General features: G+C 68.7%; 486 protein-coding genes, 9 tRNA genes and 3 pseudogenes (2 of these 498 only partly in view). 169 read left to right on the top strand and 329 right to left on the bottom strand.

Annotated features, from left to right (window positions below; all coding sequences use genetic code 11):
* Positions 1-301, bottom strand: the 5' portion of a protein-coding gene (locus tag C8D87_RS14025; protein WP_109639180.1) for a response regulator transcription factor. It extends 374 nt beyond the left edge of the window; only the first 301 of its 675 coding nucleotides appear in the window; it begins with the start codon at positions 299-301; its stop codon lies beyond the left edge, outside the window.
* 32 nt (positions 302-333) lie between these two features.
* Here C8D87_RS14025 and hisN point away from each other — a divergent pair, with 32 nt between their 5' ends.
* Positions 334-1113 (top strand): histidinol-phosphatase, encoded by a 780-nt coding sequence (gene hisN / locus C8D87_RS14020; protein WP_109639179.1) that lies wholly within the window; start codon positions 334-336, stop codon positions 1111-1113.
* Here the strand turns inward: hisN and C8D87_RS14015 are convergent.
* From C8D87_RS14015 to C8D87_RS14000, 4 genes are read right to left on the bottom strand one after another with little or no spacing between them, the layout of a single operon-like run.
* Complete coding sequence (locus C8D87_RS14015) at positions 1094-1348, bottom strand: hypothetical protein (protein ID WP_112226905.1); 255 nt, start codon at positions 1346-1348, stop codon at positions 1094-1096. The two genes, hisN and C8D87_RS14015, sit on opposite strands and share 20 nt — an antisense overlap.
* On the bottom strand, positions 1345-3891 hold the full coding sequence (locus C8D87_RS14010; protein WP_112226904.1) for a TNT domain-containing protein: 2547 nt from the start codon (positions 3889-3891) through the stop codon (positions 1345-1347). Before C8D87_RS14010 ends, C8D87_RS14015 begins: the two co-directional genes overlap by 4 nt.
* A 1-nt stretch (position 3892) precedes the next feature.
* Positions 3893-4207 carry a WXG100 family type VII secretion target gene (locus C8D87_RS14005; RefSeq protein WP_112226903.1) on the bottom strand — a complete coding sequence of 105 codons (315 nt, stop codon included), beginning with the start codon at positions 4205-4207 and terminating at the stop codon, positions 3893-3895.
* Positions 4204-4689, bottom strand: coding sequence for a YbaB/EbfC family nucleoid-associated protein (locus tag C8D87_RS14000; RefSeq protein ID WP_112226902.1), 486 nt, complete (start codon positions 4687-4689; stop codon positions 4204-4206). Before C8D87_RS14000 ends, C8D87_RS14005 begins: the two co-directional genes overlap by 4 nt.
* A 99-nt stretch (positions 4690-4788) precedes the next feature.
* Between C8D87_RS14000 and C8D87_RS13995 the strand changes: the two genes are divergently transcribed.
* The gene (locus C8D87_RS13995) at positions 4789-5226 is read left to right on the top strand and encodes a MaoC family dehydratase (RefSeq protein ID WP_233442082.1); all 438 of its coding nucleotides are present in this window, start codon (positions 4789-4791) and stop codon (positions 5224-5226) included.
* On the opposite strand, the gene C8D87_RS13990 is transcribed toward C8D87_RS13995, so the two are convergent.
* The 4 genes from C8D87_RS13990 to C8D87_RS13975 are packed head-to-tail and all read right to left on the bottom strand — an operon-like array spanning position 5210 to position 8027.
* Positions 5210-5755, bottom strand: coding sequence for a GNAT family N-acetyltransferase (locus C8D87_RS13990; protein ID WP_112226901.1), 546 nt, complete (start codon positions 5753-5755; stop codon positions 5210-5212). The two genes, C8D87_RS13995 and C8D87_RS13990, sit on opposite strands and share 17 nt — an antisense overlap.
* Positions 5752-6681, bottom strand: coding sequence for a hydroxymethylglutaryl-CoA lyase (locus tag C8D87_RS13985; RefSeq protein WP_112226900.1), 930 nt, complete (start codon positions 6679-6681; stop codon positions 5752-5754). The genes C8D87_RS13990 and C8D87_RS13985 overlap by 4 nt, the downstream gene beginning before the upstream one ends.
* Complete coding sequence (locus tag C8D87_RS13980) at positions 6668-7195, bottom strand: PH domain-containing protein (RefSeq protein WP_109639172.1); 528 nt, start codon at positions 7193-7195, stop codon at positions 6668-6670. Before C8D87_RS13980 ends, C8D87_RS13985 begins: the two co-directional genes overlap by 14 nt.
* A gap of 13 nt (positions 7196-7208) precedes the next feature.
* Entirely contained in the window at positions 7209-8027 is an 819-nt protein-coding gene (locus tag C8D87_RS13975; RefSeq protein ID WP_112226899.1) for a biotin--[acetyl-CoA-carboxylase] ligase, read from the bottom strand.
* A gap of 117 nt (positions 8028-8144) precedes the next feature.
* Between C8D87_RS13975 and C8D87_RS13970 the strand changes: the two genes are divergently transcribed.
* Both C8D87_RS13970 and C8D87_RS13965 read left to right on the top strand, forming a co-directional pair.
* Complete coding sequence (locus C8D87_RS13970; RefSeq protein ID WP_109639170.1) at positions 8145-9782, top strand: acyl-CoA carboxylase subunit beta; 1638 nt, start codon at positions 8145-8147, stop codon at positions 9780-9782.
* Positions 9779-10012 carry an acyl-CoA carboxylase subunit epsilon gene (locus C8D87_RS13965; RefSeq protein ID WP_112226898.1) on the top strand — a complete coding sequence of 78 codons (234 nt, stop codon included), beginning with the start codon at positions 9779-9781 and terminating at the stop codon, positions 10010-10012. Before C8D87_RS13970 ends, C8D87_RS13965 begins: the two co-directional genes overlap by 4 nt.
* Here C8D87_RS13965 and C8D87_RS13960 read toward each other — a convergent pair.
* The gene (locus C8D87_RS13960) at positions 10009-10398 is read right to left on the bottom strand and encodes a hypothetical protein (protein ID WP_109639168.1); all 390 of its coding nucleotides are present in this window, start codon (positions 10396-10398) and stop codon (positions 10009-10011) included. The genes C8D87_RS13965 and C8D87_RS13960 overlap by 4 nt on opposite strands.
* 35 nt (positions 10399-10433) lie before the next feature.
* Here C8D87_RS13960 and C8D87_RS13955 point away from each other — a divergent pair, with 35 nt between their 5' ends.
* The 3 genes from C8D87_RS13955 to C8D87_RS13945 all read left to right on the top strand — a co-directional run bounded on the left by C8D87_RS13955 (position 10434) and on the right by C8D87_RS13945 (position 13896).
* A complete protein-coding gene (locus C8D87_RS13955) occupies positions 10434-11876 on the top strand; it encodes a DHA2 family efflux MFS transporter permease subunit (RefSeq protein WP_267899861.1) in 1443 nt (480 codons plus the stop codon).
* A complete protein-coding gene (locus C8D87_RS13950; protein WP_112226896.1) occupies positions 11836-12435 on the top strand; it encodes a Maf family protein in 600 nt (199 codons plus the stop codon). The genes C8D87_RS13955 and C8D87_RS13950 overlap by 41 nt, the downstream gene beginning before the upstream one ends.
* Before the next feature lie 180 nt (positions 12436-12615).
* Positions 12616-13896 carry a dicarboxylate/amino acid:cation symporter gene (locus tag C8D87_RS13945; RefSeq protein WP_112226895.1) on the top strand — a complete coding sequence of 427 codons (1281 nt, stop codon included), beginning with the start codon at positions 12616-12618 and terminating at the stop codon, positions 13894-13896.
* Between the two features lie 99 nt (positions 13897-13995).
* On the opposite strand, the gene C8D87_RS13940 is transcribed toward C8D87_RS13945, so the two are convergent.
* Positions 13996-14652, bottom strand: coding sequence for a hypothetical protein (locus tag C8D87_RS13940; protein WP_146231709.1), 657 nt, complete (start codon positions 14650-14652; stop codon positions 13996-13998).
* Between the two features lie 133 nt (positions 14653-14785).
* Here C8D87_RS13940 and C8D87_RS13935 point away from each other — a divergent pair, with 133 nt between their 5' ends.
* From C8D87_RS13935 to C8D87_RS13900, 8 genes are all read left to right on the top strand, one after another.
* Entirely contained in the window at positions 14786-16552 is a 1767-nt protein-coding gene (locus C8D87_RS13935; protein ID WP_112226894.1) for an acetyl/propionyl/methylcrotonyl-CoA carboxylase subunit alpha, read from the top strand.
* 30 nt (positions 16553-16582) lie between these two features.
* Positions 16583-16966, top strand: a complete 384-nt coding sequence (locus C8D87_RS13930) for a DUF1707 SHOCT-like domain-containing protein (RefSeq protein WP_112226893.1) — start codon at positions 16583-16585, stop codon at positions 16964-16966.
* Positions 16945-17721 (top strand): HAD-IA family hydrolase, encoded by a 777-nt coding sequence (locus C8D87_RS47600; RefSeq protein ID WP_146771702.1) that lies wholly within the window; start codon positions 16945-16947, stop codon positions 17719-17721. The genes C8D87_RS13930 and C8D87_RS47600 overlap by 22 nt, the downstream gene beginning before the upstream one ends.
* 10 nt (positions 17722-17731) lie before the next feature.
* The gene (locus tag C8D87_RS13920) at positions 17732-18298 is read left to right on the top strand and encodes a GNAT family N-acetyltransferase (RefSeq protein WP_170166415.1); all 567 of its coding nucleotides are present in this window, start codon (positions 17732-17734) and stop codon (positions 18296-18298) included.
* 6 nt (positions 18299-18304) lie between these two features.
* Positions 18305-18892 carry a DUF3558 domain-containing protein gene (locus C8D87_RS13915; protein WP_112226890.1) on the top strand — a complete coding sequence of 196 codons (588 nt, stop codon included), beginning with the start codon at positions 18305-18307 and terminating at the stop codon, positions 18890-18892.
* 157 nt (positions 18893-19049) lie between these two features.
* Complete coding sequence (locus C8D87_RS13910) at positions 19050-19355, top strand: transcriptional regulator (protein ID WP_233439982.1); 306 nt, start codon at positions 19050-19052, stop codon at positions 19353-19355.
* A 1-nt stretch (position 19356) separates the two neighbouring features.
* Positions 19357-20547, top strand: a complete 1191-nt coding sequence (locus C8D87_RS13905) for a PPE domain-containing protein (RefSeq protein ID WP_112226889.1) — start codon at positions 19357-19359, stop codon at positions 20545-20547.
* Positions 20547-21356 carry an ESX secretion-associated protein EspG gene (locus tag C8D87_RS13900; RefSeq protein WP_112226888.1) on the top strand — a complete coding sequence of 270 codons (810 nt, stop codon included), beginning with the start codon at positions 20547-20549 and terminating at the stop codon, positions 21354-21356. Before C8D87_RS13905 ends, C8D87_RS13900 begins: the two co-directional genes overlap by 1 nt.
* Here C8D87_RS13900 and C8D87_RS13895 read toward each other — a convergent pair whose 3' ends face one another.
* Positions 21357-21806, bottom strand: coding sequence for a gamma-glutamylcyclotransferase family protein (locus C8D87_RS13895; RefSeq protein ID WP_109639156.1), 450 nt, complete (start codon positions 21804-21806; stop codon positions 21357-21359).
* Positions 21807-21916: 110 nt separating this feature from the next.
* On the opposite strand from C8D87_RS13895, the gene C8D87_RS13890 reads away from it, so the two are divergent.
* The 5 genes from C8D87_RS13890 (at position 21917) to C8D87_RS13870 (ending at position 26023) form a co-directional block, all read left to right on the top strand.
* The gene (locus C8D87_RS13890; RefSeq protein WP_109639347.1) at positions 21917-23320 is read left to right on the top strand and encodes an NAD(P)H-quinone dehydrogenase; all 1404 of its coding nucleotides are present in this window, start codon (positions 21917-21919) and stop codon (positions 23318-23320) included.
* A gap of 52 nt (positions 23321-23372) precedes the next feature.
* On the top strand, positions 23373-23963 hold the full coding sequence (locus tag C8D87_RS13885; protein ID WP_170166414.1) for a class F sortase: 591 nt from the start codon (positions 23373-23375) through the stop codon (positions 23961-23963).
* A gap of 13 nt (positions 23964-23976) precedes the next feature.
* On the top strand, positions 23977-24687 hold the full coding sequence (locus C8D87_RS13880) for a hypothetical protein (protein ID WP_112226887.1): 711 nt from the start codon (positions 23977-23979) through the stop codon (positions 24685-24687).
* A gap of 21 nt (positions 24688-24708) precedes the next feature.
* Entirely contained in the window at positions 24709-25413 is a 705-nt protein-coding gene (locus C8D87_RS13875) for a hypothetical protein (RefSeq protein WP_146771701.1), read from the top strand.
* Between the two features lie 103 nt (positions 25414-25516).
* Positions 25517-26023, top strand: coding sequence for a sortase domain-containing protein (locus C8D87_RS13870; protein ID WP_170166413.1), 507 nt, complete (start codon positions 25517-25519; stop codon positions 26021-26023).
* 12 nt (positions 26024-26035) lie between these two features.
* Here the strand turns inward: C8D87_RS13870 and glpK are convergent, their stop codons facing one another.
* Both glpK and C8D87_RS13860 read right to left on the bottom strand, forming a co-directional pair.
* Positions 26036-27544 (bottom strand): glycerol kinase GlpK, encoded by a 1509-nt coding sequence (glpK, locus tag C8D87_RS13865; protein ID WP_112226884.1) that lies wholly within the window; start codon positions 27542-27544, stop codon positions 26036-26038.
* 13 nt (positions 27545-27557) lie between these two features.
* Positions 27558-28301 (bottom strand): MIP/aquaporin family protein, encoded by a 744-nt coding sequence (locus C8D87_RS13860; protein ID WP_109639150.1) that lies wholly within the window; start codon positions 28299-28301, stop codon positions 27558-27560.
* A gap of 284 nt (positions 28302-28585) precedes the next feature.
* On the opposite strand from C8D87_RS13860, the gene C8D87_RS13855 reads away from it, so the two are divergent.
* A complete protein-coding gene (locus C8D87_RS13855) occupies positions 28586-30295 on the top strand; it encodes a glycerol-3-phosphate dehydrogenase/oxidase (RefSeq protein ID WP_112227077.1) in 1710 nt (569 codons plus the stop codon).
* Here the strand turns inward: C8D87_RS13855 and C8D87_RS45865 are convergent, their stop codons facing one another.
* The 8 genes from C8D87_RS45865 to C8D87_RS13820 all read right to left on the bottom strand — a co-directional run bounded on the left by C8D87_RS45865 (position 30296) and on the right by C8D87_RS13820 (position 38782).
* Positions 30296-30466 carry a hypothetical protein gene (locus C8D87_RS45865; protein ID WP_170166412.1) on the bottom strand — a complete coding sequence of 57 codons (171 nt, stop codon included), beginning with the start codon at positions 30464-30466 and terminating at the stop codon, positions 30296-30298.
* Between the two features lie 27 nt (positions 30467-30493).
* Complete coding sequence (locus tag C8D87_RS13850) at positions 30494-30799, bottom strand: hypothetical protein (protein ID WP_112226883.1); 306 nt, start codon at positions 30797-30799, stop codon at positions 30494-30496.
* A gap of 31 nt (positions 30800-30830) precedes the next feature.
* A complete protein-coding gene (locus tag C8D87_RS13845) occupies positions 30831-32108 on the bottom strand; it encodes a M20 family metallopeptidase (RefSeq protein ID WP_109639148.1) in 1278 nt (425 codons plus the stop codon).
* On the bottom strand, positions 32105-33277 hold the full coding sequence (locus tag C8D87_RS13840) for a M20 family metallopeptidase (protein ID WP_112226882.1): 1173 nt from the start codon (positions 33275-33277) through the stop codon (positions 32105-32107). Before C8D87_RS13840 ends, C8D87_RS13845 begins: the two co-directional genes overlap by 4 nt.
* Before the next feature lie 216 nt (positions 33278-33493).
* Positions 33494-33787, bottom strand: coding sequence for a hypothetical protein (locus C8D87_RS13835; RefSeq protein ID WP_109639146.1), 294 nt, complete (start codon positions 33785-33787; stop codon positions 33494-33496).
* Positions 33788-33844: 57 nt separating this feature from the next.
* Positions 33845-34837 carry a methylmalonyl Co-A mutase-associated GTPase MeaB gene (gene meaB, locus C8D87_RS13830; RefSeq protein WP_112226881.1) on the bottom strand — a complete coding sequence of 331 codons (993 nt, stop codon included), beginning with the start codon at positions 34835-34837 and terminating at the stop codon, positions 33845-33847.
* Positions 34830-36965 carry a methylmalonyl-CoA mutase gene (scpA, locus tag C8D87_RS13825; protein WP_112226880.1) on the bottom strand — a complete coding sequence of 712 codons (2136 nt, stop codon included), beginning with the start codon at positions 36963-36965 and terminating at the stop codon, positions 34830-34832. Before scpA ends, meaB begins: the two co-directional genes overlap by 8 nt.
* Positions 36962-38782 (bottom strand): methylmalonyl-CoA mutase family protein, encoded by a 1821-nt coding sequence (locus C8D87_RS13820; RefSeq protein ID WP_112226879.1) that lies wholly within the window; start codon positions 38780-38782, stop codon positions 36962-36964. Before C8D87_RS13820 ends, scpA begins: the two co-directional genes overlap by 4 nt.
* Positions 38783-38872: 90 nt before the next feature.
* Between C8D87_RS13820 and C8D87_RS13815 the strand changes: the two genes are divergently transcribed.
* The 3 genes from C8D87_RS13815 (at position 38873) to C8D87_RS13805 (ending at position 43045) form a co-directional block, all read left to right on the top strand.
* Positions 38873-40510 (top strand): serine/threonine-protein kinase, encoded by a 1638-nt coding sequence (locus C8D87_RS13815; protein ID WP_215732299.1) that lies wholly within the window; start codon positions 38873-38875, stop codon positions 40508-40510.
* A gap of 145 nt (positions 40511-40655) precedes the next feature.
* Positions 40656-41447 carry a purine-nucleoside phosphorylase gene (locus tag C8D87_RS13810; protein ID WP_112226878.1) on the top strand — a complete coding sequence of 264 codons (792 nt, stop codon included), beginning with the start codon at positions 40656-40658 and terminating at the stop codon, positions 41445-41447.
* Entirely contained in the window at positions 41444-43045 is a 1602-nt protein-coding gene (locus tag C8D87_RS13805; protein WP_112226877.1) for a phospho-sugar mutase, read from the top strand. The genes C8D87_RS13810 and C8D87_RS13805 overlap by 4 nt, the downstream gene beginning before the upstream one ends.
* On the opposite strand, the gene C8D87_RS13800 is transcribed toward C8D87_RS13805, so the two are convergent.
* Positions 43038-43373, bottom strand: a complete 336-nt coding sequence (locus tag C8D87_RS13800; RefSeq protein WP_233439981.1) for a hypothetical protein — start codon at positions 43371-43373, stop codon at positions 43038-43040. The genes C8D87_RS13805 and C8D87_RS13800 overlap by 8 nt on opposite strands.
* 21 nt (positions 43374-43394) lie before the next feature.
* Entirely contained in the window at positions 43395-44021 is a 627-nt protein-coding gene (locus tag C8D87_RS13795; RefSeq protein ID WP_233442081.1) for a class I SAM-dependent methyltransferase, read from the bottom strand.
* Between the two features lie 20 nt (positions 44022-44041).
* Here C8D87_RS13795 and C8D87_RS13790 point away from each other — a divergent pair, with 20 nt between their 5' ends.
* Together C8D87_RS13790 and C8D87_RS13785 are read left to right on the top strand one after the other, a co-directional pair.
* Positions 44042-44509, top strand: coding sequence for a hypothetical protein (locus C8D87_RS13790; RefSeq protein WP_146771699.1), 468 nt, complete (start codon positions 44042-44044; stop codon positions 44507-44509).
* Positions 44509-44961, top strand: a complete 453-nt coding sequence (locus C8D87_RS13785; protein ID WP_109639138.1) for a flavodoxin family protein — start codon at positions 44509-44511, stop codon at positions 44959-44961. Before C8D87_RS13790 ends, C8D87_RS13785 begins: the two co-directional genes overlap by 1 nt.
* A 3-nt stretch (positions 44962-44964) precedes the next feature.
* On the opposite strand, the gene C8D87_RS13780 is transcribed toward C8D87_RS13785, so the two are convergent.
* From C8D87_RS13780 to C8D87_RS13760, 5 genes are all read right to left on the bottom strand, one after another.
* The gene (locus tag C8D87_RS13780) at positions 44965-45252 is read right to left on the bottom strand and encodes a hypothetical protein (protein WP_112226874.1); all 288 of its coding nucleotides are present in this window, start codon (positions 45250-45252) and stop codon (positions 44965-44967) included.
* Positions 45253-45470: 218 nt separating this feature from the next.
* Positions 45471-46388 (bottom strand): aldo/keto reductase, encoded by a 918-nt coding sequence (locus C8D87_RS13775; RefSeq protein WP_112227075.1) that lies wholly within the window; start codon positions 46386-46388, stop codon positions 45471-45473.
* Positions 46389-46435: 47 nt separating this feature from the next.
* Positions 46436-46813, bottom strand: coding sequence for a MerR family transcriptional regulator (locus C8D87_RS13770; protein WP_109639136.1), 378 nt, complete (start codon positions 46811-46813; stop codon positions 46436-46438).
* Positions 46814-46847: 34 nt separating this feature from the next.
* On the bottom strand, positions 46848-47234 hold the full coding sequence (locus tag C8D87_RS13765) for a type II toxin-antitoxin system death-on-curing family toxin (protein WP_112226873.1): 387 nt from the start codon (positions 47232-47234) through the stop codon (positions 46848-46850).
* A 32-nt stretch (positions 47235-47266) separates the two neighbouring features.
* A complete protein-coding gene (locus C8D87_RS13760; protein WP_030470728.1) occupies positions 47267-47473 on the bottom strand; it encodes a ribbon-helix-helix protein, CopG family in 207 nt (68 codons plus the stop codon).
* 56 nt (positions 47474-47529) lie between these two features.
* Between C8D87_RS13760 and C8D87_RS13755 the strand changes: the two genes are divergently transcribed.
* Positions 47530-48153, top strand: a complete 624-nt coding sequence (locus C8D87_RS13755; protein ID WP_112226872.1) for a TetR/AcrR family transcriptional regulator — start codon at positions 47530-47532, stop codon at positions 48151-48153.
* A gap of 24 nt (positions 48154-48177) precedes the next feature.
* Here C8D87_RS13755 and C8D87_RS13750 read toward each other — a convergent pair whose 3' ends face one another.
* Together C8D87_RS13750 and upp are read right to left on the bottom strand one after the other, a co-directional pair.
* Positions 48178-49470, bottom strand: a complete 1293-nt coding sequence (locus C8D87_RS13750) for a glycoside hydrolase family 18 protein (RefSeq protein ID WP_112226871.1) — start codon at positions 49468-49470, stop codon at positions 48178-48180.
* 95 nt (positions 49471-49565) lie between these two features.
* A complete protein-coding gene (upp, locus tag C8D87_RS13745) occupies positions 49566-50189 on the bottom strand; it encodes a uracil phosphoribosyltransferase (protein ID WP_109639342.1) in 624 nt (207 codons plus the stop codon).
* 33 nt (positions 50190-50222) lie between these two features.
* Between upp and C8D87_RS13740 the strand changes: the two genes are divergently transcribed.
* From C8D87_RS13740 to C8D87_RS13690, 11 genes are all read left to right on the top strand, one after another.
* The gene (locus C8D87_RS13740) at positions 50223-50825 is read left to right on the top strand and encodes a maleylpyruvate isomerase N-terminal domain-containing protein (RefSeq protein ID WP_170166411.1); all 603 of its coding nucleotides are present in this window, start codon (positions 50223-50225) and stop codon (positions 50823-50825) included.
* A gap of 32 nt (positions 50826-50857) precedes the next feature.
* Complete coding sequence (locus C8D87_RS13735) at positions 50858-51850, top strand: Gfo/Idh/MocA family protein (RefSeq protein WP_112226869.1); 993 nt, start codon at positions 50858-50860, stop codon at positions 51848-51850.
* A 73-nt stretch (positions 51851-51923) separates the two neighbouring features.
* Positions 51924-52286 carry a hypothetical protein gene (locus C8D87_RS13730; RefSeq protein WP_112226868.1) on the top strand — a complete coding sequence of 121 codons (363 nt, stop codon included), beginning with the start codon at positions 51924-51926 and terminating at the stop codon, positions 52284-52286.
* Positions 52279-52758, top strand: coding sequence for a SigE family RNA polymerase sigma factor (locus C8D87_RS13725; protein ID WP_109639129.1), 480 nt, complete (start codon positions 52279-52281; stop codon positions 52756-52758). The genes C8D87_RS13730 and C8D87_RS13725 overlap by 8 nt, the downstream gene beginning before the upstream one ends.
* Positions 52758-53519, top strand: a complete 762-nt coding sequence (locus tag C8D87_RS13720; RefSeq protein ID WP_112226867.1) for a hypothetical protein — start codon at positions 52758-52760, stop codon at positions 53517-53519. The genes C8D87_RS13725 and C8D87_RS13720 overlap by 1 nt, the downstream gene beginning before the upstream one ends.
* A 102-nt stretch (positions 53520-53621) precedes the next feature.
* Positions 53622-53819 (top strand): hypothetical protein, encoded by a 198-nt coding sequence (locus C8D87_RS13715; protein ID WP_109639127.1) that lies wholly within the window; start codon positions 53622-53624, stop codon positions 53817-53819.
* Positions 53820-53838: 19 nt separating this feature from the next.
* Positions 53839-54483 carry a DUF1707 SHOCT-like domain-containing protein gene (locus tag C8D87_RS13710; RefSeq protein WP_112226866.1) on the top strand — a complete coding sequence of 215 codons (645 nt, stop codon included), beginning with the start codon at positions 53839-53841 and terminating at the stop codon, positions 54481-54483.
* Complete coding sequence (locus tag C8D87_RS13705; RefSeq protein ID WP_112226865.1) at positions 54483-54716, top strand: hypothetical protein; 234 nt, start codon at positions 54483-54485, stop codon at positions 54714-54716. Before C8D87_RS13710 ends, C8D87_RS13705 begins: the two co-directional genes overlap by 1 nt.
* A gap of 334 nt (positions 54717-55050) precedes the next feature.
* The gene (gene deoC, locus C8D87_RS13700; protein ID WP_112226864.1) at positions 55051-56007 is read left to right on the top strand and encodes a deoxyribose-phosphate aldolase; all 957 of its coding nucleotides are present in this window, start codon (positions 55051-55053) and stop codon (positions 56005-56007) included.
* A gap of 4 nt (positions 56008-56011) precedes the next feature.
* Positions 56012-57439 carry an aldehyde dehydrogenase family protein gene (locus C8D87_RS13695; RefSeq protein ID WP_112226863.1) on the top strand — a complete coding sequence of 476 codons (1428 nt, stop codon included), beginning with the start codon at positions 56012-56014 and terminating at the stop codon, positions 57437-57439.
* Positions 57432-58295: an aldehyde dehydrogenase family protein gene (locus C8D87_RS13690; RefSeq protein ID WP_112226862.1), complete on the top strand. Its 864-nt coding sequence runs from the start codon at positions 57432-57434 to the stop codon at positions 58293-58295. The genes C8D87_RS13695 and C8D87_RS13690 overlap by 8 nt, the downstream gene beginning before the upstream one ends.
* A gap of 3 nt (positions 58296-58298) precedes the next feature.
* Here C8D87_RS13690 and C8D87_RS13685 read toward each other — a convergent pair whose 3' ends face one another.
* Genes C8D87_RS13685 through C8D87_RS13675 form a run of 3 tightly spaced genes read right to left on the bottom strand, consistent with a single transcriptional unit; the run spans position 58299 to position 60261 of the window.
* Positions 58299-58505, bottom strand: coding sequence for a helix-hairpin-helix domain-containing protein (locus C8D87_RS13685; RefSeq protein ID WP_109639122.1), 207 nt, complete (start codon positions 58503-58505; stop codon positions 58299-58301).
* A 2-nt stretch (positions 58506-58507) separates the two neighbouring features.
* The gene (locus C8D87_RS13680; protein ID WP_109639121.1) at positions 58508-59134 is read right to left on the bottom strand and encodes a response regulator; all 627 of its coding nucleotides are present in this window, start codon (positions 59132-59134) and stop codon (positions 58508-58510) included.
* On the bottom strand, positions 59131-60261 hold the full coding sequence (locus tag C8D87_RS13675; RefSeq protein WP_146771698.1) for a sensor histidine kinase: 1131 nt from the start codon (positions 60259-60261) through the stop codon (positions 59131-59133). The genes C8D87_RS13680 and C8D87_RS13675 overlap by 4 nt, the downstream gene beginning before the upstream one ends.
* Positions 60262-60372: 111 nt before the next feature.
* Between C8D87_RS13675 and C8D87_RS13670 the strand changes: the two genes are divergently transcribed.
* The 4 genes from C8D87_RS13670 to C8D87_RS13655 all read left to right on the top strand — a co-directional run bounded on the left by C8D87_RS13670 (position 60373) and on the right by C8D87_RS13655 (position 64463).
* On the top strand, positions 60373-61047 hold the full coding sequence (locus C8D87_RS13670) for an ABC transporter ATP-binding protein (protein WP_112226860.1): 675 nt from the start codon (positions 60373-60375) through the stop codon (positions 61045-61047).
* The gene (locus tag C8D87_RS13665; RefSeq protein WP_112226859.1) at positions 61044-63230 is read left to right on the top strand and encodes an FtsX-like permease family protein; all 2187 of its coding nucleotides are present in this window, start codon (positions 61044-61046) and stop codon (positions 63228-63230) included. The genes C8D87_RS13670 and C8D87_RS13665 overlap by 4 nt, the downstream gene beginning before the upstream one ends.
* 77 nt (positions 63231-63307) lie before the next feature.
* On the top strand, positions 63308-63829 hold the full coding sequence (locus C8D87_RS13660) for a VanZ family protein (protein WP_109639117.1): 522 nt from the start codon (positions 63308-63310) through the stop codon (positions 63827-63829).
* Between the two features lie 37 nt (positions 63830-63866).
* A complete protein-coding gene (locus C8D87_RS13655) occupies positions 63867-64463 on the top strand; it encodes a MarC family protein (RefSeq protein ID WP_170155126.1) in 597 nt (198 codons plus the stop codon).
* On the opposite strand, the gene C8D87_RS13650 is transcribed toward C8D87_RS13655, so the two are convergent.
* A complete protein-coding gene (locus C8D87_RS13650; RefSeq protein WP_109639115.1) occupies positions 64456-64992 on the bottom strand; it encodes an SMI1/KNR4 family protein in 537 nt (178 codons plus the stop codon). The genes C8D87_RS13655 and C8D87_RS13650 overlap by 8 nt on opposite strands.
* Before the next feature lie 91 nt (positions 64993-65083).
* On the opposite strand from C8D87_RS13650, the gene C8D87_RS13645 reads away from it, so the two are divergent.
* Positions 65084-65410 (top strand): type VII secretion target, encoded by a 327-nt coding sequence (locus C8D87_RS13645; protein WP_112226858.1) that lies wholly within the window; start codon positions 65084-65086, stop codon positions 65408-65410.
* Positions 65407-66594, top strand: coding sequence for a C40 family peptidase (locus tag C8D87_RS13640; RefSeq protein ID WP_170166410.1), 1188 nt, complete (start codon positions 65407-65409; stop codon positions 66592-66594). Before C8D87_RS13645 ends, C8D87_RS13640 begins: the two co-directional genes overlap by 4 nt.
* On the opposite strand, the gene C8D87_RS13635 is transcribed toward C8D87_RS13640, so the two are convergent.
* Together C8D87_RS13635 and C8D87_RS13630 are read right to left on the bottom strand one after the other, a co-directional pair.
* Positions 66576-67595, bottom strand: a complete 1020-nt coding sequence (locus C8D87_RS13635) for a zinc-dependent alcohol dehydrogenase (RefSeq protein WP_112226857.1) — start codon at positions 67593-67595, stop codon at positions 66576-66578. The two genes, C8D87_RS13640 and C8D87_RS13635, sit on opposite strands and share 19 nt — an antisense overlap.
* Positions 67588-68010 (bottom strand): tautomerase family protein, encoded by a 423-nt coding sequence (locus tag C8D87_RS13630; RefSeq protein ID WP_112226856.1) that lies wholly within the window; start codon positions 68008-68010, stop codon positions 67588-67590. The genes C8D87_RS13635 and C8D87_RS13630 overlap by 8 nt, the downstream gene beginning before the upstream one ends.
* A gap of 83 nt (positions 68011-68093) precedes the next feature.
* On the opposite strand from C8D87_RS13630, the gene C8D87_RS13625 reads away from it, so the two are divergent.
* Positions 68094-68657: a TetR/AcrR family transcriptional regulator gene (locus tag C8D87_RS13625; protein ID WP_233442080.1), complete on the top strand. Its 564-nt coding sequence runs from the start codon at positions 68094-68096 to the stop codon at positions 68655-68657.
* On the opposite strand, the gene C8D87_RS13620 is transcribed toward C8D87_RS13625, so the two are convergent.
* Positions 68638-68964 (bottom strand): YnfA family protein, encoded by a 327-nt coding sequence (locus tag C8D87_RS13620; protein WP_109639109.1) that lies wholly within the window; start codon positions 68962-68964, stop codon positions 68638-68640. The genes C8D87_RS13625 and C8D87_RS13620 overlap by 20 nt on opposite strands.
* Before the next feature lie 31 nt (positions 68965-68995).
* On the opposite strand from C8D87_RS13620, the gene C8D87_RS13615 reads away from it, so the two are divergent.
* Genes C8D87_RS13615 through C8D87_RS13605 form a run of 3 tightly spaced genes read left to right on the top strand, consistent with a single transcriptional unit; the run spans position 68996 to position 71064 of the window.
* On the top strand, positions 68996-69349 hold the full coding sequence (locus tag C8D87_RS13615; protein ID WP_233442079.1) for a YbaB/EbfC family nucleoid-associated protein: 354 nt from the start codon (positions 68996-68998) through the stop codon (positions 69347-69349).
* Positions 69346-69783: a YbaB/EbfC family nucleoid-associated protein gene (locus C8D87_RS13610; RefSeq protein ID WP_146771697.1), complete on the top strand. Its 438-nt coding sequence runs from the start codon at positions 69346-69348 to the stop codon at positions 69781-69783. Before C8D87_RS13615 ends, C8D87_RS13610 begins: the two co-directional genes overlap by 4 nt.
* Positions 69784-69837: 54 nt before the next feature.
* Positions 69838-71064 (top strand): primosomal protein, encoded by a 1227-nt coding sequence (locus tag C8D87_RS13605; protein WP_112226854.1) that lies wholly within the window; start codon positions 69838-69840, stop codon positions 71062-71064.
* 48 nt (positions 71065-71112) lie between these two features.
* On the opposite strand, the gene C8D87_RS13600 is transcribed toward C8D87_RS13605, so the two are convergent.
* Positions 71113-71442 carry a hypothetical protein gene (locus C8D87_RS13600; RefSeq protein ID WP_112226853.1) on the bottom strand — a complete coding sequence of 110 codons (330 nt, stop codon included), beginning with the start codon at positions 71440-71442 and terminating at the stop codon, positions 71113-71115.
* A gap of 140 nt (positions 71443-71582) precedes the next feature.
* Here C8D87_RS13600 and C8D87_RS13595 point away from each other — a divergent pair, with 140 nt between their 5' ends.
* Both C8D87_RS13595 and C8D87_RS13590 read left to right on the top strand, forming a co-directional pair.
* Complete coding sequence (locus C8D87_RS13595) at positions 71583-72326, top strand: GntR family transcriptional regulator (RefSeq protein ID WP_112226852.1); 744 nt, start codon at positions 71583-71585, stop codon at positions 72324-72326.
* Between the two features lie 2 nt (positions 72327-72328).
* Positions 72329-73336: a dTDP-glucose 4,6-dehydratase gene (locus C8D87_RS13590; protein WP_112226851.1), complete on the top strand. Its 1008-nt coding sequence runs from the start codon at positions 72329-72331 to the stop codon at positions 73334-73336.
* Here C8D87_RS13590 and C8D87_RS13585 read toward each other — a convergent pair.
* Complete coding sequence (locus C8D87_RS13585) at positions 73305-74393, bottom strand: adenosine deaminase (protein WP_112226850.1); 1089 nt, start codon at positions 74391-74393, stop codon at positions 73305-73307. The genes C8D87_RS13590 and C8D87_RS13585 overlap by 32 nt on opposite strands.
* 359 nt (positions 74394-74752) lie before the next feature.
* On the opposite strand from C8D87_RS13585, the gene C8D87_RS13580 reads away from it, so the two are divergent.
* On the top strand, positions 74753-76129 hold the full coding sequence (locus tag C8D87_RS13580; protein ID WP_109639339.1) for a coiled-coil domain-containing protein: 1377 nt from the start codon (positions 74753-74755) through the stop codon (positions 76127-76129).
* Between the two features lie 586 nt (positions 76130-76715).
* Here the strand turns inward: C8D87_RS13580 and C8D87_RS13575 are convergent.
* The 7 genes from C8D87_RS13575 to C8D87_RS45860 all read right to left on the bottom strand — a co-directional run bounded on the left by C8D87_RS13575 (position 76716) and on the right by C8D87_RS45860 (position 83816).
* Positions 76716-77990, bottom strand: coding sequence for a thymidine phosphorylase (locus C8D87_RS13575; protein ID WP_112226849.1), 1275 nt, complete (start codon positions 77988-77990; stop codon positions 76716-76718).
* A complete protein-coding gene (locus C8D87_RS13570) occupies positions 77987-78376 on the bottom strand; it encodes a cytidine deaminase (RefSeq protein ID WP_109639101.1) in 390 nt (129 codons plus the stop codon). Before C8D87_RS13570 ends, C8D87_RS13575 begins: the two co-directional genes overlap by 4 nt.
* Entirely contained in the window at positions 78369-79622 is a 1254-nt protein-coding gene (locus C8D87_RS13565) for an ABC transporter permease (RefSeq protein ID WP_233439977.1), read from the bottom strand. Before C8D87_RS13565 ends, C8D87_RS13570 begins: the two co-directional genes overlap by 8 nt.
* On the bottom strand, positions 79619-80692 hold the full coding sequence (locus C8D87_RS13560) for an ABC transporter permease (RefSeq protein ID WP_112226848.1): 1074 nt from the start codon (positions 80690-80692) through the stop codon (positions 79619-79621). Before C8D87_RS13560 ends, C8D87_RS13565 begins: the two co-directional genes overlap by 4 nt.
* Entirely contained in the window at positions 80692-82290 is a 1599-nt protein-coding gene (locus tag C8D87_RS13555) for an ABC transporter ATP-binding protein (RefSeq protein ID WP_112226847.1), read from the bottom strand. Before C8D87_RS13555 ends, C8D87_RS13560 begins: the two co-directional genes overlap by 1 nt.
* 80 nt (positions 82291-82370) lie before the next feature.
* On the bottom strand, positions 82371-83501 hold the full coding sequence (locus tag C8D87_RS13550) for a BMP family lipoprotein (protein ID WP_112226846.1): 1131 nt from the start codon (positions 83499-83501) through the stop codon (positions 82371-82373).
* Between the two features lie 162 nt (positions 83502-83663).
* A complete protein-coding gene (locus C8D87_RS45860; protein ID WP_170166409.1) occupies positions 83664-83816 on the bottom strand; it encodes a hypothetical protein in 153 nt (50 codons plus the stop codon).
* A gap of 414 nt (positions 83817-84230) precedes the next feature.
* On the opposite strand from C8D87_RS45860, the gene sdhC reads away from it, so the two are divergent.
* From sdhC to C8D87_RS13525, 5 genes are all read left to right on the top strand, one after another.
* Positions 84231-84653, top strand: coding sequence for a succinate dehydrogenase, cytochrome b556 subunit (gene sdhC / locus C8D87_RS13545; RefSeq protein WP_109639097.1), 423 nt, complete (start codon positions 84231-84233; stop codon positions 84651-84653).
* Positions 84654-84655: 2 nt separating this feature from the next.
* Positions 84656-85063 (top strand): succinate dehydrogenase hydrophobic membrane anchor subunit, encoded by a 408-nt coding sequence (locus C8D87_RS13540; protein ID WP_407656981.1) that lies wholly within the window; start codon positions 84656-84658, stop codon positions 85061-85063.
* Positions 85064-85085: 22 nt separating this feature from the next.
* Positions 85086-86840, top strand: a complete 1755-nt coding sequence (sdhA, locus tag C8D87_RS13535) for a succinate dehydrogenase flavoprotein subunit (protein WP_109639096.1) — start codon at positions 85086-85088, stop codon at positions 86838-86840.
* Entirely contained in the window at positions 86840-87622 is a 783-nt protein-coding gene (locus C8D87_RS13530) for a succinate dehydrogenase iron-sulfur subunit (RefSeq protein WP_109639095.1), read from the top strand. Before sdhA ends, C8D87_RS13530 begins: the two co-directional genes overlap by 1 nt.
* Before the next feature lie 104 nt (positions 87623-87726).
* Positions 87727-91173, top strand: coding sequence for an NB-ARC domain-containing protein (locus tag C8D87_RS13525; protein WP_170166408.1), 3447 nt, complete (start codon positions 87727-87729; stop codon positions 91171-91173).
* Here C8D87_RS13525 and C8D87_RS13520 read toward each other — a convergent pair.
* The 4 genes from C8D87_RS13520 to C8D87_RS13505 all read right to left on the bottom strand — a co-directional run bounded on the left by C8D87_RS13520 (position 91128) and on the right by C8D87_RS13505 (position 93560).
* Positions 91128-92084, bottom strand: a complete 957-nt coding sequence (locus C8D87_RS13520; protein ID WP_112226844.1) for a hypothetical protein — start codon at positions 92082-92084, stop codon at positions 91128-91130. The genes C8D87_RS13525 and C8D87_RS13520 overlap by 46 nt on opposite strands.
* Positions 92085-92123: 39 nt before the next feature.
* Positions 92124-92891 (bottom strand): hypothetical protein, encoded by a 768-nt coding sequence (locus C8D87_RS47595; RefSeq protein ID WP_233442078.1) that lies wholly within the window; start codon positions 92889-92891, stop codon positions 92124-92126.
* 81 nt (positions 92892-92972) lie between these two features.
* Positions 92973-93323 (bottom strand): hypothetical protein, encoded by a 351-nt coding sequence (locus C8D87_RS13510; RefSeq protein ID WP_112226843.1) that lies wholly within the window; start codon positions 93321-93323, stop codon positions 92973-92975.
* Positions 93324-93332: 9 nt separating this feature from the next.
* Positions 93333-93560, bottom strand: coding sequence for an SCO4848 family membrane protein (locus C8D87_RS13505; RefSeq protein WP_109639091.1), 228 nt, complete (start codon positions 93558-93560; stop codon positions 93333-93335).
* Between the two features lie 61 nt (positions 93561-93621).
* Between C8D87_RS13505 and C8D87_RS13500 the strand changes: the two genes are divergently transcribed.
* Positions 93622-94884, top strand: a complete 1263-nt coding sequence (locus C8D87_RS13500) for a D-alanyl-D-alanine carboxypeptidase family protein (protein ID WP_112226842.1) — start codon at positions 93622-93624, stop codon at positions 94882-94884.
* A 58-nt stretch (positions 94885-94942) separates the two neighbouring features.
* Here C8D87_RS13500 and yhjD read toward each other — a convergent pair whose 3' ends face one another.
* From yhjD to C8D87_RS13480, 5 genes are all read right to left on the bottom strand, one after another.
* Positions 94943-95929 (bottom strand): inner membrane protein YhjD, encoded by a 987-nt coding sequence (gene yhjD, locus C8D87_RS13495; protein WP_112226841.1) that lies wholly within the window; start codon positions 95927-95929, stop codon positions 94943-94945.
* A 24-nt stretch (positions 95930-95953) separates the two neighbouring features.
* On the bottom strand, positions 95954-96970 hold the full coding sequence (trpS, locus tag C8D87_RS13490; protein WP_112226840.1) for a tryptophan--tRNA ligase: 1017 nt from the start codon (positions 96968-96970) through the stop codon (positions 95954-95956).
* Between the two features lie 27 nt (positions 96971-96997).
* Complete coding sequence (locus C8D87_RS45085) at positions 96998-97192, bottom strand: hypothetical protein (protein WP_146771696.1); 195 nt, start codon at positions 97190-97192, stop codon at positions 96998-97000.
* 122 nt (positions 97193-97314) lie between these two features.
* A complete protein-coding gene (locus C8D87_RS13485; RefSeq protein ID WP_233442077.1) occupies positions 97315-99783 on the bottom strand; it encodes a bifunctional FO biosynthesis protein CofGH in 2469 nt (822 codons plus the stop codon).
* 116 nt (positions 99784-99899) lie between these two features.
* On the bottom strand, positions 99900-101522 hold the full coding sequence (locus tag C8D87_RS13480) for a TIGR03767 family metallophosphoesterase (protein WP_233442076.1): 1623 nt from the start codon (positions 101520-101522) through the stop codon (positions 99900-99902).
* A gap of 217 nt (positions 101523-101739) precedes the next feature.
* Here C8D87_RS13480 and C8D87_RS13475 point away from each other — a divergent pair, with 217 nt between their 5' ends.
* Entirely contained in the window at positions 101740-102216 is a 477-nt protein-coding gene (locus C8D87_RS13475) for a hypothetical protein (protein ID WP_112226837.1), read from the top strand.
* Between the two features lie 57 nt (positions 102217-102273).
* Here C8D87_RS13475 and C8D87_RS13470 read toward each other — a convergent pair whose 3' ends face one another.
* Both C8D87_RS13470 and C8D87_RS13465 read right to left on the bottom strand, forming a co-directional pair.
* Positions 102274-103068 (bottom strand): exodeoxyribonuclease III, encoded by a 795-nt coding sequence (locus tag C8D87_RS13470; RefSeq protein ID WP_112226836.1) that lies wholly within the window; start codon positions 103066-103068, stop codon positions 102274-102276.
* Between the two features lie 11 nt (positions 103069-103079).
* Entirely contained in the window at positions 103080-103298 is a 219-nt protein-coding gene (locus C8D87_RS13465) for a hypothetical protein (protein WP_146231701.1), read from the bottom strand.
* Between the two features lie 158 nt (positions 103299-103456).
* Here C8D87_RS13465 and C8D87_RS13460 point away from each other — a divergent pair, with 158 nt between their 5' ends.
* Positions 103457-103768 (top strand): hypothetical protein, encoded by a 312-nt coding sequence (locus tag C8D87_RS13460; protein WP_112226835.1) that lies wholly within the window; start codon positions 103457-103459, stop codon positions 103766-103768.
* A gap of 28 nt (positions 103769-103796) precedes the next feature.
* Here the strand turns inward: C8D87_RS13460 and C8D87_RS13455 are convergent, their stop codons facing one another.
* The 4 genes from C8D87_RS13455 to C8D87_RS13440 form a co-directional block, all read right to left on the bottom strand.
* Positions 103797-106427: an AAA family ATPase gene (locus tag C8D87_RS13455; protein ID WP_170166407.1), complete on the bottom strand. Its 2631-nt coding sequence runs from the start codon at positions 106425-106427 to the stop codon at positions 103797-103799.
* 164 nt (positions 106428-106591) lie between these two features.
* Positions 106592-106879 (bottom strand): SH3 domain-containing protein, encoded by a 288-nt coding sequence (locus C8D87_RS13450; protein WP_112226833.1) that lies wholly within the window; start codon positions 106877-106879, stop codon positions 106592-106594.
* Positions 106880-107081: 202 nt separating this feature from the next.
* Positions 107082-108305 (bottom strand): NADP-dependent isocitrate dehydrogenase, encoded by a 1224-nt coding sequence (locus tag C8D87_RS13445; RefSeq protein ID WP_109639079.1) that lies wholly within the window; start codon positions 108303-108305, stop codon positions 107082-107084.
* A gap of 79 nt (positions 108306-108384) precedes the next feature.
* On the bottom strand, positions 108385-109227 hold the full coding sequence (locus C8D87_RS13440) for an SDR family NAD(P)-dependent oxidoreductase (RefSeq protein ID WP_109639078.1): 843 nt from the start codon (positions 109225-109227) through the stop codon (positions 108385-108387).
* A gap of 113 nt (positions 109228-109340) precedes the next feature.
* Here C8D87_RS13440 and C8D87_RS13435 point away from each other — a divergent pair, with 113 nt between their 5' ends.
* From C8D87_RS13435 to C8D87_RS13420, 4 genes are all read left to right on the top strand, one after another.
* Complete coding sequence (locus tag C8D87_RS13435; RefSeq protein ID WP_112226832.1) at positions 109341-110147, top strand: metal-dependent hydrolase; 807 nt, start codon at positions 109341-109343, stop codon at positions 110145-110147.
* Between the two features lie 91 nt (positions 110148-110238).
* Positions 110239-111735, top strand: a complete 1497-nt coding sequence (locus C8D87_RS13430; RefSeq protein ID WP_112226831.1) for a PHP domain-containing protein — start codon at positions 110239-110241, stop codon at positions 111733-111735.
* Positions 111732-112214: a hypothetical protein gene (locus C8D87_RS13425; RefSeq protein WP_233442074.1), complete on the top strand. Its 483-nt coding sequence runs from the start codon at positions 111732-111734 to the stop codon at positions 112212-112214. Before C8D87_RS13430 ends, C8D87_RS13425 begins: the two co-directional genes overlap by 4 nt.
* 10 nt (positions 112215-112224) lie before the next feature.
* Positions 112225-113169 carry a ribose-phosphate diphosphokinase gene (locus C8D87_RS13420; protein ID WP_109639075.1) on the top strand — a complete coding sequence of 315 codons (945 nt, stop codon included), beginning with the start codon at positions 112225-112227 and terminating at the stop codon, positions 113167-113169.
* On the opposite strand, the gene C8D87_RS13415 is transcribed toward C8D87_RS13420, so the two are convergent.
* The gene (locus C8D87_RS13415) at positions 113146-113793 is read right to left on the bottom strand and encodes a TetR/AcrR family transcriptional regulator (protein WP_215732298.1); all 648 of its coding nucleotides are present in this window, start codon (positions 113791-113793) and stop codon (positions 113146-113148) included. The genes C8D87_RS13420 and C8D87_RS13415 overlap by 24 nt on opposite strands.
* A gap of 104 nt (positions 113794-113897) precedes the next feature.
* Between C8D87_RS13415 and C8D87_RS13410 the strand changes: the two genes are divergently transcribed.
* Both C8D87_RS13410 and C8D87_RS13405 read left to right on the top strand, forming a co-directional pair.
* Positions 113898-114929 (top strand): medium chain dehydrogenase/reductase family protein, encoded by a 1032-nt coding sequence (locus C8D87_RS13410; RefSeq protein WP_112226829.1) that lies wholly within the window; start codon positions 113898-113900, stop codon positions 114927-114929.
* A gap of 83 nt (positions 114930-115012) precedes the next feature.
* A complete protein-coding gene (locus tag C8D87_RS13405) occupies positions 115013-115594 on the top strand; it encodes an ABC transporter permease (protein WP_112227070.1) in 582 nt (193 codons plus the stop codon).
* A 5-nt stretch (positions 115595-115599) separates the two neighbouring features.
* On the opposite strand, the gene C8D87_RS13400 is transcribed toward C8D87_RS13405, so the two are convergent.
* Positions 115600-115935 (bottom strand): hypothetical protein, encoded by a 336-nt coding sequence (locus C8D87_RS13400; protein WP_112226828.1) that lies wholly within the window; start codon positions 115933-115935, stop codon positions 115600-115602.
* A gap of 60 nt (positions 115936-115995) precedes the next feature.
* On the opposite strand from C8D87_RS13400, the gene C8D87_RS13395 reads away from it, so the two are divergent.
* A complete protein-coding gene (locus tag C8D87_RS13395; RefSeq protein WP_233439971.1) occupies positions 115996-116610 on the top strand; it encodes a TetR/AcrR family transcriptional regulator in 615 nt (204 codons plus the stop codon).
* On the opposite strand, the gene C8D87_RS13390 is transcribed toward C8D87_RS13395, so the two are convergent.
* The 4 genes from C8D87_RS13390 to C8D87_RS45855 form a co-directional block, all read right to left on the bottom strand.
* The gene (locus C8D87_RS13390; protein WP_109639071.1) at positions 116607-116867 is read right to left on the bottom strand and encodes a Prokaryotic metallothionein; all 261 of its coding nucleotides are present in this window, start codon (positions 116865-116867) and stop codon (positions 116607-116609) included. The genes C8D87_RS13395 and C8D87_RS13390 overlap by 4 nt on opposite strands.
* Before the next feature lie 19 nt (positions 116868-116886).
* Positions 116887-117258 (bottom strand): MmcQ/YjbR family DNA-binding protein, encoded by a 372-nt coding sequence (locus tag C8D87_RS13385; protein WP_112226827.1) that lies wholly within the window; start codon positions 117256-117258, stop codon positions 116887-116889.
* Between the two features lie 32 nt (positions 117259-117290).
* Entirely contained in the window at positions 117291-118520 is a 1230-nt protein-coding gene (locus tag C8D87_RS13380; protein ID WP_109639069.1) for a glycoside hydrolase family 18 protein, read from the bottom strand.
* 136 nt (positions 118521-118656) lie between these two features.
* Positions 118657-118730 (bottom strand) — tRNA-Pro (locus C8D87_RS45855).
* A 106-nt stretch (positions 118731-118836) separates the two neighbouring features.
* On the opposite strand from C8D87_RS45855, the gene C8D87_RS13375 reads away from it, so the two are divergent.
* The 10 genes from C8D87_RS13375 (at position 118837) to C8D87_RS13330 (ending at position 127162) form a co-directional block, all read left to right on the top strand.
* Positions 118837-119952, top strand: a complete 1116-nt coding sequence (locus C8D87_RS13375) for a J domain-containing protein (RefSeq protein WP_109639068.1) — start codon at positions 118837-118839, stop codon at positions 119950-119952.
* Between the two features lie 162 nt (positions 119953-120114).
* A complete protein-coding gene (locus C8D87_RS13370) occupies positions 120115-120753 on the top strand; it encodes an RICIN domain-containing protein (RefSeq protein ID WP_112226826.1) in 639 nt (212 codons plus the stop codon).
* 158 nt (positions 120754-120911) lie between these two features.
* Positions 120912-121481 (top strand): HhH-GPD-type base excision DNA repair protein, encoded by a 570-nt coding sequence (locus C8D87_RS13365; RefSeq protein ID WP_112226825.1) that lies wholly within the window; start codon positions 120912-120914, stop codon positions 121479-121481.
* 88 nt (positions 121482-121569) lie between these two features.
* Positions 121570-122496, top strand: coding sequence for an esterase-like activity of phytase family protein (locus tag C8D87_RS13360; RefSeq protein WP_233442073.1), 927 nt, complete (start codon positions 121570-121572; stop codon positions 122494-122496).
* Between the two features lie 36 nt (positions 122497-122532).
* Positions 122533-123900 (top strand): serine/threonine-protein kinase, encoded by a 1368-nt coding sequence (locus tag C8D87_RS13355; protein ID WP_215732297.1) that lies wholly within the window; start codon positions 122533-122535, stop codon positions 123898-123900.
* A gap of 112 nt (positions 123901-124012) precedes the next feature.
* On the top strand, positions 124013-124723 hold the full coding sequence (locus C8D87_RS13350; protein WP_233442072.1) for an ABC transporter permease: 711 nt from the start codon (positions 124013-124015) through the stop codon (positions 124721-124723).
* Positions 124716-125513: an ABC transporter permease gene (locus C8D87_RS13345; RefSeq protein WP_112226823.1), complete on the top strand. Its 798-nt coding sequence runs from the start codon at positions 124716-124718 to the stop codon at positions 125511-125513. The genes C8D87_RS13350 and C8D87_RS13345 overlap by 8 nt, the downstream gene beginning before the upstream one ends.
* Complete coding sequence (locus C8D87_RS13340; protein ID WP_112226822.1) at positions 125510-126481, top strand: ABC transporter ATP-binding protein; 972 nt, start codon at positions 125510-125512, stop codon at positions 126479-126481. Before C8D87_RS13345 ends, C8D87_RS13340 begins: the two co-directional genes overlap by 4 nt.
* Before the next feature lie 45 nt (positions 126482-126526).
* Positions 126527-126874 (top strand): hypothetical protein, encoded by a 348-nt coding sequence (locus C8D87_RS13335; RefSeq protein WP_112226821.1) that lies wholly within the window; start codon positions 126527-126529, stop codon positions 126872-126874.
* Positions 126875-126970: 96 nt separating this feature from the next.
* The gene (locus tag C8D87_RS13330; protein ID WP_109639060.1) at positions 126971-127162 is read left to right on the top strand and encodes a DUF1918 domain-containing protein; all 192 of its coding nucleotides are present in this window, start codon (positions 126971-126973) and stop codon (positions 127160-127162) included.
* On the opposite strand, the gene C8D87_RS13325 is transcribed toward C8D87_RS13330, so the two are convergent.
* Together C8D87_RS13325 and C8D87_RS13320 are read right to left on the bottom strand one after the other, a co-directional pair.
* A complete protein-coding gene (locus C8D87_RS13325) occupies positions 127159-127971 on the bottom strand; it encodes an inositol monophosphatase family protein (RefSeq protein ID WP_233442071.1) in 813 nt (270 codons plus the stop codon). The two genes, C8D87_RS13330 and C8D87_RS13325, sit on opposite strands and share 4 nt — an antisense overlap.
* A gap of 20 nt (positions 127972-127991) precedes the next feature.
* Positions 127992-128972, bottom strand: coding sequence for a malate dehydrogenase (locus C8D87_RS13320; protein ID WP_109639058.1), 981 nt, complete (start codon positions 128970-128972; stop codon positions 127992-127994).
* Positions 128973-129064: 92 nt separating this feature from the next.
* Between C8D87_RS13320 and C8D87_RS13315 the strand changes: the two genes are divergently transcribed.
* Positions 129065-129676, top strand: coding sequence for a pentapeptide repeat-containing protein (locus tag C8D87_RS13315; protein ID WP_233442070.1), 612 nt, complete (start codon positions 129065-129067; stop codon positions 129674-129676).
* On the opposite strand, the gene C8D87_RS13310 is transcribed toward C8D87_RS13315, so the two are convergent.
* The 3 genes from C8D87_RS13310 to C8D87_RS13300 all read right to left on the bottom strand — a co-directional run bounded on the left by C8D87_RS13310 (position 129662) and on the right by C8D87_RS13300 (position 133324).
* On the bottom strand, positions 129662-129970 hold the full coding sequence (locus C8D87_RS13310) for a hypothetical protein (protein WP_109639056.1): 309 nt from the start codon (positions 129968-129970) through the stop codon (positions 129662-129664). The two genes, C8D87_RS13315 and C8D87_RS13310, sit on opposite strands and share 15 nt — an antisense overlap.
* Before the next feature lie 4 nt (positions 129971-129974).
* Complete coding sequence (locus C8D87_RS13305; RefSeq protein ID WP_170166406.1) at positions 129975-130637, bottom strand: tachylectin-related carbohydrate-binding protein; 663 nt, start codon at positions 130635-130637, stop codon at positions 129975-129977.
* An 89-nt stretch (positions 130638-130726) separates the two neighbouring features.
* Positions 130727-133324, bottom strand: a complete 2598-nt coding sequence (locus tag C8D87_RS13300; protein ID WP_112226818.1) for a TNT domain-containing protein — start codon at positions 133322-133324, stop codon at positions 130727-130729.
* A gap of 138 nt (positions 133325-133462) precedes the next feature.
* Between C8D87_RS13300 and C8D87_RS13295 the strand changes: the two genes are divergently transcribed.
* The 3 genes from C8D87_RS13295 to C8D87_RS13285 are packed head-to-tail and all read left to right on the top strand — an operon-like array spanning position 133463 to position 135532.
* Positions 133463-134380, top strand: a complete 918-nt coding sequence (locus tag C8D87_RS13295; protein ID WP_112226817.1) for a DMT family transporter — start codon at positions 133463-133465, stop codon at positions 134378-134380.
* The gene (locus C8D87_RS13290) at positions 134377-135225 is read left to right on the top strand and encodes a bifunctional methylenetetrahydrofolate dehydrogenase/methenyltetrahydrofolate cyclohydrolase (protein ID WP_112226816.1); all 849 of its coding nucleotides are present in this window, start codon (positions 134377-134379) and stop codon (positions 135223-135225) included. Before C8D87_RS13295 ends, C8D87_RS13290 begins: the two co-directional genes overlap by 4 nt.
* 13 nt (positions 135226-135238) lie before the next feature.
* A complete protein-coding gene (locus tag C8D87_RS13285) occupies positions 135239-135532 on the top strand; it encodes a DUF3017 domain-containing protein (RefSeq protein ID WP_109639332.1) in 294 nt (97 codons plus the stop codon).
* Here the strand turns inward: C8D87_RS13285 and C8D87_RS13280 are convergent.
* The gene (locus C8D87_RS13280) at positions 135529-136104 is read right to left on the bottom strand and encodes a TetR/AcrR family transcriptional regulator (protein ID WP_112226815.1); all 576 of its coding nucleotides are present in this window, start codon (positions 136102-136104) and stop codon (positions 135529-135531) included. The two genes, C8D87_RS13285 and C8D87_RS13280, sit on opposite strands and share 4 nt — an antisense overlap.
* A gap of 138 nt (positions 136105-136242) precedes the next feature.
* On the opposite strand from C8D87_RS13280, the gene C8D87_RS13275 reads away from it, so the two are divergent.
* The 5 genes from C8D87_RS13275 to C8D87_RS13255 all read left to right on the top strand — a co-directional run bounded on the left by C8D87_RS13275 (position 136243) and on the right by C8D87_RS13255 (position 137549).
* Entirely contained in the window at positions 136243-136806 is a 564-nt protein-coding gene (locus C8D87_RS13275) for a dihydrofolate reductase family protein (RefSeq protein ID WP_112226814.1), read from the top strand.
* A gap of 295 nt (positions 136807-137101) precedes the next feature.
* Positions 137102-137173 (top strand) — tRNA-Arg (locus C8D87_RS13270).
* 4 nt (positions 137174-137177) lie between these two features.
* Positions 137178-137251 (top strand) — tRNA-Asp (locus C8D87_RS13265).
* Positions 137252-137377: 126 nt separating this feature from the next.
* Positions 137378-137449: transfer RNA gene (locus tag C8D87_RS13260), tRNA-Phe, on the top strand.
* Positions 137450-137459: 10 nt separating this feature from the next.
* A tRNA-Ser gene (locus tag C8D87_RS13255) sits at positions 137460-137549 on the top strand.
* Between the two features lie 206 nt (positions 137550-137755).
* Here the strand turns inward: C8D87_RS13255 and C8D87_RS13250 are convergent.
* The 5 genes from C8D87_RS13250 to C8D87_RS13230 form a co-directional block, all read right to left on the bottom strand.
* Positions 137756-137965 carry a hypothetical protein gene (locus tag C8D87_RS13250; protein WP_233442069.1) on the bottom strand — a complete coding sequence of 70 codons (210 nt, stop codon included), beginning with the start codon at positions 137963-137965 and terminating at the stop codon, positions 137756-137758.
* A gap of 25 nt (positions 137966-137990) precedes the next feature.
* Positions 137991-138191 carry a hypothetical protein gene (locus C8D87_RS13245; protein ID WP_112226813.1) on the bottom strand — a complete coding sequence of 67 codons (201 nt, stop codon included), beginning with the start codon at positions 138189-138191 and terminating at the stop codon, positions 137991-137993.
* A gap of 11 nt (positions 138192-138202) precedes the next feature.
* Positions 138203-141490 (bottom strand): error-prone DNA polymerase, encoded by a 3288-nt coding sequence (locus C8D87_RS13240; protein WP_112226812.1) that lies wholly within the window; start codon positions 141488-141490, stop codon positions 138203-138205.
* Positions 141491-141554: 64 nt separating this feature from the next.
* Complete coding sequence (locus C8D87_RS13235) at positions 141555-143057, bottom strand: DNA polymerase Y family protein (RefSeq protein ID WP_233442068.1); 1503 nt, start codon at positions 143055-143057, stop codon at positions 141555-141557.
* Entirely contained in the window at positions 143054-143797 is a 744-nt protein-coding gene (locus C8D87_RS13230; RefSeq protein ID WP_233442060.1) for a hypothetical protein, read from the bottom strand. The genes C8D87_RS13235 and C8D87_RS13230 overlap by 4 nt, the downstream gene beginning before the upstream one ends.
* A 238-nt stretch (positions 143798-144035) precedes the next feature.
* On the opposite strand from C8D87_RS13230, the gene C8D87_RS13225 reads away from it, so the two are divergent.
* Both C8D87_RS13225 and C8D87_RS13220 read left to right on the top strand, forming a co-directional pair.
* A complete protein-coding gene (locus C8D87_RS13225) occupies positions 144036-144776 on the top strand; it encodes a hypothetical protein (RefSeq protein ID WP_112226811.1) in 741 nt (246 codons plus the stop codon).
* Entirely contained in the window at positions 144773-145471 is a 699-nt protein-coding gene (locus tag C8D87_RS13220; protein ID WP_112226810.1) for a hypothetical protein, read from the top strand. The genes C8D87_RS13225 and C8D87_RS13220 overlap by 4 nt, the downstream gene beginning before the upstream one ends.
* Before the next feature lie 39 nt (positions 145472-145510).
* Here C8D87_RS13220 and purH read toward each other — a convergent pair whose 3' ends face one another.
* The 7 genes from purH to C8D87_RS13185 all read right to left on the bottom strand — a co-directional run bounded on the left by purH (position 145511) and on the right by C8D87_RS13185 (position 154243).
* Positions 145511-147094, bottom strand: a complete 1584-nt coding sequence (gene purH, locus C8D87_RS13215) for a bifunctional phosphoribosylaminoimidazolecarboxamide formyltransferase/IMP cyclohydrolase (RefSeq protein ID WP_112226809.1) — start codon at positions 147092-147094, stop codon at positions 145511-145513.
* A complete protein-coding gene (purN, locus tag C8D87_RS13210) occupies positions 147091-147708 on the bottom strand; it encodes a phosphoribosylglycinamide formyltransferase (RefSeq protein ID WP_112226808.1) in 618 nt (205 codons plus the stop codon). The genes purH and purN overlap by 4 nt, the downstream gene beginning before the upstream one ends.
* Before the next feature lie 55 nt (positions 147709-147763).
* Positions 147764-149326, bottom strand: a complete 1563-nt coding sequence (locus tag C8D87_RS13205; RefSeq protein ID WP_215732295.1) for a cell division protein PerM — start codon at positions 149324-149326, stop codon at positions 147764-147766.
* A gap of 114 nt (positions 149327-149440) precedes the next feature.
* Complete coding sequence (locus C8D87_RS13200) at positions 149441-150139, bottom strand: DUF5336 domain-containing protein (protein ID WP_109639045.1); 699 nt, start codon at positions 150137-150139, stop codon at positions 149441-149443.
* Between the two features lie 156 nt (positions 150140-150295).
* Entirely contained in the window at positions 150296-151183 is an 888-nt protein-coding gene (gene sucD / locus C8D87_RS13195; RefSeq protein ID WP_112226807.1) for a succinate--CoA ligase subunit alpha, read from the bottom strand.
* Positions 151184-151188: 5 nt separating this feature from the next.
* On the bottom strand, positions 151189-152355 hold the full coding sequence (gene sucC, locus C8D87_RS13190; RefSeq protein WP_109639043.1) for an ADP-forming succinate--CoA ligase subunit beta: 1167 nt from the start codon (positions 152353-152355) through the stop codon (positions 151189-151191).
* Positions 152356-152563: 208 nt separating this feature from the next.
* Positions 152564-154243, bottom strand: a complete 1680-nt coding sequence (locus tag C8D87_RS13185; RefSeq protein ID WP_112226806.1) for a hypothetical protein — start codon at positions 154241-154243, stop codon at positions 152564-152566.
* Between the two features lie 135 nt (positions 154244-154378).
* Here C8D87_RS13185 and C8D87_RS13180 point away from each other — a divergent pair, with 135 nt between their 5' ends.
* The gene (locus tag C8D87_RS13180) at positions 154379-155359 is read left to right on the top strand and encodes an esterase/lipase family protein (RefSeq protein ID WP_233442059.1); all 981 of its coding nucleotides are present in this window, start codon (positions 154379-154381) and stop codon (positions 155357-155359) included.
* Positions 155360-155567: 208 nt separating this feature from the next.
* Complete coding sequence (locus C8D87_RS13175; protein ID WP_109639041.1) at positions 155568-156356, top strand: M23 family metallopeptidase; 789 nt, start codon at positions 155568-155570, stop codon at positions 156354-156356.
* Positions 156357-156564: 208 nt separating this feature from the next.
* Here C8D87_RS13175 and C8D87_RS45080 read toward each other — a convergent pair whose 3' ends face one another.
* Together C8D87_RS45080 and pcrA are read right to left on the bottom strand one after the other, a co-directional pair.
* Positions 156565-156804: a hypothetical protein gene (locus C8D87_RS45080; protein WP_146771695.1), complete on the bottom strand. Its 240-nt coding sequence runs from the start codon at positions 156802-156804 to the stop codon at positions 156565-156567.
* An 816-nt stretch (positions 156805-157620) separates the two neighbouring features.
* Positions 157621-159933, bottom strand: coding sequence for a DNA helicase PcrA (gene pcrA / locus C8D87_RS13170; protein ID WP_112226805.1), 2313 nt, complete (start codon positions 159931-159933; stop codon positions 157621-157623).
* Positions 159934-160078: 145 nt separating this feature from the next.
* Here pcrA and C8D87_RS48545 point away from each other — a divergent pair, with 145 nt between their 5' ends.
* Positions 160079-160504, top strand: coding sequence for a chorismate mutase (locus tag C8D87_RS48545; protein WP_267899860.1), 426 nt, complete (start codon positions 160079-160081; stop codon positions 160502-160504).
* Positions 160505-160522: 18 nt separating this feature from the next.
* Here C8D87_RS48545 and C8D87_RS13160 read toward each other — a convergent pair whose 3' ends face one another.
* A complete protein-coding gene (locus C8D87_RS13160) occupies positions 160523-161575 on the bottom strand; it encodes an arginase family protein (RefSeq protein ID WP_112227064.1) in 1053 nt (350 codons plus the stop codon).
* 70 nt (positions 161576-161645) lie between these two features.
* Between C8D87_RS13160 and C8D87_RS13155 the strand changes: the two genes are divergently transcribed.
* The 7 genes from C8D87_RS13155 to C8D87_RS13125 all read left to right on the top strand — a co-directional run bounded on the left by C8D87_RS13155 (position 161646) and on the right by C8D87_RS13125 (position 169192).
* A complete protein-coding gene (locus C8D87_RS13155; protein ID WP_112226804.1) occupies positions 161646-161972 on the top strand; it encodes a hypothetical protein in 327 nt (108 codons plus the stop codon).
* A 121-nt stretch (positions 161973-162093) separates the two neighbouring features.
* Positions 162094-162963, top strand: a complete 870-nt coding sequence (locus tag C8D87_RS13150; RefSeq protein WP_112226803.1) for a hypothetical protein — start codon at positions 162094-162096, stop codon at positions 162961-162963.
* A 172-nt stretch (positions 162964-163135) separates the two neighbouring features.
* On the top strand, positions 163136-163951 hold the full coding sequence (locus C8D87_RS13145; protein ID WP_112226802.1) for a superantigen-like protein SSL4: 816 nt from the start codon (positions 163136-163138) through the stop codon (positions 163949-163951).
* A gap of 166 nt (positions 163952-164117) precedes the next feature.
* Positions 164118-165005: a hypothetical protein gene (locus tag C8D87_RS13140; protein ID WP_112226801.1), complete on the top strand. Its 888-nt coding sequence runs from the start codon at positions 164118-164120 to the stop codon at positions 165003-165005.
* Positions 165006-165151: 146 nt separating this feature from the next.
* The gene (locus C8D87_RS13135; RefSeq protein WP_233442057.1) at positions 165152-166474 is read left to right on the top strand and encodes a serine/threonine-protein kinase; all 1323 of its coding nucleotides are present in this window, start codon (positions 165152-165154) and stop codon (positions 166472-166474) included.
* Positions 166475-166593: 119 nt separating this feature from the next.
* The gene (locus tag C8D87_RS13130; RefSeq protein ID WP_112226800.1) at positions 166594-168210 is read left to right on the top strand and encodes a serine/threonine-protein kinase; all 1617 of its coding nucleotides are present in this window, start codon (positions 166594-166596) and stop codon (positions 168208-168210) included.
* A gap of 91 nt (positions 168211-168301) precedes the next feature.
* Complete coding sequence (locus tag C8D87_RS13125) at positions 168302-169192, top strand: MerR family transcriptional regulator (RefSeq protein WP_112226799.1); 891 nt, start codon at positions 168302-168304, stop codon at positions 169190-169192.
* A 17-nt stretch (positions 169193-169209) separates the two neighbouring features.
* Here the strand turns inward: C8D87_RS13125 and C8D87_RS13120 are convergent, their stop codons facing one another.
* The gene (locus C8D87_RS13120; protein WP_112226798.1) at positions 169210-170112 is read right to left on the bottom strand and encodes a LysR family transcriptional regulator; all 903 of its coding nucleotides are present in this window, start codon (positions 170110-170112) and stop codon (positions 169210-169212) included.
* Between the two features lie 81 nt (positions 170113-170193).
* On the opposite strand from C8D87_RS13120, the gene C8D87_RS13115 reads away from it, so the two are divergent.
* The 3 genes from C8D87_RS13115 to C8D87_RS13105 all read left to right on the top strand — a co-directional run bounded on the left by C8D87_RS13115 (position 170194) and on the right by C8D87_RS13105 (position 173134).
* Entirely contained in the window at positions 170194-171120 is a 927-nt protein-coding gene (locus C8D87_RS13115) for a DMT family transporter (RefSeq protein WP_233442055.1), read from the top strand.
* Between the two features lie 121 nt (positions 171121-171241).
* The gene (locus C8D87_RS13110; RefSeq protein ID WP_112226796.1) at positions 171242-171661 is read left to right on the top strand and encodes an SsgA family sporulation/cell division regulator; all 420 of its coding nucleotides are present in this window, start codon (positions 171242-171244) and stop codon (positions 171659-171661) included.
* Between the two features lie 186 nt (positions 171662-171847).
* Positions 171848-173134: a serine/threonine-protein kinase gene (locus C8D87_RS13105; RefSeq protein WP_411711359.1), complete on the top strand. Its 1287-nt coding sequence runs from the start codon at positions 171848-171850 to the stop codon at positions 173132-173134.
* Here C8D87_RS13105 and C8D87_RS13100 read toward each other — a convergent pair.
* Genes C8D87_RS13100 through C8D87_RS13090 form a run of 3 tightly spaced genes read right to left on the bottom strand, consistent with a single transcriptional unit; the run spans position 173127 to position 175541 of the window.
* Entirely contained in the window at positions 173127-173708 is a 582-nt protein-coding gene (locus C8D87_RS13100; RefSeq protein ID WP_325049662.1) for a hypothetical protein, read from the bottom strand. The two genes, C8D87_RS13105 and C8D87_RS13100, sit on opposite strands and share 8 nt — an antisense overlap.
* Positions 173709-173724: 16 nt before the next feature.
* A complete protein-coding gene (locus tag C8D87_RS13095; protein ID WP_109639029.1) occupies positions 173725-174375 on the bottom strand; it encodes a response regulator in 651 nt (216 codons plus the stop codon).
* The gene (locus C8D87_RS13090; RefSeq protein ID WP_411711358.1) at positions 174372-175541 is read right to left on the bottom strand and encodes an ATP-binding protein; all 1170 of its coding nucleotides are present in this window, start codon (positions 175539-175541) and stop codon (positions 174372-174374) included. Before C8D87_RS13090 ends, C8D87_RS13095 begins: the two co-directional genes overlap by 4 nt.
* 132 nt (positions 175542-175673) lie before the next feature.
* On the opposite strand from C8D87_RS13090, the gene C8D87_RS13085 reads away from it, so the two are divergent.
* Both C8D87_RS13085 and C8D87_RS13080 read left to right on the top strand, forming a co-directional pair.
* Positions 175674-176843, top strand: a complete 1170-nt coding sequence (locus C8D87_RS13085; RefSeq protein ID WP_233442053.1) for a PspC domain-containing protein — start codon at positions 175674-175676, stop codon at positions 176841-176843.
* Positions 176836-177030: a hypothetical protein gene (locus tag C8D87_RS13080; RefSeq protein WP_109639027.1), complete on the top strand. Its 195-nt coding sequence runs from the start codon at positions 176836-176838 to the stop codon at positions 177028-177030. Before C8D87_RS13085 ends, C8D87_RS13080 begins: the two co-directional genes overlap by 8 nt.
* Positions 177031-177072: 42 nt before the next feature.
* Here C8D87_RS13080 and guaA read toward each other — a convergent pair whose 3' ends face one another.
* Positions 177073-178632 (bottom strand): glutamine-hydrolyzing GMP synthase, encoded by a 1560-nt coding sequence (guaA, locus tag C8D87_RS13075; protein ID WP_112226793.1) that lies wholly within the window; start codon positions 178630-178632, stop codon positions 177073-177075.
* 19 nt (positions 178633-178651) lie between these two features.
* Between guaA and C8D87_RS13070 the strand changes: the two genes are divergently transcribed.
* A complete protein-coding gene (locus C8D87_RS13070) occupies positions 178652-179320 on the top strand; it encodes an aminoglycoside phosphotransferase family protein (protein ID WP_109639025.1) in 669 nt (222 codons plus the stop codon).
* A gap of 10 nt (positions 179321-179330) precedes the next feature.
* The gene (locus C8D87_RS13065; RefSeq protein WP_112226791.1) at positions 179331-180776 is read left to right on the top strand and encodes an aldehyde dehydrogenase family protein; all 1446 of its coding nucleotides are present in this window, start codon (positions 179331-179333) and stop codon (positions 180774-180776) included.
* On the opposite strand, the gene C8D87_RS13060 is transcribed toward C8D87_RS13065, so the two are convergent.
* From C8D87_RS13060 to guaB, 10 genes are all read right to left on the bottom strand, one after another.
* Positions 180771-182147 (bottom strand): FAD-dependent oxidoreductase, encoded by a 1377-nt coding sequence (locus C8D87_RS13060; RefSeq protein WP_112226790.1) that lies wholly within the window; start codon positions 182145-182147, stop codon positions 180771-180773. The genes C8D87_RS13065 and C8D87_RS13060 overlap by 6 nt on opposite strands.
* Positions 182148-182191: 44 nt before the next feature.
* Positions 182192-183439: an FAD-dependent monooxygenase gene (locus tag C8D87_RS13055; RefSeq protein WP_112227060.1), complete on the bottom strand. Its 1248-nt coding sequence runs from the start codon at positions 183437-183439 to the stop codon at positions 182192-182194.
* Between the two features lie 5 nt (positions 183440-183444).
* Positions 183445-184404: an MBL fold metallo-hydrolase gene (locus C8D87_RS13050; protein WP_112226789.1), complete on the bottom strand. Its 960-nt coding sequence runs from the start codon at positions 184402-184404 to the stop codon at positions 183445-183447.
* Positions 184405-184416: 12 nt separating this feature from the next.
* The gene (locus C8D87_RS13045) at positions 184417-186093 is read right to left on the bottom strand and encodes an FAD-dependent oxidoreductase (RefSeq protein WP_112226788.1); all 1677 of its coding nucleotides are present in this window, start codon (positions 186091-186093) and stop codon (positions 184417-184419) included.
* Positions 186094-186126: 33 nt separating this feature from the next.
* A complete protein-coding gene (locus C8D87_RS13040) occupies positions 186127-186666 on the bottom strand; it encodes a type II toxin-antitoxin system RelE family toxin (RefSeq protein WP_112226787.1) in 540 nt (179 codons plus the stop codon).
* Positions 186659-186979 (bottom strand): type II toxin-antitoxin system Phd/YefM family antitoxin, encoded by a 321-nt coding sequence (locus C8D87_RS13035; RefSeq protein WP_109639019.1) that lies wholly within the window; start codon positions 186977-186979, stop codon positions 186659-186661. The genes C8D87_RS13040 and C8D87_RS13035 overlap by 8 nt, the downstream gene beginning before the upstream one ends.
* Before the next feature lie 50 nt (positions 186980-187029).
* Positions 187030-187254, bottom strand: coding sequence for a hypothetical protein (locus tag C8D87_RS13030; protein WP_109639018.1), 225 nt, complete (start codon positions 187252-187254; stop codon positions 187030-187032).
* Between the two features lie 39 nt (positions 187255-187293).
* Positions 187294-187641: a hypothetical protein gene (locus tag C8D87_RS13025; protein WP_112226786.1), complete on the bottom strand. Its 348-nt coding sequence runs from the start codon at positions 187639-187641 to the stop codon at positions 187294-187296.
* A gap of 60 nt (positions 187642-187701) precedes the next feature.
* Positions 187702-188835: a GuaB3 family IMP dehydrogenase-related protein gene (locus tag C8D87_RS13020; protein ID WP_112226785.1), complete on the bottom strand. Its 1134-nt coding sequence runs from the start codon at positions 188833-188835 to the stop codon at positions 187702-187704.
* A 114-nt stretch (positions 188836-188949) separates the two neighbouring features.
* Complete coding sequence (gene guaB, locus C8D87_RS13015) at positions 188950-190461, bottom strand: IMP dehydrogenase (protein WP_109639015.1); 1512 nt, start codon at positions 190459-190461, stop codon at positions 188950-188952.
* Positions 190462-190588: 127 nt separating this feature from the next.
* Here guaB and C8D87_RS13010 point away from each other — a divergent pair, with 127 nt between their 5' ends.
* Entirely contained in the window at positions 190589-190972 is a 384-nt protein-coding gene (locus C8D87_RS13010; protein WP_204763241.1) for a DUF5319 domain-containing protein, read from the top strand.
* A 187-nt stretch (positions 190973-191159) separates the two neighbouring features.
* On the opposite strand, the gene C8D87_RS13005 is transcribed toward C8D87_RS13010, so the two are convergent.
* From C8D87_RS13005 to C8D87_RS47585, 5 genes and pseudogenes are all read right to left on the bottom strand, one after another.
* Positions 191160-192050 carry an anti-sigma-D factor RsdA gene (locus tag C8D87_RS13005; RefSeq protein WP_112226784.1) on the bottom strand — a complete coding sequence of 297 codons (891 nt, stop codon included), beginning with the start codon at positions 192048-192050 and terminating at the stop codon, positions 191160-191162.
* On the bottom strand, positions 192051-192623 hold the full coding sequence (locus C8D87_RS13000; protein ID WP_086663889.1) for a sigma-70 family RNA polymerase sigma factor: 573 nt from the start codon (positions 192621-192623) through the stop codon (positions 192051-192053).
* Between the two features lie 306 nt (positions 192624-192929).
* The gene (locus C8D87_RS12995) at positions 192930-193526 is read right to left on the bottom strand and encodes a response regulator transcription factor (RefSeq protein WP_030471988.1); all 597 of its coding nucleotides are present in this window, start codon (positions 193524-193526) and stop codon (positions 192930-192932) included.
* A gap of 1027 nt (positions 193527-194553) precedes the next feature.
* Positions 194554-195153 carry a hypothetical protein gene (locus C8D87_RS47590; protein ID WP_233442103.1) on the bottom strand — a complete coding sequence of 200 codons (600 nt, stop codon included), beginning with the start codon at positions 195151-195153 and terminating at the stop codon, positions 194554-194556.
* A gap of 108 nt (positions 195154-195261) precedes the next feature.
* Positions 195262-195495, bottom strand: a pseudogene (locus C8D87_RS47585) (MerR family transcriptional regulator); the annotation flags it as partial.
* A 180-nt stretch (positions 195496-195675) separates the two neighbouring features.
* Between C8D87_RS47585 and C8D87_RS12980 the strand changes: the two are divergent.
* Complete coding sequence (locus C8D87_RS12980) at positions 195676-195972, top strand: WhiB family transcriptional regulator (RefSeq protein ID WP_109639009.1); 297 nt, start codon at positions 195676-195678, stop codon at positions 195970-195972.
* Positions 195973-196036: 64 nt separating this feature from the next.
* On the opposite strand, the gene groL is transcribed toward C8D87_RS12980, so the two are convergent.
* Both groL and groES read right to left on the bottom strand, forming a co-directional pair.
* Positions 196037-197659, bottom strand: coding sequence for a chaperonin GroEL (gene groL / locus C8D87_RS12975; protein WP_112226782.1), 1623 nt, complete (start codon positions 197657-197659; stop codon positions 196037-196039).
* A gap of 86 nt (positions 197660-197745) precedes the next feature.
* Entirely contained in the window at positions 197746-198039 is a 294-nt protein-coding gene (gene groES / locus C8D87_RS12970; protein WP_030478362.1) for a co-chaperone GroES, read from the bottom strand.
* Between the two features lie 173 nt (positions 198040-198212).
* On the opposite strand from groES, the gene C8D87_RS12965 reads away from it, so the two are divergent.
* Complete coding sequence (locus C8D87_RS12965) at positions 198213-199718, top strand: alkaline phosphatase D family protein (protein ID WP_112226781.1); 1506 nt, start codon at positions 198213-198215, stop codon at positions 199716-199718.
* Positions 199719-199763: 45 nt separating this feature from the next.
* On the top strand, positions 199764-201287 hold the full coding sequence (locus tag C8D87_RS12960; protein WP_112226780.1) for an alkaline phosphatase D family protein: 1524 nt from the start codon (positions 199764-199766) through the stop codon (positions 201285-201287).
* Here the strand turns inward: C8D87_RS12960 and C8D87_RS12955 are convergent, their stop codons facing one another.
* Genes C8D87_RS12955 through tsaB form a run of 6 tightly spaced genes read right to left on the bottom strand, consistent with a single transcriptional unit; the run spans position 201288 to position 206169 of the window.
* Positions 201288-202541 carry a glycosyltransferase family protein gene (locus C8D87_RS12955; RefSeq protein WP_112226779.1) on the bottom strand — a complete coding sequence of 418 codons (1254 nt, stop codon included), beginning with the start codon at positions 202539-202541 and terminating at the stop codon, positions 201288-201290.
* On the bottom strand, positions 202534-202968 hold the full coding sequence (locus C8D87_RS12950) for a GtrA family protein (protein WP_233442052.1): 435 nt from the start codon (positions 202966-202968) through the stop codon (positions 202534-202536). The genes C8D87_RS12955 and C8D87_RS12950 overlap by 8 nt, the downstream gene beginning before the upstream one ends.
* Positions 202965-203948: a glycosyltransferase family 2 protein gene (locus tag C8D87_RS12945; protein WP_112226778.1), complete on the bottom strand. Its 984-nt coding sequence runs from the start codon at positions 203946-203948 to the stop codon at positions 202965-202967. Before C8D87_RS12945 ends, C8D87_RS12950 begins: the two co-directional genes overlap by 4 nt.
* 37 nt (positions 203949-203985) lie before the next feature.
* Positions 203986-205041, bottom strand: a complete 1056-nt coding sequence (gene tsaD / locus C8D87_RS12940) for a tRNA (adenosine(37)-N6)-threonylcarbamoyltransferase complex transferase subunit TsaD (RefSeq protein ID WP_109628683.1) — start codon at positions 205039-205041, stop codon at positions 203986-203988.
* The gene (rimI, locus tag C8D87_RS12935; RefSeq protein ID WP_112226777.1) at positions 205034-205492 is read right to left on the bottom strand and encodes a ribosomal protein S18-alanine N-acetyltransferase; all 459 of its coding nucleotides are present in this window, start codon (positions 205490-205492) and stop codon (positions 205034-205036) included. Before rimI ends, tsaD begins: the two co-directional genes overlap by 8 nt.
* On the bottom strand, positions 205489-206169 hold the full coding sequence (gene tsaB / locus C8D87_RS12930; RefSeq protein WP_109628687.1) for a tRNA (adenosine(37)-N6)-threonylcarbamoyltransferase complex dimerization subunit type 1 TsaB: 681 nt from the start codon (positions 206167-206169) through the stop codon (positions 205489-205491). The genes rimI and tsaB overlap by 4 nt, the downstream gene beginning before the upstream one ends.
* A gap of 202 nt (positions 206170-206371) precedes the next feature.
* Between tsaB and C8D87_RS12925 the strand changes: the two genes are divergently transcribed.
* Positions 206372-207721: an acyl-CoA synthetase gene (locus C8D87_RS12925; protein ID WP_112226776.1), complete on the top strand. Its 1350-nt coding sequence runs from the start codon at positions 206372-206374 to the stop codon at positions 207719-207721.
* A 33-nt stretch (positions 207722-207754) separates the two neighbouring features.
* Here C8D87_RS12925 and tsaE read toward each other — a convergent pair whose 3' ends face one another.
* The 5 genes from tsaE to glmS are packed head-to-tail and all read right to left on the bottom strand — an operon-like array spanning position 207755 to position 213686.
* Complete coding sequence (gene tsaE, locus C8D87_RS12920) at positions 207755-208216, bottom strand: tRNA (adenosine(37)-N6)-threonylcarbamoyltransferase complex ATPase subunit type 1 TsaE (RefSeq protein ID WP_233439072.1); 462 nt, start codon at positions 208214-208216, stop codon at positions 207755-207757.
* Positions 208213-209310, bottom strand: a complete 1098-nt coding sequence (locus C8D87_RS12915; protein WP_170154675.1) for an alpha/beta fold hydrolase — start codon at positions 209308-209310, stop codon at positions 208213-208215. Before C8D87_RS12915 ends, tsaE begins: the two co-directional genes overlap by 4 nt.
* Complete coding sequence (gene alr / locus C8D87_RS12910) at positions 209307-210392, bottom strand: alanine racemase (RefSeq protein WP_109628695.1); 1086 nt, start codon at positions 210390-210392, stop codon at positions 209307-209309. The genes C8D87_RS12915 and alr overlap by 4 nt, the downstream gene beginning before the upstream one ends.
* A 51-nt stretch (positions 210393-210443) precedes the next feature.
* The gene (locus C8D87_RS12905; protein WP_109628697.1) at positions 210444-211826 is read right to left on the bottom strand and encodes an NAD(P)H-hydrate dehydratase; all 1383 of its coding nucleotides are present in this window, start codon (positions 211824-211826) and stop codon (positions 210444-210446) included.
* Positions 211827-213686, bottom strand: a complete 1860-nt coding sequence (gene glmS / locus C8D87_RS12900; protein WP_109628699.1) for a glutamine--fructose-6-phosphate transaminase (isomerizing) — start codon at positions 213684-213686, stop codon at positions 211827-211829.
* Positions 213687-213820: 134 nt separating this feature from the next.
* Here glmS and C8D87_RS12895 point away from each other — a divergent pair, with 134 nt between their 5' ends.
* Positions 213821-214648, top strand: coding sequence for a dienelactone hydrolase family protein (locus C8D87_RS12895; RefSeq protein WP_112226775.1), 828 nt, complete (start codon positions 213821-213823; stop codon positions 214646-214648).
* Positions 214649-214940: 292 nt separating this feature from the next.
* Positions 214941-215603, top strand: coding sequence for a hypothetical protein (locus C8D87_RS12890; protein ID WP_146771694.1), 663 nt, complete (start codon positions 214941-214943; stop codon positions 215601-215603).
* Between the two features lie 41 nt (positions 215604-215644).
* On the opposite strand, the gene C8D87_RS12885 is transcribed toward C8D87_RS12890, so the two are convergent.
* The 18 genes from C8D87_RS12885 to eccCa all read right to left on the bottom strand — a co-directional run bounded on the left by C8D87_RS12885 (position 215645) and on the right by eccCa (position 235563).
* Positions 215645-216151, bottom strand: a complete 507-nt coding sequence (locus tag C8D87_RS12885) for a hypothetical protein (RefSeq protein WP_146231332.1) — start codon at positions 216149-216151, stop codon at positions 215645-215647.
* Positions 216148-218892: a WXG100 family type VII secretion target gene (locus C8D87_RS48540; protein WP_112226773.1), complete on the bottom strand. Its 2745-nt coding sequence runs from the start codon at positions 218890-218892 to the stop codon at positions 216148-216150. Before C8D87_RS48540 ends, C8D87_RS12885 begins: the two co-directional genes overlap by 4 nt.
* 6 nt (positions 218893-218898) lie before the next feature.
* Positions 218899-219204: a type VII secretion target gene (locus C8D87_RS12875; protein ID WP_109628709.1), complete on the bottom strand. Its 306-nt coding sequence runs from the start codon at positions 219202-219204 to the stop codon at positions 218899-218901.
* Positions 219205-219352: 148 nt separating this feature from the next.
* Entirely contained in the window at positions 219353-219703 is a 351-nt protein-coding gene (locus C8D87_RS46860; protein WP_215732294.1) for a hypothetical protein, read from the bottom strand.
* Positions 219704-219709: 6 nt separating this feature from the next.
* A complete protein-coding gene (locus C8D87_RS12865) occupies positions 219710-219955 on the bottom strand; it encodes a hypothetical protein (protein WP_233442051.1) in 246 nt (81 codons plus the stop codon).
* A gap of 16 nt (positions 219956-219971) precedes the next feature.
* Positions 219972-221306: a phosphoglucosamine mutase gene (gene glmM / locus C8D87_RS12860; protein ID WP_109628711.1), complete on the bottom strand. Its 1335-nt coding sequence runs from the start codon at positions 221304-221306 to the stop codon at positions 219972-219974.
* Positions 221307-221416: 110 nt separating this feature from the next.
* Entirely contained in the window at positions 221417-221950 is a 534-nt protein-coding gene (rpsI, locus tag C8D87_RS12855; RefSeq protein WP_109632781.1) for a 30S ribosomal protein S9, read from the bottom strand.
* Positions 221951-221976: 26 nt separating this feature from the next.
* Entirely contained in the window at positions 221977-222420 is a 444-nt protein-coding gene (gene rplM / locus C8D87_RS12850) for a 50S ribosomal protein L13 (RefSeq protein ID WP_030472013.1), read from the bottom strand.
* Positions 222421-222676: 256 nt separating this feature from the next.
* Positions 222677-222955, bottom strand: coding sequence for a WXG100 family type VII secretion target (locus tag C8D87_RS12845; protein ID WP_112226772.1), 279 nt, complete (start codon positions 222953-222955; stop codon positions 222677-222679).
* A 59-nt stretch (positions 222956-223014) separates the two neighbouring features.
* Positions 223015-223326, bottom strand: coding sequence for a WXG100 family type VII secretion target (locus C8D87_RS12840; RefSeq protein ID WP_112226771.1), 312 nt, complete (start codon positions 223324-223326; stop codon positions 223015-223017).
* Between the two features lie 147 nt (positions 223327-223473).
* Positions 223474-223872, bottom strand: a complete 399-nt coding sequence (locus C8D87_RS12835) for a hypothetical protein (protein ID WP_112226770.1) — start codon at positions 223870-223872, stop codon at positions 223474-223476.
* Positions 223873-223889: 17 nt separating this feature from the next.
* Positions 223890-225707 (bottom strand): type VII secretion-associated protein, encoded by a 1818-nt coding sequence (locus C8D87_RS12830; RefSeq protein WP_112226769.1) that lies wholly within the window; start codon positions 225705-225707, stop codon positions 223890-223892.
* A gap of 72 nt (positions 225708-225779) precedes the next feature.
* Positions 225780-225920, bottom strand: coding sequence for a tetratricopeptide repeat protein (locus C8D87_RS45850; protein ID WP_170166405.1), 141 nt, complete (start codon positions 225918-225920; stop codon positions 225780-225782).
* Between the two features lie 376 nt (positions 225921-226296).
* Positions 226297-226938, bottom strand: a complete 642-nt coding sequence (locus C8D87_RS12825) for a hypothetical protein (protein ID WP_112226768.1) — start codon at positions 226936-226938, stop codon at positions 226297-226299.
* 263 nt (positions 226939-227201) lie between these two features.
* Positions 227202-229883 carry an AfsR/SARP family transcriptional regulator gene (locus tag C8D87_RS12820; protein ID WP_112226767.1) on the bottom strand — a complete coding sequence of 894 codons (2682 nt, stop codon included), beginning with the start codon at positions 229881-229883 and terminating at the stop codon, positions 227202-227204.
* Between the two features lie 385 nt (positions 229884-230268).
* On the bottom strand, positions 230269-230718 hold the full coding sequence (locus C8D87_RS12815) for a hypothetical protein (protein WP_146771693.1): 450 nt from the start codon (positions 230716-230718) through the stop codon (positions 230269-230271).
* 52 nt (positions 230719-230770) lie between these two features.
* On the bottom strand, positions 230771-231001 hold the full coding sequence (locus C8D87_RS12810) for a helix-turn-helix domain-containing protein (RefSeq protein ID WP_112226765.1): 231 nt from the start codon (positions 230999-231001) through the stop codon (positions 230771-230773).
* Positions 231002-231549: 548 nt separating this feature from the next.
* A complete protein-coding gene (eccCa, locus tag C8D87_RS12805; RefSeq protein ID WP_112226764.1) occupies positions 231550-235563 on the bottom strand; it encodes a type VII secretion protein EccCa in 4014 nt (1337 codons plus the stop codon).
* A gap of 232 nt (positions 235564-235795) precedes the next feature.
* Here eccCa and eccD point away from each other — a divergent pair, with 232 nt between their 5' ends.
* Together eccD and mycP are read left to right on the top strand one after the other, a co-directional pair.
* On the top strand, positions 235796-237202 hold the full coding sequence (gene eccD / locus C8D87_RS12800) for a type VII secretion integral membrane protein EccD (RefSeq protein ID WP_112226763.1): 1407 nt from the start codon (positions 235796-235798) through the stop codon (positions 237200-237202).
* 8 nt (positions 237203-237210) lie between these two features.
* Positions 237211-238617, top strand: coding sequence for a type VII secretion-associated serine protease mycosin (gene mycP / locus C8D87_RS12795; RefSeq protein ID WP_233442050.1), 1407 nt, complete (start codon positions 237211-237213; stop codon positions 238615-238617).
* Between the two features lie 72 nt (positions 238618-238689).
* Here mycP and C8D87_RS12790 read toward each other — a convergent pair whose 3' ends face one another.
* From C8D87_RS12790 to eccB, 3 genes are all read right to left on the bottom strand, one after another.
* Positions 238690-239760, bottom strand: coding sequence for a WXG100 family type VII secretion target (locus C8D87_RS12790; RefSeq protein ID WP_233442049.1), 1071 nt, complete (start codon positions 239758-239760; stop codon positions 238690-238692).
* An 11-nt stretch (positions 239761-239771) separates the two neighbouring features.
* The gene (locus C8D87_RS12785; protein ID WP_112226760.1) at positions 239772-240089 is read right to left on the bottom strand and encodes a hypothetical protein; all 318 of its coding nucleotides are present in this window, start codon (positions 240087-240089) and stop codon (positions 239772-239774) included.
* Positions 240090-240159: 70 nt separating this feature from the next.
* Positions 240160-241770 (bottom strand): type VII secretion protein EccB, encoded by a 1611-nt coding sequence (eccB, locus tag C8D87_RS12780; RefSeq protein ID WP_112227057.1) that lies wholly within the window; start codon positions 241768-241770, stop codon positions 240160-240162.
* A gap of 330 nt (positions 241771-242100) precedes the next feature.
* On the opposite strand from eccB, the gene eccE reads away from it, so the two are divergent.
* The 3 genes from eccE to C8D87_RS12765 all read left to right on the top strand — a co-directional run bounded on the left by eccE (position 242101) and on the right by C8D87_RS12765 (position 245885).
* On the top strand, positions 242101-243249 hold the full coding sequence (gene eccE / locus C8D87_RS12775) for a type VII secretion protein EccE (RefSeq protein WP_428834201.1): 1149 nt from the start codon (positions 242101-242103) through the stop codon (positions 243247-243249).
* A complete protein-coding gene (locus tag C8D87_RS12770; protein ID WP_109628738.1) occupies positions 243246-243971 on the top strand; it encodes a hypothetical protein in 726 nt (241 codons plus the stop codon). The genes eccE and C8D87_RS12770 overlap by 4 nt, the downstream gene beginning before the upstream one ends.
* Before the next feature lie 351 nt (positions 243972-244322).
* The gene (locus C8D87_RS12765; RefSeq protein ID WP_112226759.1) at positions 244323-245885 is read left to right on the top strand and encodes a S8 family peptidase; all 1563 of its coding nucleotides are present in this window, start codon (positions 244323-244325) and stop codon (positions 245883-245885) included.
* A gap of 70 nt (positions 245886-245955) precedes the next feature.
* Here the strand turns inward: C8D87_RS12765 and truA are convergent, their stop codons facing one another.
* The 37 genes from truA to rpsL form a co-directional block, all read right to left on the bottom strand.
* Entirely contained in the window at positions 245956-246747 is a 792-nt protein-coding gene (truA, locus tag C8D87_RS12760) for a tRNA pseudouridine(38-40) synthase TruA (protein WP_215732293.1), read from the bottom strand.
* 59 nt (positions 246748-246806) lie between these two features.
* Positions 246807-247388 carry a 50S ribosomal protein L17 gene (gene rplQ / locus C8D87_RS12755; RefSeq protein ID WP_109628744.1) on the bottom strand — a complete coding sequence of 194 codons (582 nt, stop codon included), beginning with the start codon at positions 247386-247388 and terminating at the stop codon, positions 246807-246809.
* 48 nt (positions 247389-247436) lie between these two features.
* Positions 247437-248495, bottom strand: a complete 1059-nt coding sequence (locus C8D87_RS12750) for a DNA-directed RNA polymerase subunit alpha (RefSeq protein ID WP_109628746.1) — start codon at positions 248493-248495, stop codon at positions 247437-247439.
* Between the two features lie 145 nt (positions 248496-248640).
* The gene (gene rpsD / locus C8D87_RS12745) at positions 248641-249246 is read right to left on the bottom strand and encodes a 30S ribosomal protein S4 (RefSeq protein ID WP_030472035.1); all 606 of its coding nucleotides are present in this window, start codon (positions 249244-249246) and stop codon (positions 248641-248643) included.
* Between the two features lie 23 nt (positions 249247-249269).
* A complete protein-coding gene (gene rpsK / locus C8D87_RS12740; protein ID WP_086669042.1) occupies positions 249270-249677 on the bottom strand; it encodes a 30S ribosomal protein S11 in 408 nt (135 codons plus the stop codon).
* A gap of 37 nt (positions 249678-249714) precedes the next feature.
* The gene (gene rpsM / locus C8D87_RS12735) at positions 249715-250095 is read right to left on the bottom strand and encodes a 30S ribosomal protein S13 (RefSeq protein ID WP_086669041.1); all 381 of its coding nucleotides are present in this window, start codon (positions 250093-250095) and stop codon (positions 249715-249717) included.
* 219 nt (positions 250096-250314) lie between these two features.
* On the bottom strand, positions 250315-250428 hold the full coding sequence (gene rpmJ, locus C8D87_RS12730) for a 50S ribosomal protein L36 (protein WP_010148647.1): 114 nt from the start codon (positions 250426-250428) through the stop codon (positions 250315-250317).
* Positions 250429-250453: 25 nt separating this feature from the next.
* Positions 250454-250675 carry a translation initiation factor IF-1 gene (infA, locus tag C8D87_RS12725; protein WP_005166804.1) on the bottom strand — a complete coding sequence of 74 codons (222 nt, stop codon included), beginning with the start codon at positions 250673-250675 and terminating at the stop codon, positions 250454-250456.
* A gap of 122 nt (positions 250676-250797) precedes the next feature.
* Positions 250798-251472, bottom strand: coding sequence for a hypothetical protein (locus C8D87_RS12720; RefSeq protein WP_112226757.1), 675 nt, complete (start codon positions 251470-251472; stop codon positions 250798-250800).
* Positions 251473-251579: 107 nt separating this feature from the next.
* Positions 251580-252356: a type I methionyl aminopeptidase gene (gene map, locus C8D87_RS12715; protein ID WP_112226756.1), complete on the bottom strand. Its 777-nt coding sequence runs from the start codon at positions 252354-252356 to the stop codon at positions 251580-251582.
* A gap of 59 nt (positions 252357-252415) precedes the next feature.
* The gene (locus C8D87_RS12710) at positions 252416-252976 is read right to left on the bottom strand and encodes an adenylate kinase (protein ID WP_112226755.1); all 561 of its coding nucleotides are present in this window, start codon (positions 252974-252976) and stop codon (positions 252416-252418) included.
* Positions 252977-254287, bottom strand: a complete 1311-nt coding sequence (gene secY / locus C8D87_RS12705) for a preprotein translocase subunit SecY (protein ID WP_109628755.1) — start codon at positions 254285-254287, stop codon at positions 252977-252979.
* Positions 254288-254991: 704 nt separating this feature from the next.
* Positions 254992-255432, bottom strand: a complete 441-nt coding sequence (gene rplO, locus C8D87_RS12700) for a 50S ribosomal protein L15 (RefSeq protein ID WP_109628757.1) — start codon at positions 255430-255432, stop codon at positions 254992-254994.
* Positions 255429-255611 carry a 50S ribosomal protein L30 gene (rpmD, locus tag C8D87_RS12695; protein WP_109628759.1) on the bottom strand — a complete coding sequence of 61 codons (183 nt, stop codon included), beginning with the start codon at positions 255609-255611 and terminating at the stop codon, positions 255429-255431. Before rpmD ends, rplO begins: the two co-directional genes overlap by 4 nt.
* A 2-nt stretch (positions 255612-255613) precedes the next feature.
* A complete protein-coding gene (gene rpsE, locus C8D87_RS12690) occupies positions 255614-256222 on the bottom strand; it encodes a 30S ribosomal protein S5 (RefSeq protein WP_053733140.1) in 609 nt (202 codons plus the stop codon).
* A 34-nt stretch (positions 256223-256256) separates the two neighbouring features.
* Positions 256257-256658, bottom strand: a complete 402-nt coding sequence (rplR, locus tag C8D87_RS12685) for a 50S ribosomal protein L18 (RefSeq protein WP_109628761.1) — start codon at positions 256656-256658, stop codon at positions 256257-256259.
* A 1-nt stretch (position 256659) separates the two neighbouring features.
* On the bottom strand, positions 256660-257199 hold the full coding sequence (gene rplF / locus C8D87_RS12680) for a 50S ribosomal protein L6 (protein WP_030473453.1): 540 nt from the start codon (positions 257197-257199) through the stop codon (positions 256660-256662).
* Positions 257200-257211: 12 nt separating this feature from the next.
* Positions 257212-257610: a 30S ribosomal protein S8 gene (rpsH, locus tag C8D87_RS12675; RefSeq protein WP_030473454.1), complete on the bottom strand. Its 399-nt coding sequence runs from the start codon at positions 257608-257610 to the stop codon at positions 257212-257214.
* 119 nt (positions 257611-257729) lie between these two features.
* The gene (locus C8D87_RS12670; protein WP_109628763.1) at positions 257730-257915 is read right to left on the bottom strand and encodes a type Z 30S ribosomal protein S14; all 186 of its coding nucleotides are present in this window, start codon (positions 257913-257915) and stop codon (positions 257730-257732) included.
* A gap of 4 nt (positions 257916-257919) precedes the next feature.
* Complete coding sequence (gene rplE / locus C8D87_RS12665) at positions 257920-258483, bottom strand: 50S ribosomal protein L5 (protein WP_109628765.1); 564 nt, start codon at positions 258481-258483, stop codon at positions 257920-257922.
* 2 nt (positions 258484-258485) lie between these two features.
* A complete protein-coding gene (gene rplX, locus C8D87_RS12660; protein ID WP_045309812.1) occupies positions 258486-258800 on the bottom strand; it encodes a 50S ribosomal protein L24 in 315 nt (104 codons plus the stop codon).
* Positions 258801-258802: 2 nt separating this feature from the next.
* Positions 258803-259171 (bottom strand): 50S ribosomal protein L14, encoded by a 369-nt coding sequence (rplN, locus tag C8D87_RS12655; RefSeq protein WP_089949053.1) that lies wholly within the window; start codon positions 259169-259171, stop codon positions 258803-258805.
* Positions 259172-259241: 70 nt separating this feature from the next.
* The gene (gene rpsQ, locus C8D87_RS12650; RefSeq protein ID WP_109628768.1) at positions 259242-259523 is read right to left on the bottom strand and encodes a 30S ribosomal protein S17; all 282 of its coding nucleotides are present in this window, start codon (positions 259521-259523) and stop codon (positions 259242-259244) included.
* The gene (gene rpmC / locus C8D87_RS12645; RefSeq protein WP_086669033.1) at positions 259520-259762 is read right to left on the bottom strand and encodes a 50S ribosomal protein L29; all 243 of its coding nucleotides are present in this window, start codon (positions 259760-259762) and stop codon (positions 259520-259522) included. Before rpmC ends, rpsQ begins: the two co-directional genes overlap by 4 nt.
* Positions 259762-260181, bottom strand: a complete 420-nt coding sequence (gene rplP, locus C8D87_RS12640; protein ID WP_030473461.1) for a 50S ribosomal protein L16 — start codon at positions 260179-260181, stop codon at positions 259762-259764. Before rplP ends, rpmC begins: the two co-directional genes overlap by 1 nt.
* 3 nt (positions 260182-260184) lie before the next feature.
* The gene (gene rpsC, locus C8D87_RS12635; protein WP_109628770.1) at positions 260185-261015 is read right to left on the bottom strand and encodes a 30S ribosomal protein S3; all 831 of its coding nucleotides are present in this window, start codon (positions 261013-261015) and stop codon (positions 260185-260187) included.
* Positions 261015-261413, bottom strand: a complete 399-nt coding sequence (rplV, locus tag C8D87_RS12630) for a 50S ribosomal protein L22 (protein ID WP_030473463.1) — start codon at positions 261411-261413, stop codon at positions 261015-261017. The genes rpsC and rplV overlap by 1 nt, the downstream gene beginning before the upstream one ends.
* Positions 261414-261447: 34 nt before the next feature.
* A complete protein-coding gene (gene rpsS / locus C8D87_RS12625) occupies positions 261448-261729 on the bottom strand; it encodes a 30S ribosomal protein S19 (protein WP_015105260.1) in 282 nt (93 codons plus the stop codon).
* An 18-nt stretch (positions 261730-261747) separates the two neighbouring features.
* Entirely contained in the window at positions 261748-262581 is an 834-nt protein-coding gene (gene rplB / locus C8D87_RS12620; RefSeq protein WP_109628772.1) for a 50S ribosomal protein L2, read from the bottom strand.
* Between the two features lie 19 nt (positions 262582-262600).
* Entirely contained in the window at positions 262601-262900 is a 300-nt protein-coding gene (gene rplW / locus C8D87_RS12615) for a 50S ribosomal protein L23 (protein ID WP_109628774.1), read from the bottom strand.
* Positions 262897-263583: a 50S ribosomal protein L4 gene (rplD, locus tag C8D87_RS12610; protein WP_109628777.1), complete on the bottom strand. Its 687-nt coding sequence runs from the start codon at positions 263581-263583 to the stop codon at positions 262897-262899. Before rplD ends, rplW begins: the two co-directional genes overlap by 4 nt.
* Positions 263583-264233 (bottom strand): 50S ribosomal protein L3, encoded by a 651-nt coding sequence (rplC, locus tag C8D87_RS12605; protein WP_109628779.1) that lies wholly within the window; start codon positions 264231-264233, stop codon positions 263583-263585. The genes rplD and rplC overlap by 1 nt, the downstream gene beginning before the upstream one ends.
* A 27-nt stretch (positions 264234-264260) precedes the next feature.
* The gene (gene rpsJ, locus C8D87_RS12600) at positions 264261-264566 is read right to left on the bottom strand and encodes a 30S ribosomal protein S10 (RefSeq protein ID WP_003938093.1); all 306 of its coding nucleotides are present in this window, start codon (positions 264564-264566) and stop codon (positions 264261-264263) included.
* 586 nt (positions 264567-265152) lie between these two features.
* A complete protein-coding gene (gene tuf / locus C8D87_RS12595; RefSeq protein ID WP_109628781.1) occupies positions 265153-266346 on the bottom strand; it encodes an elongation factor Tu in 1194 nt (397 codons plus the stop codon).
* A gap of 149 nt (positions 266347-266495) precedes the next feature.
* On the bottom strand, positions 266496-268598 hold the full coding sequence (gene fusA, locus C8D87_RS12590; RefSeq protein ID WP_112226754.1) for an elongation factor G: 2103 nt from the start codon (positions 268596-268598) through the stop codon (positions 266496-266498).
* 77 nt (positions 268599-268675) lie between these two features.
* The gene (gene rpsG, locus C8D87_RS12585; RefSeq protein WP_109628785.1) at positions 268676-269146 is read right to left on the bottom strand and encodes a 30S ribosomal protein S7; all 471 of its coding nucleotides are present in this window, start codon (positions 269144-269146) and stop codon (positions 268676-268678) included.
* A 1-nt stretch (position 269147) separates the two neighbouring features.
* Positions 269148-269522: a 30S ribosomal protein S12 gene (gene rpsL / locus C8D87_RS12580; RefSeq protein WP_030473471.1), complete on the bottom strand. Its 375-nt coding sequence runs from the start codon at positions 269520-269522 to the stop codon at positions 269148-269150.
* A 1018-nt stretch (positions 269523-270540) separates the two neighbouring features.
* Between rpsL and C8D87_RS12575 the strand changes: the two genes are divergently transcribed.
* From C8D87_RS12575 to C8D87_RS12545, 7 genes are all read left to right on the top strand, one after another.
* Positions 270541-270780 carry a hypothetical protein gene (locus tag C8D87_RS12575; protein WP_112226753.1) on the top strand — a complete coding sequence of 80 codons (240 nt, stop codon included), beginning with the start codon at positions 270541-270543 and terminating at the stop codon, positions 270778-270780.
* Positions 270781-270792: 12 nt separating this feature from the next.
* A complete protein-coding gene (locus C8D87_RS12570; protein WP_112226752.1) occupies positions 270793-271002 on the top strand; it encodes a hypothetical protein in 210 nt (69 codons plus the stop codon).
* Positions 270999-271340, top strand: coding sequence for a hypothetical protein (locus C8D87_RS12565; protein ID WP_112226751.1), 342 nt, complete (start codon positions 270999-271001; stop codon positions 271338-271340). The genes C8D87_RS12570 and C8D87_RS12565 overlap by 4 nt, the downstream gene beginning before the upstream one ends.
* Before the next feature lie 26 nt (positions 271341-271366).
* Positions 271367-272191 carry a phosphotransferase family protein gene (locus C8D87_RS12560; RefSeq protein ID WP_215732292.1) on the top strand — a complete coding sequence of 275 codons (825 nt, stop codon included), beginning with the start codon at positions 271367-271369 and terminating at the stop codon, positions 272189-272191.
* 39 nt (positions 272192-272230) lie between these two features.
* Positions 272231-272539: a TFIIB-type zinc ribbon-containing protein gene (locus tag C8D87_RS12555; protein WP_109628794.1), complete on the top strand. Its 309-nt coding sequence runs from the start codon at positions 272231-272233 to the stop codon at positions 272537-272539.
* Between the two features lie 88 nt (positions 272540-272627).
* Positions 272628-273074 carry a hypothetical protein gene (locus C8D87_RS12550; RefSeq protein ID WP_109628796.1) on the top strand — a complete coding sequence of 149 codons (447 nt, stop codon included), beginning with the start codon at positions 272628-272630 and terminating at the stop codon, positions 273072-273074.
* Positions 273071-273508: a hypothetical protein gene (locus C8D87_RS12545; protein WP_109628798.1), complete on the top strand. Its 438-nt coding sequence runs from the start codon at positions 273071-273073 to the stop codon at positions 273506-273508. Before C8D87_RS12550 ends, C8D87_RS12545 begins: the two co-directional genes overlap by 4 nt.
* Here C8D87_RS12545 and C8D87_RS12540 read toward each other — a convergent pair.
* Positions 273505-273870 (bottom strand): hypothetical protein, encoded by a 366-nt coding sequence (locus tag C8D87_RS12540; protein WP_112226750.1) that lies wholly within the window; start codon positions 273868-273870, stop codon positions 273505-273507. The genes C8D87_RS12545 and C8D87_RS12540 overlap by 4 nt on opposite strands.
* A gap of 155 nt (positions 273871-274025) precedes the next feature.
* Between C8D87_RS12540 and C8D87_RS12535 the strand changes: the two genes are divergently transcribed.
* On the top strand, positions 274026-274292 hold the full coding sequence (locus tag C8D87_RS12535; protein WP_112226749.1) for a DUF4287 domain-containing protein: 267 nt from the start codon (positions 274026-274028) through the stop codon (positions 274290-274292).
* On the opposite strand, the gene C8D87_RS12530 is transcribed toward C8D87_RS12535, so the two are convergent.
* Complete coding sequence (locus C8D87_RS12530; RefSeq protein WP_215732291.1) at positions 274289-274867, bottom strand: TetR/AcrR family transcriptional regulator; 579 nt, start codon at positions 274865-274867, stop codon at positions 274289-274291. The genes C8D87_RS12535 and C8D87_RS12530 overlap by 4 nt on opposite strands.
* A gap of 81 nt (positions 274868-274948) precedes the next feature.
* Between C8D87_RS12530 and C8D87_RS12525 the strand changes: the two genes are divergently transcribed.
* The gene (locus tag C8D87_RS12525) at positions 274949-276067 is read left to right on the top strand and encodes a DUF418 domain-containing protein (protein WP_233442048.1); all 1119 of its coding nucleotides are present in this window, start codon (positions 274949-274951) and stop codon (positions 276065-276067) included.
* 362 nt (positions 276068-276429) lie between these two features.
* Here the strand turns inward: C8D87_RS12525 and C8D87_RS12520 are convergent, their stop codons facing one another.
* The 15 genes from C8D87_RS12520 to rplJ form a co-directional block, all read right to left on the bottom strand.
* Positions 276430-280326 carry a DNA-directed RNA polymerase subunit beta' gene (locus C8D87_RS12520; protein WP_109628806.1) on the bottom strand — a complete coding sequence of 1299 codons (3897 nt, stop codon included), beginning with the start codon at positions 280324-280326 and terminating at the stop codon, positions 276430-276432.
* 104 nt (positions 280327-280430) lie between these two features.
* Positions 280431-283916 (bottom strand): DNA-directed RNA polymerase subunit beta, encoded by a 3486-nt coding sequence (rpoB, locus tag C8D87_RS12515; protein WP_109628808.1) that lies wholly within the window; start codon positions 283914-283916, stop codon positions 280431-280433.
* Between the two features lie 507 nt (positions 283917-284423).
* On the bottom strand, positions 284424-285224 hold the full coding sequence (locus C8D87_RS12510) for a hypothetical protein (protein ID WP_146771692.1): 801 nt from the start codon (positions 285222-285224) through the stop codon (positions 284424-284426).
* Between the two features lie 13 nt (positions 285225-285237).
* Positions 285238-285738, bottom strand: coding sequence for a hypothetical protein (locus C8D87_RS12505; protein WP_112226746.1), 501 nt, complete (start codon positions 285736-285738; stop codon positions 285238-285240).
* Positions 285738-286967 carry an MCE family protein gene (locus C8D87_RS12500; RefSeq protein WP_112226745.1) on the bottom strand — a complete coding sequence of 410 codons (1230 nt, stop codon included), beginning with the start codon at positions 286965-286967 and terminating at the stop codon, positions 285738-285740. The genes C8D87_RS12505 and C8D87_RS12500 overlap by 1 nt, the downstream gene beginning before the upstream one ends.
* Positions 286964-288100 (bottom strand): MCE family protein, encoded by a 1137-nt coding sequence (locus tag C8D87_RS12495; RefSeq protein WP_112226744.1) that lies wholly within the window; start codon positions 288098-288100, stop codon positions 286964-286966. Before C8D87_RS12495 ends, C8D87_RS12500 begins: the two co-directional genes overlap by 4 nt.
* Positions 288097-289263: an MCE family protein gene (locus C8D87_RS12490; protein ID WP_211337093.1), complete on the bottom strand. Its 1167-nt coding sequence runs from the start codon at positions 289261-289263 to the stop codon at positions 288097-288099. Before C8D87_RS12490 ends, C8D87_RS12495 begins: the two co-directional genes overlap by 4 nt.
* Positions 289260-290261, bottom strand: a complete 1002-nt coding sequence (locus tag C8D87_RS12485; protein ID WP_109632792.1) for an MCE family protein — start codon at positions 290259-290261, stop codon at positions 289260-289262. The genes C8D87_RS12490 and C8D87_RS12485 overlap by 4 nt, the downstream gene beginning before the upstream one ends.
* Entirely contained in the window at positions 290258-291289 is a 1032-nt protein-coding gene (locus C8D87_RS12480) for an MCE family protein (protein ID WP_112226743.1), read from the bottom strand. The genes C8D87_RS12485 and C8D87_RS12480 overlap by 4 nt, the downstream gene beginning before the upstream one ends.
* Positions 291286-292602, bottom strand: coding sequence for an MCE family protein (locus C8D87_RS12475; protein ID WP_112226742.1), 1317 nt, complete (start codon positions 292600-292602; stop codon positions 291286-291288). The genes C8D87_RS12480 and C8D87_RS12475 overlap by 4 nt, the downstream gene beginning before the upstream one ends.
* The gene (locus C8D87_RS12470) at positions 292599-293408 is read right to left on the bottom strand and encodes an MlaE family ABC transporter permease (RefSeq protein WP_086666435.1); all 810 of its coding nucleotides are present in this window, start codon (positions 293406-293408) and stop codon (positions 292599-292601) included. Before C8D87_RS12470 ends, C8D87_RS12475 begins: the two co-directional genes overlap by 4 nt.
* A complete protein-coding gene (locus C8D87_RS12465; protein WP_109628826.1) occupies positions 293408-294193 on the bottom strand; it encodes an MlaE family ABC transporter permease in 786 nt (261 codons plus the stop codon). Before C8D87_RS12465 ends, C8D87_RS12470 begins: the two co-directional genes overlap by 1 nt.
* Entirely contained in the window at positions 294190-295245 is a 1056-nt protein-coding gene (locus C8D87_RS12460) for an ABC transporter ATP-binding protein (RefSeq protein ID WP_109632794.1), read from the bottom strand. Before C8D87_RS12460 ends, C8D87_RS12465 begins: the two co-directional genes overlap by 4 nt.
* Positions 295246-295705: 460 nt before the next feature.
* Complete coding sequence (rplL, locus tag C8D87_RS12455) at positions 295706-296092, bottom strand: 50S ribosomal protein L7/L12 (RefSeq protein WP_109628828.1); 387 nt, start codon at positions 296090-296092, stop codon at positions 295706-295708.
* Positions 296093-296148: 56 nt separating this feature from the next.
* Positions 296149-296703, bottom strand: coding sequence for a 50S ribosomal protein L10 (rplJ, locus tag C8D87_RS12450; RefSeq protein WP_089949007.1), 555 nt, complete (start codon positions 296701-296703; stop codon positions 296149-296151).
* A 242-nt stretch (positions 296704-296945) separates the two neighbouring features.
* On the opposite strand from rplJ, the gene C8D87_RS12445 reads away from it, so the two are divergent.
* Positions 296946-297668, top strand: coding sequence for a hypothetical protein (locus C8D87_RS12445; protein ID WP_112226741.1), 723 nt, complete (start codon positions 296946-296948; stop codon positions 297666-297668).
* Between the two features lie 9 nt (positions 297669-297677).
* Positions 297678-298448 carry a methyltransferase domain-containing protein gene (locus C8D87_RS12440; protein WP_112226740.1) on the top strand — a complete coding sequence of 257 codons (771 nt, stop codon included), beginning with the start codon at positions 297678-297680 and terminating at the stop codon, positions 298446-298448.
* On the opposite strand, the gene C8D87_RS12435 is transcribed toward C8D87_RS12440, so the two are convergent.
* Positions 298428-299300: an NAD(P)-dependent oxidoreductase gene (locus C8D87_RS12435; RefSeq protein ID WP_112226739.1), complete on the bottom strand. Its 873-nt coding sequence runs from the start codon at positions 299298-299300 to the stop codon at positions 298428-298430. The genes C8D87_RS12440 and C8D87_RS12435 overlap by 21 nt on opposite strands.
* Before the next feature lie 84 nt (positions 299301-299384).
* Here C8D87_RS12435 and C8D87_RS12430 point away from each other — a divergent pair, with 84 nt between their 5' ends.
* A complete protein-coding gene (locus C8D87_RS12430) occupies positions 299385-300359 on the top strand; it encodes a helix-turn-helix domain-containing protein (protein ID WP_112226738.1) in 975 nt (324 codons plus the stop codon).
* Positions 300360-300417: 58 nt separating this feature from the next.
* On the opposite strand, the gene rplA is transcribed toward C8D87_RS12430, so the two are convergent.
* The 12 genes from rplA to C8D87_RS12370 form a co-directional block, all read right to left on the bottom strand.
* Positions 300418-301128, bottom strand: a complete 711-nt coding sequence (gene rplA, locus C8D87_RS12425; protein WP_109628839.1) for a 50S ribosomal protein L1 — start codon at positions 301126-301128, stop codon at positions 300418-300420.
* 79 nt (positions 301129-301207) lie between these two features.
* Positions 301208-301642, bottom strand: coding sequence for a 50S ribosomal protein L11 (gene rplK, locus C8D87_RS12420; protein ID WP_109628841.1), 435 nt, complete (start codon positions 301640-301642; stop codon positions 301208-301210).
* Between the two features lie 88 nt (positions 301643-301730).
* Positions 301731-302507 carry a transcription termination/antitermination protein NusG gene (gene nusG / locus C8D87_RS12415; protein WP_109628844.1) on the bottom strand — a complete coding sequence of 259 codons (777 nt, stop codon included), beginning with the start codon at positions 302505-302507 and terminating at the stop codon, positions 301731-301733.
* Between the two features lie 40 nt (positions 302508-302547).
* Complete coding sequence (gene secE / locus C8D87_RS12410; protein WP_170154677.1) at positions 302548-302961, bottom strand: preprotein translocase subunit SecE; 414 nt, start codon at positions 302959-302961, stop codon at positions 302548-302550.
* A 34-nt stretch (positions 302962-302995) separates the two neighbouring features.
* Positions 302996-303068, bottom strand: a tRNA-Trp gene (locus C8D87_RS12405).
* A 239-nt stretch (positions 303069-303307) separates the two neighbouring features.
* Positions 303308-303727: a MaoC family dehydratase gene (locus tag C8D87_RS12400; RefSeq protein WP_112226737.1), complete on the bottom strand. Its 420-nt coding sequence runs from the start codon at positions 303725-303727 to the stop codon at positions 303308-303310.
* Positions 303724-304173 carry a MaoC family dehydratase N-terminal domain-containing protein gene (locus C8D87_RS12395; protein ID WP_109628850.1) on the bottom strand — a complete coding sequence of 150 codons (450 nt, stop codon included), beginning with the start codon at positions 304171-304173 and terminating at the stop codon, positions 303724-303726. The genes C8D87_RS12400 and C8D87_RS12395 overlap by 4 nt, the downstream gene beginning before the upstream one ends.
* Positions 304174-304244: 71 nt before the next feature.
* Complete coding sequence (rpmG, locus tag C8D87_RS12390; RefSeq protein WP_015105301.1) at positions 304245-304409, bottom strand: 50S ribosomal protein L33; 165 nt, start codon at positions 304407-304409, stop codon at positions 304245-304247.
* Between the two features lie 219 nt (positions 304410-304628).
* Positions 304629-304701: transfer RNA gene (locus C8D87_RS12385), tRNA-Met, on the bottom strand.
* Positions 304702-304743: 42 nt separating this feature from the next.
* Positions 304744-304819 (bottom strand) — tRNA-Thr (locus C8D87_RS12380).
* Between the two features lie 74 nt (positions 304820-304893).
* Positions 304894-307500: a putative bifunctional diguanylate cyclase/phosphodiesterase gene (locus tag C8D87_RS12375; protein WP_112226736.1), complete on the bottom strand. Its 2607-nt coding sequence runs from the start codon at positions 307498-307500 to the stop codon at positions 304894-304896.
* Between the two features lie 159 nt (positions 307501-307659).
* Positions 307660-308412, bottom strand: coding sequence for a PhzF family phenazine biosynthesis protein (locus tag C8D87_RS12370; RefSeq protein ID WP_112226735.1), 753 nt, complete (start codon positions 308410-308412; stop codon positions 307660-307662).
* Between the two features lie 31 nt (positions 308413-308443).
* Here C8D87_RS12370 and C8D87_RS12365 point away from each other — a divergent pair, with 31 nt between their 5' ends.
* Complete coding sequence (locus tag C8D87_RS12365; RefSeq protein WP_112226734.1) at positions 308444-309238, top strand: GNAT family N-acetyltransferase; 795 nt, start codon at positions 308444-308446, stop codon at positions 309236-309238.
* Between the two features lie 165 nt (positions 309239-309403).
* On the top strand, positions 309404-309613 hold the full coding sequence (locus tag C8D87_RS12360) for a hypothetical protein (RefSeq protein WP_233442047.1): 210 nt from the start codon (positions 309404-309406) through the stop codon (positions 309611-309613).
* Positions 309614-309730: 117 nt separating this feature from the next.
* Here the strand turns inward: C8D87_RS12360 and C8D87_RS12355 are convergent, their stop codons facing one another.
* The 6 genes from C8D87_RS12355 to C8D87_RS12330 all read right to left on the bottom strand — a co-directional run bounded on the left by C8D87_RS12355 (position 309731) and on the right by C8D87_RS12330 (position 313143).
* Positions 309731-310156, bottom strand: a complete 426-nt coding sequence (locus C8D87_RS12355; protein ID WP_109628861.1) for a carboxymuconolactone decarboxylase family protein — start codon at positions 310154-310156, stop codon at positions 309731-309733.
* 84 nt (positions 310157-310240) lie between these two features.
* Positions 310241-310975: an SDR family NAD(P)-dependent oxidoreductase gene (locus C8D87_RS12350; protein ID WP_112226732.1), complete on the bottom strand. Its 735-nt coding sequence runs from the start codon at positions 310973-310975 to the stop codon at positions 310241-310243.
* Positions 310972-311826 (bottom strand): NAD(P)-dependent oxidoreductase, encoded by an 855-nt coding sequence (locus C8D87_RS12345; protein ID WP_267899852.1) that lies wholly within the window; start codon positions 311824-311826, stop codon positions 310972-310974. Before C8D87_RS12345 ends, C8D87_RS12350 begins: the two co-directional genes overlap by 4 nt.
* 15 nt (positions 311827-311841) lie before the next feature.
* Positions 311842-312297, bottom strand: a complete 456-nt coding sequence (locus C8D87_RS12340; protein WP_112226730.1) for a hypothetical protein — start codon at positions 312295-312297, stop codon at positions 311842-311844.
* A 10-nt stretch (positions 312298-312307) separates the two neighbouring features.
* Positions 312308-312985, bottom strand: a complete 678-nt coding sequence (locus C8D87_RS12335; protein WP_112226729.1) for a protein phosphatase 2C domain-containing protein — start codon at positions 312983-312985, stop codon at positions 312308-312310.
* 77 nt (positions 312986-313062) lie between these two features.
* Positions 313063-313143 (bottom strand) — tRNA-Tyr (locus C8D87_RS12330).
* Between the two features lie 119 nt (positions 313144-313262).
* Between C8D87_RS12330 and C8D87_RS12325 the strand changes: the two genes are divergently transcribed.
* Together C8D87_RS12325 and rfbA are read left to right on the top strand one after the other, a co-directional pair.
* Complete coding sequence (locus tag C8D87_RS12325; RefSeq protein ID WP_109628869.1) at positions 313263-313754, top strand: YajQ family cyclic di-GMP-binding protein; 492 nt, start codon at positions 313263-313265, stop codon at positions 313752-313754.
* Positions 313751-314623, top strand: coding sequence for a glucose-1-phosphate thymidylyltransferase RfbA (gene rfbA / locus C8D87_RS12320; protein WP_109628871.1), 873 nt, complete (start codon positions 313751-313753; stop codon positions 314621-314623). Before C8D87_RS12325 ends, rfbA begins: the two co-directional genes overlap by 4 nt.
* Here the strand turns inward: rfbA and htpX are convergent.
* From htpX to C8D87_RS12300, 4 genes are read right to left on the bottom strand one after another with little or no spacing between them, the layout of a single operon-like run.
* The gene (gene htpX / locus C8D87_RS12315) at positions 314620-315480 is read right to left on the bottom strand and encodes a zinc metalloprotease HtpX (RefSeq protein ID WP_112226728.1); all 861 of its coding nucleotides are present in this window, start codon (positions 315478-315480) and stop codon (positions 314620-314622) included. The genes rfbA and htpX overlap by 4 nt on opposite strands.
* Before the next feature lie 19 nt (positions 315481-315499).
* Positions 315500-315952 (bottom strand): 4Fe-4S binding protein, encoded by a 453-nt coding sequence (locus C8D87_RS12310; protein WP_112226727.1) that lies wholly within the window; start codon positions 315950-315952, stop codon positions 315500-315502.
* Entirely contained in the window at positions 315949-316476 is a 528-nt protein-coding gene (locus C8D87_RS12305) for an NADH-quinone oxidoreductase subunit C (protein WP_112226726.1), read from the bottom strand. Before C8D87_RS12305 ends, C8D87_RS12310 begins: the two co-directional genes overlap by 4 nt.
* Positions 316473-316883 carry an NADH-quinone oxidoreductase subunit B gene (locus C8D87_RS12300; protein WP_211337094.1) on the bottom strand — a complete coding sequence of 137 codons (411 nt, stop codon included), beginning with the start codon at positions 316881-316883 and terminating at the stop codon, positions 316473-316475. The genes C8D87_RS12305 and C8D87_RS12300 overlap by 4 nt, the downstream gene beginning before the upstream one ends.
* A 225-nt stretch (positions 316884-317108) precedes the next feature.
* Between C8D87_RS12300 and C8D87_RS12295 the strand changes: the two genes are divergently transcribed.
* Complete coding sequence (locus tag C8D87_RS12295; RefSeq protein WP_112226725.1) at positions 317109-318140, top strand: LysR family transcriptional regulator; 1032 nt, start codon at positions 317109-317111, stop codon at positions 318138-318140.
* 29 nt (positions 318141-318169) lie between these two features.
* Here C8D87_RS12295 and C8D87_RS45845 read toward each other — a convergent pair whose 3' ends face one another.
* A complete protein-coding gene (locus tag C8D87_RS45845) occupies positions 318170-318319 on the bottom strand; it encodes a hypothetical protein (protein WP_156094437.1) in 150 nt (49 codons plus the stop codon).
* A gap of 147 nt (positions 318320-318466) precedes the next feature.
* Positions 318467-318817 (bottom strand): annotated as a pseudogene (locus C8D87_RS49130) (transglycosylase SLT domain-containing protein); the annotation flags it as partial.
* 815 nt (positions 318818-319632) lie between these two features.
* On the opposite strand from C8D87_RS49130, the gene C8D87_RS12285 reads away from it, so the two are divergent.
* Together C8D87_RS12285 and C8D87_RS12280 are read left to right on the top strand one after the other, a co-directional pair.
* Entirely contained in the window at positions 319633-320292 is a 660-nt protein-coding gene (locus C8D87_RS12285) for an AAC(3) family N-acetyltransferase (protein WP_325049659.1), read from the top strand.
* 8 nt (positions 320293-320300) lie between these two features.
* On the top strand, positions 320301-320546 hold the full coding sequence (locus tag C8D87_RS12280) for a hypothetical protein (protein WP_146771691.1): 246 nt from the start codon (positions 320301-320303) through the stop codon (positions 320544-320546).
* Positions 320547-320570: 24 nt separating this feature from the next.
* On the opposite strand, the gene C8D87_RS12275 is transcribed toward C8D87_RS12280, so the two are convergent.
* Positions 320571-320945, bottom strand: a complete 375-nt coding sequence (locus C8D87_RS12275) for a hypothetical protein (protein ID WP_112226722.1) — start codon at positions 320943-320945, stop codon at positions 320571-320573.
* A gap of 142 nt (positions 320946-321087) precedes the next feature.
* On the opposite strand from C8D87_RS12275, the gene C8D87_RS12270 reads away from it, so the two are divergent.
* A complete protein-coding gene (locus C8D87_RS12270) occupies positions 321088-321585 on the top strand; it encodes a SigE family RNA polymerase sigma factor (protein ID WP_112226721.1) in 498 nt (165 codons plus the stop codon).
* Complete coding sequence (locus C8D87_RS12265; RefSeq protein ID WP_112226720.1) at positions 321582-322373, top strand: hypothetical protein; 792 nt, start codon at positions 321582-321584, stop codon at positions 322371-322373. Before C8D87_RS12270 ends, C8D87_RS12265 begins: the two co-directional genes overlap by 4 nt.
* A gap of 531 nt (positions 322374-322904) precedes the next feature.
* Here the strand turns inward: C8D87_RS12265 and C8D87_RS12260 are convergent.
* Together C8D87_RS12260 and ddaH are read right to left on the bottom strand one after the other, a co-directional pair.
* Entirely contained in the window at positions 322905-323267 is a 363-nt protein-coding gene (locus tag C8D87_RS12260; RefSeq protein WP_170166404.1) for a DUF4279 domain-containing protein, read from the bottom strand.
* 386 nt (positions 323268-323653) lie between these two features.
* Positions 323654-324466: a dimethylargininase gene (ddaH, locus tag C8D87_RS12255; protein ID WP_233442100.1), complete on the bottom strand. Its 813-nt coding sequence runs from the start codon at positions 324464-324466 to the stop codon at positions 323654-323656.
* Between the two features lie 147 nt (positions 324467-324613).
* Between ddaH and C8D87_RS12250 the strand changes: the two genes are divergently transcribed.
* The 4 genes from C8D87_RS12250 to C8D87_RS12235 all read left to right on the top strand — a co-directional run bounded on the left by C8D87_RS12250 (position 324614) and on the right by C8D87_RS12235 (position 328963).
* The gene (locus tag C8D87_RS12250; RefSeq protein ID WP_109628898.1) at positions 324614-325054 is read left to right on the top strand and encodes an Lrp/AsnC family transcriptional regulator; all 441 of its coding nucleotides are present in this window, start codon (positions 324614-324616) and stop codon (positions 325052-325054) included.
* A 72-nt stretch (positions 325055-325126) separates the two neighbouring features.
* Entirely contained in the window at positions 325127-325867 is a 741-nt protein-coding gene (locus tag C8D87_RS12245; RefSeq protein WP_112226718.1) for an enoyl-CoA hydratase, read from the top strand.
* 211 nt (positions 325868-326078) lie between these two features.
* On the top strand, positions 326079-327917 hold the full coding sequence (locus tag C8D87_RS12240) for a 2-oxoacid:acceptor oxidoreductase subunit alpha (RefSeq protein WP_112226717.1): 1839 nt from the start codon (positions 326079-326081) through the stop codon (positions 327915-327917).
* Complete coding sequence (locus C8D87_RS12235; protein ID WP_109628904.1) at positions 327914-328963, top strand: 2-oxoacid:ferredoxin oxidoreductase subunit beta; 1050 nt, start codon at positions 327914-327916, stop codon at positions 328961-328963. Before C8D87_RS12240 ends, C8D87_RS12235 begins: the two co-directional genes overlap by 4 nt.
* A gap of 60 nt (positions 328964-329023) precedes the next feature.
* Here C8D87_RS12235 and C8D87_RS12230 read toward each other — a convergent pair whose 3' ends face one another.
* On the bottom strand, positions 329024-331204 hold the full coding sequence (locus tag C8D87_RS12230) for a sunset domain-containing protein (RefSeq protein WP_112226716.1): 2181 nt from the start codon (positions 331202-331204) through the stop codon (positions 329024-329026).
* A 145-nt stretch (positions 331205-331349) separates the two neighbouring features.
* Between C8D87_RS12230 and rarD the strand changes: the two genes are divergently transcribed.
* Entirely contained in the window at positions 331350-332273 is a 924-nt protein-coding gene (gene rarD, locus C8D87_RS12225; RefSeq protein ID WP_112226715.1) for an EamA family transporter RarD, read from the top strand.
* A gap of 3 nt (positions 332274-332276) precedes the next feature.
* On the opposite strand, the gene C8D87_RS12220 is transcribed toward rarD, so the two are convergent.
* From C8D87_RS12220 to C8D87_RS12130, 19 genes are all read right to left on the bottom strand, one after another.
* Complete coding sequence (locus tag C8D87_RS12220) at positions 332277-333242, bottom strand: polyprenyl synthetase family protein (protein ID WP_233439230.1); 966 nt, start codon at positions 333240-333242, stop codon at positions 332277-332279.
* Between the two features lie 55 nt (positions 333243-333297).
* Positions 333298-334869 carry an NADH-quinone oxidoreductase subunit NuoN gene (nuoN, locus tag C8D87_RS12215; RefSeq protein WP_109628911.1) on the bottom strand — a complete coding sequence of 524 codons (1572 nt, stop codon included), beginning with the start codon at positions 334867-334869 and terminating at the stop codon, positions 333298-333300.
* A 1-nt stretch (position 334870) separates the two neighbouring features.
* Positions 334871-336439: an NADH-quinone oxidoreductase subunit M gene (locus C8D87_RS12210; RefSeq protein WP_112226714.1), complete on the bottom strand. Its 1569-nt coding sequence runs from the start codon at positions 336437-336439 to the stop codon at positions 334871-334873.
* Positions 336436-338370: an NADH-quinone oxidoreductase subunit L gene (nuoL, locus tag C8D87_RS12205; RefSeq protein ID WP_233439082.1), complete on the bottom strand. Its 1935-nt coding sequence runs from the start codon at positions 338368-338370 to the stop codon at positions 336436-336438. The genes C8D87_RS12210 and nuoL overlap by 4 nt, the downstream gene beginning before the upstream one ends.
* A 10-nt stretch (positions 338371-338380) precedes the next feature.
* Complete coding sequence (nuoK, locus tag C8D87_RS12200; RefSeq protein ID WP_112226713.1) at positions 338381-338680, bottom strand: NADH-quinone oxidoreductase subunit NuoK; 300 nt, start codon at positions 338678-338680, stop codon at positions 338381-338383.
* Complete coding sequence (locus C8D87_RS12195; protein WP_407656801.1) at positions 338677-339540, bottom strand: NADH-quinone oxidoreductase subunit J; 864 nt, start codon at positions 339538-339540, stop codon at positions 338677-338679. Before C8D87_RS12195 ends, nuoK begins: the two co-directional genes overlap by 4 nt.
* Positions 339537-340052, bottom strand: a complete 516-nt coding sequence (gene nuoI, locus C8D87_RS12190) for an NADH-quinone oxidoreductase subunit NuoI (protein WP_109628917.1) — start codon at positions 340050-340052, stop codon at positions 339537-339539. The genes C8D87_RS12195 and nuoI overlap by 4 nt, the downstream gene beginning before the upstream one ends.
* A 2-nt stretch (positions 340053-340054) precedes the next feature.
* On the bottom strand, positions 340055-341374 hold the full coding sequence (gene nuoH, locus C8D87_RS12185; protein WP_407656802.1) for an NADH-quinone oxidoreductase subunit NuoH: 1320 nt from the start codon (positions 341372-341374) through the stop codon (positions 340055-340057).
* Positions 341371-343818, bottom strand: a complete 2448-nt coding sequence (locus C8D87_RS12180) for an NADH-quinone oxidoreductase subunit G (protein ID WP_112226712.1) — start codon at positions 343816-343818, stop codon at positions 341371-341373. The genes nuoH and C8D87_RS12180 overlap by 4 nt, the downstream gene beginning before the upstream one ends.
* Complete coding sequence (gene nuoF, locus C8D87_RS12175) at positions 343815-345095, bottom strand: NADH-quinone oxidoreductase subunit NuoF (protein WP_109628921.1); 1281 nt, start codon at positions 345093-345095, stop codon at positions 343815-343817. The genes C8D87_RS12180 and nuoF overlap by 4 nt, the downstream gene beginning before the upstream one ends.
* A 7-nt stretch (positions 345096-345102) precedes the next feature.
* Positions 345103-345822, bottom strand: a complete 720-nt coding sequence (nuoE, locus tag C8D87_RS12170; RefSeq protein WP_109628923.1) for an NADH-quinone oxidoreductase subunit NuoE — start codon at positions 345820-345822, stop codon at positions 345103-345105.
* Positions 345819-347192 (bottom strand): NADH-quinone oxidoreductase subunit D, encoded by a 1374-nt coding sequence (locus C8D87_RS12165; protein WP_112226711.1) that lies wholly within the window; start codon positions 347190-347192, stop codon positions 345819-345821. The genes nuoE and C8D87_RS12165 overlap by 4 nt, the downstream gene beginning before the upstream one ends.
* Positions 347189-347932: an NADH-quinone oxidoreductase subunit C gene (locus C8D87_RS12160; protein ID WP_112226710.1), complete on the bottom strand. Its 744-nt coding sequence runs from the start codon at positions 347930-347932 to the stop codon at positions 347189-347191. The genes C8D87_RS12165 and C8D87_RS12160 overlap by 4 nt, the downstream gene beginning before the upstream one ends.
* Entirely contained in the window at positions 347929-348480 is a 552-nt protein-coding gene (locus C8D87_RS12155) for a NuoB/complex I 20 kDa subunit family protein (protein WP_065915907.1), read from the bottom strand. The genes C8D87_RS12160 and C8D87_RS12155 overlap by 4 nt, the downstream gene beginning before the upstream one ends.
* A gap of 7 nt (positions 348481-348487) precedes the next feature.
* Positions 348488-348853: an NADH-quinone oxidoreductase subunit A gene (locus C8D87_RS12150; RefSeq protein ID WP_109628929.1), complete on the bottom strand. Its 366-nt coding sequence runs from the start codon at positions 348851-348853 to the stop codon at positions 348488-348490.
* Between the two features lie 265 nt (positions 348854-349118).
* The gene (locus C8D87_RS12145) at positions 349119-350384 is read right to left on the bottom strand and encodes a geranylgeranyl reductase family protein (RefSeq protein ID WP_112226709.1); all 1266 of its coding nucleotides are present in this window, start codon (positions 350382-350384) and stop codon (positions 349119-349121) included.
* A 106-nt stretch (positions 350385-350490) separates the two neighbouring features.
* Positions 350491-351201, bottom strand: coding sequence for a demethylmenaquinone methyltransferase (locus C8D87_RS12140; RefSeq protein WP_112226708.1), 711 nt, complete (start codon positions 351199-351201; stop codon positions 350491-350493).
* Positions 351202-351237: 36 nt separating this feature from the next.
* A complete protein-coding gene (locus C8D87_RS12135) occupies positions 351238-352335 on the bottom strand; it encodes a glycosyltransferase (RefSeq protein ID WP_112226707.1) in 1098 nt (365 codons plus the stop codon).
* Entirely contained in the window at positions 352332-353405 is a 1074-nt protein-coding gene (locus C8D87_RS12130) for a glycosyltransferase family 4 protein (RefSeq protein ID WP_211337096.1), read from the bottom strand. The genes C8D87_RS12135 and C8D87_RS12130 overlap by 4 nt, the downstream gene beginning before the upstream one ends.
* A gap of 145 nt (positions 353406-353550) precedes the next feature.
* Here C8D87_RS12130 and C8D87_RS12125 point away from each other — a divergent pair, with 145 nt between their 5' ends.
* Complete coding sequence (locus C8D87_RS12125) at positions 353551-354384, top strand: inositol monophosphatase family protein (protein ID WP_112226705.1); 834 nt, start codon at positions 353551-353553, stop codon at positions 354382-354384.
* On the opposite strand, the gene C8D87_RS12120 is transcribed toward C8D87_RS12125, so the two are convergent.
* Genes C8D87_RS12120 through C8D87_RS12090 form a run of 7 tightly spaced genes read right to left on the bottom strand, consistent with a single transcriptional unit; the run spans position 354369 to position 359115 of the window.
* Positions 354369-354989 carry a hypothetical protein gene (locus tag C8D87_RS12120; RefSeq protein ID WP_146771690.1) on the bottom strand — a complete coding sequence of 207 codons (621 nt, stop codon included), beginning with the start codon at positions 354987-354989 and terminating at the stop codon, positions 354369-354371. The genes C8D87_RS12125 and C8D87_RS12120 overlap by 16 nt on opposite strands.
* A gap of 43 nt (positions 354990-355032) precedes the next feature.
* Positions 355033-356073, bottom strand: coding sequence for a 1,2-phenylacetyl-CoA epoxidase subunit PaaE (paaE, locus tag C8D87_RS12115; RefSeq protein WP_112226703.1), 1041 nt, complete (start codon positions 356071-356073; stop codon positions 355033-355035).
* Entirely contained in the window at positions 356074-356565 is a 492-nt protein-coding gene (gene paaD, locus C8D87_RS12110) for a 1,2-phenylacetyl-CoA epoxidase subunit PaaD (RefSeq protein WP_109628943.1), read from the bottom strand.
* On the bottom strand, positions 356562-357446 hold the full coding sequence (gene paaC, locus C8D87_RS12105) for a 1,2-phenylacetyl-CoA epoxidase subunit PaaC (protein ID WP_112226702.1): 885 nt from the start codon (positions 357444-357446) through the stop codon (positions 356562-356564). Before paaC ends, paaD begins: the two co-directional genes overlap by 4 nt.
* Positions 357443-357727 (bottom strand): 1,2-phenylacetyl-CoA epoxidase subunit PaaB, encoded by a 285-nt coding sequence (paaB, locus tag C8D87_RS12100; protein WP_045309706.1) that lies wholly within the window; start codon positions 357725-357727, stop codon positions 357443-357445. Before paaB ends, paaC begins: the two co-directional genes overlap by 4 nt.
* Positions 357724-358674, bottom strand: coding sequence for a 1,2-phenylacetyl-CoA epoxidase subunit PaaA (paaA, locus tag C8D87_RS12095; RefSeq protein ID WP_109628949.1), 951 nt, complete (start codon positions 358672-358674; stop codon positions 357724-357726). Before paaA ends, paaB begins: the two co-directional genes overlap by 4 nt.
* Before the next feature lie 9 nt (positions 358675-358683).
* Positions 358684-359115 carry a DUF3592 domain-containing protein gene (locus C8D87_RS12090; protein WP_233439084.1) on the bottom strand — a complete coding sequence of 144 codons (432 nt, stop codon included), beginning with the start codon at positions 359113-359115 and terminating at the stop codon, positions 358684-358686.
* Between the two features lie 78 nt (positions 359116-359193).
* Here C8D87_RS12090 and C8D87_RS12085 point away from each other — a divergent pair, with 78 nt between their 5' ends.
* A complete protein-coding gene (locus C8D87_RS12085) occupies positions 359194-360426 on the top strand; it encodes an isochorismate synthase (protein WP_109628954.1) in 1233 nt (410 codons plus the stop codon).
* On the opposite strand, the gene C8D87_RS48535 is transcribed toward C8D87_RS12085, so the two are convergent.
* The 5 genes and pseudogenes from C8D87_RS48535 to menD all read right to left on the bottom strand — a co-directional run bounded on the left by C8D87_RS48535 (position 360423) and on the right by menD (position 364882).
* Positions 360423-360554 (bottom strand): hypothetical protein, encoded by a 132-nt coding sequence (locus C8D87_RS48535; RefSeq protein ID WP_267899851.1) that lies wholly within the window; start codon positions 360552-360554, stop codon positions 360423-360425. The genes C8D87_RS12085 and C8D87_RS48535 overlap by 4 nt on opposite strands.
* A 46-nt stretch (positions 360555-360600) precedes the next feature.
* Positions 360601-360747: pseudogene (locus C8D87_RS49125) on the bottom strand (SDR family NAD(P)-dependent oxidoreductase); the annotation flags it as partial.
* A gap of 99 nt (positions 360748-360846) precedes the next feature.
* Complete coding sequence (locus C8D87_RS12075; protein WP_112226701.1) at positions 360847-361671, bottom strand: YwqG family protein; 825 nt, start codon at positions 361669-361671, stop codon at positions 360847-360849.
* 81 nt (positions 361672-361752) lie between these two features.
* Entirely contained in the window at positions 361753-363255 is a 1503-nt protein-coding gene (locus C8D87_RS12070; protein ID WP_109628960.1) for a M1 family metallopeptidase, read from the bottom strand.
* A gap of 55 nt (positions 363256-363310) precedes the next feature.
* Complete coding sequence (gene menD, locus C8D87_RS12065; RefSeq protein WP_112226700.1) at positions 363311-364882, bottom strand: 2-succinyl-5-enolpyruvyl-6-hydroxy-3-cyclohexene-1-carboxylic-acid synthase; 1572 nt, start codon at positions 364880-364882, stop codon at positions 363311-363313.
* Positions 364883-364901: 19 nt separating this feature from the next.
* Between menD and C8D87_RS12060 the strand changes: the two genes are divergently transcribed.
* From C8D87_RS12060 to C8D87_RS12045, 4 genes are all read left to right on the top strand, one after another.
* Positions 364902-365804, top strand: coding sequence for a 1,4-dihydroxy-2-naphthoyl-CoA synthase (locus C8D87_RS12060; protein WP_411711357.1), 903 nt, complete (start codon positions 364902-364904; stop codon positions 365802-365804).
* Positions 365804-366835 (top strand): o-succinylbenzoate--CoA ligase, encoded by a 1032-nt coding sequence (gene menE, locus C8D87_RS12055; protein ID WP_112226698.1) that lies wholly within the window; start codon positions 365804-365806, stop codon positions 366833-366835. The genes C8D87_RS12060 and menE overlap by 1 nt, the downstream gene beginning before the upstream one ends.
* Before the next feature lie 77 nt (positions 366836-366912).
* On the top strand, positions 366913-367998 hold the full coding sequence (locus tag C8D87_RS12050) for a hypothetical protein (protein ID WP_112226697.1): 1086 nt from the start codon (positions 366913-366915) through the stop codon (positions 367996-367998).
* Positions 367999-368044: 46 nt separating this feature from the next.
* The gene (locus C8D87_RS12045) at positions 368045-368917 is read left to right on the top strand and encodes a 1,4-dihydroxy-2-naphthoate polyprenyltransferase (protein WP_112226696.1); all 873 of its coding nucleotides are present in this window, start codon (positions 368045-368047) and stop codon (positions 368915-368917) included.
* A 3-nt stretch (positions 368918-368920) separates the two neighbouring features.
* Here the strand turns inward: C8D87_RS12045 and C8D87_RS12040 are convergent, their stop codons facing one another.
* Genes C8D87_RS12040 through C8D87_RS12000 form a run of 9 tightly spaced genes read right to left on the bottom strand, consistent with a single transcriptional unit; the run spans position 368921 to position 376395 of the window.
* On the bottom strand, positions 368921-369325 hold the full coding sequence (locus tag C8D87_RS12040) for a hypothetical protein (protein WP_112227053.1): 405 nt from the start codon (positions 369323-369325) through the stop codon (positions 368921-368923).
* Positions 369325-369774 carry a hypothetical protein gene (locus C8D87_RS12035; protein ID WP_112226695.1) on the bottom strand — a complete coding sequence of 150 codons (450 nt, stop codon included), beginning with the start codon at positions 369772-369774 and terminating at the stop codon, positions 369325-369327. The genes C8D87_RS12040 and C8D87_RS12035 overlap by 1 nt, the downstream gene beginning before the upstream one ends.
* Positions 369771-370745, bottom strand: a complete 975-nt coding sequence (locus C8D87_RS12030) for a hypothetical protein (RefSeq protein WP_109628974.1) — start codon at positions 370743-370745, stop codon at positions 369771-369773. Before C8D87_RS12030 ends, C8D87_RS12035 begins: the two co-directional genes overlap by 4 nt.
* Positions 370742-371161, bottom strand: a complete 420-nt coding sequence (locus tag C8D87_RS12025) for a hypothetical protein (RefSeq protein WP_109628977.1) — start codon at positions 371159-371161, stop codon at positions 370742-370744. Before C8D87_RS12025 ends, C8D87_RS12030 begins: the two co-directional genes overlap by 4 nt.
* Positions 371161-374184 carry a methyl-accepting chemotaxis protein gene (locus C8D87_RS12020; RefSeq protein WP_112226693.1) on the bottom strand — a complete coding sequence of 1008 codons (3024 nt, stop codon included), beginning with the start codon at positions 374182-374184 and terminating at the stop codon, positions 371161-371163. The genes C8D87_RS12025 and C8D87_RS12020 overlap by 1 nt, the downstream gene beginning before the upstream one ends.
* Complete coding sequence (locus C8D87_RS12015; protein ID WP_112226692.1) at positions 374181-374486, bottom strand: hypothetical protein; 306 nt, start codon at positions 374484-374486, stop codon at positions 374181-374183. Before C8D87_RS12015 ends, C8D87_RS12020 begins: the two co-directional genes overlap by 4 nt.
* Positions 374487-374541: 55 nt before the next feature.
* Positions 374542-375630 (bottom strand): L-cysteine desulfhydrase Cds1, encoded by a 1089-nt coding sequence (gene cds1, locus C8D87_RS12010; RefSeq protein WP_112226691.1) that lies wholly within the window; start codon positions 375628-375630, stop codon positions 374542-374544.
* Between the two features lie 26 nt (positions 375631-375656).
* Complete coding sequence (locus tag C8D87_RS12005; protein ID WP_233439085.1) at positions 375657-375926, bottom strand: DUF4229 domain-containing protein; 270 nt, start codon at positions 375924-375926, stop codon at positions 375657-375659.
* 4 nt (positions 375927-375930) lie between these two features.
* Positions 375931-376395 carry an Lrp/AsnC family transcriptional regulator gene (locus C8D87_RS12000; RefSeq protein ID WP_109628987.1) on the bottom strand — a complete coding sequence of 155 codons (465 nt, stop codon included), beginning with the start codon at positions 376393-376395 and terminating at the stop codon, positions 375931-375933.
* A gap of 302 nt (positions 376396-376697) precedes the next feature.
* On the opposite strand from C8D87_RS12000, the gene C8D87_RS11995 reads away from it, so the two are divergent.
* Positions 376698-376904 (top strand): BldC family transcriptional regulator, encoded by a 207-nt coding sequence (locus C8D87_RS11995; protein WP_030473853.1) that lies wholly within the window; start codon positions 376698-376700, stop codon positions 376902-376904.
* A 57-nt stretch (positions 376905-376961) separates the two neighbouring features.
* Entirely contained in the window at positions 376962-377129 is a 168-nt protein-coding gene (locus C8D87_RS45840; protein ID WP_086667950.1) for a hypothetical protein, read from the top strand.
* Positions 377130-377185: 56 nt separating this feature from the next.
* Here C8D87_RS45840 and C8D87_RS11985 read toward each other — a convergent pair whose 3' ends face one another.
* From C8D87_RS11985 to C8D87_RS11970, 4 genes are all read right to left on the bottom strand, one after another.
* Positions 377186-378508 (bottom strand): MinD/ParA family ATP-binding protein, encoded by a 1323-nt coding sequence (locus C8D87_RS11985; protein WP_112226690.1) that lies wholly within the window; start codon positions 378506-378508, stop codon positions 377186-377188.
* Between the two features lie 103 nt (positions 378509-378611).
* On the bottom strand, positions 378612-379535 hold the full coding sequence (gene ccsB, locus C8D87_RS11980) for a c-type cytochrome biogenesis protein CcsB (RefSeq protein WP_112226689.1): 924 nt from the start codon (positions 379533-379535) through the stop codon (positions 378612-378614).
* Entirely contained in the window at positions 379535-381010 is a 1476-nt protein-coding gene (gene resB, locus C8D87_RS11975; RefSeq protein ID WP_112227052.1) for a cytochrome c biogenesis protein ResB, read from the bottom strand. Before resB ends, ccsB begins: the two co-directional genes overlap by 1 nt.
* A 41-nt stretch (positions 381011-381051) precedes the next feature.
* Positions 381052-381828, bottom strand: a complete 777-nt coding sequence (locus C8D87_RS11970) for a cytochrome c biogenesis CcdA family protein (protein ID WP_112226688.1) — start codon at positions 381826-381828, stop codon at positions 381052-381054.
* Between the two features lie 140 nt (positions 381829-381968).
* Between C8D87_RS11970 and C8D87_RS11965 the strand changes: the two genes are divergently transcribed.
* Positions 381969-382958, top strand: a complete 990-nt coding sequence (locus C8D87_RS11965) for a M64 family metallopeptidase (RefSeq protein ID WP_112226687.1) — start codon at positions 381969-381971, stop codon at positions 382956-382958.
* Between the two features lie 131 nt (positions 382959-383089).
* Here the strand turns inward: C8D87_RS11965 and C8D87_RS11960 are convergent, their stop codons facing one another.
* From C8D87_RS11960 to C8D87_RS11885, 16 genes are all read right to left on the bottom strand, one after another.
* Positions 383090-383647 carry a TlpA family protein disulfide reductase gene (locus C8D87_RS11960; RefSeq protein WP_112226686.1) on the bottom strand — a complete coding sequence of 186 codons (558 nt, stop codon included), beginning with the start codon at positions 383645-383647 and terminating at the stop codon, positions 383090-383092.
* Positions 383644-384273 carry a histidine phosphatase family protein gene (locus tag C8D87_RS11955; protein ID WP_109629000.1) on the bottom strand — a complete coding sequence of 210 codons (630 nt, stop codon included), beginning with the start codon at positions 384271-384273 and terminating at the stop codon, positions 383644-383646. The genes C8D87_RS11960 and C8D87_RS11955 overlap by 4 nt, the downstream gene beginning before the upstream one ends.
* Positions 384270-385565, bottom strand: coding sequence for a glutamate-1-semialdehyde 2,1-aminomutase (gene hemL / locus C8D87_RS11950; protein WP_112227051.1), 1296 nt, complete (start codon positions 385563-385565; stop codon positions 384270-384272). Before hemL ends, C8D87_RS11955 begins: the two co-directional genes overlap by 4 nt.
* A gap of 11 nt (positions 385566-385576) precedes the next feature.
* Entirely contained in the window at positions 385577-385933 is a 357-nt protein-coding gene (locus C8D87_RS11945; RefSeq protein WP_146231337.1) for a hypothetical protein, read from the bottom strand.
* Between the two features lie 5 nt (positions 385934-385938).
* Positions 385939-386358, bottom strand: coding sequence for a DUF3093 family protein (locus tag C8D87_RS11940; protein ID WP_109629006.1), 420 nt, complete (start codon positions 386356-386358; stop codon positions 385939-385941).
* Positions 386358-387104, bottom strand: a complete 747-nt coding sequence (locus C8D87_RS11935) for a hypothetical protein (protein ID WP_112226685.1) — start codon at positions 387102-387104, stop codon at positions 386358-386360. The genes C8D87_RS11940 and C8D87_RS11935 overlap by 1 nt, the downstream gene beginning before the upstream one ends.
* Positions 387101-387499 carry a hypothetical protein gene (locus C8D87_RS11930; protein ID WP_112226684.1) on the bottom strand — a complete coding sequence of 133 codons (399 nt, stop codon included), beginning with the start codon at positions 387497-387499 and terminating at the stop codon, positions 387101-387103. The genes C8D87_RS11935 and C8D87_RS11930 overlap by 4 nt, the downstream gene beginning before the upstream one ends.
* Complete coding sequence (locus tag C8D87_RS11925) at positions 387496-387939, bottom strand: hypothetical protein (RefSeq protein ID WP_109629012.1); 444 nt, start codon at positions 387937-387939, stop codon at positions 387496-387498. The genes C8D87_RS11930 and C8D87_RS11925 overlap by 4 nt, the downstream gene beginning before the upstream one ends.
* A 9-nt stretch (positions 387940-387948) precedes the next feature.
* Positions 387949-388461 (bottom strand): hypothetical protein, encoded by a 513-nt coding sequence (locus C8D87_RS11920; RefSeq protein ID WP_112226683.1) that lies wholly within the window; start codon positions 388459-388461, stop codon positions 387949-387951.
* The gene (gene hemB / locus C8D87_RS11915) at positions 388446-389420 is read right to left on the bottom strand and encodes a porphobilinogen synthase (protein WP_109629016.1); all 975 of its coding nucleotides are present in this window, start codon (positions 389418-389420) and stop codon (positions 388446-388448) included. The genes C8D87_RS11920 and hemB overlap by 16 nt, the downstream gene beginning before the upstream one ends.
* Positions 389421-389491: 71 nt before the next feature.
* Positions 389492-391024 carry a bifunctional uroporphyrinogen-III C-methyltransferase/uroporphyrinogen-III synthase gene (locus C8D87_RS11910; protein ID WP_109629018.1) on the bottom strand — a complete coding sequence of 511 codons (1533 nt, stop codon included), beginning with the start codon at positions 391022-391024 and terminating at the stop codon, positions 389492-389494.
* 18 nt (positions 391025-391042) lie between these two features.
* Positions 391043-391978 (bottom strand): hydroxymethylbilane synthase, encoded by a 936-nt coding sequence (gene hemC, locus C8D87_RS11905; protein WP_109629020.1) that lies wholly within the window; start codon positions 391976-391978, stop codon positions 391043-391045.
* Positions 391975-393291 (bottom strand): glutamyl-tRNA reductase, encoded by a 1317-nt coding sequence (locus C8D87_RS11900; RefSeq protein ID WP_112226682.1) that lies wholly within the window; start codon positions 393289-393291, stop codon positions 391975-391977. Before C8D87_RS11900 ends, hemC begins: the two co-directional genes overlap by 4 nt.
* A 37-nt stretch (positions 393292-393328) precedes the next feature.
* Positions 393329-394081, bottom strand: coding sequence for a redox-sensing transcriptional repressor Rex (locus C8D87_RS11895; protein ID WP_233439086.1), 753 nt, complete (start codon positions 394079-394081; stop codon positions 393329-393331).
* Positions 394082-394246: 165 nt separating this feature from the next.
* Complete coding sequence (locus C8D87_RS11890; RefSeq protein WP_112226681.1) at positions 394247-394789, bottom strand: fasciclin domain-containing protein; 543 nt, start codon at positions 394787-394789, stop codon at positions 394247-394249.
* Between the two features lie 129 nt (positions 394790-394918).
* Positions 394919-396388, bottom strand: coding sequence for a molybdopterin-dependent oxidoreductase (locus C8D87_RS11885; RefSeq protein ID WP_112226680.1), 1470 nt, complete (start codon positions 396386-396388; stop codon positions 394919-394921).
* A 66-nt stretch (positions 396389-396454) separates the two neighbouring features.
* On the opposite strand from C8D87_RS11885, the gene C8D87_RS11880 reads away from it, so the two are divergent.
* Entirely contained in the window at positions 396455-396817 is a 363-nt protein-coding gene (locus C8D87_RS11880; protein ID WP_112226679.1) for a hypothetical protein, read from the top strand.
* 4 nt (positions 396818-396821) lie between these two features.
* Here the strand turns inward: C8D87_RS11880 and C8D87_RS11875 are convergent, their stop codons facing one another.
* Genes C8D87_RS11875 through C8D87_RS11865 form a run of 3 tightly spaced genes read right to left on the bottom strand, consistent with a single transcriptional unit; the run spans position 396822 to position 399460 of the window.
* Complete coding sequence (locus C8D87_RS11875; protein ID WP_109629031.1) at positions 396822-397718, bottom strand: HAD family hydrolase; 897 nt, start codon at positions 397716-397718, stop codon at positions 396822-396824.
* Between the two features lie 41 nt (positions 397719-397759).
* Positions 397760-398833 (bottom strand): DUF5667 domain-containing protein, encoded by a 1074-nt coding sequence (locus tag C8D87_RS11870; protein WP_146771689.1) that lies wholly within the window; start codon positions 398831-398833, stop codon positions 397760-397762.
* A gap of 54 nt (positions 398834-398887) precedes the next feature.
* Positions 398888-399460: a sigma-70 family RNA polymerase sigma factor gene (locus tag C8D87_RS11865; RefSeq protein WP_233439087.1), complete on the bottom strand. Its 573-nt coding sequence runs from the start codon at positions 399458-399460 to the stop codon at positions 398888-398890.
* 210 nt (positions 399461-399670) lie between these two features.
* Between C8D87_RS11865 and C8D87_RS11860 the strand changes: the two genes are divergently transcribed.
* Both C8D87_RS11860 and C8D87_RS46855 read left to right on the top strand, forming a co-directional pair.
* Positions 399671-401146, top strand: a complete 1476-nt coding sequence (locus C8D87_RS11860) for an AMP-binding protein (RefSeq protein WP_215732290.1) — start codon at positions 399671-399673, stop codon at positions 401144-401146.
* Positions 401147-401149: 3 nt separating this feature from the next.
* Entirely contained in the window at positions 401150-401386 is a 237-nt protein-coding gene (locus tag C8D87_RS46855; RefSeq protein ID WP_109629040.1) for a glutaredoxin family protein, read from the top strand.
* A gap of 1 nt (position 401387) precedes the next feature.
* Here C8D87_RS46855 and C8D87_RS11855 read toward each other — a convergent pair whose 3' ends face one another.
* On the bottom strand, positions 401388-402038 hold the full coding sequence (locus C8D87_RS11855) for an ArsR/SmtB family transcription factor (protein WP_325049657.1): 651 nt from the start codon (positions 402036-402038) through the stop codon (positions 401388-401390).
* A 66-nt stretch (positions 402039-402104) separates the two neighbouring features.
* On the opposite strand from C8D87_RS11855, the gene C8D87_RS11850 reads away from it, so the two are divergent.
* The gene (locus C8D87_RS11850; protein ID WP_112226676.1) at positions 402105-403379 is read left to right on the top strand and encodes an isocitrate lyase/PEP mutase family protein; all 1275 of its coding nucleotides are present in this window, start codon (positions 402105-402107) and stop codon (positions 403377-403379) included.
* Here the strand turns inward: C8D87_RS11850 and C8D87_RS11845 are convergent.
* The 14 genes from C8D87_RS11845 to C8D87_RS11780 form a co-directional block, all read right to left on the bottom strand.
* Positions 403348-404307 carry a lysophospholipid acyltransferase family protein gene (locus C8D87_RS11845; RefSeq protein ID WP_112226675.1) on the bottom strand — a complete coding sequence of 320 codons (960 nt, stop codon included), beginning with the start codon at positions 404305-404307 and terminating at the stop codon, positions 403348-403350. The two genes, C8D87_RS11850 and C8D87_RS11845, sit on opposite strands and share 32 nt — an antisense overlap.
* Positions 404308-404322: 15 nt before the next feature.
* Positions 404323-405360 (bottom strand): NAD-dependent epimerase/dehydratase family protein, encoded by a 1038-nt coding sequence (locus C8D87_RS11840; protein ID WP_112226674.1) that lies wholly within the window; start codon positions 405358-405360, stop codon positions 404323-404325.
* 268 nt (positions 405361-405628) lie between these two features.
* Positions 405629-405730 carry a 30S ribosomal protein bS22 gene (locus C8D87_RS11835; protein WP_015105422.1) on the bottom strand — a complete coding sequence of 34 codons (102 nt, stop codon included), beginning with the start codon at positions 405728-405730 and terminating at the stop codon, positions 405629-405631.
* 120 nt (positions 405731-405850) lie between these two features.
* Positions 405851-406063 carry a helix-turn-helix domain-containing protein gene (locus C8D87_RS11830; RefSeq protein ID WP_030477960.1) on the bottom strand — a complete coding sequence of 71 codons (213 nt, stop codon included), beginning with the start codon at positions 406061-406063 and terminating at the stop codon, positions 405851-405853.
* A gap of 117 nt (positions 406064-406180) precedes the next feature.
* Positions 406181-406990 (bottom strand): pyrroline-5-carboxylate reductase, encoded by an 810-nt coding sequence (proC, locus tag C8D87_RS11825; protein ID WP_112226673.1) that lies wholly within the window; start codon positions 406988-406990, stop codon positions 406181-406183.
* 23 nt (positions 406991-407013) lie between these two features.
* Entirely contained in the window at positions 407014-407796 is a 783-nt protein-coding gene (locus C8D87_RS11820; RefSeq protein ID WP_109629052.1) for a thioesterase family protein, read from the bottom strand.
* Entirely contained in the window at positions 407793-408689 is an 897-nt protein-coding gene (locus tag C8D87_RS11815; protein ID WP_109629054.1) for a proline dehydrogenase family protein, read from the bottom strand. Before C8D87_RS11815 ends, C8D87_RS11820 begins: the two co-directional genes overlap by 4 nt.
* 33 nt (positions 408690-408722) lie before the next feature.
* On the bottom strand, positions 408723-409565 hold the full coding sequence (locus C8D87_RS11810) for a sugar phosphate isomerase/epimerase family protein (protein ID WP_112226672.1): 843 nt from the start codon (positions 409563-409565) through the stop codon (positions 408723-408725).
* A complete protein-coding gene (locus C8D87_RS47570) occupies positions 409562-410872 on the bottom strand; it encodes a hypothetical protein (RefSeq protein ID WP_233442045.1) in 1311 nt (436 codons plus the stop codon). Before C8D87_RS47570 ends, C8D87_RS11810 begins: the two co-directional genes overlap by 4 nt.
* Positions 410872-411852, bottom strand: a complete 981-nt coding sequence (locus C8D87_RS11800; protein WP_109629059.1) for a Ppx/GppA family phosphatase — start codon at positions 411850-411852, stop codon at positions 410872-410874. The genes C8D87_RS47570 and C8D87_RS11800 overlap by 1 nt, the downstream gene beginning before the upstream one ends.
* A 27-nt stretch (positions 411853-411879) precedes the next feature.
* Positions 411880-412560, bottom strand: a complete 681-nt coding sequence (locus tag C8D87_RS11795) for a response regulator transcription factor (protein ID WP_109629061.1) — start codon at positions 412558-412560, stop codon at positions 411880-411882.
* A complete protein-coding gene (locus C8D87_RS11790) occupies positions 412557-413729 on the bottom strand; it encodes a sensor histidine kinase (RefSeq protein ID WP_109629063.1) in 1173 nt (390 codons plus the stop codon). Before C8D87_RS11790 ends, C8D87_RS11795 begins: the two co-directional genes overlap by 4 nt.
* Positions 413730-413906: 177 nt before the next feature.
* Complete coding sequence (locus C8D87_RS11785; protein WP_112226671.1) at positions 413907-414653, bottom strand: phosphoglyceromutase; 747 nt, start codon at positions 414651-414653, stop codon at positions 413907-413909.
* A gap of 5 nt (positions 414654-414658) precedes the next feature.
* On the bottom strand, positions 414659-415102 hold the full coding sequence (locus tag C8D87_RS11780) for a VOC family protein (protein ID WP_112226670.1): 444 nt from the start codon (positions 415100-415102) through the stop codon (positions 414659-414661).
* 61 nt (positions 415103-415163) lie between these two features.
* Between C8D87_RS11780 and C8D87_RS11775 the strand changes: the two genes are divergently transcribed.
* Both C8D87_RS11775 and C8D87_RS11770 read left to right on the top strand, forming a co-directional pair.
* Complete coding sequence (locus C8D87_RS11775) at positions 415164-415796, top strand: TetR/AcrR family transcriptional regulator (RefSeq protein WP_170166403.1); 633 nt, start codon at positions 415164-415166, stop codon at positions 415794-415796.
* Positions 415797-415852: 56 nt separating this feature from the next.
* Positions 415853-416638 (top strand): Calx-beta domain-containing protein, encoded by a 786-nt coding sequence (locus C8D87_RS11770; RefSeq protein WP_170166402.1) that lies wholly within the window; start codon positions 415853-415855, stop codon positions 416636-416638.
* Here the strand turns inward: C8D87_RS11770 and C8D87_RS11765 are convergent.
* Positions 416622-419633, bottom strand: coding sequence for an AfsR/SARP family transcriptional regulator (locus C8D87_RS11765; RefSeq protein ID WP_233442044.1), 3012 nt, complete (start codon positions 419631-419633; stop codon positions 416622-416624). The genes C8D87_RS11770 and C8D87_RS11765 overlap by 17 nt on opposite strands.
* An 18-nt stretch (positions 419634-419651) precedes the next feature.
* On the opposite strand from C8D87_RS11765, the gene C8D87_RS11760 reads away from it, so the two are divergent.
* The gene (locus tag C8D87_RS11760) at positions 419652-420971 is read left to right on the top strand and encodes a hypothetical protein (RefSeq protein ID WP_146771688.1); all 1320 of its coding nucleotides are present in this window, start codon (positions 419652-419654) and stop codon (positions 420969-420971) included.
* Here the strand turns inward: C8D87_RS11760 and C8D87_RS11755 are convergent.
* The 6 genes from C8D87_RS11755 to C8D87_RS11730 all read right to left on the bottom strand — a co-directional run bounded on the left by C8D87_RS11755 (position 420949) and on the right by C8D87_RS11730 (position 427479).
* Entirely contained in the window at positions 420949-422514 is a 1566-nt protein-coding gene (locus C8D87_RS11755) for a 4-coumarate--CoA ligase family protein (RefSeq protein WP_112226666.1), read from the bottom strand. The two genes, C8D87_RS11760 and C8D87_RS11755, sit on opposite strands and share 23 nt — an antisense overlap.
* Before the next feature lie 398 nt (positions 422515-422912).
* A complete protein-coding gene (locus C8D87_RS11750) occupies positions 422913-423773 on the bottom strand; it encodes a DUF4349 domain-containing protein (RefSeq protein ID WP_109629078.1) in 861 nt (286 codons plus the stop codon).
* Between the two features lie 38 nt (positions 423774-423811).
* The gene (locus C8D87_RS11745; protein ID WP_112226665.1) at positions 423812-424291 is read right to left on the bottom strand and encodes a type III secretion system chaperone family protein; all 480 of its coding nucleotides are present in this window, start codon (positions 424289-424291) and stop codon (positions 423812-423814) included.
* Positions 424288-425535 carry a D-inositol-3-phosphate glycosyltransferase gene (gene mshA / locus C8D87_RS11740; RefSeq protein WP_112226664.1) on the bottom strand — a complete coding sequence of 416 codons (1248 nt, stop codon included), beginning with the start codon at positions 425533-425535 and terminating at the stop codon, positions 424288-424290. The genes C8D87_RS11745 and mshA overlap by 4 nt, the downstream gene beginning before the upstream one ends.
* Positions 425532-426296 (bottom strand): alpha/beta fold hydrolase, encoded by a 765-nt coding sequence (locus C8D87_RS11735; protein WP_170166401.1) that lies wholly within the window; start codon positions 426294-426296, stop codon positions 425532-425534. Before C8D87_RS11735 ends, mshA begins: the two co-directional genes overlap by 4 nt.
* Positions 426297-426339: 43 nt before the next feature.
* Positions 426340-427479 carry a L,D-transpeptidase gene (locus C8D87_RS11730; protein ID WP_112226663.1) on the bottom strand — a complete coding sequence of 380 codons (1140 nt, stop codon included), beginning with the start codon at positions 427477-427479 and terminating at the stop codon, positions 426340-426342.
* 93 nt (positions 427480-427572) lie between these two features.
* Between C8D87_RS11730 and C8D87_RS11725 the strand changes: the two genes are divergently transcribed.
* A complete protein-coding gene (locus C8D87_RS11725) occupies positions 427573-428304 on the top strand; it encodes an SDR family NAD(P)-dependent oxidoreductase (protein ID WP_112227047.1) in 732 nt (243 codons plus the stop codon).
* On the opposite strand, the gene C8D87_RS11720 is transcribed toward C8D87_RS11725, so the two are convergent.
* Positions 428258-429271: a chymotrypsin family serine protease gene (locus C8D87_RS11720; RefSeq protein ID WP_112227048.1), complete on the bottom strand. Its 1014-nt coding sequence runs from the start codon at positions 429269-429271 to the stop codon at positions 428258-428260. The two genes, C8D87_RS11725 and C8D87_RS11720, sit on opposite strands and share 47 nt — an antisense overlap.
* A gap of 76 nt (positions 429272-429347) precedes the next feature.
* Positions 429348-430448, bottom strand: coding sequence for a UDP-N-acetylmuramate dehydrogenase (locus tag C8D87_RS11715; RefSeq protein WP_233442043.1), 1101 nt, complete (start codon positions 430446-430448; stop codon positions 429348-429350).
* On the opposite strand from C8D87_RS11715, the gene C8D87_RS11710 reads away from it, so the two are divergent.
* Genes C8D87_RS11710 through purU form a run of 4 tightly spaced genes read left to right on the top strand, consistent with a single transcriptional unit; the run spans position 430447 to position 433344 of the window.
* Positions 430447-430935 carry a DUF2505 domain-containing protein gene (locus C8D87_RS11710; RefSeq protein ID WP_211337100.1) on the top strand — a complete coding sequence of 163 codons (489 nt, stop codon included), beginning with the start codon at positions 430447-430449 and terminating at the stop codon, positions 430933-430935. The two genes, C8D87_RS11715 and C8D87_RS11710, sit on opposite strands and share 2 nt — an antisense overlap.
* Positions 430914-431720, top strand: a complete 807-nt coding sequence (locus C8D87_RS11705) for an SAM-dependent methyltransferase (RefSeq protein ID WP_109629091.1) — start codon at positions 430914-430916, stop codon at positions 431718-431720. The genes C8D87_RS11710 and C8D87_RS11705 overlap by 22 nt, the downstream gene beginning before the upstream one ends.
* Positions 431721-431729: 9 nt before the next feature.
* Positions 431730-432455, top strand: coding sequence for a maleylpyruvate isomerase family mycothiol-dependent enzyme (locus C8D87_RS11700; RefSeq protein WP_233439092.1), 726 nt, complete (start codon positions 431730-431732; stop codon positions 432453-432455).
* 37 nt (positions 432456-432492) lie between these two features.
* Positions 432493-433344: a formyltetrahydrofolate deformylase gene (purU, locus tag C8D87_RS11695; RefSeq protein ID WP_325049656.1), complete on the top strand. Its 852-nt coding sequence runs from the start codon at positions 432493-432495 to the stop codon at positions 433342-433344.
* A 4-nt stretch (positions 433345-433348) separates the two neighbouring features.
* Here purU and C8D87_RS11690 read toward each other — a convergent pair whose 3' ends face one another.
* The 6 genes from C8D87_RS11690 to C8D87_RS11665 form a co-directional block, all read right to left on the bottom strand.
* A complete protein-coding gene (locus tag C8D87_RS11690; protein WP_146771687.1) occupies positions 433349-433747 on the bottom strand; it encodes a YbaB/EbfC family nucleoid-associated protein in 399 nt (132 codons plus the stop codon).
* 8 nt (positions 433748-433755) lie between these two features.
* Positions 433756-434178, bottom strand: coding sequence for a hypothetical protein (locus C8D87_RS11685; protein WP_146771686.1), 423 nt, complete (start codon positions 434176-434178; stop codon positions 433756-433758).
* On the bottom strand, positions 434175-435572 hold the full coding sequence (locus tag C8D87_RS11680; RefSeq protein WP_112226659.1) for a PGAP1-like alpha/beta domain-containing protein: 1398 nt from the start codon (positions 435570-435572) through the stop codon (positions 434175-434177). The genes C8D87_RS11685 and C8D87_RS11680 overlap by 4 nt, the downstream gene beginning before the upstream one ends.
* Positions 435569-436369 carry an ESX secretion-associated protein EspG gene (locus C8D87_RS11675; RefSeq protein ID WP_146771685.1) on the bottom strand — a complete coding sequence of 267 codons (801 nt, stop codon included), beginning with the start codon at positions 436367-436369 and terminating at the stop codon, positions 435569-435571. Before C8D87_RS11675 ends, C8D87_RS11680 begins: the two co-directional genes overlap by 4 nt.
* Complete coding sequence (locus C8D87_RS11670) at positions 436366-436902, bottom strand: putative T7SS-secreted protein (RefSeq protein WP_146771684.1); 537 nt, start codon at positions 436900-436902, stop codon at positions 436366-436368. Before C8D87_RS11670 ends, C8D87_RS11675 begins: the two co-directional genes overlap by 4 nt.
* A 155-nt stretch (positions 436903-437057) precedes the next feature.
* Positions 437058-438032 carry an aminotransferase class III-fold pyridoxal phosphate-dependent enzyme gene (locus C8D87_RS11665; RefSeq protein WP_170166399.1) on the bottom strand — a complete coding sequence of 325 codons (975 nt, stop codon included), beginning with the start codon at positions 438030-438032 and terminating at the stop codon, positions 437058-437060.
* Positions 438033-438157: 125 nt separating this feature from the next.
* On the opposite strand from C8D87_RS11665, the gene C8D87_RS11660 reads away from it, so the two are divergent.
* Positions 438158-439225 (top strand): LOG family protein, encoded by a 1068-nt coding sequence (locus C8D87_RS11660; RefSeq protein ID WP_112226655.1) that lies wholly within the window; start codon positions 438158-438160, stop codon positions 439223-439225.
* On the opposite strand, the gene C8D87_RS11655 is transcribed toward C8D87_RS11660, so the two are convergent.
* On the bottom strand, positions 439222-439644 hold the full coding sequence (locus C8D87_RS11655; RefSeq protein ID WP_215732288.1) for a hypothetical protein: 423 nt from the start codon (positions 439642-439644) through the stop codon (positions 439222-439224). The genes C8D87_RS11660 and C8D87_RS11655 overlap by 4 nt on opposite strands.
* A 26-nt stretch (positions 439645-439670) precedes the next feature.
* On the opposite strand from C8D87_RS11655, the gene C8D87_RS11650 reads away from it, so the two are divergent.
* Positions 439671-440129, top strand: a complete 459-nt coding sequence (locus tag C8D87_RS11650) for a WD40 repeat domain-containing protein (protein WP_170166398.1) — start codon at positions 439671-439673, stop codon at positions 440127-440129.
* Here the strand turns inward: C8D87_RS11650 and C8D87_RS11645 are convergent.
* Positions 440107-440655 (bottom strand): YbaK/EbsC family protein, encoded by a 549-nt coding sequence (locus C8D87_RS11645; protein ID WP_112226653.1) that lies wholly within the window; start codon positions 440653-440655, stop codon positions 440107-440109. The genes C8D87_RS11650 and C8D87_RS11645 overlap by 23 nt on opposite strands.
* A 75-nt stretch (positions 440656-440730) precedes the next feature.
* On the opposite strand from C8D87_RS11645, the gene C8D87_RS11640 reads away from it, so the two are divergent.
* On the top strand, positions 440731-441489 hold the full coding sequence (locus C8D87_RS11640) for a MerR family transcriptional regulator (protein WP_112226652.1): 759 nt from the start codon (positions 440731-440733) through the stop codon (positions 441487-441489).
* Between the two features lie 27 nt (positions 441490-441516).
* Here the strand turns inward: C8D87_RS11640 and C8D87_RS11635 are convergent, their stop codons facing one another.
* The 5 genes from C8D87_RS11635 to C8D87_RS11615 form a co-directional block, all read right to left on the bottom strand.
* A complete protein-coding gene (locus C8D87_RS11635) occupies positions 441517-442065 on the bottom strand; it encodes a type 1 glutamine amidotransferase domain-containing protein (protein ID WP_112226651.1) in 549 nt (182 codons plus the stop codon).
* A gap of 9 nt (positions 442066-442074) precedes the next feature.
* Entirely contained in the window at positions 442075-442731 is a 657-nt protein-coding gene (locus C8D87_RS11630) for an alpha/beta fold hydrolase (protein WP_233442042.1), read from the bottom strand.
* Positions 442728-443003 carry a DUF2516 family protein gene (locus tag C8D87_RS11625; protein ID WP_109632833.1) on the bottom strand — a complete coding sequence of 92 codons (276 nt, stop codon included), beginning with the start codon at positions 443001-443003 and terminating at the stop codon, positions 442728-442730. The genes C8D87_RS11630 and C8D87_RS11625 overlap by 4 nt, the downstream gene beginning before the upstream one ends.
* 120 nt (positions 443004-443123) lie before the next feature.
* Positions 443124-443783 (bottom strand): hypothetical protein, encoded by a 660-nt coding sequence (locus C8D87_RS11620; RefSeq protein ID WP_233442041.1) that lies wholly within the window; start codon positions 443781-443783, stop codon positions 443124-443126.
* A gap of 5 nt (positions 443784-443788) precedes the next feature.
* Positions 443789-444166, bottom strand: coding sequence for a helix-turn-helix domain-containing protein (locus C8D87_RS11615; protein ID WP_109629119.1), 378 nt, complete (start codon positions 444164-444166; stop codon positions 443789-443791).
* A 118-nt stretch (positions 444167-444284) separates the two neighbouring features.
* Between C8D87_RS11615 and C8D87_RS11610 the strand changes: the two genes are divergently transcribed.
* Both C8D87_RS11610 and C8D87_RS11605 read left to right on the top strand, forming a co-directional pair.
* The gene (locus tag C8D87_RS11610) at positions 444285-445352 is read left to right on the top strand and encodes a methyltransferase domain-containing protein (RefSeq protein ID WP_112227045.1); all 1068 of its coding nucleotides are present in this window, start codon (positions 444285-444287) and stop codon (positions 445350-445352) included.
* Between the two features lie 71 nt (positions 445353-445423).
* Positions 445424-447442 carry an NACHT domain-containing protein gene (locus tag C8D87_RS11605; RefSeq protein WP_233442040.1) on the top strand — a complete coding sequence of 673 codons (2019 nt, stop codon included), beginning with the start codon at positions 445424-445426 and terminating at the stop codon, positions 447440-447442.
* Here C8D87_RS11605 and C8D87_RS11600 read toward each other — a convergent pair.
* The 3 genes from C8D87_RS11600 to C8D87_RS11590 are packed head-to-tail and all read right to left on the bottom strand — an operon-like array spanning position 447378 to position 450819.
* Positions 447378-449627 carry an ABC transporter permease gene (locus C8D87_RS11600; protein WP_233442039.1) on the bottom strand — a complete coding sequence of 750 codons (2250 nt, stop codon included), beginning with the start codon at positions 449625-449627 and terminating at the stop codon, positions 447378-447380. The two genes, C8D87_RS11605 and C8D87_RS11600, sit on opposite strands and share 65 nt — an antisense overlap.
* Positions 449624-450298: an ABC transporter ATP-binding protein gene (locus tag C8D87_RS11595; RefSeq protein WP_112226648.1), complete on the bottom strand. Its 675-nt coding sequence runs from the start codon at positions 450296-450298 to the stop codon at positions 449624-449626. Before C8D87_RS11595 ends, C8D87_RS11600 begins: the two co-directional genes overlap by 4 nt.
* Positions 450295-450819, bottom strand: coding sequence for a PadR family transcriptional regulator (locus C8D87_RS11590; RefSeq protein WP_109632842.1), 525 nt, complete (start codon positions 450817-450819; stop codon positions 450295-450297). The genes C8D87_RS11595 and C8D87_RS11590 overlap by 4 nt, the downstream gene beginning before the upstream one ends.
* An 86-nt stretch (positions 450820-450905) precedes the next feature.
* Between C8D87_RS11590 and C8D87_RS11585 the strand changes: the two genes are divergently transcribed.
* Positions 450906-451368, top strand: the 5' portion of a protein-coding gene (locus C8D87_RS11585; RefSeq protein WP_233439096.1) for a CGNR zinc finger domain-containing protein. 35 nt of this gene lie beyond the right edge of the window; the window shows 463 of its 498 coding nt (coding positions 1-463); it begins with the start codon at positions 450906-450908; its stop codon lies off the right edge, out of view.

Raw genomic sequence — 451368 nt, 5'->3', positions numbered from 1 at the left:
CGACGTAGTCGTCGGCACCCGCGTCGAGCCCGACCACGAAGTCGACCTCGTCGGCGCGTGCCGTGAGCATCAGCACGGGGATGCCTCTGCCGTTCTGCCTGAGTCTGCGGCACACCTCCAGGCCGTCCATGCCCGGCAGGCCGAGATCGAGCACCAGGAGGTCGATGCCCCCGGCGATCGCCGCTTCGAAAGCACTCGGTCCGTCACTCACGACCTGCACCGAATAGCCCTCCCGCGTCAACGCGCGGGAGAGCGGTTCCGCGATGGCCGGATCGTCCTCGGCCAGCAACACCACGCTCACGGTGCCCAGCGTATTCGTGGAACGATCGCCGCGTGTCACGCCACGATGCTGATCTCGAACTCGCCCTCCGGCTCGCCGACGCCGCCGACGCGATCACCTCTGACCGGTTCCGCGCCCACGACCTCGCGGTGGAGCGCAAGCCGGACCGCACCCCCGTCACGGACGCCGACGTCGCGGTCGAGGACACCGTGCGCGCCGTGCTGGCCGAGGAGCGCCCCGACGACGTCGTGATGGGCGAGGAGCGCGGCGGCACGCTCGACGCCTCGCGCGTCTGGGTGCTCGACCCGATCGACGGCACCAAGAACTTCCTGCGCGGCGTGCCGATCTGGGCATCGCTGATCGCCCTGGTCGTCGAGGGCGTGCCGGTCGTGGGTGTCGTGTCGGCACCCGCGCTCGGCCGCCGCTGGTGGGCGGCTGCCGGTGGTGGCGCGTTCGCCTCGGACGCGTCCGGTTCGCGCCAGATCTCCGTGTCCGGGGTGCGTTCTCTCGAGGACGCGTACGTGTCGACCACGGACATCAAGTCGTGGGTCGAGTACCACTCCCGCGAGGCGTACCTGCGGCTCGTCGACGCGACCTGGGAGAGCCGCGCGTTCGGCGACTTCTACCAGCACTGCCTGGTCGCCGAGGGTGCCATCGACCTCGCACCCGAGGCCGTGGCGAACCCGTGGGACATCGCGCCGTTCCAGGTGCTGGTGACCGAGGCGGGTGGCCGTTTCACCTCACTTGAGGGCGAGGAGCGTTACGACGGCGGCAACGTGCTGACGTCGAACGGCCACCTGCACGAGGCAGCGCTCAAGCTGTTGGCACGCTGAGCGTTCCGCGCGCGACCTGGGCCCAGGCCAGCCGGCCGAAGAGGTAGTGGCACGCCACGCTCTCGTCGTCGAACCGGGCCCAGTCGTAGCGGTTGCCCTGCTCCTGCCAGAACACCTCGTGCCCGCTCTCGTCGGTGAGGAGGCACCAGCGCTGGTCCGCCTCCTCACCGAGGCTGACGACGTCGCCGGGCACGCCGATCTTCGTCAGCCACTCGGGCAGCGTCTCGACGTTCATGCGGTGATCTCCGTGAGGTAGCCGAGCGCGACGAGGTCAGCGACCGGGTAGGTGGTGCGGTAACGACTTCCGCCGCCGGGCTGGCCGAACCACGGCGCGCTGATCGTGCGGTGGACGGGCAGGTCCCGCTCGACGCGGTACCTGCGGTAGCCGGCCTCCGCCGCCTGCGGGGGCAGCGAACGTTCCTTGAAGGGCGTGCCCGCGGTGGACAGGACGCGGCCCTCCGGCGTGCCGAACCGGTCGAGCTCCGCGCCCGCCTCGAGGATCTCCGGCCGGCTGTCCTCGTAACCGCCTTCACGTTCGACCGGCCAGCGCGGGGTGCCGTCCTCGTGCTGGAAGAGGCTCTCCCAGTCACGTTCGTGCATGCCCGCGAGCGGGTCGTGGTCCTTCAAAAGCTCCTGCACGACCGGGTGGTCCTTGCCGAGGCCCTCGGACTGGTTCGCCGGCTGCGCGGAGGAGGCGTCGACCAGGTCCGCCTGCGGGTGATCCTGCGGGGTGAACCTCGGGATCACCTGCTCGTCCTGCTGGGCTGGTGCGGGGAGCTGCCTGGCCGGCTTCGGGGCGAGGCGCGGCGCTTGGCCGGCGCTGAGGAACACGGCCATGAACCAGCTGCCCGCGGCGGCCGCGGTGTAGCCGTAGCGGGCGATGTCGTGGGCGATGCCGGGAACGCCGGACAGAGCCTGGTTCTGCTCGCGGTTGTCCAGGCGGTCGAGGCGGTCGGTGAGGGCTCCGCTCTGGTGGGCGCCGAGGTCGACGCCGGCCAGCGGGGCCGACGGCGCGGTGATCGTCTCGCCGACCTTCTGGGTGCCAGGGGTCGAGGCCTCGCCGGCATCGCCGAAGGCGGGATCCTTGAGCAGCGCGTCCTTCAGAGCGTCCTTGGCCGGGTCCTTGGCGAGAGCGTCCTTGCCGCCTGCCTGCCCCTGCCCACCCTGCTGACCTTGACCGGGCACCTGGTTGCCGCCCTGGGGCTGCCCCGGCTGGTTGCCGAACTGGCTCTGGCCGGAGGGCTGGTTGCCGAGCGCTTGACCGGCCTGACCGACGAGTGCCTGGGCCGCACCCGGCACGCCCGTCTTGGGCGCCACCGCCTGCGGGCCCGCCTTGGCGTCGCCGGGCTTGGCCTCGGCCGCCTTCGCGTCCGCTGCCTTGGCGCCCTGCTGAGCCTGCTGCGCCTGGCCCTGCTGGCCGGACGCCTGCGCGCCACCCTGCTGGCCGGCGACCGCACCGACCTGGGCACCCGCCGCGGGAGCCGCCGACGGGACACCGCCGACAGCACCACCCACGGCACCGGCAGCGGCACCGATCGGGCCGCCGACCGGTCCACCGCCGGGCGCGCCGCCGAGCGTCGGCCCGGTGGGAGCGGCCGGGGCAGCGGGTGCGGCCTGCGGTGCGGGGCCTGCCTGGCCCGGCATTTCGCCGCCGCGGATCAGCGGCTGGTCGAGGACCGCGGCCGAGGCCTGGGTCGTGCCCTCGGCGATCGGGCCGAGGGTGCCCTGGACGCTCGGGATCACCTCTGCCACCGCGGCCACGGGCGGCACCACGTGAGCGGCCGCCTGGCCCGTCTCGGCCACGAGGCCCGGAAGCACCTGGGGCTTGCCCTCGCCACGGCCGGGTCCCTCGCCGTTGCCGGGGCCTTCGCCGTGGGGACCCTCGCCCCTGCCGTCGAACACCTGGCCGACGGTGTCGCGGGCGCCGGGCACCGCGTCGAGGCCCGGCTGCACCACGGCAGCGGCAGGAGCGGTCACGGGAGCGGCGGCGTTCAGGACCGGGGCTGCGGCCTCCGTCGCGGCACCGACGACGGGCGCGACCGGAGCGGTCACGGCACCGACCACGGGAGCCACCGGAGCGGTGACCGCGCCGACGACAGGAGCGACCGCTTCGGTGACCGGGGCGACCACGGCGGCGACCGGCTCGACGACCGGGGCGACGGCTCCGGCGACCGGGGCCACCACGCCACCGACGATGTCCGTGACCGGGGACAGCAGGCCGCCGGGGCCGTGGGCGCCGGGCGCGGTGTTCACCGGCGGGGAGGCGTGGCTCATGTCCACGCCGCTGTCCAGGCGGACGGCGGAGGACAGGGTGTTGTGGAGGTTCGCGACGTTGGCCGCGGTGCCTCGGGTCAGCGTGTCGAGGCCCAGCAACGCGGTGGGATTGCCGGCGGTGGCGGAAGCCTTGGCGGCGTCGTTGTTCTTGGCCAGCGTCACGAGCTCGCGGACGATCTCGACCTTCGCGGCACCCACCTGCTTGGCGGCGTGGTCGAGGCGGTCGGCGGCGGCGTGGCAACCACGCGCGGCGCGCTGCAGCTCACCGTCCGGGGCCACGACCTTCGCCCAGCGGCCGCGCGCGGCGTCGCCGGTCGCACCGGTCAGGCCGTCCAGAGCACGCGTCGCGGCGCCGTCGGAGGAGGTGCCCAGACCCTTGATCTTGTCGCCCGCCTCGCGCCACGCGGCGGCGCTGGAACGCATGGCGTCCTCGTCGGCCTTGGGCCACGAGACACCTGCCTTCGCGGCGACCTCGGTGAGTTCGGCGGGAAGCTCGATTCCCATGTCAGCCGTCCAACCTTCTCATCGCGGTCGTGTTGCTGGCCTCGACGTGCCGGTAGGCCTCGGCCGTCGCGGCGAGCTTGTCGCCCACGTCCCCCAGCGTCGTCGCGAGTCCCGACAACGCTCCTGCCGTGTCACCGGAAGGCTTCTCGTGCGAGTTGGCGAAGCTGCGGCCCACCGCGTCGTCGCCCCAGCAGGCCCCGAACGCCGCCAGCGCCCTGTCCAGGCTCCCCGCGATCTCCTTGGCCTGACCGGCGAACCCGCGCAGCTCCCGCGCACCGGCGTCCAGCCGTTCGAGGTCGGCCTTGTACCCGGTCATCGGACCCTCCTGTCGATGAGCTCGGAGTCGAGCCAGCTCTCCCGTTGCTCGTTGTCCTCGTCGTCGTCGACGCGACGGCGTGCGGGCTGCCGCCCCAGATCCACGGTCTCGGTGTCGTCCGGCGCGTACTCGGCGGGCCGCAGGTCGGCGGTGCCGGCGACCAGCGCGGCGGGGTCCGTCGAGGCCGGCAGCACCGTGCTCAGCGTCTTGCAGGTGTCCTCGGCAGCGGAAGCAGCGGCCGCGGCGACCGTCCGCACGATCAGCTCGGCCAGCTGCTCCGGGCGGTGCCGCCGGTACGCCAGCTCGGACAGCTCCAGCGCTTTGAGCTGTCCCCCGGCGCCCACGAGCGCGGTGACGGTCCCATCCGGACTGGACGCCTGACCGGAGACGGCAGCGAGCTCCCGCTGGACCGACGCCAGCTGCTCGCGGCTGCGCCGGTAGTCGGCGAGCAGCTCCTCGACCTGCGCACGGTGGTCGTCCACCGAGTCCCCCTCACACACGCATAGCCCTGGGCTCGGGCTCTTGGACGCCGTCGCCCTTAGATCGGTTCCCAGCGAATTCAGTTACGTACGATCAACGACGTGATCGCGTTCGAGGATCTGCCCGCAGGCCGAATCATCCCGCTCGGCGAGGTAATCGTCGACCGGGACGACATGGTGGACTTCGCGAGGAAGTTCGACCCGCAGCCGTTCCACCTCGACGAGGAAGCGGGACGGAACTCGATTTTCGGCGGTTTGTCCGCATCCGGCTGGTACACGGCGTCGCTGTGGATGCGCCGCTGGGTCGACGTGGTCCTGTCCGACTCCACGTCGCAGGGCTCGCCCGGCGGTCGCGAACTGTCCTGGCTCGCCCCGGTCCACGCGGGCGACAAGCTGACGTTCGCCGCCGAGGTGCTGAGTGCCAGGCTGTCGAAGAGCAGGCCGAACCTCGGACTGGTGGAGTTCGCGGGCACGGCTCACCGCGGGGACGAGCTGGTCTACCGGTTCGTCGCCACGGGGATGTTCACAGCGCGCGGCTGACCAGCGCCCGCCGCGTTCCCCGGCGTTCGACCAGCTGGAAGCCCGCGTCGAGGAACATCGCCAACCGGCCGTGGTACAGCTCGCCCGCCTGCAGCGACCGTCCCTCGGTGTCGATCGGATAGCCCTCGACGGACTTGGCACCGGCGTCGGCGGCGTGCTGAACGGCCGAGTCCAGCAGCAACGAGGTCACGCCCTTGCCGCGCGCCGACCGGCGCACGTAGAAGCACGTCACCGACCACACTCCGGAGATGTCGTCGGAGATCGGCGCGGTGATCTTCGACCGCGCCAGCCGCGAGTACGACGCCCGCGGCGCGACGGCGACCCAGCCGACGGCCTCCGCACCGTCCACCGCCAGCAACCCGATCGGCGAACCGAGCCGCGCCCGCAACACCTCGCGGTTGTCGTTCGCCTTCATCTCGGCGTTGGTCTGCATGAACCACGTGCAGAAGCACCACTCGACCGTCTTGCTCGTGCTGAACAAGGCCTCGGCGAGCGGCCAGGTCTCCTGCGTCAGCTCGACGACCTTCACTTCGCCAGCGCCCTCACGACGCGCGACGGGCTCGGCCGGCCGAGCTGTGCGGCCATCCACACCGAGCACTCGACCAGCTTGTCCAGGTCGACGCCGGTTTCGATGCCCAGACCGTCGAGCATCCACACCAGGTCCTCGGTCGCGAGGTTGCCCGTCGCCGACTCCGCGTACGGGCAACCGCCGAGACCGCCCGCCGAGGAGTCCACCGTCGTCACGCCACAACGCAGAGCGGCCAGCGTGTTCGACAGCGCCTGCCCGTAGGTGTCGTGGAAGTGGACGGCCAGCCGGGTCACGTCGCGGAAGCCCTCCAGCAGCGACTCGACCTGGCCCGGCGTCGCCACGCCGATGGTGTCGCCCAGCGACAGCTGTGAGCAGCCCATCTCCAGCAACCGCTCGCCGACGGCCACGACCTGGGACCGCGCGACAGGGCCTTCCCACGGGTCGCCGAAGCACATCGAGACGTAGCCCCGCACGTCCATGCCGGCCGACAGCGCCCGCTCGACCGTCGGCTCGAACATCTCGAACTGGGAGTCCAGCGTGCGGTTGAGGTTGCGGGAGGCGAACGTCTCGGTCGCCGAGGCGAAGATCGCGATGTGCTTGACCCCGGCCTCCAGCGCACGGTCGAGGCCGCGCTCGTTCGGCACCAGCACCGGGTAGCTCACGCCGGGGCGCGCGTCCAAACCGGACAGCAGCTCGGCGGCGTCGGCCAGCTGCGGCACCCACTTGGGGTGCACGAAGGACGTCGCCTCCAAAACGGACAGACCCGCGTCGGCCAGGCGGGACAGGAACTCCAGCTTCACCGACACCGGCACGACGGTGGACTCGTTCTGCAACCCGTCCCGTGCGCCGACCTCCCAGATCGTCACCCGCGAGGGGAGCGAACCGGACGGGACCACGTCGGGCAGGCCGGCCTCACGCGCGCCCATCGGACGTCCTCGGGTGGAAGTCGTCGCCGGGGTTGTCGTTGATCTCGCGGTACAGCAACGAATGCACCTTTTCCACGGACGGGATGTCGTCGAACGGAGGAATCGGCTCGTCCGAGGCCGAGTCGATGATCAGGGTGCCGCAGCCGAGCACGCGGTCCATCAGACTGCGCTCGAAGCGGACGGTGTTCACGCGGGACAGCGGGATGTCGAGGCCGGTGCGCTTGAACACGCCCTCGCGGTACATCACGCGGTCCGAGGTGATGGCGAAGTGGGTCGTGCGCCAACGGGCCAGCGGCACGAGCGTGAGCCAGATGATCAGCACCGAACCCACGACGGCCAGCACGATCCACGCCGCGGTGGCCCACGACTGGTCCCCGACGAGCCCGGCGAGATAGGTGCCGAGCGCGACCACCACCAGCAGCCAGAACACCGGGAAGATCAGCATCTTCCAGTGGGGGTGCTTGTGGATCACGACGTGCTCGCCTGAGCTGAGCAGGTCGTCGGGATAGGCCATGGGCCAACCCTAACTACGCAGGACGCAAATGCACCACGTCACCAGCGGACACGCCGTGATCGACGCCGTCGCTGCCGCGCACGACCAGGGTGCCGTCCGGCTCGATGCGTTGCGCCGTGCCGAGCACCTGCACGCCACCGGACAACTCCACGCGCACGCGCTCGCCGACGGTCGCCGAGTGCTCCTGGTACTCCTCCAGCAGACCCGACTCCACCGCGTCGCCGCCGTTCTTGCGCCACACGCCTTCCAGCACAGCGAGCTCGGTCAGCAGCCGGAACGCCAGCTCGCCTCGATCCAGCTCCGCGGCACCCACGTCCTCCAGCGACGTCGGCGCCAGACCGCCCGGCGCGGGCTGCACGCCGTCCGGCAGCTTGGCGACGTTCAGGCCGATGCCGACGACCACGGCCTGCGCGACGCCGGCGGTGATCTCGGACAGGATTCCGGCGCCCTTCTCCGCCTTCGGACCGAGCAGCAGGTCGTTCGGCCACTTCAGGGACGCTTCAACACCAACCGATCGGGCGACCCGGACGAGCGCCAGACCGGCGATCAGGTTGAGCCACGGCAACTGCTTCGGCGGCACGCCGCTCGGGCGGAACAGCACGCTGACGTAGAGCCCGCCGGGCGGCGACGACCAGGTGCGGCCACGGCGGCCCTGCCCGGCGCTCTGCTCCAGAGCGATCAGGACGGTGCGGTCGGCGGCGCCTTCGGTGGCGGCCTTGGCCAGGTCGGCGTTGGTGGACGCCGTGGACGCCACGACGTCGAGCGCGGCGTACGGACCATTGGGTGCGACCAGCCGTGCGCGGAGCGCCTCGGCGTCGAGTGCGGTGTCCATCAGGCCAGGCTATTGGAACGGGAGAGGGTACGTGCGATCAGTGATGACCAACAGGTTGCCGTGACCTGGACAACTGCACGGGGCAGTTCAGCAATGCTCTCGTTAGGCTGCGAGCCCATGAGCAGTGCGACCGAGCCGATCGGGACCGTCCCCGCGGACGCCCCGGACGTCCACACCACCGCGGGCAAGCTCGTTGACCTCTACCGGCGCAACGACGAGGCGGTTCACGCCGGGTCGGCACGCGCTGTCGAAAAGCAGCACGCGAAGGGCAAGAAGACAGCGCGCGAGCGCATCGACCTCCTGCTCGACCCCGGCTCGTTCGTCGAGCTGGACGAGCTGGCGCGGCACCGCTCCACCAACTTCGGCCAGGAGAAGAACCGCCCGTACGGCGACGGCGTGGTGACCGGCTACGGCACCGTCGACGGCCGTCCGGTGTGCGTGTTCTCCCAGGACGTCACGGTCTTCGGCGGCTCGCTCGGCGAGGTGTACGGCGAGAAGATCGTCAAGATCATGGACCTGGCGATCAAGACCGGCCGCCCGATCATCGGCATCAACGAGGGCGGCGGCGCGCGCATCCAGGAGGGCGTCGTCTCGCTCGGCCTCTACGGCGAGATCTTCACCCGCAACGTCCGCGCGTCCGGCGTGATCCCCCAGATCTCGCTGATCATGGGCTCCAACGCGGGCGGGCACGTCTACTCCCCCGCGCTGACCGACTTCGTGGTGATGGTCGACCAGACCTCGCACATGTTCATCACCGGCCCCGACGTCATCAAGACGGTCACCGGCGAGGACGTGACCTTCGAGGAGCTCGGCGGCGGTCGCACGCACAACACCAAGTCCGGCAACGCGCACTACCTCGGCAGCGACGAGGAAGACGCGATCGCGTACGTCAAGGAACTGCTGTCGTACCTGCCGTCCAACAACCTGAGTGACGCGCCGGCGTTCGACGGCACGCTGACCGAGGGCTCCATCACCGACGCCATCACGGACACGGACCGCGAGCTCGACACGCTCATCCCGGACTCGGCGAACCAGCCGTACGACATGCACGAGGTCATCAGCCGGGTTCTGGACGACGGCGACTTCCTCGAGGTCCAGCCGCTGTTCGCGCCGAACATCCTCGTCGGCTTCGGCCGCGTCGACGGCCACTCCGTCGGTGTCGTCGCGAACCAGCCCACGCAGTTCGCCGGCTGCCTCGACATCGACGCCTCGGAGAAGGCCGCGCGGTTCGTGCGCACCTGCGACGCGTTCAACATCCCGGTGCTGACGTTCGTCGACGTGCCCGGCTTCCTGCCCGGCACCGACCAGGAGTGGAACGGCATCATCCGGCGCGGCGCCAAGCTGATCTACGCCTACGCCGAGGCCACCGTTCCGCTCGTCACCGTCATCACGCGCAAGGCGTACGGCGGCGCGTACGACGTCATGGGCTCCAAGCACCTCGGCGCGGACATCAACCTCGCGTGGCCGACCGCGCAGATCGCCGTCATGGGCGCTTCGGGCGCGGCGAACATCGTGCACCGCAAGACGCTCGCGGCCGCCGCCCAGAACGGCGAGGACGTCGACGCCCTGCGCGCGCAGCTCCAGCAGGAGTACGAGGACACGCTGTGCAACCCGTACGTCGCCGCTGAGCGCGGGTACGTGGACTCCGTGATCCCGCCGTCGTACACCCGCGGTTACGTGGCGCGGGCGCTGTCGATGCTGAGGGACAAGCGGGAGACGCTGCCGCCCAAGAAGCACGGGAACATCCCGCTGTGACCGCGCCGGACGAGAAGGCCCAGGAAAGGCCACTGCTCAGGGTCGTCAAGGGCGAACCGGACGACTGCCAGCTGGCGGCACTGACCGCTGTCATCGCCGGGCTGGCAGCGGCCTCCCCCGCCGAGGACAAGCCGAAGCGACGCTCGGAGTGGGCCAACCCGGCCCGCCGGGTGCGCAGGCCGCTGCAGCACGGGCCGGGCGCCTGGCGGGCGTCCGGTTTCCCGGGCTAGAAGCAGTCGACCCGGCGGCTCGTGACGTTCAGGCCGACGGCGACCTCGCGACAGCGGGTCTCGCCGTCGACCTTGAGCTTCAACGTCCAGAACTCGCTGCCGTACGCGTCGGTCTTGCGCAGCACCTGCACGTTGGCGTCGTTCAGCGGCGTGTTGGCGCGGACGGCGGTGACGACCCTGCCGAGCAGCGCGTTCTCCGCGCGGTCGACGGTGTCGGCGAACGGCCAGATCGGCACGCCGTAGCCGATGGGGTCGCTCGCGAGCACGCTTCCCACGGCCCACGACCCGACGAGCCCGCCGAGCACGGCGAGGACTGCGGCGATCCGTCTGCGCTTGCCTTCGCGATCGGAACCGCGTTCGGTGAGGACAAGCACCCAGCGCTTCACTCGGTCGAGGGTGCCTACGGACGGGGTGATCGCGCATCAGTAGTACTACTCGATCCGACCGCACGGCGTGGCGGGCGATCGCAGCCCTCTGCGTCGGTTTCTTCATGATCCTGCTGGACACGACCATCGTGAACGTGGCGATGCCGGCGATGATCGAAGGCCTGCGGGCGTCGCTCAACGACATCATCTGGGTCAACAGCGCGTACCTGCTGACGTTCGCCGTGCCGTTGCTGCTGACCGGAAGGCTCGGCGACCGGTTCGGGCCGAAGCGCGTCTACCTCACCGGCCTCACGATCTTCGTGCTGGCCTCGCTGGCCTGCGGACTCGCCGGCAGCGCCGAGGTGCTCATCGCCGCGCGCGCCGTGCAGGGCCTGGGTGCCGCGGCCATGACACCGCAGACGATGGCGTTCATCACCCACCTGTTCCCGCCGCACCGGCGTGGGGCGGCGCTGGGCGTGTGGGGATCGGTCGCGGGCTTCGCGACCGTGTCAGGGCCCCTGCTCGGTGGTGTGCTCGTCACCCAGCTCGGCTGGGAGTGGATCTTCTTCGTCAACATCCCGATCGGCGTGCTCGCGCTGGCGCTGGTGGTGCGCCGGGTGCCGGACTGGCGGCCTGGCCGGTCGCACCGGTTCGACGTGCTCGGCGTCGTGCTGTGCTGCCTCGGGCTCGGCCTGGTCGTGTTCGGCGTGCAGAACGGCGAGCACTACGGGTGGGGCAGGGTCGCGGGACCGATCACGATCGCCGAGATCATCGTCGCGGGAGTGGTGCTGCTGGTCGTGTTCGTGCTGTGGCAGGCGGCGCGGCGCAACCCCGAGCCGTTGCTGCCGTTGCGCATCTTCGGCAACCGGAACTTCTCGCTGGGCAACATCGCCAACGTGATCATCGGCTTCTCGGTCACCGGGCTGTTCGTGCCGCTCGTGCTGTTCGTGCAGACGGTGCCGAAGCTGACGGCGTTCGAGGCGGGCATGCTCACCGCGCCGACCTCGCTGATGTCCGGCGTCGTGGCGTTCTTCGCGGGCCGGTGGTCCAACGGGCCGCGCGCGAAGTTCCTGCCGATCACCGGCTTCGCGCTGCTCGGGCTGGGCATCGGCGTGATGACGCTGCAGCTCGGCGGGTCGCCGTGGGTGCTGCTGCCCGCTCTCGTGGTGGTCGGCGGCGGCATGGGCATGGTCTATTCGCCGCTCACCAACATCGCCACGAAGACGCTCGACCCGCAGCTGATGGGTGCGGGCGCAGGCATCTACAACACCTCGCGGCAGTTCGGCGGCGTGCTCGGCAGCGCGGGCACCGGTGCCGTCCTGCAGATCGTGCTGGCGGCGACGGGCGACTTCACCACGGCGACGCGGGCCGCGTTGCTGATGCTGGTCGTGTCCACGGTCGTCGGGGTGACCGCGGCGGTGCTGATGCGGCGCGAAACGGGCATGCGAGACTCCGGGCGTGCGTCTGATCCTGGCCTCCCAGTCACCCGCCCGTCTTAGCGTCCTGCGGTCCGCGGGCGTCGAGCCCGTCGTCCGCGTGTCCGGTGTCGACGAGGACGCGCTGGTCGCGTCGCTCACCAACCCCACGCCGGAGGAGACCGTCGTCGCCCTGTCTGCGGCGAAGGCGGAGGCGATCGAGCACGACGACGAGTGCGTCGTGATCGGCTGCGACTCGATGCTGCTGTTCGAGGGCGAGCTCGTGGGCAAGCCCGGCACGGCGGAGGTCGCGCGGGAGCGGTGGCGGCGGGTCGCGGGCAAGAGCGGCGTGCTGATCACCGGGCACACCGTGCTGAGGGTCTCCCGGGGCGAGATCGTCGGCCGCGCGTCGGCCGCCGAGTCGACGACCGTGCGGTTCGGCACGCCGTCGGACGAGGAGCTGGAGGCGTACCTCGCGACGGGTGAGCCACTTCACGTCGCGGGCGGCTTCACGATCGACGGGCTCGGCGGCTGGTTCATCGACGGCATCGACGGCGACCACACGTCCGTCATCGGCATCAGCCTGCCGCTGACCCGCCGGCTGCTCGGCGAGGTGGGCGTCTCGGTGTCCACGCTCTGGTAGCCCTGGTCACACTTGGCTTGATCAGGGAAGACTGTCCCCAACGGCCGCGTTGGGGGTAGCGGTGAACGAGTACTTGACGCGTCGCAGGCACATCGACCTGGCACGCAGGACGAGCACGGGCTGTCGGAGCTGACCGCTCCCAGTCCTGTTCCGCTCATCCCTGCAAACGGAGATGTTCCAGTGTCGTTCGTCCAGACCTACCGCAAGCCCAAGGTCTTCGGCCTGACCGTGCTCGGCGGGCTCGTCCTCGGCGCGCTCGCCGGCTGGCTCGGCAAGGGCACGTGGCTCGCGCCCGTGCTCGCCAAGATCGGTTCCACCTTCACGGCGCTGCTGCAGCTGACCGTGATCCCGCTCGTGTTCACCGCGATCGTCGTCGGCATCGCGTCGCTTCGGAACCTCGGCGGCGGTCGCACCGCCGCCCGCCTCGGCGGCAAGACGTTCCTGTGGTTCGCCATCACGTCGTTCATCGCCGTGCTGATCGGCCTCGCCGTCGCCGCGATCATCAAGCCCGGCCAGGGCGTGCGGATCGAACCCGCCGCCGGTGCCGTCGACAAGCTGGCCAAGCGCGCGTCCGGCTCGTGGAACGCGCTGCTCGACAACCTGGTACCCACCAACATCTTCAGCGCCTTCACCGAGGGCGAGGTGCTGCAGGTCGTCTTCATCGCGGTGCTCGTCGGTTTCGCCGCCTACGCGCTCGGTGAGAAGGCCGCGCCGTTCACGAACCTGGTCCGCTCGTTCTTCGACATCGTGCAGAAGGTCGTCGGCTGGATCATCCTGCTGGCGCCGATCGGCATCTTCGGCCTGATCGGCAACGCCGTCGCGTCGTACGGCAACTCGTTCGTGCGACCGCTGTTCTCGCTGATCGTGGCCGTGTACCTGGGTACGGCGATCGTGCTGTTCGCGGTCTACCCGATCCTGCTGAAGGTCGTCGGCAAGACCTCGCCGGCCGAGTTCTTCCGCAAGTCGTGGACGGCGATCCAGTTCGCGTTCGTCTCGCGCTCGTCCGGTGCCACGCTTCCGTTGTCCCGCAAGGCCGCCACGGATCTCGGCGTCTCGCCGGAGTACGCGAACTTCGCCGTGCCGCTGGGCACCACGACCAAGATGGACGGTTGCGCCGCGGTCTACCCGGCCGTCGCGACGATCTTCATCGCGAACCTGTTCGGCATCCAGCTCTCGGTGTGGCAGTACGTCGGCATCGTGCTGGTCGCCGTGTTCGGCGCGCTCGCCACGGCGGGCACGACCGGCTGGTACACGATGCTGACGCTGACGCTGAGCGTCGTCGGCCTGCCGCCGCAGGTCATCGCGACCGGTGTGGCCGTGGTCTACGCGATCGACCCGATCCTCGACATGATGCGCACCGCGACCAACGTGGCGGGCCAGATCACCGTGCCGGTGCTGGTGGCGCGCAGTGAGGGTCTGATCGAGGAGCCCGCTGAGGAGCAGGAGCTCGTCAACGCCTAGTGCCGTGGTAGTCAGCTTTTGCCCCGTGTTCGGCGGTCAGACGGCCGCGTCGTTGTGCGCTGAGCTGTGAAGACGCGGCGAAGGCCGGCTGTTGCGGCACTAGGAGTCAGCGCACGGGCGAAGCTGCGACATCTTCGGCACCGGTGTGGGCCAGCCGGGGAGCTGATCTCGCGCCGGTGCCGCTGTCGTACAGCCGATGTTCGGCCCCAGCGCGGAGAACACCTGCACGAACGCACTGCTGCACTGCCCGTCGCATGCGAGCTGGGCGGCGACGATGTCCGCGGTGCCGTCCTCGTTGACGTCGTGCAGGCCGAGGTACCCGGCGTTGGCGAGGTAGGCCGCCTGCGCGCGCGACCAAGTGCCGTCCTTGCGGATCAGCACCTCGCCGAGCCAGTTGCCGCCGTGCGACCCGCGCACCAGGCAGACGCTGACCGTCGCCTCCGCGCACTGCAGTGACTTGTCGTTGACGGTCGCGCCGGACTCGGCGATGGTCATCTCGAAGATGAACGGGCCCGACTCGCCGGTCACCCTGATCCGCCCGCCGCCGGTGCCGCCGAGCAGTTCGACCAGGTCCTTGCCGACCGATTTGCCCACGATGGATTGGCAGACGGTGGTGCCGCAGCGCATTCCGGGGTCGGTGCCGGACTGACCTGAATCGGTGTTGTCCGGCCGCCGGAGGAAGGCGAACGTCAGCCCTGCGACCACCACGACGGCGGCCGCGGCCGCGGTCACCAGCACAGACCTGGATCCACCCACATCGCAGATTGTGGCCGATGGCCTCACGATGGATGTGAAGTGAGCCGTCTCTCCCTCTCCGAGTTCACCGATTTCCGTAGACTGCGGCACCAGCCAGAGCCGTAATTGCCGGTCCAGCAGGAGGTACGACGCCGTGTCGCTGCGCAAGGTCCTCATCGCCAACCGCGGTGAGATCGCCGTCCGGGTCATCCGCGCCTGCCGAGACGCCGGCCTGGCCAGTGTCGCCATCTACGCGGACCCCGACCGCGACGCGCCGTTCGTCCGGCTCGCCGACGAGGCGTTCGCGCTCGGCGGCAACACGCCCGGCGAGAGCTACCTGTCGTTCGAGAAGGTGCTGGCGGCCGCAGCGCAGTCCGGTGCCGACTCGGTGCACCCCGGTTACGGCTTCCTGTCCGAGAACGCGGACTTCGCGCAGGCCGTGATCGACGCTGGCCTGACATGGATCGGCCCGACCCCGCAGGCGATCCGCGACCTCGGCGACAAGGTGACCGCGCGGCACATCGCGATGCGCGCCGGCGCGCCGCTGGTGCCCGGCACCAAGGACCCGGTCGGCGGTCCGGACGAGATCGTGGCGTTCGCGCAGGAGCACGGCCTGCCGGTCGCGATCAAGGCCGCGTTCGGTGGTGGCGGCCGCGGCCTGAAGGTCGCCCGCACGATCGAGGAGATCCCCGAGCTCTTCGACTCCGCCGTCCGCGAGGCCGTCACGGCGTTCGGCCGCGGCGAGTGCTTCGTCGAGCGGTACCTGGACAAGCCGCGCCACGTCGAGGCGCAGGTTCTCGCCGACCAGCACGGCAACGTGATCGTCGTCGGCACCCGCGACTGCTCGCTGCAGCGCCGCCACCAGAAGCTGGTCGAGGAGGCGCCCGCGCCGTTCCTGACCGACGAGCAGCGCGCCACGATCCACAGCTCCGCCAAGGCCATCTGCCTCGAAGCCGGCTACCACGGTGCCGGCACCGTCGAGTACCTCGTCGGCCTGGACGGGTCGATCTCGTTCCTGGAGGTCAACACCCGCCTGCAGGTCGAACACCCGGTGTCGGAGGAGACGACCGGCATCGACCTCGTGCGCGAGCAGTTCCGCATCGCCGCCGGGGAGAAGCTCAAGCACCTCGAAGACCCGACGCCGCGCGCGCACTCCATCGAGTTCCGGATCAACGGCGAGGATGCCGGTCGTGGCTTCCTGCCCGCGCCGGGCACCGTGACGTCCTTCGTGGCGCCTTCCGGTCCGGGTGTGCGCGTGGACGCCGGTGTCGAGAGCGGCTCGGTGATCGGCGGCCAGTTCGACTCGTTGCTGGCCAAGCTGATCGTGACCGGTGAGAACCGCGAGGAGGCGCTCGCGCGTGCCCGCCGGGCGCTGGACGAGATGGTCGTCGACGGCATGGCGACCGTGCTGCCGTTCCACCGCGCGATCGTGCGGGACGCGGCGTTCACCGCCGAGAAGCCTGAGGGCTTCACCGTCCACACGCGCTGGATCGAGACCGAGTTCGACAACCAGATCGCGCCGTTCACGGGTGGCGCCGAGGTTTCCGACGAGGAGACGCCGCGCCAGACCGTCGTCGTCGAGGTCGGTGGCCGCCGCCTCGAGGTGTCGCTGCCGGGTGATCTCGCGGTGGGTTCGGCCCGCCCGGCCGCCGCGGCCAAGAAGCCGAAGGCGAAGCGCGCCGGTGGCGGGTCCGCCGCGGTGTCAGGTGACGCGGTGGCCGCGCCGATGCAGGGCACGATCGTGAAGGTGGCCGTCGAGGACGGGCAGACCGTCGAGGCGGGCGACCTGATCGTGGTCCTCGAGGCGATGAAGATGGAGAACCCGGTGACGGCGCACAAGGCCGGCACCGTGACGGGTCTCGCGGCCGCGCCCGGTGACCCGATCACCCAGGGCACCGTGATCTGCGAGCTGAAGGACTGACCGGTCGGGTCGCTCGCCTACGATTGCGTTGTGAGCGACCCGTCGAGGGACATCCGCATCGGTGACACCGAGCGCCAGCAGGCGTTGCAGGTGCTCGGTGAGCACATGAGCGCGGGCCGCATCGACGTCCACGAGTACGGCGAGCGGTCCGCGAAGATCACCATCGCGAAGACCCGCGGCGAGCTCATGGCGTTGTTCTACGACCTGCCGGACCCGCGTCCGCAGTTCGCCACGCCGATGCCGATGTTCCCGGAGCCGACCAAGGCACCCGCGCGCTGGGAGGGCGCGGTCGTGCCGGCGGTCGGCGTGGCCGTGGTGATCGCGTTCTTCGTGCTCGTGCGGAACCCGCTGATCTTCCTGCTCATCCCCGCGGTCGCGATCCTGTGGGCACAGTGGAACGGACGCCGGCGCTGAAACCGTTGTTGCTGCTCGATCTCGACGGCGTGCTGCGCCGGTTTCCTCCCCTGCCAGCGGAGATCGCCGAGATCGCTTTCGAACCGTCGCTGCTGCGCCGCGCCGTCACCGGTGAGATCACCGACGAGCAGTGGCGGCACGAGGTCGGGCAGGACTGGGCCGCCTCGACCGGTGAGGTGATCACCGAGGCGCTGGCGTTGGTGCGGACCGCGCGCAAGCAGTGCTTCGTGGCGTTGCTGTCCAACGCGACCACCCGGCTGGAGGCGGACCTCGCCCAGCTCGGCCTGGACGCGGAGTTCGACGCGATCTTCAACTCCGCGCGGCTCGGGGTCGCGAAACCGGATCCGGAGATCTTCCGGCGGGTGCTGGCCGAGCTCGGCCACTCGACCGCGGTGTTCTGCGACGACACCGAGGAGAACGTGGCCGCCGCCCGCGCGGTGGGGCTCGACGGCGTGCACGTGCCGGACACGGCGGCGTTGCGGACGGCGCTGGCGGTGCGCGGGCTGATCCCGCCGACGGTGCTGCTGATCCTCCCGGACCGCGACGAGGCCGAGGAGCTGGCGGCGGAGCTGCTGGAGGACGGCTGGGGTCCGTGCGCGGTGCACCGGGACATGCTGGCGGGCGAGGACGACGCCGAGGACGTGGACTGGGTGATCGAGCTCACCACCGCCCCGGACGGCACGCCCGCGTCCGCGCATCGTGACGAGCTCGACGAACTGGCGGAACGTCACGACGGGTTCACCGGCGAGCACTAGCCTCTGGCGCGTGGAGCCAGTCGAGATCAACGCGGGTGAGTACTACCTGCGCGCCTTCCGCAACGACGACCGCGTCAACGACGTGCCGGCGCTCGTCGAGATCTACGCGGACGAGGAAACCAAGCGGTACATGAACAACCTGAACGTCTCGGACGTTCCGACCGCCGAGTTGTTCATCATGCTGATGACCAACGGCTGGGCGAAGAACTACCGCTGGTCGTGGGCGGTGTGCGACGCGGTCACCGCGGAGATGGTGGCCGGAGTGGTGCTCCACAACATCGACCTCAAGGTCGGCTCGGCGGAGGTGACCTGCTGGACCCACCCGGCGCACCGCGGCAAGGGCGTGGTGCCGACCGCGCTCAACGCCGTGCTGGGCTGGGCGTTCGGCGCGGCGGACATGCACCGCATCGTCTACAAGCACTCGGTGTTCAACCCTGCGTCGCGGCGGGTCGCGGAGAAGTGCGGGTTCACCCTGGAGGGCCGGCTTCGCCACGAGTCGATCGTCGACGACCAGCGCGTCGACGAGCTGCTGTGGTCGAGGCTCGCGACAGACCCCTACCCGGAACAGCTACGGTGAGCGCCCATGCGGATCACGGCGCTCCTCATCGTTGCGGTGGCGCTGGCCGGATGCACGGCCGGGCCTGCCCCCAGCGCACTCGACAGTCAGGCCCCACCCCCTCCCGCGACGCCGACGACGTCGGCGTCGCAGATGGACTTCCCGCCGCGGCCGCGTGAGGTACCGCTCGACAACGTCGACCCGTGTGCGGTGCTGACCCCCGAGCAGCGCGTTCAGCTGAGCCTCGACAACCCGCCCAGCGCCTACGTCGAGACGAGCTTCGGCGGTGCGAAGGCGTGCACGATCCGCAGCACGACCAGCGGCAACGTCGCCAGGCTCGCGCTGGTGCTGGTCTCCGGTGCCGACGTGTGGCTCTCCGAGAACGCTCAGGTGGATTACACGGTCAGCTCGATCGAGGGGTTCGCGGCGATTACCGTCCGCACACCCGACCTGAACGACGTCTGTCACGTGGAGATCGACATCGCAGAGGGTCAGTTCCTCGACGTCATGTTCCGCGACGGTGGGAATTCCCGTGCGGTACAACAAGATCATCTTTGCCTGGGAGCACAGCGCGTGGCCGAGGCGGCGGTGGCCAGTTTGCTCCAGAAGCGCTGACCCACACGGGCGGATGTCACTGATCCCACTCCCCAGCGTTACTTTCGGTGGTTAGAGTGTCGACGCGCTTGTACGCACAACCGCCGGAGGTCTCACCATGCCGCCAGGGGGACGCAGCGGGGCTGACTCCTCGCCACCCGTCAGCCACGAGCTGAGTGTGGAACCAGGGGCGATCCCGGCGTTGCGGAACACGTTCTCCGCCGCTCTGACCAAGCTCGACAAGCAGATCGAGATGGCGATCACCGAGTTCCGCGTCCGGCCGTGGGCGGGCGATCCGGTGAGCAAGGAGGCCGCGGAGAAGTTCAACGACCGGTCGATCTCCGACGGCGACTCTGCGCTGCAGGCGCTGCTGAACTACCAGAAGCAGCTCAAGACGGCGATGGACAACCTGAACCAGATCGAGCGCCAGTACCAGGTGGTCGAGGGCGACAACACCGGCATGATGAACAAGAGCGGGTGCTGACATGGCAGAACACCGCTGGCAGGGCTACAGCCACAAGGAGCTGTACGAGCGCATCCACGCAGGTCCCGGCCCCTCCGCGTCGTTCGCGTCGATGGAGCGCTGGGCAGGCGTGTCGGCCGCGTTGAGCGAGATCAACGACGACCTGCACAACGGCATCACGCTGTCGGGCGCGAAGTGGAAGGGCAAGGCCTCCGAGATCGCGCAGGCCGGCCTCAACCCGATCGCCACCTGGGCGGACGGCGCGCGCACCGGCGCGGACGTGATGCGTTACTCGGCGGAACTGCAGGCCGGCCACATCTCGAAGGCCCGCGCGGACATGCCGAAACCGGTCCAGGTGACCGCGGAGCAGCCGGGCGCGCTGATCACCGGTCTCACCCACCTCTTCGGCGGCCAGACCGACCACGAGAAGCAGGAGGCGGCCCAGGACGCCGCCGAGCGCCGCGCCCGTGAGGTCATGTCCACCTACGCGTCGTCCACGGTCTCGAACACCTCGACCCTGGGCCAGTTCAGCCAGCCACCGCAGCTGCAGATCAGCGGCACCGGCCTCGTGCACGGTGGTGGTGCCCAGATCGGCACGGCGGGAGCCTGGGTCGTCGGCCCGCAGGGCGCGACCGGTGGCGTCACGCGAGGTCGCACGGGTTCCGGCTCACGTGTCTCCGCTGCTCCGCCTCCTCGTGGCGCCACTCCTCCCCCCAGTTCGCCGACGCGCACCTCTGGGGTGTCGGCGCCTGCCGCAGCTACCTCGAAGGGCTCCACGACCTCGCTGTCGTCGGCCGGCACGTCCGGTCCCTCCGGTACGGGTGTCGCGGGTGTCGGTGTGCCCGGCCAGCGCTCGGGCCGTTCGTCGTCGTCGACGGAGCCCAAGGAGATGGAAGAGGGCGCGACCGCGGCTTCCTCGGCCGCCGTGGGCCCGCTGATGGGTCACGGTGGTGCCGCCGGTGTGGCCGCGGCTTCCGGTTCCGCCATGGGTCCGATGGGCACGGTGGGCGCGTCGTCGAACAACGACCAGCTCCACCGCAGGGCCGTGCCGATGCCCCAGTCGTTCGACCCGTTCGGCGGCATGGGCCCGCGCAAGGGCGACGAAGAGGAGGACATGGAGCACAAGGCTGCCGACTACCTCCGTGAACGCGACGACATCTACGGCGTCGGCAGCTACTCGCTGCCGGTGATCGGGGAGAGCACGACCGACTGATGACTCTGTTCGGCTTGGACATGGGGACGAGCGACACGCGCGACCCGGTGATCATCTCCACGCTGGAGTTCGACGTCCTCTGGGAACACCTGGGCCTGGAGACGATGCCGCTCGTCCTGAAGGTGCCCTCACCGGGCAAGACCCGTGAGGAACGCAGGGGCATCGAGGACCAGGTGTGGCGTCAGCTGGGCGCGCGCGGCCTGGGCGGCCCGCGTTCCCTGGACCCGACCCTGGAAGACCTCCTGCACGTCCTGAACCGCCCGCAGCAGGAGATCGACGCCCGGATGTGGCTGCAGGAACGCAGCGTCCGCGTCCTGGCCGCCGGCAAGGGCCAGGCGGGAGTCCTGGCCGTCCTGGACGGCGGGCAGCTGATCCTGCGCCCCGCCGAGGCCGACGGGCTGCCGCGCGAGGCCCTGACCGCCCTTCCCCCGGCTCCGGCGGGCGAGGGTCACTCGATCACCCTGCCGTCTGGGGACCTGGACGCAGCGGCCGCCTCAGCGGCTTCGCCGGAGGACCTGGAGGAGGCGCTGCGCTCGCGCGGGTTGCGGAGTGACGACGCCCACACCCTGGCGGAGATGGTCCGGGACGCCTCGAACCGCGGGCAGTTCGGTGCTGCCGCGCGGGACAAGTGGGGCAAGCGGGTGCGGCCGGACCGGGTGGTGGCGTTCTACGACACGCCGAAGGGGCGCTACCTGCAGATGCGCCGGGCCTCGGAGGGCCAGGCGCCCTGGTCGACCATCACGCCGATCGACTACCGCCGCATGCACCACCACCTGGTGGAGCTGCTGGCGGAGGCCGCCGGCTCCTGATCAGGGCCCGATGCCCTGGCAGGGCCGCGTCCGCAGGTCGTTCACGTAGTCGTCCGGTGCCCCGGCAGCCTCCGCCGCGTCCGCCACCACGCCGATGTACCGGGCGGACGGCAGCCCGCCCTCGTAGGCGTCCAGCACGTACAGCCAGGCCACCACAGATCCCTCCAGGGTCTGCACCCGCAGACGGATCTTCTTGTAGAGCCCGAGCGCGCCCTCCCACCTGTCCAGCCGCGACTCGTCGCGCGGTGAGACGTCGTAGAGCACGCAGAACGTCTGGGAGTCGGGGTCCTCGACGATGGTCGCGAGAGCGCCCTCCCAGCCGAGGTCCTCGCCACCGAACGTCAGACGCCAACCGACGAGCCAGCCGGTCCCCGCGAGCGGGGAGTACGGGGCTCGCTCCATCATCTGGTTCGGATCCATGTTCGACCCGTACGCGGCATAGAGCGGCACGTCCGACAGCGTAGCGACCCAACGATCAGCTTTCGGTACTGACGACACGGGCGATTCGGCCAACGCGTACGGTTGTGCCCGGCCAGCAAGCGCGCAGAAGGGGAATGATCGTGACCCGCATCGTCATCATGGGCGGCGGACCCGCAGGTTACGAGGCAGCCCTGGTCGCGGCGCAGCACGGCGCCGACGTGACCGTGGTGGAGAACGACGGGGCCGGTGGCGCGTGCGTGTTGTACGACTGCGTGCCGTCCAAGACGTTCATCGCCTCGGCGGGGGCCCGCAGCGCCTTCCGCAACGCCGGTGAGCTGGGGATTCAGACCAACAACGACCAGGCGGCCGTCGACCTGCCGGTGGTGCACGGACGGGTGAAGGGCCTCGCGCTCGCGCAGTCCGCGGACGTCAGGGCACGGCTGCAGCGCGAGGGCGTGCGACTGATCAACGGGCGCGCGAAGTTCGCGGACGACTCGCGCGGGCTGGCCCAGCACCAGGTCATCGCCACCAAGGCGGACGGCGAGGACGAGCTCCTCAACGCCGATGTGGTGCTCATCGCAACGGGCGCCACGCCGCGGGTGCTGCAGGGCGCCGAGCCGGACGGCAAGCGCGTCCTCACCTGGCGCCAGATCTACGACCTGCCCGAACTGCCGGAGCACCTCGCCGTCATCGGCTCCGGTGTGACCGGTGTCGAGTTCGCCTCCGCCTACACCGAGATGGGTGTCAAGGTGACGATGGTCTCGAGCCGGGACCGGGTGCTCCCCCACGAGGACGCCGACGCGGCCGCGGTGCTGGAGGACGTGTTCGCCGAGCGCGGCACGGCCGTCGTCAAGCACGCCCGCGCCGACCGGGTCGAGAACGTCGGCGACGGCGTGATGATCCACTTGGAAGACGGTCGCACGATCGAGGCGTCGCACGCCCTGATGACCGTCGGTTCGGTGCCCAACACCAACGACATCGGCCTGGAGAAGATCGGCATCGAGCTCGGCCGCGGCGGGTACATCCCCGTCGACCGGGTCAGCCGCACCAACGTCAGCGGCGTCTACGCGGCCGGCGACTGCACCGGTGTGCTGCTGCTCGCGTCCGTGGCCGCCATGCAGGGCCGCATCGCGATGTGGCACGCGCTGGGAGAGGGCGTCAGCCCGATCAAGCTCAAGACCGTCGCCGCGAACGTCTTCACCAACCCCGAGATCGCGAGCGTCGGCATCAGCCAGCAGGCTATCGACTCGGGCGAGGTGCCCGCGCGCACGATCATGCTGCCGCTCGCCACGAACCCCCGCGCCAAGATGGAGGGCCTGCGCCGCGGTTTCGTGAAGCTCTTCTGCCGCCCGGCGACCGGTGTGGTCATCGGCGGTGTGGTCGTCGCTCCGAACGCGAGCGAGCTGATCCTCCCGATCGCGCTGGCCGTGCAGAACCAGCTGACCGTCGAGCACCTCGCCACGACCTTCTCGGTCTACCCGTCGCTCTCCGGTTCGATCACGGAGTCCGGCCGCCAGCTCATGCGGCACGACGATCTCGATTAGGTAACGCCCCACCCCAAGGCAACCGTGCCCCGGACACCCGCGTGTTCGGGGCATGCGTGTGTTCTGGGGGATGTTCGCGGCGCTGGCGTTGCTCACCGGCTGCGCCTCGGCGCCTGACGTCACGCTGCCCACCGCTCCGACGCAACAGCAGACCACCACTACCACCCCGACCGCCGAGGTGGCCAGGGGCCTGCCGCCGTCGGAGCCGACCGAGGTGCGCATCCCGAAGATCGGCGCGAAGTCCTCGCTCGTCCCGCTCGGGCTCAACCCGGACGAGACGATCGAGGTGCCGCCGGTCGAGCAGCCGATGCAGGCGGGCTGGTACAAGCTCGCGCGCACGCCCGGCGAGCCAGGACCCGCCGTGCTGCTGGGCCACGTCGACGGCAACAAGCAGCCGGGAATCTTCTTCCGGCTCAAGGAACTCGCCGAGGGCGACGAGGTCGAAGTGTCCAGAAAGGACGGCACTACGGCGAAGTTCCGCGTGCGCAGAACCGAGCAGATCGCCAAGACCAGCTTCCCCACCGAGGCCGTCTACGGCGAGACCGACGAACCCGAGCTGCGGCTGATCACCTGCGGGGGCAGCTACGACCAGTCCGCCCGCAGCTACCGGGACAACATCATCGTCTACGCAACGCTGATCTGAGGGGGACGGCCAGGTGAGAAGCAGAGGGGCTCCGGCCATCGCGGTCGCGCTGTCGGCCGCGGTGGTGTTCGCGCCGCTCGCGGTGGCGCAACAGCAGGAACCGACCTTGCAGGTGACCGCCACCGTGAAGAACCGCGGCCTCGTCCGCGCGGAGACCGGTCCGTGCGCGACGTACTCCACGGTCACGTCACCGGGCTTCAAAGAGCCGATCACGCTCAGCGGCGACGCGAACCGCCTGTCCGGCAACGGATGGGCCACCATCGAAGCGGGCAGCTACACCGCGACCGTCCAGTGCGACGGCAAGACGCTGACGGCACAGTTCACCGTGCTCCCGCTGGAGATCCACTGGCAGCTGCACCCGGCCGAGGTCGAGCCGGGCGGCACGATCACCGCGGAACAGAACATGAGCACCGGCTGCTACGCGACTGGGCCGCTCACGTCGCCCGGTTTCGCCGCGCCGCTGAAGTTCACGCGCGGCGGGAACTTCGGCCGCTTGAGCGGTGACACGACGGTGATCACCACGCCGGGCACGTACGAGGTGGTCTTCCAGTGCGCGGAACGCCCGGAGCGCAGCGTGAAGACGTTCCGGATCCTCGGCACACCGCCGACCAGCGCGCCGACGACCCCGCCACCGGCGGGCAACCCGGCTCCGAAGCCCAAGCCCAAGCCGATCGTCAAGCCCAAGGGCGCGCCGGAAACCGGCGGCGGCACGGCGAGGGGCTGACCACTACAAGGGGGTAGAAAGATGAAGAGATCAATTGCTCTGCTGAGCGCGCTGAGCGTGCTCACGCTCCTGCCGGCCACCGCGCTGGCACAGGACGGGCTCACCGTCTCACCGTCCACCGTGCGCGCGGCTGGAGTGGTCGGCGTGGAACTGCTCGGCTGCGCCGCGGCGGACGCCGTCGCCACGTCCCCCGGCTTCCCCGCACCGCTGAAGCTGGAGCCGAACGGCCCGGCCAGGGTCACGGGAAGCACCCACGTGGTCGCGGTCGCCGGCACCTATCCGGTGACGGCGACGTGCGGGGGCCGCACCTACACGGCCTCGTTCACCGTGGAGGAGCCGAGGCCGCTCCAGTGGTACCTCCACCCGGCCGAGGTCGAGCCGGGCGGGATGGTGACCGGCGGCGGAGACATGAACACCGGCTGCAACGGCGCCGAGATCACCTCGCCGGGATTCGCCGCGCCGCTCAGGTTCACGAGGGGCGGCAACTTCGGCCGGTTCTCCGGTGACACCACGGTGATCACGACGCCGGGCACCTACACCGCCACCTTCCACTGTCAGGGCGGCACGCGCACCGACACCAGGACGTTCACGATCAAGGGCACTCCGCCGACGACGCCACCGACGACCACGCCGCCGGCGGCCGGTCCGGCTCCGAAGCCCAAGCCGAAGCCGGTCGTCAAGCCCAAGGGCGCGCCGGAGACGGGCGGTGGTGGCACCGCGCGCTAAAAATGATCACGGTTCGGCTCCGTCCCGATCGGACGAGCAACTAACCCACCAGATGTGCGTCAATGGGTTCGTGGGGACTCGTGTCTTAATCGCGGTGCTGTGTGTGGCGCTGGCCACGGCCTGCTCATCGGGGCCGGCACCGAAGCCGACGGCGGCGACGAGCGACAGCGCGGCGCCGCCGGTGGTGGTGTCGCCGCTCGGCAAATCCGATCCCATGGAGCTGCGGATCGAGCGGATCGGCGTGCGGTCGTCGCTGGTCGAGCTCGGCCTCGACCCGCAGGGCATCGTCGAGATGCCGCCCGCCAACGAGGGCATGCAGGCCGGTTGGCGCCAAACGCATCCCCAGCAGTGGATCATCGTCGGGCGCATCGAGAGCAACAAGGCCAGGGGCGTCTTCTACCGCCTGAACGACCTGCAGCAGGGCGACACCGTCGAAGTGTCCAAGAAGGACGGTTCGGTGGCCAGGTTCACGGTGACGCGCTCGGAGCGGATCATCCGTGACGACTTCTTCGCGGAGGCCGTCGCCAGGGACGCGGACGAGCAGGGGCTGCGGCTGATCACGTGCGGCACCCGCGACAACGTGATCGTGCACGCAGCCCCAGCTCAGTAGCGCCAATCAAACTCAGTCCTGCACCCAGTCGAAGGTCTTGGTGACGGCCTTCTTCCAGTTGGCGTACTCGGAGTCGCGGCGGGCGTCGTCCATCTGCGGCTCCCACCTCTTGTCCTCGGCCCAGTTGTCGCGGATGTCGTCCTCCGACTTCCAGAACCCGACCGCGAGACCGGCGGCGTAGGCGGCACCCAGCGCGGTGGTCTCGGCCACCACCGGCCGGATCACCGGCACGCCGAGGATGTCCGCCTGGAACTGCATCAGCAGCTCGTTCACGACCATGCCGCCGTCGACCTTCAACGCCGTCAGGTCCACGCCGGAGTCGGCGTTCATCGCGTCGAGCACCTCGCGGGTCTGGAAGGCGGTCGCCTCCAGCACGGCTCGCGCGAGGTGGCCCTTGTTGACGAACCGGGTCAGGCCGACGATCGCCCCACGGGCGTCGGAACGCCAGTACGGCGCGAAAAGGCCGGAGAACGCGGGCACGAAGTACGCGCCACCGTTGTCCTCCACCGAACGGGCGTGCTCCTCGATCTCGGCCGCGCTGGAGATCATGCCGAGGTTGTCGCGCAGCCACTGCACCAGTGAACCGGTGACCGCGATCGAACCCTCCAGCGCGTAGACCGGAGCCGCGTCACCGATCTTGTAGCAGATGGTGGTGAGCAACCCGTTCTCGCTCATCACCTTCTCGGTGCCGGTGTTGAGCAGCATGAAGTTGCCGGTGCCGTAGGTGTTCTTGGCTTCACCGGGCGACAGGCAGGCCTGGCCGAACGTCGCGGCCTGCTGGTCGCCGAGGATGCCGGCGATCGGCACACCGGCCAGCGCTCCCCGTTCGCGCACCTGACCGTAGACCTCCGACGAGGACCGGATCTCCGGCAGCATCGACATCGGGATGCCCATGTCGGCGGCGATGGTCTCGTCCCACTGCAACGTGTCGAGGTCCATCAGCATGGTGCGCGACGCGTTCGTCGGGTCGGTGACGTGCACGCCGCCGTCGGTGCCGCCCGTCATGTTCCACAGCACCCACGTGTCCATGTTGCCGAACAGCAGGTCGCCGGCCTCAGCGCGGTCCCGTGCGCCCTCGACGTTGTCGAGGATCCAGCGGACCTTGGGGCCGGAGAAGTAGGTCGCCAGCGGCAGGCCGACCTTGGCACGGTACCGCTCCTGCCCGCCACCGAGCGCACCCAGCTCGTTGACGATCCTGTCGGTGCGGGTGTCCTGCCAGACGATGGCGTTGTAGACGGGCTCGCCGGTGTTCTTGTCCCACACCACCGCGGTCTCGCGCTGGTTGGTGATGCCGACCGCTGCGATGTCCGAAGTGGACAGATCGGCCTTCGCGAGCGCGCCCGCGGCGACCTGGCGGGTGTTCTGCCAGACCTCCATCGGGTCGTGCTCGACCCAGCCCGCCTTCGGGAAGATCTGCTCGTGCTCCTTCTGGTCGACCGACACCACCCGACCCGAGTGGTCGAAGATCATGCAACGGGTCGACGTGGTGCCCTGGTCGATCGCGGCCACGTACTGCGTCATGCGAGAAGTCCTTTCAGACCGGGAGAACCAGGTAGAGCAGCGCGGCGAGCGCGCCACCCACGAGCGGTCCTGCGACGGGGATCCACGAGTAGCCCCAGTTGGCGTTGCCCTTGTTCCGAATCGGCATGAGGAACGCGTAGGCGATGCGCGGACCGAGGTCACGCGCCGGGTTGATGGCGTAGCCCGTCGGGCCACCGAGCGACGTACCGATCACCAGCACGACGAACGCGACACCCGCGTACCCGAGCGCCGAGTTGCCGAACTGAGGCAACCCTCCCTCCGCGACCTTCGCGGGCGGGGACAGCAGGATCCACGCCACCAGGACGAACGTGCCGATGATCTCGGACACGAGGTTCCACGGCGCGTTGGGCACGGTCGGGCCGGTGGAGAAGATGCCCAGGGTGTTCTGCGGCTCGTCGTGCGTGTCGAACTGAAGCTTGTACGTCGCCCAGCACAACATCGCACCGATGATCGCGCCGACCATCTGCCCGAGGATGTAGACCGGGACGTCTCCCCACGGCGTCTTGTCCGCGATCGCGAGCCCGAGCGTCACGGCCGGGTTCAGGTGAGCCCCGCTCGGGTTGGCGATGCTGGCGCCGGTGAAGACGGCGAACGCCCAGCCGACGTTGACGAACAGGAACCCCGTGCTGTTGCCGAGCGTGTTCTTGAGCACCTGGTTCGCGACGACACCGGTACCCAGGAGGATGAGGACCGCGGTCCCCAGCAACTCCCAAACGAAGATCGAGCCTGCGCTCATCGTCGACCTCCCTCGTTTGCGGCAAGGAGGGAGCGCCACCCCAGGAGGTCAGGCCGCGCCGCCCGCCCACAACGTGCTGGGACGCTATTACCGCGCTGATCAGTTGTCTACGCCAACTACCTGTGGTCAGGCCATTTTCAGGCCATAGGGTTCTGGGCCTCGCGCCCATGGGCGAACCGCGGTACCTGCAGGTAACGTGATCCGCGAGTCGTCACAGGGAGGCGTCCGTCGTGGCCACGCGCAAGAACGCAGCTGCAGCACCGCAAACCCATGCCGCCCCTCCGATCACCGGCAGGCTCGGGCCCGCCGAACGCGAGGAGTCGTGGCACCGGCTGGGGGCGGAGACGTTCGACGTCGTCGTGATCGGCGGTGGTGTGGTCGGTGTCGGCGCCGCACTGGACGCGGCCACCAGAGGGCTGCGGGTGGCGCTCGTCGAGGCCCGTGACCTGGCGTCCGGCACGTCGAGCCGGTCCTCCAAGCTCTTCCACGGCGGCCTGCGGTACCTGGAGCAGCTGGAGTTCGGCCTGGTCCGGGAGGCACTGCGCGAGCGCGAGCTGATGCTGACGCGCATCGCACCCCACCTGGTGAAGCCGGTGAGCTTCCTCTACCCGCTGACCAACAGGGTCTGGGAGCGCCCGTACACGGCGGCCGGCCTGTTCATGTACGACACGATGGGCGGCGCCCGGTCCGTGCCGGGCCAGAAGCACCTGACCCGAGCCGGTGCGCTCAGGCTGGTCCCCGCGTTGAAGCGCGACGCGTTGATCGGCGGCATCCGCTACTACGACGCCCAGGCCGACGACGCACGGCACACGATGATGGTGGGCCGCACCGCCGCGCACTACGGCGCCGTCGTGCGCACGTCGACGCAGGTGGTCGGCTTCCTGCGCGAGGCGGACCGCGTGTCCGGCGTGCGCGTCCGTGACGTCGAGGACGGCCGCGAGGTCGACGTGCGGGCACACGCGGTGATCAACGCGACGGGCGTGTGGACGGACGAGCTGCAGCGGCTTTCGGGTTCGCGCGGCCGGTTCCGGGTGCGGGCGTCGAAGGGCGTGCACATCGTCGTTCCGCGCGACCGCATCGTCGCCGAGTCCGGCATGATCCTGCGCACCGAGAAGTCCGTGCTGTTCGTGATCCCGTGGCGCAACCACTGGATCGTCGGCACCACCGACACCGACTGGAACCTCGACCTGGCGCACCCGGCCGCGACCAAACACGACATCGACTACATCCTCGAACACGTCAACTCCGTGCTCGCGACCCCGTTGACGCACGACGACATCGAGGGCGTCTACGCCGGTCTTCGTCCACTGCTGGCGGGCGAGTCCGATTCGACCTCAAAGCTTTCCCGTGAACACGCCGTGGCTCGCGTCGCACCAGGACTGGTCGCGATCGCGGGCGGGAAGTACACGACGTACCGCGTGATGGGCGCGGACGCCGTGGACGCGGCCCACGTGGACCTGCCCGGCCGGATCCAGCCGTCCATCACGGACAAGGTGCCGCTGGTCGGCGCCGACGGCTACCACGCGCTGGTCAACCAGGCCGACCAGCTGGCGGCCAAGCACGGCCTGCACCCGTACCGCGTGCGGCACCTGCTGGACCGCTACGGCTCGCTCGTGCACGAGGTCCTGCTGCTGGCCGCGGACAACCCGGAACTGCTGAAGCCGATCCCGGCTTCCCCCGACTACCTGCAGGTCGAGGCCGTCTACGCGGCGTCGCACGAGGGCGCGATGCACCTCGAGGACGTCCTGACGCGGCGCACCCGCATCTCCATCGAGTACGCCCACCGCGGCGTCGAGTCGGCGGAGGCGGTGGCGCGGCTGATCGCGCCGGTGCTCGGGTGGGACGAGGACGCCATCAAGCGCGAGATCGAGATCTACAACGCGCGGGTGGAGGCTGAGCGGGCTTCCCAGACCAAACCGGACGACCAGGCGGCGGACGCGGTTCGTGCCGCGGCGCCGGAAGCGCGTCCGCAGCTGGAAGAGCCGGTGAGCTGATCAGGTGTCCTCAGGCTCCTCGAACACGACCACGTGGTCGTCATCGCGATAGGGCCTGAAGAACCGCCACTCCTCGTGGCGCACCGAACCTGTCCGCAACACATCGATCCGGAAGTCACCCGAGAGCGAAATGGTCAGGTCACCCCACGCGGTGACCTCGGCCGACGTCACGACGACGGGTTCGGCGCCAGATACGCGTCAGCTTCCCGGCTCGCGCGTCGGACCTGTTGGCGCCCTGCACGTCCCAGTCGAACTCACCGTCGCCGGTCCAGCCCGGTCCCGGTTGGTGGACGTCGTACGACCCGGTGACGAGCTGATCCCGTCGAGCACCCGCCACGGGCGCTGGACGTGCAGCGCGTACTCGGCGACCTCACGGGTCTTGCCGTTGTGGTCTGCCACGACGCGGGACGGGCCGAACCCTGCCCAGACGAGGCCGGCGGCACGACCGATGTACTGCCACCGCTCACCGATCAGGTGCGCGAGAGAGCGGCGCGCTGCCTCCATCTCGGCAGCGCGCCTCCGGCCGAATCGCTGCTCAGGCCAAGGCTGCCAGCGCCGTGTGGACCATGACGCGGACACCCACGAGCAGGGCGCGCTCGTCCAGGTCGAACGTCGGCTGGTGCAGGTCGCGCTGCTTCTCGTGGCCGTTCCACACGCCGAGGCGCGCGAACGAGCCGGGCACGTGCTCCAGGTACCAGCCGAAGTCCTCGCCGCCGGACGACTGCTCGGTACCGGCCAGGGCGTCGTCGCCCAGGGCGGCCTCGATGCCGGCGCGCAGGATCTGGGTGGACTCGCGCTCGTTCACCACCGGGGGCACGCCGCGGCGGTGGTGCAGGTCGAAGCCGACGCCGGTCGGCAGCAGCAGGCCGGTGACCAGGTCCTTGACCAGCGGTTCGAGCTCGGCCCAGATGTCGCGGTCGCCGGTGCGCAGCGTGCCGCGCAGCAGGCCGTCCTGCGGGACGGCGTTGGGCGCCTCACCCGCGTGGACGGCGCCCCACACCAGGACGGTGCCGGAACGCGGGTCGACGCGGCGGGACAGCATCGTCGGCAGGCCGGTGATGACCGTGCCGAGGGCGTGCACCAGGTCCGCGGTGAGGTGCGGGCGCGAGGTGTGGCCGCCCGGCGAGTTCAGCCGCAGCTCCAGCAGGTCCGACGCCGACGTGATGGCGCCGATCCGCGTGCCGATGCGGCCGACCTGCAGACGCGGGTCGCAGTGCAGGCCGAAGATCCGCTCCACACCGTCGAGGCCACCGGCGGCCAGCACGTCCAGCGCACCGCCCGGCATGACCTCCTCGGCCGGCTGGAACACCATGCGGACGCGGCCGGGCAGCTCCGTCGCCGACGCGAGCGCCAGTGCCGTGCCGAGCAGGACCGTCGTGTGGGCGTCGTGGCCACACGCGTGCGACACACCGTCCACAGTGGACGCGAACGGCAGGCCCGTGTTCTCGGGCAGCGGCAGCGCGTCCATGTCGGCGCGCAGGGCCACACAGCGAGGGCCGTTGCCGACGTCGCAGATCAGGCCGGTGCCGCCGGGGAGGATGCGGGGCTTGAGGCCGACCTCGCGGAGCAGCTTCGCCACCAGCTCGGTGGTGTTGTACTCGCGGCGGGACAGCTCGGGGTTGGCGTGGATGTGGCGGCGCCAGGCGACGACGTCGGCGGCGTGCGCCTTCAGCCAGTCGTCCAGCCACGCGGGGCCGCGGCCCTCTCCCAGATCATCCACAGGAGACATGCTCACCCCGGTGGGGTCGACGAGCATCTCGGTGGACGTCTTCACGGAGGAAGAGCCGGAGGGGCGTGAGTCCAGAACCGTCATGCCGCACCTCCGCGGGCCAGCAGCCGTGCGCGCTGCTGGGAATCGGTGGCTGTCGCGATCGTCGTCCAGGCCATGGCAAGTGCTCCATCGAGCAATGCACGGTCCGCCGACGCCGAGGCACAGGCGGTCGCGAACTCTTGTTGGTGGTTCACCGCGTCTCCGCAGTCAATGGCAATGGTCGGGTGGATAGCGGGCAACACTCTTGTGACGTTGCCCATGTCGGTGCTCCCGATCTTCTCTCGCCGTTCCTGCTCGGGCGAGAGCGGACGTCGTCCCAGGTCAGTGGCAGCACGCCGGTAGGCGTCCGCGAGCCACGGGTCGGGAGTCAGCTCGGCGTAGATCGGTGAGACCTGCACGACCTCATGGGTGCAGCCGGTCGCGAGCGCGCCGGCTTGGAAACAGTCCCGGATCCGGTTCTCCAGGCGCTGCAACGATTCCAAGTTCTCCGCCCTCACATCGAACATCGCGGAGGCGCGGGCGGGTATTACGTTCGGCACGGTGCCGCCGTTGGTGACGATGCCCGTGACCATCTGACCGGGTTCGAGGTGCTGACGCAGCAGGCTGATCGAGATCTGCGCGACGGTCACCGCGTCCGCGGCGTTGATCCCCAGGTGAGGGGCGGCGGCCGCGTGTGACGGCTTGCCCTTGTAGTGCACCTCGAGGTCGGTGATGGCGAGCGATCGGGCGGCACACGACTCGTACGGCGCCGGATGCACCATCATCGAGAACGAGACGTCGTCGAACACGCCTCGTTCCAGCATGAGCACCTTGCCGCCGCCGACCTCCTCCGCCGGCGTCCCGATCACCTTCACGGTGATACCCAGACGGTCGGCGATGTCACGCAGGGCGAGTGCCGTGCCGACCGAAGCTGCGGCGATGACGTTGTGCCCGCACGCGTGCCCGACCTCGGGCAACGCGTCGTACTCAGCGCAAAGTCCCAGCACCAGCTCGCCGTCGCCGTAGGTCGCGACGAACGCGGTGTCGAGGTCTGCCACACCGCGGTCGATCTTGAAACCCTCGCGGGCCAGCAGGGAGGTGATCTTCTCGACGCTGCGGTGCTCGGCGAACGCGAGCTCGGGCTCGACGTGCAGAGAGTGCGAGAGGTCCAGCAGCGCGTCGGAGTACCGCTCGACGGTCGAGCGTGTGCTGATCTTCAAGTCGGTACCCATTTGCCACCATCCTGCATCACCACCTCTGGGACGCGGCGCGCTGATGATGATCAACCGGCTGGCCGGTCGCAGCGCTGCGCCAAGCGGCGAGCGAGTTTCGGTCTGACCGATCAACGATGACGCAAGTGGTCGAGAAGCACGCTTAATTTTGACTATTACGTCCCACTATGTGGGACGAGTCGCCACAGCTCGAACGACCGCTCGGCGGCCGCCGGGTCAGCCCTTCTTGGCCGCCCGCTCCTTGCGCCACTTCACCCACCGCTTCTTGTTGCGGTAGTAGACCAGCGCGAACAGGCCCAGCGCGATCGCGCCGATCCACAGCTTGCGCTTGGTCTCCTGCCGTACCTCTGGCGACGGCTCCTGCGGCGCGTTCACGTCGGGAGCCGGGTTCACGGCCGTCGTCTGCTGCGCTGCCACGACAACGTTCGCGCCCTCCTCAGCAATGGATGTCCCGGCGATCCCGAAGACGCCCATCAGCGCGAACACGCAGGCCAGCAGCAACCTCGACATGGCCTGAACTCTACCTCGAATACCACGGTCGAAGGTCACCCAAACTAGTTACAACGCCTACCGAGAGTCCGATTGGAACGCCTTCAAAATCTGCTCCGCGGCCAGCGTCGCGGTCAGCTCGCCCGACCTGACCTTCTCCTCCAGAGAGGGGGCCAACGCGCGCACGGCGGTGCTCTCCCGCACCTGCCGCCACAGTTCGTCGTGAACCATCATCCAGGTCCATTCGACCTGTTGGCGCCGACGACGCTCGTCCAGTTCGCCCGCGTCCCTCAAGGTGGCCCGGTGTTCCAGCACGCGGGACCACAGCTCTTCGAGCCCGTTCCCGGTGAGGCCCGAACACGTCAGCACCGGCGGGTGCCACAACGCGTCCGGTGCGCGCAGCAACTTCAACGCCCCGGCCAGCTCCCGCGCGGCCTTGCGGGCGTCCAGTTCGTGCTCGCCGTCGGCCTTGTTGACCGCGATGACGTCCGCGAGCTCCAGGATGCCCTTCTTGATGCCCTGCAGCTGGTCACCGGTGCGCGCGAGGGTCAGGAACAGCGAGCAGTCCGTCATGTTCGCGACGGCCACCTCCGACTGCCCGACGCCGACGGTCTCGACCAGCACGACGTCGTAGCCGGCGGCCTCGACCAGCACGATCGTCTCGCGGGTGGCCTGTGCCACACCGCCGAGCGTGCCGGACGTCGGCGAGGGCCTGATGAACGCCTCCCGGTTCACCGACAGCCGCTGCATGCGCGTCTTGTCACCAAGAATGCTGCCGCCGGTGCGAGTGGACGACGGGTCGACGGCGAGCACCGCGACCCGGTGCCCCTTCTCGGTCAGCATCGTGCCGAGCGCGTCGATGAACGTCGACTTGCCCACGCCGGGCACGCCGGTGATGCCGACGCGGATCGCGTTGCCCGACTTGGGCAACAGCTCGATCAGCAGCTCCTGCGCCTTCGCGCGGTGGTCCGCCCGCTTCGACTCGACGAGCGTGATCGCTCTCGCGAGCACCCCGCGCTGACCATCGAGGACACCTCTGGTCAGCTCGGCGACGTCGATCACCCTAGCCATGATGGCCGAGCTGATCTGCGAGCTTCACCAGTAGATCCTTCGCCGCGTCCGCGATGACCGTGCCGGGCGGGAAGATCGCCGCCGCACCTGCCGCGTACAGCTCGTCGAAGTCCTGCGGCGGGATCACGCCACCGACGACGATCATGATGTCCTCGCGGCCGAGCTTGGCGAGTTCCTCCCGCAGCGCCGGAACCAGCGTGAGGTGACCGGCCGCCAGCGAGGACACGCCGACGATGTGCACGTCGGCCTCGACGGCCTGCCGCGCGACCTCCTCCGGCGTCTGGAACAGCGGACCGACGTCGACGTCGAAGCCGAGGTCCGCGAACGCCGTCGCGATCACCTTCTGGCCGCGGTCGTGGCCGTCCTGCCCCATCTTGGCGACCAGGATGCGCGGACGGCGGCCTTCTTCCTCCGCGAACGCCTCGACGACCTCGCGGCAGGCGTCCACGTTGGACACTTGGCCGACCTCCTGGCGGTAGACACCGGTGATGGTGCGGATCTGCGCAGAGTGCCGGCCCCACACCTTGCCGAGCGACTCGGAGATCTCGCCGACCGTGGCCTTGGCACGGGCCGCGTTGATGGCGAGCTCGAGCAGGTTGCCGTGGCCGCCCGCCGCGTTCGTGAGCGCGTCGAGCGCACTGTCCACAGCGGACTGGTCGCGTTCTTCCCTGAGCCTGCGCAGCTTCTCGAGCTGCTGCGCGCGCACGCCGGCGTTGTCGACCTTGAGGACCTCGATCTGCTCGTCGTTGGTCACCAGGTACTTGTTGACGCCGATGACGGGCTGACGACCGGAGTCGATGCGCGCCTGGGTGCGGGCGGCCGCCTCTTCGATGCGCAGCTTGGGGATGCCCTCGTCGATCGCGCGGGCCATGCCACCGGCCTTCTCGACCTCGGTGATGTGCTCCCAGGCCTTCGCGGCGAGCTCGTTGGTCAGACGTTCCACGTACGCGCTGCCGCCCCACGGGTCGATCACACGCGTCGTGCCGGACTCCTGCTGGAGCAACAGCTGTGTGTTGCGAGCGATGCGCGCGGAGAAGTCGGTGGGGAGGGCGAGCGCCTCGTCGAGTGCGTTGGTGTGCAACGACTGCGTGTGCCCCTGCGTCGCCGCCATGGCCTCGATGCACGTGCGCGCGACGTTGTTGAACACGTCCTGCGCGGTGAGCGACCACCCGGACGTCTGGCAGTGGGTGCGCAGGCTCAGCGACTTGGGCGACTTCGGGTCGAAGCCCTTGACCAGCTTCGCCCAGAGCAGGCGTGCGGCCCGCATCTTGGCGATCTCCATGAAGAAGTTCATGCCGATCGCCCAGAAGAAGCTGAGTCGCGGCGCGAACGCGTCGACGTCCAGCCCGGCTTCCCGGCCGGCGCGGAGGTACTCGACGCCGTCCGCGAGCGTGTAGGCGAGCTCCAGGTCGGCGGTCGCCCCCGCCTCCTGCATGTGGTAGCCGGAGATCGAGATGGAGTTGAACTTCGGCATGTGCTGGGACGTGAAGCTGAAGATGTCGGAGATGATCCGCATCGACGGCTGCGGCGGGTAGATGTAGGTGTTGCGGACCATGAACTCCTTGAGGATGTCGTTCTGGATCGTCCCCATGAGCTGCTCCGGCTTCACCCCCTGCTCCTCGGCCGCGACCACGAACAGGGCCAGTACCGGCAGCACTGCGCCGTTCATCGTCATCGACACGGACATCTTGTCCAGCGGGATGCCGTCGAACAGCGTGCGCATGTCGTAGATCGAGTCGATCGCCACGCCCGCCATGCCGACGTCACCCGCGACGCGCGGGTGGTCCGAGTCGTAGCCGCGGTGGGTGGCGAGGTCGAAGGCGACGCTCAGGCCCTTCTGCCCGGCCGCGAGATTGCGGCGGTAGAAGGCGTTCGACTCCTCGGCCGTCGAGAAGCCCGCGTACTGCCTGATGGTCCACGGCTGGTTGACGTACATCGTCGGGTACGGGCCGCGCAGGAACGGCGCGATGCCGGGGTACGTCTCCAGGAAGTCCAGTCCGTCCACATCGGACGGGCCGTAGACCGGCTTGACCGCGATGCCCTCCGGCGTCTCCCACACGGGCAGGTCGGTCTCGTACTTCGCCGACGGGAGCGGGCCGAGGTCGATGTCCGCGAAGTTGGGGATCATCGCCTGACTCCAAGGAACTCGAAGGTGTCGTTGAGGATTTGCAGTGCCGGGCAACCCATGTAGACGTGGCCGTCGACATCCGCGTCGCTCTTGCGTCCTGCCAGGAGTACCCGTTCCGCACCCGCCGCACGCAACGCCTCGACGGTCGGGACGGCGAGGTCGGCGTAGCTGCTGTCGCTGCCGCACACGACCGCGATGCGCGCGCCGGACGCCTTGAACTTCTCCACGACGTCCTCGGCGGTCCTGGTCGGACCCGCGTTCGGGGTGGCGAAACCGCCGGCGTTGAACAGGTTCGCGGCGAACGTGGCACGGGCCGTGTGCGCGGCGACCGGGCCGAGGGTGGCCAGGAAGACCTGCGGGCGTTCCGGCTGGGCGTCGGCGAGGTCGCGCAGCTCCTCGAAGGCCTGGGCGTACCGGACTCGCGGCAGCCCGAAACTGTCAGACCCGCCTGAGAAACTTGGGATGGGGGGTGCATCCCCCCTGGGGGCCTGCGAATCGGGATCGATTCCGACCGCGTGATCCCGGGCGGGGCCCTGCTCGACAGCGGGTTCGTGAGCGGAGCCCTGCTCGACAGCGGGTTCGCGGACGACCGGCTTCTCGGTCAGGTTCGGGAACTCGCTGACCCCGGTGATCGGGTCGCTCCGATCAGCGAGCCGCGCCGACCGCTTCTCCCAGGTGGAGGCGATCCGCGAGGCCACCAGAGACCCCGCCGCAGGCAGCCCGCCCGCCCGTTCGATCTCCTGGAACCACGCCCAGGCCTTGCCGGCCAGCTCGTCGGTGAGCTTCTCCACGTACCAGGACCCGGCCGCGGGGTCGATCACCTCACCGAGGTGCGACTCCTCCAGCAGCAGGTTCTGCGTGTTGCGCGCGATCCGGCGGGCGAACTCGTCCGGCAGCCCGATGGCCGCGTCGAACGGCTGCACCGTCACCGAGTCGGCGCCACCGAGGCCGGCGGCCAGGGTGGCCACCGTGGTGCGCAGCATGTTCACCCACGGGTCGCGGCGGGTCATCATCGCCGACGACGTCACCGCGTGTTGCACCTGCGGCGCATCGGCACCGGACACCTCCGCCACGCGCGCCCACAGGCGGCGGGCGGCGCGCAGCTTCGCGATGGTCATGAACTGGTCGGCGGTCGCGGCGTAACGGAACTCCAGCTGCGCGAACGCTTGCGCGACGTCCAGGCCCGCGTCGGTCAGCGCGCGCAGGTACGAGACGGCCAGCGCGATCGACGCGCCCAGCTCCTCGGAGTCCGAGCCGCCCGCGTCGTGGAACGGCAACGCGTCCACCACCACGGTCCGCAACGACGGGAACTGCCGGCAAGCCTGCTTGATGACGTCGAGCGAGGGGCCGTGGGGCCTCAGCGCCAGGTTGCCCCGCACCTGCTCGGCCAGCAGCGGGGCCTGGTCGTAGATCCGCAGCATCGTGCGCGCGGCCTCGACGTCGCCGTCCAGCACGATCGGCGCGAGGTCGAGGTACACGCCGTCCAGCACACGCTCGAGGGAGGACGCCGGGAGCGCGAGCCACAAGGAGGTGACGCCACCCTCCAGATCGTTCATCACAGCGACCGGATCGGGCACGGTGTGGCGCTGGCGGACGTCCCAGCCCTGCTTGGCGGGCACCAGCGCATAGGGAGGCAGCGCGTCGTCGAGCGTGTAGAGCGGCTGCAGCTCGATGCCGTCATAAGTCCTGGTGACCAGCGATTCGAAGCTCGCCCCGGTCTTCGCGAGGACGGCGTCGACCAGCTCACGCCACTGTTCCCTCGACGCTGAGGGGAACTCGTTCGGGCGGAATCCGGCGGGCAAGGCCAACTCCATCATGCGTTGCAGTGTTACCGACCAGTACCGACACGGCTATGTGAGGTTCACCGCCGTTAACGATGCAGTCAGTGTCTCAGGAACAATGGTCCAGTGGAGAACCTTGAGCAGGAGCGCTTGATCGCGGCTCGGTACCGGCTGCTGCACCTGCTCGGACGGGGCTCGATGGGCACCGTCTGGGCCGCCCACGACGAGGTGCTGCGCAGGCAGGTCGCGCTGAAGGAGATCCTGCGACCGCCGGGCATGACGGACGTGGCCGCCGATGAGCTGCGCGAACGGACGATGCGCGAGGCACGGGCCGTCGCCGCCCTCTCCCACCCGAACCTCGTGACGCTCTACGACGTCGTTCAGCACGACGGCGACCCGTACGTGGTCATGGAACTGGTGCCGTCCCGCAGTCTCGGCGAGGTGCTGCAGGAGCAAGGCTGCCTCACCGAGAAGCAGGGCGCCGCGGTGATGGACGCCGTCGCGGCCGCCCTGGCGGCGGCGCACCGGGCCGGCATCACGCACCGCGACGTCAAACCCGGCAACGTGCTGATCGCCGACGACGGCAGAGTGAAGCTCACGGACTTCGGCATCGCACGCAACGTCGCCGAGGCCACCATGACGGCACGCGGCATCACGCTGGGCACGCCCGCCTACATCGCGCCGGAGGTCGCCCAGGGCGGTGACGTCTCGGAGGCCGCCGACCGGTGGTCGCTGGGCGCGACGATGTGGGCGGCGATGGCCGGCGAGCCGCCGTACGTCGGCAAGAACGTCATGCTGACGATCAACGCGGTGATCAACGGCGACGTGCCGGTGCCGGCGGGTGCCGGGCGGCTCGCGCCGGTGATCAGCGGGTTGATGCAGAAGGATCCGGCCGAGCGGCTCTCGCTGGTCGACGTGCGCAAGCAGGTCTACCCGCTGCTGCCGGAGCCGGGCACCGACGCGTTCGAGGTCCGCGAGTCCGTGCCGCTGCCGGTGGTCGTGCGGCCGAAGCCGAAGATCGAACCGGACGCGCCGCTGGCCGACGATCCGGGCCCGCTGCCGTTCATGGTCACCAAGCCGCTCGCGCCGCAGCGGCCGCGCGGACGGGTCGCCACCACGTTCCTGCTGGTCGCGGCCATCCTGCTGTTCGTGGTGGGCTCCGGTGGCGGGTTCGCGCTGACGCGGCTGGCCGCGGGTGCGCCGTTGCTGCCGCCGACCCAGCAGACGTTGCAGACCCTGCCGACACTCCCCGTGGCGCCGAGACTGGAGCCGAGGACGGCGTCGGCGGTGACTGCGATCGGCGACCAGGGCGGCAAGTTCACGCTGAACGTCGAGGCGAGCTGGACGATGTACGCCGAGCAGCGCGCGGCCGACAAGCTGATGCCCGCCTCCGCGGTGGTGCACTTCGTGTCGCCGAGCGGCGCGTACGAGGTCGCGGTGCAGCGCTACCCCGACTACTACCCGAGGCGCGACATCAGCGCGTACACGGCGAGCGTGCAGGCACGGTGGCCGGGCAGGTTCTTCGGCGGCGAGAAGGTGCTCACGCCGAACCTCGCGGGGCCGCACAGCGAGGACGGCATCCAGTTCATCTACCGGACCGTCGAGGGTGACGAACCCAACGCGTTGCGGAGGTCGCACTTCTCCCGCGTGCTGCCGTACGGCAACGATCTGTGGGTGGTCGAAGTGGTGGTGCCCACAGAGCAGGAGGACGAGGCGCGCGTCAGGCTCTTCGACGCGATCGCCTCCACCTTCGCCCCGGTGTAAGCCGTGTCCTGCGGGTGACGTCCGCGATAGCCGCGCCCGAGAGGGTCCCTCGCGGCGGCACCACCATGAACTCCGCCCAGAGCCCGATCTGCACAGTCACGACTCTCATCGGACAGACCCACAGGACACGGCTTACGCTCTCGCGGTGACTCCAGAAGAGCTGGCCGGCAAGGCCGCGGAAGAGATCCAGAGCCGCACCGGCGTGGCGAAGCACGACATCGCGATCGTGCTCGGCTCCGGCTGGCGGCCCGCCGCCGACGTGATCGGCGAGCCGGCCACCGAGATCGGTGTCGGCGAGCTGACGGGCTTCGAGGCGCCGACTGCGCTCGGCCACGGCGGCACCATCCGTTCCGTCGAGGTGGGTGGCAAGAAGGTCCTCGTCGTCCTCGGCCGCACCCACGGCTACGAGGGCAAGGGCGTGCAGAAGGTCGTCCACGGCGTGCGCACCGCCGCTGCCGCGGGCGTGTCGACGATCGTGCTGACCAACGCGGCCGGTGGCCTGCGGCAGGGCATGACCGTCGGGCAGCCGGTGCTGATCTCCGACCACCTCAACCTGACCTCGCTGTCGCCGCTGGTCGGCGCGCGGTTCGTGGACCTCACGGACCTGTACTCGCCGCGGCTGCGCAAGCTGGCGCAGGAGATCGACCCGTCGCTCGAGGAGGGCGTGTACGCCGGTCTGCCCGGCCCGCACTTCGAGACGCCCGCCGAGATCCGGATGCTGCGCACGCTGGGCGCGGACCTGGTCGGCATGTCGACCGTGCACGAGGCCATCGCCGCGCGCGCCGAAGGCGTCGAGGTGTTCGGTCTGTCGCTGGTCACGAACCTCGCGGCGGGCATCACCGGTGAGCCGCTGAACCACCAGGAGGTGCTGGACGCCGGTGCTGCCGCCGCTCAGCGCATGGGCACGCTGCTGCGTGAGCTGGTGGACCGGGCATGAGTTTGACGCCGGCACTGCGTGACGCGACGTTCCGGTGGATCGCTGACGACCCGTCGGACGCGACTCGAACTGAGCTGCAGGGCGTGTTGGCACGGGCGATGGGTGGCGACTCCGCCGCCCTGGCCGACCTGCAGGACCGGATGGCCGGGCCGCTGACGTTCGGCACCGCCGGTCTGCGCGGTCCGGTGCGAGCAGGGACCAACGGCATGAACGTCGCCACGGTCGTGCGCACCACCGCTGGTCTGGCGTCGTGGCTGGGCACTTCCGGCCTGGTGTTCGTGGGCCGCGATGCCCGGCACGGGTCGGAGGAGTTCGCCACCGCGGCCGCCGAGGTGATGGCGGCCGCGGGCTTCGACGTCCGGGTGCTGCCGGGTCCGCTGCCCACGCCGGTGCTGGCGTTCCTGGTGCGCAAGCACGGTGCGGTGGCGGGCATCCAGATCACCGCGTCGCACAACCCGCCAGCGGACAACGGCTACAAGCTCTACCTGGCCGGTGGCTCGCAGATCGTGCCGCCGTCGGACGGCGAGATCGAGAAGGCGATCGAGGCCGTGCCGGCCGCGGTGTCGGTGCCCCGGTCCCCCTCGTACTCAACGGTTTCCGAGGCGGAGATCGACGCCTACCTGGAGCGGGTGGCGTCGTTGCCGCGCGGTCAGTCGCGTTCGTTGAAGATCGCACTGACGCCGATGCACGGCGTTGGCGGCGCGTTTGCCGTGGAAGCGCTGCGGCGCGCGGGCTTCACCGACGTGCACGTGGTGCGGTCGCAGGCGGTGCCGGACCCGGACTTCCCGACGGTGGTGTTCCCGAACCCCGAGGAGCCCGGCGCGTCCGACGAGCTGCTTTCCCTTGCGGCGTCGGTGGAGGCGGACCTGGCGATCGCGCTGGACCCGGATGCCGACCGGTGCGCACTGGGCGTGCGCGACGGTGACACGTGGCGGATGTTGCGCGGCGACGAGACGGGCGTGCTGCTCGGGTCGCTCGTGCTGTCCACCACCGAGTCCGCGGATCCGCTGGTGGCGACGACGATCGTGTCGTCCTCGCTGCTGAAGTCGATCGCCGCCGCGCACGGTGCTCGTTACGCGGAGACCCTGACCGGCTTCAAGTGGCTGGCGCGGGCGGGCGAGGGCCTGGTGTTCGCCTACGAGGAAGCGCTCGGCAACTGCGTCGACCCCGAGCACGTGGCCGACAAGGACGGCATCTCGGCCGCGGTCGTCGCCGCCGACCTGGCCGCCGGGCTGAAGGCCTCCGGTCGCACGCTGCTGGACGCACTGGACCAGCTGGCGCTCGACCACGGCCTGCACCTGACCGACCAGGTTTCCTTGCGCTACACCGACTTGTCGCTGATCGGCGCGACGATGGCACGGCTGCGCGCCGAGCCTCCCGCCGGCTTCGAGTCGGAGGACCTGCTGCCCGGCGCGGACGTGCTGCGCTGGACGGCGGACGGCGTGCGCGTGATCGTGCGGCCGTCGGGCACCGAGCCGAAGCTCAAGGCGTACCTGGAGGTCGTCGAGCCCGTCACGGACGGACTGGAGTCCGCCCGTGCCGCTGGTAGGGCTCGTCTGGCCGAGTTGCGCGAACGGGTTACCGCACTGGTCAGCTAGACAGCGCGATCATCAGGCAGATCGCGGCGAGAGCGAAGCCCCCGCCGGCCACCAGGTAGGCCCTTCTGGTCGGCGGGGTCACCGCGTTGCGGCGCCCCTCGGTGACCGCCGCGACGGCGATCCGCCCGAAGATGTACGCGATCGTGCAGAGCCCCACGCCGAGTCCGAGCAACATCGTGTTGACGTCCCACGGGCTGTGGTCGAACCCCGGCCACAGCGACGCGAAGAGGGGCCCGATCCCGATCATCCCGATGCCGATCGCAAGGCCGAAACCCCAGGTGATGCGACGCTGACGAGGACTGGTGGTCATAAGGGCGGTGGTCTTCATGGTCCCTCCTGTGTACACCCACTAGGACGTCTGACCGGCCGCGGGGTTCCGTTTGCAGAACAACAAGAACGCCTGCGGTCCGGCTTCGCCCTCGCCCTTCTGACGTTGCAGGCGTGCCACCTCGTTGAAGCCGGCTTCGGTCGCGTTGCGCACGGTCTCGTCGATGTCGTGCCAGTACACCTCCAGATCGACGTCGTGGCCGTACGCGTGGGTCAGGTGCCGCTTCTGGTCACCCAGCTTGAAGGCGTGCAACAGGTAGCCGCCAGGCTCGACGACGCGGTGGAACTCCTGCCAGGGCACGGACTCCGCCGGCATGTGCACCGTGGAGTACCAGACGACCGCGCCGCCGAGGCTGTCGTCCTCCAGGTCCAGCTTCGTGATGTCGCCCTGCGTGAAGGCCAGGTGCGGGTACAGCTCGCGCGCCTGCGTGAGCATGCCTTCGGACAGGTCGACGCCGAACGCCTCCTTGCCGAGCTCGTGCAGGTGCTGCGTGATGCGTCCGGTGCCGCAGCCGAGGTCGCCGATCGGGTCGCCGGCCAGCTCGGCGAACGCGCGCATGATCGCGGCGTCGAGCGGTCGGCCGTCGTGCGCGTCCGGAATCAGGCGGGCATAGTCGGCGGCAACAACGTCGTAGGAGGCGCTGGTCATGGTCATCTATGTTGCCGCCCATGGAGTACACGCGGCGTGACCTCGCACAGGCCGTGCTCGACGCACATCCCGACAGCAGTCGCGGCCTCAACATGTTCTACGGCGCGTTCAACGACGACATGAAGGCGTTCCAGATCCGCCTGCGTGACGGCCTGCTGGGGGCGTTCGGCGTCGACCTCAACGCGCACATGCCGCTGAAGATGTTGCTGAAGAGCACCGTCGACTCAAACGCCGCGATCACCTCACCGGGCAGCGGCTTCGGCGAGTTCAGCGCCATCGCCCGCAAACTGGAGGGCAGTGGCGTCATCGACCGGATGATGGAGATCGCCAGGCTGAACGACGAGTCGCAGAAGATCCACCTCGACATCGTCGAGGAGCTGCTGGGCCTCATGCAGCCGACGGCCGAGGTGGTCACCTCCGAGGACCTGAAGGCGCTCGGTGTGGACGACGATCCGCCGGACGTCAACGACTACGAGATGGACTACTGATGGCGCGGTTGCTGATCGTCCACCACACGCCGTCGCCCGCGCTGCAGGCGATGTTCGAGGCAGTCGTCGCCGGCGCCACCACGCCGGAGATCGAGGGCGTCGAGGTCGTGCGCCGGGCCGCGTTGTCCACAACTGCTGTGGATGTCCTGGAGGCCGACGGCTACCTGCTGGGCACGCCCGCCAACCTCGGCTACATGAGTGGTGCGTTGAAGCACTTCTTCGACACCATCTACTACCCGTGCCTCGATTCCACGCGCGGCAGGCCGTTCGGGCTCTACGTGCACGGCAACAACGACACGACGGGTGCGGTGCGGAGCGTCGAGACGGCCACGAACGGGTTGGGCTGGGAGAAGGCGGCGCAGCACGTGCTCGTCACGGGCGAGCCGGCGAAGGCCGACGTGGAGGCGTGCTGGGAGCTCGGCGCCACGGTTGCGGCGACCCTCGCGGGCTAGCCGCTACTGCCGGCGGGGCGTCAACTGCCCCGTCATGACGGCGTAGTTGGTGGGCAGGTAGGTGCCGTCCTCGCAGGCGACCAGCAGGCTGTCCCTCACGAGCAAGTCGACGTACTCCTCCAGGGTGTACCCGGGAAACCACGCGGCATCGGCGATCGAGCAGTTCTCGTCGTCGGCGACGCCTGGGGCGTGGTACCAGCAGATCTCGGCCTCACCGAACATCATGTTCGGGTCCTGCCGCGTCTGCCGGTGGACCAGCCGGGCATCCGGTGCGGCCACGGCGGCCTGCACCGTCAGGTACTACTCATCGGTCTCCCGCACGAGCGATGACCGGTAGACGAACACCTTCCCGCCAGCGCGTCGTGCCCACAGAGACGTCGGTCGGTCGACGATGGTCTCGCGAACCACGGCGGCCCCCTCAGGCGAGTTGTCCACATCAACCCAGGGTTGTCCACAGCTTCTTGTCCCCAATCTGTGGACAACCCTGGGGATTATCTCGAACAGATGTTCTAGCGACCCACAGCGCTCATGTCCGGGTACCGCTCCCCGGCGACAGCCGAAGCAGGCACAGCAGCTTCGATCGCGGCGAGATCGTCGGCCGACAGCTCCAAAGCGGCCGCCGCCACGTTCTCCTCCAGGTACTTGATCCGCTTCGTCCCCGGAATCGGCACGACGTCGGCCCCGCGGTGCTGCACCCAGGCCAGCGCCAGCTGACCGGCCGTCACCCCGCGGTCCGCGGCCAGCGCCCGCAGCTCGGAGACCATCTTCAGGTTCGTGTCGAGGTTGGCACCGGAGAAGCGGGGCTGCGCGACGGCGCGGTAGTCGTCGGAAGAGAAGTCGGCGGAGGAGGTGAAGCGCCCGGTCAGCACGCCGCGGCCCAGCGGCGAGTAGGGCACCAGGCCGATGCCCAGCTCACGTGCGGTGGGCACGATCTCCGCCTCGATGTCGCGCGACCACAGCGACCACTCGCTCTGCAGCGCCGTGATCGGGTGGACGGCGTGGGCGCGGCGCAGCGTCGAGGCGCCCGCCTCGGACAGGCCCAGGAACCGCACCTTGCCCTCGGTCACCAGCTCGGCCATCGCCCCGACGGTTTCCTCGATGGGCGTGTCCTCCGGGACGCGGTGCAGGTAGTAGAGGTCGATCACGTCGGTGCCGAGGCGCTTCAGCGAACCCTCCACCGACGACCGCACGTAGTCGCGGTCGCCGCGGATGCTGCGACTGTCGCCGTCGCGGACGATGCCGAACTTGGTGGCCAGGACGACCGAGGAACGGTGATCCGCGATCGCGCGGCCCACCAGCTCCTCGTTGACGTACGGGCCGTACATGTCGGCGGTGTCGAGCAGGGTGACACCGAGTTCCAGGGCCCGGTGGATCACCGCGATCGACTCCGACTCGTCGCCGGCGCCGTAGAACTCCGACATTCCCATGCAGCCGAGACCCTGCGGCCCGACCTCCAGCTCTCCCAAGAAACGGCTCACGCCGTGGCCTCCAAGTCCCGCTCGACCACCGCGTAGTGGTCGATCTTGTAGTCGAGCACCTCCAGGCAGGTCTGCAGCTCCGCGATGCGGGCGCGGACGTCTGCGCGGTGGTCGACGAGGATTTGCTTGCGGCGGCCTGCTGTCAGGTCGCCCTTGTGCCTGAGCTGCGCGAACTCGCGCATCATGCGGATCGGCATGCCGGTCGTGCGCAGGCGCGTCACGAAGGCCAGCCAGCCGAGGTCCTCCTCCGAGTAGCTGCGGCGACCACCCGAGTCACGCGCGGGCGGGTCGACGAGCCCGATTCGTTCGTAGTAGCGCAGGGTGTCGATGGACAACCCGCTGCGCTGCGCGGCTTGGGCTATCGAGTAACTCACGAACTCGACGCTATGACCTAGAGCGCGCTCTAGGTCAAGCGAAATCCTTGGGAAGTCCCCACGCTTCGAGATGGCCCGCCATCTCCGGGACGTCGATCTTGTCGCGGCCCAGCGAGCGGACGAGGTCGAGTGCGTCGTCCTCGTCCGCGTCGATCCAGTAGCCGTTGATGTCACACATCGTGACGGCGGCTACCCAGCCGAGGCGCCAGTTGCCCTCGACGAGAGGGCGGGTTCGCACGATGGAGTCGAGTAAGGCGGAGGACTTCAACCACAGCGTGTCGTAAGCCTCCACGCCGAGAACGGTGGCGCGGGGACGGTACGCCGCCGTGTCCAGCAGACCGATGTCCCGGACGACGAGGTCGCCACCGGTCACGGCCGTGGCCAGCACTAAGAGGTCCCCGGCGTCGAGGTAGGAGATCACGGCACCCAGTTGATCACAGAGGTCTGACAGTTTCAGGAAGATCCGAGCCTATCCAAAAGACCTCGGTACTTGGGCAGGACTCGCCCGAGGACCTCCCCGAGCTTCTCCTCCTGCTGCATGCGCTGGTAGCGGTCCGCGATCGCGAGACGCACGACCTCCTGCTTGGAGCGACCCTCGGCCTGCGCCAGCTCAGCGAGCCGCAGGTTCTCCTCTTCGGTCAACCGCAAGGTCATCGCCATTCCACGGACGGTACCAATCTGATACCACGCAGACCAGCGGCCGTTAGGATTGCGTGATGCCCAGGCCCAAGATCCACGACGACGCTCTGCGACGGCGTCTGCTCGAGCGGGCGGGCGAGCTGCTCAGCACCGAGGGCCCAGCCGCCGTGAGCCTGCGCAAGATCGCCACCGACGTCAACACCTCGACGACGGCGGTCTATTCCCTCTTCGGCGGGAAGCCGGCGTTGCTCGAAGCGCTCTACGACGAGGCGTTCAGCCGGTTCGGCGCGCACCTGGCGGCCGTGCCCGTCACCGACGACCCCGTGGAGGACCTGCTCCAGATCGGACTCGCGTACCGGCGCAGCGCGCTGGAGGACCCGCGGTTCTACTCGGTGCTCTACTCGAAGGTCGTCGAACCTACGAAGGAGATGAGCCGCGCGGCCGGCCGGACGTTCGCGCCGGTGATCAAGGCTGTGCGCCGCGCGGTGGAGCAGGGCCTCTACCGGGCGGAGGACCCGGAGCAGATCGCCATGTCGATGTGGGGCATCGCGCACGGCCTGGTGAGCCTGGAGCTCAACGGCAACCTGCCGCCTGGCATCGATCCCGCCGCCACCTACGAGGTGGCGTTGCGCGCGCACAGCAGGGGCTGGCTGGCGGAATCCGGGGAGGCGGCCGCCGCGAAACCTCCCCGGACCCGCTGAACTGTCCGATCCGGACAGCCCGTCCTACTTCAAGGCGCCGTCCAGGGCCTTGATCAACTCAGCGTCCGCGGTGTCACCGTCGAGCGACCAGATCATCGCGCCGCCGAGGCGGTGGGCGTTGATGAAGCGAGCCTTGCGCTTCATCTCGGTCGCGTCGTCGAAGGTCCACCACGTCGTGCCGTCGTAGATCCACGCGAAGCCGGCGCGCTCGTCGCGGTAGATCTTGTACTTGGGGTCGGCGAGCTTGGGCTTGATGGTGTGGAAGTCCTCGTAGCCCGCCTCGTACGTGGCCGGCGCGGGCGTGCCCGTGCCGAACAGGCCGTTGCGGTCACCGGGTGCGACACCGGTCCAGCCGCGTCCGTAGAACGGCACACCGAGCACGGTCTTGGAGCGCGGCGCACCCCGCGAGAGCCACGCCTTGACCGTCACCTCGGAGCTGAACTCGAACTCCGACGGGTCGCCCTTGGGCACGCGCAGCGCGGACTGCTGGTTCGCCACCGGGTCCCAGGCACCGTGGTAGTCGTAGCCCTGCAACGTGCCGAACGTCAGGTAGCAGAACACCTTCCTGACCTCGAAGCCCCTGTCCACCTGCACCGGGTCGGCCGGGAGGAACGCCGTCAGGTCGCGGTTCCAGCCCATCTGCTTGCGGTACTCGGCGAGCAGCAGCGTGAAGTTCTGCTTGTCCTCGGGACGCACGACGTTGGGCGGGTCCATGTTGCCGTTGCTGGCAGGCCACTCCCAGTCGAGGTCGACGCCGTCGAAGACGCCCTTCGCGGCACCCTCCGGCAGACCCGGCAGGTTGCCCTTGATCCACATGTCGGTGCACGACTTGACGTGCGCGGCGCGAGACTCGGGGGTCAGCGCGGCGTTGGAGAAGTAGCGCGAGCCCGTCCAGCCACCCAGCGAGATGTTGACCTTCAGCTTGGGGAACTTGGCCTTGAGCTGCTTGAGCTGGTTGAGGTTGCCCATGAGGGCCTGACCCGGCTCGTCGGCCTTGCCGCTGACGGACTGCTCCGCCGTGTACGGCATCTGCCAGTCGGCCCACGGGTCGGAGCTGATGCACCTGCCCGACTCGTCGAGGAACCCGAAGGCGTAGTTCAGGTGCGTGAGCCGCGCGGCGGCCCCGCTGTCGACGAGGTTCTTGACCCGGAAGTTCCGGCCGTACACGCCCCACTGGATGAAGTACCCGACCGTGCGGGTCTTCGAATAACCGTGGTGCCCATTGGTCTCGACATCGGCGTTCGCCGGCGCATAAGCCAGCGACGCGGACAGGGCGCCGACCACGAGGGTGGCGACACCCCATCTCCGTCTGGACATGGTTCTCCTCTTGCGGATCGCGGCAGCGGCGATGTGGTCCAGAGCACCATAGGACTGAGGTCTAGACCACTGCTACGTCCGATCGGAGGTATGTCCTAAACCGCTCCGTACAGACGGTCACCGGCATCGCCCAGGCCAGGGACGATGAAGCCGGAGTCGTTCAACCGCTCGTCGACGGACGCCGTGACGAGACGCACCGGCAGCTTCGAGTCCTCCAGGTGGTTGATGCCCTCGGGCGCCGCGAGCACGCACACCGCCGTCACGTCGGTCGCACCGCGCTGGGTCAGCAGCCGGATCGTGTACGCCATCGAGCCGCCGGTCGCGAGCATCGGGTCGAGCACGAGCACCGGACGTCCGGCGAGGTCCTCCGGCAGCGACTCCATGTACGGCGTCGGCTGCAGCGTCTCCTCGTCGCGGGCGAGCCCGACGAACCCCATCTGGGCGTCCGGGATCAGCTTGTGCGCCTGGTCGGCCATGCCCAGTCCGGCCCGCAGCACCGGCACGAGCAACGGCGGGTTCGCGAGCTTGTAGCCGGTGGTGCGCGCGACCGGCGTGTGCGTGCGCTCTTCGGTCACCGGGGCCTCACGCATGGCTTCGTAGACCAGCATGACGGTGAGCTCCTGCAGCGCCGCACGGAAAGCTGCGTTGTCCGTGCGCGCATCGCGCATGGTTGTGAGTCTCGCCTTGGCGAGTGGATGATCGACGACGAGGACGTCCATGCCGGACACCGTAACCGCTGTGAGGAGCCACGGGTGTTCGAAGAGATCTACCGCGAGTCCCGCCACCGCACCGTCGGCATCACCATGGGCCTGAGCACCGAGGAGCTCGCGCGACCGGTGCCCGCGTGTCCTGAGTGGACCGTGCACCAGCTGATCGCGCACCTCGCCGGTGTCGCCGCGGACTTCGCCTCGGGCAGGGTGGAGGGCTCACCCGGCGAGGAGTGGACCGCACGGCACGTCGCCGAGCGCGAGGGCGTGCCGGTGCTCGACCTCCTGGAGCAGTGGAACGCCAGCACCGAGCGCCTGGACAAGATCCCCGGCCAGATCGCGATGGACGCGATCACGCACGAGGCGGATCTGCGCGCCGCCGTCGGCCGCGAGCGTCTCCCCGATCACCCGTGGCGGACGACGCTCACCGGCATCGTCACCCGCTACCTCCCCGACCTGACCGTCACGACCGAATTCGGCGTCATCGGCACCGGTCACGTCGCGCTGGAGGTCGACGGGTACGAGCTGTGGCGGGCGTTCTTCGGGAGGCGCTCCCGCAAGCAGATGGAGGCGTGGCACTGGTCGGAGCCGTATCCGGTCGAGAAGGTGACGTTCTTCCCGCCGCGGGACACCGATCTGACGGAGTGAACGCCGTTAACCAAAGGTGTAGGGTCGGCCGGGTGACAGACCACGTGCGCATCGGGGTGCTCGGTGCGGCCATGATCACGCCGGCCGCCGTCCTCCGCCCCGCCCGCTCCTCGACGGTCGCCGAAGTGGTGGCGGTCGCGGCGAGGTCCACCGGCCGCGCCCAGGCCTTTGCCGACAAGCACGGCATTCCGCGCGTGCACGGCTCCTACGAGGAGCTGCTGGCAGATCCGGCCGTGGACGCCGTGTACAACCCGCTGCCGAACGGTCTGCACGGCAAGTGGACGCTCGCCACGCTGGAAGCCGGCAAACACGTGCTGTGCGAGAAGCCGTTCACCGCCAACGCGGCCGAGGCTGCGGAGGTCGCCGCCGCGGCCGGCGCTTCCGGGCTGGTGGTGATGGAGGCGTTCCACTACCGCTACCACCCGCTGGCCGTCCGGATCGACGAGATCATGCGGTCCGGCGTGCTGGGCCCGCTGCGGCACGTGGAGGCTTCGGTCTGCTTCCCGTTGCCGGTGTTCTCCAACATCCGCTACGACTACTCGCTCGCGGGCGGCGCGATGATGGACGCCGGTTGCTACGCCGTGCACATGGCGCGTCTGCTCGGCGGTGAGGAGCCCGAAGTTCGTTCCGCACGGGCGTTGCTGCGCGACCCCTCGATCGACCGCGCGATGCGCGCGTCGTTGCGTTTTCCCTCTGGTCACACGGGTTCGGTGCACGCGTCGATGTGGTCGTCGACGGTGCTCAAGCTCTCGCTGAAGGCCATCGGGGAGAACGGCACGCTGAGCGTGTTCAACCCGCTCGGTCCGCACACGTTCCACCGGTTGTCGTTGCGGCTCAGGAACAGGAGCTCCGCGGAGACGTTCGGGCGGCGGGCGACCTACGCCTACCAGCTCGACGCGTTCACCGACGCCGTGCTGCACGGCAAGCCGTTCCCGACGACCGCGGACGACGCGGTGAAGAACATGACGGTGATCGACTCGATCTACCGGGCGGCCGGCCTGCCGTTGCGCCAGCCCACCGCGTGACCGGAGTGACCTGAGTCACCCAACCCGCCCTCCCCCGCGCCGTGTCTTGAGTGCGGACAGAAGGGGGAGGGCCATGAACCGGGCAGTACTCGTCGCGGTCGTCGGTATCGGCGTGCACGCGTTCAACCACTTCACGATCGGGCTGCAGGACGTGCTGGGCGGGCAGCTGTCGCCGGGCGCGATCTACCACCCGGTCAGCTTCGTGCTCTACACCTGGCTCGCACTCGCCGTGCTGGACGGGAAGAACTGGGCCAGGATCACGATCAGCGTGTTGCTGCTCGGCCAGTTCGCGGGCAGGTTCTTCGTGCTCTTCGCCTATCCGGAGGCGTGGCCGGAACTGGTCGGCGGCTGGGCGGTGTCGCTCGTGGTGGGGTGGCTGCTCTGGGTGCCGCAGGGGGCGCGCGCCTACTTCCGGAAGCGGGAAGTCGTTGGCTGACAACGAGTACACCGAGTACGTCACGGCGGCGCTGCCGTGGTTGCGGCGCACCGCCTACCTGCTCTGCGGTGACGTGCACCGCGCCGACGACGTCGTGCAGGTGGCGATCACCCGGCTGTACACGAACTGGCGCAGGGCCAGAGCCGCCGACAACCTCGACGCGTACGTGCGGGCGATCCTGGTCCGCACGTTCCTCAACGAACGCAGGCGGCCGTGGAGCCGAGTTCGTCTCTTCGAGCGTGTGGACGAGCTGCGGTCGGTCGCGAACCCGGACTTCGAGACCCGCGAGGAGATCCGCGTCGCGCTGATGCGGGTGCCGCCCGGCCAGCGCGCGGTGCTCGTCCTGCGATTCCTGTTCGACCTGCCGGTGGCCGAGGCCGCGAAGGCCCTGCGGTGCTCGGAAGGCACGGTGAAGAGCCAGACCGCGGCCGGGCTCGCGGCCCTGCGCACACAGTTGGGAGTGACCCAGTGATGTCCGAAGACGACGGTGCACGGCTGCTCGGGCCGTTGCGGTCGGTGGACGTGCCCGCTTCCGGCGGTGTAAGCGTGTCGCGGGCGATCAGGTCCGGCAAGCGCACCAAGGCGTTGCGGGTGGCGGCGGCCGGCGTGTTCGTGCTGATCGCGGCGGGTGTGCTGCCGGTGCTGATCCGGCCTGACCCCGATCCCGTGGCGATGGGCGGGTTCGACCCGTTGGTGCGCACGATCAGCGCCGGTTCGGCGGGCGGGTTCACGCCGGAGGTCTACGTCACCGGGCGGGAGAAGCAGATGATCGTGCTGCGGCCCGAGCGGGGCGGCGACCAGTCCGCCGGCGTCGTGGTGAACGCGGCGCGAACAGTGGGCGTGCCGCAGGGCGAGGCGATGCCGGACGTCGACGGCAAGCGCGCGTTGTGGACGGGCACCTACCTGGCGGTCGAGTGGGCGCGCGATGCGTGGGCGTTCGTGACGGTGGAGGGTTTTCCGGACGATCGCGAGCGGGCACACCGGGTGGCGCAGAGCCTGCGGTTCGACGAGCACGTCCAGATCAAGGTCCCGTACACCGTGGAGACCTCGTGGACGCTGGACGGCGTGCGCGACACCGGCGGTGACATCGAGCTGGTGTTCACCAACGGAGTCCGCCTCGCGCTGCGGTCCGGCGTGGGCCTGGCACAGGGCGAGGCACCTCAGGCGGAACTGGAGGCGCTGGAGAAGTCGGTGCGGCCGGCCGATCCCCCGGTCACCAACCCGTTCCGATGACGCCACCCGATTCGGTGGCCACACAACCCGATCCGGCAATCAAGAATCGACAAAGCGACTCCGAAGTGTCTCGTAACCAGTTGAGACGCGGAGGTACGTGCGGTGACCATCGAGCAGAAGCCCGCCCAGCAGTTGTGTGAATCCCCGCTGGTCATCCTGGGGGTGTCGGCGTCACTGGCGGTGCTGATCGGTGTCCTGCCGATGACGTGGGGCTACAGCCCGGCCCTCGCTTCCGGCCTCGGGGCCCTGCTCGTCGTGGCCTTCGCGATCACCGTCAAGTACGCACCGAACCGCAAGTAGGAGTTCTAGACTCGATCGGGTGAGCGACGAGCTGGTACCAGCCGACCAGAGCCACCTGAGGGCGTCCGACGCGGACCGGGAACGGATCGCGCAGGTCCTGCACAAGGCGACCGCCGAGGGCCGCCTCGACATCCACGAGCTGGACGAGCGGCTCGCGGCCGTCTACGCCGCGAAGACCTACGGCGAACTCGCTCCCATCACCGCCGACCTGGTGCTGAGCGGCCTGCCGCAGCCCTCGGCCGTCCCGCAGTACCAGCCGGTCATGAGCGACCGCATCGGCGGCGAGCCGGGCAGCGCGGTGTCCGTCGCGTTCTGGTCGGGCGTCAACCGCAAGGGCCACTGGGTCGTCCCGCGGATGCACAACGCCGTCGCGGTCATGGGCGGCATCGAGATCGACCTGACCCACGCGAGCTTCGCCGAGGCCGAGGTGACCATCAGCGCGTTCGCGTTCTGGGGCGGGGTCGAGATCCGCGTGCCGGACGACATCAACGTGAAGGTCGACGGGTTCGGGTTCATGGGCGCGTTCGAGGACAGGGCGCCGGGGCGGCGGCACATTCCCGGTGCGCCGACCGTGCGGGTCACCGGGCTCGCGATCATGGGTGGCGTGGAGGTCAAGGGGCCGAAGCGCAAGAAGTCCAGCATCCTGCGCGAGCTCCTTGACTGATGCTCTTCGCCGAACTCGTCGAGGGCACGGTTCGGGAAGGCGTCGGGGTCTGGCTCAAGATGGACGACGAGCGGTACGCGGACGAACGGGGTCCGTGGACCGTGCTCGTCCGCACGGGCCTGTTGGTGTCCCTCACCTACGACGGGAGCTGGCGCCTCGCGGTCAACGGGCCGGACGTGGGCAGTTTTCCCACCCTCGATGATTGTCTGATCTCCGCGGACGCCCTCGCCTGAACAACGACTTCCGCCGGGCGCGGCGGGCGGTCATCCCCCGGCAGCACCTCACCCCACAACGCGTCCACGAGCCGGTCCACCGGCACCGCGTTCCCCGCCTCCAGCGCGAGCATCGCGAGGAGCGTTCGCTGCAAGGACGAGCCGAGCGGAAGCAGCTCATTCCCGGCCCACGCGTCGACCGCCCCAGCAGCGTGACTCTGAGCACGCCGACCACCCCTGTGATCCAGGAGAACGGCTACCGCGCAACGAGGTTGCGTTCGCCCCTCAGATGCACCTGAACAGCGCAAACGGCTTCACTTAGGACGGGCGTCCCATTCCGCTTAGACTCCGAGTCATGGCTGCTCCAACGACACTGCCGTCGGCCCTGGCTGACGCCGTGCGCGACGAATCGTCGCTGCGGCGTTTCCTGCACGGGCTCCCCGGCGTCGACCAGGTCGGCGTCGAGCAACGAGCCGCGGGCCTCGGCACGCGGAGCATCAAGAAGGCCTCCAAGCTGCACGCCATCGACCTGGCGATCAGCATGGTCGACCTGACCACGCTGGAAGGCGCCGACACCCACGGCAAGGTGCGCAGCCTCGCCGCCAAGGCGAAGCGGCCCGACCCCGAGCGGCCGGACGTGCCGCGGGTCGCCGCGGTGTGCGTCTACCCGGACATGGTCAAGACCGCGGCCGACGAGCTCAAGGGCACCGGGATCAACGTCGCCAGCGTCGCGACGGCGTTCCCCAGCGGGCGCAGCACGATGGACATCAAGCTTGCCGACACCCGGTTCGCCGTCGAGCAGGGCGCGAGCGAGGTCGACATGGTGATCGACCGCGGCGCGTTCCTCTCCGGCCGGTACGGGCAGGTGTTCGAGGAGATCGTCAAGATCAAGGAAGCCTGCGGGGACGCGCACCTCAAGGTCATCCTGGAGACCGGCGAGCTCGTGACGTACGACAACGTCCGCCGCGCGTCGTGGCTCGCGCTGCTCGCGGGTGGTGACTTCATCAAGACGTCGACCGGCAAGGTGCAGCCCGCCGCGACGTTGCCGGTGACGCACGTGATGCTGCAGGCGGTCAGGGACTGGAAGAACCAGACGGGTGAGCTGCGCGGGGTGAAGCCCGCGGGTGGCATCCGCAGCACCAAGGACGCGATCAAGTACCTGGTGGCCGTGCACGAGGTGGCCGGGCCGGAGTGGCTCGACCCGCACCTCTTCCGGTTCGGCGCGTCGACGTTGCTGAACGACCTGCTCATGCAGCGGCGGACCCAGTTGGACGGCCACTACAGCGGCCCGGACTACGTGACGGTGGACTGAAGACATGTGGGAATACGCCCCCGCGCCCGAGTCGCGGGACATCGCGAACCTCAAGCCGAACTACCGGATGTTCGTCGACGGCAAGTTCGTCGAGGGCACCGGCGAACCGCTCAAGACCATCAACCCGGCCACCGAAGAGGTGCTCGCCGAGGTGTCGACGGCGTCCGCGTCCGATGTGGACAATGCCGTCAAGGCGGCACGTCGCGCGTACGACCGCGTGTGGTCGAAGATGCCCGGTTCCGAGCGGGCCAAGTACATCTACCGGATCGCGCGGCAGATCCAGGAACGCGCGCGTGAGCTCGCGGTGCTGGAGTCGCTCGACAACGGCAAGCCGATCAAGGAGTCGCGCGACGTCGACGTGCCGACGGCCGCTGCGCACTTCTTCTACCACGCGGGCTGGGCGGACAAGCTCTCCTACGCGGGCTACGGGCCGGACCCGAAGCCGCTGGGTGTCGCCGGCCAGGTGATCCCGTGGAACTTCCCGCTGCTGATGGCCGCGTGGAAGATCGCTCCGGCGCTCGCGTGCGGCAACACGGTCGTGCTGAAGCCGGCCGAGACGACGCCGCTGACCGCGCTGGTGCTGGCCGACATCATCCAGCAGTGCGACCTGCCGCCGGGTGTCGTCAACATCATCCCCGGCGCCGGTGACGTCGGCGCGACGCTCGTCGAGCACCCGGACGTCAACAAGGTGGCGTTCACCGGCTCGACCGACGTCGGCAAGATCATTCAGCGGCAGCTGGCCGGTACGAACAAGAAGCTGACTCTCGAACTGGGCGGCAAGGCGGCGAACATCGTGTTCGACGACGCGCCGCTCGACCAGGCCGTCGAGGGCATCGTCAACGGCATCTTCTTCAACCAGGGCCACGTCTGCTGCGCCGGATCCCGTTTGCTGGTGCAGGAATCCGTCGCTGACGAGCTGCTGGAGAAGCTGCAGACCCGCATCCAGACGTTGCGCGTCGGCGACCCGTTGGACAAGAACACCGACGTCGGCGCGATCAACTCGGGCGAGCAGCTCGCCAAGATCAAGGAGCTGACCGAGTCGGGCGAGGCCGAGGGCGCCCAGCGGTGGACGTCGTCGTGCCCGTTGCCGGACAAGGGTTTCTTCTTCGCCCCGACGGTGTTCTCCAACGTGTCGCAGGCGATGCGGATCGCCCGCGAGGAGATCTTCGGCCCGGTGCTGTCGGTGCTGACGTTCCGCACGCCGGACGAGGCCGTGGCCAAGGCGAACAACACGCCGTACGGCCTGTCCGCCGGTGTCTGGACGGAGAAGGGCTCGCGGATTCTCTGGATGGCGCAACGGATGCGCGCCGGCGTGGTGTGGTCCAACACGTTCAACCGCTTCGACCCGGCCGCGCCGTTCGGCGGGTACCAGGAGTCGGGCTTCGGCCGTGAGGGCGGCCGCACCGGTCTGGAGGCCTACCTCGATGTCTGATCGCGTCTCGGTCGCGAAGACCTACAAGCTCTACATCGGCGGCGCGTTCCCGCGTTCCGAGTCGGGTCGCAGCTACCCGGTGACCGACTCGAAGGGCGGCTTCCTCGCCAACGCCGCGCAGGGCTCCCGCAAGGACGCCCGTGACGCGGTCGCCGCTGCCCGCAAGGCCTTCCCGGGCTGGTCGGGTGCCACGGCCTACAACCGCGGCCAGGTGCTGTACCGCGTGGCCGAGGTGCTGGAGGGCCGCCGCGAGCAGTTCATCACCGAGGTCGCGGCCTCCGAGGGCGTTCCGGTGAAGAAGGCGCAGTCCCTGGTGGACGCGGCGATCGACCGCTGGGTCTGGTACGCGGGCTGGACGGACAAGATCGCGGCGGTGCTGGGTTCCTCGAACCCGGTCGCCGGCCCGTACTTCTCGTTCTCCACGCCGGAACCGACCGGTGTCGTCGCGGTGCTCGCGCCGCAGCAGTCGTCGTTGCTGGGTTTGGTGTCCGTGATCGCGCCGGTGATCGCGTCCGGCAACACCTGCGTGGTCATCACCTCGCAGGACCGCCCGCTGCCCGCGATCACGCTGTCCGAGGTGCTCGCCACGTCGGACGTGCCGGGTGGCGTCGTCAACATCATCACCGGCCGCACCGCGGAAATCGCGCCGTGGCTCGCCTCGCACGGCGACGTGAACGCGCTCGACCTCACCGGCGCGCCCGAGTCGTTGCGCGCCGACCTGGAGCGCTCGGCGGCCGGCACGGTGAAGCGCGTGCTGCGCGACAAGGCCGGCGAGGACTTCACGGTCACGCCGGACATGTCGCGGCTGCGCGCCTACCTGGAGACGAAGACGGTCTGGCACCCGATGGGTGTCTGATGCTCAGCCGGCGGCGTAGGCCTTGCCCTGCGCCGCCAGCTCCTCTCCGAGGATCCTGATCGACTTCGGGCCTACGCCGTGGATCTTCAGCAGTTCCTTCGCGGACACCTTCGTGAGCGAGTCGAACGTCGTGTAGCCGTTCAGCGCCAGCTCACGGTTCGCGACCTTGCCGATGCTGCGCGGGAACTCGGTTTCCGGGTGCTCGGACATGCTCAGGAGTTCACCAGACCGGCGCGCCACGCCCAAGAGGCGATCCCCACCCGGTTGCGCACGTTCAGCTTCGTCTGCACGGACGCGAGGTGCGTCTTCACCGTCGACAGCGACAGGTAGAGCGTCGACGCGATCTCCTGGTTGCTGAGCCCGCGCGCCACCTCCCGCACGACGTCCTGCTCGCGCGCGGTCAGCAGGCTGAGGTCTGGCTTGTCCGCGGGGCGGGAGAAGTGCTCCAGCATCCGGACGGTGACCTGGGGCGAGATCAGCGCGTTGCCCTGAGCCGCCGCCCGCACCGCCTCGACCAGCAACGCCGGTCCCGCGTCCTTGGTCAGGAAACCCGAGGCGCCGTTCTCCAGCGCCGTGTGCACGTACTCGTCCAGGTCGAAGGTGGTCACCACGACCACCTTGGTCGAGCCGGAGATCTTCTTGGTGACCTCCAGGCCGTCCAGGCCGGGCATGCGGATGTCGAGCAACGCCACGTCCGGGTTGTGCTCGCGGACCGCGGTCACGGCGCTGATGCCGTCCGCGACGTCGGCGACCACCGTGATGTCCGGTTGCTTCTCGAGGATCATCCTGAAACCGACGCGGACCATCTCCTGGTCGTCGGCGATGAGAACCGAGATCACTTCTTCCCTTCCAGGGGTAGCTCGGCGAGCACCTGCCAGCCGTTCTCACGCGGGCCCGCCGAGAACAGGCCGCCGAGCAGGTCGACCCGCTCACGCATGCCTACGAGACCGTATCCACCCTGGTTCAGCTCGTGCGGCTGACCGTCGTCGGCAACGACCACCCGCAGCGCGCCGCCCGGGGTCCTGGAGATCTCCACGTCGATCATCGTCGGGGAGTGCGCGTGTTTGTGCACGTTGGTCAGCGACTCCTGGACCAGGCGCAACACCGAGCGGCCTAGCTCCGGCGGCACCTCGTCGGGCAGGTCGATGCGCAGCCGGGTCTCGAAGCCCAGCTCGCGGGTGCGCTCGACGGTCGAGATGACGTCGGCGGCCAGGTCGGTCGTGGCGAAGTCGTCCTCGCCCTGGCGCAGCGTGCCGACCAGGCGCCGCATCGCGCCGAGGGCTTCGGTGCCCGATCGGACGATGCCGGGCAGCAGGCGGTGGGCGGCGTGCGGGTCGTCGTCGGAGACCTCCAGCGCGGCCTGGGCCTGCACGAGCATGCCCGTCACGTGGTGGGCGACCACGTCGTGCAGCTCGCGGGCCAGCGCGATCCGCTCTTCCTTCTGCGCGTCGGTGACGGCGGCGGCGATCAGCCGGCCGCTCTCGGTGTCGCGGGCGCGGAAGTACAGGCCGGTGCCGACGGCCGCGAAGCCCAGGACCAGCGAGCCGAGCATCTCGTTGTAGTTGGAGGAGGAGAGCCAGTTGTCGCGGACGATGGCGGCGAAGAAGCTCACGGCCATCAGTGCGCCCACCGACCACGTGGCGGGGCGCCGCGGCTCCTCACGCACGATGACGGCGGTGAGCACCAGGCACGCGGCGGTCTCGGCCACGGTCAGCGGGCTCAGCAGCGTGGGCAGGTCGACGTTGAACATCCGGAAGACGAACGACGACACGAAGATCGACGCCACGGTCACCGGGATCGTGAAGGCGCGTGACTTGAACGAGGCGACGGCCGCGATGCACGGTGGCACGCTGAGCAGCCACACCAGTGCCTCCGCGCTGCCCGGCCCGTTCATCAGAATCAGCTCGCCGAGCATGAGCAGCGCGAGCAAGGCTGCGATCGGCCATTGGCCCCGATGACTCTCCACGGCAGACAACGGTAGGACACCACCACACCTTTCCGGCCTCGGTCATCCGGCTGATCCGGTGTGTCGTTAAGGCCGAGGTTTTACCGGCCCTCACCCGGCACCTTGAGATGCATGAATTCGGTTCTGGCCGCTCGTGGCCTGGTCAAGACCTACGGCGACGTGTACGCGCTCGCCGGGGTGGACATCGACATCAAGGCCGGGGACGTGCTGGCGGTCGTCGGTCCGTCCGGCTCCGGCAAGACGACGCTGCTGCACGTGCTGTCCGGCATCCTGCGCGCGGACGGCGGCGAGGTGTTCCTCGACGGGTGCGCGATCGGCGAGCTGAACGAGACCGGCCGCAGCGAGCTCCGCCGCACGGCGTTCGGGTTCGTGTTCCAGTCGGGCATGCTCGTCGCCGAGCTCACCGCCGAGGAGAACGCCGCGCTGCCGATGCTGCTCGCCGGTCGTGCGCGTGAGGAGTCGCTCGGCGCGGCCAGGCTGTGGCTGGGACGGCTCGGGCTGCAGGGCATGGAGAAGCGGCGGCCGGGTGAGCTGTCCGGCGGGCAGGCGCAACGGGTGGCGATCGCGCGCGCCCTCGCGCACCGGCCGCGGGTGATCTTCGCGGACGAGCCGACGGGTGCCCTCGACACCCGCACCGGCCAGGAGATGATGACCGCCCTGCTGGCCGCGGCGGAGGAGACCAACGCGGCCGTTGTGATCGTCACGCACGACAAGGCGATCGCGGACAGGGCGCTCCGGGTCGTGGAGATCCAGGACGGCCGCATCGCCGCGGGGGTGTCCGCGTGAGGATCGCGCTCGCGGTGCTGCGCAGGGACCGGCGCAGCCAGGTGGCCACGGTGCTGGTCGCGCTCGGCGTGATGATCGCGGTGTCGCTGGTGCTGTGGCTCGTCGCCGCACCGAACGGGCTGCAGGCACGGGCGGACCGCACGGCGTGGCGCGAGGTCTTCACGCAGAACGAGGACCGCACGATTTCCGTTGCGGTGAACAAGGATTCGTTCGACGGCAAGCTCATCGAACGGTTCGACGTCGCACGGCTCAAGACCGGCAACGTGCCGGTGGCAGCGGGAATCGCGAAGTTCCCGGAAGCGGGCGAGGTGCTGCTGTCGCCCGCACTGGCCGACCTCGTGCGCGACACACCGGCGGAGAAGCTCGGGAATCGCTTTCCCGGCAAGCAGATCGGCGTGCTCGGACCGGAAGCGTTGAAGTTCCCGGGTGAGCTCGTCGCGATCGTCGGTCACGACAAGATCGAGAACGGTTATCCGGCGCCAGGGCTGGCCGGTGGCAGCGGCTCGTACCGCGACGACTACCACGGCATGCTCTACCTGCTCACCCGTGTCGGGCTAGTGGTGCTCGTCGTGCCGTGTCTGGTGCTCGTCGCCTCGGCCGCGCGGCTGACCGCGGCGAAACGGGAACGGCGCCTGGCCGCGCTCCGGCTCGCCGGTGCCAGTCCGCGGCAAGTCGTGATCATGACCGCCGTGGAGACCGCGGTCGGCGGGGTCGTCGGCAGCGTGCTCGGCGTGCTGCTGGCACAGCCGTTCAGCCACATCACGGCAAAGATCCCGTGGGAGGGCGGCACCTGGTATCCGGGTGACTTCGTGCCCTCGCCCGCGGTGGTGGCGACGGTGGCCGTGCTGGCTCCGGTGCTGGTCATCGCGGCGGCGATCATGGGGCTGCGCCGCGTGGTGAACCGGCCGCTGGCGGCGGAGGAACAGCGCAAGGTCCGGTCCTGGCGGCTGATGACGATCGCCGGCGCGCTGGGAGTGTTCTTCCTGGGCATCCTCTACGCCCAGGAGGCAGGCGGCGACAACCAGTTCACCGTGGTTCTCCTCGGTCTCGGCGCGGTGGCGGTCGCGCTGGTGCTGGCCGGACCGGTGGTCACGGCGTGGGTCGGCAGGTTCTTCGTCGGGCGGTGGCGCAAGCCGTCGACGCTGCTGGCGGGGCGGCGGCTGGCGGGTGACCCGGTGGCGGCGTTCCGCGGTTCCGCCGGTGTGGTGATCGCCGTCTTCACCGGCTCGATGGCGCTGACCATGCTGCCCGGCCTGGAAAGTCAGGTGCCGTTCCGCGACGACACGTGGAAGACGGACGCGATCGTCGCGGAGCAGGTGACGCACGACCTCACGCCGTTGCGCCTGCAGACCTCGGCGCCGATCGTCACGATGCTGGACGGCACCGTGAGCGCGGGCGCGGACGGCAGCTACGGGTCGTACGTGATCGTCGGCAAGTGCGCTGACGTCGCGAAGGTCCTGAACGGTCTGTCGTGTCAGCCAGGACCTGCTGTGTACGCGTACTCGCGGCTCAACGGTGATCACTTCAAGTCGAGCGGCACGAAGGACGACGTGACCGCGAAACTGCCCGCGCAGTACGAGACCCGGCCGTTCAACGGTTCCGGCCGGATCAGCGGGGTGATCGATCCCGAACTGCTGCCGGGCGTCGAGGGCAAGGTGTCGATGGTCGGCGTGCCGACCACGCGGGAGAACCGCGACGCCGTGCACACCGCGCTGGTCGGCACGCTGCCGGGCGTGCAGCTGGTGGACGGCGAGCAGCGGGGCCTGTACGGCGACACGTTGATGGCGGACCTGCAGCGGGCCACGGTCATCGGGCTGTCGATCGCGGCGGTGCTCGGCGGCATCGGCGCGGCGGTGGCAGCGGCCGGGTCGGTGATCGACCGGAGGCGCACTTTCGGTGCGTTGATCGCGGCCGGAACTCCGATTCGTGTGCTGGCTCACGCATTGCGCCGCGAAGTGATGCTGCCGGTGTTCGCAGTCACAATCGGGGCGTGCGGTGCGGGCATTGTCGTGGGAATCGGACTGCTCACTCTCGCACGCGGACTGGTGGGCCGCGGAGAAATGCCGATCACGCCGTGGGTGCTCGCCCCTGTGGCGGTCGGCATGGTGGTCGCGCTGGTAGCAGCCCTGTCGTGCGGTCCGGTACTACGCGGCATCAGCCCGCGGGATTACGCGGCCGAGTAACACTCGACCGGAAGTACGAGGTCGGAACTGGCCCTCAGCGCGATGTGCGCCGAGGGCCATTTTCCTAGCTTTGAACCATGACGAATGCAATGCTCGCGAGCATCCAGTGGGGATTTTTCCTGTCGGTCGTCTTCCTGCTGCCGCAGCTGTTCTTCCGTCAGCTGACCTTCCGCGGCGCGACCGTCACCGTCTACGCGAGCATGCTGTTCGCGGCGACGTTCCTGCCGATGCAGACGGTGCCGCCGCGTCAGTCGGTGCAGCTGGTGCCGTTCCAGTGGATCGCCGACACGTTCCGGGACGGGCAGATCGCGTTCGACCAGATGACGTTGAACGTGCTGCTGTTCGTGCCGCTGGGCGCGATGCTGATGTTCTGGGGCCGTCGCACGGCCGGGCAGGCCGCGCTCATCGGGTACGGCGTCTCGCTGCTGATCGAGGGCTCGCAGCTGCTGTGGGCCAACCGGATCTTCGACGTCGACGACCTGATCACGAACACGACCGGCACCGCGCTCGGCTGGCTCGGCGCGCTGGCAGCGGTGAAGGTGTACGCCCGCGTGAAGACCACCGCCGTGCCGCAGCGTTCACTCGCCCGCGTGAGGTAACGCGCGCGGCCGGCGTCCCGGCTCGACGATGGCCGCCATGAAGTTCGTGGAGGCGTTCAGCATCCTCGTCGCCGTGGTCGGCCCGCCGAAGATCATCCTGGCGTTCCTGATGGACACCGAGGGCGCCGACTCCCGGACCCGGTGGCGGGTGGCGCTCACCTCCACCGCGATCGCGCTGGGCGTGGGGTTCTTCGTGGTGGTGGCCGGGCGCACGCTGCTCTCGATCTTCCACATCAGCGAGGGCGGGCTGTACCTGGCCAGCGGCGTGATCCTCTTCGTGCACGCACTGGACCTCGTCCTCGGGCGCAAGCAGGAACCGACGCACGACGAGACGCGCGGCACCCACGAGCTGGCCACCGCCTACTACGCGAACCCGGTGGCGCTCGCCTACCTGTTCCTGCTCTCGGACACGAAGTCGATCGAGACGACGTTCGTGCTGGCCGGAGGGTTCGCCGCGGTGATCGCACTCGATCTGGCCGCGATCGCGCTTCTCGGCATCGTGATGCGCTGGGTGAAGATGACCTACGCCTGGGTGCTCGTGCGGGTCCTCGGCGTCCTGCTCGCGGCGCTGGGCGTCGACCAGATCATCGAGGGCCTGATCTCGCTGGGCATCCTGGAACGCGCCGTCAGCTAGTGCGCCAGCCGAGCTCGCCGGCCGAGTTGACCATCGGGTAGCAGTGCCCGACCGCGCTGCGCGTCTCGAGAGACGTCGCGACCTGGTCGAACATCTCCACGATCGACGTCCACTCCGGTTTGATCATCTCGTTGCGCTCCTGGTCCCACTCGACCACGCAACCGCGCAGCACACCGGGCCGCAGGTCCACCGCGAGCACGTCACCCGTGCCGTCGAAGGCGATCGGCAGCCACTCGGGGTGGAATCCGGCCGTGGCCGAACCGGCCTCCGACGCGTCCACCGGCTTGCTCGTGTGCGTCTCCCTGAGCACGAACGCGCGATCGGCGCCCAGCGGCGTGTAGAAGGGCGGCAGAATCTCGGCGTAGAGGCCTTCCTCGGTACCGCCGTAGACGCTCCACCACATCTGGAGCTCGATCGGAACCCGAAGCTCCGGCAGCGCGTCGTACCTCGGCCGCAGCACGGCACGGGTGGCAGGAGCGTGCTCCGCCAGCCATGCCAGGATCCGGTCCCAGTGCTCGATGACGCCCACAGTTCCATGATCTTGGCGGAACGACGGGCGAGGTACCGCTCATCGGGGCAGGATCAACGCGAACAGGTCACGACTGGGGGAAGAGCTTCACATGGCGGAACAGGGTCTCAAGGTCGACCTCGACGCCTTGACCGGATACGCGTCGGCGGTGAGCGGTCTGGCGAGCGAGGTGGGCGCGGTCGGCACCGGCACGCTGAACGGCACCACGTCCCTGCCGGGCGACTGCTTCGGCAAGATCGGCAACGAGGTTGGTCTCAACGCCGCCTTCCAGACCGCGGCGCAGGCGCAGGTGGACGCGCTGAAAGCCGCGTCGACCGGTCTCTCCGGCCTCGGCACGGCCGTCGCGAAGGCCCGTGACGCGTACATCGCCCGGGAAGAGGCGCACAAGGCTTCGCTGAACAAGGCGGCGCGCGCATGAGCGTCGAGGGACTCCTCAGCACGTTCATCGCGCCGATGAAGGAAGACCTGGCGAAGCTCGACGGCGACACCGGCGGCGCCACGCGTGCCGGCGACGCCTTCGGCCGCGCGCAGACCGCTTTGACGAACCTGGGTTCGCGGCACTCGTCGGCTTCCACCGCGGTGCTGAACACGTGGTCCGGTGAGAAGGCCAACGCCTTCACCAGCCGCGTGGCCACGTTCACCGCGGCCGCGAACACGTTGTCCTCCAACGCTTCGGTGGTCAAGACCGTGGCTTCGTCCGGAGTTTCCGCGGTGACCGGCGGGCGGACGGCGATCCAGGGCCTGATCGACGAGTTCACCTCGAAGGCGACGCCGAAGCTCGCCGCCGCCGTCGCCGCGTCGATGGTGGCCGGTCCCGGTGTGGTGCTGGCCGCTCTGGCCGACCTCGCCGGGCTGGCTTCCGGTTACCAGGGCAAGACTTCCGCCGAGCTGCAAAAGGTGCGCGACCAGCTCACGCAGCTGGTCGGGCAGCTGAACGGGTTGCAGCAGCCCGACGTCGGCGCGCTCGGGAAGCTGGGCGAGCCGCTCGGCGGTGACGAGGGCACGACCGCTGCCGCCGGTGCTTCCGACTCGCCGAAGCAGGACTCCAGCTCCAGTTCCAGTGCCAGTTCCAGCTCCAGTTCCAGTGCCAGTTCCGGGTCTGGTTCCGGCTCCGGTGGAGGCGGTGGGGGCGGCGGCGGTGGCGGAGGCGGCGGCGGCGGGGGTTCCGGCCCCCGGCTGCCGGTCGCGATTCCACCGCAGCCCGGCACCGGCGTCGGCGTGAACCTGCCCGACGGCAGCAGTGCCGAGGCACCGAACGAGACCGCGGCCAAGGCCGTCCGGAACGCGTTGTCGGCCCTGGGCACGCCGTACGTGTGGGGTGGCGCGAACCCGCCCCAGGGCACGGACTGCTCAGGCCTGACGCAGTGGGCGTACAAGAACGCGGGCTTCGACATCCCGCGCCCGGCCTCGTCGCAGGCCATGGGCGCGTCCGTGCCACCGGACCAGCTGCTGCCAGGCGATCTGGTCGTGTGGGACGGGCACGTCGCGATGGTGATCGGCAACGGGCAGATGGTCGAGGCCGGTGACCCCGTGCAGGTCGGCAAGATCCGCACGACGAACAGCGGGATGTCGTTCTACGGCTTCTACCGGCCGACGGGCTGATCCGCGCGGACGAACACCGGCTTGAGATGCCGCTCCGGCAACACCTCCGGCAGCTGCTCCCAGTCGAACACGCCGGACACCACCCGTCCCGGATCGACCTGCCCCGACGCCGCGAGCTCCAGCGCCTGCGGCAGGTGCGCCCGCACGTTGTCCCTGGCGACCCGCAGGGTGACACCCGTCAGGTACATCTCCAGCAACGGCAGCTCCCCCGGCCGGAAGTGGTTGCCCGCGCTCTCGCAGAAGCCTTCCGGCGCCAGGGAGCGCAGGGCCGTGACCAGTTCGGGGACCCGTCCGGTGGACTCCACGGCGAGGTCGAACCCGTGGTGCACCGGCTCGATCTCCGCCGCGGTCCGCGCGCCGTATCCCTCCGCGATGGCGCGATGGGCCGGGTCCGGGTCGACGTACAGCACGTCGGACGCGCCCAGAGCGCGGGCGATGTCGCAGACGTAGAGGCCGATGCTGCCGCGCGCGATCACCAGCACCCGTGCACCTGGACGGGCGCGGAGGTGCGGTGCGACGAGCCGCCACGCGAGCGGCCAGTTGTCGCTCGCCGAGGCCATCGCCATCGGGTCCAGCCCGCCGGGGAGCGGCACGAGCATCGCGTCCGCCCACGGGATCCGCACCAGGTCGGAGAACAGGCCGCCCCACGAACCACCGATGGGTGCGCCGAACATCGCCATGTGCGGCACCGACGTGCAGTGGGTGGTGAGGCCGCCGGCGCAGCGGTCGCAGGTTCCGCACGAGATCGCCCACGGCACGACGACGAGGTTTCCCGGCGAGAACCGGCTCGATTCCCCGGCGTCGACAACTCGCGCGACGCATTCGTGCCCGATGGCGAACGGCGGCGGGATGGGGCCGTGGCCCGCCAGGATCGCCGAGTCCACATCGCACGGGGCTGCCGCGACAGGCGCCACGATCGCGTCGGAATCGGATTGCAGAACCGGGTCGGGGGCTTCCCGCCATTCGGCGGTCCGGCGCGCGACGTAGGTCAGCTCACGCATTCTTCTTGGCCATCTCGACGAGGTCCGCGAACCGCACGATCTTCCCGCCCGAGCCCCAGGTTCCCTCCGCCTGCTCGTGGATGAGCACCCACACCCGCATGACGTCCGCCTCCCCCAGCCCGGCGGCTTCGAGCACCAGCGCCGTCGCCTCCTGCACCAGCCCGGCCTTGCACCGCTCGGACAGCGCACCCGCCGGAACGCGCACGTCCACCCGGAACCGCGGTGCGTCGTCCTCAGCGGTCGTCTGCGCCCCTGCCGGCAGTTCGTGCAGGTAGGCCCACGCCACCGAGCGGAAGAACGCGTTGTCCGGGGCGCCCTCCCACTTCAGCAGCAGATTGGCCAGATCCCGCTGCACGCTCTTGCGGCCCGCGTCGGTCAGCGATCCGGCAGGGACGGTCAGTTCGATCATCGGCATGACGAGCTCCGATCTATGACGACTGTTATAACCAGAGCCGGACGCTATCCTATGACGGTCGTCATAGCCAGAGAGGCGGGGAAGTGTCCCGACAGCAGATCGTCGCCGGAGCCGCCGACATGATCCGGCGCCGCGGCCTCAACGCGACGAGCATCCGCGAGGTCGCCAAGCACGCGGGCACGCCGCTCGGGTCGACGTACCACTACTTCCCCGGCGGCAAGAGCCAGCTCGCGACCGAGGCGGTTCAGTGGGCGTCGGACACGGTGCAGAAGGTGCTCGCGGCGAAGCTCCGAAAGGGACCGATCGCGGGGCTGCAGGCGTTTTTCGCGCTGTGGCGGCAGATCGTCACCGACACCGATTTCCAGGCCGGCTGTCCCGTGCTCGCGGTCGCCATCGAGGAAACCGCGGACCCACAGGCGGTCGCCGCCGCGGCCGAGGCGTTCCGGGCCTGGTCGGAACTGCTCGAGAACGCGCTGAAGGACCACGGCGTCCAGGCACCCCGTGCGAAGAGCCTCGCGCAGCTCGTCGTCGCCGCCGCCGAAGGTGCCGTCGCGATGTGCCGGGCCCAGCGCGGCATCCAGCCGCTCGACGACGTCGCGAAGGAGCTGACCGCGCTCCTCGAATCCGTCATCGGGGCGCGTACATGATCACGGCCACGCCGGCCAGGCAGATCAGCGCGCCGACCACGTCGTAGCGGTCGGGCCGGAAGCCGTCCACGACCATCCCCCAGGCGAGCGAGCCCGCCACGAACACACCGCCGTAGGCAGCGAGGATCCGGCCGAAGTGCGCGTCGGGCTGCAGGGTCGCGACAAAGCCGTAGAGGCCCAGGGCGATCACGCCGCCACCGATCCACAGCCAGCCCCGGTGCTCCCGCACGCCCTGCCAGACGAGCCAGGCGCCGCCGATCTCCATGAGGGCGGCGAGGGCGAACAGCACGACCGAACGCAGGATCATGCGGCACACTGTCGCAGTAGGGGGTGATCAGGTGGACGACGACGTCGAGCGCGCCGCGAGGAAGGTGCGCGATGTCGAGCAGGCCGTGTCGCAGCACGTCGCGCGCAGCGGTCCCGTCACGGGGCGGGCGTCCTCACCGGACGGCGCGGTGACGGTGGTCGCCACGCCCGGTGGTCCGCCGCGGCAGATCGAGGTCAGCGCGTCGGCGCTGCGGATGGGGCCGCACGGGCTGGCCGCCGAGATCATGCGGGTCGCGGAGAAGGCGCAGCGCAACGCCGCGTCCCGGCTGCACCAGACGCTGGAGCGGGTCGTGGACCCGCGGGAGCTGACGGAGCTGGGGTTCGTGCGCGAGCGGGACGAGGACGAGTTCGGGTGGCGGCGGTGAACGAGGACCGGATGCAGGCCGTCGAGCAGCTCCAGCGCGACCTGGCCGTCACCACCGAGACCGTCGAGCACCCCAACGGGCTGTGCATGGTCACGGCGTCCGCGAAGGGCGAGATCAGGGCGCTGCACCTGCACCCGGCCCTGCTGCAGCAGGGCCCGCGGGCGGTCGGCGAGATCGTCACCGAGACCGTGCGCCTCGCGACCAACGCGGCCGTGCAGACGAGCTTCAACAAGATGGCACTGGCCTTGGGTGACGGGATGGCGATCGACGTCGAGTCGATCGCGGGCGATTCACCCTTCCGGTCGACGTGGAACCCCGTCGCACCGCCGAAATCCGCAGCTGAAGCGGCACCGGCGGAGCGGCGGCCCAGGGCGCCGATCGTCGAGGACCCCGACGAGGACGCGTTCTTCGAGAACCCCTTTGGGCGCCGGTGATCAGCACCGTTAGGCTCGCCCACGGCATCAGGCAGGCGTGACCGGGAGGTCAGGATGGCGCAGGACATCGTCCCCATCGAGCTGGGGCTGACGCAGGGTGACGTGGTCACGCTGTGGGCACCCCGCTGGCGCGAGAAGGGCGAGGAGTGGGAGGCGTTCCTCGGCGACGAGGAGGACTTGTTCGTCTTCCCCGACGCCGCGCATCTCGCCGCCTTCGTGCGCACCGCGGAAGAGCACGACCTCACCGACCACCCCGCGTGGCCGGTCGTGCCGTCGCTGGGCGTCGCGGACCTCTCGCCGGACGACAACCACCAGTTCGACCTCGTCGGCGTGCCAGAGCTGATCGCGGAAGACCCGGACACCTGGACCATCGGTGAGCTCGCCGACGTCATCGCGATCGTGCGCGCGCTCGCGGACGTCTGCGACCTGGAGAAGGTCCACGAGGTGCTCGACTCGGCGGAGGGCTTCTCGCTGCTGCCGCAGGGCACGCTGCCGTTCAGCGGCCGTGACGGCGCGAAGCTGTGGGACGAGCTGTCCGAGGTCGTCTCCGAGAAGTGGGACGAGGTCCTCGACGCGATCGACAGCGTCGTCAGCACGCCGGACGTCCCGGAGAAGGAGCTCGCCGTCGCACAGGAGGAGCTCGCCGCGCTCGAGGCCGAGACCGCGGCTGCCGCGGACGCCGCAGACGCCGCGGACACCGACGAGGACTCCGACGAGGAGAAGGCCGAGCCCACCGGCTTCTGGGCCGAGGTCGGCATCGACCCCATCAAGATCATCACCTCCGCCGGCGAGTTCTACACGCTGCGCTGCTACCTCGGCGACGACCCGGTGTTCCTGGGCCGCCGCGGCAAGATCGAGGCCTTCACCTCGCAGCGCGGCCTGAGCCGGTTCGTGGCCGAGCACGACGACCACGACCTCGCCGAGGTCGAGACGTGGAACGACGTCAAGGTCAAGGCCACCGCGGGCGAGCTCGACGTCGACGTGGACGAAGAGAACGTCTACGTGCTGACCGGCATCGCCGAGGACATGGAGGAGGGCCCCGACGCCCTCGACCCGCAGCAGCTCGACCTCGCCGTCGAACTGTTCGAGGACGCTGGCGAGTGGGCGGAGGACGAGTCCGTCAAGGAGGCGCTGGCGTCGTCCGAGTCGCTGGGCTGGCTGGTGTCCTTCGTGGTATCGCCGGACCCGACGCGTCTCGCGCCGTCCGCCCCGTACGACGCCGAGGTGGCCGCGTTCCGCGAGCTGCAGGCGAAGTTCGAGGACCGGCTGAACATCAACTGAGTCTCCGGATGAAAAGGGCCACCCGTGCGGGTGGCCCTTTTCGCGTTTCTAGCGCACGCGGTAGCTGACGGCCGCGAACGGGAAGTTGCCCTGGTGCAAGCTTCCCAGCACGTAGTAGCTGTCGCCGGAACCGCCGGGCAGGCCGGTCCTGCAGTCCGCGTTGTAGAAGACCTCGATGTCGGCGAACGAGACGTTGATCCCGGAACGCACCGGCGCGACGTTCACGCACTCACCGCCGGCGAGGTCGACCGGTGACTTGGTGCCGGACAGGTTGGTGCCGCTGTAGAACGCGGCGTTCTCACCGGAGGCGCTCGCGGGCATTGCGAGCGCCGTCGAGGTCAGAACCGCGAGTCCACCGGCGATGAGTGCAGTGCGCATTCGACCACTCTTTCTGGGAGGAAAACCGTTGGGGCGACGGCAACCCCAGCCTGCCAGCGGTACCTGTCGGCGAGCTGTCGTTGACCGGTCAACGACAACCGGAACCAGAACCGGTCGCAACACCTGTATGATACAGGTTTATGACAGGTTCTCGGTCGCAGCGCCTAGCCGCTGAGCTGAGGGAACGCATCACGCTCGGCGACTACGGCCCGGCCGGAGCCATCGAGAGCGAGGCGGAACTCGGCCGGCGTTACGAGGTCAGCCGAGTGACCGTGCGCCGCGCACTGGAGCAACTCCGCGACGAAGGCCTGCTGGCGTCGCGAAAAGGCGCCGGCTGGTACGTGGTGTCGTTCGCACAGCCGCTTGCTCTCGGCACGTTCCAGCACGCGCGGTCCGCCGTCGCGGAGGCCGGTGTCCCGCTGGTGCGAGCCGTTCTCGAGTACGGCTACCGCGAAGCGCCGCCGAGCGTCGCCCTGACGCTCGGCGCGGGCGAGATGCTGCGCGTGCGGTCGTTGCGCCGCACCGGTGACGCGCCGCTGGACGTCGTGACCGAGTGGGTGCCGCTGGAGTTGGCGGCGCCGGTCAGCCGTGCCGACGCCGAGTCTCCGGGCACCTGGGAGACGTTGCGCCGCAACGGAAACCAGATCGCCGTGGTGCGGCAGAGCATCGCAGCCGTGGCTGCGGGCGAGGTCGGCCCGTTGCTCGGCGTCACCGAGGGCACGCCCGTGTTGTTGGTGCGGCGCATCGCATTGGACGTTTCCGAGCGGCCGATCGCGCTGTCCGAGCACCACTACCTGGGCCACCGGTTCCAGCTGGAGGTCGAGTTCCGCGGCTGGCCCGGCGCGGAACCACCCGGGGTAGCACCAATTCGTTCGGAGGACTGAGAATGCGTGTGCTCATCACCGGTGCGGCCGGGTTCATCGGCTCGCACTTCACCCGCTACTGGCTGCGGGAACACCCGTCGGACGAGGTCATCGCGCTCGACGCGCTGACGTATCGCGGCACGCGCACGAACCTGCCAGCGGACGTGCCGTTCGTGCACGCGGACATCGCCGAGGCCGACGTCGAAGGTGTCGACGTCGTCGTGAACTTCGCGGCCGAGTCGCACAACAGCCTCGCGGTGCTGGATCCTGGCCGGTTCTTCCGCACCAATGTCCTTGGCACGCAGGCGTTGCTGGAGTCGTGCCGTCGCGCGGGCGTGCGGCGGTTCCACCACGTGTCGACGTGCGAGGTGTACGGAGATCTCGCACTCGATGCCGTTGACGCGTTCCACGAAGAGTCGCCGTATCGCCCGCGCACGCCCTACAACGCGTCGAAGGCGGGCGCCGATCACGCGGTGCGCTCGTACTTCGAGACGTTCGGCCTGCCGACGACGATCACCAACTGCGCCAACAACTACGGGCCGAACCAGTTCCCGGAGAACGTCCTCCCGCTGTTCACGACCCGCGCGCTGGACGGCGAACAGCTGCCGATCTACGCGGCGCGCGACAACCGGCGCGAGTGGATCCACGTGCTGGACCACTGCCGGGCGATCGACGCGGTGCTGCAGGAGGGCGAGGTCGGCCGGACCTACCACGTCGGCACGGGGGTCGAGGCGAGCGTCGACCAGATCGCCGACCTCGTGCTGGACGAGCTGGGGCTGCCGCAGTCGCGGAAGTCGATCGTGGCGGACCGGCCCGGCCACGACCGGCGTTACCTCCTGGACTCGACGCGGATCGGCCGTGAGCTCGGATGGCGTCCCGAAATCGGCTTCGAGGCCGGTGTCCGGGACACCATCCGCTGGTACGCGGCCAATCGCGCGTGGTGGGAGCCGTTGCGCGCGCTCAGCCCCGTCGACGAGAGCGGCTGGGCCCAGCGATCGACTACGCCGTCAATGCCGCGTACCCGGGCTTGACCAGCTCGTTGATGATCGCGAGCCGCTCGTCGAACCCGATGAACGCCGACTTCATGGCGTTGATCGTGAACCACTGCAGGTCCGCCCAGCCGTAGCCGAAGGTGTCGACCAGGGCGGCGAACTCGCTGGAGAGCGTGCAGTCGCTCATCAGGCGGTTGTCGGTGTTGACGGTGACGCGGAACCGCAGCTTGGCGAGCAGGCCGATCGGGTGGTCGGCGATGGTGGCGGCGGCACCGGTCTGCAGGTTCGACGTCGGGCACATCTCCAGCGGGATGCGGCAGTCGCGGACGTACGCGGCCAGGCGTCCCAGCTGGGCGGTGCCATCGCCGGAGACCTTGATGTCGTCGACGATCCGCACGCCGTGGCCGAGCCGTTCGGCGCCGCAGTGCTGGATCGCCTCCCAGATGGAGGGCAGGCCGAACGCCTCACCGGCGTGGATGGTGAAGTGCGCGTTCTGCTGGCGCAGGTACTCGAAGGTGTCGAGGCCCCTGGTGGGAGGGAAGCCGGCCTCGGGGCCCGCGATGTCGAACCCGACGACGCCGAGGTCGCGGTAGCGGACGGCCAGCTCGGCGATGCGCAGCCAGCCCTCGTTCTGGCGCATGGCGCAGAGCAGCGTGCCGATGCGGATCTTGCGGCCGGTCGCGGCGACGCGCTGCTCTCCGAGGCGGAAGCCCTCCTGAACGGCCTCGACGATCTGCTCCAGCGAGAGGCCCTTCTCGACGAAGAGCTCGGGGGCGTAGCGGACCTCGGCGTAGACGACGCCGTCGGCCGCGAGGTCCTCGACGGCCTCCGCCGCGACGCGGACCAGCGCGGGCTCGTCCTGCATGACACCGCACGTATGGGCAAAACCTTCCAGGTATCGCACGAGCGACCCGGAGTTGGCGTTGTCGCGGAACCAGCCGCCGAGCACGCCCGCGTCCGTGGTGGGCAGGCCCTGGTAGCCGGAGGCATCGGCGAGTTCGATCACCGTCTGCGGGCGGAGGCCACCGTCGAGGTGGTCGTGCAGCAGCACCTTCGGCGCGCTGCGGATGGTCTCCAAGGTAAGCGGCGTGGACATTGCTACACGTTACTTCAGCCGACACGCCGCTTCAGCGCTGGCCAAAATGATCTTGCTCCCGCTATGATCATTAGCCGGTTCACGGATGTTGCCGATCCGTGATCAGCAACTTTCTGCAACCGGATGGCGGCTTGAGTCACCCCAAGGTAGGAACATCACCAGTCGCTGTCGTCTGATTCCGGCCAGTAACTTGGCATTCAGAGCAACCGGGTAACCTGATCAGGTCAGTCGCCCGTCCACACCCGGCCGTTTTCTGCCGGGGGTGGTACAGACGCGTCCCGTGACGCGGATAGGCTCCCGTGGTCTCCCCCTCCCCTGGACGAAGGCACTCAGCCGTGACAGAGAACAACAACTCCACGATGTCCTTCGATCGGATGCGCAACATGCTCACGCGCGCCGCGGAGATCCGTGAGAGCGAGCAGCAGCAGATCTTCGACGCGCTGGACGAGATCCACGCACGAATGTCGCCTCTGGAGTCGCTGGGTTCGGTCCGCAAGCGCCTGTCGGAGCTGCCGGACCGCACCGAGGTCAGCGTGCTCGCGGAGCGGCTGGACGAGGCCCTCGCCAAGCTGGAGGCCCAGGACAACGCGGTCGCCGACATCGGCCGTGCCGTCGACGCCCTGGTCGACAAGCTCGCCAAGCCCTTCGCCCAGCTGGACGGCCGCCTCGACGGCGTCGCGGGCCGCTTCGAGGGCGTCGCCGGCCGCATGGACGGCCTGGAGGACAAGCTCGCGAGCATCCACAAGCGCATCGACGACCTCGACGGCCACCTGGACAAGCAGGACGGCAAGGTGGACGCGATCCCGGGCGCGGTCACCAACCCGCTCCGCGAGCGCATCGAGGCCCTCGAAGCCGCCCTGCGCGGCCGCCTCGACGAGGTCGACGAGGGCGTGCACGAGCACCTCGACGGCACCCGCGAGGCCCTGCAGAAGATCCTCGCCGACTCCTTCTCGGGCATCCACGGCCGCGCCGACGAACAGCGCGACGCCCTGGCCGCCGCCCGCGCCGAACTGGCCGCCGCGGTCACCGAAAGCCGCGAGAAGCTCGTCTCCGCGGTGAACGACCGCCACAACCAGCTGGCGGCCTCCCTGGTCGAGACCCGCGACACGCTGGCAGGAGCCGTGGCGGAGACCCGCGGCGAACTGGCCGGCACCGTGGCCGAGACCCGCGACACCCTGGCCGGCGCCCTGGCCGAAACCCGCACCGAACTGGCCTCGGCCGTCACCGACACCCGCGAAGCCGTCAACGGCAAGCTGGACGAGGCCCGCACGGCCCTGTACGCGGCGATCGAGCAGTCCCGCGACCAGGTGGACGCCGCCGACCGCCTCGAGGCCCTGGCCGGCCGCCTGGAGCAGGTTACCTCGAAGCTCGACACGATGACCGACCGCCTGGACAAGGTCGAGGACGGCTTCGCCACCCGAATCGCCGAACTCGGCGGCTCTGTCGACGCCGGCCTCACCAAGGTCGCCGAAACCGTGGGCGCCCGCCCGGACACCGACGCCCTGCAGTCCCTGGTCCGCAAGTCGAACCAGGAATCCGAACTGCGCATCGGCGGCCAGCTGGACGAGGCCATGGCCACCTTCGCCGAACTCATCCTCGGCGGCGGCTCGCCCACGCCTCCCCCGCCGCCCACCGCCCTGCCGCGCCCGCAGCGCCGCACCCGCAAGAACGGCCCGAAGCCGGCCAACGGCGGCAAGGACATGGACGACGACGACCTGGCGGCCGAGGGCGCCTGACCGCCCCGCCAGACCAAGCAAACCGGCCCCGGAGCTGCTGCTCCGGGGCCGTTTCACGTCCAAAGCGCGCAAGGGGGGTGCGCCAAGGTACAGCAGGGGCACCGGCTGCGCGCCAGCGGAGTCGCAGCCCACGAACGGCCCAAAGACCAAGCCGAGCCCCCGCGCGGCACCTCTGGCGAAGCCGCAAGCGAGCGGGCCCCAGGCGAGCGGCGAAGCCGACGCCGAGTGGTGAGGCCGAAGCCGAGTGGGGAGGCCGAAGCCGAAGCGAAGCCGCAGGCGAGCCCAAGCGACGGCGAAGCCGAGCAAAGGCGACGACGAAGCCGAGCTGCTTTTCACAACGCGGGCTGGCGGGGTGGGTCCCGTCACGAGTCGTGCCCGAGCGTGGCTCGCTCCGGTGCGGCTCGTGACGGGACCCACCCCACACCGCAACCAACAAAGCAACCGCAAGCCGCCCAACGCAACAGGCGTGCCATCAACCTGCGCGTGGCGCCGGCCGGGTCTTTGATCAGATTGGCGGGGTCTGGGGCGTAGCCCCGGGAAAACTCTCGCAACCGGGGGACGACCTACGAAACCGACGCGCCCAAAATCAGCCGCGAATGGTGTCGATCACCAACGGCGACCGCTCAACCTCGTCGTCCGAGACCGAGTAAGCCCCCTCCAACGCCTGCAACGCCCCCTCGACCGCATCCGGCGTATCGGTGAACAGCTCCAGCAACGGCTGCCCAGCCTCCACCACATCCCCAGGCTTGGCCAAGCACATCACCCCAGCCCCAGCCTGCACCGGATCCTCCTTACGAGCCCGCCCAGCCCCAAGCCTCCAAGCCGCCACCCCAACGCCATAAGCATCCAAAGTGGACAGAATCCCGGAAGCAGGCGCCTCGACGACGTGGCGATGTGCGGCAACCGGCAACGGGGCATCCGGATCGCCGCCCTGAGCCCGGATCATCCGAGCCCACACCTCATAAGCCTCACCAGAAGCCAAAACAGCACCCGGATCAGCCAAAATCCCCGCCAGCGAAAGCATCTCCGCAGCCAAAGCCACAGTCAGCTCAACAACATCGGAGGGCCCACCACCACGCAACACGTCAACAGACTCGGCAACCTCAACCGCATTACCAACCGCACGACCAAGCGGCACAGACATGTCGGTCAACAAAGCCGAAACCCGAACCCCGTGCTCAACCCCGATCGCGACCAACGCCTCAGCCAAAGCACGAGCAGAAGCAAGATCCTTCATGAAGGCCCCAGACCCGACCTTCACATCGAGCACCAGCGACTCGGCCCCCTCAGCAATCTTCTTCGACATGATCGAAGAAGCGATCAGCGGAATCGCCTCGACAGTCCCAGTGACATCCCGCAACGCGTAGAGCTTCCGATCAGCCGGAGCCAACCCTTCGGTAGCAGCACAAACCACCGCACCAACCGAAGAAAGCTGCGACAGAATCTCCGAAGTGGACAGTGCAGCGCGCCACCCCGGAATGGACTCCAGCTTGTCCAGCGTCCCACCGGTGTGGCCCAGGCCGCGCCCGGACAACTGCGGCACAGCAGCCCCACAAGCAGCCACCAACGGCGCCAACGGCAGCGTGATCTTGTCGCCCACCCCACCGGTCGAGTGCTTGTCCACAGTCGGCCGGGAGACCTGCAACGACAACCGCTCCCCGGACGAGATCATCGCCTGCGTCCACCGCGCGGTCTCCGCAGGAGTCATCCCGTTGAAGAAGATCGCCATCGCCAGGGCCGACATCTGCTCATCCGCCACGACACCACGCGTGTAAGCGTCGATGACCCAGTCGATCTGCGCGTCGGACAGGGTCAGCCCATCACGCTTGGCACGAATGACGTCCACAGCAGAGAAACTCATGGCAGATCCTCCGGTCCGAACGCGTCGAGCAGCACCTCGGTCATCGGCAACGGCCCGCGCGCGGTGTCGACCAGGCAGTCACGTCCGCCGAACTCGTAGATCACCTGACGGCACCGGCCGCACGGCATCAGCAGCTCGCCGGTACCGGAACGACAGGCCACCGCGACCAACCGGCCGCCACCTGTGAGCCGCAGCTGGCCGACCAGGGTGCATTCGGCGCAGAGTCCGAGGCCGTAAGAGGCGTTCTCCACGTTGCACCCGACGACAACACGGCCGTCGTCGCACAGCGCTGCCGCCCCGACCTGAAGCCCGGAGTACGGGCAGTGGGCGAACGCCGCCGCTTCCACTGCCCGTGCCCTGAGCAGATCCCAGTCGATCTCAGTCACGGCGGTAGACCACACCGTCCGCGGCCGGCATCCGCAGCCGCTGCGACGCCACGGCCAGCACGGCCAGCGTCACCATGTGCGGGGCGTACGAGACGAACTCGCCGGGGATCTCGTCGAGGCTGATGTACAGCAGGTACAGCAGCACGGCCACGACGATCGCCGCCGCCGCCGAGAACCACCTGCGGCGGATCAGCTGCCAGACGACGATCACGCCGAGCAGCAGCACGACGCCGTAGACCAGCGCCAGCACCGTTTCGCCGCCCGAACGCAGCTGCAGGCCGTCGGCGTAGCCGAACAGCGCCGCGCCGCCCAGCAGGCCGCCGGGGCGCCAGTTGCCGAAGATCATCGCGGCGAGGCCGATGAAGCCGCGGCCGCCGGTCTGACCCTCCAGATAGGACAGCTGGCCCGGGTTCAGGACCAGAGCCGCGCCACCGAGGCCGGCGAGGCCACCGGAGACGATCACCGCGACGTACTTGTGGAAGTACACCTTGACGCCCAGCGAGTCCGCGGCGTGCGGGTTCTCGCCGACCGAGCGCAGGCGCAGGCCGAAACGGGTGCGCCAGAGCAGGTAGTACGACAGCGGCACGAGCAGGATCGTCAGCATCATCAACGGCGAGACGCCGGTGACCAGGCCGCGCAGGATGCCCGCGACGTCGGAGATGAACAGGCGCTGGCCCTGCTCCAGCTCACCGAGCCAGTCCGCGAAGCCCGCCGCCGAGTACGTGTCGAACGGCTGGACCGGCGGGGACTGGCGGGGGTTGTTCGACAGCGGCAGGAACAGCAGCGTCGACAGGTACTTGGTGACACCGGCGCCGAGCAGGTTGATCGCCACACCGGAGACGATGTGGTTCACGCCGAACGTCACGGTGGCGATCGCGTGCAGCAGACCGCCCAGCGAACCGAACACGACGGCGGCGACCAGAGCCGCCCACGGGCCCCACTGGTAGCCGGCCCACGCCGCGCCCCAGGTGCCCATGATCATCATGCCTTCGAGGCCGATGTTGACCACGCCCGCGCGTTCCGCCCACAGACCGCCGAGGCCGGCGAGCAGGATCGGCAGCGCCAGGCGGACCGCGGTCTGGGTCGTGCCGGACGAGGTGAGCTGCGGGAACCCGGTCTGCATCGAGGTGATCGACAGCAGCGCGACGGCACCGGCGACACCGAGCATCGCGACGGCCCAGCCGGGCACCTTGCGCTTGCGAGGGGCCGCGGGGATGTGGGGCTTCTCCTCCAGCGTCGTGATCACGCGGCACCTCCAACAGTTCCGAGCTCACGGCCGACGCGACGCTGTTCCGCAGCGAGCTCGACGCGGCGCACCACCTCGTACGCGACGACGACCGACAGGACGATCGAGCCCTGCATGATGGTGACGATCTCCCTTGGCACACCGACGTTGTCGAGCGCGAGACCCGACTTGTCGAGGAACGCCCACAGCAGCGCGCCGAACGCGATGCCGCCGGGGTGGTTGCGGCCGAGCAGCGCGATCGCGATGCCGGAGAAGCCGATGCCCGCGGTGAAGTTCAGGCTGAACGTGTGGTCGCGGCCGAGCAGTTCCGGCAGCGAGATCAGGCCCGCGATGGCGCCCGAGAGCAGCATCGACACCAGCACCATCTTCTTGGCGTTGACGCCACCGGCCGACGCGGCGGTCGAGGACTCGCCGGACGCCCGCAGCTCGAAGCCGAACCTGGTGCGGTTCATCATGATCCAGTAGCCGATGCCCAGAGCGACGGCCACGAAGATGAAGCCGAACATCGTGCCGGAGCCGCCGAACGAGATGCCGGGCATCCAGCCGCTCTCCGGGATCTCGGCCGTGCGGATGTTGTTGCCCCGCAGCTCACCGAAGACGTCCCGGCGGATCAGGTACGCCGACAAGCCGATCGCGAGGCCGTTCATCATGATCGTCGAGATGACCTCGTTGACGCCCCTGGTCACCTTGAGGATCGCGGGGATCGCGGCCCAGGCGGCACCGGCGAGGGCGGCCACGATGATGATCACCAGCGTGTGGATGCCGGGCGGCAGCACGATGGAGCCGCCGACGACCGCGGCGATGACGGCCGCGACGCGGTACTGGCCCTCGACACCGATGTTGAACAGGTTCATCTGGAACCCGATCGCCACCGCGAGCGCCGCGATGTAGTAGATGCCCGTCGAGTTGATGATGTCGACGAGCGTCGTGCCCTTCCCGACCTGGCTCATCATCGCGCCGAACGCGCTGAGCGGGTTGGCGCCCGAGATCACGAGCGCCACGCCGCACAGCAGCATCGAGAAGACGATCGCCAACGCGGGCGGCAGGAGTTTGCCGCGCAGGTTCCCCATCAGTTCTCGCCTTCCTCAACCACCGCGGTCTCGTGCGCAGCGCCGGTCTCCTGTACGGAGCTACTCGTGCTACCAGCACCCGTCATCGCGCTGCCGAGGTCCTCGGGCGTGACGGTGTTCGGGTCGGCGTCGGCCACCAGCCGGCCGCGCAGCATGACCTTGATCGTGTCCGAGAGGCCGATCAGCTCGTCCAGGTCGGCGGAGATCAGCAGCACGGCGAGACCAGCGGCACGGGCGCGCTTGATCTCGTCCCAGATCAACGCCTGCGCGCCGACGTCGACACCGCGGGTCGGGTGCGAGGCGATGAGCAGCACCGGGTTGCCGGACAGTTCCCTGCCGACGACGAGCTTCTGCTGGTTGCCACCGGAAAGCGCGGCGGCGGGCACGTCGATGCCCGGCGTGCGGACGTCGAAGTCGGCGACGATCCGCTCGGTGTCCTTCTTGGCGCCGTCGGTGTCGAGCCAGACGCCCTTGGCGGTCGGCCTGCGCGTCTGGTAGCCGAGAATCCGGTTGTACCACAGGGGCTGCGTGAGCAGCAGGCCGTGGCGGTGGCGGTCCTCCGGGATGTAACCGATGCCCGCCTCGCGCCGCGCGAGCGTGCCGAGCTTCGTGAGGTCCTTGTTCAGCAACGTGATCGTGCCGCCGCCGGCCTTGCGCATGCCCATGATCGTCTCGACCAGCTCGGTCTGGCCGTTGCCCTCGACACCGGCGACGCCGACGACCTCACCGGAACGGACCACCAGGTCGACGTCGTCGAGGATCGGGCGCGAGCCGTCGGGGGTCATCAGCCTGAGGCCCTTGACGTCCAGCACGACCTTGTCGGTGACGGTGGACTCGCGGGTCTCCGGGCTGGGGAGCTCGCTGCCGACCATCATCTCGGCGAGCTGGCGCGACGAGACGGTCTTCGGGTCCGCGCTGCCCACGGTCGTGCCGCGGCGGATCACCGTGACCGAGTCCGCGATCGCGCGGACCTCGTCGAGCTTGTGCGAGATGAACAGAAACGTGTAGCCCTGCTCCTGCATGCCGCGGACGGTGTCGAACAGCTCGTTGACCTCCTGTGGCACGAGCACGGCGGTCGGCTCGTCCAGGATGATCACCTTGGCGCCGCGGTAGAGCACCTTGAGGATCTCGACGCGCTGCCGGTCGGCGACGCCGAGCTGCTCGACGAGCACGCCGGGGTCGACGTTGAGCCCGGTCTTGCCCGAAAGCTCGATGATGCGCCTGCGGGCCTTCTGACCGATGCCGTGCAGCGCCTCCGCGCCCAGGACCACGTTCTCCTGGACGGTGAGGTTGTCGGCGAGCATGAAGTGCTGGTGCACCATGCCGATACCGGCCTTGATGGCGTCCGAAGGCGTGCGGAACCGCACCTGCTCGCCGTTCACCTCGATGGTGCCCTCGTCCGGCGACTGCATGCCGTAGAGGATCTTCATCAGGGTCGACTTGCCCGCGCCGTTCTCACCGCAGAGCGCGTGCACCTCGCCACGGCGGACGGTCAGGTGAACGTCGCTGTTGGCGACCACACCGGGGAATCGCTTGGTGATGCCGGTGAGCACCACCGCGGGGGGATCGTCCGTCCGTACGGACGTGGAACTGCTCATCGTCGAGTGCTCCTCCTACCACGAACCGGGCCCTGTGAGGGGCAGTCCTCACAGGGCCCGGCAGTTGTGGCTTTCTCGGACTACGGCTTGTCCGCGACCTTGATCTTGCCCTCGATGATCTGGGCCTTGTAGCCCTCGAGGATGCCCTGCAGCTTCGCGTCGATCTTGCCACCCGAGGTGGAGTAACCGACACCGTTGACCTTCAGGTCGAAGACCTTCGGCAGCGACGACAGGTCGTTCTTGGCGGCGGCCTTGATGTAGTCGTACACCGCGACGTCGACGCGCTTGAGCATCGAGGAGACGATGACGTCCTTGGTGTCCGCGACGGTCGCCTGGTTGTACTGGTCGGAGTCGACACCGATCGCCAGCACGCCGGCCTGCTTGGCAGCCGAGAAGACGCCCTTACCGGACGCACCCGCGGCCTGGTAGATCACGTCGGCGCCCTTGTCGATCTGACCCTTGGCGGCCTCCTGGCCCTTCGGGGCGTCCTGGAAGCCCGTGAAGTCACCGGCCGGGGTGATGTACTTCTTCTCGACCTGGATCTTCGGCGCGGCGGCCTTGGCACCCTGGACGTAGCCGGCCTCGAACTTCTGGATCAGCGGGATCTCGACGCCGCCGACGAAGCCCACGTGGCACTTCTTGCTCTGGTACGCGGCGATGACGCCGGCGAGGAAGGAGCCCTCCTGCTCGGCGAACAGCAGCGGGGTGACGTTGGTCGCGCCCTCGACGGCAGAGTCGACCAGGCCGAACTTGACGTTCGGGAACTCCGCGGCGACGAGCTTCATCGACTCGGCGTAGGCGAAGCCGACACCGATGATCGGGCTGAAGCCCTCGCTCGCGAGCTGGCGCAGACGGGTCTGCTTGGCCGACTCGTCCTCGTTAGGGGCGGCGGAGAGCTCGCGCGTGTTCTCCTTCTTGATGCCCATGTCCGCGATGGCCTTGTCGAGACCGGCGGCGGCGGAGTCGTTGAACGACGCGTCGCCACGGCCACCGATGTCGTAGGCCAAACCGATCTTCAGCGCGCTCGCGTCCACCTTGTCACCGTTGGCTGCACTGGTGTTCGAGGTGGCTGGCGCGGTGGGAGGCGTGGCGAACTCGCAAGCGGCACCACTGCCGGTGTTCGAGTTGTTCCCGCCACCCGAATCCTTCGCGCAGGCGGCCATAGTCATCACGCTGGTCAGCGCGATCGCGGCGACCGCGACGCCACGCATACGACGACGCACGGCTCGTCTCCTCCCTGAGGTTCCTCCCCAACGACGTTGTTGGGTTCTAGACGGCGCACCGTACCTCTTAGTAACCAACCCCGTTGCGGCCAGCACCTACAAAGACCCCTATCGGTTACGCATTCGACGCATTGGCCGCACCTGTGGTGATCATTCGTGTTCGGCGCGTGGCGAAACGTCGCCCTCGAGCGCTTCGCCGCTCTGATCGTCGCCCAAACGGCGCAGTTCCGCGCGCCAGGCCCGGCGTTCGAGCACTGCCGACATCCCCGCGACCGGTCCACCCGGCGGCAGTTCCCTCCCCACGCGCCCAGGATGAGTCGCGGCCCCGTCGCGACACTGACTCGCGAATGCCTGCCGGTTGACCGCCGCTGACCTGCGGTTCGACGTTCGACGAAACTTCCTGCGCCGAACGTTGAACCGGTCGCGGGTCCCCGATCGTGTAGAGGGTGGCAAGTGCCCTTGCCGACGACGGCGGCCCGGACCAAGGCGGAGGTCCGGGCCGCCGTCCTCCGTTTTCCCGGTACGCGCGCGCCATTTGTGGCGTGAACCGCATTTCGGGATCGATAAAGACCGCTTGGCCGATCGACAGCGTGTCTCGTCGATCACAGAGCGGGTGCGCCTGCTGGGTCGGGTCCGACGTGCGGGACTAGGATTTTCCGGTCATGGTCGGCGGAACTGTTCACCGACCACCACCACTGACGTTGGAGGCCGCGGCGCATGACCAGCGCAGGCGCACCCGAGCGGTCGGGCACCACCCGAGGGGGTGGGACGCTCTACCGCGGTGATCTGGGCATGTGGTCCTGGGTCGCCCACCGGATCACCGGTGTCCTCACGTTCTTCTTCCTCTTCACCCACGTGCTCGACACCGCACTGGTGCGGGTGTCACCGAACGCGTACGACGCGGTGATCGAGACCTACAAGAACCCGGTCGTGAACCTCTTCGAGGTCGGCCTCGTCGGCGCGGTGCTCTACCACGCGCTGAACGGCATCCGGGTCATGCTGGTCGACTTCTGGGAGAAGGGCGCCAAGTACCAGCGGGTCATGCTCTGGACCGTGCTGGCCGTCTGGGTCGTCGTGATGATCCCCGGCTTCTACTTCATGATGCAGCGCACGATCTCCGAGCTGGTTGGGGGTCACTGACCATGTCTCTCGCACTCGACAAGCCCCGCCAGCCGCGCCGCCCCGCGGCCCGTCGCAGCAACGGCGAGCTCTACAGCTGGCTGTTCATGCGCCTCTCCGGCCTGCTGCTCGTGGTCCTGGTCCTCGGCCACCTGTTCATCATGAACATCCTCGACGGCGGCATCCACAGGATCAACTTCGGATTCGTGGCAGGCCGCTGGGCGTCCCCGTTCTGGCAGTTCTGGGACCTCGCGATGCTCTGGCTCGCGCAGATCCACGGCGGCAACGGCGTGCGGACGATCATCAACGACTACGCCCGCAAGGACGCCACCCGGTTCTGGTTGAAGATGCTGCTCTACGTCTCGATGGTGCTGATCGTCTCGCTCGGCACGTTCGTGATCTTCACCTTCGACCCGAACATCTCGAACTGACCCGCGCGGGGAGCCCACCACAATGCAGTTCCACAAGTACGACGTAGTCATCATCGGCGCTGGTGGTGCCGGAATGCGCGCGGCGATCGAGTCCGGCCAGCGCGCCCGCACCGCGGTGCTCACGAAGCTCTACCCCACGCGTTCGCACACCGGCGCGGCCCAGGGCGGCATGTGCGCCGCCCTCGCCAACGTCGAGGAGGACAACTGGGAGTGGCACACCTTCGACACGATCAAGGGCGGCGACTACCTGGTCGACCAGGACGCCGCCGAGATCATGGCGAAGGAGGCCATCGACGCCGTTCTCGACCTCGAGAAGATGGGCCTGCCGTTCAACCGCACGCCCGAGGGCAAGATCGACCAGCGCCGGTTCGGCGGCCACACGCGCAACCACGGTGAAGCCGCCGTGCGCCGCGCCTGCTACGCCGCGGACCGCACCGGTCACATGATCCTGCAGACGCTGTACCAGAACTGCGTCAAGCACGGCATCGAGTTCTTCAACGAGTTCTACGTCCTCGACATCTGTCTCACCGAGACGGAGAACGGCCCGGTCTGCACCGGTGCCGTCGCGTACGAGCTCGCGACCGGCGAGATCCACGTCTTCCAGGCCAAGTCCGTCGTGTTCGCGACCGGTGGTTTCGGCAAGGTCTTCAAGACCACGTCGAACGCCCACACGCTGACCGGTGACGGCATGGGCATCGTCTTCCGCAAGGGCCTGCCCCTGGAGGACATGGAGTTCTACCAGTTCCACCCGACGGGCCTCGCGGGTCTCGGCATCCTGCTGACCGAGGGCGCTCGTGGTGAGGGCGCGATCCTGCGCAACGCCTCGGGTGAGCGGTTCATGGAGCGCTACGCCCCGACCATCAAGGACCTGGCGCCGCGCGACATCGTCGCCCGCTCGATGGCGCTCGAGGTGCTGGAGGGCCGCGGTGCCGGCCCGAACAAGGACTACGTGCTGCTCGACTGCACGCACCTCGGCGCCGAGGTGCTGGAGACGAAGCTGCCGGACATCACCGAGTTCGCCCGCACGTACCTCGCGGTCGACCCGGTAGTCGAGCCCGTCCCGGTGTACCCGACCGCGCACTACGCGATGGGTGGCATCCCGACGAACGTCCACGGCGAAGTGCTGCGGGACAACGACAACGTCGTGCCCGGCCTGTACGCCGCCGGTGAGTGCGCGTGCGTCTCGGTGCACGGTGCGAACCGCCTCGGCACGAACTCGCTGCTGGACATCAACGTCTTCGGCCGCCGCGCCGGCATCGCCGCCGCGGAGTACGCGCTGTCGCGTGACGAGCACGTCGAACTGCCGGAGAACCCGGCCGCCGCCGTCGAGGCCCAGGTCGCGCTGGCGCTGTCGGAGCACGGCCAGGAGCGCGTGGCGGACATCCGCACCGAGCTGCAGGCCACGATGGACGCGAACGCTTCGGTGTACCGCACCGAGGACACGCTGAAGCAGGCGCTGCACGACGTGCAGGCGTTGAAGGAGCGGTACGCCCACATCTCCGTGCAGGACAAGGGCAAGCGCTTCAACACGGACCTGCTGGAGGCCGTCGAGCTCGGCTTCCTGCTGGAGCTGGCCGAGGTGCTGGTCGTCGGCGCGCTGGCGCGCAAGGAGTCCCGCGGCGGACACGCCCGCGAGGACTACCCGAACCGCGACGACACGAACTTCATGCGCCACAGCATGTTCTACAAGCAGGGCGAGGGTCTGGCGGCGGACATCCGCCTCGACTACAAGCCCGTGACCTTTACCCGGTACAAGCCGATGGAGCGCAAGTACTGATGACCGCCACCGCTGAAACCACTGCTGGCTCGCGCGGCTCCCAGCCGCCGGTTCCGGACGGCGCTGTCACGGTCACCGTCAAGATCCGCCGGTTCAACCCGGAGTTCGACGACGAGCCGCGCTGGGACTCGTTCGACATCCCCGCGCTCCCGTCGGACCGCGTGCTGAACCTCCTCCACTACATCAAGTGGTACGTGGACGGCACGCTGACCTTCCGTCGTTCCTGCGCCCACGGCATCTGCGGTTCCGACGCCATGCGCATCAACGGCGTCAACCGCCTGGCGTGCAAGGTCCTGCTGAAGGACCTGCTGGAAAAGGGCGGCAAGCAGACCACGATCACCATCGAGCCCATCAAGGGCCTGCCGGTGAACAAGGACCTGCTCGTCGACATGGAGCCGTTCTTCGAGGCGTTCCGCGCCGTCAAGCCGTACCTCGTGACCTACGGCAACGAGCCGACGCGCGAGCGCATCCAGTCGGTCGCCGACCGCGAGCGCTTCGACGACACCACGAAGTGCATCCTGTGCGCCTGCTGCACCACGTCGTGCCCGGTGTACTGGACCGAGGGCTCGTACTTCGGCCCCGCGGCGATCGTGAACGCGCACCGGTTCATCTTCGACTCGCGTGACGAGGGCGCTGAGGAGCGGCTCGACATCCTCAACGACATCGACGGCGTGTGGCGGTGCCGGACCACGTTCAACTGCACCGACGCCTGCCCGCGCGGAATCCAGGTCACCAAGGCGATCCAGGAAGTGAAGCGCGCGCTGCTGTTCAAGCGCATCTGAGTTCTCGTTTTCGAAGCGCCGCGTTCCCGTTGGGGGCGCGGCGCTTCGCTTTGCGCGTGGTAAGTCTTTCCGGACGCACACGACCGGACCACCGTGAGGCCACGTTGAAGAAGCAGACAACCGCTGCGGCGGCGGTCACCGTGGTGAGCATCGCCGTCGCCATCGTCGTGAATCTGCTGACGTCGGGCTGGAGCTGGACGTTCTTCGTGCTGCTCGCCGTGCTGGCCGTCATCTGGGTGGCATTGGCGGTGTGGCAGGTCTCGGCCGGCCGGACCAAGCCTCTCGGAGCACCGCCGGTGGCTTCCGCCAGCGGCATCGTTGCCAGGCCGGAGCTCTCGGGGAAGATCGTGCGCCTGCTGCTGGGCACGGGGACGCGCAAGGTCGCCATCACGACCGGGCTCTGGGGTGCCGGCGGGTTCGGCAAGACGACGCTCGCCGCGGAGGTGTGCGAGAACAAGGAGATCAAGGCGGCGTTCGGCACCAACATCTGGTGGGTCACCGTGGGCCAGGAGGTCCGCGGCGCGGCACTTGCGGACACGATCAACGACGTCATCAAGCGCATCGACGGCCAGAGCCCCGGCCTCACCCGGCCGGAACAGGCAGGTATGCACCTGGGCGCGCTGCTGAAGGAGCGCGGCCGCTCCCTGCTCGTCGTCGACGACGTCTGGTCCGCCGAGCAGCTGCGCCCGTTCCTGGACGCGGGCCGCGGCTGCACGCTGCTGGTGACCACCAGGTTCTCCGACGTCCTGCCCAGCGACGCGGACCCCGTCGAGGTCAACCAGATGCGGCAGGAACAGGCGAGCGCCCTGGTGAACAGCGGCATCGCCGGACTGCCCGACTCCGTCAGGGACGGTCTGCTCGACATCACCGGCCGCTGGCCGCTCGCCCTGAGCCTGGCCAACGCCGCTCTGCGACGAGCGGATCGCACCGGCGCCGACGTCACCGAGACCGCGCAGAAGCTGTTGCAACGCCTGCAGAACCTCGGCCCCGCCGCGCTCGACGTCACCGACGCGGATCGCCGTGACCGCACGGTCGCCGCCACCCTGGAATCCTCGCTGAGCCTGCTCGGCGAACGCCGGGACCGAGTCGTCGAGCTGGCGATCTTCCCCGAGGACACCGACATCCCGCGGGACCTGATCGCGCTGCTCTGGCACCGCACCGCGAGGCTGTCGCCCGACGAGACCGACCTGCTGTGTCAGGAGGTCGTCGACCTCTCCCTGGCCACCGGGCTGCACCGCGTACGCCTGCACGACGTCATTCGCACCTACCTGCGGCACGAGTGCGGGCTCGATCGGCTGACCGCGCTGCACAACACCTTTCTCGACGGTGTCGCCGCAACGCTCCCGCCAGGCGCGGCGGGATGGTGGCAGATTCCCGGCGAGCAGGAACACCTGTGGCGCACCCTCGCCTACCACCTCACGGGTGCTCAGCGGACCGGGGAACTGGCCGCGCTCGTGGAGGCGCCGGCCTGGATCATCGGCAAACTGCGCAGGTTCGGTCCTGTCGCCGTGGCCGAGGACGTCGCACTCGTCGACAACGAGCACAGCCGTGAGCTCACCCGGTTCCTCGACCAGTTGGGCCACACGCTGACGCCGACCATCCCCGAGCACGCGGTGGTGAACGCACTCGCTCATCGGCTCGCCCACTATCCGGCGCTGAGCAAGCTGCACGAGGCTGCGATCGCGGAAACGCGGAGCGTGCCACGGCTGGTGCCGAGCGCTCCGATGCCGGACCTGCCCGACCCCGCGTTGAAGCGGGTGCTCACCGGTCACGACCACGCCGTGAAAGCATGCGACTTCTCGCCCACCGGGGCGTGGCTGGCCACAGTCGGCGCGGACGACACGATCCGGGTGTGGGAGCCGCAAAGCGGTCGTGTGTTGCAGGTCATCACCACGAACACCTGGCTGTTCAGCGAAAGCGCACTCTCGCCTGACGGCAGGTGGCTGGCAGTCGAAGGTTTTCGTTCGGTGGTGAACGTGTTCGACACCGAAACGTGGACTGTGCAGGCTGCTCTCGAAGGCCGTGGCACGGTCAGGTGCTTCACCTTCACGGCCGACAGCCGCACGCTTGTCCTGGCCGACTCGCGGGACCAGCTGATCGTGTGGGACGTGGTCACGGGAAAGAAGCTGCGGCAGTTCAAGATCGAGCAGAATCTCGATCACTGTGTCGCGCTGACCGGCACCACGGTGCTGGGCGTCGACGACGGCCTGGTCAGGCTGTGGGACACCGACACCGGTAAGCACGCGACGTTCACCGAGCTGCAGACGACCTACGGGGTCACCGACGTCGCGCTGGACCCCGATCACCGCTGGGCAGCGCTCGCCGGTGACTTCGGTATCGCCGTGCACGACCTGGCCCGCCCCGGCCGGCCCGCGCGCATGTTGAGGCACCACACCGACCTGACCGCGGTCGCCTCGTCTCCGAGCGGAGACCTGCTCGCCACCGGCGACGCCAAAGGCATGATCACCATCTGGACCGTCGCGGAGTGGCGTCCGGTCGGGCAGATCGCCGCCCACGGCTCGGCGATCAACGCGCTGGCCTTCTCCCCCGACGGCTCCACGCTCGCCTCGACGAGCGCCGACGGCACCGCCCGGCTCTGGAATCCCGCGCTGGCATCAGAACGGGCTCAGCACACCGCAGCGTCCACCTGTGCCGCGGCACCTGACGGCACCTGGCTGGCAATCGGGACGCCGACGAACACGATCATCCAGCGGCTCGCACCTCCCCAGCCCGCTCTGGAGCTCGAGTTCGCGACCCGCGCCTACAGCCTCGTAGCGCTGCACGGCGGCAGGCAACTGCTGGTGGAACTGGTCAGCGAGGTCCTCCTCTGCGACGCGGGTGACTGGCGCGCCGGCCGCGTGCTGGCGCATCCCGAAGGCAACACGCTCAGCTCCGCCACCGGCGGTGGTTCATACGTCTGCGCCCAATCCGGAGGGCAGGGTCTGTTGTGGGACGTCGACAACTGGGGCCCGCCCAGGTTCGTCGTGGCCGACGGCGACTCGGTGCGGCTGGCCGACCGGCCGATGCCGGAAAGCCCGCGCCGAGCCGTACCACTCCTGCGGAGGTCGGCACCGCCGGAGATCGTCGAAGCAGCGGTCGCCCCGTCCGGCAGCTCGGTGGTGGTGACCACCGATACCGCGGTCTTCGTCCTCGGACCTGCCACGGGCGAGGTGATCAAGACTGTCAACGTCGGAACGCAGCCCTATGGAGCACGCGTCACACCAGGCGACCGCTGGCTGCTCGTCGGAGTTCAGGACGGCCTGCAGGTGTGGAGCACCAACACGTGGACACGCCACACCGTCCTGACGGAGATCAGCTCCGACCTCGAGGGCGCCGCTTGGACACCGGACAACTCGGTGGTCGCCATGGTCACGAAGGACCAGACCGTCCGGATCTACGACAACACCGACTGGCGGTGCCTCACCTCCATTCGGCTCGACGGCACGGTGACCGGATGTACCTGGGCCGGGAACACCGACCTGGTGGTGGTCGGTGGGCACGGCGTCTACCGGTTCGACTTCCGCGGCGGATCTCCCGAAGCCGAAGGGTGATCGAGGCGCACGATGCACACCGGCGGCCTTGGCCGCGCTGCCGCTGCCCGGTGTGCCTTCTTCAGCTCGCGTGCCACCGCGTCCGGGTTGTCGCGCAACCGACTGGGCAGTGTTTGGAGGACCAGGATTCCGGCTGCCGCGTACCGGCTGTTGCGCGCGAGGGTGCGCTCGTAGTCGCGCGGGCCGTAGTGGAACGCCTTCGAGTCGATCTCCCAGGCCAGGCCCACGTCGTCGAACCAGGCGTCCGGCCTGCCGATGACCAGGCCGTCGGCGTCGGCGATCGGGACGTTCCAGTGCGGGGTGGTCAGGCGGATTCGGCGGGAGAGGCGGCGCGCGTCGCGTTCGGCGACCGATTCCGCGCGGCCCAGTTCCTTCAGGACGGCGCGGACCAGCTTGGTGCCGTAGCGGTTGGTGCGGGCCTCCCCGGCGAGGCTCTCTGGCGTGCACCGGCCTCTTTGGACGGCGGCGGCCACCAGGGCCGTGGCGGCGTCGATGGAGCGCAGCTGGCGGCAGGCGTCCACCACGGCTCTTTCCGCGGACACCACCGGGAAGCCGGTCACGTCGGTGGACGCGGGCATCGTGGAGGCGCGTTCGAGGATCAACGCACCGCTGCCGCGGGCGAAACCCGGCACCAGCACGTGGATCTCGGTGCCGGAGGCGGGCAGGCCGTGGCGGCGGCAGGCTTCCGCGCCGGTCAGAACGGCGCCAGGGCCTGCTCGCAGCAGGGCGGCGGTGACCTGTTGGTCTCGCGTGGGCGGGCCGTTGTGCAGCAGCACCACGCCAGGGTGCATGCGCTGCCACGGCCCGCCGGGTTCACAACGGCGCCAGGGGTTCGAGACTCCCAGCGACTTCAGGGTGGTGGCGGTGATGACTCCGAGATCGCTGTGTTCGCGCAGGTGTTCGATGAGCATGGAGTCAGTGTGACAAGCGCCACCGACAGTTTTTGACGGTCAGCGGCGGGAGGCGCGCCTGTTGCGGTCGATCAGCAGCATGAGCGCTCCGGCGACGATGAGCAGCACTCCCAGCGGCAGCAGCCAGCCGACCGAAGCACCCGTGCTGGCCAGGCGGTCGTCCTGATGGCGTGGGGCTTTCGTGACGGGCGTGGACGACGTGGTCGGTGGCTTGGTCGTTGTCGTTGGAGTGGTGGTCGTCGACGTTGGAGTGGTCGGCGTGGTCGTTGAAACCGGCGTGGTCGTTGAAACCGGCGTGGTCGTTGAAACCGGCGTGGTCGTTGAAACCGGCGTGGTCGTTGAAACCGGCGTCGTCGTCGAAACCGACGTCGTCGTCGAAACCGACGTCGTCGTCGAAACCGGCGGCGTCGTCGTGGTCGTTGACGACGTGGTGGTGGTCGTGGTCGAAACCGGCGTCGTCGTCGAAACCGGCGGCGTCGTCGTGGTCGTTGACGACGTGGTGGTGGTCGTGGTCGAAACCGGCGTCGTGGTCGAAACCGGCGTCGTCGTCGAAACCGGCGTCGTCGTCGAAACCGGCGTCGTCGTCGTGGTCGTTGACGACGTGGTGGTGGACGGGGACGTCGAGGTGGAAGATTCGTCACCTCTCGGCTCGGGCGTGCGCCACCCTGGCCGTTCTTTCGGGCACCACGCGGCGGCGCACGCCCGGCCGTCCCCGGAGGCCGTGGCCTCCGAGGCGCCGCCGTGCAGCGCGACGATCGTCAACACCGCGCCGGCGGTGAGCACACCGATGAAGGCGATACGTGACATGCCGCGATGGTTCGCCCAGGTGCGGCACGTCGCACGCCGTACAGGCGGACGTCACCCACGAGTGCGTCCGAGATCGCTCGATCAGGTCCAGAAAACCGCGATGCCCACGTTCAGCACGACGAGGGACGCGGCGGTCGGCATCAGCCAGGACGGGGCCTTGGGCTTGTTGACGTTGATCGCCACGACGGCGGCGATGGCCACGACGACCAGCAGCTTGACGCCGATCTTGATGTGGTCGTACTTCACCGAGTCGACCAGCGGGTCGATGCCGACCAGCGCGACCCCGGTGAGCAGCTGCAGGGCGGCACCGTGCAGCCAGCCCTTGTTGACCGGCGCGTCCTTGCCGGCCTTGGCCTGCAACATGATCATCGCGACGAGCATGCCCATGCCCAGCAGGTGCAGGAACACCAGCAGCAGGCGTACGAACTCCACAGCGTTTTCCTATCGACGTCGAGTGGCCAGGAAGCCCCGCACGCCCAGCACCCCGATGATGCTGCCGAGCACGAGCGAGACGATCACGAGCACCAGGTGCACCGTGAAGAAAGCAGTAGGTCCGTCGCTGAACGAACGCGGGTCTTTCCAGATGTTTTTCAGGAACGTGGGCCAGATCACCCACGACCACACACCAAAAGCCACCAGGAAGAGTGACATCGGGCGCGAGAGCTTCACGGCGACCAGTATCAGACGTGGTGCGTGCAAGACGCTAAACGGGGGTGGATAGCCTGGAGGCGTGCCCTTCACCAAACGGCTCATCGTCGCCCTGGTCCTAGCAACGGCCACAGCCGCGTTCGCCGCACCGACCGGCACCGCGCAGCAGGCCGTTTCGGCGCAGTGCGCGAACCGCGAGACCCCGCCGCCCCCGGTGGACACGTCAGAGCAGCCGGCGCCCGGCCAGAAGGCGCCGACGCCGCTCGAAGTGCCGGAGAAACCGATCGGTGGCGACCGGCTGGGCGAGTGCGGCCTGATCCTGCCGCCGAACTCCGCGCAGCCCCCCAGCGGCATCACCGCCGCCTCGTGGCTGCTCGCGGACATGGACAGCGGCGCGGTCATCGCCGCATACGACCCGCACGGCCGCCAGCGCCCGGCGAGCATCATCAAGGTGCTGCTCGCGATGGTCGTCGCCAAGGAGCTGCGCGGCGACCTCGTCGTCACCGCCAGCGCCGAGGACACCCAGCAGGAGTGCACCTGCGTCGGCCTCAAGGACGGCGGCCAGTACACCGTCCGCCAGCTGCTGCACGGCCTGCTGCTCACCTCGGGCAACGACGTGGCGCACACCCTGGCCCGCCAGCTCGGCGGCGTGCCGAACGCCCTGCGCAAGATGAACGCCATGGCCAAGGAGCTCGGCGCCCTCGACACGCGCGCCGTGACCCCGTCGGGCCTCGACGCCCCCGGCACCAGCACCTCGGCCTACGACGTCGCCCTGATCTTCCGCGGCGCGATGAAGTACGACGAGTTCGCCCAGGCCATCAAGCTCCAGCAGGCGCAGTTCCCCGGCCGCAACGGCGGCACGATCATGCTGACGAACGACAACCGCCTGCTCGCGAACTACCAGGGCGCCCTCGGTGGCAAGACGGGCTTCACCGACGACTCGCAGCACACCTACGTGGGTGCCGCCGAACGCAACGGCCGCCGCCTGGTGGTCGCCATGCTGCGCGGCCAGCAACAGCCCACGCACATCACCAACCAGGCCGCGAAGCTCCTCGACTACGGCTTCAACATGGGCCCCGGCGGCGTGGGCAAGCTCGTCGACGGCGCCCCGCAGCCCAAGCCGAAGGTCGTCCCCACCCAGGACAGCAACGCCCCTGACGACGCTGCAGCGACCGACCCCGGCACGGGCCGCCCGACGCCCACCGCGTTCGGCACCGTGGGCCTCCCGATCACGGCAGCGGCGGGCATCGGCCTCCTGGCCGCCGTGTTCCTCTACATCCGCAACAAGCGGGCCAAGGCGGCAAGGGCACGCCGCCAGGCCGCTCAGGCGGCACAGGGCGTCTGAGCCCGCAACGACGACGGCCCCAGCGCAACCGCGCTGGGGCCGTTTCGCGTCAGCAGGGCTACCGCTTGCGCCACCGAAGGCCGAGCAACGCCCCCACCAGAGCCCCGGCCCCGAGCATCAACGACGGCGAGGGCCCGGACCGCACCGACACCACCGGCTGGATCACCGCGGGAGGCGGCGCGGGAACCACCTCGGGCTCCCGGTTCTCCCGAGCGGTAGCCGTCCAAGCGGTGATGAACAACAGGAACTGCGCGACCAGGTTCGCGAACACCAGCACACCGATCACCGACCCGAACGCGGCCGAGGTGGGCGAGCGGGTCACGAACGACAGGAAGATCGTCGCCGCCTGCTTCAACACCTCGAACCCGATCGCAGCCGCGAAAGCCCCGCGCAACGCACTGCGCCACCCGACGGGTTTGCGCGGCAACCGGGCCAGCACCCAGATGAACACCATCCAGTTGGCGAGCAGCGACAGGACGATCGAGGCGATCCGCACCAGCGCGTGCGCCCAGCCCGCGTTCTCGAAGCCCAGCCAGTCCAGCAGGTTCTCGGCGAACCCCGACCCGGCGGCCGTGATGGCGAACGACAGCACGATCGCGAGGCCCAGGCTGACCAGCGACAGCAGGTCCCGCCACAACGTGCCGAAGAACGGCAGGTTCGCCTTGGCGTGGCCCCATTGCGCGGTCAGGGCGTCGCGGAGGTTGCTCATCCAGCCGAGGCCGGAGTAGGCGGCACCGAGCAGACCGATGATGCCCACCGTGCCCTTGGAGTCCAGGGCGGTGTTCACGGCCTCGTTGATCTGGTCGCGCAGCTGCTGGTCCGGCACGGCCTCGGCGATGCTCGCGCGGAGGTCGGCCAGCAGGTCCGGCTGGGACTGCAGCACGAAACCGGCGATGGCGAAGCCGATCATCAGGATCGGGACGAGGGACAGCACGCTGAAGTACGTGACCGCGGCCGCGTAGTGGGTGCCGTAGCTCTCGGTGAAGCGCTCGTACGCCAGCAGGATGTGGTTGAGCCACGCGTACTTCCGCCGCCACTTGTCCACGGTCGAGACGCTAGTGCAAGCGCACTACTCAGGCAGGACGAACCCGATCTTCTCGTACGAGCGGCGCAACGTGACCGACGCGACCTCGCGGGCGCGTTCGGCTCCGCGGGCGAGGATCTTGTCCAGCGACGCCACGTCGTCGAGGTACATGCGGACGCGCTCCTGGACCGGCGTGACCCACTCGGTGAAGACCTCGCCGAGGTCCTTCTTCAGGTCGCCGTAGCCCTTGCCGTCGTAGTCGAGAACCAGCGACTCCACGGAGCGGCCCGTCAGGGCCGAGTAGATCGTCAGCAGATTCGAGACGCCCGGCTTGTTCTCGACGTCGAAGATGATCTCGCGGCCCGTGTCGGTGACCGCCGAGCGGATCTTCTTGGCCGAACGCTTCGGGTCTTCCAGGAGCTCCACCACGCCGCCGGGCACCGACTTGCTCATCTTCGCCGTCGGGTCCTGCAGGTCGAAGATCTTGGCGGTGTCCTTGACGATGTACGCCTCCGGCAGGCGGAACGTCTTGCCGTAGCGCGAGTTGAAGCGCGTCGCGAGGTCGCGGGTCAGCTCCAGGTGCTGGCGCTGGTCCTCACCGACCGGGACGTAGTGCGCCTGGTACAGCAGGATGTCTGCGGCCTGCAGGATCGGGTAGGTGAACAGGCCCACGCCGACGGACTGCTCCTGACGTGCGGACTTGTCCTTGAACTGCGTCATGCGCGCTGCCTCGCCGAAGCCGGTCATGCACTGCATGACCCAGCCGAGCTGGGCGTGCTCCGGGACGTGCGACTGCACGAACAGCGTCGCGCGGTCCGGGTCGATGCCCAGCGCGAGGAGCTGGGCCGCCGAAACGCGCGTGTTCTGGCGCAGTTCCTTCGGGTTCTGCTCCACGGTGATCGCGTGCAGGTCGACGACGCAGTAGAACGCGTCGTGCTCCTCCTGCAGCGCGACCCACTGCCGCACCGCACCCAGGTAGTTGCCGAGGTGGAACGAGCCTGCGGTCGGCTGGATGCCGGACAGCACTCGGGGACGACTGGTGGGTGCGTTCTCCGTGGACACGAACGAAATCTTCTCAGACCAGGCGAATCAGTTCTGCGCGGTGTCCTGCGGAACCAGGTCGATGCGCTGGTTCGCCGCCGTGACCGGGGCCGGCCTGCGACGCTTCACCAGGCCGTACACCAGACCACCCACGCCGGCCGTGACCGCGACCAGACCCACGGGACCTGCAGCAGCGGTACCGGTCATGCTGCTCTCGACCGCAGCGCTCAGTACCAGACTCATGCCGTGCACTTGCCGAGCCTCCCCAAGGCACAGATCCACCCCGGAAGGGTGAACCTTGCTGACTGATTGGCCGCCAAGCTACCGATGACCGGTAGCGTCGATGCGCCAAATCAGACTATCGGTCACAGTTGATCGGTTCGCACTCGCCCATATGTCGTAGTCCGCTGACGGGCGTTACGCCCTGCGAGCGAAGCCAGGGTCTCAAGCTCACGCACAGTACGCGCCGACCCGTGTTCGGACCCGGCCATGCGGCTGATCGTCTCCTCCATGAGCGTGCCGCCGATGTCGTTCGCACCGCCGTTGAGGATCTCCGCGGTGCCCTCGTCGCCGAGCTTGACCCACGAGCACTGGATGTTGTCGATGCGCCCGTGCAACGCCAGCCGCGCGAACGCGTGCACGGCGCGGTTGTCGCGGCGGGTGGGGCCGGGACGGGCGACTCCCGCGAGGTAGATCGGGGCGTTGCGGTGCACGAACGGCAGCGCGACGAACTCGGTGAGCCCGCCGGTGCGGTCCTGGAGCTGCGCCAGCACGCGGAGGTGGGTGAGCCAGTGACCGGGGTGGTCCACGTGGCCGTACATCATCGTCGACGACGAGCGAATGCCCAGCTCGTGGGCCGTGCTGACGACTTCGAGCCAGGTCGCGGTCGGCAGCTTGCCCTTGGTCAGCACCCACCGGACGTCGTCGTCGAGGATCTCGGCCGCCGTGCCCGGAATCGTGTCGAGGCCGGCCTCGCGGAGCTCCGTCAGCCACTCGCGCACGCTCACACCCGCCTTCGCCGCGGCGGAGACGATCTCCATCGGGCTGAACGCGTGCACGTGCATTTCGGGCAGACGCTTCTTGATCGCGCGCACGACGTCCGCGTAGTAGGTGACCGGCAGCTTGGGGTCGATGCCGCCCTGCATGCAGACCTCGGTGGCACCGGAGTCCCACGCCTCCTGCGCGCGGTCGGCGACCTCCTCGGTGCTCAACCTGAAGGCATCCGCATCGCGCTCGCGTTGAGCGAAGGCGCAGAAGCGGCAGCCGACGTAGCAGACGTTCGAGAAGTTGATGTTCCGGTTGACCACGTACGTGACGTCGTCGCCGACCACCTCGCGCCGCAGGTCGTCGGCGAGGCGCGTCATCTCCTCCAGGGCGGAGCCATCCGCCGTCAGCAGCGCCATCGCGGCATCGGTGTCGTCGAGCAACGCGGCCGGGTCGTTCGCCGCGATCTTCAGTCCACGTTGGACGTCTTCGGAAAGCCGTTGCGGTGCAACAGGAATCTTCAGCTCGGTCCAGTCGCCGTAGACTTCGTCGAAGTCACCGCGGCGATCGCTCGTGCGGCCCTCGGTGTCGATCGCGGTGTTCAGGTCGGCACGGCCGAACGTGTCGAGCCCGCCGTCCGGCTCCTGCCACTCGCGGCCGACGACGGGAGCGTCCGGGTTCGCGAGGCCGTTTTCCAGCGCCAGCGCGGAAACGTGCGCGGTGAGCCGGGTGTCGATCCACTGCCCCGCCGCCGCGCGGACGTAGCGCGGGTAGACGTTGAGCCGCTCCTGCAAGGAGAAACCGGCCTCGCGCGTGATGTCGACGAGCCTGTCGACCTGCGGCCACGGCTTCTCGGGGTTCACGTGGTCGGGCGTGATCGGCGAGACGCCGCCCCAGTCGTCGACGCCCGCGCGCAGCATCAGGCCGAACTCCTCGCCGACCAGGTTCGGCGGCGCCTGCACACTCACGGTCGACGGCATCACCAGGCGCGCCACGGCGATCGTGGCCGCGAGCTCGGTCAGGTCGGCGTCGGGCATGCCGCGCATCGCCGTGTCCGGCTTGGCGCGGAAGTTCTGGATGATGACTTCCTGGATGTGCCCGTACTGCTTGGCGATCTGGCGCATCGCGAGCAACGACTCGGCGCGCTCGGTGAGGTTCTCGCCGATCCCGATCAGGATTCCGGTCGTGAACGGCACGTTCACGCGTCCGGCATCGGTGAGGACCCGAAGGCGGACAGCGGGATCCTTGTCCGGGCTGCCGTAGTGCGGCCCGCCCTTCTCGCTCCACAGCCGCTCGGCCGTGGTCTCCAGCATCATGCCCATGCTGGACGCGACGGGACGCAGCCGCTGCAGCTCCTCCCAGCTCAGCACGCCGGGGTTGAGGTGTGGCAGCAGACCCGTTTCCTCGAGCACGGCGATGGCACTGGCGCGCACGTAGTCCAAAGTGGACTCGTAGCCGCGCGCCTCCAGCCACTCCTTGGCGGCGGGCCACCGGTCCTCGGGCCTGTCACCGAGCGTGAACAGCGCTTCCTTGCAGCCCTGCGCCGCCCCGGCCCGCGCGATCTCCAGCACCTCGTCGCGTTCGAGGAACGCGGCGGGCAGCTTGTGCGGCACGGTCGCGAACGTGCAGTAGTGACACCGGTCGCGGCACAGTCTGGTCAGCGGGATGAACACCGACCGGCTGTACGTGACGATCCCGGGACGCCCTTCGGCGAGCAGGTGCGCGTCACGCACTTTGCCCGCCGCGGTCAACAGCGCGTCGAGATCCTCCCCGCGCGCATGCAGCAGCACGGCGGCCTCGGTCGCATCGAGAACGGCACCGTCAGCGGCCCGGCGCAGCGCACGCCTCATGGCCGCCGCGCTCGGACGGGGCTGCGATGGGGTTAGCGAGATGTCCACTGCCACGTCAACGACCTTAAGCCGCCGAAATTCCTGATCACGGTGATCGGGGTGTGGCAAGGATTACGTCACCGCACGCTGACCAGCAGTTCCGTGTTCCGGTCGAGCGGCGTTCCCAGCGGGTTCGTCCGCGAGTGGATGTCGTTGTAGGTGATTTCCCGGCACAGGCTCGCCAGCCCCGTGTCCGACCTGTCGTCGTAGTCGACCTGGTACGGCGCGTCGGCTTCGAGGAGGGTCGTGAACAGCGACAACGTGCCGTCCCCGTTGTCCGCGACCTCGATCACGCGGGCGTGCTGCGGGTAGTCGACGTGGGCGGCGGTGTTGATCTCCCAGAAGCTCCTGCTGGGCGTGTCGTGCCGGTGCGGCGTGATCACGTTGCGGTGCGTGTGCCCGTTGACCCACGCCAGCACGTTGGGGAACCGGTGCAGGAGGTTCACGAGCGCGTCGCCGTTCATGCGCGGGTCCAGCGGCCGGCGCCGATCCGGCAGGACGTTGCTCATCGACTTGGACGTGTGGTGACTGAACAGGACGAACAGCTCGTCGGTGACGTTCTGCCGGGTCGGCCTGCCGAGCCAGTCGTAGTAGAGCGAGCTGTTGCGCCTGAGGGTCTTCTCGATCCAGTTGAGCTGGTGCAGCCCGATCGAGCCCTCGGCGAAGCCGGCGAGGTTCGTGGTGTCCATGCTGATGCCGGTCACGCCCGGCGCCATCCGGAACGTGTAGAAGACATCGACACCGTCCGCGTTGGCCTCCGTGTAGCCGTGGCCGCCCGTCGGCAGATGCTTGCGCACGAACTCACCGGTGTCGAACAACCTGCGGCGCTCGTCCGGCGTGACGGTGCGGACGACACCGCCGCTCGCGAGGATGGCGAGCGCCTCGGGAAGCGCCGCGGGATCGCTGAACGCCCGCGCGACCTTCGCGTTCTGCACGGGGTCGCCGAACCCGACGATCTTCTTGCGCCCGGTGTACCAGCTGTCGAGGAGCCCGTCCGGCAGCGAGCCGACCACGCTGTCGTCGTGGTTGCCGATCGTGCAGTACCAGGGGATGTCCAGGCCGGGGCTGGTGAACTCGCGGACCGCCGCGTCGAGCAGCCCGTCGAGCTGCGGGAAACCTTTTGCCTTGTAGTCGTCCGTGCTGCTGAGGTCCGGCTGCCAGAACGTGCTGATGCCCGCGTTCTGCACGCCTTCGTACCTGGAGTCGCCGGTGTTCGGGACGATCCGGCCGCCGTTCAGGACCGTCAGGAACCAGTCGAGCTCGATGTGCTCGTGGTTGTCGGTGTTGTCGCCGGTCGTCATGACGAAGTCGAACGGCCTGCCGGTCAGCGGGCCGCGCTTGACCGCGTTGACGCGCCTGACGAGCGATGTCGACCCCTGCGCGGTGAGCGTCTCCTGCGGCCGGTGCGCGCCCGATCCGATGATCGGGTGGAGGTACTCGAACCGCAGCGGGCTCTGCGCGTCGCAGATGTGCATGTCGCTGAACTGAACGAAGCTGGCGAGTGCCTGGCGCCGTGCTTCCCTGCCCGCCTTGGCCGCGATCAGGTCGTTGCGCACGACGGTCGGCCAGCCCGGTCCGGCCGCGAGCCTGCGGTAGCCGCTGGCGCCGATCGGCGCGGCCGTGACGTCGAGCGTGGTGCCCGCGGTGAACGCAAACGCTTGGCGGTCGAGGAGTGGCACACCTGCCGCGCTTACACCCATCGCCAGAAGGAATGAACGCCGGCTGAAACCCGTCATGAGCGCGCCCCCGATTCATTGATGGTGAATCGTGTTCATGTTCGGGGAGCTAGCTGGTGAAATCGAGCCGTCAGGTGGGCGACAAGAGCGATAAAGGCTGGTCGGGCTGGATCAGTCGGAGTACTGCAACAGAGACTCGCCGGACGACGTTGAAGCATGGTTGCCGACAACTGGGGGTGTCATGGCGAAGGACGGACTGCTGCCCGACCCGGACGACGAGACCTACGATCCCGAACCTGACCGCGAAAACACGATCGCCGTCATCGCGATCATGGGCGGCATCCTGCTGCTGGCCTTGTGCATCCCGACGTTCCCGAAGGCGGTCAAGATCGCTTTCGGCCTCGGGACGCCGGGCGTCTACGCGGTCGGCGACGTGCCCGAGTGCTCGTTCCGCTGCTACACCCGCACCGGAACGTTCACGAGCGACGACGGCAAAGTCACGCGCACGGGCGTACACGTGCGCAATGGTCTGCCGCGCGGGCTGAAGCAGGGCGACAGCGTGCGTGCGTTCGACATCGGCACTCCGGGCGAGGTCTTCACGAACGAGGGGCAGGGCGGTTATCCGTACGCGCTGCCGATCATGTTCGGCCCGCTGGGACTGATCGGGCTCGGGCTCGGGCTGCAGCACGTCCGGGCATCCTCGATGCGGCGCGGGTAGCCGGAGCAGAGGCCGGCACGTCCACTTCACCGAGGACGGCGCGCCCCTGGTCCAGCATCAGTCGGCGTAGACGACGGTGACCGGGGCGTGGTCCGACCAGCGCTCGGCGTACGTCGCCGCCCGCTCGACCACCGCCGAAGCAGCCCGAGCCGCGAGCCCGTCCGTCGCGACGTGGTAGTCGATGCGCCAGCCCGAGTCGTTGTCGAAGGCCTTGCCGCGGTACGACCACCACGAGTACGGCCCGGCCACGTCGGGGTGCAGCGCGCGCACCACGTCGTTGTAACCGGACGCGAACACCGAGGACATCCACTCCCGCTCGTACGGCAGGAAGCCGGACTCCTTCTGGTTCGTCTTCCAGTTCTTCAGGTCGGCCTGCTGGTGCGCGATGTTCCAGTCGCCGCAGACGAGCACCTCACGACCCGAGACGGCCGCCTTCTCCCGCAGCGACACCAGGTACGGCAGGAAAGCCGCCATGAAGCGGTCCTTCTCGTCCTGCTTCTCGGTGCCGACGTCGCCGGAGGGCAGGTACAGCGAGGCGACCACGACGCCCGGCAGCTCGATCTCCACGTACCGGCCGCTCGACTCGAACTCCGCGGTGCCGAAGCCGACGCGGATCGAGGAGGGCTCCACGCGCGACATGATGCCGACGCCCGCGCGGCCCTTCAGCGACGACGGGGCGTAGACGCCGAACCAGCCGGACGGTGAGTGGACCTCCGACGCGAGCTCGGCCGGTTCCGCGCGGACTTCCTGCAGGCACACCACATCGGCGGAAGTGGTGGCCAGCCACTCGAGGTAGCCCTTCTTGGCGGCAGCGCGCAGACCGTTGACGTTGACCGTGGAGACCGTGAGCACGAGCGCGCAGCCTACTTGGACGCCAGTCCCCAGGGCTTCGGGTACTCGGCGCCGCAGCCCGCGCAGTGCGCGGTGAGGTCGAGGTAGCCGACGATGGTCGCCATCTCGTCGCGGGGCAGCGCCAGCTGGCGCTGACCGTCCATCTCGGTGTAGAGGCCCTGCCACTCGGGGGTGCAGGAGCACTGCGTGACGGCCTTGGCCCGGCCCCACCGAAACATGTTCCGCAGCATGCCCCAAGTTTGCCACACGCCACCGAAGCCGTTGACCAAAGCAAACCGCCACTTCGGCGAACACGAAACGTTGAAAGCGGGCCCTTGAGCGTGCGGATCGGCATGGGTCAAATTCGAAACGGGCCCAGGAAATCTCCCCGAAGCACCAAGGAGAACAAATGAACGCGATCAAGGGTGTCCTCGCCGGTCTCGCCGCCACCGCCGTCCTCTTCGGCGGTGCCGCCCAGGCCGTCGCCGCCCCGGCCACGTCGCAGTCGGCGGCGGCGGCGAACGTGACCGGCGAGGTCGTCGCGGTCGTGAAGGGCAAGTCCATCAAGGTGCGCGTCGACGCCTCCACGACGGTGGACGTGGACTACGACCTCAAGAAGACCGTCATCTCCGGCGAGCTGAAGGTCGGCGCGTCGGTCGACGTCAACGGCAAGAAGGTCGACGGCAAGATCGTCGCGTCGGGCATCATCGTCATCAAGTAACTCGCGCAGGAAAAGGCCGGCGCCGCCCTCACGCGCCGGCCTTTTCCAATGCCGCCGCCAAATCACGCCGGCCGGAAATTCCCAGTTTTCGATACGCACGCGTCAGGTGCAGTTCAACGGCCCGTGGCGTCACGAACAGCTCAGCCGCGATTTGCCGGTTGGTCAGCCCGTGGACAGCACGCCGCACGATGTGCTCCTCCTGCGCGGTCAGGACCGAACCCGACGGTGTGCGGGCCGGGCGGCCTCCCGCCGCACGCAGCTCACGCGCGGCCAGGCCCATCAACGGGATGGCGCCGCACCGCTTCGCCGCGTCGTGGCCCTGCCGCAACGCCGCGAGCGCTTCCGGACCGCGGCCCGATGCCCGCAGTGCGACACCCCAGTCGACCAACGCCCGCGCCAGTTCCAGCCGTGCCGGAGTGGACCGCAACGTCAGCACCGCCTCCTCCAGCAAAGCGGCGTCTCCAGCCACCACACCGGAAACCCGCAGAGCCACGCCGAGTGGCACGGCAAGTCCCCAGTCTCGCGCCAGTTCCAGCTCCTGCGCGGCCAGCCGCACAGCGTGATCCCGCTCCCCCAACGCCAAGTGCGCCAACGCCGCGTGCGAACGCCACGGCTGTAACGACGGGTTGCGCGCGCCACGGCGTTCCATTCGCCGACCGCAGTCGAGGTGGTCGCGCAACGCCGAAGCGGGGTCGCCGAGAGCGAGGTGCAGACGACCACGCTGGTGCAGAAGTGCTTGGTAGTGCGTGTATTCGGGCAGATCGCCGTCCAGCTCGCGCTCACGCACGAGCCGCAGGGCCGACGTCATGTCACCGGTGTCCACCCACGCGCCGACCAGCCCGGAGACAGCGATCACGAGATTGCCGTCCTGGTTGGCGCCCAACGCATCGAGCCGCGCCAACGAAGCGAGGCCGAGCTGTTCCGCGGCAGGCAACGTCCCCAGCCGCCGCGCCACGTGACACCGCAGCCCCTGCACCAGAGCCGCGCACACGGCCAGATCGCGCTCGGCCGTCACCCGCAGCGCCTCCTCGCACTGCCGGTCCGCCTGCTCGTACTCGTCGATGCCGATCAACGCCACGATCAGGTGCGCGAACGAGAACTGGTCGATCAGGTCGCGCCCGACCTGCAGCGGCAACGACGACTGCACGCGCCGCCGCGTCTCCCCGAGGTTCACGCCGACGGAAGCACCGCGGTACGCCAGCAACGCGTTCAGGAACCGCTCGTTGCGCGCCGAGGTCATCCGCGCACCGCACAACCGCGCGATCCGCGTCTCCACCTCGCCGGAGAAGAACGACTCCTCCAGACCGAGCGACAACGCGTACAGGTCCAGCCGCTGAGCCAGATCGGCGTCCACCCCGGAAACCCGCGCGACCACCGACTCGACCTTCGCGACCGCGTCCCGGTACATCAGCCTGCCCGCGAGGTCGCAGGCCAGCAGCAACGCCATCCGCCCCTCCGCCAGCGCGTCCATCGACGCGCTGGCGGCCTTGTTCAGCGACGCGATCGCCGCGCCCGGATCGACCAGGGACTGCGCCTCGCTCAGCTCGACCAGCACGTCGCCACGCAGGTCGTCCGGCAGCGGTTCGCGCAAAAGCCTGCGCAGACAGGCGATCGCTCTGTCCGGAGTGGACCGGCGAGCCGCGATGCGCAGCACGTCCCGCACCCAGTCCTCACCGATCGGCGCGGCCTGGAGCAGATGCGCCGCGACCTCCTCGACGGGCGCCTGGTCGTCGTGCCGGAACCGTGCCGCACGAGCATGCACCGCCGCGCGGTCCAACGCGGTCGTGCTCTGCGCCAACGTCGTCAGCACCATCGGTACACCCGCGAAACCCAGGCCGCTCAACGCCCGTGACGCGTCCACGGCCTCCTGCGGCCCCAATCCCGCTGCCGCGCCGGCCAGCGCCAGGTCCACCTCCCCGAGCACCGCGAACGCCCGAGCCAGTGCCACCACCTGCGGCCCGGCCTGCGCGAGCCGGGCGACCAGCTCGCCGGACCGTTCCCCGAGGTCGCGAGGACGCAGCCCCAGGAGGTACGGGTTGCCGCGGGTCGCCACCCGCCAGTCGGCGACCACCTCGTCGGTGACACCGCTCGAGAAGATCGTCCGCAGGAACCGGCCACACGCCTGCTGGTCAAGCCCTGCGAGCCGGATCCGTCGCGCGTCACCGACCACCTCGCGCAGCAACGGCGTCGCGTCCACGGCCAGACCGCGCGTCACGACCACGGCCACGGGCAGCTCGCCCAGTCGTCTTCGCAGGTAGGACAGGAAGTTCAACGACGGCGCGTCGGCCTGCTCCACGTCGTCCACGGCGAGCAGCACCGGAGCGCCCAGCGAGATCTCGCGGACCAGGCGGTGCATCCGGTGCATCGCGGCCTGGTCCGCGGCGCCGTCGAGGATCTCGTCGGCCTCGCTCTCGAAGAGCTGCGCGACCACACCGAACCGGAACCCTGACTCCGACGGCGAGCACTGCGCCCGGAAGACCGCGAACCCGAGCTCACGTGCCATCCGCACGGTCTCGGTCAGCACCGACGTCTTGCCCATGCCCGCGCGGCCTGCGACGCAGACCACGCAGGGCGTGCCCTCGGCGGCCTCCTCCAGCGCACGCCGCAGAGCCGTCAGCTCGCGCTTGCGGTCGGACACCACGGAACTCGTGACCGCCACCCGGGTACGCCCCTTCGCCACACGCAGTTGGAACACGTGGCGGCGCGTTCAGGGCCGTCCTGACTAGTCCAGCCGGGTCAATCCTATGGAGGGTCCCCGGACCTGGAAAGGCCTGACCCAACTGGGAAACACCTGGTATCTCAGCCGGAAATTCGGAGCATCCCTCACTTGCAGGTCGAGTCGCTGGTCAGCGCGACGAACCGCGTGCTGACCCAGCGCCGGTCGCTCAGCATCCGGTAGCCGTTCTCGACGCGCGGCTGGGCGTCGGCAACGGCGTCGCGCGGCATCGTCGAGACGATCGGCTGCATGTCGCCGGGGCCCGACCGGACGTTGAGGACGTCCGCGGTCACCGTGATCTTGCAGATCTGGGCGCCCTGCTCACTGGTCATCTGCTTGCCGCCGTTCGCCACGTACATGACGCCGGCGATGCCCAGCACGCCAATCACGATCATGCCCCTGACCGGAACACCCAACATCGCCAGCCTCCGAATACCGCACTGCCCTGGAGCTGCAGATATAGCGGCTGACTGACCCCTGTGGAGGGCTCGGCGCGGCAACCACCCGCAAGAGGAACCGACCGGGTGACGGGGGGACGGAAAAGGCCACCCCGGCGTGACCGGGGTGGCCTTCTCGACTGCGTGAATCAGGCGAACGTCAGAACGACGCCATCTTCTTCTTGAGGTTCTCGTCCAGCGCGGCGAGGAAGTCCTCGGTGGTCAGCCACGCCTGGTCCTTGCCGACCAGCAGGGCCAGGTCCTTGGTCATCTGACCGGCCTCGACAGTCTCGATCACGACCTCCTCGAGCGCCTCGGCGAAGCGGATCACCTCGGGGGTGTTGTCCAGCTTGCCGCGGTGCATGAGGCCGCGGGTCCACGCGAAGATCGACGCGATCGGGTTCGTCGACGTGGGCTTGCCTGCCTGGTGCTGGCGGAAGTGACGCGTCACGGTGCCGTGCGCGGCCTCGGCCTCGACGGTCTTGCCGTCCGGCGTCATCAGGACCGACGTCATCAGGCCGAGCGAGCCGAAGCCCTGCGCGACCGTGTCGGACTGGACGTCACCGTCGTAGTTCTTGCACGCCCAGACGTAGCCGCCCTCCCACTTCATGGCCGCGGCGACCATGTCGTCGATGAGGCGGTGCTCGTAGGTGAGGCCCTTGGCGTCGAACTCCGCCTTGAACTCCTCGTCGAACACGCGCTGGAAGATGTCCTTGAAGGCGCCGTCGTAGGCCTTCAGGATCGTGTTCTTCGTGGACATGTAGACGGGGTAGCCCCGCTGCAGGCCGTAGGAGAACGAGGCGCGGGCGAAGTCCTCGATGGACTTGTTGTAGTTGTACATGCCCATCGCCACACCGCCCTCCGCCGGGAACTCGGTGACGACGTGCTCGATCGGCTCCGAGCCGTCCTCCGGCTGGAAGGTGATCGTCAGCTTGCCGGCGCCGGGCACCTTGAAGTTGGTGGCCTTGTACTGGTCACCGTGCGCGTGACGGCCGATGATGATCGGCTTCGTCCAGCCGGGGACCAGGCGCGGGACGTTCGAGATGATGATCGGCTCGCGGAAGACGACACCGCCGAGGATGTTGCGGATCGTGCCGTTCGGCGAGACCCACATCTTCTTCAGGCCGAACTCCTCGACGCGCGCCTCATCGGGGGTGATGGTGGCGCACTTGACGCCGACGCCGTGCTTCTTGATGGCGTTGGCGGCGTCGATGGTGACCTGGTCGTCAGTGGCGTCCCGGTGCTCGATGCCCAGGTCGTAGTACTCAAGGGTGACGTCCAGGTACGGGTGGATCAGCTTGTCCTTGATGAACTGCCAGATGATCCGGGTCATCTCGTCGCCGTCGAGCTCGACGACGGTGCCCTGAACCTTGATCTTGCCCATAACTCCGGGCGCTCCTCTCGCGACGATGCAAGCAAGACAAGCGTACTGGTAAACCGCCGAGGTGTGCCTGCGACCCTGGTTACACCGATTCAGGGTCGAAGTCCGTCGAACGGCTCACGTGCTCCCACTTGTCGATTTCAGCGTTCCGTGCCTGGTCTGCCATGCGGACCATGTCCACCGCGTCGCTGCCGAGCAGCAGACTCAGCGGAGGCTCGTCCATGGCTACCACGTCGAGCATGACCCGCGCGGCCTTGGCCGGATCACCAGGCATGTTGCCGTGCGCGCCACGCATCATGTCGAGCATTGCCCCGACAGAGGGAACGTAGTCCTCTCCCGGCTCGGTCACCACCAGAGAGGGGCCGGTCCAGTCCGTCTGGAAGCCTCCCAGTTCGACGATCGTGGCCTTGACCCCGAACGGCGCGCACTCCGCGGCCAGCGACTCGGTGAAGCCGCGCAGCGCGAACTTGGCCATCACGTACGGGGCGAGCCCGCCGCCGAACGCCATGTGGCCGGCGGTCGACCCGACCTGCAGGAAGTGGCCCGACCGCTGCTCGTGCAGGACGGGCAGCGCGGCCTTGGTGACGTTGACGACGCCCATGAGGTTGATCTCCAGCTGGTCGCGGAAGTCGGCCTCCGAGCACTCCTCGATCGACGTGACGCGACCGGCGCCCGCGTTGTTCATCACGACGTCGAGCCGGCCGAACTCGCGGACCGCCGTCGCCACGGCCGCCCTGGCTTGCCCGGCGTCGCGGACATCGAGTGCAACAGATCTGACCCGGTCGCCGTGTTGAGAGACGAGGTCGTCGAGATCACGCGGGTTGCGCGCGGTCGCGACGAGCCGGTGTCCGGCGGCGAGCACCGCTTCTGCGGTCTTGCGGCCGATGCCGCGGGAACTGCCGGTGATGAGCCAAACCTGCGCCATGTCCGTGCTCCTTGCAGAGGAGTTGGTTGTCCGGAGATATGGAGATTCGGCTCGGGCACCTGATACCTGCGGCTACTGTTTTCACCATCGGGTGATCATCAGAAGGGACGTAAGTGTCAACTGGGCCAACACATGCGATGAGCGGGCTGCTCGCCTGGAGCGCCGTCACCGCACTCGCATCGAGTCACCCGATCGGCCAGCTCTCGCCGCAGAGCTGGGCCGTTGGCGCGGTTCTCGCCACCGGAGCGGCACTCCTGCCGGATCTCGACCACCCCGGTTCGACCATCTCGCGCACGTTCGGAGCACTGAGCAGCGGGCTGTCCGCCGGCATCAACGCGTTGAGCGGCTTCGTGTACCGGACAACGAGAACGAAGAAGGATTCCAAGCGAGACGGCGGACATCGCGGTCTCACGCACACGCTCGTCTTCGCGTTGTTCGCCGCGGTCTTCACCACCGCGGTCGTGCAGAACAGCCAGAAGTGGGCGCTGCCGGTGCTGATGTTCGTGTTCGCCGGTCTCGCGGTGCGCGGCATCATGAACGACTGGTGCCCCAAGCAGGACGCGTTGCTGATCACCGTCGTGTCCGCGGGGATCACGTGGGCGATGATCGCGTGGACCTCCCAGTCGAACGCGTCCGCCGCGGCGTGCGGAATCGCGGTCGGCGTCGGCTGTTTCGCGCACTACATCGGCGATGCGATCACCGAGCAGGGCTGTCCGATCCTCTGGCCGGTTCCGATCATGGGCAAGACGTGGTTCCCCGTGGCGCCGCCGAAGATCATGCGGATGAAGACCGGTGGCGTCGTCGAGATGGCCATCGTCGGTCCCGTCGTGACGATCCTGTCGGTGTGGCTCGGACTCGCGGCCCTGCAGGCCACTGGCGCGCTGCCGTTCCTCGACTGGGTGGACCTGTTGCCGATCTAGTGTTCTTGCTCCATCCATTCAGCGGCTACCTGCGCCTCACCCGATCGGTCTAGCCTCCACGAACCCCGACCAGTCGTGTGGAGGATCAGCCGTGTCCGACGTAGCCCGCAGACGCTTCCTGCAGGGAGCGGGTGCACTGGGTGCAGCGGGTGTGCTCGGCGCTGGACGTGCCTCCGCATCGTCGCGCTACCACTGGCTTTCCGGCGACCACCACACGCACACGCAGTACTCGTACGACGGCATGTACACCATCGAGCAGCAGATCCGCGGTGCGTTGCGGCACGGCACGGACTGGCTGGTGATCACCGACCACGGACACGCGTCGCACGAGGCGCATTCCGTTGAGGCAACGGCCGCCGACATCCGCAGGGCACAGCGGAAGTTCCCGCAACTGCTGCTGTGGCAAGGGATGGAGTGGAACGGCCCCGGCGCCGAGCACGCGACCCTCTTCTTCGAGGACTGCCACGACGAGGCCGGTGTGCTGCGCGACTTCGAGCGGCAGTTCGACTGGCGGCTGAACGGGCAGGAAGCTTCCAGTCCCGCCAACGAGAAGAAGGCTCTGGACGCGATCCGCTGGCTGCAGACCAAGATCCGCAACGGCACCATGAAGTCCGCTCTGGTGTTCGTCAACCACCCGATGCGCAACGGCCGCGTGGCGCCCCATGAACTGCGGAACATGCGCGACCTGGCGCCCGACACCGTTGTCGGCATGGAGAGTGCGCCCGGCGCGCAGGGTGACGGCGATCCGTTGCGCGGCCCCGGCGGGTACGCGAACAGTCCCGGCTCGAACTCCTACGCGGCCTACCCGCAGGAGGCCTACAAGACCTACGGCGGCTTCGACTGGATGACGGCGAAGCTCGGTGGCGTGTGGGACTCGCTGCTCGCCGAGGGCCTCGGCTGGTGGATCACGTCGAACTCCGACTCGCACTTCAACTCGCGCGACACGATCGTCCGCGTGCCGGAGCCGGGAAACCAGTTCGATCTCCACGGCAAGCACCTCGACCCGGTGGACTCCGGCCCGCCGCAGGTCCAGCCGCCCTATGTCGACTTCTTCCCCTGTGAATCTTCACGGACCGCCGTCGGTGCGACCCGGCGGACGCGGGGCGCCGTGATGGAGGGTCTGCGGGCCGGACGGGCATGGGTTTCGCACGGCGGGCTGGTCGACGACCTGTGGTTCAGCGTCCACGGTTCCAGCGGTTCCGCCGGCCTCGGTGAGCGGCTGTGCGTGCGGCGTGGATCCACCGTGACGGTGCAGGTCAAGGCCCGTTTGGCGACACGCCCGAACAGCGCGGGATTCGTGCCGCGCCTGTGCCGTTTGGACCTCGTCAAAGGCCTGGTAACCGGTCCGGCGTCGCCCGAAACGTTGTCGACGCCACATGTGAACGTCGAGCAATCCTACGAGCCGCGCTGGCACTATGCGGTCTTCACGCACACGTTCCGCAATGTCCGAGAGCCTTTTTACCTCCGATTGCGCGGAACCGACGGCAACCGCGGCGCGTTCGAACCGCAGGCGGACACTCCGGGAGCCGCGAACCCGTGGGAGGACCTGTGGTGCTACACCAACCCGATCTTCGTGGAGGTCAGGTGACCAGCACCTTCGTCGGCATCGACGCCGGCTACGAGAACCGCTGGGAAGCGGAGAAGATCGCGCTGGAGCTGCACGACACCGTGCTGACCACGGCCAGGACGGTCGTGGTGCACGAGGTCGAGTCGCACTACGCGATGTCCTTCCTGCTGCCGGTGCCCCCGTCCGACGCGGTGGTGAACTCACTGGTCGAGCAGGGCTTCGGGGTAGCGGTGCGCAGTGCCTCGTCGGGGCGTCTCGCGGGACCGGACGCGCTGCGAGCAGGCGCCTCCACCGCCGCCGAGGCCCACCAGTACCGCCGCGAAGGGCGTGCTCTGCGGTTCCAGGGCCAACGCTCGTTGCGCGGCCGTCACGGTGTTTCGGACATCCTCGCGTTCACCGCGATCGAGGCCGTCTTACCGCGTGGCACGCACACGGTCGACACACGCGGGAACCTGACACCGTTCTTCCAGGACGGCAAGTTGGTGCTGGTCATCGACTAAGTTCGTCGATGTGCGTGACATCGCTGTCTTCAGTGGTTCTGCCCATCCCGCTCTCGCCGAGGAGATCTGCCGTCATCTCGGCGTCGACCTGTCACCCAGCCGCCTGACCCGGTTCGCCAACGACTGTCTCGAGGTGCAGCTGCAGGCGAACTGCCGGGAGCGGGACGTGTTCCTGATCCAGCCACTGGTGCCGCCGGTGCAGGAACATCTCGTCGAACTGCTGCTGATGCTGGACGCTGCCCGTGGCGCTTCGGCGGCGCGCACGACCGTTGTGCTGCCGCACTATGCCTATGCACGCTCGGACAAGAAGGACGCACCGCGAATCTCCATCGGCGGACGGCTGGTCGCCGACCTGATGGTGGCCGCCGGCGCATCACGCGTCCTGGCGATGACGTTGCACTCTCCGCAGGTGCACGGATTCTTCTCGGTGCCTGTTGATCACCTGCACGCGTTGCGGGAGCTGGCCGCACACTTCTCCCAGTACGACCTGACGAACACCGTCGTGGTGTCGCCGGACCTCGGGAACGCCAAGGAGGCGGCGCACTTCGCGCGGATCCTCGGCCTGCCGGTCGCGGCCGGCGCCAAGCAGCGGTTCGCCGACGACAACGTGCAGATCTCGACCGTGATCGGTGACGTCACCGGGCGCGATGTGATCGTCCTGGACGACGAGATCGCCAAGGGATCGACTGTCATCGAGTTGCTGGACAAGCTGCGGGAGCGTGGAGCCGGGTCGATCCGGGTCGCCTGCACGCACGGGCTGTTCTCGTCCGGTGCGCTGGACCGGTTGCAGGCGTTCGACGACGTGCTCGAGATCGTCGCGACGAACACCGTTCCGATCCCTTCGGACAAGATCGTGCCGAAGCTGAAGGTGCTGTCGATCGCGCCGGCGATGGCGGAGGCCATGCGCCGGATCAACGTCGGTGAGTCGGTCTCAACCCTGTTCGAGGCTCCCTGACTTCAGGTGGGCCAGCGCGGTGATCAGCCGTTCCGCGACGTCGGCCGGTCCTGGCATCTTGCGCACCACGGCACGTTGGTGCGCAAGGCCGTGCAGCCCCAGCCACAACGCCACCGCGTCGCCGTAGAGGTCGTCGCTGTCGTGCGCGATCCCTGCCCCGACGCACGCGCCGAGCACGTCGGCGAGCAGGGTGAGCGCCTCGGCGCCCAGTGACTCGAGCTCGTCGTCGGTGATCGAGGTGTCCTCCACCGATGGCGTCCACAAGCCGCCGAACATGATCCGGTAGCGCTGCGGGTGCTGCCGAGCGACGTCCAGATAGGCGTTGCACACCGCGAAGAGCCGCTGCCGCGGGTCCTGGCCGGCCTTCTCGTCCGCCTCGCGCAGAGCCGCCGCGAGCCGGTCCATCTCCTGCTGGACGACCGCCAGCATGATCGACGGCTGGTCCGCGAAGTGCGCGTAGATCGACGGCGCCGCGATGCCCGCCTTGCGTGCGACTGAGCGCAGCGTGACCGCGCGTTCGTCGCCGCCCTCGTCCAGCAGGGCAATCGCCGCGGCGATGATCTCCTCGCGCAGCTTGCCGCCCTCGCCCCGGCGGTTGCGCCTGCGTGGCTCCGTGTTCGTCACAGCCGTAACCATACACCTGAAAGTTTATGAGTGTTAGTCTTGCGGTCGTAGACTTACAGTCGTTAGTTTACTTCCGTCAGCACAGCGAGCCGAGGAGCCGCCGGATGAACACCACCACCGAGGTCGTCCTGCCGGGCATCGTCGCGCCCAGCGGCCTGAAGGTGCAGGTCCGCGACCTTCCCGCGCCGGGTGAGGGCCAGGTCGTCCTGCGCATGGACGCGGCCGGGGTCTCGTTCGCCGAGCAGCAGATGCGCCTCGGCAAGTACTTCGACCAGCCGCCGTTCCCGTTCGTGCCCGGCTACGACGTCGTCGGCACGGTCGTCGCCGTGGGCCCCGGCGTGGATCCCGCGCTGAAGCTCCACCGGTTCGCCGCGGTCACCAAGGTCGGCGGGTGGGCCAGCCACCTGATCGTCGAGGCCGCCGACCTGGTGCCGGTACCGGATGGCGTCGCGCCGGCCGCGGCGGCGACGGTCGTGGTCAACGGCGTCACGGCGTGGCAGATGCTGCACCGCACCGCGAAGGTCAGGACCGGCGGCACGATCGTGGTGCTGGGCGCCAACGGCGGCGTGGGCTCGACGCTCGTGCAGCTCGCCCGGCACGCCGGCATCAAGGTGATCGGCACGGCCTCGGCCCGCCACCACGACGCGGTGCGGGAGCTGGGTGCGGCCCCCGTCGACTACCGGGATCCGCACATGTACGACCGGATCCGCGAGCTCGCGCCCGACGGTGTAGACGCGGTGTTCGACCACGTCGGTGGCGAGGGGCTGCACAAGTCGTGGCGGCTGCTGCGCCGTGGCGGTGCGCTGGTGAACTACGGCACCGCGGCGACGAAGGACGAGCCCGGCAACGCGATGCTGCCGGTGCTGAAGCTGTTCGGGCGCCTGTTCTTGTGGAACGTGCTGCCCAACGGCAAGCGCGCGGGCTTCTACAACTTCTGGGCCGGCAAGCGTTTCCGTCCCGCCGCGTTCCGCGCACGGCTTCGGGACGACCTCACGGAGGTGCTCCGTCTCGTCGGCGCCGGTGTGCTCACTCCGCAGATCGCCGCGCGCATTCCGTTGTCCGAAGCCGCTTCCGCGCTGGCGCTGGCCGAGTCCCGCACCGTGCTGGGCAAGGTCGTGATCGTCCCGGAGCCGTGACCGACCGCCAGACCATCGTGGCCGCTGCCTCTCCGCTCCCGCACCCGCTTGATCACGTCACTCACTTCCCGGAGGTCCCCATCATGAACGCGACCGCTGTCCGCACCACCGTTCTCGCCGGTGAGATCGACAACCGCGCCGCCTACCTGGGTTTCGCGTTCGCCTACGTCTTCGGCCACGGCGCCGCCGTGCTCTCCGAGACCGGCCTGGTCGTCATGCCGTCCTGGCTGCCGATCGGCTTCCTCGGTGCAGGGCTCCTCGCCGGCACGGTCCTGGCCATGACGGCCTCACTGCGGGCTCAGCGCGCTGTTTCTCCGGAACGCCGCCGTGCCGAGAAGCTCGTCGGCACGGCCTGGGTCACCGGATTCGCCGCGCTGGCTCTCATGATCACCACGCTGAGCACCGTGTTCGAGAAACCAGAGCTGCAAACCGTGCTCTGGCCCGCTGGCGCGACCATCGTCGTAGGACTGATCTACATCGCAGAGGGAGCCGTGCGCCGCAACGCGTTGCACCACAACCTGGGCACCTGGCTCGCGTTGGTGGCGGCAGCGACGTTGTTCGTGCCCGCGCCCGGCTTCTTCGGTGTGCTCGCCGTGCTGGGCGGCGGTGCCTACGCGGTCGCGGCGGTGCTGGAAGGTCGTCGCCTGGATTCCCTTGCCGCGTAAGGGTTCTAGAGCTGCACTCGCACCGTGACACGGCCTCGGTCGTCACGGTGCGATGTCGCGTGTCCGGTCCGTTGCACGCCATCGAGTTCGAGAGTGAGCGGCCCGCCCTCGCCGTTGAAGTTGCGCCACCACGTCTTGGCGTCCGGCATCATCACCTGGATGGCCACGACGTCACCGTTGCGTTGGTAGCTGACAGGAGTGGAGAACGTACGGCCGGAGCGCCGTCCGGTGTAGGACACGACGGTGATCCCCTTGCGCACGAGCTTCCCCACGAGCGGTGCGTCACGCAGACCCACCATCAACTTGTTGAGGTGACGTACGACCGGTCCCTTGAAGTTCATGTCCGCCAACGTAGCCTCGTAAGTGGATAACCCCCTCCACTTGACGCGAAGTGAGAAGAAGTGACCGCCGAACCGTCTCAGATGCGTGCCGACGCGCGGGAGAACCGCGCGCGGGTGCTGGCCGTCGCGCGCGAACTGTTCGCCGAGCGCGGGCTGGAAGTGCCGATGGCCGCGATCGCCCGCCACGCCGGAGTCGGGGTCGCCACGCTGTACCGGCGCTTCCCCACGAAGGAAGCGCTGGTGATGGAGGCGTTCACCGAGCAGTTCGCCCTCTGCCAGGCCACCATCGAGGAGGCGCTGGCGGATCCGGACCCGTGGCGCGGGCTCCGCACGGTGATCGAGAAGGTGTGCTTGCTGCAGGCCACGGATCGCGGGTTCACCGCTGCGTTCGTCGCGTCGTTCCCCGACATGCACTCCGAGGTGCGGGACCGGACGTGGCTGGGCTTCAGCGCGTTGGTGCAGCGGGCGAAGGACAGCGGACAGTTGCGCGCCGACTTCTCGCCGCACGACCTGACCCTGGTGCTCCTGGCCAACGGCGGCCTCGCCGGCGTGCCCGTCGACGTGGCAGTGGCCGCTTCACAGCGGCTCGTCGCCTATCTGCTGGAGGCGTTCCGAACCGGCACGAACGAGTTGCCGCCGCCCGTGCCGCTCAGCTTGGACCTCGTCCTGCGTTAGCCCGGATGGGCGCCGACGGTGTCGCGGATCTGCGCCCCGAGGTCGGCGGACGCCGAACGCGCGCAGTGGGCGCAACAGAAGAAGCGGCCCTCCACCTCCACACCGTGCCCGATCACGCGGCAGTCGCAGTGCTCGCAGCGCGGCGCGAGGCGTTGGATCGCGCACTCGAAGCTGTCGAACGTGTGCACGCCGCCGCCGACGGTGCGCACCTCGAAGGCCATCCAGTACTCGTTGCCACAGACGTCACAGGTCGCCATGCGCGAAGACTGCGACAGGTCAGTCAGGCCGGCAACTTGAGGCGTCGAGTTGCGCGACCAGCGTCTTCGGGGCAATCACCCGATAGGCGTCCTCGACCACGTCCGCGACGACGTCCCAGTCGACCTCGACGTCGAGGTACACGCCGAGCCAGCCGCGGTGGCCCACGTAGGGCGGGCGGAAGTAGCGGTCCGGTGCCTGGGCGACGAGGGTCTCCTGGACGTCCGGACCCGCCGCGCACCAGAACGCCACGCGGTCGTCGTGGTGCTGGTTCGCGAACATCACGAAGGTCTTCCTGCCGCGGACGAACCAGGTCGGCTCGCCGTGACTCAGGCGTTCGGTCACCTCTGGCAGCGCCAGGCAGAGGCGGCGCAGGTGTTCGAGTGCGTCCACCCGAACATCCTGCGCCTTCGGTGGCGGTTCTATCAGCCGATACCGGAACGGATCGCGCTGATCAGCTCGCCGTTGGACGTGTCACCGGAGAGCTCCCAGAAGAAGACGCCACCCATGTTCTGGCCGCTGGCCCACGAGATCTTGCTGCGGACCGTGGCCGGGGTGTCGTAGCTCCACCACTGGCTGCCGCACTTGGCGTACGCGGTGCCCGCGACGGTTCCGTTGGCCGGACAACGAGTCTTGAGCACCTTGTAGTCCTCGATGCCGGCCTCGTAGGTGCCGGGTGCGGCGCCGGTCGCCGTGCCGCCGGGTGCGGACTGGGTGACGCCGGTCCAGCCGCGGCCGTAGAAACCGAGGCCCAGCAACATCTTGCTGGCGGGAATGCCCTTGCTCTTGAGCTTCTGGATCGCGGCGTCGGTGTTGAAGCCCTGCTGCGGGATGCCGGGGTAGCTGGTCAGCGGGGAGTGCGGCGCGGTCGGGCCCTGGGCGGCCCAGGCGCCGAAGAAGTCGTAAGTCATCGGGTTGTACCAGTTCACGTACTGCGCGGCACCCGCGTAGTCCGCCTTGTCGATCTTGCCGCCGGTCGAGGCGTCGGCGGTGATCGCGGCGGTCACGAGGTTGCCGGAGCCGAAGCGGGCCCGCACGGCCTGCATCAGCGTCTTGAACGAGCTGAAACCGCTGGTGTCACAGGTGAGTCCGCACGCGTTGGGGTACTCCCAGTCGATGTCGATGCCGTCGAACACGTCGGCCCAGCGTGGGTCCTCGACGAGCTTGTAGCAGGAGTCCGCGAACGCCGCCGCCGCGCTCGGGCTACTAGCCGCCGCCGGGAAGCCGCCGGACCAGGTCCAGCCGCCGAACGAGAACAGGACCTTGAGGTTCGGGTGCAGCTTCTTCAGCTTCCGCAGCTGGTTGAAGTTGCCGCGCAACGCACCCGCGTCCCAGGTGTCCGACGTACCGTCCACAGAGGACGCCGCGTCGTAGAACTTGTCGTAGTCGGCATAGGCGTCGCCGAGGACGCAGCGGCCGCCGGAGACGTTGCCGAACGCGTAGTTGATGTGCGTCAGCTTGCTGGACGAGCCGGACGTGCGGATGTTCTTGACGTGGTAGTTGCGCTGGTAGACACCCCACTGCACGAAGTAGCCGACGACGCGGTTGGCGATCGCCTGCGCGCCGGCCTCCTCCCGCGCCTGCGATGCCGGTGCGGCCAGCGTTGCCGCGATCAGAAGTGCCGATGCCGCCGCGATGATTCTGCGCCTGAACATAGCGGTCTCCTCGATGGGTGACGGCGCGGCGGCGCTCACCTCAAGCTAAGTGGACTAGACCACTGCCGTCAATGGTGAACCGGGAACACGACCGAGACGTACGAGGAGGAGGGAAGGAGGCAACCCGTCGGCTGAGCGGGACCGGCCGGATTCGAACCGGCGTTCTCCCTCCGTCCCGGAGGGCGCGTCGACCACTGCGCTACAGGCCCCATCGCCACCGCTGCACCCACACTAGTCGGCGAATGCCGGGCCGTATGCCCTGCGAAAGTGTTGGACCCAATAAGGTTCATGCACCAACCTCGGACTGGACGGTGTCGTGCCAGGGATCGACTACTACGAGTTGCTCGGTGTGAGCCGGGGAGCCAGCGCCGCGGAGATCAAGTCCGCGTACCGCTCCCTCGCCAAGGTCATGCACCCCGACGCGGGTGGGACGTCTGGCGGCTTCCGCATGCTCCAGGAGGCCTACGAGACGCTGAAGGACCCGGTCAGGCGCGCCGACTACGACCGCCCGGCCGCACCGCCGCCACCCGTGGTGCGCCCGCAGGCACGCCCGCGACCTCGCCGAACCGGCCGTACTGGCAGGTTGCGCGACTTCGGCGACGACCCGAACTACATGGCACCACGCCCCCGCGTCGACCTCGGCTCGATGGACTGGTGGAACCGCATCGACCTGGGTCAGCGCGTCCGCTACGTGCCCGCCACGCGCGTCGGACACGCCCCCGCGGCGGCCGCGATCGGCGGGTGGTTCGTTCTGCTGATCCCGCTGGCGCTGCCGTTGTCCCCGCTGCTGCTGGCCGTCTGGCTCCCCCTCGTGGCGGGCGCCGGTTACGCGGCGTTCCGACTGGTGCGCCGCTACATCGCCACCACGAGGGCCGAACGGGCGTTCGCCGGTGAGTACGACGGGAACACCATCTTCGGCCGTCCGGGTGAAAACAGACGCGAACGGCTGACCGCCGGACTGCTGACCGAGTACATGACGCAGCTACCGGGCGTGCGCATCTTCCACGGCCTCGCCTGGCCCGGCTCGGTCTTCACCGACATCGACCACGCGCTGCTGTGCGGGCGCCGCCTCGTCCTCATCGAGTCGAAGTCGTGGCTGCCCGGCCACTACTACTGCGACGAGGACGGCGAGCTCTGGCGCAACGGCCACCCGTTCCGCGGCGGCGGCTCGCAGCTGATCGAGGGCGTGGAGCGCTTCGCCGAAATCCTGCCGTGGCTGGAGATCCGCGGGGCGATGATCGTCTACCCGAGCCGGGCCGGCGAGATCACGTGCGACGACGACCTCGACTTCGAGGTCCCGCCGATGACCCCGGACCAGTTCGTGCGCGAGATCGGCGACTGGCTGGCCGACGACCCGGCCACGGTCGACCGCGAGGCGCTGCGCCTTCTGGTGCGGCAGGTGGTCTCCGAAGTCCGAGTCGCCGGCGCGTGACTTGTTTCGCCTCCGTACGAATGCATCTCCGAGTTGAGACGAATTACCTCTTGACGGGCGACTGACGGCCTGAAAGATTGGGTTCGCCAACTGGGGGGAGCAGTTTGAAGTCGAGGGCGCTCTCCCATGCTGTCTTCATCAGATTAATCATGGGGGATTGAAGTGAAGAACGTCATTCGCAGAGTTTCCATTGCCATTGCGGCCGGCGCCGCTCTCATGTCGCTCGCGATCTCGCCGTCCTCGGCCGCGCCGAAGCTCGAGCCGTACGAGATCCCCAAGACGGGCGCGCAGATGCAGGCCGCAGCGGCCGGCGAGGCCGAGTGGACCTACATCGTCCCGAGGACGACCGACCCCAGCTACGTCGGCGGCGACCCGCGCTGCGCCGACGTGGCGTGGAACTCCGTCGACAACGGCGCCCGCGTCATCCTGTTCGACTGCTACGGCACGAACAACCAGAAGTGGGCCCCGATCTGGGTCGCGGGCACCGGCACCCCGTACGGCGCCGCGATGTTCGTGAACGCCAACTCCGGCAAGTGCCTCGACCTGGCCAACGGCTCCACCGCCAACGGCGCCCACGTGATCCAGTGGAACTGCCACAACGGTTCGAACCAGCAGTGGGAGGTCGTGCTGCCCGCAGGCGCCGACCCGGCGACCCACGACTGGCCCGTCATGTTCAAGAACCGCGCCACGGGCAAGTGCCTCGACCTCGACAACCGCAACACCGTCAATGGCACCGGATTCCTGCAGTGGGACTGCGCGGACCTGAACAACCAGCTGTTCACGCTCTACCAGGCCAACTAATAATCTGAGGTGCACGTGAAGTGGCCGCCCGCACATTTTCCGCGGGCGGCCACTTCACGTGTGAATGCGTAACCCGTTGCCTTTCCGCTCCAGCATCCGCCCTGGAACACGTGGCCCGTGGCGCGCCCCCATCCGGCGCACGTGTCAGGATTGCCGCCATGACCCGCACGGTGTGCCTCGCGCAGAACCCCGAAGCCGACGCCCTCCTGGCAGAAGACCGGTTCGCGTTGTTGCTCGGCATGCTGCTCGACCAGCAGATCTCGATGGAGAAGGCCTTCTCCGGCCCCAAGGTCCTCGCCGACCGCATGGACGGCCTGGACGTGCACCGCATCGCCGAGGCCGACCCGGAGGCCTTCGCCACGATCATGGCCACCCCGCCCGCCGTGCACCGGTTCCCCGGTTCGATGGCCAAGCGGGTGCAGGCGCTGTCGCAGTACGTCGTCGAGCACTACGACGGGGACGTCACGCGGATCTGGGCCGACGGGGACGGGGCCGCGGTGTTCAAGCGGCTCAAGGCGTTGCCGGGGTTCGGGGACCAGAAGGCGAAGATCTTCCTGGCCCTTTTGGGCAAGCAGTTCGGCGTCACGCCGGACGGGTGGCGTGAGGCCGCCGGGCACTACGGCGAGGACGGAAGCCGACGTAGCGTCGCTGACGTGACGGACCAGAAGTCGTTGCTCGAGGTGCGGGACTTCAAGAAGGCAGCCAAGGCCGCGGCCAAGGGCAAGTAGCGCCTTCGGAACCCTTCTGGTCCACTGGACGAACGCCGCCAGCTCGACGAGGTGCGGTCGCGCGCCTCGGGGGAGAAAGGGCGTTTCGTTGCGCATCAAGGCAATTGGCGTGTTCGCGATCATCGCGTTCGGCCTGTCGGGCGCTTCCGCCGGGGCTGCCACCACGTGGCCGGGAGACTCCGCGACGAGGACCGCCGACGGCACGAACGTGTTCGGGACCAACCTCAGCGGGCTGTCCTTCGAGAACCCGAACGTGGTGTGGGCGGTGAAGAACGGGCCCTCCACGCTCTACCGGCTCGTGCCCAGCGGTACGGGCTGGAAGGTCGACCAGAAGCGGTCGCTCAACTTCGCGGACGGGCAGGGCGACCCGGACGCCGAGGCCGTGGTCTCCACGCCGGACGGGCTCTTCGTCGCGATCGAGCGCGACAACGACAACGGTGACGTCAGCAGGCCGATGATTCTCAAGTACGGCACCGGCGGCAACGCGATCGCCGAGTGGGAGCTCGGCGGCATGCCCGAGGTCGACCCCAACGACGGGCCAGAAGCCATCTCCTGGGTGCCGGACTCGTTCCTCACGCAGAACGGTTTCAAGGACGACAGCGGCAAGACCTACAACCCCGCGGACTACCCCGGCCACGGTGGCGGGTTGTTCTTCGTCGGGCTCGAGGCCACCGGCGAGGTGTACGTGTACGCGTTGCAGGGCACGGACGCCAAGCTGCTGAGCAGGTTCGCGAGCGGGCACAGCCAGGTGATGGACCTGGAGTTCAACGGAGGCAAGCTGTGGGCGGCCTGTGACAACAACTGCAGCGGGCGCACGACGACGCTGGCCATCAGCAGCGGGAAGTTCCGTGTCACGGCCACGTACGACCGGCCGGCCAGGCTGCCGAACGTGAACCTGGAGGGGTTCGCGATCTCGCCCAGCTGTGTCAGCGGCAAGAAGGTCGTGCTGTGGGCGGATGACAACAACACGAACGGCCACGCGTTGCGCAGCGGTTTGCTGAACTGCGCTGCCTGAGCGGGATTGTCGGGGTGCGTCACTAGGCTGCTGCGAGTGACCGCACCCCACATCCCCGGCCTGACCGACCTGAGACCCCTGGGCGCCGGCGGGTTCGCGACCGTCTACCGCGCCCATCAGGCCCAGCTCGGCCGCGACGTCGCGGTCAAGATCGACAACCGGGTGCTCGCGGATGAGCGGGATCGGCGGCGGTTCATCCGGGAGGCGCACGCCGCGGCGAAGCTGTCGGGGCATCCGCACGTCGTCGGGGTGCACGACGCGAACATCACCGCCCACGGCACGCCGTACATGGTCATGGAGCTGTGCACGGGTGGTTCGCTCGCCGACCAGCTCGACCAGCGCGGGCCGTTGCCGCACGAGCAGGTGCGCGATCTCGGCATCAAGCTCGCCGACGCACTGAGCGCCGCGCACGCGGAAGGCGTGCTGCACCGGGACATCAAGCCCGGCAACATCCTCGTCGACCGCTACGGCACGCCGAAGCTCGCCGACTTCGGGCTCGCGGCGCTGCTGGACGCGCAGGGCGGCAGCACGGTCACGCGTGACGCCCTGAGCCCCAGCTACGCGCCGCCGGAAGCGTTCGCCATGGCCGAACCCACGCCGCAGGCCGACGTCTACTCGCTCGCCGCCACGCTCTACACGCTGCTCGCGGGCAAGCCGCCGCGACCGGTGCCGTGGCCCGTCACGTCGTTCGACCAGCTCGGTGAGGTGCTGCGCAGGCCGGTGACCGCCGTCAACGGTGTGCCGCCGGCACTGCACGAGGCCATCGCGCGGGCGCTGCACCCCGACGCCAACCTGCGCACGCCGAGCGCGGCGCAGTTCCGCGACGAGCTGCGCGGTCTCACCCAGCTGCCCGTCTCGCCGTCAGCCGGGAAGAAGCGCAAGGCCTGGCCGGCCCTCGCGGCCGCCGCACTCGTCGTGGTGGTGGGCGCGGGTGCGCTGATGTGGAGTCTCTTCGGCAACGAGAAGGCCGGTGCGCAGGGGCCTGGCCCCGCGACCACGCAGCCGGGTGGGGCGGAGGACATCCCGCCGTTCCTCAAGAAGTGCGAGGGAGGGTTCTGCGTCGACAAGTCGACCTGCTTCCGCGGTGTCACCAGCATCGGCGGCATGCCCGCCACGGCGCGGAAGGTCGGCAGCTGCGCGGACCTGCACTACTGGGAGTCGTTCGCGGGCGGCTGGCTCTCCGGCGAGATCCCCGCGGTCGACTCCGACGAGCTGCTGGCTTCCTCCGAGGTGAGGAACGTCTGCACGCCCGCGATGATGAAGGCCAACACGCGGCCGACCGTCGACACCACCGGCTGGGAGATCACCGCCGTCGGGTTCAAGGACGGCACGCGCAACTACTTCCTCTGCCTCGGCTCCGAACCCGAGGTCGGCGAGGTCGTGACCAGTGCGTTCGGCAGTTGAACAAATCCACTTGCGACGGTCACTAACGTAGAACGACGTGCGTGTCCACGCCGATTTGATCATTGCTGGATTCCGAAGGTACTCGACCTACCGACAAGCGATGCTGGCCGGAATGACCACGAACGTGGTGTTCGGCCTGCTGCGGGTCGCCATCCTCGTCGCCGCTCTCAAGGCGGCGAACGGCGAGATCGCGGACTACGACGTCGCTGCCACCAACACGTACGTCTGGATCGGGCAGGGGCTGCTCGGGTTCGTCCTGCTGTGGGGGAACAACGAGCTCGCCGAGCGCGTGCGATCCGGTGACGTGGTAGTAGACCTCTATCGGCCATGGCACCTCCAGGGCGCTCTCCTCGCCGAGGACATCGGCCGCGGCGGATACGCGTTCCTGACGAGGCTCGCGCCGCCGGCGGTGTTCGGCATGCTGCTGTTCCCGTTCCAGTTCCCCGCGCACGCCCACCAATGGCCGCTGTTCGGGGTCAGCGCGGTCATCGCGCTCGTCACCAGCTTCGGGGTGCGGTTCCTGGTGGAGCTCAGCGCGTTCTGGCTGATCGACAACCGCGGCCTGTACGGGTTCTGGAACGTCACGTCCGGTCTGCTCTGCGGGCTGACCGTGCCGATCGCGTTCTTCCCCGAGTGGGCGCGGGAGGTGCTGTGGATGACGCCGTTCCCCGCGTTGCTGCAGGCGCCGATCGACGTGTTCCTCGGGCACGGGAACGTGGTGAAACTCCTGCTGTACCAACTGTTCTGGGCCGCGGCCGTGCTCGCCATCGGCCACTTCGCGCTGCAGCGAGCGGTGCGCAAGGTGGTGGTGCAGGGTGGCTGACACCATCTACCCGAAGCTCATCGGCGCCCGGCTGCGGAGCCAGATGTCCTACCGCGCGTCGTTCGCGATGGACTTCCTCACGCAGGTGATCGCGCAGTGCTACGAGCTGCTCGTCATCCTGATCCTCTTCACCCAGATCCACGCGCTCGGCGGGTTCACCAAGAACGAAGTGCTGCTGATGTACGCGTTCGCCGGCGCGGCGTTCGGGGTCGCGGACCTCTTCGCCGGTCAGCTCGACAACCTGCCGACGTACATCCGCACCGGCAGCTTCGACGTGTTGCTGATGCGGCCGCTCGGCACGTTGCCGCAGATCATGTGCTCCGACATCCGGCTGCGCAGGATCGGGCGCATCACCGGCGGGCTCGCGGTGATGGGCTACGCGCTGGCGAACGTCCCCATCGACTGGTCTCCGGCGAAGGTCGTGCTGACCATCGCGACACCGGTGGCGGGCGCGGTCATCTACAGCTCGGTCTGGGTGGTCGCGTGTTCGACCTGCTTCTGGATCGTCGACGGACGCGAGTTCGCCAACGCGGTCACCTACGGCAGCAACGCTTTCACGTCGTACCCGACCAACGTCTACTCGCGGCCGCTGCGCTGGGTGATGGCGTACATCGTGCCGGGTGCGTTCGTCGCGTACTACCCGAGCCTCGCGCTGCTCGGGAAACAGGATCCGCTCGGCCTGCCGGGCTGGGTCGGCTGGACATCACCGCTCGTCGCGGCACTCGCTGCGGCGGCAGCCGGGCTCGTGTGGCGGTTCGCGGTCAGGCACTACCGGGGAACGGGATCATGATCGAGGTCAGGGAGCTCCGCAGGGAGTTCAAGGTCGCCACGTCCAAAGGCTTGCGGCGCAACTACAAGACGGTCACCGCGGTCGACGGGGTCACGTTCGGGGTCGAGGCGGGGGAAGCCGTCGGGTACGTCGGGCCGAACGGTGCCGGCAAGTCCACGACGATCAAGATGCTGACCGGGATCCTGGTGCCGACCAGCGGCCACATCCAGGTCAGCGGTGTGGATCCGGCGAAGGAGCGACGCGATCTCGCCAAACGCATCGGCGTCGTGTTCGGCCAGCGCAGCCAGCTCTGGTGGGACCTGCCGCTCAAGGACAGCTTCGACCTGCTGAAGTCCATCTACCGCGTGTCCGCGCGGGACTACGGGGTGAGGCTCGAGGAGTGCGTCGAGCTCCTCGGCCTGCAGGAGCTTCTGATGACCCCGGTTCGGCAGCTGTCGCTCGGGCAACGGATGCGCGGCGAGATCACGGCGGCACTGCTGCACGCCCCGGAACTGCTCGTCCTCGACGAACCGACCATCGGCCTGGACCTGGAGTCGAAGGAACGCCTGCGGGAGTTCCTGAAGGACATCAACACCCGCCGCGGCACGACGCTTCTGCTCACCACGCACGACCTGGACGACATCGAGCGGCTCTGCCCTCGGCTGATGGTGATCGACCACGGCCGGGTGCTCGCCGACGGGCCGCTCGACGAGCTGCGGGCCGAAGTCACCCCGGAGCGTGAGCTCGTCATCGACCTCAGGGAACCCGGACCAGCGCCGGACGTCCCCGGAGTGACAGCGGTGCGCAGCGAGGCCAACGGAATGCGACACCACCTCACGTTCAGACGAGCGGAGACGACGGCGGCTCAGTTGATCACTCAGGTGGTGCGCCAGGTCGAGGTGCACGATCTCGCCGTGGTCGAACCGCAGATCGACGACGTTGTTCGGAAGCTCTACCAACGCGAGGTCGCGCAGGATGTACATCGGTAGAGTCGTAAGCAACACAAACGGACACATCGGGCAGAAGGAGAGCGAATGCGCCTAGTCGGACCGCTGGCGGCAGCCGTCATCGCGTTGGGTGGCCTGACGGCCTGCGACACGATCCAGGGCGTCAGTGACACCGCGGACAAGGTGAAGCTGTGCGCTGACGCGATCCAGCTGGTGGGTTTCTCGCCGGACATGAGCGACCCGCAGAAGGCGCTGGAGGACACCAAGGCCAAGGCCGCCGAGCTGGAGAAGCTCGCGACCTCCTCGCCCGACGAGCAGGTGAGGAAGGCGCTCGAGGAAGCCGCGAACGGGATGCAGAACGTCAACTCCGCAGCCGATTGGGTGACGCAGAAGGCCGCGCTCGTCGAGAAGGTTTCCACGGCCTGCGGCGGATGAGCACTTGAGCCCTGTTGCGCGCCTCCGGTGTCGGCCTAGGCTTTAACGCGTTCAACGCGCCATGCCTCACGCCGCACACCGGAGGTGTCGCAGCACATGCACGCAACAGTTGGTGACAGGCTCCACGTCCACAGCCGCTCAGTGGGGCTCGAGGAGCGTCTGGGCGAGATCCTCGAAGTGCGCGGGACCGACGGCCAGCCGCCGTATCTGGTCCGCTTCAACGACGGCCACGAGGGCCTGGTCTTCCCCGGTCCCGACTGCATCGTCGAGCCGCGCGGAGAGATCTAACCCAGGACCGTGCTGATCAACTCCTCGGCGAGCTGAGGAGTCGCTGCCGCCACGCCTGACCACCGGTGGGTCAGGTCGGGTTCGAACGTGAACGGCCGCCCGCGCAGGTCGACCAGCACCCCGCCCGCCGCGGGCACGGTGACCAGTGCCGTCGCGAGGTCCATGATCCGGTGCGTGTCGGTGCCGGGGTCGATGAAGGCGTCGACGGTGCCCTCTGCGACGAGCATCGTCTCCAGGCAGGTCGTGCACAGCACCCGGATGCGGTCGGCGCGGTTCGCGATGCGCAGCCACGCGTCCTGCGTGCCGGTCTTGGGACGCATCAGGCAGACGGACGCGCCATCCAGAGTTGTACGTCCGGTCGTGCGGAACGACGTCGGAACTCCTGTGCGCGCATGCCACGCACGGCCTGTGTCGAACCACGTCGTCAACGCTTCTTTGGCCGTGCCGTCCTCGACGAGCGCACCGGCGAAGCAGGAGAGAGGAACGCCGAACGCGGCGTTCGCCGACCCGTCGACCGGGTCGATGACCAGGGTGATCGAGGAACCGTTGTCGACGAACCCGGCTTCCTCGGAGAGCAGGTTCACGCGGTTGCGGTGGATGGACTCCAGCACCGCGTCCTCGACGATGCGATCGACGCGCATCGTCGGTGTTCCGTCGGCGCCGTCCGCCACTTCTTCGCGGAGTTCGAGGCGCGTGTGCAACGAGCGGGCGCGCCCGTACGCCGCCGACGCCGCGCGGGCGGCATCGGCGAGCGCAGGGTGCACGTCATCGGAGATCTGTGGCTGGGGCACGTCCCATGGAATCCGCACGTGCCCCACATTGCCACGGATCAGATCAGGCCGAGGCCCTTCACCGCGTCGCGCTCCTCGACCAGCTCGGCCACGGAAGCGTCGATGCGGGCGCGGGAGAACTCGTCGATCTCGAGGCCCTGGATGATCTCGTAGCTGCCGCCGGAGCACTTGACCGGGAACGACGAGATGATGCCCTCGGGCACGCCGTACGAGCCGTCCGACGGGATGGCCATCGAGGTCCACTCGGTGCCGTTGACCCAGTCGTAGATGTGGTCGATGGCGGCGTTCGCGGCCGAAGCGGCCGAGGAGGCGCCACGGGCCTCGATGATCGCCGCACCGCGCTTGGCGACGGTCGGGATGAAGTCGTTCTCGAGCCACGCCTGGTCGTTCACGGCCTCGGCGGCGGTCTTGTCGCCGACCTTGGCGTGGAACAGGTCCGGGTACTGGGTGGCCGAGTGGTTGCCCCAGATCGTCATGTTCTTGATGTCCGTGACCGCGACGCCCAGCTTCTTGGCGAGCTGCGACAGGGCGCGGTTGTGGTCCAGGCGGGTCATCGCGGTGAAGCGCTCGCGCGGGACGTCCGGCGCGTGCTGCTGGGCGATGAGGGCGTTGGTGTTGGCCGGGTTGCCGACCACGAGCACCTTCACGTCGTCCGCGGCGCCGGCGTTGATCGCCTCGCCCTGAGGCTTGAAGATGCCGCCGTTGGCCTCCAGCAGGTCGCCGCGCTCCATGCCCTTCGTGCGGGGGCGGGCGCCGACGAGCAGGGCCACGTTCACGCCGTCGAACGCGGTCTTCGCGTCGTCGGTGATCGTGATGCCCTTGAGCAGCGGGAAGGCGCAGTCGTCGAGCTCCATCGCGGTGCCCTCTGCGGCCTTCAGCGCCGGGGTGATCTCCAGCAGGCGCAGGTTGACCGGGGTGTCCGGGCCCAGCAGGTGGCCGGAAGCGATGCGGAAGAGCAGTGCGTAGCCGATCTGGCCGGCTGCACCGGTGACAGTGACGTTCACGGGCGTGCGGGTCATGAGCCTTCCCGAATGACGGTCCTCGTTGACGTCGGGCAGGTCGCCCGGCGTCCCGCACGTTACCAACACGTGGACAGTGGCAGAGTGTGAGAGTGGACAACCCTTCGGAAGAGATCGCGCCGGAATTCGATGCCGACTACGCCGACGCCAACCTGCCGGGCCAGCACTGGGAGAAGCGGTCTTTCACCGACTGCGACTTCACCGAAGCCGATCTCCGCGAGCTCGTGACCTCTGGCTGCACGTTCACCCGCTGCGACTTCACCCGGACGGACCTCGGTGAGTCGAAGCACCAGGCGACCGCTTTCCGGCAGTGCACCTTCGACCGCACGGTGCTGACGAGGTCGACCTTCACCTCGTGCAGCCTCATGGGTTCGAACTTCGTCGACTGCGTGCTGCGGCCGATCACCTTCACCGAGGTGGACTTCACGCTGGCGTCGTTCGTGAAGGCGCCGCTGTACGACCTGAAGCTGAACGGGCAGCGGTTCCGCGAGACGAACCTCAGCGAGGCCGACCTGCGCAACACCGACCTCGCCGAGGCGGACCTGATGGGCGCGCGGCTGCTCGACGCCAAGCTGGAGGGCGCGGACCTGCGCGGGGCGAAGGTGGACGCGAACGGGCTCCGGCAGGCCAAGCTCGCCGGAGCACTCATCGACGTCGATCAGGCGATCGCTTTCGCGGCCGCCCACGGACTAGTTGTGTCGTGACGTGATGCGCACGGACGGGTGGATGCGCACGCGCATCTCCCCGTCCCCGAAGTCCACGGCGACGTGCGACTCGCCGTCACCGGACCACACGCGCAGCCGGTTCGCGTCCTCGCGGTAGAGATCGACCACCGGCTCGTCACCCTGGAACCACCGCACCCGCACGGAAGCGGCGTGCTCGTCGAACGAGACAAGCACGTCCTCGATCCGGACGACCTTGATCCACGGCTCGTCCTCGGCCTCGGGGGCGACGCCGAACGCGTCGACGAACTCGTCGTCGGACGGCACCTGCATCATCGCGCTACCCCTTCGGGATGATCGTGGTGAGCCGCAGACCGTCCGGCGTGACCTGCCAGGCCGACTCGAAGTGCAGGAAGCCACCTGGCCCCGCGAACAGCGAGTCGCGGATCTGGAACGTACCGTACTCGTCGGTGTAGCGGTCCCAGCCCTTGGCGAGCTCCTGGCCGTCGACCGTCCACTTGGCACCGTCGTGCGCGAACCGGCGCAGCGTGCCGTCGGCGTCCACGCGGTAGATGTCACCGACGGCGTCGACGGTGACGAGGTCACGCGCGGTGGTGGCGAACCGTTCCCAGCCCTGCGCGAGCAGGGAACCGGTGCCGTTGTCCCAGCCGGTGCCGTTCCAGGCGAACCGCTTCAGCGCTCCGCCGGTCTCAACGCTGTAGACCTGCCCGCTCGGCCCGGCCATGGTGCGGCCGTTCCACCCGGAGCCGACCTGCCGCGCCTGACCCCAGGTCGGTTTCCCGGACCTGGTCCCCTGGTGCGGATAGAGCCACAGCTCGCCGTTGTCCCGTGCGGCGAACACCGGTACGTCCGTGACGCACGTGGCAAACGCCGCTGCCGGGATCCAGTTGACAGCCTGCGCGGGTTGCGCGGGCACGATGATTCCTGCGCCGACGGCGGCCGTGAGCACGGCGGCACGCCGGCGTCCCCCAGATCTGAACACGGCGAGGAACATAGAACCGCGCCGTCTCGAAATAAAACCGCTGCTCGCGTGTGGCCAGGATCGCAGGCCTGGCCACACGCGGACGGGCGTCAGTTGTCGGCCGAGCCCGTGATCTCCACGAGGACGCCGTCCGCGACCATCTCCTCGATCGCCTTCGGCAGCAGGTAGGCGGTACCGCCACCGGGCTGCTCGAACCACGGCACCGCGACGCCGGTCAGCACCTCGAGCGGGCGGCGCAACCGGTACACGCGGTACGGGCGGTTGATCCACGCCGGCACGAGGCTGCGTTCCGGGAACGGCGTGCCCGCCACGTAGACGAGGTTGCCGCTCTGGTCGCCGTAGCGGTCGACCTCGGTGCCCGCCGGCAGCTCGAACATCTGCTTGTGACGGAACAGCGTCAGCGGCGGTTCGCCGGCGAGCGGGGTGATCGGGAACTTCCGCTTCGACGGCTCCTCCTGCGCGACCGCGGCAGCCACCGGTGCCGGTGCGGGCACCGGTGCGGGTGCCGGGGCCTGCGGTGGTGGCGGAAGCGGCGGAGCCTGCTGTGCCTGCGGCTGAGGCATCGGCGGGCGCTGCGGCGGGACGGGGCGGCGCGGCTCCTCGCGGAAACCGTTGGCCATCGGGCGCTGCGGCGGCGGAGGCGGGGGCGGCGTCCGCACGATCGTGCGGAAGTTGCCCAGCACCAGCTTGCCGACCAGGTACGCCGAGGCGTCCTCGACCTTGTCGAAGCGCACGGGGCTCTTCGGGCCGTGGTCGAACCAGCACACCTCCCAGCTGTCGCCGTCGAGGCGCAGCGTCCAGGTGCGGTCGGCCGGCTCGCCGATCCGGTACACGCCGTGCGGCACGTTGAGGTCGTCGAGCGCGCGGCGGGTGCCAGCCAGCTCGCGGTCCTCCTCCGGCGTGACGGTGCGCGGCGGTTTCACCGGTTCCGGCTCGGGTTCGGGTTCCGGCTCCGGTTCGTTGAACAGCGCCGCGTCGAACTCGGTCGTCTCCTCGACGTGGGCAGGCGCGGGCACCGGCACCGGCACCACGGGAGGCGCCACCGGCGAGGGCTCGGGGACGGGCTCCGGTTCGAACGACTGGGGCTCGAAGGGCTGTTGTTCGAACGCCTGCTGCTCGAACTTCTGCTGTTCGAACGGCTGCTGGTCGAAGGCCTGGGGCTCGAACGCGGCGGTGGACTCGATCTCGTCCTCCGCCAGGTCCGGCTCGTCCTCGGCGACCGCGACGACCGGGTGCTCCTCGGTGACCTCGGCCGCGGTCTCCAGCGGCTCGTCGAGGACCGGGCTCCACGCCATCGTGTCCTGCATGACGTCGCGCGGGCGTTCCTCGGTCTCGGCGACGAGGCTGTCCGTGCGCTCCTCCTCGCGGTGGTGCGTGAGGAGCTCCGGCTCGTCCGGGCCCGCGGTCGGGATCTCGGGTTCGTCGCCAACGTCCACGGCGTCGTCTTCGTGGCCGAGGTCCGTTTCGTTCGGTTCGTCGGCGACGATCTCCGCGACGGGCTCGGGTTCCTCGGTCTCGCTCGCGTGCGGGGCGAAGAGGTCCATGCCGGCGCCGTAGGTGTCGCGCAGGCGCCGCTCGTCGACGTGGTCGGGCACACCGTCGGAGTCGAAGACCACCCGATAGGGCGGACCGTCTCCGGGCTGCACCGGCACCGCGACCGTGGGGCCGACGCCGCCGGACTCCTGCTCGTCCTCGACCTGCGGCTGCTCGGTGGTGACCTCGGCGGCCTGCGGTTCGGGCACCAGCGGCTCGAAGTCGTACTCCTCCGGCCCCTCCTCGTCCTCGAACTTCGGCTGCGCCACGTACATCGTCGCGTCGGACTGAGGCTGGGGTTCCGGCTCCGGCACTGGCTCCGGCTCGAGCAGCTGGGTGCCGGGAGGCGCGGCCGGCGCGCCGAGGTTCGCGGCGGCGGCGAGCCTCGACTCCTCGGAGACCTCCGGCAGGCTGAAACCGGCGGCCCTGGCGCGTTCAACCAGCTCGGGCTCCGGCGGCACGCCGTACTTGCGCAGGTAGTACGAGACTCCCGCAGGCCAGATCCACGCGCCGTCGGTCTGGAATCCGGACGGCACGACCTGCGGCGAGTCGGGGTGCAGGACGTCGGCGTCGAAGCCGCGCCCGGCGACCGCGACCGGCGCGTTCGACAGGTACGCGAGCAGCGGCGCGACCTCGGGCTCCGGCACCGGTGGCCGGTTGACCGAGGGACGGCCGCCGGGACCGGCGCCGTCGAACACGCGGACGGTGCGGAACACCGGCGTCGGCGGGTTCAACCTGCGGCGCAGCCAGTCGGGGACGTTCTCGTCCACGCGCGGGAAGAACCGCATCTCGTCGAAGTACGCCTGCTGCGGAGGAGGCGTCTGCCAGCTCGGCTCGGCGCGGTCGAAGTCGAGGTTGTAGCTCGACGGGTGATCGAGCTGGTAGCGGGCGTTCGTCCAGCTGCCCCGCCCCTCGCGATGCATGCCCGCCCGCAGCCGGGCGAACAGCGAGGCCACGTCCTGCGGCGGCGCCCAGGAGTGCGAAGTGCCGTCCTGCAGCCGCAGCTCGGCCTCCAGCTCGAAGTACCGGCCCGTGGCTCGGTACTGCGCGATCACGCTGCGCCAGTCCTCCGGCGCGGCCCGCATGAGAGTCAGGCCGATCTGCTTAACCAGAGCGTCCTGCTCGGTAGGGTTCAACGGCTTCGGCTCGGACACGCCAACATCTTCCCCTGCAAGTCGCCGGATCGCACACGTCCCCCGCCGCTGCGCCGAACGGTGGAGGCCCGACCATAACGCGGTGGACCTCCCCGGTTAAAGCTGATCAAGAACACCCCCGTCTCGGCTGGAGGAGCTTTGTCGCGGTCCGCGCAGTTGACCGGAGGCCTGCTGGCGGCGGTCGGCGGAGTGGCCATCGCGGTCCAGGGGCGGGTCAACGGAACCCTGGCGCAGTCGTTGCAGAACGGGTTCCTGGCGGCGTTGATCTCCTTCGGCGGCGGGTGGCTCGTGCTGGTCGTGGTGGTCCTGTCGCGACAGTCCGGGAGGGACGGGCTGGCGCGGTTGCGGGAGTCGCTGGTCAGCCGCCGGATTCGCTGGTGGGAGTGCGTCGGCGGGCTCTCGGGCGCGTTCCTGGTGGCCTCGCAGGGCATCGCGATCGCGACCATCGGTGTGGCGGTGTTCACGGTCGCGGTGGTCGTCGGCCAGGTGGTGAGCAGCCTGGTCGTGGACCGGAGCGGGATGGGACCCGGTGAGCCGAAGCCGTTCACGGTGACCAGAGGGCTCGGGGCGGCGGTCGGCGTGGTCGCGGTGGTGGTCGCCGTGTCGCACCGGTTCACGTCACCCGGTTCGTTGTGGCTCGCCGTGCTGCCGCTGGTCGCCGGGCTGCTGATGGGCTGGCAGCAGGCGGTGAACGGGCTGGTCCGCGAGGCCGCCGGACACTCGGTGACCACCATTCTGGTGAACTTCACCACTGGCACCGCGGCGCTGCTGCTCGTGAACCTCGTGGCCGCCCGCCGGGTGGCCGAGTTCCCCGCGCAGTGGTGGCTCTACCTCGGCGGGCTGCTCGGCATCGTCGGCGTGGGTGGCGCGATCGTGTCCGTGCGGTTCATCGGCGTGCTGATGGTCGGGTTGTGCGCGGTGTGCGGGCAGCTCGTCGGGGCCGTGCTGCTGGACGCGTTCAGCGGGCACCTGGCGTTGCCGACGGTGATCGGCGTGGTGCTGACGCTGGTGTCGGTGGGCGTGGCCGCGCTGCCCAGTGGGAAGATGAGACCGTGACTGCGACGCTGCTCAACGGCAACGAAACCCGGAACGCGCTGTTCGAGGACCTCAAGGCGCGGGTCGCCGCGCTGCCGGTGCCGGTGGGTCTGGCCACCGTGCTGGTGGGGGACGACCCCGGTTCGCACTCGTACGTGAAGGGCAAGCACAGGGCGTGCGAGAAGGTCGGCATCAAGTCGATCCGCCGCGACCTGCCGGAGGCGACCACGCAGGAGGAGCTGGAGGCCGTCATCGACGAGCTGAACGCCAACCCCGAGGTCACCGCCTACATCGTGCAGCTGCCGCTGCCCAAGCACCTCGACGCCGGCCCGATCCTGGAGCGCATCGACCCGGCCAAGGACGGCGACGGCCTGCACCCGGTCAACCTGGGCAAGCTGGTGCTCGGCATCGAGGCCCCGCTGCCCGCGACGCCGCGCGGCATCGTGGAGCTGCTGCGCCGCTACGACGTGCCGCTCGCGGGCGCGAACGTCACCGTGGTCGGCCGCGGTGTCACCGTGGGCCGCCCGATCGGCCTGCTGCTCACCCGCCGCAGCGAGAACGCCACCGTCACGCTGTGCCACACCGGCACCAAGGACCTCGCCGCCGAGGTGCGCCGCGCGGACATCGTGATCGCGGGCGCCGGCAGCGCGGGCCTGATCACCAAGGACATGGTCAAGCCGGGCGCGGCGGTGATCGACGTCGGCATCACCCGCACCGAGGCCGGTCTGGTCGGCGACGTGGCTCCCGACGTCCGCGAGGTCGCCGGCTGGCTGGCCCCGATCCCCGGCGGCGCCGGCCCGATGACCGTGGCGATGCTGCTGACCAACACCGTCGAAGCCGCCGAGCGCGCCCATGCAGCGGTCTGACGCAGAGGCGCTCATGCCGGAACAGCGCTGGCGCTCGGGTCCCGCGAAGCACCTGCCGTTCGCGCTGGTGCTCGGGATCAGCGTGCTCGGGCTGGTGCGGATCTTCCAGTACCACTGGCGGCAGGGCGCCGTGCTGCTCGGCGTGTCGCTGCTGGTGGCGGCCGTCCTGCGGATCCTCGTGACCGACGAGCAGGCCGGGCTGATCAAGATCCGCGGCCGTGGCATGGACGCATTCCTGTACTCGACGCTGGGCATCGTGGTGATCGCCGTGGCTCTGACGATCACCGGCGGCCCGCTGAGTCGCTAGCTCGGGCCGATGGCGCGGTCGACGAGGACCTCGACGACTTCGTCGAGGTCCATCGGCTCCACGATGCCCGGCAGCGTCAGCCGCTCGTAGATCAGCCCCGTCATCGCGAAGTACATGAGGATGACAGTCATCCGGTCGCCCGGCAGCTTCGAGTCCTCGTTGAACGCGATGTTGAACTCGAGGTTGTCTGCCATCGTCCTGGTGAGCGCGGTGCGGAGGTCCGGCCTGCGCGTGGCCTCCAGCCTCAGCTCCATCAACGCCAGGTAGCTGGTCTTGTCGGCGTCCGCCCGCTTGATGATGTCGTGCATGAACTTGACGCTCAGCGACTTGTCGCGGGGCAGCGCGAGCGACTCCGCGATCGACTCGTCGGACGGCATGAGCCGCTCGGTCACCCTGATCGCCACCTCCGACATCAGGTCGTCGCGGCTCGCGAAGTAGTTCGAGGCCGTGCCCGCCGGCACCCCGGCCTTCGCGTCGATCGCGCGGTAGGTCAGCCCCCGCGCACCCTCTTCCGCCAGGACGTCGATCGCCGCGTCCAACAGGGCGGTTCGCCGTGCTTCGTTCCGGACCACGATTCCTCCTTGACAACCACTACAGGCATAGTACTACAGTTGTCGTGGTTGAAGCGAGTTCATGGCGGCCGACTTCCAGACGAACTCGCCGCCGTCTGCGGAGCAGCGGCAATCGAACACTGAGGGGATTTGATCTGTATGCGAAAGCTCGTCTACTACGTGGCAGTGACGCTGGACGGGTTCATCGCGGCCGAGGACGGGACCTTCGACGGGTTCATCTTCGAAGGCGACCACATGGCCGGCATCAACGCCGAGTACCCGGACACGCTGCCCACCCAGTTCCGGGAGGCACTGGGCCTGCTGGACGCACCGAACCCGAACTTCGACACGGTGCTCATGGGGCGCAACACCTACCAGGTGCCGGGCGGACTCGCCTCGCCCTACGCCCACCTGCGGCAGTTCGTGGTGACGTCGCAGGAGCTCGACACACCGGACGACGTCGAGCTCATCCGCGAGAACGTCGCCGGCCGCGTGCGGGAGCTGAAGGAAGAGGACGGCCTCGACATCTGGCTGTGCGGCGGAGGCAAGCTGGCCGCCGAACTGCTGCCGTTGATCGACAAGTTGCTCCTCAAGATCCACCCGGTCGTGTTCGGCCGCGGGATCCAGCTGTTCGACGGGAAGGCCGACATCACGCGGTTCAAGCGCACCGACGCGCGCCTGTTCGAGAGCGGCGTTTCGTTCATGACTTACGAACGCCCTTAAAAATGATTGACGCACGCCGTGTGCGCCCGTAATACTTGGCCCATCATCAAGCCGAAGGGGAACGTCATGACGAGCCAGCAGATGCGAGTGGAGCGCTTTGACAGTGCTGCTTTCGCTGACGCGCGACCGTCTGACGATCGCGGCTCACGACGCCCGTTCGCGTCGTTCACCTGCGAAAATGGCTCCCTGCCGTGACTTGAGATCCAGGTCGTGACCAAGGGAGCCGCCCCATCGGGAAACCGATCGGGGCGGCTTTCTTAATTCCGCGCACACATTTCTTTTTCCGCTTCACCGCACCCTTGTAGCTCAATGGAAAGAGCGCGGCGCTACGAACGCCGAAGTCCAGGTTCGACTCCTGGCAGGGGTACGAAGCTCACGTGGCCCAGCGGCTAGGGCACCGCATTGTCGATGCGGCGATTCGCGGGTTCGAGTCCCGTCGTGAGCGCAGTCGCCCAGGCCGGCCTGGGCGCACCAACGGATGCGAGGGAGACGGCAACCCGCCTCATTTGGGATGAGGACACACCGCGTTCGACTCGCGGGCATCCGACTGGCGCTCCATCGGGGCGCACCAGGCTCTTCAGCTCAACTGGCAGAGCACCGGGGTGAAGATCCGGAGGACGGGGTTCGACTCCCCGGGGAGCCACGCAGCACTTGGAGGATTGACCGAGCCCGGTAAGGCATCCGTCTCGAAAACGGTGGTCGGCGCGGGCGCCGCGCAGGTTCGAATCCTGCATCCTCGGCCATGCCCTCGTGGCGTCACCCGCCGGCGGAACTTCCGTCCGGGTTGGTCATGGTGATGGCGCCGTCCTGCGCTCGCAGGACCACGTCCGCGCGGTACTTACCGTCACCGAGCGCGGCGACTGACCGAGGCCCGCCATCCGCACGATCTCGCTGGACAGGATGCGTCTGAGCACCGGGTTCAGCTCGGTGTCGATAGCGGCCGCACGGATCAGTCGATGACCTTCACCGCTGCTGACAGCCGCGCGGCGAGCTCCTCGAGCTCCTGACTACGGAGGCGGAGGTCCTTGGCCGCCACTTCCGCCGCGTTGCCGGTCCAGCCGACGGGCGATGCTGCGTCGAGCTCGTCCTGGAGACCGACCACCTGCCTGTTCTGCGCGGCCAGGTGATCACCGACCTGCCCGATACATCCGGCTGCCACTGCCGGACGTCAGCCCAGGTGACCATCAGCAGCCCCGCATCCTGCCGAGCCCGTGTTCAGCGGTTTCGTCCTGTGCCTCGTAGGTGGTGGCCGACGCGATCAGTGCGGCAGCGTAGGAATCCATGCCCTTGGCCCACCGGTCGGAGGTGCTCTCCCAGTGCGGACCGAGTTCGTCCGCGGTGCCGGCGGACTCCGTGCCGGTCAGCGCCTCGGCGAGCCCGGCCACCCGCTTCAGGATCAGCGGAAGTCGCGTGACTTCGACGGGATGCGCAGGTCGAGGTGCTGCAACCGGTCCGCCATCAGGCTGACCACACCCTCGGCCGACTCGACCACACCCCGCACGAGCATCGCCCCGCTGCTGCGCGCCACTCGTCGATACCGCGCCCAAAGCCCAGGCGAGCACACGACGTTCACCATCCCCGTCTCGTCCTCGAGGTTGAGGAACGTGACCCCGCCCGCCGTCGCCGGCCGTTGCCGATGGGTCACCGCGCCACCGACGAGGACCCGAGTCCCCGGCTCGACCGAGGACAGCGCGGCGGTGGGCAACGCACCCATGGAGTCCAACGTGGACCGCACGAACTGGGTCGGGAAGCTGTCCGGCGACAGGCCCGTGGCCCACACGTCCGCCACCGCCAGCTCGACGTCGTCCATGCCCGGCAACGAGGGCGCGTCCACCCCGACCGTGGTGCCCGGCAAGCGATCCGGCCGGATCGCGGCCACCGCGCCCGCCGCCCACAACGCCTCACGGCGTTCGAGGCCGAAGCAGGAGAAGGCACCGGCGGTGGCCAGTGCCTCCACCTGGGCGGTGGTGAGCTGCACCCGCGAGCCGAAGTCCTCCATGTCGCGGAACGGTTGTGCCGCAACGATCCGCTCAGCGTCCGCGGTGCCGATCCCGCGCACCGCCTCCAGTCCGATGCGGACGGCGTTGGCACCCTCGAAGGGTTCCAGGCCCGCGTACGGCAGTGACGAGTTCACGCACGGACCGTGCACGGTGACGCCGTGGCGGCGGGCGTCGGCCACCAGGGACTGCGGCGAGTAGAAGCCCATCGGCTGGGCGCGGAGCAGGGCCGCGCAGAACGCCGCCGGGTAGTGGAGCTTGAACCACGCGCTCACGAACACCAGATGCGCGAACGACAGCGCGTGCGACTCCGGGAAGCCGAAGTTCGCGAACGCCAGCAGCTTGGCGTAGATGCGGCCGGCCAGTTCCTCGCCGATGCCGTTCGCCGTGCAGCCCTCGTAGAAGCGGTCACGCAGGCGTTCCATGCGGGCGGTCGAACGCTTGGCGCCCATGGCCCTGCGCAGTTCGTCGGCCTCGGCGGCGGTGAAGCCGGCCACGTCGACCGCGATCTGCATGAGCTGTTCCTGGAACAGCGGCACCCCGTAGGTCTTCCTGAGCGCGTTCTCCAGCAGCGGGTGGTCGTAGTCCCACTTCTCGGTCTCGTTGCGGCGCCTGATGTACGGGTGCACCGAGCCGCCCTGGATCGGGCCGGGCCTGATCAGGGCCACCTCGACGACGAGGTCGTAGAACGTGCGCGGCTTCAGACGCGGCAACGTCGCCATCTGCGCGCGGCTCTCCACCTGGAAGACGCCCACGGAGTCGGCTTTCTGCAGCATCTCGTAGACACGTTGGTCGGTGAGGTCGATGCGGCCCATGTCCACGTCGACGCCCTCGTGGTCGCGCACGAGGTCGATGGCGTAGTGCAGGGCCGAGAGCATGCCGAGGCCCAGCAGGTCGAACTTCACCAGGCCGATGGACGCGCAGTCGTCCTTGTCCCACTGCAGCACCGTGCGGTTGGGCATGCGCGCCTTCTCCACCGGGCACACCTCGCTGACCGCGCGGTGGCAGATCACCATGCCGCCGGAGTGGATGCCGAGGTGGCGCGGGAAGTTCTCCAGCTGCGCGGACAGTTCCAGCACCGGACGCGGGATGTCGCAGTCGTCGGTGGTGGTGCTGAGCGGTCCCCACCTGTCTATCTGCTTGCTCCACGCGTCCTGCTGGCCCGGCGAGTGGCCGAGGGCGCGGGCCATGTCGCGCACGGCGGAACGGGCGCGGTAGGTGATGACGTTCGCGACCTGCGCGGCGTGGCGGCGGCCGTACTTCTCGTAGACGTACTGGATCACCTCCTCGCGGCGGTCGGACTCGATGTCGACGTCGATGTCGGGAGGGCCGTCGCGGGCGGGGGCGAGGAAGCGTTCGAAGAGCAGGTCGAAGCGGACCGCGTCGACGTTGGTGATGCCGAGCGCGAAGCACACCGCGGAGTTGGCGGCGGAACCCCTGCCCTGGCAGAGGATGTCGTTGCGCTTGCAGAAGTTCACGATGTCCTGCACGACCAGGAAGTAGCCGGGGAAACCGAGCTCTTCGATGATCTTCAGCTCGTGCTCGATCTGCCGGAACGCCTTCTCGTTGTCGTCGTCGTACCTGCTTCGCGCGCCCTCGTAGGTGAGCTTGCGCAGCCAGGTGCTCTCGGTGTGGCCTGGCGGCACGTCGAACGGCGGCAGCTTCGGCGCGACCAGCCTCAGGTCGAACGCCAGCTGCATGCCGAGCAACGCGGCGTTGTGCACGGCGCCGGGGAAACGCCGGAACCGATGCCACATCTCCTCTCCGCTGCGCAGGAACGCGGCGGGCGACGGCGGCAACCAGCCCGCCATGTCGTCGAGGCTGCTCCTGGCGCGCACGGCGGCCATGGCGGCGGCGAGCCTGCCGCGGTTCGCGGTGGCGTAGTGCACGGCATTCGTCGCCACCACGGGGAGTTTGAGCTGCTGCGCCATCGCGAAGAGCAGGTCGTTGCGCCTGCTGTCCTCCGGCAGTCCGTGGTCGGTCAGCTCGACGTAGACGCGCCCAGAGCCGAACAGGTCGGTGAGCCGCACGATCTCCCGGTACGCCGCCTCCGGTCCCTCTCTGGTCAGTGCTCTGCGGACGGTTCCCTTGCGGCAGCCCGTCAGCACCACGACCTCGCCCTTGGTGTCCTCGACGATCTGGTCGAGGTCGTAGACGGGTTTGCCCTTCTCCGCGTCGTCGTGGAGGTGGCCGGTGGTGAGCGTGCGGCACAGCCGGTGGTACCCCTCCTGCTGGCGCGCGAGGAGGAGCAGGTGGTCGCCCTCGGGATCCGGTTCGCCGTTGGCGGGCTTGCGGAGCCCGATGCTGAGCTCGGCACCGAACACCGTGTGCATCCCGAGCTCCTTCGCGGCCTCGGCGAAGCGGACCACGCCGTACATGCCGTCGTGGTCGGTGATCGCGATGGCGTCGAGCTTGAGCCGCTGTGCCTCCTCGACGAGCTCCTCGGGGTGGCTCGCGCCGTCGAGCCAGCTGAAGTTGGAGTGGCAGTGCAGCTCCGCGTACGGCACGCGCTTGCGGGTGACCGCGAGCTCGTCCACGCGCAGCTCGAAACCCGGCGGCGCGGTGTACCGGTCGCGGTGGCGTGACCACCCCGGGCCGTCGCCGCCGTCGGGTTTCTGCTCGACGGGTTTGCCGGAAAGAGCGCGTTCCAGCTCCTTCCATCGAACCGGCGGGTTGTTCCAGCCCATCAGGAACCCTTGCGCGGCAACGGGATCAGGAGCTCCAGCAGATCCCAGTACTGCTCGTCGTGCATCAGTCGTACACCCCTTCCAGAAACCACCTCTGGTCCCTGCGGATCAGCAGGAACGCCTGGTCCGGCGTCTGCACCTGGATGCGCGCGGCCCGGTGCGGGTCCGGCGCCCACCACCGCTCGTCGACCGGCCACGGTCCGGCCCACGCGGTCACCTCCTGCGTTTTTCCTTTGACCACAAGGCTTTTCGGCCGTGCGGTGAGTTCGAGACGGCCGGTCACGCCGACCTCGTCACCGGCCGCGTCCCTCAGCTCGGCGGGGTCGTCGGCGAGCGTCGCGGGTGCCCTGGTCAGCCGGCCAGGCCACGGGTGGTCCGGGTTCCGCAGCGGCACCCGTTCATCACCCCACGGCGCGAGCCTGACCTGTTCCCTCGGTCCCCTGCCGCCGTCGAGCACCGGCGTGAGCACGCCGTCCGGGCCGAGCAGGCCCTGGACGTGCAGGAGTGCCCGCACCGCGCGTTCGTCGTCGTGGCCCCACAACCCGAGCTGGAGCGCGGTGCCGTTGACGACCTCGACCGGTTCGAGGGTGAGCGTCCTGATGCCGGAGGTGAGGCGTTCGCGGGTGAGCCAGCCGTCGAGCTGCCAGCGCACGCGGTCCGCGATTCCCCGCGGTGTCAACGGTTCCGCGGCCCGCCACACCCGGTGCAGCTCCTCGTCGTTCTCGGTGCGGGCGTGGATGCCGAGCCTGGTGCACGCGAGACCGCGGTTCGCGAGGTTCTCGTGCAGCCGTTCCGAGAGGATCTTCGCGGCGAACGCGGCCGAGTCGATCCGGTCGACCGGATCGTCGAAGGTCTCCGCGACGGCCAGCTCCGGTGCGGGCCTGCGCTTGTCGAGCGGGCGTTCCGGCAGGCCGCGCGCGAGACGGTGCTGTCTCGTGGCCGGTCCGCCGAACCTCGACGCCACCGCGTTCTCCGGCACGTCCGCGAACGCGCCGAGGGTTTTCAGGCCGAGCCTTCTGAGCAGGTCGACCAGTTCCGGGGCGTCGAGCTCGTGCACGCCCAGTGGCCGGAGGAACTCCGCGGTCCGGTTCGGCGGCACGATCACGTTGCGGTGCGCGGCTTTCGTGGCCGCGAAGAGGCTGTCGGCCACACCCACCTGAGCTTCGACGTTCGTCTGCGCGGCGATGTGGTCGACGATGCGTTCGGCTGCCTGCTCGGCGGACTTGAAGTAGCCGACCGGACCTCGCGCCGGCACCGCGACCAGACCTGGTTGCACGACCTCGATGCCGGGGGCGAGCTCCTCGACCGCCGCGGCGACCGGCTCGAAGAACCTGGCGTCGCGCTGCGGATCGTGCTCGAAGGTCACGAGCTCCGGGCACATCGACTCGGCCATGCGTTTGCGCATGGCCCTGCGGATGCCCTCGGCGCGCGCCACGGCGGAGGTGGACACGATCTCGTTGCCGTCGAGGACCGCCACCGGCACGTGCTGACTGGTGCCGGTGGCGGTGCAGGCGGCGACCACGGGCCAGTCCGGGCACCAGACCGCGAGCAGACGGGCGTCCCTCACGCAGGACGGTCCCAGGTTGTAGCCCGCCTGGCGGCCAGCTCGTCGACCCGGTCCGGACCGGCATCAGCCGGCTCGTCGGACCCGGTCGGTTCGCCGGCCACCAGCGGGAGCTCGATCTCTTCTTCACCGAACGTCAGCACCATCTGCCGCGGCTTGCCCGCGGAGCCGCGGCCACCGCTGCGCACGCTGATCTGCTGGCGCCGCAACGTTTCCGCGCCGTCGTCGAGCGGGTTCCAGCGCACGGACTCCGCGGTCAGCTCCACGTCGGCCGAAGGCCAGGAACCGAACGCGATCAGCACGGCACGACGTTGACGCGCGCGGGCCGTGAGCCGGCGCGCGAGTGCAGGAGGTAGTGGGCACGCGACGGCCACCAGGTCGATGCCGTCGAGCAGTGCCGCGATGACAGGGCCCGGATCGGCTCCGGGACGTGGGACGAGTGCCAGCCGCTGCACCGAGACCCCGAGCTCGGCCGCAGCCAGCACGCCCACCTGCGGCAGACCGACCACGGCGGCCCAGCAGCCGTCCGCGGTCGCACCCGCGAGCAGGGCGAGCAGCAACGATGTCGATCCGCCCACCGACACCGTGCTGCCCCGCCGCAAGCCGCCCCACGGCAGCAGGCCCGCCAGTTCCCCGCGAACCGGCAACACCCGCCCCGTGGCGTGGTCGGTGGTGGTGCTGGTCAGCTCGCTGGCCGGGTTCACCCCGAGCCCGGCCAACGACGCCGTTGCCGACCTGGACACTCCACCCACCTCCCATGCAGACCGTGCGCACCCCTGTGCACGATCGCCGTGGGAAGTTCGGCGACTTGCTATTCGAACGCTTGTTCGAACGAACGGGATGATCGTAGCGCGCCACAGCACCCCTGTGTCAATGCCAGAAGCCACCCGATCGGGCGAACCGCATTCACCGAGACGCACCACGCGAACACACGAGGTCAACTACCTTGACCCGGACCGTTCTTTCTGACGAGGAACCTCCGTGAACTCACCTCAGGGCTGGCCGCAGCAACCTCCGCAGCAGGGCTGGCAGCAACAACCGCCGCCTCCCCCGCAGGGCGGCTACCCGCCCCAAGGCCACCACCCGCAGCAGCCGGGCTACCCGCCGCCGCAGCAGCAGAAGGGCAAGGGTCCGGTCATCGCGGTGGCGATCGTCGCCGTGGTCCTGCTCCTCGGTGGGCTCGGCACCGGTGGTTTCTTCTTCTTCAACATCCGCAGGGACCAGGGCGAGCCGCTCCGCACCACTTCCCTTCCCGAGGCGTGCAAGAACGTGTCCGCCGAGACGCTGGGCAAGGTGCGCACCACGAACCCCAGGGCGACCGGCAGCTTCGAGCAGAAGAACAGCGACTCGACGCTCACGGCGTGCTCCTGGGACCAGACCGAGGGTCGCGACGGCTCCGGGATGCGGACGCTGACGGTCAAGATCCAGCAGACCCAGGACTACGGCGAGAAGAGCTTCGAACTGGGTCTGCAGGCAGTCCAGTCCAACACCGCGGCCTCGACCAAGAACGTCGACGGCGTGGGAGACCAGGCAGCTGTCGTCGTCATTCCCCGCAGCGGCGGTTACCAGGATCTCCACTGGGTCGTCCGCAAGGGCGACGACGTCATCGGCGTCGAGTACCGGGGCTGGGACCCCGGCCTGTTCTCCCGCGGCTACCCGGACGTCGCCGAGCAGGAGGCGGCCGCGAAGACAGTGGTCGACGACGTGCTGGGGAAGCTGTGAACCAGCCACCACCACACGGCTGGCAGCAGCAGATGCCGCCGCAGCAGGGCTGGCAGCAGCCACCGCCCGGCTGGGGTCCTCCGCAGCCGCCCGGCAAGGGCAAGGCGCCGCTGATCGTCGGGATCATCGCCGGCGTCGTGCTGCTCGCCGTCGCGGGCACCTTCGGGTTCCTCCACCTCGGCGCGAACGCGGACGGTGGCAGTCCCAAGCGCGGTGGCACGATGCCGGGCGTCTGCGCGGACGTCCCGCAGGCAGCGCTGGCCGAGGCCCGCACCACGAACGGCAACCCCGCGATGTCGAAGGAGCGCAAGGTCGCGGACGGCACGCAGACGTCGTGCGCGTGGGACCAGACCAAGGGTGTGGACGGGTCCGGGCTGCGCAACACCGACGCGTACGTCGTCGTGGGTGACGCCGCCGGGGAGTACGAGCGGCGCGTGTCGCAGTCGAAGCAGAACAACCAGGGCACGATCAACGAACGGCCGCTCGACGGGCTCGGCGACGAGGCCACGGCCGTGCTGGTGGACGGCAAGTCCGCGTTCCTGCAGCTCGACATCATCGTGCGCAAGGGCGACACCGTCGTCGAGGTCGAATACACCGGCTGGGACTCGGGGATGTTCGGCAACAAGCGGCCGGACGTCGCGGAGTTCGAGGCCGCCGCGCGGGGTGTTGCGGAGGCGTTGCTCGCCGAGGTGTGACGACGGGCCGCCCGGCGAACCAGGCGGCCCATCGAAACATCAGTGAGCGAAGTGGCGCGTGCCCGTCAGGTACAGCGTGATGCCGGCTTCCTCTGCCTTCGCGATCACCTCGGGGTCGCGCACCGAGCCGCCGGGCTGCACGACCGCGCGCACGCCGGCCTCCAGCAGCACCTCGAGGCCGTCCGGGAACGGGAAGAACGCGTCCGAGGCCGCGACGGCGCCCTTCGCCCGCTCACCCGCGCGCTTCACCGCGAGGTGCGACGAGTCGACCCGGTTGACCTGGCCCATGCCGACGCCGACGGTGGCGCCGTTGTCCGCCAGCAGGATCGCGTTCGACTTCACGGCGCGGATGGCACGCCACGCGAACTCCAGGTCCGCCAGCGTCTTCTCGTCCGCGGGCTTGCCGCACGCGAGCGTCCAGTTCGCTGGCGAGTCACCGGTGGCGTCGATGGCGTCGCGCTGCTGCAGGAGCAGGCCGCCGGACACCGGACGCATCTCGGCACCACCGCGCTGGGGTGCCTCGGCGACGAGGATGCGCACGTTCTTCTTGCGCTGCAACACCTCCACCGCACCGTCCGCATAGGACGGAGCGATGATCACCTCGGTGAAGATCTCCGAGACGAACTCGGCCATCTCCACGGTGACCTCGCGGTTGGCCGCGATGATGCCGCCGAACGCGCTGACCGGGTCGCACTCGTGCGCCTTGCGGTGCGCGTCCGCGATGCTCACGTCGGACACCGCGATGCCGCACGGGTTGGCGTGCTTGATGATCGCGACGCACGGACGCTCGTGGTCCCACGCGGCACGCCACGCGGCGTCGCCGTCGAGGTAGTTGTTGTACGACATCTCCTTGCCGTGCAACTGCTTCGCCGACGCCAGGCCCATGCGGCCGTCGCCCTGCGTGTAGATCGCGGCGTGCTGGTGCGGGTTCTCGCCGTAGCGCAGCACGTTCGAGCGGTTCCAGGTCGCGCCGACCCAGCCGGGGAAGCCCGAGCCCTCGTCGTCCGGCGCCAGCACGTTGCCGATCCAGGAAGCCACGGCGACGTCGTAGGTCGCGGTGTGCCGGAACGCGTCGGCGGCCAGGCGCTGACGGTCGGCCATCGTGAAGCCGCCCTCGCGGACGTTCTCCAGCACCCAGTCGTAGCGCGCCGGGTCGACGACGACCGCGACGTTCGCGTGGTTCTTCGCCGACGCACGCACCATCGCGGGGCCGCCGATGTCGATCTGCTCGACGCACTCGTCGGGGCTCGCGCCGGACGCGACGGTCTGCGTGAACGGGTACAGGTTCACGACCAGCAGGTCGAACGGCGCGATGTCCATCTCACGCAGCTGCTCGACGTGCGAGTCCTTGCGCAGGTCCGCGAGCAGACCGGCGTGCACGCGCGGGTGCAGCGTCTTGACGCGGCCGTCGAGGCACTCGGGGAACCCGGTCACCTGCTCGACCGGCGTCACCGGGACGCCCGCGTCGGCGAGCACCTTCGCGGTGCCGCCGGTGGACACGATCTCGACCCCGGCCGCGTGCAGGCCGGTGGCCAGTTCCAGCAGGCCGGCCTTGTCGGAGACCCCGATCAGGGCCCGGCGGACCGGTCGCCTCTCGGCCTGAGTGGTCCCAGGAGTCGTCACGGAATGCTCACCTTTCGTCCGTTCACGGTGCAGCCCTCGCGGGCCAGCCTGCCGACCGTCTCGACGAGCAGCCGGCGTTCGACGACCTTGATGCGTTCGTGCAGGGTCTCCTCGGTGTCGCCGGGTTCGACGACAACGGCCTCCTGCGCGAGGATCGGCCCGGTGTCCACGCCCGCTTCGACAAGGTGCACGGTCGATCCGGTGACGCGCACGCCGTAGTCCAGGGCGTCCCGCACGCCGTGGGCGCCGGGGAACGCGGGCAGCAGCGCGGGGTGTGTGTTGATCATTCGGCCGCCGAAGCGCGCGAGGAACTCCGGGCCGATGATCTTCATGAAGCCGGCGGACACCACCAGGTCGGGCTCGTACGACGCGACCGCCTCGGTCAGCGCGACGTCCCACCCGGCACGGTCGGCGTGGTCGCGCAGCTTCACGGCGAAGTGCGGCACCCCGGCGCGTTCGGCGCGCTTGAGACCTTCGATGTTCTCGCGGTCGGCGCCGACCGCGACCACCTCGATCGGGAGGTCGGCGTCCAGCAACGCCTGCATGAGGGTTCCGGAACCGGAGACGAGTACGACGACGCGCGCCGGTGTGGGAAGCCGAAGTTCGGTGCTCAGCGTCTACTCCTGGTCGTGCGGCGGTGTTGCAGCAGCTCAGGGGCAGCCTATGACGTCACCGTTCCGGCTTGCCGTCCAGGTCCTCCTCGGGCTCCATGCCGAGCATCTCGTCGAACTCCGCGTCGAAGTCGTCGTCCTCTGCGGCGTCCTCTTCAGCGGGTGGTTCGGCGTCGTCTTCCTCTTCGGGCTGAAGGTCTTCCTCGTCGGCGTCCTCTTCGTCGTCGACGACGTCCTCGGGCTCTTCTTCCTCGTAGTACTCGTCTTCGTCGTAGTAGTCGTCGTCCTCGAGGTCGTCGTCGACCGCGAACTCGTCCTCGTCGACGACTTCGAGCTGCTCGAACTGGTCCGTGAGCTCGTCGTCCTCGAACACGACGTCGGAGTCGGCAGCCGCGTCGTCGTCGAAGCCCGCCTCGGCGAACTCGGCGTCACCGGCCTCGGCGACGGCCTTGTCGCGCGATCCGGCGAGCCAGGCCACCAGCGCGCCCGGCACCAGCACCCACAACGCGACCAGCAACGCGAGCAGACCCGCCGGCACCGTCACCGGATCGAACGCACCGGAGGCCAGCCGCCCACCGGCCGTCGCGGCGAGGACGAGGCTGCCCACGGCCGCGGTGATCGCGGCGACCAGCACCGCCCGGAACCGCGAGCTCGGCCGGTCGGAGACCTTGCGGCAGGTCCAGCCGACCAGCACGCCGATCAGCGCGGCTCCCACCAGCACGACCGGGCTCCACACGAACTGGTTCTCCGGCATCGCCGCCAGCAGCGGCACCGGAGGCACCGGACCGCCGACGAACCGCATCGGCGTGACCTCGACCCCGCCCAGCGAGAACCCGGCACCCGCGACGTACGAGAAACCGGCGATGATCGCGTTCGGGAGGTACCCGACGCACAGCAGGAACACGCCGAGCCCGACGCCGAGCGACGGACCGGCTCCCGCGAAGAGTTCGCTGGTCCGCGGCCACGAGGCCGCGAGCCCTGCCGCCACCGCGAGCGAGCCAACGCTGACCAGCGCGAACAACGCCATGAACCCGGCTCGGATGCCGTGCAGCGCCACCGGATCGAGCTTGTCGAACACCATCTCGACCAGGCCGCAGCGGCGGGCGACACCGATAGTGGCGGCGAGACCGGACACGGCGGCACAGCCGAAGAACGCGACAGCGGGGGTGGCGCGCACGACGCCCTCGCCCATGAGCAACGCGATCGTGCCGCCCACGACGGCGTGCGCGCCGGAGATGCTCAGCACGACACCGCGCGCCTGAAGTGGTTCGTAGAGGCCGAGCCGGTCGGCCGTGCCGGCGGCGGTGCGGCCGATGAGCAGCATCAGCAACGCGGTGGGCAGCAGCGGCAGCACCCCGAGCTGTCCCGCGTCGAAGCGCAACGGCACGTGATGCGCGGCCAGCCACGCGGGTGCGGCGGCGCTCAGCACCCCCGCGGTGGAGAACTCTGCGTACGTGGCCGTCGCGGAGATCAGTGCGAGCAGCGCGGCGACGGCGGCGTACCCGACGACCACCGATCCGACCGCGGCCGCGACGAGCACGCGCATGCGTTCGGAGCGCGAGAACTCCGGTGGGCGCACGGTGGCGACCTCACGGGTCACATCGCGTTGCAGCACGGGCACTTCTCCACTGTGTCAGGCCGGCTGGGCCGTTCGAGTGAGGCACGCCGGGGCATACGACAGGGGTGGTGCCGGAAGCACCGGCACCACCCCTGAAGTCGAACGGTGTTGCGGACCTTACTGTTGCGGTCCGCCGAAGCCACCGGGCGGCGTGCCCGGCGAGCCGAACTGGCCGGGCTGCGGCATGAAGCTGGTCTGCTGCGGCGGCTGCCCCGGCTGGGCGGGCTGCTGCGGCTGCTGACCGAACTGCTGCTGACCGAACTGCTGCGGCGCCTGCTGCTGGGGAGCGTGCTGCTGCGGGTGCTGCCCCTGCTGCGGGAAGGCACCCGACTGCGGGTTCCAGCCACCGGGCTGGCCCGGCTGGCCGCCGTACGGGTTCGCGGGCTTCGGCTCGAACTTGACGATGCCCTCCGCGAGCAGGAAGGCCAGCACGATCGCCGCGGTCTCGAGCAGCGCGACGATGAGCAGGACGATGTCGAGTCCCTGCACCGACGGCGACTTGATGATGCCCTGCAGCTGCAGCAGCGTCTGCACAGCGGCCAGTACCGCACCGACCGGGACGAAGCCCTTCGGAACGCTCGGCAGCACCGAGAGACCGGCGAGCATGCCCGCGGCGAGCAGGTACGTGACGTTGCCGCTCACGTCGTCGGCGAACGCGACGAGGTACGCGACGAGGCCGAGACCCGCCGCGACCAGCGGGAGGATCAAGCCCAGGTTGATGTTGTTGGCGCCGGGGGCGCCAGGGGCCTGATGCGGTGCCTGGTGCTGTGCCGGACCCGGCGGCTGCTGTTGGGGTGCGCCGTAAGGCACGGACATGTCGAGGTCTCCTCCTCCAACCAGGGTTGCGTCGGACGACGCTAGCCGATGCTTTGCTCAGACGATGACCGGATCATGCCGGTTCCGCCAGACGAGCGAGGGCCGGACTCCGAAAGTACTCCGGAATCCGGCCCTGGGGTTGCTCAAACCACGTGATCAGAGGTTCTGCATGATCTCGCGCATCAGCGCGGCGGTCTCGGACGGCGTCTTGCCGACCTTGACGCCGGCGGCCTCGAGGGCCTCCTTCTTCGCCTGCGCGGTGCCCGCCGAGCCGGAGACGATGGCGCCGGCGTGGCCCATGGTCTTGCCCTCGGGGGCGGTGAAGCCCGCGACGTAGCCGACGACCGGCTTGGTCACGTTCTCCTTGATGTACGCCGCGGCGCGCTCCTCGGCGTCGCCGCCGATCTCACCGATCATCACGATCGCGATGGTCTCGTCGTCGGCCTGGAAGGCCTCGAGGGCGTCGATGTGCGTGGTGCCGATGATCGGGTCGCCACCGATGCCGATCGCGGTGGAGAAGCCGAAGTCCCGCAGCTCGTACATCATCTGGTAGGTCAGCGTGCCGGACTTCGACACCAGACCGATCTTGCCGCTGCCCGCGATGTTCGCGGGGATGATGCCGGCGTTCGACTTGCCGGGGCTGATGATGCCGGGGCAGTTCGGGCCGATGATGCGGGTCTTGTTGCCGGTCGCGACGGCGTGCGCCCAGAAGTAGGCGGTGTCGTGCACCGGGATGCCCTCGGTGATGACGACGGCCAGCTCGATCTCGGCGTCGATCGCCTCGACCACGGCGGCCTTCGAGAAGGCCGGCGGGACGAAGATCACGGTCACGTTCGCGCCGGTGGCCTCCATGGCCTCCTTGACGGTGCCGAAGACCGGGAGGACGGTGCCGTCGAAGTCGACCTTCTCGCCCGCCTTGCGCGGGTTCACGCCACCGACGATGTTCGTGCCGGACGCGAGCATGCGCTTGGTGTGCTTGGTGCCCTCGGCACCGGTCATGCCCTGGACGATGACCTTGCTGTTCTCGTTGAGGAAGATAGCCATCGTTCTCAGACCCCCGCAGCCGCGAGCTCGGCGGCCTTCGCGGCCGCGTTGTCCATCGTGTCGACAACGGTCACCAGCGGGTGGTTGGCCTCGGCGAGAATGCGGCGGCCCTCCTCCACGTTGTTGCCGTCGAGGCGGACGACGAGCGGCTTGGTGGCCTCGTCGCCGAGGATTTCCAGCGCCTTCACGATGCCGTTGGCGACGGCGTCGCACGCGGTGATGCCACCGAAGACGTTGACGAACACCGAGCGGACGGCCTCGTCGTGGAGGATGACGTCCAGGCCGTTCGCCATGACCTCGGCGGACGCGCCGCCGCCGATGTCGAGGAAGTTCGCGGGCTTCACGCCGTACTGCTCACCGGCGTACGCCACGACGTCCAAAGTGGACATCACGAGACCGGCGCCGTTGCCGATGATGCCGACCTCGCCGTCGAGCTTGACGTAGTTGAGGCCCTTCTCCTTGGCCTTCGCCTCGAGCGGGTTCTCAGCCTGCTTGTCGACCAGCTCGGCGTGGGCCGGGTGGCGGAAGTCGGCGTTCTCGTCGAGCGTGACCTTGCCGTCGAGCGCGACGATCTTGTCCTGCGGGTCGCGGACCAGCGGGTTGACCTCGACGAGCGTGGCGTCCTCCGCGACGAAGGTCTCCCACAGCTTGACGATCACGTCGATGACCTGGTCCTTGACCTCGGCCGGGAAGTTCGCCGCGTCGGCGATCTCCTTGGCCTTGGCCGCGTCGACACCCTTGATGGCGTCGATGTGGATCTTCGCGAGGGCCTCGGGCTTGGTGGCCGCGACCTCCTCGATGTCCATGCCGCCCTCAACGCTCGCCATGGCGAGGAAGGTGCGGTTGGCACGGTCGAGCAGGAAGGAGAAGTAGTACTCCTCGGCGATGTCGGAGGCGGGCGTCACCAGCACGCGGTGAACGATGTGCCCCTTGATGTCCAGGCCGAGGATGGCGGTCGCCTTCTCCTCGGTCTCCTCGGGGGTGGAAGCGAGCTTCACACCACCGGCCTTGCCGCGGCCGCCGGTCTTGACCTGGGCCTTGACGACAACGGCCTGGCCGAACTTCGCGGCGATGGCCTTGGCGTCAGCGGGGTTGGTGGCCACATCGCCCGGCAGTACCGGGACGCCGTGGGCGGCGAAGAGGTCCTTCGCCTGGTACTCGTACAGGTCCACTCGGGTCTCCTGCGACGTCGGTGTCGGAACACCGCGCCTGGGTGGTCCTCAAGGGGCCAAGCGAACCCACTTGACGCGGCTGGGCCCAGACACTATCGAGCTGCGGCTACCGCTCGCACGCCACCACCGGTGAGGTCGGTCTCAACGGCGGTGAGGTCGATCACGCGTGCGCGCGCGTATAGAGGAGAAAGCGTGCGCGGCGCCACGTTTAGCGCGTCGCGCGAGCACCCATCAAGCCCGCCGCGACGACCAATGCGGTCACGGACGCCAGCGCCAGCCACGTGCCGGGCCCGGCCACGGCACCCTCGACGCGGTCGCCGGTCAGCGGCAGCTCCAGCGCGCGCACGCCGACCAACAGCACCGCGCCCGCGAGCACCGCGGCTCCACGAGCGGGCCTCGACCGCAGTGCCACCACGAGCCCGATGCCCAAGAAGACGAGAGAAATGAGCAGCGCCCACGACACCGCGGGATCGGCGTCCGGCACCAGCGTCGGAGCCGTGTAGCCGGCGGAGCGCACGGTCGGCAGCGCGAAGGCACCCGCCGCGAAAAGCCCTGCCAGCAGAACCGCGCCGAGCTCGGTCATCGGCAGCTCCTGCCGCCTTCCCGGTTCGGTGTTCTCCCGTTCGACGGCGCCGGCGAGGCCCGCGCAGATCAACGCGAGCAGGCCGAGCGGGAACTCGGCGACCATCAACCAGAAGCCTGCACCTGGCTGCGCGATGCCCGCCTGGCTGGCGGCCACCACGGGCTGGGTCGCACCCGCGGCGGCAAGCTGCATCGCGAAATAGCCGAGGAACAGAGCCGGGCGCACCGCGGCGGCGATGGACGGCACGAGCAGCGCCAGACCGAGCACGCCGAACGCGAGACCGGCAGGCCAGAGCAACTTCGCGGACGCCAGCTCCGGAGCCTCGCCACCCGCCGTGAGCTCGAGCTGCGGCACGACCGCGCCGATGAGCATGAAGACGGCGGCGATCATGCTGAGCAGACCTGCCGCCGTGTGCATGCGGCGGATCGACGGCAGTGCGACGTCGCGCGTGTCGTCGCGCTTGCCGCGCAGCAGCCGCACCAGCCTGGCGAGCAGCGGCAGGGCCGGCAGTGCCAGCGCGGCCAGCAACGCGAGCACCGGTCCCGCCGAGATGCCCAGACCGGAGACGACCGTTCCCGCCACCAGCCACGGCAGCACGACGCCGAGCAGGGCGAGCGACACACCGAGCACCCCGCCCTGACGGGTGTCCGGATCGGGCGAACTGGACGCGAGCGCTGTGGCGAGCGGCGCGGCGAGCGCCACCAGCAGCCCGCCGGTCAGCCCGAGCACCGGCAGGTCCCACGGCCCGCGGTCGAGCTGGAAGGGGTCCGACGAGGTGAACGGCTTGCCCAGCAGGCCGACGGTCGCCCAGGCGGCGGTGATCACGTGCAGCGCCACGAGGCCGGCGGGCTCGGACTCGTCCGCGGGCATGCCGGCGCGACCGGCTGCCAGCAGGCCACCCGCGATCACCAGCACGTGCCCGGCCAGCAGCACCCACAACCCGGCCGACGGGGTGACCGCGATGAGGGTCGTCGGCCGGAACAGCTCCGGCCGCGCCACGGACATCGGGGCGAACACCAGCTGGAGGTCGCTCAGCAGCCGGCCGAAGGCGAACACGCCCACCGCGGCGATCAGCCCCGCCGCCACGAACGGCCTGCCGCGCATCAGGAGCACGCCCGCGACGACCGGCGGCAACAGCGCCAGCAGAGCGAGCGGCGGCCACGACGTGTAGGCGGGCTCCGCACCGTCGACCACGCCGAGCAGCGGGCCGATGGCGAGGAGGAGACCACCCGCCGCGGCGAGCGCCCACGAGGTGCGCAGCCGAGCGGCGGCCGGGGTCTGGTTCTCGAGCTGGGTTCGAGTCATCGCGGGCGAACCTAGCAAGACCCGTGGTGGGTTCCGTGTCACCGCTCTACACCAGTTGAGACGAAATTCGTTCGCATGTGGAAAAGATGCGCCGGGTACTCCTTGCCGGTGAGTTCATCACTTACCGTCGCTCACATGAGCGACACCGGCCGGTCGTGGATGACGCGTCTGACTGACGCCGTTCTCGATCGGGCCGTCTGGGGTGCGCACACCGCGCGGGACGTCGCCGAAGAGGTCAAGGTCGCGTTGCGCGCCATGGCCACCCCCGGCGGAATGCGCGGCGTCGCGATGGAAACGGCCTGGTTGACGGCCCACGCCGTGCTCTACCCGTGGGGCGCGATCACCGAACAGCTGCGCACGGACGGCCAGTTCCGGCACTACCGCACCGACGGCCTGCCACCCCGCCAGCGCGGGCTGATGGTTTCGGCGATGGACGCGGCGGGCACCCCGATCGTGTTGGTGCACGGCATCGGGGACAACCGCTCCGCCTTCGCGGTGCTGTCGGGGGCGCTGCGAAGGCGGGGCTTCGGGGTGGTGCACGCCGTCAACTACAGCGTGCTGACGGCGTTGACGGGGGATGTCCGCCGGTCGGCCGCCCTGCTCGGAGCGCACATCGAGCGGATCTGCGAACAGACCGGCGCGGATCAGGTGCATGTCGTCGGCCATTCGCTCGGCGGTCTCATCGCCAGGTACTACGTACAACGGCTGCACGGCGACTCACGCGTTCGCACTCTCGTAACACTCGGAACGCCGCACAGCGGCACGCTCGCCGCCTATCTGCTGCCGACGCCGCTGACCAAGCAGCTGCGCCCCGGTTCCGAGCTCCTCTCCGAACTCGCCGAGCCGTGCCGGCCGTGCCGCACGCGCTTCGTCGTCGTGTGGTCGGAGATGGATCAGATCATCATCCCTCAGCGCAACGCCCGGCTGGAGCACTCCTCATTACTCGTCGAGGAGCACCAGATACGTGATTCAGGTCACCTTTCTTTGCCGGTTGACACGAGGACTCTTCACGTAGTTGCGACGGCCATCACCCGATCGGATGACTCTGTGGGTCACCCCATCGCCGCTGGCGGCGAGGCGTGTCGGCCGCCCGAAGTGACCGACGGTCACAGTTGACAGCTGAAACCTCCTGGTTGCCGCCTGTTCGGACGACATAACGAACTGGGGTTTGCCCTCCGAGCCTCCCCGCCGTTACTGTCCCCCGGTCCGTTGTCACGGTCTGATCACAGAAGGACACCGAGTCAGAACCCCGAAATCTGGCTCCCCGGGAATCCCCCGCCCGGCAGTCCACAGATCAGGCTCCCCGAAGGCGGAAGGGCAAGCTTTGAGTCACCACCGCTCCCCCGGCGGCCATGAACGCAGTGCTGCGCTTGACGAGGCGGTCGACCGCGCCTCCACGCGCACGGTCAGCTCCCACCGGCTCCCCCCGCCACCGTCGGCGCTTCGCGGACGAATCGTCGTCGCCGCCGTCGCAGTAGGTGCTTTCGCCGCAGCAGGCGCAGGTCAGACCCTGCAGGCCGCCGCGGACGACAGCAAGGACGTCCAGCTCACGAACCACGCGGACGGCGCAGCCACGTTCGACGGCATGGGCGGCGACACCGCCTCCGCCCCGCAGATCCTCGCGGTCTCCAAGACCACCTCCGAAGGCTCCGCCGAAGCTGCGAAGATGCTGCGCAGCCAGCAGATGACCGCGCAGCGCGAGGCCGCGGAGGCCGAGAAGAAGCGCCCGAAGTTCTTCCGCCCCGCCGCCGGTGACTTCACCTCCGGCTACGGCGGCCGCTGGGGCACCATGCACCTCGGCATCGACATCGCCGGCCCCATCGGCACCCCGATCCTCTCCGTCGCCGACGGCGTCGTGATCGAGTCCGGCCCCGCTTCCGGCTTCGGCCTCTGGGTCCGCGTCCAGCACGCCGACGGCACCATCACCGTCTACGGCCACATCGACTCGTCCAACGTTCGCGAAGGACAGCAGGTCAAGGCCGGTCAGCAGATCGCCCGGATGGGTAACCGCGGGTTCTCCACCGGACCTCACCTGCACTTCGAGGTGTGGAACCCCGGTGGGCAGAAGGTCAACCCTCTTACCTGGTTGAACGCTCGCGGCGTCACCGTCTGATTCGGAATCTGCTGAACTACGGCTCAGTAGCTTTCTCGCGGGTTGGCGTGTTGTGTCCGCCGGTCCCGGACGACTGGGGGCTGTTCGGCGCCTCAGGAGGCTCAGGAGCCTCACCAGTCGCTGTCGACGACGGTGTCGGGTGGCTGTAGCGGGATTCGAGAGGCGCTGTAGCGGACTCGGGTCCTAGGTGCCGCTGTGGCGAGCTGGTTCAGGCGTCGCCGTGGCGGATCTCGTGGCTGATGAAGTAGGCCGTTGCCACTCGCCAGACTGAGCACATGTGTTTCCGCCATCGGGGGCCGCAGGCCTTGCAGGCGCCGGTGTCGGTTGGTTCGTGGAGAGACAGCAGGGTGCGCCAGGCTGCGATCAGCCTTGCTGTCGTTGGGGATTCCAGCTGGTTGAGACTTGCGAACACGCGTTCGTGCAGCAGGCTTGCCAGTACGTGATCCATTTGGAGCGCTCCCGCGGGGTTTGGTCCTCACGCGGTTGATGATGCTCCGGGGGTCTGACAATTTTTGGCGGCTGAGCCGGTGCGGTGGCCTGCGATGGGCCTTGCAGTGGCTTGAGCTGGGTGTTCACCCGATGCGGTTGGGCTGGTTTTGCAGTGCGGCCGGACCGCTCTCCCGTTCGGTCCGGCCGCACCTCGCTGCGAAGTTAGGCCCCCGCCGTCACTTCGCTCCCCTTGTCAGCAGGCTGCTCCCCTTGCCCTGGACCGCCCCGAACGTTCCTTGGCTGTGCTGCTTGCGACACCCACATAGACGTACGAGATGGCTCGTCGTTGCGCTGGTTTTCAGAGTTTCTGTGAGATTTCTGTGCGGTTGGGGTTGGTGCAGGTCAGGTGGGGTTGTTGGGGGCGCGTGGGGTGCGTAGGTCGTTCCCAGGTTGGGTTGGCGTGTCCCTGTTTGGTGTCCGTAGGTGGGCGCGTTGGGTGCGCATGTGGCGGTTGCGTGGGTTTCCTGGGCCCCGCCGATTGATCAAAGACCCACCATCGCCACGCGCAGGTGGGTGGCACGCCTGTTGCGTTGGGCGGCTTGCGGTTGCGTAGGTGGGTTGCGTTTGCGTGGGGCGTGTCCCGTCACGAGCCGTACCGGACCGAGCCACACCAGAAGGGTCAACGATCGGGCACGACTCGTGACGGGACCCACCCCACGGCAGCCCGCGTTGCGAAAAGCAGCTCGGCTTCGCCGTCGCCATTGCTCGGCTTCGCCATCGGCCTCGCCGCTCGCCTCCGGCTTCGCGAGAGGGAAGGAGGGAGGGAGGACTGGGGTTAGAGCTTGGTCATCGGGACGCTGCCGATCAGCATCAGGCGGACTGTTCCTGAGCCGCCGAAGTCGATCGTTGCGGTTGCTCGCAGGCCCGCGCCGTCCACTGCCACCACTCGGCCCAGGCCGTACTTGTCGTGGGTTACGCGGTCGCCCACCTCCAGCTTGAGGGCCGGGGCGTCCTTCCAGCCCGCCTTGCCGGGGGCTGGGCGGGTCAGGCCTCGGGAGGCTATGCCGCCTGAGGCTGAGCGGCCCCAGGTTGTGGCTGCGGCTGGGGCTGAGCGGGACGGCTCCACGCGGCGCCAGTCGATCAGGTCTTGGGGGATTTCGCCCAGGAAGCGGGAGGCCGGGTTGGCTGAGGGCTGACCCCAGGCTGAGCGGACCAGGGCCCTGGAGAGGTAGAGGCGGCGCTGGGCTCGGGTGATGCCCACGTAGGCGAGGCGGCGTTCTTCCGCCAGTTCGGCTGGGTCGCCCAGGGCTCGCATGTGGGGGAAGACGCCGTCTTCCCAGCCCGTGGAAAAGACGACCGGGTATTCGAGGCCCTTGGCCGTGTGGATGGTCATCAGGGTGACCACGCCGTCGGATTCGGCGTCTGGGATCGAGTCGGCGTCGGCCACCAGGGAGACTCGTTCCAGGAAGGCCGGGAGGGACGGGACCGGCTCGGCGCCTTCTGGGAGCTCCAGTTCGGTGAACTCCCGGGCCACGGTGACCAGCTCGTTGAGGTTTTCGATCCTCGTGTGGTCCTGGGGGTCCTCGCTGGCCTCCAGTTCGGCTCGGTAGCCGGTCCTTTCCAGGACGGCTTCGAGGATGTCGGCCACGTCGTCCTCGCGCTCGACCATCTCGCCCAGCTGGTCCATCAGTTCCACGAAGCCAGCGATTGCGTTGCGGGAGCGCGGGTTCAGCATGGGGACTCGGTCGTGCACGGCCTCGCGGAGGGCGGCGGCGAAGCTGATGCGCTCGCGTTCTGCGTAGGCGGCGACGCAGGCTTCTGCTCGGTCGCCGATGCCGCGTTTGGGGACGTTGAGGATGCGGCGGAGGGAGACCGTGTCCTCCGGGTTGGCGAGGGTTCGGAGGTAGGCGAGGGCGTCTCGGACCTCGCGGCGCTCGTAGAAGCGGACGCCGCCCACCACTCGGTAGGGGAGGCCCAGGCGGATGAAGATTTCCTCGAAGACTCGCGACTGGTTGTTGGTGCGGTAGAAGACGGCGATCTCAGAGTTGTTGACCTCTCCGCCGTCGACCAGGCGGTCGATCTCGTTGGCGACGAAGGCTGCTTCGTCGTGTTCGTTGTCGGCCACGTAGCCGACGATCTTCTCGCCCTCGCCGAGGTCGCTCCAGAGGGTTTTGTCCCGGCGGTTCGGGTTGCGGGAGATGACCGCGTTGGCGGCGGTCAGGATGTTCTGGGTGGAGCGGTAGTTCTGCTCCAGCAGGATCGTGGTGGCGTCCGGGTAGTCGCGCTCGAACTCCACGATGTTGCGGATCGTGGCGCCGCGGAAGGCGTAGATCGACTGGTCGGCGTCGCCCACCACGCACAGTTCGGCCGGGGGGATCTCGCCGCCCGCCTTGCCGACCAGCTCGCGCACCAGGGTGTACTGGGCGTGGTTGGTGTCCTGGTACTCGTCCACCAGGACGTGGCGGAAACGGCGGCGGTAGTGCTCGGCCACGTCCGGGAAGGTCTGGAGGAGTTCGACGGTGCGCATGATGAGGTCGTCGAAGTCGAGCGAGTTCGACTCGCGCAGGCGGCGCTGGTAGACCGTGTAGACCTCGGCCACCCGGCGTTCCAGGTCGTTGGTGGCCTGGGCGGTGGCGGTCTCCGGGTCGACGAGCTCGTTCTTGAGGTTCGAGATGTGCACGGCGAGGGTGCGGGCCGCGTACTTCTTCGGGTCGAGGTCGAGGTCCCTCGCGACGAGCGTGATGAGGCGACGCGTGTCGTCGCTGTCGTAGATCGAGAAGTTCGACGACATGCCCAGGGTCTTCGCCTCGCGGCGCATGACGCGGACGCACATCGAGTGGAACGTCGACACCCACATCGAGCGGGCGCGGGCGCCCACCATGTCGGCGACGCGCTCCTTCATCTCCGCGGCGGCCTTGTTCGTGAACGTGATGGCCATGATCTGGCCGGGATGCACGTCGCGTTCCGCCAGCAGGTAGGCGATCCGCCTGGTGAGGACGCGCGTCTTGCCGGAGCCGGCGCCCGCCACCACGAGCAGGGGTGAGCCGGCGTGCTCGACGGCACGGCGCTGCGCGGGGTTCAGGTCGTCGAGCAGGTGGCCCGCGCGGGAAACGGGGGGACTTGAGGGCAAGTCGAACAAGGCGCTCATCGTCCATCCACGGTACCGGGCGGCACCGACAAAACAGGTACCACCCGACCATGTGTTCGATGAGGTGTGCGCTGAGGTGCCGATTCCCACCTGGTGAGCCCGTTCACCGCGCGGACTTGGCTACGGGTGCCGGTTCTGTGCAACACTGAATCCGTGCGCGCGACGTTCTTCGAGTTTTTCTACGGGATCCGGACTCCGGCTCCCGTGGTCGTCCAGCGCTGAAAAAGCCACCACGAAGCCCCGGAGTCCTCGGACCCCGGGGCTTCGTTGCTTCCGGGGCCAGGACTCGAAGAGTCGAGAGGTCACAAAGATGGACACCACCACTACCGCACCCGACATCGACGAGCTGCGCCAGGAGATCGACCACCTGGACGCCGAGATACTGCGGCTCATCCAGCGCCGCGTCGAGGTTTCCAAGATCATCGGTGCGGCGCGGATGGCGGCCGGCGGGACGAAGATCGTGCACAACCGCGAGATCGACGTCCTCAACCGCTACAAGTCGCTCGGTCCTGAGGGCAAGGACCTCGCGCTGATCCTGCTCAAGATGGGCCGCGGCCCGCTCGGCAGGTAGGGAGCTTCCGGCCCGGCGTCACAGGACGCCGGGCCAAAAAGGCCTCAGGGCCGCGCGAACGCGTTCGAAGTCCGCGTCCACGAGCTGGGAGTCGTCCGGCACGTAGGCCAGCGGGTCCTCCAGCAACGGCTCCGGCAGCCGCAGCAGGCCCTCCACCAGCGAGTGCAGGCACAGCGCGGAGTAGCCGCGCAGGTAGCCGCCCTCCTGGGTGAGCACGACGCGTGGCCCGAACGACGCCACCCGGCGCCCGATCTCGCGGTAGCCGGCGGCCGTCAGGTTGTGCCGGCCGTTGGGGTCGAACGCCGACCCGTCGAACCCGGACGCGCACACCAGCAGGTCCGGCGCGAACTCGTGCAGCAGCGGGAGAGCGATCTCGTCGAGCGCGCGCAGGTACGCCGTGTCGCCCGCGCCCAGAGACAGCTCGATGTTCACGTTCCGGCCGTCGGCACCCACCTCCGACGGCGCGCCCGTCTGCGGGTGGTTGGTGCCCCACGAGCCGTGGCGCATGTGCACCGAGATGGTCAGCACGTCCGGACGGTCGTAGAAGACCTCCTGCGTGCCGTTGCCGTGGTGCACGTCCCAGTCCAGCACGGCGACCCGCATTCCTTGGCGCCGCGCGGTTTCCGCCACCAGTGCCGCGTTGTTCACGAAGCAGTAGCCGTCCGCCATACCTGGCTGCGCGTGGTGTCCCGGCGGTCGTACGAGCGCGTAGGCCAGCGGTGCGCCGGACTCCAGTGCCGCCAGCGACGTTCCCGCCGCCGCGCACGCCGCACCCCACGTCTCGGGTCCTACGACCGTGTTCACTTCCAGCGCCACACGCGTGGACACGCGCAACGAGTCCAAGTACGAGGCGGAGTGCACGCACAGAAGCTCGTCAACGGACGCATGGCGTCCCTCGTGCCACTTCAGGTGCGGAGCCACCGGACCGTGCGTCAACGCGTGCCGGAACGTGCGCAGCCGCGCCGCGTTCTCCGGGTGCGGTTCGGCGACGTCCAGCCACGGCCAGGAGCCCGGCAGCTCCCACAGGCCCTCACCGGCGTCGTGCTCGAGACAGTCGTCGTGCCAGAACATGTCCACCCGAACCGGATATCAGGGCGATCACGGATGGTCCACCGGAAAAATCTGGAGGCACACTGGAGACATGGGCATCATCGCCGTACTGATCGCCATCGCAGGCCTGCTCGCCGCCTTGGCGCATGACGCATACCTGGCCATGCTCGGTTCGGCCGCCAACAAGAAGGGGCTCGCGGGCGCGCCCGTCGCGCAGTTCGTCCGCACGCGCTGGAAGACCGCGATCCTGGCGACCGCGGGCGCGGCGATCGGCCTGCTCATCACCGGCGGTGAGTCGTTCGGTGCCGACCTGGTCGGCGCGCTTGTCGCGGGCGGCAGCGGTCTGGTCGCCATCAACGGCGTGCAGAAGACGCACAAGCAGCTGAACAGCGGTCAGGCCCAACTGCCACCCCGGTGAGTGCAAGACCCCGGCGCTCGGTTCACACAATCGAGTGTCACTCGTCCTGAAACCCCCCTTTTGGTTGGTCCGGTACCTCCGGACGGCCCTACGCTGATTGCGTCGCAGAGGGGTGTCGGGGATGGACGTACAGCCGGGCAAACATCGTCTCGACGACGGTGTCGCGCCACCACGGCGCCCCGTCGTCGGTGGCGACCGCATCCCGCTGCCCCGCGGCCGCCAGATCGACCCGCTGCAGGACACCGACGGGCTGCGCAAGTTCAACATCGGCCTGGTGCCCGCCTCGGTCACGCCGCCGCGCACCTGGAAGCGCGCGGCCTGGTTCGCCGTCGTCTCGTCGGTGCTCGTGCTGGTCGGCCTGAGCGTCGCCGCCGCCAAGCTGGTCGGCGGTGGCGGTGAGGTCGAGACGATCGGCCTGCCCGGCTATCCGTCGGACGTGCCACTGATCTCCACGCTGCCCACCGACGGCACGAGCCCGTCGGCCACCAGCGGCACCAAGCCGTCCGCCGCGAACACCGGCAGGGGTGCTCCAGTGCCGGGCACCGGTGTCAGCGGCGAGCCGGGCACCGGTGTCAGCGGCGAGCCGGGCACAGGAGGCCGGGGATCGGCCACCAACGCCAAGCCGTCCGGGCCGGTGCCGCCCGTGATCACGACGGTGCCGGTCTCGAACGCGCCGGTCGTCGACGGCTCCACGATCGCCCAGCAGACCGAGCACTTCTACCGGGAGATGACGACGAACGCGGACACCGCGCTCGCCATCACCACGGACACGATGCGCTCGAACGCCGGCGCGTTGCTGGAGGGCCGGCTCGCCGACATCTCGCTGATCGAGGTGAAGGAGATCGTCGTCGACCCGAGCAAGGGCCTCACCGTCAGCCTGCTGCAGGTGACGAAGAAGGACGGCTCGGTCAGCACCGAGAAGCGCGAGCTGAGCTTCACGCTGGGCGACCTGCCGCTGATCAACGGTGAACGGTTGAAGCTCGGCGGCTGAACCGGCTAAAGGTCACGGCCCGAGTTACCGACCGTAGTAAGTAGCACCATCGAGCGAATCCCCGGCACCGCTGAACGCCACGGACGGATGAAGTCCACCAAGATGCTGGCGTCGTCACGCGTAGCCACGGTACGTCTTCTGGTGACCACGGAAAGTACGGAGGACCAGGCCAGTGCAGCGTCCCGCGACGACCGGGCGGAGGCACACCCGCGCCGGCTCGATCAGCGTGGCAGAGCTGATCAAGCAGCAGCCGAGCCCGATGCGCATCCCGTCGAACGAGGAAGCCGCCACCGACGCTCTCGTCACATCACTGCTCGGTCCGACCGAGAACATGACCGCGACCACGGTCACGATCCCCGTCGTCTCCGGCCGTCGCCGGCGCATCAGGCGGAGCCGTGCTGCCAAGGCCGCCGGCCTGCTGACCGGCGCGATCGTGCTCGTCTCCTCCGTCGCGGGCGCGGCGATCCTCGCGAGCAAGCGGCCGGCGAACTACGGCATCCCGGTCTCCGAACGACCCGTCGCGCTGTCCGGCGCTAGCGCGTTGCGTCCCGACATCCTCTCGGCCCAGCTTCCGAACGAGCACACGCCGCTGCAGACCGCCGCCGACACCCCGATGCCGCAGCCGTCCGCTCTTCTGCTGAACATGCCGGAACCGACCACTCCCGAGGTCTCGACCGGCCCTCAGCCGCAGGTGGACGTGGTGAAGCGGTTCTACGAGCTGCTCACGACCAAGCCCAGCTCCGCGGCCAAGCTGCTGTCGCCCGACCTGGTCGGCGCCAACCCCAAGGAGTTCGTCGAGTCCTGGGGGATGATCAAGACCGTCAACGTCGACCAGACGTCGCTCCGGCCGGACGGATCGGTGCTCGCGGTCGTCTCCATGCAGGAGCTCGACGGCAGCTGGCTGCGCATCGAACAGCTCTTCTGGCTGACCGACACGACCCAGCCGCGGATCATCGGCACCGAGGTCCTTTCGGCGCAACGGAGCTAGGCCGCACCCGATTGATATCGCCGTTCGCAGTCGAACGGTGACCGCTCGTCGCGAAAACCTAGTTCAGATCGTGAAAATTCCCCCGAAGGGGTTACATCTCGGGTCACGATTCGGTATCCATGTTCCCGCCAGTGCGCAGACGCGAACTTGGAAGGGTGAACGAGCGGTGTCGATTGAGGACCATCGTCGGCGGCTGAACGGTTCGGCTGAGTCGACCGGCCAGCTGTCCGTCGCCGAGCTGATCGCCCGCCGCGAGGCGGAGACCGTGGAGTTCCCGGTGATCACCGACGACATCACCCCCGAAGCGTTCGAGCCGACGATCAAGTTCAAGGCGGTCAAGGCACCGGGCAGCAAGCCCAAGAAGCAGCCCATGAAGGAGCTGCACATCACGGAGCTGCTGCGCCGCGAGGGGCGCACCGACGACACGCAGCGCGGCGGGTTCACCGTCGGCAAGCTGGCCGCCGCGGCCAGCGGTGGCGTGGTCCTCTGCGGTTCGGTCGCCTTCGCCGCCTCGTCGTGGCTGTCCCCGACGGACGAGCGCCCGCTCGCCGAGGTGCGGTTCGACGAGCGCGCCCAGGCCCGCGGCGCGAGCGCCGGCACCGAGGGTGTCGTGAAGCTGCCGTCGAACAAGACGCCGCAGGAAGACGCCGCCCAGCCCGAGCAGGCCGACCCGACGACGAACCCGACCACCCGCGTCGCCCCGTACGTCCAGCAGCAACCACAGCGCCCGAAGCAGCAGACCCCGCAGACCCAGCAGCCGACGCAGCAGCCCACCCCCGAGGCGCCGCCGGCCAGCACGCCCCCCTCGTCCACGCCGCAGACCACGCCGGGCCTGAGCACGCCGCCGTCGAGCGAATCGCCCGCTCCGCCGCCGAGCTCCTCCGCGAACCCGCCCAGCAGCACGCCGAGCAGCACGCCGCCCAGCTCGTCGAACCCGCTGCCCACGCCGTCCAACCCGGTCGACGTCAGCGTGGACCTCGGGCTGCTGGACCCCGTCCTGAACACCGTTGGCGACACCGTGGGCGGCTTCGACTTCTTCGCCCCGGCGAACTGAGGCACAACCGGTAGCTCAGCGACCGCCCACGGCAGGGGTACCCTGTGCGGGCAAATCCGGACGACCGCTGACTACCGCACGAGGAGCACGAGCGTGGGACCTGCTGCCACCGCAGTCTCCCCATCGCCGCGCGGCCAGGTGATCGCGTGACGACGTCCGACGCCACCGACGGCCGGCTGGTCGCCGACCGCTACCGCTTCCTCGACCGCATCGGCTCCGGCGCGATGGGCATCGTCTGGCGCGCCCACGACGAACGCCTCGGCCGTGAGGTCGCGATCAAGCAGCTGCTCCTCGCGCCCGGCCTGGACGAGGCCGAGCAGGACGAGGCCATCCAGCGCGCCATGCGCGAGGGCCGGATCGCCGCCAAGCTGCACCACCCGAACGCCATCGCCGTGTACGACGTCGTCGAGGAAGACGGCGTCCCGTGCCTGGTCATGGAGTACCTGCCGTCCTACAGCCTCGCCGACGCGCTGGCCGAGGGCGGGCCGATGGACCCGATCGAGGTCGCCCACATCGGCGCCCAGTGCGCGGCGGCACTCGCCGCGGCGCACGCGGCGGGCATCGTGCACCGCGACATCAAGCCGGGCAACGTCCTGATCGCCGAGAACGGCGTCGTCAAGATCACCGACTTCGGCATCTCGCGCGCCTCGGACGACATCACGGTCACCAAGACCGGCCTGATCGCCGGCACGCCCGCGTACCTCGCGCCGGAGATCGCGCGGGGCCAGGACCCGACGCCGGCCTCCGACGTCTACTCGCTCGGTTCGACGCTGTTCGCCGCGATGGAGGGCGAGCCGCCCTATGGAGTGAGCGAGAACACTCTCGGTGTTCTGCACGCCGTCGCGGCCGGGCGGATCAACCCGCCGACCGTCGACCACCCGCTCGCCGACACGCTGCTGTACCTGCTGAACTACGAGCCGGACGACCGGCCGACGATGCCCCAGGCGCGCGAGCTGCTCAACGCGGTAGCGCACGGGCGTTCGCCGTCGTTCAGCGGCCTGCCTGTGCCCATCGGTCCTGATCCGACTACGGTCGTGGAGCCCGACCGCACCAGGGTCGTGCCGGTGGCCCGCACCGCACCTGCTCGCACCGCACCGCCGACGGTTCCTGCGGCAGGCAAGCAGCAGGACAACCGGCCGCTGGTGATCGCGGCGATCGTTCTGGCGTTGTTGCTGGTCATCGGTGGCCTGATGGTCGCGCTGGGCGTGTTCAACAAAGAAGAGAAGACGCCGTCCGCGCCGCCGGTCTCGTCGTCTCAGGTGACACCGACGACAACGTCTGTCGCAGAGGTGACGACCACCACGCCCGAGGCAACGACAACGCGCGAAACGACGTCTAGCACTACGACGACTACAACTACGACCACCACGACGACTACAACGACGACGACTACAACGCCGCCGCCGCCGTCAAGCACGACGACTACGACAACCACCACGACGCCGCCTGTGGTCAAGCCGACCACCTGAGCGCGTCGTGTCGTAGATATCTCGTAAGGTGGGTACCCGCACCGTTGGGGTGATCTGAACCCGATGGTGTGACGAGCCGTTGAACAGAGAGCTAAGTGACCGCACAGCGGGGAGCAACTGTGACCGACGATGGCCGATTGGTCGCTGGTCGCTACCGATTGAGCCAGCGGATCGGTAGCGGCGCCATGGGCGTCGTCTGGACGGCACACGACGAACGTCTGCACCGCACCGTCGCGGTCAAGCAACTGCTCTTGCAGCCCGGACTCGCCGAAGCCGACACGGACGAGGCGAAGAGACGGGCCATGCGCGAGGGCCGCATCGCGGCACGCCTGCAGCACCCGCACGCGGTCGCTGTCTACGACGTGGCCGAGGACGACGGCCAGCCGTGGCTCGTGATGGAGTACCTGCCGTCCAAGAGCCTCTCCGCAGTGCTCTCGGAGCGTGGCACGCTCCCGCCGCGTGACGTGGCCTCGATCGGCATGCAGGTCGCCTCCGCCCTGGCCGCCGCGCACAACGCGGGCATCGTGCACCGCGACATCAAGCCCGGCAACGTGCTGCTCGGCGACGACGGCACGGTCAAGATCACCGACTTCGGCATCTCCCGCGCGACCGGTGACGTCACCGTCACCGCGACAGGCATGCTCGCCGGCACCCCTGCCTACCTCGCTCCTGAGGTCGCCAAGGGCTACGACCCCGGCTCGCCGTCGGACGTCTTCTCGCTCGGCTCGACGCTGTACGCCGCGATCGAGGGCGAGCCGCCGTTCGGCCTGAGCGAGAACACCATCGCGCTGCTGCACAAGGTCGCCTCCGGCAAGGTCAACCCGCCGCGCAACGCCGGCCCGCTGACCGCGCTGCTGATGCGCCTGCTGCGCGCGGAGCCGGAAGACCGCCCGACCATGGCCGAGGCCCGCGACGCGCTCGCCGCCGTCGCGAACGGCCAGGCCGCCCCCGCCTTCACCCCGGCCGTGGTCGCCCCGACGCACCCGCCGTCGTGGCGTGGTGCCCCGGTGCAGCAGCAGCCGCAGCAACAGGCTGCCACGCGCGCACTCACGCCCCAGCAGCCGCCTCACCCCGCCGCGACCCGTGTGGACCTGCACACGCCTCCGCGCGCCATGCCCTCGCAGCAGCCGCCGTCGAACCACCGCCCGGCAGCCGCGCCCCAGTACTCGCAGCGCCCGAAGCAGACGCCGCTGTCGTCGGCGAAGAGCAAGAAGTCGACCGTCTACACGGCGCTCGCCATCGTGGCGGCGGCGGTGATCGGCATCATGTTCGCGAGCATTATCTCGAACAACGACAACAAGACCCCCGGCTCCGACCAGGCCGGCGGCAACACGAAGGTCCAGCAGACGCAGGACACCTCGAAGCCGTCGACGCCGCCCAAGTCATCGGGCAAGGCCGGTCAGTGGACGACCCAGCCGGGCCCCGAGGACATGCGCGGCTTCCTGAACGACTACTTCAACACCGCCCCGAGCTCGCCGGAAGAAGCCTGGAAGTTCGGCAACGCCAACTTCCAGGGCAGCTACCCCGGTGGTTACAGCGGATTCCAGACCTTCTGGTCGGGGATCAAAGAAGCCAAGGTCCTCAACGCGACCGAAAAAGAAGGCTTCTACTGGGAAGTCGAGATCGAGTACACCAAGAAGAGCGGTGGCACGACCACGGAACGGCGCGGTATCTCGTTCCAGTGGGCCAGCCCGAACTTCCTGCTGCACAGCGACAAGTCGCTCGGCGGGGTCTAGGCCGGGGCGGTGTCTACGGGGTTGCACCTTCCGTAGCGGCATGTGGTCCAGTGGACTCACGTCCCGATGCCTTTAGGGAAGGTCCCTGCTCGTGCATTCGTCCTTCATGCCACCCCGCCAGGTCAAGATCGGTGACGCGGCCGCCTTCGCCGGCACCACGCCGCGGGCGATTCGCCATTACCACGAGATCGGCCTGCTCCCCGAGCCCGAGCGGGGCGGTGATGACCGCCGCCGCTACGGGTACGAGGACATGATCCGCCTGCTGTGGATTCGCAAGATGGCCGACGCCGGGATCGCCCTGGACGACATCCGTGACGCCTTCACCACCGCCGGTGCGGACAGCGGAGACGGTGTCGCGGGCATCCTGGAGCGGTTGGAGGACACCCTCGCCGAGCAGGAAGCGGAACTGCGGCGGCAACGGACCGCCGTGCAGCGGATGCGCACCGAAGGCAGCCGGATGGGCCTGCTCTCCGACTTCGTCACCGAACGCCTCAAGAGCCTGCCGGAAGGCTCCCTGCGTCAGGCGGACCTGGACACTCTGCTGGTCACCGAGCGGATCTTCGGTCCGCTCGGCGCGGCCGTCCAGGCCACCCGCTTCGTCGTCCTGGCCACGCATCCCGCTCTGCGGGAGGAATCCGACCGCATCGATGCCGCCGAGGAGGCACTCGACGACAGCGTCGCCGTCGATGATCCACGGGTAGCTCAAGTGGCCGTCGAGCGGCACGCCTTCGAAAACGCCCTGCACGCCGTCATCGAGGAGTCCGGCGCGGATGAGGCCGACGATGCACTCTTCGACGCCTGGGACGCTTTGCACCCTGCTACCGCCGATGACGGTTCTGGCAGACGGGAGGCCGGCTCCATGAGCGCGTTCGAAGCCATCGGCAAGATGCCCTACGACTTTTCCCCGGCCCGCCTGCGCTGCATGGAACTGGCTGCAGAGCTGTCCGCCCAGGACTCACTCGCTGCCCAGAACACGCCCTAGGGGTGTTCTGAGCCTGGTCAGGAGGCCCGCGCGGCCTTCTCCAGGGCTTCGGCCAGCGCCACCACGGCGGGGTTCGACGCTGCTTCCTCGCGGTACACGACGTGGATGTGCCGCACCGGCTCTGGATTGCGCACCTTGCGCAGCACGACGCCCGGATGCGCATACCCCAGGCCCAGCCGGGGAATGATCGTGACACCGAGCCCGGCAGCCACGAATCCCTGTGCGGTCGCGTAGTCGTCGCTTTCCACGACGACCTTCGGTGCGAATCCCGCGCCGGCGCACGCGTTCACCACCAGGTCCTTGCACGGCCCCGTGGCGCCGAAGTCAGCGAAGATCCACGGCTCCTCCGCGAGCTCGCCCAGGTCGATCACGCGCTTGCGGGACAGCGCGTGGCCGCGGGGCAGCACGGCGAAGAACGGGTCGGCGAGCAGGTGCCGGGCGACCACGCCCTCGGGAGCGGGCTCGTCGGGTTCCAGCACGGTGATCGCGACGTCGGCACGGCCGGCGGCGAGCTCCTCGAACGGGTCGGTCGGCTCGGTGAGCTTCAGGTCCAGCTCGACGCCGGAGCGTTCGGCGCGGAACTGGGCCACCGCGGGTGGCACGAGCGCCGCTCCCGCCGTGGCGAAGTAGCGGACGCGCAGGATCCCGGCACAGCCCTGGCGCAACGCCGTCAGCGCGCTCTCGGCCTCGGCGAGCTGCTCGGCCACGCGCGCGGCGTGCTCGGTCAGCAGCCGGCCGGCGGCGGTCGGGCGGACCCCGCGGCCCACCCGCTCCAGCAGCGGCAGGCCCGCCTGCTTCTCGAGGCCCGCGACCTGCTGCGAGATGGCGGACGGGGTGTAGCCGAGGTTCGTCGCCGCCGCGGTGATGGAACCCGAGGTCACGACCGCCCTGAGCACCTGCATGCGTCGCACGTCCAGCATCCCTCAACCTTACAGCTCTGCTTAAAGGTTATGCACAACAATTAAATTGTATTTACGGGTTGGAGCACGCATCGTTGACATGTGAACCAACGCGGAACGTTGATCAGGATGGGCGTGCTCGCCCTGCTGTGGGGATCCAGCTTCCTGTGGATGAAGCTTGCACTGGGGAGCCTCGCTCCCCTGCAGATCTCGCTCGTGCGGACGTTCTTCGGCGCGGCCGTGCTGTTCGTCGTGCTCGTCACGGCGAGGATGACGCTGCCGCGCGACCGGCGGATCTGGGGACACATGCTGGTCGTCGCGCTGTTCGGCAGCGCGATCCCGTTCACCCTGTTCGCGATCGGCGGCCAGACCGTCGACTCCGGCGTGTCCGGCGTTCTCAACTCGACGACGCCGCTGTTCGCGCTGGCCATCGGACTGGTGCTGGGCACGGAGAAGTTCAGCAACCTCGTCCGGATGCTCGGCCTCGGCACGGGTTTCGCCGGCGTGCTGCTGATCTTCGCGCCGTGGCAGGCGGCCAACTCCATCGCGAGCTGGGGTGCGGTGCTGTGCCTCATCGGGGCCGCGAGCTACGCCGTCGGCTACTCCTACGCCGGCCGCAAGCTGGTCAACACGGGTGCGACCTCGACGCAGCTCGCCGCGATGCAGCTGACCACCGCGATGGGCCTGCTGATCCTCGCGGTGCCGTTCGGCGGGCTCGAGCCGGTGCACCTGCACTGGATCGGCATCGTCGCCGTGGCGATCCTGGGCATCTTCGGCACCGGCGTGGCTTTCATCCTCAACTACCGCGTCATCGCGGACGAGGGCGCCACCACGGCAACTACCGTCGGTTACCTTCTGCCCGTGGTCTCGGTACTCCTTGGAGCGATCTTCCTCGGGGAGCAGCTCAACACGAGGGTCGTCGCGGGCATGATCGTGGTGCTCCTGGGCGTTGCACTGACCAGGAGGCAGCCCGTCTCGGCTGGTCAGAAAGTCTCACCAAACGAGACGCGCGACCTGGTCAAACGCTGAGGGATGAGACGCCCGTCTCCCCCAGAAGGATGGTTCCGAGACGAATCGCGTCCTTATCCGGCTGCTTGGCCGTCTCCTGTTTGTGAGCGGACATGGAGACCAGCCTGGGAAGGACATCGACATGAACAACGAAAACCTGAAGGTCACCACCCGGACGACTTTTCAGCTGCTGGCCCCTGGCGCGGCTCCAGCGCCGGTGGTGGCCGAACTGGTCTACGACCCGGAGGACCCGTACGCGGTCGCCATCGTGTTCCACACGGGCACGGGCCGCGTCGAGTGGATGTTCGCCCGCGACCTGCTGGCCGACGGTCTGCTGACCCCGTCCGGTGAGGGCGACATCCTCGTCCGCCCCGCGTCCGACGACCCGGAGCGCGTCCTGGTCGAGCTGAACGCGCCGACCGGGTTCGCCATCCTCAGCGCGATCGCCGAGGACGTGGCGGCGTTCCTGGACAGCTCGTACGACGTCGTCCAGCCGGGCGAGGAGGACCTGTGGATCGACTTCGACCGGGAGCTGCAGAAGCTGGTCTCGACGATCGACTAGTTCTGCGGCGGGTGGTCTGACGGGCGCGGGAGACCACCTGAGGGTTCGTCGTCGTGGGCAGCGACGGCGAAGAGCCTGGACGAGTCCCCACCGGTGACGGGGATCCGCAGGGTTCGGCGGTGGTCTGCACCACCTGTTGAGCGTGAACCCCGGATGTCGGTCTCCGTGATTGATTACTCTCGTGGTGTGACAACCACCATCGGCGGCCGCTACACGCTCCTCGAGCGCGTCGGCAGCGGCGCGATGGGGGTTGTCTGGCGGGCGCGCGACGAACTGCTGGCGCGCGAGGTCGCGGTCAAGCAGCTCATCACCGGAGACCACCAGCGGGCGATGCGCGAGGCGCGCAACGCGGCCCGGCTGCACCACGCGCACGCGATCGCGGTGTTCGACGTCGTGGGAGACGAGCACGAAGAGCCGTGGATCGTCATGGAGTACCTGCCGTCCCGCAGCCTGTCGGCGCTCATCGCCGAGCAGGGGCCGCTCAAGCCGGCCCAGGCCGCGAGCATCGGCGCCAAGGTCGCGTCGGCACTGGCCGCGGCGCACGCGGCGGGCATCGTGCACCGCGACATCAAGCCAGGCAACGTCCTGATCGGCGACGACGGCACGGTCAAGATCACCGACTTCGGCATCTCCAAGGCCAGCGGTGACGGCACGCTGACCGAGACCGGCATGATCTCGGGCACCCCCGCCTACCTCGCGCCGGAGGTAGCGCGCGGCGAGCAGCCCGACGAGGCGTCCGACGTGTTCTCCCTGGGCGCCACGATCTACGCGGCCGTCGAGGGCGAGTCGGTCTTCGGGCCCAGCGACAACAGCTTCGGCCTCATCTACCGTGCCGCCAGCGGGCAGCTGCGGGATCCCAAGAACGCGGGCGAGCTCACCCCGTTGCTCATGCGCCTGCTCTCCCAGGACCCGAAGGACCGGCCGAGCGCGCAGGAGGCCGCGGACCTGCTGGCCGCCGAGCCGCAGCCGTCCCAGCCGCTTCCCATCCCCGAGCCGCGCAGGCTCAAGCCGCCGAACCGGCGGATCCTGGTGATCCTCTCGATCATCGGGCTGCTCGGGATCGGGGGCGGCGCGGCCGCCGCGTACTGGTCGGGCACCGGCGACCTGACCCCGATCAACGAGGCGGGCTTTCCCGACCAGCGGGAGGTCCGGTACTTCACGGCCCCCGAGGCGCGCACGTTCGTCTCCGAGCACTACGCCCAGCTGCCCGGCAACCCCGACGGGGCGTGGGCGAACCTCTGGGAACGCGCGAGCGAGCCGCGGGAGAAGTACGTTGCCCGGTGGAAGGGCTACACCGAGCTCCAGTGTCGCGACACCAGCGTGCCGGTGCGGTCGGCAGGCGCGAACTGGGTCGTCACCGTCGAGCTCGTCATGAACACGATCAAGGGCGAGCAGCAGCGCGGTGTCTACGAGGTCGAGGTCGGCAACGTGAACAGCCAGATGAAGATCGTCAGCTCCAAGCAGATCAGCTGAGCAGCCAGAAGCTGCCGCCGCCCACGATCACGCCCATCGCCGTCCCCGCCAGCACCTGCGCCGTCGTGTGGTCACCGAGCTCGACGCGCGACCACGCCACCAGCGCCGCCGGCAGCGCGATCAGCAGCAACCACGGGCCGTAGACGATCGCCAGTGTCACGACGGCCGCCCACGCCACCGCGGCATGCAGCGAGATCTTCCACCTCATCCCGAACGTGATCGCCATGCTGACGATCAACGACGCGAACATGCTGCCCGCCAGAGCGAGCATGCTCGACGGCGCGCTGCCCAGCACCATGATCACCGTGCCGGCGGCCAGCGACGCACCGGCCGTGACCAGCGGAACGAGCCGCCCCTCGCGGTTCGTGACGTGGTGGCCGTCCCACTTGCCCTTGCGCGCGCCTCTGACGATGACGGCCATCGGAATGACGGACGCCGTCACGGCGACCACGAACCCCCACAGCAACGTCTTCCAGAAGCTCTCCGTCGCCGCGGCCACGGCGAACGGCAGCAGTATCACCCAGACCCACGGTGCCAGCACCTCGGTGGCACCGCGGGCGACCTTTTTGATCAAGTCCCCCGGAAACCCTTCAGACCAGTCTGCGATCAGTGGCCCAGCGGGAGAGCTCGTACCGGTTGGAGAGCTGCGTCTTCCGCAGGACGCTCGACACGTGCGTCTCCACCGTCTTCACGCTGATGAACAGCTCGGACGCGATCTCCTTGTAAGCGTAGCCGCGCGCGAGCAGCCGCAGGACGTCCCGCTCCCGCGGCGTCAGCAGGTCGAGCTCGGGGTCGCTGATCGGCGCGGCACCCGGCCGGTCGGCGAACGCGTCCAGCACGAACCCGGCCAGTCGCGGGGAGAACACCGCGTCGCCCTCGCTGACCCGCACGACCGCCTTGACCAGCTCCTGGCTGGAGATCGTCTTGGTGACGTAGCCGCGGGCACCGGCGCGGATGACGTTGATGACGTCCTCCGCCGCGTCCGACACCGACAACGCGAGGAACGTGACCTCGGGAATCTTGGTCCGGATCTGCCGCAGCACCTCGGCGCCACCGCCGTCCGGCATGTGCACGTCGAGCAGCACCACGTCCGGTTTGTGGTGCGCGATGCCCGCCACCGCCTCGCCGACGCTGCCCGCCTCGCCGACCACTTCCACCTCGTCGGTGATGGTGTCGAGCTCGGCCCGCACCCCCGCGCGGAACAACGCGTGGTCGTCCACCAGGAACACCCTCACGGTCACGTCCTGGCCTCCGTCTTCCTCGGCATCTCCAGCTGCACCTCGGTCCCCTCACCGGGCGCGGTGCGCAGCCGCACCTGTCCGCCGTGCCGGTCCATCCTCCCCCGGATGCTGCCCGCGAGGCCATGCCGGTCCTCCGGCACGGCGTCCGGGTCGAAACCCTTGCCGCGGTCGCGCACGAACACGGTCACCTTGTCCGGTTCGATCTCGGCGTACAGGCTGACCTCGGCGACGCCTGCGTGCTTGGCGGCGTTCACCATGGCCTCCTTGGAGGCCTGGATCAACGCGAACATCCCGTCTTCCAGGTCGCAGTCGCCGACCACGACCTGCGACACGGCGATCGCGAAGTCGTCCTCCACCTCCGCGCACGTCTGGGCGATGGCGATGCTCATGGTCGTCGGCTGCTCGCCCACCTCACGGCCGTAGAGCCAGCTGCGCAGCTCGCGTTCCTGGCTGCGGGCCAGGCGCTTCACCTCTCGCGGCGACTCGGACTGCTTCTGGATGAGCGCAAGCGTTTGCAGCACGGAGTCGTGCAGGTGGGCGGCGATCTCGGCGCGTTCCTCGGTCCGGATGCGTGCCCGGCGTTCGGCGTCCAGATCGCGCACCAGCCGCATCCACAGCGGCACGGTCAGGACCGCGACACCGATCAACGTGGCGAGCACGGAGAGCACGACGGTCGAGAGGTTCTGGACCGAGTCGTTCGCGACGAGGAAGGCGGCCACGCCCGCCAGAACCAGCGCACCTCCCGCCACCGTCCGCACGATCCCCGTCTTCCCCTGCGCCAGCGCCCCGTCTTTCCAGCGACGCCGCTGTGCCTCGTCCGCCTCACGCCACACGACCGCGGCGCCCACGAGTGCCACGGCGATCGGGCCGGTGATCCAGCCGCTCGCCGCGCTGCCGATCAACCCGGTGAAGACCGCGACGCCGATGCCGACGGCGGCGAGACCGACGGCCTGCTGCCACTCCTTGCGGTCCTTCTCGGTCTCCGGTTCCGTCACCGTCGACTGCGGGACGAACATCCAGAGCAGGGCGTAGGCGATGATTCCGACACCGCTCAGCGCGGCGAACACGGCGAAGATCGCGCGCACCCAGAAGACCGGTGCGCCGAGGTGTTCCGCCAGCCCGCTCGCGACGCCCGCGACGACCCGGCCGGTGCGTCGGCGGCGCATCGGCTCAATCCGTGCACTCACCATCCGATCGTCACACGTCCCGGCGAGTTGTTCATCAGGGATGACCCCGGTTCCGCGAATCAGGGCTGGTCCCTGATGTGGTTCCAGGCGTGGAAGCGCAACCTTGTCACCGTGAGCGGGACTGAGAAGGCAATGCAGGGCGTGGCGGACACGCTCAGAGAGTTCTGGGCCCACCGGCCGGTGCGGCCCCGCGCGGGGCGCAAGATCGGCGGCGTCGCCACCGGTATCGCCATGCGCTACCAGATCGACCCGGTGATCGTGCGGATCGCGTTCGTCGCGCTCGCGTTGTCGGGCGGCGTCGGACTGCCGATGTACCTGGCGGGCTGGCTGCTGCTGCCCGAGGAGGGCGACGAGGTCTCCCCGCTCGAAGCCCTGATCAACAAGGGCACCAGCTCCATGTCGCAGGCGCAGACGGTGCTGCTGAGCTTCCTGATGTTCCCCGCGCTCGCGTTCACGTTCGGCAGCGGAGGGTTCCAGGTCATCGTGACGCTGGCCGCGACGGTCGCGTGCATCTACCTGCTGCAGAAGAACCGCGGGCACCTCGCGCCGGCGGCCGTCGCCGAGCCCGCACCCGTGCCACCGGTGGCGGGGGCGCCGGCCTGGGACCCGCTCGGTGCCGCCCCGTTCGCGTGGGACCTGCCGGAACCGGCGGCCGCGCCGCAGCCACCGGCCCCCAGGCCGCGCAAGCCGCGTGTCGCGCTGGCGACGGCAGGCGCGGCGGCGCTCGTGATCGCGGGATCCGCGATCGCCTGGACCTGGGCGCCGTGGTTCACGGTCCCGCACGTCATCGGCCTGCTGATCGCGGTGCTGGCGGCCGGTCTGCTGATCGGGTCGTTCACCGGCGGTGCCCGCGGCCTGATCTGGCTGCTGGTTCCGCTGTCCGTGGCGGGCTTCGGCATGACGGCGGTCGGGTTCGAGGGACCCCACAACCTGGGCAGCCTCTCGGACACGCCCAAGTCCGTCGCCGACGTGAAGGACCGCTACCGGATCGGTGTGGGCAGCGTGATGCTCGACCTCCGGCAGCTGCCGGACTCCGGTTCGGTGAAGACCGCGGTCGAAGCGGACCTCGGTGAGCTGATCGTGCACGTGCCGAAGAACGCGGACGTGACGTTCAACTGCGAGGCCACGTCCATCGGCGAGCTCAACTGCTTCGGGAAGACGGCCGAGGGCAGCGTCGAGCAGGTCAGCGGCACCGACTTCGGCGACAACGGCGAGGGCGGCTTGAAGATCGATCTGGACGTTCGGACGAACGTCGGAGAGGTGAAGGTGCTCCGTGACTGAGCCGGTGACGCGCAGGCGGATCGACCTGCTCAGCCTGATCTTCGGGATCGGTGGCGGTCTGATGGCGGCCTACGTGCTGAGCAACGGGACGTTCTGGTTCGACTTCCGGTGGGCGCTGGGAGGAACGGCCATCGTGGTCGGAGTGGTCCTGCTGACCAACTCCTTGAGGCGGAAGTCCCCGAAATGAGAAACGGCCCCCGGTCAGCTGACCGGGGGCCGTTTCTTCAGGTCACTCCCACTCGATGGTGCCCGGCGGCTTGGACGTCACGTCCAGCACCACGCGGTTGACCTCTGCCACCTCGTTGGTGATCCGGGTCGAGATCCGCTCCAGCACCTCGTACGGCAGCCGCGTCCAGTCCGCCGTCATCGCGTCCTCGGACGACACCGGGCGCAGCACGATCGGGTGGCCGTACGTGCGGCCGTCACCCTGCACACCGACGCTGCGGACGTCCGCGAGCAGCACGACCGGGCACTGCCAGATCTGGCGGTCGAGACCGGCGGCGGTGAGCTCCTCGCGCGCGATGGCGTCGGCCTGGCGCAGCGTGTCCAGGCGGTCCTGGGTGACCTCGCCGATGATCCGGATGCCGAGGCCGGGGCCGGGGAACGGCTGGCGCTGGACGATCGTCTCCGGCAGGCCCAGCTCGGTGCCGACGCGGCGGACCTCGTCCTTGAACAGCGCGCGCAGCGGCTCGACCAGCTCGAACTGCAGGTCGTCCGGCAGGCCGCCGACGTTGTGGTGCGACTTGATGTTCGCGGTGCCGGTGCCGCCGCCGGACTCGACCACGTCCGGGTAGAGCGTGCCCTGCACCAGGAAGCGGTAGTCGCCCTCGGCCTTGAGGTCGCGCTCCGCCTGCTCGAACACGCGGATGAACTCGCGGCCGATGATCTTGCGCTTCTCCTCCGGGTCGGTGACGCCGGCGAGTGCGTTGAGGAACCGCTCGCGCGCGTCGACCGTGATCAGGTTGACGCCCGTGGCGGCCACGTAGTCGCGCTCGACCTGGGCGCGCTCACCGGCGCGCAGCAGGCCGTGGTCGACGAAGACGCAGGTGAGCCGGTCACCGATGGCGCGCTGGACGAGAGCGGCGGCCACGGCGGAGTCGACACCGCCGGACAGGGCGCAGATCGCCTTGCCCTCACCGATCTGCTCGCGGATCCGCGTGACCTGCTCGTCCACGATGGACGACGTGGTCCACTGCGGACGGATGCCCGCGATGTCGTGCAGGAACCGGCGCAGCACCTCCTGGCCGTGCGGCGAGTGGTGCACCTCCGGGTGGTACTGCACACCGGCGAAGCGGCGTTCGGTGTCCTCGAACGCGGCGACCGGGGCACCCTCGCTGGTCGCGGTGACGGTGAAGCCCTCCGGCGCCTTGGTGACGGCGTCGCCGTGGCTCATCCACACCGGGTGGTGGCCGGGCAGCTCCTCGTGCAGCGAGCCGCCCGCGCCGGTGACGCCGAGCTCGGTGCGGCCGTACTCGCGGGTGCCGGTCTGTTCAACTGCGCCGCCGAGTGCGCGCGCCATGGCCTGGAAGCCGTAACAGATGCCGAAGACGGGGACGCCGGTCTCGAACAGCTTCGGGTCGACCTGCGGCGCGCCCTCCTCGTAGACGCTCGACGGGCCACCGGACAGCACGATGGCCAGCGGGTTCTTGTCGAGGATCTCGCTCACCGTCGCGGTGTGCGGGACCACCTCGGAGTAGACCTGGGCCTCACGCACGCGTCGGGCGATCAGCTGCGCGTACTGGGCGCCGAAGTCGACGACGAGAACAGGGCGGTTGCTGGTGTCGGACACACCGCCAAGGATGTCATGCGTGGACGGAGAGCTGCTGACCGGAGGCGGGCTGAACCAGGTGTTCAGGGTGGGTGACGCGGTGCGCAGACCGGCCGGTCCGTGGGCCCCTCGGGTGCACGAGTTGTTGCGGCACTTGGCACCTCTGGGGATCGCGCCGGTTCCGCTCGGACTGGACGGCGAGCACGAGCTGCTCAGCTACCTGCCCGGTGACGTTGGCCACGTGTTCCCGTCCGACGACGCCTCGTTGATCGAATCGGCGTTGATGCTGCGCAGGCTCCACGACGCGACACTCCCCCTCGTCGATCGGCTCGACGGGTGGCAGCACCCCGCCAGAGAGCCGGTCGAGGTGGTGCTCCACGGCGACTTCGCGCCGTACAACACCACCTATCGAGACGGTCTGCCCGTCGGCATCTTCGACTTCGACTCGGCGCATCCGGGACCGCGCTGGTGGGACGTCAGCTGGGCGATCATCCAGTTCGTGCTGGGGCTCCCCCACGAGCGCAAACGCCGTGCTCAGCTGTTCTGCGAGGCCTACGGATGCGTCTACAACGACGAGCACGTGCTGCAGCGACTGGACGACGCGATTCGCACCATTCGCGAGCATCCGGCGTTCGTGCAGCAACGCGCGGAACGTCACGACGACTACTACAAGGGACTCATCGAGTACGTGCAGGCCAATAGGGCTTAACGTGAGTCACATGGACGCGTTCACGCCGCAACCCAGGCCGTGCTGGATCGCCGGCCGCCCCGAGCAGGGCGAGCAGGCGTTACAGGTCTTCCACCCGTTCGACGGCACCGAGGTCGCCTCGGTCGCGGTACCAAGCAGAGACCAGGTGGAACGTGCGGTGGCGGCGGCCGCGGCGGTGGCCAGGGAGTTCCGCCGAACACCGGCGCACGTGCGGGCCGAGGCACTGCTGCAGGTGTCGCGGACGCTGGCCGAGCGCGCGGAGGAGATCGCCGAGACGATCACCGCGGAGAACGGCAAGCCGCTCAAGTGGGCGGAGATCGAGGTCTCGCGCGCGGTCAACACGTTCCGGTTCGCCGCGGAGGAGGCCCGGCGGTTCACCGGTGGGCTGCAGCGGCTCGACACCGACGCGAACGGCGTGGGCAGGATGGCGATCGTGCGCCACGTGCCGCGCGGGCCGGTGCTGGCGGTGGCGCCGTTCAACTTCCCGCTGAACCTGGTGGCGCACAAGGTCGCGCCGGCGCTCGCGGTGGGTGCACCGGTGATCGTGAAGCCCGCGTCCGCCACGCCGTTGAGTGCCCTGCTGCTGGGCGAGATCCTGGCCGAGACCGATCTGCCGGAGGGCGCGTTCTCGATCCTTCCCGTGCGCGGCAAGGACATGGACGCGTTGGTCAGTGACGAGCGGCTGCCGGTGATCTCGTTCACCGGGTCCACGAAGGTCGGCTGGTCGCTGATGGAAGCCGCACCGCGCAAGCACGTCGTGATGGAACTGGGCTCCAACGCGGCCGCGATCATCTGTCCCGACTGGACGGACCTGGACCACGCGGCGCAGCGCATCGCGACGTTCGGCAACTACCAGGCCGGGCAGTCGTGCATCGCGGTGCAGCGGGTGATCGTGGACCGCTCGGTCGCCGACGAGTTCGTGCCGAAGCTCGTGGAGGCGGTGGGAGCGCTGAAGACCGGTGACCCGCACGACCCCGAGGTCGAGGTCGGCCCGTTGATCGACGAGGACAACGCCCGCCGCGTCGAGGAGTGGGTCCACATGGCCGCCGACGCGGGCGCGCGCGTGCTGCTCGGCGGCAAGCGGACCGGGACGACCGTCGAGCCGACCGTGCTGGCGGACGTGCCCTTCAACACCAAGCTGTGGACCGAGGAGATCTTCGGGCCGGTGCTCGTCGTCTCGGTCGCCGACGGCGTCGAGGACGCGTTCGCGCAGGCCAACGACACCAAGTACGGGCTGCAGGCCGGCGTGTTCACCCGCGACGTGCAGGTGGCGTTCGAGGCCGCGGCCGAGCTCGAGGTCGGTGGCGTGATCATCGGTGACGTGCCGTCCTACCGCGCCGACCAGATGCCCTACGGCGGTGTGAAGGGCTCGGGCACCGGGCGTGAGGGCGTCCGGTCGGCGATGGAGGACTTCACCGAGGAGCGCGTGACCGTCCTGACGGGGATCCCGCTATAGCCCCTGCGGGAACGCCAGCACGCGGTCCGGGTCGTACCGTCGCGCGACTCGCCTGAGTCGCGCGAGGTTGCGGCCGTAGTAGGCGGTCGGCCAGTCCGGCATCTCCGGGTCGATGTAGTTCACGTACCCGGTGGTGCCCGCGCCGAGCCCGTCCCGCACTGCCGCGACCACCCGGCGAGTCTCCGCCTCTGTCCTGTCGCCGGCACCGAAGAAGATCTGCGCGCTGGTCCTGGCGTCGCGGTGCGGGAACGCGGTGGCGTCCGGCGCGACCCGGTTGAGCGCACCGCCGAACGAGTCGAACAGGATCGCGCCGTCGCGCTGCCCGTCCATCAGGGCCGCGACCCGCGAGCCGGGCACGTGGTGGCGGAGCATGCGCGACGACGCCACGAACGGGAAGCCAGAACTCGGGTTTCCCGCGTAGTAGCGCATCGTCTCCAGGTAACCCATCTCCTGGAAGGTCCGCTCCGCGGGCGGCATCCGGTCCAGCAGCGGCACCAGGTTCTTCGCCGTGCCCACGTAGGCGCCGCCGACTCTGGCGGACGACACGGGGCCGGCCTCGACGGTGCAGCTGGACCACAGCTCGTCCGGTGCCTGAGCCATCCACTCCTGCCAGGCGTCGAACACGTCCGCCGACGCAGCCCGCGGGTAGCCGAGCGCGAACACGGTCAGGCCGGGCGCCGGGTCGGTGCGGAACGTGAACTGCGTGACGATGCCGAAGTTGCCGCCACCGCCGCCGCGCAAAGCCCAGTACAGATCGGGTTCCTCGTGCGCGGACGCGGTGCGCAGGCAGCCGTCCGGCGTGACGATCCTGGCGCTCACCAGGCGGTCGCAGGTGAGTCCGTACTTGCGGCCGATCACGCTGATGCCGCCGCCGAGCGTGAGCCCGCCGATGCCGACCGAACGGCACGTGCCGGCGGGCAGAGCCTGTCCGGCGGCACCGATGGCCTCGTAGACCGGCAGGAGCTGGGCACCCGCGCCGACCTGTGCTCGACGGCCGGCGACGTTCACCGCGGCAATCCCGGCGAGGTCGACGACCAGGCCGTTCTCCGGCAGCGAGTAGGCCGCGTAGCTGTGCTTGCCGCTGCGTGCGGCGACCGGGATGCGTTCGTGCGACGCGAAGTCCAGGCAGGCCTGGACGTCTTCAGGCCTGACGCACCTCGCGATCGCGGCCGGCCTGCGATGTGCGTAAACGTGGTTCCACGGCATCCGCAGCTGGTCGTAGCCGGGGTCCTGCGGCAGCACGAGCCGGTTGCCGAGCCGTTTGCGCAGCTTCGCCCAGTTGGTGTCGGCCACGGCCGTCCCGGTGCCCATCCCCAAGCCCGCGACGGCGAGTGCGCTCGTTTGCAAGAAAGTTCGTCTGTTGATCTCCATGACTTGAACACCCCCGAGACCGATGGTGGTGCCTGGGTCACTCCTCACCAGCCGAGTGCGCGGAGCTTCACCTGATCGTCGCAACGGTGTGCGGCAACATGCCCATCCGGCCTGATCAGCCAGCCGTCCCTCGTCGTGAAGCCGGGTCCCGCGGTGCGGGAGCCCGGGATCAGGTCGCCACCGTCGGTCGTGAGAGGGGAGTTCTCGTAGGAGAACGGCGTGAAGAGCTTGCCGGAGTCGATGCCTTCGCCTGTCTCGAGTGCCTTCTGCCGGTGTGCGCGCTCTTCTTCGTTCCCCGGCACCAGGAATCGCATCGTGTCGCCGGTGATCCTCAGGTTCTCGTCGGCGGCCTGCCCGCGTTCGATCTCGTAGGAGTCGAGGAGGTGCGGGCCCGCGTCGCCGGTGCGGTCGGCCGCGATCTTCCACGCCGCGTTGTCGGCGTCGCAGATGCCGGAGTTCAGGCCGCGGGCGCCGAACGGGCTCATCACGTGCGCGGCGTCGCCGGCGAGCAGGATCCTGCCCTTTCTGAAGGCTTTCGCGCGGCGCTGGTGGAAGCGGTAGGTGGACTGCCAGACCACCTCGTACGGCTTGTCCCCGACGATCGCGCGGATGTGGTCGTCGGTGAGCTGGACGTCCTCGGCCACCTGCCAGTCGATCCGCCAGACGCCCTCCGGTTGCGGGTGCAGAAGCACCTGGCGGCCGGGATTCCACGGCGGGTCGAAGTAGAAACGGCGTTCTGGTGTCTCGAAGTCCAGGTCGACGCGGACGTCGGCGATGATGAACCGGTCGTCGAACGAGAAGCCCTCGAACGGGATGTCCAGGAGCTGTCTCACCGTCGAGTGCACGCCGTCCGCGGCGATGCAGTGGGTCGCCGCTATTCCGTCCTTTGTGGACACTCCCTCGTCGTCCTGGATCAAAGTCGTGAGGGCGTGGCCGTAGCGGAGCTCGACGAGCGGCTCGGTGCGGACGCGTTCTTCCAGCAGCTGCTCGACGACGGTCTGCGGGGTGTTCACGAACGGCGGGAAACCCTTGACCTCCGGGAAGGTCAGGGTCAGCACCTCGCGGTCGCGGTGGTAGGTGCGGCCGGTGTACCAGGTGACACCCGCGTCGGCGACCGCCTGGCCGACGCCGATCCGTTCGAGGATCTCCAGGACGTCGCGCTGGACGCAGATCGAGCGGCTGCCCTGCCGGCTGCGCCGCTCGACCTTCTCCAGGATCACGCTCGGCACGCCGGCGCGGGCCAGGAAGAGCGCGGCGGTGAGGCCGACCGGCCCGGCACCGACGATGAGCACCGGTTTCACTGGAGGGCGTCCCACACGGCGCGGTCGCGTTCGGCGGTCCAGATCTCCGGCCAGTCCCTGCCGTCGCACTCGTCCCAGTAGCGCTTCACGTTGAACGGCAGGCAGTGCTCGAAGATCGGCCAGCGCCCGTAGCGGGGTTCGAGCGTCCTGTGCGCCAGCTCGAAGGCCTGCTTGAGCGTGCCGCCGTCGGCGTGCACCCCGCCGACCGTGCGGCGCAGCTCGTTGAGGAAGTGCCTGCTCTGGTTGATCGCGGCGCCGACCTCGATGCGGTCGCGGGCGACCCTGCCCCGCCCGCCGACGAGAACCTCCGCGCCCAGATCCTCGACCTCGTCCAAAGTGGACGTCGCCCACTCGTCGTGGAAGGCGTCACCGGTGTAGAGCGCGGCCTGCGACTCGACGAGGTCACCGGCGAAGAGGATGCGCTGCTGCGGCAGCCACGCCACGATGTCGCCCGCCGTGTGCCCGCGGCCGAGGTGCTGCAGCACGAGGTCGCCGCGCTCGTCGCCCAGCGGGATCGTCATGCGGTCGGAGAACGTGAGCGTCGGCCAGGTCAGGCCGGGAATCTCCTCCGGCTTCTCGAAGAGCCGAGGCATGCGGCCGTACTCGCTCGCCCAGTCCTGCTGCCCGCGTTCGGCGATCAGCACCCGCGTCATCTCGTGCGCGACGATCTCCTGGGCGTCGAACGCGCTGGCGCCGAGCGTGCGGACGGCGTGGTAGTGGCTGAGCACCAGGTACCGGACCGGCTTCTTCGTGTGTTTGCGCAGCGTGGTGAGCCACCGGCGCGCGGCCGCGGGTGTGGCGCGCGCTTCGAAGCAGATCAGGAAGTCCTCGGCCTCGATCGCCCCGACGTTGGGGTCGCCTTCGGCGGTCAGGGCGTAGACACCCTCGGCGAGCTCGACGAACACCTCGTCCTTCGGGGCGAGGTCGGCGCTGGAGGCAAAAGGCTTTTTGGCCATGACTCCACCGTGTCAGGACGCCTTCACGATCGGCAACCGCAATGCGGCTGGAGCTTGATCGGGCACCGCCGGGTTCCTCGGCCTCGTCGGGCTGATCCTCCGGTACGGCTGGTGCTGGTCCGGCCGCTGGTCCTGCTCACCCTTGTTCGGCCACAGCGAGAACGCCCGCTCTGCCTGCGCGGTGATCGTGAGACTCGGGTTCACGCCGAGGTTCGCACTGATTGCCGCACCGTCCACAACGGACAGTCCTGGGTAGTTGAAGACGCGGTGGTACGGATCGATCACGCCGTCGTCCTCGGTGGCGCCGATCGCGCAGCCGCCGATGAAGTGCGCGGTCAGCGGGATGTTGAACAGCTCACCCCACGTACCGCCGGCCATGCCGTCGATGTGCTTGGCTGCCAACAGGTTCGCCTCGTGACCGGCGGGGATGAACGCCGGGTTGGGCTCGCCGTGCCCCTGCTTGCTGCTGAGTTTGCCGCGCTTGAGGAACGTGGTGATGGAGTTGTCGAGGCTCTGCATCACCAGCAGGATCACGGTTCGCTCGCTCCACCGGTGCACGCTCAGCAGCCTGAGGACCTTCAACGGGTGCTTCACCGCTTCTTTGAGGAACTGCAGCCACCTCGGCGTGCTCGCCGCACCGTCCGTGGCGAGGGTCTGCAGCAGTCCCATGGCGTTGCTGCCCTTGCCGTAACGGACGGGCTCGATGTGCGTGATCTCGTCGGGGTGGATGGAGCTCGTGATCGCGACACCCTTGGTGAAGTCGTTGTCCGGGTCGACCGAGTACCTCGCGGCCCCGATGATCGACTCGGAGTTGGTGCGGGTGAGCTCACCGAGCTTCTTCGAGATCTTGGGCAGGGTGCTCGCCCTGGCCCGGTGCAGGAGCTGCTGCGTGCCCCACGTGCCGGCGGCGAGCACGACCTGGTCGGCGGTGAAGGTCTTCTTCGCCCTGCCGCCGGTCGTCTTGGTCTCGATGGTCCACCGGCCGTCGTTCTCGTCGAGCCTGGTGACCGTGGTCAGCGGGTAGACCTGCGCGCCGAGCTTCTCCGCGAGGTAGAGGTAGTTCTTGACCAGCGTGTTCTTGGCGCCCACCCGGCAACCGGACATGCAGCTGCCGCACTCGGTGCACCCGGTGCGCTCCGGCCCGGCACCCCCGAAGTACGGGTCCTCGGCCTTCTTGCCCGGCTCGCCGAAGTACACGCCGACGGGCGTCGGGTGGTAGCTGTCCTCGACGCCCATGTCCTTCGCGACCTTCTGCATGACGACGTCGCTCGGGGTCGTCGTGGGGTTCGTCACCACACCCAGCATCCGGCTCGCCTGGTCGTAGAACGGCTCCAGCTCGTCCTGCCAGTCGGTGATGTGCGCCCACTGCCGGTCCTCGTAGAACGGCTTGAGCGGCCGGTAGAGCGTGTTGGCGTAGACGAGGCTGCCGCCGCCGACGCCCGCCCCTGCCAGCACCATGACGTTGCGGAGGAGGTGGATGCGCTGGATGCCGAAGCACCTGAGCTGCGGCGCCCACAGGTACTTGCGGAGGTTCCAGCTGGTCGTGGCGAACTCGTCGTCGGCGAACCTGCGTCCCGCCTCCAGCACGGCGACGCGGTAGCCCTTCTCGGTCAGGCGGAGCGCGGCAACGCTGCCACCGAACCCGGAGCCGACGATGACGACATCGAAGTTACCGGCGAGTTCACCCATGGACCGGAGAGTAGGCGTTACTTCCGGTAACGCCTAGTCCCCGATCGGTTCAGACGCGGAGGGAGAACTGATGAAGGCGGTCCAGAGGTCGACCGCCTGTTCAAGACTCAGGGCGGCCACCTTCTCCACCGGCACGCCCGCAGTGTGCACGAGTCTTTGCGCCAGCCAGTCCGGGACCGGCTCCCGCACCACGGGCTGCTCGACGATCACGTCTCCCGCGAGCCGGCCGAGCCTGCCGATCACGCCAGCCAGCCTGGCCAGCGTCGAGTCCCGGTCCGCCACCTCGGCGACCCTCGCCGACGCCTCGGCGTAGACCTCGGCGTCCGAACGGGCACCCACGCACCAGACTTCGCACACCTCGACCGCGCCGTCGGCGGCGATCCGATAGACGATCCGCCAGTGGTTGCGCCCGACCACCAACTTCCGAAAGCCGGTGAGCTCACCACCGAGCGGATGCCCCGCCTGCGGATCGTCGAGCAGAATCTGGATCTTCTTGAGCACCTTGGGCACGACATCCGGCCCGAGGCGACGCAGGTCGTCGATCGCCGCGTCGGTGAACAGAACCTCAGTCATCGAGCGCGTCGTCGTCCTTCATCGCCGCCAGCGACTCACGGGTGTGCCCGAAGGCCGCCAGCACATCGTCGAAGGAGGTACGGCGGCCGGAATCAGCGGCCGAACGCGCCAGCACGAGCGCCAGATCCCTCAGGTCAGCGGCCGCTTCGTCGATCTCGGACAGGCGGCTCATGGGGACGACTGCGGCGACCGGACGACTGTGCCGGGTGACAACCACCGGACCGCTTTGCTCGGCGTCGGCGACCAGACCGGCGACACCACGTTTTGTGGCCTCGGTGACGGTCAGCTCACGAGCCTCGTGAAGAGCGGCCATGCAGAAAACTATACAGAAAAAGTGCACAGATGACAGGGCGCCCGCCGGACCTACAGGACCAGGCCCTCGATGACCCACACCATGAAGGCGACGGCCAGCGCGGTGATCACCAGGCCGCCGCAGATGAACAGGGCCAGGACCTTCCAGCCGATGCCGTTCTCCTCGGGTGCGTCCTCGGCTGCTTCCTCGACGTCCTGGACCTCGGCGTCCGTGTCGATCGTGTCCAGATCCGTGCTGTTGTCGCTGTTGCCGCCGAACAGGATGTCCAAGTCCATGCCTTTCAGGACGCGTGAGTGGCGGGGCCGGTTGCAAGATCAGCTTTGGACCCAGGCCGCCACCGGGAGGCTCAGGTAGATGCCGATGTCGTTCAGCCCTGTCGCTTCCGCGACCGCCCTGCACAGTCCGTCGACGCGGTCCTGACGGTTGGCGGCGCGGCTCTCGAACCACTTGGAGCGGATCTCGATCACCACGTCCACGCCGTCCGAGTCGAACGGGCCGCGGACGCGGAAGCGCAGTTCCACGTCACCGGGTTGGAGGTTGCCGTCGTAGGGCTCCTCTGGGCACTCCACGGCCACCGACACCGCGTGCGGGAGCATCGCGGCGAGTTCCTTCAGCGCTTTGTGGGGAACGTGAGGTGCGTAGGTGATCTCGACGAGCGGCACGGTTCCAGCAAAGCAGAAGGGTGCGCCCCGGCTGGAGCGCACCCTTCTGGATGATCGAGTTCAGCCGCGGATCGTAAGGCCGACCTTCTGGAACTCCTTGAGGTCGGAGTAGCCGGTCTTGGCCATGGCCCGCTTGAGCGCGCCGAACAGGTTCGTCACGCCGCGCGGGTCGGAGGACGGGCCGAACAGCAGCTTGCGCAGGTCGAGCTCCTGGTCCACGGCCTCCGCGACCAGGCTGCGCGGCACCGACGGGTGCGCGGACGAGGCGGTCCAGTACAGGCCCTGGCCGGGCGCCTCGGTCGCGGCGGCGAGGGGCTCGCCCAGCATCACGGCGTCGGCACCGCAGGCGATGGACTTCGCCACGTCGCCAGAGGTCGTGATCCCGCCGTCCGCGATGACGTGCACGTAGCGGCCGCCGGTCTCGTCGAGGTAGTCGCGGCGGGCGGCCGCGGCGTCGGCGATCGCGGTGGCCATCGGCACGCCGATGCCCAGCACGGAGTCGGTGGTGGTGACGCCCGGCGTGTAGCCGTAGCCGACGATCACGCCCGCCGCGCCGGTGCGCATCAGGTGCATGGCCGTGCGGTAGTCGCCGACACCACCGGCGATCACCGGGATGTCGAGGTCCGCGATGAACGACTTCAGGTTCAGCGGCTCACCGCCGCGCGACACGTGCTCGGCCGAGATGATCGTGCCCTGCACGACCAGGATCTCGACGCCGGCGGCCAGCAGGTCCGGGGTCAGCTCCGCGGCGCGCTGCGGGCTGACGCGGACCGCGACGGTGACGCCCGACTCGCGGACCTGCTTGATCGCCTCGGCGACCAGGTCCATCCGCAGCGGGGCGGCGTGCAGCTCCTGCAGCACCTTCACGGCCGCGGCCGGGTCGTCGCTGTCCTCCGTGGCCTGCACCAGGCGGAACAACGCCTCGTCGACGTCGCCGTGCCGCGCCCAGAGGCCCTCGGCGTTGAGCACTCCGAGACCGCCCAGCTCGCCGACCGCGACCGCGACGCCCGGCGACACGATCGCGTCGGTCGGGTGGGTGATCAGCGGGATGTCGAAGCGGTAGGCATCGATCTGCCACGTCGTCGAGACGTCCTTCGACGACCTCGTGCGACGGGACGGGATGATCTCGATGTCGTCCAGCTCGTAGGCCCGCCTCGCGGTCCGGCCCATGCCGATCTCGACCAGATCGCGCACCTGTGGTTCCTCTCCTTCGTCCGGGGGTCTGGGGGCCGCCCCCAGCAAAGACACTGCGAGCGACGCGGTCCGCGCTTTCCGCGGACACACTTCCCCCGAGCGAGCCCGAACACCCTAACGGGTGGTGTAGTTCGGGGCTTCGACGGTCATCGTGATGTCGTGCGGGTGGCTTTCCTTCAGGCCCGCCGCGGTGATGCGCACGAGCTGCTGGTTCTGCAGCTCGGCGATCGTGCGGGAACCCGTGTAGCCCATCGCCGCGCGCAGGCCGCCGTTGAGCTGGTGCACGACCTGGGACAGCGGGCCGCGGAACGGCGTGCGGCCCTCGATGCCCTCGGGGACGAGCTTGTCCTCGTTGAGGACGTCGTCCTGGAAGTAGCGGTCCTTCGAGAACGACTTGTTCTCGCCGCGGGACTGCATCGCCGCCAGCGAGCCCATGCCGCGGTAGGTCTTGAACTGCTTGCCGTTGACCAGGATCAGGTCGCCGGGCGCCTCGGTCGTGCCCGCGAGCAGCGAGCCGAGCATCACGGCGGACGCGCCGGCCGCGATGGCCTTGGCGATGTCGCCGGAGTACTGGATGCCACCGTCACCGATCACCGGCACACCGGCGGGGCGGCAGGCGAGCGAGGCCTCGTAGATCGCGGAGATCTGCGGCACACCGACACCCGCGACGACACGCGTGGTGCAGATCGAGCCGGGCCCGACACCGACCTTGACGCCGTCCGCGCCCGCGTCGACCAGCGCCTGGGCACCGGACCGCGTCGCGATGTTGCCGCCAACGACGTCGACGGAGTCGCCGAGCTCCTTCTTGATGCGGGCGACCATCTCCAGCACGCCACGCGAGTGGCCGTGCGCCGTGTCGACCATCAGTACGTCCACACCGGCGTCGGCGAGCGTCATGGCGCGCACGAACGAGTCCTCGCCCACACCGACGGCGGCGGCGCACAGCAGGCGGCCGTCCGGGTCCTTGGTGGCGTTCGGGTACTGCTCGGTCTTGACGAAGTCCTTGACCGTGATCAGGCCCTGCAGCTTGCCGTCACCGTCGACGATCGGCAGCTTCTCGACCTTGTGACGGCGCAGCAGCCCCAGCGCGGCGTCGGCCGACACGCCGACCTGCGCGGTGACCAGCGGTCCGTTGGTCATGACCTCGCTGACGCGCTTGGTGTGGTCGAGCTCGAACCGCATGTCGCGGTTCGTGATGATGCCCACCAGCTTGTTGTTCGCGTCGGTGACCGGCACACCGGAGATGCGGTAGCGGGCGCACAGCGCGTCGACCTGAGCCAGCGTGTCGTCCGGCGAGCACGTGACCGGGTCGGTGACCATGCCGGCCTCGGACCGCTTGACGGTCTCCGCCTGCCGGGCCTGGTCCTCGACGCTCAGGTTGCGGTGCAGCACGCCGATGCCGCCCTGACGCGCCATCGAGATCGCCATCCGGCCCTCGGTGACCGTGTCCATCGCGGCGCTGGCCAGCGGAATCTTGAGGGTGATGTTGCGCGAGATCCTGGTGCTCGTGTCGACGCCGCTGGGAACGACGTCGGACTCGGCCGGCAGCAGGAGCACGTCGTCGAAGGTCAGTCCCAGCATGGCGAACTTGCTCGGGACTCCGTCAGCGTTGAGCTCGCTGGTCATAGCGGGTGACATGCCTTCCGTCGTGCGGTCTGCCCCTCTGCCCGCGGGTCAGGTTTCCGCAGGCGGAGGCGGTGCTGCCCATGGTATCTGGACGCCCGTGGGGGTACGGCGGGTACCGTGCGGGGTCGTGCCGCACGACGCGTTGCCACCAGACCCCTTCGAGGGCGACCCCGAGGACCCCGCGCTCACTCTCGGGGAGCCGGACCACGACCATCCCCCGATGGACGAAGACGAACGAGCGGAGCTGGTCAGCGACCTGAGCGACCTCGCCGTCTACCAAGCCCTGCTGGAACACCGCGGGGTGCGCGGCATCGTCGTCGACTGCGGCGAGTGCCAGGAACCCCACTACCACGACTGGGCGCTGTTACGAGCCTCACTCGAACAGCTGCTCGCCGACGGCCGCATGCGGCCGCACGAACCCGCCTTCGACCCTGACCCCGGTGCTTACGTGAGCTGGGAATACTGCCGCGGCTACGCGGACGGCGTGACGGCCACGGAGTCGGCGCGCTGACGCCCCTGGCCTTCGAGTGATGCTGCGCACCCGCCGGGAAAGCCGCCCGGCGGGTGTGAACGCCAGGCGCGAACCCCGAGCGAGCAGCCCGATCACATTCCACCTGACGTGTGACCACCAAATGCGTGTGAACGGCCCCTGACCTCGAAAGATCAGGGGCCGTTCACACTGCGTCTCAGTTGGGGTCTCAGTTGGACCCGGTCTGCCCGGCACTCTCTCCGGTAGCTCCGGCGGAACCAGGCGTCTCCCCGGTGCCAGTGGCGGGCGGAGGCGGCGGCGGCGGAGGCGGCTCGCCGTTCGACGTCGGTGGCGGCGGGGTCGCCGACGAGGTCGACGGGGTCGGCTGCGTCGTGACCGGCGGCTCGCTCGACGGCGGCGCGGACGAGGTTGAGGGCTGCGTCGGCTGCGTCGGCTGGGTGACCGGAGGCGTCGTCACGGGCGGCGCGGTGGTCGAGGTGTTGGTGTCGAGCTCCTTTTCGAGCTCCTTGTGCTTTTCCTCGAGCTGGGCCTTGCCGTCGTCGGTCGAGACCGACTCCAGGCTGGCCTCCACCTTGTCGAGCTTCTCGCGGGCCTCGTTGACCTTGCCTTCGCGCAGCGCGAGGCGGGCCGAGTCGAGGTCGCTGCGCACGATGGCCGCGGCTTCGATCGACTTCGCGTGCTCGGAGTAGAGCACTCGGGTGAGGCCCCAGAGGGCGTCGCCGGGCTGGGCGTCGCGGGCCACCAGGCTCACGCCGGTGAAGGCGATGGCCAGTACCGCGGCGGCGCTTGCCAGGGGGATCAGGTAGCGGTGCCTGCTCACCGGCTGCGGGCGGGCAGCCTGGATCGTGGCGATGGCGGTCTCGGTGTCGACCAGCTCGCCGAAGGGCGCGGTCTCCACCTCGTTGCGCCATGCGAGCAGCAACGCGTTCAGCTCGTCGTCGACCAGGGAGCCGGCCGCACCCGGCGTTGCCGACCCCAGTGCGTCGAGCAGCCTGTCATCGGCCTGTACAGCCGAAAGATCGTCTGCGACGGGTTCGTGCGGGGTTCTATCGTCCTGTCCGCGCACTTGCTCGTCGTCCTTTCCATGCTCGTCGGCCACTCAGACCACCTCCTCCGCTGCCAGCGACTTGCGGAGCCGAGCCAGCGCACGGTGTTGCGCCACCCGGACCGCACCCGGCGTCGAACCGACCGCCTCGGCAGTTTCCTCGGCGGATAGTCCGACCACCACCCTCAACAGCAGGATCTCCCGCTGCTTCTCCGGCAGGACGCGCAGTAGTACAGCCATCCGATCGGAGAGCTCGCCCTGCATCGCCCGCTGTTCCGGACCAGCTTCGGTCTCCGGCGCGTCGGGAACTTCGGGAACGGGCTCTGAGCGGTTCCTGGCGGCAGACCGATGTGAATCGGCGACCTTGTGTGCCGCGATCCCGTATACGAACGCGAGGAAGGGCCGACCCTGATCGCGGTAGCTGGGCAATGCCGTGAGCACCGCGAGACACACCTCCTGGGCCACATCGTCCGCCGAAGCGAAGCTTCGTTCCTGCCTGCCAACTCTGGCGCGGCAGTACCGCACCACAAGAGGACGAATGGAGGCCAGCAGGCGTTCGATCGCCTGGCGGTCGCCGTCGACGGCCGCGCCCACTTCGGCGTCCAGTCCGTCCCCCAAGTTGGTCATCGCAGACAACAGCCCTGGTGTTACTTGTTGGCGTACCGACATGAAACAGCACGAGTCACTCACGGCGACTCGTTGCAGCAGCACTCACCGTACCGGTCTTAGCGCCTTCTGTTCATCAGTGGGGTATGGACACCCCGCGTGACCAGCAGACACGCCGAACGACTCCAGCCCGGCGACATTGTCACCGGGCTGGGCTAAGTGCGCGACCCGAAAGCTCAGCCAATACCGCTGGTGAGCCGTCTCACGCCACCGGCCCCGCGTCCCCACATGCGGCATATGAGGACGCGGGGCCGGTGCGGCGAAGAGCTACTGGACGAGGCCTCGCCGGAAGCCGTGCGCGACCGCCTGAGCGCGGTCACGAACACCGAGCTTGCGGAAGAGACGACGGGCGTGCGTCTTGACCGTGTCCTCCGACAGGTAGAGCTCGCGGCCGATCTGGCCGTTGCTCTTGCCCTGGCTCATGCCTCGCAGCACCTGGAGCTCGCGCTCCGTGAGCTGCACGCCAGGGTCGGAGGGCTGGCGCGGCGCCGGCACCGAGGTGCTGGCGAGCGTGTGCGCGAGGGCTGCCACAAGCTCGGGACGCGACGCGTCCCACCTCAGGTAGCCGCGGGCGCCACCGGCGATCGCGGCGGCGATGCTGCCGGCGTCGTCAGGTGCTCCGAACACGATGACGTTTGCCTGCGGATTGGCGGAGACGAGTCGCCTTGTTGCTTCCACCCCGGTTGGGACGGCGCGCTGGGTTCCCACCAGAACGACGTCAACCGGCTGCCTGGAAAAGCGAGCCAACAACTCGTCACCGTGCGCTACGCAGTCGATGCGGCTAACCCCGGGGACAGCCGACATCACGCGGGTGAGACCCTCCCGCACACTGCGCCGGTCGTCGCAAATAAGGACCGTGGTCACGGGGACTCCTTCCTGCAGCCGAGTGACGTTCCATCTCCCCTATCGGACGCTCGCGGCCCAACCTTGACACGATCCGGTGCTTAATCCGTCAAGAAGTTCATCTGAGGGTCTGCGTTCGGGGGTTCCCCGGAACGGAGCAGCCCACTCGGCACCCACGGGGAATCAAGGGCGACCTGACGGCTGACGGGATCAGCTCTGCGTAACACGCAGCTCAGAGCCTCCGTCGCCCGGTCGATGGCGACTGCGCCCACCGTGGGGGCATGACCCACCAGGACAAGAGCGCTCGGCCAGATCAACGGATGAAGCCCTCTCGTGACACTGTGATTTAGCTCACACTCGACTAGTTCAACCCCTCTTGTCGACCCGTCGGGTGTCCCCCACACGACCAACGCGGTGCCGAGAACCAGTGCCGACTTGAGCTCGTGCCGGAGGGCGTTTCTGCTCGTCGCTACGCCGTACGCCTCCTCGGCGGGCGCCACCGCGGCGTGCGCCTGACCGGACGCGAGCTCGATCTCGGCGGCCACCCAGCCCCGCCGGACCCGGCTCCTCCACGAACCCGTCCGGACCAGAGCGAGCAACCGGCGGGCTTCAGCGAGCCGGCCTGCCCCGAGCGAGTCGGCCGCGAGACCGAGCAGAGCGTCCGTTCGGGCACCGTCCGCGTCGACACCGTCCGGATCGCCCCCACCGGTCGACCGAACGCGCGCGAGAGCGGCCCCATCGAGTGGGCGAGCGAGGTGATGCGCCCCGAGCTGACGGTGGTGCGACGCGCGCGTCGAGAGAGAAAGGGACGCGATCACCGGGTCGGGGTCGTGACGGAGCGCATCCAGCACGGTGGCCGCCGCCGCGTAGTGCCCCTGGCCACCGAGCACCACGGCAGCGAGCCATCGAACGCGGGAGTTGGCGGACGAGAGGGCGGACCAGACGTCGCGATCGGGTGAGTCACCGAAGGCGGCTCGGCGCAGCTCCTCTTCCACACCGCAGAGTGTGCCGTCAGGTGACGGCCACCTCGACGGCAGGCACGCTGCCGTCAGGTCACCGCGCCCTCGACGGCGGCCACGGCGTCCGCGAGATCGTCCACGCGTTCGGCGGGTGTGGTGACCACACCGCGCCGCCATCCGGGCCCGCCCACGAACAGCCGCACCTGCTGCCGGGTCCGCGGCAGCGCGGTCAGCACTCCGGGATCGGCGTACCGGGGCAGCTGCGCCCACAACACCACGGCCGACGGCGCGGTCCGGCGCACAGCGGCTGCCAACGCGACCACGGGCAGCGCGGCCCCGAGCTGCCGCACGACCACACCGCGCTGCGCCAGCTCAGCAGCCAACGGATAGAGAGGAAGGTTGTGCCTCTCCTCTGGCATGCACGCCAGCAGCACGGGCCGATGGTTGCGCCCAAGAGTGACGAGCGGCGTCGCGCGCACGAACGCAGCGAGCACGCACTCGTTCAACAGATGCTCCACCTCGACCCCTGCCCCGGACAGCTGCCACCGCGCGGCAACGGCCGTCAGCACCGGGCGCACGACCTCGTTCCACGTCGCGATCACGCCGTCGGACGCGAGCGAGTCGGCGAGCATCTCCTGCACCGCGATGGAGTCCATCGCGAGCGCCGCCCTGCCGAGCCCGCGCGCCAATCGAGACGCACCGGCCAATTTCAGGCCACGCCCGCCACCCGTTCGTGCGGCAGGAACCTCGCCGTGCGTCATCGAAGATTTCGAGTCGAGCGCGAAACGGGCCGCCTCGGCTGATGAGGCACCACGAAGAAGAGCGCGCTGCATCAATTCCAGGCGAGCAACATCCCGTGGCCCGTATTTGCGGTGCCGCCCGGTCGTGTGATCGCTCGGCCCGAGCCCGTAGCGGCGGTCCCAGGTGCGAAGGGTGGCGGGAGCCACGCCGAGTCGCCTGGCCACCGCGGCCACTGAGAGAAGGGGCTCACTCGTGTGACCACCGGCAGATCTGTGCTCCGGCTGTGTCATCACGAGAGCCATGTTCCGTTCACCTCATCCGGGCGGCAACTCCGGGCGGTGAGTGATCGAACACGCGTGCCGTCACCCATCAGTTGATTTGGGTCTTCAGCCTCTTGAACAAGTTTTGACGCGGTTCTACGGTGGATCATCGTTAAGCCGAATGGAGCAGTCGTCACGGAGGCGGTCTCGATGGCGGACACCCGAAGGCTTCCTGGTCCCAACGCAGATCTGTGGGATTGGCAGATGCGCGGTTCGTGCCGGGGTATGGACAGCGCGTTCTTCTTCCACCCCGACGGTGAACGGGGCCCGGCGAGAGCGCGGCGGGAAGCTCGCGCCAAGGCCGTCTGCCTCGACTGCCCGGTGCTGGAGATGTGTCGCAGACACGCGCTGGCGGTGCAGGAACCGTACGGAATTTGGGGCGGGCTCTCGGAATCGGAGCGCGACCACATCATCAAGGCCCGCAAGCGCCAATTGGCGATCGTCTAGACGAAAACCGGGTCGGCACCAAACGAAGGTGCCGACCCGGTTTCTCTTTTGAGTTCGAAAAAACTCAGTGGCCGTGCCCGTGGCCGTGGCCGTGGCCCGCGGCGGGAGCCTCGTCCGCCTTCTTCTCGACGATGGCGCTCTCGGTCGTGAGCACCATGCGCGCGATGGAGGCGGCGTTCGCGACAGCCGAGCGGGTGACCTTGACCGGGTCGATGATGCCCTGCTCCAGCAGGTCGCCGAACTCGAGCTTGGCGGCGTTGATGCCGAAGCCCCACTCGCCCTCGCGGACCTTGTTCACCACGACGGCGCCCTCGAGGCCGGCGTTCGCGGCGATCCAGAACAGCGGCGCGGACAGGGCCTTCGCGACCAGCGCGACACCCGTGGCCTCGTCACCGGTCAGGCCCAGACCGCCGTCCAGCACCTTGGCGGCGTGGACCAGCGCGGAACCACCGCCGGGGACGATGCCCTCCTCGACCGCGGCCTTCGTAGCGGCGACCGCGTCCTCGATGCGGTGCTTGCGCTCCTTGAGCTCGGTCTCGGTGGCGGCGCCGACCTTGATCACGGCGATGCCGCCGGAGAGCTTCGCGAGGCGCTCCTGCAGCTTCTCGCGGTCCCAGTCGGAGTCCGTGGCCTCGATCTCGCGGCGCAGCTGCTCCGCGCGGCCGGCGATGTCGGCCTTGGTGCCGCCGCCGTCCACGATCGTGGTGTCGTCCTTGGTCACGACGACGCGGCGGGCGGAGCCCAGCTGGTCGAGCGTGGTCTCGGACAGCTTCAGGCCGATCTCCGCGGAGATCACCTCGCCGCCGGTGACGACCGCGAGGTCGTCCAGGAACGCCTTGCGGCGGTCACCGAAGAACGGCGCCTTCACGGCGACGACCTTCAGCGTCTTGCGGACGGCGTTGACCACCAGCGTGGACAGGGCCTCGCCCTCGACGTCCTCGGCGATGATCAGCAGCGGCTTGCCGGACTCCGCGACCTTCTCGAGGATCGGGAGGACGTCGGCGAGCGCCGAGATCTTCTCGCGGTGCAGCAGGATGCGGACGTCTTCGTAGACGGCCTCCTGCGCCTCGAGGTCGGTCGAGAAGTGCGTCGACACGTAGCCCTTGTCGAACTGCACACCCTCGGTGATCACGAGCTCGGTCGCGAGCGTGGACGACTCCTCGACGGTGATGACACCGTCCTCGCCAACGCGCTCGATGGCCTCGCCGAGCAGGGCGCCGATCGACTCGTCACGCGAGGAGACGGTGCCGACCTGGGCGATGTTGTCACGGCCCTTGACCGGGGTGGCCTTGCCCTTGAGCGCGTCCACGACGGCGTCGGCGGCGGCCTGGATGCCACGGCCGAGCGCGGTCGGGTTCGCACCCGCGGCGATGTTGCGCAGGCCTTCCTTAACGAGGGCCTGCGCCAGCACGGTGGCGGTGGTGGTGCCGTCACCCGCGACGTCGTTGGTCTTGGTGGCGACCGACTTGGCGAGCTGCGCGCCGAGGTTCTCGAACGGGTCGTCCAGCTCGATCTCGCGAGCGATGGTCACACCGTCGTTGGTGACGGTCGGACCGCCGAACTTCTTGTCGAGGACGACGTGGCGCCCGCGCGGCCCAAGGGTGACCTTGACCGTGTCCGCGAGCTTGTTCACGCCGCGCTCGAGCGCCCGACGAGCGTCCTCGTCAAAGCTGATCTGCTTGGGCATTTACCTCAAAGCCTCTCTGGGTAGCGAAACGCCCCGGTAGCCCCGGGATGGGGCGCCGGGGCGTCAGGCATGTCAGCCGCAGCGTCTTAGTTGACGACGGCCAGCACGTCGCGGGCGGAGAGGATCAAGTACTCCTCGCCGTTGTACTTGACCTCGGTGCCGCCGTACTTCGAGTAGATGACGACGTCGCCGACAGCCACGTCCAGCGGGACGCGGTTGCCCTTGTCGTCGATGCGGCCGGGGCCGACCGCGAGGACCTTGCCCTCCTGGGGCTTCTCCTTCGCGGTGTCCGGGATCACGAGGCCGGAGGCAGTGGTCGTCTCGGCCTCGGAGGCCTGAACGACGATCTTGTCCTCGAGCGGCTTGATGTTCACGCTCACCGGGATGACCTCCACGGGTCGTTGGCAGGTTTCGTTGTTACGGCTCCTGCCACCCCGCCGTCGCGGGGGTCGGGGCGGTGCTGGTGCCGTGCAGTTGGCACTCTACCCATGAGAGTGCCAACGCTTCAACGAGGGCCCCGAACCACTCACCCATCGGGAGCCGTATTCAGGGCATGCCCACCTTTTCGCGCCGAACGCTGCTGCTCGCGGGCGTGGCGGGAGTCACAGCGTTCACCGCCACCGCGGCCGCCAGACCGAGCGACCCTTTCACACTGGGTGTGGCCTCTGGTGACCCGACACCCGACGGGGTGGTCCTGTGGACCCGGCTGGCCCTCGAACCGCTGGCGGAGGACGGCAGGGGCGGCATGCCGGGACGTCCGATCGAGGTGCGGTGGCAGGTCGCCGACGACGAACGGTTCACCCGGATCGTGCAGCAGGGCTCCACCCTCGCTCGACCGGAGGACGGCCACAGCGTCCACCTCGAGCTCACCGGGCTGGAACCGGGTCGCGAGTACTTCTACCGCTTCAGGGCGCTCAACCACCTCTCCAGGACGGGCCGCACACGCACCGCTCCTCCTCCGGAGGCTTTGCAGGTACCGCTGACGATGGCCTTCGCGTCGTGCGCGCAGTACGAGCACGGCTACTTCACGGCGTATCGCAGGCTGGCGGAGGACGAACCCGACCTGGTGCTGCACCTCGGCGACTACACGTACGAGTACGAGGCCGGCATCCACGTCGCACCGACCGGCAACGTCCGCCACATCGAGGGCCCGACCACCACGACGCTCGCGGACTACCGCCGGCGGCAGGCGCAGTACAAGAGCGATCCCGACCTGCAGGCCGCGCACGCCGCCGCGCCGTGGGCGGTGATCTGGGACGACCACGAGATCGCCAACAACTGGGCCGGACTGCAGCCGGACACACCCCAGGCGGACTTCGCCAAACGCCGCGCGGCGGCGTTCCAGGCCTACTACGAGAACATGCCCGTTCGCAGGTCACCAAGGCTGTACCGGCGGATCCGGTGGGGTTCGCTCGCCACGTTCCACATGCTCGACACCCGCCAGTACCGCACCGACCAGGCCTGCGGGGACGGGTTGCAGCTGTGTCTGGAACGACTCGCCCCCGAGCGGACGATGCTCGGCGCTGACCAGGAAAAGTGGCTGTTCAACGGGTTCCGCGAGTCGACGGCCCGGTGGGACGTCCTCGGGCAGCAGGTCTTCTTCTCGCAGTACGACTACATCCCCGGCGACGTCGACAAGTTCCTGCTGGACGCGTGGGACGGCTACGTCGCGGACCGGGACCGGGTGGTGGCGGGGCTCGCCGGCGTGCGGAACCCGATCGTGCTCACCGGTGACGTGCACGCGGCGTGGGGCGCGGAGGTCAAGCAGCGATGGGACGACCCGTCGTCGAAGACGCTCGCGACCGAGCTGGTGACCACGTCGATCACGGCCGGCGGCGACGGTTCCGAGGAGTACGAGGAGACGCCGCTGTGGCTCAAGGAGAACCCGCACGTGAAGTACTTCAACAACCGGCGCGGGTACACGCTGACCAGGTTCACGCCCGATGAGCTGCGCACGGACTTCCGCGGGCTGGACCACGTGACGCGGCCGGGCTCGCCCGTCCACACCAAGGCGTCGTTCGCGGTGGAGGACCGAGTCCCGGGGCTCCACAGGCTTTAGGGAGGCGTTCACCTGACAGCCACCCTGGTGGGTGAAGGTCTCACCATGACTCGAGTGACGCGACGCGCACTCCTCATCGGGGGACTTGCGCTCACCACCGTCGGCGCCGGGTCGGGCAGGCTCGCCGACCCGTTCACCTTGGGGGTCGCTTCCGGCGACCCGACCTTCGACAGCGTGGTCCTGTGGACCCGCCTCGCACCCACCCCGCTCGCGGAGGACGGCCTGGGCGGCATGCCGTCCCGCGTCGTCGAGGTGAAGTGGGAGATCGCACTGGACGAGCGGTTCCGGCACGTCGTCCGGCGCGGCACGGCCCACGCGCGGCCGGAGGAGGGCCACAGCGTCCACGTGGACGTGCGCGGGCTGCTGCCCGGCCGCGAGTACCTCTACCGCTTCTCCGCCGAAGGCCACCTGTCACGGGTGGGCCGGACCAGGACGGCGTTGGCACCGTGGGCGCTGGGCAGCGGGCTCACGATGGCGTTCGCCTCCTGCTCGCAGTTCGAGCACGGCTACTTCACCGCGTACCGCAGGATGGCCGAGGACCAGCCGGACCTGGTGCTGCACCTCGGCGACTACCAGTACGAGTACGCCAAGGGCACGTACGTGGCACCGGGCGGCAACCCGCGCGACCACGAGGGCCCGGAGACCGAGACGCTCGCGAACTACCGGCAGCGGCACGCGCAGTACAAGACCGACCTCGACCTGCAGGAGGCGCACGCCGTGGCGCCGTGGGCCGTGGTGTGGGACGACCACGAGATCGACAACAACTGGGCGGACGAGGTCTACGAGAAGCCGCAGATCCCGCAGCCGAACTTCCTGGCGCGGCGGGCGGCGGCGTTCCAGGCCTACTACGAGAACATGCCGATCAGGAACAAGCCCAACGGCATCGACCTGCAGCTCTACCGGCGCATCCAGTGGGGCGGGCTCGCGAACTTCCACATGCTCGACACCCGGCAGTACCGCGACGACCAGCTCTGCGGTGACGGCTTGAAGGCGTGCCCCGAGCGGCTCAACCCGGCGCGCACGATCACCGGTGCCGAGCAGGAGAAGTGGCTGCTCGACGGTCTCAGGCGCTCGCGAGCGCGTTGGGATGTGCTGGGACAGCAGGTGTTCTTCTCGCAGCTCGACTTCACGCCCGGTGCCGGCGAGACCAACAACATGGACGCGTGGGACGGCTATGCCGCGAACCGCGACCGCGTCGCCGCAGGCTTCGCCCACACGCGCAACACCGTCGTGCTCACGGGTGACGTGCATGCGGCGTGGGCGGCCGAGGTGAAGGAGAGGTGGAACGACCCGACGTCGAGGACCGTTGCCACCGAGCTGGTGTCGACGTCGATCACGTCCGGTGGCGACGGGTCGGAGGAGCGCCCCGAGACACCGGCGATCCTGGCCGAGAACCCGCACGTGAAGTACTTCAACAACCGGCGCGGGTACGTTCGGACCAGGTTCACCGCACGTGAGGTGCGAGCGGACTTCCGTGCGCTCGGCTACGTGCAGAGGCCCGGCGCTCCGGTGACCACGAAGGCGTCGTTCGTGGTGGAGGACCGCAGGCCGGGCCTCAACAGGGTCTGATCAGCCCGACCAGTTGCCCGACACGAACATCAGGTAGAACAGGGTCTGTGTGGTCAGACCCAGGTACATCACCGCGTAGACCACGGACTTCAACGCGGGGACGCGCTGGCCGAGCAGCACGAGCGCCAGGTAGATGCCGAAGCACGGCAGCAGGTAGCGGTGCACCGAGACCAGGTTGCCGTTCAGCGTGAGCATGATCAGCGACGCGACGCCGTAGAGGCCCACGGGCACCAGGTCGCCCCTGCGCTGCGCCAGCAGGTAGATCGAGCCGGCGATCAGCAGGACGATGCCGGCCAGCGGTACCACGTGGTTGGTGAGGTTCCACGTGTTCAGGTCGGCCGGCTTCGTCAGGGTGTTGACGCTCATCAGCAGCTCGTTCCAGAGCGTGCCGAAGATGTTCGGCGTGAACTGGTGGTACGACCAGGCCGGGGCCTTCTCGTACGCCGACGTCATGCCGAGCGGATCGCCGACCAGAATTTTCAGGTACAGCGCGAAGCCGAGAAAGCCCACGGCGCTCGCGGGGAACCACAGCAGGTGCCACGACAGCAGGCCGCGGAACTTCCAGTCCTTGCTGCGCCAGAACTCCAGGAAGCACAGACCCACGAACAGGACGGCGGTGATCCGCACACCGGTCAGCGGCATCAGGCACAGGCCCATGAAGACCCACTGGCGGCGCAGCGCGAAGAGGTACGCCCAGAAGCCGAGCGCGATGAACACGGCCTCGCTGTAGAACGCGTGCAGGAAGTACGCCGACGGCCACGTCAACATCGCCATCACGACGAGCCACGGCGCGCGCTCGCCGGTCAGGAGGGTCCTGGCGATCTTGAGCAGCGCCACCGCGCCGAGCCACGTGGCGACAGTGTTGACGATGATGCCCGCGGCCAGCGTGCCGATCTTGCCGAGGAACACCATCTTCACGAGCCACACGACGGCCGGGAAGACGGGGTAGAACGCCTGTGAGGTCGGGACGTTCTGGTACGCCGTGCCCTCGGCGATGCCGGTGAAGTTCTCGGCGTCCCAGCGATGCGTGTGCGAGAGCAGCGTGTCGACCGTGCGTGACGAGACCGGCGTGCCCTCGAAGATCGGCAGCAGCGGCTCGAGCACCCGCCCGAGCACGGTCATGAAGACCTGCCAGGCGAACACCAGCAGGAAGACCTTCGCGAAGTCACCCGTCAGCGCGGTCTTCCACCGGGGAACTGGTCTGTGCGCCTCCTCGGCGACGACCTCCGGCTCGCGGATCGCGGTGTCAGTCATGAACGGGTTCCTTTGCAAGCTCTTCGGCAGGGCGGAACACGAGCTTGCTGTAGAGCACGTAGTTCCAGATGAGGGCGACGCAGATGCCCGCGAACTTGGGCGCCGCGATGGCGAGCGTCTCCGGCAGACCGGCGAACGCGTCGCGCGTGAGCAGGATGACCAGCGGTTGGATGACCCACAGGCCGATGCCCGTGACCAGCACGAACAGCACGACCTGGCGGGCCACGCCGCCACCCGCCGCTCGGAACGTGAAGCTGCGGTTGAGGGTGAAGCTGAGCGCCATGCCCATCGTGGTCGAGATCAGGTTCGCGATCACGAGAGGCGTGCCGAGCGCGAACAGCACCGTGTAACCGACCAGGTCGACGAGGGTGTTGCCCACACCGACCAGGCCGAAGCGCAGCTGCTGGGCACTCAGCAGCTTCTTCACGACGCGAGGACCCTGGCGTCGTTCGGCACGTTCGTCCCGGTGCGCACCGACGCCACGCTGTAGAGCGGGCGACCCTGCACCTCGGTGTAGATGCGGCCGACGTAGCTGCCGAGCACGCCGAGCATGATCAGCTGGATGCCGCCGAGGAAGAACACCGCGCTGGTGATGAACGCCCAACCGGGAACGGCGGTGTCCGGCAGGAACAGCTTCACGCCGACGACGTAGCAGATGCCGACGAACGCGAGGAACGAGATGAAGTAGCCGACCTTCGAGATCAGCTTCAGCGGGGCGGCGGAGAAGCCGACGATACCGTCCGCCGCGAACCGCAGCATCTTGCGCAGCGGGTAGCCGGTGACGCCCGCGTGGCGCTTGTCGCGGTCGAACTGGACGGCGGTCTGACGGAACCCGATGAAGCTCACCAGGCCGCGCAGGAACCTGTTGTGCTCGCGGAACTTGCGCAGCTCCTCGACGACTTTGCGGTCGATCAGGCGGAAGTCGCCGGTGTTCTCCGGGATGTCGATCTCGGCGACCTTGCGCAGGAACCAGTAGAACGCCCGCGCGGTGGCCTTCTTGAACGCCGTGTCCTGGCGCGAGCGGCGCTGGGCGTAGACGACGTCGTAGCCCTGCTCCCACTTCTCGACGAGCTCGAGGCTCACCGAGGGCGGGTCCTGCATGTCGCTGTCCATGATGATCACGGCGTCGGCGTCCGCGAGGTCGAGCCCCGCGGTCACGGCGAGCTGGTGACCGAAGTTGCGCGACAGGTCGATGACGGTGACCCGGTCGTCGGCGTCCGCGACGGCGTTGAGCAGCGCGAGCGAGTCGTCGCGGCTGCCGTCGTTGACGTAGATGAAGTTGACCCGGCACCGGTCTTCCAGCGGCTTCACGACCTCGGAAACCGTCTTGTGCAGCAGATCGATGTTCCCGGCCTCGTTGTAGATCGGGAACAGGTACGTGATCGTGCGCATGGGTTCAGCGCTCACCGCTTACTCCAGTGTCAGGTCCGCCCCAGGAATGGGATCAGAGTATCTGCACGGTCCCAACAGGCAGACCCGGCGTCGTCGACAGGTCCATCGGCGACGGCTTGGCACCGGCGGCGACCAGGTGAGCGCCGAGTGCGGCGATCATCGCGCCGTTGTCGGTGCACAGCCTGGGCCTCGGCACGCGCAGTTCGATGCCGGCCTCGGCGCAACGCTCGGCGGCCAGGCCGCTCAGGCGCGAGTTCGCCGCGACACCGCCGGAGATGACCAGCGTGTCGACCTTGAGATCCTTCGCCGCGCGGATCGCCTTGGCGGTCAGCACGTCCGCGACCGCCTCCTGGAACGACGCGGCGACGTCGGCCAGCGGGATCTCCTCACCGGCACGTTCCGCGCGCTCGACCCAGCGGGCGACCGAGGTCTTCAAGCCGGAGAACGAGAAGTCGTACTTCGCGTCGCGCGGGCCGGTGAGGCCGCGCGGGAACGCGATCGCGCACCCGTTGCCCTGCTTGGCGAGCTTGTCGATGGGCGGGCCACCGGGGTAGGGCAGGTCGAGCAGCCTCGCGACCTTGTCGTACGCCTCACCTGCGGCGTCGTCCACCGTGGACCCGATCTCGGTGATCGAGTTCGCCAGGCCACCCTCGACGAGCAGCAGCTGGGAGTGGCCACCGGAGACGAGCAGCGCGAGGCAGCGGTTCGGCAGCGCGCCGTGCTGCAGCGTGTCCGCGGCGACGTGGCCGGCGAGGTGGTTCACGCCGTAGAGCGGCTTGCCGAGCGCGGCGGCGTAGGCCTTCGCGGCGGACACGCCGACCAGCAGCGCGCCGGCAAGGCCAGGACCGGCGGTGACGGCGATGGAGTGGATCTGGGAGAGCTCGGCACCGGACGCGTCCAGCGCGCGGCGCATGGTCGGCACCATGGCTTCGAGGTGGGCGCGGGAAGCGACCTCCGGCACGACGCCGCCGAAGCGTGCGTGCTCCTCGACGCTGGAGGCGACCTCGTCGGCGAGCAGTTCGAGCGAGCCGTCCTCGCCGAGGCGGACGATGCCGACGCCCGTCTCGTCGCACGAGCTCTCGATGCCCAGAATCAAGCGATCAGACACTGTGAGCAGGCCTTCCCATCGTGTACGCGTCGGCACCCGACGGCTGGTAGTAGCGGCGGCGCACGCCGAGGTGCTCGAAGCCGTGCGCCAGGTACATGGCGATCGCGGGCTCGTTGTCCGTGCGGACCTCGAGGTAGACCGGGACGCCGATCTCGTCCACGCGGGCGAGGAGGTCGTTCAGGAGCTTCTTGCCGACCCCCCTGCCCTGCCAGTGCTTGATCACCGCGATCGTGTGCACGCTGGCCTCGTGCTCCGAGGCGGCGAGCCCCGCGTAGCCGATGAGCTCGTCGTCCGCGTACGCGCCGATGTAGTAGTTGCCGTTGTCGAGCTCGCTGTGGAACGCGTTCTCGCTCCACGGGTCCTCGCCGGGGAACAACTGCAGCTCGATCTCGTGGCACCTGGGCACGTCGGCGTGCCGCAGCGGCGCGAGCGTGACGGTGCCGGTGGTCATGCCCTGGTCACCCGCTTGCGCCCGGTGGGCTCGACCGCGTCCGGGCGGCGCAGGTAGAGCGGGGTGAGCGCGGCAGGACGGGCCTTCGCGAGCACCTCGGCGGCCGCGGCGGCGACCAGGCCCTCCGGCGTGGGGTGCTTGGCCCCGAGCAGCTCCAGGCCGAGGATCTCCTGGTAGATCTCCGCACCCTCACCGGTGGCGTGGTGCACGCCCAGCGCCGGCAGCTTTTCCGCCAGGTCCTGCGGGCGCTCGACGTGCGGGCCGTCGGTGCGGCGGCCGGCGGCGTCGTAGGCGGCCCAGTAGACCTCCTTGCGCCGGGCGTCGGTCGCGACGAGCAGCGGGTGGCCGCTGGCGGCGTCCCTGGCGATGGCGTCCGTGGTGGCGACCGGGTAGACCGGGCGGTTGAGCGCCTGGCCGAGCGCGGCGGCGGTGGCGAGGCCGACCCGCAGGCCGGTGAAGGGGCCGGGACCTGCGCCGACGACGATGGCGTCGAGGTCGGCGAACGTGTGGCCGGCCTCTTCGAGCGAGTCGCTGATGTGCGGGGTGAGCAGCTCACCGTGCGCCTTGGCGTTGAGCGTCACCCGCTTCGCGAGCAGGCGCGGCGGGGAATCAGGTGCGAGTTCGACCACACCGGCGGTGACTGCGGGGGTGGCCGTGTCGACGGCGAGCACTAGCACGATTGTCCAGAGTAGTACGAGGTCGTGTCGGCCATCCGGTCGCCTCTTGCTGTCAACCGCGAAGGCGATTCGGCGGCAAGCGGCGGCCGGATGGCCGACTTCCCGACGACCTCGTCGCCATCTGCGCAGCAGGGGCATCGAACACCGTGGTCGAAGCCACACTTCCGATGCGTCCTCGAGGCACGGGCACCACCCTGGATTCATGTTCGCTGAACCGAGTGACCGCGAAGCTCTCCGCTTCGGTGAGAAGTCCCTGACCCACGCCGAGCTGCACCGGGCCGCGGGCACTCTGGCGGAGCGGCTGAAGGGCAACAGCCGCGTCGCCGTGTGGGCGACTTCGACGCTCGAAACCTGCGTCTCGGTGGTCGCAGGGCTGCTCGCGGGCGTCGCGATCGTGCCGCTCAACCCCAAGATCGGCGAACGCGAGCTCGAGCACATCCTCGGTGACAGCTTGCCCGACCTGGTTCTTCGCGACGAACCGATCGTGTTCGGCACGCCCGGCGAGTTCCAGGAGCCCGATCAGGAGACCCCGGCGCTGATCATCTACACCTCGGGCACGACCGGTCCGCCCAAGGGCGTGGTGCTGCCCCGCAGGGCGCTGACCTCGAACATCGACGCGCTCGCCGAGGCGTGGCAGTGGACCGGCGACGACGTGCTGGTGCACGGGCTGCCGCTGTTCCACGTGCACGGCCTGGGCATCGGCATCCTCGGCGCGCTCCGGCTGGGCGGCTCGGTGCGGCACGTGAGGTTCTCTCCCGCCGCCATCGGCCACGAGCTCGCGACCGGCGCCACGATGATGTTCGGCGTCCCGACGATGTACCACCGGATCGCCGAGGCGGTGGAGCAGGACACCGCGCTGGCGGACCAGTTCCGGCGAGCACGGCTGCTCGTCTCGGGTTCGGCGGCGCTGCCGGCCAGCGACCACGAGCGGATCGCCAAGGCCACCGGGCAGGGCATCGTCGAGCGGTACGGGATGAGCGAGACGCTGATGAACGTCAGCGTGCGGTTCGACGGCGATCGCCGTCCGGGCGCGGTCGGCCTGCCCGTGGACGGCGTCGAGGTGCGGGTCGTCGACGAGCAGGGGGACGACGTCGGCATCGGCGCAATCGGCGAGATCGAGGTGCGCGGGCCGAACCTGTTCCTGGAGTACCTCAACCGGCCGGACGCGACCGAGGCGGCGTTCCGCGACGGGTGGTTCAAGACCGGCGACATGGCGGTCCGCGACCCCGACGGTTACCTCAGGATCGTCGGGCGGCGGGCCACCGACCTGATCAAGAGCGGCGGCTACAGGATCGGCGCAGGGGAGATCGAGAACGCCCTGCTGGAGCACCCGGCGGTGGCCGAGGTGGCGGTGACCGGCGAGCCGGACGACGACCTCGGCGAGCGGATCGTGGCCTGGGTGGTGCCGTCTGGCGAGGCGCCGGAACCGTCGGTGCTGAGCGATCACGTGGCGAGGCTGCTGTCGCCGCACAAGAGGCCGCGGGTCGTGCGTTACCTCGATGCCCTGCCGCGCAACGAGATGGGCAAGGTGCTCAAGCGCGAGCTGTCCTGACTGGACAGCCAGGCGTTGTCGGCGATGCCGACCTCACACAGGCAGGGTGCGAGCCGTCCAGTCGCCGTGCGGAATCAGCTGGGCCGTGCGAACGTCGTCGGCTCCGCGCTCGAGGCGGATGAGCAGGTGATCTTCACTCAGGCGTTCCGCGACGCCCTCGCCCCACTCGACCGCCACCACGGCGTCGACCAGGTCCGTGTCCAGATCAAGATCGTCCAGCTCGTCCAGGTGACCCCCGAGCCGGTAGGCGTCGACGTGCACCAGCGGCACACCCCTGCCACCCTCGGCCGGCTCGTGGACGCGGGCGATGACGAACGTCGGCGACGACACGCGGCCCTGCACACCGAGGCCCCGCGCGAGCCCGCGCACCAGTGCCGTCTTGCCTGCACCCAACGGCCCGGCGAGCAGCAGCAGGTCGCCCGCCCGCACGACTTCACCCAGCTTGCGGCCGAACTCCTCGGTGTCCTCCACCAGGGGCAGTTCGACGGTCTTCACGCTCGGCGCCACCACTTCTTCCGACTCTCTCCGCGATCGGCCGCGCAGCGTTCGAGGAGCGCGACCAGGTGGTCGTTGACGAGATCAGCCTGCTCCATCATCACCATGTGCCCGGCACCGGGGGCCCTTACGAGCGTGGCGTGCGGCATCTCCTCCGCCATCCGCTCGGCGTGCGAGAAGGGCGTGAGCTTGTCCGCGTCACCGCTCACGATCAGCACCTCGCAGTGCCGCAGCCCGGCGAGCGCCCGGTAGCGGTCGTGCGTGCCGAGGGTCTCCAGGAACTCGGTGAGCACCTTCACCGTCGTCCCGTTGATCATCTGCTCCATCAGGTCCACAAGGGACGGTGCCACCTTGCGGTCACCGAACGCCAACGCCCGGATGCCGCTCCACGTGAGGGTTTTCGCGCCACGGCGCACCCACTCGACGAGGGCGGGTTGCACACCGGCGAGCCGTCCGATGCCGAGCGTCACCGGGTTGTACCGCGACAGCACGGACTTCGGCAGTCCCGCGCCACCGACCGCGCCCGCGGCCGTGCCGATCAACGCGACACCGCGCACCCGTTCGGCGAAGAGGTCCGGCTGCTTCTCGGCCAGCGCCATGATCGTCATGCCGCCCATGGAGTGGCCCACGAGCACGAGCGGTCCCTCCGGCACGACCGAGCGGATCACCGCGTCGAGGTCGTGCGCGAGCTGCTCGATGGTGCTGGCCTCGGCGGCAGAACGGCCGGACCGGCCGTGGCTGCGCTGGTCGTAGATCACCTGGTGCACCCGCGGATCGATCAGTTCCGCGAGGTCACGGCGCTGGAAGTGCCAGCAGCGGCGGTCCAGCGCGAAGCCGTGCACGAGCACGACGGTGATGTCGGCCTCGCCACCGTCGGCGGGGTCGACCTCCTCGACGGAGATCGGCACGCCGTCGTCCGCGGCCACGGTCGACTCGCGATCGGGCCGCAGCTGTCCTAACGGCTCGTCGGCGAGGCTGTCGGTGGCGGTCTTGCGCTGGTGCGACACCTTCGCGGTCTGCGCGACGGCAGCACCCGCGACGGCGGCGCCGAGCGCACCACCGACCCATCCGACGACCTTCCACACCGGCTTCACGTGTAGATCCTCCGCACCCGCGGCCGGTACATCCCGCAGACGATCTCGTAGTCGATCGTCCCGGTCAGCTCCGCCCACTCCGTCGCCGTCGGCTCCCCCCGGCGCCCGTCGCCGAACAGGACAACTTCCGCACCCTCGCGGACCTCGTCGTTCCCGCAGTCCACGACGATCTGGTCCATGCAGACACGCCCGGCCACCGGGCGGCGCTTCCCGTCCAGAAGCACCTCCATCCGGCCGGAGAGCGCCCGCGGGACACCGTCCGCATACCCGGCCGGCACCAGTGCCAGCGTCGTGTCCTCCTGCGCGGTCCATGTCATCCCGTAGGAGACCGACTCGCCGGCGGGGATACGTTTCGTGAGGGCGACGTACGACCGGTAGCTCATGACCGGACGCAGGTCGTGGTCGGTCGGTACCGGGTTCAGCCCGTAGATCGCGATGCCGGGCCGCACCATGTCGAAGTGCAGATCGGGCCTGGTCAACAGGGCCGCGGAGTTGGCGATGTGCCGCTTCGGATCGAGACCGTGGGCCTTCGCCACCTCGTAGGCGTCGTCGAACCGCTTGGCCTGCAGGTCGACCGACGGATGACCGATTTCGTCAGCGCACGCGAGGTGCGACCAGATGGCGACGACCTCGTGCTTCCTGGCCTGTTCCACCAGCTCCGGCCAGTCGTGCGGCTGGCAGCCGTTGCGGCTCAGACCCGTGTCGATCTTGAGGTGGATCCGGGGCCGGGCGTCGGCTTCCTCCGCGGCCTGTTCGACGCGGCGCAGGTCGGTCAGGGACGCGACGGACAGGTCGACGTCGGCCGCGATGCCGGCGGCCAGGTCCTCGTCCGGTGCGTCGAGCCAGGCCAGGATCGGTGCCCGGATGCCGGCGGCTCTGAGCGCGAGAGCTTCCTGCGTGGAACAGGAACCCAGCCAGGTGGCGCCGGACTCGAGTGCGGCCCGTGCGATTTCCACCGCGCCGTGGCCGTAGCCGTCCGCCTTGACGACAGCCATCGTCTCCGAGGCAGGTGCAAGGGCGGCGAGCAGCGAGACGTTGTGCCGCAGCGCACCTAGGTCGACGACAACTTCTGAGCGGGCCATAACCTTTTCATCGTGCCATGACTCCGCAGCTCATCGGGTGTGAGCGAGCGCTCAGGACCGTCGAAGTGCCCGGACGGCTGCTGGGATCGCCTCCATCAGCCCGGAAGCCGGCACCGGCGCCCCGTCCGCCGCCAACTCCGCCGCCAGGACGTGCGCGTACGCCGCGTATCCAGCTGCCAGGAACGGTTCCACGCCACCGGCCAGCAGCGCGCCGATGATCCCGGACAACACGTCCCCGGATCCGGCCGTCGCAGGCCACGACGACGTCGCCGAGTTGACCAGCGCCCGTCCGTCCGGCGCCGCCACCACGGTCCGGTGGCCCTTCAGCAGGACCACGGCGTTGAACCGCTGAGCCGCCTTCCGCGCCGCCGCGACCCGATCCACGCCGACCGGACCGGCCAGCCGTTCGAACTCCCTGTCGTGCGGCGTCAGCACGAGCGGGGTGTCCGGGTCGCGCGCGTCCCACAGCGTGGGGTGCTGCGCGAGCAGGGTGATGGCGTCCGCGTCCGCGATCACCGGCACACCGGCCTCCAGCACGGACCTCAGCACGCCGTCCGACGACGAGCCGGTACCCATGCCCGGTCCCACGACCCAGGCCTGCACGCGGCCGGCGTCCGTGATCGAGCCGGTGCAGATGGTCTCCGGCCAGCGCGCTCGAATCGCGTCGGCAGCCGGACCCGCGTAGCGGACCATGCCGGACGTGGCGAGAACGGCGGCACCGGTCGAAAGCACCGCGGCACCCGGATAGGTCGCGCTGCCGGCCGCCACGCCCGTGACGCCCTGCGTGTACTTGTCGTCGGACGGGCCCGGCACCGGCCAGGCGATGTCCGAGCGGTCCAGCAGCACGAAGTCCGGGTCCGTCGGCCGCAGACCGATGTCGACGAGGTGCACGTCGCCGCAGTCGGCCAGCGCGTGCACGGGCTTGAGGCAGCCGAACGTCACGGTGGTGTGCGCACGTACGAAGGGCCCGGAGATTTCGCCGGTGTCCGGGTCGATGCCGGAGGGCAGGTCCACAGCGAGGATCGGCGCGCGCACGCTCTCGACGAGCGCGGCCGCGTCCGGGCGGAGCGGGCCTCGTGCGGACAGGCCGACGATGCCGTCGATCACCAGGTCCGGGGTGCCGACCTCGTCGACGATCCGGCCGCCGGCGCGCCGGAAGGCGGAGAGTCCCTCGGCATGCGCTTTGGCCGGGTTGAGCAGGATCGCGGACACCCCGACACCGCGGCGGCGCAGGAAGTAGCCGGCCCACAGGGCGTCGCCGCCGTTGTTGCCGGCGCCGACCAGCAACGTGACGCGGCGACGTCCGGAAAGAAGCCTGAGGGCGTGGGTGGCCACACCGAACGCGGCCTTGCGCATCAACGAGCCCGGCGGAACAACCGCCATGAGCTCCTCTTCAGCGGACTTGACGCGTTCGGTGTGCCAGACGCCTCTCACTCACTCGACCGTAACGGACTTCGCGAGGTTGCGGGGCTTGTCCACGTCGTAGCCGCGGCTGCGGGCGATCTCGGCGGCCAGCACCTGCAGCGGCACCGTCGAGATGAGCGGCTGCAGCAGGGTCGGGACGGCCGGGATCTCGATCAGGTGGTCGGCGAACGGGCGCACGGTCTCGTCGCCCTCCTCGGCGATCACGATCGTGCGGGCGCCGCGGGCCTGGATCTCGCTGATGTTCGACACCAGCTTCGAGTGCAGGACGGCGCGGCCCTTCGGCGACGGCATGACCACGACGACCGGGAGGTCCTTCTCGATCAGCGCGATCGGGCCGTGCTTGAGCTCGCCGGCCGCGAAGCCCTCGGCGTGCATGTAGGCGAGCTCCTTGAGCTTGAGCGCGCCCTCCAGTGCTACCGGGTAGCCGACGTGGCGGCCGAGGAACAGCACGGCCTTCGAGTCGGCCAGCTCACGACCGAGCTTGCGGACCTGCTCGACGGTGCCGAGCACCCGCTGCACGGCCTCGGGCATGGCCTCCAGCTCGTGGAACTCGCGGGCGACCTCGTCCGGGTACTTGGTTCCGCGGGCCTGCGCCAGGGCCAGACCGACGAGGTAGTTCGCCGCGATCTGGGCGAGGAACGCCTTCGTCGACGCGACACCGATCTCCGGACCGGCGTGCGTGTAGAGGACGGCGTCGGACTCGCGCGGGATCTGCGCGCCGTTCGTGTTGCAGACGGCCAGAACGCGGGCCTTCTGCGCACGCGCGTGACGCACGGCCTCCAGCGTGTCCGCGGTCTCACCGGACTGCGACACGGCGACGACGAGCGTGTCGCGGTCGAGCACCGGGTCGCGGTAGCGGAACTCGGAGGCGAGCTCGACCTCGACGGGCAGGCGGGTCCAGTGCTCGATCGCGTACTTCGCGACGAGGCCGGAGTGGTAGGCCGAACCACAGGCGATGACGAAGACCTTGTCGACGTCACGCAGGTCCTGGTCGGAGAGCCGCTGCTCGTCGAGGACGATGCGGCCGTTCGAGAAGTGGCCGCGCAGCGTGTTCGCCAGCGCCTCCGGCTGCTCCTCGATCTCCTTGAGCATGAAGTACTCGTGGCCGCCCTTCTCGGCGGCGCTGAGGTCCCAGTTGACCGTGAACGGCTTGGCCTCGGCCGGCTCGCCGTCGAAGTCGGTGACCTCGTAGCCCTCGCGGGTGATCACGACCATCTGGTCCTGACCCAGCTCGACGGCCTCGCGGGTGTGCGCGATGAACGCCGAGACGTCGCTCGCCACGAAGTGCTCGCCCTCGCCGACACCCACGACCAGCGGGGAGTTGCGGCGGGCCGCGACGACCTGGTCCGGCTCGTCGGCGTGCGTGAACACGAGCGTGAACGCGCCCTCCAGGCGGCGCACGATCTTGCGCACGCTGGCGGGCAGGTCGCCCTTCGTCTCGCCGTCGCCGTAGGCGAACGCCACGAGGTGCGCGACCGTCTCGGTGTCGGTGTCGGACGCCATCTCGACGCCGAGACCCTCGAGCTCGGCGCGCAACGCGGCGAAGTTCTCGATGATGCCGTTGTGCACCACGGCGACGCGGTTCGTCGCGTCGCGGTGCGGGTGGCTGTTGCGGTCGATCGGCGCACCGTGTGTCGCCCACCGCGTGTGTCCCATGCCGACGGTGCCCGCGAAGTTGTCGCGGCCCACCTCGTCGAGCCTCGTCTCCAGGTTCTGCAGCCGGCCCGCCTTGCGTTCGACGGCGAGTTCGCCCTCGCCGATGACCGCCACGCCTGCCGAGTCGTAACCCCGGTACTCGAGCCGCCTCAGCCCGTCCAGTACGACGTCGAGCGCCGCCCGGTGACCCACGTATCCCACGATTCCGCACACGCGAAACAGACTAGCTAGACCACGCCGCTAACCCTAATGAGTGGGGACGACCCATCATCGCTGGTCAGAGACACGTTTGGTGTAGACCAATCTCGAATGTGGTGCGCACGACAGGATCGGCTACGGTTCACCCCATGGCTCGCCGCGTGATCACGCTGACCGCGAAACAGGCCCTCGAGCAGCTCAGCAGGCCCGGTCCGCACCCGGTGCTGCGCGGCGATCTCGCACTCGTCGGCCTGCCGGGCGTCGTCTTCACGCCGGAGTCGGGTCTGGGCCTGCCGGCCGTCGCGTTCGGACACGGCTGGATGCAGCCCGTTCGCCGCTACCACGGGCTTTTGCGGCACCTGGCGTCGTGGGGAATCGTCGCCGCCGCCCCGGCGGTGGAACGCGGGCCGCTGCTGTCGGCACGCGTGCTGGCCGCGAACCTGTTGACCACTTTGGACATCTGCACCGGCGTGCGGCTGGGATCCGGGAAGATCAGCGTGGACCCGGCCAAGGTCGCGCTGGCCGGGCACTCGATGGGCGGCGGCGCGGCGGTGCTGGCGGCGTCCGAAGGCGAGCGTGTCCGCGCCGTTGTGACTTTGGCCGCAACGGAGACGAGGCCGTCCGCACTGGACGCCGCGCGCGAGGTCCGCGTGCCCGGCCTGCACCTCGCGGCCGGTGAGGACCGGATCGCGCCGCCCGTCGGGCACTCCGAGGCGATCGCCCAGGCTTGGGGCGGCCCGGTCCAGCTGCGGCTGCTCCCCAAGGCCTCGCACCTCGGGTTCACCGAGGGCAGGCACTGGAGCGAGCTCCTGCTCGACGGCCACGCCGAGCGGGGATCGCACAAGCTCGGCCGCGCGCTGGCGACGGCGTTCCTGCTGCGGGTGCTGACCGGTGAGCGCCTGTACGACGAGCTGCTCGACAGCGACCTGAAGAACGCGAACGTCGTCTTCCAGCGGGAAGCACTGCGCCGGCGCTGACGTGCTCCCCGTGATGCCCGGAACTCAGAACCGGGGCTGCACCAGGCCCCAGCCGGAGCAGTTCCGGGGACCGTCACCGGGGCAACGGCTTGCGCATCGGCCTGGCCGCGCTGGTCGGCGTGCTGATCGCCGTCGCGATCCCCCGGTCGCCTCCGCTGGCCGCGCACTTCCAGGCCAGGACTGCCTGGTGGGCACGGCCGGGTGGGGAACGCCGCCGCGACAGACCTCAGCAGTCCGCAGGGGCATCCTCAGCAGGGTTACGGCCCGCACCGCACCCGCTAGATTGCTCAGCGTGATGCCGAATCAGGGTTGGCAGCAGAACCAGCCCCAACAGCAGTGGGGTCCGCCGCCACCACAACCGAGGGGCGGCAGCTTCGCGATGGCTGTGGTCGTCGCGGTGGGTGCGCTCGGAGTCGCCATCTACTGGGCGATCCTCGGGGTCATGAGGCTCATCATCAAACGGCCTCACCAGTCGGAACCCGAAGTCGTCGCGCTCCTGCTGCAGGAGACCGGCGGCAACGGCGACCTGCTGGCGCCGCTGAGCATCGCTGACACAGTGCTCAAGCTGCTCGCAGCGGTGGTGCTCGTGTTCGGCGCGTTGCTGGTCGTCCTGCGCAAGATGCCCGGTGCGTTCCTCATCGCGGGCGCCGTCCTGGTGGGACTGCTCGCCGCCGGGTGCCACTTCTTCTACTACCAGCAGATCGGCTGGAGCGGCACCAGCGACACCTACATCGCGGCCGTGCTCACACTGATCGTCGGGGTCGTGGCGATCCTGCCACCGGTGACGAACGCGTTGAAGCCCGCCGCAGGGCCGCAGGGCGGTCAGCCCCAGTTCCCGCACCAGCCGCCACCACCCGGTTATGGGCCTCCCCAGGGTCCGCCGCAGGGCCCGCCACCACCTGGCTACGGCCCGCCGCAGGGCCCGCCTCCCCCCGGCTACGGCCCGCCGCGCTGAACCAACGCGAACGCCCCAGATGATCTGGGGGCGTTCGTCGGTCAGGACAACCAGCTCTGGTTGCTCAGGTCGTCGTCATCGTCGACGACGGGACGCTGCGGCCGCCTGGGCGGCGCCTGGCGCACCGGCGGCGGAGGTGCCACCGGTTGCTGGACGACCGGCGGCTGCTGCACCGGCCGCTGCGGCTCCGGCCTCGCCCCCGTCATGAAGCCCTCGGACTGGGCACGCAGGTCCTGCGCCCGCCACTCCTTCGCGATCCGCTCGACCTCCTCGTCGAGGTCGTCCTTCGCGATGGCGGTTTCGTCGTCGAGGCCGAAGGAGAGCTCCTTGTTGCGCTCCTTCGGCTGGCCACCGCCGTGCTGGGTCCTGGCCATCTCGCGCAGGCGCTCGGCGAGCCGCTGCTTGCGGTCGGCGAACTTGTCGTGGTTCTCCTGAGTCTGCTTGGTCGACTCGGCGAACTTCTCCTTGGCGTCCGCCATGCGCGAGGAGTGCTCCGACTCGATGCCCGCGAGCTTCGCCTTGAACGCGGCGAGATCGAGATCACTCACCACTGACCACCCCGGTTGCCGTCGTCACCGCTGAGCACGCCCTGGGCGCTGCTCAGCGGATTGCTGTTGTCCTCGTCGAACAGCGAACCCGTGGTGCGCCACTGGCTCGCGCCGCGCTCTGTGTCGCCGCCCTGCTGACCGCCGGCGCCGGCACCCGCACCACCCATCATGCCGCCGCCCATCATCCCGCCGCCCATCATGCCGCCGGACGCGGGCCCTGACGTGGGCTGACCGTGAGCGTCCTGCATGGACGGCAGGTTCGCCGAACCCGCCTGGCCCGCCTCGGAGGCGTTCGTGTTGAACGCACCACCGTTGTCGCCCTGCGACGGCGTGCTCCAGGCGCTGTCGGCCGGCGACGAACCACCGAGCACCGACTCGCCGCCGGAGGACCCACCGCCGGTGAAGGAGACACCGGACGCCACCGTGCCGTCCGAGGCCGCGACGATCCTGGGCTCGCCGACGTTCGGCATGATGCCGTTGTCCTGGATGTAGTTGGGGCCCAGGGGCGGACCCGCCGAGCCCGGCGGGCTCCAGACCTGCTCGCCCTGGGCGGGCATGGTGTGGAACTCACCCTGCGCCGGCGCGGGCATCGGCTGGAACTCGCTCTGGGCCGGCACGGTGTGGAACTCACCCTGCGCGGGCGCCGGCATCGGCTGGAACTCACCCGGAGCAGGCGCCGGCATCGTCTGGTACGCGCCGTCGGCAGGCTGCGGGAAGGGCTGGTCCGGGATGTTCAACGGCTGGTCGAGCCGCAGATCCCCGGTCATGCCACCGGAACCGCCGCCACCGACGCCCGCGGGATCGGTGCCCGCGGCCGGGTTCTCGTCCTCGCCGAAGCTCACGCCGATCTGGTCGGGCGTGCCGTCGCCGTTGTCCGCGGTCAGGTTGATCTCGCCGGTCTGCGTGTCGACCTCGGCGGTGAAGTTGACGCCGTCCTGCTCGATGTGGATCTTGCCGTCGGCGCCGACCTCGACCGGGATCGGGTTCGACTCCGAGCCGGGCGCTCCCATGCCCGTGCCACCGGGAGCACCGCCGCCGGGCGTCGGCGTGCCGCCTGTCGGAGCGGGAGCGCCGGGCGCCTGCGAGCCCTGGGTGGGCGTACCGGTGAGCTGATTGGCCATGGCCGTGATGGCCTGCGCGCCGTTCTGACCCATCAGCGCCTTGGCGGCCTCGGGGTTCTTGCTGAAGTCGAGGTCGTAGGTCTTCGGCTCGCCCTTGGGCGTGTCGATCGTCATCTTCACGTGCCCGTTCGAGTCGGGCTCCGTGACCTTGATCGTGTTGTCGCCCGCCTTGACCGTGACGGTCTCGAGGTTCTCCTCGGGCTTGGGCAACTGCTGCTGGTTGTCGGGCTTGCCGTCGCCGTCGAGGTCGTCGATCTTGCCGTCCCCGTCGGTGTCGCCGGGCAGGTCCGGCTTGCCGTCGCCGTTCTTGTCGAGCGGGTTCTCCGGCTTCGGGATCTCCGGCATGCCGCCACCGCCACCACCGCCACCGGTCGGGCCACCACCGCCACCGCCGCCGCCACCGCCGCCGCCGGGGTTCTGGTTCTTGCCGCCACCGCCGGGCGTCTCACCGGGCTTCTCGGCGGGCTTCTCCTCCTTGGCGGGCTCGAACGGCTTGGTGTTGATCTTGTCGATCTCGGCACCGAGCGCGTTCCAGGCGTCGTCGACCGCCTTCTTCGTGTCCTTGCAGAGCTTCTCGAAGTTCGTCCACTTCTGGCTGACATCGTTGTGGAAGGTGCCCTGCAGCCAGTCACGGGCGCCGATGCGGACCTGTTCCTTCCACCTGTCCTCGTCGCAGGCCTCATCGTTGATCTGGATGCCCACGTGACCGGCGGCCCGCCTCAGCACACCCTCGTCGTCGCTGGTCGCGGCCTGCACGATCTCGCGGATCTGCGGCGGCGTCTTGCCCGCGATGTCGAACGGGCTGCCCACACCGTTCAGCACCGCGTTCGCCTTGTCGTTCACCAGCTGCGAGACCGTGTGGCACGCCGCGCGCGTCGCGTCGGCGATGTGGTTGATGCCGTCCGCGACGGCCGCGGCCTTCTTCGAGAAGTCGGCGACGAAGGCGCGCGAGTTGTCCGCGGCCTTGCCGTCCCAGGTCGACCAGAGCTTCGACATCGACTTCTCGGAGTCGGCCTGCTGAGTGCGCAGATCCGTGGAGACCTGCCGCATCTCCTTGATGTCTTCGTCGATCTTGTGGAAGTCGATGTCGCGCTGCTCTTCGTAGAGCGTCTTGACGGCGTTGAAGTCCGTGGGGACGTTCGAGGCGCCGACACCGATGACCTTCTTCGCCTCCACGTAGACGGGAAGGAAGTTCTCGAAGTACTTGAGGCCGGGTGCGCCGGCGTCCAGCAGGAAGTTCGAGTTGCCGACACCCGCGCCACCGTCCGCGGCGCGCTGCTCGGACTGGTCCAGCGTGTTCTGACCGGACTTCTTGGCGTTGTTGTGATCGTCGATCTTCTTCTGACCGGCGTCACCTGACTTCTTCGCGATGTCGTAGGCGTTGTTCAGCCGGTCTTCCGAGCTGTCCGACCACGGCATCGCGTTCGACAGCGACTGGCCGAAGCCGTCGCCGTAAGAAACGTCGTAGTCGTCGAGGTACTTCTCGAGCTCGTCGTTGTGCGTGCCCGTGAAGTCCTTGTCCATCTCGGTCGTGTAGTACGCCTCGAGAAGGGCCTTTTTCTGGTCTGGCGGGACCTCGGGGTTGTCGCAGAGCTTCTTGACTTCTTCCCAGGTGGGCATCTGCGACTACCCCTTCTGCTTGTTGATGTTGGCGGCGTTGGCCTCTTCCGTCCACGCGTAGCCGTTCGCGGACTCGCGGAGCTTGTCGGAAAGGCCCTTCATCGCCGCGGAGTAGGCACCGATCGCCTCGGCTAGTTTCGGCAGGCCGGCCTTGTACTTGGCGCCACCGGCGGTGTGCGCGCGACCGAAGTCCTTCTCGCTCACAGCGCTCGCGGTGATCTTGGCCTTGTAGTTCTCGATCTCGGTCGCGATCCCCTGGATGGTCGTCGCGGACGACATCATTTCGCCGGCGTTCGCCTGATAGCCAGACATGTGGTCCCTGCCTCCCCTAGTCCCCGATCTGACGCAGTTCGGCTCAGCGGGGTTCCGCCATACAGTGCCAGCTCAGATCACACGACCACCTGAGCTCCGTGATGTCGGTTGCCTTAGTAAACAGCCATTCGGCGGCATTCGCCGACGATCACCACTGATTGGGCGGCGGCTGCTGCTGACCAGGCGGTTGCTGGGGCCACTGCTGGCCGGAAGGCGGGCCCTGCTGACCGGGAGGAGGGCCTTGTTGCGGCCATTGCTGCCCTGGAGGGAAGGGCTGCTGAGGTGGATGCCCCTGGCCGGAAGGCGGACCCTGCTGCGGATGCTGGTGCCCTGGCGGGAAGGGCTGCTGGGGCGGGTAGCCGTGGCCGGGAGGGAACTGCTGCGGGTGCTGAGCCCGCTGCTTCTTCTGGTTCTTCACGACGATCACGACCACCAGCACGACCGCGACGAGAGCGAGGACGAACAGGGTGATCAGCAGCTGGGCCGGTCCGAACTTCACGACTGATCACCAACCGTTCTGCGCGGGCGGCTGCTGGCCGGGCGCGGGTTGCTGTGGATGTCCCTGTGACGCGTAGTGCTGCTGCGGGTACGCCTGCTGGCCTGGCGGGAACTGTTGCTGCTGGTACGGGTATCCCTGCTGCGGCGGACACGGCGGCCGGGCGGGCTTGCGCCTGGTGGTCAGCACGACCACCAGGACCACCCCGAGCACCACCAGCACGAGCAGGACGAACAGCGCCAACCAGATAGCCACGGGCCCTCCGAAATCCTCAGTGGACCGAGGAAACCACACCCGCCAGGCGTTGCGCTGCCGACTCCGCCTGTTCGTGGCTCGTCGCCTCGACCATCACACGCACGAGCTGCTCGGTGCCGGACGGGCGCAGCAGCACGCGGCCGGTGTCGCCCAGTTCGGCCTCGACCTCGGCGACGGCCTCGCTGACGGAGGTGGCCTTGGCCACGGCGGCCTTGTCGGTGACCTTCACGTTGATCAGGACCTGGGGCAGGCGCCGCATCACCGAGGCGAGGTCGGCGAGGGACTTGCCGGTCTCGGCCATGCGGGCCATCAGGCGCAGCGCGGTGAGCAGGCCGTCGCCGGTGGTGGCGTGGGCGGGCAGCACCACGTGGCCGGACTGTTCGCCGCCGAGCGAGTAGCCGCCGGCCTTGAGGTCCTGCAGCACGTACCGGTCGCCGACGGCGGTGGTGCGCAGCCGGATGCCCGCCTCCCTCATGGCGAGGTGCAGACCGAGGTTGCTCATCACCGTGGCGACGAGGGTGTCCTCGTACAGCTCGCCCGCGTCACGCATGGCGAGCGCGAGGATCGCGAGGATCTGGTCGCCGTCGACGATGGCGCCCTCGGCGTCCACGGCCAGGCAACGGTCGGCGTCGCCGTCGTGCGCGATGCCGAGGTCGGCGCCGTGCTCGCGGACCGCGGCGGCGACGACGTCGATGTGGGTTGAGCCACAGCCGGCGTTGATGTTGAGGCCGTCCGGGGTCGCGTTGATCGCGATGACCTCGGCGCCCGCGCGGCGGTACGCGTCCGGTGCGGCCACCGACGCGGCACCGTTCGCGCAGTCCACCACGACCTTGAGGCCGTCGAGGCGGTGCGGCGTGACCTTGAGCAGGTGCTCGACGTACTGGGTCTCGGCGTCGGGGACGTCGCGCACCCGGCCGATCGCGGCACCGGTGGGACGCTCGAAGCCGGTGCCCATGAGCTGCTCGATCTCGTCCTCGACCTCGTCCGGCAGCTTGTGGCCGCCCGCGGCGAAGAGCTTGATCCCGTTGTCCGGCATCGCGTTGTGCGACGCGGAGATCATCACGCCGATGTCGGCGCCGAGTGCGGCGACGAGGTGCGCGACGGCCGGGGTGGGCAGGGCGCCGACGCGCAGCACGTCCGCACCGGCCGAGGTGAGGCCCGCGGTGACGGCGGCGTCGAGCATCTCGCTGCTCGCCCTGGGGTCGCGGCCGACGACAGCGACCGGGCGATGGGAACGGTCGTGCTCGGCGAGCACACGTGCCGCTGCGGCGGCGACGGACATCGCGAGCTCTGGGGTGAGATCGGCGTTGGCGAGACCACGAACTCCGTCGGTGCCGAACAGGCGGGCCATGAATCCTCCGAATTGGACACTGCGAGGCGACGGGAAAAGACCCGGAAAACACTGCGGGAGCAGCAGTTCGAGATGAACTGCTGCTCCCGCAGGTACAGCTGAGGTGATGCTCAGCGCTTGGAGTACTGAGGCGCCTTGCGGGCCTTCTTCAGACCGTACTTCTTGCGCTCCTTGACCCTCGGGTCACGGGTGAGGAAGCCGGCCTTCTTGAGCGCCGGGCGGTCCTCGGAGTCGACGGCGATCAGCGCACGCGCGATGGCGAGACGCAGCGCACCGGCCTGGCCGGTGATGCCGCCGCCACGCAGGTTGGCGATCACGTCGAAGGTCTCGGGCTTCTCGGTGGTGACGAGCGGCTCCTTGATGAGCTGCTGGTGCACCTTGTTCGGGAAGTAGTCCTCGAGGGCCTTGCCGTTCAGGGTGAACTTGCCGGTGCCGGGCACGAGGCGGACGCGGACGACGGCCTCCTTGCGGCGGCCGACGGTCTGCGCGAGGTGCGCGGCGCCGTTCAGCGAGGGCGCGACCACCGGCGCGGAGGTCTCGACGACCTCAGCCTCGGCGGCCTCGGCCTCGGGAGCCTCGACGACCTCGGCCTCGACCTCGACGGCCTCGACGGCCTCGGGGGTCTCGTTCTCAGGGGTGGTCACAGGAACTTCCTCGGTGTACTCGTCGCTCACTGGGCGATCTTCTTGATCTCGAAGGCCTGCGGCTGCTGCGCCGCGTGCGGGTGGTTCGGTCCGCTGTAGACCTTCAGCTTGTTCGCGATCTGACGGCCCAGGCGGTTCTTGGGCAGCATGCCCTTGATCGCCTTCTCCACCAGGCGGTCCGGACGGGTGTCCAGGACCTCGCCGAAGGACTGCTTGCGCAGACCGCCGGGGAAGCCGGAGTGGCGGTACTGGAACTCCTGGTCCCGCTTCGAGCCGGTCAGGGCGACCTTGTCAGCGTTGATGATGACCACGAAGTCACCGGTGTCAACGTGAGGGGCGTAGGTCGGCTTGTGCTTGCCGCGCAGCAGCGTCGCGGCCTGGGTGGCGAGCCGGCCGAGCACCACGTCCTGGGCGTCGATCACGTGCCAGGTGCGGGTCACCTCACCGGGCTTCGGGCTGTACGTGCGCACGGGTCTACCTCGTCGTCACTTGCGTCTGGGGTCACTGCGGCGGTTGCCCCAGACCGATCTTGGACAGGCCAAGCGGTGGTTCCGAGACAGGCGCGGCGCACACGGGCGCCAGCTACCGCACAACAACGTAAGAAGATACCGGATGGGTGGTGCGGGGACCAAAACGGCCCCCTCCGAGCCCCTGTCTCCGGACGTACGCGAGCCCCGGACCACGTGGTTCCGGGGCTCGCGAGGGGTCTTGCTGACCGCTGCGGTCTTACCAGCGGGCGGCGTTCGACTGCTCGGCCTGGGCGTACGCCTCGGAGGCCTGCTGCACGGCGGTACCGATGGCGGCGAGGACGGCGTTCAGGTCGGCGGCCGAGTCGGCCCACTTCTTCTGCGCGGCCTGGTAGCCCTCACCCGAGGCGCCCATCCAGCCCGCGAGGGTCTTGTCGACCTGCGCCTTGAGCTGGTCGTTCAGGTCGTCGATCGACTTGGACGAGCTCGTGATCGTGGCGGCAGCGGCCGCAACCTCTGCGAAAGTAACCTTGATCATTGCTTATCTCCCCTTGAGAAAGTCTGAAAGCTGGAATCGGTTATGGCTGCTGGTCGAGATCAGAGACGGCCGGCGATGCCCTGGACCGCCTGCTTCTGCTCTTCCTCGTTCCTCTGGTAGACGTCAGCGGTGCTGGCGATCGCCGCCTGGATCTCCCGCAGAGCCTCGTTGAGCTTCCTCACGTCCTCGTCCATGCGGTTCATCAGGTTCTGGAACGCTGCGGCAGCGTCACCGGCCCAGGTGCTCTGGACCTGCTCGGCCGCACCGCGAACCGTCCGCGCCTCGCCCTGGATCTGGTCGCTGATGTCGCCGATGTGCTTCGCCAGGGCGTCGAGGTCAGCAGTAGTAACTTCAAATGCGTTGCCAGACATGGGAGATTCCCCCTGCTCTAGAGCTTCAGGTCGTACTTCTTGGTTCGTACGCCTCTTCCGACGAGGACCCTGCCACGTCGGTTCCACCCTGTCGCGAGTTCTTTCGAAGTAGTTGCGCTAGTAAACGGCTCCGAGTGAAACCAGGTGTCAGTAGAGGATTCGCGACTGCGAAAAGTCCTCGTCATCGTCACTCACATGGGGAAGCTGACCACTCGGACCGGCGACAGCGGCAGAACCGAGAGTGGCCACCGGTGGCGTCTCAACTGGCACAGGAGCCTGCGGAGCGGTCAGTTCAGCAGCGTCCGGCAACTGCTCGACGGGCAATCCGCGGTCGCTGCGGAACCCGTTGGCTGCCTCACGCACCTCGGCCGAGGTCGCCTGCGCACCGGGCTCGACCCTGCGCTCACGCGCCTGCCGGGCCAGGTCATGCGTGCGTTCTCGCAGCTTGGCGTTGCGTGCACCGACCTCACCGGCGGCGCGACGGGCACGGGTGACGGCGGCTCCCACCTCTGCGCGGAACCGGCCGAGGGCTTCGGTGGCGGACATCGGCAACTCTCCTGTCACTACTGCGGCGGCTTGATGACCAGCGAACGGACGATCTGCTCGCAGGCGCTGCGGACAACCGCCTTGCCTGCGTCGGTGGCCTGGCAGCCCACGCTCACCTGGGCCTTGCCGACGAACTGGATGTACCAGTCGACCGCAGCTCCGCTCACTTCTTCGCGATAGTGAACAACAGACTTGCCCGCAAATGTGGTCGCATCAGCAAATCCGGAGACCTTGTCGCCGTCGCCGACGCGCTTGTTGTATTGGTCCTGCAGTTCTTTGAGCGCGCGAGGACGATCCACGTCACTGTCGTATTCGAGGGTTTGCTCCTGCACGGCAATGCGGTCGCCAGGCGATTCCCCGGCGGTCGTTTTGCGGTCGATCGGTTGCAAAAGCACCTGCCGGTCCTTCGGCGCGCCACCCGTCTGCTCCCACCCGTCCGGCCGGTCGAAACGGTAGTCGTACACGGCGATCTGGTTGGCCGGCGGGTTCGACTGCTGCTGCGCGGCCTTCCGGTTCAGCCACCAGTAACCGCCGGCACCGGCCGCAGCGAGCACCAGCACGACACCGATCGCGATGAAGAGCGGCGCTTTGCTCTTCTTCTGCCGAGGCGGCGACGCCGCGGGGAACGCGGACGGGAACTGTGTGACGGGCGGCGGCGCGATCCGGCGGGTGATCTTGCGGGTGGTGTCGTCGGTAACCCGGAGGTTGTGCGTGACCTCACCCGGACCTCCCTGTGGGGCCTTCTGCTGAGCGACCCCACCAGTCCGTTCCGGATCGAGGCTGACGGCCCGCAGTGCACCTCGGGCGACCACGGTCTCCGGTTGGTCGATGCTCGTCGGCACCACACGGGTGTGCTCGTGCACGAGCCTCGCCACGAGCGGGATCCGGCTCGACCCACCGACCAGGAACACCCCGGCCAGCTGCTGGGGCGCGAGCCCCGCGTCACGCACGGCGGCCCCCACGAGAGCCGCCGCCCGGTTCAACGGCGCGGTGATCAGCTGCTCCAGATCCGACCGGGTGACGTGCGCGTCGGGAAACGGCGGCGGCATCGGCACATCGGTGTAGGCGTGCCGGGACAGCGTCTCCTTGGCACCCCGCACGTCCTGCCGCAGCACCCGCCGCTTGCGCCGCTCGGCCATCTCGCGGCCCTCGACGAGCTGCCGCCACGCCTCCGGATCCTTTGCGCCCACGAGCCCGCCGACGTGCTCCAGCAACACCTGGTCCACGTCCGCACCACCGAAGCTCGGATCGCCCTTGGCGGACAGCACCCGGAAGCTCTTGCCCGTGCGCATCACCACACTCGCGTCGACCGTTCCGCCGCCGAGGTCGAGAACGGCCAGCGCGGCACCGTCCGGAATCGAGTGGCTCGCGGAGTGGAAGACAGCGGCCGCGACGGGCTCAGGCACGAGCACCAGCTCGCGGCCGAGTCCCCGTGCCGCCTGCAGCAGCACTCGGGTGCGGACCGTGCCCCAGTCTGCGGGATGGGTGAGCACGAGCAGATCGACCGGCGCCCCGCCACCGACCCGGCGCGCTTCTCCGACCGCACGGGTAAGCACCGCGCGCACGACATCCACAACGGGCAACACAGTGCTGCCCAGCAGAAGCTCACCCTCGTCGACGCGGCGTTTCGGGTGCGGCTCGTACCGTGCAGGGTCGACCGCGGCCTGGCGCTCCGCCTCGTGACCAACGAACAAAGTTCCGTCGGCGGCAGCGAACACGGCGGACGGCACCAGCGGCTGGCCGTCGAACACGACGACCTGCGGCTCCCGGCCGTGGGCCGAGACGGCGACGCAGGTGCTCGACGTGCCGAAGTCGACCGCGACGTGCAGGCTCATGCACCTTCCCCTCTTCCGGGCACATGCTTACCCGATGCGGCAGGCCTGGACGACACGGATGGCAAAGGTCGCTCACTCAGATCCGGGTCCGCGCACCAGCGCCAGCTTCGTCTCCAGTCCAGCGGCCCGGTTGTCGCCCACGGCGCGAGCCAGCTCCAGCGCCTGTTCCCAGGCCTGCACCGCGTCGTCGTGCCGTCCCAGCCGGAACAGCACGGGGCCAGGTCCTCTTCCAGAACCTCGAGTTGCGTGCCCCTGTCGTTGAACCTCCGCAACTCCTCGAGGGAGTGCTCCAAGAGGGCACGTGCCTCGTCGAGCCGGCCGAGCGCGGCCAGGACAGTGGCGGTGAGACCGTCCACCCGTGCGGCCAAGTACTGGTCACCCGGCCTGCGAGCAGCCGCCCGCGCCCGTTCGCCTGCCTCCGGCGCCCCGGGATAGCGGCGAAGCTCGGTCAGCGTTCCGATGATGTTGCCGCTGCAGATGCACTCCAGGTTGACGTCACCGATCTCGACCGCCAACGCGAGACCGCGGCGATTGCATTCGAGCGGCTCCTCCCGACGGCCGCTGTACAGGTAGGCGACGCTCATGTTGTTCAGACCGGATGCTTCGGCAACCCGCTCGCCAGCTTCCCGTACGAGCGGCAGCGCCACCTCAAAGCCACGCAACGCGTCCTCAAGCCGCTTGAGGTCGACATACATCGCGGTGAGCTCGCGACACGGGTTCTCTGGATGATGGTCTGCGTGCGGAGGTGAGCAGGGATCGCTTGGACGAGCCTGCCCCAGCCTCTGGCCACAGCCGCGTACATCACCGCGCCGAGGTTGTCCCACTCGTTGCGGCACCAGGCGAGCGCGTCAAACCGGTTGGAGAACCCCTGCGGGACGACGCTGGTCGAGATCTCCACCGCTCGCAGCGGCTGCGTGACCGGATGCGTGTCGGCTGCGTTCTCCAGCGTGTGGACGTACCACTCGGTCAGCCTCAGCGCGGCCGTCTCGTCGTCTCCGCACAGCTCAGCGGAGTAGGCGCGCACCAGGTCGTGCATGCCGTACCGACCTGGTGAACGGGTCTGCACGAGGTGGTCCGCGACGAGCCGTTCCAGCCGGCGTGCCTGTGCGACGGTCACCCCGGCCTGTGCGGCCGCCGCGCCGACGTCGAGATCGGCTCCCGGGTGGACGGACAGCAGGCGGAACATCCTGGCGGACTCGGGATCCAGCGCCCGGTACGACCACGAGAACACCGGTGCAGAGCGTCCGACTTGATGTTGCCGAGCACTGGTCCGCGCCACAACGCAGCGGCCGCGGCGAAGTCACCGGAACCCGCCAGCGCTCGAAACCTCAGCAGATCCAGCTCGTCCTGGCCGATCTCCGCCCGCGCTGCTCGCGACCTCAGCTCTCGGGCCGAACCAGTTCGTGTCCGGCGACAGGGCCAGGAAGACGCCGCACCGCTGAGCACCCGCTGCGCGAACCGTTCTGGGCGCAGCTGATGGTCGCGCTGCACCGGCTACTTCCGCACCGCGGCCAGCCGGGTTCCGATCCGCTTGGCCACGGGCTCTTCGAGCTCGGGCAGGATGGCCGCCGCCCGACCCCACGCGGCATCGGCCTCCGCCTGCCGCGCCAGGCCGCGCAGGGCGGCGCCGAGCTGGACGTAGGCCCACGCCTCCGAGACGAGGTCGCCGTACTTCCGCGCGCCGTCGAGTGCGATCTCCAGCTCGGGTTCCGCCTCCGCGAACCGGCCCAGTCCCACCAGAGCGTTGGCTCTCGAATAGTGGTCCACCATCTGTTGGTGCCCGTCACCGCGTTCGGTGCTGACAGCTAGTGCTTGCTCGCTGAAGACCAGCGACTCCTCCCATCGTCCGAGTTTGGCCAGGTCGACCGCGACGTTGCTGAGCGCGCCGTTCTCCCGATAACGGTCTCCCAGTTCGCGCGCCAGCTCGACCCCGCGGCGGGAGAACTCCAACGCCTCCTCGAGGTGGCCCAGGTTGCCGTGCAGGGCCGACATGTTGATCACGGCGGTGACCTCCACAGTCTTCTCACCCCGAGCGCGCGCGACGCGAATCGCTTCTTCGAGGTAGCGCTGGGCGTCCTCCAGCCGGCCGACGTCGTCGTAGACGAAGGCCAGCTTGACCTGCAGGACTCCCCGTTGTTCGAGGGTCGTGCCCGCGCCGACGAGCACCTCGATGATCTCGATGAACTCCCTGCTGCGAGTTCGCTGCACGATCAGGTAGGTGCAGAGGTGCGCCGGGATGTACTGAGCGAGGTCGCTCCACCCTCGCGAGAGAGCCGCGTGCATCACCGCGACGAGGTTGTCCCATTCCTCGCGACACCAGGCCAGGGCGTCGAACCTGGACGCGAACGTCTGCGGAGTCACCCCGGAGGTGATCTCGCCGGCCACCACGAGTTCCTGCACGTCCTTGCGCAGCACTGCCTGCTGAAGGGTGTGGACGTACCACTCGGTCATCCGCAGCGCGGCCGCCTCGTCGTCACCGCACAGCTCCGCCGCGTACGCGCGAAGCAGGTCGTGCAGGTAATACCGGCCGAGCGAACGAGACTGCACCAGGGCATCGGCGACCAGCCGCTCCAGCAACCGCCTAGCCTGCGCCACCGAGACCCCGGCCAGTGCCGCGACGGCGGTCACGTCGAAGTCCGGTCCGGGGTGGAGGGACAGCAACCGGAACATTCGCGCCGACTCGTCGTCCAGCGCCCGGTACGACCACGAGAAGACCGCGCGGACGTCCACGTCGTAGAAGTCGCTGAACGCGTCGAGCCGCTCGTTGCGCAGCTCGTCCACGAACTCCCGCAGCGGCACGTCGGGGAAGCGCGCCACCCGTTCGGCGAAGACCCGCAGTGCCAGCGGCAGTCCGGCGCAGCGCTCCACGATCTCGCGTGCGGCCTCCGGTTCGGCGTCGAGCCGCGGTTCGCCGAGCACCTCCGCGAGCAACGACCGGGCCGCCTCGAACTCCAGCTGCCGCAGGCTGATCGCCGTCGCGTCGTGCTGCGAGACGAGCGCACGCAGCTGGTTTCGGCTGGTGATCAGCACCCGCACCCCGGCCGCACCGGGCAGCAGCGGCAGGACCTGCCGCGCCGACGCGGCGTTGTCGAGCACCAGCAGCAGCCGCCGATCGACCAACTTGGTGCGCAGCAACGCGAACCGGGTGTCCGCACCGGACGGGACGTCCTCCACGCCCAACCCGACGAGCAACATCTCGGCGGCGGCAGCGGGATCGACCGGTTGCACCTCGGGGTCGAACCCGCGCAGGTTCACGTAGAGGTCGCCGTCCGGGTAGTCGTCCCGCTGATCGTGAGCCCAGTGCAACACCAGCGCGGTCTTGCCGACACCTCCTACCCCGTGCACGACCGTGACACCGGCCGCCTTGTCGAGGACCACGAGCTCTTCCTCGCGCCCCACGAAGTTCCGCACCCCTGGCGGGAGCTGACGCGGCACCTGCGGACGCGCACCGGCAGCCACGTCGGCCCGCAGGATCTGCTGGTGCAGCTCCTGCAACGCCGGCCCAGGATCGACACCGAGCTCGTCCGCGAGCTGCGTCCGAATCTCCTGATAGACCTTGAGCGCCTCGGCCTGATGCCCGGACCGGTACAGCGCGAGCGTCAGGTGCCGCCAGAACGGCTCACGCAACGGGTGCTCGGCCACCAGCGACCGCAGTTCCGGCACCAGCTCACCGGACAGCCCGCGGCCCAGCTCGGCGTCGATCCGCCGCTCCAGCGCCACGAGCCGCTCGTCGACCAGGTGCGCCACCTCCTGGTGGTGCAGCCGCTCGGACGCCACGTTGCCGAGGACCGGCCCGCGCCACAACGCCGACGCGGCACCGAAGTCACCGGACTCGGCCAGCGCGCGGAACCGCAGCAGGTCGAGCTGGTCGGGTTCCACGACGGCCAGGTAACCGCCGGTCCGAGTCTGCACGCAGTCGGCCTCGCCCAGCGCCACCCGCAACCGGCGAACGACCATCTGCAGAGTTGCCTTGGCGCGGTCGAACCTCGGCGGGCTACCGTCCCAGACGAGGTCCACCAACTCGTCGACCGGCACGAACCGGTTGGCCCGCAACAGCAACGCCGCGAGCAGCACCTGCGACCGTCCGGACGGGACCGGCACGGGCTCGCCGTCGAGAAACACCTCCAACGGCCCCAGCACGCGGTACTCGGCTCGCACAACGTCCCCCCAGGTCACGAGCAGTGTAGACGCGTTGTGACGGCAGTGTGAGCGAAGTGTGAGCGGCCTCGGGCAGAGTTCTCCTCAGCGGTGCTGGTGGCGACAGACCTGGGGGGCCACCAGCACCGCTCACCAGTTTTGGGGGAGTGCGGCGAGCTTGGCCCGCACGTTGTCGGCCCCCGGATGCCGGGCGTGCTCGTAGGACATCAACGCCTCCATCCACCAGCGACGAGCTTCTTCGAGGTCACCGGGGCCGTGGTGAGCGTCACCAGCACGCTCCGCACGACTGCACGGTCCTCCCAGCTACCCGACTGCTCGAAGAATTCGAGCGCGCGCCGCGATTCGCCAACCGCTTGCGCGTACCGGCCGAGGCCGATGCAGGCCTTGGACTTCTCAATCGCGATCAGACCGTGCGACGCCGGGATGAACCTGCCTCCCTGAATCGCTTCCCACTCCTCGCAGCACCGCAACACTTCCTCGTACTCGCCGACCTGTTCCAGTGCCGCTGCGAGCTGAGCTCTTCGGACAAGCGGCCGCAGGCTTGGAACTGCGCCAAGCTCTCCTCGTACTGAGCGAGCCGTCCACGGCCGGCCGCCCTCAAGAACAACGATCTCGCCGCGCGGTGCTGGTCACCGGTTCGGCGAGCGGCCTGCGCCGCGCACATGATCATCTCGCCCCAGGCCTCGCGCAACACCACATGTTCCGCGTTGAACCACGCCAACGCCTCGGATCGCCCGGCGAAGGTCTCCACGACCACGAGCGCTACCGGCACCGGATACTGGTCCAGGTCCCGGTAGCTCAGGAAGTGGAGGTTGTCGATCGAGGCCACCGTGTGCAGGTAGTGGTCGAACATGCGCTCCATCGCGGCGGCGCGAGATTCGGCAGTCTCTTCGGCCGCAGACCGATCAGCGGTATAGACGCGCAACAGGTCGTGACAGGTGAACCGACCGGAACACCATCTGCACCGTCTTGCCCGCGCGGTCCAGACTGAGCGGCGTACCGTCCCACAACCGCTCGACGATCTCGTCGGTCGACACCAACTCGTTGGCCCGCAACAGGAGTGTGGCGAGCAGCACGCGACGCAGACCGGCCGGTACCGCGACCGGGGCACCGGTGAAGCCGAGCGTCGAGTCCATGGGCGTGGAGCCGGTGTGACCGAAGTGTGAGCGCGACAGTGCACAGTGGTGTTCAGCCGGACGACGAGAGTGACAACGAGGATTTGGGGGGTGTCACGATCGTCGGCCTCCGACCGGGTCGGCCCTCCCCAGTGGGCTCTCCCGAAGAGGAGATCCGGTCATGGGGGAACCGGACAGTCCCCTGCTGTTCGGTGGGCCCGCGGCTTCAGCTGCGGGCCCTTTTGTTTTGTCCGGAAGATGCCCTCACGTCCGACGACAGAAGATGTCATCGAAGCGTGAGCGGCGCGAGAGAGGCGTCCGGCAAAGTCTTCCTCAACCGGTTCAACGGGGGCAGGCAAGACCTGGGGGGCCTCCGAAGAATCCCGGCCGGTGCGGTCTTCTCCCTCTTGACCGCATCGATCCGGGACCGGCAATGGGGGAAGCAGGTAGAACCCCTGCTACCTGAGTGGGCCCGCGGCTTCGGCCGCGGGCCCTTTCACGTTGCGCGCAAACGAACGCGGGGCCCTTCCGAGTGAACGAAAGGACCCCCGTGCGGTGTTCGTGCGCCCTTAGTCGGGTGCGATCCAGGCGAACTGGATGCGCTGCTGACCGTGCTTGCGGGTCACCATCGTCCCCCGGCCGGGAGGCTGCGGCGACGGCTTGAGGTTGCCGACGATGTTGCCCTCCTCCTTCGAACCGGAACCCACGAAGATCGGCGCCGAGATCTCCTTCAGCTTGCCCATCACCGGGTCGTACATCGCGCGGGACGCACCACCCATGCGCCGGACCAGGATGATGTGCAGACCGACGTCCTTCGCCTGCGGGATGAACTCGGCGAGCGGCTGCAGCGGGTTCGCACCACCCTGCGGCGCGACCAGGTCGTAGTCGTCGACGACGATGAACACCTCGGGACCCGTCCACCAGGACCGGTTCTTGAGCTGTTCCTGCGTGACGTCCGGACCGGGCATGCGCTTGGTGAGCGAACCCTTGATCTCCTGGACGTTCTGCGTGAGCTGGGTGCCCGACACCGCGTAGCTGAGCAGGTGGTCGGTGTCGATGAACCCGAGCATCGTGCGGCGGAAGTCCGCGAGCAGGATCAACGCCTCGGTCGAGGTGTAGCTCGTCATGATGCCGCGGACGATCGTGCGCAGGATGTTCGTCTTGCCCGCCTCGCCGTCGGCCAGCGCGAAGAAGTGCGGGTCCGCGTCGAAGTCCATGTAGACCGGCGCGAGCTCGTCCTCGTTGACGCCGACCGGGACCAGGTGGCCGCGGTTCGGGTTGACCTGCTGGACCTGAGCCATGAACTGGCCGTAGTCGAGCAGGTCGGGCAGCATCCGGACCTGCGGCGCGCGCGGGCCCTGCCACGCCTGGTTGAGCTTGTGGCTGAGGTCCTGCACACCCGCCGAGATCGTGGCCGGGTCCTGCGAGGTGTCGATGCGCGGCAGACCGGTGAGGAAGTGCAGCTTGTCCGCGGTCAGACCGCGGCCGGGACGGCCGGGCGGCACGTTGACCGCGACCTTGCGGTCGATCTCGGACTCGCTCGGGTCACCGAGGCGCAGCTCGAACCGCGTGCCGAGGAGGTCCTTCATGGCCGGCCGGATCTCCGCCCACCGGTTGGCGGCGATGATCACGTGCACGCCGTACGACAGACCCTGTGCGGCCAGCGCCTGGACCTGCGGCTCGACCATCTCGAACTCCTGGCGGAAGTTCATCCAGCCGTCCACGATCAGGAACGCGTCACCGAAGTTGTCGTCCTTGATCTCACCGCGGCGCTTGCGGTTGCGGAACTCGACCATCGAGTCGATGCGCTGGTCGCGCCAGCGGAGCTCGCGCTCGGTGATCAGGGTCTGCAGCTCGGCCACCATGCGGCGGACCTTGTCGACGTCGAGACGACCGGCGAACCCACCGACGTGCGGCATGTCCTCCATCGACGCGAGCGTTCCACCACCGAGGTCGATGCAGTAGAACTGCGCCTCTTCCGGCGTGTGCGTGAGCGACATCGACGCGATGATCGTCCTGAGCAGCGTCGACTTGCCCGACTGCGGACCACCGACGACCGCACCGTGACCGGCGGCACCGGAGAAGTCCGCCCACAGCAGGTCGCGGCGCTGCTCGAACGGCTTGTCGACGACGCCGACCGGAATCTGCAGCACGCCGTTCGCCGGGAAGCCGGGTGACGAGAGACCGCGGTCGGGCGTCACGTCGAGCGGCGGCAGCATCGTGTCCATCGTCGGCGGCTCGTTGAGCGGCGGCAGCCACACCTCGTGCGCGGGCGGGCCCTGGCCGACGAGGCGGTCGACGATGAGCTCGAGCTGGGTCGGCTCGTTCGCGTCCTCCTTGACCGGCGCCTCGGCCTTGACCGGCTCGAGCGGCCGCTCCGGCTCCTTCGGGATCTCGATGAAGTCCGGCACGAAGAACCGCGGGCGCTTGTCGCTGCGGACCGCCACCGACTCGCCGGCGGACTGCATGCCCGACGGCCGGTAGGTGCCGGAGACGTAGAGCGCCTTGAACCTGGTCAGCGGCATGCCCTGCACGCTCAGGTAACCCGAGCCCGGGATCGGCGGCAGCTCGTAGGCGTCCGGCACACCGATCGCCGCACGCGACTCGGCCGCGTTGAACGTCTTCAGACCGATCCGGTACGAGAGGAACGTGTCCAGACCGCGCAGCTTGCCCTCCTCCAGTCGCTGCGACGCGAGGAGCATGTGCATCTGCAGCGACCGGCCGACACGACCGATCTGGAGGAAGATGTCGATGAAGTCCGGCTTCGCCGTCAGCATCTCGGAGAACTCGTCGATGCAGATGAAGAGCGCAGGCAGCGGGTCGAGCTGGGCACCGTTCTCGCGGGCCTTCTCGTAGTCCCAGACGTTCTTGTAGTTGCCCTTCGCCAGGACTTCCTGACGACGCGACACCTCACCGGCGATGGCGTCCTTCATGCGGTCGACCAGGGTGAGGTCGCCGGCCAGGTTGGTGATCGTCGCGGCGACGTGCGGTGCCTTGTCCAGACCGAGGAACGTCGCACCACCCTTGAAGTCGACGAGGATCATGTTGAGCGCCGTCGACGAGTGCGAGGCCAGCAGACCGAGCACCAGGGTGCGGAGGAACTCCGACTTGCCGGAACCGGTCGCGCCGATGCACAGGCCGTGCGGGCCCATGCCGTCCTCGGCGGCCTCCTTGATGTCGAGCTCGACCGGCTGGCCGTGCTCGCCGATGCCGAACGGGATGCGGTAGCGGTCGCGCTTGGGCCGCGGCCGCCAGGCCTGCTGCACGTCGAACGTGATCGGGTCGCCGGGGATGCCCATGAACTCGAGCAGCGGCGGGTTGTTGCTCATCGCCAACGGGTCTTCGCCGCTGTCGCCACCGGCCTCACCGGCGGCGCCCATGCGGTACGGCGAGAGCCTGCGGGCGAGCGCCTCCGCCTCCACGATCGACAGCCGGTCCGGCGTTCCGAACCACTCGACACCGCTCGCGGAGCGGGCACCGAGCTGGTTGTTCTCGACGACCAGGCGCAGACCGCGGCGGGCCGTGAGGTTGCCGAGGCACTCGGACAGGTCCAGCAGCGTGACGCCGACCAGACCCTCCTCCAGGATGATCATCTCTTCGCGGCTGATGTCGCCGTCGTCGATGACGATCACGATGTGCGGCTGGTCGGGCGGCGGCGGGGCGTTGCGGGTGAACCGCTGCCGGTCGCGCAGGTTCTCGTCCAGCATCGCCTCGATCTCGGCGAGCGAGTTCGCCATCATGCGGCGCTGGCCGATGCCGTCGATGTCGGTGGGGTGCTGCACGTGCGGCAGCCACTTCGCCCACTCCCACAGCTGCTTGGTGCGGCCCGCGCTGACGACCGCGATCAGCAGGTCGTCCGGGGCGTGGAAGGTGACGAGCTGGGCGATGAGGGCACGCGCGAGGTCGCGGCGGTCCTCGATCTCGCCGAGCAGGCCGACCGCGGCGAAACCGCGCAGTGCGATGGAGATCGGCAGGTCGGGCACGAGCGAGTGGGCGCGCACGAACCGGCGCAGCGCCAGCGTCGCGATCGGCTCCAGCTCCTCGACGGGACCGGTCTGCGGCGGCACCAGGCGGGTGGCGAGGCGCTGCGAGCCCCGTCCCGCGCGCAGGTGGCAGAAGTCGGGGTCGTTCTGGCGGCGTTCCCACATGCGCCGGGTGGTGGCGAGCGACCACAGCATCTGCGGGTCGGGGTGCACCCACTCGCGTTCGGCGCGCTGTTCGTCGGCGGCCTCGCGGGCACGGTCGCGCATCTGGCCGAGGTACCGCAGGTAGTCCTTGCGGTCCTCGTTCATCTCGGCTTTCTTCTGGCCCTTGCCGGAGCCCATGCCGCTCGCCATCATGCCGATGGTCGAGATCATCATCATGCCGGGCATGATCATCGCCGCCGGCTGCCGCGGGGCGAAGTAGAACATCATGCCCATCATGCCCACGGACGCGACGATCATCACGACGGGCATCGCCTTCATCATGATGTTGCCGGGGATGATCCGGGGAACCTCGGGTGGCGGCTCGAGGTGGACCTCACCGCCAGGAGGCCGGGGAGCAGCAAGGCGTGCCGTTCGCTTGAACTGCAGCGTGCTCAACTGACAGGCACCTCTTCGACTCTCGTTACGCCACCAGTAGCAACCGACACTATTGCGCATCTGCGCGCGTCACGAAGGTGGGTCGGGAAAAAACCCAGTCGAACGTGTTCCGCGAACACCACGTGCGAAGGGCGCCGGTGCGGCCATACTAGGGCCGCCCGGCGCACGTCCGAGTGGACCAATAGGGTCGGGCACATTGTTTGCAAGCGCTGATCTGACTTAGGGGGCCCTGGTGGCGACCGGTACGACGGTGTTCAGCCGTGTCACGGTGGTGGCACCTCGAACGCGTATCGACGTCGCGCTGCCTGCCGACGTGGCGGTGGCCGATCTCCTGCCGATGCTGTTGGACATGGCGAGAGAAGCCACTCCGGACGGTGGTGTCCGGCACGGCGGCTGGTGCCTCGCGAAGCTCGGCGACAGCCCGCTCGACCCGGCGCGCACGCTGGCGTCGCTCGGTGTCGTCGACGGCGAGCTGCTGCAGTTGCGCCGCCGCAACGAGAACCCGCCGCCGCCGTTGTACGACGACGTCGTCGACGCGATCGCGGAGTCCGACCCGGACTCGTTCCGGCCCTGGACCAAGGAGACCGCGCAGAAGTTCGGTCACATCGCCGGCGCGCTCGCGTTGATCGCCGCCGCGGTGGCGCTGTTCCTGTCCGCCCCTGTCGCGCCCGGTGACCAGGGTGGCAGCGCCCTGGCCGCCGCGATCGCCGCGGGTGTCGCCGCCATCGCCGCGCTGGCGACGGGCGCGACCATCGCGCGGGCGTACCGGGCGGCGTCGACGGGCGTGCTGATCGCCGCGTGCGGTTCGCTGCCGATGGCGTTCGTGGCGGGCTTCCACGCCGTGCCCGGTGTCGGGTTCAACCCGAAGATGCTGCTCGCTTCCGCACTGCTGATGATCTTCGCGTGGGGCGGCATCCTGCTGATCGGCCAGGGCATCACGGTGTTCATCGCCGCGGCGACGGGCGGCACCCTGGTGGCGCTCGCGTTCCTGGTCGCGACGTTCGTCGACCACCCGCTCACCGGTGTGGCCGCAGCGACCGGTGCCGTGGCACTCGCCGCGCTGTCGATGCTGCCCCGGCTTACGCTGCAGCTGGCCAAGATCCCGCCGCCCGTCGTGCCGACGAACGCGGAGGACCTCAAGGAGGACACCGGCTTCCCGGAGTTCGCCGTCATCGAGCGCCGCACCGCCGTCGCGCACGAGTACCTCACCGGCATGATCATCGGTACGGGTGTCGTGGCCGCGCTGGCCGCCATCGTCGCCGCGTCCGCCGACACGGTCTGGGGCCCGATCTACGGCGTCGTCGTCGCGATCGTGCTGATGATGCGCGGCCGGGCGTACGCGAACGGCGCGCAGGCCGTGGCACTGCTGTCCACCGGCCTGTTCGCCAGCGCCGGCATCCTGCTCGGCTGGCTGATCTCGTCGAGCGAGTTCAACCGCATCGTCTTCGTGTTCGGCACGCTGCTGATCCTCGGCGCGGCCGCGCTGGTGCTCGGCGTCGTGTTCCCCGGCCAGAAGTTCTCGCCGCCACTGCGCCGCACCGTCGACATCATCGAGGCGGTCCTCATCGCCGCGGTGGTGCCGGTGGCGCTCGCCGTGATGGACATGTACTCGGTCTTCAGGGGCCTGATCAACGTATGAGGACCGGCATGAGGCGCACCACGGCGGCTGCGACCGCCGGACTGCTGCTGCTGACGGGGGCGGTGCCGCACGCCTCCGCGCAGCCGTCCTCCACCCCGGCCGCGGCCCGACCGAACTCGGTTCCGCCGGCCCTGCCGCCGAACACCCCTCCGCCGGAGGACAAGGGCATACCGGACGTGAAGTACGAGCGCACCACCAAGGGGTGCGTCGAGTCCGACACCAAGAGCGAGCTGATCAAGTACATGCCGTGGGGGCAGGTCCACCTGAACCTGCAGCAGGCGCACACCTTCGCGACGGGCAAGGGCGTCCGGATCGCGATCATCGACACGGGCGTCGACCCGCGGAACCCGCGCTTCGGCAACCGCGTCATCCCCGGTGGCGAGTACGTCGACAACTCGAACGGCAAGAACGGCACCGACGACTGCGACGGCCACGGCACCGAGGTGGCCGGCGTCGCCGCGGCGGCCAAGACCGAGGGCGACTTCGTCGGCGCCGCACCGGGAGCGGAGATCCTGGCGATCCGCCAGACCAGCGACCGGTACGAGTACAAGGGCGACGCGAACAACGAGAAGCGCGCCTCCGCCGGCAAGGTGAGCACGCTGGCCCAGGCCATCGTGCGCGCGGCGAAGCAGAACGCCAAGGTCATCAACATCTCGCTGACCAACTGCGGCGCGCCCAAGGGCTTCAGCCCGGACGACAAGCAGCTGCAGGCCGCGATCAGGTGGGCCGTCGACGTCCAGGACGCCGTGATCGTCACGGCGGCCGGCAACCTGAGCGACCAGGGCACCGGGTGTCCCAAGCAGAACGACAACCTGGACCCGACCAACGTGAACTCGATCTCGTCGCCGGCGTGGTTCGCCAACGACGTGCTGTCGGTGGGGTCGATCTCGCGCTCGGGCGCGGTGTCCTCGTTCAGCGTCTGGGGTCCGTGGGTCAGCATCGCCGCGCCGGGTGAGGAGATCATCTCCGTCGACCCCAAGGGCACCGGCCTGACGAACGCGAACGTCACCGCGCAGGGCACGACCGACATCAAGGGCACCAGCTTCGCCTCGCCGTACGTCGCCGGCATCACCGCGCTGGTGCGCGAGCGGTTCCCGAACCTCAAGGCGCGCCAGGTGATGGACCGGCTCAAGGCCACGGCCCTGCACCCCGGCAACGTGTCCGGAAAGGACAACAAGATCGGCTACGGCATGATCAACCCGGTGGCCGCGCTGACCGCGGTGCTGCCCTCGGAGGCGCCGGGGTTCCAGAAGCCGCAGCCGAAGGAGCTGAACACCACCGTCACGCCGCCCGCCGGCCTGGACTGGCCGCCGATCATCGTGGCGCTGTCCGGCATCGGTCTCGGCGGCGCGCTGCTGATGCTGACGTTGTTCGTGCGCAACTCGCTCAACCGCAAGCGCGGCAAACAGGCCTAGCCCGCGCAGCGCGATGAGAACGGCCCCACCGGAATTCACCGGTGGGGCCGTTCTCGTTGTGCTGGACGACTTTCAGTCGTCGTCGCCGATCACCTTCGGCGCCGCCTTCTTCGGTTTGCCGAGCAGGTCGTCGATCGAGCCGGTGAGCCGCTGGCGCGGCTTGTGCTCCTTGTCGCCGCCCTGCTGACCGCCACCGCCCATCATGCCGCCCATCATCGGCATGCCGCCCATCATCCCGGCACCGCCCGGCGCGCCCCCCGGACGTCCACCAGCGGCCGCGGCGGCCGGGGCGGCGGCACCGCCCTTCTCCGCGGGCGGCGGTTGCTCAGAGACGCCTGTGGCGCCTCCGAACTGCATCTGCGGCGGCGGTGTGGCGGACGCGGCGGGAGCACCGACCGAACCGACCCCGCCCGCACCGCCGCCACCGCCGCCGGTCGACGGGGTACCGCCACCGCCCTTGCCCGCGGCAACCGTGTCGGAAGCCTTGGGCTGTTCGGGAGTCTTGGCCTCCGGCTTGGCCGGAGCGGTGTACGTCCAGTCCTTCTCGGGGTACTTGTGCTCCATGCGCACGGCGTCGAACTTGCCGGCCTCACCGGAAACTCCGTCGCACAGCTTGAGAAACGCTTCGAGCACCTGCCGCGCGGCCTCGTGCAGCTCGCGGACAGGGTCCTTGAGCTCCTCGATGTGCTTGATCGCGCGCTGGTCGCCCTCCAGGGGCAGCGCCGCCGTGCCGGACACCGAGTCTGCGGCGTCGGCGAGCACGTGCGCCATGTCCTGGACGATGTCGCGGACGCCGTCCGCGGTCTCCTCCAGCGCTTCCGCCATCGCGTTCATCGCGTCGGACATGTCGCCGCCCGCGAGCCCCACCTTGCGCATGTGGTCGAGGAACGCGTCGGCGTCCTTGCCCTCCCACCGCGCGTCGACCCCTCCGAGCGGTGCCGCAACGTGATTGTTGACCGCCTCGGTCACCTTCGCCGCCTTGCGCCAGCGTTCGGCTTCCTCGCGCAGGTCGTTCCAGTCGCCCACGAGCGGGTCGAAGAAGTCGTGCACGAGGTCCACGACACCGAGCTTGCGGCTCACCCGCGAGAGGTAGTCGAGCTCGGGACCGACCTCGGCCGCGATCTGCCTGCCGTCCTTGGCCACCACAGCTCCCCCTACCGCCGATCGGCCTTCTTGATCTGGTGCAGGGCCTCCTGCTCGTGATGGCCGTGCTGCCTGGCCACCTCGTGCAGGCCCTTCGCGGCCGCGTCGAGCGTGTCGCAGGCGCGGGCGAGCTGCGAGTTCAACAGCTCGGCCGCACGCGCGTAGCCCTGGGAGCTGCCCAGCGTTCTGCCGATCTCACCGAACGACTCGGGGCGCAGCGGGGACACCTTCATGGCGTCCCGCACCCGCCTCAGATCGTCCGTCGTGCCGTCGATCCGGTCGGCGTAGGACTCCAACCACTCCGAATCGACGGTGATGCGACCGGCCACGACTGTCCCCTTACGACACTTCCGGGTGCATTTGCGTGCATTCGACGGTGATGCACCCGGAACGGTTCCGCTACTTCTGGGTGGACTGCGGATCCTTGATCGTGCCCTTGGGCGTGGGAATCGCGTCGTAGCTGCGGTTCGCCTCGTTCTTGTTGAGCTGCGGTCCCATCGGCAACAGGCTCAGGATCTGGTTCGGCGCCGGCGGGAAGTTCCCCTCGAGGCCCAGCGCCGCCGCGGTCCCGGCGTCCGGGATGCCGTAGCGGACACCGCGACCGGTGACGATCTGCACCGGGCCGGTCCCGAAGCCGCCCTTGCCCTGGCTCGCCCGCACCACCGCCTGCTTGCCCGGCAGCATCAGGAACTGGTCGATGATCTCGCCACCGGCACCCGCCGCGTTCAGCTCGACCGGGGTCATCTCCTGCGGGCCGGGCAGCTTGGAGCCGATCGTCACCGAGGTGTGCTCGGCCTTGGTCGACTCCGTGTAGTTCTCGGCCTTCCAGCCGAGGCAGACAACGGTGTTGCCGGCGTTCGCCTCCAGCGTGGTCGGGATCTTGTCCGGGTACGACTCGAGCTTGAGCGGGTTCTTCGGGTCCTTGTGGTTCGCGACGGCGCTCGGCGAGAGCTTGATCGCCTGCTTGTTGTTCGAGTACGCCCAGCGCAGCAGGTCGCCGACGGTCTCGTCGACGGTCTGGAAACCGTCCTCCAGCGCCACCAGGTACTCGGGCGCGCCGGTCCGCTCGATCTCGACGACCTCACCGATGTTGACGTTCGTCTCGGTGACGTAGGTCGCCCGCTTGCCCTGGTTCGGGACGGCGGGGGCGGTCATCGGAGCGACCTCGGGAATCGCGTTCAGCAGCGCCGTGCTGATCGCCCGCGGCTGCTTGCCCTTCAGGTTGAGCGCGTTCAGCACCTTGTCGTTCTTGAGGTCCACCTCGGCGCGAACCGTCGACGACGAGATGTCGTCCAGCTCGTTGGGCTTCTTGTAGATCAGGTAGGCCTTCTTGGCGCCGGTGCGCTGCTGCACCAGCACCGCCTCCTCGCCCAGGTCCGTGTTGCCGCGGCTCACGCCGGCGATGACCGAGGTCTTGATCTGGTTCTCCGCCGCCTGGTTCTCGCGGAACTCGTCCAGGTCGAGCGTGTCACAGACCGACCACTGCGCGTCGATGCGGAGGTTCGGCTTCGGCAGCACGTCCGGCGCGTCCGGCAGACCGGTGAGACGGCCGCGCGGCAGCCCGGCCAGTGTCGCCTCGCTCACCAGCTTCGGCTCGCCGCCCGCGACCTGGGCCTGCCCGCCACCCGCGGTGCCGCCCGGCGCGTCACCGCCACCGGCCTGCTGGTCGGGGTTGTTGCGCGAGTACCAGAGCAGCCGGGCCGAGGCCAGGTTCGTCATCGGGATCAGGCGCTTCGGCGCGGCATCGACCACGTAGACCTGGCCGGTCTCCTTGCTGATGGCGATCTGCGTCTGGTCGTCGAGGCGCGGTGCCGGCTTGAAAAGCCCGTACACGAGGAAGCCGAGCAGACCGACGATGCCCAGGACCACGCCGACCGCTGTCGCGCGCGAGTGATTGCGCATGGGGTCATGCAGCATCACTGCGTCTCTGCGAACCAGAGCGGACTGCATCCGCCGCAGGACGAATTGGTAGGCCTGGACCTGTGACTTGGTGGTGGGTGTTGATGCCATTCTCGGCTCGCTGCTCTCCCAGTCGCGGTACGGTTCGGCAGGATAGCCGGACGCAGGTTGCTCCGTGGGCCGGTTCGCCAAGCCCACCGACCATCGAGGGGAAAGAGACCACAACGGATGTCCGTGACCACTCCACATCCGCCCCGGCCGAACCCAGGGATGGCGCGGCCGCAGGGACCTGCGGGTCCTGGCCAGCAGGCACCCGTGCCTCCGCGTCCTGTCGGGCGTGTCCGGCGCAGAGGTGCCGGAGTCAGCCTCGGCTCTTTGCCCGTCTCGAACGTGGTCACGATCGAGATCGGTCTCGCGATCGCACTCCTCGTGCTCTCACTCATGGGCGTGAAGGACTCGGCCGGCGCGCTGAACGTCGTCTCCGTCTCGATCGCCGGCGGTGTGCTCCTCATCGCACTGATCCTGGCTTTCACCCGATCGCGTGGTCGTTGGCTCACTCAGTGGATCGGTGTCCGGCTCCGCTACAACTTCCGGTCGCACAGCCGCACCGCGAACCGGGTCGCACCGCAGGAGTCCAAGCCCGGTGACGACGAGATGCAGGTGCTCGGCCCGGAGGACCCCCGCGTCGCGCTGCTGCGCCTCGCGATCCCGGACCTGGTGATCGCGAAGGGCGTCGACCACGAACGCCGCCCGCTCGCGCTGTCGTGGCACGACGGCGTGTGGACGGCGGTGCTGCTGGTCGACCCGACCCCGCCGCTGATCTCCCCGGTCGGTTCCGCGCCGTCGCTCCCGCTCGGCGCGCTGGCGCCCTGTCTGGAGGACCGCGGTGTCGTCCTGGACGCGATCACCGTGATCTGGCACTGCTATCCCGGCAGCGCGGCACTCCCGCCGAACGCGCCGGCGGTCAGCTCGTACATGGAGGTGCTCGGCCCGCTGCCCGCGGCTGCCAGGCGCACCACGTGGATCACGGTGCGGCTCGACCCGCGCCGCTGTGGCGAGGCGATCAGGGAGCGTGGCGGCGGCGTCGTCGGCGCGCACCGCGCGTTGATCGGCGCGCTTTCCCGTGTCCGCAACGCTCTCGAGTCCGCCGGCGTGACGATCCGCCCGCTCGACTCGGACGAGCTGCTGCGCGCGGCGATCTCGTCGGCGGAGCTGACCGCCGCCGTCGGCAACACGAACCCCGTGTCGCTGCGGGAGAAGTGGTCGGGCGTCACCGCGGGTGGCGTCGGTCACGCGAGCTACGCGATCACCGGCTGGCCGTCGAAGGGCCTGAAGGGCAACCTGAACTCGCTCACGGGCGTGCGCGCGCTGTCCTCGACGCTGGCGATGTCGATCTCACCGTCCCGTGAGGACGGTCAGGTCTCGCTGCGCGGCCTGGTACGGGTGAGCGCCCGCACGCCGAGCGAACTGGACCGCGCGGAGGACCAGTTGGCGAAGCTGAGCAACAACCTCGACATCACGCTGACCCCGTTGCGTGGCATGCAGCTCGCCGGCCTGGCCGCGACGCTGCCGCTGGGAGGTGCGGCATGAGCTCGTCCCGTCTGCTCGACACGCGTGGCGGCGGCGCGGTGGCACCGGAGTTCCTGGTGTCGCCGAACATGCTCGACGTGGTCAGCCCGAGCGGCGACCGCGGCGGCATGATGCTCGGCCAGGGCACCAAGGGCGAACCGCTGACGGTGTCCGTGCTGCGCCCCACCCCGACCCGCATGGTGGTCGTCGGCGGCCTCTACCTGGCCCGCCAGATCGCGTTGCGGGCCATGGCGACCGGCGCGTGGATCATCATCGCGACGGGCCGCCCGCAGGCCTGGCAGCCGGTCGTGCGCGCAGCGGGCCAGGGCCCGGACGGCCGCCCGTCCCAGCTCGTCCAGCTCCGTCGCCTGTCGCCCGCCGACCTGCCGCGACCGACCGAGGACATGCCGCTGCTCGTCATCCACGACGGCGGCCACGTTCCGCAGGAGCTGTTCCCGCCCCGTGCGCCGTGGCAGACCACTATGTACGTGCTGCCGTACCTGCACCCGCAGGCCGCGTCGACGGCGAACAACGCGGACCTCGTGCTGCTGCAGCGCCTCCCGATGGGCCAGGCGCAGCTCGCCGGCCAGATGTGGCGCCTGCGGCCGCAGATGTTCCAGCAGCTGACCCAGCTGAAGGACGACCAGGTGATCGCGATGGGCCAGGACATGTGGGCACACCTGCGCCTGTACACGACACCTGCCGAGCAGCAGATCCTCGGAGCGGTACGCCGAGGCGATTGAGACGGTGTTCGTCTGCCGCTGCTCCGCAGTCGGCGGCGAGTTCGTCTGGAAGTCGGCCATCCGGCCCCCGCTTCGGTCCGAATCGCCTGCGGCGGTTGACCCGAAGGGGCGCCCGGACGACCGACACGAACTCGCTCGACGAAATAGGCGAAACTTGCGCCCCGAACGGTTCATCGTTCGGGGCGCAATTGTTCTGTCCATAGATCAGCGGAACCAATTAATTAACAAAGCACAGCAAATCTGTTGATTCGCCATTCGAAGGTAGTTTCGTGGACCTTCTTGTGCGAAATCCGTCTGCGCCACTAAGAAAACTCTCACCTGCACGACCCTGCGACGAGGGAGCACGCTGCTATGGGTGAATCGTGGCTCAGACGAGCGGCTGGAATCGGACTGGTGGCGGGCACAGCGCTCGCACTGACGTCCGTCTCCGCCACCGCTGCGCCCGAGGGGGAGATTCGGAACCTCGGTGCGTCCAACGCGGTCAAGGACAACTACATCGTCGTGCTGAAGGACATGAGCACGACCAGTGTGGAGAACATCAGCGCTAAGTACAGCGCGAAGGTGAAACACACCTACAAGTCCGCTTTGCGCGGTTTCTCCGCGCAGATGTCCGAAGCCCAGGCCAAGCGCCTGGCAGCGGACCCGGCCGTCGCCCACGTCGAGCAGGACGGCGAGGTCCACCTCTCGGAGACGCAGACCCCGACCCCGTCGTGGGGCCTCGACCGCATCGACCAGCGCGCCCTCCCGCTGGACAACAGCTACACCTACCCGAACCGCGGCGCGGGCGTCACCGCCTACATCATCGACACGGGCATCCGCGTCTCCCACAGCGACTTCGGTGGCCGAGCGGTCCACGGCCGCGACACCGTCGACAACGACAACGATGCCACCGACTGCAACGGCCACGGAACTCACGTCGCGGGCACCGTGGGCGGCACGAAGTACGGCGTCGCCAAGGACGTGAAGCTGGTCGCCGTCCGAGTCCTGAACTGCGCGGGCTCCGGCACCTTCGCGGGCGTGATCGCGGGCATCGACTGGGTCACCGAGCAGGTCAACAGCAACCCGGCCAACAAGCCCGCGGTGGCCAACATGTCACTGGGCGGCGGCGCCAACCAAACCGTCGACGACGCCGTGAAGCGCTCCATCGACGCAGGCGTCACCTACGGCCTGGCCGCCGGCAACGACAACGGTGGCAACGCCTGCAACACCTCCCCGGCCCGCACGCCGGAGGCGATCACCGTCGGCTCCACCGACCGCACCGACGCGCGCTCGTCGTTCTCGAACCTGGGCAGCTGCCTCGACATCTTCGCCCCCGGCCGTGACATCACCTCGGCCTGGCTGACCAACGACGACGCCACCAACACCATCAGCGGTACCTCGATGGCCACCCCGCACGTGGTGGGCGCAGCAGCGGTGTTCCTCGGCTCGTCCCCGACGGCAACCCCGCAGCAGGTCCGCGACGCCCTGGTGGAGAACGCCACCTCCGACGCCGTCTCCAGCCCTGGCACCGGCTCCCCGAACAAGCTCCTGCACATCACCGGCACGGCCCCCGGCAACCCGCCCGGCCAGTGCCCGGCCGCCACCAACGACGCCGACACGGCCATCCCCGACGCCTCCTCGGTGACCTCGTCCATCACCATCGCGGACTGCAACGGCAAGGCCAGCACCACCGGCACGGTGAAGGTGGCCATCAAGCACACCTACCGCGGCGACCTGGAACTGGCCCTGATCACCCCGTCCGGCGCCGTGAAGACCCTGAAGGTCTCGAACGGCAGCGACAGCGCCGACGACCTCAACGCCACCTACAGCATCAACGTGTCCGCTGAGGACGCCAACGGCACCTGGCAGCTGCGGGTCCGCGACCTCTACCGCCAGGACACCGGCTACATCGACTCCTGGACGCTCGACATCTAGAACTCTCGTCTCACCCCTCGGAACCCCCGGTCCCCCCGCCGGGGGCTCCTCCCTCTTCGAGGAGTCGTCCTCAGCTCGACAGCGTCCGGACCTTCCGCGTGGCCTCGGCCCTGGCCGCCAGCTCAGAGTCCTCGGGGAAGTCGACGCGCACCAGGCACAGGCCGTGCGCCGGAGCCACGGTAACGCCGCTGGAACGCGCGTGGAGCGACAAAAGGGACCCGGGCCACTCCACCGGCTTGCGCCCCTCCCCGACGGCCAGCAGCGCCCCGATGAGCGACCGGACCATCGAGTGGCAGAAGGCGTCGGCGGACACGAACGCCGTGATCACGTCGTCGTTGCCGCGCGCCAGTTCGAGGCGCTGCAGCTCACGGATCGTCGTCGCACCCTCGCGCCGTTTGCAGAACGCGCAGAAGTCGTGTTCGCCCAGCAGGAGCAGAGCCGCCGCGTTCATCGCGGAAACGTCGAGCGGGCGTGGCCAGGCCAGCGTGTCCAACCGTCGCAACGGCTGGGCGCCGAACGCGGCATCCGAGACCCGGTACTCGTAGTGCCGCCGCAACGCCGAGAACCGCGCGTCGAAGGCAGTCGGCACTACCCGAGCGGAAAACACCCGCACATCCGTGGGCAACGCACGGGCCAACCGCTTGGGCAGCCCCGCGACATCCACAGTGGACGGCAGGTCGGCGTGAGCGACCTGGCCGGAGGCGTGGACCCCGGCATCGGTCCGGCCGGCCACGGTCAAGGTCACGTCCTCGCGCAACACCATCGACATGGTGTCCTCGAGGACTCCGCACACGGTTCGCCGTGAGGGCTGGCGAGCCCATCCGGAGAACTCGGTCCCGTCGTAGGCGAGGTCGAAGCGCACACGAACGAGCCCGCCGTCCCCGGAAGCGGGAACGACGGGCTCGTCAGCAGACGTACTGCTCAGGACTTGTCCTTGTCAGCGGACTCGTCCTTGGCCTCCTCGGCCTCGACAGCCTCAGCGGTCGGCTCGCCGTCAACCTCGACAACGCCCTCGGCGGGCTCGTCGGAGGCGTCCTTGGTCGCGGACTCGGGCGCCTCGGCGTCCTGGTCGACGACCGCGGCGGCCGGCTTCTCGTCCTTGGCGAACTTCGTCTTGCGCGCGGCCTCGGCCTCGGTCGAGACGAGCTTCTGCTGCACCAGCTCGATGACGGCCATGGGGGCGTTGTCGCCCTTGCGCGCCAGCGTCTTCGTGATGCGGGTGTAGCCGCCGGAACGGTCGCTGAAGAACGGACCGATCTCCGCGATCAGCTTGTGCACGACGTCCTTGTCGCGGATCAGCTTCATGATCTCGCGACGGTTGTGCAGGTCACCGACCTTGGCCTTGCTGATCAGCTTCTCGGCGTACGGACGCAGCCGCTTCGCCTTCGCCTCAGTGGTCTTGATCCGGCCGTGCTGGAACAGCGCCGTCGCCAGGTTGGCGAGCAGCAGCCGCTCGTGCGCCGGAGACCCACCGAGCCGTGGGCCCTTGGTAGGGGTGGGCATCGCTTGCTCCTGTAGTAACTAAAGAGATCCTCTGCTCTGAAACGAGCGTCAGAGCTGCTCGGTCTCCGCGTAGTCCTGACCGTCGTCGTGGGGGTCCAGACCGGCACCGGCACCCCAGCCGCCATCGGCGGGGTGGTAGTCCGACGCGGCGGCGGACGGGTCGAACCCAGGAGGCGAGTCCTTCAGGGCGAGGCCGAGGCCGACGAGCTTCATCTTGACCTCGTCGATCGACTTCGCACCGAAGTTGCGGATGTCCAGCAGGTCCGCCTCGCTGCGCGAAACCAGCTCGCCGACGGTGTGGATGCCTTCCCGCTTCAAGCAGTTGTAGGAACGGACCGTGAGGTCCAGATCCTCAATAGGCATCGCGAACGCGGCGATGGTGTCGGCCTCGGCCGGCGACGGGCCGATCTCGATGCCCTCGGCGTCGATGTTCAGCTCGCGAGCGAGGCCGAACAGCTCAACCAGGGTCTTACCCGCGGAGGCAACCGCGTCCCTCGGGGTGATCGAGGGCTTGGTCTCCACGTCGAGGATCAGCTTGTCGAAGTCCGTCCGCTGCTCAACACGCGTGGCCTCGACCTTGTACGTCACCTTGAGAACCGGCGAGTAGATCGAGTCAACGGGGATGCGGCCGATCTCGGCACCCGCCTGCTTGTTCTGCACCGCAGGGACGTAGCCGCGACCGCGCTCGACGACGAGCTCGATCTCCAGCTTGCCCTTGCCGTTCAGGGTCGCGATGTGCAGGTCGGGGTTGTGCACGGTGACACCGGCCGGAGGCACGATGTCGCCCGCGGTCACCACACCGGGGCCCTGCTTGCGCAGGTACATGGTCACCGGCTCGTCCTCTTCGGACGAGACGACGAGCTCCTTGAGGTTCAGGATGACGTCGGTGACGTCCTCCTTCACCCCGGGAACCGTGGTGAACTCGTGCAGCACGCCGTCGATGCGGATGCTCGTGACAGCAGCACCGGGGATCGACGAGAGCAGCGTGCGGCGGATCGAGTTGCCGAGCGTGTAACCGAAGCCCGGCTCCAGCGGTTCGATGACGAACCGGGAACGGGTCTCGGAGACCGCTTCCTCGCCGAGCGAGGGGCGCTGGGAAATCAGCACTGGGTTCTTCCTTCCTACGACGACGACCGCTATTTGACGCCGTCAAAGACGCCGGTCGCGGAGACCGGCAAACGCACTCGGCACACCCTTCGCGCCGATGCGGGACCCGACCGCCGGCGACGGCGAACCGCCGCCGACGAGAGGATCACTTCGAGTAGAGCTCGACGATGAGCTGCTCGGTGACAGGCGTGTCGATCTGCGCGCGCTCGGGCAGCTGGTGCACGAGGATGCGCAGGTTCGACGGAACGACCTGCAGCCAAGCGGGAATCGGGCGGTCACCGAAGGACGCGCGAGCAGCCTCGAAGGGCAGCGTCGGCATGGACTTCGGCTTCACGTCGATGATGTCGAACTTCGACACCTGGTAGCTCGGGATGTTCACCTTGTGGCCGTTGACCAGAAAGTGCCCGTGGCTGACCAGCTGGCGAGCCTGGCGACGCGTGCGGGCGAGGCCCGCGCGGTACACCACGTTGTCGAGGCGGGCCTCGAGGATCTGGAGCAGGTTCTCACCGGTCTTGCCCGGACGACGAACCGCTTCCTTGTAGTAGCGGACGAACTGCTTCTCGAGGACGCCGTAGGTGTAGCGAGCCTTCTGCTTCTCCTGGAGCTGCAGCAGGTACTCGGACTCCTTGACCCGACCGCGGCCGTGCTGGCCGGGCGGGTACGGACGGCGCTCGAACGCCTGGTCCCCACCAACGAGGTCAACCTTCAGGCGGCGCGAGATACGCGTCGCAGGTCCCGTGTAACGAGCCATTAGTTCTTACTCCTCCCCGTGCCTCAGACCCGGCGCCGCTTGGGCGGGCGGCAGCCGTTGTGGGGCTGCGGGGTCACGTCCTGAATGGTGCCGACCTCGAGACCGGCGGCCTGCAGCGAACGGATCGCGGTTTCACGGCCGGAGCCGGGACCCTTCACGAACACGTCCACCTTGCGCATGCCGTGCTCGGCGGCCTTGCGGGCGGCGTTCTCGGCAGCCATCTGCGCCGCGAACGGCGTGGACTTGCGCGAGCCCTTGAAGCCCACGTGGCCGGCGGACGCCCAGCTGATCACGTTGCCCATCGGGTCCGTGATGGACACGATGGTGTTGTTGAACGTGCTCTTGATGTGCGCCTGGCCGTGCGAGACGTTCTTCTTTTCCTTGCGCCGGATCTTCTTGACCCCGGCTCCCGTGCGGGACTTGGGTGGCAAAACGAACTCCTAAGTTGAGGGCAGTAGACCCGAGGTCTTACTTCTTGCCGGCCTTCTTCTTGCCGGCCACGGTCTTCTTCGGACCCTTGCGGGTACGGGCGTTCGTCTTCGTGCGCTGACCGCGAACGGGCAGGCCGCGACGGTGCCGAAGACCCTCGTAGCAACCGATCTCCATCTTGCGACGGATGTCGGCCGCGACCTCACGGCGAAGGTCACCCTCGACCTTGTAGTTCGTCTCGATGTGGTCCCGCAGCTTGGCGAGGTCGTCGTCCGTCAGATCCTTGACCCGGAGGTCGGGAGAGATCTGGGTGGCGGCGAGCAGCTCCTTGGAGCGCGTACGACCGATGCCGAAGATGTAGGTGAGCGCGATCTCCATCCGCTTTTCGCGGGGGAGGTCTACGCCAGCGAGTCGTGCCATGTGGCGGTTAACTCCTGTCGATTACTTCCAGGTCTGCTCCTCGCCCGATTCCGGTGACTGACTCGCTGTGTGTCGTTCCGGCTGCTCTCACAGCCGGTGTCCCGGCCCCGGCCTGGAATCCGGGGGTGTCCGCACGCTTGAAGCCCTGCGTGCGGCAGGTGCGAGGAGTGTCTCGTTACTGCGTCATCGATGATCTCGACGAGCGCGTGGTGGAACTGCTCAGCCCTGGCGCTGCTTGTGGCGCAGGTTCTCGCAGATCACCATGACCCGGCCGTGACGGCGGATCACCTTGCACTTGTCGCAGATCTTCTTGACGCTCGGCTGGACCTTCACGCCTGAGATCTCCTGCTACTGGAGGTCACTTGTAGCGGTAGACGATGCGCCCGCGGGACAGGTCGTAGGGCGAGAGCTCCACGACAACCCGGTCCTCAGGGAGGATGCGGATGTAGTGCTGTCGCATCTTGCCGCTGATGTGCGCGAGTACCTTGTGACCGTTCTCCAACTCGACCCTGAACATCGCGTTGGGGAGCGGCTCGACTACGCGGCCCTCGACCTCAATGGCCCCGTCCTTCTTGCCCATGTCCTCCGCGTTTCGTGACGGTGGTAATAACCTTTGGACGCGCGCCAATCCGGTTCGATCTCACCTCGGAGGGCATGACTGAACCGGCGCGACGGATGCGCCACCTGACCAGTGTACGCAGTTCACTCCGGCAACCCAAATCGGCCCCGCTCGGAGCTCTCCGCCGGCCGTGCACAGCTCACCAGCAGGGCCCGGAGCCGCGTGATCTCGTTGATCTCCGCCTCGTGCAGACCGAGCACGGACTTGAGCGTCCGGACGCGCTGAGCGGCGATCGCGCTACCGTAGCCGGTGTCGTCAGAACACCGCTGAGCTGCGTTGTTGAGCGCAACGTCGCCGGATCCGATGCCGTAGCTCTCGAGACTCGGGTCGCCGGGCCCCCGCTGGGTGAACCCGGCCCGGTCGAGGCAGTGCAGCAGCATCACGCTGAGCGCCCGCGTCTGCGCGGCCTCCGGCCCGGAGTTCAGCCGCGCGTTCCACTCGCGGACGACGGTGTCGTGCAGCGCCGTGATACGAGTCACGGCGTCGACGTACTCGGGCCCGGCGTCGGCCCGCGCCTTGCCTCCACACCCGCCGTCGACCGGGCGCGGTGCGCTGACGAAGTTCGGCCGGACGATCTGCACGTCCGAGAACGGCGGCTCGCACCGCTCGACCTCGGCGATGGCGTCGGCCAGGAAGATCCGGTCGGCGATCTGCTCCGCCGGAACGTCCTGGTAGGTGAAGTCGGTGGCCGGCTTGGTGGCAGCGCAGCCTGAAACTGAAATCAGTAGGGCGGACAGGACGAAACGGGTGACCCCCACAATGCCCCCAAGCATTGGACTCGTTCGTCACCTCGACCATATCGGGGTTGACAAACGAAATAACCCCGCTCACCTCACGGCGAACGGGGTTGTTCCAGGTACTCGGGTTAGTCCTCTTCAGGTGCGGTGAGCACCCAGGGACCGTCCTCCGTGATCGCGACGCTGTGCTCCCAGTGCGCGGCCCGCGTCCCGTCGAGCGTGATGACGGTCCAGCCGTCCTCCAGCTCCTGGGAGTCGTCCGTGCCGAGCGTCAGCATCGGTTCGATCGCGATGGCCATGCCGACCTTGAGCTTCGGCCCCTTGCCGGGCTTGCCGAAGTTCGGCAGGAACGGGTCCATGTGCATCTTGGTGCCGATGCCGTGGCCACCGTAGTCCGCGACGATGCCGTACTCGATGCCGTCGCGCTCACCCGACTCGATGGCCGAGGACTCGATGGCGAACGAGATGTCCGTGAGCCGCCCGCCGGGCACCGCGGCCTCGATGCCCGCGAGCATCGACAGCCTGGTCGCCTCGGACAGCTTGTGGTCGGCCGGCGAGAGCTCACCGCAGCCGACGGTGACGGCGGAGTCGCCGTGCCAGCCGTCGAGGATCGCACCGCAGTCGATCGAGATCAGGTCACCCTCGGCGAGCACCTGCTTCTTGCTCGGGATGCCGTGGACGATCTGCTCGTTCACCGACGCGCAGATGCTCGCCGGGAAGCCGTGGTAGCCCTTGAACGACGGGACGGCGCCGGCGTCGCGAATGGTCTGCTCGGCGATCTCGTCGAGCTCCCACGTGGACACACCGGGCTTGACCGCGTCGACGACGTTGCGCAGCGCACGCGCCACGACCAGGCCGGAGGCGCGCATCGCCTCCAGCTGGCCACGGGTCTTGATCTCGATCATGCGCTCACTGCCTGAAACACCTGTGACGACAGAGCGGAGCCGGTCAAGCAGTCCACCTGTCACTTCTCGCCGCGCAGCGAGTGCAGCGCCGCGAGGGCACGCTCACTGATCTCGTCGATCTCACCGACGGCGTCGATGGAGATGACCTTCTTCGCGTAGTAGTCGAGCAGCGGCGCGGTCTCGTTGCGGTACACCTGCTGCCGGTGCCGGATGACGTCTTCCTTGTCGTCCGTGCGCCCACGCGCCAGCAACCGCTCCACCACGACGTCCTCGTCGACCCGGAACTCCAGCACGGCGTCGAGCTCGTGGCCACCGACGGCCAGGAACTCACCCAGCTTGTCGGCCTGCGCCACGTTGCGCGGGAACCCGTCGAGCAGGAACCCGTGCTCCGCGTCAGCCTCGGCCAGACGCTTGCGCACCATCTCGTTCGTGATGGAGTCCGGCACCAGCGCGCCCTCGTCGAGGATGCTCTGCACCTCGAGCCCGAGCTCGGTCTGGTTGCTGATGTGTGACCGGAAGAGGTCGCCCGTCGAGATGTGCGGCACGCCGAGCTTGCGGCTCAACACTTCAGCCTGGGTGCCCTTGCCCGCACCGGGCGGGCCAACGAGAACGAGTCGCATCTAGCGGAGGAACCCTTCGTAATTGCGCTGCATGAGCTGGCTCTCGATCTGCTTCACGGTGTCGAGACCGACACCGACCATGATCAGAACCGCGGTGCCGCCGAACGGGAAGTTCTGGTTCTGGTTGTCACCAGTGAGGTCCAGGAACAGGTTCGGCAGGATCGCCACGATGCCGAGGTAGAGCGAGCCGGGAAGCGTGATGCGACCCAGCACGAACTTGAGGTACTCGGCGGTCGGGCGACCGGGACGGATGCCGGGGATGAACCCACCGAACTTCTTCATCTCGTCAGCACGCTCGTCCGGGTTGAACGTGATGCCGACGTAGAAGTACGTGAAGAAGACGATCAGCAGGAAGTACGTCGCGATGTGCACCCAGCTCGACTGCTTGACCAGGTGGGTCTGCACGAAGGTCGAGAACCAGTTGGACTCCGTCGAGGAACCCTGGGTGAGGCGGACGATCAGGTCCGGCAGGTAGAGCAGCGACGAGGCGAAGATGACCGGGATGACGCCGGCCTGGTTCACCTTGAGGGGAAGGTACGTCGACGTACCGCCGTACATGCGGCGGCCGATCATGCGCTTGGCGTACTGCACCGGGATGCGGCGCTGGGCCTGCTCGACGTAGATGACGCTCGCGATGATGACGAGAGCGGCGACACAAACGAGCACGAAGGTGACGGCGCTCTTGTCGAGGATGTTCTTGCCCTCGGCCGGGATGCGGGCGGCGATACCGGTGAAGATCAGCAACGACATGCCGTTGCCGATGCCCTTCTCGGTGATCAGCTCACCCAGCCACATGATGACCGAGGTACCGGCGGTCATGGTGATGACCAGCACGATGAGGGTGAAGATGCTGTCCTTGTTCGGGATGACGTCCTGGTCGCACTCACCGAACAGCTGCCCGCGCACCGCCAGGGCCACCAGACCGGTGGACTGCAGGATCGCCAGCCCGATGGTCAGGTACCGCGTGTACTGCGTCAGCTTGCCCTGACCAGCCTGTCCTTCCTTCTTCAACTGCTCGAACCGCGGGATGACCACGGTCAGCAGCTGAATGATGATGCTCGCGGTGATGTAGGGCATGATGCCCAGCGCGAACACGGACAGGTTCAGCAGCGCGCCACCGCTGAACAGGTTGATCAGCGAGTAGATGTTCTGGCCTTCAAGCTGCTCAGCACACGCCCGCACGTTCTTGAAGGACACGCCCGGCGCGGGCATGGTCGCACCAAGCCGGTACACAATGATGATCCCGAGCGTAAACAGGATCTTCTTGCGTAGATCCGGCGTCGCGAGAGCCGAGCGGAATGCGCCGAGCACGCGAACCTCCTGAGCGTTGCCGACCCCCAGGGACCGGCACATGCGGTAGTTGGCAGGCCGTAGTAGGTAGCCACGACCAAGCAACCCGGAGGACATCCGGGTTCAGCCCGCGACTCTAACAGCCCCCCGCGACCTGCCCGTACCCAGTGGCCAATCACAGGTTCCAACCGGTTGATCTCTCACCGCACAGCTAGGCCATCCGGGGTAGCCCGCCAGCAGATTCCGTGCTACGAGCTGTGATTTCGCCAAGCGCGAACGTTTGCACCCAACTCCCAGTTCCCCACCAAAGCAGCAAAAGTTCAGCTACCCGCAGAACCCACTTGCACACTCACTCCACCCGCGAAGCCGAAGGCGAGCTGCTTTTCGCAACGCGAGCGGCCTGGGGTGGGTCCCGCCCCATGCATCGCAACCACCTACGCAACCGCAAGCCGCCCAACGCAACAGGCATCTACCTGCGCATGGCGCCGGCGGGTCTTTGATCAGATTGGCGGGGTCTGGGGCGGAGCCCCAGGAACCCACGCAACCGCCACACACGCACGCACAGCCACCACCTACGAACGACAAACCGGAACCCGCCAACGCAACCGGGAACGGCCTACGCACCCCACGCGCCCCCCAAACCGGCGACACACGGCAACCACCCCGTACAAACGCCAAAGGGCCCCGAGGCAAAGCCTCAGGGCCCTTCAGACAGCTAAAACCCGTCACGCCACAGTGGTAGACCCACCAGCAGCAGCGATCTTCTCCACAGCACTCTTGGAGAACTTGTTGGCAGTGACGTCCAGCTTGACGCTGACCTCACCGTCGCCCAGCACCTTGACGAGCGAGCCCTTGCGGACCAGCCCAGCCAGCACCAGCGCGGGAACGTCGACCGAACCACCCTCGGGGAACGAGGCAGCGATGTCGGAGACGTTCACGACCTGGTACTCGGTGCGGAACGGGTTCTTGAAGCCCTTGAGCTTCGGCAGCCGCATGTGCAGCGGCATCTGGCCACCTTCGAAGCGCGGCGAGACGTTCTTGCGAGCGCCCGTGCCCTTCGTACCGCGGCCGGCGGTCTTGCCCTTGGAGCCCTCACCACGACCGACGCGGGTCTTGGCGGTCTTGGCTCCGGGGGCAGGACGCAGGTCGTGAATCTTGATGGTCACGACTGGACCTCCTCAACAACCACCAGGTGGCGCACGGCGTGGATCAAGCCGCGGACCTGGGGGGTGTCCTCGCGCACGACCGACTGACGGATCTTGCGCAGCCCGAGGGTGCGCATCGACTCGCGGTGGTTGTGCTTCGTGCCGATGGTGCTCTTCACCTGGGTGATCTTGAGAGCCATGGTCAGACCCCCTGGCCCGCGCGAGCGCGGATCATGCCGGCGGGGGCGACGTCCTCGAGGGGCAGGCCACGACGGGCCGCGACCTCTTCCGGACGCTGCAGACCCTTGAGGGCCGCCACGGTCGCGTGCACGATGTTGATCGCGTTGTCGGAGCCGAGCGACTTCGACAGCACGTCGTGCACGCCGGCGCACTCGAGGACGGCGCGGACAGCGCCACCCGCGATGACACCGGTACCGGCCGAGGCCGGACGCAGCAGGACCACACCAGCGGCCTTCTCACCCTGGATCGGGTGGGGGATGGTGCCGGCGATGCGAGGCACGCGGAAGAAGTTCTTCTTCGCTTCCTCGACACCCTTGGCGATGGCCGCGGGAACTTCCTTGGCCTTGCCGTAGCCGACGCCGACCATGCCGTCGCCGTCACCCACGACCACGAGCGCGGTGAAGCTGAAGCGACGACCACCCTTGACCACCTTGGAGACGCGGTTGATCGCAACCACGCGCTCGAGGTGGGGGGTCTTCTCCTGGGCCGCGCCGCCGCGGCCGCCGTCACGACGGTCGCGGCGCTCTCCGCGCTCGCCCCCGCCGCCTTCGCGACGCGTACGTCCTGGCATCAGGCGTCCCTCTCAATTCCAGTCATCATCATTGTCAGAACTCCAGCCCCGCCTCGCGAGCGGCATCCGCCAGAGCAGCGATCCGGCCGTGGTACGCGTTGCCACCGCGGTCGAACACGACCGTCGTGATACCGGCGTCCTTGGCACGGGCCGCGGCCAGCTGGCCGACCTTGGCCGCGCGGGCCTTCTTGTCGCCTTCCAGCGCACGGACGTCGGCCTCCATGGAGGAAGCGGACGCGACCGTGTGGCCCTTCAGGTCGTCGATGATCTGCACGGTGATGTGCTTCGACGACCGGTGCACGACCAGGCGCGGACGCTCGGCGGTGCCGCTGACCTTCTTGCGGAGGCGGAAGTGGCGACGGGCCTTGGCAACACGACGCCTGGTGGAGATGTCCTTGCCCACCGGCTTGCGCTTCGTAACAGTCGACTCGCTCATGTCACTTACCCGTCTTTCCGACCTTGCGGCGGATCTTCTCGCCCGAGTACCGCACGCCCTTGCCCTTGTACGGGTCGGGCTTGCGCAGCTTGCGGATGTTGGCGGCGACCTCACCGACCAGCTGCTTGTCGATACCGGAGACGGAGAAGCGGGTCGGGGTCTCCACCGCGAAGGTGATGCCCTCAGGGGCTTCGACCTTGACGGGGTGGGAGTAACCGAGCGCGAACTCGAGCTCAGAGCCCTTGAGCGCGACGCGGTAACCGACGCCGTGGATCTCCATCTTCTTTTCGTAACCCTGGGTCACGCCGACGACCATGTTGTGCACCAGCGTGCGCGACAAGCCGTGGAGCGCGCGGTTGCGACGCTCGTCGTTCGGGCGCTTGACCTCGAGAGTGCCGTCCTCAGCCTTCTCCAGGCTGATCGGCTCAGCGATCGTCAGCGTCAGGGTGCCCTTGGGGCCCTTGACGCTCACGTCCTGGCCGGCGATGTTCACGTCGACCCCGGAGGGGACAATGATCGGCTGCTTACCGATGCGCGACATGTCTACTCCCCCTTACCAAACGTAGGCGAGGACTTCTCCGCCCACGCCTGCCTTGTTGGCCTGGCGGTCGGTCATGAGACCGCCAGAGGTCGAAATGATCGCCACGCCCAGGCCGCCGAGAACTCGGGGCAGGCCGGTGGACTTCGCGTACACACGCAGGCCGGGCTTCGACACGCGGCGGAGGCCGGCGATGCTGCGCTCGCGGTTCGGGCCGTACTTCAGCTCGACGACGAGGTTCTTGGCGACCTCGCCCTCCTCGTCGCGGTACGAGGCGATGTAGCCCTCGCGCTTGAGGATCTCGGCGATGTTGGCCTTCAACTTCGAGTGCGGCATCACGACCTTGTCGTGGTAAGCCGAGTTCGCGTTGCGCAGACGAGTGAGCATGTCTGCGATCGGGTCGGTCATCGTCATGGTGACCTGGTCAACCTTTCTCGCTGCGGTTCCCCAGCTCAGGGTCCAGACCCGCCCTCCCCGAAGGGAGGGCCAGGTCGGTCGTGTGCGGGCCTACAGCGAAGTAAATGAAGCTTGCTTTACCAGCTGGACTTGCTCACGCCAGGCAGCTCACCGCGGTGAGCCATCTCGCGCAGGCAGATCCGGCAGAGGCCGAACTTGCGGAACACCGCGTGGGGGCGGCCGCAACGCTGGCACCGGGTGTACGCCCGGACCTTGAACTTCGGCTTCTTCGCGGCCTTGTTGATCAACGCCTTCTTGGCCATCGACTCAGTTCTCCTTGAACGGGAAGCCCAGGAGCTTCAGCAGCGCCCGGCCCTCCTCGTCGTTCGTGGCGGTGGTGACGACGGTGATGTCCATGCCGCGGGGACGGTCGATCGAGTCGGGGTCGATCTCGTGGAACATCGACTGCTCGTTCAGACCGAACGTGTAGTTGCCGTTGCCGTCGAACTGCTTGCCCGAGAGACCGCGGAAGTCGCGGATACGGGGCAGCGCGATCGTCAGCAGTCGGTCCAGGAACTCCCACATGCGGTCGCCGCGCAGCGTGACGCGCGCGCCGATCGGCATGCCCTCACGCAGCTTGAACTGCGCGATGGACTTGCGGGCCCGACGGACCTCGGGACGCTGGCCGGTGATGATCGAGAGGTCCTTGACGGCACCCTCGATCAGCTTGCCGTCACGGGCGGCGTCGCCGACGCCCATGTTGACGACAACCTTCACGACGCCCGGGATCTGCATCACGTTGGCGTAGTTGAACTGCTTCTGCAGCTCGCCGGTGATCTCAGCGCGGTAGCGCGTCTTGAGCCGCGGGATGATCTTCTCTGCGGTAGTCATGCTCAGATGTCCTTCCCGTTACGACGGGAAATGCGGACCCGCTTGCCCTCGTCGTTCGTACGGTAACCAACACGGGTCGGCTTGCCGTCCGAGTCGACCACCATCACGTTGGAGACGTTGATCGGGGCTTCCTGGGTCACGATGCCACCAGACTGCGCACCCCGCTGGGTCTGCGTGATCTTGGTGTGCTTCTTGATCCGGTTGACACCCTCGACCAGGACCTTGCCGGTCTCCGGGTAGGCCTGGATGACCTTGCCCTTCGCGCCCTTGTCCTTGCCGGCGATGACGACGACCGTGTCGCCCTTCTTCACCTTCATGGTCAGAGCACCTCCGGAGCCAGCGAGATGATCTTCATGAACTTCTTGTCGCGCAGCTCGCGGCCGACCGGGCCGAAGATGCGGGTACCGCGGGGCTCGTTGTCGTTCTTGATGAGCACGGCGGCGTTCTCGTCGAAGCGGATGTACGAGCCATCCGGACGACGGCGCTCCTTGACGGTGCGGACGACGACCGCCTTGACGACGTCACCCTTCTTCACGCCGGCACCGGGGATCGCGTCCTTGACGGTCGCGACGATGATGTCGCCGATGCCCGCGTAGCGGCGACCCGAACCGCCGAGAACACGGATGCAAAGGATTTCCTTCGCACCAGTGTTGTCGGCGACACGAAGCCGCGACTCCTGCTGAATCACTTACTTGCTCCTGACCATTCCTGGCCCGCCGGATTTCCGACCCGACGGGCTCGGTCTGTCTAGAAAGGACTTACTTGGCCTTCTCGAGGACCTCGACGAGCCGCCAGCGCTTGGTGGCCGACAGCGGTCGGGTCTCCATCAGCAGGACGCGGTCGCCCACGCCCGCCGTGTTCTCCTCGTCGTGCGCCTTCACCTTGGTGGTGGAGCGCATGACCTTGGAGTAACGCGGGTGCTTCTTGCGGTCCTCGAGCGCCACGACGATCGTCTTGTCCATCTTGTCGGACACGACGAGGCCCTCGCGGACCTTGCGGTCGTTGCGCTTCTCGGTCTGAACTTCGTTGCTTTCGGTCATGCCGCACCCTCACCAGTGGATTCCGGCGAAGCGGAGAGCCCGAGCTCCCGCTCCCGCATCACGGTGTAGATCCGGGCGATCTCGTGCCGGACCGTGCGCAAACGCCGGTTGTTGTCGAGCTGGCCCGTGGCCATCTGGAAGCGAAGGTTGAAGAGCTCTTCCTTCGACTCCTTCAGACGCAGCACGAGCTCTTCCTCGGTGAGCTCACGCAGCTCGGAAGCGGTGGTACCCGCTGCCATCAGAACTCACCACCCTCACGCGTAACGATGCGGCACTTCATCGGGAGCTTGTGGATCGCGCGGCGGAGCGCCTCGCGAGCAACCTGCTCGTTCGGGAAGGCCATCTCGAAGAGGACGCGACCCGGCTTGACGTTGGCCACCCACCACTCCGGCGAACCCTTACCGGAACCCATGCGGGTCTCGGCCGGCTTCTTCGTGAGCGGACGGTCCGGGAAGATGTTGATCCAGACCTTGCCGCCACGGCGGATGTGGCGAGTGATGGCGATACGAGCGGACTCGATCTGCCGGTTCGTCACGTAGGCCGGCTCCAGAGCCTGGATGCCGTACTCACCGAAGGTGACCTTCGTGCCGCCCTTGGCAGCACCCGACCGCTTGGGGTGGTGCTGCTTGCGGTGCTTGACCCTGCGCGGGATGAGCATGACTCAGCTCTCCGTCTTCTCTGCAGCAGCCGGGGCCTCGGCGGACGCGTTGGCGTCAGCTGCGGCACGACCGGCCTCGGTGCTCGTCGCGGTGGTGCCGCTGGCACCCGAACGACGGGCCCGGTTCGGACGCTCGCCACGGTCGCGGCGCGGGGCGCGGTCGGCCTGAGAGGGGGCCGCGTCACGCTCACGCTTGGCGGAGATGCCACCGACGATGTCACCCTTGTAGATCCACACCTTCACGCCGATACGGCCGAACGTGGTGCGGGCCTCGAAGAAGCCATAGTCGATGTCGGCACGGAGCGTGTGCAGCGGCACGCGGCCGTCGCGGTAGTGCTCCGAGCGGGACATCTCGGCGCCGCCAAGGCGACCGCCGCACTGCACGCGGATGCCCTTGACCTGCGGCGAACGCATGGCCGACTGAATGGCCTTGCGCATCGCGCGGCGGAAGGCAACGCGGTTGGACAGCTGCTCGGCGACACCCTGTGCCACGAGCTGCGCGTCCGACTCGGGGCTCTTCACCTCGAGGATGTTCAGCTGGACCTGCTTCTTGGTGAGCTTCTCGAGCTCACCGCGGATGCGGTCCGCTTCGGCACCGCGACGGCCGATGACGATGCCCGGCCGGGCGGTGTGGATGTCGACGCGAACCCGGTCACGGGTGCGCTCGATCTCCACCTTGGAGATACCGGCACGCTCCATGCCGCGCGAGAGCAGCCGGCGGATCTTGACGTCCTCGGCCACGTACTCGGCGTACTGCTTGTCGGCGTACCAGCGGGACTTCCAGTCGGTGGTGATCCCCAGCCGGAAGCCGTGCGGGTTGATCTTCTGGCCCACTACCGGGTTCCCTTCGCGCTGGTCTTCTTCGGACGCGACTCCACCTCAATGGTGATGTGCGACGTCCGCTTGCGGATCCGGTACGCGCGGCCCTGGGCACGCGGGCGGAAACGCTTGAGGGTCGGACCCTCGTCCACAAAGGCCGCCGAAACCCAGAGGGTGTCGGGGTCCAGGGACAGGTTGTTCTCGGCGTTGGCCATGGCGCTGGCGAGCACCTTCGCGACCGGCTCAGAGGCTGCCTGGGGCGCGAACTGGAGCACGGCCAGGGCCTCGCTGGCGTTACGACCCTTGATGAGCTCGACGACGCGACGGACCTTCATGGGGGTGTCGCGGACGTAGCGAGCCCGAGCCACGGCGCGCGGAAACTCCTGCGCCTCAGCGTCCTTACGGGCGTTCATCGCTGCTTTTCCCTTGCTCTTCTCAGTTCGACGCCTAGCGGCGACGAGACTTCCGGTCGTCCTTGATGTGGCCCTTGAAGGTGCGGGTCGGGGCGAACTCGCCCAGCTTGTGCCCGACCATGGCTTCGGTCACGAACACCGGGACGTGCTTACGGCCGTCGTGCACCGCGATGGTGTGGCCAAGCATGTCCGGAATGATCGTGGACCGGCGGGACCACGTCTTGATGACGGTCTTCTTGCCCGACTCGTTGAGAACGTCCACCTTCTTGAGCAGGTGGTCGTCCACGAAGGGGCCCTTCTTAAGGCTGCGAGGCATCCTTCACTCCCTCCCTGCTCAGCGCTTCTTACCGGTGCGACGACGCCGGACGATGAGCTTGTCGCTTGGCTTGCGGCGGCGGGTACGACCCTCGGGCTTACCAGCCGGGTTGACCGGGTGGCGACCACCGGAGGTCTTGCCCTCACCACCACCATGCGGGTGGTCAACGGGGTTCATGGCGACACCACGCACGGTGGGCTTCTTGCCCTTCCACCGCATGCGGCCGGCCTTGCCCCAGTTGATGTTCTGGTGCTCGGAGTTGCCGACCTCGCCGATCGTGGCGCGGCAGCGGACGTCCACGTTGCGGATTTCGCCCGAAGGCATCCGCAGCTGGGCGTACGGGCCGTCCTTCGCCACGAGCTGCACCGAGGCGCCAGCCGAGCGGGCGATCTTCGCGCCACCGCCGGGGCGGAGCTCGATCGCGTGGATCACGGTGCCGACCGGGATGTTGCGCAGCGGCAGGTTGTTACCCGGCTTGATGTCGGCCTTGGGGCCGTTCTCAACCGTGTCGCCCTGCTTCAGCTTCTCCGGTGCGACGATGTAGCGCTTCTCGCCATCTGCGTAGTGCAGAAGTGCGATGCGCGCGGTGCGGTTGGGGTCGTACTCGATGTGAGCGACCTTGGCCGGCACGCCGTCCTTGTCGTTGCGACGGAAGTCGATCAAGCGGTAAGCCCGCTTGTGACCGCCACCCTTGTGCCGCGTGGTGATCTTGCCCGACGCGTTGCGGCCACCACGGCCGTGCAGCGGGCGGATCAGCGACTTCTCCGGCGTCGACCGAGTGATCTCGGCGAAGTCGGAGACGCTCGCACCGCGACGACCGGGGGTCGTCGGCTTGTACTTGCGAATGCCCATCTCTACGCAGTCCTCGTCATCAGGCGGCAGGGCCGCCGAAGATCTCGATCGGCTTGCTGTCGGCAGACAGCGTGACGATCGCGCGCTTCGTGTCCTTGCGCTTGCCGAACCCGGTGCGGGTGCGCTTGCGCTTGCCCTGCCGGTTGATGGTGTTGACGCTGACGACCTTCACGCCGAAGACCTTCTCCACGGCGATCTTGATCTGGGTCTTGTTCGAACCCGGCGCCACCAAGAAGGTGTACTTGTTCTCCTCGAGCAGTCCGTAGGACTTCTCGGAGATCACGGGGGCGAGCAAGATGTCCCTGTGGTCGGGGATCACTTCGAGGCCTCCTCGTCCACCACGGTCGCCGTGGCCTCAGCCGAGCCAGAACCCTGCTGGGCCTTGCTGGCGAGGAACACGTCGAGCGAGTCCTTGGTGAACACCACGTCGTCGTTGACGAGCACGTCGTAGGTGTTGAGCTGGTCGGGCGCGATCACGTGCACGTGCGGCAGGTTGCGCACGCTGACCCACGCGACCTCGTCGGTGCGGTTGAGCACCACGAGAACGCGACGGGCCTGGGTGACCGACTCCAGAACCTTGCGCGCGGTCTTGGTCGACGGGGTGTCCCCGTCCACCAGGCCGGACACGACGTGCACCTGGTTGGCGCGGGCCCGGTCGGAGAGGGCGCCACGCAGAGCGGCGGCCTTCATCTTCTTGGGGGTCCGCTGGGTGTAGTCACGCGGCTGCGGGCCGTGGACGACGCCACCGCCGGCGAACTGCGGCGCACGCGTCGAACCCTGGCGGGCGCGACCGGTGCCCTTCTGGCGGTACGGCTTCTTGCCACCACCGGACACCTCGCCGCGGGTCTTCGTGGCGTGCGTACCCTGGCGCGCGGCGGCCTGCTGGGCCACAACGACCTGGTGCAGCAGCGCGACGTTCGCCTGCGCGTCGAAAACAGCCGAGGGAAGCTCGACCGTGCCGGCGGACTTGCCGTCCGGCGTACGGATCTCAACCGTCGACATCAGGCACCACCCTTCGCGGCCGTCTTGACGAACACCAGACCGCCCTTGGGACCGGGAACGGCGCCCTTGATGAGCAGCAGGCCGTTCTCCACGTCGATCTTGTGCACCTTCAGGTTCTGGGTCGTGACGCGCACGTGGCCCATGCGGCCGGCCATGCGCAGACCCTTGAAGACGCGACCCGGGGTGGCGCAGCCACCGATGGAACCCGGCGAGCGGTGCTTGCGCTGGGTGCCGTGGCTGGAGCCGAGGCCCCGGAAGTTGTGGCGCTTCATGACACCCGCGGTGCCCTTGCCCTTGCTGGTGCCGGTGATGTCGACAACAGCGCCGGCCTCGAACACCTCAGCGGTGATCTCCTGGCCGACCTCGTACTCGCTGGCGTCGACCGTGCGCAGCTCCACCAGGTGGCGACGGGGCGTGACCCCGGCCTTGGCGAAGTGGCCCGCGACGGGCTTGTTGACCTTGCGCGGGTCAATCGCGCCGGTCGCCAGCTGGATGGCCGTGTAGCCGTCCTTCTCTTCGGTGCGAACCTGGGTGACGACATTCGGCTCAGCCTTCACGACGGTCACCGGGACGACCCGGTTGTTCTCGTCGAAGACCTGAGTCATGCCGAGCTTGGTGCCCAGGATGCCCTTGATCTGCCTGTCAGACATTGGTCCGTTACTCTCCGCGCCCAACGCTTACTGGATGTTGACGTCGACGCTGGCCGGCAGGTCGATGCGCATGAGCGCGTCCACCGTCTTCGGCGTCGGGTCGAGGATGTCGATCAGTCGCTTGTGCGTGCGCATCTCGAAGTGCTCGCGCGAGTCCTTGTACTTGTGCGGCGAGCGGATGACGCAGTACACGTTCTTCTCGGTGGGCAGCGGCACCGGCCCGACGACCCGAGCGCCGGTGCGCGTCACGGTCTCCACGATCTTGCGCGCTGACGCGTCGATCGCTTCGTGGTCGTAGGCCTTGAGCCGGATGCGGATCTTTTGTCCCGCCATGATGGCTTGCCGTTCCTCTGCTTCTCGTACCGCTGCGGTGCGGTGCCTCGGATGAGGCCTGTTACAGCCTCTTGGCGCGCTCCGCCCCTGTTGAAGTGTCATGGTGCCCGGTCCACGCGGTCGGGCGTGTCGCGCCCGGTGCGCATACCGGTCCCACTCAAGGTCTCCCCGGTGGGATTGGGCCTACCACAGCCCATGCACCCTGATGCCCATCTCCGCAAGGAGGCGTTCACTAACAGGGCGCGGACGCTCGGTGAAGGACCAAGGCACACACGAAGTGGGCCCAGCCTTCGTCGAGCAACCCGTAAAGGATGCCACACGGGTGTGAGGCGATCCAAATCGGGGTGGGCGACTTAGAGGCAGATCACGTGCGGACCTTGGCCGGCGAACCGCCGTGTCCGTCGCATGTGGAGCAACGACGGCAACGGTTCCTTTGCCCGGCAACGGAATCCCCGCGAGCGATCTACCACTGAGCACCCTGCGCGTAGTGCACGTGAGCTGTCACACACAACTCACGCCTGAAACGACGAAGGCCGGGCCAACGGAGTCGTTGACCCGGCCTGTCGCCGAACTGGGTCGAGCTAGATCACTTGATGATCTTGGTGACCGAGCCGGCGCCGACGGTGCGGCCACCCTCGCGGATCGCGAAGCGGAGGCCCTCGTCCATGGCGATCGGCTGGATCAGCTTGACCGTCATACCGGTGGTGTCACCCGGCATGACCATCTCGGTGCCCTCGGGCAGCGTCACAACGCCGGTCACGTCCGTGGTGCGGAAGTAGAACTGCGGACGGTAGTTGTTGAAGAACGGCGTGTGGCGGCCACCCTCGTCCTTGGACAGGATGTAGACCTGAGCCTCGAACTCGGTGTGCGGGGTCGTGGTGCCCGGCTTGACGATGACCATGCCGCGCTCCACCTCCTCGCGCTTGATGCCGCGGAGCAGCAGCGCGGCGTTGTCACCGGCGCGACCCTCGTCGAGGAACTTCTTGAACATCTCGATCGAGGTGACAGTCGTCTTCTTCGACTGCTCCTTGATACCGACGATCTCGATCTCGGAGTTCACGTTGATGATGCCGCGCTCGATACGACCGGTCACGACGGTGCCGCGGCCGGTGATCGTGAAGACGTCCTCAACGGGCATGAGGAACGGCTTGTCGGTCTCGCGCTCCGGCTCCGGGATCGCCGAGTCGACGGCGGCCATCAGGTCGAGGACCGACTGGCCCCACGTGGCGTCGCCCTCGAGCGCCTTCAGCGCCGAGACGCGCACGACCGGCAGGTCGTCGCCCGGGAACTCGTACTCGGAGAGCAGCTCGCGGACCTCGAGCTCGACGAGCTCCAGGATCTCCTCGTCGTCGACCATGTCGGCCTTGTTGAGCGCAACGACGATGTAGGGGACGCCGACCTGGCGGGCCAGGAGGACGTGCTCCTTCGTCTGCGGCATCGGACCGTCGGTCGCCGCGACCACCAGGATGGCGCCGTCCATCTGCGCCGCACCGGTGATCATGTTCTTGATGTAGTCGGCGTGCCCGGGGCAGTCGACGTGCGCGTAGTGACGGTTCTCCGTCTGGTACTCGATGTGCGCGATCGAGATCGTGATGCCGCGCTGCTTCTCTTCCGGCGCCTTGTCGATCTGGTCGAACGCGAACGAAGCGTTCACATCGGGGTACGCGTCGTGCAGAACCTTGGAGATCGCCGCGGTCAGCGTGGTCTTGCCATGGTCGATGTGACCGATGGTACCGATGTTGACGTGCGGCTTCGTCCGCTCGAACTTCGCCTTGGCCACTGGATTGTCCTCCTGGACTTCTTCTTCTTTGCTGGTCCGGCGGGCATCTGTGGCCACCCGCCGGACTACACGTCAGGGTCGGAAAGTGCGGACCCCAGGGATTCACCCCCGGAGAGCCCGCGGTGGAACTGCGGTGCTCCGGTGTGGGGTTACTCCCCAGTCGCCTTCGCGATGATCTCCTTCGAGACGTTCGCGGGAACCTCTGCGTAGGAGTCGAACACCATCGAGTAGTTGGCACGACCCTGGGTCTTGGACCGCAGGTCACCCACGTACCCGAACATTTCCGACAGCGGAACCAGTGCCTTGACGACACGGGTACCACTGCGCTCCTCCATGGCCTGGATCTGGCCACGGCGGGAGTTCAGGTCGCCGATCACTTCACCCATGTAGTCCTCGGGCGTCGTGACCTCGACGGCCATGATCGGTTCGAGGATCGCGGGAGACGCCTGACGGGCGGCTTCCTTGAGAGCCATCGAACCGGCGATCTTGAACGCCATTTCCGAGGAGTCGACCTCGTGGTAGGCGCCGTCGAGCAGCGTCACCTTCACGCCGACCAGCGGGTAGCCCGCCAGCACGCCGTACTGCATCGCGTCCTGAGCACCCGCGTCGACCGACGGGATGTACTCACGCGGGATGCGACCACCGGTGACCGCGTTGACGAACTCGTAGAGAGCGCCGTCGTCGGACTTCGGCAGCGGCTCGACGGTGACGAGCACCTTCGCGAACTGGCCGGAACCACCGGTCTGCTTCTTGTGGGTGTAGGAGTACTTCTCCACCGCCTTGCGGATGGTCTCCCGGTACGCCACCTGAGGCTTGCCGATGTTGGCCTCGACCTTGAACTCGCGGCGCATGCGGTCCACCAGGATGTCCAGGTGGAGCTCGCCCATGCCGGCGATGATGGTCTGGCCGGTCTCCTCGTCCAGGTTGACCCGGAAGGTCGGGTCCTCCTCGGCGAGCTTCTGGATCGCCGTGCCCAGCTTTTCCTGGTCGGCCTTCGTCTTGGGCTCGATCGCCACCTGGATGACCGGCTCCGGGAACGTCATCGACTCGAGCACGATGGGGTGCTGCGGGTCGGCGAGCGTCTCACCGGTGGTCGTGTCCTTCAGGCCGATCACGGCGTAGATGTGGCCCGCGATCGCCTCGGTGACCGGGTTCTCCTTGTTGGCGTGCATCTGGAAGATCTTCCCGATGCGCTCCTTGCGGTCCTTGGTCGCGTTGACGACCTGGGTGCCGGAGGCGACCTTGCCCGAGTAGACCCGGATGTAGGTCAGCTTGCCGAAGAACGGGTGCACCGCGATCTTGAACGCCAGCGCCGAGAACGGCTCGTCGCTCGAGGGCTTGCGCGACACGACGGTCTCGCCGTCCTGCAGCGTGCCCTCGACCGGCGGGAGGTCCAGCGGCGACGGCAGGAAGTCGATCACCGCGTCGAGCATGGGCTGGACGCCCTTGTTCTTGAACGCGGAACCGCACAGCACCGGGTACGCCGTACCCTCGGCGACGATCTTGCGGAGGCCCGCCTTGATCTCGTCGACGGTGAGGTCGCCCTCTTCGAGGAACTTCTCCATCAGCGTGTCGTCGGTCTCGGCGACAGCCTCGAGCAGTGCCTCGCGGAACTCCTGCGCCTTGTCGACGAGGTCCGCCGGGATCTCCTCGATCGCGTAGTCCTCGCCCTTCTGGACCTCGCCACGCCACGTCAGGGCGCGCATCTCGACCAGGTCGACGACGCCGATGAAGTCGCTCTCGGCGCCGATCGGGATCTGGATCGGGAGGGGCTTCGCGCCGAGACGCTCGGAGATGGTGCGGATGGTGAAGTAGAAGTCCGCGCCCAGCTTGTCCATCTTGTTGACGAAGCAGATGCGCGGGACGTCGTACTTGGTCGCCTGCCGCCAGACCTGCTCGGACTGCGGCTCGACGCCCTCCTTGCCGTCGAAGACGGCAACGGCGCCGTCGAGGACGCGCAGGTTGCGCTCGACCTCGACGGTGAAGTCGACGTGGCCGGGCGTGTCGATCAGGTTGATCTGGTGGTTCTTCCAGTAGCAAGTCGTCGCGGCGGACGTGATGGTGATGCCGCGCTCCTGCTCCTGCTCCATCCAGTCCATCACGGCAGCGCCGTCGTGGACCTCGCCGATCTTGTAGCTGATCCCCGTGTAGAAGAGGATCCGCTCAGTCGTCGTGGTCTTGCCCGCGTCGATGTGGGCCATGATCCCGATGTTGCGGACCTTGGCAAGATCAGTGAGCACGTCCTGTGCCACGGGTCTTTCCCCTGTCTTGAGCTTGTCAGCTCACTAGGGCTGGGAGCGCCCGGCTCCTCGCGGGGCCGGGCGTCACATCACCAGCGGTAGTGGGCGAAGGCCTTGTTGGACTCGGCCATCTTGTGCGTGTCCTCACGGCGCTTGACGCTCGCACCGAGACCGTTGCTCGCATCGAGCAGCTCGTTCATCAGACGCTCGACCATGGTCTTCTCACGGCGCTGCCGGGAGAAGGTGATCAGCCAGCGCAGCGCCAGCGTGGTCGCGCGGCCGGGCTTGACCTCGACCGGGACCTGGTAGGTCGCGCCACCGACGCGGCGGCTCTTGACCTCCAGGGCGGGCTTCACGTTGTCGAGCGCGCGCTTCAGCGTGACGACCGGGTCGGTGCCGGTCTTCTCGCGAGCACCTTCGAGCGCTTCGTAGACGATCTTCTCGGCCACCGAGCGCTTGCCGTCGACCAGCACCTTGTTGATGAGCTGGGTCACCAGCGGCGAGCTGTAGACCGGGTCGGAGATCAGCGGCCGCTTAGGGGCCGGTCCCTTGCGGGGCATCTCAGCTCTTCTCCTTCTTCGCGCCGTAACGGCTGCGAGCCTGCTTGCGGTTCTTCACACCCTGGGTGTCGAGAGAGCCACGGATGATCTTGTAACGAACACCCGGCAGGTCCTTCACACGACCGCCACGCACGAGCACCATCGAGTGCTCCTGGAGGTTGTGACCCTCACCGGGGATGTACGCCGTGACCTCGATACCGCTGGTCAGCTTCACGCGAGCGACCTTGCGCAGTGCGGAGTTCGGCTTCTTGGGGGTGGTGGTGTAAACGCGGGTGCACACACCGCGCCGCTGCGGCGAGCCCTTGAGGGCCGCCGTCTTCTGCTTCGCCACCTTGTCCTGGCGGCCCTTGCGGACCAGCTGCTGGATCGTTGGCATTCGCCGGCTGCTTCTTCCGTCTTTGCGGGTTCGCCTTGCGGTTCACCCTCGTGTTTCTTGATCCCTCTCTGCACCCGAGGTCGGGCGTGTCGCCCGCTCCCAAGGTCCGCAAGCAACAGTTCACGCCGACTACGGCTTCAACTGTCCCTGCGAGTGGAGGACACCACGGCCTCACGGGCACGCGGAGCGGCCCGACATGGGTCGGGCACGAGTAGCAAAGATACCCGCCCACGTCTACCTGGGTCAAAACGGGGGTACCGCACCAGCGCGTTCAGGGGCACCCGCGCCTCGCGATCCACGCTACCCGCGTGACGGAGAACGCACCCGATCCACCTTCGCCGCTCGCGCCCGGTGTTCGATGTGGACGGAGCCGCCGAAACGGGAGTACCGCGTCCGCTCATGCAGTGGACAACCAGAACGTGAAAGAGGATGTCGACGCTGCGCGCGGCGGCGACGTCACCCGATCGGACGGTCACCGTCGTGGCCGGACACGGCGGGTCGATCCTGAGCGTCGAGTTCAGACCAGAGGCACTGCGACTTTCGCCACAGGCGCTGTCCCGCGCGGTCACGACGGCGCAGTCCACCCGCGCGTCCGCGGAGCTCGTGCAGCGGTGCCCCGGCGACCAGGTCGACATCGCCGCGCGGGTGAACAAGGTGCAGGAGGACGTCTTCGGGCCGGCGCCAGCTGCCGCAGCCTCCGCCGATGCCGCCGGCTCCTCAGCAGCACCGGATGCCGCCGCCTTCTCCCGCCAGACCACAGCGGCAGGGACCGTCGCCGCGAGTGGAAGACGACGACGAGGGCTTCGGCTCGATCCTGCGCTGATCTTGCTGGAAGGCAGCGCGGCGTTGATGAAGACCGTGTACGACGTGGTGATGGACCTGATCGCGTCCCTGATCGAGTGGCCGATCATCACCTGGCTGGCCGCGCAGGCGGCCGCGGTGCCGCCCCTCGGCGCGTCGGAGGTGGCCGCCGAGGTCGCGGTGGCGACCACCAGGGTCGGCCGGATCGTGCAGCGGGGTGACCGCGGTGCTGCAGAAGATCGGCAAGGTCCTCAAGGTGCTGTCCGGCCGGCTCGCCGGTCCGAAGTGGTGGCGCAACACGGCCGAGAAGTTCGCCTGCAAGGACGCCATGGAGACGTTCCGCGGCGTCGACAAGGCCTGCATCGTCATCGGGACGGGCGGGTGGAAGGGCTCCGCGCAGCAGTTCGGCGAGGACGCGCTGACCAACGCCGGCATCAACCGCGAGCTCTCGATCTGACGGAAAGCGGTCATGACCTCTCCCGCCCAGCAGTGGCACCAGGAACACACGCAGCGGCACGCCGTCGGCAAGAGGCCGAAGATCACCAAGCTCGGGATCGTCGTGACGACGGTCTTCCTGGTCCGTCTCGGAGTGGTCGAGTACTTCTCGTTCCGCAACGACCCGCCATCGGTGACTGCGCGGAGGCGAGGAGCCAGTCGCGCGAACGGCTCGACTTCGTGAAGGCCGACTGCTCTGCCCCGCAGGCGATGCACCGGCTCGCGGCCTCGCCGCGGTCGTCTAGCCCGTCCAGCGACTACCTCGCCGACACGGGCAACCGGTCTCGCAAGAGCAAGAAGCAGTCGAAGGACTGCTACACGGGCAACGTGCGTGAGGGCGACTGCCTGACGCTGGCCGAGGTCGGTGAGTTCACGCTGTACCAACGAGTCGCGTGTGGACTGTCACCCAACAAGGTGACGAAGGTCGTGGCGGGCAAGGCGGACGAGAAGCTGTGCACCACCGGCGACGACTCGTACGTCTACTTGCAGCCCGCCTCGACCGTCTGCATCTCGAAGGTGTGAACCGAGGGACCTGATTCACTGTGGGTGTGGACGATCTGATCGCGGCGATGGCCTCGCTGACCGGCTCCTCCGCCGATCCCGAGGTGCTCGGCGGCGACCGCGGTGACGTCGTGGTGGTGCGCGTCGGCGACGTGGTGGCCAAGGCGCATCCCGCGGACACCGACGCGGAGGCGTTGCGGCAGCGGCTGGAGATCGCGGCGACACACCCCGAGCTGATGCTGCCGCCGCTGAAGCCGCTGCAGTTCGTGGACGACCGGCCGGTGACGGTGTGGCCGTACGGGACGCCGGTGAGCCAGGCGGATCCCGACGCGGCGCCGTGGGAGGAGAGCGCGGCGCTGCTCGCCAAGCTGCACGCGTTGCCCGTGCAGGGACCGGTGGCCGGCGCTCCGGAGCGGATCGTGCGCGCCATCCGGGCGTTGCCGCCGGGCCTGCCGCACGCGGACGTGGTGCTGCGCGCGTTCGAGGTGCTGCCGCCGCTGGACATGGCAGGGCAGGCGTTGATCCACGGGGACTGGCACCTCGGGCAGCTGGTGCACCGGGGTGCGTGGCGGCTCATCGACGTGGACGACCTGGGGGTGGGCGATCCGGTGTGGGACCTCGCGCGACCTGCGGCGTTGTTCGCGGCGGGCATCCTTCCGGGTGATCTGTGGGCGCGGTTCCTCAACACCTACCGTGAAACGGGGGGTGTGGCTCTGCCGACATCGGAGTGGGATGCCCTCAACATTCCGGCTCAGGCGTACGTTGTTCAGATGGCAGCGCGGGCACTAGTGACCGGTCTGCAAGCAGTGGAACCGCTGGTCGAAGCGTGTCATCGGATCATCGCGACGCACGACAACGGCGACCGCGGCTAATATCGTTTTTGTCCGGTCCCACCCAGGAGGCTCACCACGATGCAGTGTCCCAAGTGTCATGCGAACATGCGCACGTTCGACCGCATGGGCGTTCACATCGAGCAGTGCGACGGCTGCCGCGGGGTCTTCCTCGACTACGGCGAGCTCGAGTCGATCACTCGCCTCGAGGCCCAGATGCACACGCCGCCGCCCGCCGCGCCGGCCCCTCCGCCCGTCGCCTACCCGCAGCCGGTTCAGCCCGCCTGGGGCGCCGCGCCGCAGCAGGTCCACCACCACCACGGTGGTCACGGTTACGGCTACGGCCACCGCAAGCACAAGGGCCTCTCCGGCCTCTTCTTCTCCTCGTGACCGGTGACGGCCCCGGATCCCTGCTCCGGGGCCGTTGACGACTACCGAAAAACAGGGCGATAATCGGTAGTCAACGGGAGGAGTAGCCATGTCTGTCGCGACCGAGGCCGCCCTGATCCGGGATCTCTTCGAAACGATCGAGGAGATCGAGTCCGTGGCGTCATCCCTGGCAGAAGACGACGAACGCCGCCACAAGCTGGACGGCGTAGTGGCCCGCACCCTCCGCCAGGCCCCGCCCGTCCGCCCGGTGGTGGCCGGCGAACTGCTGGACCTCACCGAGAAGACCGTGAAGGCCTGGGCCCGCGAGGGCGTACTGGCCATCCACAGCCAAGAACCGCGCATGCTCCTCGACACCGTGCGCCTCCATGAGGTCCTTCACCTCGTGTCCGACCTCCGCCGCGCCGGCAAGACCCGCGGCCTCATCGACGAAGTCCACCGCCGCCTCAGCGACCAGTCCCTGCTCGACCGCAGCGACCTGGCCGCCTCCCTGGACGAGATGCGCAGCGGCAGGGGACGCGTGGTCCGCCAAGCTTGATCGAAGTCGTAGAAACCCACACCGCCCACGCCCAGGCCAACGGCCTCCGCGGCCGCGCCCGCGTGGCCTACGAACGCTTCCTGGACGAACTGGCCCACTCGGGCTGCGCCTCCCTGGGCTACCGCGTGACGGGCCCAGAACCACTCCCCCGCCTGTGCGTGAAGCACCTCCGCGGCGCCGACCGCGTGGTGGTCGCCTTCCCGTCCCCCGAAGTCGTGTGGGTCCTCCTGGTAGGTCCACACGACGACGACCCCGGACTGGACCTCTACGAGGCCCTCTACGAGATGGCCGGCGTACGCCCCCGCCTCTCCGAGAAGCGCACCAAGCCCCGCTGCTGCACCGACGAGTCCGGCGTCCCACCCCTGGTGGACGAGCACCTGGTGGACGACCTCGTGATCCGCGCCCGGGCCCTGGCCAGAGCCCGCCGCCGCTAGGGCTCCCGATCCAGCACGAACCCGTCAGCCACCGGGTCGTAGTGCAGGTACGGCATCTCGCTCGGGTCGAACCCCTCAAAGGTCAGCGCAACCGGCCGCCCGAACGCCTGCCCCAGCTCCCGCAGGAACGCACCGAGCAGGTCCAACCGCTCCTGTCCCTGAAGCTCCCGCACGTCGATGTCGAAGAGCACGTCATCGTCATCGGCCTCGAAGAAGTTGACCAGAAACCCCTCAGCAGGCCACACGGAGAACCTGACTTCGTCCTCCTCGCGCCGCCAGCCCTTCTCCCGCACGAATGCCACTACGGCCGCCCACGCCTCAGCTCCAGCACCGGCAACGTACCCGTCGTGCAACGGCGTCATCGGGGTCGAACCACTCGCGGACGTCACTCCACCTCAACTGCCGCATGCCCCCCATGGAAGCAGCCACCCACAACCGGATTCCACCGACAAAAAAAGTTGTCAAGACAGCCGAACTTGTCCTACGCTCGTCCCAGACACGAAGAACGGAGACCACGATGTCGTTCCAGGCCTACCTAGACGGAGCCGAGAAGAAGACCGGCAAGACCCCGGCCGACCTGCTGGCGGCAGCCACAGCGCACGGCTTCGACGTCACCACCAAGGCGACCGAGTTCCTCGACTGGCTCAAGAACGACTACGACCTGGGCCGGGGCCACGGCATGCCGCTCTACCAGATCTTCAAGCACGGCCCCGAAATCGCCGCCAAGTACGACAAGTCCCCCACCCCGGCACCGGTACGCCTGGACGGCCTGGCCAACCGCTAACCAACCCCCAGCGCAGGCAACAACGCCTCGTCCACGATCGCCGCAAGCTCCTCCGCAGTAGGCCTGCGATCCAGGTCGATCGCCAACTTGAAGACGAGCGCCTCACCGATCTGGGTGGTGATCGGCGTAAGCCGCTTCGGATCCACCTGCCCATTGGCCACGTAGTGCTGCAGCACCGTGGTGGTGAACGTCCCGCCCCGCGGGTCGAAAACCTTGCGGTACAAGGCCTCCGCCAGCTCCGGATAGCGGTGCCGCTCAGACGTGATCGCCAGCACCGCCCCCGCAGAGGCGGTCTGCATCCAGTCCGTCAGCAACGTCAGCGCCGCAATGAGATCCCCACGCAGGTCATTCGCTCCCGGCGAAGGCACCTCAACGGGACAGGTCTGCGCCAAGGCGTCGATCAACAGCTCATGGGTGGTGGCCCACCGCCGATACAGCACGGTCTTAGCAGTGCCCGCCCGGCGCGCGATGCCCTCCATCGTCAACTGCCCAAGCCCAGCCTCGCTCACCTCGGCAAGCACGGCCTCATGGATCGCACGAACAAGCGCCTCACCCCGCCGTCGTTCCGGCGTCACAGCCCACCTTCCCAAGCAAGAAACGGTGCCGTATCTTATCACCCCAATAAGCTACGTAACCGTATCTAACTGGGAGTCCAGGTGCTCACCCGAACCCGGCGCGCCCTAGCGCCTGACCTGGCACGCGGCGCGATGCTGCTGCTGATAGCGCTAGCCCACGCCCACATGTACCTCTCAGGCCACCCAACCGGCTTCCGCTCGTACGCAACCAACGGCAGCCCGCTAGACCTGCTGGTCACCGCCATACAGGTGACCCTCGTGGACGGCCGCGCCATGCCGATGTTCGCCGCGCTCTTCGGCTACGGCTTCGTACAGATCGCGAACAAGCAAACCGGCGAGTGGCCAACCATCCGCAAGCTGCTACGCAGGCGCAGCCTCTGGCTGCTGGCGTTCGGCGCCGCCCACGCCCTGCTGCTCTTCTTCGGCGACATCCTCGCGGCCTACGGCCTAGCCGGCCTCCTACTGGTGAACGTGCTCCGCTGGCGCGACCGCGCTCTGCTGACCTTCGCCGCCGCAGCCCTCATCCCCCTAGCCACCGTGATGACGTTCAACGCCATGCGCATCGCCGAGTTCGGCGGAGCATCGAACATGGCGGCCGCCGAAGACCCGCTCACCGCACTAGCCGAACGCCTGGCGATGTGGGGCGTGCTCACACCGTTGCTGTTGATCGACGTGGTCGTCCCGTTCGTGCTCGGCGTGTGGGCAGCACGACGAAAGCTGCTCACCGAACCCGATCGCCACCTCAACACCTTGCGCACCACCTCAGTCACCGGCATCGCAGTCGCCATCGCAGGTGGTCTCCCACTGGCCCTGATCGACGCCCAGGTGTGGCACAACGCCCTCGAAGTACCCGCCTACGTGGTGCACGGCCTAACCGGACTAGCGGGCGGACTCGGCTACGCGGCCCTGATGGGCCTGATCGCAGCCCACACCACAACGCCCGGCCCAGTGCTGACGGCACTGGCCGCCTGCGGCCAACGGTCAATGACCTGCTACCTGCTGCAATCCGTGGTCTTCGTGGCCGTGTTCGTGCCATACGCCGGAGGCCTGGGCACAAAACTGGGCACGGCAGAAGCCTCCGCCATAGCCATCTGCACCTGGCTGGCCACCGTGGTGTTCGCCGAAGCCCTACGCCGCCAAGGCAAACAAGGCCCAGCAGAAACCCTCCTGCGGCAACTCACGTACAAACCAAGGCCCTAAGCCCAAGCGAAGGCGAAGCCGAGCCCGCTTTTAGCAACGCTGGCCGCCGTGGGGTGGGTCCCGTCACGAGTCGTACCTGATCGTTGGCCGCGCCTGGCTCGCTCCGGTGCGGCTCGTGATGGGATCCGCCCCACGCAAACGCAACCCGCCTACGCAACCGCAAGCCGCCCAAGCCAACAGGCGTGCCATCAACCCACGCGCTGCGCTGGCCGGGTCCTTGATCAGATTGGCGGGGTCCGGGGCGGAGCCCCGGGAAAACCCACCCAACCGCAGCGTCCGGTGCCAACCCGCCCATCTGCGGACAAACAGAAACGGCCCCCAGAAGCCAAAGCTCCCAGGGGCCGTTCCCTCAGACCGAACGACTAGCGGTAGTCCCGCCCAAAGTCGTAGTCGTCCAACGGCACCGCAGCACCAGTCCCAGTCCCGAAGACGTCAGGCGTGTAGTACCCGTCGTCGTAAGAAGGAATCGCGTAGGCCGCAGCCCGCGCCTCCTCAGTCGGCTGAACCTGGATGTTCCGGTACCTGTTGATACCCGTACCAGCCGGGATCAACTTACCGATGATCACGTTCTCCTTCAGACCGATGAGCTTGTCCGAACGCCCGTTGATGGCAGCGTCGGTCAGCACACGAGTGGTCTCCTGGAACGACGCCGCGGACAGCCACGAGTCGGTCGCCAGCGAGGCCTTCGTGATACCCATCAGCACCGGACGACCGGCAGCCGGCTCGCCACCCTCGGCGACGACAGCGCGGTTGCCCGACTCGAAGTCGGCACGCTCGACCAGCGAACCCGGCAGGAACTCGGTCGCGCCGGAGTCGATGATCGTGACCCGGCGGAGCATCTGCCGGACGATGACCTCGATGTGCTTGTCGTGGATGGCCACACCCTGGGCGCGGTACACCTTCTGCACTTCCTGCACCAGGTGCAGCTGGGCCTCGCGCGGGCCCATGACGCGCAGGACCTCGTGCGGGTCCGGAGTACCTTCCAGCAGCTGCTGACCGACGTGCACGTGGTCGCCGTCCTGCAGCGGGCCGGTCGCCGTGTTGGCGAGACGCTGACGCTTGGACAGCTTCTCGAACACGATCTCCTCGGAGCCGTCGTCCGGGATCAGCGTGATCTTCCAGAAGCGGTCGCCGTCCTCGATGCGGACGCGGCCGTCGACGTCGGCGATCGGCGCCTTGCCCTTCGGGACGCGGGCCTCGAAGAGCTCCTGGACACGGGGCAGACCGGTCGTGATGTCGTCACCGGCCACACCACCCTGGTGGAACGTACGCATCGTCAGCTGCGTACCGGGCTCACCGATCGACTGGGCGGCGACGATGCCGACGGCCTCGCCGACGTCGACCAGCTTGCCGGTCGCCATCGAACGGCCGTAGCAGGACGCACACACACCGACGGCCGACTCACAGGTCAGCACCGAGCGGACCTTCACGCGGACGATGCCCGCCTCGACCAGCGACTGCAACGCCGGGTCGCCGAGGTCGTCGCCGCGGTTCAGGATCAGGTTGCCCTGCGCGTCGTGGATGTCCTCCGCGACCGTGCGGGCGTAGACCGACGTCTGCGCGAACTCGTGCAGGCCGACCTTGTCGCCCAGCTGCTCGCCGACGGTCATCTGCACACCACGGGTGGTGCCGCAGTCGACCTCGCGGATGATGACGTCCTGCGAGACGTCCACCAGACGACGGGTCAGGTAACCCGAGTCGGCGGTACGAAGCGCGGTGTCGGCCAGACCCTTGCGGGCACCGTGCGTCGCGATGAAGTACTCCAGCACCGACAAGCCCTCGCGGAACGAGTTCTTGATCGGGCGCGGGATGTACTCACCCTTCGGGTTGGTGACGAGACCACGCATACCCGCGAGCGAACGGACCTGCGTCATGTTGCCGGCGGCGCCGGACTGCACGATGACGCGGATCGAGTTGTCCTCGGGGAAGTTGTCTTCCATGATCTCGTGGACCTGCTCGGTGGCCTTGGTCCACACCTTGACCAGCTCGGAGTTGCGCTCCTCGTGGGAGAGCTGACCGCGCTGGTAGCGCTTCTCCACCGCGTCCGCGAGGCGCTCGTGCTCCTCGAGGATGTCCTGCTTCGCGGCGGGGACGAGGACGTCCGAGATCGCGACGGTCACGCCGGAACGGGTGGCCCAGTAGAAACCGGCGTCCTTCAGCTTGTCCAGCGTCCGGGCGACGGTGACCATCGGGTACCGCTCGGCGAGGTCGTTGATGATCACGGCCTGCCGCTTCTTGGGCATGACCTCGTTGATGAAGGCGTAGTCCTGCGGCAGGATCTCGTTGAACAGCACGCGACCCAGCGTGGTCTCCGCGAGCCACGGCTGACCGGGCTCCCAGCCCTCCGGCTCCTGACCCTTCGGCGGGTTCTTGTCGGAGACGCGGATCTTGACCATCGCCTGCAGGCCCAGGACCTTGCGGTCGAACGCCATCAGGGCTTCGGCCGGGGACGAGAAGAAGTGGCCCTCGCCGATGTCGCCGGCCTTGTGCCGGGTCAGGTGGTACAGACCCGTCACCATGTCCAGACGCGGCATGGCCAGCGGCTTGCCGGACGCCGGGGACAGGATGTTGTTCGACGACAGCATCAGGACGCGGGCCTCGGCCTGCGCCTCAGCCGACAGCGGCAGGTGAACAGCCATCTGGTCACCGTCGAAGTCGGCGTTGAACGCCTCACAGACCAGCGGGTGCAGCTGGATGGCCTTGCCCTCGACCAGCTGCGGCTCGAAGGCCTGGATGCCGAGGCGGTGCAGCGTAGGAGCACGGTTGAGCAGCACCGGGTGCTCGGTGATGACCTCTTCCAGCACGTCCCACACGGCCGGGCGCGCACGCTCGACCATCCGCTTGGCGGACTTGATGTTCTGCGCGTGGTTGAGGTCCACGAGCCGCTTCATCACGAACGGCTTGAAGAGCTCCAGCGCCATCTGCTTGGGCAGACCGCACTGGTGCAGCTTGAGCTGCGGGCCGACCACGATGACCGAACGGCCGGAGTAGTCGACGCGTTTGCCGAGCAGGTTCTGGCGGAACCGGCCCTGCTTGCCCTTCAGCAGGTCGGACAGCGACTTCAGCGGGCGGTTACCGGGACCGGTGACCGGGCGGCCGCGGCGGCCGTTGTCGAACAGCGCGTCGACGGCCTCCTGCAGCATCCGCTTCTCGTTGTTGACGATGATCTCGGGCGCGCCGAGGTCGATCAGTCGCTTCAACCGGTTGTTGCGGTTGATGACGCGGCGGTACAGGTCGTTCAGGTCGGAGGTCGCGAAGCGGCCACCGTCGAGCTGCACCATCGGGCGCAGGTCCGGCGGGATGACCGGAACGCAGTCCAGCACCATGCCCTGCGGGTTGTTGCGGGTCGCCTGGAAGGCGGCAACGACCTTGAGGCGCTTGAGCGCACGCAGCTTCTTCTGGCCCTTACCGCTGCGGATCGTCTCGCGCAGGATGTCGGCCTCGGCGTCGACGTCGTAGTCACCCAGCAGCTTCTGGATGGCCTCGGCGCCCATGGCACCGGTGAAGTAGTCGCCGTAGCGGTCGTACAGCTCGCGGTAGAGCAGCTCGTCCGCGATCAGCTGACCGCGGTCGAGCTTGGTGAAGGTGCTCCAGATCTCGTCGAGCCGGTCCAGCTCGCGCTGGGCACGGTCGCGGAGCTGGCGCATCTCGCGCTCGCCGCCCTCCTTGACCTTGCGGCGGACGTCGGACTTGGCGCCCTCCGCCTCCAGCTCGGCCAGGTCGGCTTCCAGCTTCTGGGCACGCGCCTCGACGTCCGCGTCACGGCGGTTCTCGACGCGCTTGCGCTCGACCTGCATCTCGCTCTCGAGCGTGGGCAGGTCGTTGTGGCGCAGCTCGCCGTTCACGCCGACGATGACGTAGGCGGCGAAGTAGATGATCTTCTCGAGGTCCTTGGGGGCCAGGTCGAGCAGGTAGCCCAACCGGCTGGGAACGCCCTTGAAGTACCAGATGTGCGTGACCGGAGCGGCGAGCTCGATGTGGCCCATGCGCTCACGACGCACCTTCGCACGGGTCACCTCGACGCCGCAGCGCTCACAGATGATGCCCTTGAAGCGCACGCGCTTGTACTTGCCGCAGTAGCACTCCCAGTCCCTGGTGGGACCGAAGATCTTTTCGCAGAACAAGCCGTCCTTCTCAGGCTTGAGCGTGCGGTAGTTGATGGTCTCGGGCTTCTTGACCTCGCCGTAGGACCACTGGCGGATGTCGTCCGCGGTCGCGAGACCGATGCGGAGCTCATCGAAGAAGTTGACGTCGAGCACGTCTACTCTCTTCCCCTTTTTAGATCGGTGGCAGCAGGAGCTGGTCGGATAGGTCAGGGAGCGCTACGCGGGAGGCATTGCGCTCCCTGACCCGAGCGAGGTGACTAGTTGACGACGTCGTCCACGGAGGGCGACTCGGACCGCGACAGGTTGATGCCGAGGTTCGCGGCCGCGCGCTCCAGGTCTTCGTCGTCGCCGTCGCGCATCTCGATCGCGGCACCGTCCGAAGACAGGACCTCGACGTTGAGGCACAGCGACTGCAGCTCCTTGAGCAGCACCTTGAAGGACTCCGGGATACCGGGTTCCGGGATGTTCTCGCCCTTGACGATGGCCTCGTAGACCTTCACGCGGCCGAGCACGTCGTCGGACTTGATCGTGAGCAGCTCCTGCAGGGTGTATGCGGCGCCGTACGCCTGCATCGCCCAGCACTCCATCTCACCGAAACGCTGACCACCGAACTGCGCCTTACCACCCAGCGGCTGCTGCGTGATCATCGAGTACGGGCCGGTCGAACGCGCGTGGATCTTGTCGTCGACCAGGTGCAGCAGCTTGAGGATGTACATGTAGCCGACCGACACCGGGAACGGGTACGGCTCGCCGGAGCGACCGTCGAAGAGCTGAGCCTTGCCGTTCTCCTTGACCATCCGCTCACCGTCGCGGTTCGGGATGGTCGAGCCCAGCAGACCCGTGATCTCCTCTTCCTTCGCGCCGTCGAACACCGGCGTCGCCGTCCGGGTGTTCGGCTCGACGTCGTACAGCTCCTCGGGCAGGTTCTTCGCCCAGTCCGGGTCGCCGTTGATGCTCCAGCCCTGCTTGGCGATCCACCCGAGGTGGGTCTCCAGCACCTGGCCGATGTTCATACGACGCGGCACACCGTGCGTGTTCAGGATGATGTCGACCGGCGTGCCGTCCTCGAGGAACGGCATGTCCTCGACGGGGAGGATCTTGCCGATGACGCCCTTGTTGCCGTGGCGGCCGGCGAGCTTGTCACCGTCCTGGATCTTGCGCTTCTGGGCCACGTAGACGCGGACGAGCTCGTTCACGCCCGGAGGCAGCTCGTCGTCGTCCTCACGCGAGAAGACGCGGATGCCGATGACCTTGCCGTACTCACCGTGCGGCACCTTGAGCGAGGTGTCGCGGACCTCGCGCGCCTTCTCACCGAAGATCGCGCGGAGCAGGCGCTCCTCGGGGGTCAGCTCGGTCTCACCCTTGGGCGTGACCTTGCCGACGAGGATGTCGCCGGGCTGCACCTCGGCACCGATGCGGATGATGCCGCGCTCGTCGAGGTCGGCGAGGACCTCCTCGGAGACGTTCGGGATGTCCCGCGTGATCTCCTCGGCACCGAGCTTCGTGTCGCGGGCGTCGATCTCGTGCTCCTCGATGTGGATCGAGGTCAGGACGTCGTCCTGGACGAGACGCTGCGACAGGATGATCGCGTCCTCGTAGTTGTGGCCTTCCCACGGCATGATCGCCACGAGCAGGTTCTTGCCGAGCGCCATCTCACCGTTCTCGGTGCACGGCCCGTCGGCCAGGACCTGGCCCTCCTGCACCCGGTCGCCCTCGTTGACGATGGGCTTCTGGTTGATGCAGGTGCCCTGGTTCGAGCGACGGAACTTGTGCAGCGCGTAGGTGTTGCGCGCACCGTCGTCGGCCATGACGGTGATGTAGTCGGCGGAGACCTCCTCGACCACACCGGTCTTCTTCGCGACGACGACGTCACCGGCGTCGACCGCGGCACGCAGCTCCATGCCGGTGCCGACCAGCGGCGACTCGGAACGCAGCAGCGGCACGGCCTGACGCTGCATGTTCGCACCCATCAGGGCGCGGTTCGCGTCGTCGTGCTCGAGGAACGGGATCATGGCGGTCGCGGCCGACACCATCTGGCGCGGCGAGACGTCCATGTAGTCGACGTCCATCGGGTCGATGAACTCGACCTCGCCGCCCTTCTTGCGGACCAGGACGCGGTCGTCGGTGAAGTTGCCCTCGTCGTCGGTCGGCGAGTTCGCCTGCGCCTTGACGAAGCGGTCTTCCTCGTCCGCGGTCAGGTAGTCGATCTGGTCGGTGACCCGGCCGTCGGTGACCTTGCGGTACGGCGTCTCGATGAAGCCGAACGGGTTGACCCGCGCGTACGACGAGAGCGAACCGATCAGACCGATGTTCGGGCCTTCCGGCGTCTCGATCGGGCACATGCGGCCGTAGTGCGACGGGTGGACGTCGCGGACCTCCATGCCGGCCCGCTCACGGGACAGACCACCGGGACCCAGCGCCGACAGGCGGCGCTTGTGGGTCAGACCCGCGAGCGGGTTGGTCTGGTCCATGAACTGCGACAGCTGCGAGGTGCCGAAGAACTCCTTGATCGCCGCCACGACGGGACGGATGTTGATCAGGGTCTGCGGCGTGATGGCCTCGACGTCCTGCGTGGTCATGCGCTCGCGGACGACGCGCTCCATGCGGGACAGACCGACGCGGATCTGGTTCTGGATCAGCTCGCCGACGGTGCGCAGACGACGGTTGCCGAAGTGGTCGATGTCGTCGACCTCGACGGGAACCTCGGTGCCGTTGGCGCCGTCCATCATCGTCTCGCCCGCGTGCAGGCGGACCAGGTACTCGATCGTCGTGACGATGTCGTCCTCGGTCAGCACACCGGTGTTGATCTCGGTGTCCAGGCCCAGCTTCTTGTTGACCTTGTAACGGCCAACCTTCGCCAGGTCGTAGCGCTTGTCCTTGAAGAACAGGTTCTCCAGCAGGGCCTGCGCGGACTCCTTCGTCGGCGGCTCGCCAGGACGCAGCTTGCGGTAGATGTCGAGCAACGCCTCGTCGGTACCCGCGGTGTGGTCCTTCTCGAGCGTGGTCAGCAACGTCTCGCTGAACGCGAACCGCTCGCGGATCTGCTCGGTGCTCCAGCCCAGAGCCTTCAGCAGCACCGTCACCGGCTGGCGACGCTTGCGGTCGATGCGGACACCCACGGTGTCGCGCTTGTCGACGTCGAACTCCAGCCAGGCACCCCGGGACGGGATGATCTTGACGCTGAAGACGTCCTTGTCCGTCGTCTTGTCGACCGCGGTGTCGTAGTAGACACCAGGCGAACGCACGAGCTGCGAGACAACCACGCGCTCGGTGCCGTTGATGATGAACGTGCCCTTGTCCGTCATCATCGGGAAGTCACCCATGAACACCGTCTGGCTCTTGATCTCGCCAGTGGTGTGGTTGGTGAACTCCGCCGTGACGAACAGCGGTGCCGCGTACGTCATGTCCTTGTCCTTGCACTCTTCGGTCGAGGCCTTGACCTCGTCGAAGCGCGGGTCGGAGAAGGACAGTGACATGGAGCCGGAGAAGTCCTCGATCGGCGAGATCTCGTTGAGAACCTCTTCGAGACCACTCGTCGGGGTCTCGTCGCCGGCGTCGACGCGGCGCTGGAACCACGCCTCGTTACCGGTGAGCCATTCGAAGGACTGGATCTGCAGGTCGAGCAGGTTGGGCGTCGAGAGCGGCTCGTGAATCTTTGCGAACGAGACGCGCTTCGGCGCTCCAGGGATCCCCGACGTGGAGTTGGTCGCAGCAGTGGCCTTGGTCGCGCGAGAGATCGCCAAGATGCGTCCTTCCAGGGACAGGTAGCTGGCTAGAGCGAACTAGCACGGCTGTCAAGGGTGCGGCGATGCCCGACTAATCCACGCTCTCGGCGAAGGGCAAGCGGAAAATGGGCAGCGCAAAGGGGCAGTCTAGCCACGCGCACGGCGACTGTCGAGAGGCACCTGGAAGGACCCTCCTCTTGCTCACCGACAGAGTGACCCCGCATGAGCGCGCAGTCAAGATGTGGACGGCCGATCCACTCTCTGGATGGAGCGCCTATCACCGTCTGTCACCCAATTGACCTGCATAAACACGCGTGCGGCCGATTTGGTGGGAAGTTGGCGGCGTTCAAGCGGTCTTACAGAGCGCCACGGGAATTGTGTGACTGAGATCACGCGTGTCGGGGCTGGCGGAGGGGGTATTTCGAGTGCTTCCAGGGTTCCCTGAGAGTTGTTGATCTTAGTCCACCGCGATCGGCGGGCCGACACCGGCCCGGGCCAAACGACCGAGCGCGCGGCCGGTGTCCGTCAGCAGTTCTGGAGCTGCTGGTTCTGCTCGGCGGTCGCGCCGAACATCTCCATGTTGTCGATCTTCCACCGGCCACCGGAGTCCACGGCGCTGACGCGGAGCATGGCGGTGCCGCCGCCCGACTGGTTGTCGGTGGTGCGGGTGGTGACCTGGTCGGCGAAGACCAGGACGGTGGCGTGGCCGTCCTTGAGCGACGACACGGCGGAGGAGACGACGCGGACGGTCACGACCAGCTTCTGCTCGGGCGCGACCTTCTTCACCGGGCCGAACACGGCGTTGTACTGGCAGAGGGCCTTGCCGGTCAGCAGTTCGCGGGCGGCCTTCTCGGTGGACTCGACGTCGGCGAAGTTGTAGGAGAAGGACTTCTCCACGGCCTCGCGGACCTGGCCGTTCACCGCCGAGGTGGTCGCTGAGTCGACCAGGGCGGCGTCGTAGGACACCGAGCGGGACTTGAGCAAAAAGAACGTGCCGAGGCCGCCGAGCAGCACCGCGACCGCGAGCAGGGCGACCGGCAGCACCCAGCCGGTCCTGGCGGCAGCGGCGTAGTGCGCCGGGTCGAACTTCACGGCCTCCGGCTGCTTCGGCTCCTTCGAGGGCTTCGGCTGCTTCGCGGCCGGGGGCGTCCACTCGACCGCCGTCGGCGCCTTCAACTCCTCCGGCTCCTCCACGGCCTCCGGAACCACGGCCTCGGCAGCCTCGACGGGCTCGTCGGGAGCCGTGGTGCGGCGGTGCAGGCCGGCCACCTTGGGGCGGCCGCCGGCGGGCGGCGTGGGGATGGGGCGGCGGCGGGATGGGGGCACGAGCTCAGTCCAATCAGACGCCCGCCCGCAGCGGGCCCAGCTGGCTCAGCTTCCAGCCGTCCTCGGTGCGGGTGAGCTTGGTCAGGTACCGGTTGATCTTGGTGACCTTCTGGCCGTTGTCCGGGGTCACGGTGCTCTCGACCACGGCGATCATCGACGCGGTGCCCGCGCGGTCGTCGAGTTCGGTGATGGCGGAGTCGAGGACCTTCGACGACGTCACGGACTTGGCGTCGACCAGCTGCTTCTTGCGCGAGTCCTTGTCCTTGTCGATCTCGGCGCGCAGCTCGCCGGTCGACGAGTTGAGCCAGCGCTGCAGGTCCTCGTCGACCTTCTTGTAGTCGAGGGTCAGGAAGTTCGTGATGCCCACCTGGCCGGAGCGCAGGGCCTCGTCGCGCGTCGCGGCGAACTCCGACTCCGACGAGTGCGACGCCGAGTACCAGGCCACGCCGAAGTACGCGGCGTACCCGAACGTCAGCACCGCCAGGACCACGGCCACCACCGTGAAGATCCGCACTACTTCTTCTCCTCTGGCAAACCCAGCAGCTGGCCCAGCGACGTCAGCAGCGGCAGCTCCGGGGCCGTCTGCTGGCCGGCCGGCTCCTGCCCCGGCTGCGTCGTCGCGTTGCCCACCGGTGTCGTCGGCGTTCCACCGTACGGAGCATTCTGCGAGCCTCGCACCGATGTCGCCGAACCGCGCGCGAGAGCGCAGTACGCCTGAGTGTTCAGCGGCGCGGCGGAGGTGTCACTACCAGGGCGGATGGTCGTGCCCTCGTAACCGACGGTGCAGGGCATGGGATCGAACACGTTCAGCGCGAGGCCGAAGTGCGCGGTGCCGTCACCCGGCGCCACGGTGAAGCCACCACCGACGGCGAGGGGGTACGTCACCGCGATCTGCTCCAAACCATCACGCCTGGTCACGAGGATGTTCGCCGTGGTCAGCAGGTTCGCGAACACCACGCCGAGGTTCGGCCCGCTCTCCTTCAGCAGCGCCGACACCTGCTCCGACGCCGGCGGCACCGCGACGATCAACCGGCGCAGGTCGCCGTCGGACGCCTTCAGCTGCTCCGCGATCAACCTCAGGTCACCGCTGAACGAGCGGATCGCACCGCCCTGCGCGGCCTGCGTGGCCAGCACGATCTTGCCGTCCTTGAGCAGCTGCGTCGTCTGCGGCAGGTGCTCGGAGGCAGCCGCCGTGAACGCCGCGGTGTTGTCGATCAGCACCTGCAGGTCGCCACCGGTACCGCTGAACGCGGTGTGCAGTTCGTCGACGACGGTCTTCAGCGAATCAGTCGGCACCGACGACGCGAACGCGTCCAGGTTCGACAGCAGGCCGTCGACCGGCGGCGGCGTCTTGGTGGCCGAACGCGGGATGACCGACCCGGCCTCCAGGTACGGCCCGTTGTCGTTCTTCGGCCGCAGGTCCACGAACTGCTCACCGACGGCCGACCGGTTCGCGACCACGGCCTCGGTCGACGCCGGCACGCGCGGCGCGTCCGCGTCCAGCTCCAGGTCGACCTCGATGCCGTCGGCGGTCAGCCGCAGCTGCCCGACCCGGCCGATCGTCACACCGCGGTACGTGACCTCGGCGTTGGTGAAGATGCCGCCGGAGTCGGCGAGCTGCATCGTCACGACCTTCGACGACGACCGGAACAGCCCGACGTAGTTGGCGCTCACGTACGAGATGCCCAGCAACGCGACGAGCACGAACGCCACGATCTTGAACTTGGTGCCCCGCGTGATCACTTGCGACCACCTCCCAGGAGGCCGCCGAGGACGTCGCCCAGCGCGGACCCGGTTCCCTGTCCCAGGTTCGGCAGCGGGATGTTCGGCATCGGCAACGGCGTGCCCTGGCTCGGGACGTGGCCGTCCAGCGGGGACTGCCGCGACCGGCCCAGGTTGTCCAGGATCGTGCCGAGGTTGAGGTCGAGGTCGGCGTAGAGGTTCGTGTAGTCGCCCTTGATGCCGTCGACCGCCGCGTCCGGGAACGGGTAGGTCAGCAGCAGCTCGAGCGCCTTCGGCAGGTTCTGCCCCGACTCCGCGAGCTTCTGCAACGTCGGCTGCAGTGCCTTCAGGTCCGCCACGATGTCGTCCCTGCTCTTGTTCACCGTGTCCGTCGCGACGTCGGAGAGCTTGTCCAGCGACTTCAGCAGCGTCACGAGCTGCGTGCGCTGCTCGGCGATCACCCGCAGGCCGGGTTCCAGGTCCGTCAGCGCCACCGCGATCTTCTCCCGCTGCTGGGCCAGGGTCCCGGCCAGCCGGTTGATCGAGTCGAGCGCGCGGACGATCTCCGCCTTGTGCTTGTCGAGCTCTCCGACGAACGTGTTCAGGTTGCCCAGCAACGAACGGATCTCCTGCTCGTTGCCCTCCAGCGCGGCGTTGAGCTCCTTGGTGATGTTCTGCAGCTGCGCCACACCACCACCGTTGAGCAGCATCGACAACGCGCCGAAGACCTCTTCGACCTCGGGGTTGCGGTTCGTCTTCTCCAACGGGATCACGGCGTTGTCCGCGAGCTTTCCGCTGGCGTCCTTGGGCTTGCCGAGCTCGACGAACTTCTCGCCCAGCAGCGCCGACTGCCTCAGCTTCGCGAACGCGTTGGCCGGCAGCTGCACGTCACCGTTGACCAGCATGGTGACCTCGGCCGTCCAGCCGTCACCGGCCAGGTCGATCCTCTCGACCCGCCCGACCGGCACGTCGTTGACCTTCACGCCGGCCTGCGGCACGAGGTCCAGGACGTCCTTGAACTGCGCCTTGACCCGGTACGGGTGGTCACCGACGTCGGCGCCGCCGGGCAGCGGCAGGTTGTAGACGCCGTCGAACCCACCGGAGCCACAGCCGGCGAGAACGAGAGCTGAGAGCACGATCGCGAGCTTCTTCACCGCGGCACCCCCGCGACCGGCAGGGGCAGCGGCAGCTTGCCCGCGTTGAGATCGCTGATCACCTGAGCGGGCGAGCTCAGCGGAACCGCACCGGACAGGATCGGCTCCAGCTGCTTGCACGTCTGCGCGAGCACCGGCGGCACGTTGTTCGGCGTGGCCTGCTGCACCAGCTTGCAGATCAGCACGATCGGCGGCTGGTTCAGCTCGTTGATGTTCGCGCGGGTGTCGAGCGTGCCGGACGCCGCGTTGTAGGAGTTCTGCAGGTTGCCCAGCGCCAGCGGAGCCACGTCGAGCGTCTCTGCCAGCGCGGCCCGCTGGTTCACCAGCACCTGCGTGATCGACGCGAGCTTGTCCACATTGGACTTCAGCACCTCGCGGTTGTCCTTGATGAAGCCCTGCACCTGCTGCAGCGCGGTCGCCAGCTCGTTCAGCGCGGCACCGAGGTCACCGCGCTCGTCGGCGAGCAGCTTGCTCACGTCCGCGAGCTGCCGGTTGAAGTCCCGGACCTGGCTGTCGTTCGCGGCCAGCATCGCGGTGAACTTCTGCAGGTTGTCGACGGTCGCGAACAGATCCTCCTTGGACCCCGACAGCGTCCGCGTGGCCTGGCCGAGGTTCTTCAACATGTCGTTGAGCGCCTGGCCGTTGCCCTCGAGGTTCTTCGCCGCCGAGTTCAGCAGGTCCGCCAGGGCCCCGTCGGCGTTCGCGCCGTTCGGTCCCAACGCGGTCGTGAGCTTGTCCAGCGACTGGTAGAGCTCGTCCAGCTCGACCGGCGTCGCAGTGCGCTCGCGCGGGATCACTGCGTTGTCGCCCATCGTCGGCCCACCGGTGTAGGCGGGCGCGAGCTGCACGTACCGGTCGCTGACCACGCTCGGGGCGACCACGACGGCCTGCGCGTTCTCAGGGATCCGCACCGAGCGGTCGACGGTGAACACGACCCGCACGGTCTTGCCCTCCGGCACGACCTCGTCGATCGTGCCGACCTTCACGCCGAGCACGCGCACGTCACCGCCGGGGTAGACGCCGACGGCCGCGGCGAAGTGCGCGGTCACCTTGCGCTCGTTCATGCCGGAGAAGATCCACCACAGCGCCGCCGTCACGACCAGCGCGAGCACGCAGCCCATCGCGATCAGGCGGCCGACCTTGGTGTTCGCTGCCGTTGTCATCGCTGCACCCCCGGAGGCAGGCAGCCTTCCTCGTTGAACCCGACGACGCCGAGGTTCACCGAGGGCGGCAGCAGACCGCAGATGTAGGTGTCGAACCAGCGCCCGTTGCCCAGGGTGTTCGCGAACACCCGGTAGAACGGCGCCATCAGCGCGAGGCTGCGGTCGAGGTTGTCCTGGTTGCGCTGCAGGATCGTGGTGACCCTGCCGAGCTGCTCCAGCGCAGGCTTGAGCTGGTTCTGGTTGTCCTGCACCAGACCGCTCAGCTCCCGCGCCAGGTCCCGCGTCCCGGTCAGCAACGCGCTGATCGCCTCCCGCCGCTTGCGCAGCTCGCCGAGCAGCAGGTTGCCGTCGGAGAGGAGCTTCTCGAACTCGGAGTTGCGGTCGGCCAGCGTCTTGCTCAGCTGCCTGGTGTTCTCCAGCAGCTTGGCCAGCTGCTGGTCACGCGAGGAGATCGTCTTCGAGAGCGCGGACAGACCGTCCAGCGCGCCCCGGACGTGCTCCGGCGAGTTCTTGAAGGTGTCCGACAGCACGGTGAAGCTGTCCGCCAGCTGCTTGGTGTCGATCTGGCCGACGGTCGTCGCGAGCCCGTTGAACGCCTCGTTCACGTCGTACGGCGCGAGAGTGCGCTCCTTGGGGATCGGGTCGCCCGGCGACAGCGGCTGGGAGCCCTGCGGGTCGAGCGACAGGAACTTCTGCCCCAGCAACGTCTTGATGCGGATCATCGCGGTCGTCCGGTCGCCCACCCAGGCGTCCTTGACCTTGAACGTGACCCGCACGCGGTCGCCGTTCAGCCTCACCTTGGTGACCTTGCCGACCTTCACGCCGGCGACGCGGACCTCGTTGCCGGGCACGAGTCCCGCGGCCTCGCTGAAGTCCGCGGCGTAGCTCGTGCCACCGCCGACGATCGGCAGGTCGTCCGAGTAGAACGCGGCCAGCAAGAGCAGGGCGATCAGTGTCAGGCTGATCGCGCCGGTCCTGATCGGGTTGCGCTGTTTCATCGGCGGCACCTCTGCTGTGTCACCGGCAACGCCGTGATCGGAATCGGGTCCTTGATGACCGGCGGAACCGCGATCTGACCGGTTCCCTCGCACAGGAAGAAGTTGAACCACGAGCCGTAGGTCGCGGTCCTCGTGATCGTCTCCAGCTTGTTCGGCAGCCGCTGCAGCATGCCGTCGACGAGCTGTTCGTTGTCCGCCAGCGTCTGCGAGACCAGGCCGAGCTGCGCGATGTCGTTCTTCAGCGGCTCGCGGCCCTGCTCCAGCAGGCCTGCCGTGGCGTTGGTCAGGTCGCCGAGCGCGGTGATCGCGTCACCGATCGGCTGGCGGTCCTGGGCGAGCCCGGACACCAGCTGCTGCAGCGTGATCACGAGGTTGTTGAAGTCCTCGTCACGCGAGTTCACGGTGTCCAGCGCGGTGTTGAGGTTGTCGACGACCTCGCCGATCACCTTGTCCTTGCTCGCCAGCGTGCTGGTCAGTGACGCCGTGTGCTTGAGCAGGCTGTCGATCGTGCTGCCTTCTCCCTGCAGCACCTGGATGATCTCGAACGACAGCTTGTTCACGTCCTCCGGCGACAGCGCCTGGAAGAGCGGCTTGAAGCCGTTGAACAGCACGGTGAGATCCAGCGCGGGCTTGGTGCGCTCCAACGGGATCGTGCCACCTTCCGGCAGCACCGCCTTGGTGTCGCCGGTGCCGGCTTCGAGCGCGATGTACCGCTGTCCCACCAGGTTGCGGTACTTGATCGTCGCGATGACCGACGCGGGCAGCTTGCGGTCGCCGTCGATGGAGAAGTCGACCTCGGCGGTCTTGCGGTCGACAACCTTGATCTCGTCGACCTGCCCGACGCGCACACCGGCGATGCGGATGTCGTCACCCTCGTTCAACGCGGTGACGTCGGTGAACCTCGCCTTGTAGTCCGTGGCACCGGCCAGGTTCACGTTGGCGATGGTCACCGCGAGCAGCGTCGTGGCGAGGATCGTGACCACCGCGAAGGTGATCAGCTTGACCAGCGGGGCGAGCACTCCCCTCACTTGACCGTCACCTCCGTTCCGCGGACGAGCGGCCCGAGCAGCAGGCTCGACCAGCTGGGCATGTCACGCGGGTCCATGCCGAGCTGCGGCCCGTAGAGCGCCGCGATCAACCTGGCTTCCTCCGGCGAGTTGGCGAGCCTGAGCACGTCCTGCGCCGACGACGTGGAGGTGTTGCCGGCGTTGGCGGGCGGCAGGATCCCGTCGTTCGCGACGCGGGCGGGCGGCGGCGAGCTGGAGCCGTCCTGCACCGGTCCCTCCGGCGGGTACTGCGGGAACGGGTTCGGCCGCGGCACGATGTCGTAGCAGCGGGGACCGCGCTTGTCCCTGTACTCGGGCTCGTCGAGGTTCGGCTTGTACTTGCCGCGGTTCTGCGTGATCTCCAGCGTGATGTGCAGGCCGGGCTCGTTCGTGCCCTCGCCGAACGCCTTGCTGATGATCGGTTCGAACTCAGCGAGTCCCTTGAGCAGACAGGGGTACTCGGGCGCGTACTTGGCCAGCAACTCCAGCGTCGGGCGGCTGGTGTCGGCCAGCGAGATGATGTTGTTCTTGTTGACCGTGACGAAGCTGGTGAGGTCCTGCGACGTCGTGGTCAGCGACCCGTACAGCGCCAGCAGGTTGTCGCGCTGCTCGACGACGGTCTTGGTCGTCGTGGTCATGTCGTTGAGGGCCTGCAACAGATCCGGCGCGGCGTCGGCGTAGACGTTCGAGACGTCCGCGAGCTTGGAGATGTTCTCCTTCAAGGCGGGCAGGTGCGGGTTGAGCTCACCGAGGTAGGCGTCCAGCGACACGAGCGTCTGGCCGAGCGGCTTGCCGCGCCCGTCCAGCGCCTGCGACAACGCGGTCAGCGTGGTGGCGAGCTTCTCCGGCTGGATCGCCTGCAGCACCGGCATCAGGTTGTCGAGCACGCGTTCCAGCTCGATCGCGCTGCTGGAGCGGTCCTGCTCGATGACCGCGCCCTCCTGGATCGCGCCGCTCTTCTGCTGCGGCAGCACCAGGTTCACGTACCGCTCGCCGAACAACGTCTTGGGCAGCAACCGCGCGCTGACGTTGGAGGGAATCTGGTTCACCTTGTCCGGCAGCAGCGCGAGCTCGAGCTCGGCACCGTTCCCGCTGGTGCGAACAGCCTTCACCGAGCCGACGATGAGCCCGCGCACCTTGACGTCGCTGGCCGTCTGCAGCTGGTTGCCGATGTGGTCGGTCTTGAGCGTGACCTTCACGTAGTCGCCGAAGACGTCCTTGTACAACGCCACCGTGAGCGACAGGAACATGGCGATCGCGAGAATGAAGGCGATGCCCAGCACGCGTTTCCTCATCCCGCGATCCTCACCGTCGTCGTGGCACCCCAGATCGCGAGGCTCAGGAAGAAGTCGAGCAGCGCCGTCGTGACGATCGCGGTCCGCACCGCCCGCCCGACAGCCACACCGACACCCGCCGGCCCGCCGCTCGCGCGGTAGCCGTAGTAGCAGTGGGTCATGATGATCACGACCGCGAAGACCAGCACCTTGCCGAACGACCAGAGCACGTCGATCGGAGGTAGGAACAGGTTGAAGTAGTGGTCGTACGTGCCCGCCGACTGCCCGTAGAACTCGACAGTGATCGTCCGCGCCGCGAGATAACTGGTCAGCAGCCCGATCACGTACAGCGGGATGATCGCGACGAACCCGGCGATGATCCGCGTGGTGACGAGGAAGGGCAGGCTGGGAATACCCATGACCTCGAGCGCATCGATCTCCTCGGAGATCCGCATGGCACCGAGCTGCGCCGTGAAGCCCGACCCCACCGTCGCCGACAACGCGAGCCCGGCCACGAGCGGCGCGATCTCACGCGTGTTGAAGTACGCGGACACGAACCCGGCGAACGCCGACGTGCCGATCTGGTTCAGAGCCGTGAAGCCCTGCAGACCCACCACCGTGCCGGTGAAGACACTCAGCCCGACCATCACACCGATCGTGCCACCGATGACCGCGAGCGCCCCCGACCCGAAGCTGACCTCGGCCAGCAGCCGCATCGTCTCCTTCGAGTACCGCTTGAGCGCACGAGGCGTCCAAGCCAGCGCCTTGATGTAGAACGCCAGCTGGTCGCCGAACCCGTCCAGAGTGGACAACGCCTTGTTCGCCATCAGCTCCCCTTCGCGGGCACGACCTGCAGGTAGATCGTGGTGAGGACGAAGTTGACGAAGAACAACAGCAGGAACGTGATGACCACGGCCTGGTTCACCGCGTCGCCCACGCCCTTCGGCCCACCGGCGGGGTTGAGCCCCCGGTACGCCGCGACGATGCCGGCGATGAACCCGAAGATCAGCGCCTTGATCTCACTGATCCACAGGTCCGGCAGCTGCGCCAACGCGCTGAAGCTCGCCAGGTAAGCACCGGGCGTGCCGTCCTGCATGATCACGTTGAAGAAGTAGCCGCCCAGCACACCGACGACGCTCACCATGCCGTTGAGCAGCACGGACACCAGCATCGCCGCCAGCACCCGCGGCACGACCAGCCGCTGGATCGGGCTGACGCCGAGCACTTCCATGGCGTCGATCTCTTCGCGAATCTTCCGCGACCCGAGATCCGCACAGATGGCCGAACCACCGGCACCCGCGATCAACAGCGCCGTCACGATCGGACTGGCCTGCTGAATGATCGCCAGCACGCTGGCCGCGCCCGTGAAGCTCTGCGCACCGATCTGCCGGGTCAAGCTCCCGAGCTGCAACGCGATGACCGCGCCGAACGGAATCGACACCAGCGCCGTCGGCAACACCGTCACGCTGACGATGAACCAGCTCTGCTGGATGAACTCACGCAGCTGGAACGGCCGCTTGAACGACGTCCGCACGACGTCGATCCCTAGCTGGCACAGCTTCCCCGTCTCCCGCAGCGCCCCAGCGCCGGGGAAAGTCGTCTGCGTGCTCACAGCACACCACCACGACGCGGCCAGGGGCTGGGCGTAGGAGCCGCAGCGTGCACGTTGTACCGCACCAAATCGTCCGGCGTCAGGCTGGCGATGATCCCCTGCTGCGCCTCGTGGGGCAGCTGGTGAATGATCGACATGACCCGGTCCTTGCGCCGCCGCACAGCGTCGCGGAACGGCAACCCGGGCGTCGGCTCCAACTGCGGCACAACCCCGCGCATGTCCTCGTCCGGCGACCCGTCCGAATGCCCGGCATCCGCATGCGCCTGCTCGGCGGCCATGGTGGCCTGGTCCTTCTCCTCGGACATGCCGATGGGCCCGAGCCGCCGCCCGTTCAAGAACTGCTCGACAACAGGCTCATCGCTGGTCAACAACACCTCACGAGGCCCGAACATGACCAACTCGCGCCGGAACAACATCCCGAGGTTGTCCGGCACGGTCCGAGCAATGTTGATGTTGTGCGTGACGATCAGAATCGTCGCGTCGATCTGCGCGTTGAGGTCGATCAACAACTGACTCAGGTACGCCGTGCGCACCGGATCAAGCCCGGAGTCCGGCTCGTCGCACAAAATGATCTCGGGGTCGAGCACCAGCGCCCGCGCCAGCCCAGCACGCTTGCGCATACCGCCGGAGATCTCACCGGGGAGCTTCTTCTCCGCACCGACGAGACCGACCATCTCCATCTTCTCGAGCACAATCCGCCGGACCTCAGCCTCGGTCTTGCGGGTGTGCTCCCTCAACGGAAACGCGATGTTGTCGTACAGGTTCATCGACCCGAACAACGCACCGTCCTGAAACAGCACGCCGAACATCTTCCGAATCTCGTAAAGCCGGTGCTCAGAACACCGCACAAGATCCGTCCCGTTGATGACGATCTTGCCCTTCTCCGGCTTGAGCAGCCCCACCAGCGACTTCAGGAACACGCTCTTGCCGGTACCGGACGGCCCGAGCATCACGCTGACCTCACCCGGAGGCAGCGTGAGCGTGACGTCCTGCCAGATGGTCTGCTTGCCGAAGGACTTGGTCAGACCCTCGACGACCACCTCGACGCCCATCCGCACCTCCGCACACGCCCAAGACGCCGTGGCGATCGGCGTCACACTGGGGCAACGAGTTCGTTCGCGGCAGGTTACTCACCAGTTGGCCTAACGGCGGTTGCGTTCCGATAACGGCACGCAGGGTGACCTCGCAAAACGGTCAGCCACACCTGAACCACTCCCCGACAACCGGGAAATTCCAGCTCAGTGTGACAACCAGCACACCAGCACAAACGCCAAAACACCACCCAGCGCAACCACAGGCAAAAGCGATGGCGAAGCCGAGCTGCTTTGAACGACGCGGGCCGCCGTGGGGTGGGTCCCGTCACCGCAACCACCTACGCAACCGGGAGACGACCCACGAAACCGACGCGGACCCCCAAAAAACACAAAAACGGGCGTGCACCCCCGTTGAAAGGTGCACGCCCGTTTCAGGAACTACAAGGCACTAAAGCGCCAGCCCCCAAAGGGGCCCAGATCACTTGAGGGTGATCTTGGCGCCAGCAGCCTCGAGCTTCTCCTTGGCGGCGTCGGCAACGTCCTTCGCCACGTTCTCGAGGAGCGGCTTCGGAGCGGCCTCGACCAGCTCCTTGGCCTCCTTCAGGCCCAGACCCGAGACGACCTCACGGACGACCTTGATGACCTGGATCTTCTTGTCGCCAGCGGACTCGAGGACGACGGTGAACTCGTCCTTCTCCTCCTCGGCGGGGGCAGCCGGGCCGGCCGGGCCGGCGGCGGCAACGGCGACCGGAGCCGCGGCGGTGACCTCGAAGGTCTCCTCGAACTGCTTCACGAAAGCCGACAGCTCGAGGAGGGTCATCTCCTTGAACGCGTCGAGCAGCTCTTCGGTGCTGAGCTTCGCCATGATCGGCGGTCCTTTCTAATCTCCCGCGCGAAAGCGTCGGGCGTGTCTTCGGGTGATCAGCTTTCGGCGGGAGCGTCGGCCTCGGCGGCGGGAGCCGCGGCGGCCTTCTTCTCCTGCAGGGCAGCAGCCAGGCGAGCGACCTGGGAAGCCGGGGCGTTGAACAGACCCGCGGCCTTGGCCAGGTTGCCCTTCATCGCGCCCGCGAGCTTCGCGAGCAGCACCTCACGGCTTTCGAGGTCCGCGATAGCGGTGACCTCGTCGACCGAGAGCGGACGGCCATCCATGTAGCCGCCCTTGATGACCAGGGCCTTGTTGTCCTTCGCGAAGTCGCGGATCGCCTTGGCGGCGTCGACGGGCTCGCCCTCGACGAACGCGATGGCGGTCGGACCGGCCAGAAGGGCCTCGAGGCCCTCGATGCCGGCGTCCGCAGCGGCCAGCTTGACCAGCGTGTTCTTCGCGACGGTGTACTTGGTGCCCGCGCCGAGAGCGCGACGCAGCGTGGTGAGCTGCGCCATGGAGAGGCCACGGTACTCGGTGACAACCGCTGCCGAGCTGCTGCGGAACTGGTCCGCGAGCTCAGCGACCGCCGTAACCTTGCTGGGCTTCGCCATGATCGCCTCCTCTCTGGGCTGGGTTAGACCGCCAGCCGAGAAGGCTCCGAAACAACAAAAACGCCCTCGCGCACAGCAGCACGGGGCGTAACAAGAAGCTAGCCTCGTCCTCCCTGCGCGGGCCGCCCGTGTTGCAACGGGGCCTTCGTTCTCCTCGCGGAGAAAACCAGCGGTCTTCGGTAGAACCGCAGTAGAGACTACGCGAGTCGTGTCCGCCGGTCCAAATCGGCATGATGTGACCTGTGACCGACGAGCCCGGCAAGGACCTCGCGCCCCGCCAGCCGCAGCCTCCCGCTCCCCAGATCCCGCAGCCTCCAGCGCCGCCGATCGACCCGGAGCAGCTGCGGCAGTTCCAGGAGTTCCAGCGCTTCCAGGAGTACCAGCGCTACCAGGAGGCCACGGGCCAGGCGCCCCAGCCGCCGAAGCCGCAGGGCAAGCGCTGGTGGCTCGTCGTGCTCGGCAGCCGGATCTTCTGGCGCGCGCTGACGTTCCTGTTCATCGTCATCGCCGCCCTCTGGGCCTACAACCACTACTTCGGCACGGACGACCCCGGCGACATCGCCCAGGACAGCGGCGGCGTCACCGGCCCGGCCCAGGGCCTCTCCGCGCCCGCCGGGCTCCAGGGCACGGTCGGCATGTTCTACAAGCACGTCTCGTTCGCCGACACGACCCGCGCCTGCACGCTCTTCCTGCGTGACGACGTCCGCCAGAAGTTCGCCAGCGCCTACGGCGCAAGCGATTGCGCGGCAGCCGTCAAAACCCTCAAGGCCCAGGTCACCAGCGTGGACAAGTACCAGCAGGTCATGTTCCCGCCGGACATGCTCAAGACCCCGGCCACCACCAAGGTCACCATCGACTCCTGCGCCCTGACCGTCGAGGGCGGCCCTCGCCTGGGCACCTTCGTCGTGGAGAAGGTCAACGCCGGCTGGGTCATCACCGACTGGTCCCCCAGCGCCTGTGGTTGATTGGGGTGCATGGCAAATGCGCTGGGGGTGCCGAGTCCCGACAAGGTCGCGTACATGGCGGACGTCGCCGCGGCGGCCGGTGACTACAAGCGGCAACTGCTGGATCTGCTCGAACTGGAACCCGGCCTGACCGTCCTCGACCTGGGCTGCGGCCCCGGCGAGGACGTCCCGGCCATGGCGGACGCGGTGACGACGTCCGGCCGCGTCGTCGGTGTCGACATCGACCCGAAGATGGTGGAGGCCGCGACCAGCCGGTTCCACGACCATCCGCACGTCGAGATACGCCTCGGCGACGGCCTCGCGCTCTCGTTCGAGGACGCCACCTTCGACCGGGCGCGGATGGATCGGGCGCTGCAGCACGTCGCGGACCCCGCCACCGTGCTCACGGAACTGCGCCGCGTCCTCAAGCCGGGCGGCTTGCTGCGCATCGGCGAACCGGACTGGGACTCGCTGGTCCTCGACGGCGACCTGGAGATGAACCGCGCCTTCAACCGCTTCGTCTGCTCGACGATGGTCCGCAACGCCACCATCGGCCGGCAGCTCGCACGCCTGGCCCACAGCGCGGGCTTCGAGGTCCAGGCCGTGCACACCGTGTCGCCCGTGTTCCACGACTTCGCCTTGGCGGACAACATCTTCGCTCTCACCCGCAACACGGAACGAGCGATCAGGGCGGGTGCGATCGAACGCGCGGACGGAGAACGGTGGCTCGCCGAGCTCCAGCAGGGCGACTTCCTGGCCGCACCGCTGATGTTCCTGCTGTCAGCCCGCAAGCCGTTGTGACGCAACACCCCTGAACGACTCGACGGCGCGGGCGAGGCTCTCCTCGCCGTGCCCGTCGGCGACCTGCCGGTCAACCAGCGCCTTGAGCTCGTCGAGCGCGGCGAAGGGCACGCCCTGAGTCTCTACGGCCCGGATGAGCATGGCCAACCCGGACTGGTTCATGGCCAGGCTCGACTCACCGCCGGCGTAGTTCCCGTTGTCGATCTCCTCGGCGAACGTGACCAGCGCCGGGTGCATGTCCGTCAGCCAGGACAACATCATCGGGGTGAGCTCGGCAGCCTTGATGCCACCTGCCCGCGCCAGCGCCGCCGCGTGCAGGAAGCCGCCGATCAGCCCGTACATCCCGGAGAGGATCGCCACGTCGTACCCGGAGGCGCGGCCGGCGTCCTCACCCAGGAACGTGACCTTCCCGAGCAGCGCCAACTGCTTCTGCCAGCGTTCGTGCACCGCCGGGGAACCGCTGTAGTTGATGGAGGACTCGGCGGTGCCGATCGTCTGGGGCACCGCGTACACCGCGCCGTGCAGGTACTTCGCACCGTTGTCCTCCGCCCAGCGGGCCAGTTCGCGCGCCTCGTCGGGAGTGCCTGAGGTGAGGTTCACCAGCGCTCGTCCACGCATGTCCACACCGCGCAGAACCTGTTGTGCCACTTGGTTGTCGAGCACAGCGACGACCACGAGGTCGCCGTCGGCCACCGCTTCGGCCGGTGTGGCCGCGACGGTCGCGGCGAGGCCAGAAGCCTTTGCGGCAGAACGGTTCCAGACCGTGGTGGAATGCCCGTGGCGCAGGAAGGTCTCCGCCAGCGCGCGTCCGAGGTTGCCGAGGCCGAGGACGGTGATCGCTTCAGATGTCATGCCTCCAGCTTCGCCACGAGTGATCAACTCAACCAGTGACCGGAATGACCACCTTCACCAAATTCCTGCCATAGGCTGGATCTCATGAGCGCCGGATCTGTCGCCCTGATCGTTCCCACCGACTTCGGCGTGGCCGACCTCTACGAACTGGGCATCGCCGCCGCGGTGTTCGGCACGCCGCAACCGGACCTCGCCGACCCCTGGTACGAGCTGTGGCTGTGCGGAACCGGGAGCGACACACGAGGTACGGGCCCAGGGTTCACCCTGCACACCACACATGGCCTGGATGACGTCGTGAACGCGGACACCGTCTTCGTGTCATGGGTGCCGGAGGAGGTCATCGAGGACAACGCGCCAGTTCCACCCGAACTGGTCGCAGCCCTGCGCAAGGCCCACGACAACGGCGCGCGCATCGTCTCGCAGTGCGTCGGCGCCTACGCTCTGGCCGAAGCCGGCCTCCTGGACGGACGCAGGGCGACCGCGCACTGGATGCACACCGCCCTGCTGGCAGAGCGTTACCCGAAGATCCAGGTCGACGACGCGGTCCTCTACGTCGACGAGGGTGACGTGCTGACCAGCGCGGGCATGACGGCGGGACTCGACCTCTGCCTGCACCTGGTGCGCCGCGACCTCGGCGCTCACGTCGCCAACCAGCTGGCGCGCCGGATGATCGTGCCGGGACACCGTCCCGGCGGCCGCAGCCAGGTCATCGACCTCTCGGTCCCGCCGAACGACCACCAGAGCCTGGAATCGGTGCTCGACTGGGCCCGCGCCCGCCTGGACGAGCCGCTGACGATCGAGGACCTCGCCCGCAGAGCCGCCATGAGTCCGCGAACCTTCTACCGCCGGCTGCACGCCACCACCGGCACGACGCCGTTGCAGTGGCTGCTCAACGAACGCATCGCGCGAGCGCAGGCGCTGCTGGAGTCCACCGGTCTGTCCGTTGAGAAGATCGCGGGACTGAGCGGCATCGGCACGGCGAACAACCTCCGTCACCACTTCCTCAAGCACGTCGGGGTCTCGCCCAGCGACTACCGGCAGGCGTTCTCCCTGCGCTGAACAGCAGAAGGGCCCCCGGCGAACCGGGGGCCCTTCTCAGCTAGCCAGAACCGGAGGCTCAGGCCTCGTCCACCAGCATGTTGCGGGTGCGGTTCGGGTCGACCGGGATGCCGGGGCCCATCGTCGTGGAGACGGTGACCTTCTTGACGTACCGGCCCTTGGCCGCGGACGGCTTGGCGCGGAGCACCTCGTCCAGCGCGGCCGCGTAGTTCTCGACCAGCTTCTCGGGGTCGAACGACACCTTGCCGATGACGAAGTGCAGGTTGGCCTGCTTGTCAACGCGGAAGTTGATCTTACCGCCCTTGATGTCGTTCACCGCCTTCGCAACCTCGGGGGTCACGGTGCCGGTCTTGGGGTTCGGCATCAGGCCACGCGGGCCCAGGATGCGGGCGATGCGGCCGACCTTCGCCATCTGGTCGGGGGTCGCGATCGCGGCGTCGAAGTCGAGCCAGCCACCCTGGATGCGCTCGATCAGGTCCTCGGAGCCAACGGCGTCCGCACCGGCGGCCTCGGCCTCAGCGGCCTTGTCACCGGTTGCGAAGACGATCACGCGGGCGGTCTTGCCCGTACCGTGCGGCAGGTTCACGGTGCCGCGGACCATCTGGTCGGCCTTGCGAGGGTCGACGCCGAGGCGGATTGCAACCTCGACGGTGGCGTCCAGCTTCACCTTGGACGTTTCCTTGGCGAGCTTGGCGGCCTCCAGCGGCGAGTACAGCCGCTCCCGGTCCACCAGCTCGGCGGCGGCCTTGTAGGCCTTGCTGCGCTTCATAACTTCTGTCCTAACCGTGGATCAGTTCGTGGTGAATGAGCCGCGCTCGGCTCTCCCACGCTTGCTAAAGAGGGTGTGATCAGCCTTCGACCGTGATGCCCATGGAGCGGGCGGTGCCGGCGATGATCTTCGCGGCCTGGTCGACGTCGTTCGCGTTCAGGTCGACCATCTTGGTCTGGGCGATCTGGCGCACCTGCTCCATGGTCACCTTGGCGACCTTGACGCGGTGCGGCTCGCCCGAGCCCTTGTCGACACCAGCGGCGGCGAGCAGAAGGCGCGCGGCCGGCGGGGTCTTGAGCTTGAAGTCGAACGAACGGTCCTCGTACACGGAGATCTCAACCGGCACGACCTGACCGCGCTGCGACTCGGTCGCGGCGTTGTAGGCCTTGCAGAACTCCATGATGTTGACGCCGTGCTGACCCAGCGCGGGACCAACGGGCGGCGCCGGGTTGGCGGCACCAGCCTTGATCTGCAGCTTGATGATCGCTGACAGCTTCTTCTTCTTGGGTGGCATTGTCCGTACTTCCTGTTATTGCGGTGTCCGCGCGCGGCCCTGCCAGCCGCAGCGTGGCCGATCGACCCCCTCCCGAGGAGGGGATCGCTCAGATCTTGGAGACCTGGCTGAACGACAGCTCGACCGGCGTCTCCCGGCCGAAGATCGACACCAGGACCTTCAGCTTCTGGCCGTCCGCGTTGACCTCGCTGATCGTCGCGGGCAGCGTGGCGAACGGGCCATCCATGACGGTGACCGACTCGCCGACCTCGAAGTCGACCTCGATGGTCGGCTTCGGCGCGGCCGTGGAAGCGGCCTTCTTGCCCTCGGCCGGCTTCTGCTCCTGCTGCGGGAGCAGGAACTTCAGCACCTCGTCGATCGTGAGGGGCGAGGGCTTCGAGGTGGCTCCGACGAACCCGGTCACGCCCGGCGTGTTGCGGACGGCGCTCCAGGACGCGTCGGTGAGCTCCATGCGGACCAGGATGTAGCCGGGCAGCACCTTGCGCTGCACCAGCTTGCGCTGGCCGTTCTTGATCTCGGTGACCTCTTCGGTCGGCACCTCGACCTGGAAGATGTAGTCCTCCATGTCGAGCGTGTGGATACGAGTCTCGAGGTTCGCCTTGACCTTGTTCTCGTAGCCGGCGTACGAGTGCACGACGTACCAGTCGCCGGGCGCGTGGCGCAGGGCCTGACGCAGCTCTTCGGCGGGGTCGGCGATCTCTTCGTCGATCGGCGTCTCGTCGATCGCGAGAACGTCGACGTCCTCGGACTCGGCGGCCTCGGTGTCCTCCGACTCGACCGTCTCGTCGACCGCGGTGTCCTCGGACACCTCGTCGTCGGTGAGGTCGGTCAGCTCCTGGGCGTCGACGCCGTTATCGGAGGTCACTGTGGATCTCGCTTCCTGATTGCAGCGGCAGCTGTCCGGCTCAGCCGAACAGCTCGAAAACAGCCGCGCCGAAGCCGAGGTCGAGAGCCCACACCATCGCGGTCATCAAGATCACGAAGACCAGCACGACACCGGTGTACGTGACGAGCTGCTTGCGCGTCGGCCAGATCACCTTGCGGAGTTCGCCGATGACCTCGCGGATGTAGCGGAAGCCCCGCCCGATCAGCGAGGGACGCTTCTCCTGTCCGTCACGGGCCTTCGTCGGGCGACCCTTCTTCGCGTCCTCGTCCGACTCGTCGGACTTGACGACGCTCTTCTTCGACTCAGCGCTGCTGCCGTCCTTGCGGGCGGCCGGGCGAGAGGAGGCACGACGTTCACGCCGCGCCGCAGCAGTGGACGGCCGGACAGCGCCTTCGCGCTCCTCCGGCTGGTCCTGCTCGCGGCCCTCGCTCATGCCGTCCTCCACTCCACCCATGACGCTTCGACAGCAGGGGCGACAGGACTTGAACCTGCAACCTGCGGTTTTGGAGACCGCTGCTCTGCCAGTTGAGCTACGCCCCTTCGGGATCCCGAGAGAGATCCCCTGGCCACAACATTGGAAGTGTACGGGAGCCTGCCCGGACCACTCCAACCAGACCGCCCAAGCATCTGTCGAGCGGCCTGTCGCACAGCCTACCCACACGAGTGCCGAGAACACGAATCAGGGTCGTGCAACTGCACAACGACCCGGCCCCGAATCCGGCGTGAGCACCGCAAACACCACCGGACCCCGACACCCGGCGGTGTGCTTGATCACATGATCAACCGACGCGCACGCGGGCGAAGGCGCCCGTCAACACCGACTTGCCGTCAAAACTCGCGTTGATGTTGACCTTCACAGTTCCGTCTTCGAGGTCCTTGGTGACCTTCGCGGTCACCTCGACCAGCGCACCCTCGTCGTCGTTGGGCACCACGACCGGCCGGCCGAACCGGCAGCCGTACTCGACGATCGCGCCGGGGTCGCCGATCCACTCGGCGACGATCCGCGACGCCACGGCCATGGTGAGCATGCCGTGCGCGATGACGTCCGGGAGGCCGACGTCCTTCGCGGTCTTCTCGTTCCAGTGGATCGGGTTGAAGTCCAGCGAGGCGCCCGCGTAGCGCACCAGATCGGCGCGCGTGAGACGCACGGACAGCGGCGGCAGCTCGGTACCGACTTCGGTGACGATCGTCGGGCTCACGCGTCTTCTCCCCTCACGACGAGCATCGACTTGGCGGTCGTGACGGGCTCGCCCTCGACGGTGCTGATCTCGGTCCGCACGGTGATCATGTCGTTGCCCATGCGGGAGGTGATGGCGTCGATGTGCGCCACGCTCACGAGCTGGTCGCCCGCGGTGATGGGGCGGTGGTGGGTGAAGTTCTGGTCGCCGTGCACGACGCGGCTGTAGTCGAGCTTCAGCTCGGGGTCGAACATGACCGTCTCGTTCGTCTTCATCGCCACCACGATCGCGAACGTCGGCGGCGCGATGACGTCCCCGTGCCCCAGCGCCTTCGCGGCTTCGGCGTCGCGGTAGGCCGGGCTGGTGGCGCCGATGGCGTCGGCGAACTCGCGGATCTTCTCGCGGCTCACGTCGTAGGGCTGCGACGGCGGATAGCTGCGTCCGATGAAGGAGGGGTCAAGAGGCACCCGAAGAGCCTATATGCGACGAGGCCCGCCCCAGGTGTGGGACGGGCCTCGTGCGAAAGCTCGCTACGCGCTCAGCGGGTTTCCTTGTGCGCGCGGTGCGTCTTGCAGTTCGGGCAGAACTTCTTGATCTCCAGGCGGTCCGGGTCGTTGCGCCGGTTCTTCCTGGTGATGTAGTTCCGGTGCTTGCACTCCTCGCACGCGAGGGTGATCTTCGGGCGTACGTCGGTTGCAGCCACGGTCCTTGCCTTCCTGAGAGCACATGGACCCCGAGAACCCAGTACGGGCTTACCGCCTGGCGGGGGTGGGCAACGAACTTGCTGCCCGATTCCTGATCCCCCGGGTCAACCTGCTCACCGAGCGCGAGGCCGGGGGTCTGGGGGGCGAAGCCCCCAGGGAATGTTACTGCGGAGTGAGGAAGGTCCGCGCTCTTCGCGGACAGACCCCACCCACTCACGTAGCGGTGGCCGGACTTGAACCGGCGACACAGCGATTATGAGCCGCTTGCTCTACCAACTGAGCTACACCGCTTTAACACACCACAGCCGCGATGCTCAGCACCGCGGCCAGTAGTGGAGCCCCTTTACGGAATCGAACCGTAGACCTTCTCCTTACCATGGAGACGCTCTGCCGACTGAGCTAAAGGGGCTTGCTCTTTCGTTCTTGCCGAGCGAGGAGAACTCTACAACATCCCTTGGCGAAGAACGAAATCAGGGGGTGCCTCTAGTGCACCAGCGTGAGCACCGTCTCATCGCGGGCACCCCTGACCTGCACCGTTCGTGCGCGCAGCCACGCCTCGAAGCGGTCCTCGGACAGGGGACGCGAGATCAGGTAGCCCTGAGCCACGTCGCAGCCCATCCCGACCAACTGGTCGCGAGCCGCGTCGTCCTCAACACCCTCTGCCACAACGACGAGACCGAGCGAGTGCCCGAGCTCCACGATCGACCGGACCACGGCCATGTCGCCCAGATCCGTGCCCATCCCGAGCACGAACGACTTGTCGATCTTCACCTCGTCCACCGGCAGCTGCCGCAGGTACGCCAGTGACGAGTAGCCGGTGCCGAAGTCGTCGACCGCCAGCACGACACCGATCGCGTGCAGGCGCCGCAGCACCGGCAGAGCACGCTCGGGATCGGCCATGACGCCCGACTCGGTGAGCTCGAAGGTCAGCAGGCCCGAGGGCACGTCGTGGCGCGCGAGGGCGTCCGCCACGCGGTTCGGGAAGTCCTCGTCGGCGAGCGTCCGCACGGACAGGTTCACCGCGATGGACATCCGCAGCCCGCGGTCGAGCCAGCGCCGCACCCGTTCGAGCGCGCGGTCCATCACGAAGTCCGTGAGCACGTCCACGAGACCGGTGGCCTCGACGGCCGGCACGAACTCGTCCGGGTCGACGCGGCCGAACTCCGGATGCGTCCAGCGCACCAGGGCTTCCGCGCCCACGACCTGACGCGACGGCAGGGCGACCTTCGGCTGGTAGTGCACCGAGATCTGGCCGGTCTCGACGGCCTGGCGGAACTGCGTCACGAGCTGGAAGCGGCGCAGGAAGATCTGGCCCATGCTCGGCGCGTAGGCCTTGACCGGCGTGCCTTCCGACGTCGCGCGCACGGCGACGTCCGCCCGCTGCAGCAACGCGTCCGGGTCCGGGTCCTCGGTCTCGGAGTCCGCCTTGGACGCGTAACCGACGACCGCGGAAGCCTCGACCGTGAGCCGATCGACGGGGTAGGGCACGGAAAGGCCAGCCCGCAGCTTCTCCGCCGTCTCGTGCGCGGTGGCGGCACGCGCGTCGTCGAGGTACGCCGCGAAAGCGCCACCCTCCAACCGCGCCAGCGGCACGTCCGCGCCGAGAGCGTCACGCAGCCGGCGTCCGGCGGCGACGACCATCCGATTGCCCCAGGCCTGGCCCAGCGCATCGGACACGGTCGACAAGATGTCGAGGTCGATCCGCAGCACCACTCCGCTCTGGGAGTCGCGCAACGGCTCCGCGCACGCCTCGCGGAAGCCCGGCCGGTTCAGCAGGCCGGTCAGCGGGTCGTGGTAGGCGTCGTGCCGCAACCGGGCCAGCAGGCGCCGGTTGTCGACGGCCGTCGCGAGGTGCGAGGCCAGCGTCCGCAACAGCTGGATGTCCGCCTTGCCGAAGCCGCGCCAGCGGGACAGCCGGTCGTGCGCCTCGACGGCGCCGAGCAGTTGAGTGGCGCCGCGCAAGGGGACGACGAGCGCCTCCTGCACATCGCGGCGCAGCAGGGCCTCGGTGACGTCCTCGGTCGCGTCGGCCACGCGGTAGTAGCGGACGTGCGTGCCGGGAAGCTGCAGGATCGGGTCCTCGCGCACGGCCCGCGGGTCGGTCGCCGTCATCTCGTCCGGCAGCGGTTCGCCGGCGACGAGGGTGATCATGGCTTCCTGCGGGTCGGTGCGCAGGCGCAGCACGACGCGGTTGGCGTTGAGCTGCTCGCGGATGCGTTCCGCGATCTGCTGCCACTCGTCCTCTTCGACGCCCGTCGTCAGGTCGTCGTCCGGCTGGCGCGGGCCGGTGCCGTGCTGTCCCGACCTCGCGACACGGAGGCTGACCTCGCTCAACGCTTCGAGGTCGCGCTGCTCGCGCAACAGTCCGGAGTAGGCGAGGTAGGTGGCCACGATGCCCGCGAGCACCAGGATGATCAGGACGCCGCCCCACGCGGTGGTGGCGACGATCTGGTAGCCGACGAGACCGGCCGAGGTGTTCAGCAGCGCCACGACCAGCGTCTGCAGCACGAGACGGACGCTGTTGCCGACGCGCATCGACTTGCCCATGAGCCGCAACGCGCAGAGGCCCAGCACGCTCGCGAGCAGCGGCACGGTGATCGTGCCGACGAACGCGCCCGCCCAGAACGGCCCGCCCGCGCCGATCATCCGTTTCACGGCTTCCGCGGCGGCGAACGCGACGGAGATCTCCATGAACATGAGGCCCGCGTTGTAGACGGCGCGGTCCAGGATCCGCCTGCCGAGCAACGTGCCCACACCGGCGACCACGTGCGCGGCGAGCACGACCTCGAACGGGGCCACCAAAAGCCCCAGCACCAGCGGAATCTCGGTGAAGGAGATCGTCCACGCGACGCCGCTGCGGACGTCGACGTTGATCGCGAGCTGCTCGGCCAGCAGGAAGCCGACGACGAGCAGCGGGCCGATCCAGAAGAGAGATGTGGTCTCTTTGTCCGGAAGCCAGGCCGCGACCATGCCCGCGCAGACGACGCCGGCCACCAGGAGGGTGACGGCGAACGCGCTGAACGCGCGGTTGGTCGACTTGGCCGACCAGGCGGCCGAGTCCGACACGGGGGCCGACGCTCGGTCGGACATCCAGCCTCCTCGTCGGCCTGGGGTGGGGGGACCTCTAGGCGTGACTGAGGGGTCCCGCACTTGGCGATCAGGACCCCTCCAGGGGCACCAATGTACCCCGCTCGGGGGACGAAATGGCAGGTCGAGCACCCCTAGTGACGTCGATTCACCCAGTCGTGGTTACACACTCAGGTGCCCCCGAAGCACCGTCACGGCTTGCCCCGAGAGCAATACGCGATCTTGGGCGAGGGTCGCCCTGACGAACCCTCCTCGCGGCGACGCCTGCTCCGCCAGCAGGTCAGCGCGCTGAAGCCGAGGCACCCAATAGGACGCCAGCGTGCAGTGGGCTGAACCGGTGACGGGGTCCTCCGGGATGCCGACGGCCGGATAAAAGCATCGGCTCACGACGTCCACATCGCCGTCTCCGATGGCGGTCACGATCACACCGCGTGACGAAATCTGTGTCAGTCCTTGGACATCAGGTCGCAAGGAACGGACCTCGGCCGCGCTTTCCAACTCGATCAGGTAGTCGAAGCGCCCACGCGCCACGGACTTGATCGTCGCATGTGGCAGCGCTTCCGCTAGTCCGATTGGCGGGTCAATCAACTCTGGCGGGTCCGCCGGGAAGTCCATCCGGATCCACCCATCGTCATTCACGCATGTGAGGACGCCGCTACGCGTGGTGAACTTCTGCTCCCCGCCCAGCACGTGGGCGGTGGCGAGAGTGGCGTGCCCGCAGAGGTCCACCTCGACCTCCGGCGTGAACCAGCGGAGGTGGTTGTCGGGGGTGACGAACGCCGTTTCGGCGTGCTTCATCTCGGCTGCGACGTTCTGCATCCAGGCGTCGTCCCTGGGTTCCGTCAGGAGCACAACACCGGCCGGGTTGCCCGCGAAGGGCCGGTCGGTGAACGAATCCACTACGAAGATCTCCACCTGCCCGACCCTGCCATGTTCAGATGAGGCAGTGACCGAGATTTTCTCGTACCGCGAGGTGGCTGAGGACTCGCTGCTGCCGACCTGGTCAGCCCTGCGGGTGCACGGCCTGGACTGGCGGCCGGGCTGGGACCTGCCGGCGCTGCTCGACGAGTGGGAGACCCGGCTCACCGGCGTGGACGACCCGGACACCGCGGCGATCGTGACGCTGCCGAGCCACGAGACCGCCGACGCGCTTCCTCTGATCCGGCACGGTTTCGCGCCGTTGGTCGTGATCGCCGAACGACGCGCCGGTCATCCCGTTCCGCCACGGCTGTCGGACGTGCGAGTCCGTCCGGCGACGCACGCCGACCTGGACGTCGCGGTCGAGCTCAACCTCGAGACCATCAGGTACGACTCCGCGTTCGGCATGGTCTCCGAACGCCCGAACAGCGCTCAGCACCTGCGCACCGCACTGGCCACCGTGCTGGACCGCCCCACCGAGTCGATGTGGCTGGCGGTTCGCGGCGACACGCCCGTCGGCATGGTCTACGTCGACATGCCGGAGGACGCGCTCTGGATCGAGCGGTACGCGACCGGCCGCCCGTTCGCGTATCTCGGGCATCTCGGCGTACGACCCGACGCCCGGCGCAGTGGAGCGGGCAGCGCGCTCGTGGCGCACGTGCACGCCGTTCTGGACCGCTCCGGGGTGGCATCGACGCTGCTCCACCACGCTTTGCCGAACCCGCGCTCTACGCCGTTCTGGTACTCGCACGGGTACCGGCCGGCCTGGACGCTGTGGGTTCGCCGCCCTGCTTTGCGCTCTTTCCCCGGCGTGTCTAAGTGACCCGAACGGCCTAATGAGACATGCTTGCCTCGTTCGCACAAGTGAAGAACCCAAACGACGCCGTACTTGTGGAACGAATCCGGCCTCTATTACGACAAAGGGGTTAGCGATTCGGACACCACAGCCTGGGGGGTCGAGATGGAACTGAGCGGAAGAGCAAGGGCGATGCTGAGGGCTGTCGCCGCAGGGCGTGCCGAGGTCACAGGCGGGGTGGAACCCGAGCTGTACGTCGACGGACTGCCCTGCTGCGACCAGATGGCGACGCACGATCTCGTGCACGCCGGACTGCTGCGCCCGACGCGGCCCACCTCGTTCGGCCGGCGCGTCTGCGCGGAACTGACCGACGACGGCCGGGCGGCACTCGCTGCCAGTTGATCGGCGTGTTGATCGCCCAAAGATCGAACATTTGTTCGAGATGGGGTATGCTGCGCGCTGAGGCCGGCACGCAAGAGAGAGGAAGCTCTTGCGCGCCGGCTTCAACCTTCTTCGGACTCAGGCCACCTTCTGCTGCGTGGCCACGTTGATCCGGTTCCACAGGTTGATCGCGCCGATGGCGATCGTGAGTCCCGCGAGCTGGTCCTCGCTGTAGTGCTTCGCCGCCTCGTTCCACACGGCGTCGCTGACGTGCACACGCGTCATCTCCTCGGCGAGTGCGAACGCCGCCTTCTCCGCGTCGGTGTAGTACGGCACCTCACGCCAGCCGGCGACGGCGTAGATCCGCTCGTCCGTCACGTTCGCCTTGCGCAGCAACTTGCTGTGGTAGTCGATGCAGGCCCCGCAGCCGTTCATGATGCTGACCCGCAGGCAGATCAACTCCACGAGATCAGCGTCCAGCCCGGTGTTGGCGGCGGACGCCGAGAGGTCCAGCAGGGCCTTCATCGCGCCGGGCAAGGACATGATCGGGTTGGCGATCCTCATCTTCGTTCTCCCTGTCTTCGTCGTCTTCTGCCCTGTTGACCCGAGGCGCGACGGAGGTGTGACAGGTTCGTCGAAGATTTTTTCTCAGGCGCTGATCCCCTGGCCGAGACCGCCGTCGACCGGCAGGTCGGCACCCGTGGTGAAGGTGGCCTCGAACGCCAGGAAGAGCACGGCGTCGGCCACTTCGTCCGCCTTGCCGTGGCGCTTGAGCGGCGTGATCTCGTCGCCCTCCCGCTTGAAGGCTTCGAGAACGTCCTGCGGCACACCGGTCACGCCCATGGAGGGCGTGTCGATGAAGCCGGGACTGACGACGTTGACCCGGACGTTCCTGGGCGCCAGCTCAGCCGCGAACGACCTCCCGAACGACCGGACCGCCGCCTTGGCACCGGAGTAGACACTCATCCCCTTGGTGCCGCCGGTCTGCGCGATCGACGTGGTGAAGACGATCGAGCCACCTTCCTTGATGAGCGGCGCCAGCTGTTGAGCGGTGAAGAACGCACCTCTGGTGTTCACGTCGAACGTGCGGTCGTAGTCGTCGGGCGTGACCTCGTGGAACTCGTGCAGCGTCGCGTGGCCGACGTTGATGAAGAGCAGGTCGATCTCCTGGAACCGTTGTGCGACTTCGTCTTTGAGTTTGGTGATGTCGTCGAGGTTCGCCGCGTCGGACCGGATGGCGTGGGCCTTGATCCCCTCCGCCAGCTCGATCTTGCGGCCGGTCAGCACGACCTCTGCGCCACCCTCGACCAGCTTGTCCACCACCGCGCGGCCCATGCCGTGCGTGCCGCCGGTGACGACGGCCTTCTTCCCCAGGTACTTCATCGGATCACCTCGATGACGCTCGCGATGCTGTGCGCGCCGTGGCCCTTCTGCTGGGCGCGCCGGAACAGGTCGTGCAGTGCCTCCGGCAGGGCGGCGTCGACACCTTGCTGCGCGGCGGTGTCGGCGAGCATGCGCAGGCCGGAGACGTTGATGTCCACCGCGGACACGTCGGTCTCGTAGACGCGGTGCCGGGTTTCCTCGCCCATCTCGGGCAGCAGGACGCCCATCTCGTTCAGGAACTCCACGGCCATCGGCGTGAACTGCTGCGGCGTGACGCCCTCCGTGCCCAGCAACGCGACGGCCTGGAGGTAGCCGGCGAACGCCGACCACATGACGCCGAGCAGGGCCAGGTCGTGGAGCGCGGCCATCCCGGCGTCCTCGCCCAGGTGGACCGGCTCACCGAACGCGTGCAGGACGTGGTGCTCCCGCTGACCGCTGTACAGGATCTTCGCTCCCGGCGTGCCGATCTGTTGCGGCACAGCCATGATCACGCCGTCGACGTACTCGACGCCGTTGTCCTGCGCCCACCGCGCGGTGGCGCGGGCCTGCTCCGGTGTGCCGGAGGTCAGGTTGACCAACGTCTTGATGTTCTTGCTCAGCAACGGCTGCTGAACGTCGTGAGTGGACAGACAGGTGACGACGACATCCGCCGCCTCGAACGCTTCTCCCGGCGTGGCAGCGCTTTTCGTGCCGGGCAGCGTCTTCGGCGTCCTGTTCCACACCGTCACGTCGTGGCCCTCTCCGACGAGGGCCGCGGCGAGCGCACCGCCCATCCGGCCGAGGCCGAGCACGCTCACTTTCTTGATCTCCGCCATGCGGCAATACTCGGTTCGCCACTGTTGACGCGACAAGTACCTACTATTTTGTCAGGTACGCACTTTTTGGTAAGGATCCAGCACAGCGGCGCGGCCCGGCTCTTGAGCATTGAGCAAGCGGTATGCGACCTCGTCCCAGCTGGGAGCTTCGGCTTTCCCGATTTGCCGCTTCGTCAAGCCGTGCTCGTGCAGCCAGCGCAGCAACACCCTGCCGTCCGCGAGGACCCCGTGACCGTCCCAGTCACTCCAGGCCAGCGTGATCCCGTGGTGGAGGAGCACCACGGCAAGGCGCTCGCGTCGCGCGTCGAGGACCTCGAACCGCACGTCACCCATGCACGCGCACACCATGCCGGAAAACGACCTCACCGCCATCGCCTTGCGCAGGCGATCGCGCTCGGGCTCCGCCAGGTCCACGACGATCGCACGCCTGGACGCGCGGACCTCCACGAGCCGGACGTGGCACGCGTTTCGCAGGACCACGTCCAGCGCGGAAAGCTCAGCCGCCATCGAGCCAGGGCTAGCGGTCCAGATAGACGATCGTCGCGTCGTCAGAAACCTTCTTGCGCGGCCAATCGACAGCCTTGACGTCTTCCTTTTCAACCTGACGCATTTTGCGAATGAGATCGTCCGGGCCGTTCTCCGCCATCAGTTCGAGCGCCTTGGGCCAATCGAAGAGATTGAACAGCTCGACCGCCCGCGCGGCACCGTCGGAGAGGATCGCGACCCGCCGGACGTCCGGCAGCGGGATTGCACCCGTCCGCGCGTGCGAGACGGCGCCGGGGTCCGCGCCAGCCGTGCGGTTGGTGCTGGTGTCGCTCACGACGTGCAACTCGCGCTTGGTGCCGACCACGACGGTGGCGTCACCCAGCACCAGGTACCGCAGCACGTCGTCCTTGATCTGGACGAGACCCACGGCCGCGCTGGGGCTGTCCGGATGATCGAGATCGCAGCCGTCCGAGTGCAGCTCGCCGGTCTGCCTGATGGCCTCTGCCAGCGACGCAGCCGGGTCGAGGTGCGCGAACCGCAGCAGTTCCGCGGCGAGCTGGTCGGCGAACCAGCCGACGCTGTGCACGCAGCCGGTCTCCGGTTTCGCCGTCACGCCGTCCAGCACGGCGAGGAGGTTCGGGCCCACGATCGCGCGGTCCTCGCTGGGCGCCGTCGATCTTCCCGCTTCGGTTGCCATCTGCGTGCGCACAGCGTCCCCCTCTGCAACAACAGCCGATGTACGACGATGGGCCCCTGACCAGCTTGGTCAGAGGCCCATCGTTGCTGTGGCGGGTAGAGGATTCGAACCTCTGTAGCTTTCGCGACGGATTTACAGTCCGCTCCCATTGGCCGCTCGGGCAACCCGCCCCACACCGCCGTAACGGTGCGGGCAGAACAATACATAACCCCTTCGGGAGGCCCCAAATCGGGGTACCCCAGTAGCATCGACGCTGGCTGTGACCCCGAGATCGTTGAGGAGTGAAGTCGTGGCGGACCCGTCGTTCGACGTGGTGAGCAAGGTGGACCGGCAGGAGGTCGACAACGCGCTCAACCAGGCGGCCAAGGAGCTGAGCACGCGCTTCGACTTCCGCGGGACCAACACCACAGTGGCCTGGGCCGGCGAGGAGGCGATCACCTTCACCTCCGAGACCGAGGAGCGCTGCAAGGCGGCGATCGACGTCTTCCAGGAGAAGCTGGTCAAGCGCAACATCTCGATGAAGGCGTTCGAGGTGGGCGAGCCCGCGGTGTCCGGGAAGGTGTTCAAGGTCACGGGAAACCTCGTGCAGGGCATCTCGTCGGAGAAGGCCAAGGAGATCGCCAAGAAGATTCGCGACGAGGGTCCCAAGGGCGTTCAGGCGCAGATCCAGGGTGACCAGCTGCGGGTGTCCGGCAAGAAGAAGGACCACCTGCAGGACGTCATCGCCCTGCTCAAGGGCAACGACTTCGGCATCGCCCTCCAGTTCACCAACTACCGGTGAAGGGCATCGTCCTCGCCGGTGGCAGCGGGACCCGCCTGCACCCCATCACGCAGGCGGTCTCCAAGCAGCTGCTGCCGGTGTACGACAAGCCGATGATCTACTACCCGCTGTCGGTGCTCATGCTGGCCGGCATCCGGGAAGTGCTGATCATCTCCACGCCGACGGACTTACCGCTGTTCCGGCGGCTGCTGGACGACGGGTCCCAGTGGGGCATGAGCTTCGCCTACGCCGAGCAGGCCGCGCCGAACGGGCTCGCGGAGGCGTTCATCATCGGCGCGGACTTCGTCGGTGACGACGACGTCGCGCTGGTGCTGGGCGACAACATCTTCTACGGCCAGGGTTTCTCCAGCACGCTGCAGCACCACGCGTCCACTTTGGATGGCTGCGTGCTGTTCGGGTACCAGGTGAAGGATCCCGAGCGGTACGGCGTGGGCGAGGTCGACGCGAACGGCAAGCTCCTCTCCATCGAGGAGAAACCCGCGCAGCCGAAGTCGAACCGGGCGATCACCGGGCTCTACTTCTACGACAACGGTGTGGTCGACATCTCCCGCAGCCTCAAGCCGTCGCCGCGCGGCGAGCTGGAGATCACCGACGTCAACCTCGCGTACCTGCGCGAGGGCCGGGCGCACCTCGTGGACCTGAGCCGCGGGTTCGCGTGGCTCGACACCGGCACGCACGACTCGATGCTCGAGGCCGGGCAGTTCGTGCAGGTGCTGGAGCACCGGACCGGTGTGCGGATCGCGTGTCCCGAGGAGATCGCGCTGCGCATGGGCTTCATCTCCGCGCAGGAGTGCTACGCGCTCGGTGAGAAGCTCGGCAAGTCCGGGTACGGCGAGTACCTCATGGCCGTGGCGAAGGGCACCCGTTAACGACGGGCCATCTCCTCGAGCCTGCGGATGCGGTCGGCGATCGGCGGGTGGGTCGAGAACCACTTCGCGAACTGCTCCCCCTGGCGGAACGGGTTCGCGATCATCAGGTGGCTCTGCGACACCACCTCCGGCTCCGGTGCGAGCGGCGCCGCCCGCGTCCCCAGCTCGATCTTGCGCAACGCACTCGCCAGTGCCAGCGGGTCGCCGGTGAGCTCGGAGCCGGACTGGTCGGCCTGGAACTCGCGCGACCGGCTCACGGCCAGGCGCACCACGGTGGCCGCGATCGGGCCGAGCAGCGCGATCAGCAGCAGGCCGAACGGGCCGGGGCCGTCGTCGTCATCGCCGCCGCCGAAGATGCCGGCGAACATCGCGAGGTTCGCGAGCATCGTGATCACGCCCGCGAGCGCGCCGGCGACGCAGCTGATCAGGATGTCGCGGTTGTAGACGTGCGCGAGCTCGTGGCCCAGCACGGCGCGCAGCTCACGTTCGTCGAGCAGGTCCAGAATGCCAGTGGTGCAGCACACGGCCGCGTTGCGCGGGTTGCGGCCGGTCGCGAACGCGTTCGGTGCGATGGTCGGGCTCAGGTACAGCCTCGGCATCGGCTGGCGCGCCTTCTGCGACAGCTCACGCACGATCGCGTAGAGCACGGGCTGCTCCACCTGCGACACGGGTATCGCCCGCATCGCCCGCAGCGCGAGCTTGTCCGAGTTGAAGTACGCGTAGGCGTTCACGCCCAAGGCCAACACCAGGCCGATGACCAGTGCCGTCCGGCCGAACAGCCCGCTGATCACGATGATCAGCGCGCTCATCCCGCCGAGCAGCAAGGCCGTCTTCAACCCGTTGAAGTGCTTGTGCACGGTTACGCCTCCGGGTCTGTTACGTCCTACCTCTCAACGAACCAGGCCTCCTGCCGGTTCCTGTCGCCGTTTCCGGCGCAGCCTCCGCGGCCGGGTCGAGCGGTGGTGGCGGCGGCACCTTCTCGACCCACGTGGCGAGCACGTCCCGTTCGTGGACCAGCTCCGCGACGGCACCCTCGCCGTCGATCGAGCCCGTGCCCGGATAGCCGAACTCCGGCGCCCAGTGCAGGGCGTCGAACGGGCAGACCTCGACGCAGATGCCGCAGTAGAGACACTGGCCGTAGTCGATCGCGAACCGGTCGAGCACGTTGCGGCTGCGCGGGCGGGCACTCCCCGGCTGCTGCTCCACCTCGGTGTGACTCGTGATGTGGATGCACCAGTCAGGACACTCGCGCGCGCAGATCATGCAGACCGTGCAGTTGGCCTCCAACAGCGCGATGACGCCCCTGGTACGCGGCGGAAGGTTCGTCACGACTGCTCCTCTTCACGGCGTGGGCCCCAGGACGGGTCGGGCACGCCTGGTGGTGCGGTGCGGCGGCGGCTCGGGGCACTCGTGTTGTCCTCGCCCGGTTCGAGGCGGCCCGGCCACGGGCGCACGACACGGGAGGCCAGCACGAAGTCCTTGCGCAGCGGGTGGCCCTGGAAGGTGTCGGGCAGCAGCAGGTGCTCGGGCTCGCCGTCGACGGTGATGCCGAACATCTCGGCGGCCTCGCGCTCGTGCCAGTGCGCGCCCTTCCAGAGGTGGGCGACGCCCGGCAGCGAGTCGCTCTCGCCGATCTCGGTCCGCAGCATCACGCCCTCACGCGTCTGCGGGTCGATGACGTGCAGGAACACCGCGTGGCGCTGTCCGGCGGCGCCCGGCCGGCCCGCGTCCTCGACACCGAGCCAGTCGAACATCACGCAGCCGTTCCGGTGGTGTTCGGCCGCCGTGGTGAGCCAGTCGGCGAGCTCGACGTGGTGGACGGTCTGTCCGAAGGCGGTCTTCGCGGTGCTCACGAGTTCACCAGTCCGTGCAGCGCCTTGAGGCCTTCGAGCAGCGCTTCGGGGCGAGGCGGGCAGCCGGGCACGGCGACGTGGACCGGCAGAGCCTGGTCGATGCCCTTGGTGACGCTGTAGGAATCCCAGTACGGGCCGCCGGTGTTGCTGCAGGCGCCCACGGAGATCACGTAGCGAGGTTCGGGCATGGCCTCGTAACTGCGGATCACAGCGGGCAACATGGCGTCCGTGACGGTGCCGGAGACAACGAGAACGTGCGCCTCGCCCGCGTCGCCGACCGGCGTGACGCCGAGGTCGGGAAGGCGGTCGAGAGCTGCCATCACTTCGACTCCGCAGCAGGCGAGCCCGAGTTCGAGGACGGTGACCTGGTAGGTGGTGCCCCAGTCCAGGCGAGCGGAAACGGTCACAACCAGCGAGGGTAATACTTGGGGGTCCACCAGCTTGCGCCTGGCGGACCCCCACCCCCCAATGATTCCCCCCGGAATCGGCTCCCACGCGTGGTCGCCGGAGATAGTTTTGTACACCCCGCGATAAGTGTCCAGAGATTTACGGACAGGATCTGCAGATAATTTCCCTGCGAAATGCGGTCAAGTTCAGTTCAACTGATCGGTAGAACACCAGAGAGGGTTCCGATGTCCGGCTCGTCCCAGTTGGTGCTTCCCACGAGCACCTCCCTGCACCGTCTGCTGAACATGCCCGGCGCTCTCCTGGATACCACGATGGACCAGCTCAGGACGCTCTTGACCGTTCACGAGACCCGATCGGCACTGCGGGCGGCGCGGGCACTGGGGCGCGAGCAGTCGAGTGTGCAGAAGCAGCTGGACACGTTGAACAGGAACTTCCAGCAACTGTGCGGTGAACCGCTCGTGGTGAAGCAGGGACGCGGAAAAGACGTGCTGTTCACGCCGACCGGTGAGTCGCTCGTCGAATTGGCGCGCGACACGCTCGCGGAGTGGCTCGACGGAATTCACGAGTGCCGCCGCAAGCTCGGCACGACCGTCACCGTCGGCACCACGCGATACATGCTCGACACCCTCGCGAAGGCGTGGCACCACGTGGCCGACGAGTTCCGCGAGCGCGACGTGGACCTCAAGGTCGTGCACATCCGCACGAAGGACATCTGGACGAAGCTGGAGACGCAGGAGGTCGACCTCGTGTGCGGCAGCGTCGTGACGCGGGCCGGCGCGGGCTGGGAGCGCCCCGAGTTCGACGTGATCGAGTGGCGGCGCGGCGGCCTGGCGTTGCTGACGAACCTGCCGGAGGCGGTTGTCGGCACCCGCGTGCGGGTACCTCAGCTCCGGTCGATCCCCTTGGTGGTGCCGGGGGCGGGGTTGATCGCGGAGTTCCTGCGCGGCTGGTTCGGGCCCGACTACCGGCAGGGGCTCGACATCGCGGCCGAGATCGATGAGATCCAGTACGGCATCTCGCTGCTGCGCTCGAACCTCGTCCAGGGAGCCATGATCGTGACGTCTGGTTTGGGCGTGGTGGCGTCGAACAACGAGCTGAGGGAGGGAGGCGGGCTCCGCGTCGTCGAGCTCTCAGATGACTCGCTGGAGCGGCTTGTGGGCGTTTTCGCCCGAACGGACGAGCTGTCGAAGCATCCGGCGGATCACCCGTTGAACCTGCTGTGGTCGGCCTTCAGAGCAGAAGCGCCCCGGCCGTAGCCGAGGCGCTCCCCTGTTCTTGCCGTCCTTTACTTCTTCGCGGGTGTCATGGCGTCGTGCTCAGGCCGCCGCTGTTCGACTTTCGGGCGTTGCTGGGCTTTGGCCATCTTGGCCAGCCAGTTCGTCGCCTCCGAGCGGATCTTCGCCAGCTCGTCGTCGCGTGCCTGTTGCTCGTTCATCGGCCACTCCCTGCGTTCGGGGATCGCTTCGATGGGAGCACTACCGGGCGTGCGCCCGCTAGGGCCGCCATGCTTGTGGGTGAACCTGATTGACAGCATCGCCCGCCGATGGGTTTCACGCACCCCGAGACGGCGAAACTGACACCTTTAGTACCCCCGGTACCCGCCGCCGAGGTTCATGCTGACCAACCCTGGGTGGTTGTGGAAGCCGCCGTAGCGCGCGTACGTGTACCGGACGCCCGCGATGATGTTGTCGACCGGCGCGAGGATGTTGTCGTAACCGGGCAGCTTGTACGCGCGGAACGTCGGGTCGATGCACTGCATCAGACCCTTGGACGGCGTACCGCGCAGCGCGTTGGAGTCCCAGTTGTTGACGGCGTTGGGGTTGCCGTTCGACTCCTTGATGATGATCGTGTAGATCTCATCGATGCTGTTGTTGTCGATGTTCGTGCCGTTGGCCTGCAGGACCCTGATGGCTTCCTTGATCCAGCCCTCGATCTCGCGCTGCTTGGCCGGCTTGCGCATCTCCGCCTGACGCTCGGCCTCGGCCTTGGCGGCGGCCTCACGCTGGGCGTGGGTGTCCGCGGCGAGCTTGGTCGCCTGCTCGAAGGCCTGCTGGGCGTACATCTGCTGGAACTGCAGCAGGCGGCCGACCTCTCCACCGGGGTTCACGTCGTGGATGGTCTGGACCGTCTTCGGCTGCTGGTCCGGAACCGCGCCGAACTCGGCACCCGCAGCGAGCTCGCTGGAGGAACCGCTGGTGGCGGCGTTGGCGATGGCTGCGGTGCCGGCGGCGACACCTGCTGCGACGACGATGGCGCTCACACGGTGAGCAAGCGGGACCTTGTCGTCCTCGGCGCGATGCGCGCCGGCCTTCACTTCTGCTTTGGGCACGACCGTGTACACGGTTCGGCCGGCAGCCTTGCTGTGCCGGGCCAAGGGGGAGCCTCCTGCGTCGGGGAGCTTGGTCTCCGGCAAACCCGGGCGGGGGACCCCTGGGGACTTTGGACCCTGCGTACTGCGGTTCCTGTGTCCTGCCGGTGACCAAACCGTTATCGGCGGGCGAGAACGTAACCTCGCGTCACGAGCGCAGGCAAGCCTGAGCGCCCGTTGGGTGACTCTCGTCACGTTTCCGATGAGTTGGGCTATCCGCTGCTGACAGACAGTCAGCGAGCCGCTTGCTCCATGCGTAAGTTCATCGTTGCCTCCTGACGAACTGGCGAAGCTGTCTGTTAGTTCGGCGTAAGCCCGGCGGTTGTTATGGGTTAGCTGGACGACCACGCGATCGAGTGACGTGGTCACGTTCTGTAGTTATGGATGGGGACATGGCGCCGACCTGCGAGAACTTGATCGCTGGATGGCGTGCTTGTGGAGCGGTCGGCGACGTTCCCCTGATCGTGCATTCGTCGCTTTCCCGTCTCGGAGAGGTGTACGGAGGCGCGGCCACCGTGGTTCAGAGCTTGTTGGCCGTAACCCCGACGCTCGTCGTTCCGGCGTTCCGCAACGCCCCGATGGGCGCTGTTTCGGCGTACGTCGAAGCGGTGCCTTCCGCGCTGCTGTCCTCGCACCCGGTCGTGCCGGTGGCGGCGGTCGGTCCCGATGCCGCGGCGATCGTCCGGGCGCAGCCGTTGGCGTTCGCGTTGGGGGCGGGGTCGCCGTTCGACGTCCTGCACTCGCTGGGCGGGCAGATCCTGCTGATCGGCGTTGATCACACGCGGAACAGCTTCCTGCACCACTGCGAGGCGCTCACGCCGTCGCCGCGGCTGCAGAAGCGGGTGATGGGGCCGGAGCTCGTGGTGGACGACGTGGCTGGGGACTACGGGCGGTTCTTTCCCGTCGTGGGGCGGGAGTTCGAGGAGGCGTTCGGGGTTGAGTCGCGGATGGCGGGTGGGGCGGAGTGCCGACTTCTGCCCGTGCGGCCGTTCCGGGAGTTCGCCGTTCGCCGGTTGACCGAGCTCCTCGCCTCGGCATGATGCCGCTCGTGGGAGATCGTGAGGAGCGGCGCCGGGCTGCTCGGGAAGCCGTGGTGCAGGCACGTCTGGAGGCTCAGCGCCCGTGGTGGCAGAAGCGCTTCCTCGCGTGGCTGACCGCAGCGCCGCGGCGGCTGTGGCGGGGCCTCAAATGGTGGGGCGTCGAGCTGGCCGAGGTGCTGCTGTGGTGGGCGGCCCTCGCACTGGTGCTCGCCGTCGGGCTGCTCATCTGGTGGGCCTGGCAGACCCTGTTCTAGCGCTGCTGCTCATGTATCTCGAAGCTAGCGGTTGCGCCGCTGCTCCAGTGCCTTGAGCACCCAGTCCGGGCTGTCGCCTGCGTTGTCGTTGAACGCGATCGCGGCCTCCGGCTGGTGCCAATGCACGAGGTTGACGACCAACTGGAAGAGCTCGAGCAGGCCCGGCCCCTTACGAATGCCGCCGCCAACGACCACCGCGTCGTACTGCCGTTGCTGGAGCCGCTCGACGAGTTTGGCTTCGGCGCCGCCCAGTTCGGCGAAGTCGATCAGGAAGAGGTCCTCGGCGAGGCCCAGCTCGGCGAAGGCCTTGCTGCCCTGCTCGATGGCCGCGGCGACGGGCTGCGGGTCGAAGCCGGGGATGGTGTGCGGGTCGAAGCCGATCACGAGGATGTTGGGCACCCCTTCGACGCTACGCCGTAGATCATTCGGCCAGGCCGGTGCGGAGTGAGGGCTCTCGGCAGTCGTTGAGAGACCGGATGCAACGTTGGGGGTCACTTCTCCATTAGGGGTGCGAAATCGAGGTCGAGTCGATGATCGGGAGTTGCCGGTGGAGTTCGCTGAGTACGTGGCAAGGCAGCGTCCCGCGCTGATGCGGTTCGCCACGGTCCTGACCTGCCGGACGTGGCTGGCCGAGGAGCTGGTGAGCGATGTGCTGGGCCGGGCGTTCGAGCGCTGGGAACGGATCTCGGGAATGGACGAGCCGCACGCCTACGTGCGGCGGATGGTCGTCAACGAGTACCTGTCCTGGCGCAGAAGGCTGACCCGCATGTCCCCGCGGGCCGAGGTCGAGCCGAGGGTGATCTCCGACGGCGCGGACGAGCGGGCCGAGCGGGACGCGATGATCCGCCGTCTCGCCGGCCTGCCCAGGAAACAGCGCGCGGCCGTGGTGCTGCGCTACTACGCGGGCCTGTCCGACAGGGAGATCGCCACACAGCTGGGGTGCCGGGAACCGACCGTACGCAGCCAGATCCACCGGGCGCTCAACGCTCTGCGTATCGACCTCACCGCCACCGCCCCCACCTTTCAGGAGACCTCATGAGTGACCTGCGCACCCTCCACGACGCCTTCGCCGAACTGGATCGGCGTGCCGACGCCGCGGCCGCGGGCACGGCCCCGATCGTGCGGCCGCGGCGGGCCGTGCGGCTGGTACCCGTCGCGGCCACCGTCGTCGCGGTGGCGTGCCTGGTCGCGGGTGCGGTGTGGCTGGTGCCGGGCGACTCGGGCACGCACACCGCCAGCCCGCCGGCCACCTCGTCGATCGGACCGTCCACGACAACGGCCCGCGACCCGATCCCCACCTCGCCGGATGACCTGGTCGCCCGGTTCAAGGTGGTGCTCGGCGACACCGCTACGTTCGAGGCGGAGCAGAAGATGGGTATACCGGCGCCTCGCCCGTCCAAGCAGCCGGGGACAGCGCAGCCGGGGACAGGAGTGACTGCGACACCCCTGGAGGGCCCGAGCATCGGCTCGTTCATCGCCGGCACCCTGACCTCCGCAAGGGGCGCCGGGCGCTTCGGCCTGATGATGCAGCCCAGCGAATCCGAGCCCAGCGACTGGTGCAAGCTTTCCCGCAAGAAGGATTGTGTTGTCAGCACGCTGCCCGACGGTTCCCGGCTGGCGACCGGGACCGCGCGGCCGGCTCCCGGCGCGGAGTCGTACTTTGCCGGCCTCAAGCGGCCTGACGGGACGATGATCGTCATGGACGTCAGCAACCAGGAGGACCCCGCGGGCGCTGTGCCCGAATCGCCGGGCGGTCGGATCTACTCGCCGCAGCCGCCGCTGACGTTCGAGCAGCTGAAGGCGATCGTCACCTCCGACAAGTGGTGACGAGGTTCGTGATGGCCGGCCACCTCGGTGGCCGGCCATCAGTCACTTCTCGGCCAGAAGGCGATCCAGCTACGGGAGGTCCAACGACAAGATCGCGTGACAACGCCCGTCGTTCACTGCCGGACAGTGACGGAGCCACACCAGGCCAGAACAGGCGCTAGGAGGCAGGGCGCCTCCACAGGAACCGCTCCACCCGGCGGCCGGACTGCAACAGCTCGTCGCGGCTCCTCACCAGAGTTCGTCGTGGTGGAGTCGGGTTGATGGGGTTCAGGGTCGGACTGCGGATCCGGGCCTGGGCCAGAGTCGAGGTTGGAATCCACGCCCTGGTCGGCGTCCGCACAGGAATCCGAGTCGGCGTCAGACCTGACGTCCGGGATCGGGTCTCCGGTGGCACCTCGGTCCTGATCCGGCGCCGACTTCGGCTCTGGATCTGCCTCCGGTTCCGACGGTCTCGCCACACGCAGTTCCTCGCGCGACGCCGGTTCCCGGGCCAGGAGAACAACGGCGACGCCGGGTGAGCACTCGGAGGAGTCAGTACAGGTCAAAACCGATGTCGAGGTTGAGAGCGCTCAGCCTGCGGATCAGGTCGGACCCGAGAGTGAAGCCACCCTGCGAGTCGTCAGCTGTGAACACGCCGCAGAAGACATCGATCTGGACCTTGTCCCCGAGTGCGTCGAACTCACGACTGTGCGCCTCGACGAACGTGACGAGTTCCGCAACGTGTTCGTCGAGTGGTTGCGTGCGCAGCGCAGCGCTCCCGAGAGACCAGTGAGCGTTTGTCCGGCGAGGACCGTCAGGGCGGCGTGGACTCACCAAGTCGCCGATGTCATAGCCCCTGGTGGGTTCGCCAAGTACCGCAACGAGTTCCGTCAACGTCAGCGACTCGCTGAACACCCTCAGCGACGCCGTGTACTCGTGTTGCTCTTGCCCAGTCATCAGACGTCCCCCTCACGTCGTCCGATTTTCGCGTCAGCGCCGAGAGCACGGGACTGCGCGCGAAGATGCTGGCCAAGTCGACACGGGCGGCACCTCCCAGGAGGACTACGGCGACGCCGAGTGAGGGCCGTTTTGGCAGGTAGGCTCATATGAGAACGCCCCGAGCAATGATCTTGCTCGGGGCGTTTCTTGTTCCGTGCATGTTCCGTGAGCCGTGGCAGGCCGCCGCAGAGAGCGGCAGACGGTGACCTGCCGACGCCGACGACATTGGCAGCATCAGAGCAGGTCAACCGGTGTTTAGGCCTTCACGCAGGAACAGCGGAACGGCACTGCGTGGGCGAGGTCTAGCCGCGCAGTTCCATCGTGCAGCACTTCGGGCCGCCGCCCGACTTGCGCAGTTCCGAGATGTCCACGAGCACGGGCTCGAACCCGCGGCGTGCCACCTGCTCGGCCAGGTGAGTGGCCTCGACCGGCATGACGACGTGCTTGCCGTCGGACACGGCGTTCAGACCCAGGCAGACCGCGTCGTCGTCGTTGGCGATCACGGCGTCCGGGAAGAGGCGGCGCAGCACCTGCTGGGAGCCCGGTGAGAAGGCTTCCGGGTAGTAGGCGACCAACGGAGAAGGAGACTGGTCGTCGAGCATGAACAGGGCCACGTCGAGGTGGTAGAAGCGCGGGTCCACCAGCTGCAGGGAGACGACCGGGACGCCCAGGACCTCTTGGGCCTCTGAGTGCGCGCCGGGGTCCGTGCGGAAGCCCGTGCCGGCCAGGAGGAGCTGCCCGGTCCAGGTGAAGTCGCCTTCGGCCTCGTTCACGGCGGTGGGCATCACGACGGACTTGTAGCCCGACGCGAGGAACCAGCGGCGGAAGTGGTCGGCCTCGGCGGCTCGCTGGGCGGCTCGGAAGCGGGAGCCCAGGACTCGGCCGTCGATGACGGTTCCGCTGTTGGCGGAGAAGACCATGTCCGGGAGGCCGGGGATCGGGTCGATGACGTTGACCTCGTGGCCGAGGCGCTCGTAGGTCTCCTTCAGGGCGGTCCACTGCTCGACGGCCAGGGTCGTGCTGGTGGGCTGGGTGGGATCCATCCACGGGTTGATGGCGTACTCCACCGTGAAGTACGTCGGCGGGCACATGAGGTACCGACGGGTCGTCGGCATGCGCGTCGGCGCGAGGGGCTGCGCGATGTCGAGCGTGATCGGCTCGCCGGGCCCGGAGATGGATACGGTCATGGATCGAAATGTAAAGGTGAGCTGGACCCTCGAACAACGCCGCGATATTGCGTGAACTAGGGCAGAATGTTGCGTGTGGACAGCATCGACCAGCGAATCATTTCGTGCCTCATGGCCAACGCTCGATCCAGCTACGCGGAGATCGGCAAGGAGGTGGGGCTGAGTGCGCCCGCGGTGAAGCGGCGGGTGGACAAACTGCTGGACAACGGGGTTCTGCGGGGGTTCACGGCCGTTGTGGACCCCGAGGCGCTCGGGTGGGGTACCGAGGCGTTCGTCGAGGTGCACTGCAAGGGAAACGTCGCGCCGCACGACATCCAGCACCGGCTGGAGCCGATGGCCGAGGTGAGCGCTGCTTACACGGTGTCCGGAGCGGCGGACGCGATCGTGCACCTCCGGGCCGCTGACATCCATCACCTGGAGACCGCGCTGGAACGGCTCAGGGCCGTGGAGATCATCGACCGGACCGTGTCGACGGTGGTGCTGTCCCGGCTCCTGGACCGGCCGCTGGCACCGTAGTGCCGTGGCCGTCAGCCTTGCCCCGTATTTCGCCGGTCAGACGGGTGCATCGCGGCACTACAGTTCGGGGCCATGGCTGAGGTTCTGCTCGAGCACAACGATTCCGTCGCCGTGATCACGATCAACGATCCGGACCGGCGCAACGCACTGACCGTCGACCTGTCGCAGGAGCTCGCGGACAAGGTCGCGGAGGCGGAGCGCGAGGCCAACGCGCTGATCATCACGGGAGCGCCGCCCGCGTTCTGCGCCGGCGCGGACCTCACGCAGCTCGGCAACTCCAAGGACGAAGGCCTCCGCCTGATCTACAAGGGATTCCTGGCAGTGGCCAACGCCACGATCCCCACCATCGCGGCGGTCAACGGGGCCGCGGTCGGGGCCGGCTTGAACCTCGCGCTCGCGGCCGATCTGAGGGTCGCGGGGCCGAAAGCGCGGTTCGACGCGCGGTTCCTCCAGCTCGGCATTCACCCCGGCGGCGGGATGACGTGGATGTTGCAGAAGATCACCAGCCGGCAGACCGCGACCGCCATGACGCTCTTCGGGCAGATCCTCGACGCCGACGAGGCGGTCGCGAAAGGGCTCGCGTACGCGAAGGCCGAAGACCCACTCGCAGTAGCAAAAGAGCTGGCCAAGGCGGCTGCTGAGGCTCCGGCAGCACTCGTGCGGACCATCAAGGCGACCATGCGGACGACCGATGCAATGCACGACCACGCGGAAGCGGTTGAGACCGAGCTGCTGCCACAGGTCGCTTCGATCGACACTCCAGAGTTCGCTGCGAGGCTTGCCGCGATGAAGGCTCGGATCAGCGGACGTTAGGTGTTACCTTGGGTAACAGGTATCGAGGGTGACGTCTGCCGCATTCGGGTATCCGCTGGTAGTGCTGTGCTTACCGTTCAGTTAAGAACCCGGTGCGGCAGATGAGACCGTTTGTCTCGCCTGGTGGTACACGGCCGGTCTGGCGGGCGGTCCTGGCGACTACCCTCGATGTGGGGCACAGCCACCCTTGGAGAGAGGTATCGGCGTAGGAATGAGCACTGAGACCCGCAAGCTGGATCGCGTCGTGATCCGCTTCGCCGGCGACTCCGGTGACGGCATGCAGCTCACCGGAGACCGGTTCACGTCGGAAGCGGCGGCGTTCGGCAACGACCTCGCCACGCAGCCCAACTTCCCCGCCGAGATCCGCGCGCCCCAGGGCACCCTCCCCGGCGTTTCGTCGTTCCAGCTCCACTTCGCCGACTACGACATCCTGACGCCGGGCGACCGGCCGGACGTGCTCGTGGCGATGAACCCGGCTGCCCTCAAGGCGAACGTCGTCGACCTGCCGGACGGCGGCATCCTCATCGTCAACACCGACGAGTTCACGAAGCGGAACCTGACGAAGGTCGGTTACGACTCGAACCCGCTCGAGGACGACTCGCTCGACAAGTTCCAGGTGCACAAGGTCGCCATGGCGACGCTGACCATCGGCGCGCTGGAGGAGACCGGGCTCGGCAAGAAGGACGCCGAGCGCGCGAAGAACATGTTCGCGCTCGGTCTGCTCTCGTGGATGTACCACCGGCCCACGGAGGGCACGGAACGGTTCCTGCGCGAGAAGTTCGCGAAGAAGCCCGACATCGCCGAGGCCAACGTCCTGGCGTTCCGCGCCGGCTGGAACTACGGCGAGACCACGGAAGCCTTCGCCGTCACCTACGAGGTGGCGCCAGCGAAGCTGAACGTCGGCACCTACCGCCAGATCACCGGCAACACGGCGACGGCGTACGGCATCGTCGCGGCGGCGCAGCGCTCGAAGCTGCCCGTCGTGCTCGGCACGTACCCGATCACGCCGGCGTCGGACATCCTGCACGAGCTGAGCAAGCACAAGAACTTCGACATCACCACGGTGCAGGCCGAGGACGAGATCGCGGGCATCGGCATCGCCCTCGGCGCGTCCTACGGCGGTGCGCTCGGCGTGACGTCGACGTCGGGGCCCGGCATCGCGCTGAAGTCCGAGACCATCGGCCTCGCGGTGATGACAGAGCTGCCCCTGCTGGTGATCGACGTGCAGCGCGGTGGCCCGTCCACCGGTCTGCCGACCAAGACCGAGCAGGCCGACCTGCTGCAGGCGATGTTCGGCCGCAACGGCGAGTCGCCGGTGCCGATCGTCGCGCCGCAGTCCCCGTCCGACTGCTTCGACGCCGTGGTCGACGCCGCACGGATCGCGCTCAAGTACCGCACGCCGGTGCTGTTCCTCTCCGACGGCGCGGTCGCGAACGGTTCCGAGCCGTGGCTGATCCCGGACGTCGACTCGCTGCCGGACCTGTCGGTCGAGTTCGCGACGGACCCGGAGACGTTCCAGCCGTACGCGCGCGACCCCGAGACGCTGGCCCGGCCGTGGGCGGTGCCCGGTACTCCTGGTCTGCAGCACCGCATCGGCGGTCTGGAGAAGCAGGACATCACCGGCAACATCTCCTACGACCCGGAGAACCACGACCGGATGGTCCGCCTGCGCCAGGCGAAGATCGACGGCATCGAGGTTCCCGACGTCGTGGTCGACGAACCGGACGGCAACGCCCGAGTGCTCGTCGTCGGCTGGGGTTCGACCTACGGCCCGATCGGCGCCGCGGCACGCCGGGTCCGCAAGCTGGGCCTGCCGGTCGCGCACGCGCACCTCCGGCACCTCAACCCGTTCCCGAAGAACCTGGGTGAGGTGCTCCGGAAGTACGACAAGGTGATCGTGCCGGAAATGAACCTGGGCCAGCTGGCGTTGCTGTTGAGGGCGAAGTATCTGGTGGACGCCGTGTCGTACACCAAGGTGCAGGGCCTGCCCTTCAAGGCGGAGGAGCTGCAGGACGTGCTCGCTGACGTGATCAAGGGGGTGTCGGCGTGACTGCGATCGACCTCGGGATCCCCGGTTTGACCGGAGTTCCCACCACCGACGAGAAGCAGACGGCCAAGGACTACAAGTCGGACCAGGAAGTCCGCTGGTGCCCCGGCTGCGGTGACTACGTGGTGCTCAACGCCGTGCAGTCGTTCCTGCCGTCGCTGGGTCTCAAGCGCGAGAACATCGTGTTCGTCTCGGGCATCGGGTGCTCGTCCCGCTTCCCGTACTACATGAACACCTACGGCATGCACTCCATCCACGGCCGTGCGCCTGCCATCGCCACGGGTCTCGCCGTGGCGCGGCCGGACCTGAGCGTGTGGGTGGTGACCGGTGACGGCGACGCGCTGTCCATCGGCGGCAACCACCTGATCCACACGTTGCGGCGCAACGTGAACCTCAAGATCCTGCTGTTCAACAACCGGATCTACGGCCTCACCAAGGGCCAGTACTCACCGACCTCCGAGGAAGGCAAGGTCACCAAGTCGACCCCGCTCGGGTCGCTCGACCACCCGTTCAACCCGGTGTCGCTGGCGCTGGGCGCGGAGGCCTCGTTCGTCGGTCGCGCGATCGACTCGGACAAGGCCGGTCTGACCTCGGTGCTGCGCCAGGCGGCAGAGCACCGCGGTTCGGCGCTCGTCGAGATCTACCAGAACTGCCCGATCTTCAACGACGGCGCGTTCGACGTGCTGAAGGACGCGGACGAGGCACAGCGGCGGATCATCAACGTCGTCGACGGCGAGCCGATCCGCTTCGGCCGTGAGGGCGAGTACTGCGTGATCCGCGAGGGCTTCGGGCTCGCGGTCGCCAAGTCCGCGGACGTCGACGCCTCGGACATCGTCATCCACGACGCGTCGGACCTGAACCTGTCGTTCGCGCTCTCGCGGCTGTCGACGCAGGACCTCACGCACACCGTCACCGGTGTGTTCCGGCGGGCGGACCGGCCCACGTACGACGACAGCGCGCGGGCACAGGTCAACGAGGCCAAGGCCACGAAGGCGGCGGACCTGAGCAAGCTGTTGCACGGCAAGGACACCTGGACCGTGGTCGGCTGACCCGGACTACGCGAAAAGGCCCGCCAGCGCGCTGCTGGCGGGCCCTTTTCGCGTCAAGGGTCAGGGCGCCGGGCGGAAACCCGCCTTCTCGGCGTCGGCCTCGGTGCGGAACCACACGTCGGCGCGGGTCTCCACGAAGTTCGCGGAGCCCTCGGTGTAGTACCGGCGACCGGTCAGCGTCGCCTTCACCGCGAAGTCCGCCGCGGGCGCCAGGCCGTCCGACTTCGGCAGCACCGAGCCGGGACCGAACGGCGAGCGCGGGTTGAAGCCCTCCGGCTGCTGGAACCGCGACGAGCCGGGAGCGCCGTTGGGACGTCCGCCCGTGGACGGCGAGTAGCCGACGGGGCGCGGGCGGGACGGCAGGGCTGCTGCGGGTGCGGGCGGAGCCTCCTGCTTCGGCGACTCGAAGGCCGCGAACGCCGCGAAGCTCTGCTGCCGCTGCTGGGTCGTGCGGCGAGCCTCGCGGATCGGCAGGCCGGCCTCGGTGACGCGCTGCGGCAGGTCGGTCGGCTCCGGTTCGGGTTCCGGCTCCGGCGGCGCGGCGAGCAGGGGCTCGTCGCTCGGGACGAACTTCGGCACGAACGGCTGGTCGTCGCTGGGTGCTTCCGGGAGCTGGCGGGTCTGGCCCAGCGGGGGCAGCGGCTCGTCGGCGTCGAGCAGCGGCTCGAACAGCGAGCGCGGGCGGTCGGCGACGGGTTCTGGCTTGGCCGGGGCCTTCGGCGCATCCACGGCGTGGTCGAAGGCGGCGGCGACGGCACGGGGCTGGCGCCCGGTGGTCTCCATCTCCGTCTCCGCCGGTGCGCCGAACGCCGAGAACGGCGCGGGGGCGGGGGCACCGGGGGCGCTGAAGGGCTGGGCGTAGGCGGCCGGCTCGGCGACGGGCTCCGGGTGACGCGAAGGCAGCGGCTCGGCCTGGTACGACGGCTGCGGCTCGGCCTGGTACGCCGGCTGGGGGTCGGCGTCGAACGTCGGCTGCGGCTCCTGGCTGCGCGACGGCAGCGGCTCAGCTTGGTACGACGGCTGCGGCTCGGCCTCGTACGACGGCTGGGGCTCGGCCTCGAACGACTGCTGAGTCTCACCGCTGAACTGCGGCTCGTCGCGGAATCCGGGGCCCGCGTGCGACGAGGGCTGCGGCTCCTCGTGGAAGGACTCGGGCTCCGGCTCGAACTCCTCGCGCTCCTCCGGCTCACGCCGGGCGTGCGCGGGCGCCGTCTCGGGCTCCGGCTCCGTGAAGCCGGGCTCCTCGGCCAGCGTCGACTCGAAGACGCCGTTGCGGGCGTGCGGCGCGTCCAGGTCGAGCGGCTCGACCATGGTCTGCTCGGCCGGGGTTTCCGGCTCGGCGAAGCCGTCCAGCTGGCCGGAGATCTCGTCGCGCAGGCCGGGGTACTCGCCGGTGAGGTCGTTGGCGGGCCAGGAGCTCTCCTCGACGGCGATGTACGTCGTCTGCTCGGAGCGCGTACCCGTGGGCTCGTCGTCCTCCTGCTCGGCGGCCTCGTCGAGGAACGCCTCCTGCTCCTGCTCCGCCCAGACCTCGCGCGGCTGGTAGATGAAGTCGTCGACGTGCTCGTCGACCTCCGGCGGCGCGGTCGGCTCGTGCGCGGGCGGCGCGACCTCGGCGGTCGGCGCCACGGTGGGCACGAACGACGTCTGCTCGGCGGGGAGCTCCGGCTCGTCGTCGAAGTCGGCGGCTTCGAGGCCGGAGCGCGGGAAGACCGTGGTCATCTCGGCCGGCGTCTCCTCCGGAGCGGGCTCCGGGGAGAGGCGCTCGAACAGCGAGCGCGGGCGGTCGTCCTCGTCGGTGTCGGCCAGTGCCTGCTGCTCGGCCAGCTGCTCCTCGAACCGGCGCTGCGCCTCGTCCGCCTCCATGTACTGGCGGACCGGGGTGACCGGCTCCTGCTCGACCGGCTCTTCCTCGGCCGGAGCAGGCGGCTCCTCGGCAACGGGAGCCTGCACGGGCTCACCGAAGTAGGCAGGCGGCTCCACGTAAGGAGCGGGCGCGGGCGGCGTGAGCACCTCGTCGCTCAGCGAACGCGGCGGAGTGTCGTGCCACTCGTCCACTTCGAAGTCGTCGACGGGGACGGGCGCCGGGATCGGGGCCGCCGACCGGCGCGCGTCCAGAAGTTGATCTTCGAGGTCAGCGACCTGCTTGCGCGCGGGCCGGACCATCACCAGCCAGGTGAGCAGCGCTCCCGCGACGAACGCGAGCAAGCTCCACAGCCAGACCTGCCCGAAGACATTCACGGGTAAGCCCCTTCTACGACCACGCTCCGACCCCACTCACTCGGAAGGGTGAGCATGGCCAAACTACAGTGCCTTTGATGATGCTCCGTCACTACGCCGTTCAGCGCAAACAAGCGGAGGAAACGCCAGCGTAGAGTGGCATTTTGTGCCCCCTCTGACGACTTCTTCCATCAGTTCGCCAGAAGTTCACACCCAGGGGCGAGGCGTCACGTACGGCGCACTGGCCTACGTCCTTTGGGGCCTGTTCCCGGCCTATTGGCCACTCCTCGTGCCCGCACAGCCGGTCGAGGTGCTCGCACACCGGATCGTCTGGTCGTTCACAACACTCGCCATCGCCGTCGCGATCCTCCGGCGGTGGCGTCCTTTCCTTGACTTATCAGGAAAAGGCTGGCTCATCGTTACCGCCGCCGCCGTGTTGATCACGGTGAACTGGGGAACGTACATCTACGCCGTCAACAGCCAGCACGTGGTCGAGTCGGCGCTCGGCTACTTCATCACGCCGTTGGTCACCGTGGCCCTCGGCATGATCTTCCTGAAGGAACGGCTGCGGCTGCCGCAGATCGTCGCGATCGGCGTGGTCGTCGTCGCTGTGATCGTGCTCACCGTCGACTACGGCAGGCTGCCGGTGATCTCGCTCGTCCTGGCCGGCTCGTTCGGCATCTACGGGCTGCTCAAGAAGAAGGTGCCGCTGGACGCCATCTCCAGCCTCACCGCGGAGAGCGCGGTGATCGCCCCGATCGCGGTGGTCTACCTGCTCGTGCTCGGCAGCGCCAACACCTTCACGACCGAAGGCACCGGCCACACGCTGTTGATCCTCAGCACCGGCATCGTCACGGCGGTCCCGCTGGTGCTGTTCGGAGCCGGCGCGCAACGGGTTCCGCTGATCACCATGGGCATGCTGCAGTACCTCGCACCGGTCCTGCAGTTCGCCTGGGGCGTGTTCGTCGTGAAGGAACCCATGCCGCCCAGCCGGTGGATCGGGTTCGCCCTCGTGTGGCTCGCCCTCGCGATCTTCACGGTCGACGCGGTGCGGAACCGGCGCAAGCAGCTGCTCGCGCCGGTCGAGTAACCCCTAGCGGGAACGGGCCACCACGTAGGTGGCGAGCTCCTCCAGCGCGTCCCTCGCGGCGCACGGCGGCAGCTTGCCCAGCTCCGTGCGGGCCCGGTCCGCGTACTCGTCCAGGGTCTCCCGCGCGCGGTCCATGCCCGACGACGCACGCAGCAACGACAGCGCCTCGTCCACCAGCGCGTCGTCGGTGATCGGCCCCGCCAGCAGCTCGGCGAGCCGCTTCTCGGACGGGTCCGCGAGCGCGTAGAGCATCGGCAGCGTCTTCACGCCCTCGCGCAGGTCGGTGCCGGGCGTCTTGCCGGACTCGACCGACGGCGAGGCGATGTCGATGACGTCGTCGGAGATCTGGAACGCCGCCCCGATCACCTCGGCGTACGCGCGCAGCGCGTCGATCTGCTCGTCGGTGGCGTCGGAGAACATGCCGCCGAACCGTGCCGCGGTGGCGATCAGCACACCGGTCTTCTCCTCGATCACCTTCAGGTAGTGGGAGATCGGGTCCTCGCCCGGCTGGGGGCCGACGGTCTCCCGCATCTGGCCGGTCACCAGGACCGAGAAGGTCTCCGCGATGATCCGCGCCGCCACCGTCCCCAGATCAGCGGTGAGCCGTGACGCGTGGGCGAAGAGAAAGTCGCCCGTCAGAATCGCGATGCTGTTGTCCCACTTGGCGTTCGCGGACACCGCGCCGCGCCGCATGGTCGCCTCGTCCATGACGTCGTCGTGGTAGAGCGTGGCGAGGTGCGTGAGCTCGACCACAGTGGCCGCCTTGATGACCTTCTCGCGGTCCCACTCGGCGCCGAACTGGGAGGCCAGCAGTGTGAAGAGCGGGCGGATCCGCTTTCCGCCCGCCTCCACAAGGTGAAGCGAGGTTTCCGTCACCGGGTGGAACTCGCTCTGCACGACGTCGTGCAGGATGCGCTCCACCTCGGCCAGACCGTCCTGGACTACCTCGGTGAGCACGGGGTCCACCAACGCGAACCCCGGTCCCTCATGCTCGCTACTGGTCACACCAGCAGACTACGTACACCTAGCTGAGGAAGGTGCCGGTACCCGCCCAATCGAGCACGAACGTGGGCCACAAACCCAGCACCAGGGTCACGACGGCGCCCAGCGTGATCGCGATCGTGGTGAACGCACCGGGCACGCTGACGGTCGGACCATCCGGCGCCGGGTCGCTGAAGTACATCAGCACGATCACCCGCAGGTAGAAGAACGCCGCGACGGCCGAGGCCACCAGGGCGATCACGACGAGCGGGGTCAGGCCGGCCTCGATCGCCGCGCTGAACACGACGAACTTGCCGATGAAGCCGGACGTCAGCGGAATGCCGGCCAGCGCCAGCAGCAGGAACGTGAAGACGCCAGCCACGATCGGCGACCGCTTCGCGAGACCCGCCCACTGCGACAGGTGCGTCGCCTCGCCGTCCGAGTTGCGGACCAGCGACACGATGCCGAACGCGGCGATCGTGGTGAAGCCGTACGCCAGCAGGTAGAACATGGTCGCGCTCACGCCCTCGCCGTCCGGCACCAGCGCGATCGAACCGATCAGCAGGAAGCCCGCGTGCGCCACCGACGAGTACGCGATCATGCGCTTCACGTCGGTCTGCGTGAGGCCCAGCACCGCGCCGATCACCATCGACACGACGGCGACGCCGTAGAGCACGCCGCGCCACTCCCACTGCGTGTTCTCGAACGCCACCGTGATCACGCGCAGGATGCCGCCGAACGCGGCGACCTTGGTGCACGCGGCCATGAACGCCGTCACCGGCGTCGGCGCGCCCTGGTACACGTCCGGGGTCCAGGCGTGGAACGGGCCGACCGCCGCCTTGAACAGCAGGCCCACCACCAGCAGGCCGAAGCCCGCGAACAGCAGCGTGTCGGAACGGTCCGTACCGGCCGCCGCCGCGGCGATGGACGAGAGCTTCACCGAGCCGGCGTAGCCGTACAGCAGAGCCACGCCGTACAGGAAGAACGCGGAGGCGAACGCACCGAGCAGGAAGTACTTCACGGCCGCTTCCTGCGAGAGCAGGCGGCGGCGGCGAGCCAGGCCGCACAACAGGTACAGCGGCAGCGACATGACTTCCAGCGCGATGAACATGGTCAGCAGGTCGTTCGACGCAACGAACGTCATCATGCCGCCGAGCGCGAACAGCGTGAGCGGGAAGACCTCGGTCTGCATGCCGGTCTTCGTCGCCTGAGCGCGGTCCTGGATGGTGCCGGGACGGATCGCGGCCTGGGCCACGAACGCGCCGCCGGGCTCCACCGAGCGGTCGGCGATCAGCAACACCGAGCCGAACGCCAGCACCAGCAACGTGGCCCACAGGAAGAGCGACGGCGAGTCGACCGCGACCGTGCCCGCCAGCGTCGCCACGCCCTGCTCAGGACGCTCCGAGACCGCGTAGAGGATCAACGCGCCGGTGGCCCCGACCAGCGTCAGGAGCGACAGCACGAGCTGCACCGCCCACCGCTGGTGCTTGGGGAGCAACGCTTCCAGCAGCACGCTGATGCACGCCGCGCCGAGCACGATGAGCACCGGCGCGATGGCACCGTAATGGATCTCCGGCGCCTCGATCTGCTGCGCCTGAGCGACGAGAAGGTTCACGTCACTTGCCTTCCTGCACGGAGACCGGGTCGGTCACGCCGACCTCGGTCAGCGTCGCCCCGACAGTCGGGGTGATGACGTCGAGCACCGGCTGCGGGTAGAAGCCGAGTGCCAGCACGATGACGACGAGCGGGGCCAGAACAGCGATCTCGCGCTTGGTCAGGTCGCCGATGGCCGTCTTCTTCTCCGGGTCGCCGACGGCGCCCGGACCAGCGGCAGCAGCCACGAGGGCGTCGCCGCGCAGCGGGCCGGTCATCATCCGCTGGTAGAGCCACAGCACGTAGAGCGCCGCGAGCACCATGCCGACCGTCGCGAGGATCGTCGCGACCGGCTGCGTCGGGAACGAGCCGATCAGCACGAGGAACTCGGAGACGAACGAGTTCGTGCCCGGAAGCGACAGCGTGGTCAGACCGGAGATCAGCAGCATGCCGGCGAGCAGCGGCGCCACCTTCGACATGCCGCCGTAGTCGGAGATCTGCGACGAACCACCGCGGGCGATCACCATGCCGATGACCAGGATCAGCATGCCGGTCGAGATCGAGTGGTTGAGCATGTACGACACCGAGCCCACGCCGGCCTGCGACGTGAACGCGAAGATGCCGAGCGCGATGAAGCCGAAGTGCGCGATCGAGACGTACGCGAGGAACCGCTTCATGTCCCGCTGGCCCGTGGCGAGCAGCGATCCATAAAGGACACCGGCCACCGCGAGCACCAGGATGTACGGCGCCAGGTTCTTCGACGCCTCCGGGAACATCGGCAGCAGGTAACGCAGCATGCCGAACGTGCCGACCTTGTCCAGGATGCCGACGACGATCACCGTGACGCCGATCGGCGCCTCTGCGGCCGCGTCCGGCAGCCAGGTGTGGAACGGCACCAGCGGCGCCTTGATCGCGAACGCCAGGAAGAAGCCGAGGAACAGCCAGGTCTGCGTCGTCGGGTCGGCGTCGCGGACCACGGTCACCAGGGTCGCCCAGTCGAACGTGCCCTTGCCCAGCTCGTCCGACGCCATCGCGTAGGCGCCGATCGCGGAGGCCAGCATGATCAGGCCGCCGAGGAACGAGTACAGGAAGAACTTGACCGCCGCGTACTGCCTGCGCGCGCCGCCGTAGCCGCCGATCAGGAAGTACATCGGGATCAGCATGACCTCGAACAGCACGTAGAACAGGAAGACGTCGGTGGCGGCGAACACCGCGACCGTCACGGACTCCTGCACCAGGATCAGTGCGAGGTACCCGCCCTGGGAGCGGCCGGCGGGCAGCTTCTCCGTCCAGCCGGCACCGATCACCAGCGGGATCAGCAGTGCGATCACCGCGATCATCACCAGCGCGATGCCGTCGATGCCGAACGCCAGCTGCACACCGAACGCGGGGATCCAGTCGACCTTGGTCTCGAGCTGCAACCTCGAGCCGCCTGGGTCGTAGGCGGTCCACAGCAGAACAGCGAGTACCAGCTCGACGAGCGAGAACGCCAGTGCGACGAGCTTGGCCTTCTTGTCGTCCTTCCGCAGGAACGCCACCACCAGCGCGCCGACCAGCGGCACCACCAGCAGTGCGATCAGAACCCAGCTCACGAGAACCTCACCACCAGGAGCGCCCCGAGCACGAAGATCGAGCCCAGCAGCATGGACAGTGCGTAGGAGCGGACGAACCCGGTCTGCAGCCTGCGCAACCGGCCGGAGCTACCTCCGAGCAGCGCCGCGGTGCCGTTGACCAGACCGTCGACGCCCTTCAGGTCGAGGAACACCAGCGCGCGGGTGAGCCAGGTGCCCGGCCGCGCGAAGAGGGCCTCGTTCAGTGCGTTGCCGTAGAGGTCCGCACGAGCCGCGCGCACCGGGAACGACACCCGTGCCGGCCGCTCGACCGGCTGCGTGCCGCGGCCGAAGAGCAGGAACGCGAGACCGGCACCGACGAGCGAGAGCGCGACGGTGAGGATCCCGACCATGCCGTGCGAGAGAACGCCGTGCGACTCCTCGAGCTTGCCCAGCGAGGGCTCCAGCCATCCCGCCAGACGCCCGCCGGAGGAGAGGAACCAGCCGCCCGCCACCGAACCGACCGCCAGGATGATCATCGGAACGGTCATCGACAGCGGCGACTCGTGCGGGTGGTAGTCCCGGCCGTCCTCGGACTTCAGTTCCTTCCAGCGGGGCTTGCCCAGGAAGACGAGGATCAGCAGGCGCGTCATGTAGAACGCGGTCAGCGCGGCACCGAGCAGTGCGACGCCGCCGAAGACGTACCCGCGCCAGCCCTCCGCGCCGAACGCCGCCGCGATGATGGCGTCCTTCGAGAAGTAGCCGGCGAACGGCGGGATGCCGATCAGCGCGAGGTAGCCGAGCGTCCAGGTGACGAAGGTGATCGGCAGGAACTTGGCCAGACCGCCCATCCTGCGGATGTTGCCCTCGTCGTTCATGCCGTGCATGACCGAGCCGGCACCGAGGAAGAGTCCCGCCTTGAAGAAACCGTGCGTCAGCAGGTGCATGATGCCGAGCGCGTAACCGATCGGGCCGAGGCCCACCGCGAGGATCATGTAACCGATCTGCGAAACGGTCGAGTACGCCAGGACTTTCTTGAAGTCGTCGTAGGCGCAACCGATGATGCAACCGATCAGCAGCGTGACACCACCGATGATCATCACGACCAGGCGGCCGTCCGCGCTGAGGTTGTACAGCGGGTTGGCGCGGGCGATCAGGTACACACCCGCGGTGACCATCGTTGCCGCGTGGATCAGGGCGGACACCGGGGTCGGACCGGCCATGGCGTCCGGCAACCAGGCCTGCAGCGGGAACTGGCCGGACTTGCCGCAGGCACCCAGGAGCAGCAGCAGCGTGATCGCGAGAACCTCGGCGGACGAGAACTCGCTCACCCGGCTGAAGACCTCGGTGTACTGCGTGGTCCCGAGGCGGTTGAACATCATGAAGATCGCGATGGCCAGACCGAGGTCACCGACGCGGTTCATCAGGAAGGCCTTCTTGGCCGCCGACGCCGCATCCGGCTTGTACTGGTACCAGCCGATCAGCAGGTACGAGGCGAGACCGACGCCCTCCCAGCCGAAGTACAGGGTCACGAAACCGTTGCCCAGCACCAGCAGGAGCATCGCCGACACGAAGAGGTTCAGGTAGGCGAAGAACTTCCGCCTGCCTTCCTCGTGCGCCATGTAGCCGATCGAGTAGATGTGGATCAGCGAGCCGACACCGGTGATCAGCAGCACGAACGTGAGCGACAGCGGGTCGAGCCGCAGTCCGAACTCGACGGTCAGCGCGTTGACGTCGAGCCAGTTGAACAGGTGCACGTTCTGCACCCGCTCTTCCGGCGACAGGCCGAGCGTCGAGAAGAACAGCGCGAGTCCGTAGCCGAACGCGCCGAGGACGGTGGCGCAGCCGAGCAGGTGACCCCACTTGTCGGTGCGCTTGCCACCGACCAGCAGCACCGCCGCGCCGAACGCGGGCAGCGCCAACAAAAGCCAGGCGAGAGAAGCGATCCCGCTGGCGGCAACTGGTTCCGTCACCGGTGACCCCTCAGTACTTCAGCAGGCTCGAGTCGTCGACCGAGGCCGAGCGACGCGTCCGGAAGATGGACATGATGATCGCGAGGCCGACGACGACCTCCGCCGCGGCGACGACCATCACGAAGAACGCCATCACCTGACCGTCGAGCGAGCCGTTGATCCGCGCGAACGTCACGAGGGTCAGGTTGACCGCGTTGAGCATGAGCTCCACGCACATGAACACCACGATGGCGTTGCGGCGCACCAGGACGCCGACGGCGCCGATGCTGAACAGCAGTGCCGACAGCAGCAGGTAGTACGTGGGAGTCACGACTCACTTCCCTTGAGCGCGTGCGGATCCGGCTGGTGCCCGGTGCCCGCGACCTCGGCGACGTCGTCCGAGAGCGTGTCCTTGTCGGTCGCCTCGATGACCTCGAACAGCGACTCCTCCGAGACGCTGCCGTCGGGCAGCAGTGCGGGGGTGGCCACCGAGTTCGCGGTGGCGAAGACGCCGGGACCGGGGATGGACCCGACCCGCTTGCCGGACTGGAAGCGCTCCTCGACGAGTTCCTTCTGCGTCTTCTTGGCCGGCTTCCCGTCCCTGCCCACGAAGGCCAGGATCATCGCGCCGAGGGCGGCGACGATCAGCAGCGCCGAGGTGAGCTCGAACGGGAACAGGTAGTCCGTGAAGAGCTTCGTGCCGATGTTGCCGACGTTGCCACCGTTGGTGGTGTTCGCCTCCGCCAGGCCCTTCGAGTCCACCGAGGTGAGCGCGCGGGCGACGGAACCGACCATCAGGACGGCGAAGCCGATGCCGAGCAACGCGGCCGCGAGCCGCTGGCCGCGGATGACCTCGACCACGGAGTCCGAACTGTCGCGGCCGACCATCATGAGCACGAACAGGAACAGCATCATGATCGCGCCGGTGTAAACGATGATCTGCACGAAGCCGAGGAACGGCGCCTGCTGGATCATGTACAGCACACCGAGGCTGAGCATCGTCACCACGAGCCACAGCGCGGAGTGCACCGCGTTGCGCGCGAAGAGCATGCCGAGCGCACCGGCCAGCGCGAGCGGGCCGAGCACCCAGAACGCGATGGCCTCGCCGGTGGTCACGGTGTCGACCACGCGCTGCACCGGTTCCGGCTGCTGGGCCAGGAACTGTGCCCAACCAACTGCAAGTTGGCTCACTGCCCGGCCTCCTTCGCGAGCTGCGGGCCGTTCACGTAGTAGTCCTGCTCGTTGTTGCCGAGCCGCATCGGGTGCGGCGGCTGCTCCATGCCGGGCAGCAGCGGGGCGAGCAGGTCCTCCTTCGTGAAGATCAGGTCCTGCCGGTTGTCGTCGGCGAGCTCGTACTCGTTCGTCATCGTGAGCGAACGGGTCGGGCACGCCTCGATGCACAGGCCGCAGCCGATGCACCGCAGGTAGTTGATCTGGTAGTCCATGCCGTAGCGCTCACCGGGCGAGTAACGCGCCTCTTCGGTGTTGTCGCCACCCTCGACGAAGATCGCGTCCGCCGGGCAGGCCCACGCGCACAGCTCGCAGCCGACGCACTTCTCCAGCCCGTCCGGGTGCCTGTTCAGCTGGTGACGGCCGTGGAACCGCGGCGCGGTCACCTTCTTGACCTCGGGGTACTCCTCCGTCACCACCTTCTTGAACATGGTGCCGAAGGTGACGCCGAAGCCTTTCAGGGACTCGAACATCCCTACTCAGCCTCCTTACCGGTGGTGACGGCTGCCGTCTCCTTGGGGAGGTTGGCGACCTTGACCTTGCGCTTGGGCGCTGACTTGGGGACGGCGAGGTCGAGCGGCGGCACGGGGAAGCCGGAACCCGCGAGCGGCACGCCCTTGGTGTCCTGGACCTTCTTGTCCGGCAGCAGGAACGAGACCAGCAGCACGAGGCCGACGACCACGCCGAGCGCGATGAGCCGCTGTGCCGTGGAGAGCTGCTGGATGGCGCCGGTGCGGATGACCGCGACGGCCATGATCCAGACGAGGCTGGTCGGGACCAGCACCTTCCAGCCCAGCTTCATGAACTGGTCGTAGCGCAGGCGGGGCAGCGTGCCGCGCAGCCAGATGAAGAGGAACAGGAACGCCAGCGTCTTGATGATGAACCAGAGCAGGCCCCACCAGCCGGTGTTCATGAACTCACCGCTCCACGGGGCGTGGTAGCCGCCGAGGAACAGCGTGGTCGCGAGCGCCGAGACGGTGACCATGTTGACGTACTCGGCGAGGAAGAACAGCGCGAACTTCAGCGAGCTGTACTCGGTGTGGAAGCCACCGACCAGCTCCGACTCGGCCTCGGGGAGGTCGAACGGCGCGCGGTTGGTCTCGCCGACCATGGACACCACGTAGATCGCGAAGCTCGGGAACAGCAGGAGGCCGAACCAGGCGGGGGCGAACCCGAGCACGGTGTGCGCCTGGGCTCCCACGATGTCACCGGTCGACATCGAGCCGGTGAACATGATCACCGCGACGATCGACAGGCCCATCGCGATCTCGTAGGAGATCACCTGCGCCGCTGAGCGCAGCGCGCCGAGCAGCGGGTACGGCGAGCCGGAGGCCCAGCCGGACAGCACGATGCCGTAGACGCCGAGCGAGGAGCAGGCCAGCACCACCAGCACGCCGACCGGGAGGTCGACGAGCTGCAGCGCGGTCTGCTCGCCGAACATGTTGACCTCGCCCGCGAGCGGGATCACCGAGAACGCGAGGAACGCGGGGATGCAGGAGATCACCGGCGCGAGGAAGAACACCCACTTGTCCGCGAGGACCGGGCGGATGTCCTCCTTGAACGCGAGCTTCAGACCGTCCGCGAGCGACTGCAGCCAGCCGTTCGGGCCGACCCGGTTGGGGCCGGGCCGGTGCTGCATGCGCGCGACGACCTTGCGCTCCCAGTTGATCATGAACAGGGTCATGACCACGAGGAAGGCGAAGATGCCGACGACCTTGATCAGGACCAGCCAGATCGGGTCGTCCGCGAGGACCTTGGCGGTGTCGCCGATCTCCGCCGCGAAGTACTTCGTCATGACTTCCCTCCGCTGACGGAGACGATCGAGCCGTGGCCCGCGCCGAGCGTGGCACGGACGGTCACGTCACCCGAGTTGGTGGGCAGCCAGATGACGCCCTCGGGCAGGTCGTCGGTCTCGACCGGGAGCGTGATCGCGCCGCGGTCGGTGGAGACCGTCACGTAGCCGCCGGAGGTCAGGCCGAACTGCTGCGCGGTGGCCTCGGCGACCTTCGCGACGACCGGGCGGGCGGTGCCTGCCAGGTGCGGCTCGTCCACCTGCAGCGAGCCGTTGCCGAGCAGCCGGTGCCACGTGGCGAGCACGGCCTTGCCGGCGCCGGCGGGACCGGTGAGCGGCGGGGCGACGTTGAGCGAGGAACCGCTCGGAGTGCCCTCGCCCAGGCGGGCCAGGTCGGCGGCCGCGGCGGCGGGCGTCTGCGTGAACAGATCCGCGTCCATCTCCACCGCGAGCGTGTCGAGCACGCGGCAGTCCGGCAGCGCGCCGGTGCCCTCGAGGGTCGTGCCGAACTCGCGGCGACGGCCCTCCCAGTTGAGGTAGCTGCCGGACTTCTCGACCGCCGGGGCGATCGGGAGCACGACGTTCGCCTTCGCGGTCACGGCGCTCGGCCGCAGTTCGAGGCTGACGATGAACCCGGCCTCGGCCAACGCCTTCTCGGCCAGCGCGGGGTCGGGCAGGTCGAACGGGTCGACACCGCCGACCACCAGGCCGGACAGCTCGCCGTTCGCGACCGCCTCGAGAATCCCGTTGGTGTCACGTCCCGGCGTCGCGGGGAGCGTTCCCTCCTCGACACCCCAGGTCCGCTCGACCTCGGTGCGCGCCGCCGTGTTCGTGACGTGGCGGCCACCGGGCAGCAGGTTCGGCACCGCGCCGACCGCGAGCGCGCCGCGCTCACCGGCCCTGCGGGGAATCCACGCGACCTGGGCGCCGGTGCGCTCCGCCAGCCGCGCGACCGCGGTGAACGCGCCGGGGATCTCGGCGGCTCGCTCGCCGACGAGGATCACCGCGCCGGGCTTGGACAGCAGCTCGACGACGTCGGAAGCGTGCTCCGGCAACGCGTTCAGCGCGCCGGCCTCGGCACCGGGCACGCAGGCGAGCAGCGTGCCGAACGTCTTCTCCACGGCCGGGGTCGTGAACTGGCCGAGGTGGAAGACCTTCGTGGTGCCCTTGCGAGCGGCCTTGCGCAGGCGCAGGAAGACGATCGGCGCCTCTTCCTCGGGCTCGAACGCGACCAGCAGCGCGGCCGGTGCGGACTCGATGCCCTGGAAGGTGACGCCGTTGTCCGGGTTGGTGAAGACCGTGGTGCCGGACAGGAACTCCAGCTCCTCGGCACTGTGCGGCCGGGCGCGGAAGTCGATGTCGTTGGTGCGCAACGCGATCCGGGCGAACTTCGAGTACGCGTAGGCGTCCTCGACGGTCAGCCGGCCACCGGTCAGCACGCCGACGCCGTTCGCGTCCCGTGCCGCCGCCAGACCCGCCGCCGCGACCTGCAGCGCCTCGGTCCAGGAGGACTCTCGCAGCTCACCGGTCTCCTCGTCACGCACGAGCGGCCGCGTGATGCGGTCGTCGGCCGTGGCGTAGCGGAACGCGAACCGGCCCTTGTCGCAGATCCACTCCTCGTTGACCTGCGGGTCGTCGCCGGCGAGCTTGCGCTGCACCTTGCCGCGCCGCCAGTCGGTGCGCTCGGCGCAACCGGAGGAGCAGTGCTCGCAGACGCTCGGCGTCGACACGAGGTCGAACGGCCGGGCGCGGAACCGGTACGCGGCCGACGTCAGCGCGCCGACCGGGCAGATCTGGATGGTGTTGCCGGAGAAGTACGACTGGAACGGCTTCTCCGCCGCCACACCGATCTGCTGCTGCGCACCGCGCTCCAGCAGCTCGATGAACGGGTCGCCGGCGATCTGCGCGGAGAACCGGGTGCAGCGCTGGCACAGGACGCAGCGCTCGCGGTCGAGCAACACCTGGGTGGAGATGTTGATCGGCTTCGGGAACGTCCGCTTGTGCTCGTGGAACCGGGAGTCCGCGCGGCCGTGCGCGATCGCCTGGTTCTGCAGCGGGCACTCACCGCCCTTGTCGCAGATCGGGCAGTCCAGCGGGTGGTTGATGAGCAGCAGCTCCATCACACCCTGCTGGGCCTTGTCCGCGACCGGCGAGGTCAGCTGGGTCTTCACGACCATGCCGTCCGCGACCGTCATCGTGCAGGAGGCCTGCGGCTTCGGCATCGGCCGGCCGCCCATCTCGACCTCGACGAGGCACTGGCGGCAGGCGCCGGCGGGCTCCAGCAGCGGGTGGTCGCAGAAGCGCGGGATGACCGTGCCGAGGCGCTCGGCCGTGCGGATCAGCAGCTCACCCTTGGGCGCGATGACCTCGACGCCGTCGATGATCAGCTTGACGTGACCCTCGGGGACCGCAACCTCTGCGGTGGACTTGTCAGGGGCGATGGTCATGCGTTCGCTCCAGCCAGCACCTTGGAGTTCTGGTCGCACAGAGCCAGGAACTCGTCCTTGAAGTACTTGATGCCACTGGTGATCGGGCTGACGGCACCGTCACCGAGTGCGCAGAACGAGCGGCCGAGGATGTTGTCGCAGACGTCGAGCAACGTGTCGATGTCGCTCGCCGTGCCCTCGCCCCGCACCATCCGCTGCAGGATCTGCACGAGCCAGTACGTGCCCTCGCGGCACGGCGTGCACTTGCCGCACGACTCGTGCTTGTAGAACTCCGTCCACTTCATGACGGCCCACGGCACGGACACGGTCTCGTTGAAGATCTGCAGCGCCGTGGTGCCCAGCATCGAGCCGGCCTCGGCGCAGCCCTCGAAGTCCAGCGGCACGTCGAGGTGCTCCGCCGTGAACAGCGGGGTGGACGAGCCACCCGGCGTCCAGAACTTCAGCGGGATGCCGTCCTTCATGCCACCGGCCAGGTCCAGCAGCTCGCGCAGCGTGGTGCCCATCGGCGCCTCGTACTGGCCGGGGTTCGTGACGTGGCCGGACAACGAGAAGATCTTCGGACCGGGTGAGCGGTCGCGGCCCATCTCGCGGAACCAGTCCGCGCCACCGTTGACGATGAAGGGAACCGACGCGATCGTCTCGACGTTGTTCACGACGGTGGGCGACGCGTAGAGGCCCGAGGTCGCGGGGAACGGAGGCTTGAGCCGCGGCTGGCCGCGACGGCCCTCCAGCGAGTCGAGCAACGCGGTCTCCTCGCCGCAGATGTACGCGCCGGCGCCGGCGTGGATCACCACGTCGAGGTCGAACCCGCTGCCGAGGATGTCCTTGCCCAGGTAGCCCTTGGCGTACGCCTCGCGCACCGCCGCGTTGAGGCGGCGGATGCAGTGCAGGACCTCGCCGCGGACGTAGATCGCCGCGAAGTTCGCGCGGATCGCGTACGACGTGATGATCACGCCCTCGATCAGCGAGTGCGGGTCCGCCATCATCAGCGGGATGTCCTTGCAGGTGCCCGGCTCGCCCTCGTCGGCGTTGATGACGAGGTAGTGCGGCTTGCCGTCGCCCTGCGGGATGAAGCCCCACTTCATGCCGGTGGGGAAGCCCGCGCCGCCGCGGCCGCGCAGCCCGGAGTCCTTGCACTGCTGGATGAGCTGGTCCGGGTGGGCCTTCAGCGCCTTGGGCAGGGCGGTGTAGCCACCGGTCCGCTCGTAGGTCTCGATGGTCCAGGACCTGGGCTCGGTCCAGCGCTTGGTGAGTACGGGAGTCAGCGGGTTTGCCATTGGTTCCCTACTTCTTTTCCGGGATCGGCGGGAACTCGGCGTTGGACGGCATCTTCGGTGCGTCCCAGCCGCGGTCCTCGGCGATCTGCGCGCCGCGCAACGTCTCCGGCGCCGCCGACGGGCCGTCGAGGTCGGCGTCGCGCCCCTCGAAGAACCCGGCGAGCTGGAGCTCGGCCTGCTTGAAGTCGGTGAGCGGGGCACCGCGGGTCGGGGCCGGGCGCTCCCCGTTCTGCAGTGCCTTCACGAGCTGCAGCGCCTTGTCCGGCGTCTGGTTGTCGTAGAACTCGTAGTTCACCTGGAGAACCGGGCCGAGGTCGCACGCGGCGAGGCACTCGGCGTGCTCCAGGGTGATCGAGCCCGGCGTGCCCGGCTCGCCCGCGGTCTCCTCGTGGCCGACACCGAGGTGGCTCTTGAGGGCCGAGTAGATGTCGTCGCCGCCGAGCGCCGCGCACAGCGTGTTCGTGCACACGCTGACCAGGTGCTCACCGCACGGGCGGCGCTTGTACATCGTGTAGAACGTCGCGACCGCGCTGACCTCGGCCTCGGACAGGTCGAGCTGCCCGGCGCAGAACCGGATGCCCTCCTGCGAGACGTAGCCCTCGACCGACTGCACCAGGTGCAGCATCGGCAGCAGCGCACTGCGGGCCTGCGGGTAGCGGGCGATGATCGCCTGCGCGCGGTCCACGGTGGACTGGTCGAACACGGTCTCTTCCTTGGCATGCGTCATCGGTCGCAACCACCCATCACCGGGTCGATCGAGGCGACGGCGGCGATCACGTCGGCGACCATGCCGCCCTCGCACATCGCGGGCATCGACTGGAGGTTCACGAAACTGGGTTCGCGCAGGTGCACGCGCATCGGGCGGGTGCCACCGTCGGAGACGACGTGGTAGCCCAGCTCGCCGCGCGGTGACTCGACCGGCACGTACACCTGGCCGGACGGCACCTTGAAGCCCTCGGTCACCAGCTTGAAGTGGTGGATCAGGGACTCCATGGACTGGCCCATGATCTTGCGGACGTGCTCGAGCGAGTTGCCCATGCCGTCGCTGCCGATCGTGAGCTGCGCGGGCCACGCGATCTTGGCGTCCTCGACCATCACCGGACCCGTCGGCAGGCTCTTCACGACCTGCTTGATGATCTTCAGCGACTGGTGCATCTCCTCGAGGCGCAGCAGGTACCGCGCGAAGCAGTCCGCCGCGTTCGAGGTCGGCACGTCGAAGTTGTAGTTCTCGTAGCCGCAGTACGGCTCGATCTTGCGCAGGTCCCAGGCGAGACCCGCGGAGCGCAGGATCGGGCCGGTGATGCCGAGGGCGAGGCACGCGTCGACGGGCAGGTAGCCCACGCCCGCGAGGCGGTTGCGCCAGATCGGCTGACCGGTGAGCAGCTTGTCGTAGTCCGGCAGCCGCTTTTCCATGATCTTGACGAACGCGTTGATCTTCTCGATCGAGTCGTCCGGCAGGTCCTGCGCGAGACCACCGGGCCGGATGAACGCGTGGTTCATGCGCAGACCGGTGAGGTGCTCCAGCAGGTGCAGCACTTCCTCGCGCTCCCGGAAGCCGGAGGTCATGCCGGTGAGGGCACCGAGCTCCATGCCGCCGGTGGCGAGTGCGACGAGGTGCGAGCTGATCCGGTTGAGCTCCATCAGCAGTACGCGGATCGCCTGCGCCTTGTCCGGAACCGTGATGCCGAGCAGCTTCTCGACGGCCATGCAGTACGCGGCCTCGTGGTGCAGCGGCGCCAGGTAGTCCGTGCGCGTGATGAACGTGACGCCCTGGACCCAGTTCCGGTACTCGAGGTTCTTCTCGATGCCCGTGTGCAGGTAGCCGATGACGCTGCGGGCGTGCGTGACGGTCTCGCCCTCGAGCTCCAGGACCAGGCGGAGCACACCGTGCGTCGACGGGTGCTGCGGGCCGAGGTTCATGACGATGCGCTCGTCGTGCACCGCGTCCGCGAGCACCTCGTCCCAGTCGCCGCCGGTCACCGTGTAGACGGTGCCCTCGGTGGTCCTGCGGGACTCCGCGACCTCCTCGGGAGCGCTGTCCCGGCCGGCCGAACTGGTGTCGGTTCCGGTGGTCACGTCGGAAAGTCGCTCGGTCATGAGTACGACCGCCTCTGGTCCGGCGGAGGAATCTCCGCGCCCTTGTACTCGACGGGGATGCCGCCCAGCGGGTAGTCCTTGCGCTGCGGGTGACCGTCCCAGTCGTCCGGCATGAGGATGCGGGTCAGTCCGGGGTGACCGTCGTAGATGATCCCGAACATGTCCCAGGTCTCGCGCTCCTGCCAGTCCGCCGTCGGGTAGACCTCGACGAGGCTCGGCACGTGCGGGTTCTCGACGTCGACCGCGACCTCGAGCCGGATGCGGCGGCGGTAGGTCATCGACGTCAGGTGCGTGACCGAGTGCAGGCGCTGCGGCACCTCGGCGCCGTAGTCGACACCGGACACCGAGCTGCAGAGCTCGAAGCGCAGCGACGGGGTGTCGCGGCAGATGCGCGCGACCTCCAGCAACGTCTCCGTCTTGAGGTAGAAGGTGATCTCACCGCGGTCGACCGTCACCTGCTGCATCGTGTCGGCGGGCAGGCCCTTGTCGCTGATCGCGGCGAACAGCTCGTCGGCGACCTCGTCGAACCAGCCGCCGAACGGGCGCTCGGCGGGCGCGGCCACGTGGGCCGGCAGGCGCAGGCCACCGAAGCCCGACGTGTCACCGGAGCCGGAGACGCCGAAGAGGCCCTTGCGCTCCTTGCCCGCGAAGATCGGCGCCTTCTCGGCTGCTCCGTTGGTGGCTTCGAGGCCCTCGACAGCGCGGTCGGCGCTGGAGTGCTCTCCCCCTGGCTCGGTCACTTCTTCCTCGCAAAACGCTCGGAGGACGGGATGAGATCGGTGCGGTAGCCCGAGTCGGCGAGTGCCTTGGCGCGCACGGCGTTCAGCGGCTCGTCCATGATCTTGGCGTGGATCTTGAGGATCGCGTCCATCAGCATCTCCGGCCGCGGCGGGCAGCCCGGCAGGTACATGTCGACGGGCACGACGTGGTCGACGCCCTGCACCACCGCGTAGTTGTTGAACATGCCGCCACTGCTGGCGCACACGCCCATCGCCAGCACCCAGCGCGGTTCGGGCATCTGGTCGTAGATCTGCCGCAGCACCGGCGCCATCTTGTTGGTGACACGACCCGCGACGATCATCAGGTCCGCCTGGCGCGGTGACGCGCGGAAGACCTCCATGCCGAAGCGGGCGAGGTCGTAACGCGGACCACCCGTCGTCATCATCTCGATGGCGCAGCAGGCCAGGCCGAAGGTGGCAGGCCACAGCGAGGACTTGCGGGTCCAGTTGACCAGCTTCTCGACGCTGACCAGCAGGATGCCGTTCGGGAGCTTCTCCTCGAGACCCATGACTTCCTCAGTTCCAGTCGAGGCCGCCGCGGCGCCACACGTAGATGTACGCGAAGCCGACCGTTGCGACGAACAGGACGATCTCCACCAGCCCGAACAGGCCGAGCTTGTCGGCAGCGACGGCGAACGGGTAGAGGAACACCATTTCGATGTCGAACAAGATGAAGAGCATCGCCGTCAGGTAGTAGGCGACCGGCATGCGCCCGCCACCGACGACCGGCTGCGGGCTCGGCTCGATGCCGCACTCGTACGCGTCGAGCTTCGCCTTGTTGTAGCGGCGGGGTCCGATGTAGGGCGCTGCGGTCACCGAGAACAGCGCGAACGCCCCGGCTAGCGCGAACATCAATACGAGGGGGAGGTAAGGGTCAAGCACGCTCCGTCGTCCTTTCCTCGCGGTCGACCGCACCCTAAGGGTGATGTTCTGCGACCCGTTTGTTAGGCGAACCTAACAAACGCTTGTGAAACAGTTCACAAGCTTGTGCACACTGTTGTGAAGTGATTCACAAGGTCGATCGCCAGTGTAGAACGCCTGTAAATGACCTAGGTCACAGGGTCTGACCAGGCCGTTTAACCTGGTGTTGACATGCGAAACGGCACCGGCTCGTATTGAGCCGGTGCCGTCACCTATTCGGAGTAATTCACGCCGTTGGCGCGAGCTTCGTGGCGGCCACGATCAGGCGGTCCATTGCGTCGCCGTCCTTGGGGTCGTAGAGGCCCGCAAGTAGCTTGAGCACGAGTTTCATCAGGCGCTTTCGCGGCATTCCGTACTTCGTTGCGGTCCGCATGACCGCCGGGTTCCCGATGAGCTTCGAGAAGACGTTCCCGAGCCGGTAGTAACTGCCGAGCGCCTGTTCGATGCGAACCGGGTAGCCGTGCAGCGCGCGTTCACGGTTGACGCCCGTCCGCGCGAGGGCCTGGACGACACTTTCGGACGCGATCCTGGCGGACTCCATGGCGTAGCCGATGCCCTCGCCGTTGAACGGGTTGACCATGCCGCCGGCGTCGCCGACGAGCACGAGGCCCGCCCGGTAGTGCGGCTTGCGGTTGAGGCCCATGGGCAGCGCGGCGCCACCGATGCGGCTCGTCGCGTTCTCCTCGCGGAAGCCCCACTCCTCCGGCGTGCCGTCGAGCCAGCTGCGCAGCAGGGTCCGGTAGTCCGTGGTGCCGTAGGCCTTCGACGTGCTGAGGATGCCGAGGCCGACGTTCACGCTGCCGTCGCCCATGCCGAAGATCCAGCCGTAACCGGGCAGAAGCTGACCGTCGGGCGCCCACAGCTCGAGGTGCGACTCGAGGTAGTCGTCCTTGGTGCGCGGGCTCGCGTAGTAACGGCGGACCGCGACACCCATCGGCTTGTCGTCGTCCTTCTGCAGGCCGACGGACAGTGCGAGCCTCGCTGAGACGCCGTCGCAGGCGACCGTGATCGGAGCGCGGTAGGTGACCGGGTTCTTCTCCGGTCCCTGCTTGGCTTCGACGCCGACGACCCGGCCGTTCTCGATGATGGCCTTGGTGACCGTGGTGTTCTCGTGCATGCGCGCGCCGGCTTGCTTGGCCGCGTTCGCGAGCATCTCGTCGAAGTCCATGCGCGGGCGGACGACGCCGTAGTTGGGGAACGTGGCCAGCTCGGGCCAGTCGAGCTCCAGCGTGACGCCACCGCCGACGACCCGCAGCCCCTTGTTGTGGAGCCAGCCGTTCTCCTCGCGGGTGTCGATGCCCAGGTCGATCAGCTGCTTGACGCCGCGCGGGGTCAGACCGTCGCCGCAGACCTTCTCCCTGGGGAAGGAGCTCTTCTCGAGGAGGAGGACGTCGAGGCCGGCCCTGGCCAGGTAGGTCGCCGCGGTCGAGCCCGCCGGTCCCGCCCCCACCACGATGACGTCGGCGTCCTCGTTGATCCCACGCCTGCTCATCCAGACTCCCTACGTGTACCGGTCACAGCTCACTCGCGACTCTAACCGGCGGTCGCTGAGACCAGAGCTGCCAGGCGCTTCCTCAGATCGGGGCCCGGTGGGCTGATCAGGCCTCTTCCGCGGCCTTCGGCTTCGGCTTGGTCGCGCGGTGCAGAGCCACCATGCCGCCCGTCAGGTTGAACCAGGCGACGTCCTCCCAGCCGGCCTTGGCGATGAGCTCGCCGAGCGCGCGCTGGTCGGGCCAGGTGGCCATGGACTCGGCCAGGTAGGAGTAGGCGACCGGGTTGCTCGAGACGAACTTCGCGATGAACGGCAGGAGCTTGAGCAGGTAGCGCATGTAAACGAAGCGGAACGGCTTCCACACCGGGGTGGAGACCTCGCAGATCACCATGCGGCCGCCCGGCTTCGTGACGCGGGCCATCTCCTTCAGGGCGAGGACCGTGTCGTTGAAGTTGCGGATGCCGAAGGACACCGTGACGGCGTCGAAGGAGTTGTCCCTGAACGGCAGGCGCAGGGCGTCGGCGGCCACCTTCGGCACGCGGCGGTGGGCACCGGAGGCGAGCATGCCCACGGAGAAGTCGGCGGCGACGCACCAGGCGCCGGACTCGGCGTACGCGACGGTGGACACCGCGGTGCCGGCGGCGAGGTCGAGGACCTTCTCGCCGGGGCGGGCGTCGAGCACGCGCCTGCTCCACTCCCTCCAGCGGCGGTCGAAGCCCAGCGTCATGACCGAGTTCGTGCGGTCGTAGCCCTTGGCCACGCCGTCGAACATCTCGGCGACCTCGCGGGGGTTCTTGTCCAAGCCGGCTCGCGACATGTTCTTCAGACTAGGTCAGACCCGCTGAGATCATCTTCAGGGCACCTTCAGAGCTGTCAGCATGCCGTCCACGGCGGCGTGCCACGGGTATTCCTCCGCACGTGCCCGCGCGGCCTCCCGTGAGCCGCTTTCCAGTAGGCGTTGAGCGGCGCTCGCGAAGGCCTTGGCGTGGTCGTCGACGGCGGCGCCGCAGGACGGCTGGACGATTTCTTTCAGCGCGCTGCTCTGGCTGACGACGACCGGGGTGCCGCTGGCGAGGGCCTCGAGGGCGGCCAGTCCGAAGGTCTCGTGCGGACCGGGAGCGAGGGAGAGGTCGGCCGACGCCAGCAGCGCGGCGACGTCCAAACGGGACTTCACGAAGCCCAAAAACGTCACCGGCAGGCCGTTCGCGCGCTTCTCCAGGAAGGCGCGGCGCGGGCCGTCACCGGCGATCACCAGGCGTGCCGAGTGGCCCTGCTCGTGAAGTTCGGCCAGGGTGTCGACGGAGCGTTCCACGTGCTTCTCCGGCGACAACCGTCCACAGTGGATGAGCAGGTTCTCCTTGCCCTGCAGGAGATCCCGCCGCAGGTCGGCAGAGTGGCGGTGCGGGGTGAACGTGGCGAGGTCGACACCGAGCGGCACCTGGGTGACGTTGAGGGCACCGATGCGGTCGAACTCCTCGCGTGCGAAAGCCGTCGTGCACACCACCGTGTCGTAGGAGGCGGCCATGCGGCGGTTGGCCCAGTCGGCGGCGGTGACGGCGGGAGGCTCCGGCAGCACGAACCGCAGCAGCCGGTCGAGGCGTTCGTGGGAGATCACCACGTTCGGGATGCCGCGCTCGCCCGCCCAGCTGCCCATGCCGCGCAACGTCAGCCGGTCCGAGACCTCCAGCCGGTCCGGCTTCAGGTGTGCCAGGAGTGACTTGACGCGCCACGGGTCCACGACGCGGTAACCACCGGTGTACGGGATCTTCACCGCGGGCAGCGTGATGCGCCGGACCCCGCCGGGCAGCACCTCGTCCGCGCGGTGGTCGCCCGGCACGACGAGCACCACCTCGTGGCCCGCCTGCACGTAGCCGGTGCCGAGGTGGTGCAGCGCCGTGCGAAGCCCGCCGGACTTCGGTCCGTAGAAGTTGGCCAGCTGGATGATCCTCAAGCCGCCGCCTGGTGAGTCAGTCCGATCACCGCGGCGTAATGACCCATCAGCTCGTCGCAGATCGCCGGCCAGGTGCGGGTGAGCACCGACTTGCGAGCGGCGAGCCCGAACCGCTTGCGCCGCAGCGGGTCGCGCAGCAGGTCCACGTACTGCGCGATGTCGTCGTCGAAGAGGTACCCGGTCCGGCCGTGTGCGACGAGGTCGCGCGGGCCACCGGCGTTCGGCGCGAGCACCGGCAGCCCTGTCGCGAGGGCCTCCTGGACGGCCTGGCAGAACGTCTCGTGCGGTCCGGTGTGGATGAAGACGTCGAGCGAGGCGTAGGCCTCGGCGAGCGCCTGGCCGGTCCGGAAGCCGAGGAACTCGGCGTCCGGCAGGTCGTGTTCGAGCTGCTCGCGGTCGGGCCCGTCGCCGACGATCCGCAGCTTCACGCCGGGCAGGTCGTGGATCTCCTTGAGCCGGTGCACCTGCTTCTCGGGCGCCAGGCGTCCGACGTAGCCCACGGTGAGCTCGTCGTTGTGCTTCGTTCGCGGGTGGAAGAGGTCGACGTCGACGCCGCGGCCCCACCGGTGCACGCGCGGCACCCCGTGCCGTTCCAGCGCCTCGACCGCCGAGCTGGACGGCGCCAGCGTGCGGTCGGCCAGCGTGTGCAGGCGCTTCGTCCACCGCCACGCCGCCCGCTTGGTGAGCCCGAGTCCGTAGTTGCCCGCGAACCCGGCCACGTCGGTCTGGTAGACGGCGACGGTCGGGACGTCGATCTTGCGCGCGGCTCTGAGGCCGTACGCGCCCAGCACGAACGGCGACGCGAGGTGCACGACGTCCGGCTGGAAGTCCGCCAGCTCGTGCAGCACTCTCGGGCTCGGGACACCGATGGGCAGGCTGGTCACCATGGGCACGTCGACCGCGGAAACTCTGACGACGGGCGTGCCGTGGTGGTCCTCCGCGCCGGCACCGGGGGCGACGACCATCGCCTGGTGTCCGTTGCGGCGCAGGTGCTCCAGAACGCGAAGCACGGAGTTGGTGACCCCGTTCACCTGGGGCAGGAAGCTCTCGGTCACGATCGCTACGCGCACGAAGGACACACTGGAGTGCCAGTGTGAAGTCCGCGTGACACGTGATTTGACGCGGTCAGAACACCTCACGTCGTGGCCAGGTGATCGTCGATTAGTCATCTTCGCGTCGGTTCCCGGTCACCCGACGCGGTGAAACTAGGCCAGCATGACCGTCTTGTCGTCCCGTCCCGCGCACCCGGCCGACCCCGGACTGGTGTCCATCGCGCTGGAAGTGGCCGGTCGCCTCGCGAACGACGCCTCGGACGTCATCATGGCCACCGCCGGTCGCGGCGTGCGTCCCGACACCGACGAGTCGCCGTTCGACTGGGTGACCGACACCGACCGCACCCTCGAACGCCACACCCGCCGCGTCCTGACCGCGGAGTTCCCGTCGATCCCCGTCTTCTGCGAGAACTCCGACGTGGACGTGCCGGACGACTCCGAGTTCCGCTGGGTGGTGGACCCGGTCGACGGCACCGCGAACTACACCGCGGGCATGCCCTGGTGCGCCTACAGCCTCGCGCTGGTGGACCGCTGGGGCCCGGTGGTCGGCGTGGTGGCGGACCCGTACCGCTCCCAGATCTACGCCGCCGCCCGCGGCCGGGGCATGCGCGCGAACGGCACACCGGTCCGCCTGACCGAACGCCAGGGCGACTCGCTGGTGGTGTGCACGGAGATGACCCGCACCGGACCGTGGCAGGGAATGGGTGAGTTCATCTCGACGGCTGCGATCGCCGGCACCGGCGTGCGTGTGCTCGGCTCGAAGTGCCTGGCCGTGGCGCAGGTGGCTTTGGGACACGTCGCCGCCGCGGTCCTGCACGGCTACCACGAGTGGGACGTCGCTGGAGCCGTGTCACTGGCCGTGGAGTCCGGCGCGGTCGTGCTGGACAGACGTGGTGAGGATGCCCGGCTGCCGCTCGACGGACTGCTGGTGGCCGCGCCAGAGGCCGCGGACGAGGTGCTGGGCTGGTGGCAGTCGGCGCTTCAGGTCGACAGCTGAGGCAGCTGCTTCTCGAGCACCTCGAGGTGGGTGCGCGCCTCGTCCAGCTCGGGGTGGTCGAACATCTGCAGCGCGACCCTGCCGACCTCGTTCTCGAACTGCCGGAAGTCGTGCGCGGCCTTGAGGAGCCGCTGGTAGACAGGGTGCTGCTGGTCGACCGCACCCAGCGCCCTGCCGAGCTGCGCGATTCCCCGCACGTCGTCGAGCTCCTCGGTGAGCTGCTCGCTGATCCTCTGCAGCCAGTCCTTGGCGGCCGACCTGGGCACGGTCTGGACGGCCGCCGCGACTCGCCTCGTCGACTCGGCGCAGCGCTCCACCAGCTCGGACCACATGTCGTAAGGCTGCTGCGGGAGGGGCGGGTGCATCGGCCTGGGGTGAAGCCTCGGGCGCTGGATCGAACGGCGGATGAAGCCGACGCCGGTGCCGATCACGACACCGGGGATGCCGCCGAAGGTCACCGCGAAGATGAGGATCGCGAGGACGGTGATCACGCCGGAGGACGGGGAGTCGCTCTTGCTCGTGAGCTCGATGAGGGTCACGAGGGCGCCCATGAGCAGTGAGCCGGTACCTAGGCCCCAGAGCGCTGAGCGGACGACTACCCCCATGGGCAGTGATCGTGCCACGTTCGCCGTGGGTTCGTCGGGAAACTCAGGCGTCGAAGTCGACCGTCACGCACTCACTCGTCGGCAACGCCTGGCAGGTCAGCACGAACCCGGCCGCCACCTCGGACTCGTCGAGCGCGTAGTTGCGGCGCATCTCGACGCTGCCGTCGGTGACCATCGCCCGGCACGTGCCGCACACCCCGCCCTTGCACGCGAACGGCAGGTCGGCGCGGACGCGTTGGGCGGCGTCCAGGATCGGTTCGTCGGCGGGCAGCGGCAGGGTGGTCGACTTGCCGTCCAGGATCACCGTCACGGTGGCGGCGGACTCCACCACCGCCTCGGTCCGGCGCGGCGGGGGCGGGGGCTCGTCGACGTAGAAGAGTTCGTGGTGGACGCGCTCGGCAGGAACGCCGCGGTCGCGCAGCACGGCGGTGGCGTCCTGGACCATCTCGTAGGGACCGCAGAGCCACCACTCATCGATGCCGTCGAACGGGACGACGGTGTCGAACAGCGCCGTCAGCTTCGAGGCGTTCAGGCGGCCGGAGAAGAGCTCCACGTCGCGCGGTTCGCGGGACAGGACGTGGATCAGCTGGAACGTGGCCGGGTAGCGGTCCTTCAGGTCGGCCAGTTCGTCGGCGAACATCACCGTGTCGGTTCGGCGGTTGCCGTAGAGCAGCGTCACGCGGGCGCCGGTTGCGAGGACTGTCGCGGCGATCGACAGGGCCGGGGTGATGCCGGAGCCCGCCACCACGAAGCCGTGGTGGGTGCCGGCGCCGGTCGGGCTGAACTTGCCCAGAGGTGGCAGGACCTCGATCACGTCACCGGGAGACACGCGGTCTGCGAGCCACGTCGAGAACTGGCCGCCGTCCACGCGGCGCACGCCGATTCGCGGTGCGGCGCCGGCGGGTGCGCAGATCGAGTACGAGCGGCGTTCGTCGCCCTGGCGCAGGGTCAGGTACTGGCCGGCGGCGAAGGCGAAGTCCTCCGCGAGGTCGGCCGGCACGTCGAAGGTGACGGCCACGGCGTCGTCGCAGAGGCGGTCGACGCGGGCGACCGTCAGCTTGTGGAAGGCAGCGCGGCGAGCCACTCAGATCTCCTTGACGTGCTCGAACGGTTCGGCGCAGGCGTTGCAGCGGCGCAGGGCCTTGCACGCGGTCGAGCCGAACCGAGAAATCTCCGAGGTGTTGGGCGAACCGCACTGCGGGCAGGCGACCTGACGCGACGGCGGCACCAGGTTCAGCGGGACCGGGCCGGCGACCGAAGGGCCGATCCGCGCGGGAGGCGCGATGCCGGCGGCAGCCAGTTTCGAACGGCCCTCGGCGCTGATCCAGTCCGTCGTCCAGGCCGGCGAGAGCGACAGGCGCACCTCGACCTCCGAGTACCCGGCGGACTTCAACGAACGGCGCAGGTCGGCGCCCATCTCGTCGATCGCGGGGCAGCCCGAGTAGGTCGGGGTGATGGTCACGACGACGCGACCGTCCTCTTCGGACACGTCACGGAGCACGCCGAGGTCCGCCAGCGTGAGGACCGGAAGCTCCGGGTCCCGCACGGCCGACGCGACCTCCAGTGCCGTCGTCACCAGACCGCCCCCGGCAGCGAACGGTGCAGGTGCTGCATCTCGGCGAGCAGGAAGCCCATGGCCTCGGTGTGAACGCCGTCGCGGCCCGCCATGCCCGCGACGCGCGCGGCACGGGTGTCGGCAGGACGCGAAAGACCGCCGGCCGCGAGCACGGCCTCGAGCACACCGTCCACTTCGGACTTCAGCGAGGCGGGATCGACCGCCACGCCGGTCAGGCGCGCTTCGACGGCGTGGGTGGCGAAGAGCTCGTCCACGAACGGCCACACGCGCTCCAGGCCGGCCTGCATGCGGCGGTGCGACTCGTCGGTGCCGTCGCCGAGCCGGACCGTCCACTGGGCGGCGTGGTCGCGGTGGTACGCCAACTCCTTCAGGCCCTTCTCGGCCACGGCGGCCAGCACGGGGTCCGCCGAGCCGCGCAGCCGTGAGAACAGGGCCAGCCGCCACGACGAGAACACCAGCAGGCGCGCGATGGTCGTGCCGAAGTCGCCGCCGGGGCCGGGACCGCAGTCGATCTCGGCCAGGTGCACGTTGCGGAAGTCGCGTTCGTCGCGCAGGTAGGCCAGGTCGTCTTCCGACTTCCCGAGCACCTCGCCGGCGCGGGTCAGCAGCATGCGGGCCTGGCCCAGCAGGTCGAGGGCGATGTTGGCGAGCGCGATGTCCTCTTCGAGCTCCGGGGCGCGCGAGCACCACTCGGAAAGCCGCTGCGAGAAGATCAACGCGTCGTCGCCGAGCATCAGGCAGTACGCGACGATGTCCTCGCGATCGACGCCCACCGGGAACTCGCGGTTCACGCCGGAGAGAGCCTCCGAGAAGCCCGTCCCGAAAGCCCAGTGCGAGTCCTCGTGGCCCAGCAGCGACTCGTAGGCGTTGTCGAAGCTCATAGGTGCGGCACGTCCTCGGGAATCGAGTAGAACGTCGGGTGCCGGTAGACCTTGTCGCCCGCCGGCGCGAAGAACGGGTCCTTCTCGTCCGGCGACGACGCCGTGATCGCGGCCGCGGGCACGACCCAGATCGACACGCCCTCGTTGCGGCGCGTGTAGACGTCACGGGCGTTGCGCAGCGCCATCTCCGCGTCCGGCGCGTGCAGCGAACCGACGTGCACGTGGTTCAGGCCGCGCTTGCCCCGCACGAACACTTCCCACAGCGGCCAAGACGTGCTCACGCGGCACCTTCCTTCACAGCCTGCTTCTGTGCCTGTTTCTGGGCGTGTGCGGCAGCGGCCTCACGGACCCACGCGCCGTCCTCGTGGGCCTTGCGACGGTGGGCGATGCGCTGCGCGTTGCAGACACCGCCGCCCTTGACGACCTGCCAGAACTCGTCCCAGTCCGGCTGGCCGAAGTCGTACTGCCCGCGCTCCTCGTTCCACCTGAGCTCCGGGTCGGGGAACGTCACGCCGAGCGCCTCGGCCTGCGGCACGCTCATGTTCACGAACTTCTGCCGCAACTCGTCGTTGGTGTCGCGCTTGATCCGCCACGCCATCGACTGCTCGGTGTTCGTGGACTCCGAGTCCGGCGGGCCGAACATCATCAGCGCGGGCCACCACCACCGGTTCACCGAGTCCTGCACCATGTCGCGCTGCTGCTGGGTGCCGCGCATCATCGTCATGAGCAGTTCGTAGCCCTGACGCTGGTGGAACGACTCTTCCTTGCAGATGCGGATCATGGCGCGCGCGTACGGCCCGTAGGAGGTGCGGCAGAGCGGCACCTGGTTGCAGATCGCGGCGCCGTCGACGAGCCAGCCGATCACGCCGACGTCGGCGAACGTCAGCGTCGGGTAGTTGAAGATCGAGGAGTACTTCTGGCGCCCCTCGATGAGCTTGAGCGTCAGGTCCTCGCGGTCGGCGCCGAGCGTCTCGGTCGCCGAGTACAGGTACAGGCCGTGCCCGGCCTCGTCCTGCACCTTCGCCAGCAGGATCGCCTTGCGCCGCAGCGAGGGCGCGCGCGAGATCCAGTTGCCCTCCGGCTGCATCCCGATGATCTCGGAGTGGGCGTGCTGGGCGATCTGCCTGATCAGGGTCTTGCGGTAGCCGTCGGGCATCCAGTCGCGCGGCTCGATGCGCGCGTCGGCCTGCACGGTGCGCTCGAAGCGCAGCTCCAGGTCATCCGCCATGCACCGATGTTACACCTGCGTGCCGAATCTGCGCAGAACTGTCACAACCGCCGCGATGGCGATCCAGACGGCCACGAGGAACGTGCCGACGGGCAACAGGCTGAGAACCGCGCTCCGCCCCGCCACCCGCGTCAGCTCCGGGTTCGTCTGGTCGTACTCGACCCGCACGTTGTCCCCGACGTTCAGCCCGGACGGGTACAGCACTCCCTGCGACGGGATCATCACGCGACCGTCCGGTGTGGCGTACCGCACAACCGTCCTGTTGAAGGCGACGGAGTCGACCTGCGCGACCGCCTGCCCCATGTTCCGCTCGATGGCCACGTCATCCCGCCAGCAGGCGATCGGCAGCAGCACGCAGACGAGCGTGACCACCCCGCCGACCACGAGCAAAGCGCGGCTCACCGCACGGCGGACGCGTACGCCGAGCGGCGGCTTGGTCACTGCGTCCTCCACCACAACTGAGAAGTCTAGAGCCGGGCGGGTGCCGCGCTTTCAGGTTGAGGTCCATACAGTCGGAGAGTGACCTCAGCACCCACATCGCGAGCACGGCAGCGGATCCGCGTCCGGTCGAGGCAGGACGCCGCCGGCGACCTGCTCGGACTGCTGCCAGACCCGGAGCACGCGCTGGCCTGGGTGCGCGACGGTTCCGGCCTGGTCGGCTGGGGTGAGGCCGCACGGCTCGAGGTCAGCGGCCCGGACAGGTTCGCACAGGCCGACAAGTGGTGGCGCGAGTTCTGCGCCCACCTCGACGTCGACGACGAGCTGGGCGTGCCGGGCAGCGGCCCGGTGGCGTTCATCTCGATGGCCTTCGCCGACTCGCCCGGCGACTCGGTGCTGATCGTCCCCGAGGTCGTGGTCGGCCGCCGCAACGGTCAGCAGTGGATCACCACGATCGGCGCCGGTGACACCGATCCCGAGGTCGCGCCGCTTTCCCGCCCCTCGACCGTCCGGTACGCGAACGGCCAGCTGCCGGTCACGCAGTACCGCGAGGCCGTCCGCAAGGCCGTGGCACGCATGCGGGGCGGCGAGCTGGACAAGGTCGTGCTCGCCCACGACCTGGTCGCGGTGACGGACCGGCGGCTCGACCAGCGGTTCGTGCTGCAAGGCCTGGCCCGTCGTTACCCGGAGTGCTGGGCGTACGCGGTGGACGGTCTGGTGGGTGCCACACCCGAGCTGCTGCTGCGCCGCACCGGCGCGGTCGTGGACTCGCGGGTGCTGGCCGGCACGACGTGGCCGCACGACGGGGTTTCGGACGAGGAGCTCGCCGCGGCGTTGATGTCGTCGGAGAAGAACCTGGAAGAACACGACTACGCGATCACTTCTCTCGCGGAGACGTTGCGTCCCTTTTGCACGACGATGTCGGTCGAGGGCCCTTCGGTTTTGCGGCTGCCCAACGTGTCGCACCTGTCCAGCGACGTCATCGGCACGTTGAGCTCTTCCGTGTCGTTGCTCCACCTCGGCGAGGCGGTGCACCCGACGGCGGCGGTGGGTGGGACGCCCCGGCTCGACGCCACGACGTTGATCGGCCAGCTCGAGGGCATGGATCGCGGGCGGTACGCCGGGCCGGTCGGATGGATCGACGGGAACGGCGACGGCGAGCTCGGGATCGCGCTGCGGTGCGCGCAGATCACCGGGTCGACCGCGCGGTTGTTCGCGGGGTGTGGGCTCGTTGCGGATTCGGATCCGGACATCGAGGTGCAGGAGGCGCACGCCAAGATGCGGCCGATGCGAGAGGCGTTGGAAGGCCTCTAGCCGTGCGGGCCGCCGCTGACGTAGAGGACCTGGCCCGTCACGAAGTCGGCGTCGTCGGCCGTGAAGAACAGGACGGCGCTCACGTCGGTCATCCCCGTCCACACCACGCCCGGCCCGACCGCGTTCACGGTGAAGCCGTGCGGCGCGAGGTCGAGGGCTGCGGGCTCTGGTCAACCCTTCCAGACCGGCCTTGGCGGCGACGTAGTCGGCCCGGTCGTCGTCGACCAGCGCGGAGATGCTGGAGATGTTGACGATGCGGCCCCAGCCGGCTTCGCGCATCGCCGGGGCGGTGGCCTTGAGCATGAGGAAGCTGCCGCGCAGTCGCTGACGTCGGCCTGGACCGCGATGGCTCGGCCGCCGGTTGCGCGGATCTGGTTCGCGGTCTGCTCGGCGAATTCGGTCCGGTCCAGGACGGCTTCGCTACTCGATTTGCAGCTTCATGGTGTGGCGGACGTCCTTCGGGCACACCAAGACGTTCAACGCACCGCTGCCCCCGATGAACTCCCAGCCCACGTGTTCGCCTGTCGGCTGGTCACACTCGGCGCACTCGTCCTCATGTGCCGCCAGCGCGAGCAGCTGCACGCGGGTGGCGCCGCAGTCGGGACAGTCCATGTCGTACGGATCGCTGGCGAACCACCGGGTCCAGCCGCCGATCTTGGTGGCGTCGCCGAGGCACGGCCAGGTCTCGTGGTTGGCGTGGTCGAAGCCGTCGGCCTTGGCGAACTCCAGCTCGTACAACAGCTCGCGCGGGACGTCGCACATCATCGGGTACTCGTTGGCACGACACGGGTTGAACACACACGGCCGGAACGCGTACATCGGGTCCACCAGGACCGGGACGGGCTGGTCCGCGAGCGGATCGGTGACCTGGCCGGCCGCGCGCCACACGAGGCGGACGTCCGGGCCCCAGTGGCCGTCGTGCACGAGCGGGCACAAGAACACCTGGAGCACGTCGGTGCCGTCGGGGAACGGCAACTCCGGGAAGTCGTGCCGGTACAGCTGCACACCGGCGGCGAAGGGCGTGGGCAGGCCGCGGACCTGTTCGTCGGTCAGGTCGAGGCTGCCCCGGTGCCCGGCGCCGTCGCACTGCGGCCAGGGTTCGTGCCGCGGCCACAGCATCGGGCCGCCGAGGTGGCTGTCGGTCGGCCCGGCCGGGCCTGGTGCGGGGTGGAGGCGGACGACAGGGCGAACCATGTTGTCGAGCCACGGGATCTCGCGGCCGTTGTCGGTCGGTTTGGTGCCCATTCTCCCGCTCCCCCGAGCTGACGCAGGGGTCCCCCTGAGCTGGGAACCCCTGCGTCACAACGTACTCAGCCGGTCTGACACTCAGTGCTTGTGCGCGCCCAGCAGCTCGTGCGTCAGCTGGATCTTGGCGCGCGACTTCGGCTCCGCCTTCACGGACAGCGACTTGGCCGCGTCCGCAGGACGGCCAGGCGCCTCCGCCGGCTTGCCCTTGGTGAAGAGCCACGTCTGGAACAGCTGGTCGAGCTGCTGCCCCGACACCCGCTCGGCGAGCGCGATGAACTCCTCGATCGTGGCGTCGCCGTAGCGCTTCTCGGCCAGCCACGTCTTCAGGATCTCGAAGAACTTCTCGTCGCCGACGGCCACGCGCAGGGCGTGCACGGCGAGCGCGCCGCGGTCGTAGACGGCGCCGTGGAAGACGTTCGAGGGGCCGGGGTCGCCGGGCAGGACCTGCCAGAACTCGTCGTCGGCCGGGTACGAGTCGTAGATGAAGTCGGCGTTCTCCTGAGCCGTGCCCTCACCGACGTGCTCGGACCACAGGAACTCGGCGTAGGAGGCGAAGCCCTCGTTCAGCCAGATGTCGCGCCAGTGGTGCACGGACACCGAGTCGCCGAACCACTGGTGCGCGACCTCGTGCGCCACGACGTAGGTGTTGGCGCCGCGACGGAAGAACGCGTCGTCGTAGGTCGAGCGGGTCTGGTTCTCGAGTGCGTAGCCGAGGTCCGGCGTGACGACGCCGCCCTGCGCCTCGAACGGGTACGGGCCGAAGTTCTCCACCAGGAACTCGGTGACCTCGGGCGTGCGCTCGATGCTCGACTTGGCGGCGTCGGTGTGCTCGCCGAGGCGCTCGGAGTAGGCGTTCACGACCGGCTGGCCGTTGGGCGCCGCGTACTGACGGATCTCGAACTGGCCGATCGCCAGGAACGTCAGGTAGGTCGCCTGCGGCTTGGTGCTGCGCCAGTTCCAGCGGGTCCAGCCGTTGATCTGGCGGGTCTGGCCGACGAACGTCCCGTTCGAGATCGCCTCGACGCCGTTCGGGACGGCGACGTTCACGTCGAAGGTGGCCTTGTCGGTGGGGTGGTCGTTGGACGGGTACCACCAGGAGGAGATCTCCGGCTCACCGATGGCGAGGGCGCCGTCGGGAGTCTTCGTCCACGGCGTGATGCCGTTGCGGTCCTTCACGGCGGACGGCGTGTCGGCGTACGTGACGACGATGGTCAGGTCCTGGCCCTTGCGCACGCCTCCGCGCGGGGTGAGGGTCAGCTCGCCGTCGTCGGACACGAAGGAGGCCGGCGCGTTGTTCACCCGGACCGACTTCACCTTGAGCAGGAAGTCCAGGTTGAACTGCGTCAGGTCCTGGGTGGCCCTGGCGAGGATCGTCGTGGTGCCGGACAGCTGGTCGCCGTTCGGGTTGTAGTTGAGCCTGATGTCGTAGTGGGAGACGTCGTATCCGCCGTTGCCGTACTCCGGGAAGTACGGGTCACCGGCGCCGGGTGCACCGGGGGACGCGGCTAGCGCCGTCCCCGCGAAGAGCGTCATCGCAGCCGCGGACGCGACCGCGGTCGTCGCCTTGGATCTGATCGACATGCGCGGGACGCTATCCACACATTTGACGTTCGAGCCACCGACTTACGTATGTTTCCTACCTGGCGAAAATGGTTGACACAGTCGACTTGAGACTCTGGTGCAACGTCCTCAGCCCGTGTCGTTTTGCCTGCACTTCCACCACTCGGAGGCCCTCCGGGCGCGCAAGTGCGCTACGGAACTCCTCCTGGCCGTCCATTGTGGAGTGAGGAATTCGGTAGCCCGCGCACAAAGCGGCCAGATCCGTGCCGTGCGGAGTGCCGAAGATTCTTTCAAAACTACCGCCGTACTCGGGCGCACCTTGTTCCAGCAACGAAAAGATCCCGCCACCGTCGTCGTTGAGCACGACGATCGTGAGATCCGGCCGGTGGTCGGCGAGCAGGCCGTTGATGTCGTGCAGGAAAGTCAGGTCTCCCATCAGCGCGTATGAAGGACCCTGATGGGTCACGGCGAGACCGACGGCCGTGGACACGCTGCCGTCGATGCCCGCGGCGCCGCGGTTGGCGTGCACGGTGATGTCCGGACGGCGCTCGCCCACGTGGTCGACGTCGCGGATCGGGTTGGACGAGCCGACGAACAGCAGCGAGCCCGATGGCATCGCCTGCGTGAGGTCGCGAGCGACGTGCAGGCCGGTCGGCCACGGCTCGGCGTCCAGCAGCTCGTCGACGGCGACGCTGACGTTCTTCACCGTGCTCTGCCACGCCTGCGCCCACTCGCCGTCGAGCTCGGCCGGTTCGGGCAGCCAGGTCGACGCCCGGCTGGCGGTGAACTGCACGTCCGGCCACTTCGCCTGGTCGCCGACGGCGTGCACGATCTTCGTCTGCCGCAGCAGTGCCTGCTGGCCCCGCGACAGGGTGACCCGGCCGACGACGAGCACCGCGTCCGGCTGGAGGTGCGCGGGCAGACCGGCGTTGAGCAGCAGCGATCCGTGGCGCAGGCCGCCGGGCGCGGTCGGCTCGGCGATCACCGGCCAGCCGAGCTCTGACGCTCCGCGCAGCCGGTCCGGGTGGTCGTCGCCGAGCAGCACGAGCGTGCGGGGCGGGAGGTCCGACGGCCTGGTCTCGACGGTGAACGTGCGGTCCGTCGCGGTCCACGGAGTGCGGTCGGACGAGGGCCAGGAGGAGTCGTCCGGGGTGAGCGGCGGCCGGAACGGCACGTTCACGTGCGTCGGGCCGGGAGTCGCGATCGCGCGGCAGATCAACGAGCGCGTGGTCGGCTCGTCGGCGGCCTCCGGCAGGTGCAGGGTGGGGAGGCCGAGGACGTCGTACTGGTTGATCGTCTGGCTCGCGCCGGTGCGGTACAGGTCGACCGGGCGGTCCGCGGTCAGTGCGATCAACGGCACGCCGGTCAGCTGCGCCTCGATCACGGCGGGGTGCAGGTTCGCCACGGCCGTGCCACTCGTACAGGTGACGACGGCGGGCGTGCCCGTCTTGGCCAGGCCGAGCGCGAGGAAGCCCGCGCTGCGCTCGTCGATCCGCACGTGCAGCGTGAGCAGGCCTTTCTGCTCGGCCTGATGCAGTGCGAACGACAGCGGGGCGTTGCGCGAACCGGGACACAGCACGGCGTGGCGCACGCCGTTGCCGACCAGTTCGTCGACGATCACCCTCGCCTGCGCCGTGGACGAATTCATGCGCCTAGAGTCTCAGACCGTGGCAGATCAGGAGCTCTTCGACCCGTCGCTGTGGAAGTCCGTCGAGGGCTTCGACTTCACCGACATCACGTACCACCGCGCCATCGACCAGGGCACGGTCCGCATCGCGTTCAACCGCCCCGAGGTGCGCAACGCGTTCCGGCCGCACACCGTGGACGAGCTGTACCAGGCGCTCGACCACGCGCGGATGTCGTCCGACGTCGGCTGCGTGCTGCTGACCGGCAACGGACCGTCCCCGCGCGACGGCGGCTGGGCGTTCTGCAGTGGCGGTGACCAGCGGATTCGCGGGCGCAGCGGTTACCAGTACGCCTCCGGTGAGACGGCCGACACGGTGGACCCGGCGCGGGCGGGGCGGCTGCACATCCTGGAGTGCCAGCGACTGATCAGGTTCATGCCGAAGGTCGTCATCGCGGTCGTGCCCGGCTGGGCCGCGGGTGGTGGCCACAGCCTGCACGTGGTGTGCGATCTCACGCTCGCGAGCGAGGAGCACGCGAAGTTCAAGCAGACCGACGCGGACGTCGGCTCGTTCGACGGCGGCTACGGCTCGGCGTACCTGGCGCGGCAGGTCGGCCAGAAGTTCGCCCGCGAGATCTTCTTCCTCGGCCGCACGTACTCCGCCGAGGAGATGCACAGGATGGGCGCGGTCAACGCCGTCGTGCCGCACGCGGAGCTGGAGACCACGGCGCTGCAGTGGGCCCGCGAGATCAACGGGAAGTCGCCCACCGCCCAGCGGATGCTCAAGTACGCGTTCAACCTGATCGATGACGGACTGGTGGGACAGCAGCTGTTCGCCGGTGAGACGACCCGGCTCGCGTACATGACCGACGAGGCCGTCGAGGGCCGGGACGCGTTCCTGGAGAAGCGCGACCCCGACTGGTCGAACTACCCGTACTACTTCTGATGATCGACGAGCTGCGCGCGGCGCTCGCCGGCGGAGAGCCACTGGTCGACGGCCCGCTCGACGGCTGGGAGAAGCGGGCCGTGCTCGGCGTGCCCACCTCCGGGTCGACGGGCGAGCCGAAGACAGTGCTGCTCGACGCCGACGCGCTGACCACGTCGGCGCAGGCCACCCACGAGCGGCTCGGCGGGCCCGGCACGTGGCTGCTGGCGTTGCCCACCAGCCACATCGCCGGGATCCAGGTGCTGGTGCGGTCGATCGTCGCCGGCACCACACCCGGCGTGCTCGACATGTCGAAGGGCTTCCGCGCGATGGGGTTCGCGCAGGCCGCCCAGCCGGTGCTCGCCCAGCCGGGACGTCACTACACCGCACTGGTGCCGACGCAGCTCTCCCGGCTCGTCGTGGGCGAGGGACCGGGGCTCTGGGCGCTGCGGCAGTTCGACGGCGTGCTGATCGGCGGGGCCGCCACCCCGCCGAAGCTCCTGCAGCAAGCGCGCGCGCTCGGCGTGCAGGTCGTCACCACGTACGGCATGAGCGAGACGGCCGGTGGATGTGTGTACGACGGTGAGCCGTTGCGGGACGTCCGGCTGCGCACCGACGATGTGATCGAGATCAGCGGGCCCGTGCTGGCGCTGGGCTACCGCGGCAGCGCGGAACCGTTCGGCGAGTGGTTCCGCACCGGCGATCTCGGGCGGCTGCGCGACGGGCGGCTGGAGGTGCTGGGCCGCGCTGACGACGTGATCGTCACGGGTGGCGAGAAGGTGCCGCCGGTGCTGGTGGAACGGGCTCTGGCGACCGTTGAGGGCGTGCTGGAGGCGTGTGTCGTCGGCGTGCCGGACGACGAGTGGGGCCAGGTCGTGGCAGCGGCAGTCGTCGTGCGCGGCGACGAGCCTTCTCTCGAAGACCTGAAGGCTGCGGTTCTGGACGCCGCGGGCCGGGCAGCAGTGCCGAAGCTCGTGCGGTTCGTGTCCGAGCTGCCGTTGCGCGGACCGGGCAAGGTCGACCGAACGGCAGTCGCCGACTCTTTTAGGTGAACCTTTACCGCTGAGGACAACTCTCCCCGCGAAGCGTGCGGACCCAAGCCGCGCGCGTTAGCGATGGGGGTTTCTTCATGCGCTACCTGTTACCGCTGGTCGCCGGAGCCGCGTTGACGGTCGGACTGGCGTCCCCTGCCCAGGCAGCCTCCAACGAGTGGACCGCCGACGTGAGCGGCCACGCCGTCACGTGGGGCGGCTCCCCGCGCACGGGTCTGATCGAGCTCGGCTCGCACAGACTCGCTCAGCCCGCGAACGCGGTCACGGCGGCGGTGACCGGCGATGGTGTCGTGGACGTGCGTGGTCTGCGCCCGGACGGTCAGTGGACCGAGTGGCTGGAGGCGCCGGCCACGTTGCCGGTGACCACGTCCACCATCCAGACGCGCGTTGTTCTCAGCAGTGGCAAGGCATCGCGAGTCAAGCTGACGGCTTCACGGGTGGCCGCTTCGGAAGATGTTTCCGTTGCTGCCGCTGGACGTTCGTACCGCGTGTACGCGACGCGCGAGGGCCTCGTCGGCGGCACCACGGCGAACGGCCACACGATCCGTTCGCGCGACCACTTCGTCGCGCTGCCGTCACGACGTGGCTTGGCGCCCAACAACTCCGGCAGCTACAGCGTGCAGGTGTGCGCGTCGAACGGCCGTTGCGAGTGGGCACCGGTGTGGGACGTCGGCCCGTGGAACACCAAGGACGACTACTGGAACCCGTCCAGCACGCGGGAGATGTGGAAGGACCTGCCGCAGGGCAAGCCCGAGGCGCAGGCCGCGTACCAGGACAACTACAACGGCGGTAAGGACCAGTTCGGGCGTGAGGTCGCCAACCCCGCTGGCATCGACCTCGCCGACGGGACGTTCTGGGACGGACTGAAGCTGACCACGAACTCGTGGGTGACCGTGACGTACCTGTGGACCGGCTCCGGTCCTGTCGGGACGGTCCGCACGTCGGCGGCGAACGGCACGGTGAACGTACGCAGTGGCGCGAACTCCTCCACCTCGCAGGTCGGTCTGGCCGCGAACTACGCCCAGGTCAGGGTCACCTGCCAGCTGACGGGCGAGTCGGTGACGGGTACGCAGGGCACCTCGAACATCTGGTACCGCATCGCGTCCGGCAAGCACATCGCCAAGGCGTACGTGGCGGGCGTGTCCGGCGCGACTAGCTGCTGATACACCCGTTTGCTGGTCCTCAGTAGCCATGGCGGAGGATGGAGGCATGGCCTCAGTCGTCCAGTGGATCCAGGGGACCCGCCCGCGCACCCTGCCGAACTCGATCGCTCCGGTGATCGTGGGCGCGGCTGCGGCGCACCACATCGACGAGTTCAAACCGCTCCACACGGTGCTGGCGCTCGTGGTGTCGGTCGCGCTGCAGATCGGCGTGAACTACGCCAACGACTACTCCGACGGCATCCGCGGCACCGACGACAACCGGGTGGGACCGTTCCGGCTCACCGGTTCCGGTGCCGCGGAGCCCGCGAAGGTCCGGCTGGCGGCGTTCATCTCGCTCGGCGTCGGCGCGCTGGCAGGAATCGCGCTGGTGGTGCTGTCCGGGTACTGGTGGATGCTCGGGCTCGGCGCCGTGTGCATCGCCGGGGCGTGGTTCTACACCGGCGGCAAGCGTCCGTACGGTTACGCGGGGCTCGGCGAGATCGCGGTGTTCCTGTTCTTCGGGCCGGCCGCGGTGCTGGGCACGCTGTACGTGCAGACCGGGGAGATCACCGGGATCGGCATCGGCGCGTCCATCGCGATGGGGTCGATCTCGGCCGCCGTGCTGGTGGCGAACAACCTGCGGGACATCCCGACGGATGCGGTGTCCGGCAAGCGAACCCTGGCCGTCGTGCTGGGCGACAAGGACACCCGCAGGCTGTACCTCGCGCTGGTGGCGGTGCCGTTCCTGATCGCGCTCGGGATGACCGTGCGGGTGCCTTACGCGTTGCTCGGGTTCCTCGCGGCGCCGGTGCTGCTGCCCGCCGTGCGCCGAGTGGCGTCCGGGCGCGGTGGCCGTGACCTGATCCCGGTGCTGCAGTTCACCGGGTTCGCGATGCTGGCCTGGGCGGTGCTGATCAGCGCGGCGTTGTTCCTCGACTGACGTTCACCAGGCGTCCTCGGTGAACTGGGTCGGCTCGTCGTCGTCGTCGGTGCGTGCGGGCCTGCGCGGAGGCGGAGGAGGTGCCGCCTCTCCCTTGATCAACTCGTTGAGCGTCGCGCGGTCGGCTTCGAGTGCCTGGCGCACAAGGGGATCGTACGACGCCTCGCCGGTGAGGACCTGACGCCAGCTGAGTCCCGCACCGCGGGCGATGCGGTCGGCCAGCTGGCGCATCGCCGGTGACGCGTCGCTCGACTTGGCGAACTGCATCACCCTGCGAACGTCCTCAGTGGACGGTTCCCTGCCCTTGAGGTTCTGCTGGGCGGACCGCATGGCACGGTCCGCCTCGGCGACGGCGCTCGTCAGGAAGTCCTCCGCCGCGTGGATGTCCGGTGTCCGCCAAGCCGTCATCACCACTTGTCCTCCGCGAAGATGTCGGGGTCGTTCTCGTCGCCGTCGTCACCCCGGCCTCTGCGCGGACCCTGCGCGTTCATGATCTCGTCGGCGGTCATGCCCTCCTGCAGCATCTGGAACGCCTGCTTCATCTTCTTGACGTTCTCCTGCTGCATGGCCTGCACGTCGGGGTCCTGCGCCGCCTTGCCGGAGACGACGTCCTCCCACGTGAACTCGCCCGCGTCCACCTTGCGCTTCAAGGCCTTCAGCTGCTCGGGCGCGTCCTTCTCCTGCGCGGCCCGCTCGACCTGCTGCGCGATCGCCTTGAAGTCGACCGGCGGAATCGGCGGCAGCGGCGTGTCCCTGAGCCGGTTGGCGAGGTCCTGCGCCTCCTTGAAGCGCGCGTCGACCTGGGCCTCCGCCGCGCGCAGCTCCGGCGTCTTCCAGCTGTCGTTCGGCGTGGTCATCCGTTCTCCCTCGCGAAAAGCCCCCGCTGGATCGGCCTGATCTCGTCACGGACGTCGGTCAGCTCGCCGCGCGCCGCGAGGGTGCGCCACTGCCGGAAGTCTACTTCGGACAGACCAAGCTCCTGTGCCGTTTGGTAGTTCTCGCCGAGGAAGTGCAGTACGGCGTTGTCACCCATGATGCCGAGGATCTCGAACTCGGCACCGCGGAACGTGCAGAGCTTGCGCAGCAGGCCGAGATCCTCGACCACCGCGTCCGGAACCTCCAGGACCCCGTTGGTGAAGTCCGGCGGCGCCGGCTGGCCGGCCAGCGGGTGCAGCAGCACGGAGCCGGGCGCGGGACCGAAGTCGACGTCGAAGTCCTGGCCGCGATACCGGCCGCAGAGTCCACGCCGGACGGTCGGCCGCAGCGGAACAGGTGCCTGCCAGTACCTCCCCGGCCCGAAGCCGACGTCACCCGTGGGGATCCAGCCGGTCTGCCGGTTGAGGTACTTGCCGACGCTGCGCGCCTCGCCGTCCGGCTCGAACCGCCACAGCTCGGTGCCCGCCGGGAGCTCGGTGAGCTCCATGACGTACTCGGGGATCGGCTGCGCGCTCGGCGTGTAGCCGGTGCCGGTGAAGGGCAGCGGGTAGACGCGGGTCGTGCCCATCTTCTGCGCGCCTTCGAGCGTCGGGCCGCCGAAGCTCGTGTCGAAGATCTCCGTGGTGTGGGCCAGGAACCGCAGCAGGTACTGCGTGCCCTTCGGCCAGTCCGCCACCTTGTCGACGCCGAACGCCTCCGCGAACTGGTCGGAGGTGCCCTGCGGGAAGTCCTGCCCGCGCGTCACGAACCCGGCGGCGCGGTGCGGCTCGAACTTGCCCGGCACGACGACGTTGCCCAGGTAGAGCTGCGCGATCGCGGGGTGCACGATCTTCTGCAGGATGGTCTCCGGCCCGATGCCGGCGGCCTTGCGCACGGCCTGTGGGGTGCTCATCCCGGGTTCTTCTCCTTCCACCGCGCGAGGTAGTCGGTGCGGTCGACCTGCACGTCCGCCAGCTCGCCGACGTCGAGCGTGGCCCGGTAGCCGTTGTACTGGTCGCCTTCCAGACCGTTCTGCGCGGCCCAGACGTACTCGCCGCCCGCGTACCCGGCCTCGGCCTTGCCGTTCTCCACCGAGATGACGTTGAACGGCTGCCCGCGCCAGGTCGCCGTCATCTTCTCGACGTACCAGGCGTCGAGGTCTTCGACGGCGACCGTCTTGAGCTCACGGCCGTTGTAGTTCTGGAAGCCCTCGTCGTTGACGTAGGCCACCCCGGGCAGCTTGCGGATCCAGACGTGCCGGTCCCCTTCACCGCCCGCGTAGAACACCTCGCCGCGGTACTCGGCCATCTCCTGCGAGTACTTGGTCATCAGAGCTTCGTCCAGCCGAACTTGCGGTCGTACACGGCGTGCAGTCTCTCAGTGCCGTCCTCGTTCACCTGCCAGATCTCGGCACGATCCGGCAACGGCGTGCCGCCGTCGACCCGCCACTCCGGCACACCACCCATCGTGGAGCCGGTGCCGGTGAACGGGTCGTAGCCGTCGTACACCTTGGTCGAGCCGCCCGCTGCCGCCATCTGCTTCTGGCTCGCCTCGTAGTGGGCCTGCTCCTGCGGCGACTGGTACTCGCTCTCCTGCCGCGGCCCGAACGTGTTGAAGTCGGGCACGTCCTTCTTCGGCCCGCCGAACGGGATGTTGTGGTTGCCGACGTTCTGGTCGGTGATCTGGTACCGCAACTGCATCGCGGACTGGGCGTTCTCGGGGATCGGCGTCCAGCCCTTGCCCTTGTCGTCCAGCGCCAGCCCGTCGCGCAGCCCCGCGGGGGTGTTGATGGGGGCGACGTCCTGCCCCCTGGCGATCGAACCGCCCATCTGGTTCTGCCAGTCGGCCTGCCTGGAGCCCGGCGCGTGCGGCTGGTCGGGCAGGTAGGTGCTGAGCGCACCCTGGTTGAGCGCCTTGGTGACGATGTCGCCGGTGTCGACCTTGATCTGGTTGCGGACGTCGGCCACGTGCTGGGCCTCGTCCGCGCTGAGCTCGGTGGAGAGCTTCCGGCTCAGCTCGACGTACCGGTCGCGGTCGGCCTGGTTGGGCAGGATCTGCTCCAGCTGGTGCTGGTAGCCCTGACCTTGCGCGGTCATCGCGGCGGCGTCGAAGTGGCCCTTGAGGTCGGGGCCGGTGGGAGCGGGGGCGGTGCCGTTGTCCTGCTGGGTGTCGTGGCCGGTGGACGCGTTGTCGGTGTGCTTGGGGTCGGGGTCCTGGCCGGCCGGGGTGTTGTCGTGGTCGGGCTGGGGGTCGTGCGGCCTGACGTCCTCGGCACCGCTCGCGTCGGTGTCGTTCGGCTTGGCGTCGTCGGGCTTGGCGTCGGTGTCGTGCGGCTTGGCGTCGGTGTCGGGTCGGCTGTCCGCGTCGTCTGGCTTGGTGCCGGAGTCCTGTGGAGTCGTGTCGTGCGGCTTGGTGCCGGCCGGCGCGTCGTGCGGCTTGGTGTCCGTCGAGCCGTTGGGCGTCGTGTCGTGCGGACGAGCGCCGCCGTCATGAGGCGTCGTGCCGGACGGGGTCGAGGGCGTGCCGCTGGGCGACGAGTGGTCCGTGCTGGGGCTCGGGTGTCCGGGAGGCGAGGGCAGGCCACCGCCAGAACTCGGGGACGGGTGCCCCGGAGGCGACGGCAGGCCACCGCCAGAACTCGGGGACGGGTGCCCCGGAGGCGACGGCAAGCCGCCACCACTGGGAGTCGAGTGTCCGGGCGGGGACGGAAGGCCGCCGCCCGTACCTGCGGGAGCCGGGGCCGTCGCCGTGCCAGAGGCGGCGCTGGGAGGCGTGGGCAGGCTACCGCCGGAACCCGGAGTCGGGCCCGAGCCGGGAGTCGGGTGCGATCCCGACGTGCCCGGAGTCGAGTGCGTGGGAGAGCCCGGAGTGGCGTGCGTGGGAGAGCCCGTGCCCGACGGCGGCGTGGGCAGGCCCGCACCACCTGGCCGGGAGCCGCCCGCGCCGGGTCCACCTGCGCCGGAACCGGTGTTCGAGTGGCCGGGCGGGGTGGGCAGACCCGAGCCGGGGCTTGCGTGGCCAGGAGGCGACGGGAGGCCGCCGGCCGGAGGCTTTGCCTGGCCTGGCGAGCCCGCGGGAGTGGTGGGCCAGGCCGAGCCCGCGGACGAGCCCGGCCGTGAGCCGGAGCTGCGCGTGGAATCGCCGCCGCCCGCCATCGGAGCTGCGCCCATGGGCATCGCGCCGCCCATCGGGGTCTGGTGGTGCGACGGCGGTGCGGCTGCCGGGGCCGCGCCGGCCGTGTGCGTGGTGTCGGGGCGCGGGACGGGAGCCCCTGGGCCACCGGGACCTCCGCTCGGTACGCCGCTGTGACCACCTACGGGCGCACCGCCGGGACCGCCGCCGGAACCCGAGCCCAGCGTCGGCGGGGCGGACACCGTGGGGCCCGCGGCCGTCGCGGCGTGCGTGACGGGTGTGTCCGGGCCGCCCTGCAACGTGGGGGGAGCGGAGACCGGGGCGCCGCCGGGAGCGACGGAGGTGACGGCAGCCGGTTTGGTGCCGTCGGCGGCACCGGGCGGGGTGTAGACCTCGCGGACTTTGGAGCCGATGTCCTGGCCGCGGTCGGCGATCTCGGTGGCGGATTCCTTGATGGACGTCATGTCGTCGCGGATGTCGTTGACCGCGTTGCGGACGTCTCGGCCCGCCTCGGCCACCTCCTGGGTGGCGTTCATGGCCTCGGCGAGGGAGTCGGCGTCCTTCAGCTTGCCGATGGCCGAGAAGACGCGGCCCACGGCGTCGAACAGGGCCTTCACGTCCGTGATGAGCTTCTTGACCGTGTCGATGATGTCCATCACGCGCCGGTAGATCTGGTACGCGTTCCAGACCATCTCGGCGGCCTTGACCCAGCCCGCCACCGGGAGCCAGACGGTGGCGGCGGCCTCGAGCAGCTTGTTGACGAGGTAGTCGAGCAGGCGCGCGGCCTGCTTGCCCAGGGCCTCGGCGCCGGAAGCGACGGTGTCGAAGCCCTTCGCGATGAGCTGGGTGACACCCATCTCGGCGAACAGGGCGGCCTTCCAGCCCAGGGCGATGTACCGCTCGTGGGCACGGGCGGCGTCGCCGTCCCAGTTCTCGCGCACCTTGCCCACCGCGTCGGTGAGGTTGTACGAGACGTCGTTCATCGCGTTGCCGACCATGCGCCACGCGTCGCCGTCGGCACGGATCTTCGACCAGTCACCGGTGATCGGCGTGATGATCGTGGCGACCAGGCTTTCGCCGGTCACCGCCTCGAACACCCAGTTGACCGCCTGCACGCCCCAGCCCTGGTCGGCCAGGACGTCGTTCAGGGAGGCCGTGTCGACCTCCGGCTGCTTCAGGGACGCGGAGACCGGGCGCGGATCCCGGTACGCGGTCGTCACTTCAGGATCCCGTTGAAGATCGCCAGCTGGGCGCGCTCGACGGCCTCGTAGACCTGAGCGGTCGAGTCCATCGCGGACGCCGTCCCCTCAAGCTTCGACTTGCCGAAGTCGAGCGTCTCGTCGAACAGCGCGCGCACGATGTCCACGCCCGGCTGCAGCAACGTCAGCAGGCCGGTGAAGCCCGCCTTGTCGCACGCCGTGGTGTGGACGTACTTGCGGATCGTCTCGAACTCCCGCGCCTCGGTGCGCAGATACTCGGCGTACGCGCGCAGCTCGGCGGCGTCGGTGAACAGCGACGACACAGGTCCCCCCTGCAGGACTCAAGTGCTCAGGTCACGCTGTGACGCACGACTCTCGTCACCAGTTCCCCGTGCGGTGGAAGTTGTTCAGCCGTTCCAGGCACGGGTCGAGATCCATGCCTTGTGCGGCTACCCATGAGTCGTCGTAGTAGGTGTTCGCGTAACGCTCGCCGCCGTCGCACAGCAAGGTCACCACGCTCCCGCGCGTGCGCGACTGCCTCATCTCGGCGACGATCTGGAACGCTCCCCAGAGATTCGTCCCGGTCGAACCGCCGACCCGCCGTCCGAGCAGGTTCTCCACGTACCGGATGGTCGCCACGGACGCCGCGTCCGGCACCTTGATCATGCGGTCGATCACCTGACCGACGAACGACGGCTCCACCCGCGGCCGCCCGATGCCCTCGATCCGCGAGCCGCGCGTGCCCACCAGCTCCGGCGTGCTGTCCCGCCACGCGTCGAAGAACACCGAGAACTCGGGATCCACCACGGCCAGACGCGTGGTCAGCTTCTGGTAGTGGATGTACCGGCCGATCGTCGCCGACGTGCCGCCCGTGCCGGCGCCCACGACCACCCAGTCGGGTTCCGGCGAGGGCTCCAGCTTCATCTGGTCGAAGATCGACTCGGCGATGTTGTTGTTGCCGCGCCAGTCCGTCGCGCGCTCGGCGTGCGTGAACTGGTCCATGAAGTGGCCGCCGAGCTCACTCGCCAGCCGCCGCGACTCGTCGTAGATCGCCGACGGCTCGTCGACGAAATGGCACCTGCCGCCCTGCCGCTCGATCAACGCGACCTTCTCGGCCGAGGTCGAGCGGGGCATCACCGCGATGAACGGCAGTCCCAGCAGCCGCGCGAAGTACGCCTCGGAGACCGCCGTGGACCCCGACGACGCCTCGATCACGGGCGTGCCACCGGTGATCCAGCCGTTGCAGATCGCGTAGAGGAACAAAGACCGCGCCAGCCGGTGCTTCAACGAGCCCGTGGGGTGCGTCGACTCGTCCTTCAGGTAGAGGTCGATGCCCCAGTCGAGCGGCAAGGGGTAGCGCAGCAGGTGCGTGTCCGCACTGCGGTTCGCGTCCGCCTCGATGATCCCGACGGCCTCGCACACCCAGTGCCTGGTCCTGCTGCAACAACGGTCAACGGAGGTACTCACAGCGGCACGATAACCGCGCAGAGGTCCTATGCCTGGGTGAGAGGACCTTCGTCACCACGCAGCTCGGCGCGCAGCTTGTCCCGCTCCGCCTGACGTACCGCCTGGCGCTCGTTCAGACCGACCGCCACGCGCTGCCGCAGGCCCTTGAAGATGAACAACGAGGCAGGCAGCGCCACCACCACGCCGACGGCCAGCGCGGGAAGCAGTGGAACGTTGAACAGCATGAGCGCGCCCGTCACCACCGCGACGAGACCGAGCCGGGCGAGGACGTAGAGCGTCACATCTCGAGCGAGCACCCGTTCAGGTTACGTCGCTCTCCTCGTCACCGGTGTTCGGCCGCCCCTCGAAGCGCGTGGACAGCACCACGGTCGTGCGCGTACGGGCAACGCCGGGGATGCGCCGCAGCCGCCCGAGAGAGCGCTCCAGGTCGTCCACCGTGGCCACGCGGACCTTCACGATGAACGACTCGTCGCCCGCCACCCGGTAGCAGGACTCGACCTCGACGAGCTCGCTCAGCGCGTCCGCGACCTCGTTGTCGTCCGCGATGTCGGTGGGGTGGATGCCGATCAACGCGGTCACGCCCAGGCCGACCGCGCTGGGGTCGACGACCGCGTGATACCCGACGATCACGCCGCTGGACTCGAGCTTGCCGACCCGTTCGTGCACGGCGGAGGCGGACAGGCCGACCTGCCTGCCGAGATCGGCGTACGTGGCCCGGCCGTTGGCACGCAGTGCGGCGATGATCTGGCGATCAAGAGCATCCACCCGCGACACCCTATGCCCTGCCCGCACGCGGGGACCTTCTGTGCCGTTCGCGAGTTCGCGCCGGTCGTCCGGTCGCCCCTTCGTCGCGGATTCGGCGAAGCTCAATCTGCGGCGAAGCGGTGGCCGGACGACCGACTTCCTGGCGAACCCGCCGTCGTCTGCGGAGCAGCGGCCACGGGCACAGCACATGTCCGGTTCGCCCCGGTCGTCCCTTACTACCTCTTTACCAAAAAACAAGCGTTCGAGTACCCGAAGGGTGAGATGCCACGATCAGACCTGAACGTCTGATCTGAGGAGGACGCGTGACTGCAGCCACTGAGCGCCTGTTGACGCCCGGGGAAGTCGCCAATCTGTTCCGGGTCGACCCGAAGACCGTGACCCGATGGGCCACCGCAGGTCGCATCGGCTCGATTCGCACGCCTGGAGGACACCGCAGGTTCCGTGAGACCGAGGTGAAGGCTCTGCTGTCGGAGCTCACGACCGAGGCGACTGAACCCGTTCGGCACTGAAACCGTAGTAATCCCTGTGCCGCGGGTAATCTCGTGGCAAAGGGAGGTGGCGACCAGATGATCTACCTGCTGGCGGTGATCGGTGCGCTCACCGTGGCTGTGCTCGTGTGGCGAGCGTTCGCCCCACAGCATTCGGAGTACACCCCGGGCCGCAAGGTGATCGCGCCTGACGACGACCCGGAGTTCCTGCGCAAGCTCGACGAGCAGCGCAAACGCGACGAGTGAACGGAAAAGGGGCCCCAACCCGCGGGGCCCCTTTCGCCGAGTGAGAACTTGCCCGGTCAGGTGTTGGGGAAGTCGTCGGCCACCACGGCCCCGAGTTCCAGCAACGCGAGCCGGGTCTCCGGCGCGAGCCGGTCCAGCGCGATCTCCGCGCCCTCTTCGAGGTGCTCGTCGAACGGCAGGCGGACCACGGCGCGGCACCGCTGCTGGAAGTGCGCGGCGAGCTTGTCGAGGTCGACCTTGCCCGACTTCGGGCGCACCGAATTGATCACGCACACGGACTTCGCGACCAGGTCGCGGTAGCCGTGCGCCTCCAGCCAGTCGAGCGTCGCCGCCGACGTCTGCGCGCCGTCGACCGAGCCGGACGACACCAGCACCAGCTGGTCGGCCTCGTCCAGCACGCCCTTCATCGCGGAGTGCATCAGGCCGGTGCCGCAGTCGGTGAGCACGATGTTGTAGAAGTGCTCGAGCAACGCCACCGTGCGCCGGTAGTCGTCCTCGCTGAACGCCTCCGACACCGCGGGGTCCTGCTCGGACGCCAGCACCTCGAGGCGCGCGGGCGACTGCGAGGTGTAGGCGCGGACGTCGCTGTACCGAGTGATCCGCGACGCGTCGCGCAGCAGGTGCCGCACGGTCGCCGTGGTCTCCCGCGGGATCTTCAACGCCAGCGTGCCGCGGTCGGGGTTCGCGTCGACCGCGATCACGCGGTCACCGCGCAGCGACGAGAACGTCGAGCCCAGCGTGGTCGTCGTGGTGGTCTTGCCGACGCCGCCCTTGAGCGACAGCATCGCGATCTTGTAGCACCCGCGCAGCGGCTGGTTGATCCGCGCGATCAGCTCACGGCGCCGGATGTCGGCAGGGCTCTCCCCGAGGTTGAGCACGCCACCGGTCACCGCGTGCAGCGACTTGCGCCAGCCGGACGCCGGCGGGCGCTTCTCCTTCTTGATCAGCTGCTGCGACGAGACTTCCTGCGCCTGCGAGCGATAAGGCTGCTGCGGGAAGTTGTTCGGGTACTGCGCCCCGGCGAACTGGCCGTACTGGGCTGTGTTGTGGGGTCCGGACTGCCCGGGACCGATCTGATGAGCACCCGATTGGCCGCCGCCCACCTGGTACGGACCAGAGCCGTCCACGGCGTACGCGCCGGACTGCGAACCGGGCACCTGGTAGGGACCAGAGGCGTTGCCGGGCACCTGATAGGGGCCGGACGCGTTGCCGGGGACCTGGTACGGGTCCACCGCTTGGGGGCCGCCGAGGTTGTACGGACCCGATTGACCGCCGCTGACGTGCTGCGGACCGGACTGCTGCGGGTCGAGGTAGGCCGTCTGCGAGTCGACGTGCTGCGGGCTTGTGCCCTGTTCCTCACCCGGTGGTTGCCAGTTCACCGCTGTGGCCCTCCCTGAGCAAGGAGGATCGAGACCTCCCCGACCCCCAGGTTGCGACGGTACGCAACCGACGCCGGTTCCATCGACCTGGGGGCTTAACTCGTTAGAGACCCGCGTACGAATGCAACCCGCTGGTGACCAAGTTGATGAAGAACAGGTTGAACACGTTCAGCGCGAAGCCCACGACGTTGATCCAAGCGGCCCCACGGCCACGCCAACCGGCCGTCGCCCGTGCGTGCAGATACGCCGCGTAGACGACCCACGAGACGAACGCCACGGTCTCCTTGGGGTCCCAGCCCCAGAACCGGCCCCACGCGGCTTCCGCCCAGATCGCGCCGCAGATGATGCCCGCGGTGAACAGCGGGAACGCGAGCACGGTGGTGCGGTAGGACATCCGGTCGAGCACGTCGGCGGACGGCAGCTTCGGGAAGCGGTCGGGCCTGCTCGCCTTGAGCAGGTAGAGGATCGACGTCACACCGGGGATCAGCAGCACGCCGGACGAGATCGAGATCACCGAGACGTGAATCACCAGCCAGTACGACCGCAGCGCCGGCTGGACGGGCGCGGACTCGGCGTAGAGGACGGTGCCGCCGAGGAACAGCAGGACCAGGATCGGCGTCAGCACGAACGCGCCGAGGCGGCGGATCGGGAACTTCACCATCAGCACGAGCCACGTCACGACCGCGGCGAGGCACAGCAGCGACATGTACTCGTACATGTTGCCCCAGGGCGCACGCCCGGCGGAGAGACCGCGCATCACCAGCGAGCCCAGGTGCAGCAGCGCGCCGAGGACGGTCAGCGCGGCACCCATGCGGCCGATGCGCTCCGGCTTGCTCAGCTCGGTCCTGACCTGCGGTTCGACCAGCCCTGGCACCGGCGCACCCGCGCCCACCAGCGCTTCGGCCTTGCGCGGGGCACGCGCGAACGCCTGCTCGACCGCGTACAGCAGAACCGCGAAGAGGTAGACGCCCAGCGCGCTGCGGTACAGCCAGTCGCTGTAGGTCGCGAGGGTCTCGTTGACCGGCATCAGGACTTCTCCTCGTTCAAGACCGCGCGGGCGAGCCGCGTGAACTCCTCGCCGTATCCTGCCTGGTCAGTGCGGGCAAGCCCACCGACCTCGACCAACGTACGCCCGTCGTCCTGAGGGGTCGCACGCACCCACACCCGCCGGCGCTTGACGGTCAGCGAGACCCCGAGGCCGAGGATGATCAGGATGGCGAACACCAGCACGTACCCCTGGGTCGGGTCGTGCGAGACCTGCAACGACACCCAGTCGTTCACAGAGTCGAACCGCACCTTGGTGCCGTCGTCGAGCGCGATTTCCTCACCCAGCGCGAGGTTCTTGCGCGCGACCTTGTGCAACCGGCCCTGCTCGACCATCTTCATGTCGATCGAGAAGATCGACTGGCCGCGGCCGTCGTCCACGCCGAGGTCACCGCGGTACACGTCGACCGCGACCATCGGGTTGTTCAGCGCGGGGAACTTCGAGTTCAGGATGCTGCCGTGCAGCAACGGCGTCGGCGCGAGCAGCCCCGTGACCGCGATCTGGTTCTTGCGCCGCTGCTCGGAGTCCGTCACGCCGGGCGGGTCGAACTTCGTCGCACCCTCGGAGGCCAGCGTGAGCTGGTCCGACGGCAGCCACTGGATGCCCTGCGTGCGCTTCTCGCCGTTGGGGAACGTCACCGTGAACGTCGGCGTGTACCCGTGGCCGAGCAGGTAGAGCCGGTCGCCGCTGGTGCGCAGCGGATGGTTGACCTGCAGGGTGTAGGGCCGCCACGTGTTCGTGGTGAGGTCCTCGCCCGACTGGTAGCGGATGTCCGCCTGGTAGTCGACGGGCTGGCCGTTCTCGAGGTACTCGGCGGAGAACTTGCCGATCTCGACGCAGAACGGCGTGAGGTCGGTGCCGTCGACCCGCAGGCCGGGCCGGAACTGGTCGTAGTTGAAGATGCCGCCGTTGCAGAACTGGCCGCCGTTGGCCTGGACGATGACCTGGCCCTCGTAGTTGTACATCTTGCCCAGCGCGAACGAGACCAGCAGCCCGAGCAGCGCGAAGTGGAAGACCAGGTTGCCGGTCTCCCGCAGGAACCCGCGCTCGGCGCTGACCGTGTCCTCACCGGCGTCCATCCGCCAGCCGCGCATGGCCCTCTTGGCGCGCCCCACAGCCTCTTCCGGCGTCACGTCGAGCACGGCCTGCGCGTGGTGCGGCATTCGCGAGAGGTTGCGCGGCGTCAGCACCGGCTTCGCGCGCATCTGCTTGAAGTACTCCCACGTGCGCGGCAGCAGGCACCCGACGAGGGACGTGAACAGCAGCAGGTAGATCGCCGCGAACCACGGCGTGGCGTAGACCTCGAAGAACCCGAGCTTGAGCAGGAACTGCCCCCACCAGCCGTGCTGCGCGACGTACTCGTCGACCTTCTGCGCGTTCAACGACAGCTGGGGCAGCAACGCACCGGGCATGGCCGCGAGCGCGAGCAGGAACAGCAGGGTCAGCGCGGTCCTCATCGAGGTGAGCCCGCGCCACGTGTTGCGGAGGAAGGCGATCACTAGAGCGGCAGCCTCACGACGTCGACGAACGAGTAGCGCAGCCACCCGACGAACTCACCCCAGAGCCCGGTGACCAGCGCGATCCCGACCAGGATCAGCAGCACGCCACCGAAGATCTGCACCTGCCGAGCGTGCGAGCGCAGCCACTTGGTCACCCCCAGCGCCCACCGCGCGCCGAGCGCGAGCACCACGAACGGCAACCCGAGCCCCAGGCAGTAGGCCAGCACCAGCACAGCCCCGCGCACCGTGGACGACCCGACCTCGGTGCTGCGCGCGACCGCGAGCACCCCGGCCAGCGTCGGCCCGAGACACGGCGTCCACCCGAGCGCGAACACCGCCCCGAGCAACGGCGCCCCGAACAACCCGGCCCTGGGCTTGGCGTGGAACCGCAGGTCCTTCTGCAGCGCCGGCACGAGCCCGATGAACACCAGCCCCATCAGGATCGTCACGACACCACCGATCCGCTGGAACAGATCGGCGTTGAGGAACAACGCGTCCGACGCCCCGAGAATCGCCATCGAGGCCAACGCGAAGACCACCGTGAACCCGAGCACGAACAGCAGCGAGGCCCCAGCCACCCGCCACCGCCCCTGCGCGGCCGGTTCGTTCGCCTCGACCCGAGGCGCCTCAGCCCCGACCAGCCCCGCGAGGTACGCCAGATAACCGGGTACGAGCGGCACCACACACGGCGAAGCGAACGAGATGAAACCAGCGAGCAAAGCAACCCCGGTGGCCAGCAGCAACGGCCCGGAGATCGCCAGATCGGTGGGGTTCACACACCTCAGACTAGGTAGTTGCCCAGATCACGCGACCACCGGCATGGCCTTTCCGTGTCCAACTGCCCCCGCTCAACTGCGACAGAAGTACCGACGATTGCCGCCTTGTGGGTGACATCACAGTTGCTTAGCGTCAGCGCATGCATCGTTCCCGGCTGATCCTCCCGGCGCTCACAGTCACCGCGCTGGCTCTGTTCGCCCAGGTGCCGGCCGGTGGCGCTGCCCCGGCGATGGAGTGGCGAGAGGTCTTCAACGAAGACGGCTCCATCACCCAGACCCTCACGCCAAGGGCCCCAGCCGAGCAAAGAACGGGCCTCCGCCTCCTCGCCGCCGCCGAAGTGACGAAAATCCACGGCGACCGAGACGCGTCCGATGCCTTCGACCTGGTCTTCGTGGGCGACGGCTACACCTCGGACGACATGGCGACCTACACCGCCAACGTCCAGAGCAAGTGGGCCGAACTCTCCGCCGTAGAGCCGTTCGCCTCCTACAAGCCGTACTTCAACGTCTGGCAGGTCAACGTCATCTCCATCGAGTCCGGCGTGGACCACGACCCGACCAAGGGCCTGCTCAAGGACACCGCCCTGGACATGGGCTTCTGGTGCCAGGGCCGAGACGCCAACACCGAACGCCTCCTCTGCGTGAACGAAACCAAGGCGAAGGAATACGCCGCCCTGGCCCCCCAGGCAGACCAGGTGATCGCCCTGGGCAACACCACCAAGTACGGCGGCGCCGGCGGCTCGGTGGCCACCGCCTCGGGCGCCAACGCCCAAGCGGGCCAAATCGCGATCCACGAACTGGGCCACTCGATCGGCGGCCTGGCCGACGAGTACGACTACCCGTACGCCAACTACACAGGCGCCGAACCCAAGGAATTCAACGTAACCACGGACCCCGCCGGCACAAAGTGGGGCGAATACCTGGGCCAGCCGTCCCCGGACGGCGGCGTGATCGCCCCGGTGGAAGGCGCGCGCTACTACAAAACGGGCTTGTACCGCCCCACCGCCAACTCGATCATGCGAACCCTGGGCAAGGAGTTCAACTCGATCGGCCGCGACGCCATGATCAAGGCCTTCAAGGCCAAAATCCCGTCGCTGAACCAACCGCCCACGCCGCCAGCAGGCAACTAGCCGTCACGAAAAGGGCCCCGGCGCACTCCAGCCGGGGCCCTTTGACATGTTGGCGATCGTCAGCGGCGTTTCGATCATGTGTTGGTAGTACTTGCATACGCCACAACAGCCCTCTCGCGAAGGAGAAGCCCTCACTCCTTGGCAAGCTCATCCAAAACCGGCTGAACATCGGAAGCAAGCACAGCCACCAAAAACACAGCCGCAACCCGATGCTGCTTATCCACCACAAAGGTGGAAGGAACAGTATTGGCCGGCACACCCTTAAAAACATTGATAAAACTACGAGAAGACCCGTCATAGATGGACGGGTAAGTCAACGACCGATCCCGCATGAAATCCTGCGGATGACTCTTGTCAGTCTCCTTGACATCAACACCAACAACCTGCGTGCCAGCATCAAACAGCTTCTGCATCTCGGGAGCCTCAGTCCGGCAAGGCCCGCACCAGGCCCCCCAAACGTTGATCACCACAGGCTTGCCCGCATAGTCAGACAGCCGAATGATCTTCCCGTCCTCCATCAGGGACTCCCCCTCAAGCCCGGTAAGCGGCTTCCGCTCAGAAGGCGCATACCGAATCTTGACCTGCCCTCCAGGAGCAACGAGGTAAAAGTCCCCACCCCCGACCTGAGCAGCATCCTTCCCAACGGTGCACCCGGAAAGAAGGAGCAACAGCACAAGCAGCCGCTTCATGCCCCGGTCACCCGAGGATTGGTGGCGCCGACCGGCTCGGAGTAAGCAATCCGCACCAGCTGCTCCCCCTCAAAGATCAACGAGGTCAACGAGGCGAGCGAGCACTCCCGACGACGGGGGTCGTGCCACATCCGCTTCCCCTCCAAGAACCGCCGCACGGTCCAAATGGGCAACTGATGCGAAACACAAACCGCTTCGTGCCCCTCAGCAGCAGCCCGAGCCTTCTGCACCGCCCCGAGCATCCGGTGGGCGATCTCGATGTACGGCTCCCCCCAGGACGGTCTGAAGGGGTTCACCAGCTTCGGCCAGTGCTGAGGCGACCGCAACGCCCCGTCGCCAACGGCAACCTTCAGCCCCTCGAACTGGTTGTCGGCCTCGATCAACCGCTCGTCCGTGGCCAGCTCCAGCCGATGCGAGTCGGCGATCGGAGCCGCAGTCTGCTGTGCCCGATCCAACGGCGAGGCCACGACGTGCGCGATGTCGTGGTCGGCGAGGTGCTCGGCCACGGTCAAGGCCTGCTTCTGCCCGCGTTCGGACAACCGGAACCCCGGGATCCGGCCGTAGAGAATCCCCGTGGGGTTGTGCACCTCACCGTGGCGGAGCAGATGGACGACGGTGCGGGTCACTGGCGAGCCTCCTTGGCAGCGCGAGCCGCGGCAGGCAGCGCGTCGGCGATCACGGCGAACTCCTCTTCACCCATGGCGGCGTTGACGAACCACGCCTCGTACGCCGACGGCGGGGCGTAGACGCCTCGTTCCAGCAGGGCGTGGAAGAACGGCGGGAAGCGCCAGGTCTCGCACGCCTGGGCGCCCGCGTAGTCCTTCACGTCGGAAGAACCGAAGAAGACGCTCACGAGGTTCCCGGCGAACTGCACGCGGTGCTCGACGCCCGCCTCGGTCAGGGCCGCGGTGAACAGCGAGCCCAGGCGCGTGGCGTTGCGGTTGAGGGCCTGGTAGACCTCCTCGTCCGCGGCACGGAGAGTCGCGAGGCCGGCCGCGACCGCGACTGGGTTACCGGACAGCGTGCCCGCCTGGTAGACGGGGCCGGAGGGCGCGAGGCGAGCCATCACGTCCGCGCGGCCGCCGAACGCCGCCGCGGGCAGGCCGCCGGACATGACCTTGCCGAACGTGTAGAGGTCGCCGCGCACGCGCTCGAGGCCGAACCAGCCGGCGCGGGAGACGCGGAAGCCGGTCATGACCTCGTCCATGATCAGCAGCGCACCGGAGGCGTCGCAGATCTCGCGCAGCTCGGCGTTGAAGGTGGGCAGCGGTGCGACCGCGCCCATGTTGCCCGCCGCGGCCTCGGTGATGACGCAGGCGATCTCGCCGGGGTTCTCCGCGAACGCCGCCTTCACGGCCTCGATGTCGTTGTAGGGCAGGACCAGGGTGTCCGCGGCCTGCGCGCCCGTGACGCCGGGCGAGGTGGGCAGGCCCAGCGTCGCGACGCCAGAGCCCGCCTGGGCCAGCAGCGCGTCCACGTGGCCGTGGTAGCAGCCGGCGAACTTGATGATCTTGCGTCGCTCGGTGAAGCCGCGCGCGAGGCGGATCGCGCTCATCGTGGCCTCGGTGCCCGAGTTGACCAGGCGGACCTGGCGCACCGGCTCGACGCGGTCGACGATCTCGGCCGCGAGCTCGATCTCACCCTCGGTCGGCGTGCCGAACGAGAGCCCGGACGCCGCCGCCTTCTGCACCGCCTCGACGACGGACGGGTGGGCGTGCCCGAGGATCATCGGGCCCCACGAGGCCACCAGGTCGACGTACCGGTTGCCGTCCGCGTCCCACAGGTGCGGTCCCTCGCCACGAACCATGAAGCGCGGGGTGCCGCCGACTGAGTGGAACGCCCGCACCGGAGAGTTGACCCCGCCGGGGGTCAGCGTGGAGGCGCGCTCGAACAGGGCCTGGGATCGACTCGCAGTCACGTACCCCAGTCTCACACGTCGGCTTCGGCGGCTTTCTGCGGCCGGGTGCGCAGGGCCAGCACGACCTGGCGCACGGCGTCGAGTGCGAGGATCACGGCCAGTGTGGCGGCGCCGGCCGCGGTGCCGAGCCAGTTGCCGTGGTAGCGCGTGGAGATCAGCGGCTCGCGGCCGTCGACCGGGTACGCGAGCTTCACGATGCCGCGGTTCCAGCACCACACGGCGGCCCACGTCAGCAGGACGATCGCGACGACCTCGCCCGCGGCGATGAGCCACCGCTTGGGCTGGTGCAGGCTCGGGCCGGCGGGCGGGGCGGGCTCCGGCTCCTCCACCACGGTCTCCGACTCCGGCTCAGTCACGGCCTCTGTCACGTTGCTCACCCTCTCACGACCCGGCGCAGGGCTGCGAGCAAGGCTTCCGGATCACGCGCCCACCCCAGCACCACCGTGCCGTCGAGCAGGCGCAGCGGCACCGCCGTCGTCCCCTTCGGCACCGACCAGCCGCCGCCGAGCACCCGCGCACCGGTCGGCGCACCGACGTCCTGACAGGCCTCGATCATCGCGACCGGCAGCTTCTCCCGCCCGAACTGGGCTTCCTCGGCCGTGAGCGCGACGCTGCCGGTCTTGACCCTGCCGTACACCCACAGGACAGCGCCGAGGGTCAGCCCGAGCCCCACGATCGTCCACAGCGCGACGGACGCGGGCCCGGTGATGAGCTCGACCAGGTAGCCGGCGACCGCGAACGCTGGTCCCCACAGGAGCGGCCACCAGCTGCTGCCGGATTCGCGGTACAGCACTACCGCACGAACTTGTTCGACGGCGGGAGGAACTGCAGCACCACGGCCGCGACGATCAGCCCCATCACGACGATGCTGATCGCCACGCCCGGCTGCCACACGTCCGCCGCCAGCGCGAAGAACATGATCGCGACCATCGACAGGAAGCCGAGCGCACCGAGGATCGTGAGCAGGATTCGCGCCCAGTTCTGACCGTTGCGCAGCACGACCGCGAACGCGACGTACGGCGCCGCGGCCACGAGCATCGCGAAGCCGAACATCAACGCCATGGCCCGCACGCCGAACTCGCCGGCCATGCGGTCCTCGGCGGTGACGAGCGACTCGTCCTGGCTGAGGAGGAACTCGGCGTTGGTGAGCAACAGCACCGGGAACACGGCGACGGAGAGCACCGCACCCGCGATCCAGATCCACATCGCGGCGGTGATCGTGGCGGGTCGCGGTGCCGACATCTCCTGCGGCAGCGCGGGCGCGAGCGGCGGCATGGGAAAGCCCATGTTGTTGACCGCCTGCACCTCGTAGGTGCCGTGCGACGCGCCCACGTTCTGGTAGGAGCCCGTCTGCGGGTTCTGCCATTGCGCGTGGTCGAGTGGTGGCGCCGGCTCGGGTGCGGGCGGCATCGGCAGACCCATCTGGTTCATCGCCTGCACCTCGTAGGTGCCGGCCGACGCGCCGTCGTAGGCCGGCCGGATTTGCGACTGCGGGTTGTCCGGGTTCTGCCACGGGCTGGGGTTCTGCGGATCGGTCACTGCTCACGCACCTCCGCCAGCCACTGTGCCGTACGCGCCTGCCACGTGAAGACGATCGCGACACAGATGAGCAGCAGAACGACCAGATTCGCCGTGGAGACCCCCACGAGCAGCAGCCAGATCATGTGCACGATCGAAACGACCGACAACGCGACGCGCGCCCAGTTCTTCCGCTTGACCAACAGCCGCGTCAGCAGGCCGTACAGCGCCGCGAAGATCACCGCCACGACGGTCAGCGCCACCAGGAAGTTCGTCACGTCGGCGGGCGGCCTGCCGCTCAGCCGCTCGATCTCACCGCGCTGGAACCACAGACCGGCAGTGGTGAACAGCACGAACACGGCGATCGCGAGCCACAGGCCGACCGCGATCCGCACGGACCGGGGAGCGTCGTTCACGTCAGCTGCTCGCGCTCGGTCAGGTAGTCGGTCGACTGCCGGAAGTAGAGCAGCACCAGACCCGCCATCGCGACCAGCGCCGCGACGACGGCGTACCCGTTCGCGATGAGCTGGAAGAACAGGTTGAGCAGCACCACGATCATCAGCCCGGTGCGGCTCTTCTTCGTCCCCGCCTTCACCTTGCCCGCGAACCACACGGCGAGCGCGGCCAGCAGCACGCTGATGGCCAGCGCGACGACGAGCGTCACCGTCGCCGACGTCTCGATCATCTCCCCGGTCAGCTTCGGGTCGGTGTTCCTGCTCTTGACGGCGTCGACCACGTCCTGCTTGTTGGCGAGCAGGAAGATCGACGCGAGCACGCTGAGCGCCACGCCGGCAACGACGAGCCAGTAGCCCGCGACGATCGTGCCGGGAGTGCCCGATTCCTTCGGAGACGTCACGGTCGGAACTTAGGACCGCTGGGAAGCGCTGTCCACCGTGACGCGCGTCCTGAAGTGCGCCGACACGCGGTACATCAGCACGATCGCGGTCGCGTCCAGCGCCGTCGTGACGACCGTGACGGCCAGGTCGACCGGCTGCATCGCGACCCCGAGATCAGCGGCGATCCCGCTGCCGGACGCCACCAGCCGGAACAGTCCGAACGCGACGGACGCGGCACCGAGGACCGTCAGCACGATCCTCGCCCAGTTGCGCCCGCGCGCCATCGTGTTCGCCAGCCGCGTGTACGCGAGAACGATCGCGGTCGCGATGAGCAGGCCGAACAGGATCCCGCCGTTGACGCCCGCGTCGATCTGGTCCTGGCCGAGCGCCGGGTTCTGCCTGCGCGCCTCGGCGATGAGCGTCTCGCGGTCGAAGAGCTGCGCGACGAACCGCACCACGCCGATGCCCGCGCTGGCGATCCACAGCCAGCGCGCGACATCGATCAGCTTCGGTACGCGTGCGGGTGTCAGCGGTCCAGCCACCGGGCGGCTTCCACTGCCCAGTAGGTCAGCACGATGTCCGCACCGGCACGCCGGATGGACGTGAGCGACTCGAGGATCGAGCGCTCGCGGTCGATCCAGCCGTTCGCGGCAGCGGCCTCGATCATCGCGTACTCACCCGAGATCTGGTACGCCGCAACGGGAACGTCCGAGATCTCGGCCACCGAACGCAGCACGTCCAGGTACAGCAGCGCCGGCTTGACCATGACCATGTCCGCGCCCTCGGCGAGGTCCAGCTGCACCTCGCGGATCGCCTCACGGCCGTTCGCGGGGTCCTGCTGGTAGGTCTTGCGGTCGCCGGCGAGCTGCGACTCCACGGCGTCGCGGAACGGGCCGTAGAACGCCGAGGCGTACTTGGCCGAGTAGGCGAGGACGCCGGTGTCGTGCAGGCCCGCCTGGTCCAAAGCGTTGCGGATGAAGGCGATCTGGCCGTCCATCATGCCGCTGGGACCGACGACGTGAGCACCGGCGCGCGCCTGGGCCACGGCCATCTCGCCGTAGACCTCGAGCGTGGCGTCGTTGTCGACCGTGCCATCGGCGGCGAGCACGCCGCAGTGGCCGTGGTCGGTGAACTCGTCGAGGCAGCAGTCCGACATCAGCACGGTGCTGTCGCCGAGCTCCGAACGGAGGTCGGCCAGCGCGGCGTTGAGGATGCCGTCCGGGTCGGTCGCTCCGGAACCGACGGCGTCGCGCTCGGCGGGCACGCCGAACAGCATGATGCCGCCGACACCGGCCTGCACGGCCTCGACCGCGGCTTTGCGAAGCGAGTCACGGGTGTGCTGCAGAACGCCGGGCATGCTGCCGATCTCGGCGGGCTGTGCCAGGCCTTCCTTGACGAACATGGGCAGCACGAGCTGCCTCGGGCGCACCTCGGTCTCGGAGACCAGGCGGCGCATGGCGGGCGTCGTACGCAGACGCCTCGGCCGGTGAAGTGGAAACACTGCGGGACTCCCTGTGGAGAGAGTCGAAGGGGCCATCCCAGGATCTCGGATGGCCCCGACGGCTTCATGAACTAGCTGCGGCGCAGACGCTTGGTCTTGCGCGGAGGAGGCAGCGCTCCCTCGGCGCGCAACCGGGCGGCGTGGGCGGCCAGCGCGTCGACCAGCGCGGGCACGTTCGCCTCCTCGGGCTGCACGTCGACCCGGAGGCCGAACTCCCGCGCCGTCTCGGCGGTCTGCGGGCCGATGCACGCGACGAGCGTGCGGGCGTGCGGCTTGCCCGCGATGCCGACCAGGTTCCGCACGGTCGACGACGAGGTGAAGCACACCGCGTCGAAGCCACCGGACTTGATCATCTCGCGGGTCTCGGCGGGCGGCGGGGCCGCACGCACGGTGCGGTACGCCGTCACGTCGTCGATCTCCCAGCCACGCTCGCGCAGGCCCGCGGCCAGCGTCTCGGTGGCGATGTCTGCCCGCGGCAGCAGCACGCGGTCGACCGGGTCGAGGATGTCGTCGTAGGGCGGGAAGTCGTTGAGGAGACCCTCGCTCGACTGCTCACCGGACGGCACGAGCTCGGGGATGATGCCGAACGAGCGCACCTTCGCGGCCGTGGCCTCGCCGACGCAGGCGATCTTCACGCCGGAGAACGCACGGGCGTCCAGACCGAACTCGCGGAACTTCTCCCACACCGCGCGGACGGCGTTGGTCGAGGTGAAGACGACCCACTGGTAGCGGCCGTCGACCAGGCCCTTGACCGAGCGCTCCATCTGCGCGGGGCTGCGCGGCGGCTCGACCGAGATCGTCGGCACCTCGACGGCGATCGCGCCGTGCGAGTGCAGACGCTCGCTCATCGCGCCGGCCTGCTCCTTGGTCCGCGGGACCAGCACGCGCCAGCCGTACAGCGCCCGCGACTCCCACCAGGAGAGCTTCGAGCGAGCGGCAGCGGCGGCACCGACCGTGACGACCAGCGGGCCGTTCAGCTCACCGGCGTCGGCGGCGACGGAGGCCAGCGTGGTGTCGATGGTGCGCTGCTGGAAACCGGTGCCCTCGGCGGTCACGGCGACCGGCGTCTGCGGCGCCAGACCGTTCTCGACGAGGTTCGACGCGGCCTCCGCGAGGTGCGAGCCGGTCGCGTGCAGCACGAGCGTGCCCGGCGAGGCCGCGAGGCCTGCCCAGTCGCTCACCGCGCGGACGTCGACCTCGGTGTGCACACCACCGAGCGCCACACCGGCGTAGGCGGGGACAGCGGTGCCGGAGGGCACGCCGGGAACGACGTCGAACGGGATAGTCGACTTCGCGACGGCCTGCGCTTCCTTCACGACCGAGTCGAGAGTGAGCGGGTCACCCGCGACGAGGCGGACGACGACCGCCCCGTTCTTCGCCTCCGTCACCAGGTCCTTGGCCACGTCGGCGGACTCCCCGACGGCGGGGCGGACCTCGACTCCCTCGGCCACGGTCGCGAGGACGTCCGCAGGGACGTCCGGGTCGGTGACCACGAGCTCCGCACGGGTGAGCAAGTCGTGGGCCCGGACCGTGAGCAGCCCGGTGTCGCCTGGGCCGGAGCCCACGAAGGCGATGCGTCCGGGGGTCTTGCGTGCGCGGGTCATCAGGGCACTCCCCATCGATTACGCCTCTGGGCCGCTGAGCACTGCGGCCCCGAGGTCGAGCAACTCGGCGGCCAGCGCCCGGCCGAGTCCCTCAGCTTCGGTCAAGTCACCGGTGGCGGACGCACGGAGGAGATCGTTCTCCGGCGTCGCGGCGACCCCGCGCAGAGAAAGCCGGTACACGACCTTCCCATCATCATCGAGGTCTTCCACCACATCGGCCAGCGCGCCGACCGGCGCGCTGCAGCCCGCCTCGAGCGCCGCCAGCATGGCGCGCTCAGCGGTCACAGCGGCCCGGCTGGCCGAATCGTCCAAAGTGGACTGGATCAGGTGCTCGGCGTCGACGTCGTCGACCCGGCACTCGACTGCCAACGCGCCCTGTGCGGGCGCGGGAAGCATCTGGATGGGCTCCAGCGTCTCGGTGATCTCGTCAGCGCGACCGAGGCGCGCGATGCCGGCACGGGCCAGCACCACGGCGTCGAGCTCTCCACTGCGGACCTTGCCGATGCGGGTGTCCACGTTGCCGCGCAACGGAACGACGTTCAGCCCGAGGCCGAGCGCCTCCAGCTGGGCGGCGCGGCGCGGGGACCCGGTGCCCACAGTGGACCCCGGCAGCAGCTCGCCGAGCGTGAGGCCGTCGCGCGCCACGAGGGCGTCGCGCGGGTCCTCGCGCTGGGGCACCGCCGCGAGCACCAGACGGGGGTCCGGCGCCGTCGGGAGGTCCTTGTAGGAGTGGACGGCGACGTCGATCTCACCGTTCGCCAGCGCGTCGCGCAGGGCGGACGTGAAAACGCCGATGCCGATCTGGGCGATGGGCGCGTCGGAGAGGTCACCCGGCGTCTTGATGACGACGATCTCGACCTGTGCTCCGGCAGCCTTCAACGCCTCGGCGACGGTCCCCGTCTGCGCGAGCGCCAGTGCGCTGCCACGGGTACCGATCCGTAGGGTGCGGGTCACCGCGTTTCACCATCCACTGAAGACTTCTTGGTCTGGCTGACGACCCCAGGCGTCTGGGGGTCGAGCCCGAACAGTTCGCGGAGAGCCTCCGCGTAGCCGGTACCACCGGGCGAGGACGCGAGCTCCTTCACCCTGACGGTCGGCGTGTGCAGGAGCTTGTCTACAACGCGGCGCACCGTCTTGGCCAATTCACCGCGTGTCGCGGCGTCCAGTTCGGGGAGTCGCGAATCAAGGCGGAGCAGCTCGGCGTCGACCACCTCGGCCGCCCGCTTGCGCAGCGCCGTGACGGTCGGGGTGACCTCGGCGGAGCGCTGGCTCGCGAGGTAGGCCTTGACCTCGTCGGCGACCAGCTGGGCCGCCAGCCGCGCGTCGTGGCCCGCCGGGGCGTCCGAGAGGCGCCGCTGGAGCGTTTCCAGGTCCACCACACGAACGTTCGGCAGCTCGGCCGCGGCCGGGTCGACGTCCTTGGGCAGGCCGAGGTCGCACATGACGAGCGGACGCGACCGCGTGCTGATCATGTCCGCGCGGACGACGGTGTCGACCGACCCGGTGCACGCGAAGACGATGTCCGCGAGATCGATTTCGCCGGCCAGGCGACCGAGGTCGACGGCCGTCGCGGGGACACCGTCGGCCTGCAGGGACGTGGCCAACCGCACACCGTTCGCCTGCGTCCGGTTGGCGATGACGACCTCGCCGATGCCCGCCCTGCGCAGGTGCGCGGCGGCCAGGCCACCCATGGCACCGGCGCCGACGAGCAGCGCGCGCTTGCCCACGAGGGTGCCCAGCGCGGCCTCGGCGTCGCCGAGCGCCTCGGACACGACCGACGCGCCCGCATGGTCGATGCCCGTCTCGGTGTGCACGCGCTTGCCGACGCGCAGCGCGTTCTGAGTGAGCTCGTGGACGGTCCTGCCGACGGTGCCCGCCTCGTCCGCCGCCGCGTACGCACCGCGCAGCTGGCCGAGGATCTGGGACTCGCCGACGACCATCGAGTCGAGGCCCGCCGCGACGGAGAACAGGTGCTCCACGGCCGCGGCGGCGTAATGCACGTAAAAGTGCTCGTAGAGCGACTGCGGGTCGACCTGGGCGTGCTGCGCGAGCACGTCGACGACCTCGGACATACCGCCGTGGAACGACTCGACGACGGCGTAGACCTCGACCCGGTTGCAGGTCGACAGGACCATCGCCTCGGAGACGCTGGGGGCGGCGAGGAGCTGACCGAGAACCTTGGGCAGGTTCGGCTCGGCCACGGTGACGCGTTCGAGGACCGGGACCGGGGCGGTGCGGTGCGACAGACCGACTACGAGCACACTCATGCACTCACCACGTCTGCCGGAGCCGTCTGGCTCACGCTCACGGGCGAATCACCATCCCGTCCACACCGAGTCCGTTGCCGACCGAGACGCTGGCAGCCTCGTCCGCACGTCGAGCGACGTGGAACGACAGGATCTGCATCTCAACCGCCAAGTCAACCTTGCGCACCTCGACGTTGTCTGGAACCTGAAGGACAACTGGTGCAAAGTTCAGAATGCACTGGACGCCCGCAGATACCAAACGGTCGCAAACCGACTGAGCGGCGGGCGGCGGCGTCGCGATCACGCCGATCGAGACCTCGCGCTCCAGGCAAACGGCGGTGATGTCGTCGATGTGACTGACCGGAATGCCCCCAACAGGCACTCCGATGAGATCGGCGTCGACGTCGAAGAGGGCGGTGACCGGAAAGCCGCGGCCGGGGAACCCTCCGTAGTTGGCCAGAGCGTGACCAAGGTTACCGATGCCGACGACCGCGACGGAGTGGTTGCGGGTGAGCCCGAGGATGCGCTCGATGTGGCTGACGAGGACCTCGACGTCGTACCCGACACCCCTCGTGCCGTACGACCCGATGTAGCTCAGGTCCTTGCGGAGTTTCGCAGCGTTGACGCCGGCGGCCTGGCTCAGCTCCTCGCTGGAGACGGCCGTCACGCCCTGGTCGGCCATGCCGGACAACACGCGGAGGTACACGGCGAGCCTGGCCACGGCCGCCTCGGGGATCGCGCGGGCGCGCTCCCTGTCGGCAGGCTCCAGAGGGGTGGCGGTCGTCTCACCTTCGCCCCGCTGTGATGCCACGCTCTCCGACCTCCGGGTGTGCTTCACCGCAGGGACCCCGCGGCGTTGGTGATACCCACACCGTACCGCTTGTGAACGCATGCACAAAGTCGGCGCTTTCGACCCCCGAGACCAGTGACAGCGCTGGTCACAGGGCGTGACCAGCGCTGTCACGGCTCTTGATCACTACGGAGTGAGCACCTTGCCGATCACGAACACGGTGGCGTTCTTGGTCGGGATGTTGCCGCACAGCACCGGCGCGCCGTTCACCGTGAGGTTGTCACCGGATCCCGCGATGGTGACGTCCTGACCTGCGAGCGTCTTGACGGTCTTCGCGGCCTCCAGGCCCTTCGCGTCGTAGCGCATGGGCACGACGTGGTACTGCAGGATCGGCGTGAGAGCCGCCGGGTTGCCCGCAATCTCCTGGAACTTGGCGTCGCCCAGCTCGGCGAAGGCGGGGTCGGCCGGCGCGAACACGGTGATCGCCCGCTGCGAGTTCAGCGTGTCGGCCAGGTTGGCCGCCTTGACCGCCGCGACCAGCTTGGTGAGCAGCGGGTTGTTGCTCGCGGCCGTGGCCACCGGGTCCTCTGCCATGCCGTTGAGCGAGCCCTTGCCGCCCTGCGGAACACCGGCACATCCGGGACCGAAGACGTCGCTCGTCCTGGTCATGCCCATGGCGGCTTCGCTCGTGGTGGTCGGGGTGTTCGTCGTCGTGCCGGGCTGGTCCATGCCGCTGCAGGCCGCCAGACCCGCGATTGCTATCGCAAATACACCTGCGAGGGTCTTTCGCACTTTCGATCACTCCCTGAATGTCCTGGACCTGTCTGCCCAACATTCGGAGTGAGTCCGGATTTGGTTCTAGCCGACGGTGAAAGAAATCGAATGCCACCCGGTGGCGCCATCCGGAATGGGGTCCAGCCGCGCCTGATCCTGGGTATAACCGCTTTTGTCGGTGGCCCTGCACTCGACCGTGTGACTACCGGGCTTCAAGTCCAGCTCGATCCGCCACATCCGCCACGTGCTGTCGCTGACGTCCGCGCCCAGCTCGGCTTCCTGCCACGGCCCGCCGTCCGCCCGGACCTCCACCTTGGCCACGCCCTTCGGCTGCGCCCACGCCGTGCCCGCGACGACAGTCCTGCCCTGGACCTTGCTCAGCCCCTTGGGCCGGTCGATTCGCGACATCGTTTTGATCGGCGCCCTGGTTGCCCACCCGCGCGGAATCCAGTAACCCTGCTCTTTCGCGAACGTGGTGACGTTGAGGTCGGTCACCCATTTGGTCGCCGAAACGTAGCCGTACAGCCCCGGCACCACGAGCCGCGCGGGGAATCCGTGTTCCGCCGGGAGCGGTTCGCCGTTCATGCCGATCGCGATGAGGCCGCGCTCGAGGACGTGATCGAGCGGACTGCCTGCCGTGAAGCCCTCGTCGCTGGTGCTGAACAGCTGGTCCGCGCCGGCTTTCACCCCGGCTTCCCGCAGCACGTCACCGATCTTGATGCCGATGAACTTCGCGGTGGAGATGTACGGCCCGCCCACCTCGTTGGAGACGCAGGTCAGCGTGACGGTCTCCTCGACGAGGTCGCGCCGGCGGATCTCGTCGAACGTGAGGACCGTCGGCCGCTCGACCATGCCGTGGACCCTCAGGGCCCACTCCTCCGCACGGATGCGCGGGACGCTGAGCGCGGTGTCGATGCGGTAGAAGTCCTTGTTGCTCGTGATGAAGCTCGGGGTGCCGTCCCCGACGAAGTCGGCGTTGATCGGCACCTCGGGTGCCGGAGTCGCCGGCTTCAGCTCGCCGATGGCCTGGCGCGACCCTTCGACGTCGGTGCGGCTCCCCAAGACCTGGCCCGCGATGCCCGCCACGGCCGCGAGTCCGGCGGTGACGAGGAAGTCGCGCCGGGTCTCGCTCTCCTCGGTCTCCTTGTGCAGGTGGCGGAACACGAAGACGCCCGCGGCGAGGCTCGCCAGCGGTGCGAGAACGCTGAGCTGTCCGGCGTCCGGCCTGTTCAGCACGGCCACGACGCCCACCAGGCCGAGCACGATCGCGACCACGGTGCCGGGGGTGGGCGTCGTGCGGCTGACCAGGCCGGCCGCGACGCCGACGCCCGCGAGGACGACCGCCATGCCGATGAGCAGGACGAGCTTGTCGTGGGTGCCGAACGTGCTGACCGCGAAGTCCTTCAGCCAGGACGGGGTGAGGTCGATCGCGGCGTTGCCCACAGCCAGGTAGGGGGAGGCGGACAGGCCCACGAAGGCCGCCACCAGGTGCCCGGCCGCCAGCGCGGCGATGATCGCGAGCAGACCGGTGAGTGCTGCCTTGGCGGGCTTCATGCCTCTAATTCGACACCGATGAGCCCTTGGTTCGCCTGAGCTGTAAGGCCCTGGTAATCAGTTCACGTGACCGACTGGCCCGCCTGGGACGAGGGCGAGTACCTGGAGTACCTGGAGACCGAGCGGGCGCACTTCGCGTGGGCGATGCGGCACTACGGCGGCCTGCCCGCGGACGAGGCTCGGCAGGCGGCGGCCGAGTTCTACGAGTACGAGGCGCCGGACGCGCCGTTTCGCGGGCTCGTGTTCCACGATCTCGCCTGGAAGTGGGCGATGGAACGGATCATGGCCGACTGCGACCACCCGTGCTGGCGCACGCACCCGGTGCCGGAACCGCCGCCGGACTACCCCGGGTACATCGCGCGGGAGAGCGTGCCGCAGCCGACAGCGACCGAGCTGGACGCGCTGCGGCGCAAGCTGCGCGGCACCTGACCTGCTACTTCACCCGGCGGCGGTACGCCAGCGTCGCCGCCACCGCCCCCGCCAGCGCACCCGCGCCCAGCACCGACGGCACGCCGATCTTGGCCGCCTTCCGCCCCGTTCTGAAGTCGCGGATCTCCCAGCCCTTGCGGCGCGAGATCTCCCGCAGCTGCGAGTCCGGGTTCACCGCCACGGCCGTGCCCACGACCGAGAGCATCGGGACGTCGTTCGACGAGTCCGAGTAGGCCGTGCACCGGCGCAGGTCGAGACCTTCCTTGGCGGCCAGCGAGCGGACCGCCTGCGCCTTGGCCTTGCCGTGCAGCAGGTCGCCCACGAGACGGCCGGTGTAGACGCCGTTCTCCGACTCGGAGACCGTGCCCAGCGCACCCGTGAGGCCCAGGCGGCGGGCGATGATCTGAGCCAGCTCGACGGGCGTGGCGGTGACGAGCCACACGCGCTGACCTGCGTCGAGGTGCATCTGGGCCAGGGCCTGGGTGCCCTTCCAGATGCGGTCGGCCATCAGCTCGTCGTAGATCTCCTCGCCGAGCGAGACCAGCTCGGCGACGCTGCGGCCCGCCACGAAGGACAGGGCCTGCTCCCGGGAGGCCTTGACCGACTCCGGGTCCTCGCGGCCGCCCACGCGGAACTTCAGCTGCTGCCAGACGAAGCCCGCCAGGTCGGACGACGAGAAGTACTTGCGCGCGGCGAGGCCGCGGGCGAAGTGGAAGATCGACGCGCCCATCATCATCGTGTTGTCGACGTCGAAGAACGCGGCCGCGGTCAGGTCTGTGGGCACCGCGAGTGAGGCTTCGAGCTCTGGCGCCGCGGCGGCAGCCTGCACCGCCGCCTCAGCCGATGCCTCGCCGGCCAGCACGGCCAGCCGGTCGGTCTCCACCTCACGCTTACTTGCCATGTCACAAGCCTAGCGATCAGGCCGGATCGGAAACCCTCGACTCAGCCGAATCTGATGCCGGGCAGCAACGGCAGCGAGATGGTGGGCAGCGGCAGAGGCAGCGGGATCGTGATCTCCGGCTTGCCGGAGGTCGGCGGCGTGGACGTGCCCGGCTGCGACGACGGCGGCACCGGGGTGCCCGGCTGCACAGGCTGGGTGGGCTGGCCGGACGGCACGGTCGACGGAGCGGGCTGGCCGGAGGGCGTCGGCGCGACCGAGGACGGGTCGCGGCGGGACGACGAGTTCGGGTCCGTCGCCGCCGAGGCGCACTCGTCCTTGGACGGCAGCGGGCCCAGCGTGTCGGAGGAACCGCTGACCACGGAGGCGCAGCCGGAGCGCGCGGCCAGGTCGTGGGCGCGCTGGGCGATGCTCGCGAGCAGCCACATCGTGGTGTCGGCGTGCGGTCCGGCCTCTCCTGGCAGGCGGGGGCGCAGCGTGCCGAGCTTCACGTACTGGGCCAGCGCCCAGTCGCGCAGCGCCGGCAGCGCCTTCTCGTCGGACGAGGTCGCGTACGTCGTGAACTGACGGGCGCCCTCCACCGCGTCGGTGTTCAGGTCGGCCAGGGCCGTGAGCTGGGCGGACTCGCCGGACGCGCGGTCGGCCAGCGTCTCCATGTCGGTGACCCGGGACGCCGCGAACTCCAGGTGCTTCAAAGCGCGCGACTCGTCGTCGAAGGTCAGGCCGAGCGATGCGCTTTCGGTGGTGCGTTTGACGCCGTAGAGCGGGTCTCCCGGGAGCGCGTCACGGCTGAGCAGCACACTCATGCCTCCGAGCGACATCAGCAGGCAGAGCACGGCGGCCGCTGCGACTGCTAATCGTGCGCGCGCTCCCACGCGTCTTACCGACGAGAGGACCAGCGGCTTCTCGGGCGGGGGCGCGGTCAGGATGCGCTGTTTCATGCGCGCACGGGTCTCGGCGTCGGGGCCGACGTCCATGCCCCTGAGCAGTTCGACGATCGCCAGGTCGTCGGCGAGGTCGGAGTCCCTGCCGACCGGCTGCGGACCGCCTTCCACCGCACGAGCGAACCGCTCGTGCTCTGTGTGCCGCCACCGCGGTGTGCTTCCCTTACCGTCCATCTCAGCCCGAGTAACGAAGTTGATCTGCCTTGGGTTACGCCTCTGCGATCACGATCACCGCAACCACGACGGAAGAATCTGCGCGAGCCGCCGGACGGCCCGGTGTTGCAACGCCTTCACGGCGCCCTCGTTGCGGTCCATGAGCTGGGCCACCTCGGACACCGACTTGCCTTCGATGAACCTCAGCACGATGCACTCCCGCTGGTCGTCCCCCAACTGGGAGACGCAGCGGAGCAGCTCCGCGTTGGTCGCCTCGGTCATCACTTCCTGCTCGGGACCGCTCGTCTCCTCGCGGTTGTCCTGCAGCTCCGCCGTGGTGACCTCGAGCCGGTAGCGGCTCGACTTCACGTGGTCGAACACGATGTTGCGGGCGATCGTGACGAACCACGCGCCCACGTCGCGGCCCTGGTAGCTGACCGATCCGATGCTGCGCAGCGCGCGCAGGAACGTCTCGCTGGTCACGTCCTCCGCGAACGCGCGATCGCCGCCCACCCGGAAGAGGACATAGCGAAACACCATGTCGACGTACTTGTCGTAGAGCACGCCGAACGCATCGGTGTCACCCTCTTGGGCGGCCTTGACGAGCTGCCACGGCTCGTCGGCGTCGTCGTGCTGACCTCCCGTCATGGTCCGGGTGGTCCTCATCGTGTTCGGTCGTGCCCGTGCAGTCATCGGCTGGCGGCACCTCCACAGAGTCGCCGTGGCGGCAGCATACGTGTTGTTACTCCGTAGTAGGTAGTTGACGGGTTGCGATGTGGAGACGTGCGAACCACGGCTTCGTGACGCGCGCCACGCGTGGAAGACTGCTCGAAGCGTTCAGTTGTTCATGAGGAGGCCATGTTGACTTCCGCTCGCAATGTCGCAGATCTGGTCCGTGCTTCGGCACAGCGGGGGCCCAGCCACGTCGCTCTGGTCGACGTCGCGAGCGGTTCGAGCCTCACCTGGGAAACCATCGACGGTGCGATCGACGCTTTCGCCCGCCGTTTGGCCGATTCCGGACTCGAACCGGGCGACCGAGTGGCGGTACGGCTGCCCACGAGCCCCGAGTTCGTGGTCGCCGTCTTCGGAATCCTGCGCGCCGGTGGCGTCGTGGTGCCCACCGGCCCCGGCAACCCGCCGCGTGAGCTTCAGCGCATCCTGGCCGACTCCGGCGCCACGCTCCTGGTCGGCGACGGCGAGGGGTCCGACGCCACGGTGCTCGAGCTTCCGGACGTGCGGGCCACCGCCGAGCCCTTCGAGGCCGTGCGCGGCGGCGAGGACCTCGCCGTGCTGGGCTACACCTCCGGCACGTCCGGTGTGCCGCGCGGCGCGATGCTGTCCCACCGGGCGCTGCTCGCGAACGTCTCGCAGTGCGCCTCGCTGCGCCCCGCACCCGTGACCGCGGGCGACCGGGTGCTGCTCGCGCTGCCGTTGTTCCACGTCTACGGCCTCGGCCCCGGCCTGCTGCAGGTGGCGGGCGCCGGCGCGACCGCGATCCTGCTGGAGCGCTTCGACGCCGACACGGTGCTGGACGTCATCGAGCAGCACCGCGTCACGACGATGGTCGGCGTGCCGCCCATGTACCGGGCACTGCTGGCGCACCCGATCGAGGTGCTGCGCGAGAAGCTCGCCACGGTCCGGCTCTTCACGTCCGGTGCCGCCCCGCTCCCGGCGGAGGTCATCAACGAGATGCGCACCGCCATCGGCATCCCCGTCTTCGAGGGCTACGGCCTGACCGAGACCGGCCCGGTGCTGACGTCCACGCTGGTCGGGGGCGTGCCGAAGCCCGGCTCGGTGGGTCAGGCACTGCCGGGCGTCGAGATCCGCCTGGTCGACACCGACGGCTCGGTGCTCGACCTCGACGAGGACGAGCCCGGCACCGGCCTGGTGTCCGCGAAGGGCGACAACCTCTTCAGCGGCTACTGGCCCGACGGCGCCCACGGCCCGGACGCGTCCGGCTGGTTCCGCACCGGTGACGTCGGCTACATCGACGAAGACGGCGACCTGCACCTGGTGGACCGCGCGGGCGACCTGATCATCGTGAACGGCTTCAACGTCTACCCGCACGAGGTCGAGCAGGTCATCGGTGAGATGCCGGACGTCGTGGAGGCCGCGGCGGTCGGCGTGCCGGACGAGAAGACCGGCGAGTCGGTGAAGGTCGTCGTGGTCCTGCGCGACGGCGCCTCGGTGTCGCCGGAGGACGTCGTCTCGCACTGCGCGACCCGGCTGGCGAAGTTCAAGGTGCCGACGTCGGTGGAGTTCGCCCCGGCGCTGCCGCACTCGCCGACCGGCAAGCTGGCTCGCCGCGTCCTGCGCAAGCCGTTGGGAGCCTGAGCGATGCACCACGTGACCGTCATGAGCCGCGAGACGTGCCACTCGTGCCACGTCGCCGAGGCCGAGATCGAGCGGATCTGCGGCGAGATGGGCGCGACCTGGTCCGTCGAGGACGTGGACGCCGACCCGGAGCTGCGCGCCGAGTACGGCGACCGGGTGCCGGTGTTCCTGGTCGACGGCGTCGAGCACGGCTACTGGCAGGTGGAGGAAGACCGCCTGCGGGCGGCCCTGAGCAAGTAGCTCAGGTCAGGCCGAGCTCACGCCAGCCCTGTTCGCCGGCAGGCGTGAGCACCACGGCGCGGATGGTGCCGATGCGTTTGATCCAGCCGCGCTCGAAGAACACCTGGCACAGGTGCGCTCCGGCGGCCCCAGCGAGGTGCGGGACGCGTTCGGTCCAGTCCACGCAGGCCCTGACGACCTGGCGTTTCGAGGGTTCGAAGCCCAGTTCCTTCAGCCACACCAAGCCGGGCTCGGTGATCGCCAGATCACCGTTCACCACGCCCAGCTCCAGCAGTCCGGACTTCAGCGCGACGCCCAGCTTCCCCGCCAGGTGGTCGTAGCAGGTGCGGCCGCGGGCCATCGCTTCCGATGCCGACGCCGCCCGCAGGCCACGCGGCTGTGGACCCGGTCCCGCGAATGACGTCATGGCCTCCAGCAGCTCGGCGACATGCGGGCCGGCCAGAGACACGTAGCGGTGGCGGCCCTGGCGGTACTCCACGAGGAGGCCGGCCTCGATCAACCGGGTGAGATGCTCGCTGGCAGTCGACGGGGCCACGCGGGCGTGCGCGGCCAGTTCGTTGGCGGTCCAGGCCCTGCCGTCCAGCAGGGCTCCGCAGAACGCCGCTCGCGTCCTGTCCGCCAGCAGTGCGGCGACCCGAGTCAGTGCCTCCATGCCCGCCATTCTCCGGCCGGGACACTTCGGCCGGCACCGAAACGTCCGGGCCCCAGCGTCGAAGCCATGACCGAAGAGCTGCTGAGCCTTCCCGTCCCGCACGTCCCCGCCGACGACCACGGCGTGGCCTGGCTGCGAGCCAGCGTCGTCCGTTTCAGCAACGGTGCCGAGCACGCCCGCAGGCGCGCACTCACGACCAAACTCATCGAGAACGTCAACGCCACCACGCTCGACGAGCTGGCGACGGCACTGGACCTCCCGGGCTCACTCGGCGACATCGCGCTGATCGCGCCCAGCTACCAGCCGCACGAGCCGATCACGGCCGAAGCCGACGCGGCCGTCGAACGCCTCGCCCACCGCCACGACGAGGAGACCGCGGCCAGGATCGGGCTGCTCGTGCAGGCCTGGTCGGCCACTCACGCGCTCGCCGAGCACCTCCGCACCGGGAACCCGGCCCCACCCGTCCCGATCACGCGCAGGGCCACTGAGGACGGCGTGATCGAGGTCAGCCTGGCCGCCCACCCGTTCGGACACGGCCCGCACGTCTGCCCAGGCAGGAAACTGGCCACTCGGATCGCCAAGAACATGGCGTTCCGCGCGATGCACCACCAGGACGAACCGCTGATCCTCCCCAACGCCTGGGACTACGCCTCCGCGGTCGCCCTGCACGCCGCGGGCTTCCGCGCGATCGGCACGACCAGTCTCGGGGTCTGCGCAGCCAACGGGATCGTGGACGGCACGGGGCTGGCCGGCCGGGAGACGGTGGCACTGGCGAGGAAGCTGTCCGGCCTGCCCTGCCCGGTGACCGTCGACCTGGAGTCCGGTTTCGGCGCCGCACCGGACGAGGTGGCCGAGCTGGTGGCAGGACTCGGCATCGCCGGGGTGAACCTGGAGGACGGCCGACCGCACGGCCTGGTGACGCCGGAAGAGCAGGCGCCGCTCATCAGCGCGGTGAAGGAACGCGCCCCCGGCGTGTTCCTCAACGTCCGGATCGACACCCACTGGCGCGGCATCGCGCTCGCCGAGACCGAGGAACGCGCGAAGAGGTACGTGGCAGCGGGCGCGGACGGGATCTTCGTGCCCGGCCTGACCGAGCCGCGCGACATCGAGGCGCTGGCGAGCCTGGCACCGTTGAACGTCCTCGCCGGACAACGCACACCGGCCGAGCTGCGAGACCTCGGCGTCAAGCGGATCAGCACCGGCTCGCTGCTGTTCCGTGCCGCGCTCCAGCACACCGTCGCGACCGCGAAAGCGGTGCGCGACGGTGGAGTCCCACAAGCGTTCAGCTACGCCGAGGTGCAGGAGCTGATCAGCCCAGGAACACGTTCCGACGCTGGGTGAGCAGCCGGTACAGCGTCTGCTGGATCGTCTCGCGGACCTGGTCGGTGAGGTTGAAGACCAGCATCGGGTCGTCGGCCGCGTTCTCGCCGAACACGTCGGTGCGGATCGGCTCGCCGAACTCGATGTACCACTTGGACGGCAACGGGATCGCGCCCAGCGGCCCGAACAGCGGGAAGAACGGCGTCACCGGGAAGTACGGGAAGCCGAACAGCCGTGCGAGCGCCTTGATGTCGCCGATCATGGGGTAGATCTCCTCCGCCCCGACGATCGAGCACGGGATGATCGGCATGCCCGTCTTCAGCGCCGCCGAGACGAAGCCGCCGCGGCCGAAGCGCTGCAGCTTGTAGCGGTCCTTGAACGGCTTGCCGATGCCCTTGAAGCCCTCCGGCCACACGCCGACGAGCTCACCGGACGACAGCAGCCGCTCGGCGTCCGGGTTGCACGCGAGCGTCTGGCCGGACTTGCGGGCCAGCGCGCCCAGCAGCGGCGTGCGGAAGACCAGATCGGCACCGAGCATGCGCATGTGCCGCTGCGCCGGGTGCTCGGCCGCGATGCCGTAGGACGTCATCAGCGCGTCCAGCGGCAACGTGCCGGAGTGGTTCGCCACGATCAGCGCGCCACCGGCCATCGGGATGTTCGACAGCCCGATCGTCTCGACCCGGAACCACTTCTCGTACAACGGCTTCAGCGGCGGCATCAGCACGTTCTCGGTGAGGTCGCGGTCGAAACCGAACTCGTCGATCTGGTAGTCGCCGACGATCCGCCTGCGCGCGAACGACAGCAGGTCGGCCAGCCTGCGTTCCCAGTCCGGTGTCTCGGACTGCTGCTGCGCGGGCTCGGGAACCACCTCGACGTGGCGCGATCTGCGCGCTGCGTCACGCTCCGGATCGTGCAGCGGGATAACGCGTGCTCCTGCCACTGCGTTCATCTCCTCAGACAAAGATCAGCGGAAACGAGCGGCTGCGTCGAGGATTCCCCGTTCCGCCGCCTCAATCGTCTCCGGGTCGATGAGCGGCTTCAGGCCTCGTCCGCTCACGTAGTCGTCGAACGCCTGCTGGGTGGTCCACCGCGGCGTGAACCCGAAGTCCTTCTTCAGCAGGGTGGTGTCGATCACGCGCCCCCAGTTGAGGAACCTCATCTGGTCTGGCGAGAAGTCGACGAGCCGGGCGCTCCGGAAGAAGCCGCCGACCGTGGGCACGGCCATGCTGGGCACCGGCAGGTTCAGCCTGCCCGCCCGCCGAATGGCCTGTGACAGCAGCAGCACGCCGTCACCACCCACGTTGAACACACCGGGCAGGTCGTGCAGCGTCGCGCGTTCGAGGACAGCGAGGGCGTCCTCGGAGTGCAACAGCTGCACACGAGCGTCGTAGCCCAGGACGGTGGGCACGACCGGGAGGGCGAAGTAGCGCGTCAGCACCGTGTCGATGCGCGGGCCGATGAAGTTCGTGAAGCGCAGCGTGGTGACGTTCACGTCCGGCCTGCGGCGGCCGAACCCGCGCACGTACCCCTCGACCTCGACCGCGTCCTTGGCGTAGCCGGACGACGGCAGGTCCTTCGGGCCCATGTCCTCGGTGAACACCGCAGGGTCGCGCGAGCTGGACCCGTACACGGCGCTGGTGGACTTCACGACGAGCTTGCGCACCTTCGGCGACTTCTGGCACGCGGCCAGCAGCTGCATGGTGCCGATGACGTTCATCTCCTTCATCACCGTGCGGCCGGTGGGCCCGGCCGGGTTGGCGGTGACGGAGGCGTGGACGACCGTGTCCACGTTCGCGGTGGAGATGACCTTGGCGATCAGCGGGTTGCGGATGTCGGCCCGGACGAACTCCGCCCTGCCCATCCGGCGCAGGAGGTCGCGTGGCGGCGGCTCGGTGTCCACGCCGAGCACGCGCTCGATGTCCGGGTTCGCGGCGAAGCGCGCGGCGAGGTGGCCGCCGAGGAAGCGGCTGGCTCCGGTGACGAGGACGACCTTGGGCGTCATGCGACTCCAAGCAGGAGGGGTGTTGCGATTGGTCGATGCTACAAGGCAGATGTGAAACCGGAGAGGGCCGGAACGTCGTCTTGACGCAGGTCACGAACGCTTTACCGGCTAATCACCCGATCGGCGGCGACCGTTCCCGTGTTTCCCGGCCGCCCGTCCCACAGGGTGATATCCGTGCTGCCACAAGCACCTCGTGACGGCCCCGGGAAACGCAACCGCCGCCGGCCCCTGCGAGAGGAGACCGGCGGCGGTGAGAGCGCACACGGGCTTACTTGCCGCGCTTCCTGCGCTGGACACGGGTCTTGCGCAGCAGCTTGCGGTGCTTCTTCTTCGACATGCGCTTGCGGCGCTTCTTGATGACCGAGCCCATGCGGGTTCCTTAGCTCTAGACGTTGCTTTGACTGGCGCGCCCCAGCCTTGGCCGTGTCAAGCACGGCGCGCCGGTAAGCACGATCGGCCTACCAGTCTACCCGGCGGGGTTCGTCAGTCTTCAGCCAGCGTCGAAGTACGCGTTCTCGAGGTAGGCGTGCACCGCCTTCTCGGGCACCCGGAACGACTTGCCGACCCGCACAGCGGGCAGCTCACCGGAGTGCACCAAGCGGTACACGGTCATCTTCGAGACCCGCATCATCGAGGCCACTTCGGCCACGGTCAGGAACTGGACCTGAGCGAGACCTGTTCGTTCGTTCTCCTTCGCAGGCATGTATCACCGCATCCTTCGACACGTGTCGTGCCGTCGGTCTTCCCCACCGACGGTTCGACACGCACGTGCTCTCCTGAGAGTAGCGGGACTGGTGTGACTCCTGCGACGTCCGACTGGTCAGTCCTCGTGTTGCTTACCCAGTTCGATGGAACGATCACGCGCCGATTCGATGGCAGCCAGCAGCGCCGCACGGACGCCGTGCTTCTCCAGCTCCCGGATCGCCATGATCGTCGTTCCCGCGGGTGAGGTGACGGCTTCACGCAGGATGACCGGGTGCGACGAGCCCTCTGCGAGCATCGTCGCGGCACCCACCGCCGACTGGATGATCAACGTCGACGCCAGGTCGCGCGGGATGCCGAGCAGGATGCCCGCGTCGATCATCGCCTCGACCAGGAAGAAGAAGTAGGCGGGACCGGAGCCGGACAGCGCCGTCACCGCGTCCTGCTGCGACTCCGGCACGACCGCGACCTTGCCCACGGTCGAGAGGAGCTCCTCGACGACCTTGAGGTGCTCGGGCGTGGCGTTGGAGCCGCCGGAGACCGCGCTCATGGCCTCACCGACGACCATCGGCGTGTTCGGCATGACCCGCACGACCGGCGTGCCCTCCGGCAGCCTGCGCTCGTAGAGGGCGGTCGGCAGACCTGCGCACAGCGACACGATCAGCGTCCCGGGCCTCAGCACCGGCCTGAGCTCGGCCAGCAACGGCTCGATGTCCTGCGGCTTGACCGCCACGACCAGCACGTCGGCCTTCGCGGCCGCCCCGGCGACCGTGACGGCCTCGAACCCGTACTGCTCGGTGAGTGAGCGCGCACGTGCCTCGTGCTTCTCGGTGAACATCAGATCGGCGGCCGCGCGGCCGCCCTGCAGAAGCCCGGACAGCAGCGCCTCACCGATCTTGCCCGCGCCGAGCACCGCGATCTTCGTCATCGGTCAAGTCTCACACAGTGCTCTCAGACAGCTGGTGTCAACGCCAGCTGCCTCGCCTGGCACACCAACCGGCCGGCCGCGTCGATCACCGTCGCGTCCTCGTCGAACCACTGTCCGTGCACCGCCTGGCAGGTGACGTGGATGCGCAGCCACCCCGGCGCCGGCCGGGCCCGCAGCAACGCGGTCAGCTGCACCGTCGGCGACCAGCCGAAACGCCCGAGGTTGAACGTCACCGGCATCGACAGGTCGCCGGCCAGCAACGCGAAGTACGGGTCCGGCTGCTCGTCGATCGGCCGCGCCCACAGCTTGAACGTGAGCGGTCCGTCCGTGCGCCGGTCGAGGAACGCCGCGCTCTCCCGGTCCACCCGCAGGTCGCACAGGCCCCCGACCTTGTAGGCACCACCGGTCGGGAACGTCGCCAGCTCCACCGAACCGGGCGGCGGCGCGGCGGGGATCGCCGGCAGGTTCACGTAGTCGGCGCGGTGCTCGGGGATCCGCCCCGTGGTCACGCTCGCCTCGACGCACACCTGACCGCGCTGTTCCAGCGACACCGCGACGACCGTGGCCGTGCGCCCGCTCTTGCGGACGTCGGTCCTGATCAGCACCGGCCCGATCTCCGGTGTCCTGAGGAACTGCGCGGAGACCGCGAGCGGATCACCGTCCGCGGTCTGAGCTGCCGCACGCGTCATCACGGCGAGCAGGAACCCGCCGTGGGGCTTGGGCCCGACGGTCCACTCGGCCGGCAGGGACGCGGTGAAGGTTCCGTCACCGAGCGAACGCACCGCGCTGGACTTGGTGAAGGTCATGAGCTGCTGGCCAGCGACCGCAGGAAGAAAGTCACGTTGGCAGGCCGTTCTGCAAGTCGCCGCATGAGATATCCGTACCACTGCTCGCCATAAGGAACATAAACGCGAGCTCCGAGGCGCCGCTGCTCCTCCGTCCGGACGCCGTACAGCATCTGGTACTCGAACTCGGTTTTGTCATACCAGCGAGCCCGCTCGCCGATGATCTCGATCAGCCTCGGGTCGTGCGTGGCGAACATGGGGTACCCCTCTCCAGCGAGGAGAACGTTGAGGCACCGCACGTAGTTCAGATCCACCTCGTGAGGGTCCTGGATCGCCACCTCCGGCGGCTCCGCGTAGGCCCCCTTGACCAGCCGGACCCTGCTGCCCGGCCCCGCGAGCTGCTTGCAGTCGTCCAGCGTCCGGTGCAGGTACGACTGCAGCACCGCGCCCACCCACGGCCACGTGCGCCGCAGCTCGTGCAGGATCCGCAGCGTCGAATCCGTCGTGGTGTGGTCCTCCATGTCGAGCGTCACGGTCGTCCCGCACTGCTCCGCCGCTGCACAGATCCGGCTGGCATTCGTCAGGGCGAGCGACTCGTCGAGCGCCTGCCCGACCGCGGACAGCTTGACGCTGACTTCTGCGTCTTGGGCCAGCCCGGCGGCGTGCAGGGCGTCGAGCAGCTCGAGGTAGGCCTGCACCGTCTTCTCGGCCTGGGCCTTGTCCGTGGTGTCTTCGCCCAGGTAGTCGAGGGTCACCGGCAGGCCGAGGTTCCGCACGACCTCGACGGCGTCGGCCGTCGACTCGCCCGCGACGAACCTTTTGACCACATCTCGGCTGATGGGCGCGTTGGCGACGAGGTGGCGGACAGTCTCGTTGCGAGACGCGGCCATGATCAACGCTCGCAGCGGGTTCACACCACGAACCCTAACTCGCCGGTCGGCTCACCGTCAGGACAAGGCCGAACGTCCCCTGCCGACGCCGCCCTCGGTCGGCCAGTCCAGGTGCAGCCGCGCGAACAGCAACGCCTCGGCCAGCATCTCCCGCCGAGCCGTCGGCGATCCCGCGCGACGGGTGTTGACCTCCAGCACGACCTGTCCGTCGAACCCGCCCTGAGCGAGCATCTCGCACAGCTCCGCGCACGGCTGCGACCCGCGCCCCGGCACCATGTGCTCGTCCTTCGGCGCTCCGGATCCGTCGGCCAGGTGGATGTGCCGCAGCCCGTCGCCCATGCGCTTGGCCAGTTCCAGCGCGTCCATGTGCGCGGCGGCCGAGTGCGACAGGTCCAGCGTGTAGTTGCGGTGCCCCACGTCGGTCGGATCGATGGACGGCTTGAACGCCGTCATCTGCACCGAACGCCCACGGCCCAACGGCCGGCGCACGGGGAACATGTTCTCGACCGCGATCGCGATGCCGCTCTCGTCCTCCAGCGACGAGACGAGCTCGGCGAACCCGTCCGCGTACTTGCGCTGCCAGCGGAACGGCGGGTGCAGCACCACCGTCGGCGCGCCGAGGTCGGCGGCGGCCTGCACGGACTTGCGCAGGCGCTCTGCCGGGTCCGGCGACCAGACCCGCTGCGAGATCAGCAGGCAGGGCGCGTGCACGGCCAGGATCGGCATGCCCGATCGGGACGACAGGCGGTCGACGGCCCGGATGTCCTGCGACACCGGGTCGGCCCACACCATCAGCTCGACGCCGTCGTAGCCCAGTTCGGAGGCGATCTCGAACGCCGCTCCGGCGGGCTGCGGGTAGACCGACGCCGTGGAAAGCCCGACCGGGATGCGGCCCGTCAACTCTTCACCAGCAGCATCGCCGCTGGTGAGACGGTGACGATGAGGCCTACGAGGATGGCGAGCAGGGTGGTTTGGAGGTCGTCCGCCCGGCGGATCTTTCGAACCAGCAACACCAGGCCCACGGTAACGGCCAGCGCCACGACGAGTGCGGCCACCGCCTGTGTGCGCCACAGGAAGTTGAAGGCGAGCCACAATGCCGCGCCGCCGAGCACACCGACGGCGAGCTGGCCGATCATGATCAGCCATTCCTTGCCCGGCGAGCGCTGGGCTGCGTCCTCCGGCTCCTCCGTGACCTCGTCGGCGTCGTCGAGGCCGGCCGGACCCTCGTCCTCCGCGGCCTCTTCGTCCGCGAGGTAGTCGTCCTCGGGCCGGTAGACGGCGTACTCCTGCGAGTCGTCGTCGTCCACGTACGGGCCGGGGTGGGCCGCGGTCGACTCCATGGGAGCCATGGACAGGTCGGTCTGGACGTCCGCCTCGTCGTCGCCGAACCACGCGTCGGGCTGGTTGTTCGGCAACGGCTCCGGCAGCTTCGGCGGAGCGGGCGGCACGATCAGCACGGACTCGGTCTCGAGCGCGGCGATCTGGTCCACCGGCGCCTTGGCAGGGATGCGCGGGAGCTGCTCGGTCATCGCCTCACGCGGCGGCAGGCCCTGCGGACCCGGCTTCTGCGCCGGGGTGGGCAGCTGCACCGACGGCGGCACCGGCTGTGGTCCTGGCGGTGGACCCGGCTTCGGGGGCCGGGTGATGTTCGTGCGCGACGGCGCGGGCGCGGGCGGCGCACCGGCTTCCAGGCGGGAACTCACGGCCTCGGGTCGCGGCAGGTCCGCGCGGGGCGGCATCTCCGGGCGTGGCAGGTCGGACCGCGACGGCTGGTCGCGCACCGGCGGCACCTTGCGGGTCTGCTCCGCGGCGGCCGCGGGCGGAGGCGTCGGGCCGGGTCTGCGCACCTGCGGCGGCTGGGCGGGCGGCGCCACCGGCGGCTTCGGCTGGTACGCCGTGCGCTCGGCGACGGGCGGCGGTGCGACAGGGGGCGGTGCGGCCGGGGGCGGTGCGGCCGGGGGTTCGGGGGCCGCGCGACGACCGGACGGAGCCACGTCGTCGTCGCGGATCGCCATCAACCGGCCGCTGTCGGACAGGACCCGCTCGATGATCGTCTGGGGCGCGGTCTCCGGCTGCTGGACGTCGTCCTCGTCGTCAGCAGCCCGGCGGCGTCGCCGACGTGGCGCAGCCTCTGAACTGCCGCCGTACTGGGCGAGCAGCTCAGCGACTGTGCGCTGCGTCTGGTCCGATCCGCTCTCTCGACTCATCAACTCCACCGTGCCCCGGTCTGGCCAGTCCGTCCAGTATCGCTCTGGTCCGTCCCATCAGTGTGGTCCAGCCGTCGGAGGATGACACCCTCCCGGAGGGCCCAGGGGCAAATCTCCAGCTGCGTGAGTGACAGGGCTCGCATCGTTGCCTCCGCGACCAGGGCGCCCGCGACGAGCTGGTGTGCGCGTGACGTGCTCACACCTTCCAGCTCCGCGAGGTCACTGGCCGACATCCGGGAAATGAACGCGATCAGCTGCCGCAGGCCCGCGTCGGTGAGCACGCGACGTGCCCTGGGCCCGGCAGACGATGGCGCGGCCCCGGTGAGCCGCGCCAGCGTTCGGAAGGTTTTTGAGGTCGCAACCACCCGATCGGGTTCACCCGCGCGTTTCAGCTTCCGCGCCACGGGCGCGAGCTGCTCTGCCAGCCAGTCGGTGGTCTCGCGGACCTCCGAGCGGCGGGGCGGGTCCTTCTTGAACCGGGTTCTCGTCAACCGGCCCGCGCCCAGCGGCACGGAGAAGGCCATGTCGGGGTTCTCGTCGCGACCGACAGCCAGCTCCAGCGAGCCGCCGCCGATGTCGAGGCACAGGAGCTTGCCCGCGGACCAGCCGTACCAGCGGCGGACCGCGAGAAAGGTGTACTTGGCCTCGTCCTCGCCGGACAGGACCTGGAGATCGACCCCGGTCTCGGTGCGCACCCGGTCGAGCACCTCCGCGGAGTTGCCCGCCTCGCGCACCGCCGAGGTCGCGAACGCCATCAGATCCTCGCAGCCGGACTTGCGGGCCGACGCCTTCGCGCCCGCCACCGCACGGACCAGCTGGTCAGAGCCCGCCTTGGTGAGCAGCCCCTTGGGATCGAGCTGCTCGGCCAGGCGCAGGATCGTCTTCTCGGACGTCATCGGAATCGGGTGGGCACCACGATGCGCGTCCACCACCAGTAGGTGGACGGTGTTGGAACCCACGTCGAGAACGCCCAGGCGCACGCCGGAAACGGTACCTGGTCGTGTCCGTCAGGACTCGAACTTGTAACCGAGACCCCTGACGGTCACGAGGTGCCGCGGTGCCGACGGGTCAGGTTCGATCTTCGATCGAAGCCGCTTGACGTGTACGTCCAGCGTTTTCGTGTCACCGACGTAGTCGGCACCCCACACGCGGTCGATCAGCTGACCCCTGGTCAGGACGCGGCCGACGTTGCGCAGCAGGTACTCGAGGAGGTCGAACTCCTTGAGCGGCAGGCTGATGTCCTGACCGCTGACGGTGACGACGTGGCGTTCCACGTCCATCCGCACCGGGCCGGCCTCCAGGATCTGCGGCAGCAGGTCCTCCGACTCGCCGCCGCGGCGCAGCACCGCGCGGATGCGGGCGATGAGCTCGCGCGCCGAGTACGGCTTGGTGACGTAGTCGTCAGCACCGAGCTCGAGGCCGACGACCTTGTCGATCTCGCTGTCGCGGGCCGTCACCATGATCACGGGCACGGCGGAGCGCTGCCGCAGCTGCTTGCAGACGTCGGTGCCGCTCATGCCGGGCAGCATGAGGTCGAGCAGCACGATGTCGGCACCGTTGCGGTCGAACTCCTCCAGCGCCTCCTGGCCGGTGGCCGCGAGCGCCGCGGTGAACCCTTCCTTGCGCAGCAGGAAGGCGAGCGGATCGGCGAAGGACTCCTCGTCCTCCACGATGAGCACCCTGGTCACAGCTCTCCTCCAGTGTCACCCGCGCCGGTGGGGACGAGGGTCGGGTTGGGTTCGGTCGCCGCGGCGGGAATCCGCAGCGTGAAGGTGGAACCCGTTCCTGGCAGGCTCCACAGCTTCACCTCGCCGCCGTGGTTGGCGGCGACGTGCTTGACGATCGCGAGCCCGAGGCCGGTGCCCCCGGTCGCGCGCGATCGGGCCTTGTCGACGCGGTAGAACCGCTCGAAGACCCGCTGCTGCTGGTCTTCTGCGATGCCGATGCCGCGGTCGGTCACGGCGATCTCGACGTGCCCGTCGACGAGCCGGCGGCTGACGCTCACCGGGCTGCCGGGCGGCGAGTACGCGACGGCGTTGTCCAGCAGGTTCGTCAGCGCCGTGACCAGCAACGACCGATCGCCCGGCACGACGAAGCCGCTCGGCTCGTCGGTGGTGATCGAGATGTTGACCGACTCGGCGGCGAGCTTGGACCTCGACAGCGCCTCGTTGATCACGACGTCGATCTCGGTGTCGGACAGCTCCGGCAGCTTCTCCGCGCCCTGCAGGCGGGACAGCGCGATCAGCTCGGTGACGAGCGTGCCGAGGCGGGTTGCCTCCTGCATGATCTTCGCGCTGAAGCGGCGGACCTCCTCCTGGTCGTCGCTCGCGTCGAGCACGGCCTCCGCCAGCAGGGCGAGGGCTCCGACCGGGGTCTTGAGCTCGTGGCTCACGTTGGCCACGAAGTCGCGCCGCGTCTTCTCCAGCCGCACGGACTCGGACTCGTCGGTGGCGTCGACCACGATGAAGTCCTCGATGAGCTGCCGGACCTCGGCGTGCACGGCCTCCGGCTGACGCCCGCCGCGCTGGGTTTCCAGAGGCGAGAGGTCGACGTAGACGACCTCGTTGCTGTTGCGGACGGCTTCCGCCGCCTTGCGCGCGCGGTCGTCGATGCGGTTGTTGCGGACGACCCCGAGCTCCTCGGCCCGCGGGTTGTGCAGCACCACGTCGCCGAAGCTGTTCAGCACCACGATGCCGTCGTGGGAGTCCTGGACGATCCGCTGGATCAGGTCGCCGACGGTGAGCCCGTCGGGCTTCCGCGGATGTCTTGGAGCGGTGAACCTGCCAACGAAGAAAGCGGCGATCACGCCGATGAGCGCGACGCCGATCGACACAGCGAGGTAACCCGTTGTGGTCACGAAGCGAATGGTAAGCAGCTCGGAGGTGTCTTGGCCTAGTACGGGAGCGTGAACCGTGATACCCGCGACACCTCAGTGGACGGTTGTTCCGTCCCTGGTCAGCCCTCGTTCACCCAACCGTGTCCTGAGACGCGAAAAGCGCACCCGAACAGCAGGTGCGCTTTTCCGGTCAATTGGTCAGCGGCCTTGGTTGGCCACTGCCGCAATGGCGTCCTTCGCCGCATCCGGGTCGAGGTATTCGCCACCCGGCTTGAGCGGCTTCAGGTCCTCGTCGAGGTCGTAGCGCAGCGGGATGCCGGTCGGGATGTTCAGCCCGGCGATGGCCTCGTCGGAGATGCCGTCGAGGTGCTTCACGAGCGCGCGCAGCGAGTTGCCGTGCGCGGCCACGAGAACGGTCTTGCCGGTGCGGAGGTCCGGCACGATCGCCTCGTCCCAGTACGGGAGCATGCGCGCGACGACGTCCTTGAGGCACTCGGTCAGCGGCAGGTCCGGCCCGAGGTCCGCGTAGCGGGGGTCGGTGTCCTGGCTGAACTCGCTGCCGGGCTCGATGGGCGGCGGCGGGGTGTCGTAGGACCGGCGCCAGAGCATGAACTGCTCCTCGCCGTAGGTGTCCAGCGTCTGCTTCTTGTTCTTGCCCTGCAGCGCGCCGTAGTGGCGCTCGTTGAGGCGCCAGTCGCGGCGGACCGGGATCCAGTGCCGGTCGGCGGCGTCCAGCGCCAGGTTGGCGGTCATGATCGCCCGGCGCATCAGCGAGGTGTGCAGGATCTCCGGCAGCACACCGGCTTCGCGCAGCAGCTCACCGCCGCGGCGGGCCTCCCGCTCGCCCTTCTCCGACAGGGGAACGTCCACCCAGCCGGTGAACAGGTTCTCCGCGTTCCACGTGCTCTCGCCGTGGCGGAGCAGCACCAAGGTTCCGACAGACATGGCAGCTAGCCTGCCATGCCGACCCTCCTGCCGTACCCCGGCCGGTCGCCGTGATCCGCGCCATGTTCCTCGTCGGTGTAGACGTGGATCTCCAGTCCATCGGGGTCGTTGAAGACCAGCAGCCACCCGATGCTCGCCTCGATCTCCGGCGAGTGCGGGATCTGGAGCTCGTCGAGGTGCTCGATCCACTCCCGGATGTCCTCGCGGGTCTCCACGGCCCAGTTGACCGGGTCGAAACCCGCGAGCGCCTTCGCCTTCTCCGGGTTGAGCCGCAGGCTCAGCCCCGCCGCACCGCCGCCCACCCAGCCCGCGACGCCGCGGACCACGCCGTCCGCGTCCGCGAACTCCCACGCGACCTCGTAGCCGAACACCTCGCGGTACCACTCGATGCTGCGCGCCAGGTCGCTGACCGGGATCTTCACGCCTCTGATGCCCCTGATCTTCGCCATCGCGGGATCTCCAGGATTTGAGTGCAGACATCATGCAACGAATGCAGCTAGACTGAACTCGATGAGTGAGGAAGTCAAGCGTTCGTACAGCTCACCGCTGCGGGAGCAGGGGGCCGCCTACACGCGCCTGCTGGTGCGCGACGCGGGCCACCGGTTGTTCGCACGGGACGGGTTCGTGGCGACGTCGATCAAGAAGATCGCGTACGAGGCGGGCGTGTCCGAGCGGACCGTGTACGCGCACTACAAGAACAAGGTCGAGATCTTCCAGGACGCCCTGAACGTGGCGATCGCCGGTGACGAGGAGCCGGTCGCCATGCGGGACCGGCCGGAGTTCGAGGAGGTGCTGGCCACCCCTTCGGCGCGCGACCTGATCGCCGAGATGGTGCGGCGCAACGGCCTGATCCTGGAACGTGCCGGTGCGTTGATCATGGCGGGCATCGAGTCGTCCGGTGCCGACGCGGACATGCGGCGGATCTCGGACGAGGGCGAGCACGCGATGCGGGCGAACTGCCTCGCGCTGGCCACCGCGCTGGTCGCGACCGGCGAGGTGCGGGACGGGATGAACGCCGATGCCGTGGCGGACGTGCTGACGACGATGTTGTCGCCGCACGTGCACCAGCTGCTCGGGTGGTCGGCCGAGCGCTATCGCACCTGGTTGGTGCACACGCTCACAGCCTCGTTGCTCAGGCCCTGACCTGCGGTACAACCCAACCACAACCCGCGGCCTCTACACCTCCCACCATGAAGTTCATGATGAGACTCGTGCTCGCGGTGGCGGTCGCGAGCGGAATTGCAGTCCCCGTGTCCGCCGCCCATGCCGCCGACTGCTCGCCTGCGCGGGTAGCGGCCGCGGACGTCAATCGCTACGAGGGCACTCACGAAGCCTGGGACCTCGTCTTCAAGTTGGTGGCGACGGCGGATCCGGGCTGCCATCCCGTCGGCACGGTGCGTTACGCCGTCGAAGGCGACACCGCGACCGGTGGCGACCCCGAATCCGATGACGCTGACTTCGTCCCTGTCAAGGGCACGCTGAGGTGGACCTCGACCTCACCCACGACCCTCACGGTGTCGGTGCCCGTGCGCAACGACAGGCAACTCGAACAGGACGAGCGACTGGAGCTCCGCCTGTTCGACGCCAGTGGGCTGGTCGTGACAGACCCGGTGGCGGTCGGATGGTTGCGCGACGACGACGGGATGGTCAGGCCAGAGCTCGTCCTCACTCCCGCCAGCGAGAAGATCTGCTGGGTCCCGGCCGACTGCCAGGTGCGGATCAAGTTCTCCGTACCGCTGCGCGCGCCGGTCACGATGCACTACCGCACTCACGACATGACGGCGATCGCCGGCCGGGACTACGTCGGGATCTCCGACGCCGAGGTGACTGCGAAGACCGGGACGACCAGCGTGCTGGTGCCGATCAAGCTGCTGCGCGACCAGTCACCGGAACCCGACGAGACGTTCGGGCTGGAGATCTTCGCCCCGACCGGCGGCCGGGCGGTCGGTGGGAGCGTGCCGGTGGTGATCAGGTCCGGTCAATAGCCGAGGCCTCCGCCGTCGCACCGACCTGCAGGTACAGCGAGGAAGCCCGGTCCCGGTGCCGACGTGCGGCGGCCCGGTCGCCGCGGCGGTCGGCCAGCTCGCCGAGGTCACGGTGCACGTGGGCCTCCTCGAACGCGTCGGGCATGCGGGAGCGTTCGGCCAGTGCGGCCGTCAACGCTCCCGCCGCCGCGTCGAGGTCACCGACTCTCAGGTGGGCCCGGCCGAGCAGGCCCAGCACGACGGCCACGCCGTGGCGGTCATCCATCTCGCGGCTGATCGCCAGCGCCTGGTCGAAGAACACCACACCGTGCCCGTCCCGATCGAGGTGGGCGCGGCCCATGTCGGCCAGCACCGCCCACTCGAGCCAGCGGTCGCCGATCTCGCGGCTCAGGTCCAGGGCGCGCTCGAGCTCGCGCAGTGCCAGGTCCGGTTCGCCGCGGCGCAAGTGCGCCTCGCCGAGGACGTTCAGGGTGCCCGCCTCGAGCCTGGTGTTGCCCAGTTCGCGGAACGCCTCCAACGCTTCGCCCAGCGGCTCCAGGCTCGCCTCCGGGGCGCCCATCCGGATGTAGGTGTGGCCGAGGTTGCGCTGGGACAACGCGCGGCCGAGCGAGTTGCCCGCACGGGCGCAGCACTCCGTCGCGCGCTGGTGCGACCTCACGGCCTCGTCGAACCGGCGCAGCTCGGCCAGGGCGTTGGCGAGGTTGTTGTGCACGTGGCCTTCGCTCGCCAGGTCGCCGATCTCTCGGACGATCGCGAGCGCTGCGTGGTTGGCCTCGATTGCCTCCGCAAGCCTGCGGGTCATGAACAGCGCGACGCCCAGTGCGCGCAGCATCTCGGCCTCGGCGGCCCGGTCGCCCAGTTCGGCGGCGGCTCCGACGGCGACCTGGCACATCTCCACCCGCTCGTGCCAGTGGCCGGTGGCCTCGTAGAAGCTGGTCAGCAGGTACGTCAACTGCCATGTGGCGGTGAAGTCGCGCTGGTCGCGGGCGAACTGCACCACGGGCAGCAGGTTCTCCCGCTCACCGTCGAGGAACGTCAGCGCGGCGTGCCGCTCTGGCGGGAACGGGGGCTTGCTCCACGGGTACCGGATGAGGGGGCGGACGAGGTCGCGCGCGGGGTTGGCCACCAGGTTCACCTCGTGCGCGGCCTGCATGTACCAGTCCAGCACGCGTGCGGCGGCTTCGGCGCGCTCGTCGTCGGTCAGGCGGCTGCGGGCGTATTCGCGGATCAGGTCGTGGAACCGGAAGCGTTGCGATTCGACCTCGGTGACGAGGTGCGCGGTGGCCAGTGACGCGAGCGACACCGCCACCGACTCGGTCTCGGCGAGTGCGGAGATCAGCCAGGAGCTGAACGTCGGGCCTGGAGCGAGCGCGGCCCGGCGGAACACCTGCGCCGGCTCCTCCGCCAACGGCCGGTAGGCGCTGTCGATCACGGCGCGCACGGTCCGCGAGTCGCCTTCCACCGCCAGCCCGTCCAGTCTGGCCTCGGTCAGCTCGGCGACCAGCGCGGCGATCCGCTGGTGCGGGCTGCCCAGCAGCCGGGCGGCCGCGATGCGCAGCGCCAGCGGCATGCCACCGCACAGCTCCACCAGCCGATCCGCGGCTTCCGGCTCGGCCGCCACCCGCTGTTCTCCCGCAACAGCCCGCAGCAACGACAGGGACTCGTCGTGCGCCAGCGCGTCCAGCAGCACGGGGTGGACGGCGTGCCGGGCGGCCAGCGCGGCGGGTGAGCGCCTGGTGGTCACCACGAGCAGCGACGCACCGCCACCCGGCACCAGCGGCACCACATCGCGCACATCGCCGGCGTTGTCCAGCACGATGACGCACCGGCGGTCGTGCACCAATGTCCGGTACAACGCGGCGCGCTCGCCCTCGTCGACGGGAATGTGGTCCTCCGGCAGGCCCAGCACGCGCAGCACGTGCGCCAGCGCCTGGGCACCGGACAACGCCTGCTCGTCGTCGTGGCCGCGCAGGTCCAGGAACAGCCGCCCACCGGGGAAGCGGTCAGCGATGCGGTGCCCCCACTCCACCGCTAGCGACGTCTTGCCCATGCCGGCGGGACCGGAGATCACGACCACCGGCAGGTCGCCGTCGAGGATCCGGTCGAGCCCTGCCAACACGTCCCCGCGCCCCGTGAAGTGCCCGACTCGCGCGGGCAGCTCGGCCGGCACCCGCGTGACCGGCTGGTCCAGGGAGACGTCGCGGCGCAGGATCGCGGTGTTCAGCTCGACCAGCTCCGGACCGGGGTCGACGCCGAGCTCCTCCGCGAGAAGCCTGCGGAGCCGTTGGAAGGCGTCCAACGCGTCGGTGTGCCTGCCCGACCGGTACAGCGCCAGCATGTGCAGTCTGGTCAGCCGTTCGCTGGTGGGGTTCACGGCCAGCAGCGCCGGCAGTTCCACCAGGGCCTGCTCGTGGTTGCCGTCCCGCAGCTCGGCGTCCCACAGGTCTTCCAGGGCGGCCGACCGCAACTCGTCCAGCCGCTCCACCTCGCGCAACGCCCACCCGGTCGGCGGTGCGTCGGCGAACGCGTCCCCACGCCACAACGCCAACGCGTCGCGCAGCAACGCGGCGGCGCGCTGCGGTGACCGCTCGCCGCGACCGGCGCGCACCAGTTCCTCGAACCGGCGGGCATCGACGTCCACACCGGTCAGCAGATAGCCGGGTTCCCTGGTGAGCAACACGTCGGACAGCCCGGCGCCGGCCAGCGCCCTGCGGATGCGGGCCACGTGGCTGTGCAGCGTCTTGATCCCGGTACGCGGTGGATCGTCGCCCCACAACACGTCCACGAGCCGGGTGAACGGCAGGACCGTGCCCACGCGCAGCGCGAGGGCGCCGAGCACCGTCCGCTGCCGGGCACCGACCAGCGCCACCGGGCCGAGCGGACCGGCGGCCTCGATCTGTCCCAGCACGCCGACCTGCGCCACAACCGGGTCGCAACCTGACGACAGCCGACCGTTCGTAGAACTTTCCTCACGACGGTCAGCCTGATCGTCCATGAGGGGGAAGGTACCGAAGTGAAGGTTGAAACCCGTACCAGATATTCAGCGCTCCGCGGCTTGGCCGTGCCGCTGATGGTGGTCGCCGCAACGCTCGCGGGACAGGGACAGGCAGTGGCCGCCGCTGAGCCACTGGGCCCGCTGATTCCAGCGCCGGTTCCGCTGCACCTGAGCAACCCGGAGGCCTACGCACTCGCCAAGGACGCCGGCGACGCGCTGCGGTACTCCCTGGCGGCGGTGGCGGACGACCTGGACAGGTCCTACGCCGCCGGCACCGTCGAGGCAGACCTCAAGCAGGGCCTGCTGTCGCTGCCCGTGGCCAAGCGCAACAAGTTCGTCGCGGCCGCCAAGGAAGCCGTGAAGGTCTCGCCGAACAACCTGACCGCAGCGATGAACCCGGCCTCGCCGTGGGGCAGGCACGGCCGCCTGACCGCCACGCAGTTCCGGGCCATCGGCTTCAAGGGTGCGTTCGACACGGTGCAGATCGACGCGGCGAAGCTGAAGGCCGCCGTGAACAAACGGGCCCAGGCGCTCAAGCAGGAGGAGAAGGAGGCTGAGACCGAGGCGGAGAAGGCGGCCAGGAGGCTCGGCCTGGACCTGTCCACCCAGCCGAAGTTGACTGCTTTGGACTTCCGGATCCAGCAGGTCAAGGCGGTCGAGGAGACCAGCGGGTGGGGTTCCGACGAGATTCTGCTGGGAGGTATGGAGACCTTCCACACCGGCTACACCAGGAAGATCAAATCCTGGAAGGTGTCCGACGACTTCGACGCCGGCGAGGTCGTCAACTACCCCGCCCCCGGCCACAAGTTCGGCCTCTTCGGCATGCCCAAGGCCGACCCGTGGCCGCGCAGCTTCGTGTCCGTGGTGATGATGGCCGAGGAGGACTCCGGTGGTTTCGCGGATGCCGTGAACCAGGCGTGGCTCAAGGTCCGCGACGACATCAGCGAGAAGATCAAGGAAGCGGTCGGCGAGTGGGCTTCCGAGTACGTGGGCGCCGCAATCGGTGAAATGCTCGGCAAGGTCATCGGGTTCCTCGTCGGGGACGCCGTGGAGTTCATCGCCAACTGGTTCAAGGACGACCTGTTCGACGCCCACGCGACAGCTGTCCATCTCCCGTCCCCGTACGCGTTCATGTACAACAACCCCGCAGACGCGGCTGGACCAACCACCAGTTGCCGACCACCAAGATGCGGTTCACCGGGCACGGCGGTGACTACCGCGTGGAGGGCCGCTGGACGGTCTACGGCTGACCCGCGCAGCGACACACCACGCCGAACGCCCCCAGCGATCTCGCTGGGGGCGTTCGCCTTGTGGGTCAAGCCTGTTCGCGAGCCCTGAGGTCCTTGCGCAGGATCTTGCCGGCCGCCGACTTCGGGATCGCCCCGATGAACTCGACCACGCGGACCTTCTTGTGCGGCGCCACGTTCGCGGCCACGAACGCCATCACGGCCTCCTCGGTGATCGTGGAGTCCGGCTGGCGCACCACGAAGGCTTTCGGGACCTCCTCGCCGTCGGCGTCCCGCACGCCGATGACCGCCGCGTCGGCGATCTCGTCGTGGGTCAGCAGCACGGCTTCGAGCTCGGCCGGCGGGACCTGGTAGCCCTTGTACTTGATCAGTTCCTTGACGCGGTCGACGATCGAGACGATGCCGTCGGCGTCGATCACCGCGACGTCACCGGTGTGCAGCCAGCCCTCGTCGTCGATGGTGGCGGCGGTGGCGTCCGGGTTGTTCAGGTAGCCCTTCATGATGTTCGGGCCCTTGCACCACAGTTCGCCGCGCTCGCCCACGCCGACGTCGGCCCCGGTGGCCGGGTCGACCAGGCGGCACTCCAGGTTCGGGATGATCACGCCGACCGTGCCCACCGAGATGTCGTCGCGGCTGTCCGGGATGGCGTGGCTGACCGGGGACATCTCGGTCATGCCGTAGCCCTGCGAGACGCGGCAGCCGAGGCGCTTGCGCACCGCGTCGGCGAGCTCGACGTCCAGCGGCGCGGCGCCGGAGAACAGGGTCTTCATGGCGGACAGGTCGTACTGGTCGACGATCGGGTGCTTCGCCAGCGCGACGGCGACCGGGGGCGCGATGTAGACGCGGTCGGTCTTGTGCTCGGCGATCACGCGCAGGAACTCCGGCAGCTCGAACTTCGGCAGCGTCACGACGACACCCCCGATGTACAGGCCGTTGTTCATCAGGACCTGCATGCCGTAGATGTGGAAGAACGGCAGCACGGCGAGGATCCGGGTGTGCGGGCCGACGTCGGACAGGATCGGCTGGCACTGCACGAGGTTCGCGACCAGGTTGCGGTGCGTCAGCATGACGCCCTTGGGCAGTGCGGTCGTGCCGGACGAGTACGGCAGCACCGCGATGTCCTCGGCCGGGTTGATCTCGATCTCGGGCACCGGGTGGTCGTTGGCGAGCAGCTCACCCAGCGACGGGTAGCCCTCCGCCTTGTCCAGCACCACGACGTCCGTGACGCCGGCCTTCGCGGCGCCGGGAGCGGCGTTCGGAAGCAGGATGGAGACCGTGAAGAGCATCTTCGCGCCCGCGTCGTGCAGCTGGTGCGCGACCTCGTCCGGCGTGTAGAGCGCGTTGATCGTGGTCGCGGTGGCGCCCGCGCGCAGGATGCCGTGGAACACGACGGCGTAGTACGGAGTGTTCGGGCTGAGGATGCCCACCACGTCGCCCTTGCCGATACCGCGCGCGGCGAGTGCCGCGGCCATGCGGTCCACGGCACCGGCGAGCTGGCCGTACGTGAGCGAGGCACCGGACATGCCGTCGATCAACGCAACCCGGTCCACCCGGTCGGCTATGTCGCCGAACAACAGCTGGTGCAGCGACACATCAGGGATCTCGACGTCGGGGAACGGACTGCGAAAGACCATGCGGCGACCTCATTCACTCGCTGAACACCCAGCCTGTGCGGCTCATCGTGATCCAGCCCACTGAACAGGTCAAGGACCGCTCAATCGCTACAGATAGGTTACTTAGCGCGTCTAATTACACTCGAATGGAGTAATACAAGCACTTGTGAACGCAAGGATGTATCTGGGAAGTTGATACCGCCTCCGCGAGTCGGCTCCCACGCTTACTCGACGAGCGAGAGGCACTTCGCGCGGTTCGTCATCCCCGTCGGATCGCGTGGCCCGCTTGGGATCCGGAGGCTCCCCCCGTCCACGGACCCATGCAGCGGGGACCTTTGACGCGGGACGGCTCGAAGCGACTCCCCCTCTCTCCCGAGCCGTTCCGCGCTTCACAAAGGGCCACTCTCAGTAGAACTTGATCATGCTGCTTCGTTCGTTCGAGTGACACGCTTCCGGCGTCGCAGCAGGTAGATCAGCGCCGTCACCGGCAACGCGAGCACCAGCACGAACGGCAGCACCGCGCCGATCACCACGGTGATCGCCTTGAGGACCGCGACCACCGCGTCCCACCCGGACAGGAACGCCGAGCCGAACCCGGCTTCCACCGGCGCGGGTGGTGCGATCGGAACAGTGCTGACCTGCACGGTCAGCGTCGCGAGAGCGACCTTCCCCTTCAGCGACTCGCTGCGCCGCTGCATCGACTCGAGCTCACTCTGCCGCTTGGTCAGCTCACCCTCGATCTGCGCGATCTCGGACGTCGTCCCTGCGCGCTCGAACAGCACCCGCAGTCGCTCCACACTGGCCTTCTGCGTCGCGATCCGCGCCTCGACGTCGACCAGCTGGTCCGTGACGTCCTCGCTGCGCACCTCGCTGCGCGTGACCTCGCCGACCCCCGCGAGGTCCTTCACCACACGGTCCAGCTCGCTCGACGGCACCCGCACGGTGACCGTGCCGCGGTCCTTGGTCGAGTTCTCCTGCCCGGCGAACCCGCCGACGGCCTGCGCCTTGTCCTTCACCTGGCTGATGGCCTTCAGCACGTCGTCACTGCGCAGGTCGACGCTGGCCGTGCGCACCAGCTGCCGTTCCTGCTGCTGCACCGGCTGCACGGCCGCCGGCGTGTTCTCCTGACCCGGCTTCTGCTGCGGCGGTGCCACCTTCTCGTGCGCCGCCTGCGGTGACGCGGCGTCGTAGCTCGCCCCGCCCGTGTTCTTGCTGGCGCTGCACCCCGTCGAAACCAGGGCCAGCAACGCGACTCCCACCCACAGCACTGGTCTGCCCATGCACGTCTGACGGTCCTGAACGGACCAGGGGTTGCCGCCTAGTCCGAAACGAGATGTTGGAAAGCCTGAAGGTTCGCGAGCGACTCGCCGCGCGACACCCGCCAGGCCCACTCCCGCCGGATCGCGTCGGCGAACCCGATCTCCAGCAGCGGGTTGAAGTCCCCGTCGGCCGCCTCCAGCACCTGCCCGAGGACCCGGTCCAGCTCGTCCGCGGTCACCGCGTGCTTGCCGACCCGTCCGACCAGGTAGATGTCGCCCTCGGCGTCGATCGTGTAGTGCACGCCGTAGAGCCGGGCGTTGCGCCGCAGCAGGAACCGGTAGACCTCCTCGAACGACTGGTCGGGACGCCGGCACACGAACGCCTCGACCACCAGCGCGTGCGCCGTCTCGATCAGCCACACGTTGGTCTGCAGCTTCTTGGTCCCCGGCAGCGTCACGAAGAACTTGCCCTCTTCACGACGGTCGTACTTCAGCTCGCGTTCGTCCAAAAAGGACTTGATCACGCTGTCGACGCTCAAATGAAAACCTCCCGGCGGAACACGTCTGCCGCCTCTTGGTACCCCGCCAGCAGGGCATCAGTCGTGCGGTCCCAGGAGAAGCGTCGCGCATGCCCCACGGCGTTGCTCGCCAGGTGCTCCCTCTGCGGCAACGCGACTGATCCGATCGCCGTAGCCCACGCGTCCGGCTCGTGCCCTTCCACGAGCACTCCGGACACGCCGTCGTTGACGGCGACAGGCAGCCCTCCGACGGCCGCCGCGACCACGGGCGTCCCGCACGCCTGGGCCTCCAGCGCCACCAGCCCGAACGACTCGTTGTAGCTCGGCACCGCCACCAGGTCCGCCGCCCGGTAGACCTGAGCCAGCGCCGGCCCCGGCTGCGGCGGCAGGAACCGCACCACGTCGGTGATCCCCAGCTGCACGGCGAGCTCTTCCAGCGCCTTCGGCTGCTCCAGCCCGGAGCCGGACGGCCCGCCGACGATCAGCACGACCAGCCGCGAGCGCAGCCCCGGGTCGCGGACCAGCATCTCCGCGGCCGCGCGCAGCAGCACGTCCGGCGCCTTCAACGGCTGGATCCGCCCCACGAACGCCAGCACGATCGCGTCCTGGCCGATCCCGACCCAGTGCCTGGCTTTGGCGCGGTCGCCGGGTGTGAACCTGTCCAGGTCGACACCGGGCGGCACCACGACGACCTTCGAGGCGTCCGCGTCGTAAAGCTTGATCAGCTCGCTGGCCTCGATGTCGGTGTTGGCCACGAGCCGGTCCGACTCGCCCACCACCTGCTCCTCGCCGATCACCCGCATCCGCGGTTCCGGCGCGTCCCCCTCGGCCAGCGCCAGGTTCTTGACCTTGGCGAGCGTGTGCGCGGTGTGCACGAGCGGCACGCCCCACCGTTCCCGCGCCAGCCAGCCCACCTGCCCCGACAGCCAGTAGTGCGAGTGGATGGCGTCGTAGTAGCCGGGCTCGTGCCGTGCCTCGGCGCGCAGAACACCCGCGGTGAACGCGCAGAGCTGGCCGGGCAGCTCCTCCTTGCCCAGGCCCTCGAACGGCCCGGCCGCGATGTGCCGGACGTGCACGCCGGGTGCCAGCTCGGCGACCGGCGGCAGCTCCGACGACGTGGCACGGGTGAAGATCTCCACCTCGACGCCCCGCTGGGCCATCCGCGTGGCCGTCTGCACGATGTACACGTTCATCCCGCCCGCATCACCCGTCCCCGGCTGCTCCAGCGGCGACGTGTGGACCGAGAGCACCGCGACGCGCTTCATCGGACCACCCGCTTCAGGTCGGCGGCGAACTGCTCCGGCCGTTCCAGGAACGGTGCGTGCGCGGTGTCGGGATACAGGCTCAACTCGGCTCCGGGGATCAGGGCGGCGGAGTACTCGGCGGCAGCAGGGGCGACCACCTCGTCTTGAGTTCCGTGCACCACCAGGGTCGGCACGTCGACGGCGGACAACACGTCAGCGCTGCCCACATCCCTGCGGAACAGCTCACCTCGCACTTTATGGCTCACGGCGGTCGCCGCGGCTGTGAGTTCGCCGACCGTCTCAGCTGGTAGCGCGGGTGCCATGGCCCGGCAGAAGTCCGCCATCGCCTCGTCGTCGGTGATGGCCGCCGGCAGAGCGGCGCGCATGACCCGCCCGGTCTCGCCTCCCCGGCGACCGCGGCCGATCTCGGTGATCGCGCTCACGAACACCAGCGCGTTGATCTTCGCGGTGCCGTGCGCACGCAGGTAATCGGTGATCACGAGCCCGCCGTACGACCACCCGACGACGGTCGCGGGCCCGGTGTGCTCCAGCACGGCGTTGAGATCCGCGGCCCACTGCGCGGAATCGCGGTAGTCGCCGAAGTCGTCGGATTCACCGTGTCCGCGCAGGTCAACGGCGTAGGTCCGGAAATCGGGAAGGTCCCAGACCGCCCCTGTCTGCGCCCAGCCGTGGACGAGCACCACCGGCGGCGCGTCAGGAGGTCCTGCCTCACGGACGGCCAGTCGTCCCCCGCCGGCCGCCGTCACGTGTGTCAGCTGCACACACGTGCAAACGACCTGGTCGGGGGACGCATTCCCGCCGGTCCTACTTCACCGCGGACTTGCTCTTCCACTGGTCCCACGGGATCTGCCAGTCGTACCAGTCGAACTGCGCCGGCAGGGTCGTGATCGAGCCGGTCACCTCGACCGGGTCACCCACCATCGCCGAGTCGAAGTACGCCTTGGCGTCGGCTTCCAGCAGGTTCGCGCAGCCGTGCGAGGTGTTGTTCTTGCCGATGTTGGCCGCGTTGTCGTTGTTCTCGTGGATGAACTCGCCGTGGTTGGAGAACCGGACGGCCCACTTCTTCACGACGTTGGTGTAGCCGTAGCGCGGGTTGTCGAACGAGAACGTGTCGTGCTTCGACATGACCACGAACGTGCCGTTCGGCGTGGTCAGCTCCGGGTCCGCGTCCTTGCCGAACGACGCCGGGTACGAGGCGACCTGCTGGCCGTCGCGCAGCACCACGAGCTGGTGCGTCGGGTTGTCGATCTTCACGACCTGGTTGCGGCCGATGGTGAACTCGCTGGTCACGTCGGCCTTGCCGAACGCGCCGCCACCGTAGTTCACGCCGTAGAGCTTGGCCTCGACCTTGATCTGGGTGTTCGCCGGCCAGTACTTCTCCGGCCGGTAGTGCACTTCCTGGGCGTTGAGCCAGGCCCACGAGCCGGTGACGTTCGCCGAGTTGGTGACCTTGAGCGCCTTCTCGACGGTCGCCTTGTCCTGGACCGGCGCCTCGAACTTGACCATGATCGGCGCCGCGACGCCGACGGTCTGGTTGTCGCCGGGCCAGAGCGTCGCGCGGGTCTGCGAACCGGGCGCGACGGTGGTGAACGAGCCCTTGAGCTCGACCGGCTTGCCGTTGGCGCCGACGGCCTTGCCGGAGTAGCTGTACGTCTTGCCGTACCCGAGGGGCTCGGCGGTGGTCCAGCCGGACTTGTCCTCGGTGAGGGTGCCCTTGACGTCCTTGCCCTCAGCCGACTTCAGCGCGACGGACTCGATCGTCCCGTCCACCACGGTGACCTGGACCTGGGACGTGACCTGCACGTCCTTGGTGCCGTCCGCCGGGGACAGGGTGACCTTCGCGTCCGGCTTCGAGGTGTCCGAGTTCGGTGAGCCCGCCACCACACTCGAGCAACCGGTCAGCAACGTCAGCCCGGCGACCAGCGCGACAAGTGTTCTTTTCACGGTTTCGACCTCCCACCATGGTGGACGTTCAGGACCACGTGACGGTGCGAGTGACGTCGGTCACACCCGGTGCGGGAGCCTACGATCGAAGCCGTGAATCGACCTGTCGCAGTAGTGACCGGAGCCAGCGCCGGCATCGGTGAGGCCACCGCCCGGCGGCTGGCCGCCGAGGGTTTCCACATCGTCCTCGGCGCACGTCGCCTGGACCGTCTCCACGTTATCGCGAAGGAGATCGACGGGACCGCGCTCGAGCTGGACGTCACCGACCAGGCCTCCGTCGCCGCCTTCGCCGAAGGAGTACCCGGGGCGAACGTGCTCGTGAACAACGCGGGTGGCGCGCGCGGGCTGTCGACCGTGGCCGAGGGTGACCCGGACGAGTGGCGCTGGATGTGGGAGGCGAACGTCCTCGGCACCCTGCTGGTCACCAAGGCGTTCATCCCGAAGCTGATCGCGTCCGGCGACGGGCACATCGTCTCTGTGACGTCCGTCGCCGCACGTGATGCGTACGACAACGGTTCCGGCTACACCAGCGCCAAGCACGCGCAGTCCGCGTTGCACCGGACGTTGCGCGGCGAGCTGCTCGGCCAGCCGGTGCGGGTCACCGAGATCCTGCCGGGCATGGTCGAGACGGACTTCTCGGCCAACCGCTTCGGCGGCGACACCGAGCGCGCGGCGAAGGTCTACGAGGGCCTCACGCCGCTGAGCGCCGACGACGTGGCGGACGTGATCGCGTTCGCGGTCACCCGGCCGTCCCACGTGAACCTCGACGAGATCGTGCTCAAGCCGCGGGCTCAGGCTTCCGCGACTCGGGTACACCGGGTGTGAGCAGCTCCACGTCCAGCTGACGCAGGACGGGCTCGATGGGGTTCGCGAATCCCGTCGAGCCCGATCCGGCGACGTACAGGCCCACGACGCGGTTGTCGGCGTCCACGAGCACCGCGCCGCTGTCGCCCTGGTCGCCGAAGCGTTCGGACGAGTGCACGCGGACCTGGTCGCGCAACGTCCTGACGCCAAGGCCGTCGCCGAAGTCCAGGCGCAGGGTCGCGTCCGTGGACGCGATCACGCCGTACGTGAGTTCCGTGGTGCGGCCGCGTTTGCGGACCGTCGAGCCGATCGTGGCTCGCGCCGTGCCGGTGACCGCGCCGATGTCGAGGATCTCCGCGCGGAACGGCCGGGCGCCCATCCTCAGGCCCGCCGCACTCACCGATCCCGCGAGCGCCGCCCGGTCGAGCACCGCGACCTGGTCGGCGCCGGGAATACCACCGTCCACTCTGGACGGATGCACGAACTCGTCGCCCACCGACCACGAGTCGTCCACGCAGCCGACGTGGAAAGTCGTGAGCCCCAGCACCTTCCCGGGTTCGTCGTTGGTCACCACGAACGCGCCGAGAGTGCCGGCGATCACGTACTCACCGGCTGTGGGCACCTCCGGCGGCACGACCCTGAACGACCGGGCCGGGCCGATGCTGATGCCACCGCGCAGCACCGGATGCCGTTCCACCCCAACGGGTCGCACGTCCGCGGCGCGGGTGATCCTGGCGCGGTGCAGCACGATCGACTCCGCCACGACGTCGGTCGGGACGCCGCTGACCTCCGCCGGTATCTGCTGCGGATGGTCAGGTCCCTTGGCGCACACGTAGACCACGATCGCGGCCCGGCCCGTCGGGCGTCCGCCGGTGTACTTCTCGCCGATGTCGACGCCGATCACGCCGGGCCGGGACAGGAACTCGTCTTCGACCAGGCGCTTGATCGGCCGGACGACCTCTCGCGCGTTGTCGTCGAGGTAGCTCATGGCGACCTCCATTCCACCCCTACCTCAATGAAACACGCCGGGTAGCGGTTGGTCACACGGAGTCACCCGAACAGCCCTAGAGCTGAACGCCTACGAAGACCGGTTCCGGGTGCAGTTCAACGCCGAACGTCGCCCGCACGCCGTCGCGCACCTCGCGCGCCAGGTCGAGCAGGTCCTCGGTGGACGCGCCGCCGCGGTTGGTGAGCGCCAGCGTGTGCTTGCTGGACAGCGCCACCCGGCCACCGGGACCCTGGTGGCCCTTGCGGAAGCCCGCACGTTCGATCAGCCACGCGGCGGAGAGCTTCCTGAAGCCCTGCCCCGCCGGGTAGGTCGGCACGTCGACGTCGGCGCCGAGACGTTCGGCGATGCGGATCAGCACGCCGGCGAACGTGGCGTCGTCGATGATCGGGTTGGTGAAGAACGAGCCGGCGCTCCACGTGTCGTGGTCGGCGGGGTCGAGCACCATGCCCTTGCCGCGGCGCAGCTCCAGCACCGCCTTGCGGGCCTCGTCGGCCGGAACGCGATCACCTTGCGCCACACCGAGAACGCGCGCCAGCTCGGCGTAGCGGATCGGGGCGGACATGCCGCCGGCGGTGAGCGAGAACCTGGTGCGCAGCACGACAGCGTTGTCCGTGCCCTTCAGCACGCTGGTGCGGTAGTCGAGGCCCAGCTTGGCCGCGGGCACCTGGTGCACCTTGCCGCTGCGCCGGTCCAGAAGATCCACCGACTGCAGCACCTGGGAGATCTCGACGCCGTACGCGCCGACGTTCTGCACGGGCGTCGCGCCGTTGAGACCGGGGATGCCCGACAGGCACTCGAGGCCGCCGAGCCCCTGCGCGACCGCCTCTGCGACGACCGCGTCCCACTCCTCGCCGGCCTCGACGGTGAACTGGACGATCCCGCCGCCCAGCGGGTCGAGCCGGAAGCCCTTGGTGGCGACGTGCACCACGGTGCCGTCGAAGCCGCCGTCCGAGATCACGAGGTTCGATCCCCCGCCGAGCACGAGGACCTTCTCGTCGTCGGCGGCGTCGGCTGTTCGCACGGCTTCGACCAGCTCGGCTGCGGTCGTGGCGTGGACGAACCGCGCGGCCGGGCCACCGAGTCGGAGCGTGGTGCGCTCGGCCAGAGGTACGGACTGCGTGGTGGTCACAGGCGTCAACGGTAGCCTCCGCGACATGGCACGCCGCATCGAGCACCACACCACGTCACCCCATTCGGCGGAGAAGGTCTTCGGCGCGATGGTCGACGAGACCTATCTGCGGGACCGGCTGGCCGCGATCGGCGGCAACGACGCCGAGCTCGTGACGTTCTCGTCCGTGGACGGGAAGACGTCCTACCAGCTCAAGCAGGGTGTGCCCGCGGAGCACCTGCCGTCGATGGCCAAGTCGTTGCTGGGTGGCGACCTCGTGATCCAGCGCATGGAGAACTGGGCGGCGGGCGCGGGCACGGTCGAGGTGACGCTCAACGGCGTACCCGGCCGGCTGGACGGTGCGTTCACCATCACGGACAACGGTTCCGGCTCGAAGGTCACCCTCACGGGGGAGGTCAAGGTCAGCATCCCGCTCATGGGCGGCAAGCTCGAGAAGCTGATCGCCGAGCAGGTCGCGGTGCTGCTCGACAAGGAGAGCGAGTTCACGTCGGAATGGCTCGCAAACCGCGGCTAGCGGCCGGCCGGGCTCGTGCGCTCGGCCTGCCGACGCGCGGCACGACCAACCCGAACCGCCTGCGCAGGGTCGACCGGTGGATGACCGGGACGCTGTCGTCGTTCTTGACCGAGGCGGCCGACCCGCTCGTGGTCGACCTCGGGTACGGCTCGTCGCCGATCACCACCGTCGAGATGGCTCTGCGCCTGCGCACGGTGCGTCCCGACGTGCGCGTGCTCGGGCTGGAGATCGACACCGACCGCGTCGAGGCCGGCAAGGCGGTGGCCGACCCGCCCTGGCTGGACTTCCGCCGCGGTGGCTTCGAACTGGCCGGTGCGCGGCCGGTGTTGTTGCGCGCGTTCAACGTGCTGCGCCAGTACACCGAGGAGCAGGCGTTCGAGGCGTGGGACACGATGCTCGGCCGCATGGCTCCCGGTGGGTTGATCATCGAGGGCACCTGCGACGAGATCGGCCGCCGGTGCACGTGGGTGACGCTGTCGTCCGACGGCCCCTTGCGGTTCACGCTGGCGTGCAAGCCGTCCGGGATCGAGACGCCTTCCGACCTCGCCGAGCGGCTGCCCAAGGCGCTGATCCACAAGAACGTGCCGGGCGAGCGCGTGCACGCGCTGCTGGCGGAGCTGGACGCGTGCTGGGCGACCGCGGCACCGTTCGCCCCCTTCGGGCCTCGCGCGCGGTGGGTGGAGTCGGCGCGGTTGCTCGCTTCGCGGGGCTGGCCGGTGCTGGACGACCGGCGCCGATGGCGGCTCGGCGAAATTACGCTCGAATGGGCCGCAGTCGCGCCGTAGAATTTCGTCGTGGACTTCGTCGCGGAGATCGAGAAGCAGGCTTCGTTGATGCGTTCGGCCGCCGTCGAGGCAGGCCAGGACGCCGCGGTCCCGCCCTGTCCCGAGTGGACGGTGCTGGACCTCGTGCGGCACCAGGCCGCGGTGCACTCGTGGGCGGCGAAGGCGATCGCCACCGCGCCCGAGGCGGGCCTGCCGGAGTGGCCGAAGCCGCCGCAGGAGTTCGACGAAGCGCTCACCTGGTGGGACAACGAGCTTTCCGTGCTCCTCTCCCGGCTGCGTGACACACCCGCGGACCGTCCAGCGTGGACGTTCGACGGCACGAACCGCGCCGGCTGGTGGGCACGCAGGCAGGCGCACGAGACGTCGATCCACCGCCTGGACGCCGAACTCGCCGCCGGTCACGACGTGCCGACGCTGCTGTTCGACTCGGAGTTCGCCGCCGACGGCATCGACGAGTTCCTCACCGTGATGGTGCCCCGGCAGCTGCAGAAGGGCCGCAGGATCTCCGGAACCGGCCGACTGCTGGTGCACGCCGCCGACGCGGGCCGCACGTGGGAGGCGCGACTGACCGAGGGCGAGCCGCTGGTCGTCACCGCCGTGCACGACTCGGCCATCGACTCCGACGCCACCCTCGCGGGCACCGCCGACGCGATCTACCGCAGGTTGTGGGGCCGCCCGAGCCACGCGATCGTGTCCGGCGACGAGTCGCTGTTGGCGGCGCTGCCGAGGCCGTGAATACTCATGCGGCGTGTCATCGCCTGAGCGTCGCTATGTGATCACCTTCGGCTGCCCGGACCGCACCGGCATCATCGCGAAGATCTCGTCGTTCCTCGCGGAGAACGGCGGCTGGATCGTCGAGGCCGCGTACCACACCGACCCGGAGACGAGCTGGTTCTTCACGCGCCAGGAAGTCCGCGCGGACTCCCTGCCGTTCGGCGTGGACGAGCTGCGCTCCCGGTTCGCGGAGGTGGCGGCGTCCCTGGGCGCGCAGTCGACGTGGACGGTGACCGACACGGGCGCCCGCAAGCGCGTGGTGATCCTGGTGTCGAAGGAGGGCCACTGCCTCTACGACCTGCTGGCCCGCGTAGCGACCGGCGAGCTGGACGTCGAGGTGTCCGCCGTCATCGGCAACCACCCGGAGCTCGGCGAGATCACCCGCGCCCACGGCATCCCGTTCCACCACGTGCCGTTCCCCTCCAACGATCCGGAGGGCAAGCAGGCAGCGTTCGCGCAGCTCCGCCAGCTCGTGGAGAAGCACGACCCGCACGCCGTGGTCCTGGCGCGCTTCATGCAGATCCTGCCGCCGGAGCTCTGCGCGGCCTGGTCGGGCCGCACGATCAACATCCACCACAGCTTCCTGCCGTCGTTCATCGGCGCCCGGCCGTACCACCAGGCGCACCGCCGCGGTGTGAAGCTCGTCGGGGCCACCTGCCACTACGTGACGGCGGACCTGGACGCGGGGCCGATCATCGAGCAGGACGTGCTGCGCGTGGACCACGGCGACTCCGTCGCGGACATGGTGCGCAAGGGGCGGGACATCGAGAAGGTCGTGCTGGCGCGCGGGCTGCGGTGGCACCTGGAGGACCGGGTGCTGGTGCACGGGAACCAGACGGTGATCTTCTGAGTCTTCACCAGCTCTCCTTGCGGTAGACGGCCTTCTCCGCGAAGTCCTCGTCTTCGGGTTTGGCCTTCTGCTGCTCGGGTGCCGGCGGTCCGGGGACGGACACGTCGGTGTCCAGCTCGTTCGCGTGGCTGCCGGTGACGTGGCGGAACTCGTCGAGCACGTTCGTGGCGGCCTGCTCGCGGGCAGTCCTGGTGAGCCCGAGGATCCTGGTGGCCAGCTCGGTGTCGCCTTCGATCTTGAGGTCCAGCAGGGCGCCGTTCGGGGCGACTGTGACGGTGACGGACTTGTCCTCGGTCGTCACGGTCGTACCGGCGGACTCGAGGTTGCGGCGGAAGGCGGCGGCGTTGCGCTGGAGTTCGGCGGTCTTGGCCTCGAAGTCGGCGAGCCATTCGTCTGGGGTCATCGTGGTGCTCATTTCTTCTTCGGGCGGGGGCCGTACTTCTTCTCCAACGCGGCCGTATCGCTCACGTCCACCTGTTCCAGGCTGATCTGTGGGTGTGGCGGCTCCGCGCTCCACACACGCACGGACATCGTCGGCCCACCAGGAGGCGTGACGCCCAGCCAGTAGTTCCGTTGCGCAATTTCCATCAGCTTTCCAGGCATGTCCGCCGAATTCGCGTCGGAGCTGAGCGTGACGTTGACGCTGATGCCTTGCCCCTGGTCGATTCCGTGCACGTAGCTGTACTCGGCATCGGCGACGCCTTGTTGCTGCTTGACCTCCGCGACCACCTTCTTGCCGAGCTCGTCGTACTCCTGGTTGTACTGGTCGGTGATTCCGCAGGCGGTGAGCGACAACACCGTGGCCAGAGCGAGAATCCTTCTCGTGATTCTCAATTGACGCCCTCTCGAGTCACCCGATATGTGCGAGTTTCGGCTTGCGAACCGTTCGTGAACGCTCCGAGACTGTCGCGGTATTTGGCCACCGCAGGGTCGTGGTACGTCTTCGAGCCGGGGTCGCTCACCTGCCGAGCAGCTTCCGAGTAGTTCTCCTCGATGTTGTGATTTTTGAAGTCCCCGTAGTTCTGGTCGAACTTCACCGTGGTCCGGTTCGCCGTGTCCGGGTTGTCGGCGGCATCAAGCCGCGGCACGATGTCGTTCCGATTCTCGAGGGAGAGCATCTGCACGTTGGCCGGCACGTCGATCCGGCCGACCGGAGACCCTGCGGTGACCACATGCGTCACGTTGTAACCGCTGGCGACCAGGTCCGGCGTCGACTGCGCAGCCACGATGCCACCCTGGCTGTGTCCGAGCAGCATCACCGGTTTCCCGTCCGTCGCACCCGCCATGCGCAGCGCTTCTTCGACACCCTTCTGCAACACGGTTCGATTGCCCGCCATGGCGTCCACGTTGACACCGGTGTCGTTCGCGCTTTCCACCACACCTGGCGGATTCCAGTGCTTTGTCCCCGGGATGTCGACCACATAACCGGTCACTTCATTCTGTGCGTTCTTGATGATGCGCACGTCGATGTTGGCCGGATCGACAGGTTCATCCTTGCCTCTCGGTTCCAGCACATCGGGCTTGTTGCGCATCGCAAGCCCTTCCATCAGGTCGTGCAGATCCTTGGGCACATCAGCGTGCGGGTGGCTGCGAGAGGGTGTCACGACCGCGTTGCCATCGGGGTAGGTGGCGGCCAGCAGGTCGAGCGTGGTGGCCAAATCCACCGGAATGCCGAGCGAGGAAATCATTCCCGGCGTCATACCGATCAGGTTGTCGACCATGCCGGGGTGGTCCATCAACCACTTCATCCAGTCGCCGTCGTAGTTGGCGTGGACATCAGCTGCGATCGCACCGCCGGCGAGCAGGGCGGTTGCGGCGGCGACCGTCGGAGTGGCCGTCACCGCCTTGCCCGCGAACCACCGGGAAACTTCGAGACTCTTCGCCGCCAACTCGTCGGCCATCTCATAAGCGATCTTGCTGGATTTCAGCGCTTCACCGCGGAGCCTGATGCCCGCCGAGGTGGCGGTGAGTCCGTGCGGTCCGTCCAGCGCGACAGCCATGGCCGCCTCGAACTTCACCACGCCACCGGGATTCAGCAACGACGACGCGAGCACGTTGGGCTCGACCAGAAACTTGTGGCCAGCCGCGGCGATCTTGAGCGTGTCCTCCCCGACCTCGTCGGTGAGGCGGCTCAGCGCAAGCAGGTCGTCGCACTGGACGGTCGTGCTCTTCATGCCGCCGGAGACGTCGACGTTGGTCACGCCGGGGGGCTTTGCGGGTTCCGTCATGACAGTGCTCCCGCCACCGCCGACGCCACCCAGGTGCCGAGGTCCTCGCGTTGGGCCGGTTCGATGCGCACCATGCGGCGCCCCGAGCCGTCCGGCTCGGGATCGAGGCCGCTCCAGCCGCCCGCCGTGTGCACCCAGTTGACCTGCGACGTGCCGTTGGCCGAGATGACGAGGCAGCGCAGGGCACCGTCGGTCTGGTCGGCGACGTTCTGCGCCAGAGAGGCTTCGGCACCGGACAGCTTCAGCTCGGCCAGCACCGCGGCAGGGGCGTCCGGGTCGGCGGCGCGGAAGAGCCTGGCCGCACCCATCTCCTGCAACGCCTTCAACGGCAGCCGGCCGCGGAGTGGCTCTGCCTCGTGGCTGCCGCCGAGCCGGGATTCGAGGCTCGCGCCGGCGCGGTCTGCCTGCGGCACAGCACGGATCAGCTCCTTGCCGAGGTCGGTCGACGCGAACATGGACAGCTCGACTGCGCCGTCGCCCAGTGCGAAGAGCGAGGCGCCCAACGGGCCGTTGACCGCGTGGACGCTGTGCGAGCTCTTGTCGCCGATGGAGGCGATGGTGTCCAGCATGACCATAGGCCCGGCGAGGATCTGCAGGTTGCGCTCCACCGACGGATGGACCTCCGCCTCGTCACCGACGCCGGTCACGACGCGCTTCCTGGTGAGGTCTGCTTCGGCGGGGCCGATCTGGACGTCGGCGGCGGGCATCCAGTCGGGCGGCAGGTCGACGCCGGTCTTCTCCACCAGGTAGGCGAACTCCCGCGCGGAGAGCACGAGCCGATGCGGCGCGGGGGTCATGCGGACACGCCCTGACCGCGCATGTACTCGCCGACCTCGAGCCACGCCTTGTCGCCCTGCGGCGGCAGGTTGTCCGGGCCCCACTTCCAGCCGGTCCACGGTGGCTGGGGAGGCTGCGGTGGCTGTCCGCCGCCGAAGCCGAGAGCGTCGGCGACGCCGTTGGCGATGTCCTTCACGGCGTTGTTGAACGCGTCCACGGCCCGGTTGAACGTGTCGATCGCGCTCTTGAACCAGCCGGTGACGGCCTCCGCGATCCGCTTGATCGCGGCGATCATCTCGCGGACCTCCTGGGCGTGCTGCCGCAGCACCGCGGCGGCGCCGTCCAGGCCATCGGCGGTCTGGAACAGCCTGCGCTTGTCGCCCTCGATTGTCTCGCGGCACCGATCGGCCGCCACGGACTTCCAGTGCATCGTCCGCGCCTTGTCGTTCATCTCGGTGCCATGCGTGCGGACCGACTCGGCGCGCTTTTCGATCTCGCTCGCGATGCGGTCCAGCTCGTCCGGATTTCCGTACACCCCGTAGCCCCCGTTCACTCGCAGTGAGCGAACCACAACGGGGCGCGGACCCGCAGCCCGGACCGGGAAAATGAGCGAAACTACTCAGCGGTACCCGCGAGGGTTCGGAGAAGACGGACGGCGCACCCCCGCCGTGGATCTTGGCAGGGGTGCGCCGGTCGTGCCGGGCGAACTCAGATCTTGGCCGCGGCCCTCCCGACGGCCTCGATCAACCACCCGGCGTCCGCGGCCGTCATGACGGCAGGAGGGGTGAAGCTCACCGTCCGCCCGCGGAAGTCGGCGAGCACGCGCGATCGCAGCAGCTCGCCGGTGAACACGTCGGCGGCGTGCTTGTCCGGCAGTTCGACGCCGAGCAGCAGGCCGCAGCCGGAGGCGTGGGCCTTGCCCGCGGTGACCGCGCGGAGGCCCAGCAGCAGCTCGTCGCCGAGCACCGAGGCTCGTTCGACGAGGCCGTCGGCGGCGGTGACGCGCAGGCAGGCGTTCACGGCGGCGGAGGCCAGCGGCGAGACCTCTTCCGGGCCGCGCCACAACGGCACCTCGACGGCCGCCGATGCCACGACGGCGGCTATCGGGAGCACGCCGCCGGAGAGGCCCTCGCCCACCAGGAGGATGTCCGGGGTCACGCCGTCGATGTCGCAGCCCCACCACACGCCGAGGCGGCCCAGGCCGGTGCGCGTTTCGTCGACGATCAGCAACGCGTCGTGCTCGCGACACACCTCGGCGATCGCGCGCAGGTAGCCGGAGGGCGGGAACGAGGCGGCGCGGACCGGTTCGACGAGGACGCAGGCCGGTGGGCCGGAGGCTAGAACGGCACGTAACGAGTCGATGCCGCCGTACGGGACTTCGCCGGTGGTCAGCACGCGTGGGCGGCCATTGGCCTGAGCCAGGGCTACGGCGAACTGGGCGGCCTCCGACGCCGACGGGAAGACGTGCACGTGGTCGAGGCCGTTGGGGGTGACGAGATCGAGCATGAGGCGGTCCAGCAGGGACGGCCGGCGTACCTGGCCGACCACGGCCTGCACCACCGCCGGGTGGGCGTGGCCGAGCAGAGGAACTCCGTAGCCGCCGCAGTCCAGGTACTCGACGCGGTGGGGATCTACCACTCGGGCGCCACGGGCGGCGCAGCCGGTCAGCTGTTCGGTAGCCATTGCGGGGAACCTTTCCTGGGCAGCGCGGCCCGCGGCCGCTCGACGGACGACGAGCGGACCCCAGTTCCCACTACTCATTCGGATTCGGCGGCGCGTTGGTTCGCCCGAGGCATAGGCTTTTTCCCGTGCGGATCGAAATCACCGACCTGGACCAGCTGAGAGCCGAGTCCGACCTGCGCAAAGCGGTCATCATCGGGCTGGACCTCACCCGCGAGGACGTGCGGGTCCCGTTGGACGGGGCGCTGCTGCTCGGCTGCACCCTCAGCGAGACGATGCAGCGCCGGGCTGAGGCCGCGGGAGCGTTGATCTTCCCGGTCATCCCCGACCTGCCGTACGAGGTGTACCGGTCGTCGCTCTACACGCCGGCAGAGCTGTTCGCGGGCTTCGACCCCGCCGACCCCAAGTCGTACGCGGACACCCCCGACGCGGTGATCTACCGGCACAGCAAGCAGCAGGGCCACCACCCGGACCCGCTGCACGCGCTGGCCGAACGCCTGCACGACCACTCGATCACCGAGGCGCTCGACGAGGCGCTGACCGGACAGCCGGTGGCGGTCATGGGCGGGCACGCGCTGGCCCGCGACTCGGACGGCTACCGCAACGCGGTCGAGCTCGGCGCCGCGCTCGGAAAGGCCGGCTTCACCGTGCTGACCGGCGGCGGACCCGGCGCGATGGAGGCCGTGCCCCTGGGCGTCCGGCTCGGGGAAGCCGACAAGGACGTGCTCGACGCCATCGCGCAGGCCCCTGGCTTCGGCCACGACGACGAGTCGATCGGCCGGTGGCTCGCGGCGTTCCCGGACATCCCCAGCTTCGAGAGACCTCGCACGATCGGCATCCCGACCTGGTTCTACGGCCACGAGCCGCCCAACCCGGCCTGCGAGCTGCACGCGAAGTACTTCGCGAACTCGGTGCGCGAGGAGGGCCTGCTGACCGTCGCGACCGGCGGCATCGTCTACACGCCGGGCAAGGCGGGCACGGTCCAGGAGGTCTTCCAGGACTTCACGCAGAACTACTACTGCAGCGTCGGCCCAGCCGCCCCCATGGTGTTCCTGGGCAAGGCGTTCTGGACCGACGAGGTTCCGGCCGCGCCGCTGGTGCAGAAGCTCGCGGCGAGCCGGGAGGCGGAACAGTGGATCCTCGTCACCGACGATGTCGATGAAGCGGTGGAACTACTGGTGAAGTACCAGTCCTAGCTCTGGAACGGGGACTCGCGGTCGTAGGTCCTGGGGCTGCCGTTGGGGCGGTCCCACCAACCCTGCTTGCCCTTCAGGGTGCTGTCCTCGTAGTAGTTCTTGTTGCAGTACGCCCACGTACCGGCGCCGTGGCCGTTGACGCGGCGGCCCTGCCGGTAGAGCGAACCGTTGCGGTAGTTCTTCCACTCGACGAGCGCCGACGCGCTGTCGCCGTCACGGTCGTAGACCGACCAGCGGTCGCCGTGGCTCTCGTAACAGACCCACACCTTCACCTCGATCGTGTCGGCGCAGTCCAGCAGCTCGTTCGACGGCGGCGTGCCCTTGACCGCCTCGTTGATCTCCCAGTCGGGCGCGGCGACAGCCGTGCCCGGCACCAGCACGCTCATGGCGGCCGCGATGGCCATGGTCAGAGCAAGCATCAGCTTGCAAGGACGCGGCCGTCGTGGTGTGGGACCTCATATCCGAGCAGCCGGGCCGCTTCCTGCGGCGGTCCGGTGACCAGGTGCAGGTGATCCGGGACGCGGGCCCCGCGGTGAAGTCGATCGCGGCCGTTCCTGGTTCGAGCCTGCTGGCGGTGGGCGACGCCGGCGGCGAGGTCGCACTGTGGGACGCCAACGGCAAGGCGCGCACACTCGTCACCGGCCGAGGCGCGATCGGAGCGGTCGCGGTCAGCAGGGACGGCACAACGGTGGCAGCCGCCGCGAACGACAGCCTGATCACGCTGTGGCAGGTGGCCGACGGCACTCAGGTCGCGACGCTGACCGGGCACACCGGTCCGGTCAACGCCGTGCTGTTCGACGCCGACGGCGACCTCACGTCGTCCGGCCCGGACGCGCGGGTGATCAGGTGGGAGCTCGACCCGGACCAGGTGATCAGCAGGCTCAGCGCGCCAGGTCCTCGATGATCTCGGCGCCCGGAAGCTTCGCCAGCACGTCGCCGGGCACGAGGATCTTGCTGCCCCGGATGCCGCTGCCGACCACCAGTTCCGGTGCCGCGGCGACCTCGGGCGACAGCAGGATCGGCCAACCTGCGGGCAGTCCGATCGGAGTGATGCCGCCGTACTCCATGCCGGTCAACGACACGGCGTCGTCCATCGGCGCGAACGACGCCTTGCGCGCGTCGAGGCGCTTGCGGATCACACCGTTGACGTCCGCGCGCATGGTCGCCATGACCATGCAGGCCGCATAACGGAGCTCACCGCCGCGCTTGCCGGCGACGACGACGCAGTTGGCGGAGGCGTCGAGCGGCGAGCCGTAGTGCGCGCAGAACTCGGCGGTGTCCGCGAGCGTCGGGTCGATCTCGGCGACCGCGAGGCGTTCGGGATCAGGCAGCGCCTTCACCGCGGCGGCGACGGGCTCGGCCAGCAGGTCGAGGCGGGAGAGCACGGGTACGGGTTCCAACGATCCAGCGATGGTCCACACGTCGACCATCCTGCCAAACTCGGTTTGACCTTGACGTTACGTCAACCATTACCTTCGAAATCAAGCGCGAAGGGGGAACCGGAAATGGCCTGGTCGATCGCCCAAGTGGCCCGGATGTCGAAGGTGACGTCCAGGACGCTGCGGCACTACGACTCGATCGGGTTGCTGCCGCCGGCCTGGGTCGGTGACAACGGCTACCGCTACTACGAGAAGGAGCAGGTCCACCGCCTGCAGCAGATCCTGCTGCTGCGCGACATGGGCCTGGGCCTCGACACGGTAGCGGAGCTGCTGAACGGCAAGCACGACCAGCTGACCGTCCTGCGCAACCACCACCGGTGGCTGCAGGAGGAACGCAAGAGGCTGGACCGGCTCGCCGGAACCGTCGCGCGGACGATTGCCGAACTGGAAGGAGGGGACGAGGTGAAGCTGGAAGAGCTGTTCGACGGCTTCGACGCGTCGAAGCAGGAGCGCTACGAGGCCGAGCTGGTCGAGCGCTACGGCGAGGGTGCCAAGGAGCACATCGCCGGGAGCAAGCAGAAGATGAAGAACTGGACGCGTGCCGACGCGGACGACTTCATGCAGCAGTGGCAGGACATCGCACGTGATCTCGGTGCGCTGTTCACGGCGGGCACGGCGATCGACGCTCCGCAGACGCAGGAGGTCATCGACCGCCACTACCGCTGGATCTGCCTCAGCTGGACGCCGAACCGGGAGTCCTACACGGGCCTCGGCAACCTCTACGTCGACTCGGACGAGTTCCGGGTGAACTTCGAGGTCAACGGCGACAACATGGCCGAGTGGGTTCGTGACGCCATGGCGCACTACGCCCAGACGCGTCTCTAAAAACTGAACGGGGGCTGCAGACCCCGTTCAGTCCAGGCCGAAGGCCTTCAGCGCCTCGCGGTTGAACGCCGGCAGGTCGTCGGGATTGCGCGACGTCACGAGCGTCCACCCGTTCATGTCGCAGACCCGGACCTCCTGGTCGGCCCAGTCGGCGCCCGCGTTGCGGATGTCGGTCCGCAGGCTCGGGAACGAGGTCAGCATCTTGCCGCGCACGACGTCGGCCTCGACCAGCAGCCACGGCCCGTGGCAGATCGCCGCGATCGGCTTCCCGGCCGCTACCAGCGCCTTCACCAGCTGAACGGCGTCGGAGTCCATTCGCAGGAAGTCCGCGTTGGCCACACCACCGGGAATGACCGCGCCGTCGTAGTCGTCGACGGAGGCATCGGCGTAGGTGGTGTCGACCGGGAACGAGTCGGCAGGCGTGAGGTGGTTGAAGCCGCGGACCTCACCGAGTTTCGGCGCGATCAGGCGCGGCACTCCGCCGGCCTTCTCGACGTGCGTCCACGGGTCGGTGAGCTCGACCTGCTCGATGCCCTCCGTGTCGACCAGGAATGCGATCTTCTTCTGTTCAGCCATGCACTTCGGCTACCCAGCGAAGAAGTCGACCAATCTGTGCCGCACCTCGGCGCGGTGCGTGATCATCGGTGCCGGTGAGTCGATCAGCCACAGCTCACCGCCGGGGAACGCCGCCGCGGTCGCCTTGGCCACGTCCTCGGGGTGCAGCGGATCGCCCACAGCCCCGATGACCAGCACCAGAGCCGACACGGCAGCCAACATCGAGGCATCGGGAACAGCAACCTGGCCCGGCAGCTGCTCAGCGGCGGCTTCCAGGCGGGTCAACGCGGCGCGACGCTCAGCGACGTAGTTGGGCGGCCCGACGGTCAGATCGGACAGCTGCTGCAGCGTGAACGGCTGTCGCGGCTGGTCCAGCACCGCGGGCAGCAGCAGCGCCACCCGCCGGAAACGATCGGGTTCGAGCGAGAGCAGCCGGATCAACGCCCCGGCGCCCAGCGAGACACCAACGGCGTGATCAGCGGGAACAGTCGCGAGATCGGCGGCGATCCGGCCGTAGTCCCAGTACCCCGCAGGTGCGTCCGGGGCGTCCCCGTGCGAGGGCAACGTCACGACGACGCGGGTACCGGGCAGCCCGGAGGCGGGAATCCGCGCCTCACCGGGCGTGGCACCGAGCCCGTGCGCCACCAGCGTGACGGGCGAGCCGGAGCCGTGGGAGTGCGTGATCACCAGCGGGGGCCGCGCTGGACCTCGATCAGTTTCGGGCGCACGTCCACCATGTACACGAGCACCGCGACGAGGCCTGCCAGCCAGAAGATCGAGCCGAAGCCGCCCGGCGCGAACAGCAGCATCGCCGCCGCTCCACCACCGGTGATGCCGAGCCATGCCGGCTTCGTCATGCGCTCTGCGGCCGTGTACGCGTCGACACGCTGAGCCAGCGCGTGGAAGAACGCGAACAGACCGACGATGGTGAACCCCAGGTCGGCGAAGAAGTACACGATGCCGTCGAGGTTCCAGAAGCTGAAGATCGGCACGTAGAACACGCCCCCAGACTACGTGCCGGTACGACGAGAGGGGAGCAGCCCCAGCGGGCTGCTCCCCTCTCACTGAACTTCAGCGACTCACTTGGTGGTGTTCGTCGCGGTCGTCTTCTTGGCCGCGGTGGTGCTGCGGGTGGTCGTCGCCGGCTTGCGCGGCGCGGTGCGGTTCGCGGCCTTGCGGGTGGTGCTGCGGACCTCGTGCGCGGCCTCGCCACCGACCTCGACGATCTCCTCGGCCAGCTTCTCGGCGCCTTCCTCGACCTCGTGGGCGACCTTCTCGCCGACCGAGCGGGTGCGGCGGGTCACCTTGCCGAGCACGTCGTCCGCGAGTTCGCGGGCATCGGAGGCTGCGGACCCGGCGCGCTTCTGCGCGGCCTCGACGGCGTGCTCGACCTGCTCGACGGCCTGCTTGACCTGCGGCTGGGCCTTGATCTGCTCCAGCGTCTGCTCGCCCTGCTCTGCGAGGTAGGTGTACAGGTTCACCGCGGAGGCGGTGTAGGCGTCGACCAGCTTCTTGAGCTCGGCGGGCTGCAGCTTCTCGCGCAGGTCCTTGAGCTCGGCCGGCAGGTCCTGGGCCTTGGTGCCGGCCTCTTCGGCGCGGACCTTGGCCTTGTTCAGCGCCTCGACCACGGCCTTGGCGGCGAGGTCACCGGCGCCGAGGGCGGCGAGCAGCGCCTGGCGTGCGGCGTGAGCACCCTGCTCGGCGGCCTTGCGAACGTCGTCCTGGGTGAGCTTCGGCATGGAGATCAGTCCTCCTTGTTCTTGGCGGAGTTCTCCCGCCTGAAAGATTCGTAAACATCGAGCAGCACCTGCTTCTGCCGCTCGGTCAGATCGGTCGCGGCGACGATGGCGTCCGCCAACGCACCGCCTTCGCGTTGCTGGAGGATCCCGGCCTCGACGTACAGCACCTCGGCCGAGATGCGCAGGCCCTTGGCGATCTGCTGAAGGATCTCCGCGGACGGCTTGCGCAGTCCTCGCTCGATCTGGCTGAGGTAGGGGTTGGAGACACCCGCCTGCTTTGCCAGCTCACGCAAGGAGATCTTCGCGTGGTTGCGCTGCTCGCGGATGTACTCACCGATGTTGCGGCCGAGGTCCGCGACTGCTTTGTCGATGGACTTGTCCACTGTTCCCGCTCCCGTTCCTCGTGCCACCAACTACGTTAGCCCTGGGTGCTAACTCTTGCAAGCACCCTGCTAGCAATCGCTGCGTGTGCTCCGCCACAGGGATACCGTTGTGGGTGACATGGACGACGCCGGGGCCCTTCGCACCGAGCTGGCGGACCACCTGCTCGGTGACGGCGTGCTGCGCGATTCCAAGTGGCTCAAGGCTTTCCGGGAAGTCCCGAGGCACGAGTTCCTGCCGCGCTTCTACCGCCAGCTGCCCAGCGGTGACTGGGAACCGGTCACCGCGAAGCACCCGGACTGGCTGAAACTCGTCTACGCCGACCGTGTGTGGGTTACCCAGTTCAACGGCGACGACACGGTGACCGGGGGCACACCGACGTGTTCGTCGAGCATGCCCACGATCATGGCGATCATGCTGGAGGCGCTGGACGTCCACAGAGGACAGCCGGTGCTCGAGGTGGGTACCGGCACCGGTTACAACGCGGCTCTTCTCTGCCACGTGGTGGGTGCGGAGAACGTGACGACGATCGACGTCGACCCGAGCATCTCCCGGCGAGCACAGGAACGCCTGCACCACAACGGCTTCTACCCGACGTGCGTGGCGGGCGACGGCGCGCTCGGCCATCCGGAGCGCGCGCCGTACGACCGCTTGCTGGCCACGTGCTCCGTCTCGACCATCCCGCCCGCCTGGCTGGAGCAGGTCCGTCCGGGCGGCCTGGTCGTCACCACGCTGCACCGCCCCATCGGCGCCGGGCTGGTCAAGATCGTGTCGAACGGCGACGGCACCGGCGAGGGCCGCGTGCTCGTCGAGGACGGCCGTTTCATGCCGTTGCGCGCGCACGCCCACCCGCCCACACACGCGGGCTCCGGCGCGTTCGAGCGCCGCGCCACCACGTTGCCGCTGAACACCGTGGTCGACCCGGCCAGCCCGTTCGAGTTCTTCGCCGGCATCGCGCTGCCCGGCGTCGTCGCGGGCCAGGACTGGTTGGCCCATCCGGACGGTTCCTGGTTGCACCACCACGGCACGCACGTCGACCAGGGCGGCCCGCGCCACCTGTGGGACATCGCGGAGCAGGCCGTGGTCGAGTGGCACGACCTGGGCAGACCCCGCAGGCACCAGTTCGGGATCACGGTCGGGCGCGACGGCCAGTTCCTGACGCTGGACGACCTGAGGTGGCAGCTGTGATCAAGAACGAACGTCACGACACGGGTCACTGAATCGACACCGGGCGGATGCGGTGCGTCATGATGCGACGCATGTCCAGATTCCGTCAGCAGGCGCTGCTGGCCGGCTGCGTGCTGACCGCGTTGCTCACCGCGGCCGGTCTCTTCGTGACCGAGTACGGCATCAACCCGCACGTGTGGCTGATCGTCCTCGCGCTGGCGTTCCTGGGCTTGCTGGCTTTGCTCGACCCGTGGGTCCGGCGCAGGCACAACGCCGCGCTCAGCAGCGACGAGCACCTCGACGCCGCCTGCCGGGCGCTGGCGATCGGCCTGCAGGCGCAGTGGAACGAGGAGGTCCGCTCGCGCGGGCTCACCGACCCGGACGTGCTCGACCTGCACTGGACCGCGCCCGAGCTGGACGTGAGCGACGAGCCGGACGCGCCGCCAGGACGCAGCGACGCGGTCGTCGGCGCGTTCGAGCGGCAGATCAACCACAGGATGGTCCTCCTCGGCGAGGCCGGCACCGGCAAGACGACGGTCGCGATGCTGCTGACGTGCGGCCTGCTGGACCGCTACGACGGCGGCATGGTCCCGGTCCTGCTGCCGCTGTCGACGTGGAACCCGGCGGCCGAGGACATCCGCACGTGGCTCACCCGCAGGCTGTACGAGGACCACCCGGCGTTGCGCAACACCGAGCTGTACGGCAGCTACGCCGGCGATCTGCTGGTCGAGCAGCATCGCTTGCTGCCCGTGCTGGACGGCCTGGACGACATCCCCGGCCACCAGCGCGCGGACGCTCTCTCGCGCATCGCGAAGGCGTTCCCGGCGAGCCGGCCGTTGGTGCTGACCTGCCGCACCACCGAGTACGAGCAGGCCGTGCACCTGGCCGGCCCGCTGCCGGGCGCGGACGTCGTCGAGATGGCCCCGCTCGACCTGGAGGAGGTCGCCGCCTACCTGCGGGCCAGCGCGGACACCGTGGGCGCGGCGCGGTGGGAGCCGGTGTTCATCCAGCTGCGCGAGGAACCGGACGGCAGGCTCGCGGACGCGTTGTCCACGCCGCTCACGATGTGGCTCGCCAGCATTGTCTACGCGGACAGCGAGGCGGAGCCGACCGAACTGCTCGACCGTGGCCGCTTCCCGGACGCGCGGGCGATCTCCGACCACCTCTGCGACGAGCTGGTGTCTCGGGCGTTCGGCAACAGGGCGTTCGCGCACCACGCCAGGACCACGCAGGTCTGGCCGCGGGACAGGGCACGCCGGTGGCTGGAGTTCCTCGCTCACGAGATGCGCGACCGCGGCATCCGCGAGCTGGCCTGGTGGGAGCTGCGCCGATCCGTCGGCAACACCTGGCTCGCGATTCTCGGTGCGCTGGTGCTGGGCGCGATCGGCGGGTTCGGCGTCGCGTGGCTGATGGCGTACTCGATCACGCCGTCGCTCGCGCCGGTCACGGGCCTGGTCGCGGGCATCGGTGTCGGGGCGGCCGCGCTGACCGCGTCGCAGGAGCGCAAGGCCAAGCCGCGCCTGGGGATCTGGCGCAGTCTGCTGCTCGTACCAGGTGTGCTCGGGCTGGCCGCCGGACTGGTTTTCGGTGCGCTGTACGGGCTTGCCGCCGGGCTGGTCGTCGGTCTCGGGCTCGCCGTCGCGGTCGCCCTGCGGTTCGCGTTGTCCAGCGCGACCGAGCTGTCGCAGGCTTCCAGTCCTCAGTGGACGATGGCGCGCGACCGGATCGCGGTGTGGACCGGATCTCTCGTGCTGGCGGTGGTCTTCGGTTCGGCGGCCGCACTGGTCTTCGGCCCCGGCCAGAGCGGCATGGTCGGACTGGGGCTCGCGTCCGGGTTGATGCTCGGGTTCGCGCTCGCGGTGCTGCACCTGCGCTGGTGGTGGTTCACCGTCGCACGGATCTGGTTGGCGTTGCGAGGAAAGCTGCCGTGGGAGCTGATGGCTTTCCTCGAGGACTCGCGCAAGCTGGGCGTGCTCTGCCGGGCGGGAGCCTGCTACCAGTTCCGGCACGGACTGGTGCAGGACCGCCTGGCAGAACACGAGGTGACTACTCGGTCCGCAACCCAAGTGCTCCGGTTGCCCTTCTCAGCGAAGGCAACGTCAGAGCGGTGACCGCGAACGTCAGGCCCACCACGATCCCGGTGATGAGGCCGATGCCCGCCCAGTCGTAGGCGACCTCGGCACCGAACACACGCATCACCAGCACTCCCAGGCCGATGCCCGTGGCCAGCGACACCACGGTGGAGATCGCGAGCGGCAGGGCGTTCTGCCACAGCAACGACCGGGCGAGCGTGCCGCGCGGCACCCCGCTCGCGGCCATCACGGCGAGCGGGCGGCGGCGTTCCCTGACCTGCTCCAGCGCCACGACCAGCAGTGACGCGGCGGCGACCAGCAAAGTGAGCAGTGAGCCGGCCAGCAGTGCGCGGCGGATCACGCCGAACACCCGTTCCGCCTCGTTGGTGTCGTCCTGGCCGCCGAAGTAGGTGTGCAGCTGCCAGGAGTAGCTCGCCATGGCGTTGCGGGCGTGCTCCGCCGCATCGGGCACCGCGGGGTCGAGCTCGGCGAAGAACTCCACGTTGAGCGGCACCAGGCCACGTGCGGCGGCCGGGGTGACGAGGAGGCCGGGGATGTTGCCCGGTCCGTCGATCACCTCCACCGGCGGCACGGTCCACTTCTCGCCGGACTCCTGGAACGTCACGACGTCACCGGACTGAGCGGCCGGCAGCCCGGTGGACTCCCGTGCGGCGTACGCCTTGCCGTCCGTGCAGTTCGGGATGGACGCCTGCTTGGTCAGCGCCGTACACGGGGCGATGTTGATGACCGCGTAGCCACCTCTGTCCAGCTCACCCCAGGCCTGCTCGATCCGGTGCAGGCCGGTGACACCCCTGGCCTTCTCCAGCGACGCGGCGATTCCGTTCAGGTCGGCGCTCTGCCGCGGTTTGACGCTCAGGTAGTTGAAGGCCGCCTGCCTCTTCTCGTTGCCCTGCACCTCCTGCTCGACCCCGGCGAGCATCATCTGCAGCGTCACGGTGCCCGCGAGCACGACCGCCACGCCACCGACGACACGAGCCGCCGTGCCGCTGTCGAGCTGCAACCGGCGCACGGCGAGTTGCAACGCCGGTGTGCCGCCCTTCATCAGGAACACGACCCGTTCCACCAGCCACGGCAGCAGCACGGGGATGCCGAGCATCAGCAACACGATGCCGAGCACGACGGGAACCTGGTTCGGCTTCTCCGCCGGGGTGAGCTTGCCGACCTGGCTGAGGAGCAGTGCGGCACCGGCGACCACCGGCACGGTCCGCCACCACACCCGGCGGCGGACCGGCTTCTGGTCCCGCACCACGCCCAGCGGCTCGATGATCGTGCGGCGCATCGCCAGGAGCGACGTGAACACCGCGAGCACCGGCACCGCCACGATCACGGTGAGCGTCAGCGCCGGCGTCGGCATGACGTCGCTCGGGAAGGCCGACAGCTCGGAGATGGGGATCCGATCCACGAACGGCCGGACCGCGAAGAAGATCCCGAACCCGACCACGAGCCCGGCGAGCGCCCCGGCCAGCGACTCACCGGACGCGATCAGCCGCACCCGGCTCGCGGCCGCGCCGACCAGCCGCAACGCCGCGAGCCTGCGGTCGCGCTGCGCCGCGGCGAGCCTCGTGGCGACCCCGACGAACACCAGCACGGGGAACAGCAGCACCACCAGGCCGACGACGCTGAGCAGCCACAGCAGAGAGTTGATCCCGCGGCTGTGCTGCACGGCACCCCAGCCGTGGACGGCGTTCTCGCCCTCCTTGATCGAGGAGTCACCGGCGTAGTACTGGAACTCGTTCGGGTTCTGCAGGCCCGCCTGACCGATCGTGCCGACGACCTTCTGCGGGAAGCGCGGCCTGAGCAGCTCACCCGCCGGCGACGCGAGCAGCCTGCCGAGCGCGGGCGACACGAAGATCTCGCCGTCGGCAGGTAGCCGGTCGATTCCCGGCGGCACCGGGGCGTCCGGTGTGCGCGCGTTGAGGTAGAGACCGCGGACGTAGTCAGAGCGGTACGCGTGGCCCTGCTCCTCCACCAGCAGCGGTGCCGGACCGTTGCCCTTGGTCGCCATGCTGCGCGCGGACTCACGGTCGTCTCGTGCGTCGATCACGTTCGGCAGCGACGCGGCGAACAGCAGCAACGCGACGCCGAGGCCGATGCCGACACCTTGGAGCGCGAGCCTCGCCCAGGACTTCCGGCTGCCCCCGACGGCCAGCCGGACTCCCAGGGCGAGGTCGCTGGCTGCGCAGGTCAAACGTTGGCGCTTCACCGGGCGAACTCCACGTCACGCGAACGACCGTCGCGCACCACGACCTCACGGTCCGAGTAGGCGGCGACACGGGGTTCGTGCGTGACGAGCACGACGGCGGCACCCGTTTCGCGGGCCGCCGTCGTGAGCAGGTGCATCACGCGCTCGCCGTTGAGCGAGTCGAGTGCGCCGGTCGGTTCGTCGGCGAAGATCACCTTCGGCCCGGTGACGAGCGCGCGGGCGACGGCGACGCGTTGGCCCTGACCACCCGAGGTCTCACCGGGGCGCTGGTCCGCGACGCCGTCGACCTCCAGTCGGCCCAGCCAGTCCCGCGCGGCGCGTTCGGCGTCCTTGCGTTTCATGCCGCTCAGCCTCAGCGGCAGCGCGACGTTCTCCAGGCAGGTCAGCTCTGGCACGAGCTGACCGAACTGGAAGACGAACCCGAACTCGGTGCGCCTGAGCTCGCTGCGCGCGCTGTCGTTCATCGAGGTCAGCTCGCGGTCGCGGTAGTGCACCGTGCCGCTGTCGGGCGGCAGGATCCCGGCGAGGCAGTGCAGCAGGGTGGACTTGCCGGAACCCGACGGCCCCATCACCGCCACGACCTCGCCCGCGCGGATCGTGATGCCCGCGTCGTCGAGCGCATGCGTCTTGCCGAACGACTTGGCCAGGCCCTCGGCCCTCAACAGAGTCATCGCGTGACCTCCACGGCCAGCTGGTCGACACGGGCGGCGGTGAGTTCGAGCCACCGCAGGTCGGCTTCGAGGTGGAACAGCGCGAAGTCGCAGATGAGCTGGTCGGCGAGGTCGCCGTCGGTCTTCCGCCGGGTCAGCTCGCGCATCGTGGTGAGGTGCGCGGCACGTTGCGTGTCGAGCACCTCCGTGGCGCTGCGGCCGGACAGCAGGGCCAGCACCACCTTCGCGTAGAGCGTGTTCTGCAGGTACGGCTCCGGCTTCTCCGGAGTGGCGAGCCAGCGCTCCACGTCGGTGACCCCGGCGTCCGTGATCGCGTACCGCTTGCGCTCGGGACCGTCACCCGCCTCCACGCCCGCCTCGGTCACGAGGCCGTTCTTCAGCAACCTCGACAGGGTCGAATACACCTGTCCGTAGTGCAACGGCCGGTCGTGACCGAATCGCTCGTCGTAGGCGCGCTTCAGGTCGTATCCGTGCCGTGGACCGCCCTCTAGCAGGCCCAACAGTGCGTGTCCGATCGACATGAGAGGCACTATACACACAGTGTATACACCCGGTGTATTCGTCGGATGTCCTGACGCACAACCGCCGTGGCGCCTACAGTGGTGGGGTGACTGGTCTGACTGTCGGCTGGGATCACGACGTCGAGCTGCTGCTCGACTTCCTGAACACTCGACACGTACTGGACAGTGAAGCCTCCTGGCGCGCGTGGGTGACCGAACGCGGCCTCGGGCGGAGCGGGGAAATCGCACAGGCGCGCGCCGCGCGGGCGGCACTGCGGTCGTCGATCGAAGGATCGTCCGGCCCTCAGACAGCCGCGGGCGTCGTCCACATCGAGCTGACCGACGGCGTTCCGATGCTGGCCAGCTCAGACGCGCTCGGCGCGGTGCTGGCGGCCTCCGCTCGGCTCGCCGTGCTGGGTTCCTGGGAACGCTTCAAGATCTGTCCGGCCGACGACTGCCTGCGTGCGTTCTTCGACCGATCGCGCAACCGCTCGCGCACGTGGTGCTCGATGCAGGTGTGCGGCAACCGGGAGAAGGCCCGCACGTTCCGAAAACGAACGCGGGCCCAGA

The organism is Lentzea atacamensis, from assembly GCF_003269295.1.
In the GTDB taxonomy this organism is placed as follows: domain Bacteria; phylum Actinomycetota; class Actinomycetes; order Mycobacteriales; family Pseudonocardiaceae; genus Lentzea; species Lentzea atacamensis.
The sequence above is the reverse complement of the archived record's forward strand: the minus strand, read 5'-3'. Positions and strand labels throughout refer to the sequence as shown.

Bases quoted from the DNA above. Each gene is read 5' to 3' on its own strand.
- C8D87_RS13550 (WP_112226846.1), bottom strand. From the start codon at position 83,501: ATGCGTGGCGTCGCGGTCGCCGCGATCGCGCTGACCAGCGTGATGACT.
- C8D87_RS12460 (WP_109632794.1), bottom strand. From the start codon at position 295,245: ATGGGCGTCGAGGTGGTCGTCGAGGGTCTGACCAAGTCCTTCGGCAAG.
- C8D87_RS13645 (WP_112226858.1), top strand. From the start codon at position 65,084: ATGGCGGAACAGGGTCTCAAGGTCGACCTCGACGCCTTGACCGGATAC.
- C8D87_RS12470 (WP_086666435.1), bottom strand. From the start codon at position 293,408: ATGGCGAACAAGGCGTTGTCCACTCTGGACGGGTTCGGCGACCAGCTG.
- C8D87_RS12765 (WP_112226759.1), top strand. From the start codon at position 244,323: ATGGGTGAATCGTGGCTCAGACGAGCGGCTGGAATCGGACTGGTGGCG.
- C8D87_RS13915 (WP_112226890.1), top strand. From the start codon at position 18,305: ATGCGGATCACGGCGCTCCTCATCGTTGCGGTGGCGCTGGCCGGATGC.
- C8D87_RS11680 (WP_112226659.1), bottom strand. From the start codon at position 435,572: ATGACGGAACCCGCAAAGCCCCCCGGCGTGACCAACGTCGACGTCTCC.
- rplP (WP_030473461.1), bottom strand. From the start codon at position 260,181: ATGCTCATCCCGCGCAGGGTCAAGCACCGCAAGCAGCACCACCCCAAG.
- rplC (WP_109628779.1), bottom strand. From the start codon at position 264,233: ATGTCTGACAGGCAGATCAAGGGCATCCTGGGCACCAAGCTCGGCATG.
- C8D87_RS13320 (WP_109639058.1), bottom strand. From the start codon at position 128,972: ATGACCCGCACGCCCGTGAACGTCACTGTCACCGGTGCAGCCGGCCAG.
- C8D87_RS11865 (WP_233439087.1), bottom strand. From the start codon at position 399,460: ATGACGGGAGGTCAGCACGACGACGCCGACGAGCCGTGGCAGCTCGTC.
- sdhC (WP_109639097.1), top strand. From the start codon at position 84,231: ATGACCAGCGCAGGCGCACCCGAGCGGTCGGGCACCACCCGAGGGGGT.
- C8D87_RS11870 (WP_146771689.1), bottom strand. From the start codon at position 398,833: ATGGACGGTAAGGGAAGCACACCGCGGTGGCGGCACACAGAGCACGAG.
- C8D87_RS13585 (WP_112226850.1), bottom strand. From the start codon at position 74,393: ATGTCCACGCCGCTTACCTTGGAGACCATCCGCAGCGCGCCGAAGGTG.
- secE (WP_170154677.1), bottom strand. From the start codon at position 302,961: ATGAGCGAGGGCCGCGAGCAGGACCAGCCGGAGGAGCGCGAAGGCGCT.
- nuoH (WP_407656802.1), bottom strand. From the start codon at position 341,374: ATGACGAAGTACTTCGCGGCGGAGATCGGCGACACCGCCAAGGTCCTC.
- C8D87_RS11765 (WP_233442044.1), bottom strand. From the start codon at position 419,633: ATGGACGATCAGGCTGACCGTCGTGAGGAAAGTTCTACGAACGGTCGG.
- C8D87_RS11645 (WP_112226653.1), bottom strand. From the start codon at position 440,655: ATGGTCGACGTGTGGACCATCGCTGGATCGTTGGAACCCGTACCCGTG.
- C8D87_RS12025 (WP_109628977.1), bottom strand. From the start codon at position 371,161: ATGACCAAGTACTCGCAGGAGATGGCCGAGTACCGCGGCGAGGTGTTC.
- C8D87_RS12550 (WP_109628796.1), top strand. From the start codon at position 272,628: ATGTCTGTCGCGACCGAGGCCGCCCTGATCCGGGATCTCTTCGAAACG.
- C8D87_RS13580 (WP_109639339.1), top strand. From the start codon at position 74,753: ATGTCCTTCGATCGGATGCGCAACATGCTCACGCGCGCCGCGGAGATC.
- rplD (WP_109628777.1), bottom strand. From the start codon at position 263,583: ATGTCGACGGTTGAGATCCGTACGCCGGACGGCAAGTCCGCCGGCACG.
- C8D87_RS13900 (WP_112226888.1), top strand. From the start codon at position 20,547: ATGACTCTGTTCGGCTTGGACATGGGGACGAGCGACACGCGCGACCCG.
- C8D87_RS13485 (WP_233442077.1), bottom strand. From the start codon at position 99,783: ATGAGGCGTGCGCTGCGCCGGGCCGCTGACGGTGCCGTTCTCGATGCG.
- C8D87_RS12045 (WP_112226696.1), top strand. From the start codon at position 368,045: ATGGCCTCAGTCGTCCAGTGGATCCAGGGGACCCGCCCGCGCACCCTG.
- C8D87_RS11775 (WP_170166403.1), top strand. From the start codon at position 415,164: ATGAGTGAGGAAGTCAAGCGTTCGTACAGCTCACCGCTGCGGGAGCAG.
- C8D87_RS12430 (WP_112226738.1), top strand. From the start codon at position 299,385: ATGAGCGCCGGATCTGTCGCCCTGATCGTTCCCACCGACTTCGGCGTG.
- C8D87_RS48540 (WP_112226773.1), bottom strand. From the start codon at position 218,892: ATGCCCACCTGGGAAGAAGTCAAGAAGCTCTGCGACAACCCCGAGGTC.
- C8D87_RS13845 (WP_109639148.1), bottom strand. From the start codon at position 32,108: ATGACGGTTCTGGACTCACGCCCCTCCGGCTCTTCCTCCGTGAAGACG.
- C8D87_RS46855 (WP_109629040.1), top strand. From the start codon at position 401,150: ATGCACCACGTGACCGTCATGAGCCGCGAGACGTGCCACTCGTGCCAC.
- C8D87_RS13160 (WP_112227064.1), bottom strand. From the start codon at position 161,575: ATGTTCTGGCACGACGACTGTCTCGAGCACGACGCCGGTGAGGGCCTG.
- C8D87_RS13660 (WP_109639117.1), top strand. From the start codon at position 63,308: ATGACGAATGCAATGCTCGCGAGCATCCAGTGGGGATTTTTCCTGTCG.
- C8D87_RS13760 (WP_030470728.1), bottom strand. From the start codon at position 47,473: ATGGCGATGACCTTGCGGTTGACCGAAGAGGAGAACCTGCGGCTCGCT.
- C8D87_RS11690 (WP_146771687.1), bottom strand. From the start codon at position 433,747: ATGACCCCAGACGAATGGCTCGCCGACTTCGAGGCCAAGACCGCCGAA.
- C8D87_RS12835 (WP_112226770.1), bottom strand. From the start codon at position 223,872: ATGTCCGCCACCGAAGCCCTCGGCCGGTTCCGCGCAGAGGTGGGAGCC.
- ccsB (WP_112226689.1), bottom strand. From the start codon at position 379,535: ATGCCGGTCAACGAGACCCTCGCGACCTACAGCGACTGGCTGTACCGC.
- C8D87_RS11720 (WP_112227048.1), bottom strand. From the start codon at position 429,271: ATGAGCTACCTCGACGACAACGCGCGAGAGGTCGTCCGGCCGATCAAG.
- paaA (WP_109628949.1), bottom strand. From the start codon at position 358,674: ATGGCGGATGACCTGGAGCTGCGCTTCGAGCGCACCGTGCAGGCCGAC.
- eccE (WP_428834201.1), top strand. From the start codon at position 242,101: ATGGGCGTGAAGGACTCGGCCGGCGCGCTGAACGTCGTCTCCGTCTCG.
- C8D87_RS13540 (WP_407656981.1), top strand. From the start codon at position 84,656: ATGTCTCTCGCACTCGACAAGCCCCGCCAGCCGCGCCGCCCCGCGGCC.
- C8D87_RS11860 (WP_215732290.1), top strand. From the start codon at position 399,671: ATGTTGACTTCCGCTCGCAATGTCGCAGATCTGGTCCGTGCTTCGGCA.
- C8D87_RS12145 (WP_112226709.1), bottom strand. From the start codon at position 350,384: ATGAGCAGGCGTGGGATCAACGAGGACGCCGACGTCATCGTGGTGGGG.
- C8D87_RS13850 (WP_112226883.1), bottom strand. From the start codon at position 30,799: ATGGAGGCAGCGCGCCGCTCTCTCGCGCACCTGATCGGTGAGCGGTGG.
- C8D87_RS12240 (WP_112226717.1), top strand. From the start codon at position 326,079: ATGAGCACTGAGACCCGCAAGCTGGATCGCGTCGTGATCCGCTTCGCC.
- C8D87_RS12810 (WP_112226765.1), bottom strand. From the start codon at position 231,001: ATGGACTCGACGCTCGGCTTCACCGGTGCCCCGGTCGCGGTACCGGCC.
- C8D87_RS13835 (WP_109639146.1), bottom strand. From the start codon at position 33,787: ATGTCGAGGTTGCTGCTGGCCTGCGTGTTCGCGCTGATGGGCGTCTTC.
- C8D87_RS11910 (WP_109629018.1), bottom strand. From the start codon at position 391,024: ATGACCCGCGCACGCAAGACCCCCGGACGCATCGCCTTCGTGGGCTCC.
- C8D87_RS13155 (WP_112226804.1), top strand. From the start codon at position 161,646: ATGGGCATCATCGCCGTACTGATCGCCATCGCAGGCCTGCTCGCCGCC.
- C8D87_RS12245 (WP_112226718.1), top strand. From the start codon at position 325,127: ATGGCTGAGGTTCTGCTCGAGCACAACGATTCCGTCGCCGTGATCACG.
- C8D87_RS45845 (WP_156094437.1), bottom strand. From the start codon at position 318,319: ATGAACGAGCAACAGGCACGCGACGACGAGCTGGCGAAGATCCGCTCG.
- C8D87_RS13595 (WP_112226852.1), top strand. From the start codon at position 71,583: ATGACAGGTTCTCGGTCGCAGCGCCTAGCCGCTGAGCTGAGGGAACGC.
- rpsH (WP_030473454.1), bottom strand. From the start codon at position 257,610: ATGACGATGACCGACCCGATCGCAGACATGCTCACTCGTCTGCGCAAC.
- C8D87_RS12355 (WP_109628861.1), bottom strand. From the start codon at position 310,156: ATGAGGATCGCCAACCCGATCATGTCCTTGCCCGGCGCGATGAAGGCC.
- C8D87_RS47570 (WP_233442045.1), bottom strand. From the start codon at position 410,872: ATGAGTCGAGAGAGCGGATCGGACCAGACGCAGCGCACAGTCGCTGAG.
- C8D87_RS13805 (WP_112226877.1), top strand. From the start codon at position 41,444: ATGAGTTTGACGCCGGCACTGCGTGACGCGACGTTCCGGTGGATCGCT.
- C8D87_RS12670 (WP_109628763.1), bottom strand. From the start codon at position 257,915: ATGGCCAAGAAGGCGTTGATCAACAAGGCCGCGAAGAAGCCGAAGTTC.
- C8D87_RS11960 (WP_112226686.1), bottom strand. From the start codon at position 383,647: ATGAAGCGGCTGCTTGTGCTGTTGCTCCTTCTTTCCGGGTGCACCGTT.
- C8D87_RS12040 (WP_112227053.1), bottom strand. From the start codon at position 369,325: ATGACGGCTTGGCGGACACCGGACATCCACGCGGCGGAGGACTTCCTG.
- C8D87_RS11885 (WP_112226680.1), bottom strand. From the start codon at position 396,388: ATGAAGCCCGCCAAGGCAGCACTCACCGGTCTGCTCGCGATCATCGCC.
- C8D87_RS12555 (WP_109628794.1), top strand. From the start codon at position 272,231: ATGCAGTGTCCCAAGTGTCATGCGAACATGCGCACGTTCGACCGCATG.
- C8D87_RS13575 (WP_112226849.1), bottom strand. From the start codon at position 77,990: ATGAGTTTCTCTGCTGTGGACGTCATTCGTGCCAAGCGTGATGGGCTG.
- C8D87_RS13750 (WP_112226871.1), bottom strand. From the start codon at position 49,470: ATGTCCAGACGGAGATGGGGTGTCGCCACCCTCGTGGTCGGCGCCCTG.
- C8D87_RS11855 (WP_325049657.1), bottom strand. From the start codon at position 402,038: ATGGAGGCACTGACTCGGGTCGCCGCACTGCTGGCGGACAGGACGCGA.
- C8D87_RS13445 (WP_109639079.1), bottom strand. From the start codon at position 108,305: ATGGGCAAGATCAAGGTTCAGGGCACCGTCGTCGAGCTCGACGGCGAC.
- C8D87_RS13350 (WP_233442072.1), top strand. From the start codon at position 124,013: ATGACCACGAACGTGGTGTTCGGCCTGCTGCGGGTCGCCATCCTCGTC.
- C8D87_RS11705 (WP_109629091.1), top strand. From the start codon at position 430,914: ATGGCTCGCAAACCGCGGCTAGCGGCCGGCCGGGCTCGTGCGCTCGGC.
- C8D87_RS12350 (WP_112226732.1), bottom strand. From the start codon at position 310,975: ATGAAGTACCTGGGGAAGAAGGCCGTCGTCACCGGCGGCACGCACGGC.
- C8D87_RS12490 (WP_211337093.1), bottom strand. From the start codon at position 289,263: ATGACAACGGCAGCGAACACCAAGGTCGGCCGCCTGATCGCGATGGGC.
- scpA (WP_112226880.1), bottom strand. From the start codon at position 36,965: ATGATCCCCAACTTCGCGGACATCGACCTCGGCCCGCTCCCGTCGGCG.
- C8D87_RS13330 (WP_109639060.1), top strand. From the start codon at position 126,971: ATGCACGCAACAGTTGGTGACAGGCTCCACGTCCACAGCCGCTCAGTG.
- C8D87_RS12285 (WP_325049659.1), top strand. From the start codon at position 319,633: ATGGATGGGGACATGGCGCCGACCTGCGAGAACTTGATCGCTGGATGG.
- rplV (WP_030473463.1), bottom strand. From the start codon at position 261,413: ATGAACGCCCGTAAGGACGCTGAGGCGCAGGAGTTTCCGCGCGCCGTG.
- infA (WP_005166804.1), bottom strand. From the start codon at position 250,675: ATGGGCAAGAAGGACGGGGCCATTGAGGTCGAGGGCCGCGTAGTCGAG.
- C8D87_RS11655 (WP_215732288.1), bottom strand. From the start codon at position 439,644: ATGCTTGCTCTGACCATGGCCATCGCGGCCGCCATGAGCGTGCTGGTG.
- C8D87_RS13340 (WP_112226822.1), top strand. From the start codon at position 125,510: ATGATCGAGGTCAGGGAGCTCCGCAGGGAGTTCAAGGTCGCCACGTCC.
- sdhA (WP_109639096.1), top strand. From the start codon at position 85,086: ATGCAGTTCCACAAGTACGACGTAGTCATCATCGGCGCTGGTGGTGCC.
- C8D87_RS13275 (WP_112226814.1), top strand. From the start codon at position 136,243: ATGCGAAAGCTCGTCTACTACGTGGCAGTGACGCTGGACGGGTTCATC.
- C8D87_RS13685 (WP_109639122.1), bottom strand. From the start codon at position 58,505: ATGTCCGAGCACCCGGAAACCGAGTTCCCGCGCAGCATCGGCAAGGTC.
- C8D87_RS13705 (WP_112226865.1), top strand. From the start codon at position 54,483: ATGCTCTTCGCCGAACTCGTCGAGGGCACGGTTCGGGAAGGCGTCGGG.
- C8D87_RS13180 (WP_233442059.1), top strand. From the start codon at position 154,379: ATGAGCGACACCGGCCGGTCGTGGATGACGCGTCTGACTGACGCCGTT.
- meaB (WP_112226881.1), bottom strand. From the start codon at position 34,837: ATGGCTAGGGTGATCGACGTCGCCGAGCTGACCAGAGGTGTCCTCGAT.
- C8D87_RS12070 (WP_109628960.1), bottom strand. From the start codon at position 363,255: ATGTCGATCAGATCCAAGGCGACGACCGCGGTCGCGTCCGCGGCTGCG.
- C8D87_RS45840 (WP_086667950.1), top strand. From the start codon at position 376,962: ATGATCTACCTGCTGGCGGTGATCGGTGCGCTCACCGTGGCTGTGCTC.
- alr (WP_109628695.1), bottom strand. From the start codon at position 210,392: ATGGCCCGCTCAGAAGTTGTCGTCGACCTAGGTGCGCTGCGGCACAAC.
- rplJ (WP_089949007.1), bottom strand. From the start codon at position 296,703: ATGGCGAAGCCCAGCAAGGTTACGGCGGTCGCTGAGCTCGCGGACCAG.
- C8D87_RS11750 (WP_109629078.1), bottom strand. From the start codon at position 423,773: ATGGGCAGACCAGTGCTGTGGGTGGGAGTCGCGTTGCTGGCCCTGGTT.
- C8D87_RS11845 (WP_112226675.1), bottom strand. From the start codon at position 404,307: ATGAACGCAGTGGCAGGAGCACGCGTTATCCCGCTGCACGATCCGGAG.
- C8D87_RS13640 (WP_170166410.1), top strand. From the start codon at position 65,407: ATGAGCGTCGAGGGACTCCTCAGCACGTTCATCGCGCCGATGAAGGAA.
- C8D87_RS13730 (WP_112226868.1), top strand. From the start codon at position 51,924: ATGAACCGGGCAGTACTCGTCGCGGTCGTCGGTATCGGCGTGCACGCG.
- eccB (WP_112227057.1), bottom strand. From the start codon at position 241,770: ATGGCATCAACACCCACCACCAAGTCACAGGTCCAGGCCTACCAATTC.
- C8D87_RS13065 (WP_112226791.1), top strand. From the start codon at position 179,331: ATGGACGCGTTCACGCCGCAACCCAGGCCGTGCTGGATCGCCGGCCGC.
- C8D87_RS13450 (WP_112226833.1), bottom strand. From the start codon at position 106,879: ATGATCGTGATTGGCGTGCTGGGCATCGCCGGCGTCATGTACGTGGCG.
- C8D87_RS11965 (WP_112226687.1), top strand. From the start codon at position 381,969: ATGCATCGTTCCCGGCTGATCCTCCCGGCGCTCACAGTCACCGCGCTG.
- C8D87_RS13795 (WP_233442081.1), bottom strand. From the start codon at position 44,021: ATGACCAGCGCCTCCTACGACGTTGTTGCCGCCGACTATGCCCGCCTG.
- groL (WP_112226782.1), bottom strand. From the start codon at position 197,659: ATGCCCAAGCAGATCAGCTTTGACGAGGACGCTCGTCGGGCGCTCGAG.
- rpmC (WP_086669033.1), bottom strand. From the start codon at position 259,762: ATGGCAGCGGGTACCACCGCTTCCGAGCTGCGTGAGCTCACCGAGGAA.
- C8D87_RS12435 (WP_112226739.1), bottom strand. From the start codon at position 299,300: ATGACATCTGAAGCGATCACCGTCCTCGGCCTCGGCAACCTCGGACGC.
- C8D87_RS12960 (WP_112226780.1), top strand. From the start codon at position 199,764: ATGACTCGAGTGACGCGACGCGCACTCCTCATCGGGGGACTTGCGCTC.
- C8D87_RS11850 (WP_112226676.1), top strand. From the start codon at position 402,105: ATGACCGAAGAGCTGCTGAGCCTTCCCGTCCCGCACGTCCCCGCCGAC.
- C8D87_RS13775 (WP_112227075.1), bottom strand. From the start codon at position 46,388: ATGGGAATGTCGGAGTTCTACGGCGCCGGCGACGAGTCGGAGTCGATC.
- rplR (WP_109628761.1), bottom strand. From the start codon at position 256,658: ATGAGCGAGTCGACTGTTACGAAGCGCAAGCCGGTGGGCAAGGACATC.
- C8D87_RS13090 (WP_411711358.1), bottom strand. From the start codon at position 175,541: ATGCGCCGCCGACGCACCGGCCGGGTCGTCGCGGGCGTCGCGAGCGGG.
- C8D87_RS12710 (WP_112226755.1), bottom strand. From the start codon at position 252,976: ATGCGACTCGTTCTCGTTGGCCCGCCCGGTGCGGGCAAGGGCACCCAG.
- C8D87_RS11780 (WP_112226670.1), bottom strand. From the start codon at position 415,102: ATGGCGAAGATCAGGGGCATCAGAGGCGTGAAGATCCCGGTCAGCGAC.
- C8D87_RS12050 (WP_112226697.1), top strand. From the start codon at position 366,913: ATGCGCTACCTGTTACCGCTGGTCGCCGGAGCCGCGTTGACGGTCGGA.
- C8D87_RS47595 (WP_233442078.1), bottom strand. From the start codon at position 92,891: ATGTCACGTATCGCCTTCATCGGTGTGCTCACCGCCGGCGCGGTGTTG.
- deoC (WP_112226864.1), top strand. From the start codon at position 55,051: ATGGCTGCTCCAACGACACTGCCGTCGGCCCTGGCTGACGCCGTGCGC.
- C8D87_RS11610 (WP_112227045.1), top strand. From the start codon at position 444,285: ATGGACGACGCCGGGGCCCTTCGCACCGAGCTGGCGGACCACCTGCTC.
- C8D87_RS13405 (WP_112227070.1), top strand. From the start codon at position 115,013: ATGAACGCGACCGCTGTCCGCACCACCGTTCTCGCCGGTGAGATCGAC.
- C8D87_RS12120 (WP_146771690.1), bottom strand. From the start codon at position 354,989: ATGGGGGTAGTCGTCCGCTCAGCGCTCTGGGGCCTAGGTACCGGCTCA.
- C8D87_RS13875 (WP_146771701.1), top strand. From the start codon at position 24,709: ATGAAGAGATCAATTGCTCTGCTGAGCGCGCTGAGCGTGCTCACGCTC.
- C8D87_RS11900 (WP_112226682.1), bottom strand. From the start codon at position 393,291: ATGAGTGTGCTCGTAGTCGGTCTGTCGCACCGCACCGCCCCGGTCCCG.
- sucD (WP_112226807.1), bottom strand. From the start codon at position 151,183: ATGGCTATCTTCCTCAACGAGAACAGCAAGGTCATCGTCCAGGGCATG.
- map (WP_112226756.1), bottom strand. From the start codon at position 252,356: ATGATCGAGATCAAGACCCGTGGCCAGCTGGAGGCGATGCGCGCCTCC.
- C8D87_RS13970 (WP_109639170.1), top strand. From the start codon at position 8,145: ATGAGCAGTGCGACCGAGCCGATCGGGACCGTCCCCGCGGACGCCCCG.
- guaB (WP_109639015.1), bottom strand. From the start codon at position 190,461: ATGACCAGCGAGCTCAACGCTGACGGAGTCCCGAGCAAGTTCGCCATG.
- rpsE (WP_053733140.1), bottom strand. From the start codon at position 256,222: ATGCCAGGACGTACGCGTCGCGAAGGCGGCGGGGGCGAGCGCGGAGAG.
- C8D87_RS12165 (WP_112226711.1), bottom strand. From the start codon at position 347,192: ATGACCGAGCGACTTTCCGACGTGACCACCGGAACCGACACCAGTTCG.
- rpsM (WP_086669041.1), bottom strand. From the start codon at position 250,095: ATGGCACGACTCGCTGGCGTAGACCTCCCCCGCGAAAAGCGGATGGAG.
- C8D87_RS13620 (WP_109639109.1), bottom strand. From the start codon at position 68,964: ATGATCCTGCGTTCGGTCGTGCTGTTCGCCCTCGCCGCCCTCATGGAG.
- C8D87_RS13635 (WP_112226857.1), bottom strand. From the start codon at position 67,595: ATGCGTGAGCTGACCTACGTCGCGCGCCGGACCGCCGAATGGCGGGAA.
- rpsS (WP_015105260.1), bottom strand. From the start codon at position 261,729: ATGCCTCGCAGCCTTAAGAAGGGCCCCTTCGTGGACGACCACCTGCTC.
- C8D87_RS12340 (WP_112226730.1), bottom strand. From the start codon at position 312,297: ATGGCGGCTGAGCTTTCCGCGCTGGACGTGGTCCTGCGAAACGCGTGC.
- C8D87_RS13040 (WP_112226787.1), bottom strand. From the start codon at position 186,666: ATGACTGAGGTTCTGTTCACCGACGCGGCGATCGACGACCTGCGTCGC.
- C8D87_RS11840 (WP_112226674.1), bottom strand. From the start codon at position 405,360: ATGACGCCCAAGGTCGTCCTCGTCACCGGAGCCAGCCGCTTCCTCGGC.
- C8D87_RS11875 (WP_109629031.1), bottom strand. From the start codon at position 397,718: ATGGCAAGTAAGCGTGAGGTGGAGACCGACCGGCTGGCCGTGCTGGCC.
- C8D87_RS13410 (WP_112226829.1), top strand. From the start codon at position 113,898: ATGAACACCACCACCGAGGTCGTCCTGCCGGGCATCGTCGCGCCCAGC.
- C8D87_RS11640 (WP_112226652.1), top strand. From the start codon at position 440,731: ATGGCCTGGTCGATCGCCCAAGTGGCCCGGATGTCGAAGGTGACGTCC.
- C8D87_RS13800 (WP_233439981.1), bottom strand. From the start codon at position 43,373: ATGAAGACCACCGCCCTTATGACCACCAGTCCTCGTCAGCGTCGCATC.
- C8D87_RS13785 (WP_109639138.1), top strand. From the start codon at position 44,509: ATGGCGCGGTTGCTGATCGTCCACCACACGCCGTCGCCCGCGCTGCAG.
- C8D87_RS13000 (WP_086663889.1), bottom strand. From the start codon at position 192,623: ATGACCAACTTGGGGGACGGACTGGACGCCGAAGTGGGCGCGGCCGTC.
- C8D87_RS12830 (WP_112226769.1), bottom strand. From the start codon at position 225,707: ATGAGCCTGCACGTCGCGGTCGACTTCGGCACGTCGAGCACCTGCGTC.
- C8D87_RS13590 (WP_112226851.1), top strand. From the start codon at position 72,329: ATGCGTGTGCTCATCACCGGTGCGGCCGGGTTCATCGGCTCGCACTTC.
- rpsL (WP_030473471.1), bottom strand. From the start codon at position 269,522: ATGCCAACGATCCAGCAGCTGGTCCGCAAGGGCCGCCAGGACAAGGTG.
- rpsG (WP_109628785.1), bottom strand. From the start codon at position 269,146: ATGCCCCGCAAGGGACCGGCCCCTAAGCGGCCGCTGATCTCCGACCCG.
- C8D87_RS12035 (WP_112226695.1), bottom strand. From the start codon at position 369,774: ATGACCACGCCGAACGACAGCTGGAAGACGCCGGAGCTGCGCGCGGCG.
- rplX (WP_045309812.1), bottom strand. From the start codon at position 258,800: ATGAAGGTGAAGAAGGGCGACACGGTCGTCGTCATCGCCGGCAAGGAC.
- C8D87_RS14005 (WP_112226903.1), bottom strand. From the start codon at position 4,207: ATGACCGGGTACAAGGCCGACCTCGAACGGCTGGACGCCGGTGCGCGG.
- C8D87_RS13480 (WP_233442076.1), bottom strand. From the start codon at position 101,522: ATGGGTGTAAGCGCGGCAGGTGTGCCACTCCTCGACCGCCAAGCGTTT.
- C8D87_RS13690 (WP_112226862.1), top strand. From the start codon at position 57,432: ATGTCTGATCGCGTCTCGGTCGCGAAGACCTACAAGCTCTACATCGGC.
- C8D87_RS11755 (WP_112226666.1), bottom strand. From the start codon at position 422,514: ATGGTCTTTCGCAGTCCGTTCCCCGACGTCGAGATCCCTGATGTGTCG.
- C8D87_RS45085 (WP_146771696.1), bottom strand. From the start codon at position 97,192: ATGAGTCTGGTACTGAGCGCTGCGGTCGAGAGCAGCATGACCGGTACC.
- C8D87_RS14010 (WP_112226904.1), bottom strand. From the start codon at position 3,891: ATGGGAATCGAGCTTCCCGCCGAACTCACCGAGGTCGCCGCGAAGGCA.
- C8D87_RS12770 (WP_109628738.1), top strand. From the start codon at position 243,246: ATGAGCTCGTCCCGTCTGCTCGACACGCGTGGCGGCGGCGCGGTGGCA.
- menE (WP_112226698.1), top strand. From the start codon at position 365,804: ATGATCGACGAGCTGCGCGCGGCGCTCGCCGGCGGAGAGCCACTGGTC.
- C8D87_RS13555 (WP_112226847.1), bottom strand. From the start codon at position 82,290: ATGAGCAGTTCCACGTCCGTACGGACGGACGATCCCCCCGCGGTGGTG.
- C8D87_RS12875 (WP_109628709.1), bottom strand. From the start codon at position 219,204: ATGTCTGGCTATCAGGCGAACGCCGGCGAAATGATGTCGTCCGCGACG.
- C8D87_RS11675 (WP_146771685.1), bottom strand. From the start codon at position 436,369: ATGACCCCCGCGCCGCATCGGCTCGTGCTCTCCGCGCGGGAGTTCGCC.
- C8D87_RS11890 (WP_112226681.1), bottom strand. From the start codon at position 394,789: ATGGACCAGCCCGGCACGACGACGAACACCCCGACCACCACGAGCGAA.
- rplA (WP_109628839.1), bottom strand. From the start codon at position 301,128: ATGAAGCGCAGCAAGGCCTACAAGGCCGCCGCCGAGCTGGTGGACCGG.
- rplF (WP_030473453.1), bottom strand. From the start codon at position 257,199: ATGTCGCGCATCGGTAAGCAGCCGATCATTGTCCCCTCCGGGGTCGAC.
- rplE (WP_109628765.1), bottom strand. From the start codon at position 258,483: ATGACTACCGCAGAGAAGATCATCCCGCGGCTCAAGACGCGCTACCGC.
- C8D87_RS12075 (WP_112226701.1), bottom strand. From the start codon at position 361,671: ATGGGCACCAAACCGACCGACAACGGCCGCGAGATCCCGTGGCTCGAC.
- C8D87_RS13045 (WP_112226788.1), bottom strand. From the start codon at position 186,093: ATGGGTGAACTCGCCGGTAACTTCGATGTCGTCATCGTCGGCTCCGGG.
- nuoF (WP_109628921.1), bottom strand. From the start codon at position 345,095: ATGGCAAACCCGCTGACTCCCGTACTCACCAAGCGCTGGACCGAGCCC.
- C8D87_RS12965 (WP_112226781.1), top strand. From the start codon at position 198,213: ATGCCCACCTTTTCGCGCCGAACGCTGCTGCTCGCGGGCGTGGCGGGA.
- C8D87_RS12180 (WP_112226712.1), bottom strand. From the start codon at position 343,818: ATGACCATCGCCCCTGACAAGTCCACCGCAGAGGTTGCGGTCCCCGAG.
- C8D87_RS13670 (WP_112226860.1), top strand. From the start codon at position 60,373: ATGAATTCGGTTCTGGCCGCTCGTGGCCTGGTCAAGACCTACGGCGAC.
- C8D87_RS12535 (WP_112226749.1), top strand. From the start codon at position 274,026: ATGTCGTTCCAGGCCTACCTAGACGGAGCCGAGAAGAAGACCGGCAAG.
- C8D87_RS13605 (WP_112226854.1), top strand. From the start codon at position 69,838: ATGGCGCAGGACATCGTCCCCATCGAGCTGGGGCTGACGCAGGGTGAC.
- C8D87_RS12155 (WP_065915907.1), bottom strand. From the start codon at position 348,480: ATGGGTCTCGAGGAGAAGCTCCCGAACGGCATCCTGCTGGTCAGCGTC.
- C8D87_RS13885 (WP_170166414.1), top strand. From the start codon at position 23,373: ATGCGTGTGTTCTGGGGGATGTTCGCGGCGCTGGCGTTGCTCACCGGC.
- C8D87_RS11715 (WP_233442043.1), bottom strand. From the start codon at position 430,448: ATGTCGCGGAGGCTACCGTTGACGCCTGTGACCACCACGCAGTCCGTA.
- pcrA (WP_112226805.1), bottom strand. From the start codon at position 159,933: ATGAGCGCCTTGTTCGACTTGCCCTCAAGTCCCCCCGTTTCCCGCGCG.
- proC (WP_112226673.1), bottom strand. From the start codon at position 406,990: ATGACGAAGATCGCGGTGCTCGGCGCGGGCAAGATCGGTGAGGCGCTG.
- C8D87_RS13400 (WP_112226828.1), bottom strand. From the start codon at position 115,935: ATGAACTTCAAGGGACCGGTCGTACGTCACCTCAACAAGTTGATGGTG.
- C8D87_RS12840 (WP_112226771.1), bottom strand. From the start codon at position 223,326: ATGTCTGGCAACGCATTTGAAGTTACTACTGCTGACCTCGACGCCCTG.
- C8D87_RS13790 (WP_146771699.1), top strand. From the start codon at position 44,042: ATGGAGTACACGCGGCGTGACCTCGCACAGGCCGTGCTCGACGCACAT.
- C8D87_RS12440 (WP_112226740.1), top strand. From the start codon at position 297,678: ATGGCAAATGCGCTGGGGGTGCCGAGTCCCGACAAGGTCGCGTACATG.
- C8D87_RS13520 (WP_112226844.1), bottom strand. From the start codon at position 92,084: ATGCTCATCGAACACCTGCGCGAACACAGCGATCTCGGAGTCATCACC.
- C8D87_RS14015 (WP_112226905.1), bottom strand. From the start codon at position 1,348: ATGAACGTCGAGACGCTGCCCGAGTGGCTGACGAAGATCGGCGTGCCC.
- C8D87_RS13860 (WP_109639150.1), bottom strand. From the start codon at position 28,301: ATGAGCGCAGGCTCGATCTTCGTTTGGGAGTTGCTGGGGACCGCGGTC.
- C8D87_RS11820 (WP_109629052.1), bottom strand. From the start codon at position 407,796: ATGACCTTCACCAAGTCCAGCGCGGTGCGTTCGCTCGGTGACGGAACC.
- rpsJ (WP_003938093.1), bottom strand. From the start codon at position 264,566: ATGGCGGGACAAAAGATCCGCATCCGGCTCAAGGCCTACGACCACGAA.
- C8D87_RS11590 (WP_109632842.1), bottom strand. From the start codon at position 450,819: ATGTCGATCGGACACGCACTGTTGGGCCTGCTAGAGGGCGGTCCACGG.
- C8D87_RS13655 (WP_170155126.1), top strand. From the start codon at position 63,867: ATGAAGTTCGTGGAGGCGTTCAGCATCCTCGTCGCCGTGGTCGGCCCG.
- C8D87_RS11595 (WP_112226648.1), bottom strand. From the start codon at position 450,298: ATGACTCTGTTGAGGGCCGAGGGCCTGGCCAAGTCGTTCGGCAAGACG.
- C8D87_RS13695 (WP_112226863.1), top strand. From the start codon at position 56,012: ATGTGGGAATACGCCCCCGCGCCCGAGTCGCGGGACATCGCGAACCTC.
- C8D87_RS13475 (WP_112226837.1), top strand. From the start codon at position 101,740: ATGGCGAAGGACGGACTGCTGCCCGACCCGGACGACGAGACCTACGAT.
- C8D87_RS13185 (WP_112226806.1), bottom strand. From the start codon at position 154,243: ATGACTCGAACCCAGCTCGAGAACCAGACCCCGGCCGCCGCTCGGCTG.
- nuoI (WP_109628917.1), bottom strand. From the start codon at position 340,052: ATGTTCGAGTCCCTGAAAGGCTTCGGCGTCACCTTCGGCACCATGTTC.
- C8D87_RS13110 (WP_112226796.1), top strand. From the start codon at position 171,242: ATGAACAACGAAAACCTGAAGGTCACCACCCGGACGACTTTTCAGCTG.
- C8D87_RS11620 (WP_233442041.1), bottom strand. From the start codon at position 443,783: ATGCCGAAGCTCACCCAGGACGACGTTCGCAAGGCCGCCGAGCAGGGT.
- C8D87_RS12895 (WP_112226775.1), top strand. From the start codon at position 213,821: ATGGCTCGCCGCGTGATCACGCTGACCGCGAAACAGGCCCTCGAGCAG.
- C8D87_RS13600 (WP_112226853.1), bottom strand. From the start codon at position 71,442: ATGCGCACTGCACTCATCGCCGGTGGACTCGCGGTTCTGACCTCGACG.
- C8D87_RS13530 (WP_109639095.1), top strand. From the start codon at position 86,840: ATGACCGCCACCGCTGAAACCACTGCTGGCTCGCGCGGCTCCCAGCCG.
- C8D87_RS11770 (WP_170166402.1), top strand. From the start codon at position 415,853: ATGATGAGACTCGTGCTCGCGGTGGCGGTCGCGAGCGGAATTGCAGTC.
- C8D87_RS13030 (WP_109639018.1), bottom strand. From the start codon at position 187,254: ATGGACTTGGACATCCTGTTCGGCGGCAACAGCGACAACAGCACGGAT.
- C8D87_RS13240 (WP_112226812.1), bottom strand. From the start codon at position 141,490: ATGGGCTGGAACAACCCGCCGGTTCGATGGAAGGAGCTGGAACGCGCT.
- C8D87_RS13120 (WP_112226798.1), bottom strand. From the start codon at position 170,112: ATGCTGGACGTGCGACGCATGCAGGTGCTCAGGGCGGTCGTGACCTCG.
- C8D87_RS12540 (WP_112226750.1), bottom strand. From the start codon at position 273,870: ATGACGCCGTTGCACGACGGGTACGTTGCCGGTGCTGGAGCTGAGGCG.
- C8D87_RS12815 (WP_146771693.1), bottom strand. From the start codon at position 230,718: ATGTTCGACCACTACCTGCACACGGTGGCCTCGATCGACAACCTCCAC.
- C8D87_RS12140 (WP_112226708.1), bottom strand. From the start codon at position 351,201: ATGTCGCGAGCCGGCTTGGACAAGAACCCCCGCGAGGTCGCCGAGATG.
- C8D87_RS13720 (WP_112226867.1), top strand. From the start codon at position 52,758: ATGTCCGAAGACGACGGTGCACGGCTGCTCGGGCCGTTGCGGTCGGTG.
- C8D87_RS12845 (WP_112226772.1), bottom strand. From the start codon at position 222,955: ATGATCAAGGTTACTTTCGCAGAGGTTGCGGCCGCTGCCGCCACGATC.
- rplQ (WP_109628744.1), bottom strand. From the start codon at position 247,388: ATGCCCACCCCTACCAAGGGCCCACGGCTCGGTGGGTCTCCGGCGCAC.
- glpK (WP_112226884.1), bottom strand. From the start codon at position 27,544: ATGACGCAGTACGTGGCCGCGATCGACCAGGGCACCACGTCGACCCGT.
- menD (WP_112226700.1), bottom strand. From the start codon at position 364,882: ATGAATTCGTCCACGGCGCAGGCGAGGGTGATCGTCGACGAACTGGTC.
- upp (WP_109639342.1), bottom strand. From the start codon at position 50,189: ATGGACGTCCTCGTCGTCGATCATCCACTCGCCAAGGCGAGACTCACA.
- C8D87_RS12360 (WP_233442047.1), top strand. From the start codon at position 309,404: ATGCTGAGGGCTGTCGCCGCAGGGCGTGCCGAGGTCACAGGCGGGGTG.
- rpsQ (WP_109628768.1), bottom strand. From the start codon at position 259,523: ATGACCGAAAGCAACGAAGTTCAGACCGAGAAGCGCAACGACCGCAAG.
- C8D87_RS13200 (WP_109639045.1), bottom strand. From the start codon at position 150,139: ATGTCCGTGCCTTACGGCGCACCCCAACAGCAGCCGCCGGGTCCGGCA.
- C8D87_RS11605 (WP_233442040.1), top strand. From the start codon at position 445,424: ATGTCCAGATTCCGTCAGCAGGCGCTGCTGGCCGGCTGCGTGCTGACC.
- C8D87_RS12570 (WP_112226752.1), top strand. From the start codon at position 270,793: ATGACCTCTCCCGCCCAGCAGTGGCACCAGGAACACACGCAGCGGCAC.
- C8D87_RS13460 (WP_112226835.1), top strand. From the start codon at position 103,457: ATGAACGCGATCAAGGGTGTCCTCGCCGGTCTCGCCGCCACCGCCGTC.
- glmM (WP_109628711.1), bottom strand. From the start codon at position 221,306: ATGGCCCGCCTGTTCGGCACCGACGGAGTTCGTGGTCTCGCCAACGCC.
- C8D87_RS13755 (WP_112226872.1), top strand. From the start codon at position 47,530: ATGCCCAGGCCCAAGATCCACGACGACGCTCTGCGACGGCGTCTGCTC.
- C8D87_RS12955 (WP_112226779.1), bottom strand. From the start codon at position 202,541: ATGACTGACACCGCGATCCGCGAGCCGGAGGTCGTCGCCGAGGAGGCG.
- paaC (WP_112226702.1), bottom strand. From the start codon at position 357,446: ATGAGCTTCGACAACGCCTACGAGTCGCTGCTGGGCCACGAGGACTCG.
- rimI (WP_112226777.1), bottom strand. From the start codon at position 205,492: ATGACCACCGGCACCGTCACGCTCGCGCCGCTGCGGCACGCCGACGTG.
- rpsD (WP_030472035.1), bottom strand. From the start codon at position 249,246: ATGGCTCGTTACACGGGACCTGCGACGCGTATCTCGCGCCGCCTGAAG.
- C8D87_RS13390 (WP_109639071.1), bottom strand. From the start codon at position 116,867: ATGGCGACCTGTGACGTCTGTGGCAACGAGTACTGGATGGCCTTCGAG.
- C8D87_RS13985 (WP_112226900.1), bottom strand. From the start codon at position 6,681: ATGGGCGCGCGTGAGGCCGGCCTGCCCGACGTGGTCCCGTCCGGTTCG.
- C8D87_RS13905 (WP_112226889.1), top strand. From the start codon at position 19,357: ATGGCAGAACACCGCTGGCAGGGCTACAGCCACAAGGAGCTGTACGAG.
- C8D87_RS12265 (WP_112226720.1), top strand. From the start codon at position 321,582: ATGAGTGACCTGCGCACCCTCCACGACGCCTTCGCCGAACTGGATCGG.
- rplK (WP_109628841.1), bottom strand. From the start codon at position 301,642: ATGCCACCCAAGAAGAAGAAGCTGTCAGCGATCATCAAGCTGCAGATC.
- mshA (WP_112226664.1), bottom strand. From the start codon at position 425,535: ATGAAGCGCGTCGCGGTGCTCTCGGTCCACACGTCGCCGCTGGAGCAG.
- nuoE (WP_109628923.1), bottom strand. From the start codon at position 345,822: ATGACGCATGCCAAGGAAGAGACCGTGTTCGACCAGTCCACCGTGGAC.
- rplL (WP_109628828.1), bottom strand. From the start codon at position 296,092: ATGGCGAAGCTCAGCACCGAAGAGCTGCTCGACGCGTTCAAGGAGATG.
- C8D87_RS12030 (WP_109628974.1), bottom strand. From the start codon at position 370,745: ATGAGCACCCCACAGGCCGTGCGCAAGGCCGCCGGCATCGGGCCGGAG.
- C8D87_RS13285 (WP_109639332.1), top strand. From the start codon at position 135,239: ATGCCGGAACAGCGCTGGCGCTCGGGTCCCGCGAAGCACCTGCCGTTC.
- C8D87_RS13465 (WP_146231701.1), bottom strand. From the start codon at position 103,298: ATGCTGCGGAACATGTTTCGGTGGGGCCGGGCCAAGGCCGTCACGCAG.
- C8D87_RS45080 (WP_146771695.1), bottom strand. From the start codon at position 156,804: ATGGATCACGTACTGGCAAGCCTGCTGCACGAACGCGTGTTCGCAAGT.
- C8D87_RS13335 (WP_112226821.1), top strand. From the start codon at position 126,527: ATGCGCCTAGTCGGACCGCTGGCGGCAGCCGTCATCGCGTTGGGTGGC.
- C8D87_RS11830 (WP_030477960.1), bottom strand. From the start codon at position 406,063: ATGCCTGCGAAGGAGAACGAACGAACAGGTCTCGCTCAGGTCCAGTTC.
- C8D87_RS13150 (WP_112226803.1), top strand. From the start codon at position 162,094: ATGGACGTACAGCCGGGCAAACATCGTCTCGACGACGGTGTCGCGCCA.
- C8D87_RS13060 (WP_112226790.1), bottom strand. From the start codon at position 182,147: ATGGAGATCAACAGACGAACTTTCTTGCAAACGAGCGCACTCGCCGTC.
- rplB (WP_109628772.1), bottom strand. From the start codon at position 262,581: ATGGGCATTCGCAAGTACAAGCCGACGACCCCCGGTCGTCGCGGTGCG.
- C8D87_RS13440 (WP_109639078.1), bottom strand. From the start codon at position 109,227: ATGGCGCAGGTTTGGCTCATCACCGGCAGTTCCCGCGGCATCGGCCGC.
- C8D87_RS13975 (WP_112226899.1), bottom strand. From the start codon at position 8,027: ATGGACACCGCACTCGACGCCGAGGCGCTCCGCGCACGGCTGGTCGCA.
- C8D87_RS12925 (WP_112226776.1), top strand. From the start codon at position 206,372: ATGTTCGCTGAACCGAGTGACCGCGAAGCTCTCCGCTTCGGTGAGAAG.
- C8D87_RS13840 (WP_112226882.1), bottom strand. From the start codon at position 33,277: ATGGGTACCGACTTGAAGATCAGCACACGCTCGACCGTCGAGCGGTAC.
- C8D87_RS12980 (WP_109639009.1), top strand. From the start codon at position 195,676: ATGGCGGACACCCGAAGGCTTCCTGGTCCCAACGCAGATCTGTGGGAT.
- C8D87_RS13035 (WP_109639019.1), bottom strand. From the start codon at position 186,979: ATGGCCGCTCTTCACGAGGCTCGTGAGCTGACCGTCACCGAGGCCACA.
- ddaH (WP_233442100.1), bottom strand. From the start codon at position 324,466: ATGCCGACGACCCGTCGGTACCTCATGTGCCCGCCGACGTACTTCACG.
- C8D87_RS12125 (WP_112226705.1), top strand. From the start codon at position 353,551: ATGACCGTCTTGTCGTCCCGTCCCGCGCACCCGGCCGACCCCGGACTG.
- resB (WP_112227052.1), bottom strand. From the start codon at position 381,010: ATGAGGACCGCGCTGACCCTGCTGTTCCTGCTCGCGCTCGCGGCCATG.
- mycP (WP_233442050.1), top strand. From the start codon at position 237,211: ATGAGGCGCACCACGGCGGCTGCGACCGCCGGACTGCTGCTGCTGACG.
- C8D87_RS13820 (WP_112226879.1), bottom strand. From the start codon at position 38,782: ATGATGGAGTTGGCCTTGCCCGCCGGATTCCGCCCGAACGAGTTCCCC.
- C8D87_RS11785 (WP_112226671.1), bottom strand. From the start codon at position 414,653: ATGTCTGTCGGAACCTTGGTGCTGCTCCGCCACGGCGAGAGCACGTGG.
- C8D87_RS11635 (WP_112226651.1), bottom strand. From the start codon at position 442,065: ATGGCTGAACAGAAGAAGATCGCATTCCTGGTCGACACGGAGGGCATC.
- C8D87_RS13310 (WP_109639056.1), bottom strand. From the start codon at position 129,970: ATGATGCAGGTGCCGTCCGACGACGAGTTCGTCGACGCGTTCGGCGTC.
- C8D87_RS11665 (WP_170166399.1), bottom strand. From the start codon at position 438,032: ATGGCTACCGAACAGCTGACCGGCTGCGCCGCCCGTGGCGCCCGAGTG.
- C8D87_RS13050 (WP_112226789.1), bottom strand. From the start codon at position 184,404: ATGGCCAAAAAGCCTTTTGCCTCCAGCGCCGACCTCGCCCCGAAGGAC.
- C8D87_RS12295 (WP_112226725.1), top strand. From the start codon at position 317,109: ATGTCCGGCTCGTCCCAGTTGGTGCTTCCCACGAGCACCTCCCTGCAC.
- C8D87_RS12485 (WP_109632792.1), bottom strand. From the start codon at position 290,261: ATGAAACAGCGCAACCCGATCAGGACCGGCGCGATCAGCCTGACACTG.
- C8D87_RS12475 (WP_112226742.1), bottom strand. From the start codon at position 292,602: ATGAGGAAACGCGTGCTGGGCATCGCCTTCATTCTCGCGATCGCCATG.
- C8D87_RS11710 (WP_211337100.1), top strand. From the start codon at position 430,447: ATGGCACGCCGCATCGAGCACCACACCACGTCACCCCATTCGGCGGAG.
- rpmD (WP_109628759.1), bottom strand. From the start codon at position 255,611: ATGGCTCTCAAGATCACCCAGGTGAAGAGCACCATCGGCACGAAGCAC.
- C8D87_RS13630 (WP_112226856.1), bottom strand. From the start codon at position 68,010: ATGCCGATGATCGAACTGACCGTCCCTGCCGGATCGCTGACCGACGCG.
- C8D87_RS13980 (WP_109639172.1), bottom strand. From the start codon at position 7,195: ATGGCCTATCCCGACGACCTGCTCAGCTCAGGCGAGCACGTCGTGATC.
- C8D87_RS12375 (WP_112226736.1), bottom strand. From the start codon at position 307,500: ATGTCCGACCGAGCGTCGGCCCCCGTGTCGGACTCGGCCGCCTGGTCG.
- C8D87_RS11835 (WP_015105422.1), bottom strand. From the start codon at position 405,730: ATGGGCTCGGTCATCAAGAAGCGCCGCAAGCGCATGTCGAAGAAGAAG.
- C8D87_RS13380 (WP_109639069.1), bottom strand. From the start codon at position 118,520: ATGTTCAGGCGCAGAATCATCGCGGCGGCATCGGCACTTCTGATCGCG.
- C8D87_RS13365 (WP_112226825.1), top strand. From the start codon at position 120,912: ATGACCCGCACGGTGTGCCTCGCGCAGAACCCCGAAGCCGACGCCCTC.
- C8D87_RS13560 (WP_112226848.1), bottom strand. From the start codon at position 80,692: ATGGGGAACCTGCGCGGCAAACTCCTGCCGCCCGCGTTGGCGATCGTC.